This is a genomic window from Pseudomonas sp. LBUM1648 (assembly GCF_059716145.1).
Genome location: NZ_CP166808.1, coordinates 2130863 through 2590648, shown reverse-complemented (window position 1 = coordinate 2590648; position 459786 = coordinate 2130863). Strand labels below are relative to the sequence as shown.

The following is a 459786-nucleotide window of genomic DNA, read 5'->3' as shown; positions in this document are numbered from 1 at the left end:
GCCGGTGTGCGCCGCGCGCATCTGGAGCCGCTGTTTCTTGAGCGCTATCTGGATGAGCCGATCGAACCGTTGATCAGCGCGGCGGCGGATCGCCCGGTGACGCGCAACGGCATCGTCGAGGTCGGCAACCTCGCCGCCAGCGACACCGGCAGTGCGCGCCTGAGCATCATCGCCATCACTTACTTGCTGGCCATGGGCGGTCTGGAATGGGTGACCTTCACCGGCAACATCGGGCTGGTCAACAGCTTCCATCGCCTCGGTTTGAAGCCAGTGACATTGTGCGCCGCGAACCCGGAGCGACTGGGTGACGAGCGTCAACATTGGGGCAGTTATTACCAAAGCAAACCTTGGGTTCACGTCGGCAACATCCGCGCCGGGTTCATCCATTTGCGCAATATCGGCCTGTTCACACGCTTGGGGCTGCCGACCTCGATTGAAGGAGCTTTCCATGTCGCTTGAACTGCAACGCTTCCAGGAAACCCTGCGCAGCCATGCCGGGCGCAATGACGGTGCGGTTGCCCTGTGGGGCGATTCGCTGAAAATCGATTACACAACCTTGTACGCCGAGGTGATGTATCGCCAGGAGCGATTGCGCGATGAAAACGTGCAAGTGATTGCACTGGCGCTGGATAACGGCGTCGACGCGATGCTTTGGGACTTGGCCGTGCTGTTCGAAGGCCTGACCTGCGTGACGCTGCCGCCGTTCTTCAGCCCGGCGCAACGCGCCCATTGTCTGGAGCAAAGCCAGGCCGAACGGGTGATCGCCGAGCCGGAACTGGCAGCCGAATTGCTCGCGGGCGGTTACGAGAAAAGCGGCGAGTTCTGGTGCCGCTCGTTCAGCGGCCCGAGCCGCATGCCCGCCGGCACCGCCAAACTGACCTTCACCTCCGGCACCACCGGCACACCCAAAGGCGTGTGTCTGAGCGCCGACAGTTTGTTGCGGGTTGCACGCGAGCTGCATCAGGCAAGCGAACCCACCAATCCTGAGCATCATCTGGCCCTGCTGCCGCTGGCGATTCTGCTGGAAAACCTCGGCTGTTATGCGGCGCTTTATGCCGGCGCGATGTTGAGCCTGCCGAGCCAGAAAACCCTCGGGATTCAGGGCGCCAGCGGTGTCGATGTGCCGCGCTTGCTGGGCTATCTGGCCAGTCGTGCGCCGGAGAGTCTGATTCTGGTGCCGCAGTTGTTGCTGTTGCTGGTCAGCGCCGCCGAACAGAAAGCCTTCGACCCCCAAAAACTGCGCTTTGCCGCTGTCGGTGGCGCACGGGTTTCCGAAGATTTGCTGCACCGCGCACAACGGGTCGGCCTGCCGGTTTTTGAAGGGTATGGTTTGTCCGAATGTGCGTCGGTGGTGTGCCTCAATCGCCCCGGCGCGCGACGTCCGGGAAGCGTAGGCCGGCCCTTGCCGCATGTTGAAGTGCGCCTGGCCGAAGACGGCGAAGTGCTGATCAAGGGCTCGCCGCTGCTGGGGTATCTGGGCGATGAGCCGCTCGCCGAAGAGTGGTGGCCAAGCGGCGATCTCGGCGAGTTCGATCCGGAGGGTTTTCTTTACCTCAAGGGCCGCAAGAAGCATCAGTTCGTCACCAGTTTCGGGCGCAACGTCAACCCGGAATGGGTCGAGTCGGAGCTGACCCAGCGCCGCCACATCGCCCAGGCGTTTGTTTATGGCGAGGCAATGCCGGAGAACCATGCGCTGCTATGGCCGCACCGCGCCGATTGCAGCGATGCGGAGCTGGCCGCCGCCGTCGCCGAAGCCAACGAGGCCTTGCCCGATTACGCCCAGGTACACCGATGGACGCGTCTATCCCAACCTTTCAGCGCCGCCAATGGCCTGCTCACCGCCAATGGCCGCCCACGCCGCGAAGCCATCGTCGCGCACTACCACACCCAATTGACTGAATCCGTTATCTGCGAGGAATCCGCGTTATGAATTTTTTCGACACACTGCAAGAAGCCACGCAGCAGGAACGCCACGAGTTGTTCAACCTGCCAATCATCCTTGATGCCCTGCAAGGCAAAGTCAGCCTTGAGAGTTATCGGGCATTTCTTGCTCAGGCCTATTACCACGTGCGCCACACCGTGCCGTTGATGATGGCGTGCGGCGCGCGTCTGCCGTCCCGTCTGGAATGGCTGCGCAAAGCGGTGTGCGAGTACATCGAGGATGAATACGGCCATGAACAGTGGGTGCTCAACGACATTGCTGCGTGTGGCGGTGATCGCGATGCCGTGCGCGATGGGCAGCCGTCGCTGTCGATCGAGTTGATGGTCAGCTTCCTCTACGACCTGATCGCCCGGGGCAATCCGGTGGGTCTGTTCGGCATGGTCAATGTGCTTGAAGGCACCAGCATTGCCTTGGCCACACACGCGGCGGGCAGTATTCGCGAGCGTCTGGCGTTGCCGGAAACGGCGTTCAGTTACTTGAGCTCCCACGGTTCGCTGGACATCGAGCACATGCAGACTTACCGCCGACTGATGAACCAACTGGAAGATCCAGAAGATCAGGCGGCGGTGATTCACGCTTCGAAAGTCGTCTATCGCCTGTACACCGACATGTTCCGTGGCTTGCCGCGCAACACGGAGGCTCAATATGCAGCTGCGTGAAGCACGTGTTGTGTTGACCGGTGCCAGTGGCGGCATCGGCATGGCCATCGCCAATGCCTTGTGCGCCGCCGGCGCGCGGGTGCTGGCCGTGGCCCGCCATCAAGAAGCGCTGCTGCCGCTGCTGGAGCGTTATCCGCAAAACCTGTGCTGGGTCGCCGCCGACCTGACCTACCTCAGCGACCGACGCAAAGTGCTGGCCGCCGCCGAAGCCATCGGCGGCATCAACCTGCTGATCAACGCGGCCGGAGTCAATCACTTCGCTATGCTTGAGCAGCTCGACGACAACGACATCAACGCAATGCTGGCGGTGAACATCAGCGCGCCGATCTGCCTGACCAAGCTGTTGCTGCCAATGCTCAAGCAGGCCGACAGCGCGATGGTGGTCAACGTTGGCTCGACCTATGGCTCGATCGGCTACCCCGGTTACGCCAGTTATTGCGCGACCAAGTTTGCCCTGCGCGGGTTTTCCGAAGCGCTGCGCCGGGAGTTGGCCGATACCCGGGTCAGCGTGCTGTATGTCGCGCCACGCGCCACCCGCACGTCGATGAACAGCGCGGCGGCGCAAGCCTTGAACGATGCGCTCAAGGCCAACGTCGATGATCCGCAAACCGTCGCCGCAGCGGTGATTCACGCGATTGCCGGAGACCGTCGCGACCTGTATCTGGGCTGGCCGGAACGTTTCTTCGTGCGCCTCAACAACCTGCTGCCGCATCTGGTTGATCGGGGTCTGCGCAAGCAGTTGCCGCTGATCCGCCGCCTCAGTGAAAAACCTGAAAACGAGACCCTCAAGCCATGAAAAAACTTTCCGCATGCCTGTTGTTGGCCGCCCTGAGTCAAAGCGTCTGGGCGCTGGACTCCGCCGATCAGCAACGCCTCACCGGCATCCAGCAGAGCTGGGCGCACATTCAATACGAAGTCGCGGAGAAACAGCGCGCCGCTGCTTTCGAACAGCTCTCAGCCGAAACCACCGCTTTCACCACGCAACGCCCGACCGTGGCCGAAGCCTGGATCTGGAAAGGCATCGTCACCAGCAGTTGGGCCGGTGCCGAAGGTGGGCTCGGTGCCTTGAGCAAAGCCAAGGACGCCAAGGCTGATCTGGAAAAATCCCTGACCCTCGACCCCAAGGCCTTGCAAGGTTCGGCCTACACCAGCCTCGCCGCGCTGTATGACCGCGTGCCGGGCTGGCCGATCGGTTTCGGCGACAGCGACAAGGCTGAGCAACTGCTCAAGCAGGCGCTGCAACTTAATCCCAACGGCATCGATAGCCTGTACTTCTGGGGCGATCACCTCTACCGTGAAAAACGCTACGCTGAAGCGAAAGGGGCGTTGCAAAAAGCCCTGCAAGCCGCGCCGCGTCCGGGCCGGGAAAGCGCCGACGCCGGGCGTCGCAAAGAGATCGCCGCCCTGCTGGTGGACGTCAACAAGAAACTCGACTGACAGGAGTCCGCGTGCGTTTATTACTGATTGAGGATGACGTGGCGCTTGGTGAAGGCATTCATCAGGCGCTGGGCCGTGAGGGTTACACCGTCGATTGGCTCAAGGACGGCAGCAGCGCGTTGCATGCGCTGCTCAGTGAAACCTTCGACGTGGCGGTGCTCGATCTTGGCCTGCCGCGCATGGACGGCCTCGAAGTGCTGCGCCGTCTGCGCGACAGCGGCTCGAATTTGCCGGTGCTGATTCTCACTGCCCGCGATGCTACTGAGGATCGCATCGCCGGGCTCGACGCCGGGGCCGATGATTATCTGGTCAAACCGTTCGATCTGGCCGAACTCAAGGCGCGGTTGCGTGCCTTGTTGCGACGCAGCGCCGGGCGCGCCCAGGCGCTGATCGAACACGCTGGCATCAGCCTCAACCCTGGCACCCAGCAGGTCAGCTATCAGGGCCAACCCGTGGCGCTGACGCCCAAGGAATATCAGTTGCTGCACGAATTGCTCTCGCCGCCGGGCCGGGTGATGACCCGCGATCAACTGATTCAGTTGCTCTACGGCTGGAATGAAGAGGCGGAAAGCAACACCCTGGAAGTCCACATCCATCACCTGCGCAAGAAATTCTCCACCGACCTGATCCGCACCATTCGCGGCGTGGGCTATCTGGTGGAGGAGCGTCGATGACCTCGATCCGCCGTCGTACGCTGACGCTGATCATCGGTCTGTTGCTGGCCGGTCTGGCGGTGCTCAGCACGTTCAATGTGCATGACAGCAACCACGAAATAGCCGAAGTCTACGACGCGCAACTGGCGCAAAACGCCCGGTTGCTGCAAGGCGTGATGCGCATGCCAATGGACAGTACCGAGCACGCGCAGTTGTATCAGGCGTTCAATCAGGCCCTGGGCGAAGCCAAGCCCCGGGTCGATGGTCATCCGTACGAAAGCAAAATCGCTTTTCAGGTGTGGGATCCCAAGGGTGAGGTGCTGGTGCATACCGCCAGCGCGCCCTCCTTCACCGCACCGCCGACCCAACCGGGTTTCAGCGATGTGCTGGATTTGAAGGGTCGGCAATGGCGGGCGTTCATGCTGGAGGACAAGCAGAACAGCCTGCGCATCTGGGTCGGCGAACGCGATGACGTGCGCTCAGATCTGGTCGACCGCATCGTCCGTCACACTTTATGGCCAAACGTGATCGGTAGCCTGATCCTCGCGGCCATGATCTGGCTGGCCATCGGTTGGGGCCTCAAGCCGCTGGCGGACATGGCCGCGACCCTGCGCGCCCGCCATAGCGGCTCGCTGGAACCGCTGCAACTGACACCGCTGCCCAGCGAACTGGAACCGATGCAAGCAGCGCTCAACCGCATGCTCGCGCAGATCCAGGAAGTGCTCGGCCGCGAACGCCGCTTCATCGCCGACGCCGCCCACGAAATGCGCACGCCGCTGGCGGTACTGCGGGTGCATGCGCAAAACCTCCTGGAGGCCGGCACCGAACAAGAGCGCCGTGAGTCCCTGGAATTTCTGATCGTCGGCGTCGACCGTACCAGCCGTCTGGTCAATCAGTTGCTGACCATGGCGCGCCTGGAACCCAAACCCAACCCGCCGCCACTGCAACGCATCGACCTCAGCGAAACCGTGCGCAACAGCCTCGTGCAACTGACACCGTGGTTGCTGAGCAAACAGCTGGAGCTGGCCTTCGAAGACAGCGCCGAACCGCTCCACGTCATGGCCAGCACCGCTGCCATCGACATTGCCCTGAACAACCTGATCACCAACGCCGCCAACTTCTCCCCGGAACACGGCGTGATCACCGTGACGCTGACTCAGGCCGACGGTTTCTGCCATTTGAGTGTCGAGGATCAGGGGCCGGGCATTGATGAGGAAGATCGAGAGCGGCTGTTCGAAAGGTTCTACAGTCGCGGCAATGCCCAGGGCGCGGGATTGGGGCTGACTATCGTCAACACCATCGCGACGCGGCTGGGTGGGCGGATTACGTTGGTCAATCGGGCTGAGGGTGGGTTGCGGGCGACGTTGTCGATGCCTGGCGCACAATCGCGCCCCGCGACACAACGTATCACCCGCGAGCTACCACAGGGCTGAGTACGCAGCGCAATCCTGGCCGATTCTGATTGGCCGGCCTGCCCGTTCGTCACTTGAGCGGGCAATCGGGCAAATCAACGGCATGCGACCAGCCCACACACCTATGCTTGGTGAACCTTCCAAGGCGTCCTCGCTAATGCCTGAAACTCGTCCTCTGAACATTCAATACCTCAAGACTGCGTGCTCGAGTTGCAGCGTTGTGGAACTGTGCCTGCCGATTGGCCTGACCGGAAAGGAAGTCGAACGCCTGGATACGCTGATCGTGCAGCGTTCCAGGATCAAGAAAGGCGCGGCGCTGTATCGCGCAGGCGATCCGTTGCGCTCGCTCTATGCGGTGCGCACCGGTTCGTTCAAGACCAGTGCTGTATCCGTCGACGGCCGGGAGCAAGTCACCGGTTTTCATATACCCGGCGAGATGCTTGGCCTCGACGCGATCAGTCGCGATGAGCACGTGTGCAGTGCATTTGCCCTGGAGGACAGTGAAGTCTGTCCCATCCATTTCGCCCAACTGGAGAAGCTGGCCCAGACCTTGCCGTCATTGCAGCACAACCTCAATAAACTGCTGAGTCGGGAGATCGTGCGCGATCACGACATGCTGATGTTGCTCGGCAACATGAGCTCGGATGAACGCCTGGCGGCATTTTTGGTGAATCTCTCGCAACGCTTCAACATGCGCGGATATTCCTCCAGAGATTTCGTGCTGAAGATGCGCCGCGAAGAAATCGGTTCCTACCTGGGGCTGCGCCTGGAAACCATCTGCCGTGGCATCGGCCATCTGCGGGATCAGGGTTTGGTGGACATCTCGGGACGTAACGTGAAAATCCTCGACATGAGAGGCCTCAAACAACTGATCGTCGGCTGTCGGCCGACTCAGTCGCCGATCTGATCCAGATCAGATGCCCGCATCACCAACGGCGTACAAAGAGATCAGCGCAATGCACCGCGCGTTGATCTTTTCCACGCTGGAGGTCACATCATGCTCACTGTCAAAGACCACAATGATCGGGCCGCGGCTGTGTATGCCACGCACCACGGCCAATACTGGATCGAATCGCTCAAGGACGGCCGACACGTGCTGATCCGGCCGCTGGCCGAAAAGGATCGCGAACGCGAATACGCGTTTATCAAGCGCTTGTCCCCCGAGTCCCGCCACATGCGTTTTCTGGCGCAGATCAGCGAGCCGGGCACGGCGTTGCTCGATCAGTTAATGGACATCGACCAGAAGCAACGCGCGGCCTTTATCGCGCTGGTTCACGAGAACGGCGAATTGATCGAGATCGGTATCAGCCGCTATGCCGCCACGGCCGAAAAAGAATGCGAATTCGCGGTGACGGTCGCCGATGAATGGGCGCATCTGGGCCTGGCAACCTTGCTGATGGAGCACCTGATCAAGGCCGCCCGACAGAACAACTTCAGCCGCCTGTACTCCGTGGATTCGGCCAGCAACACGGGCATGCGCGAATTGGCCAAAGCCTTGGGCTTTGAAACCCACAGTGATCCCGACGATAGCCACCAGGTCATTCATCGCCTCTCTCTGTAGTACCGCAACGCAACCCGCCCCGGCCAACGGCACGGGGCGCGTTTGATCACGGTGTAATCGCGACCTTCATCACGCCATCGCGCTGATGGCCGAACAACTCATACGCCGCCTCGATATCGTCCAGTTTGAAATGGTGGGTCACCAGCGGTGACAGATCGACGCCACCGCTTTGCACCACCGCCATCAACCGGCGCATGCGTTCCTTGCCGCCGGGGCACAGGGTGCTGACGATGCTGTAATCGCCCAAACCCGCTGCAAAAGCATCGTAGGGAATGCGCAGATCCGAAGCGTAAACCCCAAGGCTCGACAACCGCCCGCCCGGGCGTAACACCCGTAATGCAGACTCAAACGTACCCTGGGTGCCCAAGGCTTCGATGGACACATCCACCCCGCGGCCATCAGTCAACACCATGATTTGCTCAACCACGTCACCGTCCTTGAAATTGACTATGTGGGTCGCGCCCAACTGCCGCGCAACCGTCATGCGCTCGGCCACCGCGTCGACACCGATGATGACGCTTGCACCCTTGAGCCGCGCACCGGCCACTGCGCAGAGCCCGATCGGCCCCAGCGCAAACACTGCAACGGTGTCGCCGATACTGACCTCGCCGCGCTCTGCGCCGGAGAACCCGGTGGACATGATGTCCGGGCACATCAGCACCTGTTCATCACTCAGCCCGTCGGGGATCGGACACAGGTTGGCTAGCGCATCCGGCACCAGCACATACTCGGCCTGACAACCATCAATGATGTTGCCGAACTTCCAGCCGCCGGTGGCGCGAAAGCCGTGCCGGGTGTCCGGCCCGTCCTGTGAGCCGCAGCCGCACAGGCAGGCGTAACTCTGGCCGCTGGGGGTAATGGCCCCGGCAATCACCCGCTGACCTTCGACAAAGCCGCGCACTTGCGAGCCGAGTTTTTCGATGACACCCACCGGCTCATGACCCACGGTCAAGCCTTTGGCCACCGGATACTCGCCGCGCAGGATGTGGACGTCAGTGCCGCAGATCGTGGTGGTGGTGATGCGCACCAGCGCGTCCAACGGGCCTACTTCGGGGATCGGCTTGTCATCCAGCACGATGCGATCCTTTTCGACGAAAATCGCCGCTTTCATCATGGCCATGAGCGATGTTCCTGCGCGGGTGGTTCCAGTGAGTGCAGCACCTATTGGAGACTGCGCCGACTTAACCGACACAAGGTTGATCACGATCAACCATTGCGGGATCGCTTGCGCGATTACCGCGCGTCGGGCGTCAGCGTCGCTGCCCCCTGCCATTGACAAAGATCAAGGCGTGCGACCCGGCACGGAGCAGGATGACTCAACGCCTCTGCCGCCATTGCGCACAAGCGTCCATGCCGTTACCCACGGGAGTTTTGTCATGTCCGAGCAAGCACGTTTCATGCTGGTGGCCCCACCCCTGATGAAAGACAGCCCCGCATTCGAACGGGCTGGCGCACTGGCCAAGGCCTCGGGAGCGGCGCTGCACATTGTGGCGTTCGATTATCTGGAAGGTCTGGCAACCGCCGGACTGGTTAACGAACAGGCACTGGAACAGATGCGTATCGGCTATGTCGAGCGTCACCGCCAGTGGCTGGAAGATCAGGCCAGACCCTTGCGTCATCTTGGCGTCACGGTGACGACCGAGGTGGTCTGGATCGAGCACCCCTTGCGCGAGATCCTGATTCACCTCAAAGAGCAGCCGATGGCCCTGTTGATCAAGGATCTGGAGCCCGCCTCATTCATGTCCCGGCTGATGTTCACGCCACTCGATCTGCACCTGCTGCGCGAATGCCCGGTCCCCCTGCATTTCGTCAGCCATGTGCACAATGCCCGGCCTCGGCGAATGGTTGCCGCTGTGGATCCGTTTCATCGTGACGCCCGGTACGAAGACTTCAACGACCGGATTCTGCGTGAGGCCGTCAAACTGGCAAGCCTCAGCGACGCCGAACTGGAAGTGATCTATGCCTATGACCTGTCATCGATCAGCGCCGATGAGTTCGGATTCGACAATGCCTCGACGTTTTTCACGCAGGGCAACGCCAAAGCACTGTTCGATGCACAAGCCACCGCGTTCCGCGCACTGGCCGAACGCAACGGCATCCCGCCGGAGCGCCAACACATGATCATGGGCGATCCGGCCAAAGTGCTGTGCAGCTATGCCGATGCCTATGACATCGACGTGATCGTCATGGGCCGTGTCGGCCATCGCGGCCTCGGCCGGTTGGTCGGCAGCACGGTGGAACACCTGCTGTACAAAATGCCCTGCAGCGTCTGGGTGGTGTCGCCGCAAATGCTGTCCGCCTGAACGCAGACACCCCTAAAAGTCGGCGGGTTCAGATGGAGCGCTGATTGACCCGCGCCATCAATTGTTCGGCCGTTTCTTTGCGCTCCGAATACCGATCAACCAGAAAATCCTGGCGGTCGCGCAGCAGCACGGTGAACTTCACCAATTCTTCCATCACGTCGACGACGCGGTCATAGAACGGTGACGGTTTCATCCGCCCTGCCTCGTCGAACTCCATGTAAGCCTTGGGCACCGAGGACTGGTTGGGGATGGTGAACATGCGCATCCAGCGGCCCAACACGCGTAGCTGATTGACGACGTTGAACGACTGAGATCCACCGCACACCTGCATCACCGCCAGGGTTTTGCCCTGGGTCGGGCGAACGGCGCCAAGCTCCAGCGGTATCCAGTCGATCTGTGCCTTGAACACCGCCGACATGGCGCCATGACGTTCTGGCGAACACCAGACCTGACCTTCCGACCACAGCACCAGTTCGCGCAGCTCCTGCACTTTCGGATGGTCGACGGGGACGTCGTCGGGCAATGGCAAACCGGACGGGTTGAAGATGCGCGTCTCGGCGCCGAAGTGTTCGAGCAAGCGCGCGGCTTCCTCTACCAGCAAACGGCTGAAAGAGCGTTCGCGGGTCGAGCCGTAGAGCAACAGGATGCGCGGTTTGTGTTCGCCCGAGGTCGTGGCTTTAAAGCCTTCGAACAGGGTTGAATCAAGGTTGGGCAGATGTTCTGACATATATCCTCCGGCTTACAGGGAGCCGATTCGATCCAGCTCACGCTGCAGTTCTGCGCGGCTGAGCGTTGTAAAAGGCAGGCCGAGGAAGGTCGAACAGCGCCGCTCGATGATCGCCAGCGTGGCACTGAACGCCGCATCCACTGCGGCCTCGTCACCGGTCACATCGGAGGGATCTTCCAGGCCCCAATGGGCTTTCAGCGCCGGACCGAAGTACACCGGGCAGCTTTCACCGGCGGCCTTGTCGCAGACGGTGATGACGATATCCGGCGGGTTGTCCTCGAAGGCGTCATTGCCTTTGCTGTACAGGCCATCGATGGAAATACCGGCCTGTTGCAGCGTGGCAAGACTGCGTGGCAGCACCTGGCCTTTAGGGAAACTGCCAGAACTCAGCGCCTCGAAACCCGGGCGCGCCAGGTGATTGAACATGGCTTCGGAAAGAATGCTCCGGCAACTGTTGGCCGTGCACATGAACAGAACTCGCATGGGGGGGGGCTCCTGCGGACGTTAATAATTCAGCAGCACGCTGCTTCGCGGACGGGGCGATCATCCATGTTTAGCAAGCGCGAGGCGTTATCCTTGAGCCAGTCGACGTTAGCCTTCGACGTCACTTGCAGGATTTGATGAACCCAATCGGGCAGATCCGGGTTGAGCCGGTAATAGACCCACTGGCCCTGCCGACGATCAAGCAGCAGCCCGTTGCTGCGCAGTTGCGCGAGGTGGCGGCTGATCTTCGGCTGGCTGTCATTGAGGGCACACATAAGCTCGCAAACGCAGAGTTCGCCTTGAGCGGCGATCAGCAGCGTAGCGCGGACACGGGTCTCGTCGGCGAGGCTTTTGAAGAGTTCGGGGGGCGTGATCATCAGGGCGCACCGTACATATGGACTGCCGAATATACGGATATCCATATATTAATCAACCTGAAAGATCAAAAGATCTCAGGAATTGAGCAACAACCCCTGCTCCGCCTCGCACAACCCCACTACATAATCCCAGACCACCCGCAGCCGCACCGACTTGTGCAACTCGCGCCGGGTGCTGATCCAGTAACTGCGCTCGATGCTTTCGTCCGGCAGCAAGGGCACCAGATCCGGCTCAGAGGCCGCCATGTAGCACGGCAACACGGCAATGCCCAATCCCGAGCGAGCGGCTTCCTGCTGGGCGATGACGCTGGTGCTATGGAACACCACCCGAGGACTGCGGCAAAAGCTGTTGAGGAACATCAACTCCTGACTGAACAGCAGATCATCGACGTATCCGATCCATGCATGCCGCCCGAGGTCTTCCCGGCTGCGCAACGGTGGCGCGTTGTCGAGGTAACGCTGGCTGGCATAGAGGGCCAAACGGTAGTCCGTCAGTTTGCGGGTAACGAGCATGTCCGCCGCCGGACGCTCCAGATGAATGCTGATTTCTGCCTCGCGGTTAAGGATGCTGACGAAGCGCGGCACCGCGACCAATTCCACTTCCAGACCGGGGTAGCGCTCGAACAGACCGATCATGCGGCTGGCGAGAAACTTGATGCCGAGGCCTTCAGTGACGCCGACACGGATTTTGCCCAGTGGCGCGGTGGATTGGGTGATTTCCTCCTGGGCCAGCAGGGCGACGTTTTCCATGGCTTCGGCGTGCTTGAGCAGCGCCTCCCCCGCAGGGGTCATTTCGTAGCCTTGGGCGTGCTGGACGAACAGCGCGGTGCCGAGGCTTTTTTCGATGGCCTCGATGTGGCGGGCGACGGTGGCGTGGGTGGTGTTCAAGCGGCGGGCGGCGGTGAGCAGGCGGCCACTGCGTTGCAACTCCAGAAAGAACCGCAGATCGTTCCAGTCGAACATGGGGTGTCCTTGTCAGCTATCGTCATTCAGGGCTGTTTAAAAACGCACAGCGGCTGCGCAAAAACTAACATTCTTTTGACGAAAGCTAACAACTAGAGTGTCCGACAATAAAAACAAAAAGCGAGGTCAGGGAATGCAGACTTCCCTTGATGAATACGACTACATCGTGGTCGGCGCCGGCCCTGCCGGGTGCTTGCTGGCCAATCGACTGTCGGCCGATCCGCAGCAGCGCGTGCTGTTGCTCGAAGCGGGCGGACGCGACAACTATGCGTGGATTCACATCCCCGTCGGTTACCTGTTTTGCATCGGCAACCCGCGTACCGACTGGTGCTTCAAGACCGAAGCGCAACCCGGTTTGCAAGGCCGCAGCCTGAGTTATCCGCGCGGCAAAGTGCTCGGTGGCTGTTCTTCAATCAACGGCATGATCTACATGCGCGGCCAGGCCGGCGACTATGACGGCTGGGCAGCCGAGGGCAATCCGGGCTGGGCCTGGGATGACGTGCTGCCGCTGTTCAAACAAAGCGAAAACCATTTTGCCGGCGCCGCTGATTTTCACGGTGCCAAAGGCGAATGGCGGGTCGAGCAACAGCGGCTGTCGTGGCCGATTCTCGATGCGTTTCGCAGCGCCGCCGAGCAGAGCGGCATCGCCAGCATCGATGACTTCAATCAGGGCGACAACGAAGGCTGCGGCTACTTTCAGGTCAACCAGAAGGCCGGCGTGCGCTGGAATGCGGCAAAAGCCTTTCTCAAACCGGTGCGATCCCGGACCAATCTGACCGTGTTGACCGGGGTTGAAGTGGATCGTGTTCTGCTGGAGAACGGTCGCGCATCGAAGGTCAGCGCCCGTCATGAAGGCCAGGTGAAAAGCTTCAAGGCGCGCAAAGAGATCGTGTTGTGTGCCGGCTCCGTGGGTTCGCCGAGCATTCTGCAGCGTTCCGGGATTGGCCCGCGTCCGCTGCTGGAACGCCTCGGCATCGGCGTGATTCATGAGCTGCCGGGTGTCGGCGGCAATCTGCAGGATCACCTGCAACTGCGGCTGATCTACAAACTGGAAAACGCCCGCACCCTCAACCAGATCGCCGGCAGTGTGTGGGGCAAGATGGGCATGGGCCTGCGTTATCTGTATGACCGTAGCGGACCGTTGTCGATGGCGCCGAGTCAGTTGGGGGCGTTCGCCCGATCCGGGCCGGAGCAGACGTCGGCGAATCTGGAATATCACGTGCAACCATTGTCGCTGGAGCGTTTCGGCGAACCGTTGCACAGCTTCCCGGCCTTCACCGCGTCGGTCTGTGACCTGCGTCCGCAGAGCCGTGGCCGCATCGAAATCCGTTCCGCGAACCCGCAAGACGCGCCGCTGATTCAGCCCAATTACCTCAGCCATCCCGAAGACCTGCGCGTGGCCGCCGATGCGATCCGCCTGACCCGACGCATCGTCAGCGCCCCGGCCCTGCAAGCGTTCAAACCGGTCGAGTATCTGCCCGGGGATAGCCTGCAAAGCGAAGAAGAACTGCACGAAGCGGCGGCCAGAATCGGCACAACGATTTTCCATCCGGTCGGTACGTGCCGCATGGGTAATGACGGTGATGCGGTGGTCGATGCGCAACTGCGCGTACATGGTGTACCCGGGTTGCGCATTGCCGACGCATCGATCATGCCGCGCATTACCTCGGGTAATACCTGTTCGCCTACGCTGATGATTGCCGAGAAGGCGGCACAGCTGATCCTTTCTCCAACCGTAAACCCACCCCCTGTAGGAGCTAGCCTGCTGGCGATGACGGACTGACATCCAACATCTCTATGGCTGATGCACCGCCATCGCCAGCAGGCTGGCTCCCACAGGGGACTTGCACCAGATTCAAGGCATCGCGCATCACCCGGACACGCAACACCAGTGGAACAACAAAAACAATCACTGTGAGGGATACCGATATGTCGGAACACGTTCAGCCGCTGGACGCCGTGCGCAGCACGGACACCAGCCCGGATACACGCAAAGTCATCTTCGCCTCCTCCTTGGGGACGGTGTTCGAGTGGTATGACTTCTTCCTCTACGGCGCCCTCGCGGCGGTAATCAGCAAGCAGTTCTTCGCCGGGGTCAACGACACCACGGCGTTCATCTTTGCGCTGATGGCGTTTGCCGCCGGGTTTATCGTGCGGCCGTTCGGGGCGCTGGTGTTCGGTCGGTTGGGGGACATGATCGGGCGTAAATACACCTTCCTCGCGACCATCATCCTGATGGGCGTCGCGACCTTCTGCGTCGGCCTGCTGCCTACCTACGCCAGCATCAGCATCGCCGCCCCCATCATTCTGGTGGTGCTGCGCATGCTCCAGGGCCTGGCGCTCGGCGGTGAATATGGCGGCGCCGCGACTTACGTGGCGGAGCACGCGCCAATCGGCAAACGCGGTTTCCACACTAGCTGGATTCAATCCACCGCCACCCTCGGCCTGCTGCTGTCGCTGCTGGTAGTGCTCGGTTGCCGCTACTTCACTGGCGATCAGTTTGAAGTGTGGGGCTGGCGCATTCCCTTCCTGCTGTCGATTGTGCTGCTGGGCATTTCCACCTGGATTCGCCTGAGCCTTCACGAGTCGCCGGCGTATCTGAAGATGAAAGAGGAAGGCAAAACCTCCAAGGCGCCGATCCGCGAATCCTTCGGCAAGTGGGAAAACCTCAAAGTGGTGCTGATAGCCCTGTTCAGCATCAACGCCGGGCAAGCGGTGACGTTCTACGCAGCGCAGTTTTACGTGCTGTTCTTCCTCACCCAGTTCCTGAAAATGGACCCGGCGGTGGCCAACACCTTGCTGATCATCAGCGTGGTCATCGGCGCACCGTTTTTCATCTTTTTTGGCTGGCTGTCGGACAAGGTCGGGCGCAAACCGATACTGATGCTCGGCCTGCTGCTGGCGACGGCGCTGTACTTCCCGATCTTCAAATCCCTCGCCCATTACGCCAACCCGGCCATCGATCAGGCCAGCCGTCAGGCGCCGATCACCGTGCTGGCCGATCCGGCGACCTGTACCTTCCAGTTCGACCCAGTGGGCAAAGCCAAATTCGATAGCCCGTGCGACAAGGTCAAAACCTTCCTGGTCAAGCAAGGCCTGCCCTACTCCAGCGCCGCCGCGCCGGCCGGCAGCGCGGTGCAAGTCAGCGTTGGCGACGTGAAACTCGACGGCTTCGACGAAGCGGCGTTGCGCGGCGCAATCACCCTCGCCGGCTACCCGCAACAGGCGGATATGCAGCAGATCAACAAGCCAATGATCGTCGCCCTCATCGTCGCGCTGATCATCATCTCGGCCATGTGCTACGGGCCGCTGGCGGCGCTGATGGTTGAGCTGTTCCCGACCCGCATCCGCTACACCTCGATGTCCTTGCCGTACCACATCGGCAACGGCTGGTTTGGCGGTTTCCTGCCAACCGTGTCGTTCGCGCTGGTGGTGTACACCGGGGATATTTTTTATGGGCTGTGGTATCCGGTGCTGATTACCGGGGTGAGCCTGGTGGTGGGGATGATCTGTTTGCGTGAGACGAAGAATATCGATCTCGATAAGAACTGAGACAAGCGGTGGCGAGAGACTTAACGCTGTCGCCACCATTACTTGAATCAGTCATCCGCTTTGATCACCTCGAACTTCACTTGATCCGGATAGAACGCGACATAGTTTTTGATCTGATCAACCGATATTTTCGGATTTTCGTAAGTCCACACCGCATTCGCCCCCTCATGCCCCGGCACCTGCAAACTGAAGTAATTGGCGTCGCCCTTGTACGGGCAGTAACTGGTGTGATCGGTGCGGGCGAAATACTTTTCGTCGATGTCTTCGCGGGGGATGTAGTACACCGGCGGGTAGTTGGCCTCATTGAGGACCATCACGTGGGAGGACGCGGCGACCTGGATGCCGTGGAATTTCACCACCAGGCAACCGATGAGTTGTTCGAGGGCAATGACGGGAGTGGGGCCGGGGGTTTTCATGGGTTTCTCCTGAATACGGCAAAGAGACCGCTTCAGGTATAGCCCATGTGTTCCGCTCATGGGAGGTTCGCAGCCGAACGGCCAACGGCCCACACCCCATCAAGGTGAGGGCCGCTTTTCAGGCATCACGCAACAATATCGGTCGCCAACGCCTGCCCCACAACACCTACGGCAAAATCAATCTCGCCCTGCCCCGTCAGGTCAACCAACAGCGTGGTCTGATCGCTCTGCGCGTAGTAAGTCAAAATCGCGTCCCCCGCATGCCCGGTGAAACCGTTGACGAAATTCAGCGAAGCAGCGCCATTCGCAAACCCGGCAATGCCCGACAGGTCGATCTTGTCCAGGCCACTCTTGAAATCCATGATCCAGTCCGGCTGGTTATTGGTCGAATCGCTGGCCGCGCCAAACACGAAAGTGTCCGCCCCCTCGCCGCCCCGCAGCACATCGGCACCGCCGCCACCGTAGAGGATGTCGTTGCCCGCGCCGCCCAACAGATAATTGACCGCTCCGTTGCCGATCAGCAGGTCATTGCCCGAACCACCCACTGCGTTTTCCACGGTTACGCCGTAAGCAATCGACACGTTACCGACCAGACCACCGACGTCAGAGAACGAACCTTCATTGAGGTTGATTTTCTGGTTCTGGGTGAAGCCAGAGAAATTCAACGTGTCATCGCCGCCACCGTCCCACACCGAGAACACCAGTTTCGACGACGCCGAAGTGGCGCTGTAGAAATCGCGTCCGGCGTTGGAACTGAAACCGTACGTGGTGTTATCGGCGCGTGTCTCGCAGTTGGCGCCATACAGTTTCTGTACGGCAACAATATCGTCCAGCAACGGCGCCGAGGCATAGGCGCCGCTGCCGTCCTTGCTGAAGTTCTGGTCGGTATTGGCCTCGCTCCAGTAGCTCATCAGGCTATAGCCACGGGTGTCTTCGGCGTACTTGGCGTCGGTGTAGGTCGGGTTGCCATTGCCGGCGTTGTAGGCGCCGGGGTGGGACAGGCCGAGGGTGTGGCCGATCTCATGGGTCAGGGTCTGACGCCCGTAGTTATTGGTGTCCGGGGTTTTGTTGACCTGGTATTGATCGTTGATCAAGTACCACGACTGGCCGTCATAACTACCGCCGCTCGGCAAGTAGGCGAACGCGGCGCCGCCGGTGCTGACGTCGTAGTTGCCAAACGTCATATGACCGTCGCCGCCCTTGCCTTCGGTGAAGGTGACGTTGGCGACGTCGGCCCAGGATTGCATGGCCAGCACGGCTTGAGCCTTTTGCTGGGCGCTGAATTCGCTGAAGTTGCCGAGTTTCGGGTTGTAGTTCGCCGGTTGGTCGGTGAGGAAGGTGTAACTGAGGCTGATCTTGCCGTCGGCATTTTTATCGCCCCACGACAGGCCCTTGCGCAGGATTTCGTCAGCGGCCTGATCGGCAGTGTATGAGGGCTTGCCATTGACCAGTCCTTCGCCACGGTCATACAAGTGGCTGAATATATTGACTTCATCGTAGGCGCTGCTGGTTTTGGATGTGGCTTGAGCCATGGTGTACGTCCTTGTTCAGTGGTCAGGTGTCGCGTTGAACCTGACATGACCTGCAACCCCCGCGCTAATCAATTTCTCGATAGTTCCTGGCAGCGTCCCCGAATTGCCCGTCATTTTCGGCAATGCTTTTTATCTGTATATCCATACAGATAAAAGTTGCCCCTGGCGCCAAGTCCGGCCATTCTGTGCGCCTGTTCGGACCTTGATCGACGATGGTGGTTATGCGGCTGTACCTCTGTGAAAAACCTTCCCAGGCCAAAGACATTGCGGCTGTGCTCGGCGCCAAGCGTCGGGGCGACGGCTGCTGGCTGGGGACGGACGTCACGGTGACCTGGTGCATCGGCCATTTGCTGGAGACCGCTCCGCCGGACGCCTACGACGCGCGCTACAAGCGCTGGGTGCTGGCGGTTCTGCCGATCATTCCGGACAAGTGGAAAATGACCGTCAAACCGCGCACCGCCAGCCAGTACAAAGCAGTGAAACGCCTGCTCGGCGAGGCCAGCGAACTGATCATCGCCACCGACGCCGACCGTGAGGGCGAGATGATCGCCCGGGAACTGGTCGAGCACTGCCGCTATCGGGGGCCGATCCGCCGCTTGTGGCTGTCGGCATTGGACGAGGCGTCGATCCGCAAGGCTTTGGCCTCGTTAAAACCGGGTGCAGAGACGTTCAGCCTGTATCACTCGGCATTGGGTCGCTCGCGGGCGGACTGGCTGATCGGCATGAACATGAGTCGTCTGTTCACCCTGCTCGGTCGTCAGTCAGGTTATCAGGGTGTATTGCCGGTCGGTCGGGTACAGACGCCGACATTGCGACTGGTGGTGGACCGTGATCGCAGCATCGCCGATTTCGTGCCGGTGCCGTTTTGGGCGATCGACGTGGAGTTGCTGCACAACGGCACGCCGTTTACCGCGCAGTGGCGGGCATCCTCGGATGTTTGTGACGATCAGGATCGTTGCCTGAATCAGGCGCTGGCGCAGCAAGCCGCCGTCGCGATGAGAAGCGCCGCCAGTGCGCGAGTGGTGAAACTGCGCACCGAGCGTATGCGTGAAGTGGCGCCCCTGCCCTTCGACCTCGGCACCTTGCAGGAAGTCTGTTCGAAGAAACTCGGCCTCGGTGCGCAGGAAACCCTCGACATCGCCCAGGCGCTCTACGAAACCTACAAAGTCATCACCTATCCGCGCAGCGATTGCGGTTTCTTGCCGCTGAGCCAGCACAGTGAGGCGCCGGGGATTCTCGCGGCGTTGCGTCAGGCCGACCCGAGCCTCGACGCGCTGCAGGGTTTTCTCGAACCGCAGCGCAAATCCCGGGCGTGGAACGACGCCAAGGTCAGCGCGCACCACGGCATCATCCCCACCGCAGCGGCAAAGAACCTTGAACGCCTGAGCGGCAAGCACCGTGCGGTCTACACGTTGATCCGCGCCCGCTATCTGGCGCAGTTTCTGCCCAACCATGAATACGATCGCACCCAGGCCGATTTTGATTGCGCCGCAGAAGCGCTGCGCGCGGTCGGCAAGCAAATCATCGAACCGGGCTGGAAACGCGCATTACCCGAGGCATTGGCACCGGCCAAGGGCCGTGAAGCACCAGCACCGCAAACCTTGCCGGCATTGTCTCAGGGCGTCGAGTGTGCGGTCGCAGATGTGAAGTTCAAGGATCTGTGGACGCAACCGCCCAAACCCTATACCGAAGGCGATCTGATCAAAGCGATGAAAAACGTCGCCAAGCTGGTGGAAGACCCGCTGCTCAAGCAGAAGCTCAAGGACACCACCGGGATCGGCACCGAGGCCACCCGCGCGTCGATCATTCAGGGCTTGCTGGATCGCGGGTATCTGGTGAAAAACGGCAAGGCCCTCGCCGCGACACCCGCCGCGTTCAGTCTGATCGACGCCGTACCCCGTGCAATTGCCGACCCCGGCACTACTGCAATCTGGGAGCAGGCACTGGACATGGTGCAAAGCGGTGAGATGAGCCTGGAAGAATTCGTCACCAAGCAAGCGGCGTGGATGAGCAAACAAGTAACCCGATGCTCTGCCCTGAGCCTGACCATCAGCGGCCCGCCACCCGCCGGCAAGGCTGCCGCGCCGTGGAAGAAAAAACGCAAATCGACGCGCAGCAAAACCGCCGGCACCACCAAACGCACCGCGAAACCCGCTGCCAAAAAGTAATACACGCTACTGTTTCTGAAAGGTCATCACTTTCAGGAAGCCAAAGCATGCATAACGTCGAACTGCACCCCGCCCAGCGCGACGAACTGCAAACCCTCGAAAACCTGATGCAGTTCTACATGTATGACTTCAGCCAATGGCTGCCTTTGAAGCTCGCCGAGCATGGCTTTTTCAGCATCCAACCGAAATACGAATACTGGCGCCATCCCGCAACCCAACCCTTCCTGATCCGGGTCGACGACGAACTCGCCGGTTTCGTGACCGTCGATAACGAAACCCACATCGCCAGCGCCGAACACAACATCGGCTACTTCTTTCTCGCCCGACGCTTTCGTGGCCAAGGTGTCGCGCAGTTTGTCGTCTCTGCCCTCTTGAGCCGTATCCCGGGTCAGTGGCAGATTTTCCATATCGATGCCAACCGGCCTGCGCAGCGCTTCTGGGCCAGGCTGATGCCGGAATTGAGCGACGGCGAGTTCACCTTGCTGCAGCGCGAAGTAGACGGTTATCCGTGTACGTTCTATGTCCTGCGCAGCCCTTTTTCCGTTGCGTGAACGGATCCTTTCTCATTCCAAAACAGCTTTGTCCGACAATATGTAGTGAACAAAAATAATCACTACAAAACCGTTGACGGCGTCGTTTTGCTTTTGCATGATGAAGACGTTCCCCGATCGGGAACATTGGTAATACGCTTGAGCAAACTCGTCTGACCGCCGAGTTGTTTTTTCCGGATACACGCTGCCCACAAGGCAGATTGAAGAAGCTGACCTGGCCTGAACGTCCAGTACAAGGACGAGAAGCGCTGGCGAAAATTCTCAAGACGCTTGTGGTCGACACTGAAAATGTCGTCAAGGAGCCTCCCGGTTTTCGCTGCTTCTCCTCGTTGTGACGCTATTGCGTAGCAGTTATTCAACACGACTACATGCAACAGATGCACGACCCCGTATTTCAAACGGGCGACCGCTGACGTCCTGGTTTCGGTGCCAGGGATCAACTAACCGATGGGCTACCTGTATTAGCGAATCAACTTTGAAAGATCACCAAACTGGTCAAGGGGCAAAATCATGAATCTGAACAATCAACCCACTATCGAAGAACTGGCTCGTATGTTCGCTGCGCAAAAAGACAGCCTCGACAGCCATATTCTGTGGATCAGCAAATCGGGCCAAGTGCATATCGACTGCCTGGCGCCCCACGCTGGCGAAGAAGAGTTCGACCGCAACAATCAGAACCTGCTGGCCCGCCTGAAGATGTACCGCCGCGGCCAAGGTTATGTCGGCAAAAAAGCCGCGGCCGACAAGGACTTCATCGGTAATGTTCTGCAGACGCTGAAACAGGCGTGGGACTCGATGCAGAACAAGAATGAAGTTCGGGTGATTGATCGGTTCTGCTGATTTACAACTTAAATAACAAGAGGGTCTGCTTCCAGCTATGGAGCAGGCCTTTTTTTGTGTATGGCGTAAGCTTTGTGGTGTTAGTTAAATCTATCCCCTCACCCCAGCCCTCTCCCGGAGGGAGAGGGAGCCGATCTCGAGCGTGCTTGCGATCTCCATTCAACTTCAATATTTCAAGTCGGCGCATTAGCCAAAAACTCCTCGTTCAATCCCCTCGCCCTCGGGGAAAGGGAGTCGATCTGGAGTGTGCTTGCGATCTACATCCAACTTCAATATTTCAGGTCGGCGCATTAGCCACCAACACCTCGGTCAGTCCCCTCTCCCTCCGGGAGAGGGTTAGGGTGAGGGGCTTCCCATGCTCAACACCAGTTCCACAAACGCCACCGCCGCCGCACTGTGATAATTATTGCGCCGCCGCAACAACGCCGCCCCGCGCTGTGGCGCCTCACTGTCGACCCGCAGCCTGCGCAGCGCCCGATCTTCAGTCGCGATGGCCTGCGGCAACATTGTCGCCAACGGCGAATGCCGAACCACTTCCAGCAAAGTACTCACCGAGTTCACCTCAATACGCACTTTGGGCGTGATCCCGTGCTGACGGAAATACTCATCCACCGATAGCCGCGTGATGAAGTCCGGCGCCAGCAGCGCAAAATCCAGTTGCGCAACGTCATCCGAGGTCAGCACCGCCGTGCTGTCGTACAACGGATGCTCGCGCCCGACCATCACCCCCAGCGTCTCGACAAACGCCGGAATGCACTCGATGTCCGGGCTGCGCACCGGAGTAAATGCAATCGCGATATCCAGCGAGTCATCCGCAAGCCCTGCCTCAATGTCGTCCATCGACAACTCGAAGATCTGCAAATGAATCCCCGGAAACCGCGCCGTGTAATCGCGCACCAATGGCCCGACCAGATACGCCATGAACGTCGGCGTCATGGCCAGACGCAAGGTGCCACGGGTCAGATCCTTCACGTCATGCAACGCGCGCTTGCCCGCCTCCAGTTCCACCAGCACCCGCCGCGCGCATTCGATATAGGCCTCGCCGGCATCGGTCGGTTTGACCGATCGTGAGGTGCGATCAAACAGATTCACACCCAGGGTTTCCTCCAGTTGGCGAATCTGTTGCGACAGGGTCGGCTGCGAGACATGCAGCGCCTCGGCCGCGCGGGTAAAGCCGCCGTGATCGGCAACGGCCAGCAGGTAACGCAAATGTCGCAACAGCATGGGTGCACCATCTATAGGAAAGGCTTATGCGAAGCATTGTATATGGGTCTTGGACGCTATGGATAAATCGGCAGAAGATCAATCCCACACAGCAAGCCAACCCTGAAAGGAGTGACACCATGCAACAGTCCCACGCCTACAACGACACCAGTCTGGCCCTGACCACCCGCATTCTTGACCTCAAGGCAGGCAAAAACCTGTCCTGGCAGGATCTCGCCGACGGCACCGGCCTCAGCCTGGCCTTCGTCACCGCCGCCCTGCTCGGCCAGCACCCCCTGCCGGAAAACGCCGCCCAAGTAGTGGGCGACAAGCTGGAACTGGACGCCGCTGACGTCGCCGCCCTGCAAATCATCCCGCTGCGCGGCAGCCTCAGCGGCGTGCCGACCGACCCGACCATCTACCGCTTCCACGAGATGATCCAGATCTACGGCACGACCCTCAAAGCTTTGGTTCACGAGCAGTTCGGCGACGGCATCATCAGCGCGATCAACTTCAAACTGGACATCAAGAAAGTCGAAGACCCGGAAGGCGGTTCCCGCGCCGTGGTCACCCTCGACGGCAAATTCCTGCCCCTGCGTCCGTTCTGATGTGCCCCGGCCCGCCCGCCCCCCGCGTGCGGGCCCACCGATCTCCATTGAAGAGGACACGCCCATGAAAGCCCTGATCGACGGTTTCCTGAAGTTCCAGAACGAAGCCTTCCCGAAACGCACCGAACTGTTCAAACACCTGGCGACCACCCAGCAACCCGGCACTTTGTTCATCACCTGCTCCGACAGCCGCGTGGTGCCGGAACTGCTGACCCAGCAAGAACCCGGCGAACTGTTTGTGATCCGCAACGCCGGCAATATCGTGCCGTCCTACAGCCCTCATCCGGGCGGGGTGTCGGCGACGGTGGAATATGCGGTGGCGGTGCTTGGCGTGACGGACATTGTGATCTGCGGACACTCTGATTGCGGTGCGATGACGGCGATTGCGAAGTGCAAATGCATGGATCACCTGCCCGCCGTCAGTGGCTGGCTGCAACATGCCGAGTCGGCGAAAGTGGTGAACGAAGCGCGGCCGCATGCCAATGACGCGGCGAAATTGAGTTCGATGGTGCGCGAAAACGTGATCGCGCAGCTGGCGAATATCCAGACCCATCCGAGTGTGCGTCTGGCCCAGGAGAAAGGCCTGCTGAATCTGCATGGCTGGGTGTATGACATCGAGACTGGCTCGATCGATGCGCTGTCCTCGGACCGCCGCACCTTTGTGCCGCTGGCCGAACAACCGGCGGCTTGCGCAGTTCAGGCAAACACCAGCGAAGCAGCCTGAAATACACTTTGCCCCCTGTAGGAACTGCCGAAGGCTCGGGCCTTCGGCAGTTCCTGCGCAACGCAGTCAGCGTTTTACGGTCAGGTCGATCTGGCTCATGCGACTACGCACCGTAAACACACCATCCCCGGAAAGAATCGCGCTGCGCGCAAACAACCGCCCACTCTCCCAGTTCGAAAGCCCCAGTTCCGGCTTGTTCAGTGCGTACAGGCCATCGACCCATCGGGTGATGCCATTGCCCACAAACGGCGCATTCACCGCGTTGTAGAACCGCTCCTGAACCTGCGCATCTTCGCTGATCAGCGACACGGTAAATTGCGGGCTGTAGCGATTGAACAGCGCAATGGCCTGATCCAGATCGTCAACGATCATCAGGCTGACCTCCGGGGTTTCTTCCCATTCCCACTCGCGACCCAGCTCCGACTTTGCCAGCGGTTCGGCCAGTGCTTCGGTCTGATAACCCTCGGCGCGATAGACCTCGACCGTCGCGTTCTGCCATTCAGTGGGCAGGCAACTTTCGCTGCCTTCGACGATGTGCAATTTGCAGCCTTGGCCGCGCGCGGTGCCGGCCTGTTGCAGCGCATCGAGGAACAGTGGCACCAGTTCGGCGGCGCGCTCGCGCTGAATCAGGCAGACGTTCAGGGTGTTGCAGACTTTGCGATCCAGCGAATTGCGTACCACCGCCGCAAAGCGTTTGGCATCAGCTTCACGATCGGCAATCAACCACGCCCCACCGGTGCCATGCAGGCTGACCGCAGTCCCGGCCTGCTGGGCAATGCTGCCCAGTTGACTGACCGCGCGCCCCGAACCACGAGCCACCGCCAGCGACAAGCGCCGATCGGCAAACATCGCCCAACCGGCGGCGTGATTGACGCTCTCCACCAACGACACCGCGCCCGCCGGCAGACCGGCCGCAGCCAACGCCGGGTTCAGCGCATGTGTGACGATGGCTTGCGCCGTCCCCAGCGCATCGCTGCCAATCCGTAGCACCGCTGTATTACCGGTACGCAAGACACCGGCCGCATCGGCGAAGACGTTAGGGCGACCTTCAAAGACAAACGCGACGATACCCAGCGGCGAGACCACCTGCTCGACCTTCCAGCCGTCGTGTTCGACGCTGCTGATGACTTTACCGCGCGTCGCCGGCGCATCACGCCAGGCACGCAGGCCGGCAATCATATCGCCGCGCATACGCTCGTCGGCGAGCAGACGCGTGGTGGAACGCCCGCGTGCCTTGGCCCGCTCGATATCGGCGAGATTGGCTGCTTCAATCTGTGCCCAGCAATCCGGTGTTTCCAGGCGCTGCGCGAACAGATCGAAGAATTGACTGATCGCCTCATCGGACACCGCCGACAGCGCGGTAAATGCCGCCGCCGCACGTTCGATCGCCACAGAGGCCGCTTGTTGATCGGCGACCGGAATCAGCAACAGTTCGCCACTCACCTGCTCAACCAGCAGGTGATCACCGGGCTGAAAGCGCGCGGCCAGTTCGGGGCTGACCACGGTGACGCGGTTACCAGCGAAAGGGATCGGCGTACCAGCAACCAGACGTTCGAGCGCAAGAGACATGAAGCGGATTCACCATGCAGAGGGCGGGCGCAAAATGTATAGGATTCTTCGCTGAAATACACCTTCCGCAAACACCGCTATCCCGGTGGGAGCTGGCTTGCCAGCTCCCAGAGGATTTTGTGGTGTTTGACTGATCGGGTCAGAACACCGACCAGCCAATCCGCGAACTGAGCATCTCCAGCGCCGCCATCCCCGCCAGCGAATTCCCCGCAGCATTCAACTCTGGCGACCACACGCACACAGTGAACTGCCCCGGCACCACCGCGACGATCCCGCCGCCTACGCCACTCTTACCCGGCAGGCCGACGCGATAGGCGAAGTTGCCCGCCTCGTCATACAGTCCGCTGGTGGCCATGATCGAGTTGACCTGCTGGGTCTGGCGGCGCGTCAGTATCTGTTCGCCACTGTGTTTGCAGAAACCGTCGTTGGCCAGAAAGCAGAACGCCCGGGCCAGATCAATGCAGTTCATGCGCAGCGCGCAATGGCTGAAATAGCTACGCAGAACCGACTCGACGTCGTTGTGGAAGTTGCCGAAGGATTGCATCAGGTACGCCATCGCCGCGTTGCGCGCACGGTGCTGATATTCGGAATCAGCGACCTTGGCGTCGATCATGACTTGCGGATTGCCCGACAGGCGCCGGACAAAATCACGCATCGACAGGGTCGGTGCGGCGAAGCGCGACTGGTTGATGTCGCAGATCACCAGCGCACCGGCATTGATGAACGGATTACGCGGTCGGCCACGCTCGAATTCCAGTTGCACCAGCGAGTTGAACGGCTGACCGGACGGCTCATGGCCGAGGCGTTCCCAGATCGCCTCACCCGAGTGATCAATCGCCTGCACCAGGCTGAACACCTTGGAAATACTCTGCACCGAGAACGGTGTCTCGGCGTCGCCGGCAAAATACATCTCGCCGTCGTTGCCATACACGGCGATGCCCAACTGATTGGCCGGCACGGTGCCGAGGGCAGGAATGTAGTCAGCCACTTTGCCCTGACCGATCAGGGGCCGGACAGCGTCCAGGATCTCGTTCAACAGCGCTTGCATGCCGGGTTCCGAAGTCTCGCCCCATGGGATTGCGGGGACACTGGGGCTAGACGCTGCCGACGCGGGTCGAATCACACCGGCGGGTGTCGAGCAAAATGTTCCAGGCTCAAGCGCACACCCCTGCTATCGGAGAGCACCTGGTGACTGCCTTCACAGTCTTTGACAGTTTCCCGACAAAGCTGCCAAAGATTGCTGGCCGGCAGCCACCTAGCATGGGCGCATCCACATTACTCTCGGGTGCCTCATGCCAGTTCCGTTTCGCACACTCTCCTTGTCTCTGACTTCCCTTTGCTTGCTGATTCCCGGCGGTTCGTTGCGCGCCGAAGACTGGCACACGACCCTGCATGCAGGCGTGGTCAACGCGCCGCGCTACAGCGGCAGTGGTGAGCGGGTAACGGCGCCGCTGGTGGGTTTCAAAGTGGTCAGCCCCCAGGGCTTTTTTCTCGACACTGGTCGGGGACTGGGTTGGGGGTTTGATGAAGACAATTTCGGTCTCAGCGTCTACGTCGGGGCCAGCGATGTGCGCAAGGATCGCAAGAGCGGATTCAAAGGCTCTGACGAGTTGAACGGCATGGGTTCGATCAAATCACGCCCGGTGTTGGGCGTGGATGGCAGCTACCACATGGGGCCGATCATTCTTGGAGCGAGCTTCGAGCATGCGCTGGAAAAGGACGACGATGACCGCGACACCGGCTCGTCGTGGAACCGACTGAAGCTGAGTATCAACTTGCCGTTGTATGAAGGTCGATATGGCAAAGTGATCGGCGGGTTGAACAGCCAGTTTGGCGATGGCGATTACCTGCGCACCTGGTACGGCGTCAGCTCGGCGCAGGCTGCGCGCAGCAAGTTCGGCGCTTATGAGGCGAAAGGCGGGCTGATCAGTCGCGGTGGAGAGTTGACCTGGACGTTGCCCATTGATGAGCGCTGGAGTGTGTCTTCGGTGCTGGCGGTGCAGTACCTGAGTAGTGAGGCGGCGGACAGCCCGATTGTCGACCGCAGGTTGCAGACTTCAGCGGTTGGGCAGGTGGCGTACAGCTTTTGATTTTGTGGCGTCTTTGATGACCTCATCGCTGGCAAGCCAGCGATGGGGCCGCCACTGACAGTGCAATCAATCCAGATGCGCCCAGGTCATGCGAAACGACGCCCCGCCCCAAGGCGAATCCCCAACCTCGACCTGCCCACCATGGGATTGCGAGACCCTCCGCACCAACGCCAATCCCAGGCCAAAACCACCCGTGCGGCGATCCCGGCTGGCATCCAGCCGCGAGAACGGTTCAAAGATCTTCTCCCGTCCATCCACCGGCACCCCCGGCCCGTCATCGTTGACCCGCACTTCGTAGTAATCACCCGTGCGCACCAGCGTCACCTCCACACGCTGCTCGGCATAGCGAATTGCATTGCGCAGCAGGTTGATCACCGCCCGTGCCATGAACCGCGGCTCGATGCGCACCGTTTCGATCCGGCAATCACCGATCAACAACTGCACCCCCGCCGCCTCTGCCTCTAGCGCCACACTGCCGACCACGCTGTCCAGCCAATTGGCCGCCTGAATGTTCTCGCGCTTGATCACCGTCGCGCCGCGCTCGAGGCTGGCATAGGTCAGCAGCTCGGAGACCATTTCCTCCAGCTCGCCAAGGTCGGCGTACATATCGGCAATCAGTTCGCGATTCTGGCTGGCGTCCGGAGACTGCTTGAGCTGATCGAGCTCAAACGACAGCCGCGCAATCGGCGTGCGCAGTTCGTGGGATACCGCATTGGTCAATTCGCGCTGATTGGCGATGAGGCTTTCGATACGTGCGGCCATCAGGTTGAAATGCTCGGCCAGATCACGGATGTTCGAGCGTTTGGACAGCTGAATGCGTACTGACAGATCGTTGTCGCCGAAACGTTCGGCGGCCAGGCGCAGTTTTTCCAGATCACGCCAGTGCGGGCGCACCCAGAAGAACAGGACGAAACCAATCATCACCGCGATCATCAGATACGCCGCCGCAAGGTAAAACGGCATCAAACTGGGCTCGGCCGGCAGACGGATACTGAGCAGCTGCGAGCCGCCATCAATTGAGCCGATGTAGTGGGTGTACTTGTCGCGGATCACCAGTCGCCCTTGAGCCAGCTCGGTTTTTTCCTTGTCGCTCAATGCCAGTTGTTCGGCTTCAACCAGCGTCAGCCCCGAACCGTAGTGCGGGCGAATGGCCTCAAGCTGCTTTTCCCGTGCCGGGCCGTCGAGGCCACGCAATAGCTCGCTCAGCGTCCAGACCTGCCCACGCATCGCCTCGCGGTTGTAATCCTCCATCTGATAATCGAGCAGCGCGTCGAATGTGCGCTCGACCGTCTGCAGAGCCAACACCAGCCCCACCGTCATCACCAGAAACAGGCCGAGAAATAACCGCAGCATTTACAGCTCCCAAGCAAACGGATTGAACAGATAACCCTTGCCCCACACGGTCTTGATGCACACCGGTTCGCGTGGGTTGTCCTTGAGCTTGTTGCGCAATTTGCTGATGTACACGTCGACGCTGCGGTTCAGCCCATCGAAGGCAATGCCGCGCATACGGTTGAGGATGTCATCGCGTGAAAGCGTATTGCCGGCCGCACTGGCCAGCAACCACAGCAGCTCGAATTCCATGGTGGTCATTTCGATGATCTCGCCCGCCAGGCGTACCTCGCGGCAACTGCGGTCGATGCTCAGCTGACCGAATTCCAGAGAACTGACCACGCCACTGTCCGGCGCCTGCCGCCGCTGCAATGCGCGCAATCGGGCCAGCAATACCGGTGGTTTGATCGGCTTGATTACGTAGTCATCGGCACCGGACTCAAGGCCCAGAATGTGGTCGAGATCGTCTTCCTTGGCGGTCAGAATCACGATCGGCGTGTCCGACACACTGCGGATTTCCCGGCACACGTGCAGACCGCTCTGCCCCGGCAGCATCAGGTCGAGCACCACCACTTTCGGTTTGAACTCATGGAACGCGGCCACGGCCAGATCACCGCGATGCACCGTGCGCACCTCGTAGCCGTGCTGTTCGAGGAAGTGCGCGATCAGTGCGGCAAGGCGCTCGTCGTCTTCCACCAGCAGGACTTTGCCAAAACCCAGGTTATCCATAACGACCATTTGCCAACCCATGTGTGAAGTGGGCGCCATTATGGCGGCAAACATTGTTGTGGCGTTTACAGCGGGCAGCAAAAACCGGCCACTGGGGCCGGTTTTCGGTGATGTTTCATACTCTTAAGAGTTTTTAACAATCTCAGGCAGGTACGCCGCTATGGAAACGGAACTCGTCGTCCGGCGATTCGATCAGTTCTTGCTCGGCAGCACGCACTTTCTCGATCACCTGAGCGATGTCTTTTGCATCGCCATATTGATAAGCCAGCTTCAGATAACCCTGAAAATGCCGCGCCTCGCTTTTCAGCAGGCCAAAGTAGAACTTGCCGAGTTCTTCGTCCAAATGCGGCACCAGTGCTTCGAAACGCTCGCAACTGCGCGCTTCGATAAACGCCCCGACCACCAGCGTATCGACCAGTTTCACCGGCTCATGGCTGCGTACCACTTTGCGCAGGCCCGAGGCGTAGCGGCCGGCATGCAACTGACGCAGCTCGATCTTGCGGCGCTTCATGATGCGCATGACCTGTTCGTGGTGCACCAGTTCTTCCCGGGCCAGACGCGACATCATGTTGATCAGATCGACGTGGGAATGGTACTTGGCTATCAGGCTCAGCGCGGTGCTGGCCGCCTTGAACTCGCAGTTCTTGTGGTCGATCAGTAGAGTTTCCTGATCGGCCAGTGCCGCCTGCACCCAGGCGTCGGGTGTGCGGCAGCCAAGGAATTCGTGGATTTCGGGAAGGATCATGGGGCTCACGGTAAAAGGTGTTCGAGCGAAGGGCGCCGATTATACCGGCCTGTCCGCAGACCACCAGCGGCGGGTGTTGATATGCATCAAGTCGCAGGTGTTGGAGCAGCAACTATAGTTGTGCAACGCCGTGCCTTTTCTTTGCTGGAGACTCCGCTCATGCAAGCCATTCGCAGCATTCTGGTGGTCATCGAACCCGAACACTCGGAAAGCCTGGCGCTCAAGCGCGCCAAGTTGATCGCCGGGGTGACCCAGGCCCATCTGCACCTGCTGGTGTGCGACAAGAAGCACGACCACGCCGCCATGCTCAGCGTACTCAAAGCTGCGCTGCTAGAGGACGGCTACAGCGTGACCACTGAGCAGGCGTGGAACGAGAGCCTGCACGAAACCATCATCGACGTGCAGCAGGCCGAAGGCTGCGGACTGGTAGTCAAACAGCATTTCCCCGACAGCTCGCTGAAAAAAGCCCTGCTGACCCCGGCGGACTGGAAGCTGCTGCGCCACTGCCCTACTCCGGTGCTGTTGGTGAAAACGTCCACCTCCTGGAAGGACCGGGTGATTCTGGCGGCTGTCGACGTGGGCAATGTCGACGGTGAGCACCGTCATCTGCACACCACCATCATTGATCATGGCTATGACATTGCCAGCCTGGCCAAGGGGCATCTGCATGTGATCAGCGCCCACCCGTCGCCGATGTTGTCGGCCGCAGACCCCACGCTGCAACTCAGTGAGACCATCGAGGCGCGCTATCGTGAACAGTGCCGGGCGTTTCAAGCGGAATTCGACGTCGACGACGCACATTTGCACATCGAGGAAGGACCGGCGGATGTGTTGATTCCGTTTATGGCGCACAAGCTGCAAGCGGCGGTGACCGTGATCGGCACCGTGGCGCGCACAGGCTTGTCAGGGGCGCTGATCGGCAATACCGCTGAAGTGGTGCTGGATGAGCTGGAAAGTGATGTGCTGGTGCTCAAGCCGCAGGAGGTTGAGGATCATCTGGTGGAGTTGACGGCGAAGCACTAAAGATCAAAAGATCGCAGCCTTCGGCAGCTCCTGCAGGTAGATCGCATTTCCCTGTAGCTGCCGAAGGCTGCGATCTTTTGACTTTCAGGCGCCGAAGGCGTCCTTCAAAAAGCCGGGCGCGATGTAGCGCTGATAGTGCGCTTCCGACAGCAGGAAGAATTCCCGATCAATGGCATCGCGCAACTCCGGCAGATTCCAGTCACGAAACTCCGGCAGCAGCACCATGCCATACGCTTCGAGATTAATGATCACCCGCGCCCCCCGGGCAATCAGCTGATACGCCCAGCAATATTCCGACTGATGCGGCACGAAGCGGATCTTGCGCTGTTCCAACTGCTGGCGAAGGCGCGCGGGATCGAATATTTCGACCTTGCCCGCCATCACTTGTGACAGCAATTGTTCCAGGCGCAACCACACCGCACGCTTTTCCTCCTCACCGTAACCATTCCAGTTGATCACTTCGTGATGGAAACGCTTGCAGCCACGGCACACCAGATCACCGTAAACAGTGGAGCAGAGGCCGACGCAGGGGGTCTTGATGGTCTGATTGGGCATAAGGTAGGCAAAGGCACTGAAACGCGGAACAGGTCGGCATGTTAGCCCTTTGTCTAACATTCATCACCCCTCAAACATCAGGGACGAACTTACCTTTAATTTTTTTTTGCCGTAGAATCAGCCAGCCTTTTAAGGCGCCAATGTCCGTTAGAAGCTGTTTTCAAAGCGTCACGAGCACAGTCGTTCCTTCAGAGCGGTGTTGGCGAAGGGTTTTTCCAGCGGGGAAAAACCCAACGCCAACCCTCATCAGCTCCCCGTTCTGCAGGCGTAAAACTTTGAAAGCAGCTTCTGTAAGGAATGGTCGGTAATTCTGGCTAAGTGGCCCACAACGCCACGCAGCGCATGAGTACGACCATTTCGGGATGAGCGTCCCGGACACCCATTTGGGACCACTGATGAGGGTAATAACTGTGCTTGAAGCCTACCGCAAACATATCGAAGAGCGTGCAGCCCTGGGTATCGTTCCCCAGCCGCTTAACGCCGAACAAACAGCAGGCCTGGTCGAGCTGCTGAAAAACCCTCCGGCTGGCGAAGAAGAATTCCTCGTTGACCTGATCACCAATCGCATTCCACCAGGCGTGGACGAAGCCGCTTATGTCAAAGCCGGTTTCCTGTCTGCACTGGCCAAGGGCGAAGTTTCCTCCCCTCTGCTGGACAAAAAGCGCGCTGTAGAACTGCTCGGCACCATGCAGGGCGGCTACAACATCGTGACCCTGGTTGACCTGCTGGACGACGCCGAACTGGCGCCAGTCGCTGCCGCGCAACTCAAGCACACCCTGCTGATGTTCGATGCGTTCCACGACGTGGCGGAAAAAGCCAAGAACGGCAACGCTCACGCCCAAGCCGTACTGCAATCCTGGGCTGACGGCGAGTGGTTCAAGAACCGCCCGACCCTGGCCGACAAGATCAGCCTGCGCGTCTTCAAAGTAACTGGCGAAACCAACACCGACGACCTGTCCCCTGCTCCAGACGCCTGGTCGCGTCCAGACATCCCGCTGCACGCCCTGGCCATGCTGAAAATGGCTCGCGACGGCATCGTTCCTGATCAGCAGGGCGCCATCGGCCCGATGAAGCAGATCGAAGAAATGCGCGGTCAAGGCTTCCCGATCGCCTACGTCGGTGACGTGGTCGGTACCGGTTCCTCGCGTAAATCCGCTACCAACTCGGTGCTGTGGTTCTTCGGCGACGACGTGCCTTACGTGCCGAACAAGCGCGCTGGCGGTTTCTGCTTCGGCAGCAAAATCGCTCCGATCTTCTACAACACCATGGAAGATGCCGGCGCACTGCCAATCGAGTTCGACGTTTCCAACATGAACATGGGCGACGTGATCGACCTGTACCCGCATGCTGGCAAAGTCTGCAAACACGGCACCGACGAAGTCCTGACCACCTTCGAAATGAAGACCCCGGTTCTGCTGGACGAAGTCCGCGCCGGCGGCCGTATCCCGCTGATCATCGGCCGTGGCCTGACCGAGAAGGCTCGCGCTGAACTGGGTCTGCCAGCGTTCGACCTGTTCAAGAAACCGGAAGCACCGGCTGAAAGCACCAAGGGTTTCACCCTGGCGCAGAAAATGGTCGGCAAGGCTTGCGGTCTGGCAGAAGGCCAAGGCGTTCGTCCTGGCACCTACTGCGAACCGAAGATGACCACCGTGGGTTCTCAGGACACCACCGGTCCAATGACCCGTGACGAACTGAAAGACCTGGCGTGCCTGGGCTTCTCCGCTGATCTGGTGATGCAGTCCTTCTGCCACACCGCGGCTTATCCAAAGCCGATCGACGTGACCACCCACCACACCCTGCCTGACTTCATCATGACCCGCGGCGGCGTTTCCCTGCGTCCGGGCGACGGCATCATCCACTCGTGGCTGAACCGCATGCTGCTGCCGGACACCGTGGGTACCGGTGGTGACTCGCACACCCGTTTCCCGATGGGCATCTCGTTCCCGGCCGGTTCCGGTCTGGTCGCGTTCGCCGCAGCCACTGGCGTTATGCCGCTGGACATGCCGGAATCGATCCTGGTGCGCTTCAAAGGCAAAATGAAACCTGGCATCACCCTGCGTGACCTGGTTCATGCCATTCCTTACTTCGCTATCCAGAACGGTCTGCTGACCGTCGAGAAGAAAGGCAAGAAAAACGCCTTCTCCGGCCGCATCCTGGAAATCGAAGGCCTGGAAGGCCTGACGCTGGAACAGGCTTTCGAACTGTCCGACGCCTCGGCCGAACGTTCGGCTGCCGGTTGCACCATCAAGCTGTCGAAAGAGTCGATCACCGAGTACCTGAACTCGAACATCACCCTGCTGCGCTGGATGATCGGCGAAGGCTACGGCGATGCTCGTACTCTGGAACGTCGCGCCCAAGCGATGGAAGCCTGGGTTGCCAACCCTGAGCTGATGGAAGCCGATGCCGACGCCGAATACGCCGAAGTCATCGAAATCGATCTGGCCGACATCAGTGAGCCTGTACTGTGCGCGCCAAACGATCCGGACGACGCCCGTCTGCTGTCCAGCGTTGCTGGCGAGAAGATCGACGAAGTGTTCATCGGTTCGTGCATGACCAACATCGGTCACTTCCGCGCTGCCGGTAAACTGCTGGATCAGGTCAAAGGTCAGCTGCCAACCCGTCTGTGGCTGTCGCCGCCGACCAAAATGGACGCTCACCAACTGACCGAAGAAGGCTACTACGGCATCTACGGCAAGGCTGGCGCACGCATGGAAATGCCAGGCTGCTCGCTGTGCATGGGTAACCAGGCACGCGTTGAGCCGAACAGCACCGTGGTGTCGACGTCGACCCGTAACTTCCCGAACCGTCTGGGCGACGGCGCGAACGTCTACCTGGCTTCGGCTGAGCTGGCGTCCGTTGCATCGATCCTGGGTCGCCTGCCGACCGTCGAGGAGTACATGGAATACGCTGGCAAGATCGACAGCATGGCGGCCGATATCTACCGCTACCTGTCCTTCGACCAGATCGCCGAGTTCCGTGAAGCTGCTGCGAACGCCAACATTCCGGTCGTTCAAGCCTAACGTTACAACGCAATAAAGAACGCCGCCCATCGTGAGATGAGCGGCGTTTTTTTATGCCTGCTGAATAGTCAGAGCCTGTCCCGGCCTCATCGCTGGCAAGCCAGCGATGGCGGCATGTCAGGCGACACCTCTGATGGGCGCCAGACAGGCGAAAAAAAGCCGCTGCACACATCGTGTACAGCGGCTTTTGTTACTGCGGTCTCTTGATCTTGCTTTACAGCGACAGCTTGTAAACCAGCGCCGAGATAGCCACCAGACCAACAGCCGTGACAAACACGTTCGACGCCTGGCCACGATAACGGGCCATCGCCGGTATTTTGCGAATCGCGTACATCGGCATCAGGAACAGAATCGCTGCGATCACTGGGCCACCGACGGTCTCGATCATGCCCAGGATGCTTGGGTCAAGAGTTGCGACGATCCAGCAGATTACCAGCATGAACGCCGCCACCATGCGGTCCAGCGCCTTGGCGCCCGGACGCTTGCCACTCTTGATGATCAGGCCTTTGAGACCTTCGCTGGCACCGATGTAGTGACCGAGGAACGACTTGGAGATCGCCACGAAAGCAATCAACGGCGCCGCAAACGCGATGGTCGGGTTGCTGAAGTGGTTGGCCAGGTACGACAGGATCGACAGGTTCTGATCCTTCGCTTGCGCCAGTTGCTCCGGCGACAGGGTCAGCACGCAACTGAACACGAAGAACAGCACCATCACCACCATCAGCAGGTGGGCGCGGCACAAAATCTGTGAGCTGCGCTGGTCAGCGTTTTCGCCATAACGACGCTTCTGATCCACCGCAAACGCCGAGATGATAGGTGAGTGGTTGAAGGAGAACACCATCACCGGAATTGCCAGCCACAGCGTGTGCAGCAACGCCGACGGTGGTGGCACTTGCGAAGCGGTGGCGAGGATGCCGCCATTCCAGTGTGGGATCAGGTACACCGCCAGAAACAGCAGCGCGACGATGAACGGATAGACCATCAGGCTCATCGCCTTGACGATCGCCTGCTCGCCGCAACGCACCACCGCCAGCAGACCGAGGATCAGCACAAACGACAAAATCGCCCGTGGCGGCGGCGTGATGTGCAGTTGATGTTCAAGGAAACTGGCGACCGTGTTGGTCAGGCCCACGCTGTAGATCAGCAGGATCGGGAAGATGGCGAAGAAGTACAGCAGCGTGATCAGTGCACCTGCCTTGATGCCGAAATGCTCCTCGACGACATCCGTGATGTCGGCGCCTTCGCGACCGGAGAGCACGAAGCGGGTCAGACCACGGTGTGCGAAGAACGTCATCGGGAACGCCAGCAACGTGAGGATCACCAGCGGCCAGAAGCCACCCAACCCTGCGTTGATTGGCAAATACAGGGTGCCGGCGCCGATGGCCGTCCCAAACAGTCCCAACATCCAGGTGGTGTCCTGGCGATTCCAGCTCGAAAGTTCAGCGGGTGCTGCTGCATCAAAGCGTTGGTCGACGCTTTTGGCCTGATCATTCATCCGGTCGGATCTCCGCATTCCGGTCACTTGCCACTCGGTCAGGACGCGTCGGAAAAAACCGACAGACATGCTCCGGCCGAAACAGGGGCGCGATTCTCCGCGATAAATGAGCAGAAGCAAAGACTTAGCTGAGGAATGGTTGTGCGGAGCAGATCAGAGGGGTGTCGTTTTTGGGGAAATTGCTGTCGGCTTCAGGTATGTTCGGCGTCGTTTTTAAACATGTCTTGCGCCGAACTTGCCGAGGACGTTTCAAAGCGAACGGAGAACTATCGTCCCAATGATGAGCACTACCAAGGCAAATAGCGCCCCCATGCTGAACCTGAATAACTCTGAGCGGATTTCCGCTGGTGAGAGGTCTTGCGCTTCTTCAGCAAGTTCGGCGCCCTCCTGATACAGACGTTCAATTCTGGCAACACGTTCTTCTAGGGTCATGATTATTCTTTTCCGGGTTAACTTAAAACTTGATCAAAAGAGTTAATACAGCAGCAAGCGCGGTCAGCCCCCCAGTGCCTACCGCGACTGGATACCAGAATTTTTCTCGCTTTAATTTGCCTTCCTCCGCCATGAGCTTGAGTCTCTCAACAACGAGTTTACGAATTTCATTTTGAAGCCTTTCGAGTTCCAGATTTTCCCGATCGTTCTGAAGCATGCGCCTTCCTTGGCTGTTGGCAATGACTGCCGGGACTACTTTGTACCCTCATGATTTCCTATTCATCCCGTGCCTGATAGCGGACGAATCCGGCGGATTTGTAGGCAAAATCCGGGAGTCGGGTAGGCAGCCTCATACAGAGTCGCACTAAAAACAGCGGCGGAGCCAAACGCCCCGCCACCGCTTGGGTCTACTGCGCCGGCACCCATTTATCGAGCACTTGATTGACTGCCAGCTCAGCCAGCATCACGTTCTGCGCAATGCCCAGCGCCGTTTGGCGATGCGTACCTTCAAGCAGTGCGGCGAAGTTGTTGAGCGTGACGTTGACCGAGCCGAGGGTTTCGCTGGCGTCGGCCAGCAAGGCTTCGTTACTGGCGGCCGGGTTGGCCATGTACAGGCGATTGGGGACGTAGGGCGCGGCCATGATCTCGGCGACTGAAGGAACCAGGTAATGGTCGAGGGCGCGCTCGGCGGCTTCGTGGAATTTCTTGGAGTTGGGGGATTCGTAGGGGGATGCCGGATCGAAGATCGGCGGGTTTGGCGTTACCTTGAACATGGGTGCTTCCCTCTTGTAAGGGCTGCAACCGTTCCGCCGCTAAGCAAAAGGGTGGCAGCTGTGCGCAAGTTAGCGGACCGGTAAGCATCCCAAACCCGGCGCATCCGAAGATGCCATGCGCACAGCCACCATCGAGCGCAGACAAAAGTCTGACTTGATAGGACTTGTGTACAACCGGGGATGCATATCGGGCCGCTAAGCCCGATCACTGGAAATCAGTGATGCAGACCAAGTTACCGACCACCCTCCAGGCGCACAAGCCGGCGGATTCTGGCGTACGCGTAGGCAACGGCGCAAGAATTTGTGGGCATTGGCACGTAACTTCGGGTGTCTTTAAACGGACGCATCAAATTGCGTTTATCAACCCAAGAACATGACGAATCGCCTGACAGATTGCTGTAAAAAAGTTGTGCTTTGTGAAGGCTGCCGGCGTCTTCGCGGCTAGCCCGCCCCCACAGGGTTATGCGCTGTTCACGCAATCGTGGCCAAATCACGAATCCCTGTGGGAGTTGGCTTGCCAGCGATGACGTCCACCCAGGCACCGGATACTTCAAATCAGCCCCAAATGGTCTAGCGTGAATGAGTCCCCCTGCCCCGCGGAGTCTCTGCCCATGCCCCTCGTTCGCGTCGACATCAGACAAAACCCCGACCCCACCTTCGCCAAGCGCGTCGGCGAACTCATCTACGCCGCCCTGCGCAGTTCGATTGATGTGCCAGAGCACGACAATTTCCAGATCCTCGCCGAACACGACAGTCAGCACTTGATCTACGACCCGCAATACCTCGGCATCCCGCGCAGCGATGGCGTGGTGTTCATTCAGATCACCATCAGCGAAGGGCGCACCGTGGAGAAGAAACAACTGCTGTTCAAAACCATCGCCGAAAGCTTGCACACGCAACTGGCGGTGCGCCTGGAGGACGTGCTCATCAATCTGGTGGAAGTGAAGAAAGAGAACTGGTCGTTCGGCAATGGCATCGCGCAGTACGTCACGTGATCTGCTGAGCCAAGCTTCACGAAAGCCTTCTGACGAAGCGCCCGCGCGCTCCCCGCGACAGCTCCTACACTGCTGGAACGGAGCAACGTCCGGCCATTGCCAAACCGCTCTGGAATCAGCACTCTGCAACGACTTTCGCGACCGAACCAACAACGATCACAGGAGCCGCGCAATGCCCGCAACCGTTCTGGTACTCGTTGAAACCATCAATGATTACCTGCCGATTCTCGAGCATCAGGGCTTTCACCTGATCCTCGCCCCCACGCCTGCCGAACGCGCGCAAGCCATCGCCACCCATGGCCCGCGCATTGACGCGGTGCTGACCCGTGGCCCGCTGGGCCTGACCGCCGACGAAATCGCCGCCATGCCCTCACTGAAAATCATCACGGTGATTGGCGCCGGTTACGAACATGTCGACCTGCAAGCCGCCAGCGACCGGGGAATTACTGTGACCAACGGCGCCGGGGTCAACGCCTCGTCGGTGGCTGACCATGCGATGGCCATGCTCTTGGCGCTGGTTCGGGATATTCCGCACTGCGATGCCGCTGTGCGTCGGGGCGAATGGCCGAAGATCATGCGTCCGTCGCTGGCCAATAAGCGCCTTGGCATTCTCGGGCTGGGTGCGGTTGGGCTGGCGATAGCCAAACGCGCCAACCTCGGTTTCGATATGGAGATCAGTTATCACAGCCGCCAGGTGCGCAGCGACGTGCCCTACGCGTTCTGCTCGACACCGACGGAACTGGCGCGGGCCTCGGACTTCCTGATCGTCGCCACGCCGGGCGGAATCGGCACTCAGCATTTGGTGACCCGTGCGGTGCTCGATGCGCTCGGCCCGACAGGTTTCATCGTCAACATCGCCCGGGCCAGTGTGATTGCCACGGCGGATCTGATAACCGCGCTTGAGCAGCGGCGCATTGCCGGTGCGGCGCTGGATGTCTTCGACCATGAGCCGCAAGTGCCGCAGGCGCTGAAAGCCCTGAGCAATGTGCTGCTCACGCCCCACGTTGCCGGTCTCTCGCCGGAAGCCACGCAAGGCACGGTGGAGCTGGTGGGGAAAAACCTGGTGGCGTTCTTCTCCGGGCAACCGGTGCTCACGCCGATCCAGTTACCGCCAAAACTCAGCAGCCAGCGCGTGCACTAAAGTACGCCGAGCAACGTCCACAAGCGCCGCGACTCAGCGTCGGCGCTGATCAGCTCACCGAGCAATTCGCTCAGCGGTTTGTTGCCCCACTCAACCCCGCGCCGGATCAGGTACGGCACCGGGCTGTGGGGTTCGGTGCGCGCCAGGTATTCGGCGATCAGCAGCAGTTGACGATACGCCTCTTCGCGATTGGCCGGTTCACGAAAGGCCAAGGCCACCGGCGCAGTTTCTTCTGGCTGCGCGACGGCAACGGGTGCTTCGACCAGAGGGGGTGGCGGTGCCGGTTGTTGTGGGTGCATGGCGATAAACTCCTGGACCAGTTTCAGCAACGCCTGAATGGTGTCCTGCAGGGGGCGCAACCCCGGCGCCAGAGCCCCGAGAAAGGCATCGCTCCAGGTGTCGAGCCGTTGCAGGTGTTGCAGGCTCAGCAGCAGATTGCCCTGAGTGCGCAGCCAGAAGGCCAGTGGCGTGGCGCGGATCTGCTCGTTGAGTTTCTTCTGTTCATTGCGCGCAGTTTCCGCCGAGGTCTTGGCGTTCTTGCTGTCGTTGGCCTGCACCTGCTGTACCTGCAAACGCCGCCAGACTTCCAGGGTGTAGGCCTCGAAATCGCTGTTGCGGCTGCCGAACAACGGCACCCGAGTGAGCAATATTTCACTGTACCGGCGCACCAGCCATTCCAGCGGAATCACCCGCCACGACTGGTCGCCATCCTCGGCCTGCGGGTGCAGGTGCTCGGGAAAGCGCTCACACAAACCGGCGACCAGCGCCAGACTGCCGGGCAAGCCGTCCAGCGCTTGCAGGTGCAGCCACGCCTCGCCGAGCCAGGCGCTGAGCATCAGATCCTTACTGCGTTCCAGCAACAAAGTCGTGGTCAGTTTCTCGACGTCCGGCCAGTTCGCGCGCTTGAGCGTCGATTGCCAGACGCCGGTCGGCAGGCTGGCGTCGTCTTCACGACGCAGGTCGCGCAATTGGTCGAACTCGCGTTCATAACGCAAATCGACGCCGCACGGCGCGTCCGCGCTGATCGGCGTGAGCAACTGGTCAATCAAGTCCGGCAACGTAGTCGATGGCAGGCTCACAAGTCCTCCTTCTGCGATTCAAGAGCGGCTGTACTGCCGGTCACCTGAAACGGCGAACGCGGCGCGCGAGTCGGCAATGGTGCTATCGACAGCGGCAGCTTTGAGCCTTGGCTCATCAGCGACAGGCGCACGAACATTCGTGTGAAGTCGCTGGTGACACTGTCGGGCGAGCCGGTCACGGGCAAACGCAATGTCAGCGGGAAATCGGTGTAATCCACGTTCGGCTGACGCTGCACCGAGAAATGCGCGCGCATCAGGCGCAGCAACGACCACGGCCCGCCGTACTCCCAACCGGCCTCCAGATCACGCACCACCAGATTCGGTTGCAATGGATCATTGACCGGGCGTTCCTTGCCGTTGCGCGCCCAACGCAGGGTCAGGCGGATAGGTTGGCCGACCATCCAGCGCAGGTTCGGTTGCTCGGCTGCCGGATAGTTGATCTGCTGATTGCCAGCGAGCAAGCCCCAGGCAATCACCTGATCGGCGCCCTGTTCATCATCTCGATCAGTGCGCCAGCGCACGTCCAGCTCGACACCGAGGATGCCGCTCTTGTCGCGCACGAACAGCGGCGTCAACCAGGTGCTGGCCTGCTTCAGGCGGTTGAGAAAATCCGCTGCTGCCAGGCGTTCCGGAGTCTGGTTGGTGGCCAGACCGGCCTGAGCGACCGGCAAACGTTTGTCGATCAACTGCAGAAAATACTCAACCCGCGCCGGGTCGGCGTCCTGCATCTGCACGCCGTTGGCAAACGGAAAACGATCCGCCAGATATTGATTGAAGTAGTTGGCCAGTTCATTCCACGCCGCAGCGGCCTGTTGCACTTGCAGCATCTGGCAACGCTGCATGGCTTCCTGTTGCAACTCCACCGCGCGCATCGCCAACGTGCCGCGTCCGCCGGCAAGGTTGGCGGTCTGCAACATTTGCAGGCAGGAATTGACGTCCATTTCGATGAAATCCCGGCTGACCAGTTGCTCGATCTGCGCTGGCGAACTGGCCGGGTTGGCCTCTTTGTATTTGCGCAGTTCGTCGTTGAGCGCACTGAACTGCGTCACGCGTTCATAATCCAGCGCCGACAGATTGGGCTGCTGCGTCATCAGCCACTGCAGCGATGACGTCCGTCGTTCAGTGATGCCGAGCATGGTGTTGAACTGCTGCTTGAGGCTCAGCTTCAGATCCTGCACATCGCTGGCGCCGAACAGTTCCAGGCCGAGGTTTTTCGAACCGTCCCACTGGCTGATTTCGGCACGCCCGCCGAACAGCGGTTGCGCGGTGATTTCATCCAGACCACCAACAATCTGCGCCATGGCACGGCGATTGAGGGCCGCTTGCAGGCGCGTGGCGAGGTCCGGGCGATGCACCTCGACGAAGGCCTTCTGCAAGTCCATGGCTTGCTCGGCCTGAACGTTGAACACGGCGTAAGGATGCGTCTGATCGTTGTGATCCTTGAGGCTCAACCACATCACCTGGGCCGCGGCACGCTCGGCGGCTTTAAGCACCGCAACACGATAGTCCGGCGGAATGCGTGGCAGTTCTTCGGCGATGTAGCTGTTGTAGTCGGCGAAATATTTCAGCGATTCATTGAGGTCATCGCCGTCCACGGTCTGACCTTGCATATTGACGTTGTCTTCGCTGGCACGCAGGGCGACCGAAACGAAGTCACGTTTGAACAGCGCCTGTATTGCGCTATCGAGCTTCACCACTTGATCTTGCAAGGCCAGTTGCCCGCTGGCTTGCTGCACCAGCAGGTTGTCCCGCGAGCCGATCTGGGCGATCCATTGATCGCGGAAACTCTGCTGCAAGCGTGACGCTTGCGTGTCGAGGTCTTGTTGGACTTGGGCGCCCAGCAAAGTGCTCTTGCCCACTTTGGCGAGGAAATCACCATAACCCGGCACCAATTCCTGCCCCTTGCCCCGGCTCCACGTCGCATTGGTCAGGGCAATCGCCGCTTGCAGATCGTCGACCAGCGCGGTCAGGTCTTCAAGATCGCGCAGGCTGTTGCCACTGCCTGCCTCCAGTTGATCCAGGTGCAACTTCAGATAACCGGCCTTGCTGACAAAGTTGTCGGCGAGAAAATACTGATCCAGCCAGCGCTGCATCAATCCGGAAAAATGACTGACGATCAGTGGCCGGTCGACGCTCAGGTCGAGCGCCTGCAAACTGCCGTCTTCCCCTGCCACCAGCAGCCGATTGTAGTAAGCCGCATAGGGCAAGGTGCCGGTGTTGAGGTTCAGCGACAGCGCGTTGTTGCTCAGTTGCACCAAATCGTCCAGCGGGGTGCGCTGATTGTTTTGCACCTGATTGAACAATTGGTTCTGCTGCTCCAGACGCAGCGCCCGATCCACCAGATCGGTCGCTTTCAGATAGTTCTGCCACTGCGCCGGGTCGTCGCTTTCGACACTGCTGCGCCGGTCGGTGCTGCGGATCGCCTTGATCTGCGCCAGCTCCGCGCTCAGCAGGTCATGCAACGGCACCACCATATGGCGCTGAGTGGACTGCAAAACTTCCTGCTCGAGTTGGTTGTCGAGCGAGGAAAACCACGACGTCGGGAAAACCAGCGAGGCATAGTTCCAGTGCGGGGCGCGTTCCAGTACCCGCCAGAAGGTCTGCACGTTGCGCCGGGTCGAGTCGATCCGCTGCGCCTCATCGCTGATCGCCACGTAGCCTTTTTGTGCGCCCTGCATCTGCCGCGCCAGTTCGTGGGCATCCTTGACCGATGCCTGCCAGACCCACAGCATCGCCACCGCCCAGACTACCCCCACCACCAGCGCGATCCCCGCGGTCAGCCGTTGCCAGCGCTGGCGCAGACGCAACAGGCGCGGCACGCTGTGCGCCAGACCTCGCTCGCCAACCAGGCGCTGGCGCCACAACTGCCGGGCAAACGCGCTGCGCTGCAAGCCGCTGTCGTCCACGGCAAAACCGTCCTGCGCCTCTTCACCGGCCACGTTGGCGGTGAAATACACGCCGCGAAAACACGGCGCTTCACCTTGCGCATTGCCCTGAAACACCGGCTCCAGCACGTTCTGCAAACCGCGGCGCAAGGTCTCCAGACGATCCGGCAAGGCATATAAATCCGCACTCAGCTGCCCGGACAAGGTGCCGATTTCGATCACTGCCTCAGCCACAGCCCGGTGCAGGCGATCCAGTGCCTGATCGCTCCACTGGCCCTGCCAGACGGCATCGCGCGCATAGGGTGACGACCAGCCCAACGTGGCTTCGCTGGCCTCTTCCGGCAAGGCGCTGATCAGTTCCTGAAACCCCGGCAACTCCTCAAGACCGGTGACAATCACGTACACCGGTACGCTTAGCCCGAAGCGTTGCAGCAGGTCGATGAAGCGCCGGCGAGCGGCCAGCCCCAACTGTGTTGCTTGCTCAAGATTGCTCAGCCGACTGGCCGGTACAGTCCAAATCACCGCGTCCAGCGGCCGCTTGCTGCGTAGCCGCAAGATCAGGCCCAGCAGCCGCCACCAACTGCCGCGCTGTAAATGCATGCCGTCATCCGGCAGAAACAAGGCCTGCGGCACCACCAGTACCGCGCCTTCGGGGTCTGACCACCAGCGCCCGAACCACGCCGGTTTGTCGGTCGGCTGCAGGCGCCACTCCGTTACCAGTTGTGTGCCCTGCACTTCGTCGCCGAGCATCAGCAGCCACGGCAGTTGATAGCGGTCGAGGTTGCCCTGGTCGCGTTCCATATGGCGCACGGACGCATAGAAACTGCGGATCGCCGCGCCGCTCTGGGTGCGCAACCACCACACCGCCACGCCGATGATCACCAGCAACAACAGCAACGCGACGACCCATGCGACGATCGTCAGCGGGCTCATGAGTCTTGCTCCGGCGCACTCTGCACCTCACCGCTTTGCAGTAACGGCGCCAGCTCTTGGCCGATGTCACGCCACAACCAATGCCCGAGCGCAGTCAACAGCAACACCATGGCGAGAATGCCCAGGGTCAGGCGAAAGCCATCCGGCAGCGCGGTGCGTACCGGCAACTGCAACGGTGTGGCCAGCGAGGGTTGTACCAACCGGCGGCTGACGTCGGCATAGGTGGCTTCGTCTTGCCAGGCGAAGTTGAACAGCGCCAGACGCCATTTTTCCAGTTGCGCCTGGCTGTGTTCACCGCGCAGACGGCCGTGGAAACCAAGAATCAGGCACTGCAAATACACGTTGGCCAGATCGCGGGTGGTCGGTTGTTGTTCGTCGAGAAGGGTTTGAATCGCTGCCGGCAGTTGCTCGCCGGCCTGACGGCTGGAGTACAGGCGCGACTCCAGCGGCTTATCCTGCCAGGCGCCCTGCCCCGGCCACGGCGTGAACAGCAGGGTTTCGTCGACCAGTGCAACGAACGCATAAACCAGTGCCTTGACCTGTTCGGTTGCCGAGTCACCGACCCGCGAATACGCGGTGCGCCACAAACGTTGTGAAGCCTGGGTGGACAGCTCGACCACCGTCTCGACCAGCGCCGCTTCGTCCTCGCTGTCCTTGGGCAATTGCACCCAGTCCTGTTGCCATTGCTGCCATGTCTGGCGGAACGCGCTGCTCAACGGTGCGTCCTGCAACCCCAGGCTTGCGGCACTTCCTTGCGACATACGGCGTTCCTTGTGTGATCAGGCACTTTCACTGTTCTGGGCGACAAACAGCACCACTTGCCACGGACTGCTGGTCAGCTTCGCAGCAGGCGCGGCGATCATCAACGGCAGTTGCGCGTCGAACCACGCGCCTTCGGCGGTAACCACAAACAGTCGCGTGTCATCGCCGACGCTGTAGGCCACCTGCTCGCTGCGGCTCATGGCCTGGTGCGTCAAACCGCTCATGCGCTGACGACTGAGCAAGGCAATGTGCGGCGCCGAAGCGATGATCGCGCCGCGCAGCCAGTCAAGCGCGGCTTGCTCGCTGGCACCGTTGGGCATGCGCAGGCCGATGACCAGACGCTGGCTCGGCTGCTCGTCCGGCAACTGGATCGAAAAGCTCTGTTCGCTGCGTTCGAACGGCAGGCTGTGATAGCCGGCACGGATCAGTTCGAGGGTGGTTTCCAGCCATTGCAATACCGCGTCATAGCCGCGCTGCAACTCAAGGAAATCCAGCGGTGCAAAGGCCGGCACACCGGCCAGCGGATCGAGCGCCGCCCACGCCCCGGCCATGCCGAGCAATTGCACATACAGGGTTTGCGGATGAGCGATGCGGCTGTTCAGCGTGCCTTCGACTTCCGGCAGACGCGCCCACAACGCGGTCAACTGACGGCGGATTTCCAGCGCATCGTCCTGGTTGCCGGCCTGTTGCGCCTGACGCAAGCGGCCGCCGAGAAACAGGCACTTCTCCCGCGCCCGCGCGCAGAGCCCGGCGATGCGCCGAGCGAGTGCGGATTCCGGCAACAGGATCGGTGTCGGCGGTGTATAGGACAACGGCAGAAAGCCGCCGCCCTCCTTGCGGATTTTCAGCAACGGCAGGCAGATCGAGTCGGCCTTGTTCAGTTGCGTACACAGGCGTGGATTGGGTCGCCAGACCGTGATCGATTCGGGGAATTCGCCGCTGGTGAGATCGGGTAAGGCCTCGCCGACCACTGATTGCATCCGCCCCTTGAGCGGCAGCAGTTGCCCGGCGCGCCACATCGGGCTGATCGCCAGAAACACGGTGACGGTGGCATCGTCGGTGGTGTCGATCGCCGCGCTGACGTCCAGTTCCAGCGTCGGCCCGACACCGGCCTGCAAATCCACCGGCAAGCCGTCGGGCATCGTCCCTTGCAACGACAACACCCGCACCACCCCGGCGCTCAGCGCCGAAGGGTCGAACTCCATATGACTGACGCCCCAGAACCACGGATTGCAGGCTTGCGCCAGATGCGCGCCGAGCGCTTCGGCGCGCAGCCCCTGCAACTGAAAATGCTGCGGCAGCAATTGCATGCCTTCGTGCCAGCAAACCGCGTCAGGTAGCAGACTCATACGACTCCTTTCGACCCTGCCGCAAGCCGGCGGCGAGCGGTGTTTTTCAGTTTTCCCGGCTGACCAGATTCATCTCGCGACTGTCGAATTTCAGCCATGCCTCGCGCTGATCATCGAGGCGTAATCGGTGTGCTCCGGGTGTGTTATAGCTGGCGAAGACCAAAAGTCCAGCAGCCTTCTTGCCCTCCAGCGGGAACGGTTGGCGGTCGATGAATTGCCCCGGCACCAGCTCCAGTCCCCACACGCTCATCAACTGACGATAGTCGCGCTGGTACTGCTCGCGCCCGGCGAACCACTGGCTGGCACTGATGCCGGACAGTTGCTTGAGCAGGTCAGGGTCGTTGACGGCAATGAAGTCCACGGCAATCGGCGTGTCGTCATTCGCCTTGGGGGCGACGTCGAGGGTCAGGCTGTCAAGATCCACCTTCGGCCCAAAGAAGGAGCAGCCCGCCAGCACCGCAAACGCCAACGTTAGAAAAAGTCGTCCAGACAAAATGAATTTTCCTTTTCTCGAGTCTGTCGAAAAATGTTTTTGCTTGCTTTTTTATAGACCTGTTCTAGCGTCTTGGGTAGTTCGGTTCCTACAGCCGAATCAAGAAGGTTTGTCAAAGGAACGACAGGTCATCTGCCTCCCTTTCTAACCTACGGTCCAGCAAGGGAAAGCGATGAACGGGCCTCCCCGATGCATTGCCCCCGCCCATCGCATCGGAGTCCGCCGTCATGGCAGAAAGTACTCAGCACAAGCTCGACCGGGTCCGCCCGCCCCGAGTGCAAATCACTTACGACGTCGAAATCGGCAACGCCATCGAGAAAAAGGAATTGCCGCTGGTGGTCGGCATCCTCGCCGACCTTTCCGGCAAGCCGCTTGAGCCATTGGCAAAGCTGACTGAACGGCGTTTTACCGAAATCGACCGAGACAATTTCAACGAGGTGCTCGCCTCCATCGCCCCGCGCGCAACGCTGCAGGTCAACAACACCCTCAGTGGCGACGACAGCAAGCTCAACATCGAACTCAATTTCAAACACATCGATGACTTCGATCCGGTCAAGGTGGTGGAGCAAGTCACACCGCTGCGTCGTCTGTTCGAGGCCCGTCAGCGCCTGCGTGACCTGCTGACCAAACTCGACGGCAACGATGACCTGGACAAGCTGTTGCGCGACGTGATCGCCAACACCGAAGGCTTGCAGGAAATCAAATCGGCTCGCCCAGACACCGCTACCCCGGCAGCTGATGCCGAGGCCCCGGCCGAACCGCAAGCCTGATTGTCCAATTAACCGAGGGGAGAATTCGTCATGCCCGCCGCCGCCAAGAATCAAGCCAGCGACAGTACAACCGAGACACTTTCACTGCTCGACCAGATCATTCTCAACGGCCGTATGGCCCACGATGACAGTCAGCAGGAATACGCCCGTGACATGCTCGCGGAATTCGCCACTCAGGTGCTTGACGAAGGCATGGCCATCGACAAGGACACCGTGGCGATGATCAACGACCGAATCAGCCAGATCGACGAGCTGATCAGCGCCCAGCTCAACGAAGTGCTGCACCACCCCGACCTGCAAAAACTTGAAGCCTCATGGCGTGGCCTGCATCTGCTGGTGCAAAACACCGAGACCAGCACCCGGCTGAAACTGCGTCTGCTCAATGTCACGCAGAAAGAGCTGCAAAACGACCTGGAAAAAGCCGTCGAATTTGACCAGAGCGCGCTGTTCAAGAAGATCTACGAAGAGGAATACGGCACCTTCGGTGGCCACCCGTTCAGTCTGCTGGTGGGTGACTACACGTTCGGTCGGCACCCGCAGGACATCGGCCTGCTGGAGAAACTGTCGAACGTCGCCGCCGCGGCCCACGCGCCGTTCATTGCCGCCGCCAGCCCACGGCTGTTCGACATGAACAGCTTCACTGAACTGGCCGTACCGCGTGACCTGTCGAAAGTCTTCGAGAGCCAGGAGCTGATCAAGTGGCGCTCGTTCCGCGAGAGTGAAGATTCGCGCTACGTGTCGCTGGTGCTGCCGCATTTCCTCTTGCGCCTGCCTTACGGCCCGGACACGTCGCCAGTGGAAGGCATCAACTACGTCGAGGACGTCAACGGCACCGACCACAGCAAGTACCTGTGGGGCAACGCCGCGTGGGCCCTGTCGCAGCGCATTACCGAAGCATTTGCCAAGTACGGCTGGTGTGCGGCGATCCGTGGCGCTGAAGGCGGCGGCGCGGTCGAAGGCCTGCCGGCACATACCTTCCGCACCAGCTCCGGCGACTTGTCGCTCAAATGCCCGACCGAAGTGGCGATCACCGACCGCCGTGAAAAAGAGCTCAACGACCTCGGTTTCATCGCCCTGTGCCACAAGAAAAACAGCGACGTTGCGGTGTTCTTCGGCGGCCAGACCACCAATAAATCCAAGGTCTACAACACCAACGAGGCCAACGCCAACGCGCGGATCTCGGCGATGTTGCCGTACGTGCTCGCCGCCTCGCGTTTCGCCCATTACCTGAAGGTGATCATGCGCGACAAGGTCGGCAGTTTCATGACCCGCGACAACGTGCAGACCTACCTCAACAACTGGATCGCCGATTACGTGCTGATCAACGACAACGCGCCGCAGGAAATCAAGGCGCAGTACCCGTTGCGCGAAGCGCGGGTGGACGTGACCGAAGTCCCCGGCAAGCCGGGCGCCTATCGGGCCACGGTGTTCCTGCGGCCGCACTTTCAGCTTGAGGAACTGACGGCGTCGATCCGCCTGGTCGCGACCCTGCCACCACCGGTAGCGGCCTGACCTGCTCGCCCCCGCCGCCGTGCGGCGGGGGCTGTTCCCTTATCTAGCGCGACACCTTTCAGGAGTTTCAAGCGATGGATGCAATCATTCTCGACCTCGGCGGCGACATCAAAGGCGACAGCCTGCTCGAGGGCTTCGCGGACAAGATCGAAGTCATGTCCTACAGCCACAACGTGGCGATGCAGGTGACCAACGACGTCAGCAACTCGGAGCGAACCTCCGGCAAACCCCACGTCGGCGAATTCACCGTGACCAAGTTCATTGACAGCTCGACACCGTCCCTCAACGAATACTGCTGCGCCGGCAAGCCGATCCCCGAAGCCATCATCACCATTGGGCGTAACGCCGCCGAAGGCAGCGGACAACTGATGCCGTTCATCGTCTACACCCTGACCAACGTGGTGCTGTCGAACGTCAGCGTCAGCGGGGGTACCGGGGGCAAACCGGTGGAAACCGTTTCGCTGAACTTCACCAAGATCAAATGGGAACTCACCGCGCAGAAAGACGACGGCACCAAGGAAGGCACCGCCGCGTCGACGTGGGACATGGCCGCCAACAAGCTCGTCAGCTAACCCGGCGCGACGGCCATGGCAGGCACCGGCATGCTCCCGCCGCTGTTCGAACGCCTCGCCTCCAGCGAGACCGAGAGCACGCGGGAGTTCGATCGGCAGGACTTGCTCGACTCGGTGCACGCCGAGCTCGGACGCCTGTTCAACACCCGCCGTGGCCCGCGCGCACTGACCGACCCACCCAGCGTAATCGACTACGGCATCGCCGACTGGAGTGCCCTGCAACAGCAACGCAGCGATGATCGCCGTCGCCTGGCGCGGGACATCCGCGAAGCCATTACCCATTTCGAACCACGCCTGAAACTGGGCGAAGTTCAGGTCAATCCCTTGCCCGAGCAACCACAGAAAATGAGCATTCGCCTGGTCGGCGAGATGCGCAGTGGCGAGCAGCACTGGCCGGTGGCATTTGTCATCGAGCCCGGCGGTCAGGGGCTGGAGGTGCGCCATGAGCGACTCGATTGACCCGCAACTGCTCGACTACTACCAACGGGAGTTGACCTGGCTGCGGCATGCCGGCGGCCAGTTTGCCGAGCGCTATCCGAAAGTCGCGCGGCGCCTGCAACTGTCCCCCGGCGAATGCCCCGACCCGCATGTCGAACGTCTGCTCGAAGGTTTCGCCCTGCTGGCGGCGCGTCTGCAACGACGGCTCGATGACGATTACGCCGAGTTCAGCGATGCGCTGCTTGAGCAGCTGTATCCATTGGCCATGCGCCCGCTGCCGTCCTGCGCGATTGTCCAGTTCGAGCCAGACCCGAGCAAAGGCAACCTCGACGAGGGCTACCCCCTGCCCCGCGACACGCCGCTGTTCGTGACCACCAGCAAAGGCGAGAGCATCCACTTTCGTACCTCGGCCGCCGTGTGTCTGTGGCCGATCGAAGTGAGCGAAGCGCTGTTGCTCGGCAGTGATGAAGCGCAGGCGCTGACCGGTGTCGCGCAATCGCGCTCGGCATTGCGCCTGAGCCTGCGCTGCCTTGGCGAAAGCCAATGGGCAGAACTTGGGATTGAGCAATTGCGCATCCACCTGGCCGCGTCGCCGGTGGTCAATGCCTGCCTTTACGACCTGCTCGGCGCCCATGCGGTGCAGGTGCTGGCAGGGTCGCCGGGCAGTGTGCCGATTGCACTGAAAGGCTTGCCGAAAATTGTCGGTTTCAGCGATGACGAAGTCATGTTGCCCGATGAAGACGGCGTGCATCCGGGCATGCGTCTGTTGGCCGAGTACTTCGCCTTTCCGGATAAATTCCACTTTTTCGATCTGCCGCTGAGCGGTGTCGCCAGTGACAGCCCGACGCTGTATCTGTACATCGTTTTCGACCGTGCGCCGACCAGTCGCTTGCATTTGCAGGCCAGTGACATTGCTCTGGGCTGCGCGCCAGTGATCAACCTGTTCCCGCGCACCTCCGAGCCCCTGCGCCCGGACGGCACCCGAAGTGAGTACCGCCTGATCGCCGACAGCCATCGCGAGAACAGCGTCGAAATCCACAGCATTCGTGGCATGCGCGCCAGTTCCAGCGCCGGCGTGCAGCGGCTACCCGCCTATTACGGCAGTCAGCACAGCGGCGGCGATCAACAACGTTACTGGCATGCCCGGCGAGTCAGCGGCATGACCCCGAACCGGCTCGGCAGCGATCTGCTGGTGAGCGTGGTCGATACCCGTTTCGAACCGCAAACCGATCTGCCCGATTACAGCCTGACAGCCGAGTTGCTGTGCACCAATCGGCACCTCGCCCAGAGCCTGCCCGCCGGTACCCCGCTGGGTTTCGAACGCCCCGGCCCGGTGGCCTGGGCCCGCCTGCGCAACTCGCCGAGCCCGCAAAGCTTGCCGCGCCTGGACGGTGATTCGCGTTGGCGGCTGGTCTCGCAATTGACCCTCAATCATCTGTCACTGGTCGAAGGGCCGCAGGCGCTCGATGCCCTCAAGGAGATCCTGCATCTGCATAACCTGCGCGATGAAAGCAGCGCTTTGCGCCAGATCGAAGGCCTGTTTAGTCTGAGTTGCGAACGGGTGATCGGCCATGTCGGCGTCGATGCCTGGCGCGGTTGGCGCAATGGTCTTGAAGTGCAATTGCAGCTCGATTCACAGCATTTTGTCGGTAGCAGCGCGGTACTGTTTTCGGCGGTGCTGGCGCAGTTCTTTTCGGTGTACGCCACGGCCAATCGCTTTGTGCGCACGGTGCTGATGCAGGAAGACAAGGAGATCAAGGCATGGCAACCCCAAGCCGGCATGCCCCTGTCGCTCTGACCCTGAGCCAGCGTCTGCGCCGCGATCCGCAAGCGTTCGAGTGGTTGCAGGCGTTGCTGCTGCTCGAGCGCGAGCAACCGCAAGCGCAATCCCTGGGCAGCGGCACCGCACCGCAAGCGGAAGCGCTGAAACTGCGCGGCCCACTGACGCCGATGTTCGCCGCCAGCCAGATAGAAGGCCTGCACGAGGTACCGGGCGAACCGCTGACCCTCGATACACCGATCTTCGGTCTCGGCGGCCCCGACGGCCCCCTGCCCTACGCGTATCAGGAATGGCTGCAACAACGGGCGCGGGCCAAGGATCATGCACCGGCAGAATTTCTCGATCTGTTCCAGCATCGCCTGCTCAGTTTGCTCTACAAGGTAATGCGCAAACACCGCATCGCGCTCGGTTTTGTCACACCGGGCGCGTCGCCGGTACAGGCGCAACTGCGCGCGCTGACCGGATTGCTGCCCAAGTCTCTACAAGAACGCCAAGCGGTTCCCGACTGCGCAGTGTTGGCCTGCACAGCGTTGTTTGCCGATGGCCGCCGCTCGCTGGCCGGGTTCGCCGCGATTGTGCGCGAGCAGTTTGCCGTGCCGGTCGAGCTGAGCGCCTACGAAGGCGCCTGGCGCGAGATTCCACCCACGAGCCGCAGCGTCATCAAGCCCGGCGGGCGCAATCTGCAACTGGGGCGCAGCGCCGTCGCCGGTACTCGGGTGTGGGATGAACACGCCGGCATTCGCCTCACGCTCGGGCCCCTGCCCTCGGCGCAGGCCGGGCGTTTCCTGCCGGACGGCGAGGCCCATCCGGCACTGGCCAGCCTCGCCGCGCTGTATTTCGGCCCGGACCTGGACGTGACGCTGGTGCTGCTGATCCGCGGTGCCGGGCCGATGAAACTCAGTCGTCAGGCGCCGGCACTGGTGAGCTGGAACGGCGGTTTGCAACGTCAGGCCAGCCTCGCCGTGCAGCGCATTGAAACCCGTCTTCGTCAGCCGGAGATCACCTGAAATGGAATTGGCCAGCCTGATCGGACGCCTTAACCCGGACAACCGCCGCGCCCTCGAACGCGCCGCGCAACGCTGCTTGCAACGCGGGCATCACTTTGTCGAAATCGAGCATTTGCTGCTGGAGCTGCTCGACATCGAGGGCGGTGATTTTGCCTTTCTGTTGCCACGGTTCGGGTTGGAACGTGATGCGCTGACGGCGGAAATCAACAAGGCTCTGGAGCTGTTCAAGGCTGGCAGCACGCGCACGCCGGCACTGTCTTCGCACACGTTGGGGTTACTGGAAGATGCAGTGGTGCAGGCCAGTGTGTTGGGGATCGACAGCATTCGTTCCGGGCTACTCTTGCTGGCGTTGATAGACCGCGACGAGCGCCGCAGTTTGTTGCTTAACAGTGCGTCCTCGTTGCTGCGAATTCCCAAGGAAGCCCTGCGTGCGAATCTGCTGGAGTGGACGGAAAAATCTCGTGAGCATGTCGGTGCGCGTGCGTCATCCTCAGGCAATCCAGCGCCAAGGCAGGACTCGGTACTCGATCAATACACCCAGGATCTGACCGCCGATGCCCACGCCGGACGCATTGATCCGATCGTAGGCCGCGACGGCGAGATCCGTCAGTGCATCGATATTCTTCTTCGCCGCCGCCAGAACAATCCGATCCTGGTCGGCGCACCGGGCGTGGGTAAAACCGCCGTGGTCGAAGGCCTGGCCCTGCGCATCGCCGCCGGGGACGTGCCGCCGTCGTTGCAGGAAGTCAGTCTGCGGGTGCTCGACCTCGGTCTTTTGCAGGCCGGCGCCGGGGTCAAAGGCGAGTTCGAACAGCGGCTCAAAGGCGTGATCGACGCGGTACGCAATGCCGACAAACCGATCATCCTGTTCATCGACGAAGCCCACACATTGATTGGCGCAGGCGGGGCCGAGGGCGGCAGCGATGCAGCCAACTTGCTCAAACCGGCGCTGGCCCGTGGCGAGTTGCGTACCCTCGCCGCAACAACGTGGATGGAATACAAAAAATACTTCGAGAAAGACCCGGCCCTCGCCCGCCGCTTCCAGCTTGTACAAGTTGAAGAGCCGGACGAGATCACTGCGGTGGAAATGCTCCGAGGCGTCGCCGCCAAACTCGAACAGCACCACGGTGTGCAAGTGCTCGACGCGGCGATCCATGAAGCGGTGAAACTCTCGCACCGCTATATTTCCGGCCGCCAGTTACCGGACAAAGCCATCAGCGTGCTCGACACAGCATGCGCCCGGGTCGCCCTCGGCCAGCATGACGTGCCGCCACCACTGGAAAGCCTGCGCCACCGGCAGAACAGCCTCAAGGATGAAGTCGAACGCTTGCGCCGCGAACAGGCCACCGGCCTGGATCACCGCGAACGCATCACCCTGCTTGAAACCGAATCCAGCGCTAACGTGCAAGCGATCCGCGAACTGGAAACCCGCTGGGGCGAAGAGCGCGTGGCTGTGCGCGAACTGCTCGACACCCGCCGCGAACTGCTCGACCTGAGCGAGCGTGCCGACAGTGACAAACCCGATGAAACCACCGACAGCCGTATCGATCATCTGGCTGGCGAACTGCTGCGCCTTGAGGCCGGACTCGATGCGATCCGCCAGGACGATCCGCTGGTGCCGGAACAGGTCGACGCGAAAACCGTCGCCGCTGTGATTGCCGGATGGACGGGTATTCCGGTCGGCAAAATGCTCGCCGACGAAGCCCACGCCGTGCGCACTCTGGGACAACGCATGGGCCAACGAGTGATGGGCCAGAGCACCGCGCTCAATACCATCGCCCAGCGCTTGCAGGCCTATCGCGCCGGGCTGACCGATCCGCAAAAACCGGTCGGGGTGTTCCTGCTGGTCGGCCCCACCGGCGTCGGCAAAACCGAAACGGCTTATGCGCTGGCCGATGCGTTGTACGGCGGCGAACGCAACCTGATCAGCATCAATCTCTCGGAATACCAGGAAGCGCACACCGTCAGCCAACTCAAAGGCGCCCCGCCCGGTTATGTCGGGTATGGCAGTGGCGGCGTACTCACCGAAGCGGTGCGGCGCAAACCGTATTCGGTGGTGCTGCTCGATGAAATCGAAAAGGCCCATCCGGATGTGCTGGAGGCGTTTTACAACGTCTTCGATAAGGGGTTGATGGAGGACGGTACGGGGCTGGTGGTGGATTTCAAGAACACCGTGATGCTGGCCACCAGCAACGTCGGCGCTGAGCTTTTACTGGATACACCCGTGGCACAACTGGGCAGTGAGGCCTTCAACGAAGCACTGCATAAAGTCTTGCTGCAAGCGTTCCGCCCGGCGTTTCTGGCACGCATGACCGTGGTTGCCTATCGACCACTGGATGAGGCAACGCTGGAAGGGATTGTGCTGGCGAAGCTGGAGAAATTGCGTGGCCGCTATAAAGCAGCGACGGGCAAACAGTTCGAGTTCGATTCGGGAATTGTCAAAGCGGTGCTCGCCAAATGCAGCGCGGCGGGTGCGCGGGATGTCGAGAATGTGTTGATGACGCAGGTGACGGGGAAGTTGGCGGAGTGGGTGTTGGAGTAGTCCGGCACAGCCACGGGGCACCTGGCACAGGCGTGTGGCTGGAACCAAGGAGGCAACATGAGCTACGAAGCTATTTGTACCAAGATTGCGGGACATGGCGCAGGCGTCTATAACTTTGGCCAATCCAGCTTCTTGCTACTGGTTGGCGACAATCGCGATGGCATCTGTCGCGGCGTCAGCACCGCATGGCTGATCGCCAAGAAAAAAGGCAACGACTATCTCAAGGAAATTGTCGATCCGACGCTGAAAACCGGCTTGCTGCATGAGCAGCACACCGCACGGCAAGCCTCAGACTTTCAGAGTGACTACGTGGACATCAGTGGCGACACGCCGAAGTCGCCCTCACCGGCAACGTTGACGGCACTGAGAACAGGTGGCGTGGGAACACTGGCCAGCCACAAAGCGGAAGCCTTTCAAAGCTTCGCCGCGGCCGGAAAATCCATCGGCGAGGTCGTGCTGACGTCGTCCTGCCGTTACTTCATTTTGTCGATCAAAGGCACGCTGGGCGGGCACTCGGTGGCCTTTTTCAGGCCTTGGGCATTCTTCGGCAAGAGCAGCAGCTGTTTCTTTTTCGACCCCAATTTCGGCGAGTTCTCATTGGAAGGCAGTGAGGGCGTCGCGCTGTGCATGACCGCCGTGGCAGCAGCATACGGTCAGGGTCTGTCGAAAGGTTATCGGATATGGGGTTTCAGCTGACGCAAAAGGCGCCACGAGCGTTTCCATGCATCGTCTTTGAAATCACTTCATCAAGGCCCTGACATGACTACTTTTTTGACGTTGTGCACCGCAGAAATGTCCAAGGCAGAACATGACAAGAACCATGTCGGTGGCGTCTGCAGAGTCAATCGCAATGACACCTATCTGGTGACGTTTCATAACAACAGCTATGAGACACCTGCCACCCCGCCGATGATGGGCGAAACGGTTCTGCAACTCGACCCCGCACCGCGTATTCCACCGGTCAGGGCCAACGTGAGGAAAGAGCTGGAGATCATCCATGAGCATCCGGCAAAGCTTGAGCATAACTACTGGGAAGGCATGCACCGGGCCGTACAGTCCGGTCAGGTCAGTTACGAACATGAAGCGCTGATGCTGCATCGAGAAAGATTGGCATATGGGCTGGATGACTACGACGGCGCAGTCAGGAAAGTCAAAGCACAGCAACTGGCCAACGTGGAAAGCAAACGCTTGATTGCCACTCGCGAAATGGAGAGAAAATATGACGCGGGGGCGCACTCGAAAATGATCTCGGCAATGGCTGAAGAACAATACATTGCGTTGCAAAAACGCTCACTGACTTACCCCGTGGAATATACCTCGCCGAAAGTCGACAACACGTTGGGCGGCCATGCGGAAGAGAATTTCATACGGGCCTGGAGTTCTCTGTGCACACAGATCCCGGAAAAAATTTCGCATATCGAACTGTTTATAACGCGCATGCCATGTCCCGACGCGTCTTCAGGATTCTGGTTGGGTGCACATCTCTATAAAGAGGGTTGCATGGGCAAACTTGCCAAACTGATAACAACCACAGATGAGTCGATCAGTTGGGAAATCACCTATTCGCAAACCCTGAATGGCGCCGACCAGGCTTTTGCGCAGTCGCTGGCAGGACACTTCCCTGAAGCCCGAGTGACCTTCGCCGCCAGAGGCGCATAGTCCGGAGCGACCATTACCAGCCCTTCCCATCCAAGACGCTTGCGAGGACGTTCGATGCCCCGCTCCACCGACAGCAACACCAGCCTGTCTCTGACCGCCACTTCGCTGTCGGCGCTTTTCCCTGAGTCGCTGTCCGGCGACGAAGCGTTGAACATCCTCGGTGCACAAATCCTCAACGGCCTCAACGACGGCACCTCACTCACCCTGACCAGCGCGGTCGCCACCCACGTCACCACCACCCTGCACAACGACGCGCAACTGCGTCCGTTCGACGCGCTCGTTGCGGAAATTCGCCAACTCCCCGCCGATGCGACCGCCGAGCGCTACCAGTTGCTGCTAAGACCATGGCTGTGGTGGCTGACCCTGGCCAGCAACAACCGCGTGTTCCAGAATCTCGCCACTTCAGACATTGTCACTACGATCTTCAAGGCCCACGGTTTTACCGATTTCAAACTCTCCCTGACCGGCAGCTATACGCCACGCGAGTACTGCGTGCAGTACGCTGAAACCGATTTTGCCTTCGTCTCGCGGTTGTTGGAGGAGGAAGGGATTTTCTGGTTTTTCACCCACGATGAAGGCAAGCACACCTTGGTGTTGGGGGATAGCAACGACGCCTTCGTACAGATCCCCAACGGGCCGACAGTCAAGTATCTGGGGCAAGGATTGGGTCAGCGTGAGTTGCACGGCATCCGTTCCGGGCAGGTCTGCCTGCAAGCGGTGGCCGGGGTGTATCGGGCGACGGATTATGAATTCACCACGCCGACCACCTCACTTTACGACCAGGCAGAAGCGGTGGCCGGGCCACTTTCCATGTACGAACATCCGGGCGGTTACAACGCCAAGGCGCGCGGCGATACGCTGACCAAGCAGCGGGTCGACGGCTTGCGCAGTGAGGAAAAACGCTTTGTCGGCGAGAGCGACTGCCGCTGGCTGGTGCCAGGGCACTGGTTCACCCTCGACGGGCATGACGACGCGAGCTTGAACATCGATTGGGTGGTGACGCGAGTCACCCATGACGTCAGCCATGAGCACTATCGCAACCGTTTCGAAGCCATCCCCAAGGCCACACCGTTTCGCCCGCAACGGCTCACGCCAAAACCGCGCATGCACCCGCAAACCGCAATCGTGGTGGGTAAGTCCGGCGAGGAAATCTGGACCGACGAGTACGGCCGGATCAAGTTGCAGTTCCCGTGGGATCGCGATGGCAAGAACGATGAAACCAGCTCTTGCTGGGTACGCGTGGTGTTGCCGTGGAGTGGCAAGGGCTTCGGCATGCAGTTCATCCCGCGTATCGGCCAGGAAGTCATCGTTACGTTTATCGATGGCGACCCGGACCGGCCGCTGGTGACCGGTTGCGTCTACAACGGCGATAACGCCCTGCCCTATGCCCTGCCGGCGAATCAGACCCAGTCCGGGATCAAGACTCAGTCGTCCAAGGGCGGCGGCGGCTTCAACGAGTTGCGCTTCGAGGATAAGAAAGACGCCGAAGAGGTGTTTTTGCAGGCGCAGAAAGATCTGAATATCAACGTGCTCAACGACACCACTGCCACCGTCGGCCATGACGAAACCCTCACGGTGCAGAATGCCCGCACCCGCACGGTCAAGGACGGCGATGAGACCGTTACCCTGGAGAAGGGCAAACGCAGCGTGACGATTCAGACCGGCAGCGACAGCCTCGATGTGAAGGACAGCCGCACGGTGACAGTCGGTGCCGATCAGAATCACAGCACCGGCGGCAACTACACCGACAAGGTCACCGGCAATTACAGCCTGACGGTGGACGGCAACCTGACCATCAAAGTCAGCGGTACTTTGACCCTGCAAAGCGGTGGCAGCTTCACGATCAAGAGCGGCGCCGATCTGGCGACTTCGGCCAGCACCTCAATCACCCAAAATGCCGGCACCGCCATGACCAATCAGGCCGGCACTTCACTGGACAACAAGGCCGGCACCACGCTGACCAACGACGCAGGGATCAGCCTGACCAACAAGGGCGCGGCCTCGCAGACCGTCGATGGCGGCGGCATGCTGACGATCAAGGGCGGTCTGGTGCAGGTCAACTGAACAAGGAGAAGTCATGGCGATCACACCGCTGGATTTGCAGCAGAGTGACAAGCAGCTCAAGGGGCGCTTGCAGGATGGCCAGCTCGACGGCCCGTTGAACATCAAGGATGACGGGCGCAAACAGGCGGATTTGCAGTACAGCCAGGGCGAGTTGCAGGGTACGTCCCTGCTCTATCACCCCAACGGCAAGGTTTCGGCGCAGATGCCGTTTGTGCGGGACAAGCTGCAAGGCGTAGCGAGTTTTTATTCGCCCGAGGGCTTTTTACAGCGCAAGGCGACGTATCGGCGCGGCTTGTTGCATGGCGAGGCGTTGAATTATTTTCCGGACGGGCAAGTGGCGGAGGCCGAGTTTTATCGGGATGGCGTGCGTGAGGGGCGCTATCAGCGCTTTCATCCGAACGGGAAAACAGCGGTGGAGGCGCGGTATGTGAATGGGCAGTTGATGGAGCCAGAGCAAGGGTTTGCCGAGGATGGCCGGCCATTGGGGGCCGATGGCAAGCCGATTTCGCGGGTGCGCTGGTGGTATCAGCGCTGGGCGGATCCGCAGCAAGCCTGATGGTTCTCTATTGGCAGCACTGGCCTCTTCGCGAGCAGGCTCGCTCCCACAGTGACCGGTGCTGTACGCACAATCGAACTGATACCGCGAAACCCTGTGGGAGCGGGCTTGCCCGCGAAGAGGCCGTCACATTCAACACAAGGCTCATGGAATCAACATCTGCATCTGCCCCGGCACGACAATCTTGATCACCCCGGCCCAGGTGCACATCAACGTACTGTTGGCATCGATCGCCGGCATCCCCCCAAGCAACAACGTCGGTGCGCCGCCGGGAATCCACGGCGTGGCCGTCGCCGGAATACACGGCATTGGCGTCAACACTCCCAGCGCTGCCGCCGTCGCGGCGGCCACCATCGGATTGGCCAGGCTCGTGCACACGCCGAACGGCAGGATATTGACCAAGGGGATGTGATCCATGATGTTCGCTGCAGGCATCCCGCCAGTCAGCGTGCGATTGACCGGCAGCACATTAAGCATCGACGGGGCGGCGCCGAAGCTGCATTGCAATGTGGCAGTGGCACAGACTTGCGGACAGCCCATTTCCCGACTCCTTGTTGGACACGGCATACCCGCTAAACCTTAGTCTGCCGTGGCCCGCCCTGCACATTCCCAAAGGTGATTATCCGGCAACACGCTAACCTATAAGACCGACCCGCGCTTGTGAGCACCGTAGCGCGCCATTAGATTAGCCAATGATGTCTGGCCTCCAAAATAAGCAGAAGGGATAAGCATGGCGCTTACTGACCAGTCCACCCGTATCCGCTCTGGCGAAGAACTCGATGCCAGCCTGATCGATCCGTACCTCAAGGCGCATATTCCGGGCCTGACCGGCTTGCCTGCGATCAGCCAGTTTCCCGGCGGTGCGTCGAACCTGACTTACCTTCTCGAATACCCGGAGCAGGAATTCGTTCTGCGCCGGCCGCCGTTCGGCCACAAGGCCAAATCCGCCCACGACATGGGCCGTGAATTTCGCATCCTCAATCAATTGCGCGACGGTTTCCCGTATTGCCCGAAAGCCTACGTGCACTGCACCGACGAAGCGGTGATCGGCGCCGAGTTCTACGTGATGGAACGGGTCAACGGGATCATTCTTCGCTCGGAACTGCCACCGGAACTGGGCCTGGACTCAGCGAAAACCGAAGCGCTGTGCAAAAGCTTCATCGACCGCTTCGTCGAACTGCACCGAGTCGATTACAAGGCCTGTGGCCTCGGTGACCTCGGCAAACCCGAAGGCTACGTCGCCCGCCAGATCAAAGGCTGGAGCGAACGCTACGAAAAAGCCCTGACCCCGGACGCGCCGCACTGGGAAGCGGTCAAAGCCTGGCTCAACGACAAGATGCCGGCCGACCATCCGACCTCGAGCATCGTCCACAACGACTACCGCTTCGACAACGTCATCCTCGACCCGAACAACCCGATGCAGATCATCGGCGTGCTCGACTGGGAGCTGACCACACTCGGCGATCCGCTGATGGACCTGGGCAACACCCTCGCCTACTGGATCGAGGCCAGTGACCCGGCGCCGGTGCAACTGATGCGCCGCCAGCCGAGCCACGCCCCGGGCATGCTGACTCGCCGCGAGTTCGTCGACTACTACGCCGAACGTGCGGGTATCCAGATCGACAATTACGACTTCTACTACACCTACGGCCTGTTCCGCCTGGCCGGTATCGTGCAGCAGATCTACTACCGCTTCTACCATGGCCAGACCCAGGACAAACGCTTCGCGCAGTTCATTCAGATGAACAAACTGCTGGAGCAGATGAGCTTGCAGGTCATTGCGAAATCGAGCCTCTGACGGCCCACACCAAGGAACCCTTATGTCCAAGACTCAGTTGTTCGACCTCGACGGCAAAATCGCTTTCGTCTCCGGCGCCAGCCGTGGCATCGGTGAAGCCATCGCCAAACTGCTGGCCCAGCAAGGCGCCCACGTGATCGTCTCGAGCCGCAAGCTCGACGGCTGCCAGCACGTCGCCGACGCGATCATCGCGGCTGGCGGCAAGGCCACTGCGGTTGCCTGCCACATCGGTGAGATGGAGCAGATCAGCCAGGTGTTCGCCGGGATCAAAGAACAGTTCGGCCGTCTCGACATTCTGGTCAACAACGCCGCGACCAACCCGCAGTTCTGCAACGTGCTGGACACTGACCTGAGCGCGTTCCAGAAGACCGTCGACGTGAACATTCGTGGCTACTTCTTCATGTCCGTGGAAGCCGGCAAGCTGATGCGCGAAAACGGTGGCGGCAGCATCATCAACGTCGCGTCGATCAACGGTATTTCGCCGGGCATCTTCCAGGGCATCTACTCGGTGACCAAAGCGGCGGTGATCAACATGACCAAAGTCTTCGCCAAGGAATGCGCGCAGTTCGGCATCCGCTGCAACGCCCTGCTGCCGGGCTTGACCGACACCAAGTTTGCCTCGGCACTGGTGAAGAACGACGCGATTCTCAAGCAGGCGCTGACACAGATTCCGCTCAAGCGTGTGGCCGATCCGAGTGAAATGGCCGGTGCGGTGCTGTACCTGGCCAGTGATGCGTCGAGCTACACCACGGGTGTTGCGTTGAATGTGGACGGTGGATTCCTGTCCTGACTCCCTTTTCCTGACCCAAGACTGACCTGTGGCGAGGGGATTTAGCGAAACGTCGCACCGTCCCGATGGATTGCGCAGCAGTTCCGAGCTTTTAGGGACCGCTACGCGCTCCATCGGGGATAAATCCCCTCGCCACAAGAGTCTGCTAATTCTGGATCAGGCATTCAGCACCTTCGGCAATTGCCCGCCAAAGTGCACCGAGAGCCATCGCAAGGCCAGACACTCCGCGCCCGCCAGCAACGCCACCGCCACCGCCACGGGCGACACCGCCGTGGCGACCAGATCAGCCACCCGCACAACCCGCTCAACCCGGGACTTGCGCCCTTCGGGTGCTATTGAGTGACGCAACGGGTGGTGGTGATGTGTCGAGTCACCTGCTCATCGACATAAGCGTCGCCGGCCACCTCGGTATTCTCGATGACTTGGCAGGTACGCTCCGGCGGCGGAGGTGGCGTTACGGGTGGAGGTGGTGGTGGACTGGCACAACCGGCCAATAAAACTGCAAGAAAAGCCAACGGCAACACGCGTTTCCCAAGATAGTTCATAGGACGACCCGCGATAAATGGGAGACCAACTTGCGCGACCGAACCGGCCACGCAAGACCTGACCACTCATTCTTTATAGACGAGACGCTTGCAAGCGCCAGTAAACCGGACGTATCGGGGTGTTATGGCTGTCGATTTTGCGTTGGCACTCAGGCGATGATTACCAGGCAACCGCCTTCGCGAGCAAGCCCGCTCCCACAAGGAAATAAGAACACCCCGCACGCGGCGCATGCCGCCCCACTCAACACAATGAGCGCAAGCTCGAGTAACGCTCTTGATCTAAAAGGCCCGTCGGCAGGCTGAGTGGAGGGATTGATCCGGGGGTGGGAGCGCAGCGACCGTTCGACGAAGTCGAACACATCGAGAGGAGGTGCAGCGAAGCAAACCGGAGGCGATGCCCCCGGATCAATCCCGCAGCGAAGGAACCCGAGCCACAGCGAGGGCCGAACGTCAGGGCAAAGCGTTTTTTGCTTACTTTTTTAGGCGCTTGTAAAAAAGTGAGTCGCCGTAAGGGCGAAACCCTAAGCAGCCGTTACCGAAGCAACGGATATGTACTCAAACCGGATATCTACTCAATCAGCAAAAACCCCACCGCCCAAACCGATGACATCGCTGGCAAGCCAGCTCCCACAGAGATCTAAACCAAATCAGTGTCAGTCGATGCGCGCAAAGAATTGCTCTCCAACTCATACCGCAACTCCTCAATCAACGCGTCCACCGACTCCGGCGTACGCAATGCTTTGAGCTTCAGCCCACTGATCACCAGATCCACCTGCCCTGACACCGGATGATAGAGCTTCACCGTCAGCGAATGATCCCCATCCACGGAACAATCACAGGCAAGCGGCGAAAAACTCTGCTCCAGCCGCGCACGCAACTGCGCAAGATTCATCATTGAAACTGTTCCTCAAGCCATTTCGAAGGGACACGATCCCAAGCCAGAAAAGACTCGTATCGCACCCCAACAGACTAAGAACAGCCCCTTCACACCAACACACTAATTTGCACCGATTGAACTAGTGCATTTGCACCCTATCGCTGTCCCTTGGTCCCCCCGCCGGAAAACAAACCCCGCTCCCGCGCCCAGACAATCGCCTCGCTGCGGCTGTGCACATCCAGCTTGGAATACACCGTTGCCACATGATTGCGCACGGTGTTCGGCGCCAGTTTCAACCGCGCCGCAATCTCCTTATCCGCCAGCCCCTCGCAGATCAAGCCCAGCACATCGCGCTCACGCGCCGTCAAATCCGTGAACGACATACTCGGCAATTGTGGCGAGTTGACCCTCTTCACATTGGCCAGTTTCTCGATCAACGTGCGACTGAACCACGAAGCGTCTTTCATCACCTCTTCAATCGCCGCGACCAGCTCAAGCTCGGTACGCTTGCGCTCGGTGATGTCCATCAGCACCAGCAGATAGCACGGCATATCCTGAATATTGACCGTGTCGGCAGACACCGCGCACTCCAGCAGATCGGCATCCCGCTTGCGCACCCGCACGTCGACCCGATCAATCCGACCGTTCTTTTCCAGCGCCGTCAGCAACCGTGCACGCGCCCCGCTGTCGTCGATAAACTCCAGCTGCGTCACGGTTTTGCCCAGCACGTCGTCGCTGTCATAGGCCAGCGTATCGAGGAACGCCTGATTGACGTCGAGTACCCGCTGCTCATCGGCGCTACAAACCACAATCGGTACCGGGGTCAGGCGGAACGCCTTGGCAAATCGCTCTTCGCTTTGACGCAGCGCCACCTCAGCCTTGTGCCGCAACTCCATGTCGACGAAGGAAAACAGCATGCACTGCTCATCGTTAAGCAACAGCGGTTGCCCGGCGACGATCACTTGTTTGCTGCCGCCATCGGGCAGGCGCAATTCGGCCTGCATCTGAGGAATCGTCGCCACATCACGCAGACGCTGAATGGCCAAATCCTTTTGTTCGGCCTGTTCAAGAATGTCGATTTCATACGCCGAGGTACCGATCACCTGATCGCGGGTATAACCGGTCATTTCCAGAAACCCCGGATTGACCTTGATGTAGCGCAAGTCGCTAAGACGGCAGATCACCGCCGGTGCGGGGTTGGCGTTGAAAGTCTTTTCAAAGCGGTGTTCGGCGTTGGCCCAATCGGTGACGTCGCTCATGATCAGCACCAGCGACTCGGGCTGACCCTCGCGATCGGTCAGCACCATGCTGCGCACGCTGTGAACCCAGACACGCTCCGGGTCATCCACGGCGAACACCTCGATCAGTACATCGCTGAAGGCTTCGCAGCGCGCCACTCGGCTGATCGGATAGTTCTCCGGTGGCACCATGTGATTGTTGCGATACCGCAGGCTGAAACGCTTGGCGTATTCGTCGGCGTTAGCGCCCAGCTCACCGATACGGCTGACGCCGTGCATGGCCAGCGCCGCTTCGTTGGCCCAGAGAATGCTCTGATCCAGCTCAAGCAGAATCACACCATCCGACAGCCCGGCGATGATCTGCTGCAACTGGCGACGATTGGTTTCGCGGGTCAGGACTTCCTGGCTCATTGGATCTCCACAAGTGATACGGCCATGTGAAGGTTACGACCGCAGCCGTGCGCGATCGTGCGCCTCGATCTCACACAACCCACATCCCTGTAGGAGCTGCCGAAGGCTGCGATCTTTTGATCCTGTTTTTTAAGATCAAGATCAACAGATCGCAGCCTTCGGCAGCTCCTTGTATCTCGACTATCGCTCCGTCAGGAGCGATAGTTCTCGACTGATCATCGAGGGAGGGACTTGGAAGCCGTGCAGCTCCTTAGGCTTTTTGCCTGTGATGTAGATCGTGCTCCAGCCCTCCACACTCACTCGTATAGTTCGAACGGTATCTTGGGCCCGTCTCTGGCGAGAGCCCGCATTCGCAAGGTTGGACAGAGTGCAGTGATGATCGAAAACGGATTAATGGAGAAACGGTCATGTCCAATTTCGTCGGCGTCGATGTCGCTAAAAACACCTTTGATATCGCTACTCACCTGCCAAACGGCAAGCACAAAACCAAAGCCAAACTGGCTAACGACTCAAAAGGTTTCAAAGAGTTTGACGCCTGGTTGAACAAGCAGGTCGAGCCTACAGCCCTGATCGTGATGGAAGCCACCAGCGTTTATCACCTGGAACTTGCCGAGTTCGTCTACAACAAGGGTTACCGGGTCTGCGTCGTCAATCCGGCTACGACCCACGCTTACGCCGACAGCGAGCTGCGCCGGATAAAAACCGACAAAAGCGACGCCAAATTGATCGCTGACTTTGCTCGGGAAAAGGCTGAAAAGCTTCAGCTTTGGGCTCCGGAGCCGCTGAAATATCGTCAGCTAAAGGCGATGGTACGTCGCTTGGATGACCTTCAGGAAATGGAGCAAATGGAGCTCAATCGCCTGGATGTGTCCGACGAAAAGGTCAAAGACTCGATCAACTCTGTGCTGCGTCACATCGAGAAAGAGATCGTTGAAACTCACAAAGCAATCAAAAAACACATCGACGATGATCCAGACATGCGCCAAATGCGCGACTTGATCGTGACCATCGACGGTATCGGCCAGAAAACCCTTGAGCGGCTGCTGGCCGAGTTGGGCGACCTGCGTAAATATGACGACCCTCGCAAGCTGGTCGCTGCCGCCGGGTTGAACCCAAAGCTGCAGGACTCGGGAAAATTCAAAGGCAGAACAGTGATTTCGAGGATCGGATCGGCTCGCGTTCGGGCGGGTCTATACATGCCTGGGTTGGTTGCACTGAAGCACAACAAGGCAATCATCGCCATGAAGGACCGCTTGAAGGCCAACGGCAAGGCCCCCAAGCAAATCATCTGTGCAGCGATGCGCAAACTCCTACATTTTGTCTACGCCGTTCTTAAATCGGGCCAACCATTTGACCCGAAAATTGCCCTTGCCCGATGAGGGGCAAGACGGTATCTACAGGGGGTCACTGCTCGACCAGTTCACGCAGCGTATCGAGAAACAACTTGAGCACCGGCGAAGCATCATCAGCGCGATAGGCAGCATACAGCGGCACTTCCGGCAGCGCCGGGGTCAGCCGCCGAAACACCAGCCCCGCCGGCGCCAACTGCTCGATCGAGGCGGGTAATAGCGCCACGCCGAATCCCGCGCGCACCAGACTGAGCAAGGTCTGCACTTCGATCACCTGCTGGCGAATCTGCGGGGTGAACCCGGCCTGAATGCAGCACTGATAAAGAAAGTGGGCAAACCGCGACTGCTTCAATTCCAGCGCCACAAACGGTTCCTGCGCCAGATCCGCCGGGGCCAGCACCTCTAGGCTGGCCAGCGGATGATCTGCCGGCATGACCACATGAATCGGTTCGTAGATCAGCAATTCATTGCGCAACAACGGATCGTCATAGCCGACGCGAAATACACAGGCATCGATGCGTTTCTCCTTCAACGCCTTGACCTGCGCCGCCGGGGTCATCTCGTGCAGGCGCCAGATGACCTGCGGGTAACGCTCGCGGAACAGGTGCAGGGCTTTGGGCAGCACACCGACCATCACTGAACTGATCATGCCGATTTCCAGTTCGCCGAGTTGCCCACGCCCGGTCTGGCGGGTCAGATCCAGCGCCCGCTCAAGCTGTTCGAAGACCAGCGGCGCCTGCTCCTTGAGCATCTGCCCCGCCGCTGTCAGCTCGACCCGATGATGACTGCGCTCGAACAGCGGCGTGCCCAGTTCCTCCTCCAGCAAGCGAATCTGCTGGCTCAGCGGCGGCTGGCAGATATGTAGGCGTTCGGCGGCACGCCCGAAGTGCAACTCATCAGCCAAAGCCATGAAATAGCGCAGTAGACGCAGGTCCATGGCGGCTTACCCCAGGCTCAACGGCGTCGAGCGCTGACGCACACCGGTCAACGCGAACAACGCGTTGGCGATGGCCGGCACCACCGACGGACTGCCCAGCTCACCGACGCCGCCGGGTTTGCTCGGTTCACCGTCCAGCACGACGATGTCAGTGGCCGGCATGTCCGACATGCGCGTGACGCGATAGTCGTGGAAATTGCTCTGCATCACGCTGCCCTGTTTGATATCGAGCCGGTCGAACAACGCATGGCCCAAACCCCACATCAGCCCACCATAGATCTGTTCCTCGACGCCGCCCGGCGACACTGCCAGACCGCAATCAACCACGCAGGTGAGCTTCTCGACTTTGGCCTTGCCATCGACCGTGGCAACCCTCGCCACCACCGCGATAAAACTGGTGTAACCCTGATTGGTGGCGATCCCCAGCGCCGTGCCCGGAGGCAGCGGTTGGCCCCATCCGGCGCGCTCGGCAGCTTGCTTGAGCACCGCCAAATGCCGTGGTCGCTCCTGCATATGGGCCAGGCGGAATGCGAGCGGATCGGCACCCGCCGCATGGGCCAGTTCGTCCATGAAGCCCTCCACGGCGAACACGTTGGGAATGAAACTCACCGAGCGATACCAGCCACTGGGCACGCCGCTTTCGTGCTTGACCCAGTTCAAATCCAGATGCGGCGCACGATAGGCGAAGTCCCATGCGGTGATTGCTTCGGTGGTGCTGTAATCCATGTGATCCGGGCGCTCGAAGTAACCCGGCTCCCACTGCTCCGGCGAGGCGGGCGACACCGCGTGCAGTTGCAGCGCAGTGAGTTTGCCCTGGGCGTCGAGCGCGCCTTTGACCCGATGCAGCGTGGCCGGGTGATAGAACAGCGCGTGCATTTCATCTTCGCGGCTGTTGAGCAACTTAACTGGCACACCGGTTTGCTGCGCCAGATACGCCACTTCAAACAACCAGTACTTGGCCTCCCGTGCGCCGAAGCTGCCACCGGACACCAACTCATGGAGGGTGACGTTGGCTTTATCGATGCCGCAGACCGTTTGCGCCGCCTCCAGCGCCGAGGACGGCACCTGCACGCCGCCCCAATACGTGATCGCCTTGTCCTTGACCTGCGCCGTGATACAGATCGGCTCCAGCGGGTTTTGCACCTTGTAAGGCATGGTGTAATCGGCTTCGATCAGCTTCGCAGCGCCCGCCCATTGTCCGCTGACATCGCCGTGGGTCATGGCTTTGACGGTTTGTGCTTTCGGATCAGAAATGGCCGCCGCTTGTACCTTGAACAGTTCTGCACTGTCGAACCTGGCCAGCGGCGAATCACTCCATTTGATCTCCAGCACATTGCGCCCCTGCTGAGCCGCCCAGAACGTTTCCGCCAGCACGGCGACGCCCTCCAGATTGCCGCCGAGCACATCGGGCCGCCCCGGAATCGCGATCACCTTGCGCACACCCGGCACCTGCAAAGCGGCCACCGAATCCACGCTGATCACCTTCGATCCAACCACCGGGGCGCGTTGAATCACCGCTACCAGCATCCCCGGCAATTGCACGTCGATGCTGTATTTGAAGCGTCCGCAGACCTTGGCTGCGGCATCACGTTTATGCCGCAGTTTGCCGATGTACTTGAATTGCGCCGGATCCTTCAGTTTGACGTTGGCCGGCGCCGGCAGATGCGCCGCCACGCCAACCAGTTCGCCGTAACCGAGGCTGCGTTGGCTCGATGGATGGACGACCCGGCCTTCTTCGGTGGCGCAACTGTCGGGGCTGACTTTCCACTGTTTGGCCGCCGCCGCGATCAACAACGCCCGCGCCGTGGCACCGGCCATGCGCAAACGGTCGTATTCCAGCGACACACTGGTACTGCCGCCGGTCGAGAAGACTTTCCAGATCGGATGAATGTAGGTTTCGAAAAACGGATCCTCCGGGGTGACCACCTGCACGGTCATCGGGTTGACGTCCAGTTCCTCGGCCACGCACGCGGCCAGCGCCGTTTGCGTGCCGGTACCGGAATCGTGCTTGTGCACCACCAGTTTCACCGTGCCGTCAGGAAGTACACGCACCCAGGCATTGGGTTCGAATTCGCGGGCCGGTGCCGGTGCTTTCGGATCAGTGGCGGCGATGCCGGACGGCAGATACAGGGCAATCGCCAAACCAGAAGCCACGGTGACGGCTTGCTTGAGAAATACCCGGCGCGGCAGTTCGATACCGCGATCGTCGATGAGGATCATCACGCCTCCTTCGGCGCATTCGCCGCGCGTTTGATCGCTTTGTTGATCCGCCCGTAAGTGCCGCAGCGGCAGATATTCCCGGACATGGCGTTGCGGATCGAATCGTCAGTCACCGCCGCGCCGGTGTTGAGCAGCGCGGCCGCGGACATGATCTGCCCCGATTGACAGTAGCCGCATTGCGGCACATCTTCGGCGATCCAGGCCAGTTGCAGCGGATGGTTTTCTGTTGGCGACAAACCTTCGATGGTGGTGATGCTGTGGCCCGCGACGGCGGCCACTGGCATTTGGCAGGAACGTACCGCGACACCGTCCAGATGCACGGTGCAGGCACCGCAAAGGCCCATGCCGCAACCGAACTTGGTGCCGGTGAGTTTCAGTTGATCACGCAGTACCCATAACAAGGGCATGGAGGGGGACGCCTCATCCAGCTCGCGTCGTTCGCCGTTAACCGTGAATGCAATCATTGTCAGGCTCCAAAAGAGCGGCCCGTCTTTGTGCGGGCCTGGTGACCGATTATTGGAACCCTTGGCAAAACGCGGCCAGCGACGATTTCTGCCAACCGGTGTAAGCAGGACTAACAACATGTACAAGCGATACCCGTCGGTGCAGTCCATGAGCGCGTTTATCCACGCAGCGCGCAGCGGCAGTTTCTCCAGCGCTGCGCGCAAGCTCGACCTGACTCATAGCGCTATCAGCCAGCAGATCCGCGCGCTGGAAGATTTCATCGGCCAGCCGTTGTTCGTGCGTGAAGGTGGCGGCAGCAATCTCACCGATGCCGGGCAATTGTTTGCCAGCGTGCTGTCGGATGGTCTGGCGCAGATTGATCGGGCACTGTCCTCGGTGAAAAATCGCAGCGTGGCGCAACGTCTGACGCTGGATGTGGACAGCGAACTGGCGCAGAGCTGGCTCAATCCGCGTCTGCCACAACTGCTCGATGGCTTGCCGGATTACGAGGTGACGCTGCTATCAATGCCGCGCAGTGATCGCAGCACGTTCGAGCGGGTCGATCTGGCGCTGCGTTATGGCTATGGCGATTGGGATGACTGTGAGATGACCCAGATCTGTGGCGATCGGGTGTTGGCGGTGGCCTCTCCCGAGCTGCTGGAGCGCTATGGGTTGCAGTTGCCATTGAGTCCGGCGCAGGTGCTGGAATTGCCATTGTTGGGGTATACGCGGCGCTCATGGATTCCGTGGCTGGATGCGGCCGGGATGCCTCCGGTAGAACCCCCGGCGCGGGTGGTGTTTGATAATGCAGCCAATCTGATTGCCGCCGCCGAGGCGGGTGTGGGTGCCGGACTGGTGCGGGGATTGTTGGCTGCCGATGCATTGCGCAATGGGCGGTTAGTGGCGTTGAACGAGGCGCAGATTGCGGCGCATTACAACCTGTATGCGGTGTGGCCGCATGGGCAAGCCGAGCGGGTTGGGCCGGTGGTTGAAGTGATCAAGCAGTTGGCTTTGCATACACACCACTGACGCTTTCGCGAGCAGGCTCGCTCCCACAGTTTGACCGCATTTCTCCAGTTGGAATGCAATCCCCCTGTGGGAGCGAGCCTGCTCGCGAAGGGTTCGGCACAATCACCACAAAAACCAAAACCATATCGCCCAAGTATCACCACCGCGCCCAATTAATATTGTACGAATCCAACCCCTCCTCCCAATACTCGCCTCCAGCAGCCACCCACCCGGGCCGGATGCAACCAGGCGAGGGAATGCGCGTGTCTTGCGCATAGAAATGGCCGATTACCCGGGACGTGGATGCCGAGAGCCGCAAGGCTCCCTTCCCCGCTATCAGGAGATCGACTTCAATGATCATCGATATCAGCTGCTATCCCACCGATCTGGTGGACCTCGCCTGGAGGCATGACGGTGACCCGTTCACCGGCGAGCGTCTGCTGGAGATGATGGATGGCCCGTACATGGTCAACGGCAAACCTCGCCGCATCGACAAAGCCTTCATTCAGCCGCCGCAGGGCAACACGATTTACACCTGGACCGACGGCGAACTCTCGGGCCGCGAATCCATCGACGCCTACATGGCCTACACCCTGAAAATGGTCCAGACCTACCCCGACCGTTTCATCGGTTGCTTCGTCTACAACCCGCGCTGCGGGGTGCAGAACGGCGTCGAGGCGATCGAGCGCTACGTCAAGGAACACGGTTTCAAGATGGTCCAGATGCAGGCCAACATGCACGCCTACCGGCCTGATCGCGCACTGGACTGGGTGCGTCCTTGCTTCGAGAAGTGCGCCGAGCTGGGCATCCCGGTCAAGCTGCACACCGGCGACGGGCCTTATAGCATCCCGTCCGAATGGGTGCCGATGATCAAGGAATTCCCCAACGTCGATTTCATCATGGCCCACTTCGGCGTGCAGACCGGCGGCGTCTACGTGTTCGAACCGATGCAATGGGCAATGGAGCTGCCCAACGTTTACTGCGAATCCGGCTGGTGCCTGCAATCGCGAATCGTCGAATTCGCCAAGGTCTTGCCAACGCACAAGATTCTGTTCGGCACCGACACCCCGCCGAACGAACCGGGCATGTGGCTGCGTCTGCTCGAAGTGCTGTGCCACGAACCGCCGCAAGGCCTGAACCTCGATGAGGACACCCTCGAAGAGTACCTGGGCAACAACACCGCGCGGATGATCGGCCTCGAGCCAACCCCGCCACCGCGTTCCGTTTCCGAAGCAGAGGCGCAGCTCAAGCGCCCCGTCACTACCCAATTGGCCAGGAGCTGAAGCGATGATTATCGATACCCATCTGCACCCCACCAATCTGGTCGACGAGGCCTGGCGCCACACCGGCGAACCGTTCACCGGCGAACGCATGCTCAAGCTGATGGACGGCCCGTACATGATCAACGGCAAGCCTCGCCGCATCGACATGGGTTTCATCCAGCCGCCACCGGGCAATACCGGTTATCGCGACGGCAACCGCCGGGGGCGTGAGGGCGTGCGCGATTACATGTCGTACATCGCCGAGCTCTGCATGAAGTACCCGGATCGCTTCATCGGCAACTTCAACTTCAACCCGCGCTGGGGGCCGGAAAACGGGGCGGCGGAGCTGGAATTCCACATCAAGGAATACGGTTTCAAGATGCTCAAACTGCACGCCAACATGCACGGCTATCGCCCGGATCGGGCCTTGGACTGGTTGCGTCCGGCAATGAAAGTCTGCGCCAAGTACAACATCGTCGTGCTGATCCACACCGGCGACGGCCCGTACACGATTCCGACCATGTTCTACCCGATCATCCGCGAGTTCCCGATGGTCAATTTCATCATCGGCCACTTCGGTATCCAGACTGGCGGCAACTACTCGTTCGAAGCGTTCTGGATGGCCATGGACACGCCGAACGTGTACTGCGAATCCGGTTGGTGCTTCCAGTCGCGGATCGTCGAATTCGCCAAGGAACTGCCGCGCAACAAGATCGTCTTCGGCACCGATTCACCGCCGAACGAACCGGGCATGTGGCTGCGTGAGCTGGAGGTGCTGTGCTCGCCGGCGCCGCAGGGGTTGGGGATTGATGAGGATCATCTGGAAGACTACCTGGGCAACAACATCGCCCGGTTGTGCGGGATCGAACCGACGCCACCGCCGAAGGATCTGGTTGAGGCAGATATTCGCCTGACCACTACGTATCTCTAGTTAACGCAGATCCCTGGGACACAAGAGAACCCTGTGGTGAGGGGATTCATCCCCTCACCACAGTTAATCGCATTCCACAGGGGTTCCTCAGCTTTCATGTGGGCAACACAGCGACTTTACAGGCACGAAGATGATCCGGCGTTCGTTCGACCGGCAGGCCAACGGCTTGTCGATTGATTGCCAACTCACCCCTGCGTGCCTGCTTTTTACGAGGTGAAACCATGACCCGTTCGACGCTCGGCGACTCTCAGGACTTTCACGCGTTCATCGATGCCTATCGCCGTGAATACCCGGACGATGTGCTGACTATCACCCAAGCACTTTCTGCCGATCAGGACGTCACCGCCCTGGTCGACGCCCTTGCCGGACAGGGCCGCGATCCACTGCTGATCTGCGAAAACGTCAGCGGTCTCGGCGTGCCGGTGGCGACCAATCTGTTCGCCTCCCGCACCCGCATTGCCCGAATGTTTGGCGTCACTCCGGCGCAGCTGCACGAAACCTTCCAGACCCGTGCCAACCAGCCAATCCCGCCACGTTTCGTGGAAAGCGGCCCGGTGCTGGATGAAGTGTTCGAAGGTGAAACGCTGGATCTGGCGCTGCTGCCGATGCTCAAGCATTTCGACAGTGATCGCGGCCCGTACATCACCAACGCAATCATCATTGCCGAAGACCCCGTCACCGGCATCGCCAACATGAGCTATCACCGCTCGATGCGCCATGCCCGTCAGGCCCTCGCCACCAGCCTGCATTCACGCGGACACCTGTGGCGGATGCTGCAAACCGCCCGCGAGCGCGGTGAAGAGTTGCGGGTGGCCATGGTGGTCGGCGCGCACCCATTGTTCATGCTCGCCGCTGCTGCACGTTTACCCTACGGCAGCGATGAACGCGCGGTGGCGGGCGGCTTGTTCGGCGCGCCGCTGGAGCTGGTCAAGACGCCACGCTACGGCATCGGTGTACCGGCGTATGCCGAATTCGTGCTCGAAGGCGCGATTGATCCGACGGCTTACGCCGAGGAAGGCCCGTTCGGAGAGTTCAGCGGTTACTCCTCGGATCGCTCGACCAACAATGTGCTGCGTGTCGATACCCTGCTGCGGCGCAAGGACGCCTGGCTGGTCGACGTGATGGGCGGCCGCTACGCCGAACACCTGACACTGGCGCGACTGCCCCGTGAAGCGGAAATGAGCGAAAAGCTCAAGGCGCGTTTCCCCGCCGTCACTGCCGTGCATTACCCGAACTCCGGCACGCATTTCCATTGCTATGTGGCGCTGGATCAGAGCCGTGACGGCGAGGCGCGTCAAGTCATGCTGGCCTTGCTCGGCTGGGACCCGTACCTGAAAACCGTGATCGCGGTGGACAGCGATATCGACATCAGCGATGACAGCCAAGTGCTGTGGGCGCTGGCCACGCACTTCCAGCCGCACCTGGATATTTTCACCATCGACGGCTTGCCCGGCAGTCCGCTCGATCCGTCGTCTTCGGCGAACGGCACCACGTCACGCATGGGTCTGGACGCCACACGCGGCTCGGGTTTTGACGGGATCAAGGCGCAACTCGATCAGGACGTGCTCCAACGCGCCCGGCAACTGATCAAAGGGCTGCAGTCATGAACCGTCAGCGGATGGTGGTCGGCATCAGCGGCGCGTCCGGCTTCATCTACGGCGTGCGTCTTCTGCAATTGCTCGCCGAACTCGACATCGAAAGCCACCTGATCATCAGCCGTGCCGCGCTGCTGACCATGGCCCACGAAACCGACTACAAACTCGCTGACGTCACCGCCCTGGCCAGCCACTACCACCGCGCCGATGACGTCGCCGCCGGGATCGCCAGCGGTTCGTTTCGCTGCCTGGGCATGGTGGTTGCGCCGTGCTCGATGCGCACGTTGGCGGAGATCGCCACCGGTACCTCGTCGGGCCTGATCGGCCGCGCCGCCGACGTCACCCTCAAGGAGCGCCGCACGCTGGTGCTGATGGCCCGCGAAACCCCGCTGACCCTGGCCCACCTGCGCAACATGACCGCCGTTACCGAAATGGGCGGAATCATCGCCCCGCCGGTACCGGCCTTCTATGCCCGCCCGGAAAACCTCGCGCAAATGGTCGACCACAGCCTCGGCCGGGTGCTCGACCTGTTCGGGCTCGATGCCGGTACTGCCACCCGCTGGCGAGAAAACCCCGAACCCTGTGGGAGCGAGCCTGCTCGCGAAAGCGGTGGGTCAGTCGGCATCACCGCTCAATGACACACCGCATTCGCGAGCAGGCTCGCTCCCACAGTTGATCGCACTCCGACAAAAACACAGGTAAGGAGCTTTAGATGAACACCCCCTTCAACGCCCCAACCCCGAACACCAAAATCCCCGTCACCATCCTCACCGGATTCCTCGGTGCTGGCAAAACCACCCTGCTCAACTACATCCTCAAGGAAAACCACGGCCGCAAAATCGCCGTGATCGAAAACGAATTCGGCGAAGTCGGCATCGACGGTGATCTAGTGCTGAGCTCGGAAACCGAAGAAATCTACGAGATGGTCAACGGTTGCGTGTGCTGCACCGCCGAGGTTCGCGAGGACCTGGTACGCATCGTCCGTGAACTGGTGGCGCGCCCGGTGCGGCTCGATCACATCCTGATCGAGACCAGCGGCCTCGCCGATCCGTACCCGGTGGCACAGAGCTTTTTCATCAACGACCCGATTGCCGATGAAGTCGAACTCGACGCCATCGTGACCATGGTCGACGCCAAGCACATCGCCCAGCATCTGGAAGATCTGCAACTGGACGGCGTCGACAATCAGGCCGTGGACCAAATCGTTTGCGCCGACCGCATCGTCATCAACAAGGTCGATCTGGTCAGCCCTGAAGAGGTGGAAACCCTGCGCGGCAAAATCCGTGGGTTGAACGCCACGGCGGATCTTGTGACCTCCACCCATGCGCAAATCGACCTGTCGAAAATCCTCGGTATCGGCGCCTTCGAAGCCACACAGAAGTTAATGGAAATCGGCGCTGATGAGCACGACCACCATGACCACGAACATCACCACGAAGAAGCGGACCACCAACACGACCCAAGCGTGTCCTCGGTCGGCATCGCCGTGGACGGCGCGGTCAATCTGATGGCCTTTCACCGCTGGATCAGTGAACTGCGCTCTTCGCAGGCCGACAATCTGTACCGCATGAAAGGCGTGCTGGCGGTGGCCAATGAAGACCAACGCTACGTGTTGCAAGGCGTACACAGCCTGGTGGAGTTCCGCGCGTCGACCCCGTGGGGCACGGAGCCGCGCTCGAGCAAGATCGTGTTCATCGGCCGCGACCTGGACCGCGCGGCACTGAATCAAGGCTTTGCCGCCTGCCTGGCAGGCTGAACAAGGCATCGGAGCCGGTGGATGGCGGTTCCGGGCACGAATGACTGATGCCGGTCAGGCACTGTAAATCTATGGAATGAACCCTGTGATGAGGTTACTTGTGGCGAGGGGATTTATCCCCGATGGGGTGCGAAGCACCCCCAAAACCTGAACTCGCGGTTGATCAGACAAACCGCATGCACAGCATTTGCGACTGCTTCGCAGCCGATCGGGGATAAATCCCCTCGCCACAGGCTCCTCTTCACTCCAAGCGCTCATTCCAACAACCGATCTTCAGTGTTCACAGGTTCGCAAGCATCAGACGAATACCCCTCTCTACCGCATAAAAACAGCCAGAGGTGTTTCCCCATGTCGTCAGCCACATCCCCATCGCAAACCACATCCACCGTACATCCCGTCGACCGCATTCTTCCGGTACGACAGATGCTCACCCTCGGCCTGCAACACATGGCCGTCTCGTACATCGGCGCCATCGCCGTGCCGTTGATTGTCGCCAGTGCCTTGAAAATGTCCCATGCCGAAACGGTGGCGCTGATCAGCACCACGCTGTTCTGTTCCGGCATCGCCACCCTGTTGCAAACCGTCGGGTTCTGGAAGTTCGGCGTGCGCCTGCCGATTTTGCAAGGCGTGGCGTTTAGCAGTGTTGGCCCGGTGATCGCCATCGGCAGCAACCCGGAGGTGGGGTTTGCCGGCGTCTGCGGGGCGGTGATCGGTGCCGGGATTTTTACCATGCTGATCGCGCCGTTCGTGGGTCGACTACGGCGGTTTTTCCCGCCAGTAGTGACCGGGTGCATCGTCACCGTGATCGGTTTGCAGCTGTTCCCGATTGCCTATGAATGGGTCGGCGGCGGGCGCAATACGAGCAACTTCGGTGCACCGGCGTTTCTCGGTGTGGCGGTGGTGGTGTTGCTGACCATTCTGCTGGTTAACCGTTACGGCAGCCCGATGCTGCGCAATATGGCGGTGCTGTTGGGCATGTTGGCCGGTGCAGGTCTCGCGTATGGCCTGGGCATGGGCAGTTTTCACAGCGTCGAAGAAGCGCCGTGGCTGACCGTGCCCTATCCGTTCTACTTCGGTTTGCCCACCTTCAGCCTGATCCCCATCGCGACCATGGTGGTGGTGATGATCGTGCAAATGGTCGAGTCGATGGGGCTGTTCGTGGCCATCGGCGACATCGTCGAAAAACCCGTGGAAGATAAGCAGGTGATCAACGGCCTGCGCGCCAACGGTCTGGCCAGCACCATCGCCGGGATGTTTGCTGCGTTCCCGTTTATCGCTTTCATGGAAAACGTCGGCCTGGTGATTTTGACCGGCGTGCGCAGCCGTTGGGTGGTCGCGGTCAGCGGCTTGCTCATGTGCTCGATTGCTTTGGTGCCGAAGGCCGGGGCGATCATCGCCTCGATGCCGACCGCAGCCCTCGGCGGCGCCGGCATAGCCATGTTCGGCGTGGTCGCGGCGGCGGGGATTCAGACCCTCGCCAAAGTCGACTACGAGCGCAATCGCTACAACGTGCTGATCGTCGGTTTCACCCTCGCCGCCGCGCTGGTGCCGGTGCTCGCACCCACCCTGTTCAAACAATTACCCGAGTGGTCACAGCCGTTCCTGCACAGCAGCGTGGTCATCGCCTGCCTGGTGTCGGTGCTGCTCAATGCTGCGCTCAATGGCGTCAGCGTGCCCGAATCCACCGCCAGCAAGTCCGCCTCGCACATCCTCTGAACTGGAGCCTGCCATGACTCAATTGCAAAACATCCTGATCAAAAACCCGGTCGCGGTCATGACCGGCCTGCGCGGCCCGCGTGCCCGGGCCGGCGCCGTGGACATCCGCGTGGTCAATGGCCAGATCGCTGAAATCGCCGCCGATCTTGCCGCGCAACCCGGCGAACGGGTGATCGACGCGCGCCACTGCGTGGTCTATCCGGGCTGGATCAACACCCACCATCACCTGTTTCAGAACCTGCTCAAAGCCGTTCCCGAAGGCTTGAATCAGGATCTGCAAGGCTGGCTCGCCAGCGTGCCCTACCCGCGCCTCAACCGCTTCACGCCGCAATTGGCACGAATCGCCGCGCGGCTGGGCATGGTCGAGTTACTGTTGTCCGGCGTCACCACCTGCGCCGATCACCACTACCTCTACCACGCCCACGGCAGCACCGAGACCGGCGATTTGCTGTTCGATCTGGCCGATGAATTCGGCTTGCGTTTCGTCCTGTGCCGTGGCGGCGCACTGGAGTCGGCCAGCGCTCATCCGGGCTTCTCGAAAACTGCCCTGCAACCGGAAAGTCTGGAGCAAATGGTCGGCGACATCGAACGGCTGAAATCGCTGTATCACCAGGACACGCCGGATGCGATGCGACGTGTCGTGGTGGCGCCGACCACGCCGACCTTCTCGCTGCCGCCCACCCTGCTGCGTGAGCTGGCCCACACCGCTCGCGGCCTCGGTCTGCGTCTGCACACGCACTTGTCCGAGACGCAAAACTACGTGAACTTCTGCCGCGAAAAATACAACTGCCTGCCGGTGGAATTCGTCGCCGAACACGAATGGCTTGGCCCCGACGTCTGGTTCGCCCACGCCGTGCATCTGCAACCCGGCGAAATCCGCATGCTCGCGCAGACCGGCACCGGCATTTCCCACTGCCCGGTGAGCAATGCGCGCCTGGGTAGCGGCGTCGCGCCCATACCGCAAATGTATGAGGCCGGCGTGCCGATCTCCTTGGGCGTCGACGGCGTGGCCTCCAACGAATCCGGAAGCATGGTCGGCGAAGCCAACACCGCGTGGCTGATCCACCGCGCCGAACAAGGCGCTTCGGCGACCACGGCAGAAGACGTCATCCATTGGGGTACGGCAGGCGGCGCGCAGGTGTTGGGTTTGGGCGCGGTCGGCACGCTGGAAGTTGGTCAGGCTGCAGACCTGGTGATCTACAGCCTCGACCATCCACGCTTCTACGGTTTCCACGACAGCGCCGTCGCACCGGTCGTGGCGGGCGAACCGATCACAGTGAAATACAGTCTGGTCGGCGGCCGTGTGGTCGTGGATAACGGCGTGATTCCGGGGCTGGATATCGAACGCATGCGCGCCGAGGCGTGGGAAGGTGTGCAGGCGATGATGAAGGTCGACGATTGATCCCACCGCCAAACCGTGTAGGAGCTGCCGAAGGCTGCTCCTACACAAAACCGGTGGATTCGCGACTTCAGGGATTCTCGACTAACGTTACTCCCTCATCGGACAGAGCCCCTGCCAGCCACACCGGGCTCTTGATCAAGGAGAGACTGATGACGTACCGCCGCAACATCGAACAGACCTACCGCACCTGGTCCAGCCCGATCCTGCTGGAGCTGAAAAAGCGCGAGCACCAAATGAAGCCAGTCGAACGTCAGGCGTTGGAGAATGTACTGGCGGAAAGGAGGTTGCTGGACATTGGCAACCCGGATGGCATTGAGCGCCGCCAGGGCAAGTCAGAATCGTAAATCTGTCAGGTGTGGGGCGCGGCATTTAAACCCGACTCGCGCGGCACACCTGTGGCCGTCATTTGAAGCGCACACCTCAGACCGGAGAAATCGTCGCGAGCAGGCCAATCATGATGGTCAGTACCAAAAAGCCACCCAGAAAAAACGCCATCTTGTTCATGTTGCTCTCCTCAATGCTGAGCTTGCGGTGCACTGGACGCTTCGGGATGAAGGACTGTCGCGAGTGACCGAACTGCCGGGGCATTTTGATCCTGCATCTGAACCGATTACAGGGGCAGATTGAAACGAAAAAAGCGTATCAGATGGGATCTGATCTGTAGGAGCTGTCATAGGGTGGTATTCAGGCAGCGACAACAAGCTTGCCCTGCCAGCGCTTTGATCTAGAGTCGAAGAACAATAAAAACCCAGAGGTGCAAATGACTGACCTGAATCTGCAACCCAGTGCTGCCGAATCCCTGAATCGCTGGCACGAGATGATCCGTACCGGCGACTTGAGCGCCCTGCCCACGCTGCTTGATGCCAACGCCGTGTTTCGCTCACCGATGGCGCACACGCCCTATCCCGGCGCGCAGGTGGTGGCGATGATCCTCAACACGGTGTTCAAGGTGTTTGAGGATTTTGAATATCACCGGGAACTGTCCACGGCTGACGGGTTAAATGTGATTCTGGAGTTCAGCGCCAAAGTCGGCTCTAAGGAGCTCAAGGGCATCGACATGATTCGCTTCGATGAGCACGGGAAGATTGTCGAGTTCGAAGTAATGGTGCGCCCGTTAAGCGGATTGCAGGCGCTGGGTGAAGAGATGGGGCGACGGCTTGGGGCTTATCTGGCTACCGCCAAAGCCTGAACGTCCGCCCACGGTACAGACACAAAAAAGCCCACTGACCGTCGCCGGTTCAGTGGGCTTTGTGTGTCAGGCGTCTAGTTACAGAGCCATGTCACGTGCAGCGTTTTCCTTCGGAGCTTCAGCTTTTTCAGCTGCAGGTGCAGCCGGAGCAGCAGCCTGACCGATCACGGGTGGAGTCGGCAGTTCGAGGATTTTGGCGGTGTAAGCCCACTCGGCAGCCACTTTGGCTGGATCGCTGTTCAGCTGGGTGCCGTAGCTTGGAACGATCTGGTGCAGCTTGGCTTGCCATTCTGGCGTTGCCACTTTGTCTTTGAAGACTTTCTGCAACACGCTCAGCATGATCGGTGCAGCGGTCGATGCGCCTGGCGAGGCGCCCAGCAGACCGGCGATGGAGCCGTCTTGTGCAGCAACGATTTCGGTGCCCAGTTTCAACACGCCGCCAGCGGCTTCATCACGCTTGATGATTTGCACGCGTTGGCCGGCTTGCCACAGGCGCCAGTCTTCAGCTTTGGCGTTCGGGAAGTATTCCTTCAGCGCGTTCAGACGGTCTTCATCCGACAGCATCAGTTGGCCAGCAAGGTACTCGACCAGCGGGTATTCCTTGATGCCGACCTTGGTCATAGGCCAGATGTTGTGGGTGGTGGTGCTGGTCAGCAGGTCCAGGTACGAGCCTTCTTTCAGGAACTTGGTGCTGAAGGTCGCGAATGGGCCAAACAGGATGACGCGCTTGCCGTCCAGAACACGGGTGTCCAGGTGCGGAACGGACATCGGTGGTGCGCCAACCGAGGCTTTACCGTAAGCCTTGGCCAGGTGTTGTTCGGCGATGGCCGGGTTATCGGTCACCAGGAACGAGCCGCCAACCGGGAAGCCAGCGTATTCCTTGGCTTCAGGAATGCCCGACTTTTGCAGCAGGTGCAGAGCGCCGCCGCCCGCGCCGATGAACACGAACTTGGCGTCGGTTTCGGTTTTGGTGCCGTCTTTCAGATTTTTGTAGCTGACGCGCCAGGTGCCATCTTCGTTCTTGGTGATGTCCTGCACTTCGCTGGACAGTTTCAAGTCAAAGTTAGGCTTGGTCTGCAGGTAACCGGCGAACTGGCGGGTGATTTCGCCGAAGTTCATGTCGGTGCCCAGCGGGCTCCAGGTGGCCGCGATTTTCTGGTTCGGGTCACGCCCTTCCATCATCAGCGGAACCCACTTCTTGATCACAGCCGGGTCTTCGGAGTACTGCATGCCGGCGAACAGCGGGCTCGCTTGCAGGGCTTCGTAGCGCTTTTTCAGGAACTTGATGTTGTCATCGCCCCACACGAAGCTCATGTGCGGAGTGGTGTTGATGAACGAGCGAGGGTTCTTCAGAACGCCTTGCTGAACCTGCCAGGCCCAGAACTGACGGGACACCTGGAACGCTTCGTTGATCTCGACGGCTTTCGGGATCGTGACGTTGCCTTTGTCGTCTTCCGGGGTGTAGTTCAGCTCGGCCAGAGCCGAGTGACCGGTACCGGCGTTGTTCCAGCCGTTGGAGCTTTCCAGGGCGACGCCATCAAGGCGCTCGACCATTTCCATCGACCAGCTTGGCTCCAGCTCATTGATCCACACACCCAGGGTGGTGCTCATGATGCCGCCGCCGATCAGCAGTACGTCAACTTTCTTGGCCTCTGCCGCATGAACGGACGTCAGCCCCATCGACAAAGCCAGCCCTAGCAAGGCCGTGTTCACTTTTTTAAACATCTGTTGCACCTATGATAAAACGCCTTCCGCCCGCCGCTTTTATCTGTATGCGATCCGTTTTGATGACGCTCAGGCTGGCGTCGCAGATTCCGGCACACTTCAATTTTGACGGGTGGGCACACAAGGCCGACATGCTGCATCGACCCCAGTTAATGTCCCTTCTGAACTGACTTCTTATCATTATTGGCTCAGCTACTTGAGCGACAGGGATTCCGTCGGCCCGCCCTAAAGGCAAGCAAACTGAATAAGGTCAAACCAAGTTGGCGCGAAGAATATCACGTCAGGGCAAACCCGCGCGTCTGTTCCCGACTTGAGAGTCTTTTTCCGCTCTGGGCGTTATCGGCCAACCGGCGCTGAACATGAACCGGCGAAGGCTGTGCCCGCAGCCGTCGAGCTTTTTCAGTATAGATACCCTGGCGATTCAGTGCGTGCGGCAGCTGCCGTATCCATAAAGAATCTGCTAAGTTGTACGATGACTGACAAATTAAAAACAATTGATCAGTCATCAACCCGATAACAACAAGGAAACACCTCATGACCAAGACCAGACTCCTGATCGGTTTTCTCTGCGCCTTCAGCGGATATGCCATGGCCGCTGCCGCCCCGGCGGAAAAAGATGTCGCCCAAGCGGTCGATCATCTGACCCAGGCGATGCTGCACAAAGACATCGCCGAGTTGAACGCTCTGACGGCCAGTAACCTGACCTACGGCCATTCCAGCGGCAAGATTCAGGACAAGAAAGAATTCATCGCCGACATCGAAACCGGCAAAAGCGCGTTCAAGACCCTCGAGATGCAAAAACAGACCATCACCCTGTCCGGCGACACAGCGCTGGTGCGTCACCACTTTTCCGCGCAGGCGTTGAAGGGGACTGAAGTGGTGCCGACCGAGATCGAGAACTTCCAGATCTGGCAGAAGCAGGACGGCAAGTGGTTGCTGGTGGGGCGGCAGGCGTTCAAGTTCTGATTGGACTAAATCTCCTTCAGATTAATCAATCGCGAGCAGGCTCACTCCTACAGGGGGTTGGGCGGTGTTAACGCAACTCAGGCAACTGCACCGCCCCACTGTGGGAGTGAGCCTGCTCGCGATGAAGGCAGATCAGCAACCAAAAATACAATTGCCCAACCCCACTGTCACAACCGAAACCGATCCACCGACTGCGCCAACTGCCCCGCCAGGCTCGACAGCTCATCTGTCGTATTCGCCGTCTGGCCGATCACCCGGCTATTGCCCTCGGACATCCCCGCAATCATTTCCACCTGATGGGCAATCTCGTTACTGGCCTGGCTCTGCTCGCCAATGGTGCGGGTAATGTCGTTGACCAGTTGTGTGGTGCTCAACGTCGCCTCGAGGATCTCGCGAATTGCCCGCTCGACATCGGCCGTCACTGCCATGCCCTTGTCGACCTGCGCCACACCCGCCTCCATGCTGCTGACCGCCTCGCGGGTGCTGTGCTGGATGCGCGCGACCATCGCGGCGATTTCCTGGGTGGACGCACTGGTCCGCGCTGCCAGACTGCGAACTTCATCCGCCACCACCGCAAACCCCCTGCCCTGCTCGCCCGCCCGGGCCGCTTCAATCGCGGCGTTGAGCGCCAGCAGGTTGGTCTGGTCGGCGATGCTCTTGATCACCTGAATGATGTTGAAGATGGCTTCGGATTCCTGATCCAGCGTGCGGATCACCTGCGCCGACTGCTGCGCCGAGCGGGCGATATCGTCCATGTCGTTGACTACTTGATGAATAACCTGCCCGCCATTCTTCGCCAATGATTCAGCCTGATTGGCCATGCCCAACGCGCGCTGGGCGTGACGGGTGATTTCCTCGATGCTCGCGGTCATCTGGCTGGCCGCTGCGGCCATGGTCCCGGCGGCGACACTTTGCTGCTGGCTGCTGTCGGCGACCTGATGGCAGCCGTGGCTCAATTGTTCGCTCATGCCGCTGACGCCATGGGCATTGCGCCGCACCACGTCGATCATGTTGCGCAAATCCCTTTGCATGGTCGCCAGGGTGCGAATCAATACGCTGGCCTCGTCCTTACCGGACGGCTCGGCAATCGGTTCACTGAGGTTGCCGTGGGCGATACTCTCGGCAATCCGGCTGGCCGACCGCAGCGGCCCCAAAATGCTCAGCATCACCCAGCGTCCCTGTGCCAGCAGCAATAACACACTGGCGATCAGCACCGCCGCGAGGGCGAGATTTGCACTTCGAATCGCCGATTCGGTACCTTCACTGGTCTGTCGGGTATTGGTTTCGATCTGTTCGCTTAGAGCCGCCATCTGCTCTTCGAGTTGACTGAACGCGGTGTTGAACGTGCCAAGTTGCTGCTGCGCCGCATCAGGGTTGTCCAGCGCCAGCCCGACAATCCGCTCGGCTGCGTTGATATACGTTTCGAGGCTCGGCTTGATCTGCTCCAGCGCCGTGCGCAAAGTCGGGTTGATCGGCAACTTGAGGTTTTCATCAAGTACCTCATGGAAATGCCCGGCGTGCTCGTTGATCGAATCGCGAACTTCGGCCGCCGTGCCGGTACTTTTGCCCAACCCCACCAGCATTGCCGAGTAAACATCGGCGCGCAGGGCGTCGTGCATCATGTCGGCTTCCATGTGGTTGCGCAGCGCACTCATGCTGACCACGTTGTCGCTGACCGCCGAGGCCATCCGCAGATTGCCGACATAACTGACCAGACTTACGATCAACGCCGTCAGCAGGCTGGTAACAACCAGCAACACTAAACGCAATTTTATCGACACCGTGAAATCCTCCCAGGGAACGCTCGAAAAGCCTTGCAAGACCTTGAGTTAAGCCCATTTGTGCCGGTCTGCCGTGTCAGAGCGTGTCAACGAGTGTCTGGGCGGGGCGGCAACCCGGGCAAAACTTTCGGATTGTGCGATGAGTCTCATTTTGCAAGGCAGTCGGATCCAGCCTTCATCGCCCGTTAACTCTAAAGAGCTATTAAATCGATCCTTCTGAACACTCGTGCAGCAAAAGGAAACGCTTATGAAACGCGCACTATGGTTGGGTTTACTCGGTACCTTCGCCCTCGGCACGGCCCAGGCGGCGACCGAAAAAGTTGCGATCAACCTGGTCAGCGCCGATGGCGCACCACAGGCAATCGGGGCTATCACTATCAGTGAGACGCCTTATGGCCTGCTGTTCACCCCCGACCTGAAATCCCTGCCCGCCGGCGTGCATGGCTTTCATGTCCATGAGAACGGCAGTTGCGAGGCCGGTGTGAAGGATGGCGTTAAAGGCGCCGCACTGGCAGCCGGCGGACACTTTGATCCGCAAAAAACCGGTAAACATCTGGGCCCTTACGCTGACGGCCACTTGGGTGATTTGCCGGCGGTTTACGTAACCGCTGACGGTATCGCCAACTATCCCGTGCTGGCCCCACGCCTGAAAAAAATCTCCGAAGTCAAAGGGCATGCATTGATGATTCATGCCGGCGGCGATAACCATTCCGACATGCCCAAGCCCTTGGGCGGTGGCGGCGACCGCATGGCCTGCGGGGTAATCTGACTCCACCATGCAACCGGGCAACCCACACGGCGTTGCCCGCGTCTCTCTCATAAACCTCTACGGAACTACCACCCGCTGCGCCCCTCTGACGTTATGTAGTACTTCCCTTTTTGCTTCGCGCTTGTGGAGGAATACCGTCATGCGCAAGTTAGTGCTCGTTTCTTCTTTACTCTTATGCCTGCCAGTCGGTTCAGCGCTGGCCCGTGTTGATGCGGGCGATGTCGCCACCTCGGCAGGTGTCTCCGCGTCGCTGTACTCGACCTTCAAGGATCACAAAATGGTGATTCCGGCCCGTGACGACTTGTCTGCATTTGTCGCCAGCGGCGGGGCCATTCGTGGGGTTTATCTTGAGTCAGTACTGCAACAGGTTCGTCAGGACAATCCCGGCATCGATGCCAGCGATGAAGACCTGGCCAACGCGATTCTGGTGCATTACGAAGGCCTGAATCAGTAATTGCCAAGGATGCGGCGGCCGATGGACGGCAACTGACGGCGCATAGGCAAAACGGTCCGACGGCCTCTATGATGGAGGCCATGACGACTCTTGCGCCAATGCGCTCACCCTGCCCGCCCGGCGCCTGCGATTGCGGGCGCGATCCGTTGCTGGAAATGCCGGATGCGGATTTGCGCATCTTGCTGCTGACCCGCGAGCAAGAAAAAATCCTCCTCGCGCGCCTGGAACAACTCAAAGACCTCGCCGACCTCCAGCATCTGCAAAAACGTATGTTCGAGCAGTTGGGTATTCGTGTCGAAGTCTCGCCAGGTTTCCACGAAGTACGCACCATGTTGGGCATCGATATTCAGATCGAGGAACTTCCAGGGCTCTGCCGCAAGACTCGAAAGTCTATCCCGGCAGCGATTCGTCGTAGTCTCAACAACAACCCCGAGATCGCCTTCGAACTGCTCAACGCCCACGACTTGCTGCGCGACACCTGATCACTTTTTCATGCCGACCCGTTTGCGCATCTCGGCGGTGATGCTCTGACGGGTTTTCTTCATGTCCGCCCATGGCTCGTCGCCAACCTCCGCCAAGCGCTCATGCACGTTGTGCACATTCCACTGATTGCCCCCCTTGATCTCGGCCACCTCCTCGCGAAACAGCGGCACCGAGACCGGCAAGCCTTCGCGCGTCCGCGCGGCATAAGCGCAAATCGTAGTAGCGCCGAGTCCGTTACGCAGGTAATCGATGAAGATCCGCCCGACGCGATTTTTCGGCCCGGAAACCGCCGAAAAACGGTCTGGCAATAGCTTTGCCATGTGACTGACGATCGCGTGGCTGAAGTCCTTGACCTCATCCCAGCCCAGCTTGCGGGTCAGGGGCACTACCAAATGAATACCCTTGCCACCGCTGGTCTTGAGGAAAGCCTTGAGCCCCAATTCATCCAACACCGTGAGGGTCAGCGCAGTGGCTTCGACCATACTTTTCCATGGCAGCGCCGGATCCGGGTCGAGATCAAGGACAAATCGATCGGGCTTTTCCAGATCAACCGTGGTGGCATTCCAGGTGTGCAGTTCGACGGTGCTCATCTGCACCGCGCCGATCAGCGCTTCGGCGTTGTTGATCAGCATGACCGGTTGGCCGGTCACGTCCTTGTCCAGCGTGGTGATGCCTGGGATCGCCAAGCGCTCGGCGTTCTTCTGGAAGAACAGTTCGCCGGCGATGCCATCCGGCGCACGCACCAGCGCCACCGGGCGATCCTTGAGTTGCGGCAGGATCCATTCGGCGACGCTGGCGTAATACTCCGCCAGTTGCATTTTGGTGGTGCCACTGACAGCGTCGATCACCCGATCCGGATGAGTGATGCGTACCTTGCCGTTGGCCAGGCCGAGTTGCGATGGCGCGGTCTCGGTCGTTGCCGGTTTGCTGGCGGCGGCTTTTTTCGGCGCTTTCTTTGCGGCGGTTTTGCTCTCAGGTGTCTTCACGGCCTTCGCTCGCTCCTCGGTGATGCCCTTGGCCGGCTTGTCATCGCGCAAACCATGAAACACCGCGTGGCGTACCGAGCCGTCCTTGGTCATTTCGGCGAACGCCACTTCCGCCAACAGTTTTGGTTTGAGCCAGTGCACGCCTTTGGCTTCAAAACCGCTGGGCGGATTGACCACCGCCGCCGTCTTCACCTGCAATGGTTTGAGCTGGGCAAGAATGCTTTTCAACGTTGTTTCATTGAAACCGGTGCCGACCTTGCCGGCATATCTCAACTCGTCACTGTCGCGATCATGCAGGGCCAGCAGCAATGCGCCAAAGGCACTGCGCGACCCCTTCGGATCGGTGTAACCGACGATCACGAATTCCTGGCGGTGTTTGCACTTGAGCTTGATCCAGTCACTGCTGCGGCGCGAAACATACGGCGAGCCGATGCGCTTGCCGATCAGGCCTTCCATCTTCTTCTGGCAGGCGCTGTTGAGCAGTGCATCCGGGGTTTCATCGAAGGCTTCGGAGAAACGCAGCAGGGGTTGTTCATGGGCGCCCAGCACCGTGGCCAGCGCCGCGCGCCGTTCCTCAACCGGTACTTCACGCAGGTCGACGCCGTTGAGGTAAGGCAAGTCGAACAGGTAATAAAGGATGTTGGCGCTGCTGCCGGAATCAAAGGCATTTTGTAGCGCCTGAAAATCCGGCACGCCTTGTTCATTGGCAACCACCATTTCGCCGTCGAGCCAGGCGGATTCGAGGCCCAGCGCGGCCAACGCTTCGGCCTGTTTCGGCAACTTGTGCGTCCAGTCGTGGCCATTGCGTGTGAATAGCTGCACCTGATCATGATCGATTCGCGCCATGATCCGGTAGCCGTCGAACTTGATCTCGTAGCTCCAATCCCCTTCCGGCGCGCTGTCGACCAAGGTCGCGAGTTCCGGTTTCAGTTGCGCGGGGATTTTTGCCTTGTGCGCGCCCGTCAGTGTGCCCGACGCCTTTTTGCGAGGTTTGGCTGCGGTCTTCTCCAGGCGCTTGACCTGCTTGGCCGCAAGCTTGGGCTTATCGACCAAAGTGCGCTCGCTCAGCACGCTGTCTGGCTCGGCGACCAATACGTCGTAATCATCCTGCGGGCGGGCGGCATTGTCCCGATGCTTGATCAGAAACCAGTTCTCCTTCTTGCCCGGCATGTGCGTGCGAACCAGATTCCAGATCCCGGCGAGTTTTTCGCCTTGCAACTCGAACTTGAGCTTGCCCTTGGCGTAGGCCTTTTGCGGATCTTCCAGCGGAATCCACACACCGCGATCCCAGACAATCACGTCCCCGGCGCCGTAATGCCCCTCGGGAATGCTGCCCTCGAACGTCGCGTAATCGAGCGGATGATCCTCGACATGCACCGCCAGACGCTTGACCTTCGGATCAAGCGAGGGCCCTTTCGGCACCGCCCAGCTCTTCAGCGCTCCATCGAGTTCCAGGCGAAAGTCGTAATGCAGGTGCGAGGCGTCATGCTTCTGAATGCAGAACTGCAAGGCGTGATCCGCAGCAGTCTTCTTGCCCGAGCGCTTGACGGCGGCCGGTTCCGACGTTGCCGAGAAGTCGCGCATGCGGTTGTAGTCGTCGAGGTTCCTGCTCATGGCGCACCTGCCTTGTTTCAGCCGATTCGGGTCACGGTCAATGCGACCACGGCAATCCGGTCGACTCGCTGATAACCGGGGTTCAACAATTCTTCACCGAACACGTCGGGATCGATTTCGTGGTAGGTCCAGCCAAAGCGCGTTTCATCCAGTCGCGGCAACACGGTATCCAGAAACGGATCACGGCCATCCACCATCGCCACCCCGGTGTAAAGCAGCAACGACCCGCCCGGTGTGAGCCGATTGAGTGCCTGCTCGACGATACGCAGTGATAGTCCGGCCCCCAGCGTTCCGCCGCCATGTCGATAGGCTCGCGCGGCCGGATCGGCCATGTACGGCGGGTTGGCGACGATCAGGTCGAAGTCGCCATCGACACCCTGTAACAGGTCGCTGGCGTGCGCTTGGACGTTGGCCACTTCCGCCAGTGCGGCGTTGATCGTGGTCAGGCGCAGCGCGGCGGGATTGATGTCCAGCGCCAGCACTTGCCCTTCACGGCGGGCGCGGCCGATCAGGATCGCGCCGACACCGGCGCCGCAACCGATGTCCACGGCGCGATGGATTGGCGCAAAATTCTGCTGCAGGTGCGCGTGAATCAATTGGGCGAAACGATAGGTATCCGGACCGAAGAAAACCGAATCGGCCGCGTCGGTGGGGAAAGCCGAATGCACGAATAGCAAGTCGTCCAGACTCGACCAGCGCACACGACTTTTCAGATGGCCTTCGTAACTATCAATGACCTGGGCATCCTGCAATTGCCGTTGTTCGTCAGCAGACAGCAAGCCCGGTTCGAAGGGGCGCGACCAGCCAAACACATCACGCAGGGAATCGGCGAACTGGCCCTCGTCGCGCTGGTTGACTCGCTGATGGGTCAGCGGCGTCGGCGTGGTGAAACGGTAGCCGTCGGCCTGTAAACGCCGTCCCAATTGCAACAGTACGAGGTCATTGGTGGACAGTGGTTCTTCCTGATTCATGGATGATGTCCTTATGGCAGACAAGATTTGAGTTCGATGAACCGGCGGGTTGCGAGTAGCCCGGCGGGATGCGCATGCCGCGCTGGCGCGAGCCAGGGGATGAGCGCTGTCATTTGTGCGTGGCCATCCAGTCCTTCCAGCGCGGCGTTGAGTTGCTGCACATCGGGATCCTGTTCCGGCACCTCGATCGGTGAGTTGGCCGGCGCGCGTCGGCGCAACGCGGTGGCTTTTTTCGCGGATTTCCAGTCACCGGCTATCCAGTCGTGCACCAATTGCTTTTCGTAGGCGCTGAATACGCCGAACATCGCCGCGCCATCGCCATCGATCAATTGCCAGAAGCGACTGTTCTGTGGGTCCTCGTGGCGTTTGATCCAGCCTTTGTCCTGCAGCGCTTGCAGGAAACCGGGCAAATGTTCCGGCTCGGCCAGCCATTGGTTGACGGTTTTGCCCTCGAAGCGGCAATAGTCCGAGTGCATGTGCTGGGCGAACGGGCACTTCCGTTCGAGCATCGCGAGCAATTCGCCTTCGAGATCAAACCCTGCAATGATCGCGCGACTGCCCTGCCCCAGATCATTGAGTCGATATCCCAGCGACACCCGACGCAGGAAATCAGCGCGATCCGCTTCAAGCGGCAACAGATCCAGCACGGCCTGCACGGCTTTTTGCGCATGGCCGGTACTGGCGTTGTCGATGGTCACGTGCAGGGTGAAATAGTACGGATCGATGCCCAGTTCACTGAGTTCGTAGCCGCTGATGAGTAAGTGCAACGGCAGTTGTTCGTAACCCAGGTTGTATCCGATCACCTCCGGCAAATACTCATCACCGCAGGCGCCGAGCGCAAGTTGCAGCGCGCCTTGCAGGTAACGTTCATCATCAAGCGGACTGGCATGCTCAAGGTCGTGTTCGGCCAGCAGTTTGCGGTAGATCACCACATGGTTCTGTGCCGGATTGCCCTCGCCGAGTTCTTCCAGATAGGTGCACAGCAAACCGCTGAAACGCGGGTCACGCCAGTGCTGCAACAAGCCGTATAACCAGGCGCCGTCAACCAGCTTGGTCGGCGCCACCGCTTGCAGAAAATACAGCGCGTGGGCCTTGCTGGTGAAGAATTGGCGGGGGCCGCCGGCCTTGCGTTGTTGCAGATAGTTCGCGTACTGACGGGCAACATCGGCACAGTGCGCGGCGACCCACGTGTGCCAGGCAGAAGTGTCTTGCGGCAGCTCTTCGGGCAACTCTGTGGCACGTTGCAACTGTTCGTTCAAAAGTGATTGCGCGAGGGTTTGCGGGCTTTCCGCCCGCAACAGCGTTTCATAAATGCCACGGATATTTCCGGCGGGATCCATCGCTTGTGCTTGGGCTGGCACAGATTGCAGGGGTGTCAGGACAGTCATGGCAAAGTTCTCGGTCGGTTGGCAGGACGCTGTTTCGTACGCCTCTACAGCAGCAGAGAGGCGGCGCGTGCCAAAAATTCAATCGACGTGAAAATTGCCCGGACGGACGGCGAGCTAACCCCGCCTTCCACGTCTTCATGTAGGAGCTGCCGAAGGCTGCGATCTTTTGATTTTGATTTTTACAAGCAAGATCAAAAGATCGCAGCCTTCGGCAGCTCCTACAGGGTTACATCGTGCAATGGCTTGAATTCGCGTAGCGCAGGGTTATAGCTAACGTTCAGAGACTGGAATTGATGGAGGGCAAAGGAATGCCTGAGGCTGCAAAAGCGTGTGGTTTGCGAAAGGGGCGATATTCTGAAACAGGTCGTATTTACTTGCTTACTGCGGTTGCGCACGAACGTCGGCCGGTGTTTTCGGATTGGCGAATCGGACGGTTACTGGTCGAACAGATGCGTGCTGCGAATGATGAGGGGATGGTGCAATCGCTTGCTTGGGTGGTGATGCCGGACCATTTGCATTGGCTGGTCGAACTAAGGCGAGGTTCTTTGGCGGAGTTGATGTGTCGGGTTAAATCCAAAAGTTGCCGTTCGATCAATCTCGAGTACGGCCGTAAAGGGTCGTTGTGGCAGCGGGGTTATCACGATCGGGCGTTGAGGCGCGACGAGAATCTTAAAGCCGCCGCGCGTTACATCGTTATGAATCCGCTCCGTGCAGGGATTGTGAAGCGACTCGGAGACTACCCGCTTTGGGATGCAGTTTGGCTTTAAGATCAAAAGATCGCAGCCTTCGGCAACTCCTACAGGAGATCAGTGTAGGAGCTGACGAAGGCTGCGATATTTCGGTCTTGGTTTATGCCGTGCCCTTGGTCTGCTGCTCCAGATGCACCTGCAACTCAGGATCAATCTGCAACGCCGCCGCCAGTTCATCCAGGTAGTTACGCTCGGCGTCCTGCTGGTCATCCACCAGCATCACGCTGGCCAGGTACATTTCGGCGGCTACCGCCGGGTCGTTGTTTGCGGACTGCGCGACCTCGTTGGGGTCGAGTGGTTTGGCGACCTCTGCATCCAGCCATTGCTGCAGTTGGGGATCCTCGGTGTGCTTGCCGATTTCGCTGCTGATCAGGTGTTTTTCCGTCTCATCGATGCGCCCGTCAGCCTTGGCTGCAGCGATCAAAGCACACAACACGGCGTGGCTGTGTTCTTCGATTTCCGGGCCGGCCAGCAGATTGGCCGTCTGTGGCGTCTGTTGCGGTGCGTTGCTGGCCTGGCTGCGCTGCCAGGCTTGATACGCCTGGAACGCCATCATCCCCAAAGACGCCAGCGCTGCATAATTGGTCCCGCCTGAACGGCTTTGCGTGCCCGCGCCGCCACCCAACGCACCGCCCAAACCGCCACCGCCACCGCCGCCGAGCAGTCCACCGAGCAAGCCACCCAGACCACCAAGCCCTCCGACCGCAGATCCGCCACGTGTACCGGTGGAGCCCGCACCACCGAGCAAACCGCCCAACAAACCACCGAGACCGCCCAGGCCGTCGCCGGCCGAAGTGCCGCTTTGCTGGCCCGCCGAGTTTCTTCCCCGCAGCAGTTGTTCAAGCAAATCGCTGGTGTTCATGACGTCATCCTCAAGCATTGGCATTGACTGCGTCTGGCAACGATAGACCGCTGCGCGGGTTGCGCCAGCACCGTTTGGCCGACAGAGAAAAGTCCTACAGATTTCGCCCACGTATTTTTTTGCGGCCAGCTAAGATTCAAGGATGGTGAACCTTATACCGGCCAAACCGGTCGATAGCTGCAACCCCGACCCGGTTTGCCGGCGCCCTTGCTGCTCAAGGGTGATACCCGGCTTGTTTTACTTTCTGGAGAACGCCCCCGTGATATCGACCGTCCACATTGCCAGGCTCAAGGCCTGGGGTGCCCATGGATTTACCGCGACCGGCGTGGTTACGGCGTTTCTGGCCACCCTCGCCCTGCTGGAAAACCAGCCCGTCCACTGCTTGATGTGGCTGGGTGTGGCGCTGATCGTCGACGGACTCGACGGCGCACTGGCGCGTAAGGTCAATGTGCAATCGGTGCTGCCGAGTTTCGACGGCTCGATCCTCGATCTGGTGATCGATTACCTGACTTACGTATTCATTCCTGCACTGTTTATCTATCGCTATATTCCGCTGCCCGATTACACATTGCTACTGACGGTGTCGCTGATTCTGGTGTCATCGCTGTTCTGCTTCTGCAACGTCAATATGAAGAGCAAGGACAACTACTTTGTCGGGTTTCCGGCTGCGTGGAATGTGGTTGCGTTGTGTCTGTACATCATCGGGCCTGGGCCGTGGATTACCTTCCTGACGGTGATCGGGCTGGCGTTGCTGACGGTGACGCGGATGAAGTTCCTGCACCCGTTCAGGGTGCGCCGGTTTATGCCCATCAACATTGCCGTGACGGCGATCTGGTTGTTGTGCAGCCTTTCACTGGTGCTCAACCACCCGGTAATCAACCCGATGGTGATGGGTTTGTGGTTGCTGATGTCGGCATATTTTCTGGGGATCTGCATCTGGCGCACGGCATTGGAATGGTTTGATCGCTCGCAGTTGAAATAGGTACGAGCCATAACCCCCCCCTGTAGGAGTGAGCCTTCTCGCGATAGCGGTGTGTCAGCCAAGGATTTTTTGACTGAATGACCGCAATCGCGAGCAGGCTCACTCCTACAGGGAATGTTCTTTGAATCTGGGCTAGCGCTTGGTAACCACCACCTCCAGATAATCACTTGGCACCACCAGCGAGTCCTGCCCCGCCCGGTTCAACCGGTTCAGCAAATCCGCCAGATCATTTTCCAGCGCCTGACCGCTTTCCGGCGGCAGCGCCGCAAACGCCTTGTGCACCGGCCCGTACCAGTGCCGGAAGATATCGATGAAGTGCGCCGCCGAGCGATAGCGAAAGTTGAAGCTGCGGCGGGTCACCTGCACGACAAAATCCTTATCCTTGAAGTGCTCGTGCAGCCACGCTTCCGTACCCCAGTTTGATGGCGGTTGTGCGCCGGCAGGTGGTGGCAGATGGCGGCCGAGGGTTTTGAACATCTGGCCGACGAAGCCTTCCGGCGTCCAGTTGGCGAGTCCGATCCGCCCGCCGGGGCGACAGACCCGCCCCAGCTCAGTGGCAGCGGTGGCCTGATCCGGGGCGAACATCACCCCGAACGTGGAAAGCACCGCAGCAAAACTGCTATCGGCAAACGGCAGGGCTTCGGCATCGGCGACTTGAAAGGTCACGTCCAGATGTTCGGCTCGGGCACGATCCTGGCCACGTTCCAACAGAGCGGCGACATAGTCGGTCGAAGTGACCAGACACCCACGCCGCGCCGCCGCCAGCGTGGCATTGCCGTTACCGGCCGCGACGTCGAGCACTTGTTCATCGCAGCGCAGGTCGCAGGCTTCGGCGAGGTTTTCGCCGACGATCTGCAAGGTGGTACCGATCACGGCGTAGTCGCCACTGGCCCAAGCGACTTTTTGGCGTTCCTTCAAGGCAGTGAGATCAATCGGGGTACTCATGAATGGGTGCTCCGCTACAGGTTGGATCGAACGTTACCGGGCGGTGGCAGGTTCTGCTGAGCCTGCTGCTGCACTATCGCGCCGCGTCCGATTGGCGTCCCTGTCAATCGTCCGGCGAGCCTGTAAAACAGGCGCTTCGCCGATGAATGGCGGGATTTTGTAAAGCCGTCGAAACACTCACGGGGATTGCCAGCGCCCAGAGCAATCGGCATTCACCCATTCCTGCTCCCCGTATGGAATCTTTCCGCGCCGGGACAACGAACAATGGCTCATGGTGCGTGACCTATGAGCCATTGAGATTCGCCGATCAGGCAGCAGGAGCCTTGGCCTCTTCCAGCAGTTGCTGAATCATCTGTTCCTGCGCCTCGTAGCGCCCCTCGCCGAAGTGGCTGTAACGCATCTGGCCCTTGGCATCGATCAGGTAATGGGCCGGCCAGTACTGATTGTCGAAGTTGCGCCAGATCGCGTAGTTGTTGTCGATAGCTACCGGGTAGGTGATGCCGAGCTTTTTCACCTGTTCCTTGACGTTGTCGATGATCCGTTCGAAGCCGTATTCCGGGGTGTGTACGCCAATCACGACGAGGCCGTCCTTGCCGTACTTCTGCTCCCACGCCTTGACATACGGCAGGGTGCGCTGACAGTTGATGCAGTCATAGGTCCAGAAATCCACCAGCACTACTTTGCCGCGTAGCGATTCAGCGCTCAGTTCCGGCGAATTCAGCCATTGCACCGCCCCAGCCAGGGACGGCATCGCGCCTTTGCTCTCATCCATCATCGAATCCGCACGCACTTTGCTGACAAAGTAATCGACCACTTTCGGCACGTTTTCCAGCACGCTTTTTTCGATGCTGGCAACGCCCTCGGAGGAGGTGCCGGCCAGTAGCGTTTTATCGGCACCGGTAGAAATCACCGCCGCCGCAGCAAGCACCGCAACACCGGCACCACGACGAAACCAACCCGTGAACGGAATCGATGGTTTCAAGCGGTTGACCAGTCCACGCCCGGCGAAAATCAGCGCCCCCAGCGACAAGGCACTGCCCGCACCGTAGGCCAGCAGCAACAGGCTGGTCTGTGCATTGGCGCCTTGCAGCATCGCGCCAGTGAGGATCACGCCAAGGATCGGCCCGGCGCACGGCGCCCACAACAGACCGGTGGCAACACCCAGCATGATCGAACCCATCGGGCCGGTCTTGTTCCGGGCGTCCGGATCGAGGCGGTTGCCGAGCATGACAAACGGGCGCGTCAGCCAGTCACCGATGCGTGCAGAAATCAGCGACAGGGCGAACAACGCCATCACGATCAGCGCGATGTGGCGGCCGCTGTTACTGGCTTGAATCACCCATTCGCTGCTGACCACGGCCAGGCTGGCGATCAAGGCAAAGGTCAGGGCCATGCCGCCGAGGGTCAGCAGGATCGAGGCACGGCTGCGATTGGCCCCGGCAAACAGAAACGGCACCACCGGCAGGATGCAGGGGCTGAGGACGGTCAGCAGACCGCCGAGGAACGCGATGAGGTACATAAAGGTCACCCTGGATAAATGTGAACACTGAATCCTGTGCCGAGGGCATCAGGCACTTTGGCTTTCAAGCCACTGCCCCTGCGGAGTGTGACTGGCGCCGTTTTCGGCAACCATCTGTCCTTGCGGTGTACGGCTGGAGCCGTCCGCGGCAACCATTTGTCCTTGCGGTGTGCGGCTGGAGCCATCCGCCGCGATCAAGGCGTCGCTGGCCTTTTTGGCCATCGGCGTCAGTTGAAAACAGCTGCCGCTGTTGCAGCTATGCTGTTCAACCGCAGCATTGGCATGGGTAGCCACACCTGCGAAAGCGAAAGCAACAGCTGTGAGAAAGCGCGAGACATTGTTCATGGTGAGGCTCCTGAAAGGGGTGATGACTCAGTTGTCGTTGTTGCAGCCGTCAGCGAATTTGCTGTAATCGAGGACTCGGGTTTTGCCGGCCGAATCCAGGTAGGTCATTTGCGCTTCGACGATGCCGCAGGTCACCGAGTTGTCCTGTGTCAGCGAGATCACTTTCTGGATATCCAGATGGGTGCCGTAGGTGTAGGTTTGCGCGGCGACATCCGCTTCGGCGCGGGCCGACAGGGTGCAGATGTTCAGGGCGGCGAACAGACAAGCGGCGATTACGGATTTGTTGTTCATGGTGTTTTCCTCAAGGCTTCAATGGATAGATCGTTGATTGAGCCGAGGCTGTCTGGTGTGCCTCGATGGAGCTCATTTAAAGCTCGCGAGGTATCCCGTATGTGTCGGGAAGCGGCGGGTTTAAATGGTTGTGTATCCTTGCCACCGGGGGATACACAGCGATACAAAGCCCTGAAAAAATCGTGTTTTTGCGTCTCCGTGTATCGGTCGTCACGGCAGATACACTGCAATACAAAGGCAGGCAGGCGAGCCGTTGCAGGCTCTATAGACTGCACGTCATCTCCACTTTGCTAGAGGTCTGGCCCCATGGAACATGTCGATCACATCCTGATCGTCGACGACGACCGCGAGATCCGCGAACTGGTCGGCAATTACCTGAAGAAAAACGGCCTGCGCACTACGGTCGTTGCTGATGGCCGGCAGATGCGCAGTTTTCTCGAATCCAATACCGTCGACCTGATCGTGCTCGACATCATGATGCCCGGCGACGATGGCCTGCAGTTGTGCCGCGAGCTGCGCGTCGGCAAGCACAAAGCCACGCCGGTCTTGATGCTGACCGCCCGCAACGATGAAACCGATCGGATCATCGGCCTGGAAATGGGCGCCGACGACTACCTGACCAAACCCTTCGCCGCCCGTGAATTGCTGGCGCGGATCAACGCCGTGCTGCGCCGCACGCGAATGCTGCCGCCGAATCTGGTGGTCACCGAAGCCGGTCGATTGCTGGCGTTCGGCCGTTGGCAACTGGACACCTCGGCCCGCCACCTGCTGGACAAGGACGGCACCATGGTGGCGCTGAGTGGCGCCGAATATCGCTTGCTGCGGGTATTTCTCGATCATCCGCAACGGGTACTCAGCCGCGATCAATTGCTCAACCTGACCCAGGGCCGTGACGCCGACCTGTTCGATCGTTCGATTGATCTGCTGGTCAGCCGTCTGCGCCAGCGCCTGCTGGATGACGCCCGTGAACCGGCGTACATCAAGACCGTGCGCAGCGAAGGTTATGTGTTCTCACTGCCGGTCGAGATCCTCGGTGCCACGGCATGACCATCAATCTGCACTGGCCGCGCACCCTCGCCTCGCGGGTGTCGCTGATTTTTCTGGTAGGGCTGATCCTCGCCCAGGCGCTGTCGTTCGGTGCGCAGTATTACGAGCGTTTCCAAAGTGCGAAAGACACGATGCTGGGCAATCTGGAAACCGACGTCTCGACCTCGATTGCGATCCTTGATCGCTTGCCCTCCGAGGAGCGCCCGGCCTGGCTCAAGCGTCTGGCGCGGAAAAACTACGGTTATCTACTGAGCGAAGGTGACCGCGGTACGCCGATCAAGCCTGCCGATGTGCCCGTTGCGGTCACTTCGATCACTGAAGCCATCGGCGAAAAATACCCCCTGACCTTCACCGACATTCCCGGTCCGAAAAAACACTTTCAGGGCCATTTGCGCCTGAGCGACGGCAGCCCGGTGACCATCGACGTGCGTCCGGCGATGGTACCGCTGTCGCCTTGGTTGCCGGTGGTGCTGCTCGGCCAATTGGCGCTGATGATCGCCTGCACTTGGCTGGCAGTACGCATCGCCATCCGCCCGCTCACACGCCTGGCGAACGCCGTCGAAACCCTTGACCCCAACGCCCACCCGATCCATCTGGACGAGACAGGCCCGAACGAGGTGATCTACGCCGCCCGTGCCTTCAACGCGATGCAGGCGCGTATCGCCGCCTACCTCAAAGAACGCATGCAACTGCTGGCGGCGATCTCCCACGACCTGCAAACCCCCATCACGCGGATGAAGCTGCGCGCCGAGTTCATGGACGATTCGGCGGAACGGGACAAACTGTGCAACGACCTCGGCGAGATGGAACACCTGGTGCGCGAAGGCGTGGCCTACGCCCGCAGCATTCATGGCTCGACCGAAGAGAGCCGGCGCACCAACATGGATTCATTCCTCGAAAGCCTGGTGTTCGACTATCAGGACATGGACAAGGACGTGCAGCTGGTCGGCAAGAGTGCGGTGGTGGTCGACACCCGCCCGCACGCGTTGCGCCGGGTGCTGGTCAACCTGACCGACAACGCCCTGAAGTTCGCCGGTGCCGCTGAGGTGTGGGTCGAGGCGAACAAGGGCAGCTTGTCGATCACCGTCATGGATCGCGGCCCGGGCATTGCCGAAGCGGAACTTACGCAGGTGATGGAACCGTTCTACCGCGTGGAAAACTCGCGCAACCGCGATACCGGTGGCACAGGGCTGGGACTGGCCATTGCCCAGCAACTGGCGATGGCGTTGGGTGGTTCGCTGACCCTGAGCAACCGTGAGGGTGGTGGCTTGTGTGCGGAGCTGCGGATACCGCTGCAATCTTGAGATCACTGCAATAAACCTGTGGGAGCGAGCTTGCTCGCTCCCACAGTGTTTTAAAGTGATTTAAAGAATGCCGATGGCGCCGTCTTCATGCATTTGCTGCAACAGCGCCAAGCCGTTATCCATGAACAACGCGTCCGCTAACTGTTCTGCCTCTTGCGCCAATCCTTGCAACTGCTCACGCCCGGTCAATTGCGGCAACTCACCAATGCGCTGCAACAACCGACAGGCCAGCGGACTCAACTCAGAGAACTTCACGGCGAAATCCGCCTCCCGCCGTACCAGCAACAGTGTCGGTTGTGCCGGTGGTGACGAGGGCTGGTGATCTGGCCCAAGCAACTGCACCGGCCAGGTATAAGCCAACGGCCAGGCCAATGCCGATAACTGTAACGGCCGCTCCAGCAACAATGTCGCATCCGTGAACGGCAAGGGCATGGCGTCGGACTGCTGCAAGACCATTTCCACCCACTCGTAATGCGCCAGTTCCAGCACAAACGGGGGGAAGTTGGCCAACAGTGCCGGGGCTGCCGAAAGGTAATCGACAAATTCCTCGGCAATCTCACCGAATTTCGGTGTCTGCGCACGGTAATCACGCAAAAATCCACGAACCAGCGTGCGCCAGCGCTGATCGCCGATAATCCGGATCAGCACCGGAAAGGTGCCACTCAACAATTGCGAGAGATTGTTGAACACCAGATCGCGGTACACGTTGACTCGTGCGACGTTCATTTCGGGGGGAGGTGTCTGTTGATCGGGATCACGCAGATAGCGCGTCAGCACCTGTTGTTGCAGTAAAAGATTATCCACGGCTGACCTCCTGTTTTTGCAGGTGGCGAATGGTCTGCAGCTCCGCCACCAGTTCGGAAAATGCTGGGAAACTGAAATCTCGCTCCAGCAGCGTCGGCCGTGCGCCGAACCGGGCATAGGCCTCGGCCAGCAACGACCACACCACCGGTTTTACCGAAGCGCCATGGGTGTCGATTTTCAGCGTATCGGACTCGTCGAAATGCCCGGCCACATGCATGCCAACCACCCTGCCCGGCTCGATCCGGGCCAGAAAATCCTGCGGATCGAAACCGTGGTTGATCGAGTTGACGTAGACGTTGTTGACGTCCAAAAGCAGATCGCAATCAGCCTCGCGCAGCACGGCGTTGGTGAAGGTCACTTCATCCATGTCCTGACGCGGTGCGGCGTAATAGGAGACGTTTTCTACCGCCAGACGCCGACCAAGGATGTCCTGGGATTGGCGGATGCGGGCGGCGACATGGTGCACCGCTTCCTCGGTGAACGGCAGTGGCAGCAAGTCGTAGAGATGGCCGTCGTCGCTGCAATAGCTCAGGTGTTCGCTGTAATGCTGCACGTGGTGAAGGTCGAGAAACACTCGCACTTCATGCAGAAAACCGATGTCCAGCGGCGCCGGCCCGCCAAGCGACAGCGACAATCCGTGACAGGACAACGGATAGCGCTCGGCCAGCTCGCGCAACGCAGCGCCATTGGCACCGCCGACGCCGATCCAGTTTTCCGGGGCGACCTCAAGAAAGTCGAAATCGCCGGTGCGTGCGGCTTGCAGGTCTTTCAACAGACCACGACGCAGACCCAGGCCGACGCTGGGTGGCGGTGATGATTGAGGGGTTTGCATGGGGGCTGACCTCGGGTGATTGGCCTGCCCAGTTGAGCCTTCGGCTGTATCGCCACTGTGTTCAGTCAACCCGATATATGCCGCCGCGTGTATCCCCCAGCCAACGTGATACACAGCGATACATCCCCCTCCTGATCGGCATAAATCCCTGTAGGAGTGAGCCTGCTCGCGATAGCGTTATTTCAGTCGAATCAGAAGTGACTGACCCAACGCTATCGCGAGCAGGCTCACTCCTGCATTTTGCTCAGTGTTTGTCGCAAAAACGGGGCTAGACTCTGTCATGACCCAGTCGAGGGGGCTGCAGGACTTTAGTTGTGCCCTGCCCGTTTCCATGACCACCGCCCGGTGGCGCATGCCTCGACCCTCTACGCCGCCGGACTGTGATCCTGTTTCAGGAGCACATGTGATGGACGAGTCCCGACTCAACGAATTCATGGGCAAACTGGTCAACGACATGGGCGGCGCGGCGATGCTGGCCAATGTCATCGTCGGCGAAGAACTCGGTTTGTACCGGGCGATGGCTGACAGTCAGCCGATCAGCCCCGAAGCCCTCGCCGCAAAAACCACGTGCAACCCCCGTCTGGTGCGTGAATGGCTCAGCGCCCACGCCGCCTCCGGCTACATGGAGCACCACGATGGCCAGTTCCGCCTGCCGGAAGAGCACGCGCTGGCGCTGGCCGTCGAAGACTCGCCGGTGTATGTCGCCGGCGGACTGGGCGTGGTGGCGTCGTTTTTCCATGACAAGGACAAACTGGTCAAAGCCATGCGCGGCAACGGTGCCCTGCCCTGGGGCGATCACCATCCGTGCATGTTCACCGGCACCGAACGGTTTTTCCGCCCCGGCTACAAGGGGCACCTGATCGCCGAATGGTTGCCGGCGCTGGACGGCGTCGTCGCCAAACTGGAAAACGGCGCGAAAGTTGCCGACATCGGCTGCGGCCACGGTGCCTCGACGGTGATCATGGCCCAGGCGTTTCCCAACTCGCGCTTCGTTGGCTACGACTACCACGCACCGTCGGTCACCGTTGCCACGCAACGCGCCGAAGAAGGCGGCGTCGGCAGTCGGGCGAAATTTTTCCAGGGCACTGCGAAAAGTTACCCCGGTGATGACTACGATCTGATCTGCTATTTCGACTGCCTGCACGACATGGGCGACCCGGTCGGCGCGGCGCGTCACGCTTACGACTCGCTGAAAGAGGACGGCACGGTGTTGCTGGTCGAGCCGTTCGCCAACGACACGCTGGACGACAACATCAACCCGGTCGGACGTTTGTTTTACGCTGCGTCGACGTTTATTTGCACGCCGAACTCGCTGTCCCAGGAAGTCGGCCTCGGTCTCGGCGCACAAGCGGGGGAAATGCGTCTGCGTAAAGTGTTTAGCGAGGCGGGGTTCAATCACTTCCGACGCGCCACGCAAACACCGTTCAATCTGATTCTGGAGGCGCGCAAGTAAGTCGCGCGGATCGCGTGCTAACCTGCTGGCACCGTCCTCCCCGGAGCGCTGACCATGCTCGACAGCCCGATCCGCGAACACCTCGACACGCTTCAACAGGCGATGGCCGATGGTGACTTTCTGGTGCTGACCGGCGCCGGCATCAGCACGCCATCGGGCATCCCCGATTACCGCGACAGCGACGGTGTGCGCCGAGGCCGGCAGCCAATGATGTATCAGGAATTCCTCGCCGCCCCGGAATCACGCCGTCGTTATTGGGCGCGGGCGATGCTCGGTTGGCCTCGGGTGCGTCAGGCGCGGCCGAATGCGGCGCACGAGGCACTGGCCGGTTTGCAGAGCCAAGGGCGGATCAGCGCTTTGATCACGCAAAACGTCGACACCTTGCACGATCAGGCTGGCAGCCACGACGTCATCGAGCTGCATGGCAGTTTGCATCGCGTGCTGTGCCTGGATTGCGGTCAGCGCAGTGAGCGCGATGCAATTCAGCGCTTGATGGAAATGCACAATCCGTATCTGGCCGGCGTCGACGCAGTACAGGCACCGGACGGCGATACCCTGCTCGACCCGGCGTTCGAAGCGCGGTTTCAGGTGCCGCAATGCCCGCATTGCGCCGGTGAGCGGATGAAACCGGATGTGGTGTTTTTCGGCGAAAACGTCGCGCAACCCACGGCGGCCCGGGCCATGGCGGCGGCGGAAAATACGGCGGGGATGCTGGTGGTGGGGTCGTCGTTGATGGCCTATTCGGCGTTTCGCCTGTGCCGGGTGATCGCGGATCGTGGCAAGCCGTTGATTGCGATCAATCTGGGCAAGACCCGTGCGGATGATTTGCTGGATTTAAAGATTGAGGGGTCTTGCGAAGAATTGTTGCCGCTGTTAGCGCAACGCCTGACCTGCTGAGCACATAAATCCCTGTAGGAGGGATCAATGTTCGGCTTTGAGGATATCGAACAACGCCTGCGCCGCCGCCGACAGTTCATTGCCCGGCTCGGTCAGCACACCAATCGCCCGCTCTACCGAATCATTCAACGTCAGGCATCGCGCACCCAGTTCCTGCATCTGCTCGGCACACAATGCCGGCACCGCACTGACGCCCAGCCCACTGGCAACCATCCGCCCGACTGTCGCCAGTTGATGACTTTCAAATTCCACGGGCAGCTTCATGCCCCGGGCCTGCAAGTGTTCTTCGAGCATCACCCGCACCGTCGACGGTCGTTGCAAGGTGATGAACGGTTCCTGCAACAAGGTTTGCCAATCTATTTCGGCAAGATCCGCCAACGGTGAATCCTGCGGCACCACCGCCACAAAGCGATCCATATAAAGAGGCGTGAAGGTCATCGAGGTGTTCTGCATCGGCTCGAACGCCACGCCCAACTCCACCTGTCGGTCGCGAACCATTTCCAGCACTTGCTCATTGATCACATCATTCACCGTCACGTTGACGTTCGGATAGCGCGCGCGGAAAGTCTTGAGAATCGGCGGCAGCAGATTACCGGCAAACGACGGCATCGCCGCCAGCGTCACCCGCCCGCGTTGCAGGCTGAAGCGCTGGCGCATTTCGTCCTCGGCGTTGTCCCAGTCGGCGATCAGGCGTCGGGCCAGCGGCAGCAGGGATTCACCCTCGGCGGTCAACGCGACGTTGCGGGTGTTGCGGCTGAAGAGGCGCCCGCCCAAGCCCTCTTCCAATGCCTTGATGGTCAGGCTCAGCGCCGATTGCGACAGGTGCAACCGCTCGCAGGCCACGGCGAAACTCAGGCTTTGGGCCACGGCGAGAAAGGCGCGGATCTGTTTGATGGTCATGAATGCTGTACGCCCTTTAATGTAGGAGCTGCCGAAGGCTGCGATCTTTTGATCTTGAAAAACAAAAACCAAAAGATCGCAGCCTTCGGCAGCTCCTACAGTGAATCGATATGGATTGTTGAGTTTTATCTATCAATCAACCTTAAAAATCAACTTAACAAATATATCCACCGGCGCGACACTCCAACCATTCGGCTAGCCAGCCGCCCGCAAATAATAAAAGAGGTGCATATGGCAGGTTTCGACAAGCGCGTGAGTTCCTACGAGGAAGCCCTCGCCGGGCTGGAAGACGGCATGACCGTCATCGCCGGCGGCTTCGGTCTGTGCGGCATTCCGGAAAACCTGATCGCCGAGATCAAGCGCAAAGGCACCCGCGACCTCACCGTAGTTTCCAACAACTGCGGCGTCGACGGTTTCGGTCTTGGCGTACTGCTGACCGACCGCCAGATCAGCAAGGTCGTCGCCTCTTACGTCGGCGAAAACAAGTTGTTCGAAGAGCAACTGCTCAAAGGCGAAATCGAAGTCATCCTGACCCCGCAAGGCACCCTCGCCGAGAAAATGCGCGCTGGTGGCGCCGGCATCCCGGCCTTCTTCACCGCCACCGGCGTCGGCACTCCGGTCGCCGAAGGTAAAGAAGTGCGTGAGTTCAAAGGTCGCAAGTACCTGATGGAAGAATCCATCACCGGCGACTTCGCCATCGTCAAAGGCTGGAAAGCCGACCATTTCGGTAACGTCATCTACCGTCACACCGCGCAGAACTTCAATCCGCTGGCCGCCACTGCTGGGAAGATCACCGTGGTCGAAGTCGAAGAAATCGTCGAACCCGGCGAATTGGACCCGGCACACATCCACACCCCGGGCATCTACGTCGACCGGGTCATTTGCGGCACGTTCGAAAAACGCATCGAACAGCGCACCATCCGCAAATAATTCAGGCTGACGGAGAATAAAAACATGGCACTTTCCCGCGAACAAATGGCTCAGCGCGTCGCCCGCGAAATGCAGGACGGCTACTACGTGAACCTCGGCATCGGCATTCCGACCCTGGTCGCCAACTACATCCCCGAAGGCATGGAAGTCATGCTGCAATCGGAAAACGGCCTGCTCGGCATGGGTCCTTTTCCGACGGAAGAAACCATCGATGCCGACATGATCAACGCCGGCAAACAGACGGTGACCGCGCGCATTGGCGCGTCGATCTTCTCCTCCGCCGAATCCTTTGCGATGATTCGCGGCGGCCATGTCGACCTGACCGTGCTGGGCGCGTTTGAAGTGGACGTCGAAGGCAACATCGCCTCGTGGATGATCCCCGGCAAACTGGTCAAGGGCATGGGCGGCGCGATGGATCTGGTGGCTGGCGCCGACAACATCATCGTTATCATGACCCACGCATCCAAGGATGGTGAGTCCAAACTGTTATCCAAGTGCAGCCTGCCGCTGACCGGCGCCGGGTGCATCAAGCGTGTGCTGACCGACCTCGCCTATCTCGAAATCGAGAACGGCGCGTTCATTCTCAAAGAGCGCGCACCGGGCGTCAGCGTTGAAGAGATTGTGGCCAAAACCGCCGGCAAACTGATCGTGCCTGATCACGTACCGGAAATGCAGTTCGCTACCCAGTGAGGAATTCGAAAATGCAAGACGTTGTCATTGTTGCCGCCACGCGTACCGCGATCGGCAGTTTCCAGGGTGCGCTGGCCTCGGTATCCGCAGTCGATCTGGGCGCGGCGGTGATCCGCCAGTTGCTCGAGCAGACCGGTCTGGACGGTGCTCAGGTCGATGAAGTGATCATGGGCCAGGTACTGACTGCCGGCGCCGGCCAGAACCCGGCGCGTCAGGCTGCGATCAAGGCTGGCCTGCCCCACGCCGTACCGGCCATGACCCTGAACAAGGTCTGCGGCTCGGGTCTGAAAGCCCTGCACCTTGGCGCCCAGGCGATCCGCTGCGGCGACGCTGACGTGATCATCGCCGGCGGCCAGGAAAACATGAGCCTGTCCAACTACGTGATGCCGGGTGCGCGCACCGGTCTGCGCATGGGTCACGCGCAAATCGTCGACACCATGATCAGCGACGGACTGTGGGATGCGTTCAACGATTACCACATGGGTATCACTGCCGAAAATCTTGTCGACAAGTACGAAATCACCCGTGAACAGCAGGACACCTTCGCTGCTGCTTCACAGCAAAAAGCCGCCGCTGCCATCGAGGCCGGTCGCTTCGTCGATGAAATCACCCCGATCCTGATTCCGCAGCGCAAAGGCGACCCGGTTGCGTTCAAGGTTGACGAGCAACCGCGCGGCGCTACCACCGCCGAATCTCTGGCCAAACTGCGCCCGGCTTTCAAAAAGGATGGCAGTGTCACTGCCGGCAATGCTTCCTCGCTGAACGACGGCGCCGCTGCGGTGATCCTGATGAGCGCCGAGAAAGCCAAGGCGCTGGGCCTGCCAGTGCTGGCCACTATCGCCGCCTACGCCAACGCGGGCGTCGACCCGGCGATCATGGGCATCGGCCCGGTCTCGGCCACTCGTCGCTGCCTGGACAAGGCTGGCTGGTCGATTGACCAGCTCGATCTGATCGAAGCCAACGAAGCCTTCGCCGCACAATCGCTGGCCGTGGCCAAGGATCTGCAATGGGATCTGGACAAGGTCAACGTCAACGGTGGCGCTATCGCTTTGGGTCACCCGATCGGCGCGTCGGGCTGCCGGGTGCTGGTGACCCTGCTGCACGAAATGATCAAGCGTGATGCGAAAAAGGGTCTGGCGACCCTGTGCATCGGTGGTGGCCAAGGCGTCGCCCTGGCGCTGCAACGCGGATAAAGAGCAATACAGACAGCGAGCGGATCCACGACATCCGCCCGCTGTCTACCTGCTTACCTGCTTACCTACAGAGGATTGTGTCGTTCACGAATATGGCTTGCGCAGCAAATAAGTATCCATGATCCACCCATGCTCAGCCCGCGCAGCCTTGCGCACCCGCTCGATCTCATTCGCCACCTCCCCGAGTTTGCCGCTGATCAGAATCTCATCCGGCGTGCCCAGATAGGCCCCCCAGTAAATCTCTGTCTGCGGATCAGCCACATGCTGGTAGGAATCTTCGGCGTCGAGCATCACCACCAGACTGTCGGCATCACTCACCTGCCCCGCCGCCAGACGCCGGCCTGTGGTGATTTCTATCGAGCGGCCAATCGTATTCAGCGGCACCTTGTGCTGCGCGGCCAACGCCTGAACGCTGGTAATCCCGGGGATCACCTCAAATTCGAAGGCACAGCGGCCTGACGCCAGAATCGCCTGGAGGATACGAATGGTGCTGTCGTACAACGCCGGATCGCCCCACACCAGAAAACCGCCGCACTCGCCGTCAGACATTTCGTCATTGATCAGCCGTTCGAAGGTTTGCTGTTTGGCGCGATTCAGATCATCGACGCTGGTGGTGTAGTCCACATCGCCACGCTCGCGCTCCGGGCTGTGGGCTTGGACGAAACGATACGTGGGATCCGTGATGTAGCGCTCACAGATCTCGCGACGCAGGTCGATCAGTTGGTCCTTGCTCGCGCCTTTATCCATCAGAAAAAAAACATCCACCCGATTCAGCGCTTTCACCGCCTGCATCGTGATGTAGTCCGGATTGCCGGCACCGATGCCGATCACCAGCAGTTGTTTCATCAGTGCGCTCCTACAACGTCGAGACCGGGCAAGCGTAGCCGCCAGCGCCCCGTGAAGCGCAATTCGACAACCGATAACGGCTCGACATCAATGTCATGAAAGGCCGAACCGCGCATCATCTGCATCAGCGCGGCGCGGATGATGAACGGATGGGTGACCGCTACGACATGGCCCGGCGTGGCTTGCAAACTGACCAGCCACGCTGCCACCCGTTCACAAAGTTGCGCAACCGACTCACCACCGTGGGGCGTGGCGTGGGGATCTTCCAGCCAGGTGCGCAACGCCGCTTCCTGTGTGCTTTGCAGATCCTTGATCGATTGGCCGTGCCACTGTCCCCAATCACAATCGCGCAGCGCCTCATCGACTTGAGCATCCGCGCCAAACCACGCCGCCGTCTGCCGGGTGCGCAACTCCGGTCCGCAGATCAAACGCCGCGGAGGTTGGAAACGCGTAGCCAGCGCCTCAGAGGCCAAGCCAATATTTTCAACAGGCTCACTCGTAGGAAAACGCGCCAATTTTTGTGCGACGGTTCGTGCATGGCATATCAATGTCAAACGGCTGGTTTGCACAATCAATCACTCGGTCGAGGGACATCAAAATTCAACGGCGCATTGCCGATATGTTGGCCATTGTGCCGTAAACCGAGGCTTCCGGACTGGCCGATGCCGCGAAGTGTCACTCAGCGATTGTGAAAAAGCGGCGATATCTGACACCACAATGGGCAATGGACTACATAACCTGTCGATCTCAATGTAGCCCTTGTTACACGGGCATCTCGCCCCATTTTAGGGCCTTTTCAACACGGCAAAAAAATCGCTAGACATGTAGCGTCCGTTACATAAATACTGTTTTAACGGATTGTGAAACGAATTCGACACACCCATCCAGCAGGAGCCAGGATGCCCCCTCTAAGAGACCTGATCACCGACCCCGGCCTCGACCTTACGCCGTCGGAGCGCAAAGTTGTTCGCGCCCTGCTTGATCAGTACCCACGCAATGGGCTGGGGCCCATGGCGCGACTGGCCGAACATGCCGGCGTCAGCGATCCGACCATCGTCAGGCTGGTGAAAAAACTCGGTTTCGGCGGTTATGCCGAATTCCAGGATGCCCTGCTCAGCGACATGGACCATCGCTTGCGCTCGCCGCGCACCCTGCTGCAGCCACGCGCGCAGCAGCAAAAGGATGACGCCTGGAGCCACTATCTGGGCGACAGCCACCGCCTGCTGGTTGAAACCCTATCGCTGACCCAACCCGAAGACGTGCGCATCCTCACCGACTGGCTGCTCGATGGCCGACATCAGGTGTACTGCTTCGGCGGCCGTTTCAGCAGCCTGATGGCGACTTACCTGCTCAATCACTTGCGCCTGCTGCGGCCCGGTTGCTTTGCGCTGGAGGACAACGCGCAACTGCCCGATCGCCTGTTCGATCTGCAACGCCAGGACGTGGTGCTGGTGTTTGACTACCGCCGTTATCAAACCCAGGCCCTGCGCGTCGCCAGTGCCGCGAAAAACAGCAACGCACGCGTGGTGCTGTTCACCGACATCTACGCCTCGCCGCTGCGCGAACTGGCTGACCTGATCATCAGCGCCCCGGTGGAATCGGCTTCGCCGTTCGACACCATGGTCCCGGCGCTGGCTCAGGTCGAAGCACTGATCGCCTGTCTGACCCTGCGTACTGAAAATCTGGCCGATCGCCTGGAAGGCATCGACGCCCTGCGCAACGACTTCAACACCCACCTGCTGGAGGATAAATAAGGATGTTCAGCCTTCCCCACCGCTCGCCGCAGGACTTGCCGTTTGTCACCGACCATACCGCTTTGCTGCTGGTCGACATGCAGCGTGCCTGGCTCGAACCGCAGTTCGACCCGCACCTGAACGGCCCGGACGGCGAGTATTTCCTGACCCGCGCGCACATGCAGGTGGTGCCCAATCAACGCCGGTTGCTCAGTGCCTTTCGTCAGGCGCGGCAGAACGTCCTGCACACCATTATCGAAAGCCTGACCGCTGATGGCCGCGACCGCTCGCTGGATCACAAGCTGTCAGACATGCACCTGCCCAAGGGCAGCGCGCAGGCGCGAATCATTGAAGACCTGACCCCGGTGGAAAACGAAATCGTCCTGCCGAAAACCTCGTCCGGGGTCTTCAACTCGACCAACATCGACTACGTGCTGCGCAACCTCGAAACCCGCCACCTGATCATCGCCGGCATCGTCACCGACCAATGCGTCGACATGGCCGTGCGCGACGCCGCCGACCGTGGTTATCTGGTGACGCTGGTCGAAGACGCCTGCGCCACCTACAACGAAGCCCGGCATCACGCCTGCCTGAATGCGATCAAGGGTTACTGCTGGATCACCGACACCGATACCGTGCTCGCTCGGTTGCAGGAGATGCAGCCATGAGCGCACGCCTGACGCCGCTGCCGATGACCACCATCGTCACCACCGACCTGATCGGCATCACCCGTGGCCGCTCGTTCCCCACCGATGAACTTGAGCATTACCAGGCCGCCGGTTGCGGCTGGGTTCCGGCCAACAGCGCGTTGACGCCGCAAGACATCATTGCCTCGACCAACCCGTGGGGCGCTTATGGTGACTTGCGCCTGATTCCCGATCTGAGCAGTCGCGTCACCGTCAACAATGGCCCGGATCCCGATGCGCCAGCGCTGGATTTCATTCACGGTGATATCCGCGAAACCGACGGCCGCCCATGGGGTGCCTGCCCGCGCACGTTGTTGCGTGATGAAATCGAGCGCTACCGCGACGCGTTGGGGTTGCAGGTCAATGCCGCGTTCGAACACGAATTCAACCTGCATGCTGGCTTTGCCGAACACTTGGCGTTCTCGCTGGAAGCCCAGCGTCAGGGCGCCGAATTCGGCGGCTGGCTGCTCGCCGCACTGCGCGCCGGCGGCGTCGAGCCGGAAATGTTCCTGCCGGAATACGGCAAGCATCAATACGAAATCACCTGCCGTCCAACCCTCGGCGTGGCAGCGGCGGACCGCGCAGTGAACGTGCGCGAGATTACCCGCGAGATTGCCCGGCAAATGGGCCTCGACCTGAGCTTCGCGCCGAAAACCGCCGAGAACGCGGTGTGCAACGGGGTACACCTGCACGTCAGCCTGCTTGATCTGGCCGGCCAGCCAATGCTCTACGACGCGGGCACCAGCAACGGTCTGTCGACCCTTGGCCAGCATTGGGCGGCGGGCATCCTGCATTACTTGCCCGCGCTGTGTGCGTTTACTGCGCCGACGCCGGTGTCGTACGAGCGCTTGCAGCCGCACCACTGGAGCGCGTCCTACGCCTGCCTGGGCCAGCAGAACCGTGAAGCGGCGCTGCGCATCTGCCCGACGGTGACGCTGGGCGGCAAATCCGTGGCCACGCAGTTCAACCTGGAATTCCGCGCCATGGACGCCACCGCCTCGCCGCACCTGGCCATGGCTGCGCTGCTGATCGCCGGACGCCTGGGCATCGAACAGCGTCTGGCGCTGAACGCGATCACCGATGAGATTCCCGACTCACTTAACGACGAGCAACGCAAGGCGCGGGGCATCGTTGCCCTGCCCCTCTCGCTGGCCCAGGCACTGGATTGCCTGCGCAACAGTGGCGCCTTCAATGAATGGCTGCCCAAGCCGTTGCTCGATACTTACCACGCCCTGAAAACCGAGGAACTGGCGCTGACGGAACAGCTCTCGCCCGCTGACCTGTGTGAGCACTATGCACGCCTGTACTGAATCCGCCGAGCTGGGGTTGTACACCCGACCGGTCTACAACCTGAGCCGCGCTGACTCGACGCACCCGGTGATTCTGGTGTGCGAGCACGCCAGTCGCTACATCCCCGAGGCCCTGAACAACCTGGGTCTGGACGATGCTGCCGCGCGCGAGCACATCGCCTGGGACATCGGCGCGCTGCAACTGGCCGAGCAATTGTCGGAAACCCTCGGCGCTACGCTGTTGAGTGCCAACTATTCGCGGCTGCTGATTGATCTGAATCGACCACGGCATGCGCCCGACAGCATTCCGGCGCAGAGCGAGATTTACCAAGTGCCGGGCAACCGCGAGCTGGACGAAGCCACCCGCGAATACCGGCGCCAGACGCTGTTCAAGCCGTTTCACACACAGTTGCAGACGCTGATCGACGAACGCATCGCCAAGGGGCAACCGGTGCGGGTGGTCGGGATTCACAGTTTCACCCCGGTGTATTACGGCCAGCCGCGCCCGCTGGAAATCGGCGTGTTGTTTGGTCAGGCCAAGGCGTATGCACAACGGCTGCTCGACGGCCTCGAAGAGCTTCCGCTGAAAGTCGCGGGCAACCAGCCGTACAAGATAGATCCGCTGGGCGACATGACCGTGCCAGTGCACGGTGACGCCCGCGGCCTGGAGTCGCTGTTGATCGAGGTGCGCAACGACTTGCTGCAAAGCCCGGAGGCCGTCTCGCGCTGGGCTGGATACCTCGCGCCATTGCTGTAAGGAAAGACGCCTGTAAAGACTGCTGATGCTGTAACGGATTACCGATAAAAGAACTAAAAGACAATCGATGGCTGACAAGGAGTTGCGCTTCATGGAAATTGAAGAATTCGGCTACAAGCAAGAGTTGAAACGGAGCCTCACGCTCACGGATCTGGTGGTGTACGGGATGATTTTCATGATCCCCATCGCCCCGTTCGGCGTGTATGGCTACGTGAATGCCGAGGCACCGGGAATGGTGCCGCTGGCGTACATCATCGGCATGGTGGCGATGCTGTTCACGGCGTTGAGCTACGGCAGCATGGCCAAGGCTTTTCCGATCGCAGGCTCGGTGTATTCCTACGCGCAACGCGGCCTCAATCAACACGTCGGCTTCATCGCCGGTTGGCTGATGCTGCTCGATTACCTGCTGATACCACCGCTGCTGTATGTGTATGCGGCGATGGCGCTCAACCATTTGTATCCGGACATTCCGAAAGTCGGCTTCATTCTGGCGTTCCTCGTCAGCGCGACTTTCGTCAACCTGCGCGGCATCACCTTCACCGCGCGGATGAACATCATTTTCCTGCTGGCGCAACTGGTGGTGCTGGGCATCTTCCTGTTCTACGCCTGGAACGCCCTGCACAACGGTGGCGGTAACGGCGAGCTGACTCTGGCGCCGCTGTATCACCCGGAAACCTTCAATTTCGCCCTGTTGATGCAAGCGGTGTCGATTGCGGTGCTGTCGTTCCTCGGCTTCGACGCGATTTCCACCCTCGCCGAAGAGATCAAGGGCGACCCGGGCCGCAGCGTCGGCAAAGCCGCTCTGATCACCTTGATGGTGATGGGTGTGATCTTCGTTGCGCAGACCTGGATTGCTACTGATCTGGCAGCGGGCATGGGCTTCAAATCCGCCGACACCGCGTTCTATGAAATTGCCGAAATCGCCGCTGGCAGTTGGCTGGCGACCCTGACCGCTGTAGCGACTGCGCTGGCCTGGGGCGTGGCGGTGGCGATCACTTCGCAAGCCGCTGTCTCGCGCCTGCTGTTCGGCATGGCCCGCGACGGCAAGTTGCCGAAAGTGCTGGCCAAAGTGCATCCGAAACACAACACGCCGTACCTGAGCATTTATCTGGTGGCGGTGCTGTCGCTGGTGATCTGCTACCTGTTTATCAACTCGGTCGACACCCTGACCTCGCTGGTGAACTTCGGCGCGCTAAGCGGCTTCATGCTGCTGCACCTGACCGTGATCAACTACTACTGGCGTCGGCAAAAATCCGGTCAGGTCGTGCGCCATCTGATCTGCCCGGTGATCGGCTTCATCATCGTCGCGGCCATCATGTACAACATGGGCGTCGATGCGCAGAAACTCGGCCTGATCTGGATTGCTCTGGGCCTGGTGTACCTGTTTTTCCTCAACAAGTTCGGCGCCAGTACCGCGCTGCCTGACCCGAGCAACGGCTGACAAGAAAAAGAGCGGCGTCTGACAACAAATCAGGCGACCGCCGCTTTAACGCGTGGAAACCGACAGTGATAGTCAGGTTCGGTGATTCGCCGAACCTTTTGATACAGGAGTACATCCATGCTGGTCTTACGCCCAGTCGAGCAGAATGACCTGCCCCAGCTCCAACAATTGGCCCGCGACAGTCTGGTGGGCGTGACCTCCCTGCCGGACGACAGCGAGCGTTTGCGCGAGAAAATCGCTGGTTCCTGTGCCTCGTTTGACAGCGAAGCCGCAGCACATGGCCCGGAGAACTATTTCTTCGTGCTGGAAGATTCCGACAGTCAGCGGCTGGTCGGTTGTTCGGAGATCCTCGCCAAGGCCGGTTTTGGCGAGCCGTTCTACAGCCTGCGCAATCGCCATTTCACCAGTGCCTCGCGGGAGCTGAATATCGAGCACGGCGTGCCGGCGCTTTCGTTGTGCCACGACCTGAACGATCACACCCTGTTGCGTGGTTTCCACATCGACGCAGCGCTGGTGCGAACGCCGTTTTCCGAATTGCTCTCGCGGGCGCGCCTGCTGTTCATCGCGGCCCATGCGCAGCGCTTCGCCGAAGCAGTGATTACCGAAATCGTCGGTTACAGCGACGAGAACGGTCATTCGCCGTTCTGGGATGCGCTGGGCAAACACTTCTTCGACCTGCCCTACGCCGAGGCCGAGCGCCTGTGCGGGTTGCAGAGCCGCGCGTTCCTCGCCGAACTGATGCCGCAATACCCGATCTACGTGCCGATGCTGCCGCAAGCGGCGCAGGACTGTATCGGCCGTATTCACCCGGATGGCCAGGAAGCCTTCGACATTCTTGAGCGCGAAGGCTTTGAAACCAACAGCTACATCGACCTGTTCGACGCCGGCCCTACGCTGTATGCGCGTACCGCGAACATCCGTTCAGTCGCTCAAAGCCGGACCGCACAGGCGCAGCAACAATCGCACATTGATGCACGCAGCCGTTATCTGCTGAGCAACGATGCGCTGCATGGCTTCCGGGCCATCGTCGCCGAACTTGATTACCACCCCGATCAACCGCTGTCCCTCACCCCTGCAATGTGTGCGGCGCTGAACGTGACCGATGACAGCCCGATCCGGCTGATTGCCCTGTGAACCGCGCCCGGTTCCGCACCCAACGACAGTGCCCGAACAGGCGCGAAGAAGGAGTTACAGCATGATTGTCCGCCCGGTTAAAGTCAGCGACCTGCCCGCGTTGATGACGCTGGTACAGCAGGCAGGCCCGGGGTTCACCACCCTGCCGGCCAACGAAGATCGCCTGTCCCACCGGGTACGCTGGGCGCAACGGGCGTTCGCCGAGCAGGTGGAACGTGCCGATGCCGACTATCTGTTTGTGCTCGAAGACGATGACATGCGCGTGGTGGGTGTCAGCGCAATGGCCGGCGCGGTTGGTTTGCGCGAGCCCTGGTACAACTATCGGGTCGGGCTGACGGTGAGTTCGGCCCCGGACCTGGGCATTCAACGGCAGATCCCGACGCTGTTCCTCAATAATGAACTGACCGGCCAATCGGAGTTGTGCTCGTTGTTTCTGGGCCATGACCATCGCCACGGCAGCAACGGCCGCTTGTTGTCGTTGGGGCGTTTGCTGTTCGTCGCTGAGTTCCCTCATCTGTTTGGCGAGAAAATGATCGCCGAACTGCGCGGCAGTGCCGATGAGCTGGGTTGCTCGCCGTTCTGGGACAGTCTGGGCCGACACTTCTTCCAGATGGACTTCAGTCACGCCGATCACCTGTCGGGGCTGGGTAACAAATCGTTCATCGCCGAATTGATGCCGCGCCAGCCGCTGTACACCTGCCTGCTCACCGAACAGGCGCAAGCCGCCATCGGTCAGGCGCACCCCAATACCGAACCGGCGCTGAAGATCCTCCAGGCTGAGGGTTTTGCCCACAAAGGCTATATCGACATTTTCGACGGTGGGCCGGTGATCGAAGCGCCAATCCGCAATATTCGCACGGTGCGCGACAGCCTTGAGTTGGCCCTTAGCCTCGGCACCCCGGACGAACAGGCGCCGCTGTGGCTGATCCATAACCGCCGCCTGGAAAACTGCCGCATCACCGTCGCCCGCGCTCGCCGGGTCGGCAGCAGCCTGGTGATCGACCGCCTCACGGCCAAGCGCCTGCAACTGCAACCGGGCAATTCGGTGCGGGCAGTGATGTTGCCCAATCAACAGCAGCAGGCCGTGGCTGCCTGATCCCCCCTATATGGAGGAGATCCAACTGTGGCGAGGGGATTTATCCCCGATGGGCTGCGAAGCGGACCCAAAAAAAGCCAACACCGCTTCCTTTCAGGCATACCGCATGCACCGGTTTTGCGACTGCTGCGCAGCCGATCGGGGATAAATCCCCTCGCCACAGTCGGGTCCTCTCAGACAGGCAAACCCTTCATTACAGGTTAATCCTTTCAGCACTTTATTCATCATCAACCTCTACCCTCGCAAATTCGTCATGATCATTGACCCATTCGCGTGATAGCCTTTTCATTCTTCGGCGTTGACACCTTTGCTCAAGCCGTTCCATTCCTTTGTATTGGTGGAACTCGTATGACCAGGCTTTCCCATCAAGATTTGCGCCGTAACTTCCGTCAGCTGCTGGCCTCCGACACCTGCTACCACACGGCCTCGGTGTTCGACCCGATGTCCGCCCGCATTGCCGCGGACCTGGGTTTTGAAGTGGGGATTCTCGGTGGTTCCGTGGCCTCGTTGCAGGTATTGGGCGCGCCGGACTTTGCCCTGATCACCCTCAGCGAGTTCGCCGAACAGGCCACCCGCATCGGCCGTGTCGCCCAATTACCGGTGATTGCCGACGCCGACCACGGCTACGGCAACGCCCTCAACGTGATGCGCACCATCGTCGAACTGGAACGCGCCGGCGTCGCCGCCCTGACCATCGAAGACACCTTGCTGCCCGCCCAATTTGGCCGTAAATCCACTGACCTGATCACGGTTGCCGAAGGCGTCGGCAAGATCCGCGCAGCGCTGGAAGCCAGGGTCGACACGGAAATGGCGATCATCGCCCGCACCAACGCCGGCATCCTGCCGAACCAGGAAATCATCAGCCGCACCCGCCAGTATCAGGCTGCCGGCGCCGATGGCATTTGCATGGTTGGCGTGCAGGACTTCGATCAGTTGGAGCAGATTGCAGAACATCTGACCGTGCCGCTGATGCTGGTGACCTACGGCAACCCGGCACTGCGCGACGACAAACGTCTGGCCGAACTGGGCGTGCGCGTGACCATCGACGGCCATGGCGCGTACTTCGCGGCGATCAAGGCAACCTACGACAGCCTGCGCGAACAGCGGCAGATCTTTACCCAGGCTTCGGACTTGAGCGCGACCGAATTGACGCATACCTATACCCAGCCGGAGGAATACATTCTCTGGGCCAAGGAATATATGAGCGTCAAGGAGTGATGTGTTGGCCGCACCGGCCTCTTCGCGAGCAGGCTCGCTCCCACATTTGATCTGTGTCGAACACACATTCTGTGCTCACTACAATCCACTGTGGGAGCGAGCCTGCTCGCGAAGACATCGGCCGCTACACCGCTAAATCGGGGTTTTGTAAGCCTCCTCCCGCTGCATCGCCCTGGCCTGAATCACATTCAAAATCGCACACCCTTCGCGCATCAACAGATGCACCGCGCTGGTCACCCGCGTCAGGTCAAAATCGGAAATACCCTTGAGGTTGAGGCTGGACAAGGTGTCCGCCAGATCGCGCACAACCACAAACCGGTGCATCGCACAGGCGGCCATGTCGCTGAGTTCTTTGTGGGTGTTGATATAGAGCACCGGGGACTCGGCGTCGTAGGTGTCGATGGGGATGTAGCGAGGCATTACTTGGTCGGGCATGGGTACAACTCCTGTATTGAGAGCTACCACCCGTCGCGGCCAAACGAGGAAGGTGGCAGCCGTACGCGGGTTGGCCGACCGGATACAGGAACCGGCACACCCGAAGGTGTCCCACGCACAGCCGCCATAACACAACATCACAGACAACCATCGACTGAATATGTTGGGCAGACTGTACGTCCCTGTATCGACCGGCCAAGGTCGCTCGCGGTGAATTCCGCAAGCCCGAACTATAGGGGTCGATACCGAAACGCGGCAACAGGGTACGTTGTAGGAAACGTCTTGGAAAGTTGTGCGCCGCCCGCTCCTTCCGCTTTTCCTACAAAAGCCTCGTCACTGCCCCTTGGACAATTCCATAATCATCCGCGACAACAGATATATCCGCGGCGCCACACTCGCTACCTCCGCATATTCCTCCGGCGTATGAATATTGCCGCCAACAATCCCGAAGCCATCCAGCGTCGGCGTGCCAACCCCGGCCGACAGACTCGCATCCGCCGCGCCACCGCTGCCCTCCTCGGTCAATTTGCGGCCGATTTCGCCGTAAATCCCCTGCGCCATGGCCATCAGACGATCTGACTCGGCCGTCTGCGGCATCGGCGGTAGACCCCGTTGCAAACTCGTGGTCACCACGGTGTCTGGAATCAATTTGTCCTGCGACACCCGCGCCAGATCCTTCTCGATCCGGTCGAACTCCTCCGGCACCGCCGCACGCACGTCAGCCTTGGCCGTGGCTTGATCCGGAATCACGTTGGTGCGATCGCCAGCCTTGAGCACGGTGAAGTTGATGGTGGTTTTCTTCGCCTCATCACCCAGCTTGCCCAGTTGCAGAATCTGGTGCGCCGCTTCCATCGCCGCGTTGCGCCCCAATTCCGGCGCGACCCCGGCATGCGCTGCTTTGCCCTTGACCTCGACCACCGCCGTTGCGCTGCCCTTGCGCCACACCACCAGGCCATCGGCCGGACGACCCGGCTCAAGATTGAGCGTCACGTCATGCAGTTTGGCGGTTTTCTTGATCAGGTCGGTGGCGACGTCCGAGCCGGTTTCTTCGCTAGCGTCGAGCAGGAAGGTGATTTGCGCGTAGTCCTTGAAGTCGAGGTTTTTCAGGATTGTCAGTGCATAGATCCCGGCGACGATGCCGCCCTTGTCGTCCATCACCCCCGGGCCGTAGGCGCGTCCGTCCTTGATGTGGAATGGCCGCTCGGCCGCCGAACCTTCCTTGAACACCGTGTCCATGTGCGCCATCAGCAGGATTTTCGCCTTGCCGGTGCCCTTGAACGTGGCCAGTACGTGGTTGGTTTTTTCCGGGGTGTTGGGTATCAGTTCGATGGTGGCGCCGAGCTTTTTCAGTTCATCGATGACGATCTCGCTGACTTGCTTGAGGCCCGGCTCATAACCGGAGCCTGTATCGATATTAACCAAGCGTTCCAGCAGTTTCAGGGCTTCGGGCTGGTATTGCTCAGCATTGGCGAGGACTTGTTTATGCGGTTCGGCATTGGCGGTAGCGGCAGAGAATGCGAGCGTCAGGCCGAGGCTGGCGGCCAGCAGGGAGCGGGAAAATGAGAACGTCATGAATCGATCCTTGTTTCGCGTCGGGAGGGACTTGAACCGTACCTGACATTGACGCGAGGCTCTATCCCGGATGCGACACCGATTGAACCGGTTCACACAGGTGATATACGGGGAGTCAGACCGAGTCGAGCACCGGCTGCTTGGGCAGGTTGTCGCAATTGCAGATAACCCGGTTGCGCCCACTGGCCTTGGCCTCGTACAACGCCTGATCCGCATCATTGAGCCAACGCGTCGCATCGGCATGGGCCGGATCGTACTCCGCCAGTCCGATGCTCAAGCTGACCTTCAGCGCCGGGTTCTGCTCATAGCCCAGCGTGGCGAAGCGCTCGCGCAACGCTTCCATGGCCTGTGCGGCATGGAACAGCGGCAACTCCGGGAGAATCACGCAGAATTCATCGCCCCCATATCGCCCCGCGATGTCGGTGGCACGCAGGTTCTGCTTGAGCAGTTTGCTCAGTTGCCGCAGCACGATGTCGCCGGCCACATGGCCGTAGGTGTCATTGATCGCCTTGAAATGATCGATGTCGATCAATGCAATCGCCGCACCCTGTTTCTGCCGTTTGCAGCGCTGAAAGGCGATTTCCAGTTGATCCTTCCAGGCACCGTGGTTGAGCAGCCCGGTGAGGCTGTCGGTGCGGCTAAGCGCGAGCAATTCACGTTTATGCAGCCCCAGCGTGTAGGCCTGGCGAAAGCAGATCCAGCCCAGCGCCAGCGGATAGAGCATCAGCAACGGCAGGCAGGCATACAGTTGCAAGGGTGAGGTTTGCGGAATGAAGGCTGGGGCAAACACCACCAGCCCTACGCCAACCCCAAGGAGCTGCGCCGCAGATCCGGCCAGCAGAAAGCGCACACCGCCGATGGCCACGTTGTTCATCGCCATCATCGAGATGGTCGTGGCGCTGGGCAGTGGATTGAACTGCATGGCGGCGACCCAAAAACCGCCGAGAAAGGCGTCGATCAATAGATTTCGGTGTTCGCCGTGGTAAGGCACGCTTGAACGGCGCGCCCATTGAAAGGCCAAATGCGGCCAGACCAGGCCGTTGATCAGCATCAGCGCCCATACCCACAGCGGTGGATCGAGCGGGTACATCGCCACGCTCACGCAAAGAAGCCCCAGGACCAGACCGAGGGTTCGCGATGTGTAGAGCCTCCTGGCCAATGAAAGTCCCTTCCCTCCCGTGTTTCCCATAGGGGCCTCGATCACTCGACGGAACTTGCACACCGTCAGACGGACTTGCTTGGAGTCTAACAGGGCGACGTTAAATAGCCATCACCGGCTAGCGGGCTCAACGGGCGCTGATCCGCCGGGCACAGTGCAAATATTTGGCTATACATGAAAGGAGGAAAACGGAAAAACAACTATAAGAAGGAGGCCCATGCAGACTTACCAAGTGTTGATCATCGGTAGCGGTTTTGGCGGCCAGTGTGCGGCGGTCAACCTGCTCAAGGCCGGGATCGACGATTTTCGTATGCTGGAACGGCGCGACTTCTTCGGTGGCACCTGGTGCCAGAACACTTACCCCGGCGCGGCGGTGGACGTGCCGTCGCCGCTGTATTCGCTGTCATTTGCGCCGTACCGCTGGTCGCAGATGTTTGCCGAGCAGGCGGAACTGCACCGTTACACCGAGCATGTGATCGACCAGTTCGGTCTACGTGATCGGGTGGAACTGCAGGCCAATGTCGAGCGCGTCGAGTGGGACGAGGCTGAAAAACGCTGGGCCGTCCACACCGCGACCAAGGGCACGTTCTACGCGCAGTTCATGATCAATGCCACCGGGCCGTTGAGCCAACCGGTGATCCCGCACTTCCCGGGGCAGGAGCGCTTTCAGGGCAAGTCTTTTCACACAAACTATTGGGATCACAGCTACGACTACTGCGGTAAACGCGTGGCCATCGTCGGCAGCGGCGCCAGCGCGGCGCAGGTGATCCCGGCGATTGCGCCGAAGGTCGAGCAGTTGCATGTGTTCCAGCGCACACCGCATTGGGTGTTGCCTCGCGCTGATCGCGTGTTCGGGCCGTTTCAGCGTTGGCTGTTGGGCTTGAAACCGGCCTACAAGCTATTGCGCTGGCTGATCTACTGGCAGTTCGAAACCCGGGTAATTGCCTTCAAATACTCGAAACCGGCGATTCACCTGGTGCAGAAGCAGGCATTGCGCTTTCTCAAGCGCCAGGTGCCCGATCCGGTACTTCAGCAAAAACTCATCCCGGATTTCACCATCGGCTGCAAACGGGTGCTGGTTTCCAGTACTTACTACCCGGCGCTGACTCGGCCTAACGTCACCTTGCACAGTCGCGAACAAGGCATCGCCTCCATCGACGAAAGCGGGATCAACACCCAGGACGGTCAGCACATCGATGTGGATCTGATCGTCTGGTCGACCGGTTACGACGCCACCGATGGCGTTATTTCCTACCCGGTCAGCGGAAAAAACGCCGTGCAGCTCAGAGAGGTATGGGCCGAATACCCCCGCGCCTACCTCGGCACCAGCCTGCCGGACTTTCCCAACCTGTTTATCGTCACCGGCCCCAACACGGGCATTGGCCACACATCGGCGCTGTTCATCATCGAATCGCAGATGAACTACATCCTCGACTGCATCCGCACCGTGCAGGCCAAAGGCCTGCGCAGCATCGAAGTACGTCCCGAGGCAGAACGTACCTACACTGAGATGATCCATCGGGAGATGGAGCGCACGGTCTGGAAGTCCGGCGGCTGCCACAGTTGGTACCAAAGCAAGAGCGGTCATGTGATCGCTATGTTTCCCGGCTTCAGTTTCAGCTATTACCGCTTGACCCGGGCGCTGAAACCGGCCGATCACATTCTGTCCTGACTACGTAAAAGGAAGACGTCGATGCTTTTGCTGTTTGTCGCCCTCGCAGTGTTCGTGGCCTGGAGTTGGTTGAGTTACCCGGCGGTCGGCCATTGGCTGTATGACCTGAACATGGCCACCGAAGCCAAGTTGTACAAGCTGCACAAGATCGAAGTGCCGATCGCCGAGATGACCGTCTCGACCTGGCAAGGTGGGCCGTACGAAGCTGCCAGCGCGATCCTGATGCTGCACGGTTACAGCGCCGACAAGAACCTGTGGCTGCGCTTCTCGCGGCATTTCGTACGCCAGTATCGAGTGATCATTCCGGATCTGGCCGGCCACGGTGAAACCGGCTTCAAGGCCGGCGGCGGCTACGACATCCCGCTGCAGGCCAAGCGCATGATCCAGTTGCTCGACGTCTGCGGCGTGGAGAAAGTCCATGTGATCGGCAACTCCATGGGCGGCTACATTGCGGCGTGGTTGGCGGCGACGTATCCGGACAGGATTGCCTCGGTAGCGCTGATTGATCCGGCCGGCGTCACGGCGCCGGAGGTCAGTGACATGGAGCGGCATCTGGCCCGTGGGCATAACCCGTTTCTGATCAATTCCCGAGAGGAATTCCAGCAGTTTTATGCCATGACCATGGCTTCGCCGCCGTGGGTGCCGAAGCTGGTACTGGACGCCATCGCCCAGCGCTACGAACGGCAACGCGATGATCTGGAAGAGATCTTCCGCGACTTCCGCGCCAGCCCGCCGATGGAGCCGAAACTGGCCGACATCAAATGTCCGGCGCTGCTGCTGTGGGGGCGCAAGGATCGGCTGATCGACGTCAGCAGCGTGCCGATCTGGAGCAAAGGCATCGTCAATTTGCAGGTGGATGTGTGGGACGGCGTCGGGCATATGCCGATGGTCGAACAGCCGGTTAATACCGCGCGGTTGTACCGGGAGTTTCTGGAAACCCAGCGATGAACGTCCGGAAGAACGCGATCCCTGTGGCGAGGGGATTTATCCCCGATGGGCTGCGCAGCGGCCCCCGTCTTGGCATTGAGTTGGTTCAGGACAGATCGCATTCACTGGGTTGGGTCTGCTACGCAGCCCATCGGGGATAAATCCCCTCGCCACAGGAAAGTATTTCTACCCATAAGACGGTGGGTTTTGCGATGAACATTTTGTATGACGAACGCCTCGACGGTTCGCTGCCTGACGTGAACAAGGCCGAGCTACTGAAGGCCTTGCAGCAAGCCGTGCCCGACCTCGACATTCTGTGGCGTGAAGACGAACTCAAACCCTACGAATGCGACGGCCTCTCGGCCTATCGCACGACGCCCATGCTGGTTGCCCTGCCCCGTCGGCTCGATCAGGTGCAGACCCTGCTCAAACTCTGCCATCAACAGAACGTTCCGGTGGTCGCACGTGGCGCGGGCACCGGTTTGTCCGGCGGTGCCTTGCCGCTGGAAAAAGGCTTGCTGCTGGTCATGGCGCGTTTCAACAACATCCTGCACATCGACCCGGCTGCTCGCACCGCACGGGTTCAGCCGGGCGTACGCAATCTGGCAATCTCCCAGGCCGCCGCGCCGTTCGGCCTGTATTACGCGCCGGACCCGTCGTCACAGATCGCCTGTTCGATCGGCGGCAATGTCGCCGAAAACGCCGGCGGCGTGCATTGCCTCAAGTACGGTTTGACCGTACACAACCTGCTGAAAATCGAAGTGCTGACCATCGAAGGCGAACGCCTGACGTTGGGCGCCGACGCCCTCGATTCAGCGGGTTTCGACCTGCTCGCGCTGTTCACCGGTTCCGAAGGTTTGCTGGGGATCATCACCGAAGTCACGGTCAAACTGTTGCCCAAACCCCAAGTCGCCAAGGTGCTGCTGGCCAGTTTCGATTCCGTGGAAAAGGCCGGGCGCGCGGTGGCGGAAATTATTGCGGCAGGGATTATTCCCGGCGGCCTGGAAATGATGGACAACCTGGCAATCCGCGCCGCTGAAGATTTCATTCACGCCGGTTACCCGGTCGACGCCGAAGCCATCCTGTTGTGCGAACTCGATGGCGTCGAAGCCGATGTCCATGACGACTGCCTGCGGGTGCGCGCCGTCATGACCGAGGCCGGCGCGACCGAAGTACGCCAGGCCCGTGATGAAGCCGAACGCGTGCGCTTCTGGGCAGGGCGCAAAAACGCCTTCCCGGCCATCGGCCGATTGTCGCCGGACTACTACTGCATGGACGGCACCATCCCGCGCCGCGAATTGCCCGGCGTGTTGCAAGGCATTGCGCGCCTCGGCGAGGAGTACAACTTGCTTGTGGCCAACGTGTTCCATGCCGGCGACGGCAACATGCACCCGCTGATCCTGTTCGACGCCAACCAACCCGGCGAACTGCACCGCGCCGAAGCGCTGGGCGGCAAGATCCTCGAATTGTGCGTGCAGGTCGGCGGCAGCATTACCGGCGAACACGGGGTCGGCCGCGAGAAAATCAATCAGATGTGCGCGCAGTTCAACAAAGACGAACTGCGCCTGTTTCACGCGGTAAAAGCCGCGTTCGACCCGAAGGGCCTGCTCAACCCCGGCAAGAACATCCCGACCCTGCACCGCTGCGCCGAATTCGGTGCGATGCACATTCATGCCGGGCAACTGCCATTCCCTGAGCTGGAGCGCTTCTGATGGCCGATTTCGATGCCAGCAGCGCCCTGCTCGATCAGGTCAACGAGGCGCGGGCCAACGCCACGCCGCTGAAGATTCAGGGCGGCAACAGCAAGGCGTTTCTCGGGCGCGAAGTGGCCGGTGAAGTGCTGGATACTCGCGCGCACCGTGGCATCGTTCGTTATGACCCGACCGAGTTGGTAGTCAGCGTGCGTGCCGGCACGCCGTTGTCCGAGTTGCTCGCCGCGCTGGACGCTGCCGGGCAAATGTTGCCGTGCGAACCGCCAGCGTTCGGCGACGGCGCCACGGTCGGCGGCATGATCGCCACCGGGTTGTCCGGGCCACGGCGGCCATGGTCGGGCTCGGTGCGGGATTTCGTCCTTGGCACAAGGGTGATCACCGGTCTCGGCCAACACCTGCGCTTCGGCGGTGAAGTGATGAAAAACGTCGCTGGTTATGACCTGTCGCGGCTGATGGCCGGTAGTTACGGCTGCCTAGGCGTGCTGACTGAAGTCTCGCTGAAAGTCCTGCCCAAACCCCGTCAGTGCCTGAGCATCCGCCTCGATATCGACTGCACCCGCGCCTTGGCCAATCTCGCCGAATGGGGCCAGCAACCGCTGCCGATCAGCGCCGCGTGTCACGATGGCGACAGCCTGTACCTGCGCCTTGAGGGCGGCGAAGGCTCTGTGACGGCGGCGCATCAACGTTTGGGCGGTGAACCGCTGGACTCGGTGTTCTGGCGGGATTTGAACGAACAACGTTTGCCGTTTTTCGACGAAGGCCTGCCGCTTTGGCGCCTGTCACTGCCCAATAACCTCGGCCCACTGGACTTGCCAGGCGAGCAACTGATCGACTGGGCCGGCGCGCAACGCTGGCTTAAATCCGACAAACCGCACATTCATATCCACGCTCAGGAACTCGGCGGCCACGCCACGTGCTTCACTCACGGCGCCAGTGACTCGCCGTTCCAGCCGCTGGACTGGACCCTGCTGCGCTATCACCGGCAACTCAAGGCGCAACTCGACCCGCAAGGGCTGTTCAACCCAGGCCGGATGTACGCGGAGTTCTAGCCATGCAAACCACCCTCAGCGAGCAATCCCGACTGTTGCCCCGTGCCGCCGAGGCGGAAAAGATCCTGCGCACTTGCGTGCATTGCGGCTTTTGCAACGCCACCTGTCCGACCTATCAATTACTCGGTGATGAACTCGATGGCCCGCGCGGGCGCATCTATCTGATCAAGCAAGTGCTCGAAGGCGCACCGGCCACCCCGCAGACGCAACTGCACCTGGACCGCTGCCTGTCGTGCCGCAACTGCGAAACCACCTGCCCGTCCGGCGTCGATTATCACAACTTGCTCGACATTGGCCGGGCGGTGGTCGATCACGCGGTACCGCGTCCGGCGGCGCAGCGTTTGTTGCGTGAGGGACTGCGGGCCTTGGCACCGAATCCGGGGTTGTTCAAGGGTTTGCTGCGGATGGGCACGGCATTCCGACCGCTGTTGCCGCGAATGTTTGAAAGCAAACTGCCACAGCATCTGCCGAGTTCGGGTGTGCGCCCGCACCCACAGCATGCGCGCCGGGTTTTGCTGCTGGAAGGCTGCGTGCAACCGGGTTTGTCGCCGAATACCAATGACGCCACGGCGCGGGTGCTGGATCGACTCGGGATCAGTGTCACGCCAGTGGCCGAAGCGGGTTGTTGCGGCGCGCTGGACTATCACCTCGACGCCCAGGCCAAAGGCCTCGACCGCGCCCGGCAGAACATCGACGCCTGGTGGCCGCATCTGCAAAACGGCGCCGAAGCCATCGTGCAGACCGCCAGCGGCTGCGGCGCGTTCATCAAGGATTACGGGCATCTGCTGGAGGATGATCCGGCTTACGCCGACAAGGCGCGGCGGATCAGCGAACTGACCCTCGATCTGGTGCAGGTTATCGCGCAGGAACCGCTAGAGCAGGTGTGTGCCGCCGGCGAACAGCGCATCGCCGTGCATTGCCCGTGCACCTTGCAGCACGCGTTGAAACTTGGCGGCGCCGTTGAAGCGGTGCTGACTCGCCTGGGCTTCAACCTGACCAACGTGCCGGACGGGCATTTGTGCTGCGGTTCGGCGGGCACTTATTCGCTGACTCAACCGGCCATCGCCCGGCAACTGCGCGACAACCGCCTCAATGCTCTGGAAAGCGGGCGCCCTGAGCTGATCGTCACCTCCAACATCGGCTGCCAGAGCCACCTCGCCAGCGCTGGTCGGACACCGGTCAGGCACTGGATCGAACTGGTGGATCAGTCGTTGGCAGAATGAAGTTCGTAGGATTCTTCGTTTGCCCGCGCGGGAGAAGGCTGCGATCTTTTCCTCCATCCATTTCGTGACCGTGGCAGGAATTTTTTTCATGACCGTGCAGCCTTTCGTCAGCCCCGACCTGATCCGCCAACGCTTCTCCAAAGCGATGTCCGACATGTACCGCGAAGAAGTCCCGCTGTACGGCGCGCTAATGGAACTGGTGGAGCAGACCAACCGCGACGTGCTTTCACGTCAGCCAGACATCGCCCGACAACTCAACAGCACAGGCGAAATCGAACGGCTGGACATGGAGCGTCATGGCGCGATCCGTGTGGGCACCGCGACGGAACTGGCCACCCTCGCCCGCCTGTTCGCGGTGATGGGCATGCAGCCGGTGGGTTATTACGACCTGACGCCGGCGGGTGTGCCGGTGCATTCCACGGCGTTTCGCGCGGTGCATGAAGAGGCGCTGCAAGTCAGTCCGTTTCGAGTGTTTACCTCGTTGTTGCGGCTGGAGTTGATTGAAGATCCTGAACTTCGCGCCTTTGCCGAATCGGTGCTGGGCAAGCGTTCGATCTTCACGGCGGCGGCATTACGTTTGATCGCGCAGGCTGAGACCGCTGGCGGACTCAACGAAGCCGAAGCACAGGAATTCGTCCTACAAGCGCTGGAAACCTTTCGTTGGCATCACAGCGCAACCGTTACCGCTGCGCAGTACCAGACGTTGAGCGCCCAGCACCGTTTGATCGCCGACGTAGTAGCGTTCAAAGGCCCGCACATCAATCACCTGACACCGCGCACTCTCGACATCGACGTCGTTCAGGAGCAGATGCCGGCTCATGGCATCACGCCAAAAGCCGTGATCGAAGGTCCACCGCGCCGGCAATGCCCGATCCTGTTGCGCCAGACCAGCTTCAAGGCCTTGGATGAGCCGATCGCCTTCACCGACCAAAGCGAAACTCGTGGCAGTCACAGCGCGCGTTTCGGCGAAATCGAACAACGTGGCGCGGCGCTGACACCCAAGGGCCGGGCGTTGTATGACCGCCTGTTGAATGCGGCGCGGGATGAGCTGGGTGATTTCCCCAACGAAGCCAATGCCGCACGCTACAACACGCTGATGACTCAGCACTTTGGCGAACTTCCTGACAGTGTCGAGGGCATGCGCGAACAGGGTCTGGCCTACTTTCGCTATTTCGCCACGGAAAAGGGCTTGGCGGCGGGTAGTCTCAATGAGGCCTCGCTGGAAGACTTGTTACGTGACGGCTATGTGAAAGCGGAGCCGTTGGTGTACGAAGATTTCCTGCCGGTCAGTGCGGCGGGGATTTTTCAGTCCAACCTTGGGGATACGGCTCAGACACACTATGGCGAGCATTCCAATCGGCAGGCATTTGAACAGGCGCTGGGACGTCCGACGATTGATGAGTTGGGGTTGTATGCGCAGACGCAGCAGCGGTCGATTGAAGAGTGCGCGCACGTGCTACGTCTGAAGTTGATCTGATAGTGAAATCCTCTACAAAGGGCCTCGTGATGGCACGGAGCCTTGATGCGCAAGAAGTTGCGCACATGCTCGTAATATTTCGCCCTTAAAATCGCTACAGCTCACGCCATTCATGGCCTGCAGCCAAGTGCGCAAAAAGTTGCGCAGTACTGCGCAACTTCTTGCGCACTTTTGCCCCCAAACCACGGCCAAACATCCTGCGTTTAGCCTCCAACATCCGCTTACCCCCCACATGCCGGGGACTTCGCAAAACCTGGCACGCTCCTTGATAACAGTCAGGCACCCACCGGGCGATTTCGCCTCCCGGGCACCCTAAATTTATCCGCAAGGAGAGCATCCCATGGCAACACCAGCGTACATGTCGGTTACCGGCGAAAAACAAGGCCTGATCACTGCCGGCGCCTTCACCGCCGACTCCGTTGGCAACACCTACCAGGAAGGCCACGAAGACCAGGTTATGGTTCAGGCTTTCAGCCACGACGTGATCATCCCGCGTGACCCACAATCCGGTCAGCCAACCGGTCAGCGCGTTCACAAGCCAGTTGTGATCACCAAGGTCTACGACAAGGCTTCGCCACTGCTGCAAGCCGCTCTGACCTCCGGCGAGCGCATGAGCGAAATCGTTATCCAGTGGTTCCGTACTTCGGCTCAAGGTACTCAAGAGCACTACTACACCACCAAACTGGAAGACGCGATCATCGTCGCCATCAACAACAAAATGCACAACTGCCAGGATCCAGGCAACTCGCACTTCACCCACCTGGAAGAAGTGCAGTTCACCTACCGCAAAATCACCTGGACCCACGAAGTCTCCGGTACTTCGGGTTCCGATGACTGGCGTGCTCCAGTCGTTTAATTACGGCTGATCGTTACAAGCATCGGCCAGCTCTGCTGGTCGATGTTGTTTACGCCCCTCCAGAATTTCGCGTACGTTGACCCGCTTTTGCGGGCGTCGACGAGCGCCGCTGTACAGCACGAGGAACAAGGGATGTTCGCGCCGGCCAATGAAACCCACTTTGCCCTGACCATCGAAGGGCTTTCCGCTGATTTTCAGGTGTTTACCCTGCAAGGTCGGGAAGCCATCAGCCAGCCTTTTGTCTTTGAGGTGGAGCTGGTCAGTGAGCAGCCGTCGCTGGACCTCGAAACCCTGCTGCACAAACCGGCCTTCCTGCAGCTGTCGCCCGACGGCAGCGGCATTCACGGCCAGATCTATCGCGCCGCGCAAGGTGACTCCGGCAAACGCCTGACCCGCTATTCGGTGACCCTGCGCCCGCAACTGTCGTACCTGGCGCACCGCGTCAACCAGCGCATCTTCCAGAACCTCAGCGTGCCGAAAATCATCGGCATGGTCCTCGAAGAACACGGCATCCAGAGCAACGCTTACGATTTCCAGACCGGCTCGATCTACCCCGAGCGCATCTACTGCGTGCAGTACGACGAGTCGGACCTGCATTTCATCCAGCGTCTGTGCGAAGAAGAAGGCATTCACTACCACTTCCAGCACACGGCGACGGCACACAAACTGGTATTCGGCGATGACCAAACGGTGTTCCCGAAACTCAAGCCTGTGGCCTATCAGCAAGACTCCGGCATGGTCGCCAACGACCCGGTGATCAAACGCTTCGACCTGCGCCTGGAAACCCGCACCAGCCGCACCACCCGCCGCGATTACGACTTCGAAAAACCACGCATCACCCTCGAAAGCGAAAACCGTGGCGACGCCCTGCCCGATCTTGAAGACTACGATTATCCGGGTCGTTTCATCGACCGCGAACGCGGCAAGCACCTGGCCAAACGCGCCCTCGAACGCCACCGCAGCGACTTCCAACTGGCTGAAGGCAAGAGCGATCAGCCGTTGCTGGTCAGCGGCCACTTCCTCGCGCTGACCGCGCACCCGAAAGCCAAGTGGAACGACCTCTGGCTGCTGACCGAAGTCCTCCACGAAGGCAAACAGCCGCAAGTACTGGAAGAGTCGGTGACCAGCGACACCACCGCGCTGAAAGACGATTTCCACCAGGGCTACCGCAACCGCTTTCAGGCCAGCCCTTGGGACGTGCCGAACCGCCCGCCGCTGCGCCACCCGAAACCGCGCATCCTCGGCAGCCAGAGCGCCGTGGTCACCGGCCCCAAAGGCGAAGAGATCCACTGCGACCAGTACGGCCGCGTCAAAGTCCAGTTCCACTGGGACCGCGAAGGCCAGGCCGACGACAAAACCAGTTGCTGGCTACGCGTCTCCAGCGCCTGGGCCGGCGCCCAATACGGCGGCATCGCCATCCCGCGCATCGGCATGGAAGTGCTCGTCACCTTCCTTGAAGGCGATCCCGACCAACCGCTGATCAGCGGCTGCCTGTACCACAAGGAAAACACCGTCCCGTACGCCCTGCCCGCGAACAAGACCCGCAGCACCTTCAAGACCCTGAGTTCAATGGGTGGCGGCGGTTACAACGAACTGCGCATCGAAGACAAAAAAGGTCAGGAACAGATTTATCTGCACGCCCAGCGCGACTGGGACGAGAACGTCGAACACGACCAGAAGATCCGCGTCGGCAACGAACGCCACGACACTGTCGAGAAAAACAGCTACAGCGAATTCAAGGCCGAAGAGCACCACACCGTGTACGCCGACCGCAAAGTCGAAGCGCGTGCGAATGATCACCTCACCGTGGGCGTCAATCAGCACATCAAGATCGGCACCGGCCAATTCATCGATGCCGGCCAGGAAATCCACCTGAGCAGTGGCATGAAAGTGGTGATGGAAGCCGGCGCCGAGTTGACCCTGATCGGCGGCGGCAGCTTCATCAAAATCGATGCCGGCGGCGTGACCATGAGCGGCCCGGTGATCAACATGAACTCCGGCGGCAGCCCCGGCAGTGGCACCGGCGCGGCCCCACTGATACCCGGAATCCTGAAACAGGCCGATGCCGACAAGGCCGGCCAGGTCCTTACCCCGGCCCAGATCAACACCCTCAAACGCAACGCACCATTCTGCGAAGAATGCGAAAAATGCAAGGCAGGTGCCTGTGCCATCTGATCGAATTACGCCCAAGGATTGGCTGGCACAACAGCCGCTGCAGACTGGCGAGCGTTTGTATCTGGTTATCAGTGCGGCGAGCGACAGCGACGCCCTGAAAAACCTGTACCTGACCGAACCCACCGCCCAGTTCCTGCCAATCTGGGGCGGCACGCCCTACTCCACCTGGCAACCGGTGATGCCCTACGTCACCGAACTCAAGTCCAACTCCGCATTCCTGCCGTGGATCACCGAAACCGATGCACTCGACTGGGGCTGGTTGGCGGTGTCGCGCTCGGAGCCGAACGACGTATTCGAGCATTTGCGCAGCCTGACGCAGGTGAAGATGCCGGATGGGACGGAAGTGTTTTTCCGCTTCTGGGATGGGCGGCATATCTACCCGATTCTGCATGGACTGGGGGACAAGGCAGGGGAAGTGATGCCGATGTTTGAGCGGTATCTGATTAATGGTCAGGCGCTGGAGGTTGGACCGAGGGCGCAGCCGAAGGTGAAGGATTGGCCGTGGTGGGAGGTGCCGAAGCCGTTGCTGGATAGCTTGGCCAAGGAAAATCCAACAACGCTGATCGGCAACCTGATGCAGTGGCTGGAAGAAGAGCGTCCGGACATCTACAACGCCTGGCCCGAAAACAACCTGAAACTGAAAGTCAGCCGTTTCGTGCGCCGCCCGAATGCGCCGGACAATCTTAAAGAAGCACTGTTAAACCACCTGATTCTGGAGCAAGGCTGATGATCGCAAAGGAACGCATTGCCTTCGTTGACAACCAACTGAAGAATTTCAAGAACAGCCTGACGATTTACCAGAAGCAAACCAATTCCTGGTACGCAAGTCTAGCTGATGAAGTCAGCCATAAAACGAATAAGCCCTCCCTGTTGGGAATGGAGCGGATCATCAAAGCCGGCGGGACCTCGACCGCGGTGAGCATGACAGATGACAACTTTAGTGTTGTGGCCAAGTGCCCGCAGAAAGGGCCTCTACTGATCGAGAGCAAGTTCGAATCGCTTTACGACATTCCTCTGGGCGATATTGAAGTTGAGGTAGTTGCAGAGGATGGCAGCTCGACCCACAAGGTCAAACTGGACGCTCAAGGTAAAGCGAGTTGGTCAGATGGCGTACCGGGTAAACGCTACATAATCCGTGTTCACAACGAAGTGACACCAACGCAGATAAACACGCTGTTTGATTCTTACAAGGGGCTCAACAGCGAACTGGAAGGCTTTCTTCGCAAAAAATGGACGGGGCCCAACGGATATCGGCAGCAATGGTCCAGTCTGTCGCTCTCCGGTACCGTCATGGCTATTGGCAATGGCATCCTCGACGGTGGTTGGGAGGCAATTAAAGGCGTTTGGGATGGGATCAAACTTGTTCTCGATATCCTTCAAGATCCTGGCAAGTTTGGAAAAAAACTAGGCGAAGGTGCCCAAGAGCTAATCGATGTAGCAAAAACTGCCCCTGATGTCATGAAAAAGGCCATGCTTTTAGCCAGTGACGAAGCATCGCTTTTCCTCATGATGCACACTGCGGTTATCTGGCTGGCCAGCCTGCCACCAATGAAAACCGCAGGCGATGCCGCAAAAATGACTACGGCGGCTGTCGTGGGCATTGCCATCGATATCGTCATTTCCATTGTTTTGACAGTGGCCGCCGAAGGCACGGGCCTGATTTATCTCGCCGCACGGATCAAGAAATACGGAGAAATCGTCCTTAAAGCCGTTATTAATTTTGTTAAGTCAATCTTTGAAATTATTAAAGGCTTCATGGCATACGTTACCAAGTACGTTCCAGTGGCCGCGCGCGGTATTGGAAGGCAAGTTAAACAAGGCGTAGTGCAAGTTCGATTCGATGGTAAAGCAAACGCTCGTCTAGGTACTGGGGCGCACGGTGACGATGCTTCGAGACAAGCCACGACGCCCGCAAATAAAAGCGCTGAGCCCGTGTCTTGCACGCGCGTCGACAAATGCCCGGTTTCGATGGTTACCGGTGAAGAGTTGCTGACGCTGACCGATGGGCAACTGGATGGTCTGCTGCCGTTTGAGTGGACCCGCCTGTACAGAACCAGCGCCGTGGAAATCGACTGCGGCTTGGGATATGGCTGGAGCCATGCACTGGCCCATCGCCTCGAAATAAACGGCGACGAAGTCGTTTGGATCGACCACGAAAACCGCGCAACGCCCTTCCCGCTCCCAACAGAAAAACGTCCGGCAATCACCAACAGCCTCTCGCGAGCCGCCATTTTTCTCGGTGACGATCCCTCCGAACTGGTCCTGGCCCAAGCAGGTAAACGCCCATCGTTCTACCATTTCCGCTTCAACAGCAAAGGCGCAACTCTGATCGCCATCAGCGACAGCTATGGCAATCGACTGCACGTCACACGGGACATTCACGGCCGTATCAAACGTCTCGACAACGGTGCCGGTCGCGCCCTGCTTCTGCGCTACGACCGCAAACACATCATCGCGGTCGACTATCAGCAGTTTCTGCCTGCGGACAATCTTGAAGACGCCTGGAACACCGTGCAGACGCTGGTTACCTACAGCTATGACGCCCAGCATCGTCTAATCGAGGCGAAGAATGCCGCCGGTGAAGCCGAACACTATCGCTACAACGAGCAGCACGTCATTCTCGAGCGGCAACTGGCAGGCGGCGCAGCTTTCTACTGGGAGTGGGAAAACGAAGGAAAACTGTCTCGCTGCACCCGTCACTGGGCCAACTTCTCGCAGATGGAAGCGCAATACGCCTGGGATGACAAAGGCAGCGTGACCGTCACCAACGCCGATGGCAGCGAAGAGGTCTACACCCACGACGACAAGGCACGACTGGTCAGCAAGATCGATCCGGACGGCGCCGAACACCTCAAAGCCTACAACGACAAAGGCCAATTGATCGCAGAAAAGGATCCGTTGGGCGCCGTCACCGAATACCGCTACGACGACAACGGATTGATGACCGCCGTCATCCCGCCGGAAGACGAAGCCACCACGTATGAATACATCAACGGTTTCGTCAGCGATGTGCATCGCGGCAAGGCCAGTTGGAAGTATCAACGCAACCGTCAGGGTGATATCACCCAGCAAATTGATCCGGACGGCAACGCCACGCTCTACAGCTACGACCGCCAAGGGCGTCTGCTGGAGATTCGGCATCCGGACGGCAGCCGCCATCAGCTCGGCTGGAACAACCTCGGCCAGTTGCTGGAAGAACGCCTGCCCGATGGCGGCCAACGCAAGTATCGTTACGATGCTTTGGGTCGGCAGATCACCCGGCAAGAAGAATCCGGCGCTATCACCCAGTACCAATGGGATGCTGCCAATCGCCTTGCGCAAGTCACACTGCCGGGCGGCGCAACCCGTGCGTTTACCTATAACGCTTACGGCAATGTCACTGCCGAGCGCGATGAACTCGGCCGCATCACGCGATATGAGTATGCGGACAACCTGCATCTGGTCAGTCGTCGCATCAATCCGGACGGTAGCCAACTGCGCTACCGCTACGACAACTCGCGCCTGCTGCTCACTGAAATAGAAAACGAGCGCGGCGAACACTACCAACTCAACTATTACGCCAATGGCCTTATCCAGCAGGAAACCGGCTTCGACGGTCGCCGTACGGCATACGAGTACGACCTCAACGGTCAGTTGCTGAAGAAAACCGAGTTTGGTGATGACGGCTGCGAACTCGTTACCGAGTATCAACGCGACGCCGCTGGCCGACTGATGGTGAAAACCCTCGCCGATGGTGAGCAGATCCATTACAGCTACGACGCACTCGGTCGTCTGGTCAACGTCGACGACGGTCACTGGCCGCTCGCCTACAAGTACGATCTGCAAGATCGCCTCATCGAAGAACATCAAGGCTGGGGCACCCTTCGATACGAGTACGACAGCGTCGGCCAGCTAAGCCATTGCCGCCTCCCGGATGGCAGTAAACTCGACTACCGCCATTTGTCCGGTGGACGACTGAGCAGCATCGACCTCAACGGCTCTCGCCTGACCAGCCACCAGTTCAGTGCCGGTCGCGAGCAGCAACGCCAACAAGGCCTGTTGCTCAGCCAATACCAGTACGACGAACAAGGCCGGCTGCAAGCGCACAGCGCAGGCCAGCGAGACAAAAATCTGTTCCAGCGCCGTTACAACTACGACGCCAACGGCAACCTCGCTGGCGTTGACGACAGCCGCAAAGGTAACCGTAGCTATCACTACGATCCATTGGATCGGCTGATCAGCGTTCGCGGCGCAACACCGGAAAGCTTTGCCCACGACCCGGCAGGTAACTTGCTTGGCCAAAGCAACGAAGGCACAGCGAACCTCGCGAACGTCAAAGGCAACCGCCTGCTGATGCAGGGTGACCGCCATTACGACTATGACGCTTATGGCAACCTGATCCGTGAACGCCGAGGCACTGGGCAGAAACTCGTTACCGAATACCGCTACGATTGCCAACACCGCCTCATCGGCGTCAGCCTGCCCGGAGGTAATACCGCCAGCTACAAGTACGACGCCTTCGGCCGTCGGATCGAAAAAACCATAGACGGCCATACCACTGAATTTCTGTGGCAAGGCGAACGGCTGATCGCAGAGAGTGCCGACAATCGCTACCGCAGCTATATCTACGAACCGGGAAGCTTCCGCCCGCTGGCCATGCTCGACGGTGAAGGCCCACCCAAGGCCACACCGTTCTACTACCAACTCGACCATCTCGGAACCCCGCAGGAGCTCACCGACTACAGTGGTGAGATCATGTGGTCGGCGAAATACCGTGCGTACGGCAATCTGGTAGCGCTGGACGTCAGCGAAATAGACAACCCGTTGCGCTTTCAGGGCCAGTATTTCGATGCCGAGACGGGGTTACACTACAACCGGCACCGCTACTACAATCCGGGCACTGGACGTTTTTTGACACCAGACCCGATCAAGCTTGCGGGTGGTTTGAACAACTACCAGTACGTGCCTAACCCTACGGGGTGGGTGGATCCGTTGGGGCTAGCGAGTAAAGAGTGTGATGGGCCAGAACCCTATGACAACTCCGCTCATAACGCCGCCAAATACGAAGCCATGAAACGTGACCTTAGAACGACTGAGGCTGCTAACCCCTTAGTCGAAAGTTTGCGAGCCACTGGTGATCTTCCCCCAAACTACGTTACTAAAGCTCAGGCAACACAAAGTGGATGGAAAAAAGGCAAAGCAGTCAACAATAGCGTTCCTGGTGGGCAGCTAGGCGGGGATGTATTCTATAATGATACAAACGTACTTCCTTCAGCCCCCGGCCGAACCTGGTATGAAGCTGACGTCGGTCTCAATAACACGATGTCTCGAAGCAATCAGCCCGGAACCAGATTACTTTACTCAGATGACGGCCTGCTTTACATCACTAGCGATCACTACGAAACTGTCACCCCTATTGGAAAGTGGAAGTGAATTAAAATGATAATTGAGCTTGATGGATTATCCATCTCATCCGAGCAAGAATTCCATAAGCGAATAGCATCTGCTTTTTCCGTCACCCAATACTACGGTCACAATCTCAATGCTCTTTGGGACCTGCTCAGCACCGACGTAGAACGCCCAATCGAATTAATTTGGACAAACTCAAAACATTCAGAAGAACGAATGGGCGATTCATATAGAAAAATATTAATCATTCTTGACCGAGTAAAAAATCAAGATGAAAGCTTTGGATTGGATGAGAAATTCAGCTACCAACTGAAATAGCAAAAAACCAACCATAAGAAATTGGCAGATTTTCTCTATTTAGATGGACAAGAGTAATATTTCGGAGGAGTTCAGTACCTTCTTGACTCGATATGTGGTGTAAGGCGGATTCCGTAGAAAAAGTAGCTTCCGCAAACATCGTGGCAAGGCGCGCTGGAAAAATATGAGCGCAACCGTCAGGGTGACATCACCCAACAAACCGACCCGGACGGCAACGAAACCTACTACAGCTATGACCGTCAGGGCCGACTGCTGGAAATTCGTCACCCCGACGGCAGCCGCCATCAACTGGGTTGGAACAACCTTGGTCAATTGCTCGAAGAACGCCTGCCGGACGGTGGTCAGCGCAAGTACCGCTACGATGCACTCGGCCGGCAAATCACCCGGCAGGACGAATTCGGCGCCATCACTCATTACCAATGGGACGCTGCTGATCGTCTGACCCAAGTCACCCTGCCCGGCGGCGCCACCCGTGCTTTCACCTATAACCCGTATGGCCGGGTCACCGCCGAACGCGACGAACTCGGACGCATCACTCGCTACGAGTACGCCGACAACCTGCACCTGGTCAGCCGCCGCATCAATCCGGACGGCAGCCAACTGCGCTACCGCTACGAGAACTCACAACTCAACCTCACCGAGATTGAGAACGAGCGCGGCGAGCGCTATCAGCTCGACTACTACTCGAACGGACTGATCCAGCAGGAAACCGGTTTCGACGGTCGCCGCACCGCCTACGAGTACGACCTCAACGGTCAACTGCTGAAGAAAACCGAGTTCGGCGACGACGGCAGCGAACTGATCAGCGAGTACCAGCGCGATGCCTCTGGTCGCCTGCTGGTGAAGACCCTGCCCGACGGCGAGGAAATCCACTACAGCTACGACGCCCTAGGTCGCCTGGTCAACGTCGAAGACGGTCACTGGCCGCTTGCTTACGAATATGACGTGCAGGATCGCCTGATCACCGAACACCAGGGCTGGGGCACCACCCGTTACGAATACGACAGCGTCGGCCAATTGAGTCAATGCCGCCTGCCCGATGGCAGCACGCTTGATTACCGTCATTTGTCCGGTGGGCGCCTGAGCAGCATCGACCTCAACGGTTCTCGCCTCACCGGCCACCAGTTCAGTGCCGGTCGCGAACAACAGCGACAACAGGGTTTGCTCCTAAGCCAATACCAGTACGACGAACAAGGTCGCCTGCAAGCGCATAGCGTTAGCCAACGCGACAAAAATCTGTTCCAGCGACGTTACAACTATGACGCGAATGGCAACCTAGCCGGCGTAGATGACACCCGCAAAGGTAATCGCAGTTATCACTACGACCCGTTGGATCGACTGATCAGTGTGCGTGGTGCGACGCCGGAAAGCTTCGCCCACGATCCAGCAGGCAACCTCCTCGGTCAGAACGACCTGCCCGTAGCCAATTTGGCTAACGTCAAAGGCAACCGCCTGCTGATGCAGGGCGACCGCCATTACGACTACGACGCTTACGGTAATTTGAGCCGTGAACGTCGTGGCGCCGGCCAGAAACTCGTCACCGAATATCGCTACGACTGCCAGCATCGCTTGATCGGCGTCAGCCTGCCGGGCGGCAGCATCGCAACCTACAAGTACGATGCCTTCGGTCGTCGTATAGAAAAAACCGTTGACGGCCACACCACTGAATTCCTGTGGCAAGGCGAGCGCCTGATCGCCGAAAGCGCCGAGAATCACTATCGCAGCTATGTCTACGAACCTGGTAGCTTCCGACCGTTGGCAATGCTCGACGGCGAAGGTCCGCGCAAAGCAACGCCGTTCTACTATCAACTCGACCACCTTGGTACACCTCAGGAGCTGACCGATTACGGCGGCGAGATCATGTGGTCGGCCAAATACCGAGCTTATGGCAACCTGGCGGCACTCGACGTCAGCGAAATCGATAACCCGTTGCGCTTCCAGGGTCAGTATTTCGATGCCGAGACAGGGTTACATTACAACCGACATCGCTACTACAATCCGGGTACTGGACGGTTCTTGACGCCGGATCCGATAAAGCTTGCGGGGGGGGTTGAATAACTACCAGTACGTGCCTAACCCTACGGGGTGGGTGGATCCGCTAGGGTTGAATGGATGCCCACCAGATGGAGATGGTGAAGGAAACCCAACGGCACCGACAGAAAATGCTCGAGTCGATACGAAAGAACCTTCGGCACCTGAGATCCCGTGGTCGAATGGTTCTGTAAAAAGAGCATCAGATGCACTTGATCGCGGTGCTACCTCCGTCACCGTAAATAGCAGAGCAGAAGCTGAGGAGCTATTCTTGGGAAAATATGTCGGCCAAGGATATAGGAACGCCGAAGAGTTCAACTCTGCGACTGCTAAAACGCATTTTAGAAAAACGAAAGAACCCGAAAAATACTATCACTGGGATGACACACCGGTTTCAGATATTAAAACAAGAAAGGTAACAATGGCGAATCACGACCCAAGCGACCCACATGGTGCTCATCCACATTTGCAGCTTCACCCTGTGAAAGGGGAAGTGATAAGAATCTATTGGCCAAACCAGTTTGAAGGACAAAAATGAGCACCCACAAAATAATCCCTAGAAAAGTATGGTGGGGCTTGGAGGCAAAATCATATACAGAGATTGCTCAAGAGCTTCCGTCGCAGGATGAGTCACTTCGAAAGTGGATCGCAATCTACGCTGTTTATCATTTAAACTTCGAAGACAGGTTCCCTAGAGAGCGTTATTACAATTTTCTAGAGGACGCAAAACATTCTAAATATGTAATTGTAGAGTTCACCCTCCCAATCCACCTTCTTGAGACGAGAGATAGCATTGGTGCCAACGACACAACAATCACAAAATGCAAAACTGTAGAGACAGAGGAAGAAATAAACCACTTTCTTCATGAGCACAATATAAACCCAGAACTATTCACCCCCCCATGGACATGTGAGTACCCATTAGACTAAATCCAACATTAAAAAGGGGACAGATTTATTTTCTAAAAACTGAAAATAAATCTGTCCCCTTTTCTCTTGAAAGAACGGGATGACTCGATCCCAGGCGCGTCGCCAGGCTGCAACCACCGTTGGATATTGCTTGCCCCAAGGGCCAGATTCGAAGGCATCCAGAGCTTGCTCGGCGACCTCAGCGTTGAGTGCTTGATAAATCGGTTTCAGGGCCTTGGCCAGCTCGCGACGCTTGTCCCATGCTGCGTAATCAAGGCTGTTGCGGATCAGGTGCACGATGCATGTCTGCAACGCCGTCTGAGGGAACACTGCACTCAAGGCTTCGGGCATGCCTTTGAGACCGTCCGTTACCGCAATCAGGACATCTTCGACACCCCGGGTTTTGAGGTCGTTGAAGACTTTCATCCAGAATTTGGCGCCCTCTGTGTTCTCAATCCAGATGCCCAGAATATCTCGGGTGCCGTCCGGTAGTACGCCCAGAGCCAGGTAAATCGCTTTGTTGCGAACCACGCCTTCATCACGGATTTTAACCCGCAGTGCATCGAAGAAAATGACCGGGTACATAGGCTCAAGTGGCCGTTGCTGCCAGGTACTGACTTCCTCCAGAACACCGTCGGTGACGGTACTGATGAAGTCATGCGAGACGTCTGTTCCGTACTGTTCGGAGAGAAATGCACGAATCTCGCGAACGCTCATACCACGGGCATACATGGCAATAATCTTGTCATCAAAGCCTGTAAAACGCCGCTCATGCTTAGGAATCAGTATCGGAGAAAAGCTGCCGTCACGATCTCTGGGAATGTCCAGACGCAAGGGGCCATCCTCGGTCAGCACGGTTTTACCGCTCTTGCCGTTACGCTGGTTACTCGAATCCTCAGGGCGCTCCGCGCCCTGAGGATAGCCAAGATGAAGTCCCAACTCGGCACCAAGGGCACGTTCGATAAGCGCCTTTTTGAACGCCATCGCAGCATCCTGAATAGCTTCGGCACTCATCGACTCGCTGAGGAACTGGTCGATCAGCTCTTTCGGAATGGACGGAAGGTCACGCTTGGCCTCACGGGCCGGTTTCTTTTTGGTTGGCATACATGCACCTCTGCAGCATGTTATGCCCGAACACAAAATTTATGACACTCCCTGACTCACTGATTCATGAGAGCTCTGGTCAGTTTCGACTCAACGCTCCGCCTCGATCAGGTCGTCTCCAACCTCATACTTAACCACCACCCGATTCCGATACAACCTCTCCCGCACCACCAACTCCCCCACCTGCCCCTTCTCCCTGACCTCCCGCCAAATCTCATTCTCCCGATACACCCTCCCCCCGTCCCGCACAAACCGATGCCCTTCCTGAAACACGTGATACCGATACGCCCGCACCTGGTCACATGTAGTGGTCTAATGAAACCGGACACCCATTTAGGCGAGAATGCTCGCCAGATCGAGGTGTCAGATGACTAAACAACGCCGCTCCTTTACTCCTGAATTCAAGCGCGAGGCTGCTGACCTTGTGCTCAAACAAAACTACAGCTACATCGAAGCCAGCCGTTCGCTCGGCATTGGTGAGTCGGCATTGCGCCGCTGGGTTGACCAGATTCAGAAAGAACATAAAGGCGTCACTCCGCAGAGCAAGGCACTGACTCCGGAACAGCAAAAAATTCAGGAGCTGGAAGCCCGGATTGCTCGGCTTGAGCGAGAGAAATCAATACTAAAAAAGGCTACCGCGCTCTTGATGTCGGAAGATCACGAGCGTTCGCGCTGATTGACCAGTTGAGGGCACATGAGCCGGTTGATTGGCTGTGCAAGGTGTTTGACGTCACTCGCTCGTGTTACTACGCCCAGCGCCCGCGGCGCCGCACGCCGGATGTCGAACGGCTTCGATTGCGTAGTCGCGTAAGTGAGCTGTTCTCGCAAAGTCGCAGCTCTGCGGGCAGTCGCAGCATCCTGTCACTGATGCGTGAAGACGGTGAGCAACTCGGTCGATTCAAAGTGCGTAGCTTGATGCGCGAGCTTGATTTAGTCAGCAAACAACCCGGCTCCCATGCCTACAAACGAGCAACAGTAGAAAGACTGGATATCCCGAACACATTGAACCGCGAGTTCGACGTGCCTGCGCCCAATCAAGTCTGGTGCGGCGATATCACCTACATTTGGGCACAAGGAAAGTGGCATTACCTGGCTGTCGTCCTGGATCTTTGTACGCGTCGGATCGTGGGCTGGGCGCTGTCGGAAAAGCCAGACGCTGAGCTGGTGATCAAAGCGCTGGATATGGCTTACGAGCAGCGTGGCAGGCCTTCGGATCTGCTATTCCACTCGGACCAGGGATCGCAATATGCAAGCCGACTCTTTCGCCAGCGGTTGTGGCGATACCGCATGCGTCAGAGCATGAGTCGACGAGGAAACTGCTGGGATAACGCACCGATGGAGCGCGTATTTCGTAGCTTGAAAACAGAATGGATACCGACCGTGGGCTATCGAACTGCGCAGGAAGCACAGCGCGATATCAGCAACTTTTTGATGCATCGCTACAACTGGATTCGGCCTCACCAGTTCAACGAGGGGTTGGCACCAGCGCGGGCCGAGGAAAAACTTAACGTCGTGTCCGGGATTAGTTGACCACTACAACACAACAACTCACCCTCCAACTGCGTCTCGCCCACCTTCAACTTCAACTGAAAACTGCGATCCGTCGGGTTATGCAGCACCAGATCAACGTAGTTGTAAAAAATTGCCGCCCCAGAGCCAAACGGTAGCACTCGGCCCTCATCCGGAAACGGATCAAAGCTGTGATTGGAGCGTTCGACCACTACCAGTGGCGAGTGAATGGCCATCCAGTGAATGAGGTTGCTCAGTTGGCATATCCCGCCACCCACCCCGGTTCGTGCTTCGCCGAAAGACAGTTCCATGCCTTCGACGTAGCCGCGTTTGCGTGTTGGCCGGCCGACGAGGCGGCAGAAAGAGAAGTGTTCGCCAGGTGCAATGACGACGCCGTCGATGGCGGCGACGGCGAGCTTCAGGTTGATGACTTTGTTGTGTTGCAGGGCGAGGTCGGAGTCGCCGAATTTGCGGATGAGTTTTGAGGTGTGTTTGAGGTAGCGAAATGGCAGCCGTTCGGCCAACGCAGCAGGCCGTGCGTAGCGCTTGCCGGAGCAGTGCCAGGCGATTTGGCGGAACAGCCTTTTTTGCCATACGCGCAGCCAGTACAGGGCTGGATGGTAGAGGGAGAGTGGTTTTTTCATCCGTGACACAACGGCGCTCGCCGTTTCTTCCTTGAACCGTAAAGGGGCGCGCAGTTTAGCGTGTCTGCCGCGCGATTCTGGAAATTAAGCTTCGCCTAAGGTTGCCTCGCTACCCTCCCGGCTCATGAACCCTGTCGCCATTGAATCGCGGATGAGTCTTTCTGTTATGAGTGCGTTTGATCTGCCAACCCAGCCACAGCCGAACTTCAGTCTCGTTTTGGTCAATTACAAAACCCCGGACATCACCAGGATGTGCCTGGAGTTATTGCACCAGCACGTCGTTGAACAGCGAATTCCGGTGTGGGTGGTGGACAACGATTCGGCAGATGAAAGTCTGGATTACTTGCGTTCGCTTGACTGGATCAATCTGATTGAGCGGCCTTCGCCGTGCAAAGAAGCAGGCCATATTGCCCATGGCAAGGCACTGGATCTGGCGCTGGAAAAAGTTGAAACCGATTACCTTTTCTTGCTGCACACCGACACTTTTGTCTACGACAAAGAAGTGTTTGCGATGATGATGCGCGAGTGCACGAAAAGTGCGGATATGGCGGCAGTCGGTTGTGTCGAGCAAATCAATCGGGGGGTTGTGCGTGATACCTGGCGCTTAACTTCGCGCTTTTGCAAGCATTATGTTCGCCAGTTAAAAGTCCGTTTGGGTTTGAAATCCAAACCGCCGAGACCTTATAAAGAAACTCATCTGAAAAGTTTCTGCACCTTGTGGAATGCTCGATTGATGAAGTCGCTGGACCTGCACTTTTGCATGGATGATCGAGTGCCGGGTTATACGTTGCAGGATCGGATGGCGGGTCTGGGCTATGGCATCAGGTTCCTGTCGCCACGCAAGATTTTCCGCTATCTCGATCACATCCAGGCAGGAACGGTCGCTGCGGCGGGCACCTACGGGGAAAATCACCGTCGGACGAAAATGTATCAGGCAACGATCAAGCGCTTCCAGGGCCAGCGAACCAAAACTGCGACGCACGCGTGAAATTATTCGGATGTCTAGTCCTGAAATAGGTTTACACCTGTTTCAGCCTCAAAACGCCCGATGCACCGCATCGGGCGTTTTGTATTTCAGCGACAGATGAGGCCGCTCGTTGTTATAGATCTGCACCGACTCGTCCACCATCCGGATGGCCTCTGCAAAATCTTTGGGGCGATGCAGCAATAACTCGTTTTTCAAAATCCCGTTCACACGCTCAGCCAACGCATTTTGGTAGCAGTCGTAGCCATCGGTCATTGAGCAGGTGATGCCGTATTTGGCATGCAGCCGCTGATAAAGCTCGGAGCAGTATTGGACGCCTCTATCCGAGTGATGCACCAGGCGTTGCTCCGTTGTCCGCTGCCTGAGGGCTTTGTTGAACGCCTGGATCACCGATTCGGTGTGCAAGCTTTCATGGACATGGTGCCCCACGATTTTTCGAGAGTACGCATCGGTGATCAAACTCAGATAAGCCACACCCGTTTGCGTCGGTAAGTAGGTGATGTCCGCAACCCATACTTGCTCTGGCGCCTTGGCGACTACCTGAATCGGTCCATCTTTGAGCAGGTTTGGATGCCGGCGAAAGCGATGATGGCTGTCTGTCGTTTTGTGATACGCCCGTCTGCGGGGAACCAGTTCGCGCCGATCTCGCAAGATATCGAATAAACGGTCTCGACCAACCTTTACGGACACTTCTGGCTCAGTGCGCATTAGATTGTGAAGTTTTCGGGTGCCAAGGCGCGGCTGCCTAAGTCGCTTTTCCCTCACGAATCCCATCACTTCCTGGGCATGACGGGCCCGGGCATCACACGCCCGGTTGCGCTTGTAATAAGCCTGACGGGAAATCCCCATGAACTGGCAAGCCCTACTGATGCTCAGGCCTTGGATCTGCCCTTGGGAGAGGACTTGCCGGATCGCTTTTTTACGACAGAAACACCGAAGTCGTTCTTCAAAACGTCAACGACGGCCTCGAAAAACTGAGCTTTCTGGTTGGCTTGGGCAAGCTTTTCTTCAAGCTCTTTGATTCGCTGTTCGGGTGTCAGGGGTTTATCGGGCTCATCCATGGAACGGGGTCTCTTGGAGCGAATGGACGCGCCTTGACTCCAGTCCTGCCGACCATGCCTGCGTAACCAGTTCAGTACGGTCGTTTTACCCTGAATGCCATAGCGCTCTTGAGCCTCTTTATAACTCAACTCGCCTTTTTCGACCTGATCGACGACCGACAATTTAAAGGTCAGCGTGTAATCACGCTGACTGCGCCTTTCTCCCGTATTCATTACTCCCTCCTGAGAATGGGTCAGAAGGTGTAAACCTTATTCAGGACGGGACAGGAGCAACAAAAAGGGCGACTTTAAAATCGCCCTTTTTGTTAACTGAAATTGTATACATCCGCTCCCGAGGAGGTGTTCGCCCAGTGTAATGGCCTGGCAATCCATGCACCGGTAAAGAGCCCTGACACTGGGCGAACGGGAGGGATTTTAATAGAAGTTGGCGGTTATGTCGTCATCGACGTACATGAAATTTATGTACGAATAAGTTAATAGATATTTATCGGCGATTGCTTTCGTGAAACTTTCAAGAAAAGCAAACTCAACTAATAGTATGACTACTCTCATACATAAACTGTACAAGAGCAGTCACCCTGTAGAGTTAATACTCAACTTTCGTGTTGACTGGTCACTTTTAAGATATCGGTGTAAGTGACAAAAACGCTCTGTCCGACTTTCAGATCTTTCAGCTTGGCTTGGTTTTCAGGCGATTTCACGTCGAGGGTTTTCGACTGGCCCGCCGGGTTTTTCAGGGTTACCTGATTTTTCTTCAAATCAATTTTGGTGATTTCCAACTGCACCTGAATCTGGCGATAAGCCTCTCCGCCGGGATTATCGCTGCCGGGAGCGTTACGCACTTCGCCGGAACGCTCGACGGTGCCAGGCAGACCTTTATCCACATCGGTGTCGAGGTAGGCCGCGACAGATCGCTGAACTTCGACCTTGACCAGATCGCCGACCTTCAGATTGGCGAGGTTTTTCGCTTTGTCGCTGAGCTGAACGTGAACCTGACGACCCTCAGCGCCTTCCAGCACAACCTGATGATTGGCTGCATCAACGGACACCACTTTGGTGGTGACCTGATCTGCCTCGATGGTGGCGGACAGGGGTATCTCGGCGGCAATCGCGCCAAGGCTGGTGGCGGACAGAAGGGTTGCAAGGGTGATCGACTTGGCCAGTGCATGGAGCTTCATAAGCGTACTTTCCCTGTAGTGAGTGGCAGCACCCGGCGCCGGACTCGTCCCAAGCGTCAGATGTGTCACTGAGCATAGACGCTGTTCAGGGCTTGACCTTGGTGTGTGGTGCGGCGGTTTCTTGCGCGGTGGATTCGCCACTGGCGGTGCCTTTGCCGCTTTCCTCGCGTTTCTTCGGATCGGTGGGCCGCAATGCATCGTTGTCACGCTCGGTTTCCCCCGCTGGCCGGGGTTCGTCGGGGTGCTCGTTTTCGGATGTCGGTTTCATCGGGGTAGTCCTCAGGCTTCGGGGCCGTCCATTTCGCGGGCGACGTTAATGGCGGGCGAGTCCTTTTGTAGAGGTTGAGAGATCAAATGGAGTTCAACTCAATCCATGCACTCCCTCAGTAACCGGTCATTTCCAGATAGCCCTGCCCGCCATGACTGCCGTTGATGCGCACCGGGCCTTCCCAGTAGGGAATGCGCAGGTTCATCCACGCATTGGGGTTGAGCGCCGACAGGCTGATGTCGAGGTTTTTTTCCGGGATGCTGATCGACCAGCGCACCGGCATCGAGCGGCCAGCGACCTGGGCAGTGTCTTGCGGCGTGAGTTTGATCTGCTCGCTGTGAAGGGTTTGCGTCTGGCCGTCGGCGTTGATCCAGGTGCCGGTCAGATAAGGCGCACCGTTCTTCTGGCGCATGCGGTACAGCATGACGTGTTCGCCACTATCCAGATGCAGGGAGAACCAGTCCCAGCCGGTCTGGTTGGCGGTCAGCGGTTGGCTGCTCCACTCGCGGTCGAGCCAGGCCGGGCCGCTGACGGTGTAGGTCTGGCCGTCGATCTGCAAGGTGCCGCTGGCCTGGAAAAACGGCTGGCTGTAGTAATACGACGCCTGCCCCTCCTCCGATTTCTGACTGAATCCTTTATCACCCTGCAGCACCAGCGGACGGCTGGAGGTGAGGTGTAGTTGATAGGCGAAGGATTTATCGCGCGCACTCAGTTGCAGGTCAGTCAAAGGATCCTGCGCCTGACTGGCGAACATCCAATCGTCAATCCACGCCTCGAACGGCACCAAACGCACGCCAGCCTGACCGACGCCACCCCGGGCATAGCGTTCGGCAGCATGATGCACCGAGCTGGAAGTCACCGCCGCATGCCCCAGCCAGATCGTTTGATTGCCCCACCCTGTTTGCTCCGGCACTGGTTTCAATGCACTGCGAAAAAGCGTCCATTGCACGCCAAATTCATTGCCCTGCTGATCCTTGAGATTGGCGGTGACGTACCACCACTCGATGCGAAACCCGTCGTGGGCAGCATGATCCGCCGGGAAGCTGAACACCCGTCCCGGCACCACCGGAGTAAATGCCTGTGCCTGATCGCCCATCCCGGCAAAACCCTTCTGCTCAGGCGCTGACTGATCGCAGCCAGCGAGCAACAGCACAAGCATCAGCACAACGAGGTTAATCCTCATGGGCAAACGTCCTCAGCAGATCCACCGGTTGCGTGCGGTACAGCGAATACAGTGGCCACGCCGAGGCCAGCAAAGTCGCGAGCAACGCCAATCCCATCAACTGCACCAATTGCCACGGAAACACTCGCAACGGCAGACGCCAGCCAAACGCCTGCACGTTGATCACCGCATCCAGGCACCACGCCAGCGCGATGCCCAATGGCAGCGCCAACACCAGCGTCAATACTGCCAGCAGCCAGGTCTGGCCGAGGTTGAGCAGCATCAACTGACGTCGCGTCACGCCCAACGCCCACAGTGGTGCGAGTTGGCCGAGGCGACTCTGGCTCTGGGTCAGCAGGCTGATGAACAGCGCCACGCCCGCGACCGCCAAGGTCAGGCTATTCAGCGCGGCGGTGGCGGCGAAGGTGCGTTCGAACACCTGAACCGACCAGCCCTTGAGCCGCGCCTGATCGACGATTCGACTGTCATCCAGTTGGAAGCGCGCCTGCAACGCACTCACGAATGCCGGAATGTTTTGCGGGTCGATGCGCAGATTGAAGCGGTTTGGCGTCAGTTGTGGCCAGCCGCGCAGCAGGTGATTGATGTTGACCAGCAAATGGCCCTTGGGGTTGCCGTAATCGGCGTAGATGCCGACGATGCGCGGCGACCAGGCGCCATTCGGTGCGGGAATCGTCAGGCGATCACCCGCGCGCACTTTCAGCCGTCGCGCGAGTTGCTCGCTGAGCATCACCGCATCGTCCGTTGCCAGATGCGCCCACGGATCACTGCCGCTGGCGTCTAGCAACGGCCAGTGCTGACGATAATAAGCATGGTCGATCACCCCGAACACATCCGCCGGCCAGCCTTGCAGCGTTACCGACACCTGCCAGTTGGGCAGTATTGCCGTGACCTGCGGCTGTTGTTTCAGCCAGCTGTACATTTCGCGGGCCTGAGCCGGGTTGGTCGGATTGATGTAAAGCTCGGCGCTCAGACGTTGTTCGAGCCAGTCGTTGAAGGTCTGGCGAAAACCGGCGGTCATGCTGCCGGCGCCGATATTGGCGGCGAGCGCCAGGAGCAAAGCCATCAGCGCCAGACTCAATGCCGGAAGTTGCTGCCGGCAGTCGGCGAGAAACCACTGGCCGAGCACTGAGCGACTGCGTCCGAGCAACGGACTCAATATCGCACTCAGCAACACAGGCAAGGCCAACGCGGCACCGAGCAACAACCCCGCCATCAACACAAAACCGCTGGCCAGACTGTCGCCCCAGATCAACGCCACCAGCGCAATCACGCCCAACACCAAGGCCAGCCAACCCTGGCGACGCAGCCAACGCGCATATTGCTGGTGCCAGGCTTGCGGATCGGCCACCGCCAACAGCGGCAGACGCGCCGCCCGCAACAGGCTGTTGGCCCCGGCCAGCAAAGCTCCAAACAGACTCAAACCAATCCCGCTGAACCACCACCAGGGGCTCAAGCGCAACTGCCCCGCCACTTCCGCGCCGTACAAACCGCGCAGGCTGGCGGCGACATCCGGCAGCAAGACGCTGGCCAGCCAATAACCGCTGACCACGCCGAACACGCCGCCGATCAGTGCCAGCACACCCAGCTCAACCACCAGACAGCCAATCAACATCCGCGCACTGACCCCACAGGCGCGCAGCGTGCGCAGCAAGCCGCGCCGTTGTTCCAGAGCAAGGCCAATGGCCGCGTGGACGATGAATAAACCGACCAGGAACGAGAGAAATCCCAAGGCATCAAGGTTGAGATGAAAGCTCTCGGTCAGTCGCGCCAGATTGTTTTCCTCGCCACTGCTCTTGAGCTGCAATTGGCCTTCAAACGTGGCCGGTAACTCGCCGTGGAAATCCTTCGGCAGTAACAGCCGTGACAGTTGTCCGGGTTGTTCGAGCAAGGTTTGCGCGACGCCGATATCCACCAGTAACACGCCGGGTGCCATGTCCTTTTGCGCGCGCAGCGGCGGCAACGTCTGGCCAGTGATCGTTTGCGGCGTGGCGCCTTCGCGCAGGTTCAAGGCCTGCAAGGTTTCCGGGGAAATCCACGTACTGCCTGGTGGCGTGAAGAACTCGACGATACGTTCGATCGGCATCGCCTCCCCGGCCACCGCAGAATCGGCCGGCAGTGACACCGGCTCAATGCCCATCACCTGCAGACGCTGATTGTCGTGATCCTTGAGGTTCAAGCGGCCCTGCAACAGCGGCGACACCGGCCAGCCCTGACGCCGCAGATCGATGAACCATTGTTGCGGGAACGTCGCGTCGTTCGGCGTGCTCAGGCTCGCCTGCGGTTCGCCGCCGATCAGTTGGCTCGCGCGGGCGTAGCTGTCACGGGCCTGACTGTTGAGCGCCTCGACCCCGGTCAACAGGCTGGTGGCCAGCCACAACCCGGTCAGCACACTGAAGAACTGCACCGGGTGCCGCCGCCAATGGCTGAGCAGGGCGCGCAGGGTTTGCCAAAAGACGATCACGTCAGTCGCCCGTTGGAGAGCACTACCCGCTGCGCCAACCGCGCTGCCAACCGGGGGCTGTGGGTGACCATCAACAAGGTTGTTGGTGTGTCATCGAGCAACTCCAGCAACAGGCGCAGCACTTCGTCGCTGGTCGCTTCATCGAGACTGCCGGTGGGTTCGTCGGCCAACAGCAGTTTCGGCTGCGAGGCCAGCGCCCGGCCCAGTGCGACCCGTTGCTGTTGGCCACCGGACAATTGCTCGGGATAGCGCTTGAGCAAATCGCCCAACCCCAGACGCTGCACCAGATGCGCCTGCCAACGCGGTTCATGACGCCCGGCCAGGCGCGCCTGAAACGCCAGATTGTCCTCGACGCGCAAACTGCCGATCAGGTTGAACTGCTGGAACACCAGACCGATTTCCGTGCGTCGCCAGTTGGCCAGTTGCGCTTCGTTCATGCTTTCGAGGCGATGTTCGCCGCTGCGAATGCTGCCGCTGTCAACCTTGTCGAGGCCAGCCACCAGATGCAGCAGGGTGCTTTTGCCACTGCCGGATTCGCCCATCAGCGCCAGGCTGCTGCCGGGTTCGAGCGTCAGGTCGACGCCTTGCAGCACCGGTAGCGGGCCTTGGGGGGTGACATAGCTTTTAAAGACATCCAGAACATGAAGCATGCCGTCATCCAAAAGTTGCAAGTGGCTCAAGGATAGCGGCCGCGGGTGTTTTTTGTGGGCCGGTACCTGTCAACTCTGACAGTAGCGCAGTACAGGGCACGGGTATCTAATAGGCTCGCCCATTAGACAGGCCGTCGAACAGGGACAGTTGAGTGCAAAAGGCAATGCCAACATGAAGACAACCATCGTGTATGAATCGCTCCCTGCTTTGCTCAAATGCACCTCCCGGGTCATCGAGGTCATCACAGTGGGGCGTGAACCCGGCGCCATCGCCCTGCACCCGAAACTGCCGGTTGCCTATGTATGCAATACCGAAGGCCGCAGCCTGTCGATCATTGATCTACAGTTGCACAGAGTGAGCGCGCTGATACGACTACCCATCCGGCCCATGGCGATCGTCATCGATAACAGCGGTATGACCGCTTATATAACCGGCCTCGATCAACCGCTGGTACTGGCCATCGATACCCGCCGCCAACGTATCCGTCAGACCATCAGCGCTGCCCAAGGACATTCGTTTGCACTCAGCGCTGACGGCGCGCGGTTGTTTGTGCACAGCAATAGCCATGTAAACGGGCATATCCATGAGATTGATACGGCGAGCGCCAAAGTCGTCGCCTGCTTCGATACCGGGCCGTTCACCAGTGGCGCGGCATTGAGTGCCGACGATCGGTTGTACTACTGCGACTACATCCATCATGAACTGCGGTTCCTGAACACCCGCAATGCCGAGACGCAGATTGTTTTGACCCTCCCCAGCTCATTTGAGGAGGTGACTCTAAGCCCCGACAATCAGTTGGCCTATGTGCCCTATCACGGCGCAGATAGCAGTACTGCGGTCATCGATCTGGGCATGGGCAAACTGATTGACTTGATCCCGACCGCTCAATTACCCCACGGGTTTTTCGTCAGCGCGGACGGCCGTCTCGCCTGCTGTTGCAGTGCCGGCGAACGAACGGTCTCAATCATCGATACCGTATCGCGGCGCAGTATTCACACGTTTACGGCCGGCGAATATCCGCAAAGCCCTATGTTCAGTCGCGACCGTCAGCAACTGTATGTCTGCGACTCGTCAGCCGATGCGCTCTGGGTGTTTGCCTTGCAAACCGACTGAGCGTTTGCCTCGAAACCTACTGCCCCGCCGCCACACTGGTCGCAGCCTGCGACGGCGTCACAATGCTGCCCAGATCAATGTGCTTCCATTCAGGCTTGGCCCCCAGCCGCGCATTGAAGCGATAGTTGAAGGTGAACTCATCCGCCGTCGACACCGTCAACGGCTTGCCATACACCGCCTCGATCCCCGCCAGGTCGTAACCCATCAACTGCAACAGGGTCGGGAAGATGTTGTAGTGACTGGAGCGATCCTTGTTCGCCGCCAGTTGAGCGGGCCAGTCCAGTGTCTTCAGGTTGCTGCCGGAAATCACCACCAACGGCACCAAACCCTCTTCCTCCACCGGATCGCCTCCACAATGCGTGTTGAGCCCTGGATTGCCACGCTCATGCAGATCCTGGCCATGATCGGAGGTGTAGATCAGCAACGCATTGTTGAGGTTGGCCTGGGCAAACACCCGCGAAAAGAACTCGCCGACATTCCATAAAACAGTGTTCTTGTAGGCGTTGCGGTACAGCACCCAGTCATCCGGCTGACCGTTGAAACCGTTACGCTCGCCAGTGTCGGCCACTTCAGTGAACTGCCCACGCGGCAGGGTCGGACGGTACGCCATGAAGGCATCCGGATATTTATCGTGCACCGGGAAATGCGCGCCGACCTTGTTGATCAGGATCAGCTCTGACTTATCGTCGTTGAGCAGACTGATCAGCTTCGCCGCTGCGGCCATGTCGCGGTCGCGCACGCTGGTTTGGTCGAATTGCACAAACTCGTCGATGTCCTTTTTCTCGGCGTCGTTCATCAGGTTCTGCAGGTTGCCGGCCGTGCGCTGGGCGTCGATATATACGGTGCGCAGCCCGGCATTTTTTGCGTACTGCCAGATTGACGGCAACGTGCTGTTGATACGCATGTAGTCGGCGCGGGTGCCGCCGTAACGCAGGGTGATGTTGGTGTCGGCGCTGCAATTGGCAATGGACGCGGCGTAACCGTAATTGAAAATGTCTACGCCGGCCTGCGGTTGTTTGAGGTTGCTGTGCACGCCGAACGGCGCGTTGATGTCCAGGTAATTGCCGGAAATGCTTTCGTCGATGATCAGCACGATGTCATGGCCGACCGCTTGCGCGTTGCGCGCCAGCGTTACCGGTTCACGCGGGCCGACGGTGTTGTGCAGTGCTTCATAGGCAAAAAGATTCAGATAGGCCAGCGGCGTGTACATGATCGGCAAGCCACGGGCGCCCTCGCCTGCACGCAAAAACAGCACCGCACTGAGCAACAGCACGCCACAGATCGGTGCCGCAACACGCAATGCATTCGGCACCCTCAGTGAATGCCGTGGTTTCAAACCGATGCCAAACAACAGCAACAAGCCACTGAGGGCGCCGTGGATGATCGCGTCGCGATACTGGTAAGCCGCCTCCTGAATGAAGCCGCCGGAGTACACCAGCGAGACGAAGCTGCTGTAGTTCAGGTAATCCGCCGTGACCCGGGTATAGACATCAAAAAACACCGCCGAAACAAACATCGTCAATGCGAATAAATGTCGAACGAGAGTGTGCCGTATATAGGCCGTTAGATATAACGCTAAAGTAAGCGCCAAAAACATCGCGCCAAAAAGAAGCACAGCAAAACCCAGGCCGATAGCATTTAACCGCTCTATGTAATATTCGGAATAAAGCAGCAAATAAACAATTAAAAGCAGTTCTTTGGCGTATCTGAACATGGGCAATACCGGTCGTGCAAAACGGCAGAGGGTCAAGGGATTGTCGGTCAAAACCTGACACTAGCACCCGGCCATCAAAGCGCAAGAATTGACTGTTTTTTTTAGAAAGCGTCAAAAAAAAGATGACTCAAATCTGACACACCACAAACGCTACAAGCCTTAAGACTAGCGGCTTACGACCATCCATCGCTTATTTGAAATCTGAACAAATCTGCAAAAAATCAACAAATCTAATCGCAGCAATGACTTGATGGCTAATCGCCAAAAAACGCTCAAGTGTTATACAGGTGCAACATGTCATTTTGCTGACACGCTTTTCAAACCCTGCGCTATACCCCTTTTACAGTCTTCTTCCGAACTTCTTCTTTTCGCTCTATCGAGGGTGCGCAGATGGACGTGAGCGTATTTGGCACGGGCTATGTTGGACTTATACAAGCCGCCGCACTTGCAGATGTAGGTCATCGGGTTTTATGCGTTGATATTGACCCGAACAAGATTAAACAACTGCAACAAGCCGTACCGCCAATCAGTGAACCTGGCCTCTCCAGCACCCTTGAAGAAAACATTAAGGCCGGGCGCCTGATGTTCAGCACCCAGGCCAGCGACGCGGTCGAGCATGCCGAATTGATCTTCATCGCGGTCGGCACTCCGGCCGATGAGGACGGTTCCGCCGACCTCAGCCACGTACTCAATGTCGCTCGGCAAATCGCTTCGCACATGGAGGCCGATCGCACGCTGATCATCAAGTCAACGGTGCCGGTCGGCACGGCGGATCAGGTGTTGGCCGCCGCCAACAGCGAGTTGCTGCGCCGCGGCAAGACCGATTTGCAGGTGCGCGTGGTGTCCAACCCCGAGTTCCTCAAGGAAGGCAGCGCCCTCGCCGACTGCATGCGCCCGGACCGGATCATCGTCGGCACCCGCGACGAAGAAGCCCGCGAGCAGATGAGCGAGTTGTACGCACCGTTCTGCCGCAATCGCGAAAAACTGATGTTCATGGACAATCGCAGCGCCGAGCTGACCAAGTACGCCGCCAACGCGATGCTCGCCACCCGCATCAGCTTCATGAACGAACTGGCCAACCTCACCGAACTGCTCGGCGCCGATATTGAAGCGGTGCGCAAGGGCATCGGCTCCGACCCGCGCATCGGTTACCACTTTATCTATCCGGGCTGCGGCTTCGGTGGCTCGTGCTTTCCCAAGGACTTGCGCGCCCTGCTGCACACCGCCGAACACAACGGCATGCCGCTCAAACTGCTGCGCAGCGTCACCGACGTCAACGATCTGCAGCGGCACATTCTCTTCAGCAAATTGAAAGCGCAGTTCCCCCAAGGCCTGGCCGGTAAGTCCATCGCCATCTGGGGATTGGCGTTCAAACCGAACACCGATGACATGCGTGAAGCGCCCAGCCGCTACCTGATGGATGCGTTATGGGCCGAGGGCGCCAGCGTGCAAGCCTACGATCCGGAAGCCATGTCCGAATGCCGACGCATTTACGGCTACCGCAACGATTTGCACCTGTGCGCCACCCGCGACGACACCCTCGAAGACGCCGATGCACTGGTGATCTGCACCGAGTGGAAAAACTTTCGCGTGGTGGATTTCGAGCTGCTGGCCAGCAAACTGCGCTCACGGGTGGTGGTCGACGGTCGCAACCTTTACAACCCGGAACATCTCGCCGCAGCGGGTCTGCATTACAGCGGCATCGGCCTGCGCCACATCGCCCCCGAAGGGCTGCGACCATGAAGATTCTGGTCACCGGCGCGGCTGGCTTCATTGGTGCCCATTGCGTCCTTCGGCTGATGCGCGACGGGCACTCGGTGGTCGGCCTGGACAATTTCAACGCCTACTACGACCCGCAGCTCAAGCACGACCGCGTGCAATGGGTGCGCGGGCAGGTCGGCGATTTCCAGCTCGCCACGGTTGACCTGGCCGATGCGTCGGCCATCGACGCGCTGTTTGTCCGTGAACGTCCGCAAGTGGTGATCCACCTCGCCGCGCAGGCGGGTGTGCGTTATTCACTGGAAAATCCGCGGGCGTATCTGGACAGCAACCTCAACGGTTTCCTGAACATTCTTGAAAGCTGCCGGCATCACCCGGTCGAGCACCTGATCTACGCCTCATCCAGCTCGGTGTATGGCGCCAACCAGCACACGCCCTACTCGGTGAAGGACGGGGTCAATCATCCGCTGTCGCTGTACGCCGCGACCAAGAAAGCCAACGAGCTGATGGCCCACAGTTACAGCCATCTGTTCGGCATTCCCTGCACCGGCCTGCGCTTTTTCACCGTGTACGGCCCTTGGGGTCGGCCGGACATGTCGCCGATCCAGTTCGCCCGGGCGATCAGCCAAGGCGAGCCGCTGAAGCTGTTCAACTATGGCGAGCACCAGCGCGACTTCACCTACATCGACGACATCATCGAAAGCATTGCTCGCCTCACCGCTCAACCACCGCAGGCCTGTCCCGAGTGGGATCGCGAGCAACCCGACCCGGCCAGCAGCATGGCGCCATGGCGGCTGTTCAACATCGGCGGGCAACACCCTGTGGCACTGAAAACCTATCTGGCGCTGATGGAAAAACACCTCGGCCAGAAAGCCATTGTCGAGCTGCTGCCGCTGCAACCGGGCGACGTGCTCAATACCTGCGCCGAGGCCAGCGATCTGGCCCAGGCCACCGGGTTTCAGCCCCGGATAGAGCTGGACGAAGGACTGGGGCGGTTCATCGCCTGGTTCCGCGACTACTACCCCACTGCCTATCGCCCACGTGCCGCTCGCGGCTGAATTTATGTGGAGGACTCCATGACTGGACATGAAAAAGGTGTGCCGATCCAAGAGATGCGTCGTGACAAGCGCGTCGACCCCGAGCACCGAATGCGCCTCGATGCGGCGATTCACCGCCAGGGCCGCGGCTGGTTCACCGGTCGCGATGGCGGTCGGCCATGGCAACTGTCGCGTACCAATCGGGTGGTGGCCTGCTTCGGCGCACTGACGATTCTGCTGTTGATTTCGCCGCTGTTGATTGGCCTGGCACTGATCATCAAATTCACCAGCCAAGGGCCGGTGATGTTCGTGCAGAAACGCACCGGCTACCGCGGTCGCAAGTTCGGCATGTACAAATTTCGCACCATGGTCGCCAACGCCGAAGAGCTGAAAGAGTCGCTGCGTCACCTCAACAAGCACGGGGTCGACGCCATCGACTTCAAAATCGACAAGGACCCACGCATCACCGGCATCGGCAGTTTTTTACGGCGCACCAGCCTCGACGAACTGCCCAACCTGATCAACGTGGTGACCGGTGACATGCGTCTGGTCGGCCCCCGCCCGACCTCGTTCAACGCTTACCGCTACAAGGACAACCACCTCGCACGTCTGGCTATCTACCCCGGCATGACCGGCCTTTGGCAGATCTCCGGACGCAGCAACATCGACTTCGACCAGCGCGTTGAGTTGGACCTCAGCTACATCGCCGAGCAAAGCCTTTTGCTTGATCTGAAGATCCTGTTGAAAACCCCCTTCAAAGTATTCAGCGGCCACGGAGCAAGCTAATGGACGGTTCAACCAACAAAAGCCTGAGCATTGCCAACCCCAGCGAATCGAACCTGACGTCGACCGTACTGGATCTTGATCTGCGGATCCTGTTCCTGACCGCCGCCAACCCCGGCGCCGGCACCACCACCAGCGCTTTGGCGCTGGCCAGTCAACTGGCGCAAATGAGCAGCGGCCAGGTGCTGCTGGTCGACGCCAGCCAGTCGGCGAGCAATCTCACCCAGCAGTTGAACCTGAGCAAAGAGCGCGGTCTGCGTGACTTGCTGTTCAATCCGGATAACCCACCACTGCTGCAAGACTGCGTGGTGCAGGTGTCGAGCCTGCCATTTCACGTACTGCCCAATGGCCGGCCGATCCGCACCATGGAACACCTGACCGCCGAGCGTTTGAGTCCGTTGCTCGACCAGTTGGGCAGCCAGTACCGCTTCGTGGTGATCGATGGCGACGCGGTGTACTCCGCCGCCGACACGCTGGTCATCAGTACTCAGGTGGATGGCGTGGTGTTTGTCGTTCGCGCCGAAGACACCCGCTGGGAAGTCGCCCAGGCCGCCGTGCAACGCCTGACTCAGGCCGGGGCAAAAGTGGTCGGTAGCGTGTTCAACCGGCGCAAGTACTACATGCCTAAATGGCTTTACAAAAACCTGTAAGCGAACGCAAAGGATGACGCCATGAACGCCAAGATTCTTGTGCTGCTGATGCTGCCGCTCGCGGGCTGCTCAAGCACCTCCGAAACCCAGACCATGCCGGTGAATATCCTCACCGCCGCCCCGGCCAACGCCCAGGCGACCGACATGCCGAAGATCGAGCAGACCCTGCGCCCACAGGATGTGCTTGACGTGATTTTCCACATCAGCACCAGCGGCTCGGACGCTTATCGCGTGCAGTCGGGTGATCAGATCGGTCTGAACTTCACCGCCGCCAGCCAGCTCAACGGCAACCAACTGGTGCTGCCGGACGGCACCATCGAACTGCCGGGCGCCAACACCTCGGTGAAAATCGCCGGGCTGACCAGCGAGCAAGCGCGTGAGGAAATCCAGCGGGCCTATCAGCGCAAACAACTGTTCCAGCCCAACCGCAATCAGTTGACCGTGCAGATCATCAGCCCGCTGACCAACGAACAAAACCTGAAAAACGCGCTGAATCACCCAGCCACCGGCATGAGCCGCGAGATCACTGTGGGCACTGACGGCTACGCCAGTTTCCCCGAGATCGGTGCCGTGCCGCTGCAAGGCATGACCGTCAATCAACTGGAAACCTTCCTTAACCAGAGGTACGCAAAACTGCCTGGTCGGATGACTGTGGATGTGCTGCTCAAATCCACCGCCGGCAACGAGATTTACGTGCTCGGTGAAGTCGGTCAGCCAGGCTCCTACCCGATTCGCCGGCCGGTCTCGGTGCTTGAAGCGCTGACCCTGGCGCGCGGCACCAACGTCAAGGCGCGGCTGGACTCGGTGGTGATCATGCGTCGCAACGGCAATCAGGTGCAGGCCGTGCATTACGACGTAGAGAAAGCCCTGTCCGGCGATGCTTCGCAGATCGCGTATCTGCAACCGGACGACATGCTCTTCGTACCGAAAACCAAACTGGCCAGCGCCGGCGAACTCGCCCGGCAATTGGCCGACGTGGTGTTGTTCCAGGGCGTCGGTTTCAGCTTCGGCTACCGCGTCGACAACAAAGACAGTGATAACTAACTCTCAGGTGACCGACCATGAACCCAAAGGAAAACTACCTGCATGAGTTCTTCAGGATTTTCTTCGCCAACAAGCAACTGGTGAAGCGCGTCTTCCTGACCTTTGCAGTCATCGCCCTGCTGCTGCCCCTGTTGCTCAAACAGAGCTTCGATATCACCGCGCAAGTGATCGTGCAGTCGAAAAAACTCTCCCAGGGTGACGCCACCACGTCGCTGACGGTGGACAACGCCACTTTCATTCCACCTTCACTGGCGGACATGGAAACCGAGAGCAATATCCTCCGTTCGCCAGCACTGATCCGCCAGACCATCAGCGAATTGCGCGACAAAGGCGAATACACGCCTTCGCCGGGCATCTTCAGCAAACTGGTGAGCGAGCCGTTCAAGCGTTACATCAGTTCGCCGCTGCGCCAATACGTGATCAACCCGACGCGCAACATGCTCGGGCTGGAAACCGATCCGGTGCGTGACACGGCGCTTGATGCGTTGACCCAGCAAGCCATCGACAGTCTGAAAATCGAGACCCTGCCCGGCTCCAACGTGATCTCGATCATCTACAGCTTCCCTGACCCGCATCAAGGCACGACGTTTGTCGCCGCTCTGCTGCAAAACTACCTGTTCAGCCGCCAGGCGCTGCAATCGATCGACCTGCCACAGTCCTTCTATGAATCGAAGAAGCACCTCTATCAAGTGCGCCTCGATGGCTTGGAAGGCAACCGTCAGGCCCTGCTGGAGAGTGTCGGCGCGTCCGATCCGAAGGAAGAAATCACCTTCCGTTTGAACGCGATCAACACCGAAGAGCAAGCGCTGAACCTGTATCGCGACCGCCTGCTGCAAAGTCAGCGCTGGCTCGAATACCTGAAAACCGCGATGACCGCCGCCAGCACCAGCAAACTCAACGATTACACCTTCCCCTTCACCTTCACCACCACAGTGGACAACGTGGCGTTCGAGGATCGGGAAATCAAACAGATGGGCGAGCAACTGACCACCCAGGTCAGCCGCTATATGAATGACCTCGCCGTCTTCCAGCCCAGCAGCGAACCGATGCTGTTGACCCGCGAGCAGATCGCCCGCACCCGTCAGCAATTCCTCAAAGTGGTGAGCAATCGCATTCAGGAACGCACCAACGATCTGGCAGTGGTGCAACAGGTGATCGATCAGAAAACCGCGCGCATCACCGAGTTCAAGGCGCGCATCCGCGACCTGCAGCAAACCCAGAGCAAGCTGCGGCAGATGGACACCGAAATCGACGCCTTGCATGCCGCGTTCTCGACCTACGCTCAGCGCTTTGCCGAAAGCAGTACAACCGGTGCGCTAAACGATGATCTGTCCAACGCCCGGGTATTGAGCCCGCCGTTCGAACCGACCGAAGCGGCGTTTCCCAAGCCGGGGCTGATTATCCCGTTCGGCATGCTCACCGGTCTGCTGCTGGCGATCGCTTTCGTCTACGTGCGTGAGTTCTTCGATCATCGCTTCAAACATCCGGCACAAATCAGCCACGAACTGGGCATTCCGGTGCTGTTGGTGATCAACGACCAAAACGTGCTGCCGAGCAATCCACACAAGAACTGGACGGTGCCAAGCTTCTTGCACTGGGTGCGCAATTGAACACCGCGCCTACCCCGAACGCCGCGCTGCCGATCATTCATTTGCTCAGCAGCGGCGGGTTCTATGGAGCCGAGCGGATGTTGCTGGATCATTGTCTGGCGACGCCGGGGCAGCATCAGGTGCTGTTTCTCGACGCGCCGCCAGAACTGATCGCGCGCTTTCGCGAGGCCGGGGTGGACTGCCAGGGCTGTGCCGGGCTGGGTGAATTGCTGCGGCACTTGCGTCAACGGCAACACGAGCAGCCGCTGATCAACACGCACAACTTCAAAGGGCTGCTGTTCGGTTGGGCAGGCGCAACGCTGTTGCGCCTGCCGCTGGTGATCACCCAACACGGGTTCACTCCGCGTAGCCGCAAGCAAAAGTTCTACACCTGGCTCAGCCTGCAACTGTGCCGCACTGCTTCGGTAAACCGGGTGGTCTGCGTGGCGGAAAGCATCGCCGTGTTGCACCGTCAGGCCAGTGTCCGGGCGGAGAAGTTGCAGGTGATCCCCAATGGTTTGCCGGCCGCCCCTGCGCAGATGGTCCACAACACTGATCGGCCACGCTGGCTCGCCGGATATGTCGGTCGGCTCAGTAGCGAGAAAGGCCCGGATCTGTTTCTTGATGCGCTGATTCCACTGTGTCATCAGCATCCGCAATTGGACGCTGTGATGCTCGGCGACGGCCCGGAACACGAGGCATTGCAGGCGCGTATCGACGGCGCCGGCTTGCAGCAACGGATTCGCTTGCCCGGTTATCAGATCGCGATGCAACCCTGGTGGCAGCAACTCGATGCGCTGGTGATCAGCTCGCGCACTGAGGGCACGCCGATGATTTTGCTGGAGGCGATGCAGGCCGGTGTGCCAGTGGTGGCGTTCGGTGTGGGCGGGATTCCCGATGTGCTGGAACACCGGCACAACGGTTTACTCGCCGAACCGGCCGACAGTGCTGCCCTCGCCCGCCAGCTCGACGCGCTGTTGAACGAACCGAAACTGGGGCGGCAACTGCGCGACAACGCAAAACGCACGCAACAGGATCGCTACGACCTCAAGGCTTTGGCCGAACGCTGGTCGCAGCTGTACATCCGCACGGCACGGGAGGCACGCGCATGATTTTCCCGCTCTCGATCGTCAGTTTGCTCGGTCTGGTCTGCATCGCTTTGCTGGCCAGCCCTTATCCTTATCTGGCGCCGGGAGCGGTGCTGGGCCTGGTGGGTTTCGCGGTGTTGTATCGCAAGCCGACCTGGGGCCTGCTCGGTATCGTTGCGCTGGTGCCGTTCGAAGGTTTCTTCAAGGACAGTCTTCTGTCCGGAAGCAAACTCCTCGGCGCTTCGCTGGCAGTGATCCTGATGTTGCAACTGGCTCTGCACCAGATGCCCTCGGAGCGCCTGCGCAGCAATATCTGGCGTTACTTGATCTGGTTCATGGTTCTGTACTTCCTGAGCCTGTTCAATACCGATGACATGGGCATGTCGCTCGGGCACCTGCGCGAACTGAGTGTCGGCCTGGTGCTGTTTGTCATCACCCTGCTGATCGGTCGCGAACTGAACCTTGATCTGTTCGCCCGACTGGCGACTCTGGCCATCAGCACCACCTGCGCCATGGCCATGTTCTCGGCAAAGTTCCAGGATCAGGGCCGTGCCGCCGGGTTGCTCGAAGACCCTAACGCTTTTGCCATGCTGATCGCCTTCGCCATTCCGCTGGCGCTGCTGCTGGTGATCCGCAGCCCGAACCTGTTGCATCGGTTGTTCTGGGGCGGATGCTGCATTCTGTTACTCGGCGGCATGACGAAGACCGAATCGCGCTCGGGGCTGGTGGTGGTGGCCTTGAGTCTGTTGATCGGTTGCTGGCATTACCGCTCCCAACTGACGCGGATTCGTCCTCGGCATTTAGGCTTCGCCATGCTTGGCGCGGCAATCGTGATTCCGTTGGCCATTTATGCGATGCCCGCCGGCTACATGGCGCGCATCCAGTCGCTGAGTATCCTCAGCGCCGGCTCCAAGGCGCAGGACGAGTCCCTTGGTCGCCGCGCTTCGTACATCGTGGTTGGCAGCCAGATGATCCGCGAGAACCCGCTGCTCGGTTCCGGCCCGGGCACCTTCCCGCTGCACTACGCCACCACCGGTTACGCCAAGGCGTTTTCCGCCAACCGCAAGATCGGCGACCTGTACCGCCGCGCCCACAACACCTACCTGGAAATCTTCAGTGAGATCGGCGTTCCGGCCGGCCTGTTGTTTGTCGGCATGCTCGGCCTCGGGTTGTACAACCTGATCCGCGCGCGGGCAGCGTGGATGCTGCGACGCGATTGGCAACAGGCCGACTTGATGACCCACTTGGGTGTGAGTTTTCTGTCGCTGACCCTGTTCCTGATGTTCCTCAGCGCACCGAACCAGAAATACGTGTGGATCATGCTCGCGCTGACCAGCGTCCTGCGCCTCAAAGCCGAGCAAGCCCCATTGACGGAGGCCAAGGCATGAGCCGGATCAGCATCGTCATCCCGATGTACAACGAGGCCCGCCACATTGGCCGTACCCTGCTGGCCGCGCAAAAAGCCGCGCACGCGGCCGACATCGAATGCGAGCTGATCGTCGTCGACAACGGCTCCAGCGACGAAGGCCCGCAGATCGCCCGGCAATTCGGCGCACAGGTGCTGGTCATGCCAGGATTGCTGATCGGCGCCCTGCGCAATCGCGGTACGGCCATCGCCACGGGTGAATGGCTGGCGTTTATCGACGCCGATATCGAAATGCCGGAAGACTGGCTGCTGCCGCTGTTCGACCTGGAGGCCAGCGCTCAGGCCGATGTGTTCGGCCTGGACTTGCACACCCCGGCCGAAGCGCCGTGGTACGCGACCGCGTGGCAGCGGCGCACCTTGCGCGTGTCCTCGCAGACCTCACATGGAGTGGACTGGCTGCCGAGCTCCAACCTGCTGATGCGCCAACGCTGGTTCGACAAGGTCGGCGGTTTCAACGAAAGCCTGCGCACCGGCGAAGACAAAGAGTTCACCCTGCGCCTGCGCCAACACGGTGCGGTGCTGCTGTCGATCAACAACAATGTCGCCCTGCACTGGGGTTACGAAATGAACTGGTGCGAGTGGATGGGTAAGGAAATGTGGCGTCAGGGCAGTCATCTGCAACTGTTGCGTACTCACGGTTACAGCCTGCGTCTGCTACGTTTTCCGATACTGTCGATCGCGGTGTGGATTCTGGATTTTCTGGCGATTTCTGCACTGCTCGACGGCTTCCCGCATCACGCCGCGATCATGGTGATGTTGACCTTGTTACCGGGCCTGGTGCTGAGCATTCGCCAGAGCATCAAACATCGCGATGTCGGCCTGACCCTGCAACTGTGGGGCTTGCATTGGCTGCGTCTGCATCTGGCCGGTGCCGCGTTCATTCTCAGTCTGTGTCATTGGAACGCCAGGAGGCCCGCCCGTGGCTGAATTCATGTTCTGGATGTGCCTGTTGTTGCCGGTGTACGCCTATATCGGTTATCCGCTGCTACTGACGATCTTGGCGCCGCTGTTTCCGGCTTGGCGCCACACCCCGGCGCCGCCGCTGAACATCAGCATCGTGATCGCCGCGCACAATGAGGCGCGGCATATCGAGCACAAGTTGCGCACTCTGCTGGCCCAGGATTATCAACCGGCGACGCTGCAAATCATTCTGGCCAGCGACGGCTCGAGCGATGACACCGTGGCCTGCGCGCGCAAAGTGATCGATCCGCGCATCACCGTCCTCGACCTGCCGCGCCAAGGCAAAGCCGCCACGTTGAATGCCGGCGTGGCGCTGAGTACCGGCGACATTCTGGTGTTCACCGATGCCGACAACCAATGGTCGCGCGACACCCTCGGCCACTTGCTCGCGCCGTTGAGCGATCCGCAGGTCGGTGCCTGTGCCGGGCACATGGTGATTCCCGTCACAGGCGGCGGCTTGAGCGTCGGCGACAGCCTCTATCGCCATTACGAAGGCTGGCTGCGCCGGGTGGAAAATCGCACCGGCTGCATGGTCTCCGCCGACGGGGCCCTGCTCGCCCTGCGCCGCGAGCTGTTCCAGAACGTCCCGGCCGAAGTGAACGACGATTTCTTTATCAGCACCTGCGCGCCTGTGGCGCACAAACGCATCGTCTACGTGCCCGAGGCGCAGGTGATCGACCACGGTGTAGACGAGGCGGATAAACAGTTCCGCCGTCGTCAACGGGTCACCGTCGGTGGCCTGCAAAGCCTGGCCCAGCGCAGCGAGTTGCTCAACCCACTCAAACACGGCCTGTATTCGCTCGCACTGATCAGCCACAAACTGATCCGCCGTCTGGCGCCGATCCTCCTGCTGCCGTTGCTGCTGAGCAACTTCTGGCTGTGGAACGAGCATGGTTTCTATCGCCTGAGCCTGATCGCGCAACTGTTCGGTTACGCCGTGGCGATCGCCGGACTGCTGGATTCGCAACACCGCTTGCCCAAACCGTTTCGTCTCGCAGCCTTTCTGCTGGTGACACTGGCGGGCATGAGCATCGGCCTCTGGCAGTTCTTGCGCGGCCAGCGGTATGCCCAGTGGAATCCTGAACAGAACCGTTAAGAGGACCGAAGCCATGGCGATCAAACAACTGCTAAAACGCACCAGTGGCTGGCTCTATCTGAACTCGCACGTGGGGCGTAATCAATTGCAAGGCGCCGGCGTGATCCTGATGTTGCACCGGGTACTGGCCAACGACCGCGCAGCCGATCTGCCGCACCGCAACGAATTGTGCGTCGGGCCCAAAGCCTTCGAGCATTTGCTGGTGTGGTTGCGCCGACACTTCGACTGCGTGCCGCTGATGGAAATCCTCCAGCCCAACTCCCTGCGCAGCGAGCGCCCACGGGTGGCGCTGACCTTCGATGACGGCTGGCGCGACAACGCGGTCAACGCCTTCCCGTTGCTGCAAAAACATCAGGTGCCAGCGAGCATTTTTCTCTCCACCGACTTCATCGGCAGCCGGCAGCGCTTCTGGTGGGAAAGCCTGGGCGAAACCCTGTGGGGCAGCCATGGCGACAAGGCGCGTATGCACTTGATCGAATGCCTGCACGCCAGCGGTCATCCGGTGCCCGTGCTGGTGGATGACATTGATGTCGATCGACGCAGCCTGTCGATGCTGCATTACCTGCAAGGGCTGAAGACGCTGGCGCCACGAGAGCTTGAACGTCTGACCGATGAGTGCCCACCGGAATCACAACCGCAAGCCCTGGACTGGCATCAGGTGCGCGCACTGGAGGCGTCCGGTCTGGTGCGGTTCGGCCCGCACGGCGCCAGTCACGCGATCCTCACCGGTCTTGATGATGTGCGTTTGAACGAAGAAATCAGCCGTAGCCGCCATGCCCTGCAAAACGGCTGCAACCGGCCGCTGCCGGTGTATTGCTACCCCAACGGCGACAACGACGAGCGCGTGCGCAAGCAGATTGCCGATCACGATTATCCGTTTGCGCTGGGCACCGGCACCGGCATTTATCGCGGTGAAGGCGATCCGCTGAACCTGCCGCGTTTCGGGGTCAGTCAACGTACCGCGCGCAATCCGCAGTTGCTGTCGTGGCGGATATTTCGCGGGGCGCGGCCATGAGTCGAGGCAACTACCTCAGGCATCTGGCGCTGAGCATGGGCACCAAACTGGCGATGATTGCCCTGCGTTTGCTGCGCAACGTGCTGCTGGCGCGGATCCTCGGGCCGAGCGAACGTGGTTTGTTTGCCCTGCTCAGCACCCTGCCGGACTTGATCAGTGCCGCCACCAGCGGCGGCTTGAATTCGGCGGTCGGCTATCAAGCCGCCAAGCAGCGGCCGATGGGCTTGTTGCTCAGCCAGGTGTTGGTGTTCGGGTGTTTGCTCGCCGCTTTGCTGACCTTGCTGGTGGTGGCGCTGGCGCGGGAGTTTGGCAGTGAACTGGATGTGACGATGCAACTCGGGCTGCTCGCGTGGCTGTTGCTGCTGGCGGTGCCGATGACGGTGCTCAAAAGCGGTCTGCTGACCTTGCACAACGCCTCCGGCGGCGTGGTCGCATTCAACGTCTTGCGTCTGGTGGAATCGCTGGCGCCACTGCTGCTGTTTCTCGGCTTGTTCTGGATGTGGAAAAGCGCCGCCCTGGAAGCGGCGCTGATCAGTTGGCTGGCCGGGATCAGTCTGGTGGTACTGGTCGGTTGGGTCTGGCTCAAACGCGCGCAGCCGCTGCAACTGCAATGGGATCGTGCCAGCCAGAAAGAACTGCTGCGCTTCAGTGCGCGCAGCCATCCGGATCTGCTGTTCCAGCAAGTGATTCTGCGTTCGGACTACCTGTTTATCGGCGCCCTGCTCGGCAGCACCGCGCTGGGCCATTACGCCATGGCCAGCGCCGCCGCCGAACTGCTGCTGATCGTCCCGGAAGCGGTGACCACGCCGCTGATGAAGCGCCTGTTGCAGCAGGACGCAGGCATGGACAAGGTCACCCCGCTGGCGTTGCGCCTGACCGCCACGGTGATGCTCGGTGCCTGCCTGACCATGGCGGTGATCGGCGAATGGCTGATCGTCACGCTGTTCGGCGTTGCTTACCAACCGGCCTATCCGGCGCTGCTCGCCTTGCTGCCGGGGCTGTTGGGCTTGTGCTACGCGAGCATCCTGCGCCTGGACTTGATCGGCAAAAATCGCCCCGGCACGGTGTCCATGCTGATGGGCCTCGGCGCCCTGCTCAATCTGGCACTGAACCTGGTGTTGATTCCTGCCTACGGGATCGTCGGCGCCGCAGCCGCCTCGTCGATTGCCTATCTCGCCGTCACCGTGGCGATGCTGGTGTTGTACTGCCGCCTGAGCGGCGTGCCGCTCTGGCAAACCCTGATCATCCTGCCCAGCGACATCACCCCGATGTGGCTGATGCTGCAACGTCGGAAGGCCGCATGAAAGGCCTGGCCCTGCTGTTCGGCCTCGGCCTGTCGCTGGATGCGTTTGCTGCGTCAATGCGCTGGGGCGAGATCCGCGACGGCAGCCTGTATCTGCAAACCGATCGCCCGGACACAGTGACCGTGCGCTGGACGCCGGCATGGCAGGCGGATGCCAACGAAGAGCATCTGTACCTGCTCGACGGTCAGGGCAAGTTGCAGGGTGAGCGGTTTATCAAAGCCGACGAAATTCGTGGCAGCCAGAGCTGGCCACTGGTGCCCGGCGCAGCCAGTTATCGACTGGAAATCCCCGGCTACAGCTTCCGCAATTACCGGGTCGAACATGACGAACGTACGATCGCCTTGTTCGCCCCGGCCAAGGTGCATTTCAGCGTCGATACCCGTCACGGCGACGAGCTGTTTTTCAGAGTTGCGCCGGGCGAGCGCGCGGTGCTCGCCGGCAAATTTCACGGTGGCGTCACCGCGTTGCAGGCGCAGCGTGCAGGTGATGGGCAATCGTTGACGCTGGCGCTGAAACCCTATCGGGCCTATTGGCAATTCGATCAGGTCGCGCTGCCGGTCAGCGACCGTGAACAAGTCTGGCGCATGCGCGTGCAAGGCAGCGGCAAAGCCGCGTTCTGGCTCGACGGCACGGCCAATCTGTTTGCGCAGAATCCGCAGCAACTCAAAGCCGTACGCGAAGACGCCGGTCAGACGCGTTTGACCCTGCACGACAAAGTCCTCGGGCGCACGCCGGATCTGGGCATCGCCCTGCCCTATGTGATGCCGCCGCCAGCCAGTCACGCCGCGCTCGATGCGCTGAAACCGACAGCGGCGAGTTACTACAGCTTTGTCGATGTCACGGCGAAGGAGCCGCATTTCGAAGACGCGTTCCGCCAGTTTTATCAGGATCGTTTCGGCATCAAACAGGACATCACCCTGCTCGCCGGCAGTCAGCGTCAGGCTGATCTGCGCGCCGATGTGCAAAGCAACAGCGGCCTCGACGCCTGGCTCGCCGGCACCCGCGCCCTGGGTGGCAAAGGCACGCATTACATCGGTTTCGCCGACGAGCCTAATCTCAACTATTCAAGCTACGAACAATACCGGGCGATCTTCAGCAGCATGGCGCGGCAGGTGCGCAGCGACCCAGCCAACGCCAAGGCAGGCGTGCGCATCGCCATGCCGGCCAGTTCGCGGCTGGTCAATGGCCCGTTCGCCAACAATGCGGCCGACAAGCGCGGCATCGATTGGGCGCGGCGCTTGCTCGCGGAGTCCGGTGATCAAGTCGATGCGCTGGCGTGGCACGAATGGATGATCCGCGATCTGCTCGCCACCCGCGTCTACCGCGACAGCGTGCGTCGTGCTGCTGAACTGGTCGGCCTCGATGGCCAGGGCCAACCGCGCAAAACGCTGCTGCTCGATCAGACCAATATGTCCAGCGGCTCCAGCCTCAGCCCCTACGATCAGGAAACCCACTACGCGTCGCTATGGTGGGCCTCGGTGGTGATCAACGCCTCGCAGGACGGCTTGCTGAGCATGCTCAACTGGTTTCAGGCCGCCGATGAGCCGCAGTACCCCAAGGGCATGTTGCGGGTGTCGGCCGACGAAAATCGCTTCGAACTGAAACCGGTGGGGCTGGCCCAGCAGTTCATTGCGCAACACTGGCTGCATCAAGTGTTGTGGCTGGAAAACGATGCGTTTGAAGTCGATGTGCTGGCGATGGCCGGCGACGAGCAGCGTGAGCTGCTCGGCGTAAACAAAGGCACGCGTTTACAGCGTGTCGATCTGAGCGGTGCCAAGTGCCCGCTGAACAACGGCGCGTTGCGTTACTTCGGCGCCGACAACCGCAGCCGCGATGCGCCTTTTCACTGCCAGGACGGCCGTGTGCGCTTCGAGCTGCCAGGACAAACGCTATTCGCTCTGAGTTGGAGCGCTTCATGACCGCCCTTTTGATGTTCTGCCGCGCCGGCGTTCGGCCGCGCGACGCATCGTCATCAGGAGTGAACACCATGAATATGCTGCGAAAACTGACTGAAAACATCCGGCAGAAAGGACTCTCTGCCACGGTGAAAAAAATTTGGAAGCACTACGTGTTTTTCCATCAGGAATTGCTGTGGATGGAGCGCGATCTGGTCAGCCCGGTGCCACCGCACAGCCTTAAACCTTATCCGCCGCTGCGGGTGGTGAAGATCACGGCGGACAACGCCAACGCCTTCGCCCGCTATTTCGGCGACCGTGTCGGGACCATGGCCGAACTGGCCAAAGAAGGTCACACCGGGCACATGCACCTGGACGATCAGGGCGACGCCGTGGCGTTCATCTGGGGCTGCGCACAGGACTATTTCGACCGGCATTACTACGGTTGCCTGTTCCCGGTAAAACCTGGAGAGTTCTTTGAGTTCGGCGGTGAACTGACCCGTGCCTATTGGGGCACCGAGCTGTCTGTGGACCTGCAACTGGAGTTGTGGAAAGCCATGACCGCCCAGGGCTGCGACACAGTTGTCGATGTCTGCGAGTTCCATAACGTACCGGCACTCAAGCTGCACCTGCGCATGGGCTATACCGAACAACACCGGATCATGAATGTTTACACCCTGTTCGGTCGCTGGCGCTTCTACCGCGAAACCCGCTACAGCGGTTCGCGCCTGGATGCCCTGCGCAAACCTTCCCGACCACCTGTAACAGCAACGGCGGCCTGAGCCTATGGTGACGCGATTCGAATGGCGCACTTCACTGTGCGCCGCCGACTTCCCGGCAGCAGCCTATGAGACGCTGCGCCTGCGGGTGACGGATCACACGCCGTTCAACAACCTTGGCTGGTTGTGTGCGGCTGAGCAGGCACTTGGCGAGGGTGAGCATCTGCACATTCTGCTGGGTTGGGAAGCGGAGGAATTGCGTCTGTGCTTGCCGCTCGTGGCGAGTCGCGAGCGCTTTTTCGGCGTACCGCTTCGAGTGTTGCATCACTTGGGCTATCCGCTGGCCGATCGACTGGCATTGCTCTCTTTGCTCGGCAGCGAAGACATGCGCGAGGCCTTGCTGTTGATCCGCCAACGCCTGCCCCACGCGTTGCTGCAACTCAACGAATTGTCCGAGCCCGCCGGTGAAGAAAGCGCCCTCACCGAGTGGATGGCCCACAGCTCCACCGGTGAGCGACGGCTGAGCTGTCGGGTGCCAGTGCATCTGATCAGCGAGGCGGATCATCAGGAAGTCTCCGGCGATCCACGCTACAAACTGCGTCGGGCGCGCAAGCGGATTGCCGACTGCGGTGCCGAGGTGCGGCGGATCATTCCGGATGCGATTTCGATGGGGCCACTGCTACAGCTGATCAGAGAAGTCGAAGCGGTGAGCTGGAAAGGTGACGAAGGCGTCGGCATTTTCGCCAGCGAACACAGCCGCCAATTGATCGAGCGCGCGTTCACCGCGCTCGCCGACCAAGGCCTGGTGCGGGTGGTGACGCTGGAGTTGAACGGGCGTTGCATCAGCTACCGGCTCGGGCTGCTCGAACAGGGTCGACTCTACGATTACAACCTCGCGTTCCTGCCGCAATACGCTGATCTGGGCAGCGGTCGGGTGTTGCTGGAAGAGTGGATTCGCTGGGGCCTGGACGATCACTGGCGCTGGATCGATGCCTCGCGAGTGAGCCTGGAAAACTCCAGCCATCAACTGCATGAGCGCATGACCGGGCAACTGGAACACTGGCGCTGGAGCTTCTATTCCTGGCGGCCCAGTGGTCTCGCACTCGGCCTGGCGTTGCGCGTATGGCAGCGGTTCAAACCTGCACTGCAGCAGTGGCGAGCCAAGCGCGCAGACAAACCTGCACCCATCGTCAAACCTGTCGCGATCACCAAGGAGGGCGAACCAAATGCCGCGCCAAGTCATAGTCAACGCTGACGATTTCGGCCTCAGCCCGAACGAAAACGCGGTGATCTTCGCCGCGTTTCAGGCCGGGGTGATCAGCTCCGCCACCGCCATGGCCACCATGCCGGCGTTCGAAGCGGCCTGCGCCATGGCGCGGCATCCGTCGCTTGAGGGCCGGGTCGGGCTGCACTTCAACCTGACTTACGGGCGGCCGTTGAGCCAGGCGATTCTGGCTCGTCGCACGTTCTGCGATGGTTATGGTGTGTTCGACCTCAGCCTGCCGCGCCATCGCTTGTGGCTTTGCCGTGAGGATCGCGACGCGGTGCGTGAGGAGTTGCAGGCGCAGTGGCAGCGCTGTGTCGATCACGGTGTGCGCCCGAGCCACATCGACTCGCATCAGCACGTTCACAACATCTGGCCGATTGGCGAGATCGTCGCGCGCTTCGCCGCGCAGCAAGGCGTACCGATTCGGCTGGCGCGCAATCTGGGGCAAAACCTCAGCCTGCCCAAACGCGTGTTCAAAGGTCTGCTCAATTGGCGTTTGCAAGGTTTGGCCGGGGCCACTGCCGACTACGTCTGCACGCCGGTGGACCTGCGCAACGACAGTGCGCCGACCGACGGTGTGCTGGAAATCGTCGCCCATCCGACTCAGCTTGGGTCGGATTTCGGCGATGCCTATCTCCCCACTGACGAGTCCCTGAGCCGCGTGCTAGAGCGGCAGCTGAAGGGCGTTCCACGGGTTTCCTACGCAGATCTGAACAAGGAGTTTGTGCGTGGTGCCACGGCACTCGATTGACTTACATACCCTGCAATACTTTCCAGGATGGCACTTTGAAATGAAATTGAAGGCTTGATCTATACCCACAAAAGCACCATCCACAGCACCCTGGCTTCGGCCACGGAGGACATCATGAGCGTCATCGAAAAACTACAAGAACGCATCCGTCAAAAAGGCCTCGGCCGCACCTTCGGCACGATGTGGAAACGCTACGTGTTCTTCCATTGGGAACTGCTGTGGATGGAGCGCGACCTGGTCAGCCCGGTGCCGCCGCACAAGCTTCGCCCTTACGACGGCCTGCGCAAAGTCGACATCACCCCGGAAAATGCCGGGGCGTTCGGCAAACACTTTGGTGACCGCGTGGAGACCATGGCGGAGCTCGCCGCCGAGGGGCACACCGGGCACATGTACCTCGATGCGGACGGTCATGCCGTAGGGTTTATATGGGGCAGTATTCGCGACTATCACGACCGCCACTATTACGGCTGCATGTTCCCGGTAAAACCCGGCGAGTTCTTCGAGTTTGGCGGCGAAATGATCCGTGCCTATTTCGGTAGCAGCCTGTCGGTGGACGTGCAAGTCGCCCTCTGGGAAGCCATGGCGGCCCAGGGCTGCAACAAGGTCGTGGACGTTTGCGAAACCCACAATATCCCTGCGCTGAAACTGCACATCCGCATGGGCTACCAGGAACAGGGGCGCATCACTCACGTCTACTGCCTGTTCGGCCGCTGGAAATTCTTCCGTGAAACACGCTACGAAGGCTCGCGGCTGGAGCCATTGCGCAAACCGGAGCGGCCGGTGGTGAGCGCGGCGGCGCAGACTTGAGCCAATCCACAAATGTATGGCGGCATTGATGCCGCCATCGCTGGCAAGCCAGCTCCCACAGGGTTTTGGGTGTACTCGGTATTTTGTACGACACAAAATGGCTTGCCAGCGAAGAGCCCTTTAGCCGCGCTGATGAATCTCAGACTTTGGTGGCAACCAAGGTGAAACACATCGGTAACTGCGCCTCCCGGTTCAGATACCGGTCATACAATTCCTCCCGATTCGAATGCGCATATTCCTTGAAGTGCGCGATGTTCAGCCCTGCCCCGATGGCGCCGCTGAAGATCGCGCCGAGGTTATGCACGAACCAGTAGGACTTCGCCGCCTGCTGCTCGACCTTGCCGACATAGACAATCGGTTCTTCCTGCACGAACGGCTCGGCGCGGAAGTACGAGCTCGCGAGGCGATACGGATCCTCGGCGTCGGGGTCGACCATTTCCAGAAACGGGTGGGTTTCGTAGATCACCAGTTTTCCACCCGGTTTCAGCGTCGACGCAACGTGACGGAAGAATTCGCCGATGTCGGGCATCCAGTTGAGTACACCGATGGTGATCAGCGCCACGTCGAAGCGGTTGTGCAACGATGCCGGCAGTTGATGGATATCGCTTTCGATGAATTCGGCGTTGTGCGCTGAGCGGCTGTTCAGCTCACGGGCCTGATCGAGAAACGCGCTCGACTGATCGACACCGACCACACTGCGCGCACCGAGGGCAAACAGCGAAAGACTTTCGCGACCGTTGTTGCAGGCCAGTTGAACCACGTCTTTGCCGTCGACACCGACCTCTTCCAGCAACCCGCGCAGCGTGTCGTCGAGGCAGCAAAAATCCGCCTGTTCGACGTCGTTAATCAGCGCCTGCCAGTCAGGCGATTCCTGATGGTGGCGGGCGGAATCGTTCCACGCCTGACGATTGCTTTCGATGGCGTTTTTATTGTTCGGCACTTCCATGGCGCACTCCGGACGATGCTCTTGATTGAGCGGTCGGAGTCTAGATCAGGCTGTCAGGTGTAATTGTCGAAAACTTGTAAGCGACGCTCCTACAAAACAGGCGCTTTTCGCCCACAAGTGTCGACGAATTATCCTGGACCGATAGAAGACTTGGCCGACTGCTTATCTGTATCTACTTGGATACAGTCAGTAATGAGGTGCAGTCATCGTTCTACTGGCCGGAGGCGACAAATCCTCACAAAGCGCAGACATCCGGCGCGCAAAAAAAATGGCAAGGGAGGTTTAACCATGAGCCAGACTTTGACGAATTTCGACATGGCGACATTGTTGGACAGTGACGAGGCCATCAGCGAATACCTGTCCCAGGTTCTTGCAGATGGCGATAACGAGGAGTTTCTTCGAGCAATAGGTTATGTGCTCAGAGCCCGCGGAATGACGCAGATAGCCAAAGACGCAGGCATGGGTCGTGAAAGTCTGTACAAGGCGTTCGCGCCAGGCGCAAAGCCGCGCTTCGACACCGTATTGAAGGTCATCCATGCCCTTGGCATTGACCTTTGTGCACAACCGGGGCATTTGATCAATCACTCGACATCTTGAGCTCGTGGATGGCAGAGGCAGCTATAGTTAATAGCCTTGGGGAAAACCGCACTCGCAGGTGCCGCCATGCAAATGCTCAATCGGCTGTTGTTGACCGTCTGTCTGCTCGCCGCCACTTCGGTGCAAGCGCTGGACAGCAATTTCGTTTACTACGGGCCGAACCAGCCCTTCGCCCACCCAGCCCCGTATTCGCTGAACGCCACGCCTCCGCGGCCCTTTGATGACACGGCGCCGCAGGATTTCGTGATCATTCCCGACCGCCGTGTGTTCTCCGACTCGCAACTGCCGACGGTGGCGGATGCGACAGTGCGGGTGTTTATCCGCACGTACGATGCCGAGCGCGGGATTTATGTGAATGACGAGGTGCTCGACCCGAGTTGTGTGCTGGAGTGCCTGAGCCGTCAACAGCACTGAGCCTGGACCTTGAACATCGATCATCCGCTGTAGGAGCTGCCGAAGGCTGCGATCTTTTGATCTTGATCTTAAAAACAAGATCAAAAGATCGCAGCCTTCGGCAGCTCCTACAGGGATAGTTTTTGCCTGATTACCACTGGCGTTTGTCCGGGCGCGCGAGGCCGAGCTTTTCGATGCGGTAACGCAGCATGTCGCGGCTCAGGCCCAGCAAACGCGCGGATTTGGTGACATTCCAGTCGGTCTTGTCGAGCATCTTGCGCACCATGTCGCGCTCGACTTCCGGCAGGTTCATCGATTCGGTGTTGCTCGCCGGGCGTGGTTCGTAATGCGTCGGCACTTCGTGCAGGTGCAGCGGCGGCTCGTCGACCAGGCTCATGCACACGTTCAACTGATGCGCGGCGATGGTGTCGCTCGGCGCCAGCAGCACGGTTTGCTCAAGCATGTTGCGCAACTCGCGCACGTTGCCCGGCCAGGTGTAACTGAGCAGCAGCTCTTCGGCCTGCTGGCTGAAATGCAGGTTCGGTTTGCCGTAGCGTTTGCCGTGGCTGGCGAGGAAGTGCCGGGCCAGCATCAGGATGTCTTCACCTCGGGCATACAGGCGCGGCACCTTGATCGAAATGATCCGCAAGCGGAAAAACAGATCGCGACGGAATTTGCCCTGCTGGACCATTTGCTCAAGGTTGCAGTTGGTGGCGCTGATCACCCGTAGATTGACCTTGCGCTCCTTCACCGAACCGACCCGACGAATCGTCCGGTCCTCCAGCAACTTCAACAGCTTGGCCTGCAACAGCAGATCCATTTCCCCGACTTCATCGAGAAACAATGTCCCGCCGTCAGCGGCTTCCACTAACCCCACGCGACGATCCTTGGCGTCGGTGAACGCGCCCTTTTCGTGGCCGAACAGTTCCGACTCGACCAGATTCGACGGGATCGACGCACAGTTGAATTCAATGAACGGGCCTTTGCTGCGTGGGCCGTCGAAGTGCAGCGCGCGGGCCACCAGTTCCTTGCCGGTGCCGGTTTCGCCCTCCACCAGCACGGGCGGCAAATCGGTGTTGGCCATGCGCCGTTCGGCATCGAGCAACTGGCCGATAGTGTTTTTCAGGTACTGCATCGGTGCCGACTCGCCGATCAGCGCCTGAATGCCGGACTTCTGCGCCTCGCGTTCCTGATAGAACGACAGCGTGCGCTCCATGCGCTCGGTGGCCAAGGCCTTGTCGAGCAGCAGTTTGAGCTCCGGCAGCGCAACCGGTTTGGTGACGTAATGAAAGGCGCCCTCCTTCATGGCCACCACGGCATCGTCGACGTTGCCATAGCCGGTCATCATGATCACTTTCAGATCCGGCGCGCTGATACGCAGCTTCTGGATCAGGTCGTGCCCACTCATGCCCGGCAGCGAGTTATCGGTCAGCACGATGTCCGGCATGAAGCTGCCCAATTGCTCCAGCGCGTCTTCGGCCGAATGGCAAACCGTCACCTCGAAGTCTTTGCGCTCCAGGTAGGTCTGAATATTTTCGGCCAACAGTTCATCATCCTCGACCAGCAGAATGCTGTGCTCCATATTCCCCTCCCGATGCCACTTTGAAGTTGAGACTGACGCGGGTTCCTTCCTGCTCTTTGCTGGTCAAGACGACCGAGCCCTGAAAACGCTCCATGATTCTTTTGACCAACGCCAGACCAACCCCGAGGCCGCCCTGCTTGGTGGTGAAAAACGGTTTGAACACCAACAGTTGCTGTTGCGCACTCATGCCCTTGCCGGTGTCGCTGAGGGTCATGCTCACGCTGTCGGCCTGCGGTGTTTCGAATTCGACGCTGAGCACACCGCCCTTGGGCATGGCTTCCAGAGCGTTGGCAAACAGGCTATTGAGTATTTGCGTGAGCAGCACCCGCTGACTGACGACTGGCGGGCAAGGTTGCGGACTGAAGCGCACCTCGACTCCATTGCGTTTGATCAGCGCGTCGAATGCGCCCAGAGTATCTTCGACCGCCAGAACCAGATCCACTGCCTCGCCTTCCTCGCCCATCGGCCGCAGCGACACCAGCAACTCACGCACCCAGCGCGACATGCGATCGACCTGGCTGATGATGTCGCCGATATTGCGCTGCGCGCCCTCGCTGGCGACTTCCTGCGCCAGTTCGGCGCTGGAGCGGATGGTCGCCAGCGGATTGCGCAGGCTGTGGGCCACAGCCGAGGACATCTCGCCCAGCGCGACAAAGGTTTCATTGCTGATCAACTGTTGCTGCTGGCTCTGCAGCAACTGCGCCGCCCGTCGGACGATCCAGAACAGCGCGAGAAAGATGGCAGCGCCACCGAAGAACGTCGCCGCCCAGATCGAGGCGAAGCCACGGTCAATGCGCGCCACCAGATCCGACGGCTCCTTGTAGACCTCGACCATCGCGACTACTTCACTTTTGTCGGCGTTGAACATCGGGATGTAGTTCTCGATGAACAGGTATTTGGGCTCACGCAACAATTGCTGCTCGGGCTTTTCGTCATCGACCTTGTGATAGCTGGAGGACACCGGCACTTTCATTTCGAACGATTCGTCCAGTTCATCATCGTCTTCGATGCGCACGCCAATCAGCTCAGGATTGGTCGACCAGATCACCGTGCGATCCTCGGCATACACGGTGGCGAGCAAAATATCCGGCAAGTGCTCGACATGATCGAGAAACTCGATGCGCGCCGCCGCACGTGAGCCCGGATTGACGTCGGCAAAGGCATTGTCCTGACGTGGGTCGAGCATTTCGCCCATGGTGCGTTTGGGGGTAATCCCGGCGTGGCGGATTTCCGCATCGCCGATGGCCTGAATGAATTGCGCCGTCAGTAGCGCATCACGCTCGACGCTTTCGGTGACGACGAAACGCGTGGAGATATAGCCCAGCCCCAACGCGACGGCGGCAATGATCAGAAAACTGGCGATCGAGAACCAGCGCAGGAGATTGAATCGCTCGCGCCAGCCCTTGCTTGCTGCTGCCGATGCGACCGGCGCAGGTATTTTTGGAGATTCCAGACTCTGCATGGGAGTGCCTTGGAGTGCTTGTATCGGACCGTTACAGCCGCCTTCATGAATCAGTGTAGGTGGCTATGACCGCGACACAGGTTTCAATGATGCTATTTCGCCGCTACTGCATACGACTTGCCGTCGCGGCTGGATCGCCCGGTTTTACTGGCGTCAATGCGCCGCCGGCCAAGGGTTGGACGGACGGCTGCTGACGCTCGGTTTCATCACTGAGGAAGTCGATGATCGCCTGCGCGGACTGCTCGTCCAGGCGCAGGTTGGGCATCGGGATTCGCTCGAATTGTTCAAACAGTTGCAGCGCGATCGGGTCTTTTTCCGCGAGCAGGCGATCCGGCTCGCGAATCCAGCGGTTGAGCCATTGCGCATCGCGATTGCGAGTCACGCCAATCAAGTCCGGGCCGATACTGCGCATGCCGATGCCCTGGCCGTCCTGCGGGCCTAGGCTGTGGCACGACGCGCAACGCGTGCGGAACAGTTCTTCGCCGTTGCTCGGTGGGCGGATCTCGGGCGCGTTGGCGTAGCTTTCTTCGGCGCTCGGCTGCTTCCAGTTCTGCAAGGTATTGGCCAATTGATCGGCGAGAATCCACGGATTTTCGAACGGCGAGGCTTTCATCCAGCGCCCGGTGGTCTGGTTGCCGACGATCAGGCTGAGGTTGTGATCCTTGCTGCGGCCGTTGTCGACGCCGTCGATGAACAGCCCGAGCTTCTTGCGCAGGTCGGTGACGTCTTCAAACTCGCCAGTCAAAAACTTCCAGCCGGGGCCGATCTTGAAGCGTTGCGCGTAGGCCTTGAGCACTTCGGGTGTGTCGCTGAGCGGGTCGATGCTGATCGAGTAGAAAAACACGTCCTGGCCAACCCGGTCGCCCAACAGTTTCTGTACCTGGCGCAGGCGTGCGGTTTCCAGTGGGCAGGAGTCGCTGCACGAAGTGAAGATGAAGTTGATCACCACCACTTTGCCTTTGATCAGGTCATCAAAAAAACGCACCTGCCGACCATCCTGATCAGTCAGCAACGTGTTGGGGAAATAATCGCCGCCCCACGGGGTGGCGGATTCAGCAGCAGACTGCTCGCCGACACCGGCCTGGTGCGCCAGCAGCACGCGACTGCCGAGCACACAGGCCACCAGCATCAGCACCAGGTGCATGCCCAGCGCCCGAGAGCGCGGGTTATGCACGGGGCGGTCGACAGGCCGGCGGTTCATGGATTGACCAGCACTTGCGGGCCAAAACCGTCGCCGTTACGGAAGGTCGGCAGCGCGGCGGAGTTGACGTAGCGCACCCCGTCCCAGCTCGGCAGCGGGGTCGGCATCAACTGAAATTGCCCGGGTTTTTCAATGTCCCAACGCAGCAGCATCGAGTTGTCTTCATGCTGGGTGTTGTGACAGTGCTCCATGTAGGTCCCGGCAAATTCGCGGAAGTTGATCGCCATCTCGACGCTGTCCAGACCATCGATTTCCGACCCGATACGGTAGACGTCCTTGCGCGCCCATTTTTCCCATTCCGGTGGTGCCTTGCCGCCGCGACTGAGGATGATGCCCTCCTCGAAGTGCACATGCACCGGGTGACTCCAGCCCTTGCCGCCGGCCTTGATATTCCACACCTCAAGGGTGCCGAAACCGCTGACACCGGCATCGGTCGGGCCGCTGGACAACTGGGTTGAGGCATTCAGGCGACGTGGGTCCATGTGGAAGCCGAAACCGCCATCGGTCTTGACCGTCCACGGCGCTTCATCGGTGCCGTCGGAACGGCCGAAGGTGAAGGTGCGGTGCCGGGCCTTGGCCAATAGCGCCTTGTCGGCAGCATTGTCACGGTGGATCTTCAGCGGGATCATCACCAGCCCTTCAGCCTTGCCCGGTTTCGCCGGTTCGTAGGCCGCAGGGTTCATCGCCAGATCCTGACCGGCATAAGCCTTGACGTTGAGTTGCAACAGCTTGCCCACCGCCGGATCACCCTTGTCCCATTGCGGGCCCTTGCTGGTCTGCTTGAGTACCGGCAGGTATTTCTCCGAGAGCACATCCGCCAGCGGGATCACCTCTTTCGGGCCTTTGCCATCGTCGTGGGCTTGCAGGTTGAGGAAGAACAGCTTGTCCCCCGGTTTGATGCCGTTTTTCGCGAAGTTGACGATGATGTCGAAGCGCTCGGCGATGCCTTGGGTCGGCAGGATCGCGTTGTGGTTCTGTTTGTCACCGTCGGCATCCAGATCCATGCTGCCGTCGAACGGCACGCTGTGTTCCATGATGTTGCCGTCGTTGGCAATCATGTGGAACGGCACGCGGCTGTAGGACACGCCGGAGTTTTTCGGGCCCTGGAACTCGCCGCCGCTGCCCTTCACTTCGCGCACCAGCGCCAGTTTGAAGTAGCGCGACACCGAGCCATTGAGGATGCGCAAGCGATAGCTGCGCGCCCGTACATCGAGGGTTGGTTTCCACTGCCAGTTGACCAGCACTTGATCGCCGATAAAGCCGTCGGTGTTGAACGGGTTGAACCACAACTGGCCTTCCTGATCCCAGGCCTTGTCGGCGAACACCAGGTTGACGTCGTAGTCGCGGTTGCCCCACGGCAAGGCGCTGCCGCTGGGCAAGCGCAGGTTGACGCCGTCGTCCACCGACTCGTTGCCGCGATCCAGGGCGCTGTAGTAGTTCATCATCGCCGCGTTGCCCTTGTAGACATTCTGCGCGGTGAAATCGAGCATGTGGTCGTGGAACCAGTGGGTGCTCATGGTTTCGCGCCAGTCGCCTCGGATCTTGATGGTGCCGTGGTCGCAGGTCTTCTTGCTCGGGGCCAGGTCATTGACCCACAGGGTCTCGCCCGCCGCACAAGGAAACGCCGCACGCGGGTCTTCAGCCTTGGTGTTGATGCTGTCGTAACCGGCGAGCTGAATCGGCCAGCGATAGTCGTAGAACTGCCCCGGAAAGAAGAACGCGTTGGCATAGCCGTCACTTTCTGCCGGCGCGTGGCCGTTATGCTCGTGGGTGCTGATGGTGTGCAGGCCAAAACCGCGGTTGGCTGATGGATCAATCGGCAAGCCGTTGTAGTGACGCATCAGCACCGGTTGGCCGTAACGCACCATCAACAGTTTCGGCGGCAACGTGCCATCGAAGGTCCACACCGAATTGTGGTTCTGCGCCGGCATGGCCGGGTGGAAACGGGGGTCGACGCCCCTGGCGGTGCCATCGGTCACTGGAACCCCGGCAACGTTGTGGTACAAACCGCCCGGGCCGAATTCACCGACCGCGTAGCCGTGCATTTGCCGGGCATCACGCAGGCCACCGTTGACCCGTACACCGGTCTGCACGGTTTTGTAGGCCGCTTGCGGGTAAAACTCGTTCCAGCGCTGATGCGACCAGCCTTTTCCCGGTGGCCGCCCTTCGGCGGACGAGCCGATGTGACGGTTGAGGAATACTTCGATCTGTGCCTGCCACGGGTTGCGGTCGACCACGTTGGAGAACTGGCTGGGGAATGGCGTCAATCCGGGTTGGCGCAGGAACGCATCCAGCGCGGTGCCGGGTGGCGCACTGCGTGCGATGTTGTTCGGGTCCTGGGCCGGTGCCGGGCCGATGGCGGCCGGCGGGAACGGCAACGGCGCGGCCGGGGTGGTCGGGTCGAGTTTTTCCGGGCCAAACTCTTCGAACAACAGCAGTTGCTGAGTGAACGGTTGCGCGCCGTACAACGGGCTCGGTTTGCCGTTTGTGGGGTAGTTGAAACTGGTCTGCACCGTCGGCGGCAGGATGTTTTCCGTGCGTGGGGTAATGCGCGAACCTTTGACCCCATCGGGCAAATCGAAGGAGTCTTCGTTGGCCTCGGGCATGGTCAGGATCGCACTCAGCGCGCCGGCGCGATCCACCGGTTCGTCGTAATACGAAGAGGGGTCGGAGGGTTCCGGCTGATTCTCGTCATCGATGGGGCTGGCTCGCACACCGGTCAGGGTGCCGAGGGTCAACATCAGAAAGACGCTCAGAGGCGTCAGTCGGAAGGTATTGCCGGGTTCACGCGTTGTTCTGTCCATCACCAGCCACCTCATCAAGGAAGGGGTGATGGTGTTTTGCAACTACCGCGCCAAAATATTATTTCCAGTTGTAACAGCGACTTGGGGTTGCTGTTGGTTGCCCCACTCCCCGGCGACTGGGGCCTGACACCCACTGATGGGGAAAGTTCAGAAAACTCTTCGAGGTTATGGAACCCGCCGAAAAGCCAGGCGAACCGTGGTCCCCTCGCCTTCACGGCTATCCAGAGTGACACCTCCGCCGAAGCGTTCCATGATGCGCTTGACCAGCACCAGGCCGACGCCCAGGCCACCGGACTTGGTCGTGAAAAACGGCCGGAAGGCCATGCTGCGCTGTTCTTCATTCATGCCTTTGCCGGTGTCGCTGAGCACCACGCACACAGCGCGGTCGCCACTGGGTTCGAGGCTGACGGTCAATGTGCCGCCCTTGTCCATGGCCTCCAGCGCGTTGGCCAACAGGCTGTTGAGGATCTGCGTCAGTTGCACCGGCTGGCTCAACACCATGGGCGTACTTTGCGGCTGAAACACCACTTGCACGCCGGCCCTGGCGATCTGTTGCTCGAACGCGACGAGGCTTTCGTACAGCGCCGCCACCAGATTCACCGGTTCCGGGTCATCGTTGAGCGGGCGCAGCGACTGCAGCAACTCGCGCACCCACTTCGACATGCGATCGACCTGACCGATGATGTCGTTGATGTTCTTCTGCGCGGGGCCGGCGTCGAACTCCAGCGCCAGTTCGGCACTGGAGCGGATGGTCGCCAGCGGATTGCGCAGGCTGTGCGCCACGGCTGAGGACATCTCGCCCAGTGCGACAAAGGTTTCATTGGCAATCAATTGTCTCTGCTGCGCCGCAAGCAGAATGGCCGCGCGCCGCACGATCCAGTACAGCCCCAGATAAATCAGCCCGCCGCCCAGCGCAGTGGCCAGCCAGATCAGCGTCAACCCGCGTTCGATACGGGCAATCAGGTCTTTGGGCTCCTTGTAGATCTCGACCATCGCCGTAACGTTTTTGCCGTCGGCGTCGAACAGCGGAATGTAGTTTTCAATAAACATGTAGTCCGGTGGGGTGACGAATTTCTGCTCCTCACGCTCCTTGTCGACGTTGTGATAACTGGCCGACACCGGAATCTTTTCATTGAAGGCGCGATCGAGGTCTTCGTCGGAATGAATGCGCGTGCCTTTCAACGCCGGGTTCGTCGACCAGATCACCAATCGATCGGGGGCGTAGATATTGGCGAGGATGACATCCGGCAAGTGTTCGATGTGATCTAGAAACTCCCCACGGGCATTGGCCCGGGCTGCCGGATCGACGTCGGGAAAATCCTTGTCCAGGCGTGAATCGAGCAACTCGCCCATGGTCCGCACGTTGGGAATCGAGACATGACGCACTTCGGCCGAGGCGATGGCCTGAATGAATTGCGCCGTCAGCAAGGCATCGCGCTGCACGCTTTCGTCGATCACAAACCGTGTCGACACCATACCGAGCGCCACGGCCACAGTGCCGATCACGGCCATGCTGATCAGCGAGAACCAGCGCAATAGGTTGAACGGCAGCGTGCGCGAGCTCAACCGTAGATTGCGGTCCTCGACTGGAAGCGATTTCGACTGCATGTTCATGGCGACGACGTCCCGATACTTCCCTATAGGGTTATAGCCCACGGTTGGGGCTTTGCCCGGATGCGGGGCCATCTACCCGATTGCGCTAGTCGCCAAACACCGCAGAACCCTGTGGGAGCGAGCCTGCTCGCGAAGGCGGTGCGTCAGTCGACATTTTCTTCGCAACAAGTCCGCTTTCGCGAGCAGGCTCGCTCCCACAGTTTTTGCATCCCCACCGCCCCCAATCCTGGGGACTGGCGCCCTATCCAGGCCGAACCTCCAACTTACCTCCAAGCTCCGCAAGCCCTCTAATCCAAGCCTCTCGAGCACTTTCGCCATAACTTGGCATGGAAGGTGTACAGGCCCTCTGCAACTGACCCACCCCCAAGGGGCAGGTACTTTGATAGAGGGATTAACTCATGCACCCTTTACTGTCCAAAACCGCGACCGTCCTGGTCGTGAGCGCCTTGGCTCAGGGCATTGCCCAGGCCGCTTTATTCGCCGTTGATCCGGGTCCGTACACGCCGGCCAACGGCGGTTTCGCCAGTTGGTATCAGGACACCCACGGCCGTACCCTGGATCTGTGCCTGTCCAAAGCGCTCAGCTCGCGAGTGCCCAGCGCTCCCGGCGCGCCTTCGTACATGTGCACACTGCTGCCAACTCCCGGCGTGTTCGATGACGCACAGCCGATTGTCTTCCCGACCAACTTCCCCGATGAAGCGTTCTGGTTCACCGGCGAAACCACCATCATTGATGCCGCACGCGGGATCGACCTCGGTTTCGTCAGTGCCATCGAAGCCGCGTTCGCTGCCGAAGAACCGGTGGAAGGTGATCAGGTCAGCTTTGCGCGGATCCGTATCCGCGTCGATGTACCGACCGCCGGCACCTACGTGATCACCCACCCGTACGGCGTCGACGTGTTCAACATCGACACCCCCGGCCGGCGCGCGATCAACATGACCCGCGACATCGGCATCGGTGTACCGCAAACCTACGACGGCGCGCTCAAAGGTGACATTGGCCCGTTCCTGCGCAGCGTCAATGGCCCCTACACCGAGACCAACCCGGTGACGGGCGCCGCCGAGCAGTTTGTCGGTGACCCGAACCTCAACGAAGCGGTCACCGGTAGCCCGTTCAACACCAACTACGTGCGGATCGAAGGCCCTAACGGTCTGGATCTGCGTTCGACCACTTTCGCCGTCTCCGGCAAATTGTCGACCGTAGTGCGGCCAACGCCAATGATCACCGAGCGCAGCACCTACTCGCGCAAAGCCGGCGACAGCGCACCCGTGGCCCAGCAGGACGTGTTTGTGAAAGCGCCGCCCGCACCGGGCACCGTGGCCGTCACCAGCAGCACCCCGGTGCTGAACATGACCGAAGCCAACTCAACCGGTGCCTGGTACGCGCAATCGGCAGTCAACCCGACATTGCCGACCACCCTGCAAGTGACCGCCGACAACCACTTGGCCATCGCCAGCAGCACGCCAACCACCCTGCCCATGACCCTGACCGACCTGGTGGTGATCCAGCGCGCCGAGTACAGCCTCAGCTCCGGGCAGTTGACGTTGGTCGCCTCGACCAGTGACGAGACCTCGCCGCCGGTGCTCACCGCCAGCTCCTTCAGTGGTGCCGCCATTGGCGCCCTGAACGGCGACGGCGCGGTGAAAACCCTGGCCACCGGGATCTCGCCGATACCACCGGCCAAGGTTCGGGTGACGTCGTCCAACGGCGGCAGCGATACCGAAGAAGTGGTCATCGTGCAATGAACGCTCACATGCCCAGATCCGTATCAGGAGGCATCATGAACAAGTGGCCACGCTTTGCGCTCAACGCGCTCGGGCTTGCTCTCTCGCTGACCGGCAGTGCCTATGCGCAACTCGCCGCCGTCGACCCCGGCCCCTACACCTTCGCCACCGGGAAATTCCCGATGTGGTACCAGGACAACAATTTGCTGTCGATGGAACTCTGCCAGTCGCGCGCCGCCAGTTCGCGAGTGCCTGTCAGCACACCACCGTCCTACATGTGTATTTTGCTGGCCGAGCCTGGGATCTATGACGACGCCCAGCCGATGATCTTCCCCGATAACTGGCCACCGGAATCGTTTTGGTTCCTGGCAGAAACCACGATTCCGCAAGTCGGGAACAGTGGTTATGAACTGGAAGCCTACGTGGCCGCGATGGAAGCGGCGTTCGCGTCGGAGAACCCGGTCGATGGCGATCAGGCGAGCTTTGCGCGGATCCGCATTCGGGTCTCGGTACCCACCGCCGGCACCTATACCATCACCCACCCCTACGGCGTGGAAACGGTCAATGTCACCACCCCGGGTCGGCGGGCGATCAACATCACCCGCGACATCGGCATCGGTGCCCCAGGCAACTTCAATGGTGCTGTGAATGGGGCTATCGGCCCGTTTCTGCGCAGCGTCAACGGCCCTTATACCGAGGTGAACCCGGACACCGGCGCCACCGAAACCTTCGTTGGCGACCCGAACCTCACCGAGGCGGTGACCGGCAGCCCGTTCGACACCAACTTCGTGCGCATCACCGGTCCCGCCGGCACGATCCAGTCCAATATCTTCAGTCTGTCCGGCAAGGTGCTCGACAACCGTCAGCAAACTCAGGTGGAAATCGACCGCGCCACCTATCACCGCACTGCCGCTGGCGTGCGTGCCGAAGTGTTTGCCAAGGCTGACAGCAGCTCGGCGCTGTGCTTCCGGGAAACCGTGGCATTGCTCCCCGGCCCGCCGCCGACGCCTTGTCAGACCAGTCTGCTGGGTGACAACAACGGCCTGTTCTTCGGTCAGCGCCTGGGCACCGGCGCCGTCCCACCGGTCGTGGTGGTGACCGCCACCAACCCTACCGGTACCACGCGACCTACGGCCGTGTCGGCCAAACTCACCGACGTGGTGAAAGTGCAGACCGCGCGCTACAGCTGGAGCAATCACAGCCTGTTGATCGAGGCCACCTCGACCGATGAAGTGGCCGTGCCGGATATGGTCGCGCAGGGCTACGGACGTCTGTCGAAAACCGGCACCCTGCAACGCATCACCATCGCCGACCTGACCCAGCCACCGGCTACCGTAACGGTCAAATCCGCCGCCGGCGGCAGCGACACCGAGGCTGTTGTGGTGGTCGGCACCGCGCCGAACACCGGTGAGAACCAACCACCGATCGCCAATACCGACGCCGGCAGCACCAGTTTCGGCGTACCGATCACCCTCAGCCTGTTGACCAACGACAGCGATCCCGACGGCGACACGCCGCTGAGCATCACCGCGCTGACACAGCCGGCTGCCGGCCAGGGCACCGTCGCCCTCAGCGGCTCCACCGCTGTGGTCTACACCCCGCCAGCCGTGGTGAACGCGCCACTGACCACGACCTTCACTTACAAGGCACAAGACGTCAAAGGTCTGGCCTCGACGGCTCCGGCCACCGTGACCATCACCGTAGCGCCTAACCGGGCACCGACTGCGGTCGCCGACAGCGTCGCGACACTAGGCGTGGCGATCCCGATCAACGTCCTGGCCAACGACACCGATCCGGAAGGCAACGTGCCGCTGGGCGTCGCCAGCCTGACCCAACCGGCCGCCGGCCGCGGCACGGTCAGCACCGACGGCACAGTGATCACCTACACCCCACCGGCCACCGTGACCACAGCGTTCACCACCACCTTCACCTACATCGCCCGGGACAGCTTCGGCGCCCAGTCGACGTCGGCCACGGTGACGGTGCAAGTCTCGCCACGGCCAGCGGCGGAGACCTTCGCAGTCACCGCCTCGACGGTGCAGGCACGCTCCGGTGGACGCTTCAACTGGGACTTCACCGGCACCTCCTCGGTGACCACCGGCAACACCATCACCGTGCAGGTCACCACCCCGACCGGGCTGGTCACCTTGGGCACGACGACGGTGCCGCTGACCGGTCGCTGGCGGTTGACGCTGAACAACACGACGGTGGTGCCATCGGCTAACCCGACCGCAACCATCCGCTCGTCCCAGGGCACCGTGCGCACGGTGTCGGTGAACACGCTTTGAACCTGCGCCCCACCCACTTTCGGGTGGGTGGGGCCTGGCTTCAAGCGCTTATTGCCCAAGAGGTTTTCCGCCATGAACACGCCGACCGCCGCCCTGCTTTGCCTGCTCCTGCTGTGCAGCAGTGCAGGCGCGCGCGCCGACGACCTGATGGAAAACGACGACCTGGCGCCCTCCAGCGCCGACCTCGGCGAGCTGCCACCCCCCGTGGGCCAGCAAGCCCTGATCGAGCAGATCGGCCAGGCCAACCTCGCGCTGCTGCAACAGAACGGTCAGTCGCTGCTTGGGCGGATCGTGCAGTCGGGCAGCAATCAAGAAGCTTACATCCTGCAACAGGGCAGCGACCTCATGGCCTTGATCACCCAGAACGGTTCCGGCAACGCCGCATCGATCACCCAAAACGGCAGCCACAACCGCGCGCAGATTTCGCAAAACGGCAACAACAACGACGCCAGCATCGAGCAGGCCGGCGCGGGGCTGCAAAGCGCCGTGACCCAGTCGGGCAACGGCATGAGCGTTTCGGTCAAGCAATATCGTTAAAGCACTGCACTCATCGGAGAGTTAATCATGTTCAAACTGACGCCCCTCACCGCCGCCCTCCTGGTCATGATCAGTGCCCAGGCCATGGCCGACGACAGCCTGTCCACCCAGAACCAGGCCGGTACTGCCAACATCGCCGATGTGAAGCAGACCCAGGCCCCGTTCAGCACCGCCACCCAGACCCAACTGGGCCAAGGCAACAACGCCGCCGCCCTGCAAGACAACGCCACTAGCGTGATCACCCAAGACGCGGTCGGTGACTACAACGCCGGTTACGCCGAGCAACTGTTCGAAAACAACAGTGTCATCACCCAGCAGCAAGCCGGCGCGTTCAACACCAGCCACGCCAGCCAGTCGCTGGGCTTCGGCGCCGGCAACCAGGCCCTGCAACAACAGCAAGGCACCGGCAACTTCTCGTTCGTCTATCAAGACTCGCAGAACGGCAGCGAAGCCAAAACCTTCCAATACGGCGACGGCAACGAAGCCAACATCGAGCAACTCTATGAAGGCACCGGCAACAGTTCGGTGATCACCCAGTACGGCACCGCCAACTACGGCACCGCCGAACAGGTCACCCACAACGGCGGGCAGATCGGCATCAATCAGGCTGGCGAAGGCAACTACGCCTATGGCGACCAGCGCGACGGCACCGGCGGCAACATCACCATCAACCAGTTCGGCAACCTCAACGGCACCGAGATCTGGCAAGACGCACAACTCGCCAGCCAGGCCACCGTCAACCAGTACGGCGACAGCAACGAAACCGTGGTCGATCAAAGCTTCGGCGAAAACAACAGCGCCGCCGTCACCCAGGTCGGCAACACCAACGCCATCTATGCCGACCAGTTCGAGTCGGTCAACTCGACCCTGGCGCTGTACCAGGTCGGCAACGGCAACGTGCACTACACCTACCAAAGCGGCGACAGCCACGTCCTCAACGCCACATCGGTAGGCAACGACAACAAGGTCTACGCCAGCAACTGGAAAGGCCCGCAAACCGGCGGCCAATTCGGCAGCAACCAGCGCGCCAACATCACCCAGGCCGGCACTGGCAACATCGCCAGCTTCACCCAGGATGGCGTCGGCCAGATCATGACCACCAGCCAGACCGGCACTGGCAACAAAACCACGGTCAAACAGGCTGACTCCTACAACGAGCTGTACTTCGATCAGAACGGCAGCGACAACATCCTGATCTCCGATCAGCGCGGCACTAACAACCTGATCCAGGGCTCATCGAACGGCACCGGCAACAGTGCTGAGTTTGATCAATCCGGGACAGGCAACCAGGCGTACACCGCGCAGCTGTATGGCAGCGACAACATGATCACGGTCAAACAGGCTGACACCATGAACGTGGCGTACGTGACCCAGGGCGGGACGGGGAACATTGCCAATGTCGATCAGAGCGGGATGACGCAGACGGCGAACATTCAGCAGTTCGGGTCGGCTAACCAGGCGAGTGTTTTGCAGCAGTAAGGGTTGAGTGTTGATGAACCGCGATTCTCTGGTGAAGAGGGTCGCGGTTTTTTTGTGGGCTGACGTAACCACACGCGCGGCTTGCCAGACCAGCCGAGTCCTACAGAAAAAAGAATGCTTTTACCAAATCCATGGTGTTTTCCTACCACTTCTGGCGGTTGGCGGTCGGAAGTACGGCGTCTAGGATTCTTCGGGACAAATTGATCCTCATGGAGCTTGACCAACGTGCTATTCATCCAGCCAGCGACGACAGCAAATGCTTTACCGAATAGACTTCGAGGCATTAAACCCGGAGGTGCCATGATCGACCCGTCTTTAATCGACCCACTGTGCCCAGTCGTTTCAGATCTTGACCCTGAAGAGCAAGCCGCGAGCTATGACCGCTGGTTAATCGCCAAAGTGCAGGCTTCAATGAATGATCCACGACCGAGCATTCCAAATGATCAGGTTATGGTCGAGATGCGTGCCCTGATGGAAGCAAAGCGTAAAAAATACGATGCAGGTTGAGTGGCAGCCCGAAGCTCGGGCTGAACTCCTGAAAATCCTTGATTACATCAGTGACCGGAACTTAGTAGCGGCTGACAGACTTTCCCAAGCTATCGAAGGCGCTACGGTTACCCTTGCTCAACATCCACACCTCTATCGAATAGGTCGAGCGCCCGGCACTCGCGAGATGGTTGTGCACCCCAATTACCTGATCATTTATCAAGTGGTGGGTCGGATAAATATTTTGAGCGTTTTGCATGCGCGTCAGGAATATCCATAACGCAGACCGAAAAATGCCGGCAGACCAACGTAATTATTTTGTTAACGACAAAAACGCGACCTTTTCGAGGGTCGCGTTTTTTGTTTCCCATCCTTCCTGAGTTATGGGGAACTCTTGGGTGGTGATTCCGAGCAACTCAAAGAGTCAGCCCAGTCCTGCACTGCTTGATCATCAATAAAGCGACCAGCATCCACATCGGCCAACGCTTCCAAGGTCAGACGGCGCTTTTCTACTTCCTGATCGTTTTGGATCTTCGGGGAATTAGCCATCCTTCAACTCGACGTGATCCAGCGCTTGATTGACTGCCAGTTCACCCAGCATCACGACTTGTGCAATACCGAGCGCGGTCTTGCGGTGTGAGGGCGGCAGCGAGGCGGCGAAGTTGTTGAGCATTTCACTGGCCGAACCGAGGGTTTCGCTGGCGTTGGCCAGTAGAGACTCGGTGTTGTACCTGGGGTTGGCGAAGTACATGGGCTCCGGCTCGTTAGTGCTGGACATGATCGGAGCGGAAGGATTGAGGTAGTAATCGAGCGCACGGTCGGCGGCTTCGTGGAGTTTTTTGCTGTCGACTGAGGCGTAGGGGGATGTGGTGTCGGTGGTGATTTCTGATTCTGGCGGATTGGGTGTTGGTTTTTTCATGATTATTTACCCTGTATGACGGTTATAGCTGGCCCCCCCATTCGGTTTCCAAGCGAATAGGTGGCAGCTGTACGCAGGTTGGAAACCCGGGACAGAGGCAACCCGGCAGACACAAGGTCTCCCACGCACAGCCGCCATAACAAAGTGCACACAGTGAAGGTGCGCAAGGATACGTTATGAATGGCGCTTGTGCGCTCTGTAGTTACTCGGGTTTCCATGCCCGGCCGCTGAATTGGCAGCGACGAACACAGGCTAGAGACCGGACGTCCGACGGACAACCTGAAAACATTGTGGGAAGGTTCCGTAGATTCAGACACTTTTTTAAACAAACTTCAGATCGTAACCCTCACCCTAGCCCTCTCCCGGAGGGAGAGGGAACTGACCGAGTGGTTTGGTGGAAGTACGCCGACGTGCGCTATCGCGTTGAACTCGGACTTTGAAAAGCACACAAATCGGCCCCCTCTCCCTCCGGGAGAGGGCTGGGGTGAGGGGCAAATCCACCACAAATCCAAAGCCGACCACGCTCACCACTCAACAGGATGAGCGTTAGCTCGGCTGCTGCTTTTGATCTTGATCCACCGGCCCCGTCGGCAGGCTGAGTGGAGGGATTTATCCGGGGGGGGAGCGCAGCGACTGTTTGGCGAAGCCAAACACATCGAGAGGAGGTGCAGCGAAGCAAACCGGAGGCGATGCCCCCGGATCAATCCCGGAGCGAAGGAACCCCGAGCCTCAGCGAGTGGGCCGAACGTTGGGGCAAGCCTTTTTTTGCTTACTTTTTTGAGGCGTTTGTCAAAAAAGTGAGTCGCCGTCAGGGCGAAACCCTAAGCAGCCGTTACCGCAGCAACGGATATGTACTCAATCAACAAGAACCTGGTCGGCCCAAAGGCCGCCACGTTCACTCAACGTCAGCCTCAGCCTCAGCCCCCGGATCAACCTTGTTCTGACTCAAATACCGATTCAAAACATCATCCTGAGAAGGCGAAGAACTATCCCCCGCCACCTGCCACAACCGCCGCTCAATCCCCTGCGCCACCATATGCCCCACCGCCGCCTCAATCGCCGACAACACACACAACTGCGCCGGCTCATTCGTCGTATAACCCACCTCGGCCTCGAGCAACTTCTTGAACTCGATAAACTTGAACACCCCGGCACTGCGCGCCACCGAATAAATCGTCTTGCTGGTCATCACATTCGACAACACCTGCCCACTGCGCACATCCACCGCACGCAAGTTGACGGTCACCTGATCCACCCGATACTCCCGGGAAATATCAATCCCCAGATACCGCGCCCCTTCCCCACCACTACGCACATTCGTGTCGTAAGCGATGATCCCGCCCTCAAGCATCATGTTCGCCGCCTGCAACGGTGGCAGCTCACCCTGAATATTCACCGGCGTATTCGGCTTCTTCTGCGAGGCGCGAATAATCTTGCGCTCGGTCAGAAGGTTCTGCAGCCCTTCGCGCTCCAGCACCACAAACCAGCCACTGGCCTGCATCGCGTCCATCAACATCGAGGCCGCGCCCTGAGTCACGCTGGTGGAAAACGAACTCGCCGGCGTCGGCTTGTACTGCCCGGTCTGGTCACGGAAGCCGTACACCACCGCCATCAAACGCCCCTTGGGTCGCGGCATCTTCAGCAAGTCGTAGTAGGTCGAGGCCCTGGGGGTCAGGGTCGGGGTTTCGGTGTCCTGCTCGGCCGACATCGGCTCACGCAGACTGCACCCTTGCAATGTCGCCAACATCAGCCCTAGCGCGATGATCTTTTTCATGTCCGTCTCTCCCCGGAACCGTCAGCCCGTCATGGGTTGAGGCCGTTCACCTGAATTTCCGAAACTTCACCAGTCGCTCGGTCGGTCACTTCAATGCTCAGTGCCCCGGAGTCGTCGATGACGTTGACGATAAAAGAGTCGGTGGACAGGCTCCCCGTGTTGCCGGTGGAGATGTTGTCCAGCAACTGCCCTAGCAGCCGCGATTGCAATTGACTGGTGAAGCGTTCCAGCGCCGAGGTGCCGGCCACGGTCGAGCGGCTTTTGAGGTCCGGGTCGTCGTGATCGTTTTGCGCCTGGGCGTTGTTGAGCAACCAGGTGCCGTTGAGCGGGTTGCCGCCGAACGACGGGTTGACCGGCGTGTAGACCAGTTCGGTGGCCTGGACGGCGGCAGCGCTGGCAAGGCCGATCAACAACCCCGAGATCCAGAATCCGCTGCGCCGTGAGAACGTTGTGGTTTTCATAGTTCGTCCTTCTCAAGGTCGGTGGTGTCCTGCAACAGAGCCTCCAGCTTGCGCTGGACAACCTGGCGTCGAACCCAGTCAGCGGCCGCGTAGGCCTCTTCCTTCAGTTCCACGGTGTTCGGCGGCAGGAAGCGCCGATACACCAGGCGTTGCTGATATTCCACGGTCACCAGGCTGCCCCAGCGCGCGTCGGGCCGCTCGCGCACCACCAGGTTGAAATCCATCCGGCTGGTGTCGCGCAGGCGTTCACTGAACGAGTAGTAAAAGTCGTGGCCGATGTGCGAGATCGTGTCGTCGACGATGAAGCCCATCAATTCATCCTCTTCAGCGGCGTGAGCGCAGCCCACCACGACACTGAGGATCAGCGCGCACATCCACTGGCGGCTCATGGCTGCAACGCCTGCGGCAAGACCGACTGGCCTTTTGCCGGGCCGTTGGTGCCGTCGAGGAAGGCTTTTTCGGCAACGAACTGCCAGTCCGAATAACGCTGCATGCCTTGAAAATCCGACCACTGCGTGGGGAAGTCCGCCTGCTTCAACGGCACCTCGGTCGAAGGGCTGTTGAGGCCGGTGATGCGTCCGTCAAAACCCCGTTGCAGTGCCCATTCACCTTTACCGATCGGGTCCGGATAGAGCTGACGCAGATGATGCCGAGCCTCCGGAAAACGCTGATCGTCGAGCAGGTCAGCGAGCTCTTTCGGGTACTGCGCCAGCCCCGGCGAACTGCGGTAGTAGCTGCGCAGCGCCTGGGCATATTGCGTGCCGACCCAGAGCAATTGCTTCTCGCGGTCGCGGCGCGAGGCGGTCGACCACAACTCGCCGGCACTGGCCAGGCCCATGCCCATCACGACGATCAGGAACAGCACGCCCAGGTAGGTGAAGCCACCCTGCTGCGCGCGGTTACCACTCGGAATACTGGCTGCCATCACGCGCCCTCCCGTTGGCACCGCTTTTGATATCGGCCACGCCGCCCGCGACGCCTTCCGGTGGCGCGATCAGCACCCACAGGTCTTTGCGTTCGGTGATCGGGTCCAGTGGCGCGTTGCGCAGGTAACGTTGTTCGATCAATTGCTCGATGGAATCGGGGTAGCGCCCGGTGTCGCCGTAAAAGTGATCCAGCGCTTCGCGCATCGCCGACAGGCTCTGGCGCAAAGTGGTTTCCTTCGACGCTTCGAGGCTGTTGAAGTAGCGCGGCAGCGCGATGGTCATCAGCGTGGCGATGATCGCCATCACCACCATCAGCTCCAGCAAGGTAAAACCTTTTTCCCGGCGCATGAGGTTCACCACTCGCGGTAGGCGATGCCGTTGAGGCCCTTGCCGCGCGCCGTGGAGTAGACGTCGAACACGTCCTCGCCATCGCGCGGGTTTTGAGCCGAACTGTTGTAGGCGCGCACGCCCCAACCCCCTTCGTCATCACGTTTGGCCGGCACCAGCGGATCGCGCGGGATACGGCGCAAAAAGTAGAACTTGGCCCCTTTGGCGCTGCGCACATCACGCACCCCTTCGACCAGCACTTGCAGGTTCGGCGGGTAGCCGCTGCTGTTCATCGACTTCTCGATATAACCGGCATCGAAGGCACGTTTATAGGCGTCGATGCCATCGCGAATCTGATACAGCGCGGTGCGCAAATCCTGCTCCTTGCCGCGCCGCACCACGGTCTCGGTCAGTGGCGCGGCCATGCTCGCCAACAGGCCGATCAGGGCCAGCGTCACCACGACTTCGATCAAGGTAAAACCGCGCTGGGAGGCGTTCATGATCAAGGCTTCTCGACGGTGACACGGGTGGTCGCCACGGCCGAACTGCCGACAGCGCGAGGCTGCACAACAGGCGCTGGCGCGGTGTAGGTTTGCATCGAGCGATCCGGCGCCTGAATGTGCATGCTGGTTTCGGTGCCGGTGGAGAACTCCATGTCCGAGGGGCTTTGATACGGCAGGTTGCGCACGATCCGTGGGGTGATCGACAGCACCAGCTCCGATTTGCCGACGGTGTCCTTGTTGCTGCCGAACAGTCGGCCAATGCCAGGTATGTCGCCAAGGCCCGGAATCTTGTTGCCGGTGGCGCCGTGGTCGTTGCGCATCAGGCCGGCGAGGATCTGCGTTTCGCCGTCATGCAGGCGCAGCGAGGTCTGCGCGTTGCGGGTGTCGACCTGCACCGGGATCGTGCCCTGGCGGGTCGGTTCCAGCGGCGTGGCGTTACTCACTTCCAGAGCAATCTTGATCGCCACTTCGTTGTTCAAATGCACGGTCGGTTGCACTTCGAGCTTCAGACCGACATCCAGGTAAGTCACGCTTTCAGTGATCACCGGGCCTTGGGTTGAAGGCACTGAGGTGGCGCTGATGATCGGCACGCGCTGACCGATGTGGATACGCGCCTGCTCACGGTTGCTGACCCGAATCACAGGGCTGGCGAGGGTGTTGATGTCGTTGTCCTGCGCGTTGATCTTGGCCTGTGGCGATGGCGATATGCTGATGCGGCTGGAGTTGATGCCTTTGAGTTGATCAAGCAGGGTCACCGCCGAACCGTCGCTGTTGACCACACCAAAGGTGTTCGGCCATTGCAGGCCAAGGTCGAGAATGCGCTGGGTGGCGACCTCCATCACTTCCACTTCCAGCACCACTTCGGGGTTGGACTGGTCTTGCGATTGCAGGAGTTTTTCCGCCATGCGCACGGCGTCTTCGGTGTCGCGCATGGTCAGGGTGTTGAGGCGTTCGTCGACGAACACGTCGCGGGTCTTGAGCATGGTTTTGACCATGTTCAACGCGGTGTTGGCATCGATGCTGGTCAGGTAGAAGGTGCGCATCACCAGCTCTTGATAGTCCTTGAGCTTCTGTGGCGAATCCGGGTAGATCAGCAGCGTGTTTTCGTTCACCACTTTCTGGTGCAACTGGTTCTGTTGCAGCAACAGTGTCACCGCGTCTTCGATGCGCACGTCACGCACGAAGATCGTCGCTTTCATGTCCGGGCGCAGGTCTTTGTCGAAGATGAAATTCAGGCCGGCGACCTGCGACAGCACTTCGAAAATGGTTTTGAGGTTGGCTTCGCGAAACTCCAGGGTTACCGGGCGGTCGAGCTTGGTGCGCAGTTGCGGATACGGGATCACGTTGCGGCTCTGCACCAGGCGAATGTTGCCTTGCAGCTCCAGCGCACCTTCGTTGGTCGGGTCGAGTTCGAGGATCTGTTTGACCTGGCGGTCGGCACCGTAGATGTCACCCCGGCGCAAGTCGCCACGGGCCAGTTCAAGCTTCTCGTCCATGCTGCGCAGGTAGTCGAGTTGGCGCAGGGCATCCTGGGCGCGGCGGTTGTTCGGCTCGATGGTCAACACGCGGTTGTAGGCGGTGCGCGCCGAGGCGAAATCGCGGCGTGAGCGGTCGGTGTCACCGGAGGTCAGCAATGCAGTGATCGCCTTGGCCCGGCCGCTGTTGAGCAGCTGGTGCAACTCGGTGTCGCGAGGATCCTCGCGCAAGCCTTCCTCGACCCGGGCCAGCCCGGCCTCGTATTGGCCCTGCTCGATCAGGTCGGCAGCTTCCTTGTTGGCCACCTGCGCAGAACTGCACGCGGCCAGCCCGGCGCAGAGGCCCAGGCTCATCAGTAAAAGGGATCTGTTCATTGCGTACTCCCCACAGACAAGGTCTGCGACAAATGCAAAGGCAGGTAGACCAGACTCAATTCCAGTTCGGAAATGCCGGTGATCTTCCAGGTGTCGTCGATCACATCCCCGTTGCGCACGACGTAGATCTTTTCGCCGCTCTGCAAAAACACTTGCAGGTCGCTGCGGTCATGCAGCTTGCCGACGAACTGAAACGGCACCGGTGGCAGGCTCGGGGCAGGCACCACCGGGGTTGGCGTAATCGCTTGTTCAGTGACCGTGGCCAGGGTTGGCGCGGCCTTCCAGCTCTTGGTGGCGAACAGATCACCGGCCGGGCTCAAGTCCTTGATCGGCGCCGCTTTGACTTTGCCGCTGCTGGCCGGCAACGCACCACGGCTGGCGCTTTTCGCAGGCGTCGCTACGGCCACTTCAGCCGAATCGGCGTCTTCGCTCGGCGAGAGAAATTCCGGCAACCAGGCCAGCGCCGCCGCCACGCCGAAGAACGCCACCCAACCTGTCACGCGCTTGGTATTCATCACGACCTCGACAGGTAAAGGGTCATACGGATCCGGCCGTTGAGGTCGGTGTCGCCAATCTTTTTGCGTTGAAACTCGACGTCTTCCACCACCACCGCCGGCAACTGACCGAGCAAGGCGTGCAGGAAGCGGCGCAGTTGCGGATAGCTGCCGCGCACCGGCAGCAGAATCTGGTAGCGCGCCAGATGGGTTTTCGGATCGACGCCGAGGGCGTATTCGCCGCGTGCCAGGGTGATGTGTTCCTGGGCGGCGAGCGCGTAGATGCGGTCGATGGCCACGGTGGCCTGCGGCTGCGCCGGCAGCTTGTTGCGGAAGTCGTCGAGCTGACGCTGTGGCACCACCGGCGGCGCGATGCTGCCGTCCTCCACCTTGGCCAGATACTCGCTGGCTTCCTGAGTCTGCTGGTTCAGGTGCTGCAACGATTGCCAGCCCGGCAGCAAGCCGCCCAGCGCCCAGATCAGCGCGATCAACAACAGCGCCAGCCCGGCCAGACCCGGCAGGCCAAGGCCTTGCAGGTATTCGTGGACGATCAGTCTAGGGATTCGCATCGCCAATCTCCCAAGTCGCCGACAGGTTGAATTGCACCGGTTGTTCCGGTGATTTGACGACAATTTCATGGCTCAGCAGCGACACGTCGGACAGCTCGTCGCTGGCTTCCAGACGCTTGTGGAAAGCCAGCATCGCTGGCAGATCCCGCGCTTCGGCGCTGATCCGTAATTGGCCCTTGCGCGCATCCGGCGTCAGGGTCAGCAGCGCGATGTCCTCGCGGGGCATGGCCTCAAGCATGGCGAACAGGCGTTCCCACGGGCGGCGCAGTTGCTGCGAGACCTTGCGCATTTCCGCAAGGTTTTGCGCTTGCTCACGGGTTTCGGCCGGGCTCAAGGTGCTTTTGCTGGCGCTGTCGCCGGTGAGCTGGCGTTGCGTGGTTTGCAAATGACCTTGCTGTTGTTCGGCCTGGGCATCGAGGTGCTGTTGCACGCCGAAGCACAGCAGCGCCAGCAACGCGCCGCCGCCGAGCAGGCTCCAACCCAACAGACCGGAGCGTGGACGTGGCTGAAAGTCGAGGTTGAGGGCGCGCATATCAGGCCACCGCCCGGGACATGACGTACAAGCCGTCACGCACGGTCATCGAGTCGTCTTCAAGGGTGCGCAGTTGCACCCCGGCCACGTCCGGATGCGCATCGAGGCGCGCCGGGGCATGCAGATAAACGTTGAAGGCGCGTTCGCTGGTCGACGCCTGCAACTGCCGTTCGCGACCGATCAAGGCACTGAGCGCTGCATCGCTGTCGCTGCCACCCGCCGAGCGCACGCCGGCCCAACGCCCTTCCCGGGCCAGCAGCAACACGCTGCGTTGCGGCTCGGCGACCACGAAGAGGAAGTCGCCGGCGTCGAGGCTTTTGTCGAAACGGTTGAACGCCGTCATCAGGTATGGCTGCACCGAGCGCAGGCGCACACCACGGCCGCTGACCAGTGCCCGCAGGCGATCGAGCAAGTCTTGCGGCAAGGCGCTGGCGATGCGGTCGTAACCGGCAGGCTCGGCAGACAACACCAGAGTCCAGGTTTGCGTCGGCACGCCGAACAGGTCTTCAAAGCACAGTTGGGCGAAGCCCCTCAGCTCATCCGGGCTGCTGATTTGCGCGCTCCACGGCACCAGACAGAAACGGCTGAAGTGGCCGGAGATCACCACGCTCAATTCGGCACCGGCGCGGGCGTGTTCGCCGAGCAGACGGTCGAGGGTGTCCAGCGCCACCGCGTAGCTCTGGAAGCCTTCGTCGATGTAACCGACGCTGCCCAGCCACAGGGTTTCACTGCCCCGCCGCTGCCCCAGGCCAACACCGCTGGCGCCGAGCACGGCGACAAAATGTTCACGAGATAAAAGTGACACGATTGATCTCCTCCAGCGTGGTGCGACCTTGTTCCACCAGCTCCAGCGCCGATTCGCGCAGCAGGCGCAAACCACGGGCACAGGCCAGGGCTTTGATTTTGGTGATGGGTTGGCGCTCGACGATCATCTGCCGCAGCTCGTCGTCCAGGTGCAGCAACTCGGCAATCGCCGTGCGCCCGCGATAACCGCTGCCCCGGCAGTGGCCGCAGCCTTTGCCGTGAACGAAGTGGTAGTGGTCGACTTTCTGCGGGTCGAGGCCCGAGGCGCGCAGTTCTTCATCGCTGGGGTTGACCGGCGCGCTGCAACTGCTGCACACCAGCCGAATCAGGCGTTGGGCGAGGATCGCGTTGAGCGCCGAGACCAGGCTGTAGGGGTCGATTTCCATTTGGGTGAAGCGGCCAATCACGTCGAAGACGTTGTTGGCGTGGATGGTGGTGAACACCAGGTGCCCGGTCAGTGCCGATTGCACGGCGATTTGCGCGGTGTCCGGGTCGCGGATTTCGCCGACCATGATCTTGTCCGGGTCGTGACGCAAGATCGAGCGCAGCCCCCGGGCGAAGGTCAGGCCTTTTTTCTCGTTGACCGGGATTTGCAGCACCCCCGGCAACTGATATTCGACCGGGTCTTCGATGGTGATGATCTTGTCCACGCCGTGGTTGATCTCGGTGATCATCGCGTAGAGCGTGGTGGTCTTGCCGCTGCCGGTCGGGCCGGTGACCAGGACCATGCCGTAGGGTTCGGCGGCGAGGCGCCGTAACTGGCGCAGGGTCTCGTCTTCAAAGCCTAGCGCTTGCAGTTGCACGCCGCAGACCTTGTCGGCCAGATCCTGTTTGTCGAGCACCCGCAGCACCGCGTCTTCGCCGAAGATGCTCGGCATGATCGATACCCGGAAGTCGATCTGCCGGCCACTGATGCCGATCTTGAAGCGACCGTCCTGCGGTACGCGTTTCTCGCCGATGTCCAGTTCGGCCATGACTTTGACCCGCGAGATCACCTGTTCGGCAAACTCGGCGCCCTGGACTTTGCTGATGTTGTTGAGCACGCCGTCGATGCGGTACTTGATCACCAGACCGTGGCCGGTAGTACCGAGGTGGATGTCGCTGGCGTGCATTTTCAGCGCATCGTAGAGGGTCGAGTTGACCAGTTTCACCACGCTGCTGGCGTCTTCGCTGATGCTGGTCAGCGACAGGCTTTGCAGGGTGTCGATCTCGCTGTGGGTGTCGCCCTGGGCGTTCAGCGATTCGACGGCGTGAAAGCTCTCTTCGTGGCGTGCCAGATAGGCCTTGAGGTCGTCTGCGTGTACCAGATGCAGCGGCGCCCCGTGCAGGCAATCGTCGATCCAGGCCAGCCGCGCCGAATCAAAGGGGTCGGCAAACACGCCGATGACTTCGTCGTTGTGGCGCAGCAGGATGAATTCACGTTTGAGGCATTGTGCGAGGGTGACCCGGTCGAATACCGGCGTCGATTGAAACAGGCTGTCGGTGTCGAGCACCGGGTAATGCAGGGTGGCGCCGAGGCAATCAATGAACGGCATCGGCGCCAGTTCGCACAGCACGCCGAGCGCATCAAGAACGCGTTCCCCGGAACTGGCGGCCCGCGCCCGGGCCTGGGCCAACTGCTCACTGGAAAAGCGTTGCGGTGCGCTTTCCACCACCAGCGGTTCGACGACAACGGACAGACGTTCCATGGTTTGCTCTCCAACCGGGGCTTAAAGCCCTGTCGGCGCGACAAACCCTGGCGGCAAATGCCGGAACGTCTGATCGCGCCACTACTCCCCGGTGAGCATTTGATCGTCGTCCGGTGCCTTGGATGGCGACTGTCGTCGTCGATCCGCCAGCACCCAACTGCCATCGTACAACTGCAACGGGAAGCTCTCGGTCCTGCTCTGGCGTCGTTCGACGAAACCCTCGGAAGGGTTCGCACCGGGTTTCGCTTCGCGCTTGAACCCCAGAAGGTCGCAGACAGCTCGGGCCAGTTCCGCCAATGGAAACGGTTTGAACAGGATGTGGCTGACTTCCAGTTGCCGTGCCCGCTCACAGACTTCAGCGGTCGGGTGACCCGTTATCAGCACAAAATGACACGCCCTGTTCTGGCGGACCGCGTCGAGCACCTCAAAGCCTTCCATATCGGGCAAGCGGTAATCGAACACCAACACGTCGGGGGCAAACGTTTCGGCTGAACCGATACCCGTCGCTCCGTCATGTGCAATCCGGACGTCCAGCCCCTGCGCCGACAGATAATCCTGAAGATTCTGTGCAAGCAGCTGTTCGTCTTCGACAACCAGTACTTTGTTAACCAAGGTCGACTCCTTGAAACCCGCAAGTCCGAAAACTGAACCCGCTGGAGTGCGCCTTACCATGGGTAACGCACACTTCATGCCAGGCTGAGTGCCGGTAAATTTTAGTCTTCATGTCCTTGAATTTCATGACAATGCCCGCTCGTCCCGGTACCCCGTTCCCCAAAAACGGGGAAGCACCTGAATGGGCATCGAAGCCATTCCCCACTAATGGGGGGGAACCTTCAATCGTCGTCAATTCGTTCGATCCTGTTCTGCGCCCGCAATTGCGCGAGCACTTGGCGACGAGCCTGGGTCTGTTGCTGTCGGGCAAACTCGCCCGTGACTGCTTCCAGCCCCTCTGATTGTGGGACATCGCTCGCCTCCAACTGGTTCTGCAAATAAATCAGATGCCAACCAAACGGTGATCGCACCGCACCGCTGGCAAACCCCGAAGCGCTGATGATAGACGCTCGCATCTGATTTAAGCGTAGACGTGCCTGAGCCTGCGTGGCGGCATCGGCGTTCGGCGCGACTTTGATCAAGACGTGCCTCGTCTGGGTGAACCGCTGCCGGATCAGGTCGGCGAACATCTGCTGCGCGGCCAGTTCGCGACGCATGTACTCGACGTACGAGGCTTCATCGAAACCCGCCTCCTGCAAACGCCGGTTGAAGTTCTCGGTGCCGCCGATTGTAGTGCGAGTCTGTTCGACCTGTCGGCGCACGCTTTGCTCGTCAATCACCACGCCACGTTTGCGCGATTCCTGCCACAGCAGCTCTTTGTCGATCAGCGCATCGAGCGCGGCCTGACGCAGCTGTTTATAGGCTTTGGGATTGCGAATGCTCGCCACCGCGCGGCCCTGATCTTCCAGGTACTCGGCGAAGAACCGCTCAAGGCGAAACTCGGAGATTTCCTCGCCATTGACCCGCGCGGCCGCTGGCCCATTGTTGGCCAAGGCTACGGGCAACCAGCATGTCAGCAACAGCATTAACGTTCTGAGCTTCATGATCAGAGCCTCCGTTCAGGGGCTGGCAACAATCGGTTTATAGGGTGCAACCAGATAAAAGCGCTGATCCGGTAAATCCACCGTGACGACATGCGCGCCGCTCAACCCCAGGCGTCGTCCGGGGCCGAAATTGAGGCGCGGGGTCAGACCGGTGTCGAAGTCGTGCAGGCCTTCCAGCGCGGCCACCAGCTTTTCGCGGCTGGCATCGCGTCCGGCCTGTTTCATGCCTTCGCTGAGCAGCAACATCGAGGCGTAGGCGCCGACCTGCAGCACTGCGTGCTGAGCGCCAAGGCCTTGATGCTCGCGCAGCAACGTCAGGGCCATGCGTCCGCTCTGGGTCCAGTCGCTCGGTACGAACGGATAGGCGAGGAACACCCGCCGGGAAAAGCCGTCCGGCACCTGCATCAGATCCCCGGCCACCTGGCTCGAGGCGGCGAACAGGTACGGCACCTGCCCGGCACTTTGCAAGCGTGTGGCCAGGCGGCTGAAGCCAGCGCCGCTGCCCAGATAGAAGACTGAACGCGAGCCCAACGGCAGCGCATCCGCCGCCGGGTCATAGACGTGTACCTGAACGTTCTGCCAGCCGTGACCCTGCAAATACTGACCAAGGGTTTGCGCCGCTTGCGTCTGCGTGGGGTCGTCCGCACAGGCAATCAGCGTCGGCCCTTGCAGCACGCGCAGGCTGGCCGTGGCGTAATCGGCCAGGGCAATCAGTTGCTCGCGCAATCCGGGCAACGGTTCGAAAATCTGCGCACTGGCCTGCACCGAGCCGAGCAGCGACAACGGCCCGATCAGCGGCACGCCGGCCTGCTCCAAACGGGTTGCCAACGCGCTGTCGAGGGCCGGCGCCAGCGGCGCGATCAGGGCGAACACCTGTTCCTGCTCGATCAGTCGCTGCAACGCCTGTTCGGCACTGGCGCGATCCGGGCCGGGGTCGATCACCGTCAGGCGCAACTGCCGGCCATGAATGCCGCCCGCCTGATTGATCCGCGCGACACTGCCGTTGAGCACCGCCGCCACCGTGGCGCCCTCCTCGGCTAACGGTCCTTGGCTGGGCAGTAACGTACCGAGGCGCAAGGTCTCGGTATCGAGACCGGGGTCGCGCTCATCGGCCAGGCGTTTAAGGTAGGCGGTGAGGTTGCGCTGATCCTTCATCGACAGCAGAAAGCGCGGCATGCTCGGGTCGAGACGGTTGTTGCCGGGGTCACGTCCCTGCTGAATCACCCTCGCCACGCTGCTGTCGGTGTAGGCCGGATAGTGGCGGCCGTTGACCTGTTGCTGGCCATAACTGCTGGTAAGACGCGACCAGTTCAACGCCGGCGGACGCACCCCGCCTTCGGGCCGGCCGAGGCCATCGGCGCCGTGGCAGTTACTGCACGGCAGACTGGTGGCCGGCAGCAACACATCCGCCGCGCCGACCCGCGCCATGATCGCCTCGCCACTGGCCGACAAGCCTTCGCGGTACAGGCGCTTGCCCGCCGCTTCTTCGGGCGTCAGCGGCAGCGCCGTCGCGCCAAAGCTGACGCTGGCGAGCAGGAACAGGGCGAGAACGCGGCAGCGCTTCATGGTGCGAGCTCAACGGCCAGCCACGGGCATTGTCAGCAACTGCAAGCGCTGGGCAATGGCGGCGGCCGGGGCATCGGGGCGGATTTTGCTCCAGCGTTTGTTGGCGACATCGCCGACGATCAACTGCGTGGAGTGTTGTTCCGGTGTCGGAATGATCTGGCCGATACGGCTCAACACCAGGTCCATCTGCGCCTTGTCGCCGGTAAGAAAAAGCCAATGAGGGTCATCGGAACCCTGCTTCAAGGTGTAAGCCTTGAGCACCGCCGGCGTGTCGCGCAGCGGGTCACTGGTAAGGGAAATAAAGGTGATGTCCTGAGCCTTGTCACCCAGCAACTCGCGCACTTCCTTGAGTTTGCGGGTAATCAACGGGCAGGCATCGTTGCAACTGGTGAAAATCACGTTGAGCAGCACCACGCGGTTTTGCAGCGCGTCGCTATAGAAGCGCAGGGTTTCACCGTTCTGATCCTGCAACGGCGTATCGGTGAACCAGGTTTTAGCGTCGCGGGTGCCTGTGGCCGGTGCCGCCGCAACGCTTTCAGTTGCGGTGGCAGAAGCCTCGGGAGCATGGCCTTCGTGGGCAACGGCGACGTTGCCGAAAATGCACAAGCACGCGGTCAGGGAAATCCAGTCGAGGGCTCTCATGGCTGTTGCTCCATGGCAATGGCGGTGTGTTTGGCGTGGGTGCGCAGGCCGCTGAGCTTTTCCACTTCCTTGGACAGCAGCGCCGGATCGGTGAAGCCGTAATAGCGGGTCCAGTGGCGGCTGTCGCCATCACCGACGAGGATCAGCGGCTGATGACTCTTCAAGTCACCGCTGAAACTGCCCAGCCCCTTGAGGGTTTCGGTGATCGATTGCGACGAGCCGGTCAACCAGCTCCAGCCCGGGCCGCGCTGGAAGGCGCGGGCGTATTCCTGCAAGCGTTTCGGGTCATCGCGTTGCGGATCAACGCTGATCGACACCAGTTGCACTTCAGTGCCGACCCGTGCGCCCAGCTGCTTTTGCACCTTGCCCATGATCGAAGACACCACCGGGCACACCGTGGTGCAACTGGTGTAGATGAAGCTCATGACAACGATTTTGCCCTGCACCAGATCCTGCTCCAGGCGCACGTTTTTGCCGTTTTGATCGAGCAACGAGACGTTGGCGAATTTGACTTGAGCGTTTTCCTGCGAGTTGCTGGGGACGGCTGCTTTGTGCCCGGCATGTTCGTCGGCGGAATGGGCCTGAGCCTGGTGAATGCCCACGCTCAGCAGGCACAGGGTCAACAGGCCACGGGATGCAAATCGGTTCATGTCGAAATTCCTCTTCATGAGAACGGATCAACGCGTCTGGCCCGGGGCTACCCGAACACTGGCAAAGGTCTTGTCATCGAAACCGGCACCCAGCGATGCCGCACGCACATGCAGGTACCAGGCGCCGCTGCGATCAAGGGTCACCGGCGCTTCGTACACGCCATCGGCAACTTCCCGTGCCGCCACTTCGCGGGGGTGCGAGGTCGGTGCGAGGAAGTAGCGCAACTGCACGTCTTTCACGCCGCTGCGTTGGACTTTCTGCTTGCCCTGAACGATGCGAAAACGCACCACGTAGGGGTCATTGAGCGCTACGGCAGTCTTGTCGAGCAGAAACTCGACCTTCGGCTGCCCAAGGTGTTTTGCCACCGTGCCATCGGCTTCGATTTGCGCCGTGAAGCAGTGAATGATGTTCGGTTGATTGAGCAGGAACGCCACGTCGAAACGCCCCGCTGGCGGCAGTTTCACCCGCGCGCTGTACAGCCCCGGCGACACTTCGCGCAGGCTGCGGTCGATGACCATGGCCGCCCGCGCAATCTGCCCCCGGTTGGGGTAACCGGACATTGGCGCGTTCATGCCTTCGGCGTAGAAATAGGTGGTGTTGTCCACCGGGTTGACCACGAACACTGCGTTGTCATCGCGCGATACCGCCAGGCTTGAGGCCAGCGGCAAATCCCCGGCCATGCGCGGCGGTTGGGGGCCGGCTTGAAAACCCTGGCTGATCGGCTGGCGGCCTTCACCGAGCGAGGCCAGATTGATCATGGTGACCTTCGGCGAGGCCAGTCCGCGCACGTAGGCATAGGCCTTGGTGAACACCACTTGATAGGGTTCTGCGGACACGTCGAGGTCGTGGATCGCCGAGTCGTTGGCCGCATCGATGATCGAGGCGCGGTTTTCCACGGTGTTGAGCACCACGCCGAAGCGGCCGTCAGCGCTGAAACCCATCGGGCCGAGGCCTTGCTGGAGCGGGATAACCCGGCGCACGGCATGGCTGTTGCCGTCAATCACGGTCACGGTGCCGTCCTTGCCATCGGCCACGTAAACCGCGCCGGACAATGGCGAGTACGCGACCGACAGCGGGCTGGAGCCGGTTTTGACTTGCTTGAGGATGTTCAGGCTGGCGATATCCACCACGCTTACGTTGCCGTCGTCACGGTTGCTGACGAAGGCAAAACGGCTGTCCTTGCTGAAGCTGATTTCGTGATGGCCACGGCCGGTGGCCAGATGTTTGAGGGTTTTGAGGCTCTGAGTGTCGATCACCGTCACCCCGGACTCTTCGGCTTTGCTCGCGTTGTTGCCGACCCACAACAGACGTTCGTCCGGTTGCAGTGCCACGCGCACCGGTTGGCTGCCAGCGGCAATCGAGTCGAGGACTTTGAATTGTTCGCTGTCGATCACCGCCACTTCGCCTGCAGTGGGCATCGACACGAATACGCGTTTGTTGTCTTTGGGCGTGACCCAGTCCATCGGCGGTTGCTTGAGTTCGATCCGCGCCATGGTGCTGGTGATGCCGCCGACTGACACCGAGGGATCGACCACGGCAATGCTCGCGTCGCGGTTCATCACCAACAGGTAATAACTGTTGAGATCGAGCAGTGGCCGCGCGCCGATGTTGGATTTGAGGAACACCCCGACCCGGGATTTGCAGCTTTTTTCGCGACCCTGGGCCAGATCGGCGGCGACGGTTTCAGGGTCGACCCACGCCCCCGGCGCCACACCGGACAACGGCTGGCCGGAGGCGCTGTCGGTGATGCGGAACTGCACGTCGGCGAACTCGCCTTCACGCAGTTTGCCGTCAGCGGCCAGCGGCTGGAGCTTGAAGTCCACCGCCACGCCATCGCGTTTCAGCACCTGGTCGGTCTCGGATTGCGCCAGTGCGATCTCACCCAGTGTGAGCAACGCACCCGCGATAGCCAGCGCACAAACACCGATGACGTTGATGATCCTGTTCATACCGCACTCCCCTTCAAATCCAATCCAGACGATACGGTTCCTGTAGGAGCGAGCCTGCTCGCGATGGCATTTCAGCTACACCATCCAAAACCGAGTTGCTCCCAATCGCGAGCAGGCTCGCTCCTACAGGTTTTGCATTCACAGATCCATTGCTTTGCAGCTACTGGCCCTGCGGTGCCGGTTCCGGCTCATTGGTCACCCGCAGCAATCCCCACAACCCGGAAATGTTGCCGTAGGCGCCGTAGTCGCGGAACAGGTAGTCCCCCGGTATCGCGTTGCTGCCCCCTGCGCTCGGCAGCATGAAGCTGAAGTGCGCTGCCGGCAGGATGCTTTCGTGGGCACCGATGTACATCGACATCGGGTTGTAGCCGTAACGCACCGAACCCACGCCCGGCGTACCCAGCGGATAGCCACTGGTGTCGCTCTTCTCGGCCTGGAACGGGTTGACCGACCAGACATGACCGTCGAGTTGGAACGTGCTGCCACGGCTGCCACCGCTCGGCATCAGGATGTGCGTGCGCAACGGTTGCCCCGGTTTGGCGTACAACACCGGCGTCTGCGGATCACCGCCGACCAGCGCATTGCTGTAGGCCATGTGCGCGTTGGTCATGTCGCCATAACCTGCGCCATCGGCATGCCCGAACGGTGCATCCGGGGCGAGGCCGAAGCGATACCACAGCGGCTCGGTCTTGTAGTTGATCGCCATGCTCGAGTTGTCCTGCGGATCGGTCGGCAAGCCGAAGCCTTCGGCGGCAATGCCTTCGACCGGCCGGCCGTTGGCCCAACGGGTGTTCAACGCTTTGTGCCAGACCATCGCGAAGTCGCGGTAAGTCGTTTGCCCCGGCGCGGTGACCGTAGCGTTGACCTTGCGCGCATCGTCGACCCAGGTGGCGCCGATCGGCAGGATGCTCATCGCCCCGCCAAGGCCTTTTTGCGGCTGCTTGATCACGTCCGCCGGGGTGAAGTTCAAACCGCCGAACTCGACCGCCGTGGCATTAATGTTGTCGACGCTGCGACCCAGTTGGGTCACCGGTTTGCCTTCACGCTCCAGGTGCCCGGCGTAGTACTGATAAGTACGGGTCGGGTACGCGCCGCTGCTGCCAACGCGCGGCGGCACGGTCTGGGTCGGATTGACGCCGACGTTGGTGCCGTCGGATTTGGTGATGTCGTAGGCCAGCAGTTGCGCGTGCAGGCCGACGTGGCTGGACGGACGCATCAGGTTGTTGCTGAAGGTGGTCGAACCGAGGCCGCTGTTGCGGTCGCGCTTGACCATGCCTTGCATCACGGCGGTCTGGGTCAGATCCGGCATCACGCTCGGCAGACGGTTCTCCAGAGTGATGTTGATGCAGTCCCCGGCAGCCGCGCGCAGCACCAGCGGTTCGACTGGAATGCCGGGCTTGAGCTTGCCGCTGACCGGATCAAGGTCGGATTTGCGCACGTACAGGATCGCGGTCGGATCATGCAGCGGCCCGCTCTGCCCGCCGATGGTGATGGTCTCGCCATTTTCAGGGTCGGTCACCGTCACCTGTGGAATGCTCACCGTGCGCGAGTTCAGCACCAGGGTGCCGCCCGCCGGGTTTAGCGGCCCGCCGACATGCTGGCCGAGGCCTTCGGGATCGCCGATAGTCAGGCCCAGCGTATTGCCGAGGATGTCGTTGGCCAGGGCTGCGACCACTTCGTAGTTGCGCTGCACGGTCGGCCGGGTGCCGATGCCGTTCGGGTTGGCGCCGTAGCGTGGGCAACTGCCTTCAAACGCGACGGTGTTGCGCATACCGGCCGGAGTCGGGTTGTTCGGGATGGCGAACAGGTCACTGCGTTTGGCGGTGTAGTTGCGCATCACGCCCCAGATACCGCTCCAGTAGCCTTCGATCGAGGCGTCCATCGAGTACAGATAGTCGCCCGTCGTTGCCGCAGAACTGGAGAGCATCGACACCGGCGCAATGAAGCCCATCTGCTCGGAGATGCCGATCATCTGCGACGCGCGCCAGCCGGAGTTGGAGCTGTTGCCGAAACCGGAACCGCTCTGCAGCCATTTCACGCCGTGCAGGGTGACGTTGTGCTCTTCCTCATGACCGCCGGCATGCACCCGCAGCCGCACGTTGTCGCCGGTGTAAGTGCGCAGCATTGGCGTGAACGGGTCGCCCGGTTCTGCGCCGCCCTTGTTGATGTGCGGCGGGAACAGCGTGGTGCCGCCGGTAGGCCCGGTGGCCGAGGTGAGCAGGTTCGGCGCCAGGTTCATCGCCGGGATTGCACGGTCGGTACGGCTCTGCATGGCATACGCCAGGTCACCGCCGAGGCCGTCGGCCTGCATGCCGCGCTTGCCGTCCGGGCCGACCTTGTTCGGGTCGTAGACGCGCAGGGCCAGCGGCTCGTTGCGGTAGTTGACGACGAACATGCCAGGGTCATCCACCGAGATCGCCTGTGGGCATGGCCGGCTCGGGCAGCCCGGGACCTGACCACCCTGCACTTCCACGATACCTTCGAGCAGGTTGCTGGCGTTGTTGCGCACTGGCGGGTTGATCGCGTAGCGGAAGCTGTCGGCCGTGGCCGGGAACGCTTGCGGATTCGGCACGCCATTAGGCCCGGCGCCGACATACACACCGGCTTCATAGGCGTGCTGGAAGTCGCTGTATTCGAGGAAGAACTCACGGAAGCTGTCGTTCTTGCCGTCGCCATCGAGGTCGCCGGTGTTGATCACCGCCTGCCATGAAGTCGGCCCACCGTCCTGACGTGCGCCGCTGTACAGAGGCTCGCCGGTTTCGGCGTGCAGCCAGGTGGAACCGGCAGGTTCAGCCAGCACAGTGGCGTACAGACCAATCTGTTGGTGCGTCGATGGGCCTAAGTGGTCGTGAGTGAAAATCGTACCGAGGCCACGGTCCACGCCTTTGATATTGACCACCGGATCGACGAACCAGCGCTGCATCGCCGTGCGCGCACCGATCCAGTCGGCACGACCGAATTGACCAAAGTACGGATGCGCCTTGGCTTTCGGGCAAGTCTGCGTGCCGTCACGCGGGTCGGTACCTTCGCACTGGTTGAACTCGCGGATCGCGTGGATTCGTTCCTGCACGGCGCCTGGGGAGAGCACGCCGTCCTCGTAGTTCCAGCCGTTGGATGAGCCGTCAGCCGAGGTCAGATCCCATTTCGGCAAGTGAATATGCTGGCCGATCACGTCGGTCGGTGTGCGCACCTGATAATCGTCCATCTCGTAAGTGGCCGGCACCAGGTTGGTTTGCTGGTATTGAACGCAATCGAAGGTGTTCATGCGCATCACCAGAGGCTCTGGCGGACGCTGCTTGGTGATCACCGGCCAGGCGTCTTCCCACAGCGCCAGAATGCGCGCCTGCGGGAAGTGGTAGCCGACTTTGTTGTACACCGCGTCGAACTGGATGTTGGCGGCTTTGTAGATCCGTGGCCGGTCGGCGGTGAAGGTCGAGGCGCCGACGAAGGACATGCCGTCAACCCGCTCGCCGCTGGCAAACTCACCGCTGCCGGCGCTGCTGGTCAGGCGTTTTTGCCGGTCATCCATGCAGGGCTCGTAGTACGGCGCGCCGGCAATCGGCAAGGCGCCGTTGGTGCGGAAAGCCTTGGCCACCACCTGATTGCCGGGCAGTAAAGCATAGCTTGGGTGATCCTTTTTCGCGTGGAAGGCCATGGCCGCCTGTTCGACTTCGGTGCCCTCTTCCGGCATGTAAATCGGTTTGGCACGGGTGACTTCCTTGGAGAAATCCAGCGACGTGGTCACGGTGCGCGCCTCGCCTCCCGCCGACACGCCATCGAGTGTATGGCGCTGCAAACCACCGTCCCAACCACCGGATTGCGCCGGGTCGAGGTTGGCCCACAGCGCTTTGCCGCTGGCCTTCAGGGATTGCGCGGTGGCGGCGTCGAGCATGTCCAGCGGTGGGGTTGGCGGACGTTGGCCGACCGAGCTTTCCATGCCGCCGATCCAGAACGGATAACCAGGGTTTTTCAGGCTGCCGTCAGCATTGCGGTTGGCTTCGCTGCGATCCACCAACGCCAGGGAACCGATGGCTTGGCCGCCCGCGTTGCCGCCTTGGTGCTCGCCGTCGTCGTCGCCCTCTTCTTCGTCATCGTCGTCGTTGCCGGCCACCAGGGTTTCACCGATTTTCGGCACCACCACGACTTTGCCGGGCATCGGTGCCATGGCTTTGCCCGGCAGCGGCACTATTGCAGGAATCGGTGTGCCGGCGATGATTTCGCCATCGGGCAATGCCCGGGCACCGGCCGCCGGTTTGCCGCTGCGCAGCGCAAACGGTTCGCTGTGATAACCGTCCGCGCCTTGCTGCGAAACATCGAGTCGGGTGCCTTCTTCGAACACATCGTGAACCCGCCACATGGCCCACATGCCCTGGGCGAAGTGCGGATAGAAGTGGCAGTGATAGATCGCATCCCCCGCCACCCGGTTGCGGTTACCCGAACCGCCGTTGGCGATTTCATAGGTATAACCGGCGCCAGGGCCAATGCCCTGGGCGTCGACGTAATCGGAGTTGTCGTCGTTGGGGTTGAACAGCCACTGATGGCCGTGCAGGTGGAAGATGTGCTGCTCGTGACCATTGTGGGTATTGCGGAATTTGACGAAGTCACCAATGTAGCTGTGGTTGACGTTCGACGGCTCCGACGGATACAGGGCCATGGTCGCTTTGACACCGATCTGATCGGCACGAGGCGTTTGGCCCGGGAGAATATTCTCAAGTCCCGCGTTGGCCGGTACGTCCACCAGCATTGCCACGTCGCCGACGGTGTGCGAGCTGAGGAAGAACTCTTCGTAAGCGCAGGACAGGCAGTCATGCATCGGCCCTACGCCCAAACGGTTGGCGACCACTTCGGCGCCCATGCCGCCGGAGCCGTAGTTGATCATGAACGAATCGCGGGTCGGCTCCAGCACATGGGCCATCACCGGGTCTGCCCAGTAAGCGGGAAATGCTTGCGTGGCGGCGGTTTCGTCCTGGAATTGCGAGGCGAAATCGCGGAACGGTTCGAGTCGGTTAGGGATCGCCGGGTTGCGTTTGCCGACCGATTCCAGCGGATAAGTGCTGGCCGGGAAGCTGCCGTCGGCGTTGCTGCCCATGACAATCGCGTCGCTTTCGCTGGAAATGATTTCACTGCCGTCGACCATGTTGATGATCGGCGTGCCGGCCTTGCCTTCGCGTAGCCACGGTTCGCGCTGCGGATAACGCGCCTGGTAGTCGACGATGGGCTGACCGGTCGGTGCACGGCCGGTGGTGGCCAGGCGCATTTCCTCTTCGGTCAGGGTGTTGCGATAGCTGCGGCCGCCCTTGGGCACCACCACGACCTGGCCGAACAGGCCGTTGGCAACGTTACCCGCCGCGCCTTCGCCGCCAAACGTCGCACCGCGGCTGCTGACCGCAAACGCGCCTTCGCGCTCAGCGAACAACGTGTAGGAGCGGCTTGCGCCCGGCACCACCAGGGTGTTGGCGTTGCGCCCGGTGAACGAGGAAATGTCGTCGATGCTGTTCACCGCTTGCAGGCCGTTGACCTGAAAACCGACATGACGATCAGCGACTTGCTCGTCGACTTTGAACGCTTCGGCGCCGTTGGCGTTTTCACCGCCCTCTTCTTCGCCCTCGTTTTCGAAATGCTTGTTCGGGTTGGCCTGATAGTCGAGCAGGTTCTGCAGATTGATCGTCAGGCAATCCCCCGCCGCCACCCGCAGCACCAATGGCCGCGGACGCTTGTCCGCACGCAACGACACCTTGCCCGGCACCGCCGCGCCGCCGTAGGCCAGCGACACGTCATGCTCATCGACCACATCGCGGCGCAGGGCGTACATCATGCCGTTGGCATTCTGCGCACCGAGGCGGTTGAACATCAGCGGCTGATCGAAGGCCACGACATTGGCCACCAGGTTGCGCTCGCAGCGAACGGCCGCGCTGGCCAGGTCGATGCTGAGCATCGAGGCCAGTATCAGCAACCAATTGAATGAGCGATGAGCGTGATGAAAGCCGACCATGATCGCAAACCTCGTAGTGGGTGCTCACGGGAATGATTCTCGTAAACCGGTGGAGCAATCCGCGTGCCACAAAAAATTTCATTACCGTTCAATCAGTTACCGCAACGACTTGAGATTACGGGGGATATTCCCCACCGCTTTTCCCCACTTTTCGGGCCTGCCCGATTTGCCCCGAAAGTGGGTGAACCGGGTGGGCCTACAACGGCGCATCCATCGCCAGCCCCTGCAATCGCCGGTATTGGCGCAGCACGTTGGGCACATAACGCTGGGTTTCAGCGAACGGCGGAATCACCCGGCCACGGCTGAGCACGGCTTCCGGCCCGGCGTTGTAGGCGGCCACCGCGAGCGCGATATCGTTGTCGAACAGGGTCATCAGACGCTTGAGGTATTTGGCCCCGCCCTGGATGTTGGCCTTGGGGTCGTAGACGTCCTTCACCCCCAACTCCCGTGCGGTGTCAGGCATCAACTGCATCAACCCGCCTGCCCCTTTGGGCGAGGTCGCGCCGGCGTTGTAATGCGACTCGGCGTTGATCACCGCGTGCAGCAACGCTTCAGGTAATTGATGGGCTGTCGCCGCCGCCGAGACCAGTTCGGCATAGGGCTGCCTGGCGATCATCTGCGGCTGCTGATCAAGGCTGACCAGCGGTTTTTCGGCTTCCTGAATCACCCGTTCGTAAGTGCGTCCGGGACGGTGAACATTGGACAGAACGTAGCTGCCCTTGGCGTCCACGGAGATGAACACATCGGCTTGCGCGGTGCCGCCAAGCAGCACACAGCCGAGCAATCCGCTGGCAAGAAATTTCATGTCGGGCCTCCCCGGATCAGCCCCGATAAATTGGGGGAAATGCCCCAATGGCCGATCACGTTTGAGCCATACGCAAGCACTGTGCCGTTTCTTCGAAAGCCCAAAACACAAGGGCTTCAGCCAATCAACCAGGTTTAAGCGGGGGCTGAGCATGGCAATTGCATAAGCCCTCTTGGCGACACGGCTGCCACTCACGGGAGGTCATCATGAAGCTGCAAATTCGTCCGCGTAGCCAACGCGGATTCACCCTGCTCGAATTGCTCGTGGTGCTGGTGGTCCTTGGCCTGTTGGCCGGGATCGTCGCGCCGAAATACTTCGCCCAGTTGGGCCGCTCCGAAGTGAAAGTGGCCAAGGCGCAGATCGAAGGCCTGAGCAAGGCGCTGGACTTGTATCGACTGGAGGTAGGCCACTACCCGTCCACCGAACAAGGCCTACAGGCATTGGTACTGGCGCCGAGCGATGAAGCGAAATGGACCGGCCCGTACTTGCAGAAAAAACTTCCGCAAGACCCATGGGGCCGAAATTACGCCTACCGCTATCCTGGCGAAAACAGCGAGTACGACCTGCTGTCGATGGGCAAGGACGGCCAGCCCGGCGGTGACGGCGAAAACGCCGAAGTGACCAATTGGCAGTAAGCGGAGCGCGGCCCATGCGATTTAATCTGAAAGCGGTCGGCAAGGCTGGCGTGGTGTCTATGAGCATCGAGGCGCCGGGGCACAGCGAGGCGCGGCACATCGCCGAAGACCAGGGTTTGCGCGTGCTCAGCCTGCACGCGGAAAAACACTGGCGCTCACTGCGACTGCGCCAGCGCGAAACCTTCAATCTGGTGTTGTTCAGCCAGGAACTGACCACCCTGATCAACGCCGGCTTGCCGTTGATCGATGCGCTGGAAAGTCTCGCCGAAAAAGAAACCGCCCCCGCTGCCCGCAAAACCCTGAGTGAGCTGGTGCGCCTACTGTACGAGGGCAAATCGTTCTCCCAGGCATTGGGCCAGTTGTCGGCAGTGTTTCCGCCGCTGTACGTGGCGCTGGTGCAGTCCAGCGAAAAGACGGGTGCGGTCGGCGAAGCACTGGGTCGTTACGTCAGCTATCGCCAGCGTATGGACGAAGTGCGGCAGAAGATCGTCAGCGCCTCGATCTACCCGCTGTTGTTGCTGGTCGTCGGCGGTGGCGTGGTGTTGTTTTTGATGGGTTACGTGGTGCCGCGCTTCAGCCTGGTGTTCGAAGGACTGGGCTCGAACCTGCCGTGGCTGTCGCAGATCCTGATGAGCAGCGGGATGTTTCTGCATGCCCATCAGCTTGAGTTCTTCGGTGCGTTGGCGGCGATTGTCGTGGCCCTCGCCCTGCTGCAAAAACAGCCGGCGTTTCGCCGATGGCTGGATCGGCTGGTGGAGAAGCTGCCCGCCGTCCATCAACGGATTTTCATGTATGAACTGGCGCGGTTTTACCGTTCGCTGGGGATTCTGCTGCAAGGCGGGATTCCGCTGGTCACCGCCATGGGCATGGTCCGCGGCTTGCTCACCGTGGCGTCGCGGGCGCGGCTGGATCAGGCCTGCGAGCGAGTGCGCGAAGGCCAGTCATTGTCTGCTGCGCTGGAACTCAATCGCCTGGTGACGCCAGTGTCCCTGCGGCTGCTGCGAGCGGGCGAACAATCCGGCAACCTTGGGCAGATGATGGAACGCAGCGCCGATTTCTACGACGAAGAAATCAGCCGCTGGATCGAGTGGTTCGTGCGTTTGTTCGAACCGCTGCTGATGACCTTCATCGGCCTGCTGATCGGGGTCATCGTGATCCTGATGTACATCCCGATTTTCGAACTGGCTTCGAGTATTCACTGACCTCGGGAACGGGTCGGATCGACGCAACATCGCTCATCGACGTTCCCAACCAAATCACCAAGATGGAGAACGATATGCACATTCAAAAGCTCGTGCTCGCAATGGCCATCGGCGCAGTTCTTTCAGCGTCTACCGTATTGATTCCGGACAGCCTGTCGGGAGTAGCCACTGTTCAAGCCAAGGAAGGTGGCAGTGGCGGAGGCGGTGGCGGACATGGCGGCGGTGGCGGTGGCGGTGGCGGCCATGGTGGGGGGGGCGGTGGTAGCGGCGGCGGAGGAAGTGGTGGCGGCAGCGGCGGTGGCGGGAATGGTGGTGGCCACGGTGGCAGCGGTAGCGGTCATGGCGAAGGCGGCGGACACAGTGGCAGCAGCGGTCAGGGCTCGGGACATTCCGGCGATCACTCAGCCTCGGGTCGCAGCGGCAATCACTCCGAACCGGGGGATGATCACGGCGTACACCGGTCAGGTGAAGTCGGTGATGATCGCGGTGTTCACGTCGGCGGCGAACCTGGCGATGACAAACGCGCCAACTGAATCGAGATAACACCTCGATACCTGTGGGAGCGAGCCTGCTCGCGAATGCTGTGGGTCAGCCTATGATGCTTTGACTGACAGACCGCTTTCGCGAGCAGGCTCGCTCCCACATTTGAATGGGTGCAGGGCTCAGAGGTCTACGTTGCTTTTGTCCAGGCGTTCCCGCAAAAACTCCACCAGCGCCTGCACCGGCCGGGAAGCCTGACGATGTTGCGGATACACCGCCGACAACGTCAGCGGCTCCGGACACAAGTCATCGAGCACCGGCACCAGTCGGCCATCCTTCAACGCCGCACCGACAATGAACGTCGGCAGATAGGTAATCCCCATCCCCTGCACCGCAGCATCGCGCAGCAAATCACCGTTGTTGACCCGCATCCGGCCACTTACATTAACCAGCAACGGCTTGCCCTGCCCGGCGTTGAACCGCCATTGCACTGAACGACTATGGCCGTAAGGCAGGCAGTCGTGACCGAGCAAATCTTCGGGTTTGAGCGGCGTACCGCGTTCGGCCAGATAGGCCGGGCTGGCGCAATACACCCGTTCGATGGAAGCGATACGGCGGGCGATCAAGGTCGAGTCTTCCAGCACACCAATGCGCAGCGCCAGGTCATAGCCTTCGCCGAGCAGGTCCACCGGGCGGTCGTTCAAGTCGACTTCCACCGTGACCTCGCGATAGCGCTGCAAGAACATCGGCAGCAGACAACCGAGATGTGCCACGGCAAACGACAGCGGCGCACTCAGGCGAATCGTCCCGCGTGGCTCGGCGGTTTGCCCGGCGATGCCCTGCTCGACCTGCTCCACCTCACTCAACAGGCGCAGGGCCGATTCGTAATAGCTCTGGCCCAGTGGCGTGACGTCCAGCCGGCGGGTCGAGCGGTTCAATAAGCGCACGCCAAGGCGCTCTTCCAACTGCATCAACCGGCGGCTCACGAACTGCTTGGACAGGCCCAACTGATCGGCTGCTGAGGTGAAGCTGCCGGAGTCCATGACCTGGCAAAAAATACGCATGTCTTCGAACGGGTTCATTGTCACTCTCTGGTGGACAGTTAAACGCTTTATAGCCGCTTTTTCACTTTTCGGCATCCCACTAATCTGTGCTCACGGTGTTGCTGAGGCCTGAACCCCAGCGCCACAGCAGCCCGCAACTCAGGCATAAAAAATCAAACGGATTAAAAGGAATTGCACATGAACATCGTCAAAAAAACACTGACCGCTTCCCTCCTCGCCCTGTCCATCGGCAACGCTTTCGCCGCTGGCAGCCCGGGTGTCGAACACAACACCCAAGCCTTTCTCGAAGCGCTCGCCGCCGGTGGTGGCAAGCCGCTTGAGCAACTGAGCCCAAAAGACGCCCGTGCGGTGCTGACCGGCGCGCAGGCTTCGGTGAAGGTTGATCTGTCCGGTGTGGAAGTCAGCGACAAGGCGATCAAGGTCGACGGCCAGACGATCAACCTGAAAGTGGTGCGTCCGGCCAAGGTCAAAGGCGAGTTGCCGGTGTTCATGTTCTTCCACGGTGGCGGCTGGGTATTGGGCGACTTTCCGACGCACCAACGCCTGATTCGTGACTTGGTGGTGGGTTCTGGCGCTGTGGCGGTGTACGTCGATTACACGCCGTCGCCGGAAGCGCAGTACCCGACTGCGATCAACCAGGCTTACGCCGCAACCAAATGGGTGGCTGAGCACGGCAAGGACATCGGTGTCGACGGCAAGCGTCTGGCGGTGGCCGGCAACAGCGTCGGCGGCAACATGGCGGCAGTCGTGGCACTGATGGCCAAAGAACAGAAAGCCCCGGCGCTGCGCTTCCAGTTGCTGATGTGGCCGGTGACCAACGCACAGTTCGACGATGGCTCGTACCAGCAATTCGCCGAGGGTCACTTCCTCACCAAAGGCATGATGAAATGGTTCTGGGACAGCTACACCACCAACCCGGCCGAGCGTGCGCAGATCCACGCCTCGCCACTGAACGCCAGCGCCGAACAGCTCAAAGGCCTGCCCGCCGCGCTGGTGCAGACCGCCGAGTTCGACGTGTTGCGTGATGAAGGCGAAGGTTATGCCCGACACCTGGATGCGGCAGGTGTACCGGTGACCGCGGTGCGCTACAACGGGATGATCCACGACTTTGGCTTGCTCAATCCGCTGAGCCACATTCCCGAAGTGAAAGCGGCGGTACGCCAGGCAGCGGCTGAGCTGAAAACCCACCTCAACTAAGCCCAAGCCCTTCCCCACGCAGCGATGTATGGGGAAGGGCTTTTTTGTGGAAGCGCTCCCATGAACTTCATGCTTGCTCACCTGCTGTCCTGGAGTGCCGTGTTGCTGGTGCTCGATGGCCTGCTCTGGCACCTCGCCCCTTTCACACATCGCGCGCCGCGCGTGGGTGTGCGGCTGGTGCTGTTTCTGGCGTTCACTGCGCTGGTGATCAACGCCGGTGTCAGCCCTTTGCAGGCGCCGCAGTTTGCCGATGACCAGGTCGCGCAACTCGGTGCAACCGCGCTGGGTATTATCTGGTGGTTGTACGCCGCGCGAGTCCTTACCGAAGTCATCGGCCTGATCCTGATGCGGCGCATCGGCCACAGCGGTCGCTTGTTGCAGGACGTCATCGGTGCGCTGGTGTTTCTGGTGGCCATCGTCGCTGCGGCCGGCTACGTGCTGGAGCTGCCGGTCAAAGGCTTGCTGGCGACGTCCGGTGTGTTCGCAATCGTCGTCGGTCTGGCACTGCAAAGCACCTTGGCCGATGTGTTTTCCGGGATCGTTCTGAACAGCACCAAGCCGTATCAAGTGGACGACTTCGTGGTGATCGACGGCGTCGAGGGCAAAGTGCTCGACATCGATTGGCGCGCCACGCACCTGCTGACCAGCGCCGGCACCATGGCCGTGGTGCCGAACTCGGTGGCGGCCAAGGCCAAGATCGTCAACCTTAGCCGGCCGAATAACATGCATGGCGTGTCGATCAGCATCAAAGTGCCGAACCACATCCGCCCACGCCGCGTGCTCGACGCCCTCGACCGGACGCTGCAAGGCAGTAGCAGCCTGCTGCTGAGCCCGGCGCCGAAAGTGGTGTTGAAAGAGGCCGGCGAAGAAATGTCCGAATACGTGGCCAGCGGGTTTATCGCCGAACTGGGCAAAAAAAGCGAAGTGCGCAATCAACTCTTCGACCTCGCACACCGCCACTTGGAAGCCGCCGGGATTTCGCGGCATCCGGACGGCGTGATCGAGCCGTCGACCCGCGCCCGCGCTTTGCTCGATGAAGTGAAAATCTTCCGCTCGCTGAGTGCCGACGAACGTGATCGTCTCGCCGAGTCGATGGTCGCGCAGCAGTACAGCGCGGGCCAGGTGGTGCTGGATCTGGACGAAGTTCCGGACAGTCTGTTCGTGATTGCCACCGGGGTGGTCAGCGCAACGGTACCGGATGGCGCCAGCCAGACAGAGGCCGGGCGCATGGGGCCGAGTGAGGTCATGGGCGAGCAAAGCATTCTGGCGGATACCCCGTCGCAGGCTACGTTTACGGCGCTGACGTCGAGCATCATCTACCGCCTCGACAAGAACCTGACGCGCCAGTGCATGGAGCAGCGCAAGGAGGTTGGGTCGGCGTTGAACAAGTTGCAGGCGGTGCGGCAGCAGAACAGTCGCCTCGCGTTGATGGTTAAACCGGTGGTGGTGAGGAAAGGCGGGTTTCTCGGTTGGCTGCAAAAGCGCTGATGCGAAGATTTTAAGATCAAGAGCTTACCCCCTCACCCCAACCCTCTCCCCCAAGGGGGGCGAGGGGGAAAGGGAGCTGATCTTCAAGCTTTTCAAGACCGGAGATCGACTCGATCGCTCAGGTCGGTGCAACTCGAAAGAACCCCTCGGTCAGTCCCCTCTCCCTCGGGGAGAGGGCTAGGGTGAGGGGCTTTTCAGGCGCGATCGATTACTTGGCCGTGAACTTGGTGTAGCTGTTGATCAGGTTGCGGTAGTTCGGCAGGCGTTCCGAGAGCAGATGCGCCAGGCCTTCCATGTCGTTGCGCCAGTCACCCTGCAGCTCGCAAGCCACAGCGAACCAGTTCATCAGATGAGCACCGGCCGCCGACATGCGTGCCCACGCCGCTTGTTGCACGGTGGTGTTGAAAGTGCCGGAAGAATCGGTCACCACGAACACTTCGAAACCTTCAGCGATGGCCGACAGCGTCGGGAATGCGACGCACACGTCAGTCACCACACCGGCGATGATCAGTTGCTTGCGACCGGTAGCCTTGATGGCTTTGACGAAGTCTTCGTTGTCCCAGGCGTTGATCTGGCCTGGACGCTGAATGAACGGCGCGTCCGGAAACTGCTCAAGCAGCTCAGGTACGATCGGGCCGTTCGGGCCTGCGTCGAAACTGGTGGTGAGGATGGTTGGCAGCTTGAAGAACTTGGCGATGTCGCCCAGTGCCAGCACGTTGTTCTTGAATTCGTTTGGCGAGAAATCCTGTACCAGCGAGATCAAACCGGTCTGGTGATCGACCAGCAGCACAACCGCATCATCTTTGTTCAGACGCTTGTATGGAACGCTCATGGGAAACTCCTGGGTGGATGGTTGTTGCGTGAAGCGCCGACCGTCGAGGCCGGCGCTTTTGGGTAAGAATCAGAAGGCGAAGCAGGAACAGCCGAACGCGCCCCAGAAACCGGCGAAATCGCTGACCGGGGCATTCGACAGGCGCGCCTTTTCATGGCTGTGCGAGTGCACGGCGCACGCGCCGACGCATTGGTGCACCTGAGCCTGCATCGGCGCGTTCTGGCGCCAGTGGCCCGGGACTTTTGCCACCGGCGACCAGTCCGGCAGCACCGGCACGCTGGCTGGCCCGAGATCCTGGAAGTCGCCCGCGGCGTAAACGATCTTGCCGCCAACCACGGTCAGTACGGACTCGATCCACTTGATGGCTTCTTCTTCGACGTGGAAGAAGTCCGCGCTCAGCGCCGCCAGATCTGCCAGTTGCCCGACTTTGATCTGGCCTTTCTTGCCCTGCTCGGACGAGAACCAGGCACTGCCGTGGGTGAACAATTCCAGCGCGGTGGTGCGCGGCAAACCTTCTTCGTACAGCGCCAGACCACCGACCGTGCGGCCGCTGACCATCCAGTACAGCGACGTCCACGGGTTGTAGCTGGAAACCCGCGTGGCGTCGGTGCCTGCGCCGACCGGCACACCTTCGGCGAGCATGCGCTTGATCGGCGGCGTGGCTTCAGCGGCTTTCGCGCCGTAACGGTCGACGAAGTACTCGCCCTGGAACGCCATGCGATCCTGAATCGCGATGCCACCGCCCAGCGCTTTCACCCGCTCGATGTTCTGCGGGGTGATGGTTTCAGCGTGGTCGAAGAACCACGGCAGACCGTTGAACGGAATGTCACGGTTGACCTTCTCGAACACGTCGAGCATGCGGCTGATCGATTCGTTGTACGTGGCGTGCAGACGGAACGGCCAGCGCTGTTCAACCAGATGGCGCACCACCGGTTCCAGCTCCTGCTCCATGGTTTGCGGCAGGTCCGGGCGCGGTTCGAGGAAGTCTTCGAAATCCGCTGCCGAGAACACCAGCATCTCGCCGGCGCCGTTGTGGCGCAGGAAGTCGTCGCCCTGGTGCAACTTGACGCTGCCGGTCCAGTTCTGGAAATCGGTCAGCTCTTCTTTCGGCTTCTGGGTGAACAGGTTGTAGGCGATACGCACGGTCAACTGGTCATCTTTGGCCAATTGCTCGATCACCTGGTAATCGTCCGGGTAGTTCTGGAAACCACCGCCGGCATCGATCGCGCTGGTCAGGCCGAGGCGATTGAGTTCGCGCATGAACTGGCGAGTCGAGTTGACCTGATACTCCAGCGGCAGCTTCGGCCCCTTGGCCAGCGTCGAGTAGAGAATCATCGCGTTGGGTTTGGCCACCAGCATGCCGGTCGGGTTGCCATTGGCATCACGGACGATCTCGCCACCCGGCGGGTTCGGCGTGTCGCGGGTGTAACCGGCCACGCGCAATGCGGCGCGGTTGAGCAGCGCACGGTCGTACAGGTGCAGGACGAACACTGGCGTGTCCGGCGCGGCCTGGTTGAGTTCTTCGAGGGTCGGCATGCGTTTCTCGGCGAACTGGAATTCGTTCCAGCCGCCGACCACGCGCACCCACTGCGGCGTCGGTGTGCGGTCGGCCTGCTCCTTAAGCATGCGCAGCGCATCGGCCAGCGACGGTACGCCTTCCCAGCGCAGTTCGAGGTTGTAGTTCAAACCGCCACGGATCAGGTGCAAGTGCGAGTCGTTGAGACCGGGGATGACGCAGCGGCCGTGCATGTCGATCACTTGCGTGGACGAACCGCGCAGGGCCATGGCTTGGGTGTCGTTACCAACGACCACGAAACGGCCGTCCTTGATCGCCACGGCACTGGCCAGTGGTTTAGTGCGGTCTACGGTATGAAATTGGCCATTGAAGAGAATCAGATCGGCGTTCATCGCAGTTCCTTCGACAAAAAATGAATGGTTTCAGCGTGACGGGTGTTCTGTGGATTCGACGTGTGTATGGGCCTGACCGGCTTCCAGCCAGGGCGCAAACAAACGGGTCACGGGCGGCATGAACACGTACACCACCGACAACACGATGGTCAGGGTGATCAGGAACGTGGCAATCACGTAGTTGGAAAGCAGTGGGTGCAACCCGAGCAGCGGCCCCCAGATCAGCGGTACCAGCAGGGTGTGCGGAAAAATCACCAGCAAGGTGACCACCGCCTGCTTCCAGCGCGGTGGCGGCGAGGCGGCATCGGCCAGCGGCGCGAACCAGAATTCATTGACCGGGGCGACCTCAGTCTGGTCGCCATCAGCGAGCATCGGAGCGGCTTCATCGACCAGGGCCTGACGCTGCGGTGACTCCAGCCACAATTGCATCGCCTCGGTCGAGCAAAAGCGCAGCACGCACGTGTAAGTATCGAGGCCGGCGCGCTTGCCGCGCACTACGTCGACGCCCAAGTGCCCTTCGCGCTGCCCCGCCACCCGTACAATATTGCGCAACCAGGCTTCATAGGCGGCTTCAAAACCGGCCTTGACCCGGTGCTTGACGATCAGCGTGACGGTCTCATCGGCCCCCGGTGCTTTTTGACTAAGGACTTCAGGCATAACGCAGTACTCCGGGTAAACGAACATTGAGCGCCAGCCGTCCCGGCCCGGCGATAAACACAGTGGCAAACAGGATCAACAGCAACCAGCCGAACTGCCCTTCAGCCACACTCCATTGCGGATGCACGACTAACAGCGCCACCAGCAGCACAAACAGAATAGGCAAGCAGGCCAATCGCGCCAGCACCCCGCCGACGATCAGTAGCGGACAGAGGACTTCGGCGAAGATCGCCAGACATAAGGTCAGTTGGGCACCGAGGTGGAACGGGTCTTCGATGAGTTGCAGTTGGGCCGTAAAGTCCAGCAGCTTGGGCAAGCCGTGTACCCACAGCAGAAACAATCCACCGCTGACCCGTAAAAACAGTAAACCGAGGTCGCGCGCCCGTTCGTCTCGTTGCAAAGCATTCATGACCCGACCCTTTAAATGTCATTGACCTGAATAATGCCAATGCAGGGCGGGGAGAAATTGGATGGATGTGCTCTCTTTCTTTCAGTCACCTAAAACCAATGTGGGAGCGAGCCTGCTCGCGATAGCGGTGTGTCATTCAACATTGAAGTCGACTGACCGGGCGCCATCGCGAGCAGGCTCGCTCCCACAGGGGATTTACGTTTTTTCTTCAGGCTGGCGGAATATCCAGCGATGCCGACATGAACTGGCTGATCCGCGAGCGCAACCACTTCTCCGCCGGGTCGTTGTCATGCACCCCGCTCCAGGCCATCGACAATTGCGCCGCCTCAATCGGGAACGGTGGGTCTTCGGCGCGCAGGGCGCAGCCTTCAACCAGCGCACAGGCGGCGTAATCCGGCACCGTGGCGATCATTTCGGTGCCCGCCAGCAAAGCGCGCAAGCCGCTGAACTGCGGCACGCCAAGCACCACGCGACGGCAACGGCCAAGCTTGGCCAGATCCAGATCGATGTTGCCGCTCAAGTCACCGGAGAACGACACCATCGCGTGCGGCCGTTCGCAGTATTCGTCCAGCGTCAGCGGCCCCGGACGGTCGTCGCCGCGCAGGACTTTGCAGGGAATGTCGCGCAGCTTCTTGCGTTTGGCGTTGGCCGGCAGATCGGTGGTGTAGCTGACGCCAACCGAGATTTCTCCGGAGGCCAGCAGCGCCGGCATCAGCAAATAGTTGGCGCGGCGTACCACGACCACAATCCCCGGCGCCTCCTCCTGAAGTTGGCGCAGCAGCGGCGGAAACAGACCGAATTCGGCATCATCCGACAGACCGATGCGAAACACCTCGCAACTGCTCGCCGGTTCGAATTCCTTGGCCCGGCTGACCGCCCCGGAAATGACGTCCATTGCCGGTTGCAGCTCTTTGAGAATCGCCAGGGCGCGGGCGGTCGGCTCCATGCCGCGACCGTTGCGTAACAGCAACGGATCATCGAACAGATCCCGCAAACGGCCGAGCGCCGCGCTCACGGCGGGTTGGCCCATGAACAGTTTTTCGGCGACGCGGGTCAGGTTCTTTTCGAACATCAGTGCTTCGAAAATCACCAGCAGGTTCATGTCGACGCGACGCAGATCGTTACGGTTCATGGGCTCGTGTTCCTTGCCTGGAGGTCTTGTTCAGTCATGCGAAAGCGCCTTACTTTACTCGATCAACGGTACTTTGGCCGCGCGTTTATAAGGGCCGTATTCCACCGGCACCCATTGGAAATGCTGGTCGATGGCGGTGACGTGACCGATCCCCGGAAACGGCAGGTGCGCGGCGGTCACCCAGGTTTTGCTGGCGGCAGCAGCGCTGAACACGGCGTTACGGCTTTTGATGGCCTGCTGACTGTTGACGTCAAAACTGATCGACACTTCAGGGTGTTCGAACTGCACGGCAAGGTTGTGCACCAGATCGCCCATGAACACGATGCTCTGGTTCTGCGAGGTAAATCGGTAAGTGGTGCTGCCTGGCGTATGCCCGCTTTCAAGTTGCGCCTCGACCACGCCCGGCAGGGGTGATTGCCCTAGCGTGAAGGTTTTTAAGCGGCCGGCGGCCACGTAGGGCGCCGTGGAATCCTGAGCGATTTTGAAGAACTCTTTCGCCCCGGCCGGTGCCTTGGCCAAGGCCTGCGGATCGAGCCAATAGTCAGCTTCAGCCTTGGCCGCATACACCGTGGCGTTGGCGAAAATCGGTTTTTGCTGAGCGTCGACTAATCCGCAAACGTGATCCAGATGCAGATGGGTCAACAGGATGGTATCGACCTGTTCCGGTTTGTAGCCCGCTGCCTGCATGTTCGCCGAGAGCTGGCCGGCAGTCGCGCCAATGCACTGCCCGGCGCCCGTGTCGACCAGGATCAACTGTTTGCCGGTGTTGACCAGAAACGCGTTGAACGCCGTTTGCACACCCGGGGTTTCAATCGAACGGCGAGCGAGCAATGCACGGATCTGTCCCTGACTCATGCCCTGAAGCAGTTTGGGCGACAGATCGTTGTAGCCGTCGAACAGCGCGGTCACTTCATAGTCGCCCAACGCCAAACGGAAGTAACCGGGCGCCTGCGTACCGACCTGCGGCGCTTGTGCCACAGCACTACCAGCCGCCAACGCGAGTGCCAAACCGAGTGTGCCCAATGCAGCGTGCAACGAACCTGTCATGCGAGTCCCCTTGCTTGATCGATCTTCGACGGCACCGAACGTGTGCCTCTTATTAGTCGTCATCCTCGCCGATCCGCCCCGTCGCCGACTTGCAGCGATGTGCTGAGTTCAAAGTTTTGCGGCGCAATTAACAACGTTTAACTCGTCAGTCCTCCGGCCCCGTCCAACAATGAAACCCACTGCGAAACATTGTTTTCTTGACCAGAGGGGAAAGCACCCAGCGTGCGTCCCCTCCCCCGACACGGACATTGGCCATGGCTCACTTACAACAAACAGTCGCCCTCGCCCCCGCCAGCGAATCCCGCACACCGCGCATCGGCGGCCTCAGTCCACAGCGCGAACGGCGGGTCAAACAGTTGATCCTCGATCGCCTGGGTGAAAGCCTGGAGGTCACCGAACTGGCAGAGGCATGTTCGTTGTCACGCAGTCATTTTTCCCGAGCGTTCAAGTGCAGTACCGGGCTCTCGCCACAGGACTGGATCCGCACTCAGCGCATCGCCCGCGCCAAGCTGTTGATCCAGCACACCCACTTGAGCCTGACGCAGATCAGCCTGGAATGCGGTTTCTGTGATCAGGCGCACTTTTGCCACATCTTCACCCGTAGCGAAGGGATCAGCCCGTTTGCCTGGCGCTGTCGTGAAGTGCCGGATATGAAGCTCAAAAGATCGCAACCTTCGCCAGCGTCTGCCGGCATGCGCCTTGCAGTGTAGGCGCCGATCCTATCGCCCCTCCCTCACTTGTGCCTCAACCGCTGCGCCACTTGTGCCACCCGCTCACCCAGATGGGCCGCCGTGCGCCGGTCTTCGAGCGGCGGCGCCTGCTCGGACGTCTGTTCGACATTGGATTGGGACATCGCACCGAGCGAGCTGCCAAGACGGTTCAATTGCCCATCAAAGAACCCGGCCGCCGAGCGCGCCGGGAGCAAATCGAGCCCAACCCATATCATCGAATGTTGCGCGGCGAACACCGCCATTTGCAGCAACGTATTGAGCTTGTCGCCGCACAGACTGCCGGAATTGGTGAACCCTGCAGCGACCTTGTCGCGCCACGGTTTAGCCAGATAGAACGCCGCGCTGGCCTCCATGAATTGCTTGAAGCCCGCCGACGCGCTGCCCATGTAGGTCGGCGCGCCGAAGATGATCGCATCGGCGCGGTGCAACTCATCCCAATAGCGTTCGACTTCTTCTACCGCGACCAACCGACAGGTACTGCCCAGGTGCCGTTCGACGCCCTGCGCCACGGCTTCGGCTATGACGCGTGTGTGGCCATAACCGCTGTGATAGACCACCACCACGTTGCTCATTGCGCCGTCCTCCGGACGAGTGCATTCCATTGCAGCCATCAGGTCTGTGCCTGAGGTTGAACTTGTTTGATCGGAGTTTTGAGGCTGGAGCGGACGCAGACGAGTTAATCGTTGTTAATTGTCCGTGGCGCAGAGCGGTGATTTGGGCATTGCAGTGTGTAAAAACGGAAGTTACGCCATAGCGTTTCGAGTGGTGACGGCAATCTGCACGTTGCACTGGCGCCAGAACCTGAGGAATATGTCCGCAAACTGCGGATTAGAAGGCTTGCGTGCAACTGACGCCCTGATCCGCCCTGCCCTTCACGGAGGCTTCACAAGCCTGGGGCAGGATGACAAGAATTTCGCAGGAGTGAGCGGTTGAGTCTTTCCCCGAATCAGGCCATCGGTTTCGGCCCCTATCGGATTCATCCTGGACAACGGCTGGTGCTTGAGGGCGACCAGCCGTTGCGCCTGGGCCGACGCGCCATGGACATTCTGCTGATCCTGCTGGCACATGCCGGCGAAGTCGTGAGCAAGCAGCAATTGATCGCCGGGGTCTGGCCGGACAGCGTCGTGGAAGACATCAACCTGCGGGTACACATGGCGGCCCTGCGCAAAGCACTCGGCGATGGTCAGGCCGGACAGCGATACATCGTCACCGTGGCACAGCGCGGCTACAGTTTTGTCGCACCGCTCGTGCTGCAATTGATCGAACAACCCACCTGCGCCCAGACCGGCACGCGGCATAACCTGCCGCTGCGCCGCACGCGAATGATCGGCCGGCAGCCGCTGGTCGACAGCCTGATCAGGCAGTTGCCGCGCCAGCGCTGCATCACGCTGGTCGGCCCCGGCGGTATCGGTAAAACCACCGTGGCCCTGCGCGTTGCCGAACAGATGATCGGCCACTATCGGGACGGTATTCGGCTGCTGGATCTGTCGCCCATCAACGACGCGCGAATGATCTGCTCGCACCTGGCGGCCCTGCTTGATGTGCTACTGCATGACAACGAGCCGCTGACCAGTCTGGTCAACGCCCTGCGCGAGCGCCAGATGCTGCTGGTGATCGACAATTGCGAACACCTGATCGACGCCGTGGCGCTGATCGGCGAGAGCATTTTGCGCGGTGCGCCACAGGTCCACATTCTGGCCACCAGCCGCGAGAGCCTGCGTGCCGAAGGCGAGTATGTGCAGCGTCTTGAGTCCCTTGATTACCCGCCGCCGATTGCCGTGCTTGATCGCGTACAGGCGTTGAGTTTTTCTGCACTGCAACTGTTTGCCGAACGCGCACTGGCGGCTCATGAGGGCTTCGAACTCAGCGACGCCGAGTTGCCCGATGCCATTGAAATCTGCCGTCGTCTGGACGGCATTCCGCTGGCGCTGGAGCTGGCGGCGGCACAGGTCGCCGAACTGGGCCTCAATGGTTTGTTGAGCCAGTTGCAGGGCCGCTTGCCGGCATTGGCCGCCGGCAATCAAAGCAGTGTGGAGCGTCATCTCACTCTGCGTGCCACGCTGGACTGGAGCTTCAACCTGCTCACCGATTGCGAACAGACTTGCCTGCGCCGACTCGGCGTGTTTCGTGGCGGCTTCACGCTGGAGTCCGCCGCTGCCGTGATCGGTGGCCAGCACATCAAGCCCGGCGAAGTGTTTGGCTCGATCACGCAACTGGTCGCCAAGTCGTTGCTCAACGTCGAAGTCGGTGATGAAGAGGTGTTCTACCGGCTACTCGATACTACGCGCCGTTATGCCCTGGAAAAGCTCGACCAGTGCGCCGAACTCGCCGAAACCCGCGAACGCCACGCTGAACGCTGCCTGGCACTTATGTATCAGGGGCAGACCGATTGGGAAAACACCCCAACCGACCTGTGGATCGAGCGTTATGCACGCGGCCTGGAAGACTTGCGCGCGGCGCTGGACTGGAGCCTGAACGGTGTCGGCCCCAATGATGTAGGGATTTATCTGGCCGCGACCTCGGCGCCGCTGTGGCAAGAGCTGTCGCTACTCAAGGAATACGGTGGTTACGTGCGTCAGGCGCTGGCCCTGCTCGAAAACGCTGATGAGGCTTGCCCTCGGGTGAAAATCGCCTTGAAACTGGCGCTCGGCAGCGCCTGCTACCACACCTGGGGCGGCACCCCGGAAACCATCGCGGCCTTCGTCGACGCCCACGCGCTGGCGCAGGAACTTGACGATGTAGCCGGGCAACTGCGCGCGGTGTCCGGGCACATGGCGGTCAACCTCAGTTGTGGCCACTATCGACTGGCGCTGGAACAGAGCGAACAGTTCGATCGACTCGGCGTGCACGGCGATCCGCTACTGTCGCTGAGCACGCATCGCTTGCGAGTATTGGCGCTGCATTACGCCGGCGACCAGCCGCAGGCGCGCCTGCATGCAGAGCAAGTTATTCAGCGCATGGCGCAAAGCGGTAATCTCAACCGCTTCACCCATGGCTTCGGCGTGCAGTACGACCAAAGCGTCGCCTCATTGACGGTGCTCGCCCGGGTGTTATGGCTGCAAGGCTTCCCGGAACAAGCCTGGCGTACGGCACGGCAGGCACTGGACATCGCCGTGCAAATCAATCACGGCACCTCGATCTGCTACACCCTGGCGTTGGCCAGTTGCCTGATCGCTCATTACAACGGAGACCAGCAAAACGCCCGTGCTTTGCTGAATCTGTTGCTGGAGCAGGCACAGAAGCATTCGGTACTGCTGTTCTATCGATGGGCACGGCACTACGCGCAGGTCATCGACGCCGATACCGCCGCGCCGATGCCAACCGATGACAGCGGCCTGATCAGGGAAATCATGGTGACGCTGGACAGTGGCTTTGTTGATGATGCGTTGCTTGAACGGGCACAGAGCGGTGCAGCAGGCTGGAGCGCGGCAGAAATTTTGCGCGCTCGGGCGGATCGATTGTTGAATGAAGAATCGGGTTGCCCTAAAACCAACAACACTCAGCAAGCAGAAGATGTATTGCGCCAAGCGCTGTTGATCGCTCAAACCCAAGGCGCTCTGGCCTGGGAATTGCGCAGTGCCACATCGCTGGCCCAACTGTGGCAACGGCAGAACCGCTATCGCGAAGCGCTGGACCTGTTGAGTCCGATATACCAACGCTTCACCGAAGGCTACGCGACACCGGACTTGCGCAAGGTGCGCGTGTTACTCGACGAGTTGGGCGGTCAACTGCGAACCTGAAGCCAAACGACTGCGACTGACGTGGCGCGCATGCCGGCGCACGTAGTCGCTGGACTCACCACTGCGCTCCAGTTGCTCGCGGGCATAACGACGGGTCGTGTTGAGCATGCGATAGCGCACCCCGGCACTGCCCCGCTCCACCGTCAGCAAGGACTTCTGCGCCAACCGCTCAATTATCAAGGCCAGCGTCGACGGTGGTAATTGCGCACAACTGATCACCCCCATCGCGGCATCAATGGCAAACGCCATTTTGAACACTGACAGGCGTTGCAGCACCCGTTGTTCCTGATCGTTCAGGTGCTGATAACTCCAGTCCAGCGCAGCTTTCAAGGTTTGATGGCGGGGCACGGCCGTACGCCGGCCATGACTGAGCAATTGCAGACAATTGTCGAGCTGTGACTGCAACCCGACCATCGCCAACGCATCGATGTGCGCCGCCGCCAGTTCAATCGCCAACGGCAGCCCGTCGAGTCGTCGACAGATGTCACGCACGGCATGGAGATCCTGTTCGCGCAGGGTAAAACCCTGCTGCCGGGCACGGGCTCGACTGACAAACAACTGCACTGCCGAATAGCCCATGGTCTCCTCGACACTGCTCAACGCCGAGGATTTTGGAATGACCAGCGGCGGCAGGATCTGCACCGTCTCCAGACTGGCCTGCAATGCTTCACGACTGGTGGCGAGAATCGACAGCCTTGGCGCGGCCTCCAATAAACGTTCAACCAAAGCCTTGCAGGCTTCGCGCAGGTGCTCGCAGTTGTCCAGCACCAACAACGTGTGGCGGGCAGACAGCGTGACAAGATCGGTATCAAGGGTTTGCAACAGATGATCGAGCAGTGGCGTAGCGTCGTTGACTACCGCCAGATCCACCAGCCATACCCCGTCACGAAAGTGCTGTAACAGCAATTCCGCAGCGCGCAACGCCACCGTGGTTTTACCGACACCCGCAGGCCCCGTCACGGTCATCAACCGGCACAGCGGCAATTGCCGTACCATCGAGCCCACCACTGAGTCGCGACCGGTAACCGGCGTCAGCCGCACAGGCAAGTTGTGTTGCGGTGCCTGGAGGTTTTCCAGGGCCACTTGCGCGGTACTGTCGCCGTGCACCGGAGCAACGAAACAGTAGCCGCATTGCGGCACGTTGACGATGTAACGTTGGCCGTTTTCACCATCACCGAGGGCCCGTCGCAGGGCAGCGATGTGTACGCGAAGATTGATCTCCTCAACCACCGACGTGGGCCAGACCCGCGCAATCAACTCTTCCTTTCTGACTACTCGACCTGCGCGCTCGACCAACACCTGCAGAATGTCCAGCGCACGCCCGCCCATGCGCAGTGGCCGATCCCCTTCGAGGATCAGCCGTTGGCGCAGATGAAAGGCGTAGGGGCCGAAATGCAGCACGGTCGCCTGGTTCAAATCGTTGAGGCTGTTCATGCCAACTATCTTGGCAGCCTGCGATGACGGCACAACCTCCGTACAGGGCGCATCACGGACATCCGGGTGCGCGTAACGGACAGAACCGCTCTAGCTGAACTGTTCGCGGTACTGCACGGGGGTCAGGCCGAGTTTTTCAGCGAACAACAGGCGCATGTGCCGCACACTGCCAAAACCGCTCTTGTAGGCCACGGTTTTCAAAGGCAGATCACTGGTTTCCAGCAGACTTCGTGCGCAGTCGATGCGTGCACTTTGCAGGAACTCCATGGGTGTCATATTGATGTCGCGGGCAAAAATCCGCGCAAAGTGCCGCGCGCTCATGTTGGCCAACCCCGCCATGCGCTCGACGCTGAAAGCTTCGTCGAGGTGCTCCAGCACGTAATTCTGTACTCGGGTGACCGGTGTTTCCAGAGGGGCGACCGCTGCCATCAAAGGGCTGAACTGAGCCTGTCCGCCCTGACGCTTCATCACCACCAGCAACACTTTGGCGACGTCCTGGGCCAGCTTCTTGCCGTGATCCTGGGCGACCAATGCCAGCGCCATGTCGATGCCGGCCGTGACCCCGCCTGAGGTGATGAGATTGCGATCCTCGATGAAAATCTGATCGGTTGCGACGCTAGCCTTCGGAAAAGCCTTGATCAAGCGTTCGGTGTAGTTCCAGTGGGTAGTCACCCGATAGCCGTCGATCAACCCCGCATGTCCGAGCACGAAGGCGCCAGTGCAGATCGAACCGTATCGCTCGGCACAGGGTACGGCTGCTTTCAGCCAGGCAAGCAGCGCCGGGTGTCTTTCGTTGTAAGCCCCCGGCCCTCCCGGCACCAGCAGCAAGTCGTAGCGCTCAGGGGCATCTTCTATATGCCGGTCGGTGTGTACCAGCACACCATTGGATGCCCGTAACGGGCCGCGCTCGGTGCCAAGGGTGGTCAGTTGATAGTGCAACTCCGGTTTCAAATAGCGATTGGCCACCGAAAACACCTCCAGCGGCCCAGCCATATCGAGCAGAAGAAAGTCGGGGAACAACACCATTGCCACGGTTTTCATGAGGTAAACATCACTGATAAAGAAGGGTAAACGGACAAGACAGGCTGAGCATTATGGCCAACTGCGGCGCAGTCGTCGGAAAAAAATACGTGATCGACCGCACACAACTGTCAACCAAAACAGGACAGTATTTCAATTTTCATCTACTTATTGCCTTGAAGAGTAAACAGTAACCTTCTCCTCACTCGGACGAATTCACGTCCCCCAAGGAGATTTCATCATGCTGACTCTTCGCAAAGCCTCCGATCGTGGCCTCGCCAATCATGGCTGGTTGAAGTCGTTCCACACCTTTTCCTTTGCCAGCTACCGCGATCCGCGTGAACAGGGTTTTTCCGACCTGCTGATGATCAACGATGACCGCGTTGCCGCCGGCAAGGGTTTCGGCCAACACCCGCATCGCGACATGGAGATCTTTTCCTACGTGCTTGAAGGTGCGCTGGAACATAAAGACACCCTGGGTACAGGCTCGGTAATCCGCCCAGGCGACGTACAACTGATGAGCGCCGGCAGCGGCGTGGCGCACAGTGAGTTCAACCATTCGGCCACCAAGCCTGTGCACTTCCTGCAAATATGGATTGTGCCGGACGTCGGCGGCGCCAAACCGCGCTACCAGCAGGAGCACTTCAGCACGCAGAAAAAACGCGGTCGTCTGCAACTGATCATCTCGCCGGACGGTAGCGATGGTTCGCTGACAGTGCGCCAGGATGCGCGGGTCTATGCCGGACTGTTCGACGGCAAAGAGAGTGCCACCCTGAAGCTGCAAGCCAACCGTTACGCCTACGTGCATGTGGCACGCGGTAGCGTTGAACTCAATGGCCAGTTGTTGCAGGAAGGTGACGGCGTGCGGGTTCGCGAGGAACAGGCGCTGACCTTGAGCAACGGCGTGGATGCCGAGGTATTGGTGTTTGATCTGCGGCCTCAGGAATTGCCGCAAATGCCATGAGGCAGGGTTTCAACGCCCACAAGAACGGCCTTCATTTGAAGGCCGTTTTTTATTGTGGCGTGATCGGTAATGGCGACACGGCAGGTTTAGGCGGATGGGTGTCCTTGCCTGCTTGAACCTTCGACAAAGTCGTTTGAATCGCTACATAGACGTTGGCTTGATTGGCGTAGTAAGTCGCCACGACTATGCCGACGATCCCGAGAAAATACACAGCGGTTGAAGCCCAATAATTCGCCTTGATCGTAGAGGCCTGTCGGACTGCCTCTTTTGACTCTAGAGCGATCTGCTGCACATTTGCAGAAATGGAGTTGTAGCGGTCGAGCAGCGCCTTGTCTCGCTCGAGCTGAACATCCAGAAACCCCTCGATTTTCGCTGACACAGATTCGACCCGAGCATCCATCCTTGCCTCAATGGTCTCGATCCTGGCGTTGAATTCTTCACGACTGATAGCGTTCATGGCTTGAATGTTATGCCCTTTGCTCAATGTGATGGTGCTTTGATATTGCTCAAATTCCCTGGCGTTCAATCCGATTCCCTTCCTTGGGTTACCGATACCTTCCCTGGCGCATCACCCACAAGCGAATTTTCTGTTGCTGCGAGTCACATCAACAATAGGGTCGGTCTCCCAAGCCCACAAGCCGGCAGATTCTGCTGTGGATGTAGGGCGTTTCGTCAGACGACGTAGCTTCTCCAAAGCGCTTTAAGCCGTCACTCATTCTCCAGCGCAAATGCCTCGACAATCTGTTCAATCACTGCCCGAACCCGCGCGGTATGGCGCAAGTCCGCGTGGGTCACCAGCCACACCTCATACGGTTGCGGGCGATTGCGCTCCGGCCAGAGCCTGACCAGGCCGTCACGCTCGCCCATATACACCGGGATTTCTCCTACACCCAGACCCGCCGCAATCGAGCGGCGCACCAACAGACTGGAACTCAGGCTGGCGACAATCCGCCCGCGATGCAGCGGTTCGGAAACCAGCGTCATGTCTTTGTTCGTCTGCAAATACGGCTGGTAGACCACCAGGTCATGGCCTTCGAACGCCGTGCCCTGCGGTGGAGCGCCCTTGGCGTCGATATACGCCTGTGACGCGAACAATCCCACCGGCCAGCGGGCAATCCGCCGGGCGATGAGGTCCGGATTGTCAGGCCGGGTGTTGCGCACGGCGATATCCGCCTCGCGCTTGGCCAGGCTGAGGATCTGCGTGGAGGCATCCAGTTGCACGCGCACGTCCGGGTGTTGCTCGTGCAGACGGGCGATGGCCGGGATCAGGAAGTCGATGGCCAGCGAATCGGTGGTGCTGACGCGCACGATACCGGTCAGGCGATCATCCAGCCCCTGAATCTGCCGCTCCAGCTCCAGCGCCGAGTGCTCCATTTTCTCAACGCTTTTGAACGCCGCTTCGCCGACCGCCGTCAGCGCATAACCGTCGGACGTGCGCAGGAACAACGTCGCGCTCAGGGACTTCTCCAGCGCCGTGATCCGTCGCCCGACGGTGGCCTGATCCACGCCCAGTAACCGCGCCGCGCCGCGTAATGTCGACTCCCGACATACCGCGAGAAAAACCCGTGCATCATCCCAATTCATCCTGTCCCCACTCAATGCAAATCTGCATCACTAGAAAGCTAAATCGCTGCATTAACGCAGCAAAGATAGCCGATATGCTGAGCGCCATAAACCTTCCTCAGGATTGCTGTCATGCGTACATCAACCTCAGCGTTACCGATCTTCGCGGGACTCTGCGCCAGCCTGGTCAGCATCGGCCTGGCGCGTTTTGCCTACACACCGCTGATTCCCTCGCTGATTCAGGCGCAGTGGTTTTCCGCCAACGATGTGGTCTACCTCGGCGCGGCCAATCTGGTCGGCTATCTGATCGGCGCCCTGCTCGGCCGGCCTATAGCGCGGCAACTCGGTAATAAAAACGCCCTGCGACTGATGATGCTGCTGGTCACCGCCGCGTTTTTTGCCTGTGCGTTTCCGATATCAGTCAGTTGGTTCTTTGGCTGGCGTTTGCTCTCGGGGATTACGGGTGGCGCGATCATGGTGCTGGTGGCGGCGACCGTACTGCCTCATGTGCCAGCGTCCCGCAAAGGGCTGGCCAGTGGAGCGATTTTTCTAGGCATCGGTCTGGGGATTGCCGGTTCCGGGACAATCGTGCCGCCGCTGTTGAGCCTTGGCCTGCAAGCCACCTGGTTGGGGCTGGGCGGATTGTCGTTGTTGCTGACGGCACTGAGCTGGTTTGGCTGGCCCTCTGATCTACCGCACCCGACTGCGACCCACGAGGTTGCGGCCGTTGAGCCAACGCCGCCCGCTGTCTATCTGCTGTTCGCCCAGTACGCGTTTATGGCCGCAGGTTTGGTGCCGGCCATGGTGTTCCTGGTGGATTACGTGGCTCGCGGGCTCGGTGCCGGGGCGCATATTGGCGCATTGGTGTGGGTCATGTATGGCCTGGGTGCAATCGTCGGGCCGGTGAGTTATGGCTTTCTGGCGGATCGGCTTGGCGCACGGATGGGCATCCGACTGGTATTGGTGGTGCAGGCGATTGCGCTGGGGCTGTTGGCGATTTCCCAATCCTTTATGGCGCTGGCCGTGCTGGCAGTGATTATCGGTTCATTCCCACCCGGCATCGTGCCACTGGCCCTGGCTCGCGTGCATGAGTTGGTGCCGAATCATCATCGCCAACAAATCGCCTGGAGCCGCGCCACCGTATCGTTTGCCACGTTTCAGGCGCTGGCCGGGTTTGCCTATTCGGCGTTGTTCAATGCCACGGGTGGCCATCATGCATTGCTGTTCGTGATCGCTGCCGGCGCGATTGCAGTGGCGCTTTTGCTGGAGCAGGCCCTGAAATGGCTGCCCTCTTCGACTGAACAACGCTGCTGCGCAAATTGAAGGGAATCATTGCCTGCGGGCCGTGCTCCGACCTACAGAACCTCTAGCAACAGGAATCGACATGTCCATACCCAACGAAATGACCCGAATCGAAATCACTGAACCCGGCGGCCCTGATGTCCTGCAAGCCAAACGCGTGCCGCTACCAGTGGCCGCAGCAGGTGAAGTGCTGATCCGTGTGCATGCCGCCGGAATCAACCGCCCGGACGCCTTGCAGCGTGCCGGCAAATATCCGATGAAGCCCGGCATGAACCCGATTCCCGGCCTGGAAGTCGCGGGTGAAGTGGTGGCGCTCGGCGCCGGAGTCAGCCAGTTTGCCGTGGGCGACAAGGTTTGTGCGCTGACCAATGGCGGAGGGTATGCCGAATATTGCACAGTCCCGGCGGGCCAGACGTTGCCAATTCCCGATGGCCTCGACTGGGTGCAGGCCGCCGCGATCCCGGAAACCTTCTTTACCGTATGGGCCAATCTGTTCAGCCTCGGCGGCGCCAGCCGGGGGCAACGTGTATTGATTCACGGCGGCACCAGCGGCATCGGTACCACCGCTCTGATGCTCTGCCGCGAATTCGGCATCGAAGCCTTCGCCACCGCCGGCAGCCCTGAAAAATGTGCGGCGATTCGTGAACTGGGTGGCGAGGCGATCAACTATCGCGATCAAAATTTTACTGAAGTCGTCGCCGAAAAAACCGCTGGCCAGGGTGTGAATGTGATTCTCGACATCATGGGCGGCTCGTACTTCAACGGTAACGTTAGCGCCCTGGCGATGGACGGGCGGTTGGTAATGCTCGGTTTTCTGGGCGGCGCCAAGGCCAACGACGTGGACCTGCTGGCAATCCTCGGCAAACGCGCGGTGGTCACCGGGTCGCTGCTGCGCGCACGAACCACTGCGGAGAAATCCGCCATCGCCGACGCATTGCGCGAGCACGTTTGGCCAGCACTGAACGCCGGACGCTGCCTGCCGATGATCGACAAGGTTTACTCACTCTCCGACGCGGCGCAGGCCCATGCGCACATGGAAGCCGGCGACCATATCGGCAAGATTGTGCTGCGGGTCGACTGAGCCGTTGCAGCATTTTGTAATCGTTGCGCATGCACGGTGGTCGAAAATATCGCGCGCAGACCGAGGCATCTGGTAAAAAGCGTTCTTTGTCTGCGCCGTGGTGAAACGTTTAATGTTCCTTTCCTTCATGACTCGTCTGCGCCGTCGCCGCTTGGCGTTTGCCTGCATGGCCGCCTTGATTATCGGCGTGCCGACGAGTTGTGCCGTGCTGGAACATACCGAACGCAAACTGCTGTTTCGCATCGAACCGGGCACGGCCGGCTGGTATCGCGGCCTGCCCGGCAGCGTGCAGGAACTCGATCTGCAACCGAAGAGTTTCAAGGCCGGGCAAAACATTCATGCCTGGTGGTGGCCGGCGGAAAAAGCCAACGCACCGGCGATTCTCTATCTGCACGGCGTGCGCTGGAACCTCACCGGGCAGTTGTTCCGCATCGAGCAATTGCGCGCGGCGGGCTACTCGGTACTGGCCATCGATTACCGGGGGTTCGGCAAGAGCAAGGGTGATCTGCCATCGGAAAGTAGCGTTTACGAAGATGCCCGGGTGGCCTGGGAGCGTTTCAAACTGCTGCAACCGGATCCGCAAAAACGCCTGATTTACGGTCATTCCCTCGGGGGCGCTGTGGCGATCGATCTGGCGGCCGAACTCGGTCAGGACGCCACCCGCAGTCACTCGCCGCTACCGGTGCGCGGTCTGGTGATCGAGTCGACGTTCACGTCGCTGGCGGATGTCGCTGCCGCCGTGGCCAACACCTCGCTACCGGTGCGCTGGCTGCTGTCGCAGAAATTCGATTCCGTCGACAAGATCGCCGATATTCATATGCCGCTGTTGGTGGTGCATGGTCTGGCAGATGCTTTTGTGCCGTCGCGCTTCAGTGAGCAACTGTTCAACGCCGCGCAACAACCCAAGCGCCTGCTGCTGGTACCGGGCGCCACGCACAACAACAGCATGGCGCTGGGCGGACAGAATTATCGCAAGGCAATCGATGCGTTGATGCAGACCAAACCTGCTCCGCGGATTGCCGGGCCAGCGGCGCTGCGCAGCGCACGGGACTCCTAGCGATAGCCGCGGGCCTGCAAATCGAACAGTTGGGCGTAATGCCCTGCAACGGCGATCAGATCTTCGTGGCTGCCCTGCTCGAGTATCCGGCCCTGCTCCAAGACGATGATGTGATCAGCATTGCGCACACTGGAAAAACGGTGCGAGATCAGCAAGGTCATCCGGCCATCCGTGTGTTGGCTGAAATGCTCGAACACTGCCGCCTCTGCCGCCGGGTCAAGGGCTGACGTCGGTTCGTCGAGGATCAGGACGTCGGCATCACGCCGCATATAGGCCCGGGACAAGGCAATTTTCTGCCATTGCCCGCCAGACAACTCCTGACCACCGGCAAACCAACGCCCCAGTTGTGTCGCATAACCACGGTCAAGGGCTTCGATAAAGGGCGCTGCCATGCCTTCAGCTGCGGCCTCTTTCCAGCGCTGTTGATCGTTGAACGCAAGCGTGTCGCCGACGCCGATGTTTTCTCCAACGCTGAACTGGTAGCGGATGTAATCCTGGAAAATCACGCCAATGCGCTGCCGTAATGTGGTTTCCTCCCAATCCTGCAAATCGCTGCCATCAAGCAGAATCCGCCCTTGATCGGGACGGTAGAGCCGGGTCAGCAACTTGATCAGTGTGGTCTTGCCTGAACCGTTTTCCCCGACCAGCGCCATGCTCTTGCCCGGCACCAGATGCAAGTCAATGCCTTCCAGTGCCGCACGACTTGCACCGGGGTAACGGAAACCGACGTTTTCGAAGCGCAACCCATCGCCCGGTCGTGCGCCGGCAGTCAGGTGACCGCTGTCGGCGAGAACCGGCTCGGCCAGGTATTCATAAAGACTCGTGAGGTACAGGCCATCTTCGTACAAACCACTGATTGCGCTCAGACTGCTACTGACTGCACTTTGCCCCTGTTTGAACAGCACCAGGTACATGGTCATCTGGCCCAGGCTGATATTGCCATGCACCGCATCGATCACCACCCAGGCGTACGCCACGTAAAACGCCGCCGTGCCCAGCAAGCCGAGACCGAACCCCCAACTATCGCGACGTAACGTCAGTCGCCGGTCTTCGGCATAGAGTTTGGCGAAGGTGTCGCGATAGCGTTGCAACAGCAGCGGAGCGAAACCGAAGAGCTTGACCTCTTTGATATAGGCCTCGTGGGACAGCAGGGTTTCGATGTAACTCTGCTGGCGACTCTCCGGCGCGCGACGGGTGAACAGCCGAAAAGCATCACCGGAAAAATGCGCCTCGGCGAAGAACACCGGCAACGCACCGATCACCAGCAGCACCAATGCCCACGGGGAAAAATGCACCAGCAGCACACCGAAGCTGATCAGCATGATCAGGTTCTGGATCAGCCCCAGCGACTTCATGACCAACGCCAGTGGCCGTGTCGAGGCTTCGCGGCGCACACGCACCAGTTTGTCATAGAACTCAGAGTTCTCGAACTGCACCAATGACAGAGTCTGAGCTTTCTCCAGAATCAACGTGTTGACCTTCTGCCCCAACTGCACCCGCAACAACGACTGCTGCACCGACAACGCCCGTTGTGTAGCGGACAGCAACGCCAGCACACCCGCCTCCAGCAGCACATAACGCAACACCGGCCATAACGGCGCATCCCCCTGCTGCGCGTGCAACTGCATGGCTGCGACCACTGCATCGACAATCCGCTGCCCCAACCATGCCGCGAGTGCCGGCAGAACACCTGCAATCAATGTCGCCAGCACCAAGCCCAGAAACAAACCGCGCGACGTCCCCCAAACCAATCGCAAGGCGCGTTGCGCTTGGTCGAGCAACGAAGTGACGCGGGAAAATGCAGGCATAGGACAATGAGCTCGGCAGGTGAATAGAGCGCGACATGGTACTCCGCTGCTCCTGCTACGACTTATTCAAGGTATTAAAAAGCCCAACCTGAAAAGGTTGGGCTGATGGCTGACTTGCGCTCAATCAAAGGCACCATTGAGCACTTCATAGATAAGACCCGTGGCGAGCGCGACCAGAATCAAATCCGTACCCGCCTGCTGCCATTCGTAGCCGTCATAGCGCGGGAGGTGGCCAAGCAGGCGATTGTCGAGTTTTTTCGCGATACCCGGCGGCAGCGGCTTGCCGCGAGCCAGGTTTTTCTGGATGCCCGGAGGCAGCGCAGGGCCTGGGCTCCAGTAGTCGCGATAGCCGCCAATCACACCGATCACATTACCTCGGTCGACAGCCGGGCCATGACTCCAATCGTCACGCCCCGCATTTTTGCCTTTGTTCCCTTGGCCCTGGCCCTGGGAATTGTGGGGATTGCCTTTACCGTTGCCCTGCCCTTTACCGTTACCGGGATCGGCCAGCGCCACCGACGAGCCGGCGGCCAGAACGAGCGACATCAAACCTGCAACCCATCGAGTTGATCTGAACATATCCGTACTCTCAGACAGTGGGATCATCCACTGAACTGTAGACCGCGATTGGCCAATTGGTTCTGGATGTCGAGTAGTCACCGTCTATCGCTGGGCCAGTTCATGTCGCACACACTGCTCGTAGTAGGTCTGCTTGACCGCCGCCGGTTTAAGCTTTGAGCTGCTGTTGTAGGTCTGTTCGGTAATCCCCATTGCAGTCATGCGCATCCATGGCTGCTGAAATCGACGTACCTGCAATTGTTTACGCGCGCCATACAAAGACATCCCTGAGAGCTTGGATCGCTGCGCTCCTGCGGCGATATCCGAGCCCCAGGTACAGGCGAAACGATGGCTTTTGCTTAACTCTTTTGCCTGTACTCCCGAGGCAAAGACAGCCAGGGAAAGCGTTGCAACGGTTATGACAATCGTCCGCATATAGCCAACCTAACCTTTTGAAAAAAGGCGAGTTTGACGATGAAAGGACAACTCGGGGGCCAGCAATTTGCCGCTTTTTGCCAATATCTGGCGACAACTCGCCAAGCCAAAGGCTCAGCCAAATGACGCGGGTTGCAAGTCGGTAATTACTACCACTCGTCTATCGCCGCGCACCTTTTCCCGACTCACAATTCCAACGCAGTACACCCCATCGCGTGGAAGGTTTGGAATGATGAACAAGAAAATTATGGCGGTATCGTTTGCCAGTCTGTTGCTCATCGGGCCGGCATGCGCCTTGGCAACAGAGAAAACCAGCGCTGACTCCGCCGCGCCACCGAATGCCCTGCCGGGCGTCAATCAATCGAAAAGCACGCGCGCCAATGATGAGAGGGCGAATAAGAAGGGAGAGGAGTCTTCAGGGGGAAATGCGGGTGCGCAAGCCCATGAAACTGAAAAAGATGCGGCGACGTCGAGTGACTCGGAAGATATCGAGAAAAAGCCCAATCAGTAATCACCTAAACAGCATGACTGATATCGAGTCTTTCCCTATTAGCGACTAGCGAAGCCTGGTGCGATGGCAATATGATGCCGCCACTGGAATCCCATGAAGGGTAACCAGAGGAAAATCTATCCAAGGAATGCACATGAAAGACTTCGTTATCAGCGTCAACAACACCGTTCTCTACATTGCACTGGCAGTCATCTGGATTGCTGCACTTGTCATGCTGAGCCAGAGTTTTCTCGCAGCCATCAGCACCTTCGTCATCGGCACTTTGAGCTGGTGCATCATCTCTGGTTTCTGGTTCGTTCAATCCGCGACCTACGAAGAGCTTCGCAAGCTAAACGCAAAAAATAGCTGATTTATCGAGAACGCTCGACTGCGCGGCACCGACGGAGAAATATCGGGCAACCGCAATCCATTTGCGCAGCCCGTCTTGATAAACACCAAATTCAAACAAGTCCGGCAAAACTCACACGCATGAAAAAGGCCAATGCTCTGAACATTGGCCTAAGTCATTGAAATATATGGTCGGGACGGAGTGATTCGAACACTCGACCCCTAGCACCCCATGCTGGGGACTGTAGCGATCTAAGCTACTGTTTTAAAAGGACAATAGCCTGTTTTTAGGGTAGCAAAACATCCGTTTTTTTGTGCTTATGCAAACGAAAACACGCGGCCTCCAGAGAAGGTTTTGCGCAGCTTGCGCATAGTACCTGCCAACCATTTTGGGCTTGCCCACCTGCTCGATCTCTGTCATATCAGCCTTCCAATCTGTTATCAGCGGGACACTCCGTGGCGGCTATGTTTGAAATCTTAAATCGCGCCGTTTCTGGCTTAAAACAAGGCTGGGCAATACATCGAAAGGGGAACTCCAAACACGATTTAAGGGAGTCTCCGCAGGAAATTAAGCGAATACTCGACGAAATCGGCGGCAGGGAGCTGGAAAAATCAGAGCCATTGCACCCTCGTGACCTGCAACTGATCGGTGAGCTCATCCAAATTTACAATTACATTGAGTTCAACTTAAGACGCTGCATCGACCTTTTCACCCATGCCGGAATGATCCCAAGAACCGAGAAGATTCTTCCTATTGCGCGTCTTTCCGCGGTCGCCCTCGAAGGAATTTCCAAGGCAGAGGATAGTGACGCTTGGGCTGCACATTTGGCAGAAATAGAACTTCACCGGGATGCCAGGAATCAACTCGCCCATTGGGCCGCTCGTCATATATCCGGAGAACGCGCACTACTTATTCTTTCTATGAATCCAGCAGAATCCAAAAAACGGATTAATCAGACTGTGGATCACACGCACAGCACCTATGGCGTCATGCTCGTCGAGGATTTGCAATGGCTGGTGCGGCATGTTGCTCGGTACGAAAAAATGTTGGCCGAAGCAACGTCTCATTGGTATCAACGCTATATTCCACCCGTAACTCGTTTATGAAACGGTGGAAGCTCACCGCAGAACTACTTCTTAATCATCGAACGCGTGCGTCCGATTTTGATTACCTGACCGGCCTCGATGAGCAATGTCATTAAGCTCGCGCTCTGAGGAACGATACCCACCACCATGTCAAGGTGACTTCGGAACAATCGTAATCTATTGAAATATAAAGAGAACAACCTAAAATCAACCGGGTAAAAAATCGCCATTACACCCTATAAGAATCAACAACTTAGCGCTGTATTTTCCTACAGTGTTTAGCCCTCCCCGGCGTTCTGCCGACGAATACCAATCCAAAATCCTACAGCTCGTCGCCTTGCCCTCGCCCGCTCGCCTCACCTCGATTACTGTATATCCAAACAGTACAAAGCAAGGCGCCTCCGTGGATCCCCTCTATATAGAAGAAACCGACGACTGGCTCGGCTGCCCGACGCCTCTCGAAACCTGTCGTCATCAGCTCAAGATGTACGAAAACGAAATTCAGGAACTGACCCTGCAACTGCGCCAAGAGCGCGAACGGATATTCAAACTGGTCGAGATGCACACTGAAGTCAGCAAGGAACTCGAAACCGTTCGCTCACAACTGGCAGCAGCCAAGGCGGAGGCCGCTGAAGCAAGCAGTCGCGCAAGTGAAATCGAAACCCGCAGCAACTGGGAGCTGATGGCGAAGGGCAGGCACATCAGTGAACTCACTACCCAGATACAAACTCTCAAGGGAGACAGCCCGTTCAAAAATCCCTTCCCCCATCAGCGGGACACAGATCGGACGTAGTCCTGGCACGCCTGCAAGGCAATCAGTCCACGGTCACCGGTGTCGGTGATTGCGATAATTCGTTGAGCATGCGCCGGGTCAAGTCGGGCTCGTACGGCTGCATGATCCACGCCGCCGGCGCCGGTGGCTTTTGGCACGTCACAGCCACTGGCTGAGTCCGCGTCGATGAGGACTGACAGCCGGAGATCAGCAGTGGCAAGGCGATCGCGCAGGCGAGCCTGGTCATTTTGCGCATTGGTCATTTTCTCGAAGTGGGTTTTATCGCTGGCCGCTAGCTTCTGCTCGAGCGCCAGCCGCTTGTCCTGCTCGGCCTGTTGCGCAGTCGCGGCGGCCAGGGTGAGTTGATTGAAGTCTTCTGCGTGTAACCGTGCCTGCTCAGCCAATTGCATCCCGTAACGCCAGTCCTGAAACTGCCAGGCGCCGCCGAAGCCGGCGAGCACCAGCGCCACCGCGCCGATCAACCGCCACGGCACGGTCACGCCAGCACCGCCCGCGCCTTCTCCCACAGCGCCAGCCGATCCGCCAAACCGTTCAGGCCGCCGTTAATCCGCCGAGTGATGGTGTTGAACTCGTCCCGGTCGGCCAGGTCGTTCAGGCCTTTCTGTTTCCAGAACCACGCCGCCGACATCGCGGCATGCTGGGGCAGCTCGAGCAGCTCGGGGTGATTGATCAGGTCAAGGCCCAACGCTTCGCCGCATTTGGCATAGTTCGCCCGGCCGGTGATCTGGACCAGGCCGCGTCCGCAATACTTCCGCCCGTCCCCCGGCAATGTGTTACCCAAGTCTTCGCGCCCCTCGTACCCACGCTGGGCAGCGGTCGGCCCCCAGATCTCACGGACGTAACGCAACTGGCCGGACTCATGGCCGATCTGCGCAATGAACGCGGCGGCGCGCTTCGGGCCGACAACTTGGTAATGCTGCATGGCGGTGTTTAAGGCTGAAACGAAAACGCCCGCTTGGGGGCGGGCGTTCGGCAGGATCTGCAGCAGCTGCTGCGCAGTGATGGGCATGGTTTCTCTCCAGGCAAAAAATACCCGCTCGATGGCGGGTGCGATTTGGCGCATCAATCAAATTAGGACTGATTCACGCGGGCGACAGCCGTTTCTTCGGTGTACGGCTCCGGCTGCTCGGGCCACGCCGGATCGGTCGGCCAAATTGGCTGGCCTGTCACGCGCCCCAGAAGAACGCGGTATTTCTTCCAGTCGGCCAGCGCGGAAACGCGCAATGGTTTTTCTTCGACCTCCTCAGGCAAAGCGTAATCTCCGTTAATCGCGTCATTGATTGCATCGACGCGGCTTTGAAGAGCAGTCACTTGCGCTGTGGCGAGGCGTGTTCTGGTGTTCAAATCAGCCGTCGTAACACGCAGTAGATCCTGCGCAGCGATCGCATCGATCAGAGATTGGGGAATCTCATCGACATACGCTTCGCCCTCCATCAACGCCATGTCGGGGTTGATGGCTCTCCAGCCGGTCGTGGTAATTGCGTAGGGCATGTTTTCACCTGTCGAAGTAATAGCCGATGCAGTAGACGGATGCTCTCGCGGCGCCCGATGCTTGATAAGTGATCGAGCCGTCAACCGCTGAGATAGCGCACCTTGCATTCAGCACAGGTCCAGCCTGAACAAAGACCGTCCAACCTGAAGTAATGGACGTGCCCGCATCAGAAGGCGTGAACTGCGCGTACCCGGTACCGGGATTTTGCCAAGCACCCTCAAGCGTATGGGCAGTCACCGGTGTGCAAGGCCTCGTAGAGAAGGACGCAACCCCTGCGGCGGCGCTCAGAAGAATGAACGGCACGGTCTGCGGGTCACCATGCTTGTATGAGACGTAGCCTTGCTCCGGATGGTGGTCGAATTTGTATATCTGATTGGCAGTGGCTCGAACAAGTAGTGAGCCAATGTATCGACGGGTGCTATCACTCGTTTTCTGATGAGCCTGGTTGTAATAGCGAACCGGAGCGGCGGGGCTCTGCTCAATGGCGCCGGCAGAAGTGAGGTAGAGGTGAATAAAGCTGTTGGCGGCCCCCGCCGGCGTAATGCTTCCGCCGGCATAAGCCACCACCTTTCCTGCCGCTGGAACGTACGCGCTACCCGCCCCGATCGCGATCGAGGTCGCAGACGACCACGTCATCGTCAAACCTTCGATAAAGCCTTGAGCGCCACCGATGCCGCCCTGCTCCCGAGAGAGTGGCACTGTCAGGCCGGTGAGTTCGCTGATGTCCGTGTTTACGCCCTTGCCTGCCTTGCTGAACTGAAGCTTGGCCAGTGCGGCGAATAGCGTATCAGTCGCAACTACGGCGGATGCCGCACCGGGCAGTGTAAATCCAGTCAGCAGTGACGCCCGAACCCGTGCTTCGGTGAAGTACTTGTTGGTTGCGCCTTCACTAAGGCCGTCGGTGTTGGAGAGGTTGAGTGCACTCCGGACGCCCGCCAGAGTCGGATCATTACCCAGCACTGCCAATACGCCGCCGAACTGGTTCACCAGCGCCCGCAACGCATCGGCGGATTCCTTGACGTATCCCTGCATGGGTGCGATTGCATACACGCCAGCGGCATTGGGCAAGCCTTGGTAATTCGGCGAGATCGACAGGGCCGTGTCGCTGGCGATGTTGGTGACTTCATACCAGCCGCCATCTGGCCCCCGGAATGCGTCACCCACCCGGCCATTCGATAAAAACGCTGTGCCGACGCCGATAACCGCGTTCGAATTTTGGGCAACAGAGACCGTTCCTGATTTGTACCAGGGCATGGTTTATCCTTTGATTGTTTCGAGGTTAATTTGAGATTTTCTTTGCAAACAGCGCGGGCATATTAAAAATGAATGGATTGTTAGCGGCCTGAGTTAGCGCTGATAACGCTCCCGTGGCCACATTCCAGCTACAGACTATCGTTCTGTTCGGAAGAAGATTCATGCTGAAGTTATTGACCATCAGATAATCATTCGGGCCAGTGCTATTGGGTACGCTATAATAGTTTGTGTATATACCTTGCGAGCTAAGTTCCGTTCTTACATACGTCCAGCTTTGCGCGGCCTGGGTGAATATCGCGGCCGGCGTACCCGAATCGAAAATCACTTTGGCCGATCCGTCCCATAGCCTCAAACCAAAGGAGGCAATGGCTTGGGAGCTAAACGAACAGGAAAACCATTTTCCGGGAGCAAAACCAGCAGCGCCGCGACTGATGAGATAGAAACCCGTCCATGAACCGGGCGAGCCTAATATCCGAACATCGGTATAAAGTGCGCTGGCATCAGGCCTTACAAAGATGAAGGGTGGCTCCTGCGTAGTGATCGGACTTGCGAACATATTTGTCGAGCTATTAACGCTATCAGAGTTATTGATCAAGCTTCCCGAGGCCATTACGCACATTCTTGCGACTTCACTATCAACGACAACTACGTCGCTCTGATTGACAAAGCTCAGACCGTAAGTCATTTAAACCTCACAACCATAAGATGCATAGAACCGCCGGATACCTCTGTACCTCCCCAGCCTCTGACGTAGTTGTACACGTCGACAAATCCGTCATCCCTCATCAATGTTTCGAACTGCGTTTGAAATGAATTCCAAGCGCCTATCGGCACGACTGTCGCAACGCAATTTTGCGAATTACAGCCAGCAGGTACAGCGAAGGTCTGAACCTGCTTTGCCGGCGACGAGAACGAGACAACCTGCAAAATCACAGGGCGCACGGTGAAGGAATTTTCATCAATCTGGAGCGCCCCATCGCCACCCCATATCCGCATTCCATGGCTCATGCGTCAAGATCTCCCAACTGCACACGCTTAACGCCGTTCTGGTCGTATACCTTGATAGCCCGATTGGTCATCGTCAGCCGTCCACCGCCTGGCGCAGGGCCGTTGAATTCTAGGTTCCCCGCCTTATCCAAGCGCCAGCCCAAAGTGCCGGCAATGTAATTGTCGGACTGGAGGTACTGACCGATCTTCAGCATCGTGATGCTGCCGTCCTGAATGAAGGCAGAGTTCATGAACACTTGGCCACCCTGGACTGCAAAGGGCACAGAAATGGCGCCACCGGCAATTGTGTTGACGATGGCGAACCGATCCGCACTCACCAGGAACTGGCTCTGAAGGCCGGCGCCGGTGTTCTCAATCCCAAGCCCAATGCCGGCCGCAACGTACTGTCCATTCGCCGTGACCTGCATCTTCACCGACCACATTGTCGACAACTTACCGTCGGTGTTCGCGAAGGCGGTCGATGTTTCCTGAATGGCAGCGCTGTTCTCGCCGACCTTCACGTTCACCTGGGTGATTGCCTGCGCGGTGGCTTCTCGGTCGGTGGCCACCACCTGCCGGAGATCGGTAACGTTTGCCTCGTTTTCTCCAACCGCTACAGACAGAGTCTCGGTTTTCTGTGCGAGCGCCAGATTCTCCGACGCCCTTACCTTCTCCTCGCTCGCGATTGCGGCCGTACTTCCCCACTCTTTTAGAGCGCCATCGAGATCTCCCTGCCCGTCGTCATCACGCCAGGAGGCCCGCAGTGCCTGGAATGCTGTCGCTTGCGCCGTGACCACGCCATCGATTTCTTTGATCTCAGTGGTGTTGGTTGCCACCTGCTGAGCTAACCCATTCGCCGTTTCCACTGTTTGGCCTACGTCCAGCCAGTACGACGGATTCGGCGGTGGAGTGTCGATCGGTACCGGGCCGGTGGCCTGATAGATCCGCTTGCCCTGCACCACCAAGTCGTACTCTTCATAGGTGGCTTCAGGGTCGTAGCCCTTGAGCCCGTCGAGCGCGTCGATCTGCGCCTGAAGCCCGGGAATCTTTTCGATTTCCTCCCGCAGGTCATCACTCAGCTCGGTTTCGCCGATCTGCCCGGCAATCAGCTCCAGAATTGCCGCAGCGTCAGAACTCGACTGTCCCTGCACACCAATCCCGATCGGATACCAAGGCCCGATGTTGCCGATCTTGTCGACGATGCGGCCCCAAAAGTAGAAGGTCACACCGGCGCGCAGGCCGAGCATGGAGAAGTCACTTTGCGGATAGGCCAGGTCTGTCAGCTTGGTCGCTGCGTCGAGTTCGGTCGTCGGCCCGTACCAGATCTCCGTCCGCTGACTGTCCTCGGCGCCAGCAGGGAAACCCCACTTCAGATAGATGCCGAACAGCAGCGGAGTTGCAGTAAGGAACGCCAGCGCCGGCGGTAACCCCTGCTTCCCGCTGAGGTTGGTCAGGATCGAGTTGCGCCACGGCGAGGTGATATCGAAAGCACTGACGGCCCGCACGCGGGCCACGTACGAACCCGCGTAAATGCCGACCAGGTCCACGTTGGTCATGCCGGTACGTTGCAGCTTGATCCAGTTTCCGCTGTCCTTGCGCCATTCGACGTCGTAGCCGACCGCGCCATCAACGGCAGGCCAACTGATGGTCATGGTGGCCACGGCCAGACCTTGCACAACCGATGAAGTCGACGACAGCGAAACGCTCGCCGGCGCCGGAACAACGGTGATCGGAATCACGCTGATCGGGCGCTCTTCCAGTCGTGCGCCGGTGTCGATGAAAGCGAACTTGCTCGGCTCGAACTGGAGCGCGCTGATTTCGTAATCGCCCTCGGTGGTGCGCTTGGTGCGAAGCACGCGGTACAGCGGGATCGCGAGATCATCAGCATCGAGCGCCCATTGCAACTGCGCTACCGGCGGTTCGCTGTAGGCAACCGTGACAGTCACGGCGCGGCCGTTGACGCTTTGCACGGTGCGCCCTTCGGCGCGTCCGCCCGGCAGGTTGATGATCAGCCGATCGCCCGCCTTTGCCTGGGTGTCGCGATCGAGCGTGATCACACGCCCCGCCACCGCCGAGATCCGACCGCCGACTTCGCGGCCCGCCAGCAACGAGTCAGCCACTGGGATGATGTGACCCGGCAGCGGAATCACGCCTTCCATGCCGGTCTTAAACGACACGGTGCGGTCTTGGTTGTTGCTGAGGATCGCCCACTTGCCACGGCGCTGAGCCTCGGAGGCTCGGGTGCAGCCAATGGCGCTCAGCTCGGTTGGCCGGTCGCCGTAGCGGCGTTGCAGATCCAGGTCAGCGAATGGGATGACGTCGGTGTCGTAGTTGTTCGCCGGGTTGTCGTAGCTGACCAGTGCACGGGTGTAACGGGTCTTCGCCGACGCGCTGCCATAGGAGAACCTGCCGTCGATGACGTTGGCACGCGTGAAGACATAGTCGAAGTCCTGCGCGCGCGGCATGTCCGCCTGCATCACCAGTTGGCCCTGCGCCCAGTACGTCATGCCCCGGTAGATCGCCGAGATATCGCGCAGCAGCGACCACGCATCAGCCTTGCCCTGAAGGTTCATGTCACAGAGGAAGCGCGGCTCCTGCCCGCCCAGCCCGTTCGGCACCAGCTGGTCGCAATATTGGGCAATGCGGTACAGCTCCCACTTGTCGACCATGAACGGCTTGATGCGCTTGCCCAGGCCGAAACGGTCTTCGGTGCAGATGCCGTAGGTGATCCACGCCGGGTTGTTGGTCCAGGCCGATTTCATCGAGCCATCCCACGTCCCGGTGTAGGTACGTTGGATCGGGTCGTAGTTGCTCGGTACCATCCAGCGCCGGGCCTTGCACTTCACGGTCACGGCCGGAATGTTGGTGAACTGCTCGGCGTCGAATTCGATGTACAGAAGTGCGGTATTCGGGTAACGCAGCTTTGCGTCGATCACTTCCGTGTAACCGGCCACCAGCATGGTGTCGGCGATCTTGTTGGTGTTCTGGTTCGGCGTCAGGCGCCGCACGCGGATTTGCCAGCCAGTGGTGGCGTCCGGCAGATCGATGCGGCGCGAGCGCTCGTAGCGCGTGGTGGTCTTGCCGTCGACCGCGTCCACCAGCACCTGCTGATAGGCGCCGCCATCGGTGGCGACATCGATTGCGTACTCGATGCGGTAACCGCCGACGTTGCCCTGGTCATCAGAGCGTTGTAGCGCCGGCCAAGCCAAACGCATGCGCACGGCGGAAAGCTGGGTGTTCGTGATCGAGCGCACCCACGGCGAATCGCTGCGCAGCTCAATGTTCAGCGACGTCTCGTTCTCCACGGACGGAATGCCCGGGATGTAGGTCTGATCCACCGAGCCCGGGCGCCAGTCCCACTTCACGTTCGGGAAGTTGTAGTTGCCGCTGGCATCGCGGATTGGCGTGTTGTCCAGATAAATGTCGTAATCGGTCGGGACGCTGTCGAACTCGCCCTCGCCCACGGCGATCAGTAGTTTTGCCAGGTTCGTCGAGCGCAGGCTGTCGCTGGCTTCGGTCGGCGACTTCGGCTTGCTGCTGCCGCCCTTCTCGCCGTGGATCTCGATATTTTCCGCTGCGCCCATGCTTTCCTCCAGGCATAAAAAAACCGCCTCTTGGGCGGCCTAATGGCATTTCTGTAAAAGTCGTGATGATAGAATTCGCACGCTGAGCCCTACTCCGATGAGGCGCTCGACTCAGTCATCAAGGAAATAAGTGCTGATGAAAAAAGCTCCAACTTGGCTACGAACAACCCTTTCGCTTCCGGTGTACGCAATTTCAGCCGTGTTGTGGATTTTCACCGCATACACAATCATCACCTCCTCGGTGAAAATGCTCTCCAGATATGTAACGCCCGAACAGATTGGTCAGGGATTGGCCGAATTGTTTTTCGCTCTAGTGTTTGCCGCAGTTGGTAGCGGACTATGGATGCTTGCCAGATACATTCGGACCTCAAACTTTAAGAAGCAACCGCGCCCTTCCGCCTCCCCTCAGTCATAAACCTTTTACACTTTGTCTTCAGCCAGGATCGAGGCTGAGATGATCATCCCGCCCCACCGGCGCTCGCCGATGCAGATCGGTACCGGGTTGCCGCTGGCCGTGGTGTTCTTGGCGCTGCCGAAAGCGTAGGACGGAGAGTTCTCAGGGGATGCGCCCTGCTTAAGGCCTGAGGCCTGGGGGCTGAGCATCTGGATCACGCCGCCCGCAACCAAACCAATCCCGGCGCCAATCAGAGGTGCACCAAAGGGAGTGGTCGAAAGAAATGTACCGGCAACGATCAGAACCGCGCCGACAATGGTTTGAATCAACCCAGCCTTCTTGCTTCCGTGAATGACCGGCACTATTCGAATATCAGTTGCGCCACCCAAGCCGAACTCCGCTTCGCCGACGTTTTTTCGGTTGCGGAACACCGCGAAGCGCATGCCAAGTCGATCAAGGCGTTGAATCTCCTCCTTGAATCCCTCAAGCGTCGCCTTCAATGCTCGGAAAGCCTCCCAAGCCTGGCCAGAATCCAATACTCGACGATGAACTCTGCCAAACTTGGCCGCAAGAGACCCGGACAGCTTGATCGTAGTCATCGGCTGATAGTGAGCGACGCTCGATTGCATGACTTTCTCCAGACATAAAAAAACCGCCCGAAGGCGGCTGATTGCAAATTCACTTACTGATAATCGACGTACGGGCCAAGAAAGAATCCGCTCATATCTCCGCTGATTCGGTAGAGGCTTTCTTTGCCGCTTTGCACATTGGCGGAAATCGTACGAATGGCTGCCCCGCCACACAGCCCAGAGCCAGCAAGACCCGCTCCGATACTTGGATTGCCTGGGGGCAGGTAAAAGGAGGCACGCTGCCCGGTGCCGATTTTCGCGGCCTTCCGGCCATCGACATACACGACTATGTCACAACCAGATCCCACCATTCCCGAGTCCCGGACGACCGTGACCTTGCCGCTTTCGCCGGCCGGCTTATTTTGAAAGGCATACAGTTCATCACGCGGCACCGGATCAGCCTGGCTAACCGGAATGGCAGAAGATGCACACCCCGCCAACAGCGCTACCGCCAGCGCTCCTATTAAAATCCGCATGTTTTTTCCTTGTGATCTTGCTCGCTAAAAGTAAAGAAATAGAATGAGATCTTTTCGCTCTATTTTAGCTTTGCAGGAGTTTGGCCTTTTCAGCCTCAAATTCACTCTCAGTGAGCAGGCCCTTCTCCTTAAGGCTACCGATTCTTTCGAGCTTCTGATACTTGTCTTCTTCAGGCTGAGGCTGAGGCTGAACGCGGATCGTGTCTGCAGATGGTATTGGGGAGACGGACCAAACGAGCGAAACAACCCAGCCAATGATGGTCCAGCCGAGAAAAAGATCCAGCATAAAAATAGGCCATCTATCCGGGTGCTTTCGACTGAAAGCATTGAATGAAGGCAAAAAATATGTGGCGATCGTCAAGAAGAGGAAAACTATCGCCATTCCAATGTCCAACATTTCCAATACTCACCTCTCTAAATTGATCGCAGCAATCTATCACTATCCAAAGGCAGCGTTATAGCTAGTTGTAACCCCACCGATGAAGCTTCGCATCATGTGTTTGGTCGTGCGTTTTTGTGCCTAAGAATCAGGCGTGTGCGATCGAGCCATGGACCACCCCAAATGATGATTTCGCTGGGCCTGCCGTACAGGTGGTGCAGCAGGAACGGCCCGGGGCCGAAGGTCGCAGCATCCTCACCCGTTAGCACCGGATCAGAGCCGAGGAATATCCCGGCGTGGTTCGGGTAAACCGTGCGGCCTACTTCCATAACGATCATGTCGCCGCGCTGCGGCTGGTCGACCCGGTAAAAGCCGGCGGCCTCGTAGTTCGCCTCGTACAGGCTGGTGTTGTCCTTGCTCTCCCACCAGCCATCGGCGCGTTTGAAGGCTTCAAACTCCAGCCCCCACTCGCGCTTGTACCAGTCAGCGCAGACCTGCCAGCAGTCCCACTCGCCGTGCACGAATGGCCGCTTCAGCAGTGGGACTTCACCGGTCGGGACGATGGTGCGCAGATCTCCCTCGGGCCAGCTCAGTATGTGCCAGGGCAGCGCTGTCGCTTCGCACATGGCGAGGTCACGCGGTGACGGCCTGCTGGTCGCGTCCGGATGCGAATGCACCACAGCGATCACTTCGCCGATGTCCTCGGCCGCAGCGTATTCCTCAGGATCGATCCGAAACTCTTCGTTAGGTTCGGTCGAGACATTGATACAGGGGAAGTATTGTTGCTTGCGCCCAATCGCCAGCAGCAGGCCGCAGCATTCTTTCGGGTACTCGGCCGCCGCGTGCGCCTGGATCGCGTTCAAGATGTGTTTTCGCATGTCAGCTCCGTGCGATCAGGGAAACAGCCGGGAAGCCACCGAACGGCAGCGGGTTACCCTCGCCGAAGCGCGGTATGCAGCCCTTGCCCAGCGTGGCGTCGCATTCATCCATTTCCGGGTTGTCGGTGACAACTCCGTCCTTGGTCACATATGGCCCGGTGTAGCCGCAGTTCGGCCCGCGATAGCCGCCGGTGAGACACCAGTGGCAAAGCGTCGTAGCCTGCCGGCCGATTGACTCATTGCCGACGTCGCCCGGGCTGGCAAGCTCCCAACTGACGTTTTCCCCGTCCTCGTTCGTTTTCTGGTCGATGTACCAGACCTCGATCGTCTCTTGGGTTGGATCTGCCGTCGGATTGCCGGCTGGGAAGTTGGCCGCATCGAGGTAGCTGCCAAGCGTGTGGCGCATGGTCAGCTTGAACTCGAGCAGATCCTCGAACGCCAGACAGAGCGCGGTGATGCGCCCGTTAACGTTGCCAACTGACAGAGTGGGCCGAACCGCAGTGCCGTCGCCGTTCGCCTCGATGCCGTCGATTTGCATCGGCCAGGCGTTGTACTCGTTGCCCTGCCAGTAGATCGCTTTCGCCGGCAGTTGGTCGGCATTGTCGCCAGCGGCGATCAACTCGGCCGCCGTGTGCGGAATCGCATGCCCGTGAAAGCGCAAAACGTCCGCGCCGTATTCCGTGCCGTCCAATTCAAAGAGCAGCACTTCACTGCCAGGCTCAAGAACCTGGATGTCACTGATCAGTGGCATGATTGCCCCTTATGGTTGGAACGCCCGCTCGAACGTGGCGGTGAGTTTGAAGACCCCGCCGCCCATTGGTGTGGGAGCGGGATTTTTACAGGTGAACAGTCCGAGTTCGCCGAGCGGCGTTGTCCAGAGAAACGCCTTTGCCCCGGCGTGCCGATCGAGGAACGCCATGATCTGCAACACCTTGGCCTTCTGTCCGACGCAGGTGACCGGGTAGGAGTCCTCTTTGTTGTTCGGGCCGTCGCCGACGTTCTGCGCGTAGCCGTTGCCAAACTTCGAGGTGCGCACCCGATAAGTGATATCGGGTGTTTCCCCGCGCTCGGTTGGCCAGGTGAATTTTTCGATGGCCATCAGGCCCTCCCATTTGCATTTCGGAAGCTGGTACCGCCCGCGCGCCAAGAGTCAGCGACGGCTTTCTCGGCCACGGCCTGCATTTGCGATTGCAGGTTTCTCGACAGTGCCTGCTGGTCGATCTGCATCCCTTCGGAGCCTCGATCCTGCGTCACCACCGTTACCGGCGCATTGATGCTGATAGCAGTCCCGGAGCCACCGCCGGCAGCGAGAACACCCAACTTGCCGCTGGAAGTCCGGGTCAGCGGCATGATCGCCTCAGGCCCCGCCTCTCCCATTACGCCAGTCCGCCCGCCCGCCATTCCGAAGGCAGTCGGTGCGCTGACGATGCTGTTGCTGAAAGCGCCGCCGTTGGCGAACATCTGCACGCCAGACGACCATGCTCCGCCGAGCGCCTGCGGGAAGTAGCTGCCGGAGTATCCCGCCGAAGATGCGCCGAGATTCGACGACGTCGCACCTGCAGAGCCTGCCGCAAGCCCATTGCCGCCACTACCGCCAGTAAAATAGCTGGTAGCGGCACCAACGAGACTGCTCAGCAACGCCGAACTGGCCTGACGAGTCGCGATCCGCGCCATGTCCGCGAGAATCGACTTGGTGAAGTCGGCAAACGATAGCTTCCCGGTCATGGCGAAGTTGACAACCGCATCTTCCATAGAGCTGAAAGCGTTTCCGAACAGGGTCTTCGTCTGGCCGGCAATGTTGCTCGCCGAATCCAGATAATTCGCCCACGCCGAAGTAGCCCCTTTGGTCCAGTCGCCCTGCGCTTTCTCAACATCGGCGTAGTTCTGCCGGATCTGATCGGTTGCGGCCTTGTTCGCATCGGCGAGCGCCTGCGACTTGCGCGCGAACTCCTCCTCCGACATGTTGCGTGACGGGTCAGATCGCTGGTTTTCCAGCTCTAGCGATTGCTGAGCAAACCGGTCTTGCTGGCTGTTCAGTTCGCCGTTCAGGGCGTTCTGCCGATCACCCTGGCCAACGCCAACTACCGCCCGCTGACCTGCCAGTTCCAGCGCCCGCTGCTGTTGGCTCAAGGCTTGAACGTACGAGGTGATCGCACGCTCTTGTTTCGCCAGTCTGCCGGTTTCACTGGTAGCAAGCACTTCAAGCTGGCTGTCAGCGTCCTTCTGAGCCTTGACCATGCCCGCGCGCGCATCAGCAATCTTCTGATCGAGCTGAATGCTTTGCGCCGCGTTGGTTGTCTTCTTCGCCTTCGCTGCTTCCAACGCGGCGATTTCAGCCTCGTAGGCTGAGGTCACTTCATCGCGCTCGTTGCCAATCAGCGCTTCACGCTTGAGGGCATAGTCGGCTTGAGAAACGAGCCCAGCCTTCTGAGCCGCATCCAGTTCCTTCTGGGCGTTTTTGTATTCTGAGCTGATGGCCGCCAGATTGTTTTTGGCATTGTTGAGCCCGGTCAGATCTACCTGAGTACCCGCCGTTTTCGCATCCTTGAACTTGTCGTTGATGTTCGCCAGGTTCTTGTCGATCGCCGCCTGATTCAGGCGCGGATCGTTCGGCGCGACCTTGCGAATGTCTTCGAGCTGACGTTTGTACTCCTTGATCGCCTCGGTGCGCTTTTGCTCGTTCGTAAAGGACGATTTAGCCAGCGCATCGATCTTCGCCATTGACGAAACGGCGTCACCTTGGGCCTTTGCCTGCTCTCCCTGCCATTTGGCGATGTCAGCTTCTGCAGCCTTCTGATCCTCCAGCATGTTGAGACGATTCTGATAGAGATCAATCATCTCCTGCTTGTTCTGGAACAGACCAACATTGCCCGACTGGGCGGATTCCAGATTGCGCCGAGCCTGTTCGATATCGGCGTTGATGTCCGGCCGGCCAATGTTCTTCAAGTTGTCCGCAGCACGCGCAACGGCGTTGTATCCCCTCTCCCAAAAACTCAGGTTTTCCAGAATTCGCGGGGTGCGCTCATTGATCGCGTCGGCAAATGACTCGGTCGCCAGCTTTACAGCGCCGGCATGATCGCCCTGCTGCTCAAGCGCTTCGATCTGCGAGTAAACCGATGCTGTCAGGTAATGATACTGCTCATTCAACGCAGCCGACGCTTTGACTGGGTCTTCTGCGAGCTTCGAGAACTCAGCAACAGTCTCCTTCACTGCCTTGCCTGTCGCTTCCTGCATCGACACGGCTGCTTGGGTGATGTCTGTAAAACTTTCGCCGGCGATCTTTCCATTACCGGCCAACAGCGCAAGCACCTCAGCGGCTTGACCAGTCGTGCCAACAGTCGCGCTCACTTGGCGCGCCATATCGCCGAGCTGTCCGGCACTTACGCCGGCGTAATTTCCGGTAAGGATCAGCGATTTGTTATAGCTGTCCTGCTCCTCGCTGCCTTTGTAGAAAGCATATGCAAGGCCGCCAACAGCGGCAGTGGCCAGCGCCAGCGGGCCGAGAATGGCCAGCAGACCGGCCGCACCCTCACCAGCGCCGGCCCCCAACTGAGCAACCGCGCGGACGCCGCTCCCCCAGTCGCCGGACGACAGCGCGTTCCCCAACTGCACCACGTTTTCCTGCGCCTGGCGCGAGCCGAGGCGCAGCTTGTCAAAACCGGTGGTGGTTTTGTTGAGCTTGTCGTAGTCCTTGTCGATCTTGCTCAGGGCGCTGTTGTACTGCTCTTGGCTGATTCGGCCAGCGTCCAGGTGCTTGCCCAGTTGCTCGACTTGGGTGTCGAGCTTACCCAGCGCAGCGCGTGCCGGGTCAATCGCCCCCAGCAAACTGTTCAGCGCCTTCTGCTCATCCATGGCCGACTTGGCCAGCGCCACCTGCTGCTTGTCAAGCTGCGCCGATATCTTCGCGGCCTCAGCCTCGCCATAAGCGCCGGTCTTGGTCAGCTTCGCCAGCGCTTCCCGCTGCTTTGCCAGATCCTGCGTGGTTTTGGAGTTGGTAGAGAGCGACTTCTCCAACGCCTGCATTTCGTTCATCAACGAAACGGCGGACTGCTCGGCGCGGCCGCCGGCCTTCGCCATTTCATCCAGGCTGGTTTTGGCCTGAATCGCGTCGGCCGAGTCGATCTTGACGCCGAGTTCTGCAATGTTCATCGACTCACCTTGAATAGATGCCCGCGCTTACGGGCTGTTTTCCCTTTCCTCTGCCATGACGCGCAGGGCTTCGCCTTCCAGCACCTGAAGGTCAGGGAAGATTTCAGCGAGTTTCTTTTTCTTAATGCCGAGGAAGCCCGCCACGTCGCGGATGCTGCTGTAGTCGAGACCAATAGCGCCGCCCGCTCCCACACGCCACTGAGTGGACATCCTGTTGAACAGGAGGAAAGTAGGCCAAAGGCACGGCCAAACTTCGAATTCCTCTTCAATGTCCTCGGCGTCTAACCCGAATGCGGCAAGTTGCTCCGCATTCGGAGGAGGCTCATACATGGCGCGGGCGGCGCGAATCAGTTTCCCGTGCGGGCCTTGGCGTAGGCTGCTTGGTAAGCAGCTACCACGGCCTCGGTTGCTCCGTGGCAAGACGTCACCAGCGCCTTGATGCCCTCGTCGTCGAACTTGTCATCGAACTCCCAGCCAACAACCAGATCCTTGATCTGCTGCACTTGGTTTTCGGTGTCGACTGCAACGATTTGAGACATCGTAGGCTTGTCACCGAACTGCTCGATACTTTGCTTGTGCCGCTGATTCCATCCATCAAACAGCGCCGCAAGTTCGATGCGGTCTCGATATTTGAACGTGAATTCCACCTTCACCGGGTCTTGGCCAACTACCGGGACCATCACCGCACCGGCGAAAATTGGCGCTTGCGCAATCTTAAACTTCGCCATGATCAGGCCCCGCCGCCAGCAGCAACCGACGCACGATACGCGGTGATTTCAGCGTTGATGGTGAAGCCAAAGGCAACGGCCGCACCTTCGTTGCGCACCAGCGTTGGGGTTTTGTTGAAGGATGCATAGCCGGCGTAGTAGATCGTTTTGCCGTTGGGCAACGACATACGCAAGATGCGTACTTCCTTCTCTCGATCAGCCTTATCCAGCTCTTCGTACCAGGCGAGACTGTCATCGTCAGCCAGCTGGAACGCGAAGGCCTGCGCGTTTTTGGTGGTAGGAATCTGTTTGTCGCGGCGCGCTTCGAGTGGTGCGTAAGTCCAGTATTGCTGCTCGCCGCCGGACATCGAGTTGCCGATCACCTGATTGACAGCTACCCAGCCGGTCACTTTCTTGGCGGTACCGCCACTGATGCCATCAGGAAAGAAAGCCACGTTGGACGTGTCGATGCCTTCGAGGGTGAATGCACCTGCCGCCGCGTTGGATACACGTACAGCGCGCTCGTTGATGTCCTCCCAGCCGGAGGTGATCAGAAGGATATCGCCATTGGCAAAGCCGTTTGCGGCGCTGGTAGCGACACCCGGATTTGCGTTGCTGATTGCGGAAATCAGCTTGGCGGCGGCAAATCCGCTGGAAATCGAAAGCGTCGCCCCGTTGGGGAAATAAACAGACATGGGTTTTCCTCTTTGCAGAAATGACAAAACCCGCTTAGAGGCGGGTTCAGGATTTGCCCAACGGGCGGGTTATGGAGTGGTGTCGGACCGGTATGAGAACGATAGCGGGACGGTGTAGGTTGAATCGCCAGTGATGCCTGGGCCGACATCTACGGGCGTCATGGGCGTTACTACGAAACCATTCTTCACGTCGCGCACGTAAAGCGGGAATAACGCGATGATCTCGGCGGCGATGGGGTTGGTTTTTGCTTTACCGGTGCCAGCCGGAGAAATAATGCTCACCTGAAACACGCCGGTGTACAGCCGGTGGTCGCCGCCGAGCGTGTTGCTCGCCGTGTCGCCCGGGATGGTGAACGCTCGCAGATAGGTTTCGCCCGCCGCCTGCGTGTAGGCGGTGTTCTCGAAAACAATTTTCAGCTTCTCTGGCCTGGCATTGTTCCAGGCGATCAGCTTTGCCTCGTAGATCGAGGCGATAATGGCGTGACTCATACCTGGTTGTTCCTGATGGCCTCCAACACGATTTGCTGGAAGCGAGCCACGGTCACTCGAACCATGCCGCCCGGGGCCTGCGTCGAATGGCCGAACTCCAGCGGGATCGCATAGGGCAAGTTGTTGATGATGTAAGCCATCTGGCCGGCGGTGAAATCGCTCATCGCCGCGACCAGGGCGGCAACGGTCTCGGCACCGCTTGGGTCAACCTCGTCGAAGGTGACGCTCTCGACCACGCCGAGAGAGATGTGCCAGTTCGCGCGGAACCGGCCGCCGACGTAGCCTTCGGGCGCCTTGATATCCATACCGTCGTTGAGCTTGCGGCCTTTCTTGAGCCTGCCGCCCTTGGTGAGGTTGGTCGGATCGCTGCGCAGCGCGCTGTTGTGGTCGTCGACGGCCTTGTTGTACTGGGTCGCTACAGCGTTCTGTGCCCAGATCTCCGGGTTACCCACTGGAGACATGCGGATCAGGCTACTGCCGACCTCGATGATGATCTCGCGCACACTCGCGTCGATGGCTTCGCTAGTCTGGGCTGCAAACTCGGCGAGACTCAGCGCGAAGCTGCCGGATTGAGTCGCCATGTCATTTCCTCAACTGTGCCGTCCACGTTGCATCAGCAGGATCGGCGGACACGTTCATCACCCGCAGCCCGTTGACGATGTCACCGATGGCCGGCGCGGCAGGCACCGCAGTCGGCACGCCGGCCTCCGAAACGAACAGTTCGTTTTGCAGCACCAACAGCTTCTCGTCGCTTGTCTGGATGAGAGAGCCGTCGATTTCCTTGGACAGATAACTGCCCAAGACACCACGCCCCATATACGTGACTGTGGTCTCCGGCGTCTCGCCGCCCAGGTCGGGGTCATACTCGCCCGCAATCTTGCGTACTCCCTCCACTGGCTTTACCGCGTCGGCCAGCCCATCGGGATCGTCGAACGCTTCGGCCATCTCGGCCTGAATCTCTTCGCGCATGCCCATATGCAATACTCTTGATAACTCACAAAGGAGCTAACTATGAAAAGGCCAGAATGCCAGGCGGCGATTCGCCGACTTGTACACGAATGGGCTTTAACCCAGGAACAGCCAGCGAAGTGGCATCCATCATTTGGAGCATTCGTCAGTTGGCTTAAAGAAAATGGTCACGGCCATTATTTGGACTTCAGGAGCACCATGGGTGCAACTTTCGATGCAGAGCAATGGTTCGATCAGGAGCTTAAGCAGGGCTGGCGCAACTGATACTACTCAGATCCTTTTCAGCATCATTACGCCGGAGCGCTTGATCCAAGGCTCGATCAGCGCCAAGGCGAAGTTCACGCAAGCCGACTGATCGGTAGAGCCTGCAACGTAGGTTTTGCTCGCCGACGTTCCGGACTGCGCCGATACCGTCTTGCTCTGCACTTCCTTCTGCGTTGCTGTGTACAGCTTGCCCGCTGCCGCCTCTTTGGCGACCTGGGCGCCGGCTGTTTTGATCTCGGTCGGAACCGGATCGGGAACAACCCGCTTGATCTTGGCCGTGAGCCAGGCGTTGGCCATGGTCACAGCAAGGACCGGATCACCGGCGCCGGCCCAGCCAGGACCCAGCGAAGCGTCAACATCGGCAACGGTGATGAAGTCGGTCATGTGCTTGTCCTTATTCCGCTGGCACCAGGGCCTGCAGGTCTTCTTTCTTGGCGGCTGGGTCGAAGGCGATGCCCTTCGCCGTCAGCCAGTCTTTCAGCTCGGGAACCTTCATTTTCAGAGGGTCGGTTTCGGCACTTTCTGGCTCCTTGCCGTCCGAAGCTTTGATGCCCGCTGCTTCGTATGCATCGTAAATTTCAGGCGCATCACCCTCGATGACCACCTCAGTGGCAGTGCCAATGACGCCGAAGAATTCGCTCAGCAGGCGGTAGCAAACGCCGCGCTCTTTGCCCGGTTTGTCCGTGTAGATAACTTTCATGAGTCACCTCAATGCAGCCCGGCGCCCTTGCGGACGCCTGGGTAAGTGAAAGCCGGATTACGGCGTGGTGGTGCCGCTGATGACAGCCGCAAATGGGACCTGCTTGCGGCTGAACACGCGTTCCCAGTTCGCAGCAGCGGCATACTGGGTCGCGGTCGGGCTGAGGTTCTGAGCCTCGGAGCCTTTCCAGCTGAAGCCAGCAGGCTGGAGGATGTACGTCTTCCGCTCCCACAGCACCTCAGCACCGCCACCATTACCGCCGCCCGGTTTGCGCTCGATCTCCACCGGCACCTTCGGCGTGCCTTCGCCGTAGCCGAACGCGCCTTGGCCGAAGAACACCGACAGATATTTGCCGGCGCCGTACACCAAGCCGTCGTCCATGAACACTGGCTTACCCAGATAGGTGGCCAGGATGATCTTGCCGTCGGAATCGCGCAGATACTCGATGAGGTCCTGCTTAACCATCTGGTTCATCACCACCGAGTGCACGCCGATCGCGCCGAACTGGTCGGCCGCATCGCCGGCGGTGAACGCAGCGTCTTGGAAGGCGTTCGCACTGATGGCCGCGCCTGCGTCGATGACCATGTCGCCGCCGTTATTGGCAATGTTCGAGGCGATGATGCCGCGCGCTGCGCCAAGGGCGTAACGCTGCCACTGGCGAGTCCAGTAGGTGCCGAAGCGGTTGCGGATCTGCTGCTGAGGCTCGCTGTTGGCCAGCTCGGCAGTGAGGTCAGCCACGCCATAACCTTTGTTGAGGTACAGGACGCGAGCACGCATGCTGTCCTGAGTGACTTTGCCGACTTCGCCCTGGTCGTTCGGGTCATCGTTGCTGATGTTCGGGGCTTCATCAGCGTTGAGATCCTGCCAGTAGCTGATCTCGGCGGTGCCTTGGCTGCCGGAGGCGATAGCGTCCAGCACAGGCGAGCGGGTTACGATGCCCGACTCGTAGACAGCGGTTTTTTCCGGGCTGTTAACCGGCTCCAGCGAGGCGTAGTAGTCACCGACGAAGATGTCGGTCAGTTGGGTAGTTGCCATGAATTAGGTTCCTTTGGTGGCCTGGATTTTCTTGAACAGCTCGGGGTTGTCACGGGCGATCGCAGCGCGCTCGGTTTCCGTGTACTCGCCCCATTTTTTCGTGGCCTTGCCACCTTGATCGCCGGTCGGACCGGCACCCTGAGCCCTTGGCCACAGGTGTGTTGCTGTTTCACGCAGCGATTCCGCCCATTCGAGCGGCGACAGCGGGGTTTTGCCATCCTTTCCGTAAACGACCTCGCCGTCACGGTCGGTGGCAATCGCCTCGCCGTCTTCACTGAGTTTGAAAGTGCCCCGCGCGCGCAAAATGATGTCTTCGGCAGCCTCGGGTAGCGCGCCGGCCTTGATGGCAGCAGCGCGGATGGAATCGGCCAGCACCTTGTCGCTGTACTTGGCAGCGAATTGCTCAGCCTTGTCGGCGCGAGCCTTCTCGGCGGCGAGCTTGGTGTCGTAGTCGGTGCGCAGGCGCTCGGTGCGACGGGTAATGACCTCGTCCAGCTTGCCTTCGGCAATCAGCTTGGTCTCTTCGTCCTGGCCTACCTTGGTCAGCAGCCCTTTAACGGCGGCGATATCCAAACCTTCGAACTGGGACTTGAATCCGTCCAGCTCGGTTTTGGTAGTCCGGAGCGAGCCAAGCAGCTCGGTATTCTTATTCTTGAGGCCCAGGGTCGCAGCCTCAACGGCTGCAGCAATGGCGGTCTGAACTGCCGGGTCTTCAAGATCAATCTGGTTTTCATCTGCCACTTGGTGCACCCCTTGGGTTTCGTCGGCCCGCTTTGCAGGCATAAAAAAACCCCGGCATGGCCGAGGTTTATTGGTTATTTGTTCGGGCAGATCGCCGATTAACTTTCCACTGTTATTGCTATGTTCTCTGCCCGTGCAGCGCCAACCAAATAATCGGCAAGCTCAACTGAGATTGGAACAATGAAATCACCCGTAACTGTGAGCACCTGAATTCGAAGCTGCGTCAAGCTGGACAGGTCAAAAAAGCTCAATGAATTCAAGAGGTCTCGCATCTGATCGATCCTCCACGCGAAATGAATTTCTTCGCGATGCTCAAGTCTGACCGGCAACCCAATATTTAAAGGCTGAGCCATGCTGGCTAGAAGCGAAACTACTCCACCATCCGGGCCAAGGAAAAATACCGATCTAACCGTGCAGGGAAATATTCCAAGAGATATCACCCTTACAGAGCAGAAAAAATCCTCCCCAATCTGCTCGATCTCTATTTTTTCGCGTTCGCGTTCGCGCTGTTGTGCCTCATTTCTCATCACAAGCACCAGGCTCGTGATTACAGCTAGCAAGGCTCCAACCCCAGAAACCCAGTCCCCCAAGCTTCCCCAGGCAGGCACGAATTTTATTGTCGAAGACGGGTTGAAATTGATTCCTGCTGTCAATCCGAGTAGGCCGCATATTGCGCACGCTAATACCGCCACAACCCCCAAAATCCATCTCATGCTTGCCTCCGACGAATAGCCCTGATCGTCATGGCACTTTAACGCCTAGCTTTACACTGCGACTACAGACAGTCCCCGCATAACTAAATAATCAGCGAACTGCGTCCTGCTAGGCGCGTATGGTGGCGGCCGCATGCGCACGCCGGGCGTATCTCGGTTGAGTCGCGTACGCCGACCATTCGGCTCAGTGCAATGCGTCGGCTCTTCGATCTGGAAGGCCTGCTCGGCGGCGTACAGCTCGACAGCGAGCCGCACCTGCCCCCACTCGATCTCAAAGGGCACGAAAGTTTCGGACAGCGTCTGGTATTCGATCTTGCAGTCACGCCGCGGCCAGGCCATTGCCTGAGCTGGATTCGCCTTGCGCCCTCTCCACTGGCGACCGTTGATGTCGGCCGCAGCACGCAGCAGCAGTTCGACCTGGTCAGCCTCAGCTTCAGGTATCCGGAACCCGTAGTAGTCACGGTAGAAGGTCAGCTTCTCCAGCGGCACGAAGCTATTCGCGTCAGGCCTGCCCTTCCCGTCCTCAACGATGATCTGCATGTGCCATCTCAACCTGGTTGAGCGACGAGTGTAACGCCTGCTCGAATGAACATGTCAGGCTCCACATCTTTCAGTTGCGCCAGCGTCAGCGGCTTGAACGACTTATCGAGTTGCAGCTTGGCGAACTTCTCGGGAGTCAGACCGCCATCGCGGAACAACTTGGCCCGCACCGGGCCGAGAGCGTGATCTTGAAAGCCCGCCGGCTGTGTTGCCAGCCACTCGTAATAATTCAGGCTGGCATCGACCTGCGCCCCTCCATTGTCGCCTACAGAGGCGCGCGTGGCGTCCTTGGCGAACATCTCCGAAAGCCTGGTGGTCGGCACCGTAGTCGACCGGCAGTTGATGTGCGCCGGCGGCAGCGGGCCTTTGCCCAGGTCGAAACGCATCCCATCTAGACCCTTGCACTGCTGCGAAGTCTTGCGATCGAGCGTCGACACCCAGCGGTAGCCCAGCACCACGTCGCTATTGGCTTTCAGCGTCTCCATTCGTGCCGTCGTGGCCACGTGCTGGATTGCCGTCTGCACCACGGATGCAGCGTTGCGATTGCTCACCGCCAAGACGCCGTCCGTGAAGTTCTGAGCTGCGGTGCCGCGAATCGCCTGAATGATCTGGGCATTGGTCTGGCCCTGGCCGAAGCCGAGCCTGATGGTGTTCGTCACGCGCATAGTCTCCGTGCGCGTCCAGCCACTGACGAAGCTCTTCAGCAGCTTGCCGCCGTCGATGCCTTTCACCTGAAGCGGATAGGAAAACACCGCCGCGCGGATCACGGCATTGCTCGGCACCACTGCGTCGATGGACAGCGCATGGGTCAGGCTATTGGCCTCGAAGGTCGACTCGTACAGCGCGATATCGACCAGATCGGCCTGAACCAGATCACCGTAGGCCTTGTAGATCTCGAGCAATTTGCCGTCCACTCGGGCCAGGAACTGTTCAAGACGGTCCCGGCTGTAGGTGGTCAGCTCCTTGCGGGTCAACTGCACTCGCACAAGTGTGTCGATCTGGCGAAGGTATTTCTCGAACTTCTTGACCTCGCCGGCCTTAAGCCGCTCCAGCATTACCGAGTGGCGCGTCGTCTGCTCCAGCAGTTGGCTGTCCGCCTGCGCCTGGTTTGTCGTTGGCATCTTCTTTGTCCAGGTTGATGCCGGCCGACTCGCGCTCATCGCTGATCAGGTCGGCTTCATCTTCATACGGGCGATCCGGTAGCTTGCCGGTGGTGAGGTACTGCCAGTAGGTGTCGGCGCTGATCGTGCCAGCCATCACACCCTTTAGCAGTTCGGCAAGAACCTGGGCGTTCACCTCAGGCGTCACGAACTCTGGGCTCACCTTGAACTTGACCTGTTTGGGGTCGTAGCCCTTCCATTCGGCGGCATACCGCAAGCCCTGCTCAACTGCCTCGGCCACGGTGATGACGATGCTGTGCAGCGTGGCGTGCTGATCGTTCTGACGTGTCTTGCGCGCCTCGCCCGACTCAGTGCCGCCCACGTCCATGACCTTGGCGCCGGCTTCAAGCGCGGCGTTTTTCTGGTCATCCATGGCTTTGCGGACTGCTTCAATGCCGGCGCCTTGGAACTCCAGGTAACCGCACTCGCCATTCGGGCCCAGATCCCAAGCAGCAGATGGCCCGGTCACGCTGAGCTCTACAGAATCATCAAGTCCAGCCACCCACGGTTGAGGGTGGCTGGTCTGGTGCAGGGCAGTGAAGTAATCAGCGCTCAGTTGGTAGGACTTCAACGCGGCGCGCGCCATCGTCAACAGCGGCACCTCGTCAACGTCCGGCGAGTTGTCGGTAGAGCCGCAGTAAATCACCGGCAAGTACGACAGGCCTTTGACCAGGCGGTTGTCCGTTCCTGTGGTGCCCAGCGGCTTTTCGTTCTCGACCAGCTCACCGCCTTCATTCCGCACGGCGGTGTAGCAGACCTCGTTGAGCATGAAGAACTCACGGAACACCGTGTCGCAGTCATGGCTGTATCGATCGCCGCCCTTCTTGCGAAACTCGCGGAATACCGAGAGGACCAGATCCTGCCGGCCGCCTTGATCAGCGGTGTCCCAGTTGATCGCGTTGCGCGTGGCATACGTCGAGAAATACGGCTCGCCGCGATCATCGATGTTCACCACCAGCGGCACCCGACCGTGCGAGATAGCCTGGCGAACCATTCGGAAGAACAGTTGCTTCAGGCCGAAGCCGTCCGCCGTGGCATTGTCCTCCAGCCCTTTCAGGCCAGTGGGCAGTTCGATCTCCGGGATCAACCGAGACACCAAGCCCATCATCGAGCGCAGCGAGTCGCGCACCCAGTGCTCGTACTGAGCCCGGTTCGTATAGTTCTCGTAGAGGTACTTGTTGCCCGTACCGTCGAGCTTCTCAGCTTCGACCATTCCGCTCGGCTTGGGCAGGTTGCGCTCGTTACGCTTCACGGCGCATTCACCCTCGAGGGCGTCGTCCATCATTTCCCACTCGGCGATGTGCGCGTCGTAGTCGGGGTTTGTCGATTGCACTGGCATCAGGCCAAGCCTCCAATTCGGCGTGTTCCGCCTGTGCGTTTGATGCACGGCCACTCAACGTCGATGCAATAGCCGATCGCCGTAGTGATGTGCTGGTAGTCGTTCTTCTGGTCTTCCTGAAACGTTGATCCGGCCTGAAGCTGAACCGTACTCAATCCCTTGTGGCACCAGGGTGCTGTAACAGGGTTGATGAACAAGCTGGTTTCGCCTGACGCGGTCAGGATCTTTGCCCGTACGGCGTTCTGCCGATCCTTGATGGATGGGTGTGCCAGCTTGACCTTGCGCGTGTAAGTCCAGCCGTTGGCCTTCAGCACGCCTTCAATGTCGGTGTAGTCAGAGGCGTGGCCGTGTTTCTCGCCAGCCTTACCCGCCGGGTCCCCGTAAATCAGGACGTGCTTGTTCTTGTGGTCCTTGAACTTTTCCACGAATTCAGCAGCCGACTGCTTCGATACCGCGCTGATCAGCACGATCTCATCCAGCAGATAAAGGTCTTTGCCGTCGTTGCGTCGGACACCGATCGCGGATGACAGGGGCGTGAAGTTCTGGTCGTGCATCCACATCAGCTGCTCATGCGGCTCAATGGTGGCGTTCGTGGTGTTCGCCTTGCTGTAGTCCTCGTAGATCCGACCCGACGCCGTTTCGAAAGAGGCTTCAAATTCTTGCTTGAACTGCTTTGCCGACATGGCCCGCTTCATTGCGTCCATCACATCGGGCGGTAGGATCTCGGCCGACTTCCAATGGAATACCCGGAAGTTCGGGTCGCTGCCCGACTCAGCCTGCATGCAAAGGTCGTAGTAGTGGTTCAGGCCGTCCGGAACGCCGAGCAGCCAGCACCAGGCCCGGTAATCCGGCATGGTCGGGTTGACGGTGTTCAGCGCCGGGAGAATGTTTGCCTCCCAGGCATCCGGCTTTATGTCCGCGAACTCATCTATACCGCCGCCAGTCCACGGAATACCTTCAATTCGCTGCGGCTTGTCCAGTCCGATGACGTGGATCTCGCTACCGTTGTCCAGGTAGATGATCAGGTCAGACTCAGAAGGACGGCGACTGTGCATGCAGCTCAGCGTGAAAGCCTTGAGGTCATCCCAGAATATCTTTTTTGCTTGGGCGTGCGTCGGTGCGGCGGCGAAGTACATGCCGCTGTAGGCGGATGCCTGCTTCACAAGGAAGCGCTTAAACCGCTCAGTCTTGCCGCTACGGCGGCCGGCAGGCACCAATGGGAAGCGAATGCCTTCCGCGACAGCAGCAACCAGTGCGAGCTGCACCGGGTGATCCTTGAGCGGGTACCAGCGCGCCAACTGACGATCAAGCAATAGGTTGCCGGTGTTGGCAATCATGAAGGCAACCTCGCAATCAGATCAGCCAGAAGCTGGGCGTTGGAGTTGCCGCCACCCTTCTCTATCAACTTGAGTTCGGCTTTGCGCTTTTCGATCTCAAGGACCTTGATCTCTTCATCAAGCGTCTTGTCAGGCTCTATACGCCGATTGACATACACGTCACCGGTTTCCTTCGCCGCCTGCTCCAAGAGCTGGGCAGTCAGCGCCATGTTCTTCATGTTCTCGGCTTTCTCGGCCATGCGCCCAAGCGCGCGAAGCCGGTACGCACGGTTAGCGATCGGGATATCTACCGTCTCTTCACGGAATCGCTTTCGGCACTCCTCGAAAAACGCCTTCCACTTTTGGCCAAGGTCGCGGCCGGAATACTTCGTTGGGTCGTATCGCTCGCACAGTTGGCGGGATACCTCGATGCCGTATTGATCCTTGACGGCCTGACAAACCTGACTCGGGGTGTCGAAGCAGGCCAGAGCCTGAACAATAAAGGCCTTCACCTCGTCTTTCAGGGCTGCCATAGATTTGGTTTCCGTCAAGGGCTGTCAAGGATCAAGCCGACTTGAGCGGACAGGTTCCGCAGGCCCTCGCAATGTTCATTTTCCCTACCTCGGCAGGATTGTTTGCAGCGTCTACCAGCAACTGAACATCAGCGCTCGCCCCATAGCGACGCACCACACCGACGAACTCTTCAACGTCGTGTCCGCGCATCTCAAGCTTCGGCAAACCGTCTTGGGCGAAAGCTGGCTGACCGTACTTATCCGTCGCCTGGGCGATGTGATACAGCTCGTGCTCAACCAAGGCGCAGAATTCAGCGTCGGAACACTCGGCACAGTAGTCAGCAGCCAGCGTGATGATGTAGGCCGGCACGTCGCCGAACCAATCAAGCATCTGCTGTTCCATCCGGGCCTTCTGCCAACCACCAGCCCGGAACGCAACCTGCTCAGCCTGGCCGACGACCGTTCTGCCCTTCTTCGTGAAGGCGGCAGATGCCCACATCACACGAATGTCCGCATCGATCAGATGGGCGTGGTCTTCGTTGTGGATGCTGCCGGTGTCGGCAAGGATTTCTACTTGTAGCCATTCCCAGACCTCGGGCGCCGGGGTAAGTCGAATCCCGAAGCCAGAAAGGTCGGACAACTCAAGCAGTGACGATGGAGGGTATGGCCTGTCCATGGGTCACCTTGAGCTTGAAATAGTGGCGGGTTGCCGGTATTGGTAGCGATCAATCAACGCAAGGAGAGCTGTATGAGTGAGAAGAACGTTGGCTCAATCCACCATTCGACGTATCGAGTGGCTGGCTCAGAAGAGCGTCGCATCTTGGCTGTAAGTGCTGCCCTTGAACTCATTGCGCAGCGCGCTACGGTTGTTACGACATCAGGGTTTATGGAGGAAGAGCTATCTAATCTTTCGAGCTATGCCGACAAGATCCAAGACGCCCTAAAACTGAAATGATGCATCAGTGCCGCACCCACCTGCGGCACACCTACCCAGCCTTGCCTGGATCAATGATCAGCGTGCGGATCGTACCGCCGGTGTAACAATCACGCTTGGCCGCTTGCTCGACAGCTTCCTTGGCAGTTGCCCCCATATCCATCGCAGCGAGTGCAAAGTCGCGTCCGCTACCGATAGCAAACGGACGCTCCATCCACACCTCGTCCATCCAGAAACCGCTCTCGGCGTCGCGCCCGATCTGGCAAAGCTTGCCATTGGTGACGACCAGCCCGTTCGCGTCGAGCGGCTTATCGCTGGTCTTCACCCCGAAAAACTCATCCATCAGGGCGGCAAAGTCCGCACCACAACCCGTGAACAGGAACTGATGCCCATTCCTATGGATGAGCTTCTCGTAGTCGTCATGGTCGATGAGTGATCCACGAGTTACGCGGGAGTCGTAGGCGATCACGCCGTCTTTGTAGGCAATGGTCGTCATGCGTCACCTCGTTGCGATTTAGTGTTCGAGTAACTGCACCGAGTAGAGTGGAATCGAAATCGCGGATATTGATACTTGGAGACGACTTCATTTTTTAGGCGTCGACAATGCTAAACCTCATCCGAGCAATTACTTGCCTCACCCTGATACTGCTTCCAACCTCAACTCACCATGAGGTGGGTCTGTGCATGAGCGTGCCCGTGCAGCTAAGCGACGACCAGGCCTTGCGGCAGTCCAGCAGCCTTGGCAGCGTCGATGGCCTTGGCGATCGCGCTATCCAGCTCGGTCAGCGCCTTGTTGATGTCTTGGCTCAGCGGTAGCGCATGATGAAGGCGAGTTACGTTGCTCATCAGCTGAAAGGGTCAGCGGGTTTGGCGATCGAGCGAACGAACCACATGAAGCCCTGCTGCAAGTTGGTCTTGGCCAACGCCAGCAGTCGCGGATCAACGCCTTCGATCTCGCCGATCTGCTTGAACAGCTCGCCGGCGTCAGCCTCAAGGGCCTTGATGGAGTTCATGCCGTCAATCTCGGCCTGACTCAGGTCACGGTAGCCGGTGATCTTTTTGTGCTGGTTGTCCATAGAATTGCACCTTTCTCGGTTATCGAAATGAAAAAGCCCGCAACTCGGCGGGCTTATTGAAACTCAGACAAAACACTTACAGCATGGCGGGAACTGACACGGTCACGAATTTAACCCTAGAGATTCAGTAGCTCTTGGGTCTGGCGGATTCAGCGCTTTTCTAGCTTGAATATCCAGAAGCATCTTCATGTGCGCAAACGCTTCCTCATCGTTCGTGAAATGCTTGGTCAAACCATTAACCTCGACGACCCATACGATCTTATGGTCAAGCTTTTTCAGGTGCGCCGGAACGTCTTCGCCTACCAGAAAATTGATTGTTACTGCCATTTTTACAAACTCGCGATTGATGGCCAGCAAGCATATCAACCAAACAAAACGCCTTGCGGTTTTTCGCGCCATGAAACGGACACATCTGAGAACGTGACGCGGATCAGCGCTTCTTCCGGCGGCAGTCGACCTGTCCAGGCTGTGCACTGAAACGAGGGTCCCGCAGGCAATGCTCGCAGTTCATCATCCGGCAAAGCCAGGCCTTCACCCGCTGCCACCAGATGACCATGAAGATGTGGCGCATGCCGGCAAGGGCTAGCGAGACGTGCAATGTGATCCCGGCGGTGGTCGGCCCCATCATGAAGATGTTCTGCTCCCGGCTCATCACGACAAATCCGCTAATGGCGATCGCCGAATAGATAAGCTTGCCAATGACGCCGTCCCGCACTCGACCGCTCAGAACACACCAGGTCGCCCACAAGGCAATCAAGCCGCAAGCGATGGAGTTGATCAGTTCAAGACTCATGGTGGATTGCCTCCCCCGAACCGCTGGCGAATGAGCGCCCAGAGGTCAGCGGCTTTGATGGCTCGATTGATGGCTGCGAGCAGCGACCCGCCGAAGGTGCCCAGCAGGAAGCCAATTCCCGCGACGATCTTCGGCTCGGTCACGCCCAGGTAGGTGCTGACCATGCTCGTCAGGTACAAAGAGCAGGCAATGCCGGTTACCAGGAAGATCATCCAAGCACGCCAGTCAGCCAGATCGTCTTTGTGCCACCAGCTTGCGACGACAGCGCCGACCAGTCCTGCGATCAGCAATTCAAACCTGTCGATCTTGTCGAGCAGGCGCTGCAATAACTCCATGCGCTCGACTCCGTGGGTGCATGTGAATAGGTCGGCGTCCGCTGCACTCCCAGCTCGGGGCAATGGGTGTGGGGAGCCGAAAACGGAAAAGCTCCAGCGATTGCTGAAGCTTGGAATTTGGTGAGGAAAGGGCCGCGTTAACGGCCCATTCTTTTAGGTCAACAGATCGTAAGTCATGAACACGCGTGCAGAGCCATTGGTACTCGAAGACCACAGACCGAAGCCGGCCGGAATATGAACCGGGTATGGCAGTTGCGCAACACCGGCTAAATACCCGAGCACCGCTGGCTTCGTGCTGTAATCATAACCATCATTTGGATTAATTGGAGCAGTAGTACCGGTCATGATCGCAGCATTAGCCGTACACGTTCGAATTACGAGACCTGCAACGTTGTCCGCAGGCTTGACGATCACAGTTACGCCCGTGCCCCCACTGTTATAAAATTTTGCACCTAGAGTTACTGGTTCCATTTATCTATACCTATAGAGTCGAATGATTTGTTGCGGAGGATTCCGCTTTCATGTCGCTCAAAGGCGATCGCTCGAGGCTCGTGGCCTTCTCATGATTCAACGTCCCGCATCGGGAACATTTGATCTGGAGCTCGGTAAACTCACCCACGCGGGCGAGAAGTCTGTTGCATTTTCCGCATCTGCATTCTTTTAACATCTGCAAGTCCATTTGGTTTTCTGCTAGGCTCCGTCCCGCTCGCGCGAGCAGTGAGGGCCTTGGCTGGCTTGCAGGCACTATCTGCGATCTGGCGTCTCTCTCGGGTGTTACAGCACCCTTTGGAGTCGCCCTCTCTTTTTCTCCGCGCATAAAAAAGCCCCGAACTTGTCGGGGCTTTTTGCTTTCTGGCGGGCATAAAAAAACCGGCTTCAGAACCGGTTTTTTCAAGTAAGTTGCCGTAGGCAAAATACTAACTATGGAGAAATCATGCCCTCAGCCGTGCGGGAAGTCAAGCGGCCTCTTTCATTTTATAAATCACCCCGCCAATTGGACTCAATGCGCGCGCGTCGATGTCGTAACAGGCATCGAAGCAAAGCTGCACGAATGGCTCCCAATCACGACCCCAAGCTGCGGATGGCAGGTCGATGTCGTACTCCCCTTTCATCCAGGCTCGGAACAACTCGGGCTTTATTAGCGGATCGGCGTTGGCCGATTGTCCGCCTTGGTGCATGTAGCGGTAGCGACGAAACACGCCCTTAGCAACGTACTCTGCCCTCTCCCGCTTGCTGGCGGTCATGCGTGCTGCTCGTGAACATGCAAGATTGAAAACTGCAGCTTCGGCTTCCTCCCGATCATCATCTGTCGGCTCAGCCGCATACATTGCGTTGCCGAATGCCCGGAGTTGAAAGTGAAGCCGGGCGATGGCTGACTGAATATGACCGGCAAGCGTTGCGTGCATCGCCGGATTCGCTGTCGGGCCACGCTCAGTGTTCTGCACTACCACCCCTAGTTCGGCAGCGTCGGAAGTCTGGCCCGGGGCCGGGTTGTAGTTGCAGTCGTGCCATGCCTGGCGCGCCGAGTTAATTTTCATGCTGCGTGCCCCTTTTTCAGTTCTCTGGTCTTCGCCCGATATTCGGCCTTGATGGTTTTGATCTCTTCGACGGTGTGCTTGCAGGCCGGATGAGGCCCTTCAAGCCATGCCACCTTCTCGGCGCCGATGCGTTGTACCAATCGGATGCGGTACTCGACTGCGTTGCCGGACAGGTTGCGGTTGCACTTCACGCACTGGCGGTGGATGTTCAGTGGCTCGAAACGGAGCTCCGGACAGGCGCCGACAGACCGATAGTGGCCCGCGTCCCAGCGGCTTCCCGTCATCAGGTCGTTGTCGTTCGGCATCGAGTCGCAGCTGATGCACGGCAGGTTCGCGTCACGCAGTCTGACAAACTCGTTCACAGCAGCCTGAGCTTCGCGCAGGTGATACGCCCTGCTCTTCAGCTTCTCCTTGCGCACCTGGATCTCGCGGCGATCGCGCTGGTCGATGGCCTTGCGGGCTTTGTCCTGATTCTTCGGCGCATCGATCAATGCGCATGCCGGGCTGCAAACTGCCTGCCCCATCCGCGATGGGACGAATGAGGCCCTGCAAGTAGCAACGCGGCATTTCTTCGGTTTGGGCTGCTTCCGTTCAATCGTCATGCAGCCTCCTGGCTCAGCAGATCATCGAAGTACACGCCCTGCTGAGAGAAGCGCGCGACGATACGGTCGGTGTACGCCACACCCTGAGCGCGATTGAACAGACTGGTAACCGGGAAGCCGTCCGGACCGAACAGCTTGCAGCCCCCCATCATTTCCAGCTTTGTCGCGTACGGAAGATGTCGCATTACGCGGTACCACTCAGCCTGAAACCCGGCGTCCTCGTTCAGCAGGATCTGCACGCCGATGTGCAGCTTGCAGTATCGACGCGCGTCGGCCTCATCACCGATCTGGGTCATCTCCTCGATGCGCTTGTACATCGCGAACCACAGTCGGTTCTGGTCGAGCGTCCGGTCCTTACCAGGGCGCAGCGAAACGACGACGAACTTCTTGTCGCGATACATGGTGCTGAGCTTGGTGATGGCTTCGGAGAGCTTGGCCTGGCAGTTCACGGAGATTTTGTCAGCCATGGGTGGCCACCTTGTTCGGCAATCCGTTGATCAGCTCGCCGAGTTGCTGCGTCAGCCGTTCGTTCTCTGCCAGCAGCTCAAGCGCCACCTCCTCCACGGTCTTCTCGCCGAGGAAGTCCTGCAGCGCCTCGGTATTGCGCTTCCAGTCTGCGCAGTCGGCACGGAATGACGCTGCCTCGGCCCACAGCAGCTTCTGGAGTATTTGTTTATCGATGCTCATTGAGCCGCACTCCTTGCTTCCAATTGTTCGGACTGCTGGATAAGCAGCGCCCGGCGATCCGCCAGTTCATTGGCTGCCAGAATTCGCAGTTCTGTTTTTTCCTCGGCCGATGCTTGACGCATGGCAAGCATCGAGTCCTTCACCGCGGCGAGCTTCTCGCGCAGTTTTGGCGAGGGCCGTGCTACATCACCGGTCAGCAGCGCAACGACGGCCCGACCGTCTTCAGTGACCGGCACGACACTCAAGTCGGCCAAGTACTGCTGAGCGCGCTCCTGAGGGATTCGCTGCATCTGCACGGCTTTGGTGATCGCCTGTGTGCGGCGGTTGGCGTCGAAGCCGACAGACACATGCCAGTTCACTTCCTTGCTGTCCTCCCGGGCCTGCCCCACCAGACGCTCGTAAGCACTGTTGAACGCCATGCGTGCACCGACCTTGTCGCCGGCGTCGAGGACAGGTTTTGCAGCTGCCAAGGCGAGCTGAATCTCGTCTGTCAGCACCACGGTTTCGAACTCGTCGTTGGTGGTCATGGCGATCGCCCATGCTTCGTCCTTGCCCGGGCGCCCGTCGGCGATCTGCACGCGCTGGAGAATGTCGGCCATTGCCAACTTGCCTCTCACCTCAAAGCGACAAGCTTTCAGCGCGGATTTCACGACCGGCACCGGGTAAGCGCAGAGGTCTTCAGCCATGATCGCCGCAGTGCCTGGGTTCATTTCCTGACCCATGGCCTCGGCGGTGGCGCAGATCGCTGCAGCAAGCCCGGCAACCTGCTGGTCGTTCATTTCAAAGGTATTCATTGCGCTCTCCCGCTTGGCGCTTGGCCAAGACCATTTGCGCGGCCTGCTCGGCGGCGGAGACGTTCGCTTCGGTGCGCTCCATCTGGCGAGCGGTCGTCCCGTTGATACGCTGACCGGTCACCCACTGGGTGTGGTAGCTCTCGGCGTTGGCCAGCAGTTCGTTGAGGCTGTGGCACTTGCGCAGGACGGCGGCATCGCTGGTTTTCAGGTAGTGCGCAGCGACATGGTGGGCAACATCGGCACCGAGGCGGTCGACCAGTTGGCAGAGCTGGCCGCCGACCTTCGCGTTCCACACCGGCCAAGTGCTGTAGCGCTTGCGGTAAGCCATGGCGTAGTTCGCCCAGACCTTAAAGGTTTTGCAGGACTGGTCTTTGGGGCCCGGCATGTCAGCGGGAATCTCAACCCGTGGCGCATCGGTGCGATCAACCACTAGCACCAAGCCGCGGGACTGAGCCGGCACAACCTCGGCGTGAGCCGGGGGTGCAATTGGTTCAATGACCGGTTCCATGACTGATTCAAGAGAGTTACTGATTCTGGGTGCAGCTCCTGCACTACCCCCTGGTGCAGGAGATTCACTAGGGGGTGAACCTGCTGCACTACCCGGATGAATCTTCTGCACTACCCCTGGTGCAGGAGGTGCACCACCACCGTCGAGGGTGAGGAAGTAAACGTTCGACGAATTCCCCTTTGGCCCACCCTTCCGGATCTCCTTGCGCAACAGTCCCGCCTCACACAGAGCGGTGATGTGGTTCACGACAGAACGCTTGCTGATCTCGCACTGGTCGGCAATGTGCTGGTAGGAGGGCCAGCACTCGCCTACGTCGCTGGCGTTGTCGGCCAACTTGATCAGCACCAGCTTGCGCAGCGGATTACCAACGCGAAGCTTCATTGCGGCAACCATAAGGCCCATGCTCATGCTGCACCTCCGGCGAACGCGCGGAAATCAATCGTCCGCACGCCCTTCCAGCTATTGCAGGACATGCAAAGGGTCTGGAGGTTGCCCAAAGAAGCCTCTCCACCTTGGCTTTCAGGTACGACGTGATCGGCCCTCAAGCGCATTAGCGCCGAGCAGCCGCAGCGCAAACACGCGTGACCGTCGCGGGCGAATACCTGTGCACGCAAGCCAGAAGGGATTGGTTTCTTTTTCGTCCTACGCCGAGGCGGGAGGACTGGCGGTTGGTAGGCGGTGATGTGACCCATACGGTTCGGGTTCCACTCACAGCCTTTTTCGGTGAGTCGGAATGCTTCAGGGCGAAGCTCAATCAGACCGGCCTCTTCCAGGGCCTTCAGCATGCGGTAAGCAGTGTCTGGCTTGTCAGTGAGCAGCGGCAGCTCCTCGATGATCTTGGCCTTGCTCAGCGCGAAGAAGATCCCGTCGTCAGTCTTGATTGGCTTGGTCCAGCTCGGGCAGCCGTAGACGAAGGCGAACAGCAGAGCCTGCTGAGAGTTCAGCCCCCACTCCAGCGCCTTCACCTGATTGATCGTGACGGTGAATTGCATATCAGGCCTTCCCGACCAGTTTGGCCAATTCAGGGAAACGATCCACGTACCAATGAGGCTGTGTTTCGCGGGGGCATTGAGGACTGGTGAGGTTCTTGCCGTAGGCCAGGCCCTTGTCAGTCACCGACCAGAAGTCGACCATTTCCTGCTTGGAGTTTTTGCGATGGAGCTGCTTGAGGAAACCGTGGGCCTCAAGAGCAAGGTTGAACGCCCGCGTTGTACAAGCGATGCCGTTTTCCTTGATCAACGCGGTGACCGCCTTCGTCGGCATCGAGCTGCCGCCAGTGGCATCTGGCGCGGCATCGATCGCGTAACCCGGCAGGAAGCTCGACTCCAGACCGTTATTGGTGGCGATCTTCGCCAGCATCATTACTTGGCTGGATGGTGAAGGCTTGAGCAGGCGCGTGTAACACTCCATGAGCGCGAGTTCCCCGACAACCTTTGAACTGCTTGGGCTGGCGGCGTCGAACTTCCCGGTCTTGCGGATGCTAGGCAGAACCTCACCAACCACCCATTCCTCGAAACGTTCGGCGCCGACCAGCTTGGAGCGCATCACCAGACGATAGACATCGCGCTCAGGAATTACGGTCATGAAACCACCACCCTGTTTCGGGGTAGTGGTTGCGGCCTTGCAGTGACGGGAGATAGCGTTCTCTGGCTTGGCATAACCCAAGGCGTCGGCTACGTCACGGGCAACGAACCACGGATCACCGAGCTCGTCGGTGATGACGCGGATGGCGCCACCATCAAAGTCGAAAGGAATTACTGCATTTGTACGCGACACGTTTTGTGATTTGTTAAAACGTGTCGCGTCATTGTTCTGGGTGTTGCTCGAATTCGGTTGGCTCTGCATAATCGGGCCTCTCTAGTTTTGCGAATCAGCCGACATTGCCCGTCGGCTTTTTTGTGTCTGTTATTTGTTCCATTTCTTCAACAGTGCTGTTGATGGCCCCTTTTTTTCGATTTTTTGCGCGACAACCGGAAATAAAGTTTGCGCATGCGCAAACTCCTCAGGCGGCCTTAACCGAGGCGTCCATCACATCCAAGCTCTGCCGAACATGGTTGATCTCTTGGCGGATCATGGATTTTTCGAAGCAGCTGACGTGGTCGTCGTCGAGAGCCTGGTGAACCGCGATGGTCAGATCCGCCACTTCTTTCCCGACATTGATCAGCGACTTGGTGAGTGCCTGAGGTTCCGGCGCGGCTTTCGCAACGAGCTCGAAACCAAACTCGTTTGCCAGTGCCGCTAGAGGTCTTATGTCGCCGGTGTGCAACAGAATCCCGAACAAATGCTCCACAGTCAGGTGGTGTGCGTCGTTGTCCGGATTGGCGCGCTGAAGCAGGCCAACGTGAGGAACGCCCATCTTTGCAGCGAGGGTCTTGGCTTCGTTGTCCAGAACAGCGCTCTGGCAGGCCCGCAGAAAATCTTCCATTCGTAAAACCTCAAATTTGTTTCCGTGGCGCCCTGCCAGTGCGTGGGCGATCATTTGTTCAGGCAGTCAGCAACTAACGTTTCAAGCTGCTGTGCGTTTGGGTCGCGCAGGGATCGGGCGAATCTCGTTCGCCTCAATGCGCCCGTCGTCATAAAGGGTGATTTCAATGCTTCTGCCGGCTCGAACCATTTGCGAGATCGCGCTCTGGTTCACGCCGAGAGCAGCAGCAAGCGCGGCTTGAGTGCCGTGCTCTTCTAGGTATTTGCTCAAAGGGATCTTTTTCATGGAATTTCCACGGCTTGATATCTGCCATGGATAGTAGCAGTGCTGCTTTTTATCAGCAACAAAATACTAGCAGCGCTGTTTGCTTGGATATCAGCTCTGCTAATACTCTTGTTCGTATGAAAATACGTCGCCCCCTCACCCCAGAAGAAGTCGCCGAGAGCGCCAGGCTCAAAGCTATCTACGAACAGCGGAAATCAGCTGCTAAAGCGGCCGGGCGCAGCCTGACGCAGGCGGACGTTGCCGAAGCATGCGGATGGTCCGGGCAAAGCGCATTCAGCCAATACGCCACCGGGAAGGTGCCACTAAATGTTGAAGCGCTGCTGAAGCTAGCAAAGGCGCTCAACTTCGATGCAAGCGAGGTCAGCTCTCGACTGTTATCCACTGTTGCCAGCGTGCAGCAGGACCGCATACAGCCAAGCGTAAAATTAGGAAGCATCGAGACTTGGGACGACGAAACCCCGCTCGATGACGACGAGGTCTACGTCCCCTTCCTTCATGAAGTCGAACTGGCGGCCGGATCTGGCAGGTTTGCGATTGAGGAAAGCGCCAACTCGCGCCTGCGCTTCAACAAGAAGGACCTGCGCCACAATGGCGTTCAGTTCAGCAATGCGAAGTGCGTGAAGGTTGGCGGCAACAGCATGGTGCCCGTGCTGCGCGATGGCGCGACAGTCGGCGTAAACGTCGGCAAGAACTCTCTGAGCGATATCGTCGACGGCGAGATGTACGCCATCAACCACAATGGCCAGCTTCGCGTGAAGCAGGTCTACCGCATCCCCATCGGGATTCGGCTGCGCAGCTTCAACCGCGATGAGCATCCGGACGAGGACTACACGTTCCAGCAGATCCAGGAGCAGCAGATCTCGATTCTGGGGCATGTGTTCTGGTGGGCGATGTATTCCAGATAGGCTGAACTCCTCTATTAGAGCCGCTGCGACGTCGGGCGAGGAACTTTTATCAGCATTGCAAAGGATGGCGATATGCCGGTTGTGGCCGTTTTGAATGATGAGTCAGATCTAGATCGGATTGTCAGCGTTTTGAAGGCTTATGGATGTGTGGTGGCTAACCATCACAATCGCCCTGGGGCTTCAATCCTCACAAGCTCACTTCGAATTGCGCTCGGTCCGAGATCTAATGAGGATGATCTGCAGTGTCACGAGCTTCCCCTGCTGATCGACGGAGACCCTTGGTGGACTAGCGTATTAGTCATGCCTCCGCGCTACGATTTCGACCATCATGAAACCACGGCGCTTGCAGCTCGAGCTCTGACGGCTTCAAACGAATCCGGCGAGGACGGAATGTTTCTGTTCCACGATTCTTAGCCGTAGTTACCAGGTCATACGGCAGACGAGCTGACACACTGGAAGTAGGATTCGGAAGAACAGAGATGACCGGATGGAAATATCTTGGCGTCTGGGGAAAGGTCTGGGCCTGTGTCTGGGTGGCTTTCCTGATACTGACAACTAGCGAAACAGGCGTTAGCTGGATGGGTGGAGGCTTGTCCGGCCGTAAGCGCGTTTTCAGTCCTGGCTTTCTTGTGCTTTGCGTTTTCGTGGCGGTGGTAGAGCTGATTTTACTCAAGCACTTTTATGGTGCGCGAACGAATTGATGGCGAGTCAGATTGTGAGAGCCAAGCCTTAGCAGGCGCGCAATTTTACGCGATGAATGACCGGCATATCGGTGACGAATTGCTTTAAGGCGCCGTCTTTGTCGCGTAGAGTCAGGCCGTATGCTAGGTGTATGTGTAATGTCTAATAAAAGGTTTCGCACATGGAAGCGCTAATCAATCCGGAGATACTGAGATGGGCTCGCTCGAGAGCAAGAATCAGTGCGGGCACGCTTGCGAAAAGTATTGGGACCGCTGAGGACAACGTGCTCGCTTGGGAAGACGGCGCGAAACGGCCTTCTTTTAACCAAGCGATGAATTACGCGCATCACACTCACATTCCCTTTGGCTATTTGTATCTGGCGAAACCACCTGTTGAAGAACTGCCGCTACCCGACCTTAGAACTGTTAACGGTCGAGAGCCAAGTTATAGTCTCGCACTTAGAGACACAATCCGCTGGGCTATGGAGCGACAAGACTGGTACCGCAGTTGGTTGACCTCTCAGGGATACGAGAGAAACGAAGTAGTAGGCATCCTCGGTATTGACGATGGTATTCCTGCAGTTGTCGTAAGTATGCGGCAAAAACTGGGAATACCCGAAATGCCGAAACGCGGAAATTTTGATGATTATTTTTCTAAGCTTGTTCAAAGCATAGAAAATATCGGAATTCTTGTTATGCGCAATAGTATTGTGAACAACAATACAAGCAGACCGCTATCGGTTGATGAATTTCGCGGTTTCGCAATGAGCGACACTTTAGCGCCTGTAATATTCATCAATACCGCAGATTGCCCTGAGGCCCGCCTCTTTACTCTTATCCACGAACTTTCGCACATCTGGATTGGAAAGTCTGGCGTATCTGATGCAGAGCCACAAACTCACAACAGAGAAGAAATATTTTGTAATGCAGTTGCCGCTGAACTGCTGGCGCCAGAGCGGGAATTTCGTGCCACTTGGAAGCAACTCGATAACTGGAAAGACAACCTTCCTTTTATCGCGCAGACATTCCATGTCAGTGAGTGGGTGGTTGCTAGGCGCGCCTTGACGCTAGGGTTCATTAGCCAGGTTCAATACCGTGAGTTTATTGGCGGTAAAATAGCAGCGTACAAAGCAAGAAATAAAGATGGAGCACCTCCCTACTCCCGACTACAAACTGGGCGGATCAGCAAGACGCTGGCCAAAGCCGTGGCAAGTGAGGCTTTGAGTGGTCGTATGCTATTCAGAGATGCATCTAGGCTGATGGGAATAAAGCCGCACAAGATTTCTGAATACTCTAAGAAGGAACTTGGATTTTGAGCTACCTACTAGACGCCAACTCTTACATACAAGCCAAAAACGCTCATTATCGAATGAACTTCTGCCCTGGCTTCTGGGATTGGCTTGATACGGCTTTTCAGCGAGGACAACTATCTAGCATAACTATGGTTTACAAGGAGCTGTCCGACTTTGGGGATGAGTTATCGGATTGGGTGAAGCAACGTCAAGCGCAGTTCGATGCAATTGATGACAAGGATACTCAAGAGTTTTTCGGGCGAATTGCCGAGCATGTAATGAGCATGAAGCTCCCGACAGATCCGGAAAAGATTCGTTTCTTGGGAGGTGCAGACCCTTGGTTAATTGCAAAAGCGGCCACGACCGGCAAGACCATTGTTACTCACGAGGTCTTGGCTCCAGATAACAGTAAAAAAATCAAAATCCCGAATATTTGCAAAGATTTTGACGTCAACTACATCACATCGTTTGACCTGTTAGACACACTGCAAGCGAGACTCGTTATAGAAAGGCCTTAGCCTAATAGGCAATCTGAATTAAGACCCCTTAAAGCCCGGCCCAGCGCCGGGCTTCTTGCTTCCACATCACCCATCGCTGAGTTTCGCCGAAGCCTTGTAGAAATTCGACCAGGCCAGGCCGCTGAAACCTAATATTCCTGCCACGACGTTTCCGTTCTGCTTGATCGCCGAGTACAGCCCGGCAATCCAGCGCGGCGTCCCCTCCACAAATTTCCCATTCAAACCTAGATAGGCACTTCCCAGAAGAACGATTCCGAGCGCTGCGATTGCCAGCACAACGGTCGCGACTCCCCAAGCCTTCATTCCAAACTCACTCGTATTCACGGCCCGCTCCCTCAGATGCGCATCTCAATTAAAGCTATAGCAGATGACCAGCAATCTTTCCCTACCGAGCCGGCCAATGGTGGCGCAGCGCCACGAATGGTAAGGTGCAGGCTTTATTTTGGGAGGGATGCCATGGTTTACCGCGCACTTCTCGCAGCACTCTTTTTTATCAACTCTCTTTCAGCTAGCGCTGGAGTTTTCAAGGATGAGACGGACAGATTCACCGGAAACAGAGCTGTTACCTGGAACGCATTACCGTCCAATGCCGAAGATTTCTCTTTTTCGACCGTCGCGCTCTACCTAAAAGGCGATTTAGTCCCTGGGTACTACAAGATCGAGCTGATGACTTGGAGCGAGGGTGGGAGTTTTCGGGACTGCAACCATACGAACTGGCTTGTGGACGGAGTTCTAGACCCATATTTGGAGCTTGAATACTCGTCAGCTGGCGCGAGTCCAGCTGTCATAGAGCGCTTCGAAAAGCGAGTAGACCGCGCCAATCTCCAGCGTCTTTCCTCTGCCAAACTCATAGAGTTCCAGGTTTGCGGTACTGAGGGGAAGATTTCGCAAGACGATATGGAAGGTATGCGCAAGGTACTCAATGCAACAAGGTAAAATCATACACCCCATCTAAAGCCCGCCAAACGCGGGCTTTTTTGTGCCCGCAGAAAATATTATTAGCAGCGCTATTTACTTTAAATAGCAGCACTGCTACTTTTATTCGCAGGCCCGACAACAACGGCCCAGCAGCGAAAGCCGCGCAGCTCTTTAGCGAAACCGCTCCAACTTGCCGGATCACCACCGGCCCAGATTCAAAGGCAGCGATGAACCGGCCTCAACGGTTCAGAGGGTTGGCAACTGACCCGGGCGTGCAGCGTAAAACGTCGAAAGCAGTTATCCAGCGGGAGAACAAGCCGAAAGGCCCGCGGCTGGAGGAACAATTTGAATCGATCTGTACCGCGCCAGTAGCGCCGAAGGATCAGCGGAATTTTTCACTGATGCACCTGGTGACGGGTGCATTGGGAAAACAACCGAGAAACAAGACGATGAACAAGGTAATCCACATCACCCTGCGCGGAGAGCTACAGGTCTTTGCCAACGCCGACCTGAATGCCTGCATCCGAGAGGCGAACAGACTCAACGCTGAGTGCGGGCTCACCAGCGGCGTGCGAGTCGTTGAGTGCGAGGACGGACATCGAATGACGGCGGCTGACTGCAAGGCTGCTGCATGACGATTTCACTAGCTGGCCTTGGCGACAGGGCCAGACGGGAAAACAACCGGAGAAAGCAGCATGCAAATCAACCAGCAAAAGACGGTGCAGGTCGACGTGACCGAGTTGCGCACCTGCATGAAGGTTCGTGATCAGGTGTGCGTAACGCTTCACGATGCGCAGGGCGATGAAGTTGCCGCCTATACCGGCTATGTCCCGGATTTCTTCCCGGGCGAGCACTACGGCGACTACCTGATGTTGAACATCGATCTGGAGACAGGGCAGATCAAAAACTGGAAAAAGCCGGTCGCCGCCGACATCGAAAAGATGATCGAAGCCAGCGACGACGATTGAACAACCAGCGCCACGACAGCCTGTCGTTAACTGCCCGATCCTCTCTATGAGAGCGCATCGGGGTGTGATCTGAGGCTAAGTCTCGGGCAGCGGATGAGCCAGCCGGTCGCCTACAGGGCTACCCCTTCCGCCGAATGTCGGTTGAGCCCCGGCCAGATCACACCCCGATGCGGATGCACGCCCAGGCTGATCGGCAGGTTTAAAAACTAACAGTTCCGAGAGTGAGCGCTGACCGGCTAAGTACTATTTTATGCCCGCGCGGTACCGGCTCGTAATAACTGATATTGAGGTAGGCGCAAGCCGTTGACCTCGGCATGACTCTCAACCCGGAGATCAGCACCGGGCATCTGCATCAACGCGGGGTAGCTTGCGCGCAATCAAGCCAGCAACAAGCACCACGGCGGTAAAGCCCGCGCCGGAGACGTACCCGGCAACCCTCCCCGACCAATCCCGAATGCACTCCCCTCCGCGCCCAACGGCAACCAGCGGAGCGGATGAGTGCATCCGAGTTTTGTTGGATCAACACCCCGCCACTCTGGAGGCGACCATGTCAGCTCTACGCAAGCTCATCCCGGAAGACGACTTTCTCGACACAGAAGCTGGTCAGGAATGGCTGAGTGAATCAGTCGACGATCTGCTGTGCCGACGCCACATCGAGGCACCAAACCCGGTGGGCCGAAGCAAAGTTTTGGTCAACGCTGACCACCTGCCGGAAGCCCTGACGGACTACATGGCCGCGACCCCGGATCCTGATCGCTACATCGAGAAGATTTTGATCGAGCTGATCAGGCGCGGTGATGGTGGAATTTTGCACGAATGGGCCGTTGAGGCCGTCGGCGGAGATCCGCAGATCGTTCGGTCGTTGGCGAGTGACTTGGTCGCAGTACACGCCAACGAATATCGGGATGCCAAACGGGAGAGTGACCACGTTGAAAGAGAGTGCGGCTTTTGAGCCCGCACATTCTGATCGACCAGGCTCTCGATGGCGTGTCAGTGCCGGCCGGTGAAGAAGACATCAGCTTGCTGGTTCAGGGGCTAATCACCCGTCTCTTTACCGACGGCGCTATCTCCATCGACGAATTCAACCACTACTGCAAACGGCTGCGTGACATTTGTCAGCAGCGCAAGGAGGCGGCATGAGTACGGCACCGGTTAAATCCCTGATCGACGAGCAGCTCGACGACATCGAACACAAGATCGCCATTCTCGGTTTTGGCCTTCCCTTCAACGAGGTGATCGGCCGCAAGCGTGAGGATCTGGTCGCCAGTCTCCCGCAGCGCCTTGCGCCTTCCATGAAGGGTAAGCGCATCGCCGTGAGAGTTCGGCCGTGACAGGTCGCCAATGGGCGCGCCGCCTGATCATCTGGCGCGGCGCACTCTCTTCCCTCGGCGTTTTCAGCTTCCTGATGCTGCTCAGCGCCCTCGCCGATCGCATCACTCAATAGGATCGAGCTTCTTCGCCAAAGCCTTGAGCTCTTTAGCTAGTTTGCGCAAGAAATCTGGATCACTAGGCATTTGAATCATGTTGTACGCCTCTTCCGCTATTTCTCCTGCGTACTGAATAGACGTTACACCGTTTTCAGTACGGAAAAAGAGCGAGTCAACGTTTCCAAACTTGCTTCCTTTTCCACGGTGCTCGATCGAAACCCGCATTGCGTCAAATTGGATTCGAAAGGATGGCGGTTTCGTTTTTTTGGTCATGACAAGTCCCTTTGTTGAGTAGTTGGCAGAGATGCTACCAACCTTCGAAGAATTGTCACCAGCATCTTCCTCAACTATCCACTTAATCGCTGCGCACCGCGCGGCAAGGAACTGTCATGCCCGCACAAAGCGTGGCGCCGGTGGCGCACGAACAAACCCTGCACGTTCTTCCTCATGCGGCGACCAGCACCAGCTCGCTGGTCCTCGATGGCGACAGTCTCGACAAGATGATGCGCCTTGCCGAAGTGATGGCGCTGGGCCGGGCTACGCTGCCGAAGCACTTCAACGGCAACTCAGCGGATTGTCTGGCGGTCGTCATGCAATCGATGCAGTGGAAGATGAACCCGTTCGCCGTGGCGCAGAAAACGCACTTGGTCAACGGCGTGCTGGGCTACGAGGCTCAACTGGTAAACGCGGTGATCACCACCTGCGCGCCGGTGGTGGATCGCCTGCACTACGAGTGGTTCGGAGCATGGGAAAAGGTGATCGGCCAGTTCGACATCAAGACCAATAGCGAAGGCAAACAATACCGTCAGCCGGGCTGGAAGCTGGAGGACGAGCAAGGTTTGGGCGTGAAGGTCTGGGCGACCTTCCGCGGCGAAGACGAGCCGCGCGTGCTTGAGCTGCTTCTGGCCCAGGCTCGCACTCGAAACAGCACGCTCTGGGCTGACGACCCTCGCCAGCAACTGGCGTACCTCGCCACCAAGCGCTGGTCGCGCCTCTATTGCCCGGACGTGATCCTCGGCGTGTACAGCCCAGATGAACTCGAAGAATCCGCGCCAACCATTCGCGACGTATCACCGGCGCGCGGCGCGGCACCAACTGAGCTTCCGCCCTACCCCGACGAGAAGCTCGCCGAAAACCTGCCGAAATGGCAAATCGCTGTCGACGCCGGCCGTTCTGCCCCTGATCACCTGATCGCAACCGTCAGTAGCAAATTCACCCTGAGCGAAGAGCAGATCGCCAAGATCAAAGCGCTCGCGCCAATTGAAGGAGATAAAGAATGAAAATCCACAATGTCGCTCAGGGCTCCGAAGCCTGGCATGCGCTCCGCGCCAACTACTTCACTGCATCAGAGGCGCCAGCAATGATGGGAGCCTCGAAGCAGATGAAGCGCACCGAACTGCTGCACGCGAAAAAGACTGGCCTTGATCGGGACGTATCATGGTGGGTACAGAAAAACCTGTTCGACAAGGGGCACGAAGCGGAGGCGCTCGCTCGACCGATCCTCGAAGCACGAATCGGAGAGGATCTGTTTCCCGTGGTCGGCACCGAAGGTGATCTACTCGCATCGCTCGACGGCTGCACGATCCTTGGCGATGTGCTTTTCGAACACAAGATGTGGAATGAGCAGCTCGCTGCTGACGTTCGCGCCGGCAGCCTCGATCCGCACTACTACTGGCAGCTCGAACAGCAGTTGCTGGTGAGCGACGCCGAGAAGGTGATCTTCGTCTGCTCCGACGGCACTGAAGAAAATTTCGTTTCGATGGAATACGCGCCGGTACCGGGCCGCGCCGAAACGCTCGTCGCCGGCTGGAAACAGTTCCAAGCCGATCTGCAGGACTTCACCCCTGCTGAAGCGGCGCCGGAAGCCGTTGGAAAAACACCGGAGTCCTTGCCAGCCTTGCGCATCGAAGTAACCGGCATGGTCACCGCCAGCAACCTGGAGCAGTTCAAAGCCCACTCGCTGGCTGTCTTCGGCTCGATCAACACCGAGCTGGAAACCGATCAGCACTTCGCCGACGCCGAGAAAGCGGTCAAATGGTGCAGCGATGTCGAGGAGCGTCTGGAAGCTGCAAAGCAGCATGCGCTGAGCCAAACCGAAAGCATCGACGCGCTGTTCCGTACCATCGACGAAATCAGCGGCGAGGCGCGTGCCAAGCGCCTGATGCTCGACAAGCTGGTGAAGGCTCGCAAGGTGAGCATCCGCGAAGATATCGTCATGACCGCAGCCAAGGCGCTTCAGACGCACATCGACCAGATCAACACTTCGCTTGGTGGCAAAGCCCGGATGCCTGCGGTACCAGCGGATTTCGCCGGAGCCATCAAAGGCAAGAAGACGATCAGCAGTCTGCGCGACTCCGCCGACTCTGAACTGGCCCGGGCGAAAATCGCTGCCAGCCAAATCGGCGACAGCATCCGGAGCAACTTGGCCAGCCTGGACGAACTCGCCGCCGACTACCGGTTCCTGTTCAACGATGTGCAGCAGTTGGTGATGAAAGCGAACGACGACCTGGTCGCGCTGATCAAGGTGCGCATTTCTGAGCATCAGAAGGCCGAGGAGCAGAAAGCCGAAGAACAGCGCGCGCAGATCCGTCAGGAGGAGCTGCAGCGAATCGCCGACGAGGCGAAAGCCAACGCGCCGGTCGAGCCTGCACCAGTTGCCAGCCCTGCACCGGTGAAACCCGCTGCGCCAATTCAGTCTGCCGCGAAGCCAGCGACCACCACCGCAACGCCGGTGAACTTGCAGGCCGAAGTGTTCGATCTGGAGTTGCTGATCAAAGCTGTCGCCTATGGCCAAGCCCCTATTTCGGTGCTGACGGTGGAATGGGAAGCGCTCGACACGATGGTCGCCGCTCAAGGCGCCAAGTTCAGCATGGCCGGCGTCAAGTTGGTCAAGGTGGCGGCATGATCAGCCTCAACCTCAACGCAGTTCGAGCAAAACAAACTAAGTCGGATGAAATCGCCGCTGCGATGGCTGATTTCTGGACGCGGCCCGGCGGCACCTTCAAAGAGCTGTCGCCGGTTCGGATGGAGCCCAGGCCTGCGCGGCGGGACTGGGTAGACCCTGAAACGGTCCTCAAGCGGCGCCCGAAGCCGATATCGGCCGCCGATCGAAAGGCTCTTCGCAAAATGGCCGAATCGCTATGAAGTCGAAACGCAAACCCAACAACGGTTTCGCCCGGGCAGAGCGCAGTTGTCGGGCGCTGCTGCGCACCAACCACGTCGCTGTGGTGAACATCGATCCCAGCGGCAGCCAGATCATGGCGAACTGGAAGAGCTGCCGGCAGATCCGCAGTCTGGCGATCGCCAACGCGATTTTCGACTTCTCCTACCGCTGGACGATCTACATCGGCGCCATGTGTCGAGACGAGCGCGGCGCCGAGTACATCAAGTCGGTGGAGATCTCGCCCGAAGGTATCTACAAGGTCGACCACCTGACCGATGCCATCGAGCACTACTACTTGGAGCTGCGTAACAGCTGCAACCCGACCCACATGGTTGCATCAGGCTGGATAGCCATTCCGGATGAGGTCTCGCTGGATGAAGCCGAAGCCGCGAAGCTGTTCTACGCCGCCGGCGCCTGGCATCAGGTGAGGGTAGCCGCGTGAGACGTTTTCGCACCCAACAACGCAAACGACAGACCTGGCTGGACTTGCCGGCCAGCGGAATTGAAGAGGTAGGCCATGGCCAAGAGCAATGCGCAATTGCAGAAGGACAAGCGAGCCAAGGAGAAGGCGCTGCTCGACCGGATCGGCGCAGAGAAGCGAACGCTGATTGTGTCGAAGGCATTGGATGATGCCCTTAATGTTCTCGGCGAGCGCCACGACTTCGAGGAATGGCAGGAGACGGTGTCGACACTGCTGATCAACCTCGCCGGCGCATCGGCCCATGAGTCAGGCCGGTTCGCCAACATGTCGCGACCTGAAATTGTCATTACGGAAAAGCAGTCGCGGCAGCTTGAGGCGTTCGCTTTGACTGGTACAGACTAGCCTGGAAACATGCTAATCCAAATCGATCGGCCCATGAATTTCCTCTGAGGCTAATTTGAACCGCAACCAATTCCCTTCACACAACCTCCACTGCATTTCCACATCCCTTTTCATATCTTCAAAGTCAACCAGCTGAATAGTATCACCTGCAATTTTTATTGAAACTTTTGAAATCACCGAGTCAATACTGCCACAGATCTGGTGAAAGCTATCTACAAGCTCATAACTTACCAATTCATAAGAAGGGATCTGGCTCATAGAATTTTTTGCATTTTTCATGAGATCAAAATGGATAAACTTCCAGTTCAGCAGCGCATTCGCAAGATCATTATGTTTGAGAATAGATTCATATGACCGAACGCTATTCACCGCATTCCTCACTATAAAATAAAACGCTGCCGACTTAGCGCGCAGCTCTTTTTCTTTAAGCTGATTTTGTACTCTTAACTGTTCATTCCCAATCAAGAATGCTGCAATAATCGCAGCTATTGACCCTACCGCCTGAACCCAACTGGCAAGCTCTGATTTATTTAAATCGAATAGCGCAACGAAGAAACACGTTGCGGAAACCAAAAGAATATTTTGGACGGAAAATAAAGGGCGAAACCAGCTCGCTGTTTTTAACTCTGTCACGACCCAATACTCCTTAATCCGGCTCCATGCCGGGCCGAACACAAATACCGCAACGGCGGGCAATGCGCCATCTCAGACGAACCCCGGGGCTTCAACCAGCCGATGCTTCGACTCCATGTAGCTTGCCAGGTCGATCACCTCCCGAAGGAACACGACCACCTCAAGCTTCACTGCATCGTCAGGCAGCCCTATCGGTTTCAGCATTACTTTGGCGTCCTCTTCGATCGCCGCCAGCGCATCTACATCGCTCTGCAACCTCATGTCGGCCTCCTGCCAGTGTGAGTTGAGTCATAGATACACCACCTGGTGACGAGCCGGCCAGCGGAATTGAAGAGGTAGACCATGGCCGAGGAACAGGTGCTAACGGCGGAGGCCATCAAGCAGCGCAGGAAGGCAGCAGGAGGTTCACCAGTTGCTGTTGATGAACCTGATCGCCACCGACTTCGATACCCAGGCGAATATGCTTCGCTGTGTCACGACACCTTATGCGCCAAGTGAAAAGGTGTTGCGACAGTTTAGAGCTGCCGGGCTGCTGTACTTGGCGAAGCACCCCGGCGAGCAAGACGATCAAATCGTCGACCCGAAGATTTATTAAGCTACAGCCTCGCTATGTACATCTTGGTTTTGCGGGCCTAACTTTTAGCGAAGATTTGGTTTCTGCAAAAAACATTTGGGACGGGTTTGCACAATCAGCAATTAAATATTTTCCTGAAACCGCATTAACTAGCACCCCGACGACATTGCCCTTATCATCAACAACAGCAGATCGACCTGAAAAGTCAGATTTCAATGATCTCGCATTTTGATCTGCCATGTAAAACGGAAACACAAACAAAATTGAGCCAAGCCCAAGTGCGGAGACAAGTAAAACTTTAAACCTAGGTTTTTTCTCCTCGATCATTTTTATCGCCAACCCTAGCGCAGACGAAAAGTAAAACATAAAGAACAGTGCGAGCAGGACATTGACCCAGCCGATAGTCTCGAGATTCTTCCCGAATAGAGACATAACAAATGATGAAAACAACACAATAGTAGAGACAAAAAATAACAAAGAATTACCAAAACCCTTCATATGATCTGAATCTGAAAAAGAGAAAAAGGAAACGACGGCAACAACCGTGCAAGCGAGCACCAGTGGAAGCCCCTCCTTTATGAAACCCTGTGGATCAATGAAATCCATAACCCAAGTTGCGTTCAAAAATGAATATAGAAAAACGCTGTAAATCCAACCAGAAACATATGCCAGACCAAGAACTGCACCCGACCCAACAACCAGCTTACCAAGCTGGTCTAAAAAACCAGTATAAAACGAACTAACCAATTTATCTGACACGCGGCCTCCCTATCCGGCTCCATGCCGGGCCGAACACAAATACCCCACTTATACGAATCACGCCAGCCGGCGAGGATCCCCCATGTCCGCACAACAGAAGAAAAACCCATTCGATTTCAAAACTCAATACGGACTCGGCTTCAGCACACAGGACGATGAGATCGTTGTCGACTTCTTCTGCGGTGGAGGCGGCGCCGGTACCGGGCTGGAGATAGGCCTGGGCCGCGCGGTGAATGTCGCGAAGAACCACAGCCCGCAGGCGATCAGCATGCACACCGTGAATCACCCGGGCGCCGTGCACTACACCACCGACGTGTTCGATGGTGATCCGGATACCGAGTGCGGTGGCAAGGCCGTGGGCTGGTTCCACATGTCGCCGGACTGCACGCACCACAGCCAGGCGGCCGGCGGTCAACCGCGCAAGCGTGAGATCCGGAACCTGTCGTGGATCGGCCTGAAGTGGGCCGGTAAGAAAAAGCCACGGGTGATCAGCCTGGAGAACGTGAAACAGATCCTCCAATGGGGGCCACTGATCGCGAAGCGCTGCAAGGCAACCGGCCGCGTCGTGAAACTTGGCGGCGGTGTTGCCGCACCTGGCGAAGTCGTGCCGGTCCACCAGCAGTTCCTGGTACCTGACCCGAAACGCCGCGGACAGACATGGGCAGTGTTCGTCGCCGAACTGCAGCGTCTTGGCTATGCCGTTGAATGGCGAGTGATCAAGGCCTGCGACTTCGGCGCGCCGACCAGCCGGGAGCGGCTGTTCATGGTCGCCCGCTGCGACGGCCAGCCGATTGTCTGGCCTGAGCCGACCCACGCAAAGCATCCGGTCAAAGGACAGCAGAAGTGGCGCACCGCCGCCGAGTGCATCGACTGGACCATCCCGAGCAAAAGCATCTTCGACCGGGCAAAGCCGCTGGCACCTGCCACCCTGCGCCGAATCGCCAAGGGAATGAAGAAGTTTGTCATTGATGCGGCTGCCCCGTTCATCGTGCCGATCGCGAACTGGTCCGGGGAAAGCGTTCAGTCCGCAAACGAACCTCTGCGAACCGTGACGTCATGGCCGCGCGGCGGATCTTTCGCCATGGCCAGCCCAATCATCGCGCCAGCAACCCATCAGGGCAGCGACCGGATCAACGATCCCCACGACCCGCTGCCGACGGTCACCTGCGCGAATCGCGGTGAGCTGACGTTGATCAGCCCTACGCTGATTCAAACGGGCTATGGCGAGCGCGCCGGTCAAGAGCCTCGCGTGCCCGGCCTTGATCAGCCACTGGGCACCGTGGTCGCTGGCGGCGTGAAACATTCGCTCACCGCTGCGCATCTGGTGAAGTTCCGGTTTGCGGACGAAGGCAAGGCACTCGACGAGCCGCTGCCGACTATCACCAGCGGCGGTAACTACCAGCGCCCGGCCGGCGCCGCCCACGCCATGGGCATCTCTACGGTGTTCATGGCGCAGATGAACGGCGGATTCAACACCACCGACGCCAAGAGCGTCGAAGACCCGATGACCACGGTGACCAACACCGGCAGCCAGCAGCAGCTGGTAACGGCGAACCTGGTGCACCTGCGCGGCAACTGCGATGCGCGGGACACCGCCGATCCGCTGCACACCATCAGCGCTGGCGGCACTCACCACGGGCTGGTCACCGCCTTCATGGAACGCCAGTTCGGCGCCAGCGTTGGCCAGGGTGTGGACGAGCCAGCCCCAACCATCACGGCCGGCGGTGGCGGCAAGAGCTCGCTGGTCGAGCTGCAGCTTTCGCCAGAGGTTGAAGCCGGCGCGCTGCGGGTAGCGGCATTCTTGATCAGCTACTACGGCACCGAGAACATGAGCGCCGCCGACGCGCCAGCGCCAACCATCACCACCAAGGATCGGCTGGGACTGGTTACCGTCACCATCAAAGGCACGCCCTACGTGATCGTAGACATCTGCCTGCGGATGCTCCAACCGGCCGAGCTGTACAAGGCCCAAGGCTTCCCCGCCGACTACATCATCAGCCACGGCGCAGACGGCAAGCCATTCACCAAGACCCAGCAGGTGCAAATGTGCGGCAACAGCGTCAGCCCGCCACCGATGGCTGCATTGGCGCGGGCGAACGATCCATGGCGTGCGGTTGAACGTCGGGCCGCCGCAGCGTAATCACGTGAGCCAAGCCTGCCACGGCATTGTGTTTAGCCATTCGATGAGTTGAGCCAAAAGGGTTACTACTTGATCAACCAAAAGCTGTAACAGCAGGTCTTCGAGAAGTCGAAACATCATCGCATTTCGCCTATCAGCAAGCCGGTATTACCGGCGACCGCCGATGTTAATCCAACGGAAGATCAGCGAGGGGCGAATAACATAATTAGTTGTGGCAGTAGTTTATCCACCCTGCACCGCCCGGAAATACACCGGCGTAGGACGCCCCATGACCAAAGAAAAACGTATCGACTGCCCAGCGCTGCGCATGCGCAGCGACAGCTACCCGTTCGGTAACCACGTGCCACGGACAGTCCGGATGCTGAGGACTGTCACCGCCGACCCGATGCCCGTAACCGAATTTTCTTACATCAAACGTGACATTCTGGTGGCCCCGGTCGACCAAATTTTTAAGGTTTGGACCAACAGCCACGGCGCCGTGGCCGCCGTACTACCCAATGGCACACGCCTTGGTTTACGCCCGGAGGAGTTCGAGATTGAAACTTGGCACGATCTTTCCACCGAGGCGACCGTTGGTCTGGTGGACTTCGGATTCGACGACCGAACGACGAAAGTCACCCAAGAGGCCTACTCAATCTTCCTGGCGCGTGAAGCGGCATCCCGTGAAAAGATCGACGCCCTGCAGCTGCGCCTGAACGCAGCGGATCAGAAAAACGATGATCTGGTGGCAGAGCTCGCAAATGTTCGCCAAGGCCCGTGCAAGATGATCGTCGGGGACGAATTGCCATGACCCACAAAAGCTACACGCTCGACCCGAACGTGAGAACCATCACCGACTTGGTCACTGATGAGCAGATGCAGAGCTCATTCCAGGGCACCAACTTCGGCCACGACGATTTTCGCGGGCTACTGGCCCAAGGTTGCATCAAGGCGCTGGCCGGTTGGCATCAGGGGCACACGCTCACCAGCATCCTCGAAGAGCTGCGGTTGATCAGCTGCAACCGGCAGATCGGCAAGATCAAAGTTACCGCCAAGGGTCGCCACTACATCTGGCTCGCGTTCAAAGGCCGCGCGGGCGTCTAATTCCGTAAAGAGAACATTTGTACTCCATCCGCAAATCTACTCCCTCCCCCTTCAAAGTCAGCCGCTATAGCGGCAAGGACGCGTTCGCCCATGGAAACGATAAAACTGATTCAGCCGGTGCCGGTTGTGCGCGATGAAAACGGGATGTTCTGGCACCCGGAGCTGCCGCCATTTGATGAAGGTGATGGCGATAAGTGCAAGAAGTGGCTCGCCGAGCAGCGCCTGGTCGTGAAGATGACCAGCATTGAGGACGCGCCGGACGAGATCTCGGAGCGCTATTTCGACTCCCATGATCCAGATTGCAGCTACTGGGATCCGGATAAACCGGAAGGCGAAGGCTGGTTCTGCCTGTCGATTCACGACACCGACGATGGCCCGGTCTGCTGGTGGGCACGCCGCGAGGTGACTCCATGACCGCTATCAAGGAACGGCCGATTCTGTTCTCGGCTCCGATGGTGCGCGCCATTCTGGATGGCCGGAAGACGGTCACGCGGCGGCCAGTGAAGGTTCAGCCCGAAGTGCGCATGGTCGACATGATCGGCCCGATGCTGACTTTTAAAAACAAACGCGGCGGCCACTGGCTATACCCAAATGCCAAGCAGCAAATCATCGAAGACTGCCCGTACGGCCAGCCCGGCGACCGGCTGTGGGTGCGCGAGACATTCGCCACGCTCAGCCCTGGCGATTACGAGCCCGCGAAGCCGAGGCAGGGTTATGGCCAAGAAATCCGGTTCGCAGCGACTGACCCGCTCACAAGCCTTAGCGCTGATACCCGTGGCTACAATTGGCGCCCAAGTATCCACATGCCGCGCTGGGCCTGCCGCATCCTGCTGGAGATCACCGACGTCCGCGTCGAGCGGCTGCAGGACATCAGCGACGATCAGGCGAAAGCTGAAGGATGTTTCTTCACCGATTACGGTCGCAAGTGTGGCCACGGTGGCAATGGATGGAGTGAGGTCGGCGACTGCCCAGCACCTACAGAACATCACCCGCAGCGCGAAGGCTGGATGTGGGACAAGACGACCAGTCACGAACAGTGCCTTGGCTCCGCCCGGAACGCTTTCGGCAATCTGTGGAATACCACCGGCGGCGACTGGGACGCCAACCCGTGGGTCTGGTGCGTTTCTTTTCGGAGGCTGACGCCGTGATCACCAAGTGCTTACTTGGCTGCACCCTCTTCTTCTGGCTTCCATTGGTACTGACCATAAAGGTGGTGATCGGATGAGCGACCATTCAAAACTTAAGAAACTGGCCGAGGGCTGCCGCGACGAGGTCATCCGTTCGGACGGCTGGGCGGGCATGATCGAGGATGCCGGCTTGTTGCACCGTGATGAGCAGTTCCTCAAGGAGTGCTCGCCCGAGGCAGTGCTGGCACTGATCGCAGAGAACCAGCGCCTGCGCGAAGACCGCGACGGCCTCCTCGACGCAGGAGCGCACCTACTATGATCCTCGCCACCCTGTTCATGCTTCAGCACATCTACCGAGGGCCGTGGCGATGAACCATCAACCCAAAGGAGGCATGTGCGCCACCTGCACCCACGCCCACCGCAATTGCAGCCACCTACCCTTCAGCACCATGCCGCCGCTTTCGAACGACGGGCAGACAGTGATCGTGCGTTGCACTGACTTCCAGAGGCGCGAGCGATGAACCGCATGGTCAGCGTCCGTACCGAGGATCTGACCGGCCCGGCGCTGGACTGGGCAATCAACGCGATCGAGGGTGATCAGCAGCCGGGTACCGGGCAGCTGCAACTCTTCGCCCAGCCCGACGCCGAGCAACTGATCACGAAGTACGGCATCTGGGTCGATGTCGGCCAACGTTACCCATGGCTGGCCGACACCACCAACGACCCGCTCAACCGCCAGCCCGGCGAAACCCGAACCATCGCAGTGTTCCGCGCCGTGGTCTTCGCCAAGCGCGGCGCCACGGTACGCGTCCCCGCAGAACTCATCCAGTTGTAAACCCAAAATTGACAACTCAACAGCCTGCCGGTGTACGGCGGGCGAGGAATTCCTATGTCCGAATTAACGTACGACCAGAAGCTGGTGGATTACGCAACGGCGCCGAAAGCATCGGCCGGCACCATCTGCCAGATCGAGAACGGCGACTTCGTGAAGCACTGGTGCGGGAAGCTGCGCGGCAAGTTCATTCAGATCGGGCCCACCTGGAAGGCCGCCAGCAAACAGCAAGCAATCGAAAAGGCTCGAGAGTTTCGCGAGCAGTGCCGGGCAGAAGCAAAAGCGAAAGGTTTGTTGCCCGCATAACCCATCACCACCTTCTGCCGCCACGCGCGGCATGGAGCATCACAATGAGAAAAGAGCTGATCAAGATCAGTGAGTTCCAGCGCCGGCGCTGGGGCGAGAACGGCACGCCTCCGTGCCCTCAAGCAATCCGCAACTACATCCGAAATGGCCAGGTGCCCGGCGAGCAGATCGGTAAACTCTGGTACGTTGATTGGACAGCGTTCAGCAGGTCAGGCGGCAATGACCTGGTCGCGATGGTATTGAAAGGAGCTGCATGATGGTCCCACGGCCGCGCAACAAGGCGAACAAGAGCCTCCCGCAGAACCTGTACTTCGATTCGCGGCGCTCGACCTATCGCTACCGCCGGCCTACCGACGGTAAGTGGTTCCAGTTCGGCTCGGACCGAATCAAAGCGATCGATGCGGCGAAGCAGTTGAATCTGGAATTCATGCGCGGCGCCGACCTGATTGGCGCCGTGATGGGCAGCACATCGGAATCGTTCGCCGGCTTCTTGGACGCATACGAAAGCGATGTTCTGCCGCCGAGGGAACTCGCAAAAGGAACACTGGGCCTTTACGCCGTGCATTTCCGTCGTTTCCGGAAACAGTTCGAAGGCAAAGCCATCGATCAGATCACGATCCGCATGATCGCGGAGATGCTGGACGCCCTCACTCCGCGCACTGCCAACCAGTGCCGCGCCCTGCTGATCGACATTTTCAACCATGCAGCAGCAAAAGGCCTGTGCCCGGACAACCCGGCGGCCAGCACCATCAACCGAATCGAGAAGAAGCAACGCAAGCGACACACCGTCGAAGGCCTGAAAGCCATCCGGGAGAAGTCACCGTTCTGGCTTCAGAACGCAATCGACCTCGCGCTCATTACTGCGCAGCGCCGGACGGACATCTTGAATATGCGGTTCGATGGTGTTCGGGAAGGGTTTTTGTATGTGGTTCAGCAGAAGACGGCCAAGGCCAGCGACGCGGCGTGGATCCGGTTCAAAGTAACCGAAGAACTCCAGGCAGTTATCAGCCGGTGCCGGGATGACATCGTTTCGCCGTACTTGATCCATCGCCGCCCGGACCGCAAAAAGCAGAAGCAGGCGCAGACGAAGGACCACTGGACGCAGGTCGAAGAGCGATATTTGACGCGAGCCTTCAAAGAGGCCCGGGAAGCGGCGGGTTGTTACAAGGGATGGAAGGAAGAGGAAATGCCAGGCTTCCATGAAGTGCGCGCGCTGTCGCTGCACCTGTACCAGAAAGCCGGAAAAGACGGTCAGAAGATCGCTGGCCATGCCAGCGAGACCATGACGAAGAACTACCAGAAAGACCATGCCGAGATCGTCTGGTCAGAGGCAATTCCTGATTTGAATATCAGCGAAATCACCGGGTAGTTTTGCGCAAGTTTTGCGCGGGTTTTGCGCAGGCACAAAAAAGCCGATCCATCTGATCGGCTTAAGTGTCTGATTTTACTCAGGAAATATGGTCGGGACGGAGTGATTCGAACACTCGACCCCTAGCACCCCATGCTAGTGCGCTACCGGACTGCGCTACGCCCCGACTGGTTTTGCAACTCGCTCTTCACCTTGAAGAACGCTCAAGAATATATCGCAAGCTTTTGAAAACTGGAAGTATTCAAACGCTGCTTTTTATTTCTTGAGTACCACCAGCACATCTTCGAGTTCGGCGATCATCTGGCGGATCATCTGCTTGTATTGGGTTGTGTCATCTTTGGCTTCATCGCCGGAGAGACGCAAGCGCGCGCCTCCAATGGTGAAACCTTGATCGTAAAGGAGCGCGCGGATCTGCCGGATCATCAGCACATCCTGGCGCTGATAATAGCGGCGGTTTCCGCGGCGTTTGACGGGGTTGAGTTGAGGAAACTCCTGCTCCCAGTAGCGCAGCACGTGTGGCTTTACGGCACACAGCTCGCTGACTTCACCAATGGTGAAGTAGCGTTTGCCCGGGATGACGGGTAGTTCGTCGTTATGACTTGGTTCCAGCATAAGCCTCAACTCGGGCTTTCAACTTCTGCCCTGGACGAAAGGTGACCACACGGCGAGCCGTGATCGGGATTTCTTCCCCCGTTTTCGGGTTGCGGCCAGGCCGCTGGCGCTTGTCCCGAAGGTCAAAGTTGCCGAAACCGGACAATTTGACCTGCTCGTTGTCTTCAAGAGCGTGCCTGATTTCCTCGAAAAACAGTTCTACCAATTCCTTGGCTTCCCGCTTGTTCAGGCCCAGCTCTTCATACAGACGTTCCGCCATCTCAGCTTTCGTCAAAGCCCCCATACGTCACTTCCTTAACGTGGCGTTCAACCTTTGTTCGAGCGAGGTGAGGATATTTTGCGTCGTCGAATTCACCTCATCGTCATTAAGAGTGCGCGATGGATGCTGCCAGGTCAAGCCAACTGCAAGGCTTTTTCTATCAGGATCAATACCTTTACCCTGATATACGTCAAACAGCCTGAGATCTGTGAGCCATTCGCCTGCATTTTCACGGATTACGTCCAATACAGCCGAAGCTGCAACGTCTTTGTGCGCAATCAATGCAAGGTCACGACGCACTTCAGGAAAGCGCGACAACTCGTGGAATTTCGGCATTTTACCGAGCGCCACTTCCGCCAGAACCAGCTCGAAAACGAAAACCGGACGATCGAGGCCGAGGGATTTCGACAGTTCAGGATGTATAGCGCCGATAAAGCCGACTTCTCGCCCTTCCCGCTCAATGCGTGCGGTTTGACCCGGATGCAGCGCCGGGTGTTTGCCCGGGGCGAAAGTGAACGAATCCAGAGCACCGGCGAAACCCAGTACGGCTTCCACGTCAGCTTTGACGTCGAAGAAATCGACCGTGTCGCGACCTTGCGCCCAACCTTCCGGCAGACGGCTACCGCAAACAACACCGGAGAGCATCGGCTCTTGCTTCAGGCCTTCCAGTTGACCGACAAAGCGCAGGCCACTTTCGAACAGACGCACGCGATCCTGTTGACGGTTCAGGTTGTGCTGCAACGCCTTGACCAGACCCGGCCACAGCGACGAGCGCATGGCTGCCATGTCGTTGGAGATCGGGTTAGCCAGCAACAGCGGCTCGACGCCCGGGCTGAACAGTTCGAACTGCTTTGGATCGATGAAGCTGTAAGTGATCGCTTCCTGATAACCACGAGCCACCAGCAGACGGCGCAGTTCAGGCAGATCGCTACGTGCTTCGGCCTTGGCTTGCGGCGCCAGGCGCGCTTGCGGGTAACGAACCGGCAGACGGTTGTAACCGTACAAACGGGCCAGTTCTTCGATCAAGTCGACTTCCAGACTGATGTCGAAGCGATGGCTTGGCACTTCAACGCGCCACTGCCCTGCTCCGTCGGCGGAAATATTCAGGCCGAGGCCATTGAGCAGACGCTCGACCTGTGCCGAATCCATTTCCATGCCCAGCATTTGGGTGATGCGCTGCGCACGCAGTGTAATCGGGGCAATCGACGGCAAGTGCTGCTCGCTGACCGTCTCGATGATCGGACCGGCTTCACCACCAGTGATTTCCAGCAGCAAGCCAGTAGCGCGCTCCATGGCTTCACGGGCCAGTTGCCAGTCCACGCCACGCTCATAGCGGTGCGAAGCATCGGTGTGCAGGCCGTACGAACGAGCCTTGCCGGCGACAGCGATCTGGTCGAAGAACGCACTTTCAAGAAACACATCGCGAGTAGTCGCGGATACACCGCTGTGCTCGCCACCCATCACACCGGCAATCGCCAGGGCACGTGTGTGGTCGGCAATCACCAGCGTATCGCTACGCAGGCTAACTTCCTGGCCGTCGAGCAATACCAGCTTCTCGCCCTCTTCCGCCATGCGCACACGGATGCCGCCATTGATTTCGGCGAGGTCGAAGGCGTGCAGCGGTTGCCCCAGTTCGAGCATCACGTAGTTGGTGATGTCGACAGCAGCGTCGATGCTGCGCACGTCGGCGCGACGCAGGCGCTCAACCATCCACAGCGGTGTTGGCTTGGACAGATCAACGTTGCGAATGACACGACCCAAGTAACGCGGGCACGCGGCTGGCGCCAGCACTTCTACCGAACGCACTTCGTCATGCACGGCAGGAACGGCAAGCACCACTGGACGGGTGACCGGAGCGGCGTACAACGCGCCAACTTCACGGGCCAGACCAGCCAGCGACAAGCAGTCGCCACGGTTCGGGGTCAGGTCGACCTCGATGCTGGCGTCTTCCAGTTCCAGATACACGCGGAAATCTTCGCCCACCGGCGCGTCAGCCGGCAGTTCCATCAGACCGTCATTGCCTTCACCGACCTGCAGCTCGGCTTGCGAGCACAACATACCGTTGGACTCGACGCCGCGCAGCTTGGCCTTCTTGATCTTGAAGTCACCCGGCAACTCGGCACCGATCATGGCGAATGGAATCTTCAGGCCCGGACGCACGTTTGGCGCACCGCACACGACCTGGAAGGTTTCCGCACCATTGCTGACCTGGCACACACGCAATTTGTCGGCATCAGGGTGCTGCTCGGTGCTCAGCACCTCGCCCACTACCACGCCACTGAATACACCGGCGGCCGGGGTCACGCTATCGACCTCAAGACCGGCCATCGACAGACGGGCAACCAGCTCGTCGCGATTTACCTGCGGGCTAACCCAGCCACGCAGCCATTGTTCACTGAATTTCATCCTGCTCTCCTAAGAATTCGTTACGACTAGCGAAATTGCGCGAGGAACCGCAAGTCGTTGTCGAAGAACAGACGCAAGTCGTTCACGCCGTAACGGAGCATGGCCAGACGCTCGACACCCATGCCGAAGGCAAAGCCGGAGAACTCTTCCGGATCGATACCAGACATGCGCAGCACGTTCGGGTGAACCATGCCGCAGCCCATCACTTCCAGCCAGCCAGTCTGCTTGCAGACACGGCAGCCTTTACCGCTGCACATCACGCATTCCATGTCGACTTCAGCGGACGGCTCGGTGAACGGGAAGTACGAAGGACGGAAGCGTACGGCCAGTTCTTTCTCGAAGAACACGCGCAGGAATTCTTCGATGGTGCCTTTGAGATCGGCAAAATTGATATCGCGATCAACCAGCAGGCCTTCGACCTGGTGGAACATCGGCGAGTGGGTGATATCGGAGTCGCTACGGTACACACGGCCTGGGCAGACAATGCGGATCGGCGGCTGTTTCGATTCCATGGTGCGGACCTGTACCGGCGAGGTATGGGTGCGCAGCAACATGTTTGCGTTGAAATAGAAGGTGTCGTGCATCGACCGGGCCGGGTGATGGCCTGGGATGTTGAGCGCTTCAAAGTTGTGATAGTCGTCTTCGACTTCGGGGCCTTCGGCGATGCCGTAGCCAATACGAGTAAAGAACTGTTCGACACGCTCCAGAGTCCGGGTAACCGGATGCAGACCACCGGAGGTCTGGCCACGGCCCGGCAACGTCACATCAATGGATTCGGCAGACAGTTTGGCAGCCAGTTCGGCTTCCTCAAACAGCGCCATGCGCGCATTGAGAACGCCTGTAACACGTTCCTTGGCAACGTTGATCAGCGCGCCGACTTGCGGACGCTCTTCTGCCGGCAAATTCCCCAGGGTCTTCATCACCTGAGTCAATTCACCCTTTTTGCCAAGGTATTGAACCCGGATTTGCTCCAGGGCATTGATATCTTCAGCGCTTTGCACAGCCTCTAGTGCTTGAGAGACCAGCGCATCCAGGTTTTCCATGTACAGACTCCAGATACAAAATAGGGGAAGAGCTTGAAGGCTCTTCCCCTATTTATGACGTTTAACACCTGACCCCACAGAGGTGAGGCCGGGTGACTGTCGGGGGTACTTAAGCCAAGGTGGCTTTAGCTTTCTCGACAATCGCAGCAAACGCCGCTTTTTCGTTCACTGCCAGATCAGCCAGAACCTTACGGTCGATCTCGATGGAAGCTTTTTTCAGGCCAGCGATGAAACGGCTGTAGGACAGACCGTTAACACGAGCACCAGCGTTGATACGAGCGATCCACAGAGCGCGGAACTGACGTTTTTTCTGACGACGGTCACGGTAGGCGTATTGGCCAGCCTTGATAACCGCTTGCTTGGCAACACGGAATACGCGGGAGCGTGCGCCGTAGTAGCCTTTAGCAAGTTTCAGAATTTTCTTGTGGCGCTTACGCGCCATGACGCCACGCTTTACACGAGCCATGAGTTACTTCCTCTATTCTTGACTAAAATTAACGAAGGCGCAGCATGCGCTCGACTTTTGCGACGTCCGACGGATGCAGCAAGCTGCTACCGCGCAGTTGACGCTTACGCTTGGTCGACATTTTAGTCAGGATGTGGCTCTTGAAAGCGTGCTTGTGCTTGATACCGTTAGCAGTTTTCAGAAACCGCTTAGCAGCACCACTTTTAGTTTTCATCTTTGGCATGTTCGGTACTCCGCATTCAGTTGATAAACATAATCAGAAGGCCTGCCGTGCCCTATTGATTACTTCTTCTTTTTCGGGGCGATGACCATGATCAGCTGGCGTCCTTCCATCTTAGGATGCTGTTCGACCGAACCGTACTCGAGCAGGTCAGCTTCAACCCGCTTGAGGAGTTCCATCCCCAGCTCCTGGTGGGCCATCTCACGGCCGCGGAATCGCAAGGATACCTTGGCCCTGTCCCCATCACTCAGGAAACGTACCAGGTTGCGCAGTTTTACCTGGTAATCCCCTTCCTCCGTCCCTGGACGAAACTTGATTTCTTTAACCTGAATCTGCTTCTGGTTTTTCTTGGCTGCGGCAACCTGCTTCTTCTTTTCGAAGATCGATTTGCCGTAGTCCATCAGTTTGCAAACAGGGGGTACTGCATCGGCGGAAATTTCCACCAAATCCAGTTTGGCCTCTTCAGCCTTAAGAAGCGCGTCTTCAATTGACACAATCCCAAGCTGTTCACCTTCAGCCCCAATTAACCGAACCTCGCGTGCCGAGATATTCTCGTTGATCGGGGCTTTCGGTGCAGCTCGTTTATCTTGTCTCATTTCACGCTTAATAATAATTACTCCGAATCTGGGCGACCACGCCGGGAAACCGCTTGCGCGAGAAACTCAGCGAACTGGGCGACGGGCATAGAGCCCAGGTCAGCACCTTCACGAGTACGCACAGCGACAGTCTGCATCTCGACTTCCTTATCTCCGATAACCAAAAGATAGGGAACCTTGAGCAAAGTATGCTCGCGGATTTTAAAGCCGATCTTTTCATTTCTCAAGTCGGACTTGGCACGAAATCCGCTTTCAGCGAGAGTTTTTTCAACTTCGGCGACGAAATCCGCCTGTTTATCAGTGATATTCATGATCACTGCCTGGGTTGGCGCCAGCCACGCAGGGAATGCACCTTCGTAATGCTCGATCAGGATTCCGACGAAACGCTCGAAGGATCCAAGGATCGCGCGGTGCAACATCACCGGGTATTTGCGACTATTGTCTTCGGAGACGTATTCGGCGCCGAGACGGACAGGCAGGTTAAAATCGAGCTGCAAGGTACCACACTGCCACACACGACCGAGGCAATCTTTCAGCGAAAATTCGATCTTCGGACCGTAGAACGCACCCTCACCCGGCTGCAGATCGTACGGCAAGCCCGCAGAATCAAGGGCTGCAGCCAATGCAGCTTCGGCGCGATCCCACAGCTCGTCGGAACCGACGCGTTTTTCCGGACGAGTGGACAGTTTCATCTCGACATCGGTAAAGCCGAAGTCACGATATACGTCCATTGTCAGCTTGATGAACGCAGCGGATTCAGCCTGCATCTGCTCTTCTGTGCAGAAGATGTGGGCGTCGTCCTGAGTGAACGCGCGCACACGCATGATGCCGTGCAGCGCACCCGACGGCTCGTTACGGTGGCAGGCACCGAACTCTGCCAGACGCATCGGCAGCTCGCGGTAGCTCTTCAGGCCTTGATTGAACACCTGCACGTGGCAAGGGCAGTTCATCGGCTTGATCGCGTAGTCGCGGTTTTCCGACTGAGTGGTGAACATGTTGTCGGCGTAGTTGGCCCAGTGCCCGGATTTCTCCCACAGGCTGCGGTCAACCACTTGCGGCGTCTTGATCTCAAGGTAGCCGTTGTCATGCTGCACTTTGCGCATGTACTGCTCGAGCACCTGGTACAGAGTCCAGCCGTTCGGGTGCCAGAACACCATGCCCGGGGATTCTTCCTGAGTGTGGAACAGACCAAGGCGCTTGCCGATCTTGCGGTGATCGCGCTTCTCGGCTTCTTCGATGCGCTGAATGTAAGCCGCCAACTGCTTTTTGTCCGCCCACGCAGTGCCGTAAACGCGCTGCAACTGCTCGTTCTTGGCGTCGCCGCGCCAGTAGGCGCCGGACAGCTTGGTCAGCTTGAAGGATTTCAGGAAGCGGGTGTTCGGCACATGCGGGCCGCGGCACATGTCGACATATTCTTCGTGATAGTACAGACCCATGGCCTGTTCATTCGGCATGTCCTCGACCAGACGCAGCTTGTAGTCTTCGCCGCGAGCCTTGAACACTTCGATCACTTCGGCACGCGGAGTGACTTTCTTGATGACGTCGTAATCTTTCTCGATCAGCTGCTGCATACGCTGTTCGATGGCCGCCATGTCGTCCGGAGTAAAAGGACGCTCGAAGGCGATGTCGTAATAGAAGCCTTCGTCGATGACCGGCCCGATCACCATTTTGGCAGTCGGGTAGAGCTGCTTGACCGCATGGCCAACCAGATGGGCGCAAGAGTGGCGAATGATCTCCAGCCCCTCTTCATCCTTTGGCGTAATGATTTGCAGCGTAGCGTCGCTTTCGATGATGTCGCTGGCGTCGACCAACTGGCCATTGACCTTGCCGGCCAGAGTGGCCTTGGCCAGACCTGCACCAATGGATGCGGCGACCTCGGCTACGGAAACCGGGTGATCGAATGAACGTTGACTGCCGTCGGGAAGAGTAATAGTTGGCATGGCGCCTCCTCTCCTAGTGGTGACCCCTACCAAAGGTCACGTGGGTTGGGATGAGCCAGTACAAGATCCGATCCAGGCCATTCAATGACGAACGCCTGCCTTACAGCGGCAGGAGCCTTGCGGCCAACCGGAAAACCGAACCAGAGTGACTGGGATTCAAATCAGAATATTCGCACGTTGACCGCCGCCGGGACTGAAAGTCATCCGGAGCCTGAGAACGCTTGAGCTCGGCATGCTAGCACAGATGAGCGGTCACTTAATGCCTCTGTTTCACCAGAAGGCAAATCGTCCGCTTTTATGCCAGAGTGCTGAACTTGATGGGCCCTTATGCCCTCAGATAACAAGACATTGACCCACAAGGAGCATCCTCGCATGCGTCTGAATACCTTATTCGCCGTAGTCGCCCCCATTGTTCTGCTGCTGCCGCTGAGCGCTCATGCCGACTGGCCAAAGGGCGAGCGCGACAAATACATGGCCCAGTGCACCCAGGCGGCGACTCCGCAGATTGGCGCCGCCGCGGCCAAGTCTCACTGCGCCTGTGGCGCCGATGCCATCAAGTCTTACCCGGCCGGCGACATTCAAGCGCTGATGGACAACAAGGCCACCCCTGAACTGCAGCAGAAAGCGCTGGGCCAAATCGCCAAATGCAAGGCCAACGCTCCAGCGAAAAAGTAAGAAAAAATGTGATCTGACTCGACTCAACGCCGAAAAAAACGGCTGAATTTGAGCCTTTTCAGACGATTTATGCAGGTTTTACAGGTTTTTTTATTGTCTTTACTTTTCGCTAAACCCCTTTCAAACCGGGGCTTTCAGCCGAAACAGGCGGTAAAGAAAACACGACGGATTGGCAAACAGCACGTCCGGGGGGCTACCAAAGCGAACATTTCGACTATGATACCCGGGTGTGCCCAGTTGGCCTGAGCAGCACAGTACTGAAAAATATATGTTTCTTGGAGATACACCATGTCTAATCGCCAAACCGGCACCGTTAAGTGGTTCAACGATGAAAAAGGCTTCGGCTTCATCACTCCTCAAGGTGGCGGTGACGACCTGTTCGTACACTTCAAAGCTATCGAAAGCGACGGTTTCAAAAGCCTGAAAGAAGGCCAGACCGTTTCCTTCGTGGCTGAGAAAGGCCAAAAGGGTATGCAAGCTGCACAGGTTCGCCCAGAGTAATTTCTCGGCGCACTAAAAAAACCCCGTCCATGTGACGGGGTTTTTTATGCCTGACATAAAAGCTGCCAGCAATCAGCCGCAGTTGACGCGAGTAATCACCAGGTTGTTATCGGTATTGAGGTTCAAGCGATCCGAGCGGTATTCCAGGGTGATCATGTCATCTGGCTTGAGGAAACGGGCGTTTTGCGCACCGGCCTTGGCGCGAGCCTGCTCCAGCAACTCTGGCGAAGCTTTCTTGCCAATGGCGAATTCCGCCGCCGTTGCTTCACAGCGGCCATGACCGGCATCGGTCGCCACAGATTCCTTTGCCGACTCGCTGGAGGTCGTACTGCAACCGGCCAACATGGCAACGGCCATAAGTGCACCCAGTGACGCGAACTTCAAAGGCATGAAGCCTCCTTGTTTTCAAATTATTAAGCTGAGATCGTGCGACAGCCGTTCCGGCGTTTGGTTGCATGACAAATGCCATCACCCTGCCCCATGACCGGAAAAACGCCGAGTGTGCCTGAGCAGCACCCATCGCCTCATATCTCAATCGTGACTGAATATTAACGACGCTCAGTAGACGTCGATGTAGTCATATGGCGGATTCGGCCAATTCTCTTTTAGCGCGTTGAAGATCTGCATTACCCACACTTCATCACTGGCCGCGACATTACCCACATAACCCGAGCCCTTGGCCCAGGTTTCAAGACGAAACAACAGGCCGTCGATGTTTTGGCCGCCCGTCACCCCCGAAGAGATGTAGGCGATACCGCCCTTGGTCACACGCAGTTGCGTGTGCTCATCATCGCTGGCCGACGCCAGCAATTGGCGTACTGCATCGAGGGTAAGGCCGTCAGGGGTACTCAAATCGATCTGCACAGCACAATCCTTGGATAAGCCGGAAAAGACCAAGTGTCGCATAGCGCTCCGCTCATGCCTAAGTCGCAGTGCCAAACGCCCGACAAAATGGTTAACTCGACGCACAGACCTCCCGACTTTCCGAGCCTCATCATGACCAGCCTAAGCATCGAAGCCGACATCAAAGCCAAATGGGCCGACGGACACAGCTCCTACAGCCCGGGAACCACAGAAGAGTTGGCGCTGATTGGTATTGATCTGCTGGTCAAGGATCTGGGAACACAAGCGGCCCAGCATTTCATCCAGCAGATTTTCGAAAGGTACCCGACCGAGCAAGTCGAACAAGAGCCGGGAGAATAAAAAAACCCGCAGGCTGGCACCTGCGGGTCGCTCATTTACTTCAGGCGTTTCAGGCGTTCGGTCAACAGATCGAAGAAACCCTGGGCATCGCCATTTTCCACCCAGAAGGCATTCTTCGGTGCCTTGAGGCCGTCATACCAATCGACAATGGTCTGACCGAAAGTCGGGCCTTCACGACTATCAACCACGACATTCACCGAACGACCGGTGAAGAGTTCGGGCTTGAGCAGATAAGCCACGACGGTGGCGTCATGCACCGGGCCACCCGGAATGCCGTAGTGCTCCATATCGCCTTTGATGTATTCGTTAAGGATGTCGCCGACAATTTTGCTCGCGTTATTGTTGAGTGCGGCAATCTGCTTCAGGCGCGCATCGCTGGTGAGAATCTTGTGGGTCACATCCAGTGGCAGATAGGTCAGCTTCACGCCGCTCTTGAGCACCACTTCTGCAGCTTGCGGATCGGCAAACAGGTTGAATTCAGCCACCGGGGTGATGTTGCCACCATTGAAGTGCGCACCACCCATGATCACCACTTCCTTGATGCCCTGGACAATCTCCGGTTCCTGGATCAACGCAAGCGCCAGGTTGGTTTGCGGGCCAAGCATGGCGATAGTGATGCTGTGCGGCTTGGCTTTTTTCAGGGTGTCGATCAGATAATTGACCGCATTTCCTTCAGCCAGGCCTTTTTTCGGTTCGTGCACAGTGACACCCGACAGGCCTTCCTTGCCATGGATGTTCTCCGCGTAGATCGGCGTACGCATCAGCGGCTTCGGTGCGCCGGCATAGACGGGCACATCCTCGCGCCCCGCCCACTCGCGAGCCAGACGCGCGTTACGCGAAGTCTTGTCGAGGCGCACGTTGCCGGCCACAGTGGTCAGCGCACGAATGTTCAGCTCGTCCGGCGAGGCCAGCGCGAACAGCAAGGCGACCACGTCGTCGGCACCCGGGTCAGTGTCGATGATCAGGTCGATTTTTTCCGCCGCATGAGCGCCGGTTGCAGTTATCACTGACAAAAGCAGCAGACTCCGGATTAGTTGATGCAGTTTTTGAGCATAGCGTTGCATGGCGCATTCCTTGTGCATGAGAAATCGAAAGTTAGAACGTAACACCTGCCAACAAAACGATGTTGCAGTAAGGCTGACATTCGCCTGTACGAACAATCGCCCGTGCCTGTCGGCTGAGAACCTTGAATTGCTCGTGACTGAGTAGTTCTCGACGACCCAAGGCGCCCTCTTCATTCAACTCGTCCAGCGTGATCAGCGCTGTTGGCTGCTTGTCGAAGATCTCTTTGGCCAGCACATGACTTTCCACCTGCATTTCGCTGAGCACGACTTTCAGCGTGCTGACGAAATCGGGGACACCATGGGTCAGTGCCAGATCGATCAGTTCGACACCGGGCGGCACCGGCAATCCGGCATCACCAATGACCACCATGTCGCCATGACCCAGGGAGGCAATCAGCCGCGACAACGCAATGTTGAGCAATGGAGTCTTCTTCATGCGGGTTTAAACGCCTGTACGTCGGACATTGTTGGGATAGATGGCTGTGCACCGGCGCGAGTCACTGACAATGCGGCGGCAATCTGTCCGTAGCGAATCGCTTCGGCCTCGGACTTGCCAGCGGCCAGCGCAGCGGCGAAACCACCGACGAAAGTGTCCCCCGCCGCCGTGGTATCGACAGCTTTCACTTTCGGAGCGGGGAAATGCTCGAAACCTTTGCCGTTGGCGAATAACGAACCCTCGGCGCCGAGAGTGATGATGACTTTGCCAGCCCCCATCGCGATCAAATGACTCGCCGCGCTTTTCGCGGTGTCCAGCGAGTCGACCGGCAGGCCGCTCAACGCGGCAGCTTCGCTTTCATTGGGAATCAGATAATCGATGGCCGCGAACCAGTCGGCCGGCAATGGACGGCTGGCGGGTGCCGGATTGAGGATGACGGTCTTGCCCAGCGCATGTGCGCGTTTGAGCGCATGGCCCACCGTTGCATCCGGGATCTCGAGCTGGCAGATGACAACTTCAGCGGCCTGCAAAACCGGGTCGAACCGGTCGATCACCCCGGGCGTCATTGCGCCGTTGGCTCCGGCGACAATCACAATAGCGTTCTGACTGTTGTCATCGACCACGATCAGCGCAACACCACTGGAATCCTCGACAACGCTCACCGCCTGGCAGTCAATCTGCTCAGCCAACAAGGCGTCACGCAGTTGCACGCCGTAATCGTCGTTGCCAACACAACCAACCATCGCCACTTGCGCGCCCAATCGCGCAGCAGCCACGGCCTGATTGGCGCCCTTGCCACCAGATACGGTGGTAAACGAATGACCGATCAGTGTTTCTCCACCCCGGGGCAACCGTGGCGCCCGGGTCACCAGGTCCATGTTCAGGCTGCCTATTACCACTACATTTGCTGGCATACATCATTACTCGTCAATTCGGTTTCAGCGGTATTCGGTGAACACGCCGGACAGCGGCGCGGTCGACTCGCGCAAGACAATACTCGGGGTCACGATTCGTTGATCAGTGCCCAGACTCGGGGTAGCAATCCTTCGCAGCAACACTTCGGCCGCCATCTCGCCCAGTTGCAGGATCGACTGGCCGACGGTGGTCAGCGCCGGGTAAACGTAACGACTCATCTGGATATCGTCGAAACCGATCACCGATAGCTCGGTCGGCACCCGCACGTTGCGTTCTGCCGCTGCGCGCAACACACCGATACCGATCATGTCGTTACCGGCAAAAATCGCACTCGGCGGATTCTTTTCGAGCAGGACCGCCGCTGCGTTGTAACCCCCAGTGCTGGTGAAATCGCTTTCCAGCATGCGCGCCGGGCGTACTTCTATACCCGCCTCTTTCAGCGCACGGCAATATCCGGCTTGGCGCATCTGCGCGACGCTGGTGCTCGCCGGGCCGCCGATAGTCGCTATGTCGCGATGACCAAGCTCCAGCAGATGCCGGGTGGCGAGGTAAGCGCCGTATTCATGATCGATACGTACCAGATCCGCATCCACGCCATCCAGGCCACGGTCGACAATCACCATCGGCGTCTTCACACCGGCCAGCCCTTGCGCCAGGCCACTGTCACCACCGGCTGAGGCGACGATCAGACCATCGATGCGTTTCTCCAGCAGAACACGTAAATAGCTGCGCTGTTTCTCAGGGTTGTCATCGGAGTTGCAGAGAATCACGCAGTAGCCGTTACGCTCACAGTAATCCTCAATGCCCCGCGCCAGCTCGGCAAAGTACGGGTTGAGACTGTTGGGCACCAAGAGGCCAATAGTTGCAGTGGTCTTGGCTTTCAGCGAACGCGCCACCGCGCTCGGTACATAGTCGAGGGTCTTGATGGCCGCTTCGACTTTCAGCCGCACCTCCTGACTGACCGGGCGGGTGTTGTTCACCACATGAGACACGGTCGTATAGGAAATTCCCGCGAGCGCCGCTACATCCTTGATCGTCGCCATGTCTCAGCCCCGCCGACTGGCGCGCTGGCTGCGATAAGTATCGAGCACTACCGCAATGACAATCACTGCACCGGTGATGATGCGCTTGGTCGGTTCAGTTGCGCCAATCTGCGCGAGCCCGGCCGCCAGCACCGAAATGATCAATACGCCAAAGAAGGTGCTGATTACCGAACCCCGGCCGCCCATCAGACTGGTGCCACCGATCACTACAGCGGCAATCACTTGCAGTTCCAGACCGGAACCGGCATTCGGGTCAGCCGCTTCCAGGCGGGAGATCTGAAACAGTGCGGCGACACCGGCCAGCAGGCCCATCAGGCTGAATACCAGAATCTTGTAGGGCTTCGGGTTGATGCCCGCCAGACGCACCGCCTCTTCGTTGGTGCCGATGCCGATCAGGTAACGGCCGAACACGGTGCGCGTCAAAACCGCTTGTGCAATAAAGATCACCAGCAGGGCAATGATGAACGACGGCGAGATGCCGAAAGCGATCGGGTTCGACAGCCAGGCAAAGGAATCACCGATATAAGCCGTGCGCGAGCCAGTCATCTGATACGCCAGACCACGGGCCATTTCCAACACACCGAGGGAAACGATGAACGATGGAATCCGCCAGGCCACAGTGATCGAACCGGTAATGGTGCCGGCCAATGCCGCTACCGCCATACCGAGCAACGCCGAGGGCAAGACGCTCCAGCCCCAACCGAGCATGGCGACGCTGACCGTCGATGCCGCCAGCGCCAGCACCGAGCCCACCGAAAGGTCGATGCCACCGATGATCAGCACGAAGGTCATGCCGACCGCCAGCACCATCAGATCGGGGATCTGGTTGGCCAGCGTACTGAAGGTGTTATAGGACAAAAAGTGGCTGCTCAAGACCGAGAACAGCGCGATCATCGCCAGCAAGGCACCGGCCAGACCCAGATAGGTACCCAGTCCGTAAAAATTGCCACTACGTTTGCCGGCAGGAGATGCAGTTTTCATGGGAGATCCCTAGGCGCTGCTTCGTTGAGCAACGCATCACGTTTTTGGTAGCCGGCGAACGCGGCGGCAAGCAAATCATCCTGGGTCCAGCTGTCGCGCTCGAAGGTGTCGATCAGACGCCCTGCCGACAGCACGCCGATCCGGTCGCAGATCAGCATCAATTCACGCAGGTCACTGGACACCACCACCAGCGCTTTACCCTGGCGAGTCAGTTCCCCGAGCAAGGCATAAATGTCGAACTTGGCACCGACGTCGATACCGCGCGTGGGCTCGTCGAACAACAGCACCGAACAATCGCGTTCCAGCCAACGACCAATCACGACCTTCTGCTGGTTGCCGCCGGACAGCTCTGACACCAGCTGTGTCGGGCTGGAACTGCGGATGTGCATGGCGGCAATCTGACGTTGCGCCAACGAGATCTCGTCGCCGTTATTGACGAAACCACCGCTGGAAATTTCCGGCATGTTGCCCAAGGCGATGTTGGCGCTGATCGACTGACTGAGCAGCAGGCCTTCCCCCTTGCGGTCCTCGGTGATCAACGCAATGCCATTACGTACAGCATCGACAGGCGATCGTACGCTCACCACTTGAGCAGGCGAACCCAATGCGATCGTGCCACTGTCGGCGAGATCGGCACCGAAGATCAAACGCAGCAGTTCTGTGCGCCCCGCTCCAATCAGCCCGGAAATCCCGAAGATCTCCCCGGCGCGCACTTCGAACGAGACATCGCGCACTTTGTCTGAGCGAGTCAGGCCGTTGACCGTCAACGCCGGAGCGCCAATCTTGCGCGGCCCCAAATCGATGTGTTCGCCCAGCTCCCGGCCGACCATCAGCGTGACCAACTGTTCGCTGTTGTAATTGGCCATCGGCTCGACGCAGACCAGATTTCCGTCGCGCAGCACGGCAATGCGCTGGGCGACTCGCGCCAGCTCTTCAAGACGGTGGGAAATGTAAATGATCGAGACGCCGCGAGCCTGCAATCGGGTGATCTGCTCGAAGAGCATTTCGACTTCGCGCGCGGTGAGCATCGCGGTCGGCTCATCAAGAATCAGCACATGGCAATCGCCGATCAGGTTGCGAGCGATTTCGACCATCTGCTGATGCCCGATGCCCAACTCGCCGACCAGTGTGTCCGGATCGATCGCGTCGAGCCCAACCTGGGCCATGGCCTCGATCGCTGCTTTTCGCAATTGCTTGCGGCTGATCCAGCCACCGTTACTCGGCAAGTTGTCGAGGAACAGGTTCTCCGCTACCGACAGCGTCGGCAGCAGATTGAGTTCTTGCATGACCATGCGCACGCCAAGATCTTCAGCCTGGGTACGGCTGCCCGGACGATAGTCCTTGCCCTGAAATTGCATCTGGCCAGTGGTCGGCGTGACCAGACCACCAATGATCTTCGAAAGCGTGCTTTTACCGGCACCATTCTCGCCGGTCAGCGCCAGCACTTCACCGCGCATCAGCGTCAAATCGATGCCGGCAAGCACCGGTTGCGCATAGGTCTTACCGATACCGCTGACCGAGAGGACAGCGTTCGGGGCGGAAACTGACATAAAAAATCTCCATGCGCTCGCCCGGACGGACGAGCGCCATTGTGTCGCCAGAGGACTTACTTGGTGACCAGCTCGACCGGCGTTTCAATCACGCCATTGGCACCGCTGTCGACCTTCTCGCCCTTGATGATTTTCAGCGCAGTCTCGATGCCGAATACGGCTTGTTTCGCGGCATATTGATCAGCAGTCGCCAGTACGCGACCGTCCTTCAACATTGGCTTGATCGCGTTGATGTTGTCGTAGCCGACAACCTGCACCTGACCAGCCTTGCCAGCGGCCCGCACGGCGGAAACGGCACCGACAGCCATGCTGTCGTTGCCTGCCAGCAATGCTTTGACATCCGGGTATTCGCTGAGAATCGAAGCGGCTACCTTGTTGCCTTTGTCGATCTCCCAGTCACCGGACTGCAGGGACACAACCTTGATCTGCGCCGCCTCCATCGCATCCTTGAAGCCAGCGGTACGCTGCTGAGCGTTGGTCGTCGTGGACACACCCTCAATGATGCCGACTTCGTCACCAGCCTTGAGCTGTTTGGCCAGGTACTCACCGACCAGACGCGCACCTTTGCGGTTATCCGGGCCTACGAATGGCACGCTGATGTTTTTGCTTTTGACGATTTGCGGATCGAGCTGGTTGTCGATGTTGATCACGGTAATACCGGCATCAACGGCTTTCTTGATCACCGGCACCATGGCCTTGGAGTCAGAAGGCGCGATGACCAGGGCGTTGACCTTGGCCAGAATCATTTGCTCGACGATGCGAGTCTGGCCTGCTGTGTCGGTTTCGTCCTTGATGCCGTTAGAGATCAGGTCGAATTCGGCAGAGTGTTCTTTCTGGTAGGCCTTGGCGCCATCTTCCATGGTCAGGAAGAATTCGTTGGCCAGAGATTTCATGACCAGCGCGACTTTTGGTTTTTCCGGGGATTCGGCGAACGCCGAAGAGACAGGCAGTGCAGCGGCTGTGGCAGCCAGCATAGCGACAGCAAGAAGACGTCCAGCGAATGGCAGCTTCATGGGTTCACTCCGATCTTATGATTATTGTGAGCAACGCTTGCGCTGGCGTAAGCTACGTCGCTTTCGCCGACGGCATAGTTCATCGGGAAAGCCGCGCAAACGTTTGCGTAGACCGAACTATGCGAATCCCGCCGACATTTGTCAACAATCAGAAATCGTCATTTATTGTAGGGCGATTCTTCTGACCGCCCCGCGATGCTTATGCCGTGGTATCGACCAGGCCGCCGCTGCTGCTGGAGTCCTTGGCCATCTCCTTGACCAATGCATTGGTGACTTCCGACAGCGCGCTGTTGGTGTCAGCGATTTGCCCCTGCATGGACATGACCACCTGCGCCTTGGCTTCGGGTGTCGGATAGCTCGCCGCCTGTGCCGCAGCCAATTGCTGCTGCTGCTCCTGAAGCTGCTTTTGCAATTCCTGCATCCGCTTCAGCAGCATTTTGACGGTGATACTCAGGTTATCACCGCTTTCGGCCTTACTTTCTTCCTGGGCAGCACCACCGGTTCTGACTTGATTGCCGCCATCTTTATCCGCACCTGACGCCTCGGCGGCAGCGTTCTCTTCCGCCTCACTCAGTGCACTGATTGTGGCTGCGGTTTTGCCGCCGATGGTGACTGCGCCAGGGTTTGAAAAACCGACTGTAAGTGACATGTGAACTCCCTAGAAATTTAGTGCCCTTGAACACGCATCGGCCTGTGCGATGGATTCTTTAGCAGAAAACCCGATACCGACAACCCGATTCGTTCGACAGACGCGGTAGTCCTTTTCGGAGAGCCGAACGTGAAAGCGTGCATTGTTCGGAAACCCGGATAAACGAATCAACAGTGAATTTTACGGATCACAAAATATTGTTTTAAATCATAATGTTAAACATTTCTCTGACGCAAAGTACGGCTGGTACAGATCCTGCTCCCTTCACCGCACCCGGGCATTCAGATCGGCTCGGGGTGAATCTAGATGAACCTGCATCAGCACCGTCTCACTACTAGAGAGAAAAATAATGAAATCTGCTTTCAACACCTTCGTTCCGGGCGCTTTGGCCCTCCTCCTGCTCCTGCCTGCCGCCCTTCAGGCAAAAGAAGTCGAAACCCAGACCAAACTCGCCAACGTCGTGGTTCTCGCCACTGGCGGCACCATCGCCGGGGCCGGGGCCAGCGCAGCCAACAGCGCGACTTATCAGGCCGCCAAAGTCGGTGTCGAGCAATTGATTGCCGGCATTCCTGAACTGAGCAAACTGGCCAATGTGCGTGGCGAACAAGTCATGCAGATCGCCTCGGAAAGCATCACCAACGACAACCTGCTGCAACTGGGTCGTCGTGTCTCCGAACTGGCAGACAGCAAAGACGTCGACGGTATCGTCATCACCCACGGCACTGACACCCTGGAAGAAACCGCCTACTTCCTGAACCTGGTCGAGAAGACCGACAAGCCGATCATTGTTGTCGGCTCCATGCGTCCGGGCACCGCCATGTCGGCGGACGGCATGCTCAACCTGTACAACGCCGTGGCCGTGGCCAGCAGCAAGGAGGCTCGCGGCAAAGGCGTCCTGGTGACCATGAACGATGAAATCCAGTCCGGTCGCGACGTCAGCAAAACGATCAACATCAAGACCGAGGCATTCAAAAGTGCCTGGGGCCCGCTGGGCATGGTGGTTGAAGGCAAATCCTACTGGTTCCGCATGCCGGCCAAGCGTCACACCATGGATTCGGAATTCGACATCAAAAACATCAAGAGCCTTCCTGACGTAGAAATCGCCTATTCCTACGGCAACGTGAGCGATACCGCCTACAAGGCACTCGCCCAATCCGGCGCCAAAGCCATTATCCACGCCGGTACCGGCAACGGCTCGGTGTCCTCCCGCGTGGTTCCATCCCTGCAGGCACTGCGCAAGGATGGCGTGCAAATCATCCGTTCTTCCCACGTCAACGCTGGCGGCTTCGTTCTGCGCAACGCCGAACAGCCTGACGACAAGTACGACTGGGTCGTTGCTCACGACCTGAATCCGCAAAAAGCCCGCATTCTGGCGATGGTTGCGCTGACCAAAACCAACGACAGCAAAGAGCTGCAACGGATGTTCTGGGAATACTGATTGACCTTCGCCCGATCACCTCTCGGTCGGGCAACCTTCGCACCACTCGCCTCTTCGGCGAGCGGTGCGTCGCCGACAGCACTCAAGCATTTTTCTCACAAAAAAACCGACAGAACTCACACCAAAGTCAGAAAACCGCTGTCAGAGGATTTTCTTGAATTTTAAGCAGTTGCGAAAACGCCTACAGTTAAATACTGTATGCACGTACAGCTTAATAAGGATAACCTCGTGGCCACCTCCTCTGATGCTCCTGACGCTTATGAACGCATGGGTATGCGCGTTCAAAAAATCATCAACTCCCCTACCGCACAAAAAGCCAAAGCCGCACTGATCTTCCGCTTGCCGGATGAGCCGATGGATAAATGGGAACAGCTGCTCGAGGAAATCGACGAGAACGACAACGTCACCCTCGCCTACCGCGACGATGGCGGCGTGCAGATTTTTTGGGTTGTGCCGAAGGAAGATTGATTCAATGATTGTCCGCTGTTTTGCTTTGCTGTTGCTGTTCATCGCCACGGGCGCCCAGGCGGGTGCACCTCGTACATTCACGGAAGCCAAGAAGGTCGCCTGGAAGCTGTATGCGCCGCAGTCCACCGAGTTTTATTGCGGGTGCAAATACACCGGTAACAAGGTCGATCTGAAAGCTTGCGGTTACGTACCACGCAAAAATGCCAAGCGTGCTTCGCGCATCGAGTGGGAGCATATCGTACCGGCCTGGCAGTTCGGCCATCAGCGCCAATGCTGGCAGGAAGGTGGACGCAAGAATTGCACACGTTACGATCCAAGCTATCAGAAGGCCGAGGCCGACCTGCACAACCTGGTGCCGAGTATTGGCGAGGTCAACGGTGACCGCAGTAACTTCAGCTACGGCTGGCTGCCGGTGCAATCCGGTCAGTACGGCTCGTGCCTGACCCAAGTCGACTTCAAGGCCAAGAAGGTCATGCCTCGCCCTTCGATTCGCGGCATGATCGCCCGCACCTATTTCTACATGAGCAAGCAGTACGGCTTGCGTCTGTCGAAACAGGATCGGCAATTGTATGAGGCGTGGGACAAGACCTACCCGGTGCAAGATTGGGAACGCCAGCGCAATCAAAGCGTGGCGTGCGTGATGGGACGCGGCAATGAATTTGTCGGCCCGGTGAACATGAAAGCCTGCGGCTGATTGCAACGCAAAAAAAGAAAGGCCTCGAACGTTATGTTCGAGGCCTTTTTTGTGGCTAGCTGCCAGACTTGTTGTAGCGCCAATACCCCATCAGGTTGAGCGACTCGCGAGGGATACCGCATTCCTTGATCAGGTATCTGCGCAAACTCATCACCGCCGCAGACTCTCCAGCAACCCAACCGTAAAATCCTTCGGGAGCCGTCTCGGCAATTTCCCAGAGAATGTCCTTGTCGATGTCGACATCGGCCAACTCGACTGCACGCCCTGCTGCCGACCTATGAATGGGCAGCTTTGCCTCACGCACCGCCTCAACCATCAATGCTCCAGTTACCGTTTCACCCGCTTGATCGCGGATTAACCACTGCACCGACAGCCCCGGCCAATGAGGAACGGCAAGCATGTCCTGTGCGCTATCGACTTCGAAAAATGCCTGGACTTGCGGCGGCTCGGCAAGCACTGCCAACTCATCCAGAATACCCATGGCAGCCGGTAGCGCCGTCGCGTCGGCGACGAGCAGAACCTGCTTGAGGACTTGCGGCGGTTTCCATTCAAATCCTCCGGCATCCTGCGCCGAGAAATGGCTGTCGGGAGCGAGGATCTGCATCGACTCACCGGGTTGCGCTCGAAGCGCCCAGCGAGATGCCGGCCCAGTCTCGCCGTGCAGGACGAAATCGATATCCACTTCACCCTGTGAGGCGCGCAAATGGCGAATGGTGTAAGTGCGCATCGCCGGACGTCGATCCGCCAGCATCGCCCGGAAGCGAGCGTACCAGCCTTCGCTCTGGGAAAGCCTGGATTGCGAACCGTCGGCGGCAGGAAAAAACAGCTTCACCCGTTGATCCGGCGCCCAAGTAGCCATTTCATTGACTGGCGGGCCGCTGAGCGTGATCCGCATCATGTGCGGGGTCAACTGCGTTTTACGATGCAGGATGACATCGAATAATTTGTAGGGATTGGCGGAGGCCATGCGGAGCTCCTTCTGGAAATCATCGGCGACTTCAAAAGGAACGAATCGCGTTTGACAACCTTTAGGCAGCTCCGCCGAATGGATCGTTTACGGCGTGAGCGGATGTTCAACCAGCACCGATTCAACATTCTGCTTTTTGGCCTTCACCAATGCTGCATCAACTTGCACCTTTCGAGCTTCTGCCTCGGCCTGGGAATTGAACGGACCAATCAGAATCCGCGTCTTGCCGCTACTGTCCTTGATGACAGTCGGAACGAAAGCATGTTCGATCAACCAGCCACTCAGGTCACTGACTGCCTGAGGGGTTTCGCCGCGCACTTCCAGATCCCACTGTGGAGCAGAGACCACCGCTGGAGCGCTCGCCACCGCCGCTTTCGGCTTCTGCACGTCTACACTCTTGCCTTCACCACATCCTGCCAATGCCAGTGCCGCGACCATCCAGACCAATTTGCGCACAACGCTTTCCTCGGAAATCTCAAAGCGGCGATCTTATCATTCATAAATACTTCGCGAGCCCCGCAAAATGGGCACAAAACAACGAGATTGATGATTGCAGCCTCTGTATAGTTACGCCCTGGGAATTAATGCCACATCTGCGCGTCAGAAAGAGGCACCCAAACCATGAGACTTCGCACTAATCTATACGTACCACCGACCTCTGCACTGTCTGAATCAGGTGCCCTACAAAGCAATCAAGGAGAAGACCATGCTGATACTCACCCGCAAAGTCGGTGAAAGCATAAATATTGGTGATGACATTACTATCACTATCCTGGGCGTTAGCGGCCAGCAAGTACGAATTGGCATCAATGCCCCGAAGAACGTTGCGGTGCACCGTGAAGAGATTTACCAGCGCATTCAGGCTGGCCTGACCGCTCCGGACAAGCCACAAACTCCCTGAAACGCCTCGCAGTCAGTAGCCAGTTCGTTTGCCTCGTGTAATGACTGGCTAAAGATTCACGCGCCGTATCGCCATCCGCTCCCCACTCTGCTGGGCACGGCGCCTGACACGCGAATCCCCTTCCGATTCATTGCTGTACCCCATCCCCAGTTGCCGCCCGATACTACCCGCCATTCCCAAGGCTGGCTGTCGGACGTTTCCGATAGAGCGCAGGGAATTTGCTCTGCTAAGCGAATGTCACGCCACGCGCCATACCTGTGGCGGCTACCACCATGAGCACCAGCAGCAATGCCTCGACATGACTGATTCGTGCGTACAGCTTTGCACGCCCGGTATCGAACGCCGCACCCCGCGCTGAGGCAATCCGCCATTTGACCAACGTGATCATCGGCGCAAGCTCTATCAACAGAATAAGCACAAACAACGTCATCTTCAGATGGAACAGTGGCTGATGAAGATAATAGTCAGTGCCCTTTTCATATCCGCCAAACGCCCGCATCCCACCCGTCACAAGCAGAATCAACGCAGAAACGCCCCATAGATTATCGGCAAGCAAAACCCGCCCGGCCTCCCCCGTGCCGGCCGCCAAGCGACTGAACGCCGCTGCGCGCGTCAGCACGGCCCAAAAGCCCAAGGCAAAAGCCAGTAGATGAATAGCCGCTAGAAACCAGTGAACCAGCATCGACACACTCCTTTGGAAAGGGTTGAAATTCGGCCAGTCAGTAGTAGTTGAAAAAGTACGGATTTGCCCGCACAGGATCGCAGGAACAAAGAGAAGCACTGCGAAAGCCAAATCGCAGGCAAAAAAAATCCCAAGCAGCTGATGGAAGCTTGGGATTTAAAAATGCATAAACCGTGGTGGTGAACGCGGGGCGGATGTTACTGAATTCCACGATCGGTAACAACGATTTTTTGATAACCGGTTGGTTCGTAACATCGGTAAGCCATTAAATATCAACACTATTTAATGGGCGAAAAAGTCGACCCGTTGAAATTTTCAGCTCCGAGCGATCCACATCGAAAAACAGCGGTACTCGCCCAAACCAATACATCAGAAGGGAGCGAAACGAAGAGCTTTGAAAGAGATTTAAAATCGCAGTGTCTAGTCCTGAAATAGGTTTACACCTGTTTCAGCCTCAAAACGCCCGATGCACCGCATCGGGCGTTTTGTATTTCAGCGACAGATGAGGCCGCTCGTTGTTATAGATCTGCACCGACTCGTCCACCATCCGGATGGCCTCTGCAAAATCTTTGGGGCGATGCAGCAATAACTCGTTTTTCAAAATCCCGTTCACACGCTCAGCCAACGCATTTTGGTAGCAGTCGTAGCCATCGGTCATTGAGCAGGTGATGCCGTATTTGGCATGCAGCCGCTGATAAAGCTCGGAGCAGTATTGGACGCCTCTATCCGAGTGATGCACCAGGCGTTGCTCCGTTGTCCGCTGCCTGAGGGCTTTGTTGAACGCCTGGATCACCGATTCGGTGTGCAAGCTTTCATGGACATGGTGCCCCACGATTTTTCGAGAGTACGCATCGGTGATCAAACTCAGATAAGCCACACCCGTTTGCGTCGGTAAGTAGGTGATGTCCGCAACCCATACTTGCTCTGGCGCCTTGGCGACTACCTGAATCGGTCCATCTTTGAGCAGGTTTGGATGCCGGCGAAAGCGATGATGGCTGTCTGTCGTTTTGTGATACGCCCGTCTGCGGGGAACCAGTTCGCGCCGATCTCGCAAGATATCGAATAAACGGTCTCGACCAACCTTTACGGACACTTCTGGCTCAGTGCGCATTAGATTGTGAAGTTTTCGGGTGCCAAGGCGCGGCTGCCTAAGTCGCTTTTCCCTCACGAATCCCATCACTTCCTGGGCATGACGGGCCCGGGCATCACACGCCCGGTTGCGCTTGTAATAAGCCTGACGGGAAATCCCCATGAACTGGCAAGCCCTACTGATGCTCAGGCCTTGGATCTGCCCTTGGGAGAGGACTTGCCGGATCGCTTTTTTACGACAGAAACACCGAAGTCGTTCTTCAAAACGTCAACGACGGCCTCGAAAAACTGAGCTTTCTGGTTGGCTTGGGCAAGCTTTTCTTCAAGCTCTTTGATTCGCTGTTCGGGTGTCAGGGGTTTATCGGGCTCATCCATGGAACGGGGTCTCTTGGAGCGAATGGACGCGCCTTGACTCCAGTCCTGCCGACCATGCCTGCGTAACCAGTTCAGTACGGTCGTTTTACCCTGAATGCCATAGCGCTCTTGAGCCTCTTTATAACTCAACTCGCCTTTTTCGACCTGATCGACGACCGACAATTTAAAGGTCAGCGTGTAATCACGCTGACTGCGCCTTTCTCCCGTATTCATTACTCCCTCCTGAGAATGGGTCAGAAGGTGTAAACCTTATTCAGGACGGGACACAGACAACAAAAAAGGGCCCACCTTTCGGTGAGCCCTTCTAGACCGCCCAGCAGAGCGGATTTTGTTTGGTAGGCGCGATTGGACTCGAACCAACGACCCCCACCATGTCAAGGTGGTGCTCTAACCAACTGAGCTACGTGCCTGCTGTGAGGCGGCATTCTACGGATTTCCGGAGGGGTGTCAACACCTTTTTTTCACCTAACCCTATGAATATGCAAAATATTTAATTTCTGGCCAGAGAAGAAGATTTTCCGGTGGCTGGCGGAGGTTTTTCAACTCGGGTAGGATCGGCGCACTCGTAAAATATATTAAACAGAGGCTGCAGGATGGCGAATACCCTTTACCCAGAGTCTTATTACGCCGCGTCGGCCAATGCCGTACCGCCACGTCCGGCCTTGCAGGATGATGTGGAGACCGACGTCTGTGTGATTGGCGCCGGGTATACCGGGCTGTCCTCCGCCCTGTTCCTGCTGGAAAACGGTTTTCGCGTGACCGTACTGGAAGCGGCCAAGGTCGGTTTCGGCGCGTCGGGCCGTAATGGTGGCCAGATCGTCAACAGCTACAGCCGCGACATCGACGTGATCGAGCGTACCGTTGGCCCTAAACAGGCGCAACTACTCGGGCAGATGGCTTTTGAGGGCGGGCGGATCATTCGCGAACGCGTGGCCAAGTACAACATTCAGTGCGATCTGAAGGATGGGGGCGTGTTTGCCGCACTGACAGCAAAACAAATGGGCCATCTGGAATCGCAGAAACGCCTGTGGGAGCGTTTCGGCCACACGCAATTAGAGTTGCTGGATCAGCGCCGTATTCGCGAAGTGGTCGCCTGCGATCAATACGTCGGCGGGATGCTCGACATGAGCGGTGGCCACATACATCCACTGAACCTGGCGCTCGGCGAAGCGGCCGCCGTTGAATCCCTCGGCGGCACTATCTATGAGCAATCGCCCGCCGTGCGCATCGAGCGCGGCGCAAACCCGGTCGTGCATACACCGCAAGGCAAGGTCAGAGCCAAATTCATCATCGTCGCCGGCAACGCCTACCTCGGCAATCTGGTGCCGGAGCTGGCAGCCAAATCCATGCCGTGCGGCACCCAGGTGATTACCACGGAGCCGCTGGGTGATGAACTGGCAAAGACCCTGCTGCCTCAGGACTACTGCGTCGAGGACTGCAACTACTTGCTCGATTATTACCGCCTGACGGGCGACAAGCGCCTGATCTTCGGCGGCGGCGTGGTTTATGGCGCACGGGATCCGGCCAACATCGAAGCAATCATCCGCCCGAAAATGCTCAAAGCCTTTCCGCAGCTCAAGGACGTGAAGATCGACTACGCCTGGACAGGAAATTTCCTGCTGACGCTGTCGCGTTTGCCTCAGGTTGGGCGCTTGGGTGACAACATCTATTACTCGCAAGGCTGCAGCGGCCATGGTGTGACTTATACGCATCTGGCCGGCAAGGTGTTGGCCGAGGCATTGCGTGGTCAGGCCGAGCGTTTTGATGCGTTCGCTGATCTGCCGCACTACCCGTTCCCGGGTGGACAAATGTTGCGCACACCGTTTGCAGCGCTAGGCGCTTGGTATTACGGACTGCGCGACAAGTTTGGAATGTAAAAGAAGGCCGCTGGAAAAGCGGCCTTTTATTGAGAGCGAAACACTGTCAGAGCTGATCGCGAGCAATCCCGCTACGAATCCGCAAGATATCGGCAAGCACCGCCAAGGCAATCTCCGCCGGCGTCTTGCTGCCGAGGTTAAGACCAATCGGCGCATGAATCCGCGCCAACTCGCCCTCCCCCAACCCGCCGATACGACGCAAACGCTCGAAGCGCTTCTGCGATGTCTGCTGTGAACCCATGACACCAATGTAGAACGCCTCGGTGCGTACCGCTTCCATCATCGCCAGATCGTCGATACGTGGATCGTGGGTCAGTGCCACCACTGCCGTGTCGCGGTGGCAACCACCGTCGGCAATGAACACCGACGGCAGTTGCCGACGAATCTCCACACCATTGAGAACCACGCCTTCAAGCACTTCATCGCGCGGGTCACAGAGAATCACTTCGAAGCCCAATCCCACGGCAAACTCGGCACACGCCTGCGCCACGCTGGAATACCCGGCGAGCAACAAGCGCTGCGCCGCGCCGACGCGGATACGCACCCGATCGATCTCACGCTCGATCCGCGCACCCTGCTCACGGTCAGCAAACAGACTGCGCGCACCACTGGCCAGATCGACCTCACGAATCACCCGACGCTGACCAAGCAGCGCCGACTCCAGTTCACGCAAATGCGCCTGCACATCACAGTCAGCGTCAAATTTCTCTACCAGCACATCGAGAATGCCGCCACAGGGCAGGCTGACCCGCGAACGCGGATCGTCGCCTTCGCCGTAGCGCACCACGCTGACCGCATCGAGAAACGCACCTTCGGCGACGCGCTCGAGAAAATCCTCCTCGACGCAACCGCCAGACAGCGACCCGATCCACAGTCCGCCATCATTCACTGCCAGCAGCGAACCCGGCGCACGCGGTGCCGAGCCATAAGTGGTCAGCACGGTGCAGAGCCAGATTCGCCGCCCCGCCACCGACCACTCCAGTGCCCGTCGCACCACTTGTAGATCAAGATGCTGCATGTCAGTGCGCCTTGTGCTCAATGGACGGCGCTTCGGCTTGCAGCTTCTGCACCTCGGTCACCGCCAGTTCACCGGACTGACCGCCCCAGCCTTGTCGCAGGTAGTTCAGCAGATCAGTCAGCTGTTCAGGGCTCAACTTATCGGCAAAACCCGGCATCGGCTGCATGTGCTCGAAACCGGCGAACTTCTGTTCGCCGATACCGTCTTCGATCACGCGCAACAGATTGCGTGGATCTTCCAATCGCAGCGTGGTGTTGCCGCGCATGGCCACCGCAATGTGCGGCTTGCCTTCGCCACCAGCGGCGTGGCAACCGGCGCAGACGTTCAAGTAGTCCTGACGGCCGCGCTGGGCGCTTGGGCTGAGCTTGTCCACTGGCACTTCGACCAGTGCTTTGGCTGCCGGCGGTTTATCGCCAAGCAGGAAGGTGGCCATCGCTGCCAGATCGGTGTCGTTCAGCCCCTGAGTACTGTTGTGGAACACCGGGAACATCTCGTTGAACATCGTCCCTTGCGCACTCATGCCGTGCTTGAGGAAGGTACTCAGGTCCTGATGATTCCAGCCGCGCGCCGCCAGATCAGTGGCCAGCAGGCTCGGCGCCAGATAGCCATTGAGGATGCCGCCAGTCATGCGTTTGTCCATCTGCATCGCGCCCGGCAGGCCGCGTGGCGTATGGCACTCGCCGCAGTGGCCGAGGACGTCGACCATGTATTGCCCGCGCTTCCAGGCTTCACTTTTGCCTTCGCCAGACTCAAGTTTCACGTCTTTGCCGTACATCATGTTCCAACCCATCAGGCCCAGACGCACGTTGAACGGAAAGCTGAGGCTGGTGACCGGAGCCGCGCGCTCGATTGGCTCGACGGTTTTCAGGTACGCATGAATCGCGTCCGAATCTTCACGCGGCACCAAGTGATACGAGGTATACGGCATTGCCGGATACAGGTTCGCACCATCGCGACGCTTGCCTGCGGTCAGCGCAGCGAAGAACTCGTCATCGGTATACAAACCGATGCCGTGCTCTTTGCTCGGAGTGATGTTGGTGCCGTAAATCGTGCCAAACGGCGACACAATCGGCAGGCCGCCAGCATACGGCGCGCCACCCGGCGCGGTGTGGCAGGCCATGCAGTCGGCGGCGCGGGCAAGGTACTCGCCGCGCTTGACCTGATCATCGGCATGGGCAAAAAGTACCGGCGCAGCCAGCCCGACCGCCAGGGTCAGGCGGGTGATTAAAAGCTTCATGCTTAACCCTCCTTGACCAGGCCGAGATCGGTTAACACGTTGCGGGTGGCGTTGTAGTAACGCACGTACCCGGTGCAACGGCAGACGTGGTGACCGAGGCTGTCCTCAATGACTTGTTCCAGTTTGCTTTTGACGATCGGCTGGCGTTGCAGCTTTTCAACCAAAACGGTCGCGGCGTTGACGAAGCCCGGCGCGCAGTAGCTGCACTGGAAGGCGAATTCATCGACGAACCGTTGCTGGATCGGATTCAGCTCAGTGACCTGTCCCTGCTCATCGCGGGTCGCATGGCCTTCGATGGTGCGGACTTTTTTGCCTTCGAAGTAATGCGCGCCAGTGATGCAGGTGCGCACTTCTTCGCTGGTGCCGTCCGGGTTGTCGACGATCACCACGCAGGCGTGGCAAATACCCTGGCCACAACCCAGACGCGAACCGGTGAGATTTTTGTATTCGTGCAAGTAGTCGATCATCGGCAGGTCATCAGGGATGTCCACCGGGCCGACGGATTGACCATTAAGGGTCAGTTGAAGCGGACGGTTAGCCATTGAGGGCCTCCTTGATGCGCGCAGCAGTGATAGGCAGATCGCGAACACGTTTACCAATGGCGTGTGCCACGGCATTACCGATGGCACCGACCACCGGGATCATCACCACTTCGGCAATGCCTTTGGACGGGTCGCTTGGCGACAGCGGCGGCAGAATTTCCGCCGTCTGCTTCCACACCGCGACGTGGCGCGCCATCGGCAGACGGTAACGGTTGAAGTTCCAGTCACCCTCCCCTGGCCCACCTTCGTACAGCGGCATTTCTTCCATCAGCGCGTGACCGATACCCATCGCGATGCCGCCTTCGAGCTGACCCTTGACCAGTTCTTCGACCAGCACACGACCGCATTCGACCCACGAATGGTGGTTCAGCACTTCGACTTCCGCCGAGCCTTTGTTGACCTTCAACTCGACCAACGTGGCCACAGGGCTGTAGTAAGTCACCGCCGCGTTGTTCAGTTGAGTTACCGGATAGTTGATGTTCTGGCGATCCAGCAGGTGGAAACCGGCAGTGCTCATCAGCGCCTGCTTGGCTTTCGGTGCGCCGTCGCCGTACTTGACCGCAAGACCGTCGAGCGGCAGACGCTCTTTCACGCCGTCGATGCTGTATTCGGCCTCGGCCCAGCTCCAACGGTTGAAACCATGCACCGTGGCGCCAGTGACCAGACCGCGCTCGTGAGCACGCTTTGCCAGCTCCTCGAAGCTCAGCGGCTGCATGCCGTTGGCGGTGAGTTTGCCGTCAACCCAATGCGCATCTTCGCGACGCACAACATAAGGGTTGGCCTGACCGCCATAAGGGCCCTGACGCCAGATCTCCAGCGCCGCTGGCCACAAGCCGTGGTTGAACAACACACGCGCCGCTTCGCGGGTGGCGTGGCTGAAGTAGTAAGCCGAGTTGGTCGCCGACGACGCCGAGGCCAACTTGCCAACCCAACGCGGATTGCGCAGCAGATTGTCCTGCTCGGCCTGGCTCATGATGTATGGGTTGCCGCTGGTGATCAGCTGCAATTCCTTCCATTCGGTTTCGCCCGTCTTTACTTCGTGGGCGGGACTGCCAAGGAAGTCGGCGACCACCAGGGCTTGCGAAGTAGACATGCCGGTGCCGATTTCGATGCCGATGTGGCGCAAGGTGATGCGACCGTCAGCGGTGAATTCGATGCTGGCCATCGGCGCTTCGGAACCGGTGCCGAAGTCTTTCTGGCAAATGGCGAAACCAACGCCGTACCAGTTATCCGGATCGGCCGCTTCGCGCTGCTTCTTGATCGCGTCGCGGTTTTTCCAGACTTCGTGCACCGAGGCCTTGTCGAGAATTTCGTGCAGGCGCAAGGCACCGGCCGGGATCGCACCCTGGGTGTTTTTCATGCCGGAACGCAGAGCATTCTTGCGACGCAGATCAATCGCGTCGACACCGAGGCGATTGGCGATTTCGTCGACCATCATTTCGGTCGAGGCCATGCTCTGCAGCGTACCGTAACCGCGCATCGAACCCGCCTCAACAGCACGGGAGTGGTAAGCGGTGACTTGCAAGTCGTTCTGCGGCATGTAGTAGATCGACTGCGCCGCCGTAGCGCCAACCGCAGCTACCGATGGGCTGTAGTTGATGCGACCGCCACCGTCGACGCTCATTTCGGCGCGGAAGATCTTGAAGCTGTAGTCATTCTTGTCCACGGCAAGTTGGTAGCGGATGTCGAACGGGTGACGCTTGATGCCGCTCTGGAACTGTTCGTAGCGGTCGTTGGCCAGACGTACCGGCACACCGGCGCCGTACAGCGCAGCAAGGGCTGCGTAGTAGACGAAGATGTTGTGGTCTTTGGAACCGTAGCCCACGGTGTAACCGGGGTGCATGCTCAGATTGGTCAGCCCGAATCGCGACGGCCCGATCATTTTCGCGGTCTCGGTCGCAGTTTCCAGTGGACACTGGGTGGCCACGACGAAGTGCAAAGTCTTGGTTTTCGGATCGTACCAACCGTTGCCGTTATCCGGCTCCATGGCGGCTGGCTCGATCGACGGGGTCTTGTAGCGTTCGTCGAACACCAGCCAGTTGTCCGGTGGTGTGTCGATCTCATTCTTCATGCGCTCGGCGTAGAACAGGCCCCGCTCGGTCAGGTTACCGTGCAGGTTCGGCTGTGAATTCCACACCGGGCGACGGTTTTTCAGCATCGGGAACAGGATCGAGTCCTTGAGGCTGGCGAACTCGTCTTCATCGGCAGAGGTTGGGCCGCCGACGCGCACGTAGCGGAAGCTGCCGTAGGGATCGCCTTCGTAGAACGGCACTTGAGCACCGTAACGAATCGCCTTGTCATTGAATTTGAGTTTGTTCTTCGCCTGACGGAAACGCTCGAAGTCGTTCCAGATCAGGATCGCCACCGGGTGACCGATGAACATCGGCACCTTGCCTTCCGGCAGCAAAGGGTCCGGCGCGTGCTCTTCCGGAAACACGATGCCGTCCTTGACCAAGTCGGCAGCGGTGACGATGCGATCAGGCTGCAAGTCGGCGCCGAGCCACGACAGATCGTAACCCTCGTAGATACGGTCGGCCTTGATGGTTTTCAGCAGCATGGCGTGGCCTTGTTGCTCAGGCCAGCCCGGCATGTCCTTGGAGCGGATGTCTCGGGCAAACACTTTGCTGCCGCAGACTTTAGACAAGGCATCGTTACGCTGGCGCGCCTTGCCGTTGTTGCCGAGCCACTTCTCGGACGGCACGGTCACGCTGTTTTCCATCAAGGCAGCCAGCGCCTGACTGCTGAGCGGCGTGAGCGTGACGCTCACACCCGCCACCAGCCCGCCCTGGAGGAACGAGCGCCGGGATATTTCACGGTTGGACATGGATCATCCTCTGGGCGGTTATGTGTCCGCCCTTCTGGTTATCTACTGGGAATCTCGAGTCTTGCAGAAGCTCTTTCTGGCGAAGCAAAGAGCTGTGTTGACAGTGCAAAGCTGACCGAAAGGTTAACTTTAAAGGTTTCTTCGGCCGCGGCAAACAACCAGTTACAAAAATTTGACTAAAGAATCAAAAAATCAATGCGACGTGGCATCGCAGCAGGTCCGTAGGGATAACCAGGCGTGCCTATGCGGGATCTGTATTGGACAGTGGATGGGGGGAACAGGAAGAGAGAGAGAGTGGAGGGTCAAATTTCAGACACAAAAAACCCCGGTCTTTCGACCAGGGTCTTTGCTATCGGATCCGACTCAGCAATGCTGACTTCGGTGCTTCAAGGCGTTCAGTGGGTCCTTGAAGCAGATATGGCGCAGCGGACGGGACTCGAACCCGCGACCCCCGGCGTGACAGGCCGGTATTCTAACCGACTGAACTACCGCTGCGTATCGCTTTGAGCTTGCGCTCAAGTAACTCGTTTTGACTGAAAGCTTCGGTGCTTTGCAATCGCGAACCAGACATGTCTGATTCGTTAAATATGGCGCAGCGGACGGGACTCGAACCCGCGACCCCCGGCGTGACAGGCCGGTATTCTAACCGACTGAACTACCGCTGCGCGTCGGTGCAGGCACTTTCAGCCTACGCTCTTGCTTTAGCAAGTTAGTCGGAAGTGGTGGGTGATGACGGGATCGAACCGCCGACATTCTGCTTGTAAGGCAGACGCTCTCCCAGCTGAGCTAATCACCCGTTTGCATCTCCGAGGCCGCGAAATTTACGCAGGTAGCGAACCTAAGTCAATAGCAGGATTGAAGTTTTTCTAAAAAAGACGAAATAGAGTCATTCCGTATAGATCATCTTCTTGGTCATACCGCCATCGACCACAAATTCCTGCCCGGTAACAAACCCGGCATTGCGCGATAGCAGCCAGGCAACCATCGCCGCCACATCCTCGACCGTCCCTACCCTGCCCGCCGGATGCTGGGCATGATCGGCATCAGCCAGGGGCTCAGCCCGACGCGCAGACGGATCCCGCGCATCGATCCAGCCCGGGCTGACCGCATTGACGCGAATCTCCGGCCCAAGGCTGATGGCCAGCGCATGCGTCAGTGCCAGCAATCCACCCTTGCTCGCTGCATAGGCCTCAGTATCCGGCTCAGACTGCCCGGCACGCGTCGATGCCAGATTGACGATCGAGCCGTTATGCGCACGCAGATACGGCGCGCAGTGCTTGGCCAACAGCATCGGCCCACTGAGATTCACCGCCAACACCCGGTTCCAGTAAACCAGATCAAGGCTTTCCAGGGTGATGTTGTGCGGATCGGCCACCGCCGCGTTGCACACCAGCGCATCGAGACGGCCAAACTGCCCCAGCACTTCGGCCACACCGAGAGCCACCTGACTTTCATCGGCAACGTCCATGGCAATGAACCAGGCGTTTTCGCCCAGCACTTTCGCCACTTTCGAACCACGCGCACGATCCAGGTCAGTCAGCACCACTTGCCAGCCTTCACTGATCAGCCATGCCGCGATACCAAGACCGATGCCGCGCGCAGCCCCCGTGACCAGCGCAACGCGGCCATGGGTGGCGGCTTTCGGAGTGGACAACTCGATCACAATGCCGCCAGACCGCGCGCCAGATCGGCTTGCAGATCAGCCACGTCTTCCAGACCGACCGCAACGCGAATCAGACTGTCACGAATGCCCGCCGCTTCACGCTCCTGCGGCGCCAGACGACCGTGGGACGTGGTGCTCGGGTGGGTGATGGTGGTTTTGCTGTCGCCGAGGTTGGCGGTGATCGAAATCAACCGCGTCGCGTCGATAAAGCGCCACGCGCCCTCTTTGCCGCCCTTGACCTCAAAACTCACCACTGCACCGAAGCCCTTCTGCTGACGCTGCGCCAGCTCATGCTGCGGATGACTCTTGAGACCGGCGTAATGGACTTTCTCGATGCCATCCTGCTGCTCCAGCCATTCGGCCAGTTGCTGGGCATTGGCACAGTGGGCCTTCATCCGCAGGTTCAAGGTTTCCAGACCTTTGAGGAAGATCCACGCATTGAACGGACTCAGGGTCGGCCCGGCGGTACGCAGGAAGCCGACTACCTCTTTCATCTGCTCGGCGCGACCGGCAACCACGCCGCCCATGCAACGGCCCTGACCGTCGATGAACTTGGTCGCAGAATGCACGACGATATCGGCGCCGAGCTTCAGCGGCTGCTGCAACGCAGGCGTGCAGAAGCAGTTGTCGACCACCAGCATTGCGCCTTTGGCGTGAGCGATTTGCGCCAGCGCAGCGATGTCCACCAGCTCAGCCAGCGGATTGGACGGCGACTCGACAAAGAGCAATTTGGTGTTGGACTTGATCGCCGCATCCCAGGCCGACAGCTCGGCCAACGGTACGTAATCGACTTCCACGCCGAAACGCTTGAAGTACTTCTCGAACAGACTGATCGTCGAACCGAACACGCTGCGCGATACCAGCACGTGATCGCCGGCACTGCACAGGCTCATGACCACAGCCATGATCGCGGCCATACCGGTCGCAGTCGCAACTGCCTGCTCGGCACTTTCCAGCGCGGCGATGCGCTCTTCGAACGCGCGCACGGTCGGATTGGTGTAACGCGAGTAAACGTTGCCCGGCACTTCCCCGGCAAACCGCGCGGCCGCGTCAGCAGCGGTGCGGAACACATAGCTGGAGGTGAAGAACATCGGATCACCGTGCTCGCCTTCCGGCGTACGGTGCTGACCGGCACGTACGGCCAGGGTATCGAACGCTACGCCTTCGAGATCGCTGTCCAGCCGACCGGCATCCCATTCCTGACTCATGCTGTCACTCCTCGCCCTGTTCTAAATAAATAAAAGTCTTTTGCCAGATACAAAACCGGCCCCTCAGGGCCGGTAGAAACTCAGTTGTTGTACAGATCGATGATCGCACTGACCGCCTGGGTTTTGACCTTCGAGGCATCGTTGCGTGCCTGTTCGATCTTGTCCAGATAAGCCTCGTCGACGTCGCCGGTGACGTACTTGCCGTCGAACACCGCGCAATCGAAGTTCTCGATCTTGATCTTGCCGCCACCGACCGCTTCGATCAAGTCAGGCAAGTCCTGATAGATCAGCCAGTCTGCGCCGATCAGATCAGCCACGTCCTGAGTCGAACGGTTGTGGGCGATCAGCTCGTGAGCGCTCGGCATGTCGATGCCGTAGACGTTCGGGAAGCGCACTGCCGGAGCAGCCGAGCAGAAGTAGACGTTTTTCGCGCCGGCTTCGCGGGCCATCTGAATGATCTGCTTGCACGTGGTGCCGCGCACGATGGAGTCATCCACCAGCATCACGTTCTTGCCGCGGAACTCCAGCTCGATGGCGTTGAGCTTCTGGCGTACCGATTTCTTGCGGGCAGCCTGGCCCGGCATGATGAAGGTACGGCCGATGTAACGGTTCTTGACGAAACCCTCGCGGAATTTCACGCCCAGATGATTGGCCAGCTCCAGCGCTGCGGTGCGGCTGGTGTCCGGAATCGGGATGACCACGTCGATGTCGTGCTCAGGACGCTCGCGGAGGATCTTCTCGGCAAGCTTCTCACCCATGCGCAGACGAGCCTTGTACACCGACACACCGTCGATGATCGAGTCCGGACGCGCCAGATAGACGTGTTCGAAGATGCACGGGGTCAGGGACGGGTTGGTCGCGCACTGACGGGTGTGCAGCTTGCCGTCTTCAGTGATGTAGACCGCTTCGCCCGGCGCCAGGTCGCGAATCAGGGTGAAACCGAGCACGTCCAGCGAAACGCTTTCCGAGGCGATCATGTACTCGACGCCTTCGTCGGTATGACGCTGGCCGAACACGATCGGGCGGATGCCGTGTGGGTCGCGGAAACCGACGATGCCGTAACCGGTGATCATCGCTACTACCGCGTAACCGCCGACGCAACGGTTGTGCACATCGGTCACCGCGGCAAACACGTCTTCTTCGGTCGGTTGCAGCTTGCCGCGCTGGGCCAGCTCGTGAGCGAACACGTTGAGCAGCACTTCCGAGTCGGAACTGGTGTTGACGTGACGCAGATCGGATTCGTAGATTTCTTTGGCCAACTGCTCAACGTTGGTCAGGTTACCGTTATGCGCCAGAGTGATGCCGTAAGGCGAGTTGACGTAAAACGGCTGGGCTTCGGCCGAAGTCGAGCTGCCCGCTGTCGGGTAGCGGACGTGGCCGATACCCATATGGCCGACCAGACGCTGCATGTGGCGCTGATGAAACACGTCACGCACCAGGCCATTGTCCTTGCGCAAGAACAACCGGCCATCATGGCTGGTCACGATACCGGCAGCGTCCTGGCCGCGGTGCTGGAGCACGGTTAGCGCGTCATACAGCGCCTGATTGACGTTCGACTTACCGACGATACCGACGATGCCACACATGCGACGCAACCCCTACTTAATGGATCTGAACTGAACAACACTCACTGTGGCGTTTTCGCCGACGGCAAGAGTTGCTCCTTGAACGGAATATCAGCGGGTACGCTGATTCCGCTGGCAAGCCACTGACTGCTCCACCCGAGAATCAGGTTTTTGGACCAGTCGGCGACCAATAGAAACTTTGGCACGAGCTGTGATTCTTTCCACCACCCGTCCTGCTGTACCGGCCCCAGGCTCAATAGCCCGACTGCCACGACCACCAGCAACACGCCACGCGCAGCGCCGAAGGCCATGCCCAGGAATCGGTCGGTCCCGGACAACCCGGTGACGCGAACCAACTCGCCGATAAGATAATTGATCATTGCGCCCACGATCAGTGTGGCGACAAACATGATGGCACAGCCCGCGATCACGCGAGCCGATGGGGTTTCGATGTATCCGGCGAGGTACTCGGACAGTGAGCCACCGAACATCCAGGCGACGACTCCTGCGATGATCCAGGTCACCAGCGATAATGCTTCCTTGACGAAGCCGCGGCTCAAACTGATCAAAGCGGAGATGGCGATGATTGCAACGATCGCCCAGTCAACCCAGGTAAATGGCACAGTGCAGCCTACAGACGGATAAGGCGGCGCATTTTAGCAGAGCGCATGGCTATCGGTAAGCTGCGATTTTCAGTGCATTTCAATCGAATCGATAGATCTTAGCCACGCTCGGGCTGGAAGCGCACGACAAAGCCCTTGAGGTTCTGCTGACGGCTCAACAGATCACGCAGACGATCGGCCTCGGCACGCTCGATCAGCGGCCCGACGAACACCCGATTCTTGCCATCGGCAGAGCGGATGTAAGCGTTATACCCCTGGCTGCGCAGGTTTTTTTGCAAGCTTTCGGCGCTGGCGCGACTCGACAGGCTCGCCAGTTGAACCGACCAGCTCACCGACAGACCATTGGCATCGACACGGCTTTGCGCGGCATCAGGCTTGGTCGACGCAGCAGCGATCGGCTGAGCAGGCGCCGGAATCGGCTTGGCCACCGCAGGCGGCGCAGTCGGTTTGGCGATTGCTATGGGAGCTGTCGGCGCCGGGGCAGGCGCGATCGGTGCAGCAGGTGCAGTGTCTTCTGCGACCTCTTCATCCGTTGGCACAGGTTCTTGCGGCAAAGCTTGCGGCTCAGGCACGGCCACCGATTCCAATTGCACCTGCGGCACAGAAGGGGCTTGCGGAGCAGCCGGGGCCTCGACAGTCACTTGCCGCTGTTCGTCCTGACGGGAAAACAGCATCGGCAGGAAAATCACCGCCAGCGCTACCAGCACCAGCGCGCCAACCATGCGCTGCTTGTACGCTTTATCCAGCAAAGCCATTTGCCGCTTCCTCCGTGGAGCGCCGGGCCAGCCATTCAAGGGCCTCGGCGACACAATAAAATGATCCGAACAACAGAATCTCGTCGTCGCGGGTTGCGACTGCGCACTGCCCTTCCAAAGCGGCGGCAACACTGTCGTAAGACGTGACCGATGCGCCAAGGTTCTGCAAGGTCGCATGCAATTCTGCTACCGGACGCGCGCGCGGCGAATCCAGCGGCGCCACGGCCCAGTGCTGGACACTAGCATTCAATTCGCTGACAACACCATCCAGATCCTTGTCCGCCAGCAAGCCGAACACCGCCAGACGCTTGCCGACCGGAGGTCGCGAGGCCAGACAACGGGCTAAATACTCGGCCGCGTGCGGGTTATGACCCACATCCAGTAACAGATTCAGGCGCTTGCCGTTCCATTGGAACGAACGACGATCCAGCCGACCGACCACGCGAGTCGCCTGCAAGGCGGCCACAATTTGCCGGGCACTCCATGGCAAACCGAGCAGCAGATAAGCCTGCAACGCCAGCGCGGCGTTTTCCATCGGCAGATCGAGCAATGGCAAGTCGTGCAATTCGACAACCTGGCCCTGCGCATCGGTGCCGCGCCACTGCCAGTTCTGGTCAGTGATGCCAAGGTCAAAGTCGCGTCCACGCAGAAAGAACGGGCATGCCAGTTCGCGCGCTTTATCGAGCAACGGTTGCGGAGGATTCAGGTCGCCACACAAGGCAGGCTTGCCCTGGCGGAAGATACCAGCCTTCTCGAAGGCCACCGACTCACGGGTGTCGCCCAGATAATCGGCGTGATCGACGCCAATGCTGGTGACCAGCGCGATATCGGCGTCTACCACGTTGACCGTGTCCAGACGCCCGCCCAGACCGACTTCCAGCACCACCGCATCGAGCCCGGCCTGTTGAAACAGCCAGAACGCCGCCAGGGTGCCCATTTCGAAGTAAGTCAGGGAAGTTTCGCCGCGCCCGGCCTCGACCGCTGCAAAGGCTTCGCACAGCTGTGCGTCAGTGGCTTCGACACCATTGAGCTGCACCCGCTCGTTGTAACGCAGCAGGTGCGGAGAATTGTAGACACCAACGCTCAGGCCCTGCGCCCGTAGCAACGAAGCCACGAATGCGCAGGTCGACCCCTTGCCGTTGGTGCCGGTGACCGTAATCACCCGAGGCGCCGGCTGGCCCAGCCCCATGCGGGACGCTACCTGTTGCGAACGCTCCAGGCCCATGTCGATGGCCGACGGATGCAACTGCTCAAGGTAGGCGAGCCACTCGCCAAGGGTGCGCTCGGTCATAGGCCAGCAGGCACGGGCGGAACCACGATCGGCTCGATTGGCGCCGCGACGAATTTTGGCGTCGGCTTGCCAGTCATTTGTGCCAGCAGGTTACCCAGACGTGGGCGAAGTTCCTGACGGTGGATGATCATGTCGATCGCACCGTGCTCCAGCAGGAATTCACTGCGCTGGAAGCCTTCCGGAAGTTTTTCACGTACGGTCTGCTCGATGACACGCGGACCGGCGAAACCGATCAGAGCCTTAGGTTCGCCGACGATCACGTCGCCGAGCATCGCCAGACTGGCGGAAACGCCGCCGTAGACCGGATCGGTCAGTACGGAGATGAACGGAATGCCTTCTTCACGCAGACGCGCCAGCACGGCCGAAGTCTTGGCCATCTGCATCAGCGAGATCAGGGCTTCCTGCATACGCGCACCACCGGAGGCGGCGAAGCAAATCATCGGGCAACGATTTTCCAGTGCGTAGTTGGCAGCGCGTACGAAACGCTCACCAACGATGGCGCCCATGGAGCCGCCCATGAAGCTGAATTCAAACGCCGAAACCACCACCGGCATGCCCAGCAGGGTGCCACTTACGGAAATCAGTGCGTCTTTTTCGCCAGTCTGCTTCTGCGCAGCGGTCAGGCGATCCTTGTACTTCTTGCCGTCGCGGAATTTCAGACGGTCAACCGGCTCCAGATCGGCACCCAGTTCGTTGCGACCTTCGGCATCGAGGAAGATGTCGATACGCGCACGTGCGCCGATGCGCATGTGGTGGTTGCACTTGGGGCAAACGTCCAGGGTCTTTTCCAGCTCCGGACGATACAGCACAGCCTCGCAGGACGGGCATTTGTGCCACAGACCTTCAGGCACCGAGCTCTTCTTGACCTCCGAACGCATGATCGAAGGGATCAGTTTGTCTACTAACCAGTTGCTCATGCTTTCTTTCTCCAGTACCGGCGGCCCGAACGCTCTGGTTCGCAGCCCCGCGTATGCCCTTCAGCTAAATTCATGTGTGTGGCGATGATTGCTGGACAGCCACGGTCAGTGCGAAACATGACCTGCGTGCCATCCGGAAACCCTCAGCCTCGCCTGCTTTATGCAGGTGCATTGATGGACGGCGGCAGTTCGCCAGCCGTCACATTCATATCCCGCGTACAGCGTTGATAAACGCGCGAATCTTTGCGTGATCCTTGATGCCCTTGCTCGCCTCTACCCCGCCGCTGACATCGACTGCATACGGGTGAACCCGCGCCACGGCATCTGCGACGTTCTCCGGAGTGAGCCCGCCCGCCAGAATCAGCGGCTTACTCAACTCCCGAGGAATCAATGACCAGTCAAACGCCTCGCCGGTTCCGCCGGGCACACCTTCAACGTAGGTATCAAGCAATACGCCGCTGGCACTCGGATAAGCGTTGCAGGCGGCAGCAATATCATCGCCAGCCTTGACTCGCAGCGCCTTGATGTACGGACGATGCCAGCCTTCACACTCCTCAGCGGTCTCGTCACCGTGAAACTGCAACAGATCCAGCGGTACGGCATCGAGGATTTCCCCCAACTCACAGCGGCTGGCATTAACGAACAGCCCTACCGTGGTCACGAACGGCGGCAATGCCTTGATGATCGCCCGAGCCTGCTGCACGGTTACCGCGCGCGGGCTCTTGGGGTAAAACACGAATCCGATCGCATCCGCCCCAGCCTCAACGGCGGCCAGCGCATCTTCTATGCGGGTAATCCCGCAGATCTTGCTGCGAACGGCTGACATGTCGAGAAAAACTCCGAGGCAAATCCGGGAAAGTCCCGGATGGTAACAAAAGCGCTCGAGGGCGTCAGCCGTCAAGTTCCGAGAAACCCGTAAGGAAGTGTGGCCCGATAAAACGCTCGGGCAACGGGAATTCGTCGTGGTACTCGACCTGCACGAGATACAACCCATATGGATGCGCCGTGACACCACCGGAACGGCGTTCGCGGCTTTCCAGCACTTCCTTCATCCACTCAACTGGCCGCTCGCCAGCACCGATGGTCATCAGCACGCCGGCGATGTTGCGCACCATGTGATGCAGGAAGGCGTTGGCGCGAATGTCGAGCACGATCATCTTGCCGTGACGGGTGACGCGCAGGTGATGCATCTTCTTGATCGGTGATTTGGCCTGACATTGCCCTGCGCGGAAGGCGCTGAAATCATGAGTGCCTATCAGATACTGAGCGGCCTCGGCCATGCGCTCGACATCCAGCGGGCGGTGGTTCCAGGTGATTTCTTCGTTGAGATGCGCCGGACGAATCTGGTCGTTGTAGATGACGTAACGATAACGCCGGGCGATGGCTTTGAACCGCGCGTGAAAATGCGCCGGCATGACCCGCGCCCAACTGACGCTGATGTCGTGGGGCAGGTTGATATTGGCGCCCATCACCCAGGCTTTCAGCGAGCGATTGACCTGAGTGTCGAAATGCACCACTTGTCCGCAGGCGTGCACGCCTGCGTCGGTACGGCCGGCACACTGCAGGGAAACCGGCGCATTGGCGACTTTCGACAGGGCTTTCTCAAGCTCTTCCTGCACCGTCGACACACCCGTTAACTGACGCTGCCAGCCGCTGTAGCGCGAGCCTTTGTATTCAACGCCAAGCGCGACGCGGTAAAAGCCGTCGGGGGCCATTTCGGCGACCGGGTTATCTATGTTTGCCAAGGTGGGACAGCCTGCTGTTTTTGCAAAGGCGGGCATTATAGGGCCTCAAGATCAAAAGATCGCAGCCTTCGACAGCTCCTACATAAAAACGCGGATCACGATGCAGGAGCTGTCGAAGGCTGCGATCTTTTGCTTTTGGAAAAACAAACAAAAACGGCAGCCTCGATGGGCTGCCGTTCTGTTGACTGCTGAACGCTGACTCAGGCCAGGTTGGAAAGCATTTCCTTCGCTTCGCCGCGCTGTTTCTCGTCACCTTCGGTCAACACTTCGTTGAGGATGTCGCGTGCACCGTCGCTGTCGCCCATATCGATGTAGGCCTGGGCCAGATCGAGTTTGGTGGCCGCTTCGTCAGTACCGGCAAGGAAGTCGAAATCATCTTCGCCCAGATCATCACCCATTGCCGCATCGGCTTCGGTGAAAGTCGGTTCGGCGATGCTTTGCGACAGACGATCCAGCTCGGCGTTGACATCGTCCAGTTCGGCAGCAAACGCATCAGGCTCGGCCGGATTGCTGTCCATTTCGTCAGCCAGCGACAGATCGAAATCGGCTGGCAGCTCCAGGTCATCCTGCGGCACGTCGGCAACGACCGGCGCCTCGACAGCTGGCAGATCCTTCACGCCTTCGTCCAGATCCAGCAGGAAGTCGTCATCGGCCAATGCCACGGGCGCAGGCTCAGCGCCAAGGTCCATGTCCAGGTCGAAGTCCGACAGATCGTCCAGATTCTCTTTGATTTCGGTCTGCTGTTGCAGCACCGACTCGAAGCTCAGGTCATCGTCCGACGGGAACTCGTCGAGCTCGATCGGAGCTTCTGGCTCGACCACTGGCGCAGGCTCAACCGGGGTAATGTTGTCGAGATCGTCCAGACTCAGATCAAACGCGCTGTCGAGATTGTCTTCAACAGGAGTCGATTCCGGCGCTTGCGGCTCATCCAGCAGCAGATCCTTGACGTACTGCGCATCCAGCTCGGCAGCAATAGCCGCTGCCGCCAGACCGCCGGCGACCGCTACGGCCATGGCCGGGAAGCGGCTTTTCAGCTCTTCGACCTTGGCGAAGTTGTCGCCATTGGCCACCAGCTGACGCTCCTGAGCAACGAACGCATCACGATCACCTTGCTGACCGTAAACTTCCATCAGCTTCAGACGCAGGTCGCTGCGCTGTGGCTCAAAGCTGACGCCCTCTTCCAGCAACGCGGCTGCCTGATTCAGGCGACCGGCATTGATGTGCGACTGCGCCTTGTCCAGCACGTCGTCGGAGCGCTCGGCTGCCGGGGCAACCAGTGGCGCGGCAATCGGTTCGGCCATGACCACCGGCGCAACTACTGCTGCCGGGATTGGAGATGGCGCAGGAGTTGGCGTGTTCAGTTTGACGCTGGCGGCCGGTGTTTCCAGACCTTCAAAGCTGCTTTCCGGCAGATCCTGCTCGGCGGAGAACTCTTGTTCTTCAGCCAGGGCGCGGGCCATGCGCACATGTTTCTCGGCTTCCTGCTGGGCTTTACGGCGACGGGCCAAAAGCAACAGCAGGAGCAGCAGAACCACAGCACCGCCACCGATCAGACCCAGCAGGATCGGATTGGTCAGCAACTCGTTAAACGTCTTCTCGTCATCGACAACCGGTTTCGGCTCGACCACCGGAGTTTCAGCCGGTGTCTCAGCCGGCGGCGCAATAGCCGATTCCGGCGTAGGCGATGCCGCTGCCGCTTCTGCTGGTGTGGCTGGCGGAGTGGCGGCCAGTTCGGCAGTGATCGCTGGAACCGGTGCGACGGCAGGATTGGCGGCTGGCGCGGCACCCGACCCTTCAGCCTGCATCTTCGCCAGTTGATTGTTCTTCAGTTCGATCAGCTTTTGCAGCTTGTCCAGCTGACTTTGCAGATCGGACATGCGGCTTTTCAGTTCCTCGTTGTCACGACGGGTCGTGTCGAGGCTTTCCTGGGTCACGGCGAGCTTGTTGCTCAGGGCCTTGGCATCGCCGGCCGGGCCGTTGCCGCGCGCCTTGGCGCTTTCGGCGGAGACCAGGCTCAGATTGTCCTGGGCATTGGGCGAAGCGCCGGCATTGCCGCGACCACGATTAGTCGCATCGAGTTGCTGCTGGCCAGTGCCAGGCTTGGCCACGTAACGACGCCCCTGACGCCATGCTTCGTTTTGTGCCGCGACTTCAGCAATAGCTTTCGACTGTGGCAGCGAAGTACTTTGTACCGAGTCAGGCAGACGCAGCACCTGGCCGGTTTTCAATCGATTGATGTTGCCGCCAATGAACGCATCCGGGTTCAGCGCTTGAATGGCCAGCATGGTCTGCTGCACCGAACCGCCGGTGCGCGCCTTCGCGGCGATTTCCCACAGGGTATCGCGCGGCGTGGTGGTGTATTGATTCGAGTGAGTGGCGCCAGTGGTCGGCGCAGTGACGGTTTGCGACGGTGCTGGCTGAGCGGCAGCATCAGCGGTCTGCGGCGAGAACTTCGACGGATCCAGCAGCACGCTGTAATCGCGCAGCAGACGGCCATTCGGCCACATCACCTGGACGAGGAATTTCACCATCGGTTCCGACAGTGGCTTGCTCGAGGTCACGCGCAACACGCTCTTGCCGCTGGCGTTGAGCACCGGGGTAAACGTCAGATCGTTAAGGAATGCCTGGCGATCAACACCGGCCTTGGCGAAATCTTCCGGCGAGGCGAGGCTCGGCACCACTTCGGCAGCGGTGAGATCCTTGACGTCGAGCAGCTCGATCTCGGCCACCAGCGGCTGGTTCAGGGTCGACTTCAGGGTCAGCTCCCCGAGCCCGAGGGCATGCGCCATACCGGAGGACAGCGCCGAGGCGGCCGCTATTGCTAACACCAGTTTGCGAACTTGAACCATAGCCTCATCCTTTGTTTGAACGTTCCTCGGCCAGCGAGAAGATGTTGATTGCCGCTGCCGTAAGGCATTGCGCGCGACGACGACAGGTGTCGCGCGCGATCATTTCTTTGATGCCCCGGAAAGTCCCGGAGGGTAAAACGTTATCGAGTGCTCCGGCCAAGCATAGCGCTCACCTAGATTCAGTCGACAAATTGTTGCCAAGTATCTTTTACAGCAGGTCTTTTATCAACAATTCAGCCACCTGCACAGCATTGAGGGCGGCGCCTTTGCGTACGTTATCTGACGTCAGCCACAGATTTAGTTCCGCCGGGTCGTCGACACCACTGCGCACGCGCCCGACATAAACAACGTCCTGCCCGACCGCGTCACCAACTGCTGTCGGGTAATCACCCGCTTCGACCAGTTCGATACCCGACGCAGCTTCGAGCGCGGCATTGACCTTTTCCAGGTCCACGGCCTTCGCTGACTGCAAGGTCACGCTAAAGCTATCGCCAAAAAACACCGGGGCTTGAACGCAAGTTGCGGAAATCTTTAATAAAGGCTGCGCCAGCACCTGACGCAACTCACGCACCAGGCGTTTTTCCAGCAGCGTATGGCCTTGTGCGTCGGGGGTGCCGACCTGCGCCAGCAGGTTGAAAGCCATTTGACGGTCGAAAAATGTTGGCTCCAGCGGGCGCATGTTCAGCAGTTCGGCGGTCTGTCTCGCCAGTTCGGTCACGGCTTCGCGACCTTGGGCGGAAACGGCCAGATTGGCGGTGACATTGACGTATTGCAGGTCGATCAGATCAAGCAGCGGCGCCAGCACCACGGCGAGCGTGGTGGCCGACGGGCTTGGACTGCTGACCTGGAACGGCGCTTTCAAACCGGCGAGTACAGCGGCGTTGGCTTCCGGCACCACTTGCGGCGCCTGATCGGCCGGCAAGGCGCCGGACAGATCGATCAGCGAGCAACCGGCAGCATGAGCGCGAGCGGCGTAGCTTAGCGAGACGGCAGCACCGGCGGCAAAGAACACCAGTTTGACCTTGCTGAAATCGAACTCGTCGACTTCACGCACGCGCACGTTCTTGTTACGGAACAGCACCGAACTGCCAGCGGATTCACTGCTGGCCAGCAGGTGCAGGTTGCCGACCGGGAAGTCGCGCTCTTGGAGAATCTGTACAAGGGTTTCGCCGACAGTACCGGTGGCGCCGATCACGGCAATATCTAGGGTCTGGGTCATGGTGCGGCCTCTGGCGAAACGGGGGGAGCGGCACTTTACCGGGTGAGTGCCGCACAGGCAATTTCTGTCCGGGATTTGCGGTGCCTCGACCGGCCCCTTCGCGAGCAGGCTCGCTCCCACCTTGAAATGCATTCCCCTGTGGGAGCGAGCCTGCTCGCGAAGAGGCTGGCACAGTCGCCCGAGAAACTTAGGACATAAAAAAACCCGCACCTCTCACAAGGCACGGGTTCTTTCATGGCTTCAATCGATCAACGTTCCAACAGGATCCGCAGCATGCGACGCAGCGGTTCGGCCGCGCCCCACAGCAGTTGGTCGCCGACGGTGAAAGCACCGACGAACTGCGAACCCATGTTCAGCTTGCGCAAACGACCGACCGGAACATTCAGAGTGCCGGTGACCTTGGTCGGGCTCAGCTCCTGCATGCTGATCTCGCGCTGGTTCGGCACCAGTTTGACCCAAGGATTGTGCTGGCTGATCAGCCCTTCGATGTCGGCGATCGGTACGTCTTTGTTCAGCTTGATGGTCAGCGCCTGGCTGTGGCAACGCATGGCGCCGATGCGCACGCAGATGCCGTCGACCGGGATCGGGCTCTTGAAGCGACCCAGAATCTTGTTGGTCTCGGCCTGGGCCTTCCACTCTTCGCGGCTCTGGCCGTTCGGCAATTCCTTGTCGATCCACGGGATCAGGCTGCCGGCCAGCGGCACGCCGAAGTTCTCGGTCGGGTACGCTTCGCTGCGCATGGCTTCAGCCACGCGACGATCGATGTCGAGGATCGCGCTGGCGGGATCGGCCAGTTGATCGGCAACAGCGGCGTGAGTCGCGCCCATCTGCTTGATCAGTTCACGCATGTTCTGCGCGCCGGCACCAGAGGCCGCCTGATAGGTCATGGCGCTCATCCACTCGACCAGACCGGCCTCGAACAGACCGCCCAGGCCCATCAGCATCAGGCTGACGGTGCAGTTGCCGCCGATGTAGTTCTTGGTGCCCGCATCCAGTTGCTGGTCGATAACCTTGCGGTTGACCGGATCGAGAATGATGACCGCGTCATCGTTCATGCGCAGGCTGGAAGCCGCGTCGATCCAGTAACCCTGCCAGCCGGCTTCGCGCAGCTTGGGGAACACTTCGCTGGTGTAGTCGCCGCCCTGGCACGTCAGGATCACGTCGAGGGTTTTCAGCTCTTCAATGCTGTAAGCGTCCTTGAGCGGAGCAATATCCTTGCCCACGGACGGGCCTTGGCCACCGACATTGGAAGTGGTGAAAAACACCGGCTCGATAAGATCGAAATCCTGCTCTTCCAGCATCCGCTGCATGAGCACGGAACCGACCATACCGCGCCAACCGATCAGACCTACACGTTTCATCGCAACTACACCTTCTTGAAAAGTGGGCCGCTGCTTTGTATTGAATTTCGCAGCGGGCCCGAGAGATTACAGATTCCGCAGCGCGGCGACTACTGCGTCGCCCATTTCCTGCGTACCGACTTTAGTGCAACCGGCCGAATAGATGTCGCCGGTGCGCAGCCCTTGATCGAGCACGACGCTGACGGCTTTCTCGATGGCATCGGCCGCATCCTGCAGATTGAAGCTATAACGCAGCATCATCGACACCGACAGAATCGTCGCTAACGGATTGGCAATGCCCTTTCCGGCGATGTCTGGCGCCGAACCGTGGCAAGGCTCGTACATGCCCTTGTTGTTGGCATCCAGTGAGGCCGACGGGAGCATGCCGATGGAGCCGGTGAGCATCGACGCTTCGTCGGACAGAATGTCGCCGAACAGGTTGTCGGTGACGATCACGTCGAACTGCTTCGGCGCGCGCACCAGTTGCATGGCCGCGTTGTCGACGTACATGTGGCTCAGTTCGACTTCCGGGTAATCCTTGGCCACCTGCTCAACCACTTCACGCCACAGTTGGCTGGACGCCAGCACGTTGGCCTTGTCCACCGAGCACAGCTTCTTGCCACGCACCATGGCCATATCGAAACCAACGCGGGCGATGCGGCGGATTTCGCTTTCGCTGTACGGCAGCGTGTCGTAGGCCTGACGCTCGCCGTTTTCCAGCTCGCGGGTGCCACGCGGCGCGCCGAAGTAGATGCCACCGGTCAGCTCACGGACGATCAGGATGTCCAGACCGGCAACGATTTCCGGCTTCAGGCTGGAAGCGTCGGCCAATTGCGGATAGAGAATCGCCGGACGCAGGTTGCCGAACAGGCCCAGTTGCGCACGAATTTTCAGCAGACCGCGCTCAGGGCGAATGTCGCGCTCGATGGTGTCCCATTTCGGCCCACCCACGGCGCCCAGCAGCACAGCATCGGCAGCGCGGGCACGGGCGAGGGTTTCGTCAGCCAGCGGCACGCCGTGCTTGTCGATGGCCGCGCCACCGATCACGTCATGACTCAGCTCGAAGCCCAGACTGTATTTGTCGTTGGCCAGCTCCAGCACCTTGACCGCTTCGGCCATGATTTCCGGACCAATACCGTCACCTGGGAGAATCAGAATCTGCTTGCTCATGCTTTCCTCGTGTCTTCAATCGGTGCGCCGTTTACTGGCACTCCCGGAAAAATTCTTAGCGTTCAGCCATCAACACAATCACATCTGTACTGAACGAGCCATCGGCATCAATCTCAAAATATTCGCGCACTTCGTTGCCCATCGACTGCTGCAACTGGCGGATCGCCGCGCGCATCACTTCGGGTGTGCGCATGCGCTCGACCCAACTGCTGTATTCCAGACGCAGGCGTTGACGCGTGGTGCTGCGGGTATGCAGACCGGCTTCGCTGACCTGACGCAACCACTCGCCGGCGGAATAATCGCGCACATGGCTGGTGTCGCGCAGCACTTCGACGCTTTGCAGGTAAGTGTCGAACAACGGGCTGCCCGGTGACAACACGTCAACAAACGCCGCCACGCCGCCCGGCTTCAGCACCCGACGCACTTCGCGCAGGGCCAGACCGAGGTCGCTCCAGTGATGCGCCGAATAACGGCTGAACACGAAGTCGAACTCGCCATCGGCAAACGGCAGACGCTCGGCGGCGCCGTTGACCGTGGAAATATTGTTCAGACCGCGATCAACGGCAGCGGTAGCCACCACGTCGAGCATCTGCTGCGACAGGTCATAGGCAACCACTTCCTTGACCAGCGGCGCGACGTGAAAACTCACGTGACCGGCGCCACACCCCAGATCCAGCACCCGCGCCTCGCCCTGCCCTGCCAGTTCAGCCTGTAGCAGCGCAAATTCAGTGCCTTGAGCGTGAACGGCGCTGCTCAGGTAGGCGGCGGCCTGTTCACCGAATTGCTTCTGTACGACCTGAGTGTGCTGGGCGGTGCTGGTCATGGTCTCATCCTGCATTTGTGTTGTTTGAGCTGCCATCTTCGCGAGCAGGCTCGCTCCCACAGGGGAATGCATTTCAAGTGTGGGAGCGAGCCTGCTCGCGAAGGGGCCAGCCCTGACTGCATCAATCTCGAATCAATTATGCGTCGCGGAACAACCACGGCTGACTCACCCGATGTTTCGCTTCAAACGTCGCAATCGCTTTGTGGTCTTGCAAGGTCAGGCCAATATCGTCCAGACCGTTGAGCAAGCAATGCTTACGGAACGCATCGATCTCAAAGCTGTAAACCTTGCCATCCGGGCGGGTCACGGTCTGTGCTTGAAGATCAACCTGCAATTGATAGCCCGGCTCGGCTTCGACCTGTTTGAACAGTTCGTCGACTTCAGCGTCGCTGAGGATGATCGGCAGCAAGCCGTTCTTGAAGCTGTTGTTGAAGAAGATGTCGGCGTAGCTCGGCGCGATGATGCTGCGGAAACCGTATTCTTCCAGCGCCCACGGCGCGTGTTCACGGCTGGAGCCGCAACCGAAGTTCTCGCGGGCCAGCAACACGCTGGCGCCTTGATAACGCTCGGCGTTGAGGACGAAGTCCTTGTTCAGCGGGCGCTTGGAGTTGTCCTGGTACGGCTGACCGACATCCAGGTAACGCCATTCGTCGAACAGGTTAGGGCCGAAACCGGTGCGCTTGATCGACTTCAAGAATTGCTTCGGAATGATCTGATCGGTGTCGACGTTGGCACGATCCAAGGGCGCGACAAGGCCAGTGTGCTGGGTAAAAGCTTTCATGCTGCGCTCCTTAAATCAATTCACGAACGTCGATGAAACGACCGTTCACCGCTGCCGCAGCAGCCATGGCCGGGCTGACGAGGTGGGTACGGCCACCGGCGCCCTGACGGCCTTCGAAGTTACGGTTGGAGGTCGAGGCGCAATGCTCGCCGGACTCCAAGCGGTCCGGGTTCATCGCCAGGCACATCGAGCAACCCGGCTCGCGCCATTCGAAACCGGCTTCGAGGAAAATCTTGTCCAGACCTTCGGATTCAGCCTGCGCCTTCACCAGACCCGAACCCGGCACCACGATCGCTTGCTTGATAGTCGAAGCCACCTTGCGGCCCTTGGCGATCACGGCGGCAGCGCGCAAGTCTTCAATTCGCGAGTTGGTGCAGGAGCCGATAAACACGCGATCGAGCTGAATGTCGGTGATCGCCTGATTGGCGGTCAAACCCATGTATTTCAAGGCGCGGACGATCGAGTCGCGTTTGACCAGATCCATCTCTTTGGCCGGGTCCGGCACGTTCTGATCAACGGCCAAAACCATCTCCGGCGAAGTGCCCCAGCTGACTTGTGGCTTGATCTGCGCGGCGTCGAGTTCAACCACGGTGTCGAACTTGGCGTCGGCGTCGGACACCAGCTCTTTCCAGGCTTCGACTGCCATGTCCCACTGCGCGCCTTTTGGTGCGAATGGGCGACCTTTCACGTAATCGACCGTCTTTTGATCCGCTGCCACCAGACCCACACGGGCGCCGGCTTCGATGGACATGTTGCAGATGGTCATGCGGCCTTCGACGGACAAGTCGCGGATCGCGCTGCCGGCGAATTCGATAGCGTGGCCGTTACCGCCGGCAGTGCCGATCTTGCCGATAACGGCGAGGACGATGTCCTTGGCGGTCACGCCGAACGGCAACTGGCCTTCGACGCGCACCAGCATGTTCTTCATTTTTTTGGCGACCAGGCACTGGGTGGCGAGCACGTGCTCGACTTCGGAAGTGCCGATACCGTGAGCCAAGGCGCCGAATGCGCCGTGGGTCGAGGTGTGGGAGTCGCCGCAGACCACGGTCATGCCCGGCAAGGTCGCGCCCTGCTCCGGGCTGATCACGTGGACGATGCCTTGGCGCACGTCGTTCATCTTGAATTCGACGATGCCGTATTCATCGCAGTTGTCGTCGAGGGTCTGAACCTGCAAACGCGAGACCTGATCGGCAATCGCGGCGATGCCGCCCTTGCGCTCTGGCGTGGTCGGTACGTTGTGATCCGGGGTCGCGATGTTGGCATCGATGCGCCAAGGCTTGCGCCCGGCCAGACGCAGGCCTTCAAAGGCTTGCGGCGAAGTCACTTCGTGAATGATGTGACGGTCGATGTAGATCAGCGCCGAGCCATCGTCGCGCTGTTTGACCAAATGCGAATCCCAGAGCTTGTCGTAGAGCGTTTTGCCGGCCATCAGACGGTTCCTCATCAGCTTGTTTCTATGCCTTGGGCTTATCAATAACCCTTTGGCTTGTGAGGCCGATCCTATGGGGTTAGATTAAATAACTCAAATTCATATTTTTTATGCTTTGGATAACCAACTGGAATACCAACATGGATCTGGCCAACCTCAACGCTTTTATTGCGATCGCCGAGACCGGTAGCTTCTCCGGCGCCGGCGAACGCTTGCATCTGACACAACCGGCGATCAGCAAGCGTATCGCCGGGCTGGAGCAGCAACTGAAGGTGCGCCTGTTTGATCGACTGGGTCGCGAAGTCGGCCTGACCGAAGCCGGCCGCGCCCTGCTGCCCCGGGCTTATCAGATTCTCAACGTGCTGGACGACACCCGTCGCGCACTGACCAATCTGACCGGCGAAGTCAGCGGTCGCCTGACGCTGGCCACCAGTCACCACATCGGTCTGCATCGTTTGCCGGCTCTATTAAGGGAGTTCACCCGCCGCTTCCCACAAGTCGCGCTGGATATTCAGTTTCTCGATTCGGAAGTGGCCTACGAAGAAATTCTCCATGGCCGTGCGGAACTGGCGGTCATCACCCTCGCCCCGGAGCCCCACACACTGGTCAAAGCCACGCCAGTTTGGGACGACCCGCTGGATTTCGTGGTCGCTCCCGAGCATTCGCTGATCAGCAATGGCGCCGTCAGCCTCGCGGACATCGCCGGTCATCCGGCGGTTTTCCCCGGCGGCAACACATTTACACACCATATTGTTCAACGGTTATTCGAGGCGCAGGGCCTGACGCCGAACATCGCCATGAGCACCAACTATCTGGAAACCATCAAAATGATGGTCTCGATCGGCCTGGCCTGGAGCGTTCTGCCGCGCACCATGCTCGACGATCAGGTGGCGAGCATCGCATTGCCGGGCATACAGCTCACTCGCCAGCTAGGCTATATCGTGCACACCGAACGGACGCTATCGAATGCGGCAAGGGCGTTTATGGCCTTGCTGGATGCACAAATCGATCTGCCAGGGACTCAGGGCTAACTTGTGCTACTCCTATAGAGCTGCTGTCTCTGTGCCTAACGCCACCACCCGCTCAAGGCCTGTTAACGATGCCGAAATCTGTTGACCGAATTCCGCCGATGCCGCGCATTCAAGCCATTGACCCGCGACACTCCGAGCAGAGCTGGGAGAGCGCGCCGCAATTGCTCGCGGCGCTCAACGGCGCGCGGCTCGGCGCCTGGTATTGGGATATCGAGCGTGGGCAGATCAGTTGGTCACGGGGCACCCAGGCATTGTTCGGCTTCGATCCGCGCCAGCCGCTGCCGGAAGATCTCGAGTACCTCGATTTGCTGCCGCCGGAAGATCGGGCGAAAACCGTCCGCGCCTTCCACGCGGTGATTGCCGGCGCACCGCTGGAACAGGCGATGCACCACCGCATCCGCTGGCCCGACGGCAGCCTGCACTGGCTGGAGATCAACGGCAGTTTGCTCCCGGACAAAAACGGCCGCCCCCGAATGATCGGGGTGATTCGCGAAATCACCCACCAGCGCCAACGCGAACAGGCCCTGAGCAGCTCGGAGAAACGTTTCGCCACGTTGTTTCACCTGTGCCCGAACATGGTTCTGCTGACCCGCCAGGAAGACGGCTTGATCAGCGAAGCCAACCAGTATTTCGAAAGCCTCTTCGGCTGGCCGGTGCAGAGCGCCATTGGCCGCACCACCCTGGAACTGGGCCTGTGGGTTCACCCCGAGCAACGCGCCGAGCTTGTCAAGAAAACCAAGGCCAAGGGCGAACTGATCAGCATGGAAGTGCAATTTCGCGCCAGTAACGGCCAGGTCCACGACGGCATCCTCAGTGCGCAAAAGGTCGAACTCGAAGGCCAGCCCTATCTGCTCAGCACCTTCCTCGACACCACCGATCGCAAAGTTGCCGAACACGCCCTCAAAGACAGCCAGGAACGCCTCGATCTGGCGCTGGACTCGGCGCAGCTCGGTACCTGGGACTGGCACATTCCCAGTGGCATGCTCTACGGCTCGGCCCGTGCTGCGCAACTGCATGGCCTGGAACCGATTCCGTTTCATGAATCGTTCGACGAGTTTTTCGAAGGCGTGCCCGGCGAAGAACGCGACAGCATGCGCGATGCGTATCGCAGCCTGCGCGAAGGCCCGGCAGGAAATTATCAACTGACGTATCGCGTGCAACTGCCGGATGGCAGCTCACGTTATCTGGAAAGCCGCGCGCGCCTCTATCGCGACGACAACGGCGCGCCACTGCGCATGGCCGGCACACTGCTGGACATCACCGATCAGGTCGAGCGCGAGCAGCGGCTGGTGGCGTCGGAAGAAAAATTCGCCACGCTGTTCCAGGTCAGCCCCGACCCGATCTGCGTTACCCGCCAGGACAGCGGCGATTTCATCGAAATCAACTCCAGCTTCACCCAAACGTTCGGCTGGAGCGCTGCTGACGTGATCGGTCGCACCGCCGAAGATATCGGCCTGTGGGACGCCTCTGCAAAAAGCCTGCAACGCATCGAACGGGTCATCCGTGAACAGGGCCTGAGCAATGTCGCGATCATCGTCCAGCACAAGGACGGACAGTCGCTGACTTGCGTGATTTCCAGCCGGCAGATCAGCGTCGGCAACCAACCGTGCATCGTCACCACGCTGCGGGATATCACCCAACAGCAACGCTCGGAAGCCGCACTCAAGGCCAGCGAAGAGAAATTCGCCAAGGCCTTTCACTCCAGCCCCGACGCGATCACCATCACCGAGCGCGACACCGGGCGCTATCTGGAGGTCAACGATGGTTTCTGTCGCCTCACCGGCTATCGCGCCGATGAAGTGGTCGGTAAAACCGTATATCAGGTGGGCATCTGGGCCGAGGAGAAACAACGTTCGGCATTGTTGGCCGAGTTGCAGATCAAGGGCCGCGTGCATCATCAGGAAATGCTCGGGCGCAACAAACGCGGGGAAATGCTCACGGTTGAGGTCTCGGTCGAGCCGATCACCCTGAACGAAACGGCGTGCCTGCTGCTGACTGCCCGGGACGTCAGCCTGCTGAAAAACGCCGAAGCACAGATCCGTCATCTGGCTTACCACGACCCGCTGACCAACCTGCCCAACCGTGCCCTGCTGATGGATCGTCTGAGCCAGCAGATCGCCCTGCTCAAACGCCACAACCTGCGCGGTGCGCTGCTGTTTCTCGATCTGGATCACTTCAAGCACATCAACGACTCCCTCGGCCACCCGGTCGGCGACACCGTGCTGAAGATCATCACCGCACGGCTCGAAGCCAGCGTACGCATGGAAGATACCGTGGCGCGCCTGGGTGGCGATGAATTCGTGGTGTTGCTCAGCGGCCTGGAAGGCTCGCGCAACGAAGTCAGCGCGCAGGTGCGCAATCTGGCCGACACCATTCGCGAACTGCTCTCGGAACCGATGTTCCTCGATGGCCAGCGCCTGCAAGTGACGCCGAGCATCGGCGTGGCGCTGATTCCAGACCACGGCTCGACCCCGACTGATCTGCTCAAACGCGCCGACATCGCCCTGTACCGGGCCAAGGATTCCGGGCGCAACACCACGACGATGTACCACAACACCATGCAGAAGGCGGCCAGCGAACGGCTGCGCATGGAGACCGACTTGCGCCTGGCGCTGTCTCGCGGCGAATTCAATGTGCATTTTCAGCCGCAGATCGACGCGCGCGACAACCGCATCATTGGCGCCGAAGCTTTGGTGCGCTGGAATCATCCGGAACTCGGTGCGCAGTCGCCGACCGAGTTCATCAAGGTACTGGAAGACAGCGGCCTGATTCTGGAGGTCGGCACGTGGATCCTCGACGAAGCCTGCGAAGCCTTCAAACAACTAATCGCCCTGAAGCTGGTCGATCCGCTGAATTTCAGCCTGTGCGTGAACATCAGCCCACGACAGTTCCGTCAGAATGACTTCGTCGAGCGCATCGAACACAGCATGACCAGCCACGGCCTGCCTTGCTCGCTGCTGAAACTGGAAATCACCGAAGGCATCGTCATTCAGAACCTGGAAGACACCATCAGTAAAATGCGTCGTCTGAAAAAACTCGGCGTGAGCTTCGCCATGGACGATTTCGGCACCGGCTATTCGTCGCTGACTTACCTCAAGCGTTTGCCGGTGGACACGCTGAAAATCGACCAGTCGTTCATTCGCGACGCAACCACCGATCCGAACGACGCGGAGATCATCCGCGCCATCGTTGCCATGGCCCTCAGCTTGGAACTCGAAGTGATTGCCGAAGGCGTGGAAACCCCTGAGCAACTGGCATTCCTGCAAGGTCTGGGCTGCCACTTGTATCAGGGCTATCTGCACAGCCGGCCATTGCCCCTGGAGGGTCTGAAAAAGCTGCTGCCCTGATGCGCGCAGGTTGCAACAGACCGGCAATTGCCAGTGCTGACGGCAACCTGTAGGGTCGCGTTTTTTGCGCCGTTTCGAGATCGATCATGCAGGATGCAACCCTCCCCCGCCCGGCCCTGCTGGGCATTGACCTTGGCACCACCAACAGTCTGATCGCCGTCTGGCAGGACGGCCAGGCCCGATTGATTCCCAACGCCCTCGGCGACGTGCTGACCCCATCGGTGGTCAGTCTCGATGAAGACGACACGATTCTGGTCGGCAAAGCCGCCCGCGCCCGACTGACCACGCACCCGGAGCGCACCGCCGCTGCGTTCAAGCGGTTCATGGGCAGCGACAAACAAATAGAACTCGGCAGTCGCCAGTTCAGACCGGAGGAGTTATCGGCACTGGTGCTTGGCTCACTCAAGCAGGACGCCGAAGCCTTTCTCGGTCATTCGATCTCTGAGGCGGTGATTTCCGTGCCGGCTTATTTCAGCGACGAACAACGCAAACGCACGCTGTTTGCTGCGGAGTTGGCCTGCCTGTCCGTCACGCGCCTGATCAACGAGCCGACCGCTGCCGCCATGGCTTATGGGCTGCATGAACAGAAATTCGAACGCACGCTGATTTTCGATCTGGGCGGCGGCACCTTCGATGTCACGGTGCTGGAATATGCGCTGCCACTGATCGAGGTGCATGCGTCGACCGGTGACAACTTTCTCGGTGGCGAAGACTTCACCGCTGCGCTGTTGCAGGCCTGCCTGAAAGACTGGCAACTCACCCCGTCAATGATCGATGCGCAAGGCATGGCCAGCCTCGGTGATGCGCTGGAGCAGCTCAAATGCAAACTCGGCGAAGGTATCCAGACATTGAGCTGGCGGCATGCCGACAAGACATTCGAATGGTCGCTGGACGAAGCGGGTGCCGTGAAGATTTGGGAGCCACTGCTCGGCCGCCTGCGCGCCCCCATCGAACAAGCCCTGCGCGATGCCCGGCTCAAGCCGCGTGACCTCGACAGTCTGGTGCTGGTGGGGGGTGCCACGCGGATGCCGGCAGTGCAGCAGATGGTCGCCACGCTGTTCGGGCGCCTGCCCTATCGGCATCTTGATCCGGACACCATTGTCGCGCTCGGCGCGGCCACGCAAGCGGCGTGCAAGGCGCGGGATGGGGCGGTAGAGGAGTTGATCCTGACGGATGTCTGTCCGTACACCCTGGGGATTTCGACCATGCGCGGCGATGACGTCAAAGGCGCGTTCTCACCCATTATCGAACGCAACACCATCATTCCGACGTCACGGGTGGAGCGCTTCCACACCACTTCGCCCAGGCAGGAAGTCATCCGCATTGCGGTCTATCAGGGTGAACGGCCGTGGGTGCGCGACAACATCTTCATCGATGCCTTCGATGTCACGCTGACACCCAGCGATCACATCCAGGCGCTGGACGTGCGCTTCAGTTACGACATCAATGGCTTGCTCGAAGTAGACGTCACGTTGCTGGAAACCGGCGAGCGCCACAGCCATAGCATCGATCGCAGCCCGACCGGGCTCGATGAGCAATCGCGTCAGGCCAGCCAGGAACGCTTGTCCAGCCTGAAAATTCATCCTCGCGATGCTCTGCCCAACCGAACCCTGCTGGCGCGACTGGAACGTGCCTGGATGCAAAGCCTTGGCGAGGAGCGTCAGCGCATCGCTGAATGGCTGGACAGTTTCACCACGGTGCTGAGTGGCCAGCGATCAGAGGAAATCGCCAGCCATCGCTCACAACTCAACAAAGTGCTGGATGAGCTGCGTCTCTAACCGTTGAGTCGCCGCAACGCGGCCTGCAAACCACCGGATAACGTGTCCTCACGATCACTGCCCGGTGGTACACCGTAGCGGTTGGGCAACTTCTCGCCGGGAAAGCCGAACAGCACCAGCGGCAGAAATGGCAAGACCGGGGTCAGGCCGGCCAGAATCAGAAAGCTGGCAACACCTCGGCCCATATCATGCAGGCGCCTCAGAATGGCGCTGAGCATCAGCACCAGCGCCGCTGCCAACACCACGAAAGCGGAAAACATCGAGCCACTGAACAAGGCCAGCAATGGCGTAAGCAGCACGATGCCGATCACCTGGCCGATAAATGCCTCGCGCCCCAGTCGTGTGCCAAGGCGCCAGAACGCGGTTGCAGGCGTCGGCCGAGTGTCAGCCTTGGCCAACAGCAAACGCTCTGACCACGACAGCAATGCACTGAAGGCAAAGCGTAAGCCGAGGCCATTGTGCGTGTTGTCCTTGGCCTGCTGCATGCGCATCAGAATTTTCTGTCGCGGCACCCCGGCGCTACCGTAACGCGCCAGATCCTTGAGCACATCCAGCGCCAGGTAAAACGAGTCGGTGTAATCAACGCCGTCATCCTCCAGCACCTCACGCGGCGGGCGTATGGGTTCACCTTTGATCAGACTGTGGCGGAATCCGTCGAACCAGTCCTGAGGATTGACGACTTCGGTGATGCTCTCAAGCAGGTATTTGCGCTGCTGCGCATTCAGCAGCGGATCGTGATAAAGCACCCCACCCAACAACATGCGACCGAGCAAATCCTCATTGAAACGGCTGATATCGCTGCGCATGCACTCGTACAAGCGGTCATTGCTCAACAGCCGTGTGCTGTCGAGCGCTTCCTGGACGCTGAACAATTTACGCGCGAGCAAGGCATGCACTGGATCCTTCGCTTGCAGCCAGCCCAGCAGACCACTGGCGCTGCCCTGTTCGCGATTCAATCGGCACAGCAGAGGCTGCAAACGCGCCAATGGATGCTCACGCGCAACGTTCATCGAATCAACGCAGTGCGCCGATTGGGCACCCAGCCAACGTGCCGGCTCATCGAGAGTCGCCAGCAAATACAACGCCTGACGATGCCATTCCCATACATCACCATGGGTATTGATGGCCGGGAGCAACATGCCCTGTTCCGCCAACTGTGCTTGCAGTTTCAGGCCGTCGAGCACGACATCGCGCTTGTTCAGACTGAATGCTTCGTCCAGCCGCGCCAGCGAACGCGCGTCATAGGCTCGCAAGCGGCGCATCCACAGCAGACTAAGCTCTAGCGGCTCGCCATTTTGCAGTTCCGGCGGCAGTTGCGCCGCTGCATCGCTGGCCAGAAACGCATGCAGCGCACGCGGAATGGGTGCCTGGGACAGCCAGCAGATCTGCTGATCGGCTTGATACTTGAAGCCCTCTAGCACCAACTGGTCAAGAATCTCCGGAGTCTCTGGCGCATCCATGATTCGTTGCAACAAGGTCACATCACCACGATGCAAGGCCCAGGCATGTTGGTACAGGGTTTGGAGTGACGGGTCGTCGCTTTCAATGATCAACCACGCCAGCAGGGGTAATTCATCACCGCTGACGCGCCATTCAACAAAGGCATCGGCGATGCCCTGCAAGTCGAGCTGCCGTGCGCGGAACCAGCGCCCCAACGTTTCCGGGCGCTGCGATGGACTGCCGTATTCCTGGGTGACATCACTGAGGTCAGCGGACCAGCCGCGGAAGTTTTCCAGACGATCGAACGCCTGGATCAGCAATGGCAAGCGCTGTGGTTGATGGCGCGCGCACAGATCCAGCAACCAGGTGGCGGCTTTTGGGTGTTGATGCTCTCGCCAGAGTTGCACCCAGGCCTGAAGCGCCAACTCTTCCATGCCCAGCGCACTGCGCTGACATGCCAGCAGATAAAGCCAGTCAACATCCTGCGGCGCGAGCCGATGCTGCTCGCTGATGATGTCGAGAAAGTCTTTACTGGCAATGCCGGCCTGACTGAACTGTATTGCCAGACGTTGTAACAGCGCGTCATCCCCAGGCAGCGCAATGCAGGTATGCAGGCTGGCGAAGTAGCGGAAATCGTCCAGCGATGCGTTACGGTGAAGATGATTCAACGTGCGCACGTACCAGAGGGTCTCCAGTTGCGCGGTGGCTGGCCAATGGCTCATCAACGAGGTGTCGAACGGATCCGGCGCGTCGATAGCCTTCAAAAACTCATCGACAGTGCGGGCGTTGTCGAAAGCCAGATCGAGCATCCGACTCGCCCAGCCCATGCGCTGCGCGAGCAAACGCGCACAGACGTGGGAAATCGGGCCGGCGTCGAGCAACGCGCGCAACAGCGGCCAGCAGACTTCGTCCAGCACCTCTAGCGGCAGTCGATCAAGCTCAAGGTTGAATGCCTGCCAGGCCGTCGGAGTGAATCGACGCGTCGAATCGAGCAGTAGCGCTTCGAAGTCCGCCAACATCTGGTCAGCAGGACTCACCTCATCGTCGGTCGGCACGTGCGCTTCAGATACTTCCTCGCGGGCGAATCGCAGTGCCAGTTCATAGGCCTCGCGCAGGGCCTGAAAACCTTCCGGATCGGTTTCCGGGTGGTGTTGCGGCAAACGCGCACGATAGGCACCGCGAATGGCGTCATTGTCTTTGGTGGGCTCGATACCCAAGCGAATCCAGCAGCTCATGACCAGTCGAACTCCCCTAGTGAGTCCGGCCGCTCAGGCAGATGCAGGGGCATATCCCAGGGCAATTGGGCAAAGAATTCGCGAGCATCGCGATCAAGCTTTCTGATGACCACCGTAGTGCCGATGTAGTCGCCTTGCCGATCGTATTCATGGGCAAGTTCCTCATCTTTATTCCCCAGACAATGCCAGAAGGCTTTGCCGAGGACGAAGCCATTCAGGTAACTCGTCCAACTGTCGTAGTAGTACCGCGCACGCGCCGCCATGCGACCGTGCAGCCAGAGACTTTCGGTGAGATCGATCCAGCCATGCAGTACCGCCGAGCGCAACAGAAAGCCCATTCGGCCAATGTCCCAGGCGCGAATACCACCCGAGCCGCACTCGCCGAACGTGCGACTGGCCAACTCATAAAAGGCGCGTTGACGGGTATCCAGCGAGTCGAGCAAGGCTTGCCATTCGGACGGCAGGCAACGCTCCCACTGTCGATAGGCTTCATTCAAATAGGTCGCGTGCCCGTCGTCGGCCGTGCTCAGCATGTCGAGCAATTGCGGGCGCGTTGTAATGCCCCAGCCGCCTTCGACGTCGACATGCTTGAGGTCAAAGCAGTATGTGGGTGCGGCGTAGTCCGCATCGGGATTGAGGGCGACCAAAGGCGCAGAAAGCGCATAGAGCCAGCGCTGTTCCATTTCGTCCATGAAGAAAGGCTCCGGAGCCAGCGGGAATGAGGGAGTGCCGGCCTTGTTGACGCGGATTGTAAAGAGCCGTGGCAGGAGCGGCAAATATTGTGAGCGCGTTTACTGCGCGCACAAAAAAGGCCCCGACGTATCGGGGCCTTCGTTCAGCGACTCATCGCCTGTTCAGACGAGTGTGTTGCTGCTTATGACTCAGTGCTGCAGAGCCGGTTTTTGCTCCCCGTTGATCGGGATGCGTTTGGCTTTCGCTTCTTCCGGGATCACCCGCAACAGGTCGATGCTCAACAAACCGTTGCTCAAGCCGGCAGCCTTGATCTCGATGTGATCGGCCAGGCGGAAGGACAGCTTGAAGGCACGCTGGGCAATACCCTGATGCAGGAAGGTCACGCCTTCGTTGGCATCACGTTTGCCGCCACTGATGGTCAGCACACCCTTCTCGACTTGCAGCTCCAGGTCTTCTTCCTGGAAGCCGGCTGCCGCTACGACGATGCGGTATTGGTCGTCGCCGTGTTTTTCAACGTTGTAGGGAGGATAGGTGCTGCCTGGCTCGTTGCGCAGGGCGGTTTCGAACAGGTCGTTGAAACGGTCGAAACCCACCGAGGAACGGAACAGTGGCGCGAGGGAAAATGCAGTACTCATGGTTCAAATCTCCTGAAAACAATCAGCAAGGTTTTTTGATTCCGCGACCCGAATTCGGCATCGCGTAACCCCTAGATAGGGCCCGCTGATTTGATTTCAAGAGATTATTTGCAGATTTTTTTCAGGCCGCTTCGGCGACCGGCAGACCGAGCAAACGCGAGACATGATCCGGTTCGGTCTCACGGCGCAGGACGGTAAACAGCTCGGTGGCTTCAGGATAATTGCGCGTCAGCATGGCCAGCCATTGCTTCAAACGACCCGGGGATTGACGTGCAGTCATCTGCGCCTTGGCCTGCAACCAGAAGTCCTGGATCAGCGGCATCAGCTCGGCCCAGGTCATCTCGACCACTTCTTCGCCGGCCCGTGCAGCGGCGATCTGTTTGGCCAGATCCGGGCGCGACACCAGGCCGCGACCGAGCATGATGTCTTCCACGCCGCTGATTTCGCGGCAACGACGCCAGTCTTCGACGCTCCAGATATCACCGTTGGCGAACACCGGCACTTTGACCACGTCCTGCACGCGCGGAATCCACTCCCAGTGCGCCGGCGGTTTGTAGCCGTCCATTTTGGTCCGGGCATGGACCACGATGTGTTCCGCCCCACCCTCAGCCAACGCGGTGGCGCAGACCAGCGAGCCGTCCGGGCTGTCGAAACCCAGGCGCATCTTGGCGGTTACGGGAATGTGTGCCGGCACGGCGCGACGCACGTGCTCGACGATCTGGTTGAGCAGTTCCGGCTCTTTGAGCAGCACCGCACCGCCACGGGACTTGTTGACGGTTTTGGCCGGGCAACCGAAGTTGAGGTCGATCACTTCGGAACCCAGCTCACAGGCCAGCGCAGCGTTTTCCGCCAGGCACACCGGGTCGGAACCCAACAGCTGAACACGCAGCGGCACCCCGGACGCCGTGCGGGCACCGTTGAGCAGCTCCGGGCCGAACTTGTGGAAATAGGCCGGAGTGAGCAACTGATCGTTGACCCGAATGAATTCGGTCACGCACCAGTCGATGCCGCCAACGCGGGTCAGCACGTCGCGAAGGATGTCGTCGACCAACCCCTCCATGGGCGCCAGAGCAATTTGCATGGGGAAACACTACTTAAAGGAAAAATGTGCGGGAGTTTACTGGATTACAGCCTTGATGCGGTAAACCGTGTAGGAGCTGCCGAAGGCTGCGATCTTTTGATCTTGCTTTTTAAAAACCAACATCAAAAAATCGCAGCCTTCGGCAGCTCCTACAGGGGGATTTACGCTGGTTCTGAATTTTGTATGGCAGGGCCGTAGCCTTCGATGAACTCGGCCGGCATGCGCTTGGGCTTGCCGGTGGACAGCTCGATGCACACGAACGTGGTTTGAGCGCGCAGCAGCGTGGCATTGTCGCTCGGGCGAATCAGCTGGAAATGCCGGGTCATTTTCAGGCGCTGATCCCAATCGACAATCCACGTTGCCAACTGCAACTCGTCGCCTTCATAGGCCGCCGCCAGATAATCAATCTCGTGACGCACCACCGCCATCGCCCGATCCAGGCGCCGGTACTCGACCAGATCCAGCCCCAGTCGCTGCGAGTGGCGCCAGGCGCAGCGTTCGAGCCAGGTGACGTAAACCGCGTTGTTCGCGTGGCCCAGTCCGTCGATGTCCTCGGCGCCCACTTGCAGATCAATGGTAAACGGCGTTGCCCGATCCCAGCCCATGCCCCACTCCCGGTCAGATTATTCAACCGGGGCAGTGTAACGGATGCTTACGCCGATTGCCGTGCCTGAAGGCTGCGACCGGCCAGCAGTGATAACACGCCATCAATCACCCGAGGGTCCGCCAGCACACGCTGATGGCCGCCGGCTTCCAGGCGCAGTAGTCGGCTGTCGAACCAGGCTTCGTGGATCAGTTGCGATTCTTTGACCGAGACGAAGTTGTCATCCTCGGCATGCACGATCAGGCCAGGCATATCCAGTTGGTAGTGGGCGACGTCCAGCGTGGCGGCACGCATGCCCACATCCTGCTCGACCTGACGAATGAACGCGGAACGTGCTCTGGGTGGCATCCCGACATAGCGTGCGAAACCGCGCAGCACGCCGAGAATTCGCGCGGGGGCAGCAATGCTGACGAGAGTTTCGGTGCGCAAGCCCAGTTGCACGGCCAGCATCGCACTGGCGCCGCCCATGGAGTGACCGATCACGGCTTGCAATGGCGGCAGCTCGGCGGCGGCTTCGAGCATCGCTCGGGCAAACAATACGACGTTGGCCTCGCGCCCCGGCGATCTGCCGTGAGCCGGGCCATCGAGTGCGACGACCGTGTAACCGGCCTCGACCAGCGCGGTGATCAGCGCGGCGAATTGGGTTGGCCGCCCTTCCCAGCCGTGCATCAGTAAAACGGTCGGACCTTGCCCCCAGCGCAGGGCTGACAGACCAAAGCGCAACGTGATCCGTTCGGAATTGGCCAGCAACGGTAACTCCCAATCCCGCAGTGGTAGCGCACGCGGCGTCATGAACGCCAGGCGCATTTTGCTCGCTACCCGTTTCGGTGCAATCCAGCCCAAGGTGCCATTAACGCCACGAACCCACTTCAACGTGTTCATCGCTCTCTCCTCAGGCGTGTTGCCTTCAGGTCAACGCACCGCCGACTTGGCCGCGCGCAGCAATCGATCAGATAAATCGCCAGGGCCGAGCGCTCTTGCGAGTGCCAGACCTCCCACCATCAAGGCCACGTCGGCCAAGGCTTTGTCGGTGTCCTCAGGGCTGGACGCCAACTGCGCAAGCATCAATTCCAGATGTTCGTTGAGCGCGATGCGGAACGACTCCGGCAAACGCCCCAGTTCGCCGATAGAGGCCGGAATTGGGCATGCTGACTCGCTGGAATCACGGTGCTTGCGCGACAGGTAAAAAGCAGCGACCAGGGCACGACGCTCTTCGCCGGTCAGTTCGGCGTCCATGTCGGCAATCAGGTCGCGACGGCGGCCGAGCAATTGCTTGAACGCCTCAAGCATCATTGCGTCCTTGCTTTCGAAGTGCGCATAAAAACCGCCGACGGTCAGGCCGGCCGCGCCCATCACTTCGCCCACGCTTGGGTCTGCCGGGCCGCGCTGGATCAGTGCGGCGCTGGCAGCCTTGAGGATGCGTTCGCGGGTTTGAGCTTTTTTATCGTTCATCGTTGCCTCCGAATATTACGACTAGAATATTATTCGCATAATAATATTCTGCAAGTCGAGGATATGACCGCTGGTCTGAAGCACAGTGTAAGGAAAAAGGAGAATTGGCCAAACGCCAGACAAACAAAAGGGCCATTCAATAATTGAATGACCCTTATAAATCCCGCAGAGCGGGTAATCGTGGCGTCCCCTAGGGGACTCGAACCCCTGTTACCGCCGTGAAAGGGCGGTGTCCTAGGCCACTAGACGAAGGGGACACAAACCCTTCTATACAACTGATCAGTGCTGAGATCTGATCGATTCAAGGCCGGTGTGGCCAGACCTTGAACTTGTAAAATTGGTGGAGCTTAGCGGGATCGAACCGCTGACCTCCTGCATGCCATGCAGGCGCTCTCCCAGCTGAGCTAAAGCCCCGGATTTTTCGCCTCGCGGCGGAGTGACATTTTGCAACATCACTTCTGTAAAACTGGCGTCCCCTAGGGGACTCGAACCCCTGTTACCGCCGTGAAAGGGCGGTGTCCTAGGCCACTAGACGAAGGGGACGCAAACCCTTCTATACAACTGATCAACGCTGAGTGTTGATCGCTTCGAAGCCGGTGTGGCCAGGCATCGAAGTGTAAATTGGTGGAGCTAGACGGGATCGAACCGTCGACCTCTTGCATGCCATGCAAGCGCTCTCCCAGCTGAGCTATAGCCCCTCATCGTTGATGTCATCGCTGAGGACGGGGCGAATCTTAAGGGCGTATCGGAGGGCTGTCAAACTTATTTTTAAAATATTTCAAAGTTTTTTGTCGGCATAACAATCACTTACCGCCCTCCCCCCGATAATCCGCTGGGAAAACGCCGAAGGCCAGAATCAAACGATCCCGGCCTTCGGCAGTTCCTGCAGAGTCAGACGCTCTTAAGCGATAGCGCCCAGCAGCTTTTCCCACTCTTTGTTTTCTTTCTTCGACACGCCGCCCAGCAGGTCAAGCGCCTGGCGCAGACGGTAACGGGTCAGGTCCGGCCCGAGGATTTCCATCGCATCGAGTACCGACACCGAACTGGCCTGCCCGGTGATCGCGGCAAACATCAGCGGCATCGCGTCGCGCAGTTTCAGCTCAAGGGATTCGACCACCGCTTGAATCGTCGCGGTGATGTTGTCCTTTTCCCACTGACGCAGGCTTTCAAGCTTCCACAGGATCAGTTGCATCAACTGGCGAACCTGGTCACCCGAGAGCTTTTTCGATTCGAATAACTTGGCATCCGGGTTGACGCCACCGGCGAAGAAGAACCCGCCCAGCGGTGCAACCTGGCTGAAGGTTTCGACGCGGCCCTGAACGTGCGGCGCGATCTTCATCATGTATTCGGAGTTGAATGCCCACTTCTGCACGCGGGCGGCGAACTCTTCCACCGGCAGATCGCGCAGCCATTGGCCGTTGAGCCACGACAGCTTCTCGATGTCGAAGATCGGTCCGCCGAGGGACACACGCTTGAGGTCGAAGTTGTCGACCATTTCCTGCAGCGAGAACTTCTCGCGCTCGTCCGGCATCGACCAGCCCATGCGCCCCAGGTAGTTGAGCATCGCTTCCGGCATAAAGCCCATGCGCTCGTAGAACGTTACCGATGTCGGGTTCTTGCGCTTGGACAGCTTGCTCTTGTCCGGGTTACGCAGCAGCGGCATGTAGCACAGCTCCGGTTGTTCCCAGCCGAAGTATTCGTAGAGCAGGATCAGTTTCGGCGCCGACGGCAGCCATTCTTCGCCGCGCAGTACGTGAGTGATGCCCATCAGGTGATCGTCGACAACGTTGGCGAGGAAGTACGTCGGCAGGCCGTCGGTCTTCATCAGCACTTGCATGTCCATGCGATCCCACGGGATCTCGACGTCGCCACGCAGCATGTCCGGCACGACGCAGACGCCTTCGCTCGGCACTTTCATGCGGATCACATGAGGTTCGCCGGCGGCCAGGCGTGCTGCCACTTCTTCCTTGGACAGCAGCAGCGCGCGGCCGTCGTAGCGTGGGGTTTCGCCGCGAGCCATTTGCTCGGCGCGCATCTGATCCAGCTCTTCAGCGGTGCAGAAGCACGGGAAAGCATGGCCCATGTCGACCAGTTGCTGGCAATACTTCTGATAGATCTCGCCGCGCTCGCTTTGACGGTATGGACCGTGCGGGCCGCCGACATCCGGGCCTTCGCTCCAGTCGATACCCAGCCAGCGCAGGGCGTCGAAGATCTGCTGTTCGGACTCGCGGGTCGAACGCAACTGGTCGGTGTCTTCGATCCGCAGGATGAACTCACCGCCATGCTGCTTGGCAAAGCAGTAGTTGAACAATGCGATGTAAGCGGTACCTACGTGGGGGTCCCCGGTAGGCGATGGCGCGATGCGAGTGCGGACGGTGGTCATGGCATGTCTCGAAAAGAATGAAAAGCAAAACAATCAAGCGGCGAATGGTAACAGGCGACACCCGCCCCGCTCCAGCGGGCAGGGCATTTAAGCCAGGTTTGTGTCTGTCAGGTCCGCTGGCCGCGATGAGGCCGGACAATTCACCGCACAATCACACAGCCAGAAGACGCTCGCGCAGCTTGGCAATTTCATCACGCATCTGCGCCGCCGCTTCAAACTCCAGGTCCCGAGCAAGCTGATACATCTTCTCTTCCAGCGCCCGAATACGCTTGGTGATCTCGCTCGGCGAGCGCAATTCGGCTTCGTACTTGGCGTTTTCCTCGGCAGCCTTGGCCATGCCCTTGCGCTTCTTGCTGCGCGAGCCGGGCACGGTGGCGCCTTCCATGATGTCGGCGACGTCCTTGAACACACCTTTCGGGGTGATGCCGTTTTCGAGGTTGAAGGCGATCTGCTTGTCACGGCGGCGCTCGGTTTCGCCAATCGCCCGTTCCATTGAACCGGTGATGCGATCGGCGTACAGAATCGCCCGGCCATTGAGGTTACGCGCGGCACGGCCGATGGTCTGGATCAGCGAGCGCTCGGAGCGCAGGAAACCTTCCTTGTCGGCATCGAGAATCGCCACCAGCGACACTTCCGGCATGTCCAGACCTTCGCGCAGCAGGTTGATCCCGACCAGCACATCGAAGGTGCCGAGGCGCAGGTCACGGATGATTTCAACCCGCTCGACGGTGTCGATATCCGAGTGCAGATAACGCACACGCACGCCGTGGTCGGCGAGGTAATCGGTCAAATCCTCCGACATGCGCTTGGTCAGCGTGGTGACCAAGACGCGTTCTTCCAGCGCCACACGCTTGGTGATTTCCGAGAGCAGATCATCCACCTGAGTCAACGCCGGACGGATTTCGATTTGCGGGTCCACCAGACCGGTCGGACGCACCAGTTGCTCGACAACGCGACCGGCGTGTTCCGCCTCGTAATTGCCCGGCGTGGCCGAGACAAAAATTGTTTGCGGGCTGATGCCTTCAAATTCGTCGAAACGCATAGGCCGGTTGTCCAGCGCCGATGGCAGACGAAAACCGTATTCCACCAAGGTTTCTTTACGCGAGCGGTCACCTTTATACATCGCGCCGACCTGCGGCACGCTGACGTGGGATTCGTCGATCACCAGCAAGGCATCGGCCGGAAGATAGTCGAACAAGGTCGGCGGCGCCTGACCGGAGTCGCGACCCGAGAGGTAACGCGAGTAGTTTTCGATGCCGTTGCAGTAGCCCAGTTCGAGAATCATCTCCAGATCGAAGCGGGTGCGCTGCTCCAGACGCTGGGCTTCCACCAGTTTGTTGTTGCTGCGCAAGTATTCGAGACGTTCCTGCAACTCGACCTTGATCCCCTCGATGGCACCCAGCAGGGTTTCGCGCGGCGTGACGTAGTGGCTTTTCGGGTAAAAAGTGAAGCGCGGCATCTTGCGGATGACTTCGCCGGTCAGCGGATCGAACGCGGAAATACTCTCGACCTCGTCATCGAACAATTCGATGCGGATGGCTTCCAGATCCGATTCCGCCGGGTAGATGTCGATCACATCGCCGCGTACGCGAAAGGTCGCGCGGGCAAAGTCCATATCATTGCGGGTGTATTGCAGATCGGCCAGACGCCGCAGCAGCGCACGCTGATCGAGTTTGTCGCCGCGATCGACGTGCAGCACCATCTTCAAATAGGTTTCCGGGCTACCGAGACCGTAGATGCACGACACCGTGGTAACGATGATCGCGTCCTTGCGCTCCAGCAGCGCTTTGGTCGCGGAAAGGCGCATCTGTTCGATGTGATCGTTGATCGACGCATCCTTCTCGATGAAGGTGTCGGACGATGGCACATACGCTTCGGGCTGGTAGTAGTCGTAGTAGGAAACAAAATACTCGACCGAGTTGTTCGGGAAAAACGCCTTGAACTCGCCGTACAGCTGCGCGGCCAGAGTCTTGTTCGGCGCCAGCACCAGAGTCGGGCGCTGAATTTGCGCGATGACATTGGCGATGCTGAAGGTCTTGCCCGAGCCGGTCACACCGAGCAGCGTCTGGTGCGCCAGCCCGGCTTCGATGCCCTCCACCAATTGGCGAATGGCTTCCGGCTGATCGCCGGCGGGCTCGAAGCGGGTGACTAGCTGGAATTCGGACATAAACACCTCTGGGGTCGCGGAGATCCAAGCAAAGCGGATCACCACGAGAAACACCGCAAACGACCGATGTCGCGCAAGAAAAAACCTGGATTGTGCTCAATGTGGTGTCGATTGCCTCAGCTTTCAAGGTAAACGTCCTACATCCGGTAAAGACTCTGACACGACCAATCGACTAACGGTCGAGAAATAATCGGAAAAACTTGCCCTAAAAGCCGATTCGCCTGTCGCCATTGCTCAGTGATGGCCTCTATACTAGCTCCCCGTTTGTGCACCGCTCTAGTGCATCCGGCTGGAGCGCGACACGTCCCTCCACACTCCATTCAGAGCCGCCGTAATAATGAGCCTGTTCTCCGCTGTCGAAATGGCACCCCGCGATCCAATCCTGGGCCTCAACGAAGCATTCAACGCCGATACCCGGACCACCAAGGTCAACCTGGGTGTAGGTGTTTACTGCAACGAAGAGGGGCGAATTCCACTTCTGCGCGCCGTGATCGAAGCCGAAACCGTTCGCGCTGCTCAACACGCTTCGCGCGGTTACCTGCCGATCGATGGCATCGCTGCCTACGACCAGGCCGTGCAAAAGCTGTTGTTCGGCAACGACTCGCCGCTGATCAGCGCCGGTCGCGTCATCACCACTCAGGCCGTCGGCGGGACTGGCGCACTGAAAATCGGTGCCGATTTCCTCAAGCAACTGCTGCCGAACGCTGTCGTGGCGATCAGCGACCCGAGCTGGGAAAACCACCGCGCGCTGTTCGAAACCGCCGGCTTTGCGGTGCAGAACTACCGTTACTACGACGCCGCCACCCACGATGTGAACCGTGCCGGCCTGCTCGAAGACCTTAACGCCCTGCCGAACGGCTCGATCGTTGTCCTGCACGCGTGCTGCCACAACCCGACTGGTGTCGACCTGACCCCGGCGGACTGGAACAACGTACTGCAAGTGGTCAAGGCCAAAGGGCACGTGCCGTTCCTCGACATGGCTTACCAGGGTTTCGGTGACGGCATCGACGAAGACGCCGCTGCTGTGCGCCTGTTCGCTGAGTCCGGCCTGACTTTCTTCGTGTCGAGCTCGTTCTCCAAGTCGTTCTCTCTGTACGGCGAGCGCGTTGGTGCTCTGTCGATCATCAGCGAATCGAAAGAAGAAAGCGCGCGCGTGCTGTCGCAAGTCAAACGCGTGATCCGCACCAACTACTCCAACCCGCCGACCCACGGTGCAAGCATCGTCGCTGCCGTGCTGAACAGCCCGGAACTGCGCGCTCAGTGGGAAGCGGAGCTGGCGGAAATGCGTCTGCGCATTCGCGGCATGCGCGAGCAAATGGTCGCCATGCTGGCAGAGAAAGCGCCACAGCGTGACTTCAGCTTCGTCGGCCGTCAGCGCGGCATGTTCTCCTACTCCGGCCTGACCACGGAGCAGGTTCACCGCCTGCGCAACGAGTTCGGCATCTACGCCCTGGACACCGGCCGCATCTGCGTGGCGGCGCTGAACCAGAGCAACATCAAGGCTGTGACGGATGCGATTGTTCAAGTCATCTGATTTCGCAGCGTGATGAAAAACGGGAAGCCTTGGGCTTCCCGTTTTTTATTTGTCCCGGAAACGTGTCCACACCCTCTAGACTGCACACACTCCTACAGATTTGTGTACACCCGAGATTTTTGAAGAGAACCCAAATGAAAAACGACAACCTGCGTGCCGACCGTGACGACCTGGATGACTTCATCCCCCGCGCCTCGGCCAAACGCGAAAAAAGCCTGGTACTGCAAGTCGCGGCCGGGGTCTTCCTCGGCGGTCTGGTGCTGTGGCTGGTGCAACTTGCAGCCACCGCGGCTTACGCCAAACTGATGCTCGGCACCATTACCTTCGGCAGTTAAGTCAGTTCAGTCGCGCGCTGGCTGGCGGCATCGTCATAGGCGACGTAGAGCGATTCGGCGATCTGGCTTTTGATCGCCTTGGTGCTTTCCAGGCCCAGGACAAAACCTTCGGCTTTGCCGCCGGCGCGGTTCAACTCTTCAGCGGTGCTGGCTTGAGTGATTGCGTCGAAGAGCTTTTCGGCGTGCGGGCCGACCCCTTTGGGCAGGCTGATCTGAGCGATGCTCATGCGAGCACCCCGCTGTTGCGAGATTTGATAGCTGGGCGATTCATGGCGCGTACCTTTTCGGCGAATGACCGGCAGCGCGTGTTACCACTTCCGGGCGGCCATGGTAGACCTCCGGCGCGGTTCTGGTAACCGTCAATCGCGGACAAACCACCGTCCGTCTCATCGAATCGCCTATTTTCACAACCGATGCTTGACTTCTCTTTTTGAATCAGTAACATACGCACCAATTCCGCAATAGCTCAGTTGGTAGAGCAAATGACTGTTAATCATTGGGTCCCTGGTTCGAGTCCAGGTTGTGGAGCCAAATAGCAAAGCCCCTGAATCGAAAGATTCAGGGGCTTTTTTGTGGACGGTCGAAAAACCGGCGCAATAAAAAGGGCCGATCAGTCTCGCAACTGATCGGCCCTTTTCTATTCAGACACAGCGGTCAGACATGCTCGCTGCTTTTAGTCTGCACCTTCGGCGCACCGTGCCCATGATCATGCTCCGCATCAGGTTCAATCACCGGCACTTCTTTGCCATCGCAGTCATGCAGCTTGCCGTCGCTGAAGTAATCGCCTTCACGCAGCGCTGCCAGATCGCGAAAACGCAGGGTTCGCTCTTCCGCTGCCGCAAACACCGACTGCTGGTCCGAGTTACCGGTGGTGAAGTGGTTGAACGCCAGGTTGAGCAGGATCGCCATGATCGCCGACGAACTGATGCCCGAATGGAAAATGGTCGCGAACCAGCTCGGGAAGTGATCGTAGAAGTTCGGCGCAGCAATCGGGATCATGCCGAAACCGATCGAAGTGGCGACGATGATCAGGTTGACGTTGTTGCGGTAATCAACCTTCGACAGGGTACGAATACCGCTCGCTGCCACGGTGCCGAACAGCACGATACCGGCGCCGCCGAGTACCGAAGTCGGCACCGCCGCGATCACCCGGCCCATGAACGGCAGCAGGCCGAGAATCACCAGAAACAGACCGCCAGTGGCCACCACAAAACGGCTCTTGATCCCGGTTACCGCCACCAGCCCGACGTTCTGGGCGAAAGCGCTTTGGGTGAACGAGCCAAAGATCGGCGCAAACATACTCGACAGCATGTCCGCACGCAGACCATTGCCCAGCCGTTTTGAGTCAACCTTGGTGCCGATGATTTCGCCGACGGCCAAAATGTCCGCCGAGGTTTCCACCAGCGTCACCATGACCACGATGCACATCGACAGGATCGCGGCGAAGTGGAACGTCGGCATGCCGAAGTGAAACGGCGTCGGGAAGCCGAACATCGGGCCGGTGGTGACGCTGGAAAAATCCGCCATGCCGAGGAACACCGCCAGCACGGTACCGATCACCATGGCTAACAGGATCGACAGACGCGAGATGGTCGAGCTGCCGACCTTGCTCAGCAGCAACACCAGTACCAGCGTAACCGCCGCCAGACCGATGTTCTGCATGCTGCCGAAGTCCGGCGCATGGCTGTTACCGCCCATGGCCCAACGCGCGGCCACCGGCATCAGCGTCAAACCGATGGTCGTGATGACGATGCCTGTCACCAACGGTGGGAAGAACTTGGTGATTCGCGAAAACACCGGGGTAATCAACAGCCCGATCAGCGAGGCCGCTATCACCGCGCCAAGCACCGACTGGAAGCCGCCCTCCCCGCCACTGCTGACGATCGCCACCATGGTCGCAACGCCGGAGAACGACACGCCCTGCACCAGCGGCAACTGACAGCCAAAAAACGGCAGACCCAGGGTTTGCAGCAACGTCGCCAGCCCCCCCGCAAACAATGAAGCAGCAATCAACAAACCAATGTCCGCCGGCGACAGCCCGGCCGCCTGACCGATGATCAGTGGTACCGCGACGATACCGCCATACATGGTCAGAACATGTTGCAGGCCGTAAGCCATATTCGCGCCGACCCCGAGATTTTCGTCCTCGGGCCGTTGGTGTGAAACATGGGGCGTTTTCATGGTTGGGGGGTTCCCTGGTTTTTGTTATGCGCACACTGTATTCAATACTCGTGACAAATGTCCATAGAGCTGTATACAACTTGTCAGTCATATAATGGATAGGTAGCCACCCAACCTTCTATTCCGCTGCTTGCATCCCCCACAAATCCGGCAACACATGCCCCGCTGCCCCCTCCACCATCCCCCACTAGGCTGAAGTGTTCACGGCGACCGACGGTGTGGTTGCACTCTTTTTTATACATATAAAGTATGCATAATGAAGTCATTCACTATTCAGTACGACAAAAGCAAGAACGCAGCCAACAAACTCAAGCACAGAGGCGTGAGCCTTGCCGAGACCGAAGCGGTTTTTCAAGACGAACGAGCACTGACGATTGAGGACAACGACCATGACGAACAACGCTGGATCACCTCGGCCTCGACGCCAAGGGACGTTTACTGGTGGTTGCGTACAGTTACCGCGAAGCGAATGTCATACGAATCATTTCTGCGCGTGTCGCCACACCGAGCGAACGTTGCGAGTATTTTCTGGAGGATTGACCGATGAAAGACGAATACGACTTCTCTCAGGGCAAACGTGGCGCAGTGGTGTCCACCAAGGGCAAAACCCGCATCACCATCATGCTCGACGATGCAGTTATCGAGGCCGCGCGCACCGTGGCGGAAAACGAAGGGTTTGGTTATCAGACGGTGATCAATAACACCCTTCGCCATGCCTTGCTCAACGGCGCAGACAGTCAGGGCCAGACCGAGTCTGACCACAGCGGGCAGTTCAAGAAAGGTATTACCGCCGCCGACCTCAAGAGTCTTGAGAAAAAGCTGTCGGCGGCCGTCGGGGAGATTCGTCGGGTACTGGAGCCGGATGCGAAGCCCTAGGCTTCAGGCGCGACAATCATCCGCCCCAGCGCATGGCGCAGGTGCGGTTGTTCGGGCAGGCGAAGATCAAATTCCTGCTCCAGCAATTCAATCAGCTCATCAACGTCGGTCACTTCGCGCCGTTCGCTATCGGCGCCCATGCGATGGACGGCGAAGTTGCCGTTGTTCAACGTCTTGCGCCAGCCATTACCCGTGCGCGCGACCATCAGCCGATTGGCGAACGGTGATTGCGGATGGGTCGAGACGTACCAGTTGCCGATGGTGAAATCGATGTCCTCCTGGCGCTGTAGATCGAACAGGTACATCGACCGCCATTCTCCCGCGACGTTGGCGCGCAGCATGTAACCATCGTTCTGTTTTTCGATGCGATACGGTTCGTGTGGAGTGGCTTGCTCAGCCTCGGTGTCGAGGATCAGCGGTGCAGTCGGCACCATGCCACCGAAGCCGACATCAGTGATGTAACGCACGCCGTCGAGTGTCACCAGACTCAAGCGGTGCGCGCGCGCGGTCCAGGTGCCCTCGGGCTGATTCATCACTACTCGCCCACTGATCGCCCGAACGTCGAAGCCCAATTCAGACAACAGCGCAAAAAACAGGTGATTGAGCTCGTAGCAGTAACCGCCTCGGCCATCGTGCAGGACTTTCTGTTCAATTGACGCAAGATCGATCATTACCGGTGCACCGGTAATCGTCGCGAGGTTTTCGAAGGGGAAGACGCCGGTGTGACGCAACTGCAGCTGACGCAAGGTTTCCAGCGTCGGCGCCGGCGGTGCATCGAAACCCAGGCGTTGCAGATAAAGCTTCAAACTCGTCAGGCGTGGCTCACTCATTGCTCAGTCCTTTTGCATGGGGCCGCAGGTCACTGCGTTGATGGTCGCCATGTATACGGGATCGGGCACTGATTTCGACAATTGATTTCACCAATCGCCTCTAGCGTTTCTTGCGTGAACCAATACGAATCCACGTCGGCGCATGGTCACTGGCATGCGGTTCGTTGCGCACCCAGGCGTCTACACCGGCCTCGTGCAGATAAGGACTCAGCGCCGGGTTGAGCAGCAGATGGTCGATGCGCAAACCCGAGTTGGTTTGCCAGTGGTTGCGAAAATAATCCCAGAAGGTGTAGAGGCGATCGTCCGGGTAGAGATGCCGCAGCGAATCGGTCCAGCCCTGGTCAAGCAAGCGCTGATAACACTCGCGACTCTCGGGCTGCAGCAACGCATCCTTGAGCCATGAGCGGGTGTTGTAGATGTCCATGTCCGTGGGCACGACGTTGTAGTCGCCGGCCAGCACCACGGGGTGATCGCTGCCTTGCAGATCCTCCGCGTAACTGATCAGCCGCTCGAACCAGGCCAATTTGTAATCGAACTTCGGCCCCGGTTGCGGGTTGCCGTTGGGCAGATACAGACAACCGACCAGCACGCCATGTACGGCGGCTTCCAGATAACGGCTGTGCTTGTCTTCGGGATCGCCCGGCAAGCCTCGGCGGCTTTCCAGCGGTTGCGCATCACGGGCGAGAATCGCCACGCCGTTCCAGGCAGCCTGTCCCTGCCAGATTGCGCCATAACCGGCCGCTTCCAGCTCGGCGGCGGGAAACGCACTGTCGAGCGATTTCAGTTCTTGCAGGCAAACAATGTCCGGTTGCTCGCGCTTGAGCCAATCAAGCAGGTTGGGCAACCGTGTGCGCAGGCCGTTGACGTTGAACGTGGCGATCCGCAGGTTTTTCATCGTCCGGGCTCCTGCCGGTAGGGATAGAAATAGTGACCCTGCGGCCACCGCACTGGTTGCATCGGATCGTCTCGCTGCGGCGTAATAGGCGCTCGTCATTCGCCCGCACTGCCGAGACCAGAATTCCATGCAAACCAAGCTTGAAGGCCAGCGCATCCTTCTGCGCCCGCTTCAGTACAGCGACGCCGCCGACCTGCTCCAAGCCGCCGCCGACGGCGAGTTGTGGAACCTCACCGTCACCGTCGTGCCCTCGGCGACCACCGTCGATAGCTACCTGAAAAAAGCCCTTGATGGCCGCGAGGCCGGGACGGTGATGCCGTTTGTCATCGTGCTGAAGGACAGCGGCGAGGTGATCGGCTCTACCCGTTTCTGGAAGATCGACGCGCTCAACCGCAAACTGGAAATCGGCAGCAGCTGGATCTCGGCGAGCTGGCAGAAATCCTTCGTCAACACCGAAGCCAAATACCTGATGTTGCGTCACGCCTTCGACGTGCTGAACTGCGTGCGCGTGCAGTTCACCACCGACGAGAACAACCAGAAATCACGCCATGCGATCCTGCGCCTCGGTGCGCAGCAGGAAGGCATCGTCCGCCACGAACGGATCATGCCGGACGGGCGCAAGCGCAACTCGGTGCGTTTCAGCATCATCGACGACGAGTGGCCGCAAGTGCGCTTGAACCTGGAGCAGAAACTCGCCAGCTACGAGTAACGCAGGATCACTCAGGCGCGATTGCGCAGCCATTGCAAAAAGCCTTTCTTCGGCACGACCACCGGCTCGTCCTGAGTCAGGGTCTGGGCTTTGTGCAGCCGGTAATCAAGCAAGGTTTTCATGGCATCGCTGATATCGTGACGGGCATCCAGGCACGGCTTCAGATAGGTCTTTTCGATGCGGTACAAAGCGCAGAAGGTCTTTGCGGTAAACGTGGCGGGCACCGACGAATCGGAAAGAATGCCGGCCTCGCCGATCACTTCGCCCGGCCCCATGCGTCCGGACTCGAACGGTGCGCCATGGCGCATCAGTGCCACCGTAACCACGCCGGACTCAATGATGAACAGGTGGTCGCTGACCTCCCCTGCCCCCAGAATCTGCTCGCCGGCGCGGAAGGTTTGCAGGGTCATGTTCTGGCTGAAGGTGTCTTTCTCTTCCTGACGCAGGGTCGAGAAAATCGGCGAGCTGTCGAGCAATGCCCGTGGCCGCGAGAGATTGCCCGCCACGACAGGTTCGACGCTCGACAGCAGATTGACCCCGGATGCCTGCAAGTGCCGATACGCTAGATCGAACAACTGATTGCGCACCACACGCTTTTCGCCCATCGACGCGACGAAACCACTGATCTCGTACTCCGAACCGCTGCTGCCAGAATTTTTCAACGCCACACTCGGCGCCGGTGTTTCCAGTAATTGCCGGCAGCCTTGCATCGCCCGCTCCAGCGCATCAATCACCGAACTGGGTCGCGCAAGCGGGCTGACTTGCACACTGACCGAGACGCCGAACATGTTGCTCGGCCGACTGAAGTTGATGATCTTGGCCTTGGCCGCCAGCGAGTTGGGAATGACCGCCATGCTGCCCTGGCTGGTTTGCAGACGCGTGGCGCGCCAATCGATATCGGTGACCCGGCCTTCGGTGCCGTCGATGGAGATCCAGTCATCCAGTTGATAAGGCTTGGTGGTATTGAGCACGATCCCGGAAAACACGTCACTCAATGTGCTCTGCAAGGCCAGACCGACGATGATCGCCAAAGCGCCGGACGTCGCCAGCACGCCTTTGACCGGCAGATCCAGTACGTAGGCCAGCGCCGCAATGATTGCGATCAGGAAAATCACCGCACCCAGCAAATCCTGCAGCAACCGCCCGGTGTGCCCGACACGCTGCATCATCACTGCGCCGATCAACACCGTCAGGGTGCGTGCGCCGAACAGCCACCAACCAATCTGCAAACCGGTCGCCGCCAGATGCAGCGGCACGTTATCGACCCATGGCGCGGGCTCCATCGGGTTGAGGCCTTCGTTGAACAGCAGGACGCTGAATAACGTGAATATCAGTACTCGCACCAGCAGTTTCCACTCGCTGCCATGGGAACTGATCAGACGCCACAGACCGAGATCGAGCAGGATCAGGATCAACGCGCAAAACAAAGGGTGTTCGCTCAGCAGAGACAGCATCAAACAACTCCGACGGGGGCCAATCGCGAGAAGATCGCACAGATTGGGGACAGTGTAGGAGTAATTGATTTCAGAGAACGAACACCCGCCAAAAAACACCGCAAAACCCAATGTAGGAGCAGCCTGCGGCAGCTCCTACAGGGTGAGTGTCAGCCGTGCATCCGGCCAAAGCGTCCGGACTGGAAGTCGGCGAAGGCCTGATGGATTTCCTGCTCGGTGTTCATCACGAACGGGCCGTGACCGACGATTGGCTCGTCGATCGGCTCGCCGCTGAGCAGCAACACCACCGCATCCTGGCTGGCTTCGAGGGTGAGTTGCTGGCCATCGCGTTCGAACAACACCAGTTGCCCTTGCTGCGCCGATTCCTGTCCATTGATCTGCACCGAGCCTTTAAGCACAACCAGCGCCGTATTGCGGCCATCGTGCAGATCCAGCGTCAGCAACTTGCCAGCGTTCAGGCGCAGATCCCACACATCGATTGGCGTGAAGGTGCGCGACGGCCCCTTGTGACCGTCGAACTCACCGGCGATCAGACGCAAGCTGCCGGCGTCGTTCGTGAGCGCGATGCTCGGGATTTCGCTGTCCAGAATGGTCTGGTAGCCCGGCTCGGCCATCTTGTCCTTGGCCGGCAGGTTGACCCACAGCTGAACCATTTCCAGTTTGCCGCCGGTTTTGGCGAAGTTTTCCGAATGGAACTCTTCATGCAGGATCCCGGAAGCCGCCGTCATCCATTGCACATCGCCCGGGCCGATAGTGCCCCCACTGCCGGTGGAGTCGCGATGCTGCACTTCACCGTCGTAAACAATCGTCACGGTTTCGAAACCACGGTGTGGATGCTGACCAACGCCACGTCGTTCGGTGGTCGGGGTGAATTCGGCAGGCCCTGCGTGATCGAGCAGCAGGAACGGGCTGATGTGTTTGCCCAGGTTGTCGTAGGAAAACAGTGTCCGCACCGGGAACCCATCGCCGACCCAATGGCCGCGCGGGCTGGTGTAGATACCGATGATGTTTTTCATGGTGGGCTCCAATTGGGTAAGTGACGCAATGGATTGAGCTTAAATCCATGACTATTAATGCACTAGACGGCAAAAATCGGCTTCATTGTTCTATCTGAAGAACAGTGAGCTCGTGGACAGATTCAAAACCGAGGCGCCGCCATCGCGGGCAAGCCCGGTTCCCACAGGGATCTCCAGTGAACTCAGATTGTGCGAACACCAGAGAAACCTGTGGGAGCGGGCTTGCCCGCGAAGAGGCCAGCCAGACAACACAATTCCCGCAAAAGATTCATGCCCTGTGATCAAAAGTGCTTTGCCACACCAACGGTTTTTCTCACGGATGCAGACGCGGATACTCCTGCCCATTCCCACTGCAACCCTGGAGTCTTCAATGTCTGTCCCCGCTTTCGGTCTTGGTACGTTTCGCTTGCAAGGCCAGGTGGTCATCGATTCGGTAAGCACCGCCCTTGAGCTCGGCTACCGGGTCATCGACACCGCACAGATTTACGAAAACGAAGCCGATGTCGGCGCGGCCATCGCCGCCAGCGGTATTCCTCGCGAAGAACTGTTCATCACCAGCAAGATCTGGGTCGCCAACTTCGCCAAGGATCGCCTGATCGCCAGCCTCCGGGAAAGCCTGGAAAAACTGCAGACCGACTACCTCGACCTGACGCTCATCCACTGGCCATCGCCGGAAAACCAAGTGCCGGTCGAAGAATTCATGGGCGCGCTGCTGGAAGCCAAACGCCTGGGCCTGACCCGACAGATCGGTGTTTCCAATTTCACCATCGACCTGATGAAACAAGCGATTGCTGCGGTCGGCGCCGACAACATCGCGACCAACCAGATCGAGCTGCATCCGTACCTGCAAAATCGCAAAGTGGTCGAGTTCGCCCAGAGTCAGGGCATCCAGATCACTTCGTACATGACCCTGGCTTACGGCGAAGTGCTGAAGGATCCGCTGATCCAGCAGATCGCCCAACGCCTGCACGCCACCCCGGCGCAAGTCAACCTCGCCTGGGCCGTGCAATCGGGTTACGCGGTGATCCCGTCGTCGACCAAACGCGCCAACCTGCAAAGCAACCTCGGTGCCACGGCACTGACGCTGAGCGAAGCCGACATGGCGCAAATCGCCACGCTGGATCGCGGCCATCGTCTGACCAGCCCGAAAGGCATTGCGCCCGTCTGGGATTGAAGGCTCAGGCTCGAAGACGTTGCGCGAGGCTTTGCATGGCCTCGCGCAATTGATTGAGTGCCATGATCACCGCGACGGCTTCGGCCTCGCGGCAAGCCTGTTCAAGGTCTGCGCATGCCGAAACCACGCGCGCGGCACCGACCATCTGCGCACCACCCTTGATGTGATGAGCCAGCTCGCGCAGCCCTCCACGGTCATGCTCATGCCCCAGATTGTCCAGTCGTTGCAGATCGAGATGCAGGCTGTTCAGCACTTCTCCGCGCAGGCGCTCGATCATCGATTGATCATTGCCGGCCATCTGCTCTAGCGTACTCAGGTCGATTTCTGTCAGAGCAATCTGCTCATTCGAGTCGACATCACTCTCGCAGTGGCTCGCGCCATTCAATGCCTGCTGCAGATCATGCAGGCGAATCGGTTTGAACAGACATTCATCCATGCCGGCGTCGAGGCAGCGACGTTTCTCCTCGATCTGCGCATTGGCGGTAAACCCGAGGATCAGGCAGGGTGGCCGGCCGCTCGCGACCTCTTCATCACGGATGGTCCGTGCCAGTTCATAGCCATTGCGTCGCGGCATGTTGCAGTCGGTGATCACCACATCGAACAGCTGCGCACGCCAACGCTCCAGCCCTGAATGGCCGTCCTCGGTGTCGACCGTACGATGCCCGAGTTCACTCAACTGCCAGCACAGCAACAAACGGTTGACCGGATGATCGTCCACCACCAGAACGCTCAGTGAGCACGCAGTCGCACCGGGTGTTTCAGCGGTGGGAGGCTTTTGTGCGAGTGCGTCCAACAGAGGCAACTCAAGACTGACTGTAACTTGCGTCCCGCGGCCAGGCTCACTGTCGAGGCGCAATGCGCCGCCCATCATTTCGCACAGACTGCGACTGATCACCAGGCCCAGTCCGGAACCGCTGCGCACCGATTGCGCGTGATTGCTCGCCTGCACGAACGGACTGAACAGCCGTTGCCGATCCTGCGCACTGATGCCGATTCCGCTGTCTTCGATAACCACTTTCACGGCCAGTCGCTCGGCCGACAATGGCGTCACACCAAGGCGCAGACTCACTTCGCCGTTTTCGGTGAACTTGATCGCGTTGCTCAGCAGATTCGACAGCACCTGCTTGAAGCGCGTCGGGTCAATCAACACATCGACGTCGCTGTACGCATCGAGTTCGATGTGCCACAGCAAGCGTTTCTGCCGCGCCAGCCCCTCGAACACCCGGCAGACCGATACCACCAGTTCACGCAGGTTCGCCCGTTCCGGGGCGAGGGACAAATGCCCGGTTTCAATACGCGCGATGTCGAGAATGTCGCCGATCAGGGCGAGCAGTTGTTGCCCGGCGTTGGACGCGACCTGAATCGCCAGGCGATCAGTCACCCCCTCTTCTGCTCGTTTCAGGGCCAGCTCGAGCATGCCGATCAGCGCGTTCATCGGTGTGCGGATTTCATGGCTCATGGTTGCCAGAAACGTGGTCTTGGCGCGATTGGCGTCGTCAGCCGCCTCTTTGGCCTGCTGCAATTGCTGCAACCATTGCTGCCGCTGGCGGATCTGCCGACGCTGAAAACCGATCCACCCCAGCGCCAGCACCAGCAAGCCCGCCGCACCGGCGAAGCCAAAGAAAATCTCGCGACGATGACGTAGCCAGTAGCTGTCCTCCACCACCACATCATGGCTCCAGCGCTCAACCAGTTCGTCCATCTGTTGCGGGGCAATGCTCAGCAGTGCCTTGTTCAGGATCGAATGCAGCATGAGCGCCTGCGGCGCTGTGGCCAGCGCGATACGGGCCGGTTGATCGCCGACCGTGCTGGCGATGCGCAAACGCTCGCGGTAATGCCGGGCGAGCAGGTAACGGGCCACCACCAACGAACTCACAACGGCATCAGCCTGCCCCATGGCGACCAACTCCATACCTTCGGCGGGGCTCTTGACTTCGATGAAGCGCAATCGAGGTACGCGCTCCTGCAGATAACCACGCAACGGATGGCCGCGATAAATCGCCAGGCGTCTACCCTCCAGATCATCCAGATTGCGCGGACTCTGCGCCGTTAATGCACTGACCAGCACAAACGGATTGTTCAGGTAGGCCCGGGTGAATTGCAGTTCGGTTTCACGTTCGCTGCTGGGCGTCACCACCGGCAGCACGTCCAGTTCACCCGCCTTCAGTTGCTCGATCTGACGATCCAGCGAATCCCCGCGCACGATCTCGAAATTCAACCCGCTGCGTTGGCTGATCAAGTTCAGCAGTTGCGCCGAAAGCCCGCTGAAGCGGCCATCGGCATCAAAAAAAGTCAGTGGCGCGAAATCTCCAATGCCGCCGACCCGCACCACAGGATGTTGATCCAGCCATTGCAACTCGGCGGCACTGAGTTGCACCCGGGACTGTTCGGCCATATCGGCAACACCGGCACTCCAGCGCTGCTCGATACGTTGTCGACGCTCCATGGGAATGGCCAGCAACGCCTTGTCGATGACGCGTTTGAGGCGCACATCGCTGCGCAACAACGCAAAGCCGAACGGATTGGCATCCAGCCCTGACGGCCCGGCCAATTGCAGGTCGTTGCGATAATTGGTGTTGATCAAGTAATTGGCACTGATGAAGTCGCCCAGATAAACATCATCAGTGCCGAACGCCACTGCGCCGAGCGCATCCATCGCCGAAGAGTACCGTTGCACGCTCGCCTCGGGGTAGAACGCCTGCACACTCGCCAGCGGCAGATAGTCTTCGACCATGGCGACGCGCTTGCCTGCCAGGTCCACCGGCAAGGCTTCGTCGAGGCGGCTCACCAGCATCGGCTGATCCTCGGCATAGGCACGGGACAGAATGAATGCCGGGTCGGCCGACTCAAAACTGTTGGACGTGCCCAGCAGATCCAACTCGCCGCGTTTCAGCGCAGCCATCAATGCATCCCGGTCGGCAAAGCGCCGGACTTCGATCCGGAGACCGAGCAACTGGGCAAGCAGATCAGCGTAGTCGGCCGTGAGCCCCTCCAGTTCATGCTGATTGCGGGTGATTTCGAACGGTGGGTAATCCGGCCCGGAAATGCCCATGCGCAACACTGCGTGTTGACGCAACCATTGGCGGTCCGGTTCGTCCAGGCGAACCTGAATATCCTCCGGCCCGGCGCGGGTCAGCACTTCCAGCACTTGCGACGCATCCGTTGCCCCGCAGGTGGCCACAAGGCTCAGCCACATCCAGCACACCCGCCCTGCGAGGCTCATGTTTGCTCGCTCAGATCAAATGATTGCGCTTGGCGAAATCGCGCAAGTGCACTGCTGAACAGACCCCTAGTTTCTTCATCAAACGGGTTTTGTAGGTACTGATGGTCTTGTGGCTAAGGTGCATGTCCTCGGCAATCGCCTTGTTGGCCTTGCCCTGCCCCAGTTGTACGAAAATGCTCAGCTCGCGATCAGAGAGTTGATCGATCATCTGTTTTTCCGTGGACTGCACTGCGTTCAACACGCTGACGTTATCCGGCAGCGCGCAAAAATAGGTGTAACCCGACATCACCGCTTGAATGGCTTTATGCAGTTGTTGCAACTGATTGGTTTTGGTCACGTAGCCCATTGCCCCGGCGCGTAAACAGCGCTCCTGGTAAAACAATGGGTCATGGGAACTGAACACCAGGACCCGGCAATCAAGGTCGTTGGCCCTAATCCGCACCAGCACATCCAGCCCATCAGGTGCCGGCAAATGCAGGTCGAGTATCACCAGACGGGGTTTATGCTCGCGGATCAACGCCAGCACCTCATTACCATTGGAGGCTTCGTAGATTTCCTTGAACCCTTCGGCTTGCAGCACGATGCGGATGGCGGCGCGCACCACTGGATGATCGTCGACGATCAGCGCTGACTTCATGAGCACTCCCGGTGCAACAGTTAACGATGACCGCCGGTATGGGTTGATCCAGACTCAGTGGCTGCGCAGAGACTGTTACACGGAACGGCAAATGAAGCACCTGTCAGGTCTGACAGTTGCGATAAACGTTTTTCTATGCGTAAGCCCGGCGCTGCGCGGGCCGTTGCTGCTGCAACTGGGGAACGTCGACGATCGACATCAAGTGCCTGATCGCCTGCGTATTGGGCAACTCCGCATGATTGATCTGCACGTTTTCCTGCGCGAAGCCTGAAACCACTTGCAGCGGCGCCGAGGGTTCGTTGTAGATCAACGCATGACGCACCTGTGGGTTATCGAGAAGAAAACCCAACAAATCCAGCGTGCCTGCTGCCAGTTCGGCGTTGATGATCACGACATCGAACGGTTCACACCCATAGTCCACCAGCGTCAGCAGCTCGGCGAGGCTCTGCACCGGCGCCACGCGAAAGTAGTCGAGGCCGTTTAGCAGACGCTCGATTTTCAGCCGGTGGAAATGCTGTGGGTCGGCGATCAGGATACGCAGGGCTTTATTGATCATGCTCGATCTCCTGGTGGTTACGATTTCGAGAAGCGGCAAGACTACGCAAGCTTCGTAACGGACTCTGTAGGACTATTCCTAAAAAAACGCTCATTGATCCGAGGCCTCACGATCATTGCGCCGATGCAGCCAGGCGAGAAAATCGTCCCCGGCCATCGGTCGCGCGTACCAGTACCCCTGCCCCTGCGTACAGCCCAACCCCAGCAATTGAAGGCGCTGTGCATCGGTTTCAATTCCTTCGATCACCACGGCCATGCCGAGGGTTTCGCCGAGCGCCAGGGTGCTGCTGATTGCCGCACGGCAGCGCGGTTCGTGCTCAAGGTTGCGCACGAAATCGGCATCGAGTTTGATTTCGTTGAACGGCAGTTGACACAAGCGTTGCAACGAGGAAAAACCGGCACCGAAATCATCAATGGACAAGCGGCAGCCCATCATGCGCAAGCGCACCAGACTTTCCAGGCTGGTAGCCGGCGCTTCCAACAGGCCGCTTTCAGTCAGTTCGAAGGTCAGACTTGAACCGGGTGCCGCATGACTGACCAGAATGTGCCTGATGGCAGCCGTCAGATCACTGTTGGCGAGTTGAGAAGCCTGCAAATTGAACGCGATGTTCAACACAAAGCCTTGCGCCCTGGCACTGGTCTGCAAAGTCAACGCTTCATCTATTTGGCAAAACAGCAACTCGTCGAGCAAGCCGCATCGCTCCAGCACAGGCATGAACACCGCAGGCGGAATGATCCCCCTCGTCGGGTGCTGCCAGCGGCACAGGACTTCGACACCACAGACCTCGCCGGTCTGCAGATTGAATTTGGGTTGATACCAGGCCTTTAACTGCCGCTGCGCCAGTGCCTCGCGCACCGCGTCTTCGCTGGCCAGTGGGCTTGCGCTGATCGGTGGCTGCTGGCTGACCGGTTTGGCAAGGGCCTTTTTCAACAAATCATGCAACACCTGCGCATCCAGCGGTTTACCCACATCGCCCAACAACTCCAGTCCGAGCAGCGTCACCATTTGATGCACCGCCCGACACAGATCCGCCGACAACGAGCTGCTGATGATGACCGACTTGACCTGCCCCGACGCACCCACCCGCTGCAAAAACTCCAGACCGTCCATGCCCTCCATTTGCAAGTCGCACAGGGCAATATCCACCTGCCCGACTGCTTCCAGCACCGCCAGTGCCTGGGCGCCGTCACTGGCCTCGAACACCTCTTGGCAGCCCAACGCCTGGAGCATGCTCACCGCGACGGAACGCTGGAAAGTATGATCTTCTAGAACCAGGACACGGAGCGGCAAAGTAGGCATGGCGATCGACTCATCTCTTGAGGGGCAAGACAATTTTCAAAAATCAGAGGACTAAACACTCTAGGAAAGATCCAAAAATGTGTAGGAGTTTTCCTAAGCATTAAGAGACACCAGCACGGCGTCCAGGGACTGCCGGTCGGGCGTTCGAATCAGGTTCAATTGACGTTGCTGGCTGGCATAAATCGTCTCCGCCTTCGGCTGCCCTCGACGTGCGTCGTGGATCACACCGTGGCGGATCTGCGGGTTGCTGAGGAAAAATCGCACCGGATCAATCCCGCTAGCCGCCAACAGTTCGCCGTTGATGATCATCAGTTCAAAGCCTTCGAAAGGATCGTGCGAGTAATGAGTCAGGCCAAGCAGCTCCCGAAAGGACTGCGCGGTTGTGAGCCTGCGGCAACCCAGTTCCTTGAGAGACTTCTCGATTCTGACACGCAGATAAGGCTGGTCTTCGGCGATCAGGATTCGCCAGCATTTGTAAGGCATGAGATTTCAACAATGGCGTGAAGATCAGAGCATGAGGCTCGGGTCAGGTCACGCTAACCAAAAGGCTCGACGATCTATGTAAGAAAGTTCTGAAAAGCGATCCGAATACTTCCGGAATCCCGCAACAAAGCCGCGTCGGGACTACCCGACGCGGCCTTTTTTCTTACCAAAGATAGCGATAACCCAGGCTCACACCGAATGGCTGCTCGATACCGTTGCCCTTGGCGTACTCGGCATCCAGGGAAATCTTGCTTTTCTCCGTGACTTGCAACACGCCACCGAATCCGACTTCCACACGGCTACCTGGCAATTCGGCATCAAATTTATTGCCGTTGACGGTGACCTTGCCGCTACCCGCGTGCTCGGTAATGTAGGACGCTTTGACGTATGGCTGAGCTTTCATACCGTTACTCAGTTCCAGACTGCGACCAAAGAGCGAACCGACGCGACTTTGCAACGAGTCCAGATTATCGGTCTTGACCCGCAGACCGTTGCTGGCGGTATAGCTCGCCCCCTGGGTCTGGGTGGCCGCGAGTTCGACCTGCGGCTCAACGAACCAGCCATCTTTGAGCGCGATGCGTTTACCGATCTCGATGTTTGCACCGACACCGTTGGTGCTGTAGGAACCTTTTACCGACTCGCCCAGATTGCTCGGGGTTTTGATGTCGTTATCGAAGCGGCTGTACTTCAACACGCTGTCGACATAGACGCCGTTATCGTTCAGGTAGGTGGCATAGATGCCGAACATGCGGCTGTCGATTTCACCCGAGGCGCCTTCGCCGAAGTCCAGATCCGAACGAGCCGTGCCGACCATTGCACCGACATAGACTTTGCCACTCTCGACAGCAAACGCTTTGTCGGCACCGATTTCCAGACCACTGACGTCCTGGGTGTAAGCACGGCTGGAGTGTTCGCTGACATCGAAGCGCTTACCGATAGCACGCGTCCAGATACCACCATCGTCCTGCCCCATGCGCAATTCGCCCAGACGTTTGAGCAGCGCATTCATTTGCGCACTCCACAGACTGGCGCCTGCCGTGTGCGCGGCGATGGCGGCGTTAGTGCCCTTGGAGAGGTTTTCGGGTCGTGGGTTGACCGGAGTCGGTGGCGTCACCGGATCCAGCGGTTTTGCTGGATCGACAGGCGTCACCGGATCCACAGGCTTTTCGGGATCGACAGGCGTTACAGGATCCACAGGAAGGCTGCCGCCACTGGCCAGCACCCAGTCATCACCCTGTTGCTGCAAGGTGTAGCGGAACGCGCCGGCATCGACATGACCACCGTGGAGTCCAAACTTCGCACTGCCGCCATTGGTGTCCACTAACACCAGACGTCCATCCATAGATGTCGGTTCGCGGCCCGAGTCCCCTACGATCAGCGTGTGATCGCCACTGGCCATTCCCGCGCCCTGCACCACCAGCAAGTCGTCATGCTGACTGGCAATATCGGTGTTCATCAAGATGCTGCCGCTGCCGGACAAAGCGTTGACCGTGAACGTCTTGAAGCTGCCATCAGCGCTCGGAACGAAGGCCAGGCTGCCGCCATTGAGGGTCAGGGAATCAACGGTTTTTACACCGTCCTCCATGATATTGACGGTGCCCCCCGCCTCCGCTACCAACCCATTGGCCTGTGCGCCCTGGTACAGGTTGATCCGCCCGCCATTGCTCACGGTGCTGTTGTTGGCCGTGGCGGTGTCATAGACACTCTGTAAGCCACCGTCGATGCGTGTATTGGTTGCCACCACGCCGCCGAGCATGCCCCTTTGCAGGCTCTGCTCTGCGCCGCTGTTGACCTGGGTGTCGTTCGCAACACCCTTATTGGTCACTACCTGCAGGCCGCCGTTGTTGATGACCGTGTCAGCAGCAGTGCCCATGAGCGTGACGGTCTGCACGCCATTCTGATTGATCACTGTACGGTTGGCCCGCCCTGTCGGGTTTTGCACCGTCTGCGCGCCACCGTTCAGAATTGTGTCGTTGGCCACACTGGCGATGCCCACCTTCTGTGAGCCGCCGGCATTGACGATGCTGCGGTTGGCGATACCACTCTGAACATCCTGGACTCCGTTGACAGTAGCGTCATTCGACACACCGTTCTGAAAAACCGTCTGCGTCCCGGTGACTTCGATCAACGTGTTGTTTGCCGTACCGTTGGTGCCGATATTCTGCGTGCCACCGACCACGGTTTCACCATCGACTACAGCACCACTGTTAACGGATGAAGTGAACGCATTCGCGTGTGCCGGCAGCAACAGGAAGATGGCCAGGGCAAGGGGCGAAAGCGTCAGTGCTGGATTCTGTTTGGAGTTGATCGTCTTCATGTTCAGTACCTCATTCGTACTGCCGAGTCGGCAGTGGAAATGCCAATGGCATAGGGGCTGAGCAACGACTGACGGAAGGCCGGCGGCTCAGTTGAGGTCTGTAATTTAGAGATCGAAGAGAACTTTCTGAGTAGGAAATTTCCCTACGTTTGTAGGAAATTTCCGAAGCGCATGAGCGGTATTAAAAGCATTCGTCTAGCGAAAATGCACCGTTTGCAGCAAACCCGCGCTCCTCAAAGGAGAGCGGGTAACAGGCTTCATTGACGCGATCAGTGGCGAGCGCCGACCACCTCGGCCCCATTCGACAGGATCACTTCGACCCGCCGATTTTGCTGGCGGCCTGCCGCGCTACCGTTATCGGCCACCGAGAATTCCTCGCCGAATCCCTGGGTCACGATACGCCGACGATCCACTCCCAATTGCGACAGCGCACTGGCGACAGAGTCCGCGCGGCGCTCGGACAACACCTGATTGGCGGCTTCGTTACCGACGTTGTCGGTGAAGCCTTCCACCCGCACCTTGCGCTCCGGGTTGCTGGCCAGAAAATCGGCCAGTTGCTGAAACTGACGCTGACTGCCGTATTTCAAATCAGCCTTGCCGGTATCGAACAGCACGTCACCGAAGGTCACTACCTCACCCCGATCAGTCTTTTTGGCTTTCAGTGCTTGCAGGGCCTTGAGCTGCTGGGTACGGACATCAAGCTGCACCTGAGTGCGTTCGGCGTCGATTTTCTTCAGGTCGGCTTCTGCCTGGCGACCGACAATGGTCTGCTCGGCCAGAGCAATTTTCTGGCTGGCCAGATAGGCCAACTGATCAACGTCCGGCGCCTGACGATCCTTGAGGGAAGCCTGATCGGCCTTGTTCAGCGCAGTGAACGCGTCCTTGGTTTCAATCGCCGCGAGGGTGTTTGACTCGGCTTTTTGTTGCAGCGCGACAAATTGCGCACGGGCTTGCAGCAATTGCGGGTTTTCCGGCGGTGTGGCGCAACCGCCGAGCATCAGGGCAAACAGGGAAACGGCTGGCAGTAATTTGAAAGTCTGCATGGGGTTTTCCTTATTGAGCGCTGACAGGCGGATTGAAGCCGGTGACCGGGTCTTGCAGCATTTCCTGCTTGAGCACCTGGATGCCGCTGCGGGCGTCTGACAATTGCTTCTGCCACTTCACAGCCCGCGACTTGCGTTCGGCCAGGTTGGCATCAGCTTCGATCTGCTCAGCCAGCACTTTGGCTTGCGGGTAATTTTTTTCGCCCAAGGCGCGCTCCATCAGGAACATCTTGTCCTGCGCTGCCTTCATTTCCAGCGGGGCATATTGGGTCGCATCTGCCGAAACGGCACGATTGACCGCATCTTTGGACAGCGAAATCTGTTGCTCCGGAATCGGTGCACTGGCACAGGCACTCAAAGCTGCCGCGACAACCAGCACGCTGACCGAAAGTCGCGCACGGGAAGACAGATGTTGAAAGTTCATCAACTGCTCCAAACAATAAAAAGTGGGATGACACGCAGCGTGAAGGGGGTCGGCGTTACCGAGAATCAGTGACCCTGCTCGTTGCGTGCGGCGCTTCGATAGGGGCCGTCAGCGTTGCGCTGACAGTCCATATCGATCGCCCGTTGTCTGAATCAGCCTTCGGCTGACACCACGGCACGTTAGCGAGAGAGGGGCATTGGCGAATGTAGGAAAATTCGCAAATATCGACGTTCAAATCGTAAAAAATCCATCGAACCGCGATCAGTTCGCCAAGTAGGTTTCCAATTGCGCGGCGAGGTGTTCCATGGCCTGTTGCAGGGCGTCCACCGCCTCGATCAACACCGCCGAATCCAGACCTTCACTGGCGGCTTCCAAGGCCTCACAGGCCTCGATCAGTGACTGCACCTTGATAATCCGTGCGCCACCTTTGACCCGGTGTGCAAGATCCGCCAATCCTGGCAAATCATGCTGCGTAAACAGACGCATGAGTTTGGCCATGTCGTCGTCATTACTGGTGGCCAGATCCGTCAGCAGGCTCTTGATTGACGCCCGGTCTCCGCGGGTCAGTTGCTCAAGACTGCTCAGGTCAAAATCAGCGCCGCCGTCCGCCACGCCGCTATCCTCACCTTCGGTTGCAGGCCGGGCGTGAGGCGTGACAGAGGCCAGACGCGCATTCAGATCCTTGAGGCTGATGGGCTTGAACAGGCAATCGTCCATGCCCGCTTCCGCGCAACGCACCTTTTCTTCAGCCAGTGCATTGGCGGTGAAACCCAGTACCAGGCTGCGCGGTAACGCTCGTGCCCCCTCTTCGTCGCGTATCGCCCGCGCCAACTCGTAGCCGTTCATGATCGGCATGTTGCAATCGGTGATGACTACATCGAAAGTCTCGTTGCGCCAGGCCCGCAAACCATGGGCGCCATCTTCAGCGTCCGTGACCCGGTGCCCCAGATAAGTCAGCTGTTGAGACAACAACAAACGGTTGGCCGGATAGTCGTCGATCACCAGGATATTCAGCGCCCGACTGACCGTTACCGGTTCAATCTCGGCCGCCACCACGCGTGCCTGTGGCTGGAGGGTAGGTAAACTGAGGCGCACCTCAATCTGCGTGCCCTGCCCCAGCACGCTGTCCATCGTCAGCGTGCCACCCATCATTTCGCACAAGGTGCGGCTGATCACCAGACCCAGCCCGGAACCGCCCTGCGCAGACTGGCCATGGTTGCCGGCCTGCGTGAACGGCGTGAACAGCCGTTGCTGATCTTCGACGGATATCCCGCGGCCACTGTCTTCGACCCGCAGGCATAGCGCCAACCGATCCTGGTCAGCGGCACGTTCTACCCGCATGCGCAGAACGACGTGGCCCACCTCGGTGAACTTGATCGCATTGCTCAACAGGTTCGACAGCACTTGCTTGAAGCGCAGCGGATCGATCAATACGTCTACGTTGGCCAGCGCATCCAGATCCAGTTGCAGGCGCAGTTGTTTCTGTCGCGCCAAGCCTTCGAATATCCGCACCACCGACTCGATCAGCTCACGCAGATTGGCCCGCTCCGGTGCCAGCGACAAACGGCCGGATTCGATCCGTGCGATGTCGAGAATGTCGCCGATAAGATCGAGCAAGCCCCGCGCCGCGCCCGAGGCCACCTCGATGGCGAAACGATCCATGACGCCCTGATCGGCTTTTTTCATGGCCAGTTCAAGCATCCCGATCACGGCATTCATCGGCGTGCGGATCTCGTGACTCATGGTCGCCAGGAACGTGGTCTTGGCGCGGTTGGCATCATCGGCGCCATCTTTGGCGATGCGCAGTTCGTGCAACAGTTGCTGGCGTTCGCTGACGTCGATCCAGCCGGAAATCATGCCGCTGACTTCGCCATCACTGCCACGGTAAGGCAGCATCCAGTGATAAATAGTCAGGACACGACCGTCTGCCAAACTGAGCCTGCGATCCTCAATTCGGGGCACGCCTTCATCCATGACTTGCCGGTAATCGTTGGCAAAGCCCTGCGCTTCGACAGTGTCACTCAGCACACCGTCAGTCACGGTTTTGCCGATCACTGCTTCGCGCTCAACGCCAAATACTTGCAGGTAACCGCTGTTACAAGTCACCAGCCGTCCTTCGCGGTCGCGGACATAAATCGGGTGCGGCGTGCCGTCGATCAACACGCGCATGAACTCCATCTGGTCGTTGAGGGCGATTTCAGCCTGACGCCGCTTGCGCATCAGCATGCGCAGGTAAGCAATCCAGCCGAACGCTACCAGCAGCAAGACACCGGCAATGACGAACCCTTGAATGATCGTGCTGCGGTGGCGCAACCAATAGCTGTCGTCGACCACAACTTCGGTACGCCAGCGGTTGGTCAGTTCATCCATTTCTTCAGGGGAGATGCTCAACAGCGCCTTGTCGAGAATCGAGTACAACTCCAGCGCACCACGATTGGTGGCCAGCGCGATGCGCGCCTGCTGAGTCCCCACGGTGCTGGTGACTTGCAACCGACCGCGATACTGGCGGGAGATCAAGTAGCGGGCATTGATCAAAGAGTTGATCGCGCCGTCGACTTCGCCCTGCGCGACCATGTTCATCGCGTCGGCAGCATTTTGCGCCGTCACCAGGTGCACCTGAGGGAACTGCTCCACAAGGTATTCGCGCAACACGTTGCCGCGAATCAACGCCAAACGCTTGCCGGCCATTTGATCCAGGGTCTGGGGATTGGCATCGCCGCTGGCCGTGACCAATACAAACGGGTTGGTCAGGTAAGGCCGGGTGAAACGCAAAGCGCCTTCACGCTCGGTACTGGGGGTAAACGCGGCGAGCATGTCAGCCTCGCCGCTGGTCACCCGATCAATAAGGTCACTGACCGACTCGGCCCGTTGTACGTCGAACTTCAGGCCAGTGCGCAGACTGACCTTGGCCAGGACATCGGCACTGATGCCTCGAAAATTGCCTTCACTGTCGAAGAACGTCAGCGGTAGAAAATTCTCGTTGATCGCCACTCTTATCCGGGGATGACGCTCCAGCCAGCGTTGCTCGCTGACGCTGAAATGCAGAATCTGTCGCCCGGGCATGGTCGCGCCCCCGGCGCTCCAGCGGCGCAAAATGCTCATGCGTTCACTGGTGGGAATCGTGTCCAGCGCCGTATTGAGGATACGCAACAGTCGGTCATTGCCACGACTCACGGCAAAGCCGAATGGCTGCACTTCCATCCGCGAGAAATCACTGAGCTGCACGTTATTGAGGTAATTTTTGCTGATCAGGTAGTTGGAACTGATCGAGTCGCCCAGGTACACGTCCGCCTGGCTGAACGCCACCGCACCGATAGCGCTCAACGTCGAGGGATACAACTGGATGATGGCCTTGGGATAGAACGCCTTCACCACTTCTGGTGGCAAATAGTGATAAAGCATCGCCACGCGCTTGCCTGCCAGATCAACCGGCAGGTTCTGGTTGTCGCCGATGCGGGTCAGCAACGTCGGCTGATCGTCGGCGTACGAATGGGAAATCGCCAGGTCGGGATCCACCGCCTCGTAGCCATTAGCGGTGCCAAGCAAATCAATCTCACCGCTTTTGAGCGCAGCCAGCACCTCGGTACGCGATTCAAAACGACGCACCTCGACCTTGATATGCAGCAACTGAGCGATCAACTGCGCATAGTCGGCCGTCAGACCTTCGTAGTCATTGTCATTGCTGGTAATGCCAAACGGTGCGTAATCGGGAGCCGAAGTGCCCAGCAACAATGCTTTGCGATGCCGCAACCAGCTCCAGTCCGCCTCATCGAGTGAAACCGAATACTCATCGACCGTCGAACGCCCAAGCAACTGCAATGTTTCAGGCGCAGCAGCAAAGGTATTGCCGGCAACCAGCAAGCCAGACAACAGGAGGCCGACGAAGCACTTTTTGAAGGAAGTATTCATCTAGACAAGGTTATTGCGCTTGGCAAAATCGGCGAGATACACCACCGATTTGACCTTGAGCTTCTCGATCAGGCGTGTCTTGTAGGTGCTGACGGTTTTGTTGCTCAGCAACATCGCCTCACCGATTTCCTTGTTGCTCAGACCATTGGATAACTGTTGCAGGATCGCCAGCTCACGATCGGACAGGCTCTGGATGAGCTCCAGATCGGTGGCATCGACATCGCTGCGCCGCACCGAACTGGTGGCCAGATTGGGAAAGAAGGTGTAGCCGTCCATCACGGCCTTGATGGCTTTGATCAGCTCATCGAGGTCGTTGGTCTTGGAGATATAGCCAGCGGCTCCGGCCTTCATGCAGCGCATGGAATAGAACAGCGCCGACTGCGAGGTCAGTACCAGAATCTTGCTCGACAGCCCCAGTGCACTGATGCGCGAAATCACTTCCAGCCCATCGAGCTTGGGCATGGCGATATCCAGAACAATCAGATCCGGGGCGTACTCACGGGCCAGTTGCACAGCATCGGCGCCGTTGTCTGCCTCCGCCACGACCTCGAACTGTTCCTGCTTGAGCAGCATCTTGACCGAAGAGCGAATGAACGGATGATCGTCCACAACTATCGCTTTAAGCATAAAAACCTCTGAAGAGCACGCCGGCAACCGACATCGTCAAGGCCATGAGTGTGAGTGTTACAGCAAGCCATTCGGTGCGTGCAGCAAAAATACACGAGCGCGAATGAAGTGTAGGAAAATTCTGCAAATACATCGGAGCAAACCGTGAAGTATTCACTGTGCACTCTCCAACGCTTCCAGCCATTGCAGCAAATCGTGCCCAGTCATCGGCCGGGCCAGGTGATACCCCTGACCGATGTCACAACCCAGTTCAAGCAGGCCCTCACGAATCCGCGAACTGCTGACGCCCTCGATCACCAGCCTCATGTCCAGCGACTGCGCCAGCCCCTGTGTGCAGGTCACCATGGCGCGATTGCGTTGACGATCCAGGCGCTGGACGAAGCGTCCATCGAGCTTGATCTGATTGAACGGTAGCTGGCAAAGCAGTTTGAGCGAAGAGAAGCCCACGCCGAAGTCATCGACTGACAGACCGCAGCCCAACAGTCTCAATCGCAGGAGGTTTTCATGGATGCCGGGGGCGCTGTCGAGCAAGCCGTTTTCCGCCAGTTCGAACATCAGCGTCGAGCCCTTGAAGGCATGTCGCTCGAGTGCCCGTTTGATGTGCTCGATCAGGTCACCGCTTGCTAGTTGTGAGGCATGCAGGTTGAACGCCAGTGTCAGGTTGACGCCTTGTCGACGCAAGATGCCCATCAGACTCAAGCCCTGCTCCAGCAGGTGTTTGAACATTTGATCAATCAAGTCATACGCCAGCACCGCCGCCAGGAATTCACTGGGCAATAACACACCCCGTGCCGGATGCTGCCATCGCGCAAGCGCCTCGAACCCGACGGCTGTACCGGTCTGGAGTTCTATCTGCGGCTGAAACCAGGCACGAAATTCCCCCAACGCAAGCCCGCGGCGCACCTCTTCTTCGGTGGGCAGTTCTTTGCGCAGCACGCTCGGCACCGGCACTGCCCGAGCGAGACTGAAGCGGTGCAACAGACGATGCAGTGAGCGCAGTTGAATGGGTCGCCGGAGTATGCCGAGCAGTTGCAGCCCTGCCAGCGATGGCATTTGCCCCAGCGCACGATGCAACTCTGGTTGCAATTCACTGCACAGCACCACCGCACGCACCATGCCGCTTTGACTGGCGCACCGCAGAAACTCCAGGCAATCGAGCCCGCGATCGGTCAGGTCGCACAGCACGATGTCGACGCCGCCATACAGGTGCATCTGCACCATCGCGTGTTCGCCATCCGTGGCTTGTACCACGTCGTGTACGCCCAGGCGCTGCAACATCTTCACCAGCACGCTGCGCGCAAAACCTTGATTTTCCAACACCAGAATACGTGGGGAGGCCATCGTCAATTCATCGCTTAATCGACCTGAGAGCAGGCATATTGGCGACAGCCGAGAGCACGTTGCGAAGGACTTATCCGACAGTCATGTAGGAAATTTCCCAGAGATAGCGCCTGCAAAAAAATGGCGGCGTTGGCGCCGGCCGCCTGCCTCAGTAATAGATGATCTGCACCACCATGATCGCTTCGAAAGGCCCGACCTTCGGATCGCCCAGCGATACGACCGAAGCACTGAACGGGAGGTCGATATGAGTCACGTCCGGCGGAAAGTTGACCAGCGGAAAAGGTTCGTTGATCGGCACCAATTGATTGCGTGAGTCCCGCACCTGAATGCCGAACTGGCTATCACTGGCCGGCACAATCGTGTAATCACCCTGCTGCTGAGTCGTGACCAATGTGGCGCCCAGGTTGATCGCCGTGCTGCATCTTTTCTCCAGCGCCAGGCTGAACGGCCGAGTCGGATTGGGCGGAGAGAGGCCGGTGGCGGTTTTCTGGATGATCCCGAAATCGACGATTCCAGGCTCCGGAGTTACCGTTACATCAACACTGCAAGCCGTCCCGACAATATTTTGCAGGCCGCTGAGTTGAAAGCGGAAATTGCCGAATGGGTTGCCCGGCCCGCCATTGAGTCCATACAACCCGTCGAACTGGAATACGTCGTACGTATCTTGTGAGGGCCGCTGCAGCGGTAACAGCCCGCGTTTGCGGATCACCACCTGAAACGCGATGCTCGGACTGACCAACGAACACGGCAGCATCTCCGCATCATTGGTGGCAGACGGGCAGCCCCGTGAAACAAAACCGGTATTCACCCCTTGGGTGGGGTTGGCGCTCCAGTCACCGTCCCAGGCTGTCACCCCCTTGTACACCAGACCAAATTCGATACCCCAGGGCGTCGCGTTCAATCCGGCCGGGTTGCCGTAGAAATAAATCGGGTCGTCTTCGGCAAAATGGATGTCGTGAACCTTAAAGCACTTGGCGGGCACCACATGCGTTTTCGAGCGCCAGATGATCGTGCCGTCCGGCACTGTATCGGGCACCGACACCGGGCCGATGTATTCGCTCAGGTAGGAACCGTCATTCAACGATTTACACAACATCGCCCAGGACGCCTGAGAAAACATCAGCAACAGCATCGCCAGACAAAGCCTGAGCTGCGTGCGCTTCATGGTTTGACGCCCGTGCAGACGTTTGCCACGCAATTGAACAGCGTATCGGTCTGCCCACCGAAGTCGTTCATGTTCGATACCCGCAGCGAGGTAAGCGCGGTGCTGGTCAATGGAAAACGTGCGTTGGCGTAGGGCGCGATCATGATGGTGTCGATCGGCATCCGAGTCTTTTGCTCACCGGCCAGCAACCCGACAACGGTGATGTGGAACGGCGTCGGGTTGTCCACCAAAAGCTGTTTGCTGCCCGGATCGATTTTCAGCTTCAGGCCCAATGCCAGATCGTCGCCACGTTCGCGTTTGACCGAGGCCGGGCGATAGAACAGCTTGATTTTCGACTGCAAGGCGATCTGCATCGAATTGACGGCCTGGGTCTTGGGTGGAATCTCGCGCACGTTAAGGTAAAACACCGACTCGCGATCTTTGGGCAAGGCCAGCTCAGGCAGTTTCACGATGCGCAGCACGCTGCTTTCACTGGGCTCAATGCGCTGCAATGGCGGCAGCACCATGAACGGCGTCGTGACCTTTTGGCCAGCTTCGTTTTCGATCCACGACTGCACGACAAAGGGCAACTGCGCGTTCTTGTTGCTGAGCGTGACGCTTACCGACGGCGCGCTCTCCTCGAAAACGATTCGCGTTCGATCCGGCACCACGGCCGCGTTCGCCAACAACGGCACGCACAGGCCTGCAATGAGGCCCAATCGATTGAACAGGCCACGGGTTGTGGACAATGAAAGAGATTGCATGAAGGTTCTCCGCAAGGATAAGGGCCGAGTCAACTTCGGGCCCGGATTAAAGGCAGCGCACGGGTTTGGCGATGTTGGTCACGACGTCTTCCTCAGGCAGTGCGGCCAGGGCACAACGATTGACGTCGTCCCACACCGCGACCAACTCAGCCTGCGTTTTGACGCCCAGCAGATAAGTCACCCCGGCTTCACCGACGATGCCTACTTCCTTGTTTGTGTGTTTGTCCTGCACCGACGCGCCGAAAGGCACCGGTTTGCCATCCGCTCGGGTTAACGTCACGTAGGCGTTACGCCCACGGGCAGTGGAAAAATTGACATAGCCGATAGCACCCTCGGTGAGCGCCAGACGCTGCACCGGGTTGGAAACTTCGGTGTTGAGCGGCAACTTTTCCATATTGATCCGCGCTTCATAGGCCTGGAACGATGGCAAACCGTCCATCACCGCGTAGCCGGCCTGGTTGGAGCGGGTCTGACCACTGAACGCCACGTCCGGCACACCCTCGGTCGACACCAGCAACCGGGTATCGCCATTCGAACCGTTGCCATGGGCCGACACGCCATAGCGGGTGGCGACCAGCGAACTGTCGAACTCGCCGGTCAGCGAACGGTAGGTGCTGCCATCGGTGGTAGCAGAAGCGTTGGCGCGATAGGTGGATGCTCGTTTGCCGACATAAGCGTTGACGTAGCGGTTGTCACCGATCCCGCCATACACCTGATAATTCAGGCCATCGCCGTCGTCATGGCTATAACCGACGTTGCCCGACGACGCTCCGGTCCCCGAGCGCTGCATATTGCTCGACAGCATCGAGTTACCGCCCAGCGGAATGGAAATCCCAAGATAGATCTGCGAATCGTTCTGCCGCGTATTGCGGGTTTGATAGGCCGACAGGTTGGCGTTGATGTTCTTGACGTTACCGACGGAAAAACTGCGCGCCAGAGACAGGCCGAAACGCTCGGAAGGCGCCGCATCCCAATAGGTGGAATGGTCGTAGGAGACACTCGTCGACAGCCAGGAAAAATGCTTGGCCAGCGTCACCGAATAACGCTGCTTGCCCGAGTTCAGCGAATAGGAATCAGGGTCGCCGACAAACTGCGAGAAGTTGGTAAACGTCTTGTCGGAAAAGCGGTAGCCGAGGAACCGCAGGTCTGTGCCAATGTCATCGAAACGCTTGGAGTAGTTGATGCGGTACGAATTACCCACCACCGTTTCGCCACTCCAGCGCAGCTTGGCCCGCGACGTGGTGACGTCTGCCGACAAGGCGCCGAACACCCCGAGATCCTTACCGACGCCGATGGCATCCGACAGGTAATCCGAAGCGGCAAGCACGCCGCCATACACCGTCCAGTCCCGTGGCAAACCGTAGGCAATCTCTGATGCAATAAACCTTGGTTCGGTGCCGCCGGCGCCGTTGAGTCGCGGCTGCCCGGCCGAGACCTTGTAGCGCAACTCGCCCTCGCGGGACAGAAACGGTACCGCCGCAGTGGTGACCGTGAAGGTCTGCTCGGTGCCGTCCTCTTCGCGCACGGTGACGTCCAGCGTGCCTTGGGCGCTGCTGTTCAAATCCTGAATACTGAATGCGCCGGGAGTCACCGTGGTCGAGTACAACACCCGACCCTGCTGCGACACGGTCACGGTCGCGTTGGTCCGCGCCAAACCACTGATCAACGGCGCATAACCGCGCAAACTGGGCGGCAGCATGCGGTCGTCACTGCTCAGCGTGGCACCACGCAGCGCAAACGTATCGAACACATCGGAGTTCAAATAGTCTTCGCCTACCGACAGTTTCGAGCGAATGGCCGGCAAGGCGCGATAGGCATAGAGACGGTTCAACTGGAACGCTTTGCTATTGATGTCGCCGCTCTGGTTACCGGACTCTTGCCGGGCCTGGTAATCGGCACGAATCCGCCAGGCGTCAATGTTCAACCCGGCGGTGCCGTAACTTTGCAACGAACGGGAGTCTCCGGACGCCGTGGACTGGCGGCTGTTGGCGATCACCCGGTAATCGAGCAATGCACCGTCCAGCCCCTCGCTCCAGGCAGCCGGGGGAATGTAATTGGGATCGTCATATTCAAACGTCGCCTGCGGCAGACTGATCGAGAGCCGGCCCAGACTTTTGATGTACTTGATGCTGGCGTTGTCGATCCCGCGCAAATCAACGCACTGGCCGCCAGCTAATCTTGGCAGGCCCTTCAAGACGTCCGGTTTCAAACCGAACATCGCCACCAGTTCTTCCGGCAGGCAGGCGTAACTTTCCTGCGGATCGTCAGCACTTTTGAATTCAATGGAACGGTTACCGAAGTAACGCTGATTGACCGTGATATCCAGCAAGTAACTGCCGGGCACGGTGTATTGGGCATGGGTAAACTGTCCGAGGCTGATATTGTCTTTACGATCAATATTCAGAAACTCCGAATTGAACTCCACAGCATTGGAATAACGCGCAGAGGTGATCAATACGCAAGACACAAAAAGTGTGCGGCAGTACACGGGCAATACCCTTTAAACAGTGCTCTGACGGATAAGAAAAAAGGGGCTATCGCCCCTTTTTCTTAAAACAATCGATACGGGCGTATCAGTTGTAGGCAACGGTGAAGTTGGCAACGCTGTCCGCTTCACCGGTAGTAACGGAAGCAGCGGTGGCTTCGTACATCGCCGCGAAGGTCACGGTGTTGTTGCCGTCTTGCAGAACGACCGGCGCGACCTGCTCCTTGCCGTTATCGAGCATTTCACCAGCGCTGGCCTGCAGGCGGATGCCGACGTTCTGGGCCAGGCCAGTCGTGGCGAACAGTGCCGGAACCGATGGATCCTGCACGCCGCTGAAGGTGAAGCGGGCGTTCTTCTGGGTGGTGTTGTCGCAGTCGGTCAGGACGATGTCGAACTTGACCGGGTCGGAGCGATCACCCGTAGCCTTGAAACGGTTCGACGGCACCTGACCCAGCGAAACAGTTTGATCAAGGGAGTTGGCGTCGATACCGCACGCGCCGGAAACGATTTCACCGATAAAGCGCACGGTGCCTGGGTTGCCGGTTGCTGGCGCAGCATTGGCGAAAGAAGCAAGGCTCATGGCAACAGCAGCGGTAGTCACAGCGAAAAACTTATTCATCGTAGGCATCTCTAGGGATAGTTATTTATCAGGCCCAGCGGCCTGGCTTCCCAAACAACTCACGAGCGGCAACCTGGTTTATCGCTGTAACAAATAAACCATGGCTTATTCCGACAACTGAAGCCCCCCATACTTTTGGCCATCGCCGCCGGTATTTTCCTGGCCCAACAGTTGTGAAAAAAGTGATGCCTCACTGATTATTCAGGACGCCGGGCATCTCTGCTCCGGGGAAAATAATGAGTGATGCCCCTTAGTGAAAATGTAAGTTCTTTCTCTCCGACATGTAGGACATTTCTCAGCGCTAATCGGTGGTACTCGGACTCCAGAACGCCTGCACCACCAGCGATGAAGTCGAGATCCGCGCTACCAGAGCATCCAGTTCATCCCCATCGACCGAGGTGGTCGCCAGCGTCGCCTCGATTTCAATTTCATCGGCACCGAAGGCATGCACGTCGACATCGCTGGCCGGGTAATTACTGCGTTCCAGTTCCGCTTCGAGCAAGGCGAACACGGCTTTCTGCTGCGAGCGCCGGGCGATGACATAGACGATGTTGGTGACTTCCGCCGAGACCACGTCCAGCGGCTGACGGTTGATGTTGTTGACGATAGGCCGCAGCAAGGTGTTGGCGGCGAGGATGAACAGTGTGCCGAGCACTGCTTCGGCGAGCAGGTCCGCACCCGCGCAGGCGCCGACTGCTGCCGAGGTCCACAGGGTTGCGGCAGTGTTGAGGCCGCGCACGTTGCCTTCTTCGCGCATGATCACGCCGGCACCGAGAAAACCGATGCCGGAGACCACATAGGCAACCACCCGCACCGCGCCTTCAGCGCCAGCGAGACGGTTGGCCATGTCGACGAAAATCGCCGCGCCGACCGCCACCAGCACATTGGTGCGCAGGCCGGCAGTGCGTTGCCGATACTGGCGTTCGAAGCCGATCAGACCGCCGAGGATGAACGCGGCGCTGAGGCTGATCAGGGTGTCGAGCAGCGAAGTGAGGTTGAGGTTGTTGATGGCTTGCATAGTCTTGTCCTTGAAAACATACCAATCCCCTGTGGGAGCGAGCCTGCTCGCGAAAGCGGTATGTCAGCCAACATAAATGCAACTGACACGACGCCTTCGCGAGCAGGCTCGCTCCCACACGGGGAAAAGCGTTGTAATGCTGTTATTGCCAGCCGAACCGGCGGATGTAGAAACCTTTAACCGCTTGGGTCAACGCCATGTACGCCAGCAGAATCACCGGCAGGAACACGAAGTACAGCGATGGCAGCGCCTGCAATTTGAAGTAGTGCGCCAGCGGCCCCATCGGCAGGAAGATGCCGACCGCCATGATGATCCCGGTCATTACCAGCAGCGGCAGGGCTGCGCGGCTTTGCAGGAACGGAATCTTCGGCGTGCGGATCATGTGCACGATCAGCGTCTGGGTCAGCAACCCCACCACGAACCAGCCCGACTGGAACAGCGTCTGGTGATCCGGGGTGTTGGCATCAAACACGTACCACATCAAAGCGAACGTGGTGATGTCGAAGATCGAACTGATCGGGCCGAAGAACAGCATGAAGCGCCCAACGTCGCCCGGCTGCCAGCGCTGCGGCTTTTTCAGCATCTCTTCATCGACGTTGTCGAACGGGATGGCGATCTGCGAAATGTCGTAGAGCAGGTTCTGCACCAACAGATGCATGGGCAGCATCGGCAGGAACGGAATAAATGCACTGGCAACCAGCACCGAGAACACGTTGCCGAAGTTGGAACTGGCGGTCATCTTGATGTACTTGAGCATGTTGGCGAAGGTGCGCCGCCCTTCGAGCACGCCCTCCTCCAGCACCATCAGGCTCTTTTCCAGAAGGATGATGTCTGCCGCTTCCTTGGCGATGTCCACCGCGCTATCCACCGAGATACCGATGTCGGCCGTGCGCAGCGCCGGCGCATCGTTGATGCCGTCGCCCATGAAACCGACCACATGACCGTTGCCCTTGAGGATGCGCACGATGCGTTCCTTGTGCGATGGCGTCAGTTTGGCGAAGACGTTGGTTTTCTCTACCGCCTCGGCCAGTTCGGCATCGCTCATGCGCTCGATATCGTTGCCCAGTAACAAGCCCTGTTGCGCGAGGCCGACTTCGCGGCAGATTTTCGCGGTCACCAATTCGTTGTCACCGGTCAGCACCTTCACGGCTACGCCATGCTCGGCCAAGGCCTTGAGCGCCGGCGCGGTGCTTTCTTTCGGTGGATCAAGGAATGCCACGTAACCAATCAGCGTCAGATCCTGTTCATCGGCCAGGCTATAGACGTCGCGACCTTCAGGCATCGAGCGGGCCGCCACCGCCACTACGCGCAAGCCTTCAGCGTTGAATGCTGCGGTGACCTGACGAATCCGGGTCAGCAATTCATCGCTCAAGGCTTCATCGACGTCGCCGTGACGCACGCGGCTGCACACTGCCAGCACTTCTTCCACCGCGCCTTTGCAGATCAGTTGATGCGGCTGACCGCGCCCCTCGACAACCACCGACATACGGCGACGGTTGAAGTCGAACGGGATCTCATCGACCTTGCGAAACGCGGTGCCGACTTTCAGTTCACGGTGAACTTCCACGTGTTCCAGTACGGCCACGTCGAGCAGGTTTTTCAGGCCGGTCTGGTAGTAGCTGTTGAGGTAGGCCATTTCCAGCACATCGTCGGAGTCTTCGCCCCAGACGTCGACATTGCGCGCGAGGAAAATCTTGTCCTGGGTCAGGGTGCCGGTCTTGTCGGTGCACAGCACGTCCATGGCGCCGAAGTTCTGAATAGCATCGAGGCGTTTGACGATGACTTTCTTGCGCGACAGAAACACCGCGCCTTTGGCCAACGTCGAGGTGACGATCATTGGCAGCATTTCCGGGGTCAGCCCGACCGCAATCGACAGCGCGAACAGCAGCGCTTCGGTCCAGTCACCCTTGGTGAAACCGTTGATGAACAGCACCAGCGGCGCCATGACGAACATGAAACGGATCAACAGCCAGCTGACTTTGTTGACGCCCAGCTGGAACGACGTGACCGCACGATCAGTCGCGCCGACACGTTGCGCCAGGGCACCGAAGTAGGTGCTGTTGCCGGTGGTGAGAACCACTGCCACCGCCGTGCCGGACACCACGTTGGTACCCATGAACAGGATATTTTCCAGCTCCAGCGGATTGCGTGTGTCGCGATCAGCCTGACGCGGGAACTTCTCCACCGGCATCGATTCGCCAGTCATTGCCGCCTGACTGACGAACAGGTCTTTGGCGCTGAGCACCCGGCAATCGGCGGGAATCATGTCGCCGGCCGACAGCACGATCAGATCGCCCGGCACCAATTGCTTGATCGGCAACTCGGCGCGCGGTGCGTCACGGCGCATCACCGTGGCGGTGTTGCTGACCATGGCCTTGAGTGCGTCGGCGGCCTGGTTGGATTTGCTTTCCTGCCAAAAGCGCAGCAGCGTCGACAGCACCACCATGGAGAAAATCACCACGGCGGCTTTGAGGTCTTCGGTCAGCCACGAGATGACCGCCAGCAAGGTCAGCAGCAGGTTGAACGGGTTTTTGTAGCAGTGCCACAGGTGTGTCCACCACGGCAGCGGCTGCTCGTGCTCGACTTCATTGAGGCCGTACTGCGCACGCAGGGCATCGACTTCAAAATCAGTCAGGCCTTCGGCGTGGGTCCCCATTGAAGACAGCAACACAGCGCTGTCGCCATGCGCAGCATCGACCAGCGTGTTGGCCAGAGTGGGCGGGACTTCACGGCTGACCGTGGTGTCGTTGATGGTTTCCAGCAACGCCAGGCGACGGAAGTGCCGGGCGAAGTGGCGGGTCCGCAGAAAGCCTGCGAAAAATTCCTTGAGCGTAAGTTTCATGGCTGTTGCCCCTGTGGTCAGCCGGGAAACCGTCAAGCAGGTACGACCGCGCCTCGTCCGCCGGGTAAACCGGCACGGCAAGGTTTGGCGCGCCGGTCAGAAAAGACAGGCGTGTCGATAGGGCTGCGATGGCGACTTTAAAAAGTCGGAATCACGCTCTTTCAGTGTCGATGAGAAGGACGTCGAGACACGACCAAGGACTGGCCATGCACGGGATGCCGCTGCTCGCTATTACGGCGAGACAACGGCACAAAGGAGGCGCGTTATCTTGCCGAGAATCTGCCGGTTACCGAGACCGGCCGACAACTGTCACTCGAACAAGTACCCACTGTGGGTCTCCGCTATTGATGAAAACGCGCGAAGCTTACGCCTCGATGTCTGGAGAGTAAACCGGCAAAAGGAGGTGTGTCGGGGAATGTGGGGGGCGTTCAGGAAGGGTTCAGGATGATCGTTCCCACGCTCTGCGTGGGAATGCAGCCTGGGACGCTCCGCGTCCCTTCCAGAAGCCGAACGCGGAGCGTCCGTTGAGGCATTCCCACGCAGAGCGTGGGAACGATCTGGTTCAGACGCAGCAGATTCAGCTCGCAGTCGCCAACAACAGATCCGCCATAGAACGGCTGTGCCCACGGTTCTTGCCATGCTCATACAGCGAGCCGGCAATTTCATCGGCACGGATTGGCAACACCGACAACAACGTGTCGCTCAAACCGTGGCTGGCCTGACAGAAGCCCTGCATGTAGATGCCGGCCTTGCAGCGTTCGTCGGTGAGCACTTTGTAGTTGCGATCAACCTCGAAGCCGCCCAGGTATTCTTCCAGCGGCGCGAGCAGTTTGCGGTGCATCTGCCGCTCGTAGCCGGTGGCCAGCACCACGGCGTCGTACAGGCGCACGGTGACTTCGCCAGTGGCGTTGTTGCGCACGGCCAGTTCGATACCGTTTTCAGTAGCGGTGGCGCTCTCGACGGTGGTCAAAGTGCGGAACGCATGACGGGCAATCCCGGAGACTTTCTGGCGGTAGAAGATGCCGTAGATGCGTTCGATCAGGTCGATGTCCACCACTGAATAGTTGGTGTTGTGGTACTCGTTGACCAGACGTTCACGCTCGGCGCTGTTCTGCTGGAACACCAGATCGGTGAACTCAGGCGAGAACACTTCGTTGACGAACGGGCTGTCGTCCGCAGGCTTGAGGGCCGAGCCACGCAAAATCATGTCGACTTGCACCGAAGGGAACGAATCGTTCAGATCGATAAAGGCCTCCGCCGCGCTCTGCCCGCCGCCGATGATCGCGATGCTCATCGGCTGATTGTTCACGCAAGGCTGCTTGGCCATCTGCGACAGGTATTGCGAGTGGTGGAACACGCGTGAGTTGCCTTTCAACGCCTTGAACGCCTCGGGAATTCGCGGTGTGCCACCGGCACTCACTACCACCGAACGGGTTGTGCGCACATGTTGCAGCCCCTGGCTGTCGCGGGAAATCACTCGTAGCGCTTCAACCTGATGGTTGTGCAGTACCGGCTCGATGGTCAGCACTTCTTCACCATAACGGCTCTGCCCGGTGAACTGCCCGGCGACCCAGCGCAGGTAGTCGTTGTACTCCATGCGGCACGGGTAGAAGGTGCCGAGGTTGATGAAATCGACCAGACGACCGTGGTACTTGAGGTAATTGACGAACGAGTAAGGGCTGGTCGGATTGCGCAGGGTCACCAGATCCTTCAGGAAGGAAATCTGCAATTCGCTCTGGGTCGACAGGGTATTACCGTGCCAGCTGTAGTCGGCCTGCTTGTCGAGGAACAGTACATCCAGTTCGCCGTGCGTCGGGCCGCGCTCTTGCAGAGCGATGGCCAGTGCCAGGTTCGAAGGGCCGAAACCGACGCCGATCAGGTCGTGAACGATGGGCGATGCAATTGCCTGTGTCATTTCCAGTGTCCTCTGGATGAACCCCTCAACAAGGGGAAGGAGAGCCTAAGTGACCTGACCGGCCTTGAGCAGGACAGCAGGTCGTCTGTTGAGTAGGAACGAGGACAGTGAAATAAAATTTACCGGCGATGGCTCAATGGGCATCCCATTGCTTGATCCGCAGACGGCAATGTTTCATGGCATTGACGATATGCTTTTCCACCAGAGCCTTGGAAATGCCGAGCTGTTCAGCAATTTCCGGATGCGACAGGCCGTCGATCTTGCGCAGCAGAAAACTTTCACGGCAGGCGGATGACAGTTCGGCCAGGGCACGCTGGAGCATTTCCAGGCGCTGGCCGTGATCGAGGGTGCCGTGGGGGGACGGCGTGAAATAGCGCTCTTCATTGTCGAGCACTTCCAGCGGTTCGACCTGGCGCAGAGCATTGCGCCGATGATCGTCGATGACCAGATTCAACGCCGTGCGATAAAGAAACGCCCGGGGTTGCTCGATCGGCGTGTCGCTGGAACGTTCCAGCACCCGCAGATAGGCGTCATGCACCACATCCTCGGCAACCTGACGGTTGCCCAGCTTGGCGTTCAGGAAACACACCAGCTCGCGATAGTAGTTTTCCAACATGACTCCCGGCCGCAAAAAGGTGCGGTTTCTGTCCTTGAGCACACTGATCGATGAACACGCGATGAGCGGTAGCAAGATAGTGGCAACGTGAGGTGCGTAATTTATAGTAATTCTCATATAGATTTAAAGTAGCGTTTGTCTTTGCCCGATAAATAGTCCTGCGCTATTGCTGTTACATCGTGTGTCAGCGCTTAAATTCCCCTGCACTTTCCTCGTTTACAGGACAGCTTCCCGTGTCTGTCGTGCCCTGCGACAGCGTTCAGCGCTGCCCGAATCTGTGTGCCAGCCGAACGACGGGCCGATTTCCACTGGCCGGAACCCTGCATGAAACGTCCCCGCCCCGCCCGACGCGCCCTGCTCGCAGTCCTTTGTCTGATCCCCGTTGTCGCTTACGCCGCGTGGCAGATCATGCCGCCGGGCCGGGATAAATTTGCCACCGTGCAAGTCACACGCGGCGATATCGAAAGCAGCGTCACCGCGCTCGGCACCCTGCAACCGCGCCGTTATGTGGACGTGGGCGCACAGGCTTCAGGACAGATTCAGAAGATCCACGTGGAAGTCGGCGACGTGGTCAAGGAAGGCCAGTTGCTGGTGGAGATCGACCCGTCGACGCAGCGGGCCAAGCTCGATGCCGGGCGCTTCTCCGTCGAGAATCTAAAGGCGCAATTGCAGGAACAACGCGCCCAGCATGAACTGGCGCAACAGAAGTACCAGCGCCAGCAGAATCTTGCCGCTGGCGGTGCGACCCGTGAAGAAGACGTGCAAACCGCCCGCGCCGAACTGAAAGCCACGCAGGCCCGCGTCGACATGTTCCAGGCGCAGATTCGTCAGGCCGAAGCCAGCCTGCGCAGCGATCAGGCCGAACTCGGCTACACCCGGATCTATGCGCCGATGGCCGGCACCGTGGTCGCCCTCGATGCCCGCGAAGGCCAGACACTCAACGCCCAGCAACAGACACCGCTGATCCTGCGCATCGCCAAACTCTCACCGATGACGGTGTGGGCCGAGGTGTCGGAAGCCGACATAGGCCACGTCAAACCGGGCATGACCGCTTACTTCACCACCCTCAGCGGCGGTAACCGGCGCTGGAGCAGCACCGTGCGGCAGATCCTGCCGGTGCCGCCCAAACCGCTGGATCAAACCAGCCAGGGCGGCGGCAGCCCGGCCAGCAGCAGTAAAAGCGGCAGCGCCCGCGTCGTGCTTTACACCGTGCTGCTCGACGTTGATAACGCCGACAACGCCTTGATGGCCGAAATGACCACCCAAGTGTTTTTCGTCGCCAATCAGGCCAAAGATATCCTGACCGCACCGGTGGCAGCCCTGAATGGCAGCAACAAGGCCGATCGGCAAACGGCTCGAGTGGTCGCCGCCAACGGCAACATCGAATCGCGAGAGGTGCACACCGGCATCAGTGACCGCCTCAAGGTGCAGATTCTCGATGGCCTGAGCGAAGGCGATCACTTGCTGATCGGTCCGGCCGATGGCAGTGGTGGTTGAATGCAGACGCCCCTGATTGACCTGCAGGACATCCGCAAATCCTACGGCGGTGGCGACGCCCCTGAAGTTCACGTCTTGCGTGGCATCAACCTGTCGATCCATGCCGGGGAGTTCGTCGCGATCGTCGGCGCTTCCGGCTCTGGCAAGTCGACGCTGATGAATATTCTCGGCTGCCTCGACCGGCCAACGTCCGGCGAATACCGCTTCGCCGGGGAAAACGTCGCCGGCCTGGACAGCGACGAACTGGCCTGGCTGCGCCGCGAAGCGTTCGGTTTTGTGTTCCAGGGTTATCACCTGATCCCGTCCGGCTCGGCGCAGGAAAACGTCGAGATGCCGGCGATCTACGCCGGCACGCCGGCCGCCGAGCGCCATGCCCGCGCCGCCGCCCTGCTCGACCGTCTAGGCCTGTCTTCGCGCACCGGCAACCGTCCGCACCAGCTCTCCGGCGGCCAGCAACAGCGGGTGTCGATTGCCCGCGCCTTGATGAACGGCGGCCACATCATTCTGGCCGACGAACCTACCGGTGCCCTCGACAGCCACAGCGGCAAAGAGGTCATGGCGCTGCTCGATGAGCTGGCGAGCCAGGGCCATGTGGTAATTCTCATTACCCACGACCGCGAAGTGGCGGCCCGGGCCAAGCGCATCATCGAAATACGCGACGGCCTGATCATCAGCGACAGCGCCAAGGACAATCCCGAGGCGCAAACCACGGCCAACCCCGGCGCCTTGCAAGCGGTGGATCTGCGCAAGCGTCTGGCCGAGGGCGCCGAGGCCACCGGCGCCTGGAAAGGCGAGCTGGTGGACGCCTTGCACGCGGCGTGGCGGGTGATGTGGATCAATCGCTTCCGCACTGCCCTGACCCTGCTCGGGATCATCATCGGCGTGGCGTCGGTGGTGGTGATGCTCGCTGTCGGCGAAGGCAGCAAGCGCCAGGTCATGGCGCAGATGGGCGCGTTCGGCTCGAACATCATTTACCTCAGCGGTTCGGCGCCCAACCCGCGCACGCCGCCGGGCATCATCACTCTGGACGATGTCCGTGCCCTGGCGAGCCTGCCGCAAGTGCAGCGGATCATGCCGGTCAACGGCGCCGAGGCCGGGGTGCGCTACGGCAATATCGACCACATGAGTTATGTCGGCGGTAACGACACAAACTTCCCGGCGATCTTCAACTGGCCGGTGGTGCAGGGCAGTTATTTCACCGACGCCGATGAGCAGAATGCCGCAGCCGTTGCGGTGATCGGCCACAAGGTCCGCAGCAAATTGCTCAAGGATGTGATCAACCCGATCGGCCATTACATCCTGATCGAGAACGTGCCATTTCAGGTGGTCGGCGTACTGGCGGAAAAAGGCGCCAGCTCCGGCGACTCCGACAGCGATGACCGTATCGCCGTGCCCTACTCGGCAGCCAGCGTGCGTCTGTTCGGCACCCGCGATCCGGAATACGTGGCCATCGCCGCCGCCGACGCACGCAAGGTCAAGGAAGCCGAACAGGCCATCGAACAACTGATGCTGCGCCTGCACAACGGCAAAAAGGATTTCGAACTGACCAACAACGCCGCGATGATCCAGGCCGAGGCGCGCACGCAAAACACCCTGTCGCTGATGCTCGGTTCGATTGCCGCGATCTCGCTGCTGGTGGGCGGTATCGGCGTGATGAATATCATGCTCATGACCGTGCGCGAACGCACCCGTGAGATCGGTATCCGCATGGCCACAGGTGCGCGACAACGGGACATCCTGCGCCAGTTCCTCACCGAGGCCGTGATGCTCTCGGTGGTCGGCGGCATTGCCGGGATCGCGTTGGCGCTGATCGTCGGCGGCGTGCTGGTGCTTAGTGAAGTCGCCGTGGCGTTTTCCCTGACGGCCGTGCTCGGCGCCTTCGGTTGCGCCTTGGTCACCGGTGTTCTCTTCGGCTTCATGCCGGCCCGCAAAGCTGCCCGGCTCGACCCGGTCACGGCCCTTACCAGTGAATGATCGATCTATGAAACCGTGCCTTAGCCTGTTGACCGTCTGCCTGTTGCTCAGTGCCTGCGCTAATCCCGTCCAGCGTCCGGACAGCGGCTTGCAGCCGCCCGCCGCGTGGCAATCGCCGCAAACCGCCAGCGCCGCCCGCAACAATGCACAGTGGTGGACGCAGTTCGGCAGCCCGGAACTCGACAGCCTGATCGAACAGGCGCGAGCCGGCAGTTTCGACCTCGCGGCCGCTGTTGCCCGGGTGCGTCAGGCGCAGGCCGGCACGGTGATCGCCGGCGGTTCATTGCTGCCGGAGGTCAAAGCCGGATTCAATGCCAACCGGCAAAAACTGCTGCGCGGCACCGGCTACAGCCAACTGGACGCCAACAGCAGCAACAAGGCTGTGGACTACTTCGATACCAATCTGAGTGCCACTTACGAAATCGACTTCTGGGGCGGCAAACGCGCGTCCCGCGACAGTGCGCAATTCACCCTGCAAGCCAGTGAATTCGATCGTGCGACCGTGGAGCTGACACTGCTCAGCGGTGTTGCCAATACCTATGCGCAAACCCTGTCGCTGCGCGAGCAAAGCCGCATTGCCGAACTGAATCTGGCCAACGCCCAAAGCGTGCTGAAGCTGGTGCAGACGCGTTATGAGTCAGGCTCGGCGACGGCATTGGAACTGGCCCAGCAAAAAAGTCTGGTGGCCGCTCAGCAATGGCAATTGCCGCGTGTGCAGCAGCAAGCGCAAGACGCGCTGATCAGCCTGGCTGCGCTACTCGGCCAACCGGTGCAACAACTGTCGCCGAAAGAGCCCTTCGATCACCTGCAATGGCCTGATATCGCTGCCGGCGTACCCAGCGAATTGCTCAGCCACCGCCCGGACATCGCTCGCGCCGAAGCACAACTGTCCGCCGCCGAGGCCGACGTCAAAGTCGCCCGTGCGGCCATGCTGCCGGCGCTGACCCTGACAGCCCAGCTCGGCTCCGGCGCCAACCAGTTCGACGACCTGATTCGCAGCCCCTTCTACAACCTCACCGCCGGGCTAGTCGCGCCGATCTTCAATAACGGGCGCCTCGGCGCTGAACGCGACAAGGCCACGGCGCGCCAGCAAGAACTGCTGGAGAACTATCGTGGCGCGATCATCAACGGCTTCGCCGATGTGGAAAAAGCCCTCAACAGCATTCGGCGCCTTGATGAGCAGCGGTTGTGGCAGAACGAGGAATTGAGCCAGGCGCAGACCGCGTTCAACATCGCCCAGAGCCGCTATCAGGCCGGCGCCGAAGACTTGCTGACGGTGCTGGAAACCCAGCGCACGTTGTATGCGGCGCAAGATCAGAATGCGCAATTGCGACTGTCGCGGGTACAGGCGAGCATCGCGCTGTACAAGGCGCTTGGAGGTGGGTGGCAGGCGCTGTAATTTCGCTGCCTGCCAGACCGCTTTCGCGAGCAGGCTCGCTCCCACATTGAATTGCATTCCTGCTGAAGGAACACGATCAAATGCGCGAGCGTGCCTGCTCGCGAATTAACCATGACACAGCCCTCAAGCCGGGCTGGTTTTAGGCTTCAGATTGCGCGCATACCACGGCCGTTGCGGAACGCGGCGGAACAGACCGGCGAGTTTGTCCTCGTCGGTGATGAAGGTGATGCGCAGCGCCAGCTTCATGGTTTCCGGGTCCATTTCCACGGTTTTGCCCGTCTGCAATCCTGGCGTGGTGCTGCAACCATGGGTGCTCGGCCCCAGCCACGGATCATCGACCTCGACCCACCGCCCCGGTGCGAACCAGTGCACGCCGTTGACCTGCAGGCGCGCGACTTCACCCGGATGGAAACGCTCGTGGGCGCGAAACCAGTCTTCGATCCGGTCATCGATCCAGCCATGGAAGTGCCAGAACGCCGGATTGACGTGGGATGAGAACGGATCGCCGAGGAAGTCGTTTTCGGCGTTGTACCAGCGTGCGGCGAAGTCCGCCGGATCGCGAGCAAACGGCACCGGTTGGCCATTGGATGGATCGCGCGGTACTGACGCCCAGCGCATGTGCAGCCAGTCATGCAGGCCCAGCTCGACTTCCGAACCAAACTGACCCAGCGTGAGTTTGGCCAGATACGCCGGATCACGGTACTGCGACTCCCAGACCTGGAAGTTGCTTTCGTAAGTCTCGGCGGTCTTGATGTCGCTGACCCACTGACTGAACTCGTCGTCACCTGCGGCCGTCCACGTCGGCGGCAAAGCCGTGCCATCGTGATTATCGAAATACCGGGCGAAACCGATGCGGTCGCGGATCAACTCCGGTTGCGGCAGCGGGAAGTATTCCCAGGACGGTAGATCCTGCATCGATCGCGCCGTCCCGAGCATGTGTCGGTGCATGAAGAAAAAGTCCACGCCCGAACCGTTGCGATCCTTGCGCGGGCCACGGGCATCACGCTCCTTGTCGCGCGGGCCGGGCTGCCAGCCAATGCCGCGCAGCGCCTCGCGCTTGTCCTCGGGAAGCTTGTGCCACTTGTCCCGGGTCGCATGCCACAACTGGTGGAACAGGCGATGCTCGGGAGAGATCAGCCATGCCAGCAGCGTCGCGTTCAACGGTGTGCGCTCGCGCGCTTCGGGAAACAGGCGTTTGACGGCCACAAAGCGGTTGTCCTGCGCCGGCAGGCTCAACGGCCGGTCAAGTTGCAGCGCTTTGCCGCTGAGGGTGCCGCTGCCGGCATTACCGAAATCGGCCCAGACCTCATCTAGGATCATTTCCAGTTCGTAACCAATCTGGCCATCAGCGCCGATCAGCCGCCAGCTGAGTTTCGCCGCATCGGCCCCGGCGAGATCGCCAATAATTCGGTAACGAGGTGTCTCGCCAGAGCGCAGACGTTCTGGCGTGTCGAGAAAACCGCAGACACCACGACCCTTCTGGCCGATGTCGAGAAACACTTGCAGGCCCTCAAGCGGTAGACCTTCGAGGCCGGCATCAGAACCTTCGAAACGGATATCCCAAACCCCGCGCAACGCATTCGCCAGGCGTTGCCCGGCCCTGTCGGCGACGTCGAATGACGCTTCACCCGGCGTGATCGTCGGGTCCGGCTTCGTCCATTCACGATGCCAAAAATAAGCCGCAGGCACGGCAGCGCCCGTCAGCGCCAGGCCCGCCATGAACCATCGTCGAGAAATCTTCATTGCCCTACCTGTGTCAGCCATGAAGCAGGCTTTATCCAAGCTAGAACGTTTGTTGCGCCGGCAAATTTAAGCCGCCGCTTTTGCTTGAGGCGCGCCCGCCTAAATTTCCCTGCCGACTAATCGTTCTTCCCAGATAGCAAAGGCCCCCGCGCCTGCACCTCGATGGCGAACCTGACAGAGATGGCAATGACAAAACCACGTTCGAAAAAGGCTCTATTCATCGGCCTGCCACTGGCCCTGGCAATCAGTGCCGGCGCAGGCTTTGCCGCTTGGCAACACTGGTTCAAGGACGACCTCGGCTACCCGGTCAAAGTCATGAAACAGGCCGATGAACTGCACGAACGCATGCTCTCCTTCGACAGCCATGTCAGCCTGACGCAAAACTTCGGCACCGACGGCCACGAAGCCGACAAGGACGGCGACGGCCAGTTCGATCTGGCCAAGGCCAGCCGTGGACGCCTGTCGGGCGCCGCACTGACCATCTTCGGCTGGCCGGAAATGTGGAACGGCCCGAACGCCCCGCACAAACCAACGCCCGGTTTCGTCGACGAGGCGCGCAACCAGCAGGAAATCCGCTTCAAGATCATCTCCGGCATGGTCCGCGACTATCCCAATCAGGTCGCCATCGCCTATACCGCGGACGACTTCCGACGCCTGCACGGCGAAGGCAAATTCGCGATTTTCATCAGCATGCTCAACGCCTATCCACTGGGTCACGACCTGAACCTGCTGGACATGTGGACGGCGCGTGGCATGCGCATGTTCGGCTTCAGCTACATCGGCAACAACGACTGGGCGGACTCGTCGCGTCCGCTGCCGTTCCTCAATGATTCGCCGGATGCCCTCGACGGTCTCTCGGATCTGGGCAAGCAAGCGGTCAAGCGCCTTAACGATCTGGGCGTGATCATCGACGTGTCGCAAATGTCGACCAAGGCCCTCGAGCAGGTCGCGCTACTGAGCCGCACACCGCTGGTGGCTTCGCATTCGGCGCCGCGCGCGATGGTCGACATCCCGCGCAACCTCAGCGACAAGGAAATGCAGCTGATCAAGAACAGCGGCGGCGTCGTACAGATCGTCGCGTTCTCGCAGTACCTGCGTCCGCTGACCCAGGAAACCCAGAACAAGCTCAACGAAATGCGCAAGGAGTTCGACCTGCCGCCACTGCCGAACCTGGCCATGGCACTGATGCCCGGCGACCCGATCATTGCCGCCTGGTCCGAACAGAAGTTCGGCCAGTACGCCGGCCGTCTCTACGGCATCCTCGAAGAAGAGCCGAAAGCCAGCCTCAAGGATTTGGGCGACGCCATCGATTACGCGGTGCGCAAGATCGGCATCGACCATGTCGGCATCAGTTCCGACTTCAACGAAGGCGGCGGCGTCAAAGGCTTCGAGAACGTCGGCGAAATCCGCAACGTCACCGCCGAATTGATCTCGCGCGGCTATTCCGAAGCCGACATTGCCAAGCTGTGGGGCGGCAACTTCCTGCGCGTTTGGGATCAGGTCGAGAAAGCGGCGAAACCTTCGCTGGCCGCTGCGCAGGGAACCGCCAAGCCATGAGCAATCGTCGTGACTTCTTGAAGCAGGCCGGGCTTCTGGCGGCGGCGCTGCCGCTGGGTGCGGGTCTGCCGAATCTCGCCAGCGCCTCAGCCGTAGCGCCGCAGCCGCGCAACAAGTGGGCACAGTTGCAGCAACTGTTCGATCAGGATCCGGACTACCTGCACTTCTCCAATTTTTTGGTCACCTCGCACCCCAAACCCGTGCGCGACGCCATCGAAATACACCGCGCCGCCCTCGACAAGAACCCCGGCCTGGCGATGGACTGGGATCTGGGCGTGATCGAACAGCGCGAGGAAAACGTGCGGGTCTGGGCCGGTCGCTACTTGCAGGCCAATGCCAAGCAGATCGCCCTGACCGGCAGCACCACTGAGGGGCTGGCGACGATTTATGGCGGTGTGCAGGTGCGCGCCGATCAGGAAATTCTCACCACCGTCCACGAGCATTACGCCACTCACACCATCCTCGCCTTGCGCACCGAACGCGACGGCACGCGGGTGCGCAAAATCCCTTTGTTCAAGAATGTGTACAGCGCCAGCAAAGCTGAAATCCTGGCCGCCATCGACAGCGCCATTCGCCCCGAAACCCGCGTGCTGGGGATGTGCTGGGTGCATTCGGGCAGCGGCCTGAAATTGCCCATCGGCGAAATCGGCGCCATCGTCGACAAGCACAACCGTGGCCGCAGCGATGCCGACCGAATCATCTACGTCGTCGATGGCGTGCACGGTTTCGGCGTCGACGACCTCAGTTTTGCGCAGATGAACTGCGACTTCTTCATCGCCGGCACCCATAAATGGATGTTCGGCCCGCGCGGCACCGGCATCGTTTGCAGTCGCTTCGAAGAGGTCAGATATGTCACCCCGATCATTCCGACGTTCTCTGAAGCAACGGCGTTTTCCACCACCATGACGCCCGGCGGCTACCACTCGTTCGAGCACCGTTGGGCGCTCGACGAAGCCTTCAAATTGCACCTGCAACTGGGCAAGGCCGAAGTTGAAGCGCGCATTCACGCCCTCAACAGCTACCTGAAAAAACACCTGCAACAGCGCCCACAGATCGAACTCGTCACGCCACTGAGCCCTGAACTGTCCGCCGGATTTACCTTCTTCCGGGTCAAGGGCAAGGACAGCGACAAGATTGCTGCGTACCTGATGGCCAACCGCGTGGTGGCCGATGCGGTCAACCGCGACGTGGGTCCGGTCATCCGCACCGCACCGGGGTTGCTTAACGACGAAGAACAGATCGATCGATTGCTGGCCGTGCTCGACCCAGCCCTTTGAGCCCGCGCGATCCCTTTTTCCTTTTTAGTGAGACTCGCAATGAACCGTGAACTGCGTCGATTTTCCATGAAGGCCCTGCCAGCATTGATGCTGACGGCGCTAGCCTCAGGCCTGCTGCCAGGCGCCGCCTTCGCCGCCACCCCACCTGCGCCCGGCAAGGTATTCAAGGACTGCAAGGACTGCCCGGAAATGGTCGTACTGCCCACCGGCACTTTCACCATGGGCACCCCGGATGACGAAGTCGGCCGCGAGCCTGACGAAGGCCCGATGCACCCGGTGACGTTTGCCAAACCGTTGGCGATCAGCCGCTTTCAGGTGCTGCGTGGCGAGTGGGATGCGTACCTCAAGGACACCGGCTACAAGATGCCCGACGGCGACACTCGCCCCGGCCGCGCCTGCAAGGCAGGCATCCCTGATTATCAGGGCAGTGACCCGCGCAAGCAGTACACCGACAAACATCCTGCGGTGTGCATGGACTTCCCTGAAGTCGAGGCCTACGTGGCGTGGCTGTCGAAAAAGACCGGCCAGCAATATCGGCTGGTCAGCGAATCCCTGCGTGAATACGCCGCCCGTGGTGGCAGCACCGGCCCGTTCCCCTTCCCGTTCGACGAAGGCAAGGAATACAGCATCGCCAAACACGCCAACACCTACGGCGCCGGCGACGGCTACAACTTCACCGCACCGGCCGGCAGCTTCCCGGCCAACGCCTTTGGCGTCTACGACATGCACGGCAACATCTATGAGTGGACGGCCGACTGCTACAACGAAAACTACGTCGGCGCACCGAGCGATGGCAGTGCCTGGTCGAGTGGCAAATGCGAAGTTCGCCGCATCCGTGGCAACGACTGGGGTGAAGCACCGGTGTTCTCTCGCTCGGGCAATCGTAACGCGACGTTCACCGATACCCGCGGCGACTGGATCGGGTTTCGCGTAGCCCGCGATCTGTAAGCCCCTCGCCCGGCTAAATTAGCCGTCCTGCCAGTCGTTTTACAGGTGGGCGCGAACCGTCAAGGCGCGCCACCGCCTTCTACGTCACCCAGGCGAAGTCCGCAGCCGATGCCGGCCTTCGCCGCTCTTTCAAGCAGGGAACCTCCATGAGCAAACCAACACGCGGGGTGATCAATGAATTGTTCGCCCTGCTCAAACCCTTTCGGCTGATCGTCACCGTCTCCGTCCTGCTCGGCATGGTCGGCGGTCTGAGCGTCACCGCATTGCTGGCGACCATCAACAGCGTGCTGCACAGCGAAGGCGATCTGACCGGCACCATGGTCGCGATCTTCGCCGGCCTGTGCCTGCTGGCCCTGACCACTTCGATTTTTTCTGACATTGGCACCAATTATGTCGGCCAACACATCATTGCCAAACTGCGTAAAGAGCTGGGCGAAAAAGTCCTCTCGGCGCCCATCGAGCAGATCGAACGCTATCGCAGTCATCGTCTGATTCCGGTGCTGACCCACGACGTCGATACCATCAGCGACTTTGCGTTCGCCTTCGCCCCGCTAGCGATTTCGATGACCGTTGCCCTCGGCTGCATGGGCTATCTGGCGATGTTGTCATGGCCGATGTTTCTGCTGACAGTCATCGCCATCCTGATCGGTACGGTCGTTCAATACATTGCTCGCGGGCGTGGCATGCAGGGCTTCATGAAGGCTCGCGACTACGAAGACGAACTGCAGAAGAGCTACCACGCCGTCGCTGAGGGCGCCAAGGAGCTGCGCATCCATCGGCCGCGGCGGCACCGGATGTTTGTCTCGGGCATTGAAGGCACGGCGGACAAGATCTGCGACACCCAAGTGCGCTCGGTGAATATTTTCGTGATCGCCAAGACGCTCGGTTCGATGCTGTTCTTCGTCGTGATCGGCCTGGCGCTGGGCCTGCAATCGCTGTGGCCGAACGCCGATAAAGCGGTGATGAGCGGTTTTGTGCTGGTGCTGCTGTATATGAAAGGTCCGCTGGAGCACATCATTGCCGCACTGCCGATTGTCAGTCGCGCGCAGATCGCGTTCCGTCGTATCGCCGAGTTGTCCGAGCAGTTTTCTTCGCCCGAACCGCACCTGCTGCTCAACGACCAAGGCAATAAAAAGACACCGGTGCACAGCCTGGAACTGACCGACGTCTCGTACAGTTTCCCGACCGTACAAGGCGCGACGCCGTTCCGTCTCGGGCCGGTGAACCTGAAAATCGAACAGGGCGACATCGTCTTCATCGTCGGCGAAAACGGTTGTGGCAAGACCACCCTGATCAAATTGCTGCTGGGCCTGTACGCGCCGCAACAAGGTGAAATCCGCCTCAACGATCAAGTGGTCACCGCCCTGACCCGCGACGACTATCGCCAGTTGTTCACCACGATCTTCGCCGACTACTACCTGTTCGACGACGTGGTTCAGGGCGACACGCATATTCCGGAAGATGCCAACCAATATCTGCAGCGTCTGGAGATCGCCCACAAGGTCAGCGTGCGCGACGGCTCATTCACCACCACCGACCTTTCGACCGGCCAACGCAAACGTCTGGCGCTGATCAATGCCTGGCTGGAAGAACGGCCGGTGCTGGTGTTCGACGAGTGGGCCGCCGACCAGGACCCGACCTTCCGCCGCATTTTCTATACCGAGCTGCTGCCTGACCTCAAGCGTCTGGGCAAGACCATCATCGTCATTTCCCACGACGATCGTTACTTCGATGTCGCCGACCAACTGGTGCGCATGAACGCCGGCAAAGTGGTCACTGAGCTTCAACCCGCCTGATTGTGAAAAATTTGTAAAAAAAATGCGTTGAGCCTTTCCGGTTTTCGGAAGGCTCAACGTCTTACTTACAGTTAATAGAAATAGTTCTCAGTCAACACTTTGAAGAGTAGAAGAACAATGCCCGCACCGCACGGACTCCACCCGCTCGCCAAGGCTCTGCTGATCCGCCGCTCCTTGCGTTCCACGTTGCCAGCGCTGTGCGCCATGGCCCTGACCTTGCCAATCGCAGGTCAGGCTCAGGCCGCCGCCGTGGCGATCAATATTCCTGCACAGTCGCTGGGGAGCGCCTTGCAGGAATTCGGTCGTCAGACCAACCTTCAGGTGCTTTACAGCCCGGATGAAGTGAGTGGTCTGCGCAGCACCGCCGTCAGCGGTAACCTGGAACCAACCGCCGCCATCGCGCAATTGCTCAAAGGCACCGACATCGCCTACAGCGTTCAGGGCAACAACGTCGCGTTGCGCGGCCGCAGCAGCGGTGCAAGCCTGGATCTGGCACCGACCAGTATTTCCGCCACCGCGGAATCGGCCTGGGGCCCGGTTGACGGAATCGTCGCCAAGCGTAGCGCCTCCGGGTCCAAGACCGATTCGTCGCTCAAGGAAATCCCGCAGACCATCAACGTCGTGACACAAGACGAAATCAAGATGCGCGGTTCGAAGTCGGTCACCGAAGCCCTGCTTTACACACCAGGCATGACCGGCGGCGGTTTCTCGGACCGGGTGAAGATTTTCGACGAACCGACCTCCCGTGGTTTCTCCCCTACTCCGCTGTACCTCGATGGTCTGCACATGCCATACGGCGGCGGCAGCACCGGCGGTTCGCTGCAAATCGACCCGTACACCCTGGAGCGCGTCGAAGTGCTCAAGGGCCCGGCATCGGTACTTTACGGGCAGAACCAGCCAGGCGGCATCGTCAACATGGTCAGCAAGCGTCCGACGGCTACCCCGCTGCATGAAGTGAAAATCGGTGGCGGCAGCTATGACCGTAAATACGGCGCCTTCGACTTCGGTGGCCCGATCGACGATCAGGGCGAATTCCTCTATCGCCTGACCGGCGTGTTCAACGACAGCAGTTCGGCCATCGACTACGCCAACCAGAACCGCATGTTGCTGGCGCCAAGCCTGACCTGGCTGCCGAATGACCGCACCACCATCACCGTATTCGGTCAGTACCAGAAAGATCACGACGTACCGGAAGCTCAAGGTCTGCCAGCCTTTGGCACGGTCAAAAGCACCTCTAACGGGCGCATCAGCCGCAGCCGCTTCATCGGCGAACCGGACGTGAACAAGTACCACCGTGAACAGTTCGTCGTCGGTTACGAAATCGCCCACGAACTCAACGACGTCTGGACCCTGAAACAGAACGCTCGTTACGCCGACGTCAACGACCAGTACGTGGCGCCGCTGCACGGCTATTCGTTCCCGACCAACCCGGTCACCGGTCTCAACGACAACAGTTTCCAGAGCCGTTACGCGGTGGACTGGTCGCAGCACAACAAGGTTTACGGCATCGATAACATTGCCCAGGCCAAGTTCAAGACTGCCGATATCGAGCACACGGTGCTGCTGGGCGTGGACTACTACCACTCCAACTCAAAGTTCCTCGGTCTCTATGACCGCACCGCGCCGGGTATCGACCTGTACAACCCGGTGTATGGCAGCCAGATCAACTTCCGCCAGCCGTACAAGTGGGATAACACCATTACCCAGACCGGCCTGTACGCTCAGGATCAACTGCGCTGGAACCAGTGGTTCCTGACCCTCGGCGGTCGTTATGACTTCGCCGAGACTGACAACAAGCAACCACTGACCGGCGGTCACAGCAACCAGAAGGACGAGAAGTTCACCGGTCGTGCCGGCCTTGGCTACGAGTTCGAAAATGGCATCACGCCTTACGTGAGCTACGCCGAATCGTTTCTGCCGCAAACCGGTACCGACATGAGCGGCGGCGCATTCGAACCGACCACCGGCAAGCAGTACGAAGTCGGTATCAAGTACGAGCCGACGTTCATTGATGGCTTTATCCAGTTGTCGGCCTACCAGATCGATCAGGACAACATGCTCACCTCCGACCTCGACAATCCGGGTTTCAGCACCCAGAGCGGCACCGTGCGCTCCCGTGGTGTCGAGCTGGAAGGCAAGGTCAATGTCACCCAGAACCTGCGCGTACTGGCTTCGGTGTCGCGTAACCAGACCAAGTGGGAAAAAGACAACGACGGTCGCGAAGGTCGCACCCTGGCGATGCGTCCACCACTGACCGCGTCCGCCTGGGTCAACTACGACTTCGATGTCTCCACTGCCCTGGCCGGTTTCGGTATGGGTCTGGGTGCACGCTACGTGCGCAGCAGCTACGGTTCGGACTACGAGTCGGACTCCTTCCAGATCCCGTCCTACACCGTGTATGACGCCATGGTCTCCTACGACCTGGAAAAATCGCCGCTGCACATCAAAGGCGTGAAGCTGCAAGCCAACCTGCAGAACCTCACCGACGAGAAATACGTTGCCGCGTGCAACAGCACCCTCGACTGCTACTACGGTGAAGGCCGCACCATGACTGCTGACGTGACCTACAACTGGTAATACGCTCTGCGCTCACTGAAACGCCGGCATCTGCCGGCGTTTTTTTTGGTTGGGGGTTGGGGTTGGGGTTGGGGTTGGGTGTATATCCGTTGCTGCGGGTGTTGCTGATTAGGGTTCCGCCCTTACGGCGGGTCACCTTTTCCAAACGCCGAAAAGGTAACCCAAAAGGCTTTACCCTGACGTACGGCACTTCGCCTAGGCTCAGTGTTCCCTCGCTACGGTGTCCATCCGGGGGCATCGCCTCCGGTTTGCTTCGCTGCACCTCCTCTCGATGTATGCGGCTGCGCCGCACGGCGCTGCGCGCCTACCCCCTGATGAACACCTACGCTCGGCCTGCCGATGGGCTGAAGAGCAAGATCAAAAGCCAAAGCCAAAGCCAAAGCAGATCAAAAGATCGTCCGATCGCGGCCCGAGCCTTCGGCAACTCCTACAGGGAATGAGTCGCCCCGCCAGAGCTTGGTCGGCTGTCAGGCCGCCATCGCTGGCAAGCCAGCTCCCACAGGGATTGGGTACATTTGATAGAGATTGGTCGGCTCGTAGGCCGCCATCACACCAGGCAGGCTCCCACAGTTTCGAGCCGCGCGAACCCTGCGGCGCATGCCGCCCCACTCAACACAATGAGCGTTAGCTCGAGTAAAGCTCTTGATCTGAAGGCCCGTCGGCAGGCTGAGTGGAGGGATTGATCCGGGGGTGGGAGCGCAGCGACCGTTTGGCGAAGCCAAACACATCGAGAGGAGGTGCAGCGAAGCAAACCGGAGGCGATGCCCCCGGATCAATCCCGCAGCGAAGGAACCCGAGCCACAGCGAGGGCCGAACGTCAGGGCACAGACCTTTGGTTACTTTGGGGCGTTTGCCAAAGTGACCCGCCGTAAGGGCGGAACCCTAATCAGCCGTTACCGCAGCAACGGATATTCACCCATCCCTTCAAGCCACAGCAAACACCTCTACCAATCGCTCGGCAATATGCTGCTGAGCCTCCTCGGCCTCATCAATGATCGCGCCCATACGCATGAAATCGTGGGTCATACCCTCATACACCTTCAATTCCACCTCAACCCCCGCCGCCTGCAAATGACGCGCATACGCCACGCCCTCATCGTGCAACGGATCACACTCGGCCAAGACCAGCAGCACGGGCGCCACGTTCGCGCTGACCTCTGCCAGCAACGGCGAGAAGCGCGGATCGAGACGATCGCTGACCTCGCGTTGATAGTGCTCGTAGAACCACTGCAGCGAATCCTTCTCCAGCAAATGCCCTTCGCCAAAAAGCTCGATCGACGGCGTGCTGCGACTGGCATCAGTGACCGGATAAATCAGCACCTGCAAGCGCGGCTGTACGGTGGCATCCGCCAGTTGTGCGGCGAGTACCGTGGCCAGACTGCCGCCGACGCTGTCACCGGCAATTGCCAGGCGCGCGGCGTCGATGCCCAGATCCTGCGCGCTGGCTACCAGCCAATCCCAGGCATCACGGGCATCATCGGCCGCCGTTGGAAAGCGAAACTCAGGCGCCAAGCGATAAGCCACCGACAGCACCACACAATCAGCCATCGAAGCCAAAGCCCGGCACAGCGAATCATGGGAATCGAGACTGCCGACCACGTAACCGCCGCCATGGAAATACAACAGCGCCGGGCGACCGGCACCTGCATTCAAAGGCTGATTGCTGTAAATCCGTGCGTTGAGGCGCGTGCCGTCGCGCACGGGCAATTGCAGTTCATCCACCACTTGCAGCTCTTCACCACCGGCATCCATCAACAACGACGATTGATCGAATTGTTCACGGGCTTGTGCCGGGCTCAGCTCATGCATGCCGACGCGCTTGCCACTGGCCCGGCCGTTGCCGACCAGTTGCAGAAACGCGGCGATATCAGGGTTCAACGACATTCAAATCTCCAGACCGGTCGAACGCCATCAGGCGCCCGAGCGGTTTTTCAAGTTCAGAGCAAGTTCAGGACATGGCTACTGGTTCAACGATCTCGCCGAGCATTTCTTCAGCCTCGGACAGGAAAGTTTCATCGCGCGGGATCTGGAAGTGCCCGCAATCGAGCCATTCGCCGCCCATGCCTGGCTGTTCGAGTTGCACCGCCAGTTCCATCGCCTCCTCTTCGCGACCCAGGGTCCACCAGCAGATCGGATTGACCACCAGCGGTGCACAGCGATCCAGTTGCAACGACAGTTGCTTGAGCCGGCGCGCCACGCTGAACACATGGGCCAGTTCATCGGCGCCCAGTGCCACGTAGGTTGAGGCGCTGCGTTCGGCGCTTATGGCCACGGCGAACAATGCACGCAGGTTCTGCGGCGTTTCTTCGCCGTCGATGCTCAAGCCCGGCGCGGCGTCCGGCAGGGTCACCCGCAGGAAGTCACGCAGATCGGCCTGCCAATCATCCACCGCCCCTTCGTTGACCTTGGCGGATGGCACAAAGCTGTCCACCAGACCGACGAATTTGACCGTCTGCCCCGCCTGTTCGAATTGTGCGGCCATCAACATCGCCAACGTCCCGCCCAGCGACCAGCCCAGCAGATGGTACGGCCCTTGCGGCTGTTTCTCGCGGATCTGCGCGACGTAATTGCTGGCCATGTCCTGCAACGAAACATCGTTGAAAGCCGGATCGAGCAACATCCGCGACTGAATCGCCAACACCTGACGGCGACCGCCCAAGCGGCGCGCCAATGGCTCGTAGTCGAACACCGTGCCGAAGCCCGCGTGAATGCAGAACAGCGGCGCAACACCCTTGACCTCAGCGTTCATCGCCAGCAGCCCGGAAGTTTTTTCAGCAGCGCCCTGCACGCTGGCCACCAGTTCGGCGATGCTCGGTTTCTGCATCAGGTCGCGCAGTTTCAGGCTCAGGCCCTGGGCCTTGAGTACACGGCTGCGGGCCACGACTTGCAGACTGAGGATCGAATCGCCGCCCAGTTCGAAGAAGTTGTCGGTGAGCCCGACGCGCTCGATTTTCAGCACGTCCTGCCAGATCTTCGCCAAGGCTTTTTCCAGCTCAGTGCGTGGTTCCACGTACACCAGACGCTGTTCAGCGTCCGGGTTCGGCAGGGCCTTGCGGTCGAGTTTGCCGTTCGGCGTCAGCGGCATGCGCTCAAGCACCATCAAATGCGCAGGCACCATGTAATCCGGCAGGCTGGCCTTGAGTTGCTCGCGCAAGCGTTCGCACAAACCGTCTGCCGGGGTATCGGAAGCAGCCAGCACATAGCCGAGCAGTTGCTTGCCGCTGACACCCTCGCGGGCCACCACGGCGGCGTCACGCACGCCCGGCTGCTGCTTGAGACGCGCCTCGACTTCACCCAGCTCGATGCGGAAACCACGGATTTTCACTTGGTGGTCGATTCGTCCCAGGTAGTCGACGGTGCCGTCCTCACGCTGGCGCACCAGGTCGCCGGTACGGTACAGGCGACTGCCATCGGCGCTGAACGGGTTGGCAACGAAGCGCTCCGCAGTGCCGCCGGCACGTCCCAGATAACCACGAGCCAACGCGCCACCGAGGTACAGCTCACCGGCAATGCCGGCCGGCAGCGGATTAAGGTCGGCATCGAGCACATAACCGCTGCGCTCACCGACCACACTGCCGATCGGCGCGTAGGCCGCACCGCACTGATCGTCAGCACTGGCCTTCCAGATCAGCGGCGTCACCACTGTTTCCGTCGGGCCGTAGCCATTGATGATGTAGTGCGGTTTCAGTGCCCGTTTGGCCAATTCGAAACTCGCCACCGGCACCGCATCACCGCCGAAGCAGTAGATCCGTACCGGCGGCGGGTTACCGTGCTGCTCGGCGTGCTCGGCCAGTTGCTGCAAGTACACCGGAGGGAACGCCGCCACGGTCACGCCATGCTCATGCAGAGCGTTGTAGGTCTGCTCGGCCGTCCACAGGCTGTCGTCACGGATCAGCAAGCGCCCGCCATGTGTCAGGGTGGTCAGCCAGCGCTCATGCGCGCCGTCGAACGCGAACGACATGAAGTGCAATTCGCAGTCGGCTTCGCTCATTTCGTAACGCTGGCCGATGGCCTGGCAGTGCATCGCCAACGGTCCATGCGCCACACCGACACCTTTCGGCTGGCCGGTGGAACCGGAGGTATAAATCACGTAGGAGAGGTTGCCCGGTTGCACCGCAACCTGTGGCGCCACCGCTGGCTGAGCGCTCAAATCCAGGTGATCGAGTTCCAGCACATGCAGGTTGTCCTGCGCGGGCATCACCTGACGCAGACTCGAATCACTGAGCAACAGCGCAATGCCGGAATCGCGCATCAGATAACTCAGACGTTCGCGCGGATACGTCGCGTCCAGCGGCACATAAGCGCCTCCGGCCTTGAGCACCGCCAACAGCGCGACGATCATGTTTTCGCTGCGTGGCAGGGCCACACCGACGCGGATTTCCGGGCCGACACCTTCGGCGATCAGCGCATGGGCCAGACGATTGGCCCGGGCCTCGATCTGGCCGTAGCTGAAGGTCTCGCCATTGAAGATCAATGCAGTTTGGCCTGCATGCGCTTGTGCCCATTGTGCGATGCGCTGGTGCACTGCCGGTTCTTGCGAAGGAGCCGGCAAAGCCTGCGCGATGCATGCATGGCCGGTCGGCAGACCGATGCGGCCCAGCGGTTGCGCGGCATTTTCCGTCAACGCAACGAGCAGGCCTTCCATGTTGCTGCGGATGCCTTCCACCGTCGCCCGGTCGAAATGCTCGCGCAGGAACATGTACTCGATCACCAGACCTTCTTCCAGCGTGACCATCAAGTCCATCGGGAAGTTGGTCAGCCCAGAGTTATTGATCTCGCCGAACTTCAGCGAGTCGTCGCGCCATTCGCGCAATGCCTGGTCGATCGGGTGATTCTCGAACACGATGATGCTGTCGAACAGCGACTGCCCGGCGCGGCCGCCCCAACGCTGGACGTCGGTCAGCGGGGTGTACTCGCGCTCTCGCATTTCCAGGTTGAAGTCCTGCAACTCACGCAGCCACGGCCCCACCGCTTGCTCGGCCGGCACGTCCTTGATCACCGGCAACGTGTTGATGAACAGGCCAAGGATCGATTCCGACGCCGGCAGACTCGCCGGACGCCCCGCCACCGTGGCGCCGAAGGCCACGCAGCGTTGACCGCTGTAACGGCTGAGCAGCATCAGCCATGCGCCCTGCACCAAGGTGTTCAGCGTGACTTGCTGAGCTTGCGCAAAAGCCTTGAGCTGTTCGGTGCGCGGCTCACCCAAGCGGCTATAAAGCGCCTCGTGACCACGACCGCTGCCAGTACGCGTGACGGCGTCGGCCAGATAGGTCGGTTCGTCGAGCAGGTTCAAATGCTGACGCCAGAACCCTTCGCTGGCATTGGCGTCTTGCTGTTGCAGCCAGTTGATGTAGCGGCGATATGGAACGGCGTCGGCCAGCGGCTTGCCGGAATACTGGCTCAGCACTTCGCCGATCAACTGCGAACTGCTCCAGCCGTCGATCAGGATGTGGTGGTAGGTCCAGATCAGTTGATAGCTGTCCTCATCTACCCGCACCAGCGCCAACCGTTGCAGCGGTGGCTGGTCGAGATCGAAGCCCTTGGCCCGCTCGCTATCCGCCAACGCCTGCAAGGCTTCGGCCGAGTGATCCTGTTCGCGCCAGTCAAGCAGGCTGATCGGCAACTGCGGGTCGGCGAGCACGAATTGCAGCGGCTCGGCCATGTCCTGCCAGAGGAAACCGGTGCGCAGGATGTCGTGGCGACGGCTGACCGTTGCCCAAGCGGCTTTCAGGCGCAAGGGATCAAGGCCTTGCACCGGCACACTCAACTGGTTGACGTACAGATCCGATTCCGGCGAATTCAGGCCGAGGAACAGCATGCCCTGCTGCATCGGCGACAGGCGATAAAGCCCTGCCAACTGATCCTGCGGCAGCGGTAATTGCGCGATTTGCGCATCACTCAAGCCGTGCAGAGGCATGTCGATCAGCGCGGCCACCGGTACGTCTGAGGTGCTTGCGACGCGTTGCGCCAGTTGCTCGATGGTCGGGTGCTGGAACAGGTCTTTCGGGCTCAGTTCCAGGCCTTGCTGACGGGCACGGCTGACCACTTGAATCGAGATGATCGAGTCCCCGCCGAGGGCGAAGAAGCTGTCGGTGGTGCTGACCTGCGCCAGGCCCAGCACGTCTTTCCAGATGTCCACCAGCGCCTGCTCAGTGGCGTTGACCGGCTCGACGTGTTGTTGCGCCGCCGTGAGTTCCAGCGCCGGTAAACGCTTGCGATCGATCTTGCCGTTGGGGGTCAGCGGCAGTTGCGCCAGCCACAGACGGTGAGTCGGCACCATGTAATCCGGCAGGGTTGCGCCCAGCCAACTGCTGAGATCGTCGTGCAGTTCACGTTGCTGTTCAGCGCTGGCATCGACAATCGTCGGATCGCTCGGCACCAGATAGGCGATCAATTGTTGGCTGCCCAGCACTTCACTGGCCAAGACCACGGCTTCACGCACGGCGACGTGCGCCACCAGACGCGCTTCGATTTCGCCCAGTTCGATACGCAGGCCGCGAATTTTCACCTGATGGTCGATGCGGCCCATGTACTCCAGATCGCCCTCTTCGCGCTCGCGGATCAGGTCGCCGGTGCGGTACATGCGCTCGCCATTGGCGGCGAGCGGGTTGGGCACAAACCGCTCGGCGGTCATCGCCGCACGGCCCAGATAGCCGCGAGTGATGCCGGCACCAGACAGGTACAGCTCAGCCGAAACCCCTTGCGGGACAACGTGCAAATCGGCGTCGAGCAAGTGACTGGCGCTGTGGTCGAGGGCACGACCGATCCTCGCCTGACCACCGGCACTGCGGCGGGTCCAGGTCGAATAGGTGGTGTCCTCCGACGGGCCGTACAGGTCGAAAACGTGCTCGACGGTCGACTGCTGATACAGCGCATCCACCAAGCCTTGTTTCAGCGGTTCACCCGCCAGATTGATGATCCGCACGCTCGACGGAATCTGCCCCGCGCGTTGCAATGCAGCAATGGCTGACGGCACGCTGTTGATCAGGCGCACCTGGTCGCGGGCCGGCAGTTGCGGCAGCTCAAGGGCATTGCGCGCGATGATCAGCGAGCCGCCGTTGGCCAACGTGACAAACAGCTCCCACACCGACAGATCGAAGCACACCGACGTTGAAGCCAATACGCCTTGAATATCGTCGCGGCTGTAAACCTTGGCCGACCAGTCGATCAGCGCCATGACGTTGCGATGGGCAATCGCCACGCCCTTCGGTTTACCAGTGGAACCCGAGGTGTAGATCACGTAAGCGAGGTTGTCCGGCGCGACCGATGTTTGCGGTGCGCTGCTCGAATAACCGCTCAACGACACCTGATCCATCAGCAGCACTTGCGTTTCGCTCGGCACGCTCAGGGTCGCGGCGACGGCTTGCTCGGTCAGCAACACCCGCGCACGGCTGTCGTCGAGCATGTAAGCAACGCGATCCGCCGGGTAATCCGGGTCCAGCGGCACGTAGGCGCCACCGGCCTTGAGCACCGCCAGCAAGGCGATAAGCAACTGCTCGGAACGCGGCATCGCCACGCCCACCCGCACTTCCGGGCCGACACCGAGTTCGATCAGCTTGTGCGCCAGACGATTGGCTTGCGCGTCGAGCTCAGCGTAAGTCAGCTGATTGCTGCCGAAAGTCACCGCCAATGCATCCGGGGTGGCCGTCACCTGACGAGCAATGCCGTGATGAATGCATAGATCGGTGACGAAATCGGCAGCGACGCTCGGCACGCTTTCGATCAGGTTCAACTCACTCAGCGAACGCTCGCCCGACTCGCTCATCTGCCCGAGCAAGCGCTGCAAGAACTCACCCAACTGCGCCACGCTGTGCGCCGCGAAACTCTCGCACTGGTAGCTGAAGTGCATCGACAACTCGTCGCTCAAGTGCACCAGCAAGGTCAGCGGGTAGTTGGTCTGTTCATGGTTGTTGATCTCGCCAAAGCGCAATTCCTGCGGTGCGCCCTGCTCCAGCGCCTCGGACACCGGGTAGTTCTCGAACACCAGAATATTGTCGAACAGCGCCTCACCATTGCGCGCGGCCCAACGTTGAATGTCGAACAACGGCGTGTGTTCATGCTCGCGCAGGGCCAGGTTCTGCGCCTGTACGCTCTGCAACCACTCAGCAACGCTCGATTGCGCGCGGGGGCTGGCGATCACCGGCAAGGTGTTGATGAACAGGCCGATCTGCTGCTCGACACCTTTGAGTTCCGTCGGACGCCCCGCCACCGTGGCGCCAAACGCCACGCTTTGCTGACCGGTCAAGCGCTGCAACAGCAGCAACCACGCCGCCTGAATCAGTGTGTTGAGCGTAACTTTTTGCTGGCGGGCGAACTCGCCCAGACGACAGGTCTGCTCGGCATCGACAACACAGAAGTGCTCGCCATGCCCGTCCCGCGACGCATCCCCGCGTTGTGCCTGCAACGCCTGCGCCAGCAGGGTCGGCGCCTGCAAGTCGGCCAGTTGCGCAGTCCAGTAGTGCTCGCTGGCCTGCACGTCCTGGCGTTGTAGCCATTCGATGTAATCGCGATAGCGCCCGGCCAGTGCCGGTTGAGCAATGCCGCTGTAACGCTGCAGCACTTCGCCGAGCAACTGCGAATTGCTCCAGCCGTCCATCAGGATGTGATGGTTGGTGTAGATCAGATGACAGCGCTGGTCATCCAGACGCACCACGACCATGCGCAGCAACGGCCCTTGGCTCAGGTCGAAACCTTGCGCCTGCTCAGCGGCGGCCAGTGCATTCAACTCGCTCTGGCCATCGCCGCGTTCGCGCCAGTCGAGCACGCTGAACGGCATGTCCAGTTGCTTGTGCACCACTTGCACCGGACGCGCCAGTTCACCCTGCCAGACAAAACTGGTGCGCAGGATGTCGTGGTTATCCACCGCCGCCTGCCAGGCTTGCTGGAAGCGTTGCGGGTCGAGGCCTTCGACGTCGAGGCGCACCTGGTTGATGTAATCGCCAGTGGCCTGTTCATAAAGGCTGTGGAACAACATGCCCTGCTGCATCGCCGACAGCGGATAAACGTCGGCAATCTGCGGCGCCGGCCATGGCAAGCCATCGAGTTGCGCCTGAGTCAGGCCGGTCAACGGGAAGTCCGACGGGGTCAGGCCTTCGATGCCCGGGGTCAGGCAATGGCCAATCAATGCAGCCAGTTCCTCGGCGTAATCCGCCGCCAGCGCTTCAATGACCGCGCTGTCGAAACGTTCGCTGCTGAACGTCCAACCCACGCGCAGTTCGCCGCCATACACCTGACCGTTGAGGGTCAGCCAGTTGCCCAGCGGCGCGTCCGGGCTCTGATCGAGACCGGCGTTATCCGGTGCCGGCACGAACAGCGCAGCGTCATCGCCGTCGAAACTGCCGTCGAACTGGCCGAGATAGTTAAAGGTGATGCGCGGTGTCGGCATGGCGCGCAAGCTCTGCTGTGCCTGTGCATCACCGAAGTGGCGCAGCGCGCCGAAACCGATGCCTTTGTCGGGGATCGAGCGCAGTTGCTCCTTGATCTGTTTGATCGACTCGCCCGCCGTCGCCGCCGGGGTCAGGCGCACCGGGAACAGGCTAGTGAACCAACCGACGGTGCGGGTCAGATCGACCCCGTCGAACAGCTCTTCGCGACCATGGCCTTCGAGCTGAATCAGCGTCGACGCCTGCCCGCTCCAGCGGCCGATGACTCGCGCCAGCGCCGTCAGCAACAGGTCATTGACCTGCGTGCGGTAAGCCGCCGGGGCTTCCTGCAGCAGTTGTCGGGTCAAATCGGTGCTCAGACGTGTCAGCACGGTTTGCGCCAACCGGTTTTGCTGACCGGCGTCCACGCGCTTGCACGGCAGATCAGTGCTGACATCGCTGAGGCAGGCCTGCCAGTACGCCAGCTCTTGCTGCAACACCGGGCTGTTGGCGTAGCGCTTCAAGTGCTCGCTCCAGTCCTTGAAGGCGCTGGTCTTCGACGGCAGGCTCAACGGCTGACCATTGAGCAATTGCTGATACGCGTTTTGCAGGTCTTCGAGCAAAATCCGCCACGACACCCCGTCCACCGCCAGGTGATGAATCACCAACTGCAAACGTTGAGTGCCGTCGGCCAGGGTCGCCAACACCGCACGCAGCAACGGCCCGTTTTGCAGATCAAGGCTGCGCTGGGCGCGGTTGCCCAGGGCTTCAAGGGCGGCGGCATCGGCGACGTCTTCCTGCCACAGCAGGTTTTGCGATGGGGCTTCCACCGCCCGGTGCTCGGCCTGCCACGCGCCATCGCGCTGAGTGAAATTCAGGCGCAAGGCATCGTGATGGGCCACCAGCGCGCGCAGCACTTGCTCGAGCTTTTCAGCGTCCAGAGGCTGACGTGGCTTGAGCAGCACCGACTGGTTCCAGTGGTGACGTTCAGGGATGTCATCTTCGAAAAACTGCTGCTGAATCGGCAGCAGCAACGCCGCGCCGGTCACTGCTTGTTGATCGATAGTTGATTCGTCCCCGCCCAGTTGCGCGACCAGCGCCAGACGTTGCACGGTCTGGTGCTGGAACAGGTCTTTGGGATTGAGGCGAATGCCGGCCTGACGAGCACGGCTGACCACCTGAATCGAGATGATCGAGTCGCCGCCCAGTTCGAAGAAATTATCGTTGAGGCCCACTTGCGGCAGTTTCAGCACGTCTTGCCAGATCGCCGCCAGACGTTGTTCCAGCTCGCTTTGTGGTGCCTGATAAGCCTGCTGCGCCTGACTGGCATCCGGAGACGGCAACGCGCTGCGGTTGAGTTTGCCGTTGGCGGTCAGCGGCAGTTGCGCCAGCAGCAACAGGTGCGCCGGGATCATGTGATCCGGCAAGTTTTCCTTGAGTTCGGCGCGCACGCGGTCGCGCCACAGGCCTTGTTCGGCCGGGCTGGCATCGAGCAGTGCGACATCGTCTGGCACCAGATACGCCACCAGTTGCTGACCACTGAGGCCCGGTTGCGCGAGCACCACGGCCTGGCGCACGGCAGCTTGTTCCAGCAGTTGCGCTTCGATCTCGCCGAGTTCGATACGGAATCCGCGAATCTTCACCTGATGGTCGATGCGCCCGACGTATTCGATGACGCCGTCAGCGCGATAACGCGCCAGGTCACCGGTGCGGTACAGACGCCCGCCATCAGCGGCAAACGGATCGGGTATGAAACGCAGAGTGGTCAGATCCGCACGGTTCAGATAACCCCGCGCCAGACCGGCACGCCCGATGTACAGCTCACCGATACAGCCTTTGGCGACCGGGTTCAGATCACCGTCGAGCAAATACCACGACAGATCCGGAATCGGTTCGCCGATCGGGCTGCCGACATCGCCTTGCAGATCGGCCAGCGAAATCGGCCGGTAGGTGACGTGCACGGTGGTTTCGGTAATCCCGTACATGTTGATCAGTTGCGGCGCCTGATCGCCAAAACGCTCGAACCACGGGCGCAGGCTCTTGACCTCCAGCGCCTCGCCACCGAACACCACGTAACGCAGCGACGGCTGTTGCGCGGCGTGTTCCGGGGCGCAGGCCACTTGCATCAATTGCTTGAACGCCGACGGCGTCTGGTTGAGCACGGTGATGCCTTCGCGGCAGAGCAAGGCGTAAAAATCTTCCGGCGAACGGCTGACCTCGTAAGGCACCACCACCAGTTTGCCGCCGTAGAGCAGCGCCCCGAAGATCTCCCACACCGAGAAGTCGAAGGCGTAGGAATGGAACAGGCTCCAGACATCGGCCGGGCCAAAATCGAACCACGCATCGGTGGCTTCGAACAGACGCAGCACGTTGCGATGAGCCAGCAACGTGCCTTTCGGCTGGCCGGTGGAACCAGAGGTGTAGATCACGTAAGCCAGGTTGTCCGGGCTCATGCTGACTAGCGGATTATTGTCGCTGTAGCCTTCGAGACCGTCGCGCTCCTGATCAAGCATCAAGCTGCGGACCGAGTCCGGCACCGGCAGGCGACCGAGCAAATGACTTTGGGTCAGCAGCAGCGAGATGCCGCTGTCGCCGATCATGTAGCTCAGGCGTTCTTCCGGGTAGCTCGGATCAAGCGGCACGTAAGCGCCGCCGGCCTTGAGGATCGCCAGCAGCCCGATCAGCATGTCGAGGCTGCGCTCCACCGCCAGACCGACGCGCACGTCCGGGCCGACGCCGCTGGCGATCAATTGGTGGGCCAACTGATTGGCGCGGATGTTGAGTTCGCCGTAAGTCAGGCATTGCTCGGCACAGGTCACGGCAATCGCTTGCGGTGCGCGGGCAGCCTGGGCTTCGATCATCTGATGCAGGCACTGCTCGCTCGAAAAATCGGCCACGGCCGGGTTCCATTGCAGCAAGGTCGCCGCACGCTCGGCGGCGTCGTGCAGCGGCAGGTCGGCGATGCGCTGACCGCTGTCGGCGACGATGCCTTGCAGCAGATTCGTCCAGTGTTGCGACAGGCGCGCGATGGTCGGTGCGTCGAACAGGTCGGTGGCGTAGGTCAGTTCGGCCCAGACGTTGTCGGTGGATTCGAAGGTGTTCAGGGTCAGATCGAACTGCGCGGTGTTCGACGCCCAGCTCAGGCCTTTAATCTCGATGTTCGGCAAACGCGTGGCGCCCTGCGCCTGACGGGCCTGGCTCTGGTGGTTGTGCAGCACCTGGAACAACGGACTGTGACTGAGGCTTCGCTCGGGTTGCAGCGCGTCGACCAGTTGCTCGAACGGCAGATCCTGATGCGCCTGGGCGCCGAGCACGGTGTTTTTCACTTGCTGTAGCAGGCTGCGGAACGTCTGTTGGCTGTCGAACTCGGCCTTGAGCACTTGCGTGTTGACGAAGAAGCCGATCAGCCCTTCAGTCTCGACCCGGTTGCGGTTGGCCACCGGCACGCCGACGCGGATGTCGGCCTGACCGCTGTAGCGATGCAGCAAGGTCTGGAACGACGCCAGCAACAGTGCGAACAGCGTGACGTTTTCACGCTGGGCAACCTGCTTGAGCGCAGTCGCCAGCTCCAGACTCAGCGGGATGTCGCGACGGGCACCGCGATAGCTTTGCTCAGACGGACGCGGACGGTCGGTCGGCAGCTCCAGCAATGGCTGATCACCGTCACCCAGCTGCGCAGTCCAATAGCTCAACTGACGCTCGCGTTCACCGGCGTCCATCCACTGCTTTTGCCACACGGCGTAGTCCGCGTATTGCACCGGCAGCGCTGGCAGTTGCACGGTCTTACCCTGGCTGTAAGCGGCGTACAACGCCACCAGCTCATCAACCATGACGGTCATCGACCAGCCATCGGAGACGATGTGGTGCAAGGTGATAACCAGTGCGTGGTCGTCAGCGGCCAGACGCAACAATTTGACCCGCAGCAGCGGGCCTTTTTGAAGATTGAACAGGTGCAGGGTTTCTTCGGCGACCAGCGCTTGCAGCGCGGCCTCGTCCAGATCGGCGGCAACGTCCTGCACGTGCAGATCCAGCGTTCCATGGGCCTGAATCACTTGCAGGGTCTGGCCCTGCTCTTCGACGAAGCAGGTGCGCAGGGATTCGTGGCGCTCGATCAGGGTATCGAAGCTGCGCTGCAACGCCGGCAGATCCAGCTCACCACGCAAACGCAACGCCGCCGGTACGTGATAGGCGGTGCTGGTCGGTTCCAGTTGCCAGAGGAACCATTGACGTTCCTGAGCATACGAAAGCGCCAGCGGTTGCAGGCGCGGCAACGCGACAATCGGCGGCTCCTGATGCGCCTGATCAACACCGAGCGCGGCGACGAAATCTTCCAGCGTGCTGTGTTCAAACAGCGTACGCAGCGGCACCTGAACGTTCAGCGCCTGACGCACCCGTGAGACCACTTGCGTGACCAACAACGAGTGGCCGCCCAGTTCGAAGAAGTTATCGCCGAGGCCCACGCGATCGAGTTTCAGCACCGCTTGCCAGATCTCGGCGACGGTGTGCTGGGTGGCGGTCTGCGGCGCGCTGTAGGTCGATTGCAATTGGCTGGCATCGGGCGCCGGCAGGGCCTTGCGGTCGACTTTGCCATTGGGGGTCAGCGGCAGTTGCGCGAGGAACAGCAGGTGCGCCGGCACCATGTATTCCGGCAGTTCAGCCTTCAGGCTGGCCTTGAGCGCGGCGCGTAGATCGACCTCTGAAACATTGCTCGCCGATGGCACCACGTAGCCCACCAGTTGCGGGCCGGTCGGGCCATCCTGCGCGACCACGACGGTTTCGCGCACGCTGTCGAGCGCGAGTAAACGCGCTTCGATTTCGCCCAGTTCGATACGGAAACCACGGATTTTCACCTGATGGTCGATCCGCCCGATGTATTCGATCACGCCCTCGGCGCGGTAGCGGGTCAGGTCGCCAGTGCGGTACAGACGCGCGCCGTTCTTCGCGAATGGGTCCGGCACAAAACGTTCAGCGGTCAGGCTCGGGCGCTGGAAGTAACCACGGGCCAGGCCATCGCCACCGATCAGCAGTTCACCCGGTGCGCCGAGCGGATTGAGCTCAAGGTCGCTGCCGAGGATGTACAGCGCGGTGTTATCGATCGGCGTGCCGAGGAACGGTCGGCTGTTGTCCGCGCTCAGGGCGTGTTGCGCCGACCAGATGGTGGTCTCGGTCGGGCCATAGAGGTTCCACACGCTCGGCGTCAGCGCCAGCATGCGTTGCGCCAGTTCCTGCGACAATGCTTCACCGCCACAGAGGAACGTGCGGCTGTTGAGAATCGCAGCGTGTTCATTATCCAGCAGCATGCGCCAGGTTGAAGGTGTGGCTTGCAGCACACTGACGGCGTGGCGTTCGACCAGTTCGAGCACCGCTTGCGGGTCTTGATGCACGTCCTTGCCGGTCAGCACCACACTGGCACCGGCCAGCAACGGGCCGTAGATTTCCAGGCCGAAAATATCGAACGAGAACGTGGTCAGCGACAGCATGCGATCAGTGGCCGCGATCCCCGGTTGCTTGATCATGCTCGCGACAAAGTTGCTCAGCGCCGCATGGCGCACCATCACGCCTTTCGGTTTACCGGTGGAACCGGAGGTGTAGATCGTATAGGCCAGATGTTCGCCGTTGACCGCAACGTCCGGCGCGGTCTGTGGATAAGCCGCCAGCCAGCCGTGTGGCTGATCGAGCAACAGCGTCTGCACGCCCGCCGGAATCGGCAGCTGCGCCTGCAAATGGGTTTGGGCCAGCAGCAATTGCAGGCCGCTGTCCTCAATCATGTAGGCCAGACGATCTTCGGGATACGCTGGGTCCAGCGGCACATATGCCCCGCCCGCCTTGAGGATCGCCAGCAGGCCGACGATCATTTCGACGCTGCGCTCGACGGCGATGCCGACCAGTTGATCCGCGCCAACACCGGCCTCGATCAGTTTGTGCGCCAGTTGATTGGCCCGGGCATCCAGTTCGCCATAGGTCAGCACGTCTTCGCCGATGATCAGCGCGATGGCGTGCGGCGTTTGCTGCGCCTGCAAAGCGAAAGCCTGCTGCACGCACTCGGCTTGCGCGGAGTGATCGGCAACGCGGAACCAGTCCTGCAACAGCACGCCGTGTTCGGCACGTTCCAGCAACGGCAATTCGCCGACTCGTTGGGTCGGTGCGGCCACGATGCCTTGCAACAGGTGCTGCCAGTGACGGCCAATGCGCTCGATGGTCTCAGGCTTGAACAAGTCAGTGGCGTAGGTCAGTTCAGCGGCGAAGCCGTCGTTGGACTCATAGGTGTTGAGGGTCAGGTCGAACTGCGCAGTGCGCCCTTCCCACTGCACATCCTCGACACTCAACTGCGGCAGTTGCACCGCGCCACGCCCCTGATCACGGAGGGTCTGGTGGTTGAACATCATCTGGAACACCGGGCTGTGGCTAAGGCTGCGTTCCGGTTGCAGCGCTTCGATCAATTGCTCGAACGGCAGATCCTGATGCGCCTGGGCGTCCATCGCCGCTTGCTTGACCTGCGCCAGCAATCGGTTGAACGGCAGTTGTCCGTTCACCTCGGCACTCAGGACTTGGGTGTTGACGAAGAAGCCGATCAGGCCCTCCGTCTCGACGCGGTTACGGTTGGCCGTCGGCACACCCACGCGAATTTGCGCCTGGCCGCTGTAGCGATGCAACAACGCCTGGAACGATGCCAGCAACACCATGAACAGGCTCGCGCCTTCGCGCTGGGCCAGTTGTTTGAGGGCATCACCGAGATCCGCCGGCAAGTCCAGTTCGAGCCGCGCACCGCGCAGGCTCTGCACCGCCGGACGGGGAAAATCGATCGGCAACTCCAGCACCGGCTGCTCGCCGCCCAGAGTCTTGACCCAATAAGCCAGTTGCCGCTCGCGCTCGCCCGCTTCCAGCCAGTGACGCTGCCAGATCGCGTAGTCGGCGTATTGCACTTCCAGCGCCGGCAACGTCAGCGACTGCCCGCTGGTGTCGGCGGCGTAATGCTGGATCAGTTCGTTGACCAGCACTTTGATCGACCAGCCATCGGAGATGATGTGGTGCTGGATCAGCACCAGCACGTGATCGTCTTGCGCCACCTTCAGCAGCGCTACACGCAGGAGCGGGCCCTGTTGCAGGTTGAACGGGCGCGCGGTTTCGCTTTCGACAAAGGCCTTGATCGCAGCGTCCGTGCCAGCGGCGTCGAGGCCCTCCGGCAGCGGCGCCAACGTAATGCTCAGCGGCAGTTGCGGATGGATCACCTGACAGAAGGTTTCGCCCTGCTCGGAGAAAGTGGTGCGCAGACTTTCGTGACGCGCCGCCACGGCATTGAAGCTGCGTTCCAGCGCCGCCACATCCAACCGCCCCTTGAGGCGCAGGGCGCTGGGGATGTGGTACGCGGTGCTGTGCGGGTCCATTTGCCACAGGAACAATTGCCGTTCCTGGGCGTACGACAGAGGAATCGCCGTAAACCCGGAACGCGTTTCCGGGATCGGCAGGTTGGCCGGAGAGACGCCCTCTTCGAGCATCTTTTCCAGGTACAGCTTACGTTTGTCCAGCGGCAGAGTGATAAAGCGCTTGGCTACCCTCAAAGCAACACTCTTGTCCATCAGACTTCCTCCATATCGTCAAGCAGGGCTTCCAGCTTGCTCAGTTTCTGTTCGTTGATTGCCCCGCCTCCTGTATCGAGGTGAGCGACAAAGTCGCTCAGGACGGGGTGCTGGAATAACAGTTGCGGGGTCAGCGTCAGGCCCAGTTCGAGGGCGATGCGCGACACCACGTTGACCGCCAGCAGCGAGTGCCCGCCCAGTTCGAAGAAGTGATCGTTCAGGCCGATGCGTTGCACTTCGAGCACTTGCTGCCAGATCGCCGCGACCTGCTGCTCAAGCTCACTGTGCGGCGCGACATACGCTGCCTGCATCTGGCTGGCATCGACCGCTGGCAAGGCCTTGCGGTCGAGTTTGCCGTTGGGGGTCAGTGGCAACTGCTCAAGGAACAGCAGGTGCGCGGGAATCATGTAGTCAGGTAACGAAGACTTGAGGCCAGTCTTTAGTCCGTCGCGCAGGAGCCGCTGCGCTTCGCCGTCATACAGATCCAGTGGCGGGGCGACCACATAGGCCACCAGTTGCGCGCCAGCCTCGCCTTCGACGGCCAGTACCGCCGCTTCGGTGACTGCCGGTTGAGCGAGCAATCGCGCCTCGATCTCGCCCAGTTCGATGCGGAATCCACGAATTTTCACTTGATGGTCGATCCGGCCCATGTACTCCAGTTCGCCGCCTTCGCGCTCGCGGTTCAGGTCGCCGGTGCGGTACATGCGCTCACCGTTGTTGGCGAGCGGGTTGGGCACAAACCGCTCGGCGGTCATCGCCGCACGGCCCAGATAGCCGCGAGTGATGCCGGCACCAGACAGGTACAGCTCAGCCGAAACCCCTTGCGGGACAACGTGCAAATCGGCGTCGAGCAAGTGACTGGCGCTGTGGTCGAGGGCTCGACCAATGCGCGGCTGACCACCGGCACTGCGGCGAGTCCAGGTCGAATAGGTGGTGTCTTCCGACGGGCCGTACAGGTCGTAGACATGCTCGACCGTCGACTGTTGATACAGCGCGTCGACCAGCCCTTGCTTGAGCGGTTCACCCGCCAGATTGATGATCCGTACGCTCGACGGAATCTGCCCGGCACGCTGCAATGCAGCAATGGCTGACGGCACAGTGTTGATCAGGCGCACGCTGTCACGAGCCTGCAATTGCAGCAGTTCCAAGGCATTACGGGCAATGATCAGCGAGCCGCCGTTGGCCAACGTGACAAACAGCTCCCACACCGACAGATCGAAGCACACCGACGTCGAAGCCAACACACCTTGAATGTCGTCGCGGCTGTAAACCTTGGCCGACCAGTCGATCAGCGCCATGACGTTGCGATGGGCAATCGCCACGCCTTTTGGCTTGCCGGTGGAGCCGGAGGTGTAGATCACGTAGGCGAGGTTGTCTGGTTGCACCTTAGTGAACGGCGCGTCAGTGGAATAACCACTCAACGACACCTGATCCAGCAGCAACGTTTGGGTATCAACAGGCACGCTCAGGGTCGCGGCGACGGCTTGCTCAGTTAGCAACACCCGCGCACGGCTGTCTTCCAACATGTAAGCAACGCGATCCGCCGGGTAATCCGGGTCCAGCGGCACGTAGGCGCCACCGGCCTTCAGCACCGCCAGCAAGGCGATAAGCAACTGCTCGGAACGCGGCATTGCCACGCCTACCCGCACTTCCGGGCCGACACCCAGTTCAATCAATTTGTGCGCCAGACGATTGGCTTGCGCGTCGAGTTCAGCGTAAGTCAGTTGCGTGCTGCCGAAAGTCACCGCCAGCGCATCCGGGGTCGCCGCCACCTGACGAGCAATGCCGTGATGAATGCACAGGTCGGTGACGAAATCGCTGTCAACGTTCGGGGCGCTTTCGATCAGGTTCAACTCGCCGAGCACGCGTTCGCCGGCCTCGGACATCTGGTTGAGCAGCCCCTGCAAATGCGCGCCCAACTGCGCCACGCTGGCGTCGGCAAAGCTGTCGCGCTGATAGCTGAAATGCACCGTCAGTTGCGCGCCCATGTTCACCAGCAGGGTCAGCGGATAGTTGGTCTGCTCCTGATTGGCCACCGCGCCGAAACGCAAGCCTTGCGGTGCGCCCCGTTCCAGTGCGTCGGCAATCGGGTAGTTCTCGAACACCATCAAACTGTCGAACAGCGCATCACCGCCCTGCCCGGCCCAGCGCTGAATATCCGCCAGTGGCGTGTGTTCGAACTCGCGCGATTCCAGATTCTGCGCCTGCACCCCTTGCAGCCAACTGGCCAGACTCTGCTGTGCTTGCGGCGCGGCAACCACCGGCAAGGTGTTGATGAACAGACCGATCTGCGCTTCAGCACCCGGAAGATCCGCCGGACGCCCGGCAACGGTGGCGCCGAACGCCACACAGTCTTTGCCGGTATAACGCTGCAACAGCAACAACCATGCGGCTTGCACCACGGTGTTGACCGTGACTTTCGCGGCCCGGGCAAATTCACCCAGACGCTGAGTCAGATCCGCGTCCAGCACTTGGTAATGATCGCCATAACCGACGCTCGGCAAGCCGTCATGCGGCCGCGCGATGGCAGTGGCCAGACGCGTTGGTTCTTGCAGATTGTTGAGCGTCGCCAGCCAGTAGGCTTCGGCCGCCGCATTGTCCTGACGCTGCAGCCAGCCGATGTAATCGCGATAGCGGCCCGCCGGACGCGCCACCGCTTCGCCGCGATAATGCTGCAACACTTCGCCGAGCAACTGCGCGCTGCTCCAGCCGTCCATCAGGATGTGATGGTTGGTGTAGATCAGGTGATGACGATCCGTCGCAGTGCGCACCAGCACCAAACGCAGCAGCGGCGCGCAGGTCAGGTCCAGACCCAGAGCGCGCTCCTCATCGGCGAGGGTTTGCAACGCTGCGTCCAGCCCGGTTTTGCCGTGCCAGTCGAGCACGCTGAACGGCACTTCAACCTGACGCTGCACCACTTGCACCGGTTGCGGCAAGTCGCCCTGCCAGAAGAACCCGGTGCGCAGAATGTCATGGGCATCCACCACCGCTTGCCACGCCGCGCGGAAACGTTGTGGATCGACGCCGTCGACGTCCAGGCGCATCTGGTTGATGTAGTCGCCGTTGCCGTGTTCGAGCAAGGTATGGAACAGCATGCCCTGCTGCATCGGCGACAACGGGTAGATGTCATCGATGCTTTGCGGTTCGAGCACCAGCGCATCGAGTTGCGTCTGCGACAGTTGCGCCAGCGGGAAGTCCGAGGGCGTCACGCCACGGTTGACGCTGTCGCAGCAATGGCCGATCAGCGCCGTCAGTTCCTGCACGTAATCATCGGCCAGACGCTGAATGGTCGCGGCGTCGAACATCGCGCTGCTGTAGGTCCAGCTCAGGTCCAGTTCGCCGCCAAAGACTTTGCCGTTCAGCGCCAGCGGGTTGCCCAGCGGGCCTTCCAGGTTGACTTCGGCGCCGCCGGATTCGCTGGTCGGTGCAAACAAAGCCTGGTCGGCGGCATCGAAGCTGCCGTCGAACTGACCCAGATAGTTGAAGGTCAGGCGCGGTGCCGGCAGGGCTTGCAGGGTCTGGCGAGCAGGCTCATCGCCCAGGTGCGCCAGCGCGCCGAAGCCGATGCCTTTGTGCGGAATCGCCCGCAGTTGTTCTTTGACCTGCTTGAGCGATGCGCCAGGTTCCGCGACCGGCGACAGGCGCGCCGGGAACACACTGGTGAACCAGCCGACGGTGCGCGTCAGGTCAACGCTGTCGAACAGGTCTTCGCGACCGTGGCCTTCGAGCAATACCAGCGCGTGGTCGGCACCGGTCCAGCGCACCATCACCCGCGCCAGCGCGGTCAGCAGCAGATCGTTGACCTGGGTGCGATAAGCCGCCGGAGCATCCTGCAACAGCTGACGGGTCAGGGTCTGATCCAGTTTGCTGCGAAGGGTCTGCGCCTGATCGTGTTGCTGACCGCCGTTCGGACGGTCGAAAGGCAATGCCGCCGAAGCGCCTTGCAATTGTTGCTGCCAGAAGCCCAGTTCAGTCTGCAACGCAGGCGTCGCGGCGTAGTCCTGCAATGCAGCCGCCCAGGCTTTGACCGCACTGGTCTTGGCCGGCAATTGCACGGCATTGCCCGTAGCAATCTGCCGATAAGCGTTTTGCAGATCTTCAAACAGAATCCGCCAGGACACGCCATCGACCACCAGGTGATGGACGATCAGCAGCAGGCGTTGACTGCCATCGGCAAGGTTCGCCAGCACCGCGCGAATCAGCGAGCCACCGCTCAATTGCAAGCTGCGTTGGGCCTTTTCACCCAGTGTCTCAAGGGCTGCGAGGTCAGCGACCTCGACTTGCCAGAGGATCGTTTCACCTGCTTGCATGGCGATGTCGCGGTAGTTCGCTGTCCAGCCGTCAGCCTGCTCGACAAAGTCCAGACGCAGGCTGTCGTGATGCAGCACCAACGCATCCAGCGCTTGCTCAAGCACTTGGGCATCAAGGGTTTGAGTTGGCTTGAGCATCACCGACTGGTTCCAGTGATGACGGTCGGGAATCGCCTGAGCGAAGAACTCCTGATGAATCGGCAACAGCGCCGTGCTGCCGGTCACCGGCTGCTGATCGATCACTTGCTGCGCTTCGCCCGTCTGCGCGACAACGGCCAGCGCCTGAATGGTCTGGTGCTGGAACAGGTCTTTGGGGGTGAAGCGAATCCCGGCCTGCCGCGCGCGGCTGACCACTTGAATCGAAATGATCGAATCGCCGCCCAGCTCAAAGAAGTTGTCGCTGATGCCGACCTGCTCAAGCTTGAGCACGTCTTGCCAGATCGCCGCCAGTTGTTGCTCCAGCGCGTTCTGCGGAGCGACATAGGTTTGCTGCAGTTGGCTGACATCCGGTTTCGGCAGGTTCTTGCGATCGAGCTTGCCGTTCGGCGTCAGCGGCATGCGCTCCAGACGTAGCACGTACGCGGGCACCATATGGCCTGGCAAAGTGGCCTTGAGCTGCGCACGCAGGTCTTCGGTAAAGTCCGCACGGGTCGAATCGCCGACCACATATGCCACCAGACGCTTGCCGCTACCGGCGCTGCCTTCCTGGGCCACAACCACCGCTTCACGCACGCCGTCGAGTGCTTGCAGGGCGGCTTCGACTTCACCGAGTTCAATGCGGAAACCACGGATCTTCACCTGATTGTCGATGCGATCCAGATAGTCGAACGTGCCATCGGCGCGCTGACGAACGAGGTCACCGGTGCGATAGAGCAAGCCGCCAGCACTGCTGAACGGATCAGCGACAAAACGCTCGGCAGTCAGCCCCGGACGGTTCAGATAACCACGGGCCAGGCCCGTGCCACCCAGATACAGCTCACCGGCCATGCCCTGCGGCAGCAGGTTCAGATCGGCGTCGAGCACGTAGGCGCTGCGATCACCGATGCGGCTGCCGATTGGCGCGTAAGCGGCACCGCACGGCACCTCGCGACCGGCCTTCCAGATCAGCGGCGTGACCACGGTTTCGGTCGGGCCGTAACCGTTGATGATGTAGTCCGGATCGAGCGCACGTTTGACCCGCTCGAAACTGGCGTTCGGCACCGCGTCACCGCCGAAGCAGTAAATACGCACTTTCGGCGGATTGCCGACGCGCTCGGCGTGTTCAGCCAGTTGTTGCAGGTACACCGGCGGGAACGCGACCACCGTCACGCCGTGTTCAATCATGGCGTTGTAGGTCTGCTCCGGTGTCCACAGTGTGTCGTCGCGGATCAGCAACGACGCGCCGTGAGTCAGGCTGGTCAGCCAGCGCTCATGGGCGCCGTCGAAGGCGAACGACATGAAGTGGAATTCGCAGTCGCTGTCGCGCATTTCATAGCGCTGGCCGATGGCCTGGCAGTGCATCGCCAACGGGCCGTGGGCGACGCTGACGCCTTTCGGATTGCCGGTGGAACCGGAGGTGTAAATCACATACGCGAGGTTGTGCGGATCGAGTTGCACGGGCGGCGCGATGATCGGCCAATCGCGCAGGTCGAGGCGATCAATCTCCAGCAACGGCACCGATTCGGCCACGGGCAATTGCGCCGACACCGACGAGTCGCTGATCAGCAGCGCCAGTCCCGAATCTTCGATCAGGTAGGCCAGACGTTCACGCGGATAACTGGTGTCCAGCGGCACGTAGGCGCCGCCCGCCTTAAGCACCGCCAGCAGCGCAACGATCACCGCCTCACTGCGCGGCAGGGCCACCCCGACGCGGGTTTCCGCGCCGACGCCACGGGCGATCAGCGCGTGGGCCAATTGGTTGGCACGCTGATCGATTTCGCCATAGCTGAAGCGCTGACCGTTGAAGATCACCGCCGTGCGTTGCGGGTTTTCAGCGGCCAGCGCGGCAATACGCTGATGCACGCCGATGTCCACCGGGTAAGGCTGCGGGTGGTTTTCGGCTTGCTGGCGCGCCTGCTCGTCAGCGCTGGCCAGGGCGATTTCACCGAGGTTGCGCTCAGCCGACACGGCAAATTGCTCAAGCAGTTGCAGCAGATGCGCACTGATGCCCTCGATCACATCACTGGCGAACTGGCCACGGTCAAAGCTGTAATGCAACGCCAGTTGCTGCCCCAAGGTCACGGCAACGCTGAGCGCATAGTGCGTCTGCTCCAGGTTACCTACGTCACCGAACACCAGCCCCTGCCCGGCCTGACTCAGCGCCTGGGCAATCGGGTAGTTTTCAAACACCAGAATGTTGTCGAACAACGCCTCGCCACCCTGCCCGGCCCAGCGCTGAATGTCCGCCAGCGGCGTGTGTTCGAAGTCGCGCAGGCTGAGGTTCTGTGCCTGCACCGCTTGCAGCCATTGGCCGACGGTTTGATCCGGACGCGGCGCACCGATCACCGGCAAGGTATTGATGAACAGACCGACCTGTTGCTCGATACCCGGCAGATCTGCCGGGCGCCCGGCCACGGTGGCACCGAACGCTACGGCTTCGTGACCGGTGTAGCGTTGCAGCAACAGCAGCCATGCGGCTTGCACCAAGGTGTTGACGGTGACTTTCTGTTGCCGTGCGAACGCTTCCAGCGCTTGTGTGCGAGACACGTCCAGCGTCAGGTAATGGTCGCCGTGACCGCTGAGGTTTTCCCCGCCGGTAGCGGCGCGGGCCAGTCGGGTCGGCTCTTGCAGCGCAGCGAGTTGCTCGCTCCAGAAGTCCTGACTGAGTTGACCGTCCTGACGTTGCAGCCAGGCGATGTAATCGCGATAGCGTCCGCCGCCAGTTACCGGCGTGCGGCCGCTGTAACGCTGCAAGACTTCGCCGAGCAACTGCGAGTTGCTCCAGCCGTCCATCAGGATGTGGTGATGAGTGTAAATCAGGTGCCACTGCTCGGCGCCGGTCTGCACCAGCACCAGCCGTAGCAACGGTGCATGGGACAGGTCAAAACCTTGCTGACGCTCGGCGTCGGCCAGCGCTGCGAGGGCCGCTGGCTGGTCGTCGCGGTTGCGCCAGTCCAGCGTGGTAAACGGCAACCGCACCTGCTTGTGTACGATCTGCAGCGGCTGTGTCAGTTCGCCCTGCCAGACGAAACCGCTGCGCAGAATGTCCTGCGCGTCGACGGTGGCCTGCCACGCCGCGCGGAAGCGCTCGGGATCAACGCCTTGCACATCGACGCGCAACTGGTTGATGTACTCGCCCGCCGCCTGCTCGTAGAGGGTGTGGAACAGCAAACCCTGCTGCATCGGCGACAGTGGATAAAGGTCATCGAGTTGCCCGGCCGGCACCGGCAACGCATCGAGTTGCGCCTGAGTGACCTGCGCCAGCGGGAAGTCCGACGGCGTCGCTTGCGCGGCTTGCAGCGTGCAGCAATGTTCGATCAGTGCGTGCAACTCGCTGGCGTATTGGTCCACCAGTTTCTGCACGGTCGCGCCGTCGAACATCTCGCGGCTGAAGCCCCAGCTCATCGACAGTTCGCCGCCATACACTTGGCTTTCAACGGTCAGCCAGTTGGCCAACGGCGCTGCCGGGTCCTGCGCGACACCGCTGGTTTCAGCGGACGGCAAGAACAGCGCCGCGTCGTCGAACTGGCGGTCGAACTGGCCGAGATAGTTGAAGGTAATGCGCGGCGGCGGCAGCGACTCAAGTTCGGCGCGTACCGACGGCGCCGCGAGATAACGCAGCACGCCGTAGCCCAGACCTTTGTCCGGCACCGCGCGCAGTTGCTCCTTGATCGACTTGATCGAGCCGTCGAGATCGTCGGCGGCGCTCAGGTTGACCGCGAACAGGCTGGTGAACCAGCCTAAGGTGCGACTCAGGTCGATGTCATCGAACAGGTCTTCGCGGCCATGACCTTCGAGTTCGATCAGCGTGCCCGGTTGCTGGCTCCAGCGGCTGATGGTGCGCGCCAGTGCGGTGAGCAGCAGATCGTTGACCTGCGTGCGATACGCTGCCGGCGCCTGTTGCAACAGTTGCCGGGTGCGCTCGGCGTCGAGGCGCCATTCGATTTTCTCACCATGCAGATTCTGCAAGCTGCCATCCGGGCGCTCGCAGGGCAGATCCTGGGCACCCTGATGCTGGGTTTTCCAATAATTCAGTTGTTCGTCGAAGCGTGATGCTTGGCTTTCGAGGCGCGCCGTCCAGCTCTGGAAGGACGTGGTTTTTGCCGGCAACTGAATGCCGCCCCCCGCCGCCAGTTGTTCATAAGCCTGCTGCACATCTTCCAGCAGCACGCGCCAGGAAACCCCGTCCACCACCAGGTGATGAATGATCAGCGCCAGACGCTGACTGCCATCCGCCATGTTCACCAGCAACGCGCGCAGCAACGGGCCATTTTGCAGATCAAGACTGCGTTGGGCTTCATTGCACAAGGCATTCAACTGCTCGACAGACTCGGCGTCGCGCCGCCACAGGTCAGCGCTTTCAACCCGCGTGTCGTGACTTTGCTGCCAGCCTTCGGCGTTTTCGACAAAACGCAGGCGCAAGGCGTCGTGATGGTTGATGACATGCGCCAGCGCTGCATCGAGCCACTGCGCATTCAATGTTTCACGCGGGGTCAGCAGCAGCGACTGGTTCCAGTGCTCACGCACCGGCATCGCACGGCTGAAAAAGTGTTGCTGGATCGGCCCGAGTACGGCGCCGCCGATTACCGGCCCTTGATCCACCGAGGTCTGGTTGTCCAGCGTCGCGACCAACGCGAGGCTGCGCACGGTCTGGTATTGGAACAGATCACGCGGGCTGACGCGGATCCCGGCCTGCCGCGCCCGGCTGACCACTTGGATGGAGATGATCGAGTCGCCGCCCAGTTCGAAGAAGTTATCTTCGAGGCCGACACGCTCCAGACCGAGCACGTCTTCCCAGATCGCCGCGAGGGCTTTCTGCAGCGCATCCTGCGGCGCAACGAAGGCTTGTTGCGGTGCGGCGTCCGGTTGCGGCAGGGCTTTGCGATCCAGTTTGCCGTTGGCGGTGACCGGCAGTTTGTCCAGGTTCAGCAGGTAAGTCGGCACCATGAATTCCGGCAGACTGCCGAGCAGCCAGGCTTTGACGTCCTGCTGCCATTGCTCGTCCGGCTGGGCGGTTTCCAGCACCAGATAAGCCACCAGATGCTTGCCGCCCTGCACCAGCACCACCGCTTCGCGCACCAGCGGGTGCTGCATCAGGCGGGTTTCGATTTCACCGAGTTCGATGCGCAAGCCGCGTAACTTCACCTGATGGTCGAGACGGCCCAGGTACTCGATCACGCCGTCGGCGCGCTGACGCACACGGTCACCGGTGCGGTACAGGCGCGCGCCGTCATGGAACGGGCACGGCACAAAACGTTCGGCGGTCAGTGCCGCGCGCTGGTGATAACTGCGCGCCAGCCCTGCCCCGCCCAGGTACAGTTCGCCGGCCACGCCACTGGGTACCGGCAGCAGCTCGGCGTCGAGCACGTGGGTGCGCAGGTTGGCGATCGGTCGACCGATCGGCACGCTGTCGGCGCCTTCGTCGATGCAGGTCCAGTGAGTGACGTCGATCGCCGCTTCGGTCGGGCCGTACAGGTTGTAGAGGCCGGCGTTCGGCAGTTTGGCGAAGACTTGCAGTTGCGCATCCAGCGGCAGCGCTTCACCGCTGCACACGACGCGCTTGAGCCCCGTGCACGTCTCGACGCCCGGTTCGTGAATGAACGCCTGCAACATCGACGGCACAAAGTGCAGCGTGCTGATGCCATAGCGGTTGATGGTGTCGATCAGTTGCAGCGGATCGCGGTGCGCACCCGGGGCGGCCACGACCAGCCGCGCGCCGGTCAGCAGCGGCCAGAAGAACTCCCAGACCGATACGTCGAAACTGAACGGGGTTTTCTGCAACACCGAATCACCGGCGTTCAATCCATAGGCTTGCTGCATCCAGCACAAGCGGTTGACCAGCGCCGCGTGGCTGTTGCCCGCACCTTTGGGCTTTCCGGTGGAGCCGGAGGTGTAAATCACATACGCAAGATTCAACGGGTCGACGCTGACTTCGGGACGGCTTTCACTGTAGCCGTCGAGCAGGTCCGACTGATCCAGCGTAATCACCTGCACGCCGTCCGTCGGCAACGACGTCAGCAGCGCCGCTTGCGTCAGCAACAAGGTGATGCCGCTGTCCTCGATCATGTAGGCCAGACGTTCCTGCGGGTACTCCGGGTCCAGCGGCACATAGGCGCCACCAGCCTTGAGGATGGCCAGCAGGCCGACGACCATTTCCAGCGAGCGCTGGGCGCAGATGCCGACCAGGCTGTCCGCCCGCACACCTTGCTCACGCAGCAGATGCGCCAGTTGATTGGCCCGGGCATCCAGTTCGGCGTAGCTCAAGGTCTGCTCACCGAACACCAGCGCTGGCGCGTCGGGCGTGCGCGCAACCTGTGCTTCGATCAATTGATGAATGGGCTGCTCGATTGGATAAGCCGTCGAAGTGTCGTTCCAGAGGTGTACCAGCGTGTGCTGTTCATCCGCCTCCAGCAGCGGCAACTCACCGACGCGCTGCGACTGATCGGCGACCATCGCCGCCAGCAAACGCAGCCAGTGGCGAGCCGTACGCTCGATGGTCGCGGCGTCGAACAGGTCGCTGGCGTAGGTCAGCGCGGCGTGCAGCTTGCCGCCCTTCTCGTAGGTGTCCAGGGTCAGGTCGAACTGGGTGGTGCGGCTCTGCCAGTCGAGACTGTTCAGCGCCAGACCCGACGCGGTGCTCAGCGTGGCGACATCGGCGACGTGCGGCTGGTGGTTGTACATCACCTGAAACAGCGGCGTGTGGCTGAGGCTGCGTTCCAGTTTCAGCGCTTCGACCAGTTGCTCGAACGGCAGATCCTGATGGGCCTGGGCACCGAGGGCGGTTTCCTTGATGGCGCGCAACAGATCATCGACACGGGTCTGGCCGTCCAGTTGCGTGCGCAGCACCTGGGTGTTGACGAAGAAACCGATCAGGCCTTCGATTTCTCCACGGTTGCGGTTGGCAATCGGCACGCCGACGCGGATGTCGGTCTGGCCGGTGTAGCGATACAGCAGCGCATTGAACGCGCCGAGCAAGAGCATGAACAACGTCACTTGATGCTGCTGCGCAGTGTTGCGCAGTTGCTCGGCCAACTGCGCGTCGACGGCAAATTCGTAGCGGGTGCCGCGATAGCTCGGCATCGCTGGACGTGAGTGATCCAGCGGCAATTCCAGTACCGGATGTTCGTCGCCCAATTGTGCCTGCCAGTAATCGAGCTGGCGCGCCTGCTCGCCGGCCTCCAGCCAGCGGCGCTGCCACAAGGCATAGTCGCTGTACTGAATCGGCAGCGGCGCCAGTTGCGGCTGCTGGCCGCCATCGAACGCGTCGTAGCAACGGATGAATTCATCGATCAGCACGTTCATCGACCAGCCATCGGAAACGATGTGGTGCAAGGTCAGCAGCAGCACATGTTCCTGTTCGGCCAGTTTGAGCAGCGTCACCCGCAACAGCGGCCCAACCGCCAGATCAAACGGCAACACCGATTGTTGTTCCGCTGCGCGGACGACCGTCTGCTCACGCTCGCCGGCCGGCAGACCCGTGAAATCCTCAACGTTGATGACCAGCGGTGCCGCCGCCGGCACCTGCAGCAGGCTGTCATCGGCCTGACGCTCGAACACCGTGCGCAGGGTTTCATGGCGCTCGACCAGGCTGGCAAAAGCTTGCTCCAGTGCGCGACGGTTCAACTGCCCGCTCAGACGCACCGCGCCCGGCAGGTTGTAGGCACCGCTGTGCGGATCGAGTTGCCAGAGAAACCACATACGTCGTTGCGCGTAGGACAGCGCCTGACGATCCTCGGCCTCAATGCCGGCGGGAATCGGAAACCGGGCGAAATCAACGCCCTCCTTGTGCAGGGCCGCAAGGAACATCTGGCGCTTTTCCAGGGGCAACCCGATAAACCGGCGAGCGAGTTTCAAGGAGTCTTCTGCATTCATTTCTTGGCATCCGGATCAGTAGGCAGGCAGCACAAAGGCACGTCGTCCCTATAAAACGAATGCAGACCGGAAAAATTAGCGAATGAGAACAACTGTCAGGCGGGAGGTGGGGCTGGGATTTTTTGTGTACAGCTCCCTGTAGGAGCTGTCGAGTGAAACGAGGCTGCGATCTTTTGATTTTAAAGATCAAGATCAAAAGATCGCAGCGTGCCGCAGCTCCTACAGGGGAAACGGCGTTGGTCAGGCTGTTGCAGCCATGGCATGCCGGCGATGGTGCACATCCAGTTGATCCTTGATCACCTTCAGCACTTTGGCTTCGTGCTCATGGATGAAGAAGTGCCCACCGGCCAGCATGCCCACCGAGAAGCTGCCACGGGTTTCCTTGCTCCAGCCGATCAATTGCTCGGTGGTGGCGCGGTCAGCCTTGCCGCCGAGCACATGCACCGGGCAGTTGAGCAGCGGTCGCTGCAAGGGCTTGAATTTGCCGCACAACTGAAAGTCCGCCCGCAGGATCGGCAAGGTCAGGCTCATCAGCTCGGCATTGGCCAGAACCTCCTCGCTCGTCCCGTTGAGCGTGCGCAATTGCTCGATCAGCTCGGCATCGGTTTTCGGCTCGGCAAAGCCGCGATCGTAATCGGCGCGCATCGTCGGCGCCGCCGTGCCCGAGGCAAACAGTGCCACCGGCTCCGGACATCCCAGCGCGCGCAAGGCATGCGCCATTTCGCAGGCCAGCAACGCGCCGAGGCTATGACCGAACAGCGCGTACGGGGTCTTGAGTGTCGGGCGCAATTCCTTGGCCAATTGCATCGCCAGCGCTCGCATGTCGGTGTGCAGCGGCTCGTCGAACCGCGCGCCGCGCCCCGGCAGTTCCACCGGCTGCAAGTGCAACCATTGCGGCATCTTCGGCCGCCAGCGGCTGTAGACCATCGCGCTGGCGCCGGAGTACGGCAGGCACAGCAGAGTCAGCTTGGTCACCACGCTCCCCTCAAAAAATTCGTCTGTAGAGAGAAACGGATCGCGGCCCGATCAAATTAGTCGGCGCCCGCTAAATCCTCTGCACAGGCGCTCGTTAACTGTTCAGGCCAAAACCAATAATGAGGATTCACCGTGGACCTGCAGAGCATCCTGGGCAAGTTGTTCGCCAATGCCGGTGCCGTCGGCATCGAAGGCGTTTTTCAATTCGTGTTTGGCCCGCAGCAGGCCTACTGGTCCGAGGTCAAGGCCAGCAGTCGCACCGTGTCTGGCCGACACGCGAGCCCTGATGTGACCATCGAAGTCGCCGAGCGCGACTTCCTCGGGATCATGGGCGGCATGGCCAACGTCGAAGAACTGTTCGCCAGCGGTCGCCTGAAGATCGGCGGCAACATGGGCCTGGCGACCCTGCTGCCGCAGATCATCGAGCATGCGATGCACGGCGGCGCCGTGGCGGAAAAAGTCGACATGAACAAGCGTTACCCGACGCCGCCGCGCTTCAGTGAAAAGCTCACCGCCGGCCTGCCGACCCAACTGAACGTCGAGCGACGTTCGCGCAGCGAGCTGTCGGTGACCGAGTTCAAGAGCCGCTATCTGCCCCATGGCATTCCCGTGGTGATCAGCAACGCGCTGCATGACTGGCCGTTGTTCAAATTGAGTCGCGAAGAGTCGCTGGTGCATTTCGCCGAACTGCAAGGCATCACCCGCCATGGCGATTACGTGAAGAAGACCTTCTCCACCGAACGTGATTTCCGCTCCACCTCCATGGCCGACTTCATTGCTTCGCTGGACAAGCCTGCGGCCAAAGGCGCAGACGGCGAACCACCGGCCTACATGGGCAACAACATTCTGCCGGCGCAATTGATGCAGCAGATCAAATACCCGGGCTACTTCGATCCCTCGCAGTTCATTCCGCCGCGCATCTGGATCGGCCCCAAAGGCACGCTGACGCCACTGCATCGCGATGACACCGACAATCTGTTTGCGCAGGTGTGGGGACAGAAGAAATTCACCCTCGCCGCACCGCATCATCGTGAAGCGCTGGGCACCTGGTCGACCGCGCCCAAGGGCGGGCTGGATGGCTGCGATTTCAACCCGGATGCGCCGGACTACGAACGCTTCCCGGCGGCGCGGGATGTGACGTTTCTGCGCGTGACACTTGAGGCCGGGGATCTGCTGTTCCTGCCTGAGGGCTGGTTCCATCAGGTCGAGTCGGTGTCGACGTCGTTGTCGGTGAATTTTTGGGTGAATTCGGGGCGCGGTTGGTAAGCCGCGAGTGACTCCACCACCCGTCGCAAAACCTGCGCACCTGTCAGACCTGACAGGTGCGCTTTCTCCCGACAAAGCGCATTCATACTCCCACCGTTACTTACGCAGGAACTCGCCCGTCAAGCACGGACCCGACTATTGCGTTCAGTGTCCTGAGTCAGCGTCGATAACAGGAGCACACCATGAATCAGCCCACGATCTCGTCACAACCACGCAGCGCAATTGCGCCCTTTGTCGTGCGCGAACTCTTTTGCCCTCCACCCACACGCATTGATGAGGCGTTGGGCCAGGAGGTCAACGAGCGTCTGATGGCGTGGATACCGAGCGTGGGTATCTTTGCCGGTAAACACGAGAAACTGCGCGCCAGTGACTTCGGCCGCTATGCAATGTTGTGCCATGCCGACACGGACGATCCGGACAGGTTGCTGCTCGCAGCGCAGTGTTTCGCGGCATTGTTCGCGGTGGATGACCATTATTGTGACGACCAATCGCTTGGCGGCCGCCCTGAGAATGTGGCCCAAATGCTGTCGTTCGCCATCACGGCTATCGACCCGGTTTATTTGCCTGCGCCTTTCGATGAAGAACTCTCGCAACAACAATCGCGCGACCCGGTGATCAGAGGATTGCTGTCTTACATGACACGCGTGGGTCATTTCTGCACACCCTCACAAGTGGCTCGAGTCCGGCAAATCACCATTGCCATGTTTGTCACCATGGCTGCCGAAGCTCCGTGGCGTATCTATGGCACCCAACCCACCATCGCGGAATACCTGGCCAGCCGACAGGTCAACAGTTTCTGGCCCTGTCTGGTTCTGATTGATGCTATCGGGGGATACGAAGTACCCGCCAACCTGTATTCCCAGCCGGAGATTCACCACATCAGCGCGCTGGCAGCACTGGCCACGACGTTGGTCAACGACTTGTACTCCGCTTACAAAGAGCACCTCAAGGAAACGGGAGACTTCAAGCTTCCCTACCTGCTGGCGGCCAGACACGACTGCTCGCTTCAAGACGCCATCGATAAATCGGCGGATATTCATGATGCCGTCATGCAGGAATACGTAACGCTTGAAAAGCAATTGCTGAGCACTGCCACGCCTTTGACCAAACGCTATCTGAACGGCTTGACCACTTGGATTGCGGGCAATCGGGAATGGCATAAACACAGTGCGCGTTATCACGTCTGAGCGATCGTTTTAATACGCGATGCCCCCTCAAAGCGCATTGGGCTGGCAGGGGCAGCTATTTTTTCACTGAACTCTCGCCTGCGCCGGCCAGTCAGCTATTCAAGACTAACGCTTCAGGCCCTGACACTCATGCAGATTTCCCTCGCCCGCCAAGTTGCCCTCATCACCGGCGCCAGCTCCGGCATCGGCCACGCCGCCGCCAAAGCCCTTGCCGCTGCCGGCGCCGCCGTGGTCATCAACTACAACCGCCAGGCCGAACCCGCCGAAGCACTCGCCCGGCAGATCATCGCCGACGGCGGTCAGGCGATTGCCATTCGCGCCGATGTGTCAAAGGAAGATGACGTAGAACGGCTGTTCGCCGAGACCCTCGACGCCTTCGGTTCGCTGGACATTCTGGTGGCCAACTCCGGTCTGCAAAAAGACGCGGCGGTTATGGACATGTCGCTGGCGGACTGGAACGCGGTCATCGGCGTCAACCTCACCGGCCAGTTTCTCTGCGCCCGCGCCGCCCTGCGGATTTTCAACCGTCAGGGCGTGCGCGAAGGCGTGTCCCGGGCCGCCGGCAAAATCATTCACATGAGTTCGGTGCACCAGCGCATCCCTTGGGCCGGGCATGTGAATTACGCCGCGTCCAAGGGCGGCGTCGATCTGTTGATGCAGTCTCTGGCGCAGGAAGTCAGCCATCAGCGCATTCGCATCAACGGCATTGCGCCGGGTGCGATCCGCACGGCCATCAATAAAGAAGCCACCGAAGGCGCGGCCGGCGAAAAACTGCTTGAGCTGATTCCCTACGGACGCATCGGCGATGTCGAAGACGTCGCCAACGCGGTGGTGTTTCTCGCTTCCGATGCCGCCGATTACATCGTCGGCACCACCCTGTTTATCGACGGCGGCATGAGCCTCTATCCGGAGTTTCGCGGCAATGGCTGAGCATCATCCAGAACGACAAAGCCCGATCGACGCCCACGGCATCATCGGCGACATGCGCAGTGCGGCACTGGTCAACGACAAGGGCAGCGTGGATTTTTTCTGCTGGCCGGAGTTCGACAGCCCATCGATTTTCTGTTCGCTGCTGGACACCCCTGACGCAGGGATTTTTCAACTGGCGCCGGACTTGCCCGATGCCCGCCGCGAGCAGATTTACCTGCCGGACACCAACGTCCTGCAAACCCGCTGGCTCAGTGAATATGCCGTGGTGGAAATCACCGACATGCTGCCGGTGGGCGACAGTGAAGATGACTTGCCACTGCTGATGCGGCGGGTGCGGGTGGTCAGTGGCGAGGCGACGTTCCACATGCGCTGCGCCGTTCGTCACGACTATTCCCGCGCCGACACCCGTGCGCAGCTGGATCAAAAAGACGTGGTGTTCAGTGCCACAGGGCAACCAACACTGCGTCTGGCTTCGGATCAGCCCATGCAAGTCGACGCAGATGCAGCGGTTACCCGCTTCACCCTCAAACAGAATCAGACCGCCGCCTTCATGCTCGGCGCCACCGACGATCCGCGCTTTGCCGAAGGTGCCGGTGACTTCTGCATGGAACGCACCCTGAAGTTCTGGCGCGACTGGATCGGTCAGTCGATTTATCGCGGACGCTGGCGGGAAATGGTCAACCGCTCCGCCCTCGCGCTCAAGCTGCTGACCTCACGCAAACACGGTGCGATCCTCGCCGCAGCCACCTTCGGCCTGCCGGAAACCCCCGGCGGCGAGCGCAACTGGGACTATCGCTACACCTGGATCCGCGATGCCTCGTTCACGGTTTACGCGTTCATGCGTCTGGGTTTCGTCAGTGAAGCCAACGCCTACATGGGCTGGCTACGCGGACGGGTCAGCGATTGCTGTGGCCAACCGATGAAACTCAACATTCTGTACGCCATCGACGGTCGTCAGGAATTGCCGGAAACCGAATTGACCCACCTGTCAGGCCATGGCGGTGCGCAACCGGTCAGGATCGGCAATGGCGCGTATGACCAGATCCAGCTCGACATCTTTGGTGAGTTGATGGACGCGGTGTATCTGGTCAACAAGTACGGTGACGCGATTTCCCACGAAGGCTGGAAACACGTGCGCGAAGTGGTCGATCAGGTTTGTGAGACATGGCAGACCAAGGATGTAGGCATTTGGGAAATGCGTGGTGAGCAACATCACTTTCTGCACTCGCGGCTGATGTGCTGGGTGGCGCTGGATCGGGCGATTCGGCTGGCCTCGAAGCGCTCGCTGCCGGCACCGTTCGCGCAATGGGATCAGACTCGCCAAGCGATCTACGCCGACATCTGGGACAACTTCTGGGACGAAGAACGCGGGCATTTCGTGCAGTACAAGGGCGGCACTGCGCTGGATGGTTCAATGCTGTTGATGCCGCTGGTGCGTTTCGTCAGCGCGAAGGACCCGCGCTGGCTGTCGACGCTTGAGGCCATCGAAAAGACGCTGGTGCGCGACGGCATGGTTTATCGCTACCGCAATGATGACGCCAACATCGACGGTTTGACCGGCACTGAAGGCGCGTTTGCTGCGTGTTCATTCTGGTATGTCGAATGCCTGGCCCGTGCCGGGCAAGTGGAAAAGGCCCATCTGGAATTCGAACAATTGCTGCGCTATGCCAATCCGTTGGGGCTGTACGCCGAAGAGTTCGACAGCCATGGGCGGCATCTGGGCAATACCCCCCAAGCACTGACGCATCTGGCATTGATCAGTGCAGCGAGTTTTCTCGATAGGCGCTTGAGTGGGGAAAAGAGTGAGTGGCAGCCGTAATTGTCATCGGAGTCTGTCGGACATTTGCCACCTCCCACTCGCAGCAAGACTAATTCCTACAATCAGTCACTCCCTGTGGCGAGGGGATTTATCCCCGATGGGCTGCGAAGCAGCCCCAAACCCTCCACAAGCAATCCTCCAGAAATACCGCATTCACTGACTTTGCGACTGCTGCGCAGCCGGTCGGGGATAAATCCCCTCACCACAGTTGCGCGGCTCAGTTCCTACATTCGCTAAACACCACCACTCAATCCCTCCCCCCGCAACTTGCACTTACACCCTGAAATACCTTGTTGCCAGCGGTTACATCCACCCCTACCATCAAGCGCAACGGGCACAGCGGAGCTGTCCAACAAAACCCGAATTCAAGGAACCAGAATGTCCCAGCACGTCCAGCGCACCATCAATTCCCCCCTGCGCACCGGCCTTACCCGCACCCAACTGTGGGAAGCCGCCGACAAAGGCCTGATCAAATGCTGGGAAATCGGCCGCCAGCGCGCCACCCGCTTCCCCGACCTCGCTCTGCAATGCCTCGCGGGTGAACTGCCGGTGCTCGGCTGGAAAGGTGGCGTCAGCCGCAGCCTGAAGAAAAACGAGAAGTACGGCTCACTGAAATACCTCGCCCAATGGCAAGGGTTGCGCGGAGAAGATCTGGATGTCGATTTGAGTGCGGAGCGTTCGCTGACGTGTTCACGGACGAAGATGGTGGTGACGTTTACCCCGGATCGGACGAAGTATTTCAATCAGGTGGCGGAAGCTGAGGCTTAAGGAACAGCGGCACTCACCGAAAACCGCTCCCGATACGCCTGCGGCGTCACGCCGATGGCGCGCAGGAAACTGCGGCGCAACGTCTCTTCACTGCCAAACCCACAATTGGCAGCAATCCGCTTGACCGGCAGCCCAGTATCACCGAGCAGCCGCCGCGCGGTCTCGACGCGGATCAACTCGATAGCCCGCGCCGGGGTCTGGCCGGTGTCGGCGCGGTAGTGGCGGACGAAGCTGCGTTCG

At 59.5% G+C, this 459786-nt stretch carries 414 protein-coding genes, 10 tRNA genes and 7 pseudogenes (2 of these 431 only partly in view); 183 read left to right on the top strand and 248 right to left on the bottom strand.

What is annotated here, in order from left to right:
* From ACA043_RS11975 to ACA043_RS11935, 9 genes are all read left to right on the top strand, one after another.
* Window positions 1-459, top strand: partial view of a thermostable hemolysin gene (locus ACA043_RS11975; RefSeq protein WP_497659287.1) — the 3' portion only. The gene continues 219 nt to the left of window position 1, outside the view; 459 of the gene's 678 nt are visible here — the last part of the coding sequence; the start codon falls outside the window, past its left edge; its stop codon occupies window positions 457-459.
* Window positions 449-1930 (top strand): AMP-binding protein, encoded by a 1482-nt coding sequence (locus tag ACA043_RS11970; protein WP_497659286.1) that lies wholly within the window; start codon window positions 449-451, stop codon window positions 1928-1930. Before ACA043_RS11975 ends, ACA043_RS11970 begins: the two co-directional genes overlap by 11 nt.
* Complete coding sequence (locus ACA043_RS11965; protein WP_489880051.1) at window positions 1927-2601, top strand: iron-containing redox enzyme family protein; 675 nt, start codon at window positions 1927-1929, stop codon at window positions 2599-2601. Before ACA043_RS11970 ends, ACA043_RS11965 begins: the two co-directional genes overlap by 4 nt.
* Complete coding sequence (locus tag ACA043_RS11960; protein ID WP_489880050.1) at window positions 2588-3397, top strand: SDR family oxidoreductase; 810 nt, start codon at window positions 2588-2590, stop codon at window positions 3395-3397. Before ACA043_RS11965 ends, ACA043_RS11960 begins: the two co-directional genes overlap by 14 nt.
* Window positions 3394-4038, top strand: a complete 645-nt coding sequence (locus ACA043_RS11955) for a tetratricopeptide repeat protein (RefSeq protein ID WP_489880049.1) — start codon at window positions 3394-3396, stop codon at window positions 4036-4038. The genes ACA043_RS11960 and ACA043_RS11955 overlap by 4 nt, the downstream gene beginning before the upstream one ends.
* A gap of 11 nt (window positions 4039-4049) precedes the next feature.
* Window positions 4050-4712: a response regulator gene (locus ACA043_RS11950; RefSeq protein WP_047295015.1), complete on the top strand. Its 663-nt coding sequence runs from the start codon at window positions 4050-4052 to the stop codon at window positions 4710-4712.
* Window positions 4709-6124 (top strand): ATP-binding protein, encoded by a 1416-nt coding sequence (locus tag ACA043_RS11945; RefSeq protein WP_497659285.1) that lies wholly within the window; start codon window positions 4709-4711, stop codon window positions 6122-6124. The genes ACA043_RS11950 and ACA043_RS11945 overlap by 4 nt, the downstream gene beginning before the upstream one ends.
* A gap of 136 nt (window positions 6125-6260) precedes the next feature.
* Window positions 6261-7010 (top strand): fumarate/nitrate reduction transcriptional regulator Fnr, encoded by a 750-nt coding sequence (gene fnr / locus ACA043_RS11940; protein WP_187680273.1) that lies wholly within the window; start codon window positions 6261-6263, stop codon window positions 7008-7010.
* Between the two features lie 90 nt (window positions 7011-7100).
* Window positions 7101-7664 (top strand): GNAT family N-acetyltransferase, encoded by a 564-nt coding sequence (locus ACA043_RS11935; RefSeq protein ID WP_497617693.1) that lies wholly within the window; start codon window positions 7101-7103, stop codon window positions 7662-7664.
* A 46-nt stretch (window positions 7665-7710) separates the two neighbouring features.
* Here the strand turns inward: ACA043_RS11935 and ACA043_RS11930 are convergent, their stop codons facing one another.
* Window positions 7711-8784 carry an NAD(P)-dependent alcohol dehydrogenase gene (locus ACA043_RS11930; protein WP_187680271.1) on the bottom strand — a complete coding sequence of 358 codons (1074 nt, stop codon included), beginning with the start codon at window positions 8782-8784 and terminating at the stop codon, window positions 7711-7713.
* 256 nt (window positions 8785-9040) lie between these two features.
* Here ACA043_RS11930 and ACA043_RS11925 point away from each other — a divergent pair, with 256 nt between their 5' ends.
* On the top strand, window positions 9041-9967 hold the full coding sequence (locus tag ACA043_RS11925) for a universal stress protein (RefSeq protein WP_401265486.1): 927 nt from the start codon (window positions 9041-9043) through the stop codon (window positions 9965-9967).
* 28 nt (window positions 9968-9995) lie between these two features.
* On the opposite strand, the gene arsH is transcribed toward ACA043_RS11925, so the two are convergent.
* From arsH to ACA043_RS11905, 4 genes are all read right to left on the bottom strand, one after another.
* Window positions 9996-10694, bottom strand: a complete 699-nt coding sequence (gene arsH, locus ACA043_RS11920; protein ID WP_497659284.1) for an arsenical resistance protein ArsH — start codon at window positions 10692-10694, stop codon at window positions 9996-9998.
* Between the two features lie 12 nt (window positions 10695-10706).
* Window positions 10707-11177, bottom strand: coding sequence for an arsenate reductase ArsC (locus ACA043_RS11915; RefSeq protein ID WP_401265489.1), 471 nt, complete (start codon window positions 11175-11177; stop codon window positions 10707-10709).
* A gap of 29 nt (window positions 11178-11206) precedes the next feature.
* Window positions 11207-11554: a metalloregulator ArsR/SmtB family transcription factor gene (locus ACA043_RS11910; RefSeq protein WP_497659283.1), complete on the bottom strand. Its 348-nt coding sequence runs from the start codon at window positions 11552-11554 to the stop codon at window positions 11207-11209.
* Between the two features lie 75 nt (window positions 11555-11629).
* A complete protein-coding gene (locus tag ACA043_RS11905) occupies window positions 11630-12517 on the bottom strand; it encodes a LysR family transcriptional regulator (protein WP_187680266.1) in 888 nt (295 codons plus the stop codon).
* 133 nt (window positions 12518-12650) lie between these two features.
* On the opposite strand from ACA043_RS11905, the gene ACA043_RS11900 reads away from it, so the two are divergent.
* Both ACA043_RS11900 and ACA043_RS11895 read left to right on the top strand, forming a co-directional pair.
* On the top strand, window positions 12651-14300 hold the full coding sequence (locus ACA043_RS11900; RefSeq protein ID WP_497659282.1) for a GMC family oxidoreductase: 1650 nt from the start codon (window positions 12651-12653) through the stop codon (window positions 14298-14300).
* A 146-nt stretch (window positions 14301-14446) separates the two neighbouring features.
* Window positions 14447-16069 carry an MFS transporter gene (locus ACA043_RS11895; protein ID WP_497659281.1) on the top strand — a complete coding sequence of 541 codons (1623 nt, stop codon included), beginning with the start codon at window positions 14447-14449 and terminating at the stop codon, window positions 16067-16069.
* Window positions 16070-16116: 47 nt separating this feature from the next.
* Here ACA043_RS11895 and ACA043_RS11890 read toward each other — a convergent pair whose 3' ends face one another.
* Both ACA043_RS11890 and ACA043_RS11885 read right to left on the bottom strand, forming a co-directional pair.
* Window positions 16117-16485 (bottom strand): DUF427 domain-containing protein, encoded by a 369-nt coding sequence (locus ACA043_RS11890; protein WP_187680263.1) that lies wholly within the window; start codon window positions 16483-16485, stop codon window positions 16117-16119.
* Window positions 16486-16610: 125 nt separating this feature from the next.
* Window positions 16611-18017: a serralysin family metalloprotease gene (locus ACA043_RS11885; protein ID WP_497659280.1), complete on the bottom strand. Its 1407-nt coding sequence runs from the start codon at window positions 18015-18017 to the stop codon at window positions 16611-16613.
* Window positions 18018-18238: 221 nt separating this feature from the next.
* Between ACA043_RS11885 and ACA043_RS11880 the strand changes: the two genes are divergently transcribed.
* From ACA043_RS11880 to ACA043_RS11870, 3 genes are all read left to right on the top strand, one after another.
* Window positions 18239-20185, top strand: coding sequence for a DNA topoisomerase III (locus ACA043_RS11880; RefSeq protein ID WP_497659279.1), 1947 nt, complete (start codon window positions 18239-18241; stop codon window positions 20183-20185).
* Between the two features lie 47 nt (window positions 20186-20232).
* Window positions 20233-20736 (top strand): GNAT family N-acetyltransferase, encoded by a 504-nt coding sequence (locus ACA043_RS11875; protein ID WP_497659278.1) that lies wholly within the window; start codon window positions 20233-20235, stop codon window positions 20734-20736.
* A 510-nt stretch (window positions 20737-21246) separates the two neighbouring features.
* A complete protein-coding gene (locus ACA043_RS11870; RefSeq protein WP_042559618.1) occupies window positions 21247-21576 on the top strand; it encodes a hypothetical protein in 330 nt (109 codons plus the stop codon).
* A 336-nt stretch (window positions 21577-21912) separates the two neighbouring features.
* On the opposite strand, the gene cynR is transcribed toward ACA043_RS11870, so the two are convergent.
* Complete coding sequence (gene cynR, locus ACA043_RS11865; RefSeq protein WP_497659277.1) at window positions 21913-22800, bottom strand: transcriptional regulator CynR; 888 nt, start codon at window positions 22798-22800, stop codon at window positions 21913-21915.
* A 119-nt stretch (window positions 22801-22919) separates the two neighbouring features.
* Between cynR and cynS the strand changes: the two genes are divergently transcribed.
* Window positions 22920-23387: a cyanase gene (gene cynS, locus ACA043_RS11860; RefSeq protein WP_401265513.1), complete on the top strand. Its 468-nt coding sequence runs from the start codon at window positions 22920-22922 to the stop codon at window positions 23385-23387.
* Between the two features lie 64 nt (window positions 23388-23451).
* Window positions 23452-24111: a carbonic anhydrase gene (locus ACA043_RS11855; RefSeq protein ID WP_497617681.1), complete on the top strand. Its 660-nt coding sequence runs from the start codon at window positions 23452-23454 to the stop codon at window positions 24109-24111.
* A gap of 66 nt (window positions 24112-24177) precedes the next feature.
* Here ACA043_RS11855 and ACA043_RS11850 read toward each other — a convergent pair whose 3' ends face one another.
* On the bottom strand, window positions 24178-25680 hold the full coding sequence (locus tag ACA043_RS11850) for an aldehyde dehydrogenase family protein (RefSeq protein WP_497659276.1): 1503 nt from the start codon (window positions 25678-25680) through the stop codon (window positions 24178-24180).
* Window positions 25681-25819: 139 nt separating this feature from the next.
* Window positions 25820-26728 carry a glutaminase B gene (gene glsB / locus ACA043_RS11845; protein ID WP_187680255.1) on the bottom strand — a complete coding sequence of 303 codons (909 nt, stop codon included), beginning with the start codon at window positions 26726-26728 and terminating at the stop codon, window positions 25820-25822.
* Between the two features lie 244 nt (window positions 26729-26972).
* On the opposite strand from glsB, the gene ACA043_RS11840 reads away from it, so the two are divergent.
* The gene (locus ACA043_RS11840; protein ID WP_497659275.1) at window positions 26973-27770 is read left to right on the top strand and encodes a MipA/OmpV family protein; all 798 of its coding nucleotides are present in this window, start codon (window positions 26973-26975) and stop codon (window positions 27768-27770) included.
* A gap of 66 nt (window positions 27771-27836) precedes the next feature.
* Here the strand turns inward: ACA043_RS11840 and ACA043_RS11835 are convergent, their stop codons facing one another.
* The 3 genes from ACA043_RS11835 to ACA043_RS11825 all read right to left on the bottom strand — a co-directional run bounded on the left by ACA043_RS11835 (window position 27837) and on the right by ACA043_RS11825 (window position 30576).
* The gene (locus ACA043_RS11835; protein ID WP_497659274.1) at window positions 27837-29123 is read right to left on the bottom strand and encodes an ATP-binding protein; all 1287 of its coding nucleotides are present in this window, start codon (window positions 29121-29123) and stop codon (window positions 27837-27839) included.
* Entirely contained in the window at window positions 29124-29831 is a 708-nt protein-coding gene (locus ACA043_RS11830; RefSeq protein WP_187680287.1) for a response regulator, read from the bottom strand. It lies immediately after the preceding gene.
* Between the two features lie 142 nt (window positions 29832-29973).
* Window positions 29974-30576 carry a MiaE family protein gene (locus ACA043_RS11825; RefSeq protein ID WP_122607119.1) on the bottom strand — a complete coding sequence of 201 codons (603 nt, stop codon included), beginning with the start codon at window positions 30574-30576 and terminating at the stop codon, window positions 29974-29976.
* A gap of 159 nt (window positions 30577-30735) precedes the next feature.
* Between ACA043_RS11825 and uspL the strand changes: the two genes are divergently transcribed.
* The gene (gene uspL / locus ACA043_RS11820) at window positions 30736-31599 is read left to right on the top strand and encodes a universal stress protein UspL (RefSeq protein ID WP_497617674.1); all 864 of its coding nucleotides are present in this window, start codon (window positions 30736-30738) and stop codon (window positions 31597-31599) included.
* Window positions 31600-31683: 84 nt separating this feature from the next.
* Here the strand turns inward: uspL and ACA043_RS11815 are convergent, their stop codons facing one another.
* On the bottom strand, window positions 31684-32154 hold the full coding sequence (locus tag ACA043_RS11815; RefSeq protein ID WP_187680252.1) for a DUF1289 domain-containing protein: 471 nt from the start codon (window positions 32152-32154) through the stop codon (window positions 31684-31686).
* 410 nt (window positions 32155-32564) lie between these two features.
* Between ACA043_RS11815 and acnB the strand changes: the two genes are divergently transcribed.
* Window positions 32565-35174, top strand: coding sequence for a bifunctional aconitate hydratase 2/2-methylisocitrate dehydratase (acnB, locus tag ACA043_RS11810; RefSeq protein WP_489880122.1), 2610 nt, complete (start codon window positions 32565-32567; stop codon window positions 35172-35174).
* Between the two features lie 214 nt (window positions 35175-35388).
* Here acnB and ACA043_RS11805 read toward each other — a convergent pair whose 3' ends face one another.
* The 4 genes from ACA043_RS11805 to ACA043_RS11790 all read right to left on the bottom strand — a co-directional run bounded on the left by ACA043_RS11805 (window position 35389) and on the right by ACA043_RS11790 (window position 37874).
* Window positions 35389-36669, bottom strand: coding sequence for an HAAAP family serine/threonine permease (locus ACA043_RS11805; RefSeq protein WP_401270979.1), 1281 nt, complete (start codon window positions 36667-36669; stop codon window positions 35389-35391).
* A gap of 249 nt (window positions 36670-36918) precedes the next feature.
* Complete coding sequence (locus tag ACA043_RS11800; protein WP_187680250.1) at window positions 36919-37101, bottom strand: hypothetical protein; 183 nt, start codon at window positions 37099-37101, stop codon at window positions 36919-36921.
* Window positions 37102-37123: 22 nt separating this feature from the next.
* Window positions 37124-37318, bottom strand: coding sequence for a hypothetical protein (locus ACA043_RS11795; RefSeq protein ID WP_187680249.1), 195 nt, complete (start codon window positions 37316-37318; stop codon window positions 37124-37126).
* Window positions 37319-37508: 190 nt separating this feature from the next.
* Complete coding sequence (locus ACA043_RS11790; protein ID WP_497659273.1) at window positions 37509-37874, bottom strand: DUF6124 family protein; 366 nt, start codon at window positions 37872-37874, stop codon at window positions 37509-37511.
* Between the two features lie 611 nt (window positions 37875-38485).
* Between ACA043_RS11790 and ACA043_RS11785 the strand changes: the two genes are divergently transcribed.
* Together ACA043_RS11785 and ACA043_RS11780 are read left to right on the top strand one after the other, a co-directional pair.
* Window positions 38486-38869 carry a tautomerase family protein gene (locus ACA043_RS11785; protein ID WP_497617666.1) on the top strand — a complete coding sequence of 128 codons (384 nt, stop codon included), beginning with the start codon at window positions 38486-38488 and terminating at the stop codon, window positions 38867-38869.
* A gap of 172 nt (window positions 38870-39041) precedes the next feature.
* Window positions 39042-40010 (top strand): 2-hydroxyacid dehydrogenase, encoded by a 969-nt coding sequence (locus tag ACA043_RS11780; RefSeq protein WP_497659272.1) that lies wholly within the window; start codon window positions 39042-39044, stop codon window positions 40008-40010.
* Here the strand turns inward: ACA043_RS11780 and tssA are convergent.
* From tssA to ACA043_RS11755, 5 genes are read right to left on the bottom strand one after another with little or no spacing between them, the layout of a single operon-like run.
* A complete protein-coding gene (tssA, locus tag ACA043_RS11775) occupies window positions 40007-41089 on the bottom strand; it encodes a type VI secretion system protein TssA (protein ID WP_497659271.1) in 1083 nt (360 codons plus the stop codon). The two genes, ACA043_RS11780 and tssA, sit on opposite strands and share 4 nt — an antisense overlap.
* Entirely contained in the window at window positions 41086-44907 is a 3822-nt protein-coding gene (locus ACA043_RS11770) for a type VI secretion system protein (protein ID WP_497659270.1), read from the bottom strand. Before ACA043_RS11770 ends, tssA begins: the two co-directional genes overlap by 4 nt.
* The gene (locus ACA043_RS11765) at window positions 44904-45668 is read right to left on the bottom strand and encodes a DotU/TssL family secretion system protein (protein WP_401270968.1); all 765 of its coding nucleotides are present in this window, start codon (window positions 45666-45668) and stop codon (window positions 44904-44906) included. The genes ACA043_RS11770 and ACA043_RS11765 overlap by 4 nt, the downstream gene beginning before the upstream one ends.
* Window positions 45669-45686: 18 nt before the next feature.
* Entirely contained in the window at window positions 45687-47018 is a 1332-nt protein-coding gene (tssK, locus tag ACA043_RS11760) for a type VI secretion system baseplate subunit TssK (RefSeq protein ID WP_489880025.1), read from the bottom strand.
* Between the two features lie 46 nt (window positions 47019-47064).
* Window positions 47065-47511 carry a type VI secretion protein gene (locus ACA043_RS11755; RefSeq protein WP_489880024.1) on the bottom strand — a complete coding sequence of 149 codons (447 nt, stop codon included), beginning with the start codon at window positions 47509-47511 and terminating at the stop codon, window positions 47065-47067.
* Window positions 47512-47738: 227 nt separating this feature from the next.
* Between ACA043_RS11755 and tssB the strand changes: the two genes are divergently transcribed.
* From tssB to ACA043_RS11700, 11 genes are all read left to right on the top strand, one after another.
* Entirely contained in the window at window positions 47739-48281 is a 543-nt protein-coding gene (gene tssB, locus ACA043_RS11750) for a type VI secretion system contractile sheath small subunit (RefSeq protein ID WP_249486702.1), read from the top strand.
* 30 nt (window positions 48282-48311) lie between these two features.
* Window positions 48312-49793 (top strand): type VI secretion system contractile sheath large subunit, encoded by a 1482-nt coding sequence (gene tssC, locus ACA043_RS11745; protein WP_497659269.1) that lies wholly within the window; start codon window positions 48312-48314, stop codon window positions 49791-49793.
* 74 nt (window positions 49794-49867) lie between these two features.
* Window positions 49868-50365 (top strand): Hcp family type VI secretion system effector, encoded by a 498-nt coding sequence (locus ACA043_RS11740; protein WP_007911046.1) that lies wholly within the window; start codon window positions 49868-49870, stop codon window positions 50363-50365.
* A gap of 15 nt (window positions 50366-50380) precedes the next feature.
* Window positions 50381-50824, top strand: a complete 444-nt coding sequence (gene tssE, locus ACA043_RS11735) for a type VI secretion system baseplate subunit TssE (RefSeq protein WP_497617658.1) — start codon at window positions 50381-50383, stop codon at window positions 50822-50824.
* Complete coding sequence (gene tssF / locus ACA043_RS11730; protein ID WP_497659268.1) at window positions 50808-52601, top strand: type VI secretion system baseplate subunit TssF; 1794 nt, start codon at window positions 50808-50810, stop codon at window positions 52599-52601. The genes tssE and tssF overlap by 17 nt, the downstream gene beginning before the upstream one ends.
* On the top strand, window positions 52565-53590 hold the full coding sequence (tssG, locus tag ACA043_RS11725) for a type VI secretion system baseplate subunit TssG (RefSeq protein WP_187680236.1): 1026 nt from the start codon (window positions 52565-52567) through the stop codon (window positions 53588-53590). Before tssF ends, tssG begins: the two co-directional genes overlap by 37 nt.
* A gap of 1 nt (window position 53591) precedes the next feature.
* Window positions 53592-56132: a type VI secretion system ATPase TssH gene (gene tssH / locus ACA043_RS11720; RefSeq protein ID WP_497659267.1), complete on the top strand. Its 2541-nt coding sequence runs from the start codon at window positions 53592-53594 to the stop codon at window positions 56130-56132.
* Between the two features lie 57 nt (window positions 56133-56189).
* Entirely contained in the window at window positions 56190-56828 is a 639-nt protein-coding gene (locus tag ACA043_RS11715; protein WP_497659266.1) for a YopT-type cysteine protease domain-containing protein, read from the top strand.
* A 36-nt stretch (window positions 56829-56864) separates the two neighbouring features.
* Window positions 56865-57791, top strand: coding sequence for a hypothetical protein (locus tag ACA043_RS11710; RefSeq protein WP_497659265.1), 927 nt, complete (start codon window positions 56865-56867; stop codon window positions 57789-57791).
* Between the two features lie 54 nt (window positions 57792-57845).
* Window positions 57846-59855: a type VI secretion system Vgr family protein gene (locus ACA043_RS11705; protein ID WP_497659264.1), complete on the top strand. Its 2010-nt coding sequence runs from the start codon at window positions 57846-57848 to the stop codon at window positions 59853-59855.
* Between the two features lie 13 nt (window positions 59856-59868).
* Window positions 59869-60411, top strand: a complete 543-nt coding sequence (locus ACA043_RS11700) for a toxin-antitoxin system YwqK family antitoxin (protein WP_497659263.1) — start codon at window positions 59869-59871, stop codon at window positions 60409-60411.
* A gap of 144 nt (window positions 60412-60555) precedes the next feature.
* On the opposite strand, the gene ACA043_RS11695 is transcribed toward ACA043_RS11700, so the two are convergent.
* Complete coding sequence (locus ACA043_RS11695; protein WP_187680231.1) at window positions 60556-60951, bottom strand: DUF4280 domain-containing protein; 396 nt, start codon at window positions 60949-60951, stop codon at window positions 60556-60558.
* Window positions 60952-61141: 190 nt separating this feature from the next.
* Between ACA043_RS11695 and ACA043_RS11690 the strand changes: the two genes are divergently transcribed.
* Both ACA043_RS11690 and ACA043_RS11685 read left to right on the top strand, forming a co-directional pair.
* Window positions 61142-62209, top strand: a complete 1068-nt coding sequence (locus tag ACA043_RS11690; protein WP_497659262.1) for a phosphotransferase family protein — start codon at window positions 61142-61144, stop codon at window positions 62207-62209.
* A gap of 22 nt (window positions 62210-62231) precedes the next feature.
* Entirely contained in the window at window positions 62232-62999 is a 768-nt protein-coding gene (locus ACA043_RS11685) for an SDR family oxidoreductase (RefSeq protein ID WP_034152479.1), read from the top strand.
* A 156-nt stretch (window positions 63000-63155) separates the two neighbouring features.
* Here the strand turns inward: ACA043_RS11685 and ACA043_RS11680 are convergent, their stop codons facing one another.
* The 3 genes from ACA043_RS11680 to ACA043_RS11670 all read right to left on the bottom strand — a co-directional run bounded on the left by ACA043_RS11680 (window position 63156) and on the right by ACA043_RS11670 (window position 66070).
* Window positions 63156-63290, bottom strand: a complete 135-nt coding sequence (locus ACA043_RS11680) for a hypothetical protein (protein WP_497659261.1) — start codon at window positions 63288-63290, stop codon at window positions 63156-63158.
* 891 nt (window positions 63291-64181) lie between these two features.
* On the bottom strand, window positions 64182-64439 hold the full coding sequence (locus ACA043_RS11675; protein WP_497659260.1) for a DUF1652 domain-containing protein: 258 nt from the start codon (window positions 64437-64439) through the stop codon (window positions 64182-64184).
* Between the two features lie 137 nt (window positions 64440-64576).
* Complete coding sequence (locus ACA043_RS11670) at window positions 64577-66070, bottom strand: helix-turn-helix transcriptional regulator (RefSeq protein ID WP_489880015.1); 1494 nt, start codon at window positions 66068-66070, stop codon at window positions 64577-64579.
* 407 nt (window positions 66071-66477) lie between these two features.
* On the opposite strand from ACA043_RS11670, the gene ACA043_RS11665 reads away from it, so the two are divergent.
* The gene (locus ACA043_RS11665; RefSeq protein WP_497657519.1) at window positions 66478-67449 is read left to right on the top strand and encodes an IS110 family RNA-guided transposase; all 972 of its coding nucleotides are present in this window, start codon (window positions 66478-66480) and stop codon (window positions 67447-67449) included.
* A 25-nt stretch (window positions 67450-67474) separates the two neighbouring features.
* Here the strand turns inward: ACA043_RS11665 and ACA043_RS11660 are convergent, their stop codons facing one another.
* The 3 genes from ACA043_RS11660 to ACA043_RS11650 are packed head-to-tail and all read right to left on the bottom strand — an operon-like array spanning window position 67475 to window position 71040.
* Entirely contained in the window at window positions 67475-68356 is an 882-nt protein-coding gene (locus ACA043_RS11660) for a LysR substrate-binding domain-containing protein (protein WP_497659259.1), read from the bottom strand.
* 6 nt (window positions 68357-68362) lie between these two features.
* A complete protein-coding gene (locus ACA043_RS11655; RefSeq protein WP_497659258.1) occupies window positions 68363-70576 on the bottom strand; it encodes a xanthine dehydrogenase family protein molybdopterin-binding subunit in 2214 nt (737 codons plus the stop codon).
* A complete protein-coding gene (locus ACA043_RS11650; RefSeq protein ID WP_497617642.1) occupies window positions 70576-71040 on the bottom strand; it encodes a (2Fe-2S)-binding protein in 465 nt (154 codons plus the stop codon). Before ACA043_RS11650 ends, ACA043_RS11655 begins: the two co-directional genes overlap by 1 nt.
* Before the next feature lie 118 nt (window positions 71041-71158).
* On the opposite strand from ACA043_RS11650, the gene ACA043_RS11645 reads away from it, so the two are divergent.
* The 9 genes from ACA043_RS11645 (at window position 71159) to ACA043_RS11605 (ending at window position 81034) form a co-directional block, all read left to right on the top strand.
* The gene (locus ACA043_RS11645) at window positions 71159-72049 is read left to right on the top strand and encodes a LysR substrate-binding domain-containing protein (protein ID WP_187681328.1); all 891 of its coding nucleotides are present in this window, start codon (window positions 71159-71161) and stop codon (window positions 72047-72049) included.
* A gap of 332 nt (window positions 72050-72381) precedes the next feature.
* On the top strand, window positions 72382-73311 hold the full coding sequence (locus tag ACA043_RS11640; RefSeq protein ID WP_123535936.1) for an amidohydrolase family protein: 930 nt from the start codon (window positions 72382-72384) through the stop codon (window positions 73309-73311).
* Window positions 73312-73315: 4 nt separating this feature from the next.
* Window positions 73316-74221: an amidohydrolase family protein gene (locus tag ACA043_RS11635; RefSeq protein ID WP_034152486.1), complete on the top strand. Its 906-nt coding sequence runs from the start codon at window positions 73316-73318 to the stop codon at window positions 74219-74221.
* Window positions 74222-74442: 221 nt separating this feature from the next.
* A complete protein-coding gene (locus ACA043_RS11630) occupies window positions 74443-75828 on the top strand; it encodes a UbiD family decarboxylase (RefSeq protein WP_497659257.1) in 1386 nt (461 codons plus the stop codon).
* Window positions 75825-76454: a UbiX family flavin prenyltransferase gene (locus tag ACA043_RS11625; RefSeq protein ID WP_497659256.1), complete on the top strand. Its 630-nt coding sequence runs from the start codon at window positions 75825-75827 to the stop codon at window positions 76452-76454. The genes ACA043_RS11630 and ACA043_RS11625 overlap by 4 nt, the downstream gene beginning before the upstream one ends.
* 74 nt (window positions 76455-76528) lie before the next feature.
* Window positions 76529-77572: a CobW family GTP-binding protein gene (locus tag ACA043_RS11620; protein WP_187677104.1), complete on the top strand. Its 1044-nt coding sequence runs from the start codon at window positions 76529-76531 to the stop codon at window positions 77570-77572.
* A 348-nt stretch (window positions 77573-77920) separates the two neighbouring features.
* Window positions 77921-79288 (top strand): nucleobase:cation symporter-2 family protein, encoded by a 1368-nt coding sequence (locus ACA043_RS11615; RefSeq protein ID WP_497659255.1) that lies wholly within the window; start codon window positions 77921-77923, stop codon window positions 79286-79288.
* A gap of 13 nt (window positions 79289-79301) precedes the next feature.
* Entirely contained in the window at window positions 79302-80690 is a 1389-nt protein-coding gene (locus ACA043_RS11610) for an amidohydrolase family protein (protein WP_497659254.1), read from the top strand.
* Window positions 80691-80839: 149 nt separating this feature from the next.
* Window positions 80840-81034 (top strand): hypothetical protein, encoded by a 195-nt coding sequence (locus ACA043_RS11605; RefSeq protein WP_497659253.1) that lies wholly within the window; start codon window positions 80840-80842, stop codon window positions 81032-81034.
* Between the two features lie 76 nt (window positions 81035-81110).
* Here the strand turns inward: ACA043_RS11605 and ACA043_RS11600 are convergent, their stop codons facing one another.
* Window positions 81111-81278 (bottom strand): hypothetical protein, encoded by a 168-nt coding sequence (locus ACA043_RS11600; RefSeq protein WP_187677100.1) that lies wholly within the window; start codon window positions 81276-81278, stop codon window positions 81111-81113.
* A gap of 172 nt (window positions 81279-81450) precedes the next feature.
* Between ACA043_RS11600 and ACA043_RS11595 the strand changes: the two genes are divergently transcribed.
* The gene (locus ACA043_RS11595) at window positions 81451-81879 is read left to right on the top strand and encodes a nuclear transport factor 2 family protein (protein WP_401269265.1); all 429 of its coding nucleotides are present in this window, start codon (window positions 81451-81453) and stop codon (window positions 81877-81879) included.
* A 78-nt stretch (window positions 81880-81957) separates the two neighbouring features.
* Here ACA043_RS11595 and mqo read toward each other — a convergent pair whose 3' ends face one another.
* Window positions 81958-83604, bottom strand: coding sequence for a malate dehydrogenase (quinone) (mqo, locus tag ACA043_RS11590; protein ID WP_123529021.1), 1647 nt, complete (start codon window positions 83602-83604; stop codon window positions 81958-81960).
* A 534-nt stretch (window positions 83605-84138) separates the two neighbouring features.
* Between mqo and ACA043_RS11585 the strand changes: the two genes are divergently transcribed.
* Window positions 84139-84570 carry a nuclear transport factor 2 family protein gene (locus ACA043_RS11585; protein ID WP_401269258.1) on the top strand — a complete coding sequence of 144 codons (432 nt, stop codon included), beginning with the start codon at window positions 84139-84141 and terminating at the stop codon, window positions 84568-84570.
* Window positions 84571-84737: 167 nt separating this feature from the next.
* On the opposite strand, the gene ACA043_RS11580 is transcribed toward ACA043_RS11585, so the two are convergent.
* Complete coding sequence (locus ACA043_RS11580; RefSeq protein ID WP_401269288.1) at window positions 84738-85463, bottom strand: methyl-accepting chemotaxis protein; 726 nt, start codon at window positions 85461-85463, stop codon at window positions 84738-84740.
* A gap of 132 nt (window positions 85464-85595) precedes the next feature.
* Window positions 85596-86351: pseudogene (locus ACA043_RS11575) on the bottom strand (MCP four helix bundle domain-containing protein); the annotation flags it as partial.
* 247 nt (window positions 86352-86598) lie between these two features.
* On the opposite strand from ACA043_RS11575, the gene sodC reads away from it, so the two are divergent.
* The 3 genes from sodC (at window position 86599) to ACA043_RS11560 (ending at window position 88056) form a co-directional block, all read left to right on the top strand.
* A complete protein-coding gene (sodC, locus tag ACA043_RS11570) occupies window positions 86599-87120 on the top strand; it encodes a superoxide dismutase [Cu-Zn] SodC (protein WP_401269255.1) in 522 nt (173 codons plus the stop codon).
* A gap of 139 nt (window positions 87121-87259) precedes the next feature.
* Window positions 87260-87574, top strand: coding sequence for a DUF2388 domain-containing protein (locus ACA043_RS11565; RefSeq protein WP_187677095.1), 315 nt, complete (start codon window positions 87260-87262; stop codon window positions 87572-87574).
* Between the two features lie 80 nt (window positions 87575-87654).
* The gene (locus ACA043_RS11560; protein ID WP_489880005.1) at window positions 87655-88056 is read left to right on the top strand and encodes a hypothetical protein; all 402 of its coding nucleotides are present in this window, start codon (window positions 87655-87657) and stop codon (window positions 88054-88056) included.
* Here ACA043_RS11560 and ligD read toward each other — a convergent pair whose 3' ends face one another.
* Genes ligD through ACA043_RS11545 form a run of 3 tightly spaced genes read right to left on the bottom strand, consistent with a single transcriptional unit; the run spans window position 88057 to window position 93016 of the window.
* Window positions 88057-90657 carry a DNA ligase D gene (ligD, locus tag ACA043_RS11555; protein WP_497659252.1) on the bottom strand — a complete coding sequence of 867 codons (2601 nt, stop codon included), beginning with the start codon at window positions 90655-90657 and terminating at the stop codon, window positions 88057-88059. It abuts the gene before it with no gap.
* A 17-nt stretch (window positions 90658-90674) separates the two neighbouring features.
* A complete protein-coding gene (locus ACA043_RS11550; RefSeq protein ID WP_497659251.1) occupies window positions 90675-91628 on the bottom strand; it encodes a methyltransferase in 954 nt (317 codons plus the stop codon).
* 11 nt (window positions 91629-91639) lie between these two features.
* Complete coding sequence (locus ACA043_RS11545) at window positions 91640-93016, bottom strand: iron-containing redox enzyme family protein (protein ID WP_497659250.1); 1377 nt, start codon at window positions 93014-93016, stop codon at window positions 91640-91642.
* A 308-nt stretch (window positions 93017-93324) separates the two neighbouring features.
* On the opposite strand from ACA043_RS11545, the gene ACA043_RS11540 reads away from it, so the two are divergent.
* Entirely contained in the window at window positions 93325-93783 is a 459-nt protein-coding gene (locus ACA043_RS11540; RefSeq protein WP_497659249.1) for an REP-associated tyrosine transposase, read from the top strand.
* Window positions 93784-93865: 82 nt separating this feature from the next.
* On the opposite strand, the gene ACA043_RS11535 is transcribed toward ACA043_RS11540, so the two are convergent.
* Window positions 93866-94627 (bottom strand): tellurite resistance TerB family protein, encoded by a 762-nt coding sequence (locus tag ACA043_RS11535; protein ID WP_497659248.1) that lies wholly within the window; start codon window positions 94625-94627, stop codon window positions 93866-93868.
* Between the two features lie 259 nt (window positions 94628-94886).
* Here ACA043_RS11535 and pcsA point away from each other — a divergent pair, with 259 nt between their 5' ends.
* On the top strand, window positions 94887-95609 hold the full coding sequence (pcsA, locus tag ACA043_RS11530; RefSeq protein WP_103306921.1) for a phosphatidylcholine synthase: 723 nt from the start codon (window positions 94887-94889) through the stop codon (window positions 95607-95609).
* A gap of 132 nt (window positions 95610-95741) precedes the next feature.
* Here pcsA and ACA043_RS11525 read toward each other — a convergent pair whose 3' ends face one another.
* The 4 genes from ACA043_RS11525 to ACA043_RS11510 all read right to left on the bottom strand — a co-directional run bounded on the left by ACA043_RS11525 (window position 95742) and on the right by ACA043_RS11510 (window position 98709).
* A complete protein-coding gene (locus ACA043_RS11525; RefSeq protein ID WP_401269235.1) occupies window positions 95742-96554 on the bottom strand; it encodes a class I SAM-dependent methyltransferase in 813 nt (270 codons plus the stop codon).
* 307 nt (window positions 96555-96861) lie between these two features.
* On the bottom strand, window positions 96862-98073 hold the full coding sequence (locus tag ACA043_RS11520; RefSeq protein ID WP_497659247.1) for a cytochrome c biogenesis protein DipZ: 1212 nt from the start codon (window positions 98071-98073) through the stop codon (window positions 96862-96864).
* Between the two features lie 48 nt (window positions 98074-98121).
* Complete coding sequence (locus tag ACA043_RS11515) at window positions 98122-98418, bottom strand: hypothetical protein (protein ID WP_187677086.1); 297 nt, start codon at window positions 98416-98418, stop codon at window positions 98122-98124.
* 27 nt (window positions 98419-98445) lie between these two features.
* Window positions 98446-98709, bottom strand: coding sequence for a DUF2790 domain-containing protein (locus ACA043_RS11510; protein WP_489879999.1), 264 nt, complete (start codon window positions 98707-98709; stop codon window positions 98446-98448).
* 306 nt (window positions 98710-99015) lie between these two features.
* On the opposite strand from ACA043_RS11510, the gene ACA043_RS11505 reads away from it, so the two are divergent.
* Together ACA043_RS11505 and ACA043_RS11500 are read left to right on the top strand one after the other, a co-directional pair.
* Window positions 99016-99756, top strand: coding sequence for a response regulator (locus ACA043_RS11505; RefSeq protein ID WP_187677084.1), 741 nt, complete (start codon window positions 99016-99018; stop codon window positions 99754-99756).
* Window positions 99753-101060, top strand: a complete 1308-nt coding sequence (locus tag ACA043_RS11500; RefSeq protein WP_497659246.1) for a sensor histidine kinase — start codon at window positions 99753-99755, stop codon at window positions 101058-101060. Before ACA043_RS11505 ends, ACA043_RS11500 begins: the two co-directional genes overlap by 4 nt.
* Before the next feature lie 60 nt (window positions 101061-101120).
* Here the strand turns inward: ACA043_RS11500 and ACA043_RS11495 are convergent, their stop codons facing one another.
* The gene (locus ACA043_RS11495; RefSeq protein WP_497659245.1) at window positions 101121-101864 is read right to left on the bottom strand and encodes an HvfC family RiPP maturation protein; all 744 of its coding nucleotides are present in this window, start codon (window positions 101862-101864) and stop codon (window positions 101121-101123) included.
* Complete coding sequence (locus tag ACA043_RS11490; protein ID WP_401269221.1) at window positions 101857-102696, bottom strand: HvfB family MNIO-type RiPP peptide maturase; 840 nt, start codon at window positions 102694-102696, stop codon at window positions 101857-101859. Before ACA043_RS11490 ends, ACA043_RS11495 begins: the two co-directional genes overlap by 8 nt.
* 406 nt (window positions 102697-103102) lie before the next feature.
* Between ACA043_RS11490 and ACA043_RS11485 the strand changes: the two genes are divergently transcribed.
* Complete coding sequence (locus ACA043_RS11485; protein ID WP_187677080.1) at window positions 103103-104149, top strand: class I SAM-dependent methyltransferase; 1047 nt, start codon at window positions 103103-103105, stop codon at window positions 104147-104149.
* 54 nt (window positions 104150-104203) lie between these two features.
* Entirely contained in the window at window positions 104204-105046 is an 843-nt protein-coding gene (locus tag ACA043_RS11480) for an NAD-dependent protein deacetylase (RefSeq protein ID WP_497659244.1), read from the top strand.
* A 24-nt stretch (window positions 105047-105070) separates the two neighbouring features.
* On the opposite strand, the gene ACA043_RS11475 is transcribed toward ACA043_RS11480, so the two are convergent.
* Window positions 105071-105946 (bottom strand): LysR family transcriptional regulator, encoded by an 876-nt coding sequence (locus tag ACA043_RS11475; RefSeq protein WP_187677078.1) that lies wholly within the window; start codon window positions 105944-105946, stop codon window positions 105071-105073.
* A 231-nt stretch (window positions 105947-106177) separates the two neighbouring features.
* Here ACA043_RS11475 and ACA043_RS11470 point away from each other — a divergent pair, with 231 nt between their 5' ends.
* Genes ACA043_RS11470 through ACA043_RS11460 form a run of 3 tightly spaced genes read left to right on the top strand, consistent with a single transcriptional unit; the run spans window position 106178 to window position 108759 of the window.
* Window positions 106178-106876 (top strand): CoA transferase subunit A, encoded by a 699-nt coding sequence (locus ACA043_RS11470; RefSeq protein ID WP_401269215.1) that lies wholly within the window; start codon window positions 106178-106180, stop codon window positions 106874-106876.
* A 24-nt stretch (window positions 106877-106900) separates the two neighbouring features.
* Complete coding sequence (locus tag ACA043_RS11465) at window positions 106901-107566, top strand: CoA transferase subunit B (protein ID WP_497659243.1); 666 nt, start codon at window positions 106901-106903, stop codon at window positions 107564-107566.
* Between the two features lie 11 nt (window positions 107567-107577).
* Window positions 107578-108759 (top strand): acetyl-CoA C-acetyltransferase, encoded by a 1182-nt coding sequence (locus ACA043_RS11460; protein ID WP_489879993.1) that lies wholly within the window; start codon window positions 107578-107580, stop codon window positions 108757-108759.
* Window positions 108760-108843: 84 nt separating this feature from the next.
* On the opposite strand, the gene cobF is transcribed toward ACA043_RS11460, so the two are convergent.
* Together cobF and ACA043_RS11450 are read right to left on the bottom strand one after the other, a co-directional pair.
* Entirely contained in the window at window positions 108844-109605 is a 762-nt protein-coding gene (cobF, locus tag ACA043_RS11455; protein ID WP_497659242.1) for a precorrin-6A synthase (deacetylating), read from the bottom strand.
* A complete protein-coding gene (locus ACA043_RS11450) occupies window positions 109605-110174 on the bottom strand; it encodes a histidine phosphatase family protein (protein ID WP_497659241.1) in 570 nt (189 codons plus the stop codon). The genes cobF and ACA043_RS11450 overlap by 1 nt, the downstream gene beginning before the upstream one ends.
* A 330-nt stretch (window positions 110175-110504) precedes the next feature.
* Between ACA043_RS11450 and ACA043_RS11445 the strand changes: the two genes are divergently transcribed.
* The 8 genes from ACA043_RS11445 (at window position 110505) to ACA043_RS11410 (ending at window position 118959) form a co-directional block, all read left to right on the top strand.
* Window positions 110505-111359: a MurR/RpiR family transcriptional regulator gene (locus ACA043_RS11445; RefSeq protein ID WP_187677072.1), complete on the top strand. Its 855-nt coding sequence runs from the start codon at window positions 110505-110507 to the stop codon at window positions 111357-111359.
* A 2-nt stretch (window positions 111360-111361) separates the two neighbouring features.
* Entirely contained in the window at window positions 111362-112006 is a 645-nt protein-coding gene (locus ACA043_RS11440) for a cysteine hydrolase family protein (protein WP_497659240.1), read from the top strand.
* Window positions 112003-113334 (top strand): type I glutamate--ammonia ligase, encoded by a 1332-nt coding sequence (locus ACA043_RS11435; RefSeq protein ID WP_497659239.1) that lies wholly within the window; start codon window positions 112003-112005, stop codon window positions 113332-113334. The genes ACA043_RS11440 and ACA043_RS11435 overlap by 4 nt, the downstream gene beginning before the upstream one ends.
* Window positions 113318-114070, top strand: coding sequence for an N-formylglutamate amidohydrolase (locus tag ACA043_RS11430; RefSeq protein WP_497659238.1), 753 nt, complete (start codon window positions 113318-113320; stop codon window positions 114068-114070). The genes ACA043_RS11435 and ACA043_RS11430 overlap by 17 nt, the downstream gene beginning before the upstream one ends.
* 91 nt (window positions 114071-114161) lie before the next feature.
* The gene (locus ACA043_RS11425) at window positions 114162-115511 is read left to right on the top strand and encodes an APC family permease (RefSeq protein ID WP_497659237.1); all 1350 of its coding nucleotides are present in this window, start codon (window positions 114162-114164) and stop codon (window positions 115509-115511) included.
* A gap of 117 nt (window positions 115512-115628) precedes the next feature.
* On the top strand, window positions 115629-116645 hold the full coding sequence (locus ACA043_RS11420) for an arginine N-succinyltransferase (protein WP_187677067.1): 1017 nt from the start codon (window positions 115629-115631) through the stop codon (window positions 116643-116645).
* Between the two features lie 61 nt (window positions 116646-116706).
* The gene (gene astA / locus ACA043_RS11415; RefSeq protein WP_497617591.1) at window positions 116707-117741 is read left to right on the top strand and encodes an arginine N-succinyltransferase; all 1035 of its coding nucleotides are present in this window, start codon (window positions 116707-116709) and stop codon (window positions 117739-117741) included.
* A gap of 348 nt (window positions 117742-118089) precedes the next feature.
* Window positions 118090-118959 carry an isocitrate lyase/PEP mutase family protein gene (locus ACA043_RS11410; RefSeq protein ID WP_016774123.1) on the top strand — a complete coding sequence of 290 codons (870 nt, stop codon included), beginning with the start codon at window positions 118090-118092 and terminating at the stop codon, window positions 118957-118959.
* 132 nt (window positions 118960-119091) lie between these two features.
* On the opposite strand, the gene ACA043_RS11405 is transcribed toward ACA043_RS11410, so the two are convergent.
* The 3 genes from ACA043_RS11405 to ACA043_RS11395 all read right to left on the bottom strand — a co-directional run bounded on the left by ACA043_RS11405 (window position 119092) and on the right by ACA043_RS11395 (window position 122155).
* On the bottom strand, window positions 119092-119394 hold the full coding sequence (locus ACA043_RS11405; RefSeq protein WP_497659236.1) for a hypothetical protein: 303 nt from the start codon (window positions 119392-119394) through the stop codon (window positions 119092-119094).
* A 333-nt stretch (window positions 119395-119727) separates the two neighbouring features.
* A complete protein-coding gene (locus ACA043_RS11400; protein WP_401269187.1) occupies window positions 119728-120966 on the bottom strand; it encodes a M20/M25/M40 family metallo-hydrolase in 1239 nt (412 codons plus the stop codon).
* A gap of 115 nt (window positions 120967-121081) precedes the next feature.
* On the bottom strand, window positions 121082-122155 hold the full coding sequence (locus ACA043_RS11395) for a diguanylate cyclase (protein ID WP_187677063.1): 1074 nt from the start codon (window positions 122153-122155) through the stop codon (window positions 121082-121084).
* Between the two features lie 187 nt (window positions 122156-122342).
* On the opposite strand from ACA043_RS11395, the gene ACA043_RS11390 reads away from it, so the two are divergent.
* The 13 genes and pseudogenes from ACA043_RS11390 to ACA043_RS11330 all read left to right on the top strand — a co-directional run bounded on the left by ACA043_RS11390 (window position 122343) and on the right by ACA043_RS11330 (window position 141883).
* Window positions 122343-123797 (top strand): flavin-containing monooxygenase, encoded by a 1455-nt coding sequence (locus ACA043_RS11390; protein WP_497659235.1) that lies wholly within the window; start codon window positions 122343-122345, stop codon window positions 123795-123797.
* Between the two features lie 21 nt (window positions 123798-123818).
* The gene (locus tag ACA043_RS11385) at window positions 123819-124745 is read left to right on the top strand and encodes an alpha/beta fold hydrolase (protein ID WP_489879986.1); all 927 of its coding nucleotides are present in this window, start codon (window positions 123819-123821) and stop codon (window positions 124743-124745) included.
* A gap of 191 nt (window positions 124746-124936) precedes the next feature.
* Entirely contained in the window at window positions 124937-126436 is a 1500-nt protein-coding gene (gene glcD, locus ACA043_RS11380) for a glycolate oxidase subunit GlcD (RefSeq protein WP_497659234.1), read from the top strand.
* Complete coding sequence (gene glcE / locus ACA043_RS11375; protein WP_187677059.1) at window positions 126436-127485, top strand: glycolate oxidase subunit GlcE; 1050 nt, start codon at window positions 126436-126438, stop codon at window positions 127483-127485. Before glcD ends, glcE begins: the two co-directional genes overlap by 1 nt.
* A 2-nt stretch (window positions 127486-127487) precedes the next feature.
* Window positions 127488-128708, top strand: coding sequence for a glycolate oxidase subunit GlcF (glcF, locus tag ACA043_RS11370; protein ID WP_401269177.1), 1221 nt, complete (start codon window positions 127488-127490; stop codon window positions 128706-128708).
* 88 nt (window positions 128709-128796) lie between these two features.
* A complete protein-coding gene (gene hglS, locus ACA043_RS11365) occupies window positions 128797-130185 on the top strand; it encodes a 2-oxoadipate dioxygenase/decarboxylase HglS (RefSeq protein WP_497659233.1) in 1389 nt (462 codons plus the stop codon).
* Window positions 130186-130525: 340 nt separating this feature from the next.
* Window positions 130526-131041 (top strand): Hcp family type VI secretion system effector, encoded by a 516-nt coding sequence (locus ACA043_RS11360; protein WP_007919523.1) that lies wholly within the window; start codon window positions 130526-130528, stop codon window positions 131039-131041.
* A gap of 132 nt (window positions 131042-131173) precedes the next feature.
* Window positions 131174-133216, top strand: a complete 2043-nt coding sequence (locus ACA043_RS11355; protein ID WP_497659232.1) for a type VI secretion system Vgr family protein — start codon at window positions 131174-131176, stop codon at window positions 133214-133216.
* A complete protein-coding gene (locus ACA043_RS11350) occupies window positions 133206-133943 on the top strand; it encodes a DUF4123 domain-containing protein (RefSeq protein ID WP_497659231.1) in 738 nt (245 codons plus the stop codon). Before ACA043_RS11355 ends, ACA043_RS11350 begins: the two co-directional genes overlap by 11 nt.
* The gene (locus ACA043_RS11345) at window positions 133943-138628 is read left to right on the top strand and encodes an RHS repeat-associated core domain-containing protein (protein ID WP_497659230.1); all 4686 of its coding nucleotides are present in this window, start codon (window positions 133943-133945) and stop codon (window positions 138626-138628) included. The genes ACA043_RS11350 and ACA043_RS11345 overlap by 1 nt, the downstream gene beginning before the upstream one ends.
* A gap of 6 nt (window positions 138629-138634) precedes the next feature.
* Entirely contained in the window at window positions 138635-138922 is a 288-nt protein-coding gene (locus ACA043_RS11340) for a barstar family protein (protein WP_497659229.1), read from the top strand.
* 136 nt (window positions 138923-139058) lie between these two features.
* A pseudogene (locus ACA043_RS11335) lies at window positions 139059-141053 on the top strand (RHS repeat-associated core domain-containing protein); the annotation flags it as partial.
* A 434-nt stretch (window positions 141054-141487) separates the two neighbouring features.
* The gene (locus tag ACA043_RS11330) at window positions 141488-141883 is read left to right on the top strand and encodes a hypothetical protein (protein ID WP_497659228.1); all 396 of its coding nucleotides are present in this window, start codon (window positions 141488-141490) and stop codon (window positions 141881-141883) included.
* Window positions 141884-141952: 69 nt separating this feature from the next.
* On the opposite strand, the pseudogene ACA043_RS11325 reads toward ACA043_RS11330, so the two are convergent.
* Window positions 141953-142966 (bottom strand): annotated as a pseudogene (locus tag ACA043_RS11325) (IS256 family transposase); the annotation flags it as partial.
* A gap of 90 nt (window positions 142967-143056) precedes the next feature.
* A pseudogene (locus tag ACA043_RS11320) lies at window positions 143057-143269 on the bottom strand (VanW family protein); the annotation flags it as partial.
* A 64-nt stretch (window positions 143270-143333) separates the two neighbouring features.
* Here ACA043_RS11320 and ACA043_RS11315 point away from each other — a divergent pair.
* Window positions 143334-144496, top strand: a protein-coding gene (locus ACA043_RS11315) for an IS3 family transposase (RefSeq protein WP_497659638.1) whose coding sequence is annotated in 2 segments (ribosomal slippage) — window positions 143334-143589 and window positions 143589-144496 — 1164 coding nt in all. Because the reading frame shifts where the segments join, the coding sequence is not laid out codon by codon here.
* Here the strand turns inward: ACA043_RS11315 and ACA043_RS11310 are convergent.
* Window positions 144424-145119 carry a VanW family protein gene (locus tag ACA043_RS11310; RefSeq protein ID WP_497659227.1) on the bottom strand — a complete coding sequence of 232 codons (696 nt, stop codon included), beginning with the start codon at window positions 145117-145119 and terminating at the stop codon, window positions 144424-144426. The two genes, ACA043_RS11315 and ACA043_RS11310, sit on opposite strands and share 73 nt — an antisense overlap.
* A gap of 166 nt (window positions 145120-145285) precedes the next feature.
* On the opposite strand from ACA043_RS11310, the gene ACA043_RS11305 reads away from it, so the two are divergent.
* Window positions 145286-146107 (top strand): glycosyltransferase family 2 protein, encoded by an 822-nt coding sequence (locus ACA043_RS11305; RefSeq protein WP_401265858.1) that lies wholly within the window; start codon window positions 145286-145288, stop codon window positions 146105-146107.
* A gap of 48 nt (window positions 146108-146155) precedes the next feature.
* Here the strand turns inward: ACA043_RS11305 and ACA043_RS11300 are convergent.
* The 6 genes from ACA043_RS11300 to ACA043_RS11275 all read right to left on the bottom strand — a co-directional run bounded on the left by ACA043_RS11300 (window position 146156) and on the right by ACA043_RS11275 (window position 152905).
* Window positions 146156-147378 (bottom strand): IS3 family transposase gene (locus ACA043_RS11300; RefSeq protein WP_123367138.1). Its coding sequence is split into 2 segments (ribosomal slippage): window positions 146156-147027 and window positions 147027-147378, totalling 1224 coding nucleotides; the frame shifts between segments, so codons are not numbered across the junction.
* A 380-nt stretch (window positions 147379-147758) separates the two neighbouring features.
* A complete protein-coding gene (locus ACA043_RS11295) occupies window positions 147759-148343 on the bottom strand; it encodes a hypothetical protein (protein ID WP_497617579.1) in 585 nt (194 codons plus the stop codon).
* An 85-nt stretch (window positions 148344-148428) separates the two neighbouring features.
* Window positions 148429-148611 carry a hypothetical protein gene (locus ACA043_RS11290; RefSeq protein ID WP_187677053.1) on the bottom strand — a complete coding sequence of 61 codons (183 nt, stop codon included), beginning with the start codon at window positions 148609-148611 and terminating at the stop codon, window positions 148429-148431.
* A gap of 115 nt (window positions 148612-148726) precedes the next feature.
* The gene (locus tag ACA043_RS11285) at window positions 148727-149794 is read right to left on the bottom strand and encodes a lipocalin-like domain-containing protein (RefSeq protein ID WP_497659226.1); all 1068 of its coding nucleotides are present in this window, start codon (window positions 149792-149794) and stop codon (window positions 148727-148729) included.
* Entirely contained in the window at window positions 149784-152255 is a 2472-nt protein-coding gene (locus ACA043_RS11280; RefSeq protein WP_497659225.1) for an ABC transporter permease, read from the bottom strand. The genes ACA043_RS11285 and ACA043_RS11280 overlap by 11 nt, the downstream gene beginning before the upstream one ends.
* Window positions 152252-152905, bottom strand: coding sequence for an ABC transporter ATP-binding protein (locus tag ACA043_RS11275; RefSeq protein ID WP_401265711.1), 654 nt, complete (start codon window positions 152903-152905; stop codon window positions 152252-152254). Before ACA043_RS11275 ends, ACA043_RS11280 begins: the two co-directional genes overlap by 4 nt.
* Window positions 152906-153077: 172 nt before the next feature.
* Here ACA043_RS11275 and ACA043_RS11270 point away from each other — a divergent pair, with 172 nt between their 5' ends.
* The gene (locus ACA043_RS11270) at window positions 153078-154019 is read left to right on the top strand and encodes a YncE family protein (RefSeq protein ID WP_497659224.1); all 942 of its coding nucleotides are present in this window, start codon (window positions 153078-153080) and stop codon (window positions 154017-154019) included.
* A 16-nt stretch (window positions 154020-154035) separates the two neighbouring features.
* Here the strand turns inward: ACA043_RS11270 and ACA043_RS11265 are convergent, their stop codons facing one another.
* Complete coding sequence (locus ACA043_RS11265; RefSeq protein WP_497659223.1) at window positions 154036-155733, bottom strand: sulfatase-like hydrolase/transferase; 1698 nt, start codon at window positions 155731-155733, stop codon at window positions 154036-154038.
* 390 nt (window positions 155734-156123) lie between these two features.
* On the opposite strand from ACA043_RS11265, the gene ACA043_RS11260 reads away from it, so the two are divergent.
* The 17 genes from ACA043_RS11260 to ACA043_RS11180 all read left to right on the top strand — a co-directional run bounded on the left by ACA043_RS11260 (window position 156124) and on the right by ACA043_RS11180 (window position 174883).
* A complete protein-coding gene (locus ACA043_RS11260; protein ID WP_497659222.1) occupies window positions 156124-157476 on the top strand; it encodes a UDP-glucose dehydrogenase family protein in 1353 nt (450 codons plus the stop codon).
* A complete protein-coding gene (locus tag ACA043_RS11255) occupies window positions 157473-158510 on the top strand; it encodes an NAD-dependent epimerase (RefSeq protein ID WP_497659221.1) in 1038 nt (345 codons plus the stop codon). Before ACA043_RS11260 ends, ACA043_RS11255 begins: the two co-directional genes overlap by 4 nt.
* Before the next feature lie 18 nt (window positions 158511-158528).
* Window positions 158529-159275: a sugar transferase gene (locus ACA043_RS11250; protein ID WP_401265723.1), complete on the top strand. Its 747-nt coding sequence runs from the start codon at window positions 158529-158531 to the stop codon at window positions 159273-159275.
* Window positions 159275-159922, top strand: coding sequence for a CpsD/CapB family tyrosine-protein kinase (locus ACA043_RS11245; protein WP_008084477.1), 648 nt, complete (start codon window positions 159275-159277; stop codon window positions 159920-159922). Before ACA043_RS11250 ends, ACA043_RS11245 begins: the two co-directional genes overlap by 1 nt.
* A gap of 21 nt (window positions 159923-159943) precedes the next feature.
* A complete protein-coding gene (locus tag ACA043_RS11240) occupies window positions 159944-160966 on the top strand; it encodes a polysaccharide biosynthesis/export family protein (RefSeq protein WP_187677041.1) in 1023 nt (340 codons plus the stop codon).
* 17 nt (window positions 160967-160983) lie between these two features.
* Window positions 160984-162576, top strand: coding sequence for a GumC family protein (locus ACA043_RS11235; protein ID WP_187677040.1), 1593 nt, complete (start codon window positions 160984-160986; stop codon window positions 162574-162576).
* Window positions 162573-163667 (top strand): glycosyltransferase family 4 protein, encoded by a 1095-nt coding sequence (locus ACA043_RS11230; protein WP_497617562.1) that lies wholly within the window; start codon window positions 162573-162575, stop codon window positions 163665-163667. The genes ACA043_RS11235 and ACA043_RS11230 overlap by 4 nt, the downstream gene beginning before the upstream one ends.
* Complete coding sequence (locus ACA043_RS11225; RefSeq protein WP_497659220.1) at window positions 163664-165031, top strand: O-antigen ligase family protein; 1368 nt, start codon at window positions 163664-163666, stop codon at window positions 165029-165031. The genes ACA043_RS11230 and ACA043_RS11225 overlap by 4 nt, the downstream gene beginning before the upstream one ends.
* Complete coding sequence (locus ACA043_RS11220) at window positions 165028-165996, top strand: glycosyltransferase (protein ID WP_497659219.1); 969 nt, start codon at window positions 165028-165030, stop codon at window positions 165994-165996. Before ACA043_RS11225 ends, ACA043_RS11220 begins: the two co-directional genes overlap by 4 nt.
* A complete protein-coding gene (locus tag ACA043_RS11215; RefSeq protein ID WP_497659218.1) occupies window positions 165989-167125 on the top strand; it encodes a glycosyltransferase family 2 protein in 1137 nt (378 codons plus the stop codon). The genes ACA043_RS11220 and ACA043_RS11215 overlap by 8 nt, the downstream gene beginning before the upstream one ends.
* Before the next feature lie 13 nt (window positions 167126-167138).
* Window positions 167139-168140 carry a polysaccharide deacetylase family protein gene (locus tag ACA043_RS11210; protein ID WP_187677035.1) on the top strand — a complete coding sequence of 334 codons (1002 nt, stop codon included), beginning with the start codon at window positions 167139-167141 and terminating at the stop codon, window positions 168138-168140.
* The gene (locus ACA043_RS11205; RefSeq protein ID WP_497659217.1) at window positions 168137-169444 is read left to right on the top strand and encodes an oligosaccharide flippase family protein; all 1308 of its coding nucleotides are present in this window, start codon (window positions 168137-168139) and stop codon (window positions 169442-169444) included. The genes ACA043_RS11210 and ACA043_RS11205 overlap by 4 nt, the downstream gene beginning before the upstream one ends.
* On the top strand, window positions 169441-171363 hold the full coding sequence (locus ACA043_RS11200; protein ID WP_497659216.1) for a hypothetical protein: 1923 nt from the start codon (window positions 169441-169443) through the stop codon (window positions 171361-171363). Before ACA043_RS11205 ends, ACA043_RS11200 begins: the two co-directional genes overlap by 4 nt.
* 68 nt (window positions 171364-171431) lie before the next feature.
* Complete coding sequence (locus tag ACA043_RS11195) at window positions 171432-172121, top strand: N-acetyltransferase (protein ID WP_497659215.1); 690 nt, start codon at window positions 171432-171434, stop codon at window positions 172119-172121.
* 4 nt (window positions 172122-172125) lie between these two features.
* Window positions 172126-173313, top strand: coding sequence for a GNAT family N-acetyltransferase (locus ACA043_RS11190; RefSeq protein ID WP_497659214.1), 1188 nt, complete (start codon window positions 172126-172128; stop codon window positions 173311-173313).
* Window positions 173285-174076 (top strand): ChbG/HpnK family deacetylase, encoded by a 792-nt coding sequence (locus tag ACA043_RS11185; protein ID WP_187677030.1) that lies wholly within the window; start codon window positions 173285-173287, stop codon window positions 174074-174076. Before ACA043_RS11190 ends, ACA043_RS11185 begins: the two co-directional genes overlap by 29 nt.
* A 114-nt stretch (window positions 174077-174190) precedes the next feature.
* Complete coding sequence (locus ACA043_RS11180) at window positions 174191-174883, top strand: GNAT family N-acetyltransferase (RefSeq protein ID WP_489880810.1); 693 nt, start codon at window positions 174191-174193, stop codon at window positions 174881-174883.
* A 139-nt stretch (window positions 174884-175022) separates the two neighbouring features.
* On the opposite strand, the gene ACA043_RS11175 is transcribed toward ACA043_RS11180, so the two are convergent.
* Entirely contained in the window at window positions 175023-175829 is an 807-nt protein-coding gene (locus ACA043_RS11175) for a class I SAM-dependent methyltransferase (RefSeq protein WP_497659213.1), read from the bottom strand.
* A gap of 288 nt (window positions 175830-176117) precedes the next feature.
* Between ACA043_RS11175 and ACA043_RS11170 the strand changes: the two genes are divergently transcribed.
* Together ACA043_RS11170 and ACA043_RS11165 are read left to right on the top strand one after the other, a co-directional pair.
* A complete protein-coding gene (locus tag ACA043_RS11170) occupies window positions 176118-176426 on the top strand; it encodes an addiction module antidote protein (RefSeq protein WP_187677027.1) in 309 nt (102 codons plus the stop codon).
* A 66-nt stretch (window positions 176427-176492) separates the two neighbouring features.
* Window positions 176493-176840, top strand: a complete 348-nt coding sequence (locus tag ACA043_RS11165) for a hypothetical protein (RefSeq protein WP_497659212.1) — start codon at window positions 176493-176495, stop codon at window positions 176838-176840.
* 130 nt (window positions 176841-176970) lie between these two features.
* Here ACA043_RS11165 and ACA043_RS11160 read toward each other — a convergent pair whose 3' ends face one another.
* From ACA043_RS11160 to ACA043_RS11140, 5 genes are all read right to left on the bottom strand, one after another.
* A complete protein-coding gene (locus tag ACA043_RS11160) occupies window positions 176971-178401 on the bottom strand; it encodes a sigma-54-dependent transcriptional regulator (RefSeq protein ID WP_401265752.1) in 1431 nt (476 codons plus the stop codon).
* Entirely contained in the window at window positions 178370-179863 is a 1494-nt protein-coding gene (locus ACA043_RS11155; RefSeq protein WP_497659211.1) for a sensor histidine kinase, read from the bottom strand. Before ACA043_RS11155 ends, ACA043_RS11160 begins: the two co-directional genes overlap by 32 nt.
* A gap of 103 nt (window positions 179864-179966) precedes the next feature.
* Window positions 179967-181064, bottom strand: a complete 1098-nt coding sequence (locus ACA043_RS11150) for an SCO family protein (protein WP_401265756.1) — start codon at window positions 181062-181064, stop codon at window positions 179967-179969.
* Window positions 181061-183868 carry a multicopper oxidase domain-containing protein gene (locus ACA043_RS11145; protein ID WP_497659210.1) on the bottom strand — a complete coding sequence of 936 codons (2808 nt, stop codon included), beginning with the start codon at window positions 183866-183868 and terminating at the stop codon, window positions 181061-181063. Before ACA043_RS11145 ends, ACA043_RS11150 begins: the two co-directional genes overlap by 4 nt.
* Window positions 183869-184033: 165 nt before the next feature.
* Window positions 184034-185482, bottom strand: a complete 1449-nt coding sequence (locus ACA043_RS11140; RefSeq protein ID WP_401265760.1) for a sensor histidine kinase — start codon at window positions 185480-185482, stop codon at window positions 184034-184036.
* Window positions 185483-185880: 398 nt separating this feature from the next.
* On the opposite strand from ACA043_RS11140, the gene ACA043_RS11135 reads away from it, so the two are divergent.
* From ACA043_RS11135 to ACA043_RS11110, 6 genes are all read left to right on the top strand, one after another.
* A complete protein-coding gene (locus tag ACA043_RS11135) occupies window positions 185881-187227 on the top strand; it encodes a hypothetical protein (protein ID WP_497659209.1) in 1347 nt (448 codons plus the stop codon).
* Window positions 187228-187262: 35 nt separating this feature from the next.
* The gene (locus tag ACA043_RS11130; protein WP_497659208.1) at window positions 187263-189494 is read left to right on the top strand and encodes an Ig-like domain-containing protein; all 2232 of its coding nucleotides are present in this window, start codon (window positions 187263-187265) and stop codon (window positions 189492-189494) included.
* Between the two features lie 72 nt (window positions 189495-189566).
* Window positions 189567-190031 carry a curlin gene (locus ACA043_RS11125; protein WP_401265765.1) on the top strand — a complete coding sequence of 155 codons (465 nt, stop codon included), beginning with the start codon at window positions 189567-189569 and terminating at the stop codon, window positions 190029-190031.
* A 27-nt stretch (window positions 190032-190058) separates the two neighbouring features.
* A complete protein-coding gene (locus ACA043_RS11120; protein WP_401265767.1) occupies window positions 190059-191510 on the top strand; it encodes a curlin in 1452 nt (483 codons plus the stop codon).
* A gap of 300 nt (window positions 191511-191810) precedes the next feature.
* Window positions 191811-192017 (top strand): type II toxin-antitoxin system RelB family antitoxin, encoded by a 207-nt coding sequence (relB, locus tag ACA043_RS11115; RefSeq protein WP_401265770.1) that lies wholly within the window; start codon window positions 191811-191813, stop codon window positions 192015-192017.
* Entirely contained in the window at window positions 192007-192276 is a 270-nt protein-coding gene (locus ACA043_RS11110) for a type II toxin-antitoxin system RelE/ParE family toxin (protein WP_083368636.1), read from the top strand. Before relB ends, ACA043_RS11110 begins: the two co-directional genes overlap by 11 nt.
* Before the next feature lie 101 nt (window positions 192277-192377).
* On the opposite strand, the pseudogene ACA043_RS11105 reads toward ACA043_RS11110, so the two are convergent.
* The 22 genes and pseudogenes from ACA043_RS11105 to ACA043_RS11000 form a co-directional block, all read right to left on the bottom strand.
* Window positions 192378-192518: pseudogene (locus tag ACA043_RS11105) on the bottom strand (hypothetical protein); the annotation flags it as partial.
* A gap of 19 nt (window positions 192519-192537) precedes the next feature.
* Complete coding sequence (locus ACA043_RS11100) at window positions 192538-192915, bottom strand: DUF6124 family protein (protein WP_489880819.1); 378 nt, start codon at window positions 192913-192915, stop codon at window positions 192538-192540.
* Between the two features lie 895 nt (window positions 192916-193810).
* Window positions 193811-194689, bottom strand: coding sequence for a CsgG/HfaB family protein (locus ACA043_RS11095; RefSeq protein ID WP_187677014.1), 879 nt, complete (start codon window positions 194687-194689; stop codon window positions 193811-193813).
* A gap of 29 nt (window positions 194690-194718) precedes the next feature.
* Window positions 194719-195150: a curli assembly protein CsgF gene (locus ACA043_RS11090; RefSeq protein ID WP_489880820.1), complete on the bottom strand. Its 432-nt coding sequence runs from the start codon at window positions 195148-195150 to the stop codon at window positions 194719-194721.
* On the bottom strand, window positions 195147-195539 hold the full coding sequence (csgE, locus tag ACA043_RS11085) for a curli production assembly/transport protein CsgE (RefSeq protein ID WP_187677012.1): 393 nt from the start codon (window positions 195537-195539) through the stop codon (window positions 195147-195149). The genes ACA043_RS11090 and csgE overlap by 4 nt, the downstream gene beginning before the upstream one ends.
* Entirely contained in the window at window positions 195536-196075 is a 540-nt protein-coding gene (locus ACA043_RS11080) for a type II secretion system protein (RefSeq protein ID WP_401265775.1), read from the bottom strand. The genes csgE and ACA043_RS11080 overlap by 4 nt, the downstream gene beginning before the upstream one ends.
* Window positions 196050-196424 carry a type II secretion system protein gene (locus tag ACA043_RS11075; protein WP_305442477.1) on the bottom strand — a complete coding sequence of 125 codons (375 nt, stop codon included), beginning with the start codon at window positions 196422-196424 and terminating at the stop codon, window positions 196050-196052. The genes ACA043_RS11080 and ACA043_RS11075 overlap by 26 nt, the downstream gene beginning before the upstream one ends.
* 5 nt (window positions 196425-196429) lie before the next feature.
* Window positions 196430-196903, bottom strand: coding sequence for a type II secretion system protein (locus tag ACA043_RS11070; RefSeq protein ID WP_187677009.1), 474 nt, complete (start codon window positions 196901-196903; stop codon window positions 196430-196432).
* Window positions 196904-196905: 2 nt separating this feature from the next.
* A complete protein-coding gene (locus ACA043_RS11065; RefSeq protein ID WP_497659207.1) occupies window positions 196906-198756 on the bottom strand; it encodes a secretin GspD/PilQ domain-containing protein in 1851 nt (616 codons plus the stop codon).
* On the bottom strand, window positions 198753-199271 hold the full coding sequence (locus ACA043_RS11060; protein WP_401265782.1) for a hypothetical protein: 519 nt from the start codon (window positions 199269-199271) through the stop codon (window positions 198753-198755). The genes ACA043_RS11065 and ACA043_RS11060 overlap by 4 nt, the downstream gene beginning before the upstream one ends.
* A complete protein-coding gene (locus ACA043_RS11055) occupies window positions 199271-199819 on the bottom strand; it encodes a GspMb/PilO family protein (RefSeq protein WP_187677006.1) in 549 nt (182 codons plus the stop codon). The genes ACA043_RS11060 and ACA043_RS11055 overlap by 1 nt, the downstream gene beginning before the upstream one ends.
* Entirely contained in the window at window positions 199806-200351 is a 546-nt protein-coding gene (locus ACA043_RS11050) for a PilN domain-containing protein (RefSeq protein ID WP_187677005.1), read from the bottom strand. The genes ACA043_RS11055 and ACA043_RS11050 overlap by 14 nt, the downstream gene beginning before the upstream one ends.
* Window position 200352: 1 nt before the next feature.
* Window positions 200353-201156 (bottom strand): hypothetical protein, encoded by an 804-nt coding sequence (locus tag ACA043_RS11045; protein WP_497617531.1) that lies wholly within the window; start codon window positions 201154-201156, stop codon window positions 200353-200355.
* Window positions 201137-202843, bottom strand: coding sequence for a GspE/PulE family protein (locus ACA043_RS11040; protein WP_401265789.1), 1707 nt, complete (start codon window positions 202841-202843; stop codon window positions 201137-201139). Before ACA043_RS11040 ends, ACA043_RS11045 begins: the two co-directional genes overlap by 20 nt.
* An 81-nt stretch (window positions 202844-202924) precedes the next feature.
* Window positions 202925-203455, bottom strand: coding sequence for a response regulator (locus ACA043_RS11035; RefSeq protein WP_187677002.1), 531 nt, complete (start codon window positions 203453-203455; stop codon window positions 202925-202927).
* A gap of 221 nt (window positions 203456-203676) precedes the next feature.
* Window positions 203677-204438, bottom strand: coding sequence for a SurA N-terminal domain-containing protein (locus tag ACA043_RS11030; protein WP_187677001.1), 762 nt, complete (start codon window positions 204436-204438; stop codon window positions 203677-203679).
* A gap of 15 nt (window positions 204439-204453) precedes the next feature.
* Window positions 204454-206004, bottom strand: a complete 1551-nt coding sequence (locus ACA043_RS11025) for an ABC transporter substrate-binding protein (protein ID WP_401265793.1) — start codon at window positions 206002-206004, stop codon at window positions 204454-204456.
* A 9-nt stretch (window positions 206005-206013) separates the two neighbouring features.
* On the bottom strand, window positions 206014-206646 hold the full coding sequence (locus ACA043_RS11020) for an SCO family protein (protein WP_401265794.1): 633 nt from the start codon (window positions 206644-206646) through the stop codon (window positions 206014-206016).
* A complete protein-coding gene (locus tag ACA043_RS11015; protein ID WP_497659206.1) occupies window positions 206643-207296 on the bottom strand; it encodes an SCO family protein in 654 nt (217 codons plus the stop codon). The genes ACA043_RS11020 and ACA043_RS11015 overlap by 4 nt, the downstream gene beginning before the upstream one ends.
* 27 nt (window positions 207297-207323) lie before the next feature.
* Entirely contained in the window at window positions 207324-209246 is a 1923-nt protein-coding gene (locus ACA043_RS11010; protein WP_497659205.1) for a YncE family protein, read from the bottom strand.
* 160 nt (window positions 209247-209406) lie between these two features.
* The gene (gene mnxG / locus ACA043_RS11005) at window positions 209407-215238 is read right to left on the bottom strand and encodes a manganese-oxidizing multicopper oxidase MnxG (RefSeq protein WP_497659204.1); all 5832 of its coding nucleotides are present in this window, start codon (window positions 215236-215238) and stop codon (window positions 209407-209409) included.
* 196 nt (window positions 215239-215434) lie between these two features.
* Window positions 215435-216043: a lytic transglycosylase domain-containing protein gene (locus ACA043_RS11000; RefSeq protein ID WP_187676995.1), complete on the bottom strand. Its 609-nt coding sequence runs from the start codon at window positions 216041-216043 to the stop codon at window positions 215435-215437.
* 206 nt (window positions 216044-216249) lie between these two features.
* On the opposite strand from ACA043_RS11000, the gene gspG reads away from it, so the two are divergent.
* From gspG to ACA043_RS10985, 3 genes are all read left to right on the top strand, one after another.
* Window positions 216250-216678, top strand: a complete 429-nt coding sequence (gene gspG, locus ACA043_RS10995; RefSeq protein ID WP_401265805.1) for a type II secretion system major pseudopilin GspG — start codon at window positions 216250-216252, stop codon at window positions 216676-216678.
* A gap of 14 nt (window positions 216679-216692) precedes the next feature.
* Window positions 216693-217880 carry a type II secretion system F family protein gene (locus ACA043_RS10990; protein WP_187676993.1) on the top strand — a complete coding sequence of 396 codons (1188 nt, stop codon included), beginning with the start codon at window positions 216693-216695 and terminating at the stop codon, window positions 217878-217880.
* Window positions 217881-217954: 74 nt separating this feature from the next.
* Window positions 217955-218413 carry a hypothetical protein gene (locus ACA043_RS10985; RefSeq protein WP_497659203.1) on the top strand — a complete coding sequence of 153 codons (459 nt, stop codon included), beginning with the start codon at window positions 217955-217957 and terminating at the stop codon, window positions 218411-218413.
* A 129-nt stretch (window positions 218414-218542) separates the two neighbouring features.
* Here ACA043_RS10985 and ACA043_RS10980 read toward each other — a convergent pair whose 3' ends face one another.
* Window positions 218543-219442 carry a LysR family transcriptional regulator gene (locus tag ACA043_RS10980; RefSeq protein WP_497659202.1) on the bottom strand — a complete coding sequence of 300 codons (900 nt, stop codon included), beginning with the start codon at window positions 219440-219442 and terminating at the stop codon, window positions 218543-218545.
* A 159-nt stretch (window positions 219443-219601) separates the two neighbouring features.
* On the opposite strand from ACA043_RS10980, the gene ACA043_RS10975 reads away from it, so the two are divergent.
* Both ACA043_RS10975 and ACA043_RS10970 read left to right on the top strand, forming a co-directional pair.
* Window positions 219602-220621 carry an alpha/beta hydrolase gene (locus ACA043_RS10975; RefSeq protein ID WP_489880832.1) on the top strand — a complete coding sequence of 340 codons (1020 nt, stop codon included), beginning with the start codon at window positions 219602-219604 and terminating at the stop codon, window positions 220619-220621.
* 60 nt (window positions 220622-220681) lie between these two features.
* A complete protein-coding gene (locus ACA043_RS10970; protein ID WP_497659201.1) occupies window positions 220682-222109 on the top strand; it encodes a mechanosensitive ion channel domain-containing protein in 1428 nt (475 codons plus the stop codon).
* A 208-nt stretch (window positions 222110-222317) separates the two neighbouring features.
* On the opposite strand, the gene ycaC is transcribed toward ACA043_RS10970, so the two are convergent.
* The 6 genes from ycaC to ACA043_RS10940 form a co-directional block, all read right to left on the bottom strand.
* Complete coding sequence (ycaC, locus tag ACA043_RS10965; RefSeq protein ID WP_016774080.1) at window positions 222318-222941, bottom strand: isochorismate family cysteine hydrolase YcaC; 624 nt, start codon at window positions 222939-222941, stop codon at window positions 222318-222320.
* A 69-nt stretch (window positions 222942-223010) separates the two neighbouring features.
* Window positions 223011-224849, bottom strand: a complete 1839-nt coding sequence (locus tag ACA043_RS10960; protein WP_401265817.1) for an amidohydrolase — start codon at window positions 224847-224849, stop codon at window positions 223011-223013.
* Window positions 224850-224879: 30 nt separating this feature from the next.
* Complete coding sequence (locus tag ACA043_RS10955; protein WP_187676986.1) at window positions 224880-225506, bottom strand: antibiotic biosynthesis monooxygenase; 627 nt, start codon at window positions 225504-225506, stop codon at window positions 224880-224882.
* A complete protein-coding gene (locus tag ACA043_RS10950; protein ID WP_497659200.1) occupies window positions 225499-225915 on the bottom strand; it encodes a DoxX family protein in 417 nt (138 codons plus the stop codon). The genes ACA043_RS10955 and ACA043_RS10950 overlap by 8 nt, the downstream gene beginning before the upstream one ends.
* 208 nt (window positions 225916-226123) lie before the next feature.
* On the bottom strand, window positions 226124-227047 hold the full coding sequence (locus ACA043_RS10945; RefSeq protein WP_187676984.1) for a LysR family transcriptional regulator: 924 nt from the start codon (window positions 227045-227047) through the stop codon (window positions 226124-226126).
* Window positions 227048-227101: 54 nt separating this feature from the next.
* A complete protein-coding gene (locus tag ACA043_RS10940; RefSeq protein ID WP_497659199.1) occupies window positions 227102-228094 on the bottom strand; it encodes an MBL fold metallo-hydrolase in 993 nt (330 codons plus the stop codon).
* 254 nt (window positions 228095-228348) lie between these two features.
* Here ACA043_RS10940 and ACA043_RS10935 point away from each other — a divergent pair, with 254 nt between their 5' ends.
* Entirely contained in the window at window positions 228349-228804 is a 456-nt protein-coding gene (locus tag ACA043_RS10935; RefSeq protein WP_187676982.1) for a helix-turn-helix domain-containing protein, read from the top strand.
* A 23-nt stretch (window positions 228805-228827) separates the two neighbouring features.
* On the opposite strand, the gene ACA043_RS10930 is transcribed toward ACA043_RS10935, so the two are convergent.
* Window positions 228828-229397 carry a flavodoxin family protein gene (locus tag ACA043_RS10930; protein ID WP_497659637.1) on the bottom strand — a complete coding sequence of 190 codons (570 nt, stop codon included), beginning with the start codon at window positions 229395-229397 and terminating at the stop codon, window positions 228828-228830.
* A 357-nt stretch (window positions 229398-229754) separates the two neighbouring features.
* Here ACA043_RS10930 and ACA043_RS10925 point away from each other — a divergent pair, with 357 nt between their 5' ends.
* Window positions 229755-232565 carry an ATP-binding protein gene (locus ACA043_RS10925; RefSeq protein WP_497659198.1) on the top strand — a complete coding sequence of 937 codons (2811 nt, stop codon included), beginning with the start codon at window positions 229755-229757 and terminating at the stop codon, window positions 232563-232565.
* Here ACA043_RS10925 and ACA043_RS10920 read toward each other — a convergent pair.
* Together ACA043_RS10920 and ACA043_RS10915 are read right to left on the bottom strand one after the other, a co-directional pair.
* On the bottom strand, window positions 232530-233999 hold the full coding sequence (locus ACA043_RS10920) for an ATP-binding protein (protein ID WP_497659197.1): 1470 nt from the start codon (window positions 233997-233999) through the stop codon (window positions 232530-232532). The two genes, ACA043_RS10925 and ACA043_RS10920, sit on opposite strands and share 36 nt — an antisense overlap.
* A 90-nt stretch (window positions 234000-234089) precedes the next feature.
* Window positions 234090-235040: a GlxA family transcriptional regulator gene (locus tag ACA043_RS10915; protein ID WP_497659196.1), complete on the bottom strand. Its 951-nt coding sequence runs from the start codon at window positions 235038-235040 to the stop codon at window positions 234090-234092.
* Between the two features lie 220 nt (window positions 235041-235260).
* Between ACA043_RS10915 and ACA043_RS10910 the strand changes: the two genes are divergently transcribed.
* Window positions 235261-235983: a pirin family protein gene (locus ACA043_RS10910; protein ID WP_497659195.1), complete on the top strand. Its 723-nt coding sequence runs from the start codon at window positions 235261-235263 to the stop codon at window positions 235981-235983.
* Window positions 235984-236032: 49 nt separating this feature from the next.
* On the opposite strand, the gene ACA043_RS10905 is transcribed toward ACA043_RS10910, so the two are convergent.
* Window positions 236033-236509, bottom strand: coding sequence for a hypothetical protein (locus ACA043_RS10905; RefSeq protein WP_497659194.1), 477 nt, complete (start codon window positions 236507-236509; stop codon window positions 236033-236035).
* A 182-nt stretch (window positions 236510-236691) separates the two neighbouring features.
* A complete protein-coding gene (locus tag ACA043_RS10900; RefSeq protein ID WP_401265837.1) occupies window positions 236692-237567 on the bottom strand; it encodes a LysR family transcriptional regulator in 876 nt (291 codons plus the stop codon).
* A 111-nt stretch (window positions 237568-237678) separates the two neighbouring features.
* Here ACA043_RS10900 and ACA043_RS10895 point away from each other — a divergent pair, with 111 nt between their 5' ends.
* The 3 genes from ACA043_RS10895 (at window position 237679) to ACA043_RS10885 (ending at window position 240986) form a co-directional block, all read left to right on the top strand.
* Window positions 237679-238869 (top strand): YbfB/YjiJ family MFS transporter, encoded by a 1191-nt coding sequence (locus ACA043_RS10895; protein ID WP_497659193.1) that lies wholly within the window; start codon window positions 237679-237681, stop codon window positions 238867-238869.
* A gap of 61 nt (window positions 238870-238930) precedes the next feature.
* A complete protein-coding gene (locus ACA043_RS10890) occupies window positions 238931-239929 on the top strand; it encodes an NAD(P)H-quinone oxidoreductase (RefSeq protein ID WP_497659192.1) in 999 nt (332 codons plus the stop codon).
* A 112-nt stretch (window positions 239930-240041) separates the two neighbouring features.
* On the top strand, window positions 240042-240986 hold the full coding sequence (locus tag ACA043_RS10885; protein WP_497659191.1) for an alpha/beta hydrolase: 945 nt from the start codon (window positions 240042-240044) through the stop codon (window positions 240984-240986).
* Here ACA043_RS10885 and ACA043_RS10880 read toward each other — a convergent pair.
* From ACA043_RS10880 to ACA043_RS10870, 3 genes are all read right to left on the bottom strand, one after another.
* Window positions 240983-242794, bottom strand: a complete 1812-nt coding sequence (locus ACA043_RS10880; protein ID WP_489880842.1) for an ABC transporter ATP-binding protein — start codon at window positions 242792-242794, stop codon at window positions 240983-240985. The two genes, ACA043_RS10885 and ACA043_RS10880, sit on opposite strands and share 4 nt — an antisense overlap.
* A gap of 120 nt (window positions 242795-242914) precedes the next feature.
* Entirely contained in the window at window positions 242915-243373 is a 459-nt protein-coding gene (locus ACA043_RS10875) for an anti-virulence regulator CigR family protein (RefSeq protein WP_187677107.1), read from the bottom strand.
* A gap of 84 nt (window positions 243374-243457) precedes the next feature.
* Window positions 243458-243787, bottom strand: coding sequence for a hypothetical protein (locus ACA043_RS10870; RefSeq protein ID WP_401265850.1), 330 nt, complete (start codon window positions 243785-243787; stop codon window positions 243458-243460).
* Between the two features lie 232 nt (window positions 243788-244019).
* On the opposite strand from ACA043_RS10870, the gene ACA043_RS10865 reads away from it, so the two are divergent.
* The 4 genes from ACA043_RS10865 (at window position 244020) to ACA043_RS10850 (ending at window position 246504) form a co-directional block, all read left to right on the top strand.
* Window positions 244020-244298, top strand: coding sequence for a hypothetical protein (locus ACA043_RS10865; RefSeq protein WP_497659190.1), 279 nt, complete (start codon window positions 244020-244022; stop codon window positions 244296-244298).
* A 133-nt stretch (window positions 244299-244431) separates the two neighbouring features.
* Window positions 244432-244647 carry a hypothetical protein gene (locus tag ACA043_RS10860; protein WP_187676970.1) on the top strand — a complete coding sequence of 72 codons (216 nt, stop codon included), beginning with the start codon at window positions 244432-244434 and terminating at the stop codon, window positions 244645-244647.
* Between the two features lie 434 nt (window positions 244648-245081).
* On the top strand, window positions 245082-245732 hold the full coding sequence (locus ACA043_RS10855; RefSeq protein ID WP_497659189.1) for a hypothetical protein: 651 nt from the start codon (window positions 245082-245084) through the stop codon (window positions 245730-245732).
* A 382-nt stretch (window positions 245733-246114) separates the two neighbouring features.
* Window positions 246115-246504, top strand: coding sequence for a hypothetical protein (locus ACA043_RS10850; protein WP_497659188.1), 390 nt, complete (start codon window positions 246115-246117; stop codon window positions 246502-246504).
* On the opposite strand, the gene ACA043_RS10845 is transcribed toward ACA043_RS10850, so the two are convergent.
* From ACA043_RS10845 to ACA043_RS10755, 19 genes are all read right to left on the bottom strand, one after another.
* Window positions 246480-246983, bottom strand: coding sequence for a lysis system i-spanin subunit Rz (locus ACA043_RS10845; protein WP_497659187.1), 504 nt, complete (start codon window positions 246981-246983; stop codon window positions 246480-246482). The two genes, ACA043_RS10850 and ACA043_RS10845, sit on opposite strands and share 25 nt — an antisense overlap.
* Window positions 246980-247513, bottom strand: a complete 534-nt coding sequence (locus tag ACA043_RS10840) for a glycoside hydrolase family 19 protein (RefSeq protein WP_497659186.1) — start codon at window positions 247511-247513, stop codon at window positions 246980-246982. The genes ACA043_RS10845 and ACA043_RS10840 overlap by 4 nt, the downstream gene beginning before the upstream one ends.
* A 62-nt stretch (window positions 247514-247575) precedes the next feature.
* Window positions 247576-247995, bottom strand: coding sequence for a tail fiber assembly protein (locus ACA043_RS10835; RefSeq protein ID WP_497659185.1), 420 nt, complete (start codon window positions 247993-247995; stop codon window positions 247576-247578).
* 4 nt (window positions 247996-247999) lie between these two features.
* Complete coding sequence (locus ACA043_RS10830; protein ID WP_497659184.1) at window positions 248000-249250, bottom strand: hypothetical protein; 1251 nt, start codon at window positions 249248-249250, stop codon at window positions 248000-248002.
* Between the two features lie 25 nt (window positions 249251-249275).
* A complete protein-coding gene (locus ACA043_RS10825) occupies window positions 249276-249935 on the bottom strand; it encodes a hypothetical protein (RefSeq protein ID WP_497659183.1) in 660 nt (219 codons plus the stop codon).
* Between the two features lie 319 nt (window positions 249936-250254).
* Window positions 250255-253821 (bottom strand): TipJ family phage tail tip protein, encoded by a 3567-nt coding sequence (locus ACA043_RS10820; protein WP_497659182.1) that lies wholly within the window; start codon window positions 253819-253821, stop codon window positions 250255-250257.
* Window positions 253822-254241: 420 nt separating this feature from the next.
* Window positions 254242-254844 carry a tail assembly protein gene (locus tag ACA043_RS10815; RefSeq protein WP_497659181.1) on the bottom strand — a complete coding sequence of 201 codons (603 nt, stop codon included), beginning with the start codon at window positions 254842-254844 and terminating at the stop codon, window positions 254242-254244.
* Window positions 254845-254897: 53 nt separating this feature from the next.
* Window positions 254898-255320 carry a hypothetical protein gene (locus tag ACA043_RS10810; RefSeq protein WP_497659180.1) on the bottom strand — a complete coding sequence of 141 codons (423 nt, stop codon included), beginning with the start codon at window positions 255318-255320 and terminating at the stop codon, window positions 254898-254900.
* Between the two features lie 64 nt (window positions 255321-255384).
* A complete protein-coding gene (locus tag ACA043_RS10805; RefSeq protein WP_497659179.1) occupies window positions 255385-255717 on the bottom strand; it encodes a superinfection immunity protein in 333 nt (110 codons plus the stop codon).
* 95 nt (window positions 255718-255812) lie between these two features.
* On the bottom strand, window positions 255813-256577 hold the full coding sequence (locus ACA043_RS10800; RefSeq protein WP_497659178.1) for a C40 family peptidase: 765 nt from the start codon (window positions 256575-256577) through the stop codon (window positions 255813-255815).
* A 1-nt stretch (window position 256578) separates the two neighbouring features.
* On the bottom strand, window positions 256579-257328 hold the full coding sequence (locus ACA043_RS10795) for a phage minor tail protein L (protein ID WP_497659177.1): 750 nt from the start codon (window positions 257326-257328) through the stop codon (window positions 256579-256581).
* Between the two features lie 9 nt (window positions 257329-257337).
* The gene (locus tag ACA043_RS10790) at window positions 257338-257676 is read right to left on the bottom strand and encodes a phage tail protein (protein WP_497659176.1); all 339 of its coding nucleotides are present in this window, start codon (window positions 257674-257676) and stop codon (window positions 257338-257340) included.
* Window positions 257676-260726 carry a phage tail tape measure protein gene (locus ACA043_RS10785; RefSeq protein WP_497659175.1) on the bottom strand — a complete coding sequence of 1017 codons (3051 nt, stop codon included), beginning with the start codon at window positions 260724-260726 and terminating at the stop codon, window positions 257676-257678. The genes ACA043_RS10790 and ACA043_RS10785 overlap by 1 nt, the downstream gene beginning before the upstream one ends.
* A 27-nt stretch (window positions 260727-260753) precedes the next feature.
* The gene (locus ACA043_RS10780) at window positions 260754-261056 is read right to left on the bottom strand and encodes a DUF1799 domain-containing protein (protein WP_497659174.1); all 303 of its coding nucleotides are present in this window, start codon (window positions 261054-261056) and stop codon (window positions 260754-260756) included.
* A gap of 17 nt (window positions 261057-261073) precedes the next feature.
* Entirely contained in the window at window positions 261074-261454 is a 381-nt protein-coding gene (locus ACA043_RS10775) for a phage tail assembly chaperone (protein ID WP_497659173.1), read from the bottom strand.
* A gap of 2 nt (window positions 261455-261456) precedes the next feature.
* Complete coding sequence (locus tag ACA043_RS10770) at window positions 261457-262128, bottom strand: phage tail protein (protein ID WP_497659172.1); 672 nt, start codon at window positions 262126-262128, stop codon at window positions 261457-261459.
* 69 nt (window positions 262129-262197) lie between these two features.
* A complete protein-coding gene (locus ACA043_RS10765) occupies window positions 262198-262617 on the bottom strand; it encodes a phage tail terminator-like protein (protein ID WP_497659171.1) in 420 nt (139 codons plus the stop codon).
* Window positions 262614-263198, bottom strand: coding sequence for a hypothetical protein (locus ACA043_RS10760; RefSeq protein ID WP_497659170.1), 585 nt, complete (start codon window positions 263196-263198; stop codon window positions 262614-262616). Before ACA043_RS10760 ends, ACA043_RS10765 begins: the two co-directional genes overlap by 4 nt.
* Before the next feature lies 1 nt (window position 263199).
* Window positions 263200-263592 carry a hypothetical protein gene (locus ACA043_RS10755; protein ID WP_497659169.1) on the bottom strand — a complete coding sequence of 131 codons (393 nt, stop codon included), beginning with the start codon at window positions 263590-263592 and terminating at the stop codon, window positions 263200-263202.
* A 36-nt stretch (window positions 263593-263628) separates the two neighbouring features.
* On the opposite strand from ACA043_RS10755, the gene ACA043_RS10750 reads away from it, so the two are divergent.
* Window positions 263629-263850, top strand: a complete 222-nt coding sequence (locus ACA043_RS10750; protein WP_497659168.1) for a hypothetical protein — start codon at window positions 263629-263631, stop codon at window positions 263848-263850.
* 6 nt (window positions 263851-263856) lie between these two features.
* Here ACA043_RS10750 and ACA043_RS10745 read toward each other — a convergent pair whose 3' ends face one another.
* The 11 genes from ACA043_RS10745 to ACA043_RS10695 all read right to left on the bottom strand — a co-directional run bounded on the left by ACA043_RS10745 (window position 263857) and on the right by ACA043_RS10695 (window position 272582).
* The gene (locus ACA043_RS10745; RefSeq protein ID WP_497659167.1) at window positions 263857-264234 is read right to left on the bottom strand and encodes a hypothetical protein; all 378 of its coding nucleotides are present in this window, start codon (window positions 264232-264234) and stop codon (window positions 263857-263859) included.
* 10 nt (window positions 264235-264244) lie between these two features.
* Window positions 264245-264550, bottom strand: a complete 306-nt coding sequence (locus ACA043_RS10740; RefSeq protein ID WP_497659166.1) for a HeH/LEM domain-containing protein — start codon at window positions 264548-264550, stop codon at window positions 264245-264247.
* Window positions 264551-264607: 57 nt separating this feature from the next.
* Complete coding sequence (locus ACA043_RS10735) at window positions 264608-265585, bottom strand: major capsid protein (RefSeq protein ID WP_056785404.1); 978 nt, start codon at window positions 265583-265585, stop codon at window positions 264608-264610.
* Between the two features lie 3 nt (window positions 265586-265588).
* Window positions 265589-266326 (bottom strand): hypothetical protein, encoded by a 738-nt coding sequence (locus ACA043_RS10730; protein WP_134326528.1) that lies wholly within the window; start codon window positions 266324-266326, stop codon window positions 265589-265591.
* A 98-nt stretch (window positions 266327-266424) separates the two neighbouring features.
* Window positions 266425-267039 carry a hypothetical protein gene (locus tag ACA043_RS10725; RefSeq protein ID WP_497659165.1) on the bottom strand — a complete coding sequence of 205 codons (615 nt, stop codon included), beginning with the start codon at window positions 267037-267039 and terminating at the stop codon, window positions 266425-266427.
* Window positions 267040-267090: 51 nt separating this feature from the next.
* Window positions 267091-267579 (bottom strand): DnaT-like ssDNA-binding protein, encoded by a 489-nt coding sequence (locus ACA043_RS10720; protein WP_497659164.1) that lies wholly within the window; start codon window positions 267577-267579, stop codon window positions 267091-267093.
* Between the two features lie 8 nt (window positions 267580-267587).
* Window positions 267588-268700: a minor capsid protein gene (locus ACA043_RS10715; protein WP_497659163.1), complete on the bottom strand. Its 1113-nt coding sequence runs from the start codon at window positions 268698-268700 to the stop codon at window positions 267588-267590.
* Window positions 268618-270078, bottom strand: coding sequence for a DUF4055 domain-containing protein (locus ACA043_RS10710; protein ID WP_497659162.1), 1461 nt, complete (start codon window positions 270076-270078; stop codon window positions 268618-268620). Before ACA043_RS10710 ends, ACA043_RS10715 begins: the two co-directional genes overlap by 83 nt.
* Window positions 270078-271415 (bottom strand): terminase large subunit domain-containing protein, encoded by a 1338-nt coding sequence (locus tag ACA043_RS10705; RefSeq protein ID WP_497659161.1) that lies wholly within the window; start codon window positions 271413-271415, stop codon window positions 270078-270080. The genes ACA043_RS10710 and ACA043_RS10705 overlap by 1 nt, the downstream gene beginning before the upstream one ends.
* The gene (locus ACA043_RS10700; RefSeq protein ID WP_497659160.1) at window positions 271412-271927 is read right to left on the bottom strand and encodes a DUF2280 domain-containing protein; all 516 of its coding nucleotides are present in this window, start codon (window positions 271925-271927) and stop codon (window positions 271412-271414) included. Before ACA043_RS10700 ends, ACA043_RS10705 begins: the two co-directional genes overlap by 4 nt.
* Window positions 271928-271958: 31 nt before the next feature.
* Window positions 271959-272582, bottom strand: a complete 624-nt coding sequence (locus ACA043_RS10695) for a putative metallopeptidase (protein ID WP_497659159.1) — start codon at window positions 272580-272582, stop codon at window positions 271959-271961.
* A gap of 72 nt (window positions 272583-272654) precedes the next feature.
* Here ACA043_RS10695 and ACA043_RS10690 point away from each other — a divergent pair, with 72 nt between their 5' ends.
* On the top strand, window positions 272655-272861 hold the full coding sequence (locus ACA043_RS10690) for a hypothetical protein (RefSeq protein ID WP_497659158.1): 207 nt from the start codon (window positions 272655-272657) through the stop codon (window positions 272859-272861).
* Window positions 272862-272892: 31 nt separating this feature from the next.
* On the opposite strand, the gene ACA043_RS10685 is transcribed toward ACA043_RS10690, so the two are convergent.
* The 19 genes and pseudogenes from ACA043_RS10685 to ACA043_RS10595 all read right to left on the bottom strand — a co-directional run bounded on the left by ACA043_RS10685 (window position 272893) and on the right by ACA043_RS10595 (window position 281883).
* Complete coding sequence (locus tag ACA043_RS10685; RefSeq protein ID WP_497659157.1) at window positions 272893-273336, bottom strand: Ntn hydrolase family protein; 444 nt, start codon at window positions 273334-273336, stop codon at window positions 272893-272895.
* Between the two features lie 206 nt (window positions 273337-273542).
* Window positions 273543-273686 (bottom strand): hypothetical protein, encoded by a 144-nt coding sequence (locus ACA043_RS10680; protein ID WP_497659156.1) that lies wholly within the window; start codon window positions 273684-273686, stop codon window positions 273543-273545.
* Window positions 273686-273916, bottom strand: coding sequence for an Acb2/Tad1 domain-containing protein (locus ACA043_RS10675; protein ID WP_497659155.1), 231 nt, complete (start codon window positions 273914-273916; stop codon window positions 273686-273688). Before ACA043_RS10675 ends, ACA043_RS10680 begins: the two co-directional genes overlap by 1 nt.
* Before the next feature lie 102 nt (window positions 273917-274018).
* The gene (locus tag ACA043_RS10670) at window positions 274019-274315 is read right to left on the bottom strand and encodes a hypothetical protein (protein ID WP_497659154.1); all 297 of its coding nucleotides are present in this window, start codon (window positions 274313-274315) and stop codon (window positions 274019-274021) included.
* Window positions 274316-274346: 31 nt separating this feature from the next.
* Window positions 274347-274709 carry a hypothetical protein gene (locus ACA043_RS10665; RefSeq protein ID WP_497659153.1) on the bottom strand — a complete coding sequence of 121 codons (363 nt, stop codon included), beginning with the start codon at window positions 274707-274709 and terminating at the stop codon, window positions 274347-274349.
* Window positions 274706-275044 carry an MFS transporter gene (locus ACA043_RS10660; protein ID WP_097090027.1) on the bottom strand — a complete coding sequence of 113 codons (339 nt, stop codon included), beginning with the start codon at window positions 275042-275044 and terminating at the stop codon, window positions 274706-274708. Before ACA043_RS10660 ends, ACA043_RS10665 begins: the two co-directional genes overlap by 4 nt.
* A 153-nt stretch (window positions 275045-275197) precedes the next feature.
* Complete coding sequence (locus ACA043_RS10655) at window positions 275198-275515, bottom strand: hypothetical protein (protein ID WP_497659152.1); 318 nt, start codon at window positions 275513-275515, stop codon at window positions 275198-275200.
* A 10-nt stretch (window positions 275516-275525) separates the two neighbouring features.
* Complete coding sequence (locus tag ACA043_RS10650) at window positions 275526-275711, bottom strand: Com family DNA-binding transcriptional regulator (protein ID WP_497659636.1); 186 nt, start codon at window positions 275709-275711, stop codon at window positions 275526-275528.
* Window positions 275712-276000: 289 nt separating this feature from the next.
* Window positions 276001-276582 carry a hypothetical protein gene (locus ACA043_RS10645; protein WP_497659151.1) on the bottom strand — a complete coding sequence of 194 codons (582 nt, stop codon included), beginning with the start codon at window positions 276580-276582 and terminating at the stop codon, window positions 276001-276003.
* A complete protein-coding gene (locus ACA043_RS10640; protein WP_497659150.1) occupies window positions 276579-277184 on the bottom strand; it encodes a recombination protein NinG in 606 nt (201 codons plus the stop codon). Before ACA043_RS10640 ends, ACA043_RS10645 begins: the two co-directional genes overlap by 4 nt.
* A complete protein-coding gene (locus tag ACA043_RS10635) occupies window positions 277181-277651 on the bottom strand; it encodes a hypothetical protein (RefSeq protein ID WP_497659149.1) in 471 nt (156 codons plus the stop codon). Before ACA043_RS10635 ends, ACA043_RS10640 begins: the two co-directional genes overlap by 4 nt.
* Window positions 277644-277871: a hypothetical protein gene (locus ACA043_RS10630; protein ID WP_497659148.1), complete on the bottom strand. Its 228-nt coding sequence runs from the start codon at window positions 277869-277871 to the stop codon at window positions 277644-277646. The genes ACA043_RS10635 and ACA043_RS10630 overlap by 8 nt, the downstream gene beginning before the upstream one ends.
* On the bottom strand, window positions 277868-278665 hold the full coding sequence (locus ACA043_RS10625; protein ID WP_497659147.1) for a hypothetical protein: 798 nt from the start codon (window positions 278663-278665) through the stop codon (window positions 277868-277870). Before ACA043_RS10625 ends, ACA043_RS10630 begins: the two co-directional genes overlap by 4 nt.
* Window positions 278652-279581, bottom strand: coding sequence for a helix-turn-helix domain-containing protein (locus ACA043_RS10620; protein WP_497659146.1), 930 nt, complete (start codon window positions 279579-279581; stop codon window positions 278652-278654). Before ACA043_RS10620 ends, ACA043_RS10625 begins: the two co-directional genes overlap by 14 nt.
* The gene (locus ACA043_RS10615; RefSeq protein WP_497659635.1) at window positions 279578-279865 is read right to left on the bottom strand and encodes an HNH endonuclease; all 288 of its coding nucleotides are present in this window, start codon (window positions 279863-279865) and stop codon (window positions 279578-279580) included. Before ACA043_RS10615 ends, ACA043_RS10620 begins: the two co-directional genes overlap by 4 nt.
* Before the next feature lie 2 nt (window positions 279866-279867).
* Window positions 279868-280165, bottom strand: a pseudogene (locus ACA043_RS10610) (phage replication protein); the annotation flags it as partial.
* 1 nt (window position 280166) lies between these two features.
* Window positions 280167-281018, bottom strand: coding sequence for a BRO-N domain-containing protein (locus ACA043_RS10605; protein ID WP_497659145.1), 852 nt, complete (start codon window positions 281016-281018; stop codon window positions 280167-280169).
* A gap of 157 nt (window positions 281019-281175) precedes the next feature.
* Window positions 281176-281598: a phage regulatory CII family protein gene (locus ACA043_RS10600; RefSeq protein ID WP_497659144.1), complete on the bottom strand. Its 423-nt coding sequence runs from the start codon at window positions 281596-281598 to the stop codon at window positions 281176-281178.
* A gap of 81 nt (window positions 281599-281679) precedes the next feature.
* Window positions 281680-281883 carry a Cro/CI family transcriptional regulator gene (locus ACA043_RS10595; protein ID WP_025110113.1) on the bottom strand — a complete coding sequence of 68 codons (204 nt, stop codon included), beginning with the start codon at window positions 281881-281883 and terminating at the stop codon, window positions 281680-281682.
* A gap of 116 nt (window positions 281884-281999) precedes the next feature.
* Here ACA043_RS10595 and ACA043_RS10590 point away from each other — a divergent pair, with 116 nt between their 5' ends.
* The 4 genes from ACA043_RS10590 (at window position 282000) to ACA043_RS10575 (ending at window position 285278) form a co-directional block, all read left to right on the top strand.
* Window positions 282000-282788, top strand: coding sequence for an XRE family transcriptional regulator (locus tag ACA043_RS10590; RefSeq protein ID WP_497659634.1), 789 nt, complete (start codon window positions 282000-282002; stop codon window positions 282786-282788).
* A 479-nt stretch (window positions 282789-283267) separates the two neighbouring features.
* Window positions 283268-283489 (top strand): hypothetical protein, encoded by a 222-nt coding sequence (locus ACA043_RS10585; RefSeq protein WP_497659143.1) that lies wholly within the window; start codon window positions 283268-283270, stop codon window positions 283487-283489.
* Window positions 283490-283650: 161 nt separating this feature from the next.
* Window positions 283651-284784 carry an ImmA/IrrE family metallo-endopeptidase gene (locus ACA043_RS10580; protein ID WP_497659142.1) on the top strand — a complete coding sequence of 378 codons (1134 nt, stop codon included), beginning with the start codon at window positions 283651-283653 and terminating at the stop codon, window positions 284782-284784.
* Window positions 284781-285278, top strand: coding sequence for a DUF4411 family protein (locus ACA043_RS10575; RefSeq protein WP_497659141.1), 498 nt, complete (start codon window positions 284781-284783; stop codon window positions 285276-285278). The genes ACA043_RS10580 and ACA043_RS10575 overlap by 4 nt, the downstream gene beginning before the upstream one ends.
* 66 nt (window positions 285279-285344) lie before the next feature.
* On the opposite strand, the gene ACA043_RS10570 is transcribed toward ACA043_RS10575, so the two are convergent.
* Complete coding sequence (locus tag ACA043_RS10570) at window positions 285345-285602, bottom strand: hypothetical protein (RefSeq protein ID WP_497659140.1); 258 nt, start codon at window positions 285600-285602, stop codon at window positions 285345-285347.
* Window positions 285603-285734: 132 nt separating this feature from the next.
* Between ACA043_RS10570 and ACA043_RS10565 the strand changes: the two genes are divergently transcribed.
* The 6 genes from ACA043_RS10565 (at window position 285735) to ACA043_RS10540 (ending at window position 288495) form a co-directional block, all read left to right on the top strand.
* Window positions 285735-286214 (top strand): hypothetical protein, encoded by a 480-nt coding sequence (locus ACA043_RS10565; protein WP_497659139.1) that lies wholly within the window; start codon window positions 285735-285737, stop codon window positions 286212-286214.
* Window positions 286215-286255: 41 nt separating this feature from the next.
* Window positions 286256-286831 carry a hypothetical protein gene (locus ACA043_RS10560; RefSeq protein ID WP_497659138.1) on the top strand — a complete coding sequence of 192 codons (576 nt, stop codon included), beginning with the start codon at window positions 286256-286258 and terminating at the stop codon, window positions 286829-286831.
* A gap of 60 nt (window positions 286832-286891) precedes the next feature.
* Window positions 286892-287164: a hypothetical protein gene (locus ACA043_RS10555; protein WP_134786221.1), complete on the top strand. Its 273-nt coding sequence runs from the start codon at window positions 286892-286894 to the stop codon at window positions 287162-287164.
* Window positions 287165-287711: 547 nt separating this feature from the next.
* A complete protein-coding gene (locus ACA043_RS10550) occupies window positions 287712-288116 on the top strand; it encodes a hypothetical protein (protein ID WP_497659137.1) in 405 nt (134 codons plus the stop codon).
* Window positions 288113-288304 (top strand): hypothetical protein, encoded by a 192-nt coding sequence (locus ACA043_RS10545; protein ID WP_426201076.1) that lies wholly within the window; start codon window positions 288113-288115, stop codon window positions 288302-288304. Before ACA043_RS10550 ends, ACA043_RS10545 begins: the two co-directional genes overlap by 4 nt.
* Window positions 288301-288495, top strand: coding sequence for a hypothetical protein (locus tag ACA043_RS10540; RefSeq protein ID WP_497659136.1), 195 nt, complete (start codon window positions 288301-288303; stop codon window positions 288493-288495). The genes ACA043_RS10545 and ACA043_RS10540 overlap by 4 nt, the downstream gene beginning before the upstream one ends.
* Before the next feature lie 102 nt (window positions 288496-288597).
* On the opposite strand, the gene ACA043_RS10535 is transcribed toward ACA043_RS10540, so the two are convergent.
* Window positions 288598-288864, bottom strand: coding sequence for a hypothetical protein (locus tag ACA043_RS10535; protein ID WP_497659135.1), 267 nt, complete (start codon window positions 288862-288864; stop codon window positions 288598-288600).
* 116 nt (window positions 288865-288980) lie between these two features.
* On the opposite strand from ACA043_RS10535, the gene ACA043_RS10530 reads away from it, so the two are divergent.
* From ACA043_RS10530 to ACA043_RS10510, 5 genes are all read left to right on the top strand, one after another.
* Entirely contained in the window at window positions 288981-289871 is an 891-nt protein-coding gene (locus ACA043_RS10530) for a RecT family recombinase (RefSeq protein ID WP_497659134.1), read from the top strand.
* A complete protein-coding gene (locus tag ACA043_RS10525; RefSeq protein WP_497659133.1) occupies window positions 289868-291496 on the top strand; it encodes a YqaJ viral recombinase family protein in 1629 nt (542 codons plus the stop codon). The genes ACA043_RS10530 and ACA043_RS10525 overlap by 4 nt, the downstream gene beginning before the upstream one ends.
* Window positions 291493-291735, top strand: a complete 243-nt coding sequence (locus ACA043_RS10520; protein WP_497617398.1) for a hypothetical protein — start codon at window positions 291493-291495, stop codon at window positions 291733-291735. The genes ACA043_RS10525 and ACA043_RS10520 overlap by 4 nt, the downstream gene beginning before the upstream one ends.
* A complete protein-coding gene (locus tag ACA043_RS10515) occupies window positions 291732-292196 on the top strand; it encodes a hypothetical protein (RefSeq protein WP_497659132.1) in 465 nt (154 codons plus the stop codon). The genes ACA043_RS10520 and ACA043_RS10515 overlap by 4 nt, the downstream gene beginning before the upstream one ends.
* 75 nt (window positions 292197-292271) lie before the next feature.
* A complete protein-coding gene (locus ACA043_RS10510) occupies window positions 292272-292577 on the top strand; it encodes a hypothetical protein (RefSeq protein WP_497659131.1) in 306 nt (101 codons plus the stop codon).
* A gap of 12 nt (window positions 292578-292589) precedes the next feature.
* Here the strand turns inward: ACA043_RS10510 and ACA043_RS10505 are convergent, their stop codons facing one another.
* Both ACA043_RS10505 and ACA043_RS10500 read right to left on the bottom strand, forming a co-directional pair.
* Complete coding sequence (locus tag ACA043_RS10505) at window positions 292590-293210, bottom strand: hypothetical protein (RefSeq protein ID WP_497659130.1); 621 nt, start codon at window positions 293208-293210, stop codon at window positions 292590-292592.
* Between the two features lie 72 nt (window positions 293211-293282).
* On the bottom strand, window positions 293283-293471 hold the full coding sequence (locus tag ACA043_RS10500; RefSeq protein WP_497659129.1) for a hypothetical protein: 189 nt from the start codon (window positions 293469-293471) through the stop codon (window positions 293283-293285).
* Between the two features lie 151 nt (window positions 293472-293622).
* On the opposite strand from ACA043_RS10500, the gene ACA043_RS10495 reads away from it, so the two are divergent.
* On the top strand, window positions 293623-293805 hold the full coding sequence (locus ACA043_RS10495; protein ID WP_497659128.1) for a hypothetical protein: 183 nt from the start codon (window positions 293623-293625) through the stop codon (window positions 293803-293805).
* A 12-nt stretch (window positions 293806-293817) separates the two neighbouring features.
* Here the strand turns inward: ACA043_RS10495 and ACA043_RS10490 are convergent, their stop codons facing one another.
* Window positions 293818-294543, bottom strand: coding sequence for a hypothetical protein (locus tag ACA043_RS10490; protein WP_497659127.1), 726 nt, complete (start codon window positions 294541-294543; stop codon window positions 293818-293820).
* Between the two features lie 82 nt (window positions 294544-294625).
* Here ACA043_RS10490 and ACA043_RS10485 point away from each other — a divergent pair, with 82 nt between their 5' ends.
* The 10 genes from ACA043_RS10485 to ACA043_RS10440 all read left to right on the top strand — a co-directional run bounded on the left by ACA043_RS10485 (window position 294626) and on the right by ACA043_RS10440 (window position 301400).
* A complete protein-coding gene (locus ACA043_RS10485) occupies window positions 294626-296683 on the top strand; it encodes a DNA cytosine methyltransferase (protein WP_497659126.1) in 2058 nt (685 codons plus the stop codon).
* A gap of 268 nt (window positions 296684-296951) precedes the next feature.
* Complete coding sequence (locus tag ACA043_RS10480; RefSeq protein ID WP_497659125.1) at window positions 296952-297473, top strand: hypothetical protein; 522 nt, start codon at window positions 296952-296954, stop codon at window positions 297471-297473.
* Window positions 297470-297766 (top strand): hypothetical protein, encoded by a 297-nt coding sequence (locus ACA043_RS10475; RefSeq protein ID WP_497659124.1) that lies wholly within the window; start codon window positions 297470-297472, stop codon window positions 297764-297766. The genes ACA043_RS10480 and ACA043_RS10475 overlap by 4 nt, the downstream gene beginning before the upstream one ends.
* 90 nt (window positions 297767-297856) lie before the next feature.
* Window positions 297857-298180 (top strand): hypothetical protein, encoded by a 324-nt coding sequence (locus tag ACA043_RS10470; protein WP_497659123.1) that lies wholly within the window; start codon window positions 297857-297859, stop codon window positions 298178-298180.
* Window positions 298177-298914 (top strand): hypothetical protein, encoded by a 738-nt coding sequence (locus ACA043_RS10465; protein ID WP_497659122.1) that lies wholly within the window; start codon window positions 298177-298179, stop codon window positions 298912-298914. The genes ACA043_RS10470 and ACA043_RS10465 overlap by 4 nt, the downstream gene beginning before the upstream one ends.
* Window positions 298915-298987: 73 nt before the next feature.
* On the top strand, window positions 298988-299212 hold the full coding sequence (locus tag ACA043_RS10460) for a hypothetical protein (RefSeq protein WP_497659121.1): 225 nt from the start codon (window positions 298988-298990) through the stop codon (window positions 299210-299212).
* A 198-nt stretch (window positions 299213-299410) separates the two neighbouring features.
* On the top strand, window positions 299411-299728 hold the full coding sequence (locus ACA043_RS10455) for a hypothetical protein (protein ID WP_497659120.1): 318 nt from the start codon (window positions 299411-299413) through the stop codon (window positions 299726-299728).
* Window positions 299729-299782: 54 nt separating this feature from the next.
* Window positions 299783-300031 (top strand): hypothetical protein, encoded by a 249-nt coding sequence (locus ACA043_RS10450; RefSeq protein WP_497659119.1) that lies wholly within the window; start codon window positions 299783-299785, stop codon window positions 300029-300031.
* A gap of 44 nt (window positions 300032-300075) precedes the next feature.
* Window positions 300076-300288, top strand: coding sequence for a hypothetical protein (locus tag ACA043_RS10445; RefSeq protein WP_497659118.1), 213 nt, complete (start codon window positions 300076-300078; stop codon window positions 300286-300288).
* Complete coding sequence (locus ACA043_RS10440; protein WP_497659633.1) at window positions 300288-301400, top strand: tyrosine-type recombinase/integrase; 1113 nt, start codon at window positions 300288-300290, stop codon at window positions 301398-301400. The genes ACA043_RS10445 and ACA043_RS10440 overlap by 1 nt, the downstream gene beginning before the upstream one ends.
* A gap of 89 nt (window positions 301401-301489) precedes the next feature.
* On the opposite strand, the gene ACA043_RS10435 is transcribed toward ACA043_RS10440, so the two are convergent.
* The 9 genes from ACA043_RS10435 to thrS all read right to left on the bottom strand — a co-directional run bounded on the left by ACA043_RS10435 (window position 301490) and on the right by thrS (window position 308942).
* A tRNA-Pro gene (locus tag ACA043_RS10435) sits at window positions 301490-301566 on the bottom strand.
* Between the two features lie 89 nt (window positions 301567-301655).
* Window positions 301656-302012 carry a MerR family transcriptional regulator gene (locus tag ACA043_RS10430; protein ID WP_003179985.1) on the bottom strand — a complete coding sequence of 119 codons (357 nt, stop codon included), beginning with the start codon at window positions 302010-302012 and terminating at the stop codon, window positions 301656-301658.
* Window positions 301993-302295 (bottom strand): integration host factor subunit alpha, encoded by a 303-nt coding sequence (ihfA, locus tag ACA043_RS10425; protein ID WP_002553164.1) that lies wholly within the window; start codon window positions 302293-302295, stop codon window positions 301993-301995. The genes ACA043_RS10430 and ihfA overlap by 20 nt, the downstream gene beginning before the upstream one ends.
* Window positions 302296-302298: 3 nt before the next feature.
* The gene (pheT, locus tag ACA043_RS10420) at window positions 302299-304677 is read right to left on the bottom strand and encodes a phenylalanine--tRNA ligase subunit beta (RefSeq protein ID WP_489881455.1); all 2379 of its coding nucleotides are present in this window, start codon (window positions 304675-304677) and stop codon (window positions 302299-302301) included.
* 26 nt (window positions 304678-304703) lie between these two features.
* Entirely contained in the window at window positions 304704-305720 is a 1017-nt protein-coding gene (pheS, locus tag ACA043_RS10415; RefSeq protein WP_003226365.1) for a phenylalanine--tRNA ligase subunit alpha, read from the bottom strand.
* 109 nt (window positions 305721-305829) lie between these two features.
* A complete protein-coding gene (rplT, locus tag ACA043_RS10410) occupies window positions 305830-306186 on the bottom strand; it encodes a 50S ribosomal protein L20 (RefSeq protein WP_003219940.1) in 357 nt (118 codons plus the stop codon).
* A 28-nt stretch (window positions 306187-306214) separates the two neighbouring features.
* Window positions 306215-306409, bottom strand: a complete 195-nt coding sequence (gene rpmI / locus ACA043_RS10405; RefSeq protein ID WP_002553160.1) for a 50S ribosomal protein L35 — start codon at window positions 306407-306409, stop codon at window positions 306215-306217.
* A gap of 59 nt (window positions 306410-306468) precedes the next feature.
* A complete protein-coding gene (gene infC, locus ACA043_RS10400; protein WP_170947229.1) occupies window positions 306469-307020 on the bottom strand; it encodes a translation initiation factor IF-3 in 552 nt (183 codons plus the stop codon).
* Window positions 307020-308942 (bottom strand): threonine--tRNA ligase, encoded by a 1923-nt coding sequence (gene thrS, locus ACA043_RS10395; RefSeq protein ID WP_497659117.1) that lies wholly within the window; start codon window positions 308940-308942, stop codon window positions 307020-307022. The genes infC and thrS overlap by 1 nt, the downstream gene beginning before the upstream one ends.
* Before the next feature lie 372 nt (window positions 308943-309314).
* Between thrS and ACA043_RS10390 the strand changes: the two genes are divergently transcribed.
* Window positions 309315-309617 (top strand): hypothetical protein, encoded by a 303-nt coding sequence (locus ACA043_RS10390; RefSeq protein WP_187676967.1) that lies wholly within the window; start codon window positions 309315-309317, stop codon window positions 309615-309617.
* Between the two features lie 288 nt (window positions 309618-309905).
* Entirely contained in the window at window positions 309906-310118 is a 213-nt protein-coding gene (locus ACA043_RS10385) for a cold-shock protein (protein ID WP_003179963.1), read from the top strand.
* A 72-nt stretch (window positions 310119-310190) separates the two neighbouring features.
* Here ACA043_RS10385 and ACA043_RS10380 read toward each other — a convergent pair whose 3' ends face one another.
* A complete protein-coding gene (locus tag ACA043_RS10380) occupies window positions 310191-310508 on the bottom strand; it encodes an I78 family peptidase inhibitor (protein WP_401271509.1) in 318 nt (105 codons plus the stop codon).
* A 168-nt stretch (window positions 310509-310676) separates the two neighbouring features.
* Window positions 310677-310982 carry a hypothetical protein gene (locus tag ACA043_RS10375; protein WP_497659116.1) on the bottom strand — a complete coding sequence of 102 codons (306 nt, stop codon included), beginning with the start codon at window positions 310980-310982 and terminating at the stop codon, window positions 310677-310679.
* A gap of 132 nt (window positions 310983-311114) precedes the next feature.
* Here ACA043_RS10375 and ACA043_RS10370 point away from each other — a divergent pair, with 132 nt between their 5' ends.
* On the top strand, window positions 311115-311321 hold the full coding sequence (locus tag ACA043_RS10370; protein ID WP_401271515.1) for a hypothetical protein: 207 nt from the start codon (window positions 311115-311117) through the stop codon (window positions 311319-311321).
* Between the two features lie 35 nt (window positions 311322-311356).
* Here ACA043_RS10370 and ACA043_RS10365 read toward each other — a convergent pair whose 3' ends face one another.
* The 8 genes from ACA043_RS10365 to ACA043_RS10330 all read right to left on the bottom strand — a co-directional run bounded on the left by ACA043_RS10365 (window position 311357) and on the right by ACA043_RS10330 (window position 318972).
* Complete coding sequence (locus ACA043_RS10365; RefSeq protein ID WP_123532934.1) at window positions 311357-312385, bottom strand: nucleoside hydrolase; 1029 nt, start codon at window positions 312383-312385, stop codon at window positions 311357-311359.
* A 31-nt stretch (window positions 312386-312416) separates the two neighbouring features.
* Window positions 312417-312821 carry a D-ribose pyranase gene (gene rbsD, locus ACA043_RS10360; RefSeq protein WP_497617364.1) on the bottom strand — a complete coding sequence of 135 codons (405 nt, stop codon included), beginning with the start codon at window positions 312819-312821 and terminating at the stop codon, window positions 312417-312419.
* Window positions 312818-313735, bottom strand: coding sequence for a ribokinase (rbsK, locus tag ACA043_RS10355; RefSeq protein WP_187676961.1), 918 nt, complete (start codon window positions 313733-313735; stop codon window positions 312818-312820). Before rbsK ends, rbsD begins: the two co-directional genes overlap by 4 nt.
* A gap of 24 nt (window positions 313736-313759) precedes the next feature.
* Window positions 313760-314779: a LacI family DNA-binding transcriptional regulator gene (locus tag ACA043_RS10350; RefSeq protein WP_497617362.1), complete on the bottom strand. Its 1020-nt coding sequence runs from the start codon at window positions 314777-314779 to the stop codon at window positions 313760-313762.
* Between the two features lie 3 nt (window positions 314780-314782).
* Entirely contained in the window at window positions 314783-315760 is a 978-nt protein-coding gene (locus tag ACA043_RS10345; RefSeq protein WP_187676959.1) for an ABC transporter permease, read from the bottom strand.
* Window positions 315757-317310: a sugar ABC transporter ATP-binding protein gene (locus ACA043_RS10340; protein ID WP_497659115.1), complete on the bottom strand. Its 1554-nt coding sequence runs from the start codon at window positions 317308-317310 to the stop codon at window positions 315757-315759. The genes ACA043_RS10345 and ACA043_RS10340 overlap by 4 nt, the downstream gene beginning before the upstream one ends.
* A gap of 56 nt (window positions 317311-317366) precedes the next feature.
* Window positions 317367-318323 (bottom strand): sugar ABC transporter substrate-binding protein, encoded by a 957-nt coding sequence (locus tag ACA043_RS10335; protein ID WP_187676957.1) that lies wholly within the window; start codon window positions 318321-318323, stop codon window positions 317367-317369.
* A 199-nt stretch (window positions 318324-318522) separates the two neighbouring features.
* A complete protein-coding gene (locus ACA043_RS10330) occupies window positions 318523-318972 on the bottom strand; it encodes a hypothetical protein (RefSeq protein WP_497617357.1) in 450 nt (149 codons plus the stop codon).
* A gap of 349 nt (window positions 318973-319321) precedes the next feature.
* On the opposite strand from ACA043_RS10330, the gene ACA043_RS10325 reads away from it, so the two are divergent.
* From ACA043_RS10325 to ACA043_RS10315, 3 genes are all read left to right on the top strand, one after another.
* The gene (locus tag ACA043_RS10325) at window positions 319322-320410 is read left to right on the top strand and encodes an asparaginase (protein WP_187676955.1); all 1089 of its coding nucleotides are present in this window, start codon (window positions 319322-319324) and stop codon (window positions 320408-320410) included.
* A gap of 198 nt (window positions 320411-320608) precedes the next feature.
* Window positions 320609-320878 carry a DUF1654 domain-containing protein gene (locus tag ACA043_RS10320; RefSeq protein ID WP_401271535.1) on the top strand — a complete coding sequence of 90 codons (270 nt, stop codon included), beginning with the start codon at window positions 320609-320611 and terminating at the stop codon, window positions 320876-320878.
* Between the two features lie 4 nt (window positions 320879-320882).
* Window positions 320883-321572 carry an endonuclease gene (locus ACA043_RS10315; RefSeq protein ID WP_187676953.1) on the top strand — a complete coding sequence of 230 codons (690 nt, stop codon included), beginning with the start codon at window positions 320883-320885 and terminating at the stop codon, window positions 321570-321572.
* A gap of 55 nt (window positions 321573-321627) precedes the next feature.
* Here the strand turns inward: ACA043_RS10315 and ACA043_RS10310 are convergent, their stop codons facing one another.
* Window positions 321628-322539: a siderophore-interacting protein gene (locus ACA043_RS10310; RefSeq protein ID WP_401271541.1), complete on the bottom strand. Its 912-nt coding sequence runs from the start codon at window positions 322537-322539 to the stop codon at window positions 321628-321630.
* A gap of 87 nt (window positions 322540-322626) precedes the next feature.
* Window positions 322627-322995, bottom strand: a complete 369-nt coding sequence (locus ACA043_RS10305; RefSeq protein WP_187676951.1) for an SPOR domain-containing protein — start codon at window positions 322993-322995, stop codon at window positions 322627-322629.
* Between the two features lie 250 nt (window positions 322996-323245).
* Here ACA043_RS10305 and csrA point away from each other — a divergent pair, with 250 nt between their 5' ends.
* Entirely contained in the window at window positions 323246-323440 is a 195-nt protein-coding gene (csrA, locus tag ACA043_RS10300) for a carbon storage regulator CsrA (RefSeq protein WP_003179932.1), read from the top strand.
* 226 nt (window positions 323441-323666) lie between these two features.
* On the opposite strand, the gene ACA043_RS10295 is transcribed toward csrA, so the two are convergent.
* The 3 genes from ACA043_RS10295 to ACA043_RS10285 all read right to left on the bottom strand — a co-directional run bounded on the left by ACA043_RS10295 (window position 323667) and on the right by ACA043_RS10285 (window position 325996).
* Window positions 323667-324122 carry a DUF2214 family protein gene (locus tag ACA043_RS10295; RefSeq protein WP_187676950.1) on the bottom strand — a complete coding sequence of 152 codons (456 nt, stop codon included), beginning with the start codon at window positions 324120-324122 and terminating at the stop codon, window positions 323667-323669.
* A 454-nt stretch (window positions 324123-324576) separates the two neighbouring features.
* Window positions 324577-325799, bottom strand: a protein-coding gene (locus ACA043_RS10290; protein ID WP_123367138.1) for an IS3 family transposase whose coding sequence is annotated in 2 segments (ribosomal slippage) — window positions 324577-325448 and window positions 325448-325799 — 1224 coding nt in all. Because the reading frame shifts where the segments join, the coding sequence is not laid out codon by codon here.
* A 120-nt stretch (window positions 325800-325919) separates the two neighbouring features.
* Window positions 325920-325996: transfer RNA gene (locus ACA043_RS10285), tRNA-Val, on the bottom strand.
* A gap of 183 nt (window positions 325997-326179) precedes the next feature.
* Here ACA043_RS10285 and ACA043_RS10280 point away from each other — a divergent pair.
* The gene (locus ACA043_RS10280; RefSeq protein WP_187676949.1) at window positions 326180-327463 is read left to right on the top strand and encodes an NAD(P)/FAD-dependent oxidoreductase; all 1284 of its coding nucleotides are present in this window, start codon (window positions 326180-326182) and stop codon (window positions 327461-327463) included.
* Between the two features lie 46 nt (window positions 327464-327509).
* Here ACA043_RS10280 and ACA043_RS10275 read toward each other — a convergent pair whose 3' ends face one another.
* The 16 genes from ACA043_RS10275 to truA all read right to left on the bottom strand — a co-directional run bounded on the left by ACA043_RS10275 (window position 327510) and on the right by truA (window position 342821).
* On the bottom strand, window positions 327510-328481 hold the full coding sequence (locus ACA043_RS10275; protein WP_497659114.1) for an XdhC family protein: 972 nt from the start codon (window positions 328479-328481) through the stop codon (window positions 327510-327512).
* A 1-nt stretch (window position 328482) separates the two neighbouring features.
* Entirely contained in the window at window positions 328483-329718 is a 1236-nt protein-coding gene (locus ACA043_RS10270) for a c-type cytochrome (RefSeq protein ID WP_489881443.1), read from the bottom strand.
* A 2-nt stretch (window positions 329719-329720) separates the two neighbouring features.
* A complete protein-coding gene (locus ACA043_RS10265) occupies window positions 329721-330260 on the bottom strand; it encodes a (2Fe-2S)-binding protein (protein ID WP_187676946.1) in 540 nt (179 codons plus the stop codon).
* Window positions 330253-333084, bottom strand: coding sequence for a xanthine dehydrogenase family protein molybdopterin-binding subunit (locus tag ACA043_RS10260; RefSeq protein WP_497659113.1), 2832 nt, complete (start codon window positions 333082-333084; stop codon window positions 330253-330255). The genes ACA043_RS10265 and ACA043_RS10260 overlap by 8 nt, the downstream gene beginning before the upstream one ends.
* 418 nt (window positions 333085-333502) lie before the next feature.
* A tRNA-Asp gene (locus ACA043_RS10255) sits at window positions 333503-333579 on the bottom strand.
* 93 nt (window positions 333580-333672) lie between these two features.
* Window positions 333673-333749 (bottom strand) — tRNA-Asp (locus tag ACA043_RS10250).
* Window positions 333750-333804: 55 nt separating this feature from the next.
* A tRNA-Val gene (locus ACA043_RS10245) sits at window positions 333805-333880 on the bottom strand.
* Between the two features lie 90 nt (window positions 333881-333970).
* Window positions 333971-334747, bottom strand: coding sequence for an SDR family oxidoreductase (locus ACA043_RS10240; protein ID WP_497659112.1), 777 nt, complete (start codon window positions 334745-334747; stop codon window positions 333971-333973).
* Window positions 334744-335955 carry an O-succinylhomoserine sulfhydrylase gene (locus ACA043_RS10235; RefSeq protein WP_489878733.1) on the bottom strand — a complete coding sequence of 404 codons (1212 nt, stop codon included), beginning with the start codon at window positions 335953-335955 and terminating at the stop codon, window positions 334744-334746. Before ACA043_RS10235 ends, ACA043_RS10240 begins: the two co-directional genes overlap by 4 nt.
* Window positions 335956-336035: 80 nt before the next feature.
* A complete protein-coding gene (gene purF, locus ACA043_RS10230; RefSeq protein ID WP_086793216.1) occupies window positions 336036-337541 on the bottom strand; it encodes an amidophosphoribosyltransferase in 1506 nt (501 codons plus the stop codon).
* 41 nt (window positions 337542-337582) lie between these two features.
* Window positions 337583-338143 carry a CvpA family protein gene (locus ACA043_RS10225; RefSeq protein WP_007913461.1) on the bottom strand — a complete coding sequence of 187 codons (561 nt, stop codon included), beginning with the start codon at window positions 338141-338143 and terminating at the stop codon, window positions 337583-337585.
* Window positions 338144-338241: 98 nt separating this feature from the next.
* Window positions 338242-338898, bottom strand: a complete 657-nt coding sequence (locus ACA043_RS10220) for an SPOR domain-containing protein (RefSeq protein WP_489878732.1) — start codon at window positions 338896-338898, stop codon at window positions 338242-338244.
* Window positions 338882-340189, bottom strand: coding sequence for a bifunctional tetrahydrofolate synthase/dihydrofolate synthase (gene folC / locus ACA043_RS10215; RefSeq protein WP_497659111.1), 1308 nt, complete (start codon window positions 340187-340189; stop codon window positions 338882-338884). The genes ACA043_RS10220 and folC overlap by 17 nt, the downstream gene beginning before the upstream one ends.
* On the bottom strand, window positions 340186-341106 hold the full coding sequence (gene accD / locus ACA043_RS10210; RefSeq protein WP_016984535.1) for an acetyl-CoA carboxylase, carboxyltransferase subunit beta: 921 nt from the start codon (window positions 341104-341106) through the stop codon (window positions 340186-340188). The genes folC and accD overlap by 4 nt, the downstream gene beginning before the upstream one ends.
* Window positions 341107-341311: 205 nt before the next feature.
* A complete protein-coding gene (locus tag ACA043_RS10205) occupies window positions 341312-341932 on the bottom strand; it encodes a phosphoribosylanthranilate isomerase (RefSeq protein ID WP_401272083.1) in 621 nt (206 codons plus the stop codon).
* A 64-nt stretch (window positions 341933-341996) separates the two neighbouring features.
* Window positions 341997-342821 (bottom strand): tRNA pseudouridine(38-40) synthase TruA, encoded by an 825-nt coding sequence (gene truA, locus ACA043_RS10200; protein ID WP_497659632.1) that lies wholly within the window; start codon window positions 342819-342821, stop codon window positions 341997-341999.
* A gap of 19 nt (window positions 342822-342840) precedes the next feature.
* Between truA and ACA043_RS10195 the strand changes: the two genes are divergently transcribed.
* A complete protein-coding gene (locus tag ACA043_RS10195; RefSeq protein ID WP_497659110.1) occupies window positions 342841-343050 on the top strand; it encodes a hypothetical protein in 210 nt (69 codons plus the stop codon).
* A 1-nt stretch (window position 343051) separates the two neighbouring features.
* On the opposite strand, the gene ACA043_RS10190 is transcribed toward ACA043_RS10195, so the two are convergent.
* The 7 genes from ACA043_RS10190 to leuC all read right to left on the bottom strand — a co-directional run bounded on the left by ACA043_RS10190 (window position 343052) and on the right by leuC (window position 352462).
* Window positions 343052-345700: a motility hub landmark protein FimV gene (locus ACA043_RS10190; protein ID WP_497659109.1), complete on the bottom strand. Its 2649-nt coding sequence runs from the start codon at window positions 345698-345700 to the stop codon at window positions 343052-343054.
* Between the two features lie 208 nt (window positions 345701-345908).
* Window positions 345909-346919, bottom strand: coding sequence for an aspartate-semialdehyde dehydrogenase (locus ACA043_RS10185; protein ID WP_489878730.1), 1011 nt, complete (start codon window positions 346917-346919; stop codon window positions 345909-345911).
* A gap of 248 nt (window positions 346920-347167) precedes the next feature.
* On the bottom strand, window positions 347168-348280 hold the full coding sequence (gene asd / locus ACA043_RS10180; RefSeq protein ID WP_187676935.1) for an aspartate-semialdehyde dehydrogenase: 1113 nt from the start codon (window positions 348278-348280) through the stop codon (window positions 347168-347170).
* A gap of 66 nt (window positions 348281-348346) precedes the next feature.
* Window positions 348347-349429, bottom strand: coding sequence for a 3-isopropylmalate dehydrogenase (gene leuB / locus ACA043_RS10175; RefSeq protein WP_489878729.1), 1083 nt, complete (start codon window positions 349427-349429; stop codon window positions 348347-348349).
* Window positions 349430-349484: 55 nt separating this feature from the next.
* Window positions 349485-350252, bottom strand: coding sequence for a class I SAM-dependent methyltransferase (locus ACA043_RS10170; protein ID WP_401265676.1), 768 nt, complete (start codon window positions 350250-350252; stop codon window positions 349485-349487).
* A 136-nt stretch (window positions 350253-350388) separates the two neighbouring features.
* A complete protein-coding gene (gene leuD / locus ACA043_RS10165; RefSeq protein ID WP_489878728.1) occupies window positions 350389-351033 on the bottom strand; it encodes a 3-isopropylmalate dehydratase small subunit in 645 nt (214 codons plus the stop codon).
* 10 nt (window positions 351034-351043) lie between these two features.
* Window positions 351044-352462, bottom strand: a complete 1419-nt coding sequence (leuC, locus tag ACA043_RS10160) for a 3-isopropylmalate dehydratase large subunit (RefSeq protein ID WP_187676931.1) — start codon at window positions 352460-352462, stop codon at window positions 351044-351046.
* Window positions 352463-352602: 140 nt separating this feature from the next.
* Between leuC and ACA043_RS10155 the strand changes: the two genes are divergently transcribed.
* The 3 genes from ACA043_RS10155 to ACA043_RS10145 all read left to right on the top strand — a co-directional run bounded on the left by ACA043_RS10155 (window position 352603) and on the right by ACA043_RS10145 (window position 358618).
* Complete coding sequence (locus ACA043_RS10155; RefSeq protein ID WP_497659108.1) at window positions 352603-353493, top strand: LysR family transcriptional regulator; 891 nt, start codon at window positions 352603-352605, stop codon at window positions 353491-353493.
* Window positions 353494-353561: 68 nt separating this feature from the next.
* Window positions 353562-356840, top strand: coding sequence for a sensor domain-containing protein (locus ACA043_RS10150; RefSeq protein WP_497659107.1), 3279 nt, complete (start codon window positions 353562-353564; stop codon window positions 356838-356840).
* An 86-nt stretch (window positions 356841-356926) separates the two neighbouring features.
* Window positions 356927-358618: an Hsp70 family protein gene (locus ACA043_RS10145; protein ID WP_497659106.1), complete on the top strand. Its 1692-nt coding sequence runs from the start codon at window positions 356927-356929 to the stop codon at window positions 358616-358618.
* Here the strand turns inward: ACA043_RS10145 and ACA043_RS10140 are convergent.
* The 13 genes from ACA043_RS10140 to uvrB form a co-directional block, all read right to left on the bottom strand.
* Entirely contained in the window at window positions 358615-361293 is a 2679-nt protein-coding gene (locus ACA043_RS10140; protein WP_497659105.1) for a DUF805 domain-containing protein, read from the bottom strand. The genes ACA043_RS10145 and ACA043_RS10140 overlap by 4 nt on opposite strands.
* Window positions 361290-361985 carry a DUF1266 domain-containing protein gene (locus tag ACA043_RS10135; protein ID WP_489878724.1) on the bottom strand — a complete coding sequence of 232 codons (696 nt, stop codon included), beginning with the start codon at window positions 361983-361985 and terminating at the stop codon, window positions 361290-361292. The genes ACA043_RS10140 and ACA043_RS10135 overlap by 4 nt, the downstream gene beginning before the upstream one ends.
* A 189-nt stretch (window positions 361986-362174) precedes the next feature.
* Window positions 362175-362621 (bottom strand): Hsp20 family protein, encoded by a 447-nt coding sequence (locus tag ACA043_RS10130; RefSeq protein ID WP_187676925.1) that lies wholly within the window; start codon window positions 362619-362621, stop codon window positions 362175-362177.
* Window positions 362622-362742: 121 nt separating this feature from the next.
* Window positions 362743-363702 (bottom strand): tRNA dihydrouridine synthase, encoded by a 960-nt coding sequence (locus ACA043_RS10125; protein WP_116031011.1) that lies wholly within the window; start codon window positions 363700-363702, stop codon window positions 362743-362745.
* 161 nt (window positions 363703-363863) lie between these two features.
* A complete protein-coding gene (locus ACA043_RS10120) occupies window positions 363864-364307 on the bottom strand; it encodes an acyl-CoA thioesterase (RefSeq protein WP_489878723.1) in 444 nt (147 codons plus the stop codon).
* A gap of 47 nt (window positions 364308-364354) precedes the next feature.
* Entirely contained in the window at window positions 364355-365188 is an 834-nt protein-coding gene (locus ACA043_RS10115; protein ID WP_187676923.1) for an alpha/beta fold hydrolase, read from the bottom strand.
* 30 nt (window positions 365189-365218) lie between these two features.
* Window positions 365219-365758: a TetR/AcrR family transcriptional regulator gene (locus ACA043_RS10110; protein WP_187676922.1), complete on the bottom strand. Its 540-nt coding sequence runs from the start codon at window positions 365756-365758 to the stop codon at window positions 365219-365221.
* A 181-nt stretch (window positions 365759-365939) separates the two neighbouring features.
* Window positions 365940-366015, bottom strand: a tRNA-Glu gene (locus tag ACA043_RS10105).
* A gap of 81 nt (window positions 366016-366096) precedes the next feature.
* Window positions 366097-366172, bottom strand: a tRNA-Ala gene (locus ACA043_RS10100).
* Between the two features lie 53 nt (window positions 366173-366225).
* A tRNA-Glu gene (locus ACA043_RS10095) sits at window positions 366226-366301 on the bottom strand.
* A gap of 79 nt (window positions 366302-366380) precedes the next feature.
* Window positions 366381-366456 (bottom strand) — tRNA-Ala (locus tag ACA043_RS10090).
* A 203-nt stretch (window positions 366457-366659) separates the two neighbouring features.
* The gene (gene gltX / locus ACA043_RS10085; protein WP_489878722.1) at window positions 366660-368141 is read right to left on the bottom strand and encodes a glutamate--tRNA ligase; all 1482 of its coding nucleotides are present in this window, start codon (window positions 368139-368141) and stop codon (window positions 366660-366662) included.
* A gap of 151 nt (window positions 368142-368292) precedes the next feature.
* Window positions 368293-370308, bottom strand: a complete 2016-nt coding sequence (gene uvrB, locus ACA043_RS10080) for an excinuclease ABC subunit UvrB (RefSeq protein ID WP_401265658.1) — start codon at window positions 370306-370308, stop codon at window positions 368293-368295.
* Window positions 370309-370645: 337 nt separating this feature from the next.
* On the opposite strand from uvrB, the gene ACA043_RS10075 reads away from it, so the two are divergent.
* Together ACA043_RS10075 and ACA043_RS10070 are read left to right on the top strand one after the other, a co-directional pair.
* Window positions 370646-371842, top strand: a complete 1197-nt coding sequence (locus ACA043_RS10075; RefSeq protein ID WP_497659104.1) for an amino acid aminotransferase — start codon at window positions 370646-370648, stop codon at window positions 371840-371842.
* A 134-nt stretch (window positions 371843-371976) separates the two neighbouring features.
* Window positions 371977-372177: a hypothetical protein gene (locus tag ACA043_RS10070; protein WP_053118898.1), complete on the top strand. Its 201-nt coding sequence runs from the start codon at window positions 371977-371979 to the stop codon at window positions 372175-372177.
* Here the strand turns inward: ACA043_RS10070 and ACA043_RS10065 are convergent.
* On the bottom strand, window positions 372174-372404 hold the full coding sequence (locus ACA043_RS10065; protein ID WP_150650998.1) for a hypothetical protein: 231 nt from the start codon (window positions 372402-372404) through the stop codon (window positions 372174-372176). The genes ACA043_RS10070 and ACA043_RS10065 overlap by 4 nt on opposite strands.
* A gap of 228 nt (window positions 372405-372632) precedes the next feature.
* Between ACA043_RS10065 and ACA043_RS10060 the strand changes: the two genes are divergently transcribed.
* Window positions 372633-372708, top strand: a tRNA-Asn gene (locus ACA043_RS10060).
* A gap of 123 nt (window positions 372709-372831) precedes the next feature.
* Here the strand turns inward: ACA043_RS10060 and ACA043_RS10055 are convergent.
* Entirely contained in the window at window positions 372832-374358 is a 1527-nt protein-coding gene (locus tag ACA043_RS10055; RefSeq protein WP_401265654.1) for a nucleobase:cation symporter-2 family protein, read from the bottom strand.
* A 256-nt stretch (window positions 374359-374614) separates the two neighbouring features.
* Here ACA043_RS10055 and ACA043_RS10050 point away from each other — a divergent pair.
* Together ACA043_RS10050 and ACA043_RS10045 are read left to right on the top strand one after the other, a co-directional pair.
* Window positions 374615-374898, top strand: a pseudogene (locus ACA043_RS10050) (BrnT family toxin).
* A 3-nt stretch (window positions 374899-374901) separates the two neighbouring features.
* Window positions 374902-375234: a BrnA antitoxin family protein gene (locus ACA043_RS10045; protein ID WP_497659103.1), complete on the top strand. Its 333-nt coding sequence runs from the start codon at window positions 374902-374904 to the stop codon at window positions 375232-375234.
* Here ACA043_RS10045 and ACA043_RS10040 read toward each other — a convergent pair.
* Window positions 375231-376064, bottom strand: coding sequence for an arylamine N-acetyltransferase family protein (locus tag ACA043_RS10040; protein ID WP_497659102.1), 834 nt, complete (start codon window positions 376062-376064; stop codon window positions 375231-375233). The two genes, ACA043_RS10045 and ACA043_RS10040, sit on opposite strands and share 4 nt — an antisense overlap.
* Before the next feature lie 100 nt (window positions 376065-376164).
* The gene (locus ACA043_RS10035; RefSeq protein ID WP_497659101.1) at window positions 376165-376959 is read right to left on the bottom strand and encodes an exodeoxyribonuclease III; all 795 of its coding nucleotides are present in this window, start codon (window positions 376957-376959) and stop codon (window positions 376165-376167) included.
* 127 nt (window positions 376960-377086) lie between these two features.
* Here ACA043_RS10035 and ACA043_RS10030 point away from each other — a divergent pair, with 127 nt between their 5' ends.
* The gene (locus ACA043_RS10030) at window positions 377087-377668 is read left to right on the top strand and encodes a GNAT family N-acetyltransferase (protein WP_497617314.1); all 582 of its coding nucleotides are present in this window, start codon (window positions 377087-377089) and stop codon (window positions 377666-377668) included.
* Window positions 377669-377679: 11 nt separating this feature from the next.
* On the opposite strand, the gene ACA043_RS10025 is transcribed toward ACA043_RS10030, so the two are convergent.
* Window positions 377680-379122, bottom strand: coding sequence for a mechanosensitive ion channel domain-containing protein (locus ACA043_RS10025; protein WP_497659100.1), 1443 nt, complete (start codon window positions 379120-379122; stop codon window positions 377680-377682).
* Window positions 379123-379271: 149 nt separating this feature from the next.
* Window positions 379272-380138 (bottom strand): pirin family protein, encoded by an 867-nt coding sequence (locus tag ACA043_RS10020; protein ID WP_489878715.1) that lies wholly within the window; start codon window positions 380136-380138, stop codon window positions 379272-379274.
* Between the two features lie 370 nt (window positions 380139-380508).
* Between ACA043_RS10020 and dkgB the strand changes: the two genes are divergently transcribed.
* Entirely contained in the window at window positions 380509-381312 is an 804-nt protein-coding gene (gene dkgB, locus ACA043_RS10015; RefSeq protein ID WP_497659099.1) for a 2,5-didehydrogluconate reductase DkgB, read from the top strand.
* 4 nt (window positions 381313-381316) lie between these two features.
* Here dkgB and ACA043_RS10010 read toward each other — a convergent pair whose 3' ends face one another.
* From ACA043_RS10010 to ACA043_RS09920, 19 genes are all read right to left on the bottom strand, one after another.
* Window positions 381317-384535, bottom strand: coding sequence for a transporter substrate-binding domain-containing protein (locus ACA043_RS10010; protein ID WP_497659098.1), 3219 nt, complete (start codon window positions 384533-384535; stop codon window positions 381317-381319).
* Window positions 384536-384545: 10 nt separating this feature from the next.
* Window positions 384546-385172 carry a response regulator gene (locus tag ACA043_RS10005; protein ID WP_401265637.1) on the bottom strand — a complete coding sequence of 209 codons (627 nt, stop codon included), beginning with the start codon at window positions 385170-385172 and terminating at the stop codon, window positions 384546-384548.
* A gap of 133 nt (window positions 385173-385305) precedes the next feature.
* Complete coding sequence (locus tag ACA043_RS10000) at window positions 385306-385728, bottom strand: ANTAR domain-containing protein (RefSeq protein ID WP_497659097.1); 423 nt, start codon at window positions 385726-385728, stop codon at window positions 385306-385308.
* 90 nt (window positions 385729-385818) lie between these two features.
* Window positions 385819-387027: an EAL domain-containing response regulator gene (locus ACA043_RS09995; RefSeq protein ID WP_489878712.1), complete on the bottom strand. Its 1209-nt coding sequence runs from the start codon at window positions 387025-387027 to the stop codon at window positions 385819-385821.
* Between the two features lie 93 nt (window positions 387028-387120).
* On the bottom strand, window positions 387121-387510 hold the full coding sequence (locus tag ACA043_RS09990) for a hypothetical protein (protein ID WP_497659096.1): 390 nt from the start codon (window positions 387508-387510) through the stop codon (window positions 387121-387123).
* Between the two features lie 163 nt (window positions 387511-387673).
* Window positions 387674-389827: an autotransporter outer membrane beta-barrel domain-containing protein gene (locus tag ACA043_RS09985; protein ID WP_497659095.1), complete on the bottom strand. Its 2154-nt coding sequence runs from the start codon at window positions 389825-389827 to the stop codon at window positions 387674-387676.
* Window positions 389828-390096: 269 nt separating this feature from the next.
* Entirely contained in the window at window positions 390097-390870 is a 774-nt protein-coding gene (locus ACA043_RS09980) for an OmpA family protein (RefSeq protein WP_489878709.1), read from the bottom strand.
* A gap of 10 nt (window positions 390871-390880) precedes the next feature.
* Window positions 390881-391294, bottom strand: a complete 414-nt coding sequence (locus ACA043_RS09975; protein ID WP_489878708.1) for a DUF4398 domain-containing protein — start codon at window positions 391292-391294, stop codon at window positions 390881-390883.
* A gap of 261 nt (window positions 391295-391555) precedes the next feature.
* The gene (locus tag ACA043_RS09970) at window positions 391556-395203 is read right to left on the bottom strand and encodes a transporter substrate-binding domain-containing protein (protein WP_497659094.1); all 3648 of its coding nucleotides are present in this window, start codon (window positions 395201-395203) and stop codon (window positions 391556-391558) included.
* Entirely contained in the window at window positions 395204-395830 is a 627-nt protein-coding gene (locus ACA043_RS09965; RefSeq protein ID WP_489878706.1) for a response regulator, read from the bottom strand.
* A 153-nt stretch (window positions 395831-395983) separates the two neighbouring features.
* Entirely contained in the window at window positions 395984-397171 is a 1188-nt protein-coding gene (locus tag ACA043_RS09960; protein ID WP_497659093.1) for an EAL domain-containing response regulator, read from the bottom strand.
* 148 nt (window positions 397172-397319) lie between these two features.
* On the bottom strand, window positions 397320-398336 hold the full coding sequence (locus ACA043_RS09955) for a fimbrial protein (protein WP_401265614.1): 1017 nt from the start codon (window positions 398334-398336) through the stop codon (window positions 397320-397322).
* Window positions 398333-399079: a fimbrial biogenesis chaperone gene (locus ACA043_RS09950; protein ID WP_497659092.1), complete on the bottom strand. Its 747-nt coding sequence runs from the start codon at window positions 399077-399079 to the stop codon at window positions 398333-398335. Before ACA043_RS09950 ends, ACA043_RS09955 begins: the two co-directional genes overlap by 4 nt.
* A gap of 46 nt (window positions 399080-399125) precedes the next feature.
* Window positions 399126-401546 (bottom strand): fimbria/pilus outer membrane usher protein, encoded by a 2421-nt coding sequence (locus ACA043_RS09945; RefSeq protein WP_497659091.1) that lies wholly within the window; start codon window positions 401544-401546, stop codon window positions 399126-399128.
* Between the two features lie 106 nt (window positions 401547-401652).
* Complete coding sequence (locus tag ACA043_RS09940; RefSeq protein WP_497659090.1) at window positions 401653-402183, bottom strand: fimbrial protein; 531 nt, start codon at window positions 402181-402183, stop codon at window positions 401653-401655.
* A 301-nt stretch (window positions 402184-402484) separates the two neighbouring features.
* On the bottom strand, window positions 402485-403201 hold the full coding sequence (locus ACA043_RS09935; protein ID WP_187676895.1) for an MgtC/SapB family protein: 717 nt from the start codon (window positions 403199-403201) through the stop codon (window positions 402485-402487).
* 142 nt (window positions 403202-403343) lie between these two features.
* A complete protein-coding gene (gene mgtA, locus ACA043_RS09930) occupies window positions 403344-406043 on the bottom strand; it encodes a magnesium-translocating P-type ATPase (RefSeq protein ID WP_497659089.1) in 2700 nt (899 codons plus the stop codon).
* 577 nt (window positions 406044-406620) lie between these two features.
* Window positions 406621-407958: a lysine N(6)-hydroxylase/L-ornithine N(5)-oxygenase family protein gene (locus ACA043_RS09925; protein ID WP_497617287.1), complete on the bottom strand. Its 1338-nt coding sequence runs from the start codon at window positions 407956-407958 to the stop codon at window positions 406621-406623.
* A 133-nt stretch (window positions 407959-408091) separates the two neighbouring features.
* A complete protein-coding gene (locus ACA043_RS09920) occupies window positions 408092-408574 on the bottom strand; it encodes a sigma-70 family RNA polymerase sigma factor (RefSeq protein ID WP_489878699.1) in 483 nt (160 codons plus the stop codon).
* A gap of 324 nt (window positions 408575-408898) precedes the next feature.
* Here ACA043_RS09920 and ACA043_RS09915 point away from each other — a divergent pair, with 324 nt between their 5' ends.
* The 3 genes from ACA043_RS09915 to ACA043_RS09905 are packed head-to-tail and all read left to right on the top strand — an operon-like array spanning window position 408899 to window position 413444.
* Window positions 408899-410071 (top strand): efflux RND transporter periplasmic adaptor subunit, encoded by a 1173-nt coding sequence (locus ACA043_RS09915; protein WP_489878698.1) that lies wholly within the window; start codon window positions 408899-408901, stop codon window positions 410069-410071.
* Window positions 410072-412045, top strand: a complete 1974-nt coding sequence (locus tag ACA043_RS09910) for a MacB family efflux pump subunit (protein ID WP_497659088.1) — start codon at window positions 410072-410074, stop codon at window positions 412043-412045. It abuts the gene before it with no gap.
* A gap of 7 nt (window positions 412046-412052) precedes the next feature.
* A complete protein-coding gene (locus ACA043_RS09905; RefSeq protein WP_497659087.1) occupies window positions 412053-413444 on the top strand; it encodes an efflux transporter outer membrane subunit in 1392 nt (463 codons plus the stop codon).
* Window positions 413445-413567: 123 nt separating this feature from the next.
* On the opposite strand, the gene pvdP is transcribed toward ACA043_RS09905, so the two are convergent.
* A complete protein-coding gene (gene pvdP / locus ACA043_RS09900) occupies window positions 413568-415187 on the bottom strand; it encodes a pyoverdine maturation tyrosinase PvdP (protein ID WP_497659086.1) in 1620 nt (539 codons plus the stop codon).
* 186 nt (window positions 415188-415373) lie between these two features.
* On the opposite strand from pvdP, the gene pvdM reads away from it, so the two are divergent.
* The 5 genes from pvdM to ACA043_RS09875 all read left to right on the top strand — a co-directional run bounded on the left by pvdM (window position 415374) and on the right by ACA043_RS09875 (window position 423342).
* A complete protein-coding gene (pvdM, locus tag ACA043_RS09895) occupies window positions 415374-416744 on the top strand; it encodes a pyoverdine-tailoring dipeptidase-like protein PvdM (RefSeq protein WP_497659085.1) in 1371 nt (456 codons plus the stop codon).
* Window positions 416741-418021 carry a pyoverdine-tailoring periplasmic protein PvdN gene (gene pvdN, locus ACA043_RS09890; protein ID WP_497659084.1) on the top strand — a complete coding sequence of 427 codons (1281 nt, stop codon included), beginning with the start codon at window positions 416741-416743 and terminating at the stop codon, window positions 418019-418021. The genes pvdM and pvdN overlap by 4 nt, the downstream gene beginning before the upstream one ends.
* A gap of 39 nt (window positions 418022-418060) precedes the next feature.
* Window positions 418061-418969 (top strand): dihydropyoverdine dehydrogenase, encoded by a 909-nt coding sequence (pvdO, locus tag ACA043_RS09885; RefSeq protein WP_401265581.1) that lies wholly within the window; start codon window positions 418061-418063, stop codon window positions 418967-418969.
* 146 nt (window positions 418970-419115) lie between these two features.
* Complete coding sequence (locus ACA043_RS09880; protein ID WP_489878691.1) at window positions 419116-420765, top strand: cyclic peptide export ABC transporter; 1650 nt, start codon at window positions 419116-419118, stop codon at window positions 420763-420765.
* 117 nt (window positions 420766-420882) lie between these two features.
* Window positions 420883-423342: a TonB-dependent siderophore receptor gene (locus tag ACA043_RS09875; RefSeq protein WP_401265577.1), complete on the top strand. Its 2460-nt coding sequence runs from the start codon at window positions 420883-420885 to the stop codon at window positions 423340-423342.
* A 924-nt stretch (window positions 423343-424266) separates the two neighbouring features.
* Here the strand turns inward: ACA043_RS09875 and ACA043_RS09870 are convergent.
* From ACA043_RS09870 to ACA043_RS09855, 4 genes are all read right to left on the bottom strand, one after another.
* A complete protein-coding gene (locus ACA043_RS09870) occupies window positions 424267-425226 on the bottom strand; it encodes an alpha/beta hydrolase (protein ID WP_497659083.1) in 960 nt (319 codons plus the stop codon).
* A 64-nt stretch (window positions 425227-425290) separates the two neighbouring features.
* Window positions 425291-440281 (bottom strand): non-ribosomal peptide synthase/polyketide synthase, encoded by a 14991-nt coding sequence (locus ACA043_RS09865; RefSeq protein WP_497659082.1) that lies wholly within the window; start codon window positions 440279-440281, stop codon window positions 425291-425293.
* Window positions 440281-452601: a non-ribosomal peptide synthetase gene (locus tag ACA043_RS09860; protein ID WP_497659081.1), complete on the bottom strand. Its 12321-nt coding sequence runs from the start codon at window positions 452599-452601 to the stop codon at window positions 440281-440283. The genes ACA043_RS09865 and ACA043_RS09860 overlap by 1 nt, the downstream gene beginning before the upstream one ends.
* A gap of 240 nt (window positions 452602-452841) precedes the next feature.
* Window positions 452842-453579: a thioesterase II family protein gene (locus ACA043_RS09855; RefSeq protein WP_497659080.1), complete on the bottom strand. Its 738-nt coding sequence runs from the start codon at window positions 453577-453579 to the stop codon at window positions 452842-452844.
* Window positions 453580-453708: 129 nt separating this feature from the next.
* On the opposite strand from ACA043_RS09855, the gene ACA043_RS09850 reads away from it, so the two are divergent.
* From ACA043_RS09850 to ACA043_RS09830, 5 genes are all read left to right on the top strand, one after another.
* Window positions 453709-454842, top strand: a complete 1134-nt coding sequence (locus ACA043_RS09850; protein ID WP_497659079.1) for a cupin-like domain-containing protein — start codon at window positions 453709-453711, stop codon at window positions 454840-454842.
* A 182-nt stretch (window positions 454843-455024) separates the two neighbouring features.
* Window positions 455025-456029, top strand: coding sequence for a terpene synthase family protein (locus tag ACA043_RS09845; RefSeq protein WP_497659078.1), 1005 nt, complete (start codon window positions 455025-455027; stop codon window positions 456027-456029).
* Window positions 456030-456158: 129 nt separating this feature from the next.
* The gene (locus tag ACA043_RS09840; protein ID WP_187680924.1) at window positions 456159-456959 is read left to right on the top strand and encodes a glucose 1-dehydrogenase; all 801 of its coding nucleotides are present in this window, start codon (window positions 456159-456161) and stop codon (window positions 456957-456959) included.
* A complete protein-coding gene (locus ACA043_RS09835; RefSeq protein ID WP_497659077.1) occupies window positions 456952-458778 on the top strand; it encodes a glycoside hydrolase family 15 protein in 1827 nt (608 codons plus the stop codon). Before ACA043_RS09840 ends, ACA043_RS09835 begins: the two co-directional genes overlap by 8 nt.
* A gap of 378 nt (window positions 458779-459156) precedes the next feature.
* Complete coding sequence (locus ACA043_RS09830) at window positions 459157-459546, top strand: hypothetical protein (protein ID WP_497659076.1); 390 nt, start codon at window positions 459157-459159, stop codon at window positions 459544-459546.
* Here the strand turns inward: ACA043_RS09830 and ACA043_RS09825 are convergent.
* A protein-coding gene (locus tag ACA043_RS09825; protein WP_489878683.1) for a GlxA family transcriptional regulator crosses the window boundary here: on the bottom strand, window positions 459543-459786 show its 3' end. The gene runs 728 nt beyond the window's last position; 244 of the gene's 972 nt are visible here — the last part of the coding sequence; its start codon lies off the right edge, out of view; it ends in the stop codon at window positions 459543-459545. The two genes, ACA043_RS09830 and ACA043_RS09825, sit on opposite strands and share 4 nt — an antisense overlap.

Excerpts from the sequence above, each read along its gene's own strand:
- ACA043_RS11970 (WP_497659286.1), top strand. The coding sequence starts at position 449 with ATGTCGCTTGAACTGCAACGCTTCCAGGAAACCCTGCGCAGCCATGCC.
- ACA043_RS11965 (WP_489880051.1), top strand. The coding sequence starts at position 1,927 with ATGAATTTTTTCGACACACTGCAAGAAGCCACGCAGCAGGAACGCCAC.
- ACA043_RS11960 (WP_489880050.1), top strand. The coding sequence starts at position 2,588 with ATGCAGCTGCGTGAAGCACGTGTTGTGTTGACCGGTGCCAGTGGCGGC.
- ACA043_RS11955 (WP_489880049.1), top strand. The coding sequence starts at position 3,394 with ATGAAAAAACTTTCCGCATGCCTGTTGTTGGCCGCCCTGAGTCAAAGC.
- ACA043_RS11945 (WP_497659285.1), top strand. The coding sequence starts at position 4,709 with ATGACCTCGATCCGCCGTCGTACGCTGACGCTGATCATCGGTCTGTTG.
- fnr (WP_187680273.1), top strand. The coding sequence starts at position 6,261 with ATGCCTGAAACTCGTCCTCTGAACATTCAATACCTCAAGACTGCGTGC.
- ACA043_RS11935 (WP_497617693.1), top strand. The coding sequence starts at position 7,101 with ATGCTCACTGTCAAAGACCACAATGATCGGGCCGCGGCTGTGTATGCC.
- ACA043_RS11930 (WP_187680271.1), bottom strand. The coding sequence starts at position 8,784 with ATGGCCATGATGAAAGCGGCGATTTTCGTCGAAAAGGATCGCATCGTG.
- ACA043_RS11925 (WP_401265486.1), top strand. The coding sequence starts at position 9,041 with ATGTCCGAGCAAGCACGTTTCATGCTGGTGGCCCCACCCCTGATGAAA.
- arsH (WP_497659284.1), bottom strand. The coding sequence starts at position 10,694 with ATGTCAGAACATCTGCCCAACCTTGATTCAACCCTGTTCGAAGGCTTT.
- ACA043_RS11915 (WP_401265489.1), bottom strand. The coding sequence starts at position 11,177 with ATGCGAGTTCTGTTCATGTGCACGGCCAACAGTTGCCGGAGCATTCTT.
- ACA043_RS11910 (WP_497659283.1), bottom strand. The coding sequence starts at position 11,554 with ATGATCACGCCCCCCGAACTCTTCAAAAGCCTCGCCGACGAGACCCGT.
- ACA043_RS11905 (WP_187680266.1), bottom strand. The coding sequence starts at position 12,517 with ATGTTCGACTGGAACGATCTGCGGTTCTTTCTGGAGTTGCAACGCAGT.
- ACA043_RS11900 (WP_497659282.1), top strand. The coding sequence starts at position 12,651 with ATGCAGACTTCCCTTGATGAATACGACTACATCGTGGTCGGCGCCGGC.
- ACA043_RS11895 (WP_497659281.1), top strand. The coding sequence starts at position 14,447 with ATGTCGGAACACGTTCAGCCGCTGGACGCCGTGCGCAGCACGGACACC.
- ACA043_RS11890 (WP_187680263.1), bottom strand. The coding sequence starts at position 16,485 with ATGAAAACCCCCGGCCCCACTCCCGTCATTGCCCTCGAACAACTCATC.
- ACA043_RS11885 (WP_497659280.1), bottom strand. The coding sequence starts at position 18,017 with ATGGCTCAAGCCACATCCAAAACCAGCAGCGCCTACGATGAAGTCAAT.
- ACA043_RS11880 (WP_497659279.1), top strand. The coding sequence starts at position 18,239 with ATGCGGCTGTACCTCTGTGAAAAACCTTCCCAGGCCAAAGACATTGCG.
- ACA043_RS11875 (WP_497659278.1), top strand. The coding sequence starts at position 20,233 with ATGCATAACGTCGAACTGCACCCCGCCCAGCGCGACGAACTGCAAACC.
- ACA043_RS11870 (WP_042559618.1), top strand. The coding sequence starts at position 21,247 with ATGAATCTGAACAATCAACCCACTATCGAAGAACTGGCTCGTATGTTC.
- cynR (WP_497659277.1), bottom strand. The coding sequence starts at position 22,800 with ATGCTGTTGCGACATTTGCGTTACCTGCTGGCCGTTGCCGATCACGGC.
- cynS (WP_401265513.1), top strand. The coding sequence starts at position 22,920 with ATGCAACAGTCCCACGCCTACAACGACACCAGTCTGGCCCTGACCACC.
- ACA043_RS11855 (WP_497617681.1), top strand. The coding sequence starts at position 23,452 with ATGAAAGCCCTGATCGACGGTTTCCTGAAGTTCCAGAACGAAGCCTTC.
- ACA043_RS11850 (WP_497659276.1), bottom strand. The coding sequence starts at position 25,680 with ATGTCTCTTGCGCTCGAACGTCTGGTTGCTGGTACGCCGATCCCTTTC.
- glsB (WP_187680255.1), bottom strand. The coding sequence starts at position 26,728 with ATGCAAGCGCTGTTGAACGAGATCCTGGACGCTGTCCGGCCCCTGATC.
- ACA043_RS11840 (WP_497659275.1), top strand. The coding sequence starts at position 26,973 with ATGCCAGTTCCGTTTCGCACACTCTCCTTGTCTCTGACTTCCCTTTGC.
- ACA043_RS11835 (WP_497659274.1), bottom strand. The coding sequence starts at position 29,123 with ATGCTGCGGTTATTTCTCGGCCTGTTTCTGGTGATGACGGTGGGGCTG.
- ACA043_RS11830 (WP_187680287.1), bottom strand. The coding sequence starts at position 29,831 with ATGGATAACCTGGGTTTTGGCAAAGTCCTGCTGGTGGAAGACGACGAG.
- ACA043_RS11825 (WP_122607119.1), bottom strand. The coding sequence starts at position 30,576 with ATGATCCTTCCCGAAATCCACGAATTCCTTGGCTGCCGCACACCCGAC.
- uspL (WP_497617674.1), top strand. The coding sequence starts at position 30,736 with ATGCAAGCCATTCGCAGCATTCTGGTGGTCATCGAACCCGAACACTCG.
- ACA043_RS11815 (WP_187680252.1), bottom strand. The coding sequence starts at position 32,154 with ATGCCCAATCAGACCATCAAGACCCCCTGCGTCGGCCTCTGCTCCACT.
- ACA043_RS11805 (WP_401270979.1), bottom strand. The coding sequence starts at position 36,669 with ATGAATGATCAGGCCAAAAGCGTCGACCAACGCTTTGATGCAGCAGCA.
- ACA043_RS11800 (WP_187680250.1), bottom strand. The coding sequence starts at position 37,101 with ATGACCCTAGAAGAACGTGTTGCCAGAATTGAACGTCTGTATCAGGAG.
- ACA043_RS11795 (WP_187680249.1), bottom strand. The coding sequence starts at position 37,318 with ATGCTTCAGAACGATCGGGAAAATCTGGAACTCGAAAGGCTTCAAAAT.
- ACA043_RS11790 (WP_497659273.1), bottom strand. The coding sequence starts at position 37,874 with ATGTTCAAGGTAACGCCAAACCCGCCGATCTTCGATCCGGCATCCCCC.
- ACA043_RS11785 (WP_497617666.1), top strand. The coding sequence starts at position 38,486 with ATGCCCCTCGTTCGCGTCGACATCAGACAAAACCCCGACCCCACCTTC.
- ACA043_RS11780 (WP_497659272.1), top strand. The coding sequence starts at position 39,042 with ATGCCCGCAACCGTTCTGGTACTCGTTGAAACCATCAATGATTACCTG.
- ACA043_RS11770 (WP_497659270.1), bottom strand. The coding sequence starts at position 44,907 with ATGAGCCCGCTGACGATCGTCGCATGGGTCGTCGCGTTGCTGTTGTTG.
- ACA043_RS11765 (WP_401270968.1), bottom strand. The coding sequence starts at position 45,668 with ATGTCGCAAGGAAGTGCCGCAAGCCTGGGGTTGCAGGACGCACCGTTG.
- tssK (WP_489880025.1), bottom strand. The coding sequence starts at position 47,018 with ATGAGTCTGCTACCTGACGCGGTTTGCTGGCACGAAGGCATGCAATTG.
- tssB (WP_249486702.1), top strand. The coding sequence starts at position 47,739 with ATGGCAGAAAGTACTCAGCACAAGCTCGACCGGGTCCGCCCGCCCCGA.
- tssC (WP_497659269.1), top strand. The coding sequence starts at position 48,312 with ATGCCCGCCGCCGCCAAGAATCAAGCCAGCGACAGTACAACCGAGACA.
- ACA043_RS11740 (WP_007911046.1), top strand. The coding sequence starts at position 49,868 with ATGGATGCAATCATTCTCGACCTCGGCGGCGACATCAAAGGCGACAGC.
- tssE (WP_497617658.1), top strand. The coding sequence starts at position 50,381 with ATGGCAGGCACCGGCATGCTCCCGCCGCTGTTCGAACGCCTCGCCTCC.
- tssF (WP_497659268.1), top strand. The coding sequence starts at position 50,808 with ATGAGCGACTCGATTGACCCGCAACTGCTCGACTACTACCAACGGGAG.
- tssG (WP_187680236.1), top strand. The coding sequence starts at position 52,565 with ATGGCAACCCCAAGCCGGCATGCCCCTGTCGCTCTGACCCTGAGCCAG.
- tssH (WP_497659267.1), top strand. The coding sequence starts at position 53,592 with ATGGAATTGGCCAGCCTGATCGGACGCCTTAACCCGGACAACCGCCGC.
- ACA043_RS11715 (WP_497659266.1), top strand. The coding sequence starts at position 56,190 with ATGAGCTACGAAGCTATTTGTACCAAGATTGCGGGACATGGCGCAGGC.
- ACA043_RS11705 (WP_497659264.1), top strand. The coding sequence starts at position 57,846 with ATGCCCCGCTCCACCGACAGCAACACCAGCCTGTCTCTGACCGCCACT.
- ACA043_RS11700 (WP_497659263.1), top strand. The coding sequence starts at position 59,869 with ATGGCGATCACACCGCTGGATTTGCAGCAGAGTGACAAGCAGCTCAAG.
- ACA043_RS11695 (WP_187680231.1), bottom strand. The coding sequence starts at position 60,951 with ATGGGCTGTCCGCAAGTCTGTGCCACTGCCACATTGCAATGCAGCTTC.
- ACA043_RS11690 (WP_497659262.1), top strand. The coding sequence starts at position 61,142 with ATGGCGCTTACTGACCAGTCCACCCGTATCCGCTCTGGCGAAGAACTC.
- ACA043_RS11685 (WP_034152479.1), top strand. The coding sequence starts at position 62,232 with ATGTCCAAGACTCAGTTGTTCGACCTCGACGGCAAAATCGCTTTCGTC.
- ACA043_RS11675 (WP_497659260.1), bottom strand. The coding sequence starts at position 64,439 with ATGATGAATCTTGCGCAGTTGCGTGCGCGGCTGGAGCAGAGTTTTTCG.
- ACA043_RS11670 (WP_489880015.1), bottom strand. The coding sequence starts at position 66,070 with ATGAGCCAGGAAGTCCTGACCCGCGAAACCAATCGTCGCCAGTTGCAG.
- ACA043_RS11665 (WP_497657519.1), top strand. The coding sequence starts at position 66,478 with ATGTCCAATTTCGTCGGCGTCGATGTCGCTAAAAACACCTTTGATATC.
- ACA043_RS11660 (WP_497659259.1), bottom strand. The coding sequence starts at position 68,356 with ATGGACCTGCGTCTACTGCGCTATTTCATGGCTTTGGCTGATGAGTTG.
- ACA043_RS11655 (WP_497659258.1), bottom strand. The coding sequence starts at position 70,576 with ATGATCCTCATCGACGATCGCGGTATCGAACTGCCGCGCCGGGTATTT.
- ACA043_RS11650 (WP_497617642.1), bottom strand. The coding sequence starts at position 71,040 with ATGATTGCATTCACGGTTAACGGCGAACGACGCGAGCTGGATGAGGCG.
- ACA043_RS11645 (WP_187681328.1), top strand. The coding sequence starts at position 71,159 with ATGTACAAGCGATACCCGTCGGTGCAGTCCATGAGCGCGTTTATCCAC.
- ACA043_RS11640 (WP_123535936.1), top strand. The coding sequence starts at position 72,382 with ATGATCATCGATATCAGCTGCTATCCCACCGATCTGGTGGACCTCGCC.
- ACA043_RS11635 (WP_034152486.1), top strand. The coding sequence starts at position 73,316 with ATGATTATCGATACCCATCTGCACCCCACCAATCTGGTCGACGAGGCC.
- ACA043_RS11630 (WP_497659257.1), top strand. The coding sequence starts at position 74,443 with ATGACCCGTTCGACGCTCGGCGACTCTCAGGACTTTCACGCGTTCATC.
- ACA043_RS11625 (WP_497659256.1), top strand. The coding sequence starts at position 75,825 with ATGAACCGTCAGCGGATGGTGGTCGGCATCAGCGGCGCGTCCGGCTTC.
- ACA043_RS11620 (WP_187677104.1), top strand. The coding sequence starts at position 76,529 with ATGAACACCCCCTTCAACGCCCCAACCCCGAACACCAAAATCCCCGTC.
- ACA043_RS11615 (WP_497659255.1), top strand. The coding sequence starts at position 77,921 with ATGTCGTCAGCCACATCCCCATCGCAAACCACATCCACCGTACATCCC.
- ACA043_RS11610 (WP_497659254.1), top strand. The coding sequence starts at position 79,302 with ATGACTCAATTGCAAAACATCCTGATCAAAAACCCGGTCGCGGTCATG.
- ACA043_RS11605 (WP_497659253.1), top strand. The coding sequence starts at position 80,840 with ATGACGTACCGCCGCAACATCGAACAGACCTACCGCACCTGGTCCAGC.
- ACA043_RS11600 (WP_187677100.1), bottom strand. The coding sequence starts at position 81,278 with ATGCCCCGGCAGTTCGGTCACTCGCGACAGTCCTTCATCCCGAAGCGT.
- ACA043_RS11595 (WP_401269265.1), top strand. The coding sequence starts at position 81,451 with ATGACTGACCTGAATCTGCAACCCAGTGCTGCCGAATCCCTGAATCGC.
- mqo (WP_123529021.1), bottom strand. The coding sequence starts at position 83,604 with ATGTTTAAAAAAGTGAACACGGCCTTGCTAGGGCTGGCTTTGTCGATG.
- ACA043_RS11585 (WP_401269258.1), top strand. The coding sequence starts at position 84,139 with ATGACCAAGACCAGACTCCTGATCGGTTTTCTCTGCGCCTTCAGCGGA.
- ACA043_RS11580 (WP_401269288.1), bottom strand. The coding sequence starts at position 85,463 with ATGGCCGCAGCGGCCAGCCAGATGACCGCGAGCATCGAGGAAATCACC.
- sodC (WP_401269255.1), top strand. The coding sequence starts at position 86,599 with ATGAAACGCGCACTATGGTTGGGTTTACTCGGTACCTTCGCCCTCGGC.
- ACA043_RS11565 (WP_187677095.1), top strand. The coding sequence starts at position 87,260 with ATGCGCAAGTTAGTGCTCGTTTCTTCTTTACTCTTATGCCTGCCAGTC.
- ACA043_RS11560 (WP_489880005.1), top strand. The coding sequence starts at position 87,655 with ATGACGACTCTTGCGCCAATGCGCTCACCCTGCCCGCCCGGCGCCTGC.
- ligD (WP_497659252.1), bottom strand. The coding sequence starts at position 90,657 with ATGAGCAGGAACCTCGACGACTACAACCGCATGCGCGACTTCTCGGCA.
- ACA043_RS11550 (WP_497659251.1), bottom strand. The coding sequence starts at position 91,628 with ATGAATCAGGAAGAACCACTGTCCACCAATGACCTCGTACTGTTGCAA.
- ACA043_RS11545 (WP_497659250.1), bottom strand. The coding sequence starts at position 93,016 with ATGACTGTCCTGACACCCCTGCAATCTGTGCCAGCCCAAGCACAAGCG.
- ACA043_RS11540 (WP_497659249.1), top strand. The coding sequence starts at position 93,325 with ATGCCTGAGGCTGCAAAAGCGTGTGGTTTGCGAAAGGGGCGATATTCT.
- ACA043_RS11535 (WP_497659248.1), bottom strand. The coding sequence starts at position 94,627 with ATGAACACCAGCGATTTGCTTGAACAACTGCTGCGGGGAAGAAACTCG.
- ACA043_RS11525 (WP_401269235.1), bottom strand. The coding sequence starts at position 96,554 with ATGAGTACCCCGATTGATCTCACTGCCTTGAAGGAACGCCAAAAAGTC.
- ACA043_RS11520 (WP_497659247.1), bottom strand. The coding sequence starts at position 98,073 with ATGTACCTCATCGCGTTCCTCGGCGGTCTGCTGACCGTCCTCAGCCCC.
- ACA043_RS11515 (WP_187677086.1), bottom strand. The coding sequence starts at position 98,418 with ATGAACAATGTCTCGCGCTTTCTCACAGCTGTTGCTTTCGCTTTCGCA.
- ACA043_RS11510 (WP_489879999.1), bottom strand. The coding sequence starts at position 98,709 with ATGAACAACAAATCCGTAATCGCCGCTTGTCTGTTCGCCGCCCTGAAC.
- ACA043_RS11505 (WP_187677084.1), top strand. The coding sequence starts at position 99,016 with ATGGAACATGTCGATCACATCCTGATCGTCGACGACGACCGCGAGATC.
- ACA043_RS11500 (WP_497659246.1), top strand. The coding sequence starts at position 99,753 with ATGACCATCAATCTGCACTGGCCGCGCACCCTCGCCTCGCGGGTGTCG.
- ACA043_RS11490 (WP_401269221.1), bottom strand. The coding sequence starts at position 102,696 with ATGCAAACCCCTCAATCATCACCGCCACCCAGCGTCGGCCTGGGTCTG.
- ACA043_RS11485 (WP_187677080.1), top strand. The coding sequence starts at position 103,103 with ATGGACGAGTCCCGACTCAACGAATTCATGGGCAAACTGGTCAACGAC.
- ACA043_RS11480 (WP_497659244.1), top strand. The coding sequence starts at position 104,204 with ATGCTCGACAGCCCGATCCGCGAACACCTCGACACGCTTCAACAGGCG.
- ACA043_RS11475 (WP_187677078.1), bottom strand. The coding sequence starts at position 105,946 with ATGACCATCAAACAGATCCGCGCCTTTCTCGCCGTGGCCCAAAGCCTG.
- ACA043_RS11470 (WP_401269215.1), top strand. The coding sequence starts at position 106,178 with ATGGCAGGTTTCGACAAGCGCGTGAGTTCCTACGAGGAAGCCCTCGCC.
- ACA043_RS11465 (WP_497659243.1), top strand. The coding sequence starts at position 106,901 with ATGGCACTTTCCCGCGAACAAATGGCTCAGCGCGTCGCCCGCGAAATG.
- ACA043_RS11460 (WP_489879993.1), top strand. The coding sequence starts at position 107,578 with ATGCAAGACGTTGTCATTGTTGCCGCCACGCGTACCGCGATCGGCAGT.
- cobF (WP_497659242.1), bottom strand. The coding sequence starts at position 109,605 with ATGAAACAACTGCTGGTGATCGGCATCGGTGCCGGCAATCCGGACTAC.
- ACA043_RS11445 (WP_187677072.1), top strand. The coding sequence starts at position 110,505 with ATGCCCCCTCTAAGAGACCTGATCACCGACCCCGGCCTCGACCTTACG.
- ACA043_RS11440 (WP_497659240.1), top strand. The coding sequence starts at position 111,362 with ATGTTCAGCCTTCCCCACCGCTCGCCGCAGGACTTGCCGTTTGTCACC.
- ACA043_RS11435 (WP_497659239.1), top strand. The coding sequence starts at position 112,003 with ATGAGCGCACGCCTGACGCCGCTGCCGATGACCACCATCGTCACCACC.
- ACA043_RS11430 (WP_497659238.1), top strand. The coding sequence starts at position 113,318 with ATGCACGCCTGTACTGAATCCGCCGAGCTGGGGTTGTACACCCGACCG.
- ACA043_RS11425 (WP_497659237.1), top strand. The coding sequence starts at position 114,162 with ATGGAAATTGAAGAATTCGGCTACAAGCAAGAGTTGAAACGGAGCCTC.
- ACA043_RS11420 (WP_187677067.1), top strand. The coding sequence starts at position 115,629 with ATGCTGGTCTTACGCCCAGTCGAGCAGAATGACCTGCCCCAGCTCCAA.
- astA (WP_497617591.1), top strand. The coding sequence starts at position 116,707 with ATGATTGTCCGCCCGGTTAAAGTCAGCGACCTGCCCGCGTTGATGACG.
- ACA043_RS11410 (WP_016774123.1), top strand. The coding sequence starts at position 118,090 with ATGACCAGGCTTTCCCATCAAGATTTGCGCCGTAACTTCCGTCAGCTG.
- ACA043_RS11405 (WP_497659236.1), bottom strand. The coding sequence starts at position 119,394 with ATGCCCGACCAAGTAATGCCTCGCTACATCCCCATCGACACCTACGAC.
- ACA043_RS11400 (WP_401269187.1), bottom strand. The coding sequence starts at position 120,966 with ATGACGTTCTCATTTTCCCGCTCCCTGCTGGCCGCCAGCCTCGGCCTG.
- ACA043_RS11395 (WP_187677063.1), bottom strand. The coding sequence starts at position 122,155 with ATGGGAAACACGGGAGGGAAGGGACTTTCATTGGCCAGGAGGCTCTAC.
- ACA043_RS11390 (WP_497659235.1), top strand. The coding sequence starts at position 122,343 with ATGCAGACTTACCAAGTGTTGATCATCGGTAGCGGTTTTGGCGGCCAG.
- ACA043_RS11385 (WP_489879986.1), top strand. The coding sequence starts at position 123,819 with ATGCTTTTGCTGTTTGTCGCCCTCGCAGTGTTCGTGGCCTGGAGTTGG.
- glcD (WP_497659234.1), top strand. The coding sequence starts at position 124,937 with ATGAACATTTTGTATGACGAACGCCTCGACGGTTCGCTGCCTGACGTG.
- glcE (WP_187677059.1), top strand. The coding sequence starts at position 126,436 with ATGGCCGATTTCGATGCCAGCAGCGCCCTGCTCGATCAGGTCAACGAG.
- glcF (WP_401269177.1), top strand. The coding sequence starts at position 127,488 with ATGCAAACCACCCTCAGCGAGCAATCCCGACTGTTGCCCCGTGCCGCC.
- hglS (WP_497659233.1), top strand. The coding sequence starts at position 128,797 with ATGACCGTGCAGCCTTTCGTCAGCCCCGACCTGATCCGCCAACGCTTC.
- ACA043_RS11360 (WP_007919523.1), top strand. The coding sequence starts at position 130,526 with ATGGCAACACCAGCGTACATGTCGGTTACCGGCGAAAAACAAGGCCTG.
- ACA043_RS11355 (WP_497659232.1), top strand. The coding sequence starts at position 131,174 with ATGTTCGCGCCGGCCAATGAAACCCACTTTGCCCTGACCATCGAAGGG.
- ACA043_RS11345 (WP_497659230.1), top strand. The coding sequence starts at position 133,943 with ATGATCGCAAAGGAACGCATTGCCTTCGTTGACAACCAACTGAAGAAT.
- ACA043_RS11340 (WP_497659229.1), top strand. The coding sequence starts at position 138,635 with ATGATAATTGAGCTTGATGGATTATCCATCTCATCCGAGCAAGAATTC.
- ACA043_RS11330 (WP_497659228.1), top strand. The coding sequence starts at position 141,488 with ATGAGCACCCACAAAATAATCCCTAGAAAAGTATGGTGGGGCTTGGAG.
- ACA043_RS11310 (WP_497659227.1), bottom strand. The coding sequence starts at position 145,119 with ATGAAAAAACCACTCTCCCTCTACCATCCAGCCCTGTACTGGCTGCGC.
- ACA043_RS11305 (WP_401265858.1), top strand. The coding sequence starts at position 145,286 with ATGAGTGCGTTTGATCTGCCAACCCAGCCACAGCCGAACTTCAGTCTC.
- ACA043_RS11295 (WP_497617579.1), bottom strand. The coding sequence starts at position 148,343 with ATGAAGCTCCATGCACTGGCCAAGTCGATCACCCTTGCAACCCTTCTG.
- ACA043_RS11290 (WP_187677053.1), bottom strand. The coding sequence starts at position 148,611 with ATGAAACCGACATCCGAAAACGAGCACCCCGACGAACCCCGGCCAGCG.
- ACA043_RS11285 (WP_497659226.1), bottom strand. The coding sequence starts at position 149,794 with ATGAGGATTAACCTCGTTGTGCTGATGCTTGTGCTGTTGCTCGCTGGC.
- ACA043_RS11275 (WP_401265711.1), bottom strand. The coding sequence starts at position 152,905 with ATGCTTCATGTTCTGGATGTCTTTAAAAGCTATGTCACCCCCCAAGGC.
- ACA043_RS11270 (WP_497659224.1), top strand. The coding sequence starts at position 153,078 with ATGAAGACAACCATCGTGTATGAATCGCTCCCTGCTTTGCTCAAATGC.
- ACA043_RS11265 (WP_497659223.1), bottom strand. The coding sequence starts at position 155,733 with ATGTTCAGATACGCCAAAGAACTGCTTTTAATTGTTTATTTGCTGCTT.
- ACA043_RS11260 (WP_497659222.1), top strand. The coding sequence starts at position 156,124 with ATGGACGTGAGCGTATTTGGCACGGGCTATGTTGGACTTATACAAGCC.
- ACA043_RS11255 (WP_497659221.1), top strand. The coding sequence starts at position 157,473 with ATGAAGATTCTGGTCACCGGCGCGGCTGGCTTCATTGGTGCCCATTGC.
- ACA043_RS11250 (WP_401265723.1), top strand. The coding sequence starts at position 158,529 with ATGACTGGACATGAAAAAGGTGTGCCGATCCAAGAGATGCGTCGTGAC.
- ACA043_RS11245 (WP_008084477.1), top strand. The coding sequence starts at position 159,275 with ATGGACGGTTCAACCAACAAAAGCCTGAGCATTGCCAACCCCAGCGAA.
- ACA043_RS11240 (WP_187677041.1), top strand. The coding sequence starts at position 159,944 with ATGAACGCCAAGATTCTTGTGCTGCTGATGCTGCCGCTCGCGGGCTGC.
- ACA043_RS11235 (WP_187677040.1), top strand. The coding sequence starts at position 160,984 with ATGAACCCAAAGGAAAACTACCTGCATGAGTTCTTCAGGATTTTCTTC.
- ACA043_RS11225 (WP_497659220.1), top strand. The coding sequence starts at position 163,664 with ATGATTTTCCCGCTCTCGATCGTCAGTTTGCTCGGTCTGGTCTGCATC.
- ACA043_RS11220 (WP_497659219.1), top strand. The coding sequence starts at position 165,028 with ATGAGCCGGATCAGCATCGTCATCCCGATGTACAACGAGGCCCGCCAC.
- ACA043_RS11210 (WP_187677035.1), top strand. The coding sequence starts at position 167,139 with ATGGCGATCAAACAACTGCTAAAACGCACCAGTGGCTGGCTCTATCTG.
- ACA043_RS11205 (WP_497659217.1), top strand. The coding sequence starts at position 168,137 with ATGAGTCGAGGCAACTACCTCAGGCATCTGGCGCTGAGCATGGGCACC.
- ACA043_RS11200 (WP_497659216.1), top strand. The coding sequence starts at position 169,441 with ATGAAAGGCCTGGCCCTGCTGTTCGGCCTCGGCCTGTCGCTGGATGCG.
- ACA043_RS11195 (WP_497659215.1), top strand. The coding sequence starts at position 171,432 with ATGAATATGCTGCGAAAACTGACTGAAAACATCCGGCAGAAAGGACTC.
- ACA043_RS11190 (WP_497659214.1), top strand. The coding sequence starts at position 172,126 with ATGGTGACGCGATTCGAATGGCGCACTTCACTGTGCGCCGCCGACTTC.
- ACA043_RS11185 (WP_187677030.1), top strand. The coding sequence starts at position 173,285 with ATGCCGCGCCAAGTCATAGTCAACGCTGACGATTTCGGCCTCAGCCCG.
- ACA043_RS11180 (WP_489880810.1), top strand. The coding sequence starts at position 174,191 with ATGAGCGTCATCGAAAAACTACAAGAACGCATCCGTCAAAAAGGCCTC.
- ACA043_RS11175 (WP_497659213.1), bottom strand. The coding sequence starts at position 175,829 with ATGGAAGTGCCGAACAATAAAAACGCCATCGAAAGCAATCGTCAGGCG.
- ACA043_RS11170 (WP_187677027.1), top strand. The coding sequence starts at position 176,118 with ATGAGCCAGACTTTGACGAATTTCGACATGGCGACATTGTTGGACAGT.
- ACA043_RS11165 (WP_497659212.1), top strand. The coding sequence starts at position 176,493 with ATGCAAATGCTCAATCGGCTGTTGTTGACCGTCTGTCTGCTCGCCGCC.
- ACA043_RS11160 (WP_401265752.1), bottom strand. The coding sequence starts at position 178,401 with ATGGAGCACAGCATTCTGCTGGTCGAGGATGATGAACTGTTGGCCGAA.
- ACA043_RS11155 (WP_497659211.1), bottom strand. The coding sequence starts at position 179,863 with ATGCAGAGTCTGGAATCTCCAAAAATACCTGCGCCGGTCGCATCGGCA.
- ACA043_RS11150 (WP_401265756.1), bottom strand. The coding sequence starts at position 181,064 with ATGAACCGCCGGCCTGTCGACCGCCCCGTGCATAACCCGCGCTCTCGG.
- ACA043_RS11145 (WP_497659210.1), bottom strand. The coding sequence starts at position 183,868 with ATGGACAGAACAACGCGTGAACCCGGCAATACCTTCCGACTGACGCCT.
- ACA043_RS11140 (WP_401265760.1), bottom strand. The coding sequence starts at position 185,482 with ATGAACATGCAGTCGAAATCGCTTCCAGTCGAGGACCGCAATCTACGG.
- ACA043_RS11135 (WP_497659209.1), top strand. The coding sequence starts at position 185,881 with ATGCACCCTTTACTGTCCAAAACCGCGACCGTCCTGGTCGTGAGCGCC.
- ACA043_RS11130 (WP_497659208.1), top strand. The coding sequence starts at position 187,263 with ATGAACAAGTGGCCACGCTTTGCGCTCAACGCGCTCGGGCTTGCTCTC.
- ACA043_RS11125 (WP_401265765.1), top strand. The coding sequence starts at position 189,567 with ATGAACACGCCGACCGCCGCCCTGCTTTGCCTGCTCCTGCTGTGCAGC.
- ACA043_RS11120 (WP_401265767.1), top strand. The coding sequence starts at position 190,059 with ATGTTCAAACTGACGCCCCTCACCGCCGCCCTCCTGGTCATGATCAGT.
- relB (WP_401265770.1), top strand. The coding sequence starts at position 191,811 with ATGATCGACCCGTCTTTAATCGACCCACTGTGCCCAGTCGTTTCAGAT.
- ACA043_RS11110 (WP_083368636.1), top strand. The coding sequence starts at position 192,007 with ATGCAGGTTGAGTGGCAGCCCGAAGCTCGGGCTGAACTCCTGAAAATC.
- ACA043_RS11100 (WP_489880819.1), bottom strand. The coding sequence starts at position 192,915 with ATGAAAAAACCAACACCCAATCCGCCAGAATCAGAAATCACCACCGAC.
- ACA043_RS11095 (WP_187677014.1), bottom strand. The coding sequence starts at position 194,689 with ATGAAAAAGATCATCGCGCTAGGGCTGATGTTGGCGACATTGCAAGGG.
- ACA043_RS11090 (WP_489880820.1), bottom strand. The coding sequence starts at position 195,150 with ATGAAAACCACAACGTTCTCACGGCGCAGCGGATTCTGGATCTCGGGG.
- csgE (WP_187677012.1), bottom strand. The coding sequence starts at position 195,539 with ATGAGCCGCCAGTGGATGTGCGCGCTGATCCTCAGTGTCGTGGTGGGC.
- ACA043_RS11080 (WP_401265775.1), bottom strand. The coding sequence starts at position 196,075 with ATGGCAGCCAGTATTCCGAGTGGTAACCGCGCGCAGCAGGGTGGCTTC.
- ACA043_RS11075 (WP_305442477.1), bottom strand. The coding sequence starts at position 196,424 with ATGCGCCGGGAAAAAGGTTTTACCTTGCTGGAGCTGATGGTGGTGATG.
- ACA043_RS11070 (WP_187677009.1), bottom strand. The coding sequence starts at position 196,903 with ATGAACGCCTCCCAGCGCGGTTTTACCTTGATCGAAGTCGTGGTGACG.
- ACA043_RS11065 (WP_497659207.1), bottom strand. The coding sequence starts at position 198,756 with ATGAACAGATCCCTTTTACTGATGAGCCTGGGCCTCTGCGCCGGGCTG.
- ACA043_RS11060 (WP_401265782.1), bottom strand. The coding sequence starts at position 199,271 with ATGAATACCAAGCGCGTGACAGGTTGGGTGGCGTTCTTCGGCGTGGCG.
- ACA043_RS11055 (WP_187677006.1), bottom strand. The coding sequence starts at position 199,819 with ATGCGAATCCCTAGACTGATCGTCCACGAATACCTGCAAGGCCTTGGC.
- ACA043_RS11050 (WP_187677005.1), bottom strand. The coding sequence starts at position 200,351 with ATGCGCGCCCTCAACCTCGACTTTCAGCCACGTCCACGCTCCGGTCTG.
- ACA043_RS11040 (WP_401265789.1), bottom strand. The coding sequence starts at position 202,843 with ATGGAACGTCTGTCCGTTGTCGTCGAACCGCTGGTGGTGGAAAGCGCA.
- ACA043_RS11030 (WP_187677001.1), bottom strand. The coding sequence starts at position 204,438 with ATGAAGCTCAGAACGTTAATGCTGTTGCTGACATGCTGGTTGCCCGTA.
- ACA043_RS11025 (WP_401265793.1), bottom strand. The coding sequence starts at position 206,004 with ATGAAGCGCTGCCGCGTTCTCGCCCTGTTCCTGCTCGCCAGCGTCAGC.
- ACA043_RS11020 (WP_401265794.1), bottom strand. The coding sequence starts at position 206,646 with ATGAGAGCCCTCGACTGGATTTCCCTGACCGCGTGCTTGTGCATTTTC.
- ACA043_RS11015 (WP_497659206.1), bottom strand. The coding sequence starts at position 207,296 with ATGAACCGATTTGCATCCCGTGGCCTGTTGACCCTGTGCCTGCTGAGC.
- ACA043_RS11010 (WP_497659205.1), bottom strand. The coding sequence starts at position 209,246 with ATGAACAGGATCATCAACGTCATCGGTGTTTGTGCGCTGGCTATCGCG.
- mnxG (WP_497659204.1), bottom strand. The coding sequence starts at position 215,238 with ATGGTCGGCTTTCATCACGCTCATCGCTCATTCAATTGGTTGCTGATA.
- ACA043_RS11000 (WP_187676995.1), bottom strand. The coding sequence starts at position 216,043 with ATGAAATTTCTTGCCAGCGGATTGCTCGGCTGTGTGCTGCTTGGCGGC.
- gspG (WP_401265805.1), top strand. The coding sequence starts at position 216,250 with ATGAAGCTGCAAATTCGTCCGCGTAGCCAACGCGGATTCACCCTGCTC.
- ACA043_RS10990 (WP_187676993.1), top strand. The coding sequence starts at position 216,693 with ATGCGATTTAATCTGAAAGCGGTCGGCAAGGCTGGCGTGGTGTCTATG.
- ACA043_RS10985 (WP_497659203.1), top strand. The coding sequence starts at position 217,955 with ATGCACATTCAAAAGCTCGTGCTCGCAATGGCCATCGGCGCAGTTCTT.
- ACA043_RS10980 (WP_497659202.1), bottom strand. The coding sequence starts at position 219,442 with ATGAACCCGTTCGAAGACATGCGTATTTTTTGCCAGGTCATGGACTCC.
- ACA043_RS10975 (WP_489880832.1), top strand. The coding sequence starts at position 219,602 with ATGAACATCGTCAAAAAAACACTGACCGCTTCCCTCCTCGCCCTGTCC.
- ACA043_RS10970 (WP_497659201.1), top strand. The coding sequence starts at position 220,682 with ATGAACTTCATGCTTGCTCACCTGCTGTCCTGGAGTGCCGTGTTGCTG.
- ycaC (WP_016774080.1), bottom strand. The coding sequence starts at position 222,941 with ATGAGCGTTCCATACAAGCGTCTGAACAAAGATGATGCGGTTGTGCTG.
- ACA043_RS10960 (WP_401265817.1), bottom strand. The coding sequence starts at position 224,849 with ATGAACGCCGATCTGATTCTCTTCAATGGCCAATTTCATACCGTAGAC.
- ACA043_RS10955 (WP_187676986.1), bottom strand. The coding sequence starts at position 225,506 with ATGCCTGAAGTCCTTAGTCAAAAAGCACCGGGGGCCGATGAGACCGTC.
- ACA043_RS10950 (WP_497659200.1), bottom strand. The coding sequence starts at position 225,915 with ATGAATGCTTTGCAACGAGACGAACGGGCGCGCGACCTCGGTTTACTG.
- ACA043_RS10945 (WP_187676984.1), bottom strand. The coding sequence starts at position 227,047 with ATGAACCGTAACGATCTGCGTCGCGTCGACATGAACCTGCTGGTGATT.
- ACA043_RS10940 (WP_497659199.1), bottom strand. The coding sequence starts at position 228,094 with ATGACAGGTTCGTTGCACGCTGCATTGGGCACACTCGGTTTGGCACTC.
- ACA043_RS10935 (WP_187676982.1), top strand. The coding sequence starts at position 228,349 with ATGGCTCACTTACAACAAACAGTCGCCCTCGCCCCCGCCAGCGAATCC.
- ACA043_RS10930 (WP_497659637.1), bottom strand. The coding sequence starts at position 229,397 with ATGAGCAACGTGGTGGTGGTCTATCACAGCGGTTATGGCCACACACGC.
- ACA043_RS10920 (WP_497659197.1), bottom strand. The coding sequence starts at position 233,999 with ATGAACAGCCTCAACGATTTGAACCAGGCGACCGTGCTGCATTTCGGC.
- ACA043_RS10915 (WP_497659196.1), bottom strand. The coding sequence starts at position 235,040 with ATGAAAACCGTGGCAATGGTGTTGTTCCCCGACTTTCTTCTGCTCGAT.
- ACA043_RS10910 (WP_497659195.1), top strand. The coding sequence starts at position 235,261 with ATGCTGACTCTTCGCAAAGCCTCCGATCGTGGCCTCGCCAATCATGGC.
- ACA043_RS10900 (WP_401265837.1), bottom strand. The coding sequence starts at position 237,567 with ATGAATTGGGATGATGCACGGGTTTTTCTCGCGGTATGTCGGGAGTCG.
- ACA043_RS10895 (WP_497659193.1), top strand. The coding sequence starts at position 237,679 with ATGCGTACATCAACCTCAGCGTTACCGATCTTCGCGGGACTCTGCGCC.
- ACA043_RS10890 (WP_497659192.1), top strand. The coding sequence starts at position 238,931 with ATGTCCATACCCAACGAAATGACCCGAATCGAAATCACTGAACCCGGC.
- ACA043_RS10885 (WP_497659191.1), top strand. The coding sequence starts at position 240,042 with ATGTTCCTTTCCTTCATGACTCGTCTGCGCCGTCGCCGCTTGGCGTTT.
- ACA043_RS10880 (WP_489880842.1), bottom strand. The coding sequence starts at position 242,794 with ATGCCTGCATTTTCCCGCGTCACTTCGTTGCTCGACCAAGCGCAACGC.
- ACA043_RS10875 (WP_187677107.1), bottom strand. The coding sequence starts at position 243,373 with ATGTTCAGATCAACTCGATGGGTTGCAGGTTTGATGTCGCTCGTTCTG.
- ACA043_RS10870 (WP_401265850.1), bottom strand. The coding sequence starts at position 243,787 with ATGCGGACGATTGTCATAACCGTTGCAACGCTTTCCCTGGCTGTCTTT.
- ACA043_RS10865 (WP_497659190.1), top strand. The coding sequence starts at position 244,020 with ATGAACAAGAAAATTATGGCGGTATCGTTTGCCAGTCTGTTGCTCATC.
- ACA043_RS10860 (WP_187676970.1), top strand. The coding sequence starts at position 244,432 with ATGAAAGACTTCGTTATCAGCGTCAACAACACCGTTCTCTACATTGCA.
- ACA043_RS10840 (WP_497659186.1), bottom strand. The coding sequence starts at position 247,513 with ATGCCCATCACTGCGCAGCAGCTGCTGCAGATCCTGCCGAACGCCCGC.
- ACA043_RS10835 (WP_497659185.1), bottom strand. The coding sequence starts at position 247,995 with ATGCCCTACGCAATTACCACGACCGGCTGGAGAGCCATCAACCCCGAC.
- ACA043_RS10830 (WP_497659184.1), bottom strand. The coding sequence starts at position 249,250 with ATGCCCTGGTACAAATCAGGAACGGTCTCTGTTGCCCAAAATTCGAAC.
- ACA043_RS10825 (WP_497659183.1), bottom strand. The coding sequence starts at position 249,935 with ATGACTTACGGTCTGAGCTTTGTCAATCAGAGCGACGTAGTTGTCGTT.
- ACA043_RS10820 (WP_497659182.1), bottom strand. The coding sequence starts at position 253,821 with ATGGGCGCAGCGGAAAATATCGAGATCCACGGCGAGAAGGGCGGCAGC.
- ACA043_RS10815 (WP_497659181.1), bottom strand. The coding sequence starts at position 254,844 with ATGCAATCGAGCGTCGCTCACTATCAGCCGATGACTACGATCAAGCTG.
- ACA043_RS10810 (WP_497659180.1), bottom strand. The coding sequence starts at position 255,320 with ATGCGGATTTTAATAGGAGCGCTGGCGGTAGCGCTGTTGGCGGGGTGT.
- ACA043_RS10805 (WP_497659179.1), bottom strand. The coding sequence starts at position 255,717 with ATGTTGGACATTGGAATGGCGATAGTTTTCCTCTTCTTGACGATCGCC.
- ACA043_RS10800 (WP_497659178.1), bottom strand. The coding sequence starts at position 256,577 with ATGCGAAAACACATCTTGAACGCGATCCAGGCGCACGCGGCGGCCGAG.
- ACA043_RS10795 (WP_497659177.1), bottom strand. The coding sequence starts at position 257,328 with ATGCCACTGATCAGTGACATCCAGGTTCTTGAGCCTGGCAGTGAAGTG.
- ACA043_RS10790 (WP_497659176.1), bottom strand. The coding sequence starts at position 257,676 with ATGGCCATCGAAAAATTCACCTGGCCAACCGAGCGCGGGGAAACACCC.
- ACA043_RS10785 (WP_497659175.1), bottom strand. The coding sequence starts at position 260,726 with ATGAACATTGCAGAACTCGGCGTCAAGATCGACTCGGCCGACGCGATT.
- ACA043_RS10780 (WP_497659174.1), bottom strand. The coding sequence starts at position 261,056 with ATGTATGAGCCTCCTCCGAATGCGGAGCAACTTGCCGCATTCGGGTTA.
- ACA043_RS10775 (WP_497659173.1), bottom strand. The coding sequence starts at position 261,454 with ATGGCGAAGTTTAAGATTGCGCAAGCGCCAATTTTCGCCGGTGCGGTG.
- ACA043_RS10770 (WP_497659172.1), bottom strand. The coding sequence starts at position 262,128 with ATGTCTGTTTATTTCCCCAACGGGGCGACGCTTTCGATTTCCAGCGGA.
- ACA043_RS10765 (WP_497659171.1), bottom strand. The coding sequence starts at position 262,617 with ATGAGTCACGCCATTATCGCCTCGATCTACGAGGCAAAGCTGATCGCC.
- ACA043_RS10760 (WP_497659170.1), bottom strand. The coding sequence starts at position 263,198 with ATGGCGACTCAATCCGGCAGCTTCGCGCTGAGTCTCGCCGAGTTTGCA.
- ACA043_RS10755 (WP_497659169.1), bottom strand. The coding sequence starts at position 263,592 with ATGGGCATGCGCGAAGAGATTCAGGCCGAGATGGCCGAAGCGTTCGAC.
- ACA043_RS10750 (WP_497659168.1), top strand. The coding sequence starts at position 263,629 with ATGAAAAGGCCAGAATGCCAGGCGGCGATTCGCCGACTTGTACACGAA.
- ACA043_RS10745 (WP_497659167.1), bottom strand. The coding sequence starts at position 264,234 with ATGACCGACTTCATCACCGTTGCCGATGTTGACGCTTCGCTGGGTCCT.
- ACA043_RS10740 (WP_497659166.1), bottom strand. The coding sequence starts at position 264,550 with ATGAAAGTTATCTACACGGACAAACCGGGCAAAGAGCGCGGCGTTTGC.
- ACA043_RS10735 (WP_056785404.1), bottom strand. The coding sequence starts at position 265,585 with ATGGCAACTACCCAACTGACCGACATCTTCGTCGGTGACTACTACGCC.
- ACA043_RS10725 (WP_497659165.1), bottom strand. The coding sequence starts at position 267,039 with ATGAGATGGATTTTGGGGGTTGTGGCGGTATTAGCGTGCGCAATATGC.
- ACA043_RS10720 (WP_497659164.1), bottom strand. The coding sequence starts at position 267,579 with ATGCAGATCATCGTTGAGGACGGGAAGGGCAGGCCTGACGCGAATAGC.
- ACA043_RS10715 (WP_497659163.1), bottom strand. The coding sequence starts at position 268,700 with ATGCCAACGACAAACCAGGCGCAGGCGGACAGCCAACTGCTGGAGCAG.
- ACA043_RS10710 (WP_497659162.1), bottom strand. The coding sequence starts at position 270,078 with ATGCCAGTGCAATCGACAAACCCCGACTACGACGCGCACATCGCCGAG.
- ACA043_RS10705 (WP_497659161.1), bottom strand. The coding sequence starts at position 271,415 with ATGATTGCCAACACCGGCAACCTATTGCTTGATCGTCAGTTGGCGCGC.
- ACA043_RS10700 (WP_497659160.1), bottom strand. The coding sequence starts at position 271,927 with ATGGCAGCCCTGAAAGACGAGGTGAAGGCCTTTATTGTTCAGGCTCTG.
- ACA043_RS10695 (WP_497659159.1), bottom strand. The coding sequence starts at position 272,582 with ATGGACAGGCCATACCCTCCATCGTCACTGCTTGAGTTGTCCGACCTT.
- ACA043_RS10690 (WP_497659158.1), top strand. The coding sequence starts at position 272,655 with ATGAGTGAGAAGAACGTTGGCTCAATCCACCATTCGACGTATCGAGTG.
- ACA043_RS10685 (WP_497659157.1), bottom strand. The coding sequence starts at position 273,336 with ATGACGACCATTGCCTACAAAGACGGCGTGATCGCCTACGACTCCCGC.
- ACA043_RS10680 (WP_497659156.1), bottom strand. The coding sequence starts at position 273,686 with ATGAGCAACGTAACTCGCCTTCATCATGCGCTACCGCTGAGCCAAGAC.
- ACA043_RS10675 (WP_497659155.1), bottom strand. The coding sequence starts at position 273,916 with ATGGACAACCAGCACAAAAAGATCACCGGCTACCGTGACCTGAGTCAG.
- ACA043_RS10670 (WP_497659154.1), bottom strand. The coding sequence starts at position 274,315 with ATGGCGCGAAAAACCGCAAGGCGTTTTGTTTGGTTGATATGCTTGCTG.
- ACA043_RS10665 (WP_497659153.1), bottom strand. The coding sequence starts at position 274,709 with ATGAGTCTTGAACTGATCAACTCCATCGCTTGCGGCTTGATTGCCTTG.
- ACA043_RS10660 (WP_097090027.1), bottom strand. The coding sequence starts at position 275,044 with ATGGAGTTATTGCAGCGCCTGCTCGACAAGATCGACAGGTTTGAATTG.
- ACA043_RS10655 (WP_497659152.1), bottom strand. The coding sequence starts at position 275,515 with ATGGAACCAGTAACTCTAGGTGCAAAATTTTATAACAGTGGGGGCACG.
- ACA043_RS10650 (WP_497659636.1), bottom strand. The coding sequence starts at position 275,711 with ATGTTAAAAGAATGCAGATGCGGAAAATGCAACAGACTTCTCGCCCGC.
- ACA043_RS10645 (WP_497659151.1), bottom strand. The coding sequence starts at position 276,582 with ATGAAAATTAACTCGGCGCGCCAGGCATGGCACGACTGCAACTACAAC.
- ACA043_RS10640 (WP_497659150.1), bottom strand. The coding sequence starts at position 277,184 with ATGACGATTGAACGGAAGCAGCCCAAACCGAAGAAATGCCGCGTTGCT.
- ACA043_RS10635 (WP_497659149.1), bottom strand. The coding sequence starts at position 277,651 with ATGGCTGACAAAATCTCCGTGAACTGCCAGGCCAAGCTCTCCGAAGCC.
- ACA043_RS10630 (WP_497659148.1), bottom strand. The coding sequence starts at position 277,871 with ATGAGCATCGATAAACAAATACTCCAGAAGCTGCTGTGGGCCGAGGCA.
- ACA043_RS10625 (WP_497659147.1), bottom strand. The coding sequence starts at position 278,665 with ATGAATACCTTTGAAATGAACGACCAGCAGGTTGCCGGGCTTGCTGCA.
- ACA043_RS10620 (WP_497659146.1), bottom strand. The coding sequence starts at position 279,581 with ATGAGCATGGGCCTTATGGTTGCCGCAATGAAGCTTCGCGTTGGTAAT.
- ACA043_RS10615 (WP_497659635.1), bottom strand. The coding sequence starts at position 279,865 with ATGGGTCACATCACCGCCTACCAACCGCCAGTCCTCCCGCCTCGGCGT.
- ACA043_RS10605 (WP_497659145.1), bottom strand. The coding sequence starts at position 281,018 with ATGCAGAGCCAACCGAATTCGAGCAACACCCAGAACAATGACGCGACA.
- ACA043_RS10600 (WP_497659144.1), bottom strand. The coding sequence starts at position 281,598 with ATGGAAGATTTTCTGCGGGCCTGCCAGAGCGCTGTTCTGGACAACGAA.
- ACA043_RS10595 (WP_025110113.1), bottom strand. The coding sequence starts at position 281,883 with ATGAAAAAGATCCCTTTGAGCAAATACCTAGAAGAGCACGGCACTCAA.
- ACA043_RS10590 (WP_497659634.1), top strand. The coding sequence starts at position 282,000 with ATGAAAATACGTCGCCCCCTCACCCCAGAAGAAGTCGCCGAGAGCGCC.
- ACA043_RS10585 (WP_497659143.1), top strand. The coding sequence starts at position 283,268 with ATGACCGGATGGAAATATCTTGGCGTCTGGGGAAAGGTCTGGGCCTGT.
- ACA043_RS10580 (WP_497659142.1), top strand. The coding sequence starts at position 283,651 with ATGGAAGCGCTAATCAATCCGGAGATACTGAGATGGGCTCGCTCGAGA.
- ACA043_RS10565 (WP_497659139.1), top strand. The coding sequence starts at position 285,735 with ATGGTTTACCGCGCACTTCTCGCAGCACTCTTTTTTATCAACTCTCTT.
- ACA043_RS10555 (WP_134786221.1), top strand. The coding sequence starts at position 286,892 with ATGCAAATCAACCAGCAAAAGACGGTGCAGGTCGACGTGACCGAGTTG.
- ACA043_RS10550 (WP_497659137.1), top strand. The coding sequence starts at position 287,712 with ATGTCAGCTCTACGCAAGCTCATCCCGGAAGACGACTTTCTCGACACA.
- ACA043_RS10540 (WP_497659136.1), top strand. The coding sequence starts at position 288,301 with ATGAGTACGGCACCGGTTAAATCCCTGATCGACGAGCAGCTCGACGAC.
- ACA043_RS10535 (WP_497659135.1), bottom strand. The coding sequence starts at position 288,864 with ATGACCAAAAAAACGAAACCGCCATCCTTTCGAATCCAATTTGACGCA.
- ACA043_RS10530 (WP_497659134.1), top strand. The coding sequence starts at position 288,981 with ATGCCCGCACAAAGCGTGGCGCCGGTGGCGCACGAACAAACCCTGCAC.
- ACA043_RS10525 (WP_497659133.1), top strand. The coding sequence starts at position 289,868 with ATGAAAATCCACAATGTCGCTCAGGGCTCCGAAGCCTGGCATGCGCTC.
- ACA043_RS10520 (WP_497617398.1), top strand. The coding sequence starts at position 291,493 with ATGATCAGCCTCAACCTCAACGCAGTTCGAGCAAAACAAACTAAGTCG.
- ACA043_RS10515 (WP_497659132.1), top strand. The coding sequence starts at position 291,732 with ATGAAGTCGAAACGCAAACCCAACAACGGTTTCGCCCGGGCAGAGCGC.
- ACA043_RS10510 (WP_497659131.1), top strand. The coding sequence starts at position 292,272 with ATGGCCAAGAGCAATGCGCAATTGCAGAAGGACAAGCGAGCCAAGGAG.
- ACA043_RS10500 (WP_497659129.1), bottom strand. The coding sequence starts at position 293,471 with ATGAGGTTGCAGAGCGATGTAGATGCGCTGGCGGCGATCGAAGAGGAC.
- ACA043_RS10485 (WP_497659126.1), top strand. The coding sequence starts at position 294,626 with ATGTCCGCACAACAGAAGAAAAACCCATTCGATTTCAAAACTCAATAC.
- ACA043_RS10480 (WP_497659125.1), top strand. The coding sequence starts at position 296,952 with ATGACCAAAGAAAAACGTATCGACTGCCCAGCGCTGCGCATGCGCAGC.
- ACA043_RS10475 (WP_497659124.1), top strand. The coding sequence starts at position 297,470 with ATGACCCACAAAAGCTACACGCTCGACCCGAACGTGAGAACCATCACC.
- ACA043_RS10470 (WP_497659123.1), top strand. The coding sequence starts at position 297,857 with ATGGAAACGATAAAACTGATTCAGCCGGTGCCGGTTGTGCGCGATGAA.
- ACA043_RS10465 (WP_497659122.1), top strand. The coding sequence starts at position 298,177 with ATGACCGCTATCAAGGAACGGCCGATTCTGTTCTCGGCTCCGATGGTG.
- ACA043_RS10460 (WP_497659121.1), top strand. The coding sequence starts at position 298,988 with ATGAGCGACCATTCAAAACTTAAGAAACTGGCCGAGGGCTGCCGCGAC.
- ACA043_RS10455 (WP_497659120.1), top strand. The coding sequence starts at position 299,411 with ATGAACCGCATGGTCAGCGTCCGTACCGAGGATCTGACCGGCCCGGCG.
- ACA043_RS10450 (WP_497659119.1), top strand. The coding sequence starts at position 299,783 with ATGTCCGAATTAACGTACGACCAGAAGCTGGTGGATTACGCAACGGCG.
- ACA043_RS10445 (WP_497659118.1), top strand. The coding sequence starts at position 300,076 with ATGAGAAAAGAGCTGATCAAGATCAGTGAGTTCCAGCGCCGGCGCTGG.
- ACA043_RS10440 (WP_497659633.1), top strand. The coding sequence starts at position 300,288 with ATGGTCCCACGGCCGCGCAACAAGGCGAACAAGAGCCTCCCGCAGAAC.
- ACA043_RS10430 (WP_003179985.1), bottom strand. The coding sequence starts at position 302,012 with ATGCTGGAACCAAGTCATAACGACGAACTACCCGTCATCCCGGGCAAA.
- ihfA (WP_002553164.1), bottom strand. The coding sequence starts at position 302,295 with ATGGGGGCTTTGACGAAAGCTGAGATGGCGGAACGTCTGTATGAAGAG.
- pheT (WP_489881455.1), bottom strand. The coding sequence starts at position 304,677 with ATGAAATTCAGTGAACAATGGCTGCGTGGCTGGGTTAGCCCGCAGGTA.
- pheS (WP_003226365.1), bottom strand. The coding sequence starts at position 305,720 with ATGGAAAACCTGGATGCGCTGGTCTCTCAAGCACTAGAGGCTGTGCAA.
- rplT (WP_003219940.1), bottom strand. The coding sequence starts at position 306,186 with ATGGCTCGTGTAAAGCGTGGCGTCATGGCGCGTAAGCGCCACAAGAAA.
- rpmI (WP_002553160.1), bottom strand. The coding sequence starts at position 306,409 with ATGCCAAAGATGAAAACTAAAAGTGGTGCTGCTAAGCGGTTTCTGAAA.
- thrS (WP_497659117.1), bottom strand. The coding sequence starts at position 308,942 with ATGCCAACTATTACTCTTCCCGACGGCAGTCAACGTTCATTCGATCAC.
- ACA043_RS10390 (WP_187676967.1), top strand. The coding sequence starts at position 309,315 with ATGCGTCTGAATACCTTATTCGCCGTAGTCGCCCCCATTGTTCTGCTG.
- ACA043_RS10385 (WP_003179963.1), top strand. The coding sequence starts at position 309,906 with ATGTCTAATCGCCAAACCGGCACCGTTAAGTGGTTCAACGATGAAAAA.
- ACA043_RS10380 (WP_401271509.1), bottom strand. The coding sequence starts at position 310,508 with ATGCCTTTGAAGTTCGCGTCACTGGGTGCACTTATGGCCGTTGCCATG.
- ACA043_RS10370 (WP_401271515.1), top strand. The coding sequence starts at position 311,115 with ATGACCAGCCTAAGCATCGAAGCCGACATCAAAGCCAAATGGGCCGAC.
- ACA043_RS10365 (WP_123532934.1), bottom strand. The coding sequence starts at position 312,385 with ATGCAACGCTATGCTCAAAAACTGCATCAACTAATCCGGAGTCTGCTG.
- rbsD (WP_497617364.1), bottom strand. The coding sequence starts at position 312,821 with ATGAAGAAGACTCCATTGCTCAACATTGCGTTGTCGCGGCTGATTGCC.
- rbsK (WP_187676961.1), bottom strand. The coding sequence starts at position 313,735 with ATGCCAGCAAATGTAGTGGTAATAGGCAGCCTGAACATGGACCTGGTG.
- ACA043_RS10350 (WP_497617362.1), bottom strand. The coding sequence starts at position 314,779 with ATGGCGACGATCAAGGATGTAGCGGCGCTCGCGGGAATTTCCTATACG.
- ACA043_RS10345 (WP_187676959.1), bottom strand. The coding sequence starts at position 315,760 with ATGAAAACTGCATCTCCTGCCGGCAAACGTAGTGGCAATTTTTACGGA.
- ACA043_RS10340 (WP_497659115.1), bottom strand. The coding sequence starts at position 317,310 with ATGTCAGTTTCCGCCCCGAACGCTGTCCTCTCGGTCAGCGGTATCGGT.
- ACA043_RS10335 (WP_187676957.1), bottom strand. The coding sequence starts at position 318,323 with ATGAAGCTGCCATTCGCTGGACGTCTTCTTGCTGTCGCTATGCTGGCT.
- ACA043_RS10330 (WP_497617357.1), bottom strand. The coding sequence starts at position 318,972 with ATGTCACTTACAGTCGGTTTTTCAAACCCTGGCGCAGTCACCATCGGC.
- ACA043_RS10325 (WP_187676955.1), top strand. The coding sequence starts at position 319,322 with ATGAAATCTGCTTTCAACACCTTCGTTCCGGGCGCTTTGGCCCTCCTC.
- ACA043_RS10320 (WP_401271535.1), top strand. The coding sequence starts at position 320,609 with ATGCACGTACAGCTTAATAAGGATAACCTCGTGGCCACCTCCTCTGAT.
- ACA043_RS10315 (WP_187676953.1), top strand. The coding sequence starts at position 320,883 with ATGATTGTCCGCTGTTTTGCTTTGCTGTTGCTGTTCATCGCCACGGGC.
- ACA043_RS10310 (WP_401271541.1), bottom strand. The coding sequence starts at position 322,539 with ATGGCCTCCGCCAATCCCTACAAATTATTCGATGTCATCCTGCATCGT.
- csrA (WP_003179932.1), top strand. The coding sequence starts at position 323,246 with ATGCTGATACTCACCCGCAAAGTCGGTGAAAGCATAAATATTGGTGAT.
- ACA043_RS10295 (WP_187676950.1), bottom strand. The coding sequence starts at position 324,122 with ATGCTGGTTCACTGGTTTCTAGCGGCTATTCATCTACTGGCTTTTGCC.
- ACA043_RS10280 (WP_187676949.1), top strand. The coding sequence starts at position 326,180 with ATGGCGAATACCCTTTACCCAGAGTCTTATTACGCCGCGTCGGCCAAT.
- ACA043_RS10275 (WP_497659114.1), bottom strand. The coding sequence starts at position 328,481 with ATGCAGCATCTTGATCTACAAGTGGTGCGACGGGCACTGGAGTGGTCG.
- ACA043_RS10270 (WP_489881443.1), bottom strand. The coding sequence starts at position 329,718 with ATGAAGCTTTTAATCACCCGCCTGACCCTGGCGGTCGGGCTGGCTGCG.
- ACA043_RS10265 (WP_187676946.1), bottom strand. The coding sequence starts at position 330,260 with ATGGCTAACCGTCCGCTTCAACTGACCCTTAATGGTCAATCCGTCGGC.
- ACA043_RS10260 (WP_497659113.1), bottom strand. The coding sequence starts at position 333,084 with ATGTCCAACCGTGAAATATCCCGGCGCTCGTTCCTCCAGGGCGGGCTG.
- ACA043_RS10235 (WP_489878733.1), bottom strand. The coding sequence starts at position 335,955 with ATGAGTCAGGAATGGGATGCCGGTCGGCTGGACAGCGATCTCGAAGGC.
- purF (WP_086793216.1), bottom strand. The coding sequence starts at position 337,541 with ATGTGTGGCATCGTCGGTATCGTCGGTAAGTCGAACGTCAATCAGGCG.
- ACA043_RS10220 (WP_489878732.1), bottom strand. The coding sequence starts at position 338,898 with ATGGCTTTGCTGGATAAAGCGTACAAGCAGCGCATGGTTGGCGCGCTG.
- folC (WP_497659111.1), bottom strand. The coding sequence starts at position 340,189 with ATGACCGAGCGCACCCTTGGCGAGTGGCTCGCCTACCTTGAGCAGTTG.
- accD (WP_016984535.1), bottom strand. The coding sequence starts at position 341,106 with ATGAGCAACTGGTTAGTAGACAAACTGATCCCTTCGATCATGCGTTCG.
- ACA043_RS10205 (WP_401272083.1), bottom strand. The coding sequence starts at position 341,932 with ATGTCAGCCGTTCGCAGCAAGATCTGCGGGATTACCCGCATAGAAGAT.
- truA (WP_497659632.1), bottom strand. The coding sequence starts at position 342,821 with ATGGCCCCCGACGGCTTTTACCGCGTCGCGCTTGGCGTTGAATACAAA.
- ACA043_RS10195 (WP_497659110.1), top strand. The coding sequence starts at position 342,841 with ATGTTTGCCAAGGTGGGACAGCCTGCTGTTTTTGCAAAGGCGGGCATT.
- ACA043_RS10190 (WP_497659109.1), bottom strand. The coding sequence starts at position 345,700 with ATGGTTCAAGTTCGCAAACTGGTGTTAGCAATAGCGGCCGCCTCGGCG.
- ACA043_RS10185 (WP_489878730.1), bottom strand. The coding sequence starts at position 346,919 with ATGACCCAGACCCTAGATATTGCCGTGATCGGCGCCACCGGTACTGTC.
- asd (WP_187676935.1), bottom strand. The coding sequence starts at position 348,280 with ATGAAACGTGTAGGTCTGATCGGTTGGCGCGGTATGGTCGGTTCCGTG.
- leuB (WP_489878729.1), bottom strand. The coding sequence starts at position 349,429 with ATGAGCAAGCAGATTCTGATTCTCCCAGGTGACGGTATTGGTCCGGAA.
- ACA043_RS10170 (WP_401265676.1), bottom strand. The coding sequence starts at position 350,252 with ATGACCAGCACCGCCCAGCACACTCAGGTCGTACAGAAGCAATTCGGT.
- leuD (WP_489878728.1), bottom strand. The coding sequence starts at position 351,033 with ATGAAAGCTTTTACCCAGCACACTGGCCTTGTCGCGCCCTTGGATCGT.
- leuC (WP_187676931.1), bottom strand. The coding sequence starts at position 352,462 with ATGGCCGGCAAAACGCTCTACGACAAGCTCTGGGATTCGCATTTGGTC.
- ACA043_RS10155 (WP_497659108.1), top strand. The coding sequence starts at position 352,603 with ATGGATCTGGCCAACCTCAACGCTTTTATTGCGATCGCCGAGACCGGT.
- ACA043_RS10150 (WP_497659107.1), top strand. The coding sequence starts at position 353,562 with ATGCCGAAATCTGTTGACCGAATTCCGCCGATGCCGCGCATTCAAGCC.
- ACA043_RS10145 (WP_497659106.1), top strand. The coding sequence starts at position 356,927 with ATGCAGGATGCAACCCTCCCCCGCCCGGCCCTGCTGGGCATTGACCTT.
- ACA043_RS10140 (WP_497659105.1), bottom strand. The coding sequence starts at position 361,293 with ATGAGCTGCTGGATTCGCTTGGGTATCGAGCCCACCAAAGACAATGAC.
- ACA043_RS10135 (WP_489878724.1), bottom strand. The coding sequence starts at position 361,985 with ATGGACGAAATGGAACAGCGCTGGCTCTATGCGCTTTCTGCGCCTTTG.
- ACA043_RS10130 (WP_187676925.1), bottom strand. The coding sequence starts at position 362,621 with ATGAGTACTGCATTTTCCCTCGCGCCACTGTTCCGTTCCTCGGTGGGT.
- ACA043_RS10125 (WP_116031011.1), bottom strand. The coding sequence starts at position 363,702 with ATGCAAATTGCTCTGGCGCCCATGGAGGGGTTGGTCGACGACATCCTT.
- ACA043_RS10120 (WP_489878723.1), bottom strand. The coding sequence starts at position 364,307 with ATGGGCTGGGATCGGGCAACGCCGTTTACCATTGATCTGCAAGTGGGC.
- ACA043_RS10115 (WP_187676923.1), bottom strand. The coding sequence starts at position 365,188 with ATGAACACGTTGAAGTGGGTTCGTGGCGTTAATGGCACCTTGGGCTGG.
- ACA043_RS10110 (WP_187676922.1), bottom strand. The coding sequence starts at position 365,758 with ATGAACGATAAAAAAGCTCAAACCCGCGAACGCATCCTCAAGGCTGCC.
- gltX (WP_489878722.1), bottom strand. The coding sequence starts at position 368,141 with ATGACCACCGTCCGCACTCGCATCGCGCCATCGCCTACCGGGGACCCC.
- uvrB (WP_401265658.1), bottom strand. The coding sequence starts at position 370,308 with ATGTCCGAATTCCAGCTAGTCACCCGCTTCGAGCCCGCCGGCGATCAG.
- ACA043_RS10075 (WP_497659104.1), top strand. The coding sequence starts at position 370,646 with ATGAGCCTGTTCTCCGCTGTCGAAATGGCACCCCGCGATCCAATCCTG.
- ACA043_RS10070 (WP_053118898.1), top strand. The coding sequence starts at position 371,977 with ATGAAAAACGACAACCTGCGTGCCGACCGTGACGACCTGGATGACTTC.
- ACA043_RS10065 (WP_150650998.1), bottom strand. The coding sequence starts at position 372,404 with ATGAGCATCGCTCAGATCAGCCTGCCCAAAGGGGTCGGCCCGCACGCC.
- ACA043_RS10055 (WP_401265654.1), bottom strand. The coding sequence starts at position 374,358 with ATGAAAACGCCCCATGTTTCACACCAACGGCCCGAGGACGAAAATCTC.
- ACA043_RS10045 (WP_497659103.1), top strand. The coding sequence starts at position 374,902 with ATGAAAGACGAATACGACTTCTCTCAGGGCAAACGTGGCGCAGTGGTG.
- ACA043_RS10040 (WP_497659102.1), bottom strand. The coding sequence starts at position 376,064 with ATGAGTGAGCCACGCCTGACGAGTTTGAAGCTTTATCTGCAACGCCTG.
- ACA043_RS10035 (WP_497659101.1), bottom strand. The coding sequence starts at position 376,959 with ATGAAAAACCTGCGGATCGCCACGTTCAACGTCAACGGCCTGCGCACA.
- ACA043_RS10030 (WP_497617314.1), top strand. The coding sequence starts at position 377,087 with ATGCAAACCAAGCTTGAAGGCCAGCGCATCCTTCTGCGCCCGCTTCAG.
- ACA043_RS10025 (WP_497659100.1), bottom strand. The coding sequence starts at position 379,122 with ATGCTGTCTCTGCTGAGCGAACACCCTTTGTTTTGCGCGTTGATCCTG.
- ACA043_RS10020 (WP_489878715.1), bottom strand. The coding sequence starts at position 380,138 with ATGAAAAACATCATCGGTATCTACACCAGCCCGCGCGGCCATTGGGTC.
- dkgB (WP_497659099.1), top strand. The coding sequence starts at position 380,509 with ATGTCTGTCCCCGCTTTCGGTCTTGGTACGTTTCGCTTGCAAGGCCAG.
- ACA043_RS10010 (WP_497659098.1), bottom strand. The coding sequence starts at position 384,535 with ATGAGCCTCGCAGGGCGGGTGTGCTGGATGTGGCTGAGCCTTGTGGCC.
- ACA043_RS10005 (WP_401265637.1), bottom strand. The coding sequence starts at position 385,172 with ATGAAGTCAGCGCTGATCGTCGACGATCATCCAGTGGTGCGCGCCGCC.
- ACA043_RS10000 (WP_497659097.1), bottom strand. The coding sequence starts at position 385,728 with ATGATCAATAAAGCCCTGCGTATCCTGATCGCCGACCCACAGCATTTC.
- ACA043_RS09995 (WP_489878712.1), bottom strand. The coding sequence starts at position 387,027 with ATGCCTACTTTGCCGCTCCGTGTCCTGGTTCTAGAAGATCATACTTTC.
- ACA043_RS09990 (WP_497659096.1), bottom strand. The coding sequence starts at position 387,510 with ATGCCTTACAAATGCTGGCGAATCCTGATCGCCGAAGACCAGCCTTAT.
- ACA043_RS09985 (WP_497659095.1), bottom strand. The coding sequence starts at position 389,827 with ATGAAGACGATCAACTCCAAACAGAATCCAGCACTGACGCTTTCGCCC.
- ACA043_RS09980 (WP_489878709.1), bottom strand. The coding sequence starts at position 390,870 with ATGCAGACTTTCAAATTACTGCCAGCCGTTTCCCTGTTTGCCCTGATG.
- ACA043_RS09975 (WP_489878708.1), bottom strand. The coding sequence starts at position 391,294 with ATGAACTTTCAACATCTGTCTTCCCGTGCGCGACTTTCGGTCAGCGTG.
- ACA043_RS09970 (WP_497659094.1), bottom strand. The coding sequence starts at position 395,203 with ATGAATACTTCCTTCAAAAAGTGCTTCGTCGGCCTCCTGTTGTCTGGC.
- ACA043_RS09965 (WP_489878706.1), bottom strand. The coding sequence starts at position 395,830 with ATGCTTAAAGCGATAGTTGTGGACGATCATCCGTTCATTCGCTCTTCG.
- ACA043_RS09960 (WP_497659093.1), bottom strand. The coding sequence starts at position 397,171 with ATGGCCTCCCCACGTATTCTGGTGTTGGAAAATCAAGGTTTTGCGCGC.
- ACA043_RS09955 (WP_401265614.1), bottom strand. The coding sequence starts at position 398,336 with ATGAAGCGCACGCAGCTCAGGCTTTGTCTGGCGATGCTGTTGCTGATG.
- ACA043_RS09950 (WP_497659092.1), bottom strand. The coding sequence starts at position 399,079 with ATGCAATCTCTTTCATTGTCCACAACCCGTGGCCTGTTCAATCGATTG.
- ACA043_RS09940 (WP_497659090.1), bottom strand. The coding sequence starts at position 402,183 with ATGAATAAGTTTTTCGCTGTGACTACCGCTGCTGTTGCCATGAGCCTT.
- ACA043_RS09935 (WP_187676895.1), bottom strand. The coding sequence starts at position 403,201 with ATGCAAGCCATCAACAACCTCAACCTCACTTCGCTGCTCGACACCCTG.
- mgtA (WP_497659089.1), bottom strand. The coding sequence starts at position 406,043 with ATGAAACTTACGCTCAAGGAATTTTTCGCAGGCTTTCTGCGGACCCGC.
- ACA043_RS09925 (WP_497617287.1), bottom strand. The coding sequence starts at position 407,958 with ATGACACAGGCAATTGCATCGCCCATCGTTCACGACCTGATCGGCGTC.
- ACA043_RS09920 (WP_489878699.1), bottom strand. The coding sequence starts at position 408,574 with ATGTTGGAAAACTACTATCGCGAGCTGGTGTGTTTCCTGAACGCCAAG.
- ACA043_RS09915 (WP_489878698.1), top strand. The coding sequence starts at position 408,899 with ATGAAACGTCCCCGCCCCGCCCGACGCGCCCTGCTCGCAGTCCTTTGT.
- ACA043_RS09910 (WP_497659088.1), top strand. The coding sequence starts at position 410,072 with ATGCAGACGCCCCTGATTGACCTGCAGGACATCCGCAAATCCTACGGC.
- ACA043_RS09905 (WP_497659087.1), top strand. The coding sequence starts at position 412,053 with ATGAAACCGTGCCTTAGCCTGTTGACCGTCTGCCTGTTGCTCAGTGCC.
- pvdP (WP_497659086.1), bottom strand. The coding sequence starts at position 415,187 with ATGAAGATTTCTCGACGATGGTTCATGGCGGGCCTGGCGCTGACGGGC.
- pvdM (WP_497659085.1), top strand. The coding sequence starts at position 415,374 with ATGACAAAACCACGTTCGAAAAAGGCTCTATTCATCGGCCTGCCACTG.
- pvdN (WP_497659084.1), top strand. The coding sequence starts at position 416,741 with ATGAGCAATCGTCGTGACTTCTTGAAGCAGGCCGGGCTTCTGGCGGCG.
- pvdO (WP_401265581.1), top strand. The coding sequence starts at position 418,061 with ATGAACCGTGAACTGCGTCGATTTTCCATGAAGGCCCTGCCAGCATTG.
- ACA043_RS09880 (WP_489878691.1), top strand. The coding sequence starts at position 419,116 with ATGAGCAAACCAACACGCGGGGTGATCAATGAATTGTTCGCCCTGCTC.
- ACA043_RS09875 (WP_401265577.1), top strand. The coding sequence starts at position 420,883 with ATGCCCGCACCGCACGGACTCCACCCGCTCGCCAAGGCTCTGCTGATC.
- ACA043_RS09870 (WP_497659083.1), bottom strand. The coding sequence starts at position 425,226 with ATGTCGTTGAACCCTGATATCGCCGCGTTTCTGCAACTGGTCGGCAAC.
- ACA043_RS09865 (WP_497659082.1), bottom strand. The coding sequence starts at position 440,281 with ATGGACAAGAGTGTTGCTTTGAGGGTAGCCAAGCGCTTTATCACTCTG.
- ACA043_RS09860 (WP_497659081.1), bottom strand. The coding sequence starts at position 452,601 with ATGAATGCAGAAGACTCCTTGAAACTCGCTCGCCGGTTTATCGGGTTG.
- ACA043_RS09845 (WP_497659078.1), top strand. The coding sequence starts at position 455,025 with ATGAATCAGCCCACGATCTCGTCACAACCACGCAGCGCAATTGCGCCC.
- ACA043_RS09840 (WP_187680924.1), top strand. The coding sequence starts at position 456,159 with ATGCAGATTTCCCTCGCCCGCCAAGTTGCCCTCATCACCGGCGCCAGC.
- ACA043_RS09835 (WP_497659077.1), top strand. The coding sequence starts at position 456,952 with ATGGCTGAGCATCATCCAGAACGACAAAGCCCGATCGACGCCCACGGC.
- ACA043_RS09830 (WP_497659076.1), top strand. The coding sequence starts at position 459,157 with ATGTCCCAGCACGTCCAGCGCACCATCAATTCCCCCCTGCGCACCGGC.